This window comes from Microbulbifer elongatus (genome assembly GCF_020524885.1).
Classification (GTDB): domain Bacteria; phylum Pseudomonadota; class Gammaproteobacteria; order Pseudomonadales; family Cellvibrionaceae; genus Microbulbifer; species Microbulbifer elongatus_A.
This window is the reverse complement of record NZ_JAIVKJ010000001.1, coordinates 806,851-1,268,223: the sequence shown is the minus strand read 5'-3', so window position 1 is coordinate 1,268,223 and position 461,373 is coordinate 806,851. Positions and strand designations below refer to the sequence as shown.

Genomic DNA, 461,373 nt, shown 5'->3' with positions numbered 1-461,373 from the left:
TCAACTGAATATTTCTGACCTTACTTCCTGGACATCTGCAAACGGCAAGGTACAACGATCACTCTCCCTGCGACGCAAGCCTGTAATATCGCGCGCAGGGTACTCCTGGCAGAAAACCAACCTGCCTCTGGAACCTGGGCAAACTCCACGCACCGCCCAGGCAACCTCCTACAAAACTCGAGCTGGAGGCAAATAACAGACAAACGAAAGGCTTCGCCTGTAAACAGGCGAATAACCAAAAGCGTTTAGAAGGAAAGGCCCGCTTACGCGGGCCGGAATCGCTTAGAAGTCAGCAGTAAACTGCACACCATAGGTACGCGGTGCGTTGTACTGCCCCATTTGAGAAAGAGGACCGATTCTAACGAGACGGGCGTAGCGTTCGTTAGTCAAGTTACGGCCCCAGAGACTGATTTTATATTTATCGTCAACCGCCAGGTTCATGCTTACGTTGTGCATTCCCATGGAATCGACGTGACCGCGGGGATCATTAAAGAACTCACTCTCGTACTCATCAGACCAGCGGTAGTTATAGTTGACCGAGAACTCGCCGAAGCCGACATCCCTGTAATAATCGAAACCGGCACCAAGGGTTTTATCGGGTGTGTTGCGCAGTTGCAGATAGGTATTATCCGTGGAAACGCCATCGCCGGTGATGTCAGCAAAAAACTCCTTGTATTCGGTGTCGAGCAAGCCCGCCATCATATACAGGTTGAGGTTACTGGTGATTACCGCCTGCATTTCGATCTCAAGACCGGAGATCTCAACATCACCCGCATTGCGCACTATGGTGTTAACCTGCCCGCCCGCTTCCGGCACCAGGATTTCCTCCTGCTTGTCGGTATAGTCAGTCAAAAACGCAGTGGCATTTAGGCGCACGCGTCGATCCAACACTTCACTTTTAACGCCTGCCTCGTAAGTATCTACATACTCGGGATCAAATGAGGTAATCGCGTTGACATCTTGCGTACGCGCGAAAATACCGCCGCTCTTGAAGCCGTCGGCATAAGAAGCGAACAACATCACGTCTTCGGCAGCGTTATATTGCAGCGCGATCCGGGGAGAGAACTCTTGCCAGTCATCTTTGATGTTACGAATTGGGCCCGCGGGAATAATACTCGGTCCGAGAATCTGTGAGTCCCAGGCACCAGAACCACCAGCGAACGTCTTTTCTTCCCAGGTGTAGCGCCCCCCAAGGTTCAATGACAGATCATCGGTCAGCTGATAATCCAGACTGGCAAATACGGCACTCGCCTCATTGGTTACAGTGCTATCGAGGTTCGCACTGATATCGCCAAGTGGCAATGCCCCCAATGGGGTTCCAGCGAAAATGTAATACCACATGTCGAAGCTATCCTGATGCTGGCGAACATCGGACTCGAAGTAGTAAATACCAGCAGTAAGGTTGGTGCGCTCGTTAAACTGACCGTTGATTCGCAACTCTTGAGATAATTGTGAATACTCATGCCCGCCAGTAACCGTCAGCAGACGCACCTGACTGGAGTCGAATTCATGAGAGTACTCTTCTTCACGATCCTGATATCCTGTAACGGAAGTAAGTACCCAGTCACCCAGGGACCAATTCATGGTTAGGTTGAGCAAGTCATCCTGGGTGGAAGCCTCATTGTTGCCATTCGTCGACACATGATCTTCATCGCTGCCTTCATCGAGGCTCATGCAGCCAGAGCCGAATGCTGGACCAGACGGATCCAGGCCAGCCAGACTGGCTATACATGCAAGACTGTCATCCGCATTGAAGTTCGCAAAAGCACCGCGCTCTGAATCGTCATTAATACGGTCGTAGCTTAGCTGTATATCAAAACTCTCTGAAATATCGAATGCGACAGCGGCACCCAGCTGCTGGTAATCTACTGCGCCTGCATCTTTTCCAGTAGTGGTATTTTTCCAGTAACCATCCGTCTGTGAGCGATTGAGCGAAAGCTTGAGCCCACCAGCCTCACTCAACGGAGTATTTACTATCGCTTTGGTTTCTAACAGGCCGAAGTCGCCTGCGCCGATATGAACCTTCGCGCCAAAGTCTTTGGTCGGCTTCGAACGGATCACATTCAACGCACCGCCGGTGGTGTTTTTCCCGAACAGGGTTCCCTGAGGACCGCGTAGTACTTCTATACGCTCCAGGTCAAAGCTGTCCATCATCTGACCAGCGGTTGTCCCCATAAACACGCCATCCAGAATCACTCCAACAGGCGCCTCCATACTTTTATCCGGGTCTTGGTGGCTGATACCGCGGATAGAAATGGTGGCACCACTACCACTGGCAGGTCCAAAATCAATATTTACGTTTGGCGCAAAGTTATTGAGATCCTGGATATTCTTTACCGCAGCGTTCTGTAGCTGGGTAGTGACAGCGGTAACAGAAACGGCTACATCCTGCAGCGATTCCACGCGCTTACGGGCGGTTACTGTCACTTCTTCAAGCGCGGGTGAATTTTCTTGCGCATTAGCGATCTGCGGTAATACAGAGAAGGTGGAAACCGAGCCGGCCAGAGCCATTCCCAATGTGATTTTATTTATTGTGTGCATCTCTCTCTCCATCGAATTTTGTGAGCACCAATTGGCTACAGACTTCCTGTCGGTACCACGAGATGACAAGGCCGAATGGTGGTGGATTCAAAACCGTTTGCAGGCCGGCGCTGTGGAATTTGCCCTACTTCACCGACCTAGCCCTACCACAAAACAATCAGGACGTACTGTTTATACTACATGTCCTCCGAAGTAACTTGCAACAAGGTTTTTGTGCAGAAAGTGAAAAGTTATTTGAATATATCAAATTGGCGCAATAAGAAACCATTGCGAATAGCAAAGCGACGAATAATTTTCGTAAACGATTGATTTATATGAATTTTATTAAAAAGAAAATACGGCGGGGAAAAGAGAAATGGAAACGCGAGAAAGCCGCAACAGCAGAAACTGTCACGATGGAATTCGAACAGGAACCAACGCAAGGTGAGCCCGCGAAAAAAGCAGGTATCTCAAGGTTTTTTCACAAAACACCGCCTTTTTTGACCAATGTCATTTCAATACCGGGGCATCAGGTTTTTCTGGAAACCCGAGGCTCCGCTCCCATAAAAGAATCAACTGGTGATAATTCGCCCTACCCCGCAGACTAGACAAGCTCCGGGTTGCGCTCAAACACCGCACCATCTTCATCCACGGGAGCCCAGGGTTGTGCGGTAACTCCCCAGCAGCTTGACTGGACCTTGAGCCAGGTCCCGTCATCCAGGGTGCCGGCCTTGATCATTCGCAACCCAGGCATTTCCTCAACCTGACTGCTGACCTGCGAACCACAGGTGTCGCAGAACCCACGGCTGACGTGAGCGCCTTGTGAGCCAGTCACCGTGTAGGTTTTCAGGTTACCCCAGGTACTCACTGCGTCGTCCGGTATCAGCACAATGGTCGACTTACCGCTTCCCGTGGTTTTGCGGCAGTCCTTACAATGACAGTGGAAAGACGACAGGACTCGGTCCCGATTGAACTCATACCGATAAGCACCACACAAGCAACCACCCTGCTCCAAACTAGACATCGCTATTCTCCCTACTCTTATGGCTACCGATTTCTTGCCGATGGCCCGCCCGCCTCAAAGCGTTAGCCCGTTCATCCAGTTAGCATGAAACCCATTAGGGACACGGGCCGGAATATGGATTTTTGCCAGTGAGCCACGAGTAAGATCTCCTGCACTTAAAATCGACAGGAACGCACCCTCCGCTGGACTCGTCACATAAGACATCAAAAAGCCGTCTTCCTCGCGATCGCTGTCCGGATTGGCAATATGTACGGGCTCCCCTGCATTTGCACCCTCTCCGAAATCCCAGAACTGGCTGGATCCGCTTTCCATGTCATACCGAATGGTTGCGTTATAGGCATGGTTGGGGCTTTCTCCCCACTCATGGGTGGCGGCTGCCGCGAAACCGTAGCGATACGACAGGCCACAACGGCGCTCGTCAGCGCGCGAAAACTCACAATAGGTCGGCCCCACTTTTTCGTTGGTCACCGCTTTGGAAGCAAGGTCCAGCGTTAGCCGATGCATATTCCGCATCTGGGACTCCACACCGGTCCCCAACTCGTTGGACACCGGCATACTGTCCATCCAAATGTAATCGATATACAGCTTGCCACCGCTCTGGAAGCCATTGCAGAAATGCCAACTGAAGAAGGTGGGCGCCTCGAACCAGATAGGCTCTCCCCCGTCCCGGTGTACCGCAAATATGCGGGTCGGCCGGTCCGCTTCCCATATAAAGGGATTCTCACCTCGCATGGCGGCTTCAATATCCGGGAATGCCGGCGCAAACAGCCCAACGATATAGTCACCACAAAGCTGAATGTCATGGATCATTGCGCGTCGGTGCATTCCATACACGGGAATTGCACGCTTGTGCCGGCCATTCTTGTCAAAAATCTGGATAGTAAGATAGGGCTCGGTAAAACGTTGGGTATTGGAAATCAGGTCGCCATTGCGCGCACAGATCTTGGGGTGTGCGGTCAGACCATCCCCCGCCTGCAAAACACCGTGGTAATCAAACTCTTCAGCGGACTCCAGGTCGCTGGATAAAACATGTGGAAAGCCCGCCTCAAACAGCGCAAACAGGTTGCCACCGTGGAAGAGGACGCTGGTATTCGCAGGGTTTTTGAACGGATGGGGTGAACCGCCCAGTGCAATCGCTTCTTCATCTACGGGGTGCGGCTTTCCGTGGCTTCCCCAGCATGCGCGCCCCAGGGCTTCTTCCACCTGGAAGTACTTTGACCTTACCCAGCGGTTACGATAGTGCACCCGACCATCCTTGAAGTAGACCGCATGAATCATGCCGTCGCCATCAACCGGATAGACATAGTGGTCGGGCTGCCAGGCAACATTTGGCCCATTGCGCATGAAAGCACCGGTAATCTGCTCCGGTATGCGGCCTTCTACGCGCAAGCCGCCCTCACCCTCCTCAAACGTGGACTCAGTGAGCACAGGCGCATAGTTGCCCTGCAAGTAGGGAAATCGTGAGAGGTCCATTTCCGGTCGCTGTGTCGTCATTCGCTGATCCTCACCGTTTCATTACGATTTTTACTGGATATTGGCACACTGCAAGAATGCCGCTGGCGATATAAGAAGTTTCAATGGGCGTTAAAACTCAACCTCGACGGGCTTGACCTCACCACGCGCGATAGCCTGGGCAAAAAGCGCAATATTCCCTGTTGACCAGTGGATATCGAGTTTCGACTTCACGATCTTCCACTCGTTGTTAATCCGCTGGTATTGATTGGTGTATTCCCCAATCACCGTGGCTATATCCTCGGCGCCGGCAATTGGCATCAGAGGGTCGGGAAGTATCACATGGTCCGCCACCAGATAGGCGGTACAACTGGGCAGCTCGCCGTCAGTATTGAAACGGTGATTACTGATGGTATGCCGAGTGATGTCAAAGCCACCGATATTGTGTTTGAGCTGTGCCACCCAATCATCCGCTCTCTTCGGGACGGCAGGATCACCCTCGGGATCTATAATTACCCCGTAATCAATGTACACCTCATCGGCAAAACAACGGCGTACCTGCGCCCAATCCTTGGAGTCCAGACCTTCCGCATAGGCGTTGTAACTGGCGATAGCGCCCTGCTCCAGGGTTAACGTATCCGCTTTAGACATAGATTCTCACTCCCTGTAGGTTTCGTGTATCAGTAACGCGCGGCAACCGGGCAATCATCTGCTCTCGGCCTTAATCTCGCACGCCCTGAAGTTCCTTCTTCAAAACAACGCCTTCGGTAATACTCATTGTGTTATCGACCACCATCTCCGCACCATTGACGGCAGAGGTCTCGTCGGAAGCGAGGAACAGAACCATATTGGCTACATCCCTGGGCTCACCCACCCACATCCGGTCCAGCTCGTCCGCCATCACCGGGTCATGTTCACGCACAAGGTCATACACGCCTTTCAACATGGGAGTTGCCATATTTCCGGGATGAACAGAGTTGCAGCGTACCCCGTACCCCTGTTGAGTACTCAGGCAAGCGATCGATTTGGTCATGCTGCGAATGGCGCTTTTAGAGGCCGCATAAGCGAAGATGTTAGGTCCACCCTGGATGCTCGCGGTTGAGCACATATTGATGATCGAACCCTGCCCGCGTTCTTTCATCACGCGCAGTGCGTGCTTGCAACCATAGAAGGTGCCATCCGTGCCCACGGCGTGCACTTTGCGCCACATGTCCTCGGACGTATCCTCAATCGAAGCGAGCTGAACAACACCAGCGCAGTTCACCAGCACATCCACCCCGTCATAATCCGCCACAATGTCGTTGATCAGCTTTTCCCAGCTCGACTCCCGGGTAACATCATGTGGGACGAATATGGCTCCCGGTACCTGTGCCGCGGAGGCGGTACCGCCCGGCTCATTGATATCCGTCATGATGACCTTTGCCCCCTCCTCAGCGAGGCGATGGGATATCGCCAAACCCAGGCCAGAAGCGGCACCCGTGACAATTACGACTTTTCCATCAACTCTGCCCATCGATCACCTACCCGTTTGTATCTTCTAATTAAAATTGCGGGTTATTTCATGCAGATATCCACCGTATCAAAAAAAACAGTCAATACATACTGTTTTGCGATTTTTTTTTGTATGATGGCAGACATCATTCGCCACCGACTGTGTGGATTGGTAACAGTGCAACTGTCACTTGTGTAAAACATCCCTCCTCACACAGACACTACTGTGTATGGTTGGCCAGGGTGATACAGTTCAGTGGGCGTTGTGAGTTCCCCCACTAACCCGGGTACTTGAGCGATCCAGGACAGCGGCCGATTTTGCAATGTTAGAAAGGGCATTAAGGAAGGCAATATGAGCGATACCCCTGTAAAGAATTATGACGATGTGACTATGTATGGACTCACTTCAGAAAGGGAGGAGACGTTGCTGCGCAAGCAGAATGAGCTCACCTTTATCTGGACGAACAAAGAAGGGCACGGCCTTGGCGTGACGATGAGCTACATATGGCGCAACGGCAGAATCTGGTGTACCGCCACAAAGCAACGCGCCCGCATGAAAGCGCTTGCCCGCGATAACCGCTGTAGTGTGGTAATTTCGAGTGCTGGCACGGACATCGATGTCAGTCAGTCCATCACCTTCAAGGGGCACGCGGTACTGCACACCGATCAGGAGACAAAGGACTGGTTCTACCCGGATTTCGCCCGGCACACCACCAGCCCGGCTCCAACCCCGGAACTATTTGTCCAGTTCCTCGACACCGAAGACCGCATTATCATCGAGGTGGTCCCGGAAAAAACGATCAAGTTCGATGGTGGATTGATGCGCGATAAAACCTCCGAGGCGGTCGCCAGCGACGCCTGAGGTTACCCTAATAGACTGCTGTGACGGCCGAAAGTAAAGGCCGTCGCAGCGCTGCAGTTCTCCGCTCATCTAGTTACCCTTCTACAAGCCCCCAACATCCCCGCCAAATCCAACTGCACCCACCCGCAGATAAAAATTGCGTCTACTCTTCCAAACCCCAATAACAGTCAGCATTGACTGTTTTGCAGTGATCGCGCATTATTGCCTGAAACAAAAGGAGAAGCGATATGACTGACGCCGTCCTGGAAGAGAAAGATGCACTGAAAGACATGGCCTTGTTTGATGACAAGATACTGAAGTGCCCCTATCACTTTGATCGAACCCTGCGCGAGCACGCACCGGTGTATCGGGATCCCGCATCGGGCATTTTTATCGTTGCAACTTATGACCTGGTACGAGAAGCGCACAAGAACCCTGCAGTATTTACCAATGATTTTGCATTGGCGAAGGGTGCCGCCTCGGAAACCGACCCGGATATCGCCGCAGCCATGGAAAATACCTACGACCTGGGTAAAGGCACACTCTTGACCATTGATGATCCGCAACATCGGATCTACCGGGATGAGCTGAAAGACTTCTTCCTGGCCCGAAACTTGGAAAAATACCGACCCTGGATCCAGCAACGAGCCCAGGATCAATTTCAGGCGCTTCCCAAGAGTAAGCCTTTTAACTTCATCGAGCAGTTCACCCGCCCCTACCCTCTATCGGTGATCATGCATGTATTGGGAATGCCGGCGGAGATGCGCGACCTGGCGTTCAAGTGGACGGTGGACAACGTTACCGTATTTTCCCAATTGGGCGATAAGGAATCGCTTCTGGCTGCCCATGCAGGCCTCAAGGATGAGTATGACTGGTTTGTGCAGGCGCTCGATGAGCGCAGAAGCCACCCGCGAGATGACCTGCTTAGCCTGATTGCACATGCGACCTACGAAGGCCGACCACTCACTATCGAAGAGCAACTATCCCATTGCACCCAGTTCCTCGTTGCGGGCAACGAAACCACAACGGCAACACTGGCCGAAGGTATGCGCCAACTTTGCCTCCACCCGGAGCAACAGGAGAAAATCCGCGCAGACCACTCCCTGATCCCTAACCTGGTCGAGGAATCATTGCGTCTTGCCTCCCCAACCTCAAATATGTGGCGCGTGGTGAAGTCAGATTACACGCTCGGTGGCGTGAAGATACCTTCGGGCAGTATGGTGTTACTGAAGTACTTCTCGTCCAACCATGACGCCTCCAAATTTGAGAAGCCACTCGAGTTCGACATCTCCCGGCCGAACCTCAACCGGCACATCGCCTTTGGGTTTGGCTCCCATGTATGTATTGGCCAGCACCTGTCCAAGTTGGAAATGATTGTTGCCTGGGAAACGCTCTTCGCCAACAGCAGCAACTTCCGCCTGGCATGCGCCCCGGACGACCTGGAATATATGCCCCACCTGCTGCTGCGCGGCCTGAAGGAAATACCCATCGTCATAGATATCTGATAAAAACGGGATATAAGAAAACAGGAGCCAAGGCTCCTGTTTTTTTGTAACAACTCCTCGATGTGATATCGCCGATCAATCAGCACCCGCAGGGATAGTTCCCTCATAGGAAGACTTGGCAATTCGATCGCCATCGAACTTGATGGCCATTTCTGGCACTAACTCCAAGATGACACGCATCGGTGTATCCAGGTGCGCTATGGCCGCCTCGACTGTCGGGGCGGGATACGGCGAGATAATTTTTGCCATTGCTGGATAAAACCAATCCTTGGTTGCCTGATCCTCATGGATCTTTACCCTACCCTTGTAAGTTATGGTCTTACCCGGTCCCATATCGGTACCCATACTGGAGATGACGACCGAGGCACGGGGATCTCGTCGCAGCGCTTTGACGCGTGGACGCTGGCTGGTGGCGGTCACCCAGATAGAACCGTTGTGGGCAACGTAGTTCATGATTACACCGAGACCATGCCCCTCCTTGTTGGTCCAGATAAAGTTGCACTCAATCTGCTTATTAATCAGCTCCTGCTCTCGTTCATCTGAAAGCGTGTAGACGGTCACATCGTCATAACCCTTTAGCTGGTCACCCATGATCCTTCCTCTCCGTAACGTAAAATGCTTGCCCACACCTGCCCATATCTATAGCTACAGGCGCGGTAAATGCCCCATCTGCTGCCCACCAGCCAGATCCAGGATCTGACCATTGATAAACCCTGATCGTTCACCATCCGCAAGAAACAACGCCGCTTGCGCGATATCCTGGACGGTGCCCATCCGGCCAGCGGGCGTCTCTCGCACGCAAGCCTCAATCACCGCATCCATGTCAAATAACGGATTAGTCATATCTGTCTGAATCAGGCCTGCGGCAATCGAATTAAAGCGTACCTTCTGTTCTGCATACTCCACTGCAGCGACCTTGATGGCGTGGTCTATTCCCGCACGAGCACCCGAGTAAACGGCCAGCTCTGGCCCCGGTAAGCGAGTCGTCAGGGAGGAAATCGTGATAACCGAGCCGCCCTTTTTCATCGCAGCTGCCGCCCATTTGAAAAACAGCAATGCACCGATGAAGCTAATTTCAAGCGTCGGGCGGATCTTCCCAGCATCCAGTTCGGCGATTTTTCCGCTTGCCAGTATTCCCGCGGAATTCACGGCGATATCCACCCCACCAAACTTCGCCAACGCAGTATCAAATAGCGATTGGATCTGGTCTTCGTCCTGAACATCGCAGCGCACGGCCAGGCCATTGATTTCATCCGCCAGGTCCTCAAGCGGTTCTGCTCGGCGACCGGAAACCACCACATTCGCGCCTTCATTTGCCAGTGTCCGGGCAATGACGCTGCCAAAGTTACTCGTACCGGAAGCGCCCAGGACGACGGCAGTTTTTCCACTTAGATTTCCCATAGTCATTCCCTGTCAGCCGGTTAGAAGCAGTCAACAAATCGTGAGGATATTTCCTTGCGTAAAATATCCTTTCTCACCTTTCCGCTCGCCGTGCGCGGCAGCGCTTCCACGATTTCTATATGTTCAGGGATTTTCTGCTTCGCCAGCCCCGCACTATTCGCATAGGCCGCAATGCCTGAGAGATTCGGCTCCGAAGCATTTTTATGAGGCACGATATAGGCGCAAACGCCCTCTCCCAGACGTTCGTGAGGCATTGATACGATCGCTACCTCACTTATGCTGGGGTGCTCGTGCAGTACGTCTTCAATCTCGCGGGCACTGATATTCTCGCCACCGCGAATGATGATGTCCTTCTTTCGATCTGTGATCTTTATGGCGTTATCTGCGGTGCGCAAACCGATGTCACCGGTGTAGAAAAAGCCTTCATTATCGTGGGCGGCGCGATTCTGTTTGGGATCGGCATAGCCCAGCATCAACCCGGGCCCGCGCACGGCAATCTCGCCCTCGCGACCTGGCGGTAAGGCATTACCTTTGGGATCAACGATTTTTACCTCATACCCGTAAATCATGCCGTCGGTTTCAGCGGCCAGTTGCTGTTCGCCATCACCGACAAAGCCCTGGGTGATCACCGGTGCCTCGGTACTACCGTAGACTCGGAATGCCCGGCAGTTTTCAAGTTGCTCATAGCAAGCGTGAATGACTCCCGGGGGGACCGACGCACCGCCGCAGGCAAACAGTCGCATACTGGGTAACCGCGTACGGTGTCGTTTGGCCGCAGCCAGCAACTCCACTAGGAACGGGGTAGCCCCAACACTGGCGGTGGCCCCGACCCTTTGAATGTATTCCACCGCCGCATCCGCATCCCAACGCGCCATCAGCGCAGACTTGACGCGGGTAATAAACGGCAACACCATCCCGGAGCCATATCCGGTGATGTGCGTCACCGGTGAAGGCATCAGCATGATGTCTTTCTCATCCAGCTTCCAACACTCAACCGAGTTCTGTATCACGCGGTTCAGGGTGTTGTGGCTGTGCAATACCGCTTTGGGATTACCCGTTGTACCCGAGGTATAGAGGATGGTCTTTATACTGTTGGGGTCTACGGTTGGCAGGCTGGCAAGGTCAGCCATCTCATTGTCGAGAAGTGCATCAAACCGCAGCATACCCGGGTAATCTTCCTCCGCCCGTACCGAAACCACGTGCTGCAGGTCGGGAAGGTCCGGCTTCAGGCGGGCGATCATTGATGGAAATTCAAGGCTTCTTACCCGCTCGGGAATGAATATCAGTTTGGTGCGCGCGTCCTTCAGGATGAAGCGCAGCTCTCGATCCCGGTAGATGGGAATCACGGGGTTTACCAATAGCCCCATTGCCGACGCCGCAATGTCCAGTATCACCGACTCTCGCCAGTTGGGCAGCTGGAAGCTAATCACATCGCCCTGTTGCATACCAAGCTTGCGCAACCCGGTTATCAGGCGGCGTGCCTGTTCGGCGATGGAGCCAAATGTGATAGCCGGTTCATTTTCCAGGAAAATGGCAGTCTCTTCAGGACACTCTTGCGCCTTCTTCCATGCGGCGTCGGCGACGGTCAGGTTTGTCCAGTGCGCGGCATCGCGGTGTAAGCGATTCTGATCCATAAGGATTTCCATGGGTATTCCCCTCATTCAGTATGCTGCGAGTTATGACACGCTGTTGGGCCGGATTAGAGTTCAGACAGCACGTGACCACCATCAACGGTGATCGCAGAGCCGGTCATTAGTGAGCCAGCATCGGAAGCCAGCAAAAGTAATGGCCCGTTCAACTCATCCAATTCACCTATACGTCCGGTAGGCACGCGCTTTATCAGGGCCTGACCAGCATGGGTTTTGAACCATTCGCTGTTCAGCGGAGTATTGAAATAACCCGGGCATAGTGCATTCACCCGAATATTGTGCGGAGCCAGCTCAAGGGCAGCAGCCTTGCTCAACTGCACTACTGCGGCCTTGGCGGCGGCGTAGTTCGACAGGCACTTCTGTAGGCGCTCAGCAATAATCGAGGCAATATTCACAATGCTCCCTGGGGTCCCTGCAGCGACCAGCCGGCGGCCAGCCTCTCGCGTCACAAATGCCACCCCGTTGAGGTTGGTGTCAATTACGCCATCCCAATCTTCGTCACTCAGGTCCAGAAGTAATTTAGGGATCGTGATACCGGCGTTGTTGATCACCACGTTCGGTACACCAAAGGTCTCCTCGATATGATCAAAAGCGGCCCTGATGCTTTCTGAGTCAGTCACGTCCATGGAAACTGCAAGCGCCTCACCGCCCGCTTCCACGATTTCTGAACAGACTTTATCGAGCAGGTCCGTGCGCCTGGCAGCAAGCGCGACACGGGCACCAGCCTTTGCCAGCACTTGGGCGAAATGCAGCCCCAGGCCGCTGGAAGCGCCGGTAACCAGGGCAGTCTTCCCTTCCAGGCTGAAGGGACGGAATAGATCATTCATGACGTTGTCTCCACACGATCCTTGCAAGTGCGATCACTTCGCATTGATGTACTTGTCCAGGGTCTGGTTAAAATGCCGAATACGCACTTCCTGGTAGTTACCAAGGGTGACTGCCCGCTTCTTCGAAGCCTTGAGGCCTTTCTGGACCTGGGGAAGGTTCGCACCATCCTGGTGGAAAACATTGGCAAAACCGGCCCCCATCACCTCTGCAGCCTCGCTAAACGGCTGGTCGATCCCAAGGCGGAAAGTGGGAGCATCCGGTGGAGACTCCTCGCCCTCGGGGAATCGGGTCAGCAGGAAGATCTCCATGATGCAGCTGTCGACGTCGTCCCCGTTGGGCCTGTGCCGGTAGGTAATCACGGTGCCCTGCCCCGCCCAGGGCGCAAAGTTGGGAAAAAGCGAATACAGGGTGGAGTCCATCAGCTCGGACATCGTTACCTTGCCGCTCAGGTCCTCGCCCGCTTGCTGGCTTGCGACCGGCAAATTCAATGCCGCATACATTTCACGAGCCGTTTGGCCCGGTGCCAGTTGGGGACGGTCGGGAACCCCGATCAGTTCCATCATGGCATCCAGTGACTGCTGCTCCGTGTACTGATCCGCGTGGGCCGGATTGGGAACACCGTAGGCGGTAATGGTGCGGCTGACATGGTCCCCCCAGACGTCGTACTGGGAGTTGTCGATACCCTGGAACGGCATCAGCTGCGGATGTGTAGCCAGGGCATGGTAAGACTCGATAAAGGCCTCAAAAGCAACCTTCCAGTTACACGCGATGACTTTCTCTACATGCAGTGCCACGAAGCGCTGCTCATGCTTCCAGCGATTCATATGGTCGGGCAGCATTTCCATGTACTCCGCCAGAGAGGGAGCCTTCTCATCCATATTGATGAATACCCACCCTCCCCAGGTTGCTACCCTGACCTCCGGGAGCTTTGCATTTTCCTTGGTTACGTGCGGGAAGTCCCACTGGCAGGGTGCACCGAGAAACTCGCCATCCAGGTCCCACGACCAACCGTGATACGGGCAGCGGAGGTTATCGCTATGCCCGGCGCCCTTTTTCAAGGCCCGGCCGCGGTGCAAACAGGAATTGTGAAAACCCTTGATTTCACCGGACTCTGTACGCGTCAGCAAAATGGAATCGTTGACGATATCGTAGACAAAGTAATCCCCGGGTTTGCGCAAGCGGTTCTCTCGACAGGCAACCTGCCAGGTCTTGCGCCAGACTTTTTCAACCTCCAGGTCAAAAAACGCTTTTGAGGTATAGCGATCCGTGGAGATGTCCTCGGAACCAAGATAGGTCTCGGTGCTCTCCAGCAAGGAAGGAGGGACTTCCACAGTCTCTATTTTCAACAGGTCCTGAAAGCTGTCAGAGGGATTTCTTGCGGTAATCTCTTCCGGTGTCAACTCAACGGTGTCGCTCATGGCGCGTTCCTCTTATTATTTTTTAATGTTCAGTGGACAGTTAGCGTTGCAATATGGTCACGGCGCTGACTCCCGGCGCGCCATACACATGGGTGTAGCCCAGCTTGGGCGTATTCGGCACCTGTCGCGGCCCGGCGTCTCCCCGCAATTGCAAACAGGTTTCGTAGATCTGCCGTAAACCGGTGGCCCCAATCGGTTCTCCGCTCGCGATACATCCGCCATCGGTATTTACCGGCAGTCTGCCGCCAATTCGGGTTTCTCCCGCCTGGATAAGCGCTTCCTGCTCGCCGTGCTCGCAGAATCCGTTTTCGGCCATATGCATAATCTCGGCACCGGACTCGGTATCCTGAAGCTGCAGGACATCGATATCCTCCGGACCCACACCAGCCAGCTCGAAGGCCGCACGGGAGGCGTCCACCGTGGGCCCATCGACTTGCTGCAGCGCCTGTGACGGAGAAAATACTTCAAAGGAGCCATAGCGACGTGAGCGCATGGTGGCGGCCTTCAGATAAATGGGCTTGTCGGAATAGCGGTGCGCGTGGTCGGCCCGGCAAAGCACCATGGCCGCACCGCCCTCACCCGGCGCACAAAACATGAATTTGGTGAGCGGGTGACTGATCATGGTTGAACTGGCTATTTCTTCTTCCGCAATCTCTTCACGACGCCAGGCGTTAGGGTTTTTGGCACCATTACTGAAAGCCTTGCTGGCTACTTTCGCCAGGGTGCTGGCACTGATGTTGTGGGTGTCCATATACCGCTGGATCTTCATGGCGAAGAACTGCGTCGTCAGCATCAGACCACTTTCACCGTACCATTCACCAATTCCCATCTGGCGCGGGTCGGCATTGAAAGCGCCGCGATCATGCTTGTCGAAGCCCACTACGATACCGATATCGTACTGGCCAGACTTAATCGCGTTATAGGCCGAAATCATTGCGCTGCCACCGGTAGCGCAGCCATTGGCTACGTTGATAAACGGCAGGCCCGTGAGCCCCAATTCATTCACCAGCGCATCCGCACTGCCAGCGCTGGCACTGCCACCAAATCCGAACTGCATGTCCCGCCACTCTACGCCGGCATCGCTCAATGCCTGGCGGGCGGCAAACGCGCCCTGCTGCAATCCACTGCGGCCGGGTGTTCGGCCAAACGGATGAATACCAATACCAACAATCGCTACGTCCATGAAATCTTCCCGTTGTATCGGCGCGCAATACGCAAGGTGCTCGCCTAACTATCGATAATTACCCAAATATTCCTGTGTCTTCCGCAAATTACTCCACGGCTTTAAACGCAAAGGTAACCACCTCATTCCCCTGTTGCTCATAGCGCAGGGTTTCGATGACCAGCTCCATCTCCATACCAATAGAAAGCTGCTCAGGTGTGTTCTCTATCAGCCGCGCTTCCACACATACGGCACCGGGCAGTTCCACGTAACCAACCCCGTAGGGTGTAAAAGTTTCCGGTGTCTCCCCCGAGTTATACGGGGACTTTGGCATAAAGCCCTGAATGGTCCAGCTCCAGAGCTTGCCGCGACGGGGCAGCTGCTCGACGCCTACGTCTTGGCTGCCGCATGCGGGGCAACTGCTTTTCACCGGAAATTCCGCAATGTTGCACTCCCGGCAGCGGCTCCCCAGCAGTGCGGGTTTATCGGACGGCCAGGTAAACAAGCCCTCGGCGATCGCAGTTCTATTCGTCATATGGATTATTTCAACCTCACCTATTGATTGCCTGCACGTTTGCGTTAGCTGTGAATGCCCTGACCGATTGCATCGAGTACAGACTCATGCATCGCTTCCGACATGGTTGGGTGGGCGAACACTGTCCTCGACAGTTCATCCTCCGTGGTTTCAAGCTTGCGTGCGATCACATATCCCTGAATCAGCTCGGTCACTTCCGGACCGATCATATGGGCGCCCAGCAGTTCACCGGTATCTGCATCAAAGATCGTCTTGACGAAACCCTCGGCGTGACCAATCGCCTGGGCCTTTCCGGACGCATTCAGGTCAAAGCGACCGACGCGCAGATGGATACCTTCTTGCCGGGCTTGCTCCTCGGTCATGCCAACACTGGCGATTTGCGGAGAGCTATAGGTGCATGCAGGTATGCCGTGTACGTCAAGGGGTTCAATATTCTTTTCCCCGGCAATCCTGTCGACACACAAGACGGCTTCGTGACTTGCCTTGTGCGCAAGCCACGGGGGAGCGGTCATGTCACCGATCGCATAGATACCGGGTACCGAGGTCTCACACCACTGGTTCACCACGACCTGTCCGCGATCAAGCGCAACACCCTGTGCCTCCAGGCCGAGCCCCTCCGTATTGGCCTTTACGCCGGTGGCAACAATCACGCGATCGAAAACACCCTGCTCCACTCCCACTGGGGAGCGCCAGTGCACCTCGGCCCGCGCGTCATCTACCTGCACCCCGTCAATGACACTCGATGTGAAAATTTTCATCCCGCGCCGCTCAAAACTTTTTTGCGCTGCCGCGGAAACATCGCGATCTTCCATGGGCAGGATGCGATCCAGCTTTTCGATGACGGTGACTTCAGAGCCAAAGCTCTGATAGAAACTCGCGAACTCAATGCCGATGGCGCCGGACCCAATGACCAGCAGGGATTTGGGCAGGCTATCCGGCGTCATGGCTTCTTTCGCGGTCCAGATAACTTTGCCATCCGACTCGATACCGGGAAGCGACCTCGGGCTGGCGCCCGTTGCAAAAATGATATGAGGCGCACTTACGTACAAAGCGCCCTCGTCTGGACGGGAGATCTCAAGAAGGTTGCGCTCTTTCAAGTGCGCCTTTCCACGAACCACAGTAATCCGGTTCTTATCCATCAGGTAATCGATACCGCGACTCAAGCGCTCCGCCACCTCGCGGCTCCGCTTTACGACCTTCGTAATATCAACTTCCCCGGGACTGACCTCCAGGCCGTAGTCCTTGGATTTAAGAATTGCCTGATAAAGCTCTGCACTTTTGAGCAAGCTCTTTGTGGGAATACAACCCCAGTTCAGACACACACCCCCCATGTGCTGCTTTTCGATGATGACGATATTCAAGCCCAGTTGTGCCGCCCGGATCGCGGCCACATAGCCACCGGGACCGGCACCGACTACGGCAAGGTCAAATGACTGTCGATCACTGTGTTCACTATTCACATCAAGGATCCTTCTTGCTAGAACCTGCCCCTACAGCAACATGGATGCGGGGTTTTCCAGAAACCCTTTCAATGCCTGCAGGAACCTGGCAGCGGTGGCACCATCAATCGCACGATGATCGCTCGACATCGATACCCGCATAACGGTCGCGGCTACGAGGTTGCCATCACGCACGACCGGCTGGGCTCGACCAGCGCCAACCGCGAGGATTGCCGCCTGCGGCATATTGATAATCGCGTCGAACTGGTCGACGCCGTACATGCCGAGGTTGGAAACGGTAAATGAGCCTCCACGGATCTCATCCAGAGCCAGCTGCCCGGCATGGGCACGTTTAACCAGCGCACGTGTATCTGCGGCAATTTGCGGCAGGCTTTTACTATCTGCCCTGCGGATGACCGGGGTCATCAGACCGTTTTCAAGTGCCACAGCAATCGAGATATCTGCCTGCTCGAACTGCCGGATGCCGTCACCGGTAAACTGCACATTCACTTCGGGCACCCGCTGCAACGCGCTTGCGCAGGCTTTCACAATAAAATCGTTGACCGAAATCTCGTGTCCCAGCGTGTCATTCATGTATTTGCGCTGGGCCAGCAGACTGTCCAGTTCGATGTCGAGGCTCACACGGAAGTGGGGAATGGTTTGCTTTGATTCACTCAAATGGCCGGCAATCGCCTTGCGCATGCCAGATAGCGGCGTTTCGGTATAAGACCCCATGCCACTGGTTGCGCGCGCCGCCAGCTCGATATCCCCCTTGGTAACCCGGTTATGGCGGCCGGTCGGGGTGACATCGTTGAGGTTGATATTCAGTTTCCTGGCCAGTCGACGAGCAACCGGGGTTGCCGCGGTACGGGAGTCATCACTGGCAGCACGCTTGGGCAATGGCGAATTGGCTACTGTCTTCGCCGGTTGAATGCGCACGCCCGCCGCCTTTTCCACATCCCATTTGGAAATACGGCCGTGGTGTCCGGTCGGTGTCACGTCGTGGAGATTAATGCCGTGCGCTTTCGCCAAACGCCGTGCGACGGTAGAGGCAAACACCTCGGCATCGCCCGTCCCATCGCCCGGGGCTTTTGGTAAGGTAGTCGCGGCCTGCGAAACCGTGCTGTCTCGTTGGGGCTGCTCTGCCTTTGCCTGACTATTGGGTGCCCCCTGCGCTCGAGTCGCCTCTTCCCGGCCAACGAGCGGTTGGTTCAGGGCGGTCGCATCGGGCTTGTAATTCGAGATAAACGCGTCGATCTCGGCTTCGCTCACGTCACCTTCCGCTACAACACCCAGCAACATAGCTACGCGGTGTACTTCACCAGGCTGCGCCACGATCCTCACCAGGGTGCCGTTACAGTGACTCTCCGCGGTATTGACGATTTTGGAAGTTTCTATATCGACGATTTCGTCCCCCACCGAAACGCGATCACCCTCTTCCACACGCCACTCGGTGATTTCACCTTCCTCCATCGACATACCCCACTTGGGTACGGTTAGTGCATGCAATGTGCTCATCAGACATACTCCAGTACGTCGCGGATTGCGGACTCGATATCAGACTCCTGCGGCATCCAGGCGTCTTCCAGGTTCGGCGCAAACGGCACCGGGGAATGCGCGGCGGTAACTTTCCGGATTGGTGCGCGCAGAGAGCGGAATGCCTTCTCCGCAACGATGCTGGAAATATCCGATGCAATGCCGCAGCGCGGTGTCATCTCATCCACCACCACTAAACGGCCGGTCATCTCAACACTTTCGAGAATGGCCTCCTCATCCAGCGGCGATGTCGTGCGGGGATCGATTACGTCGCAGGTGATCCCTTCAGCCGCGAGCTTGTCCGCCACGGCGAGCACCTTGTGCATCGGGTTCGAGATAGCAACGATGGTCAGGTCGCTACCCTCGCGATAAAACTTCGCCTCCCCAAATGGCAAGGTGTACATTTCGTCCGGCACTTCACAACTGGTGTCGTAAAGAATCTTGTCTTCAACAAAGATCACACAGTCGTTGTCCTTGATCGCCTGCAACATCAACCCCTTCGCATCATAGGCGTTGGTGGGACAAACCACTTTCAGGCCCGGCACCATGGTGACCATCTGGGTGAGGTTTTGAGAGTGCTGGGCTCCCGCGCGCCAGCCAGCGCCGGTGGTACATCGGATTACCATCGGACATTGGGCTTTGCCACCAAACATGTAGTGAAACTTGGCCGCCTGGTTATAGATCTGGTCAAAGCAGACCCCGAAGAAATCCATGAACATCAGCTCGGCCACCGGCCGCAGACCCGTCTGGGCTGCGCCTGCTGCCGCACCGATAATGGCGGATTCCGTAATCGGGGTATCGATCACCCGGGCCTCGCCATAGGCGGGCAACAGCCCTTTGGTGACACCCATCACGCCGCCATAGGCATCCCGCGAACCATCGCAACCTGCACCACCTGACACTTCTTCACCGAGTACAATCACGGTGGAGTCTTCGCGCATTGCTTGGTGCAGCGCTTCGTTGATCGCTTCTCTGTATGTTTTTACCGGCATCCTGTCGACTCCAAATTTGTTTTTTTAATTTCCGAAGTAAGCCCGAGGTTTAGTAATCGGAGCTGTAGACGTTTTTGAGCAGCTCGGAGTCCTCTGGGGCCGGTGCAGCAAGGGCGGCCTGCGTCGCCTCATCGATCAATTCCGCGACCTCCTGATCGATGCGGTCGAGATCCTTCGCCTTCACCAACTTTTCCTTCACGGCACGGGCTCTTGCCATCACCAGGCAGTCCTGCTCTTTCATCAAGGTCTCGACCTCCTTCTCGCCGCGATACGCCTGAGGGTCACCTTCAAAATGCCCTTTAAACCGGGGCACGGTAGCTTCAATCGTCACCGGGCCTTTACCGGCACGACAATGCGCAACCGCTTCGCGACAGGTTTCATACACGGCAAAAAGATCCGTGCCATCGACCTGGTAGGCGGGCATACCAAATCCCTGGGCGCGGCTGGCGATATCTTTCGAACCCACGGCGTAACGCGCATGGGTCCCCTCGCCATAACCGTTGTTTTCAAACAGAAAGATCGCTGGGAGCTTCAGCACCACGGCCAGGTTCATGGCTTCAAATGTTGTTCCCTGGTTTGAGGATCCATCACCACCGAAGGCAACACCGACCCGGTCGGTACCGAGGGTTTTCGCGGAGAGCGCCGCACCGACGATGATGGGCGGTCCGCCGCCAACAATGGCATTCGCGCCCAGCATGCCCTTGTCAAAATCTGCAATATGCATGGATCCCCCCTTGCCATCGCAGAGACCACCCTGCTTGGCCATGATCTCCTTCATCATCGCGACGACATCCGCTCCCTTGGCGATACAGTGACCGTGTCCGCGGTGGGTACTGATCACGTAATCATCGTCATTGAGCAGCAGGCACAAGCCAGCCGCTACCGCTTCCTGACCGGAATAAAGATGCAGGAAGCCGGGGATATTGCCCTTCATGAATTGCTCGCTGATCCTGTCTTCGAAGGCGCGTATCGTGCGCATCGAGCGATACGCTTTCAGGAACTGCTCGGAATCGAGCACTTGCTCAGTGCTCTTTGGCTTCAGGAGCGTATTGGTATCGGTAGACATAGGCCGCCTCTATTTTTATTGCCTGTTCGTTGCCCTGCCGCACTACGAGGAAAAACCGTCCTCACGTGCAGGCAATTGTGATGATTACAAAGTCAGGTTTTGCATCCAGTTCGCATGGAAGCCATTGGGAACACGGGTGGGTATATACACCTTGGCCACCGGCCCACCAGCAACATCCCCGGCGGAGATAATCGAAAGGTACTGGCCCTCTCCGGGGTTAAACACGAAGCACATGAGCCAACCATCTTCCTCATGAGGGCTATCAGGGTTGGGAACGTAAACCGGCTCCCCCGCATTGGCCTGCTCACCGTAATTGAACAGCGTGGTTTCTCCGGTGTCGAAATCGAAGCGGCCGGTACAGTTGTAGCCGTGCGCATCGGCCCACTGGCGATCACTGGAAGCCGCAAACCCATAGCGATACGGCTTGCCCATACGCCGCTCGTCCACCCTCGAAAACTCACAGAAAACATCCGAAAATTTCTCGTTGGTCAGGGTTTTGGAGGCGTTGTCCAGCGTCATTCGGTACATGCGGCGAGGCTGTTTTTCCACCCCGGTGCCCTGGGCCTGGGTAAAGGGCATCCGGTTGATCCACACGTAATCGATAATGATCTTGCCACCGCGCTCGAAGCCATTGCAGAAATGCCAACTGAAAAACGCCTCGGTTTCGTAGGTGACAATTTCGTCCTTGCCGTTGCGGGGAATTACCAGAATCCTGGTGCCCTTCTCCGGCTCCCATGAAAATGGGTCCTCGCCGCGCATCGCGCGGGTCACATCATGGAATGCCGGTGCGTAGATGATGACCACATGATTTTCGGTAATCTGCAGGTCGTGGATAATGCCCTTGCGTTCGAACTGCACCGGAATTGTCCGCTTGTGACGAGCGTTCTTATCAAAAATCTGTACCCAGTAATTAGGGCTGTCCCAACGCTGGGTGCAACTGATCAGGTCCCCGGTGTCGGGACAAATCTTCGGGTGTGCGGTGAGCGCGTCACCGGGCTTCAGGGCACCGTCATAGTCGTAAAGGCCAACGGTGCTCAGGTCGTTGTTCAGCAAGTGCGGGAAACCGCCCTCCCACATGGCGAGCAGCTTTTCTCCGTGATAGATCACATTGGTATTGGCGGTGTTGCGTACCGGGTTCGGTTCGCCACCGGCCTCAATCACCTCCGCCGGCACCTCGAGAAGCTTCCCGACGCTGCCATAAATAGTGCGGCCGAACTTGCGCTCGGTTTTCAGGTGGCTGGTTTCGACCCAGCGATTTTTGTAGGTGGCCTGCCCGCCCTTGAGGTAGACCGCATGGATCATGCCGTCGCCATCCAGCGGATAGACATAGTGGTTAGGCTGATAGGCCGTATTGGGCCCGTCGCGCATGAATGCCCCAGTCAGGCTCGCAGGGATTTCCCCTTCGACGCGGAGATCCCCTAGTCCGAAATCGCTCTCTTCCAGGACCGGCGCATAATTCCCCTGCAGATAAGGGAAGGCACTTAAATCCATGTGACACTCCTCGAAAACTCTTGTTGTTATGCGGAGGCCAACGGCACTTTCAGGCCTACGGTGAAAAAATACTAACAGCAATTGACTGAATAAAACAGTCTCGCCTGTTTCTTTTTATGGAAAAAACCTAACCGCATGAAATTAAAGATATTTTTCACTACCCCACCAAGAATTTTGGCGATCAGCCGGGGGAATGGACGGCGATGGGAAGGCGCAACTCGCACGAAGAAAGGAGGGAAAAAAGCAGTGGCGGCACAGCGCCGCCACCGGCAATCACTCGGGATTGCGAACTATCAATTTACCGCTGTTGGAGCCATCGAAAAGTTTTAGAAACGTGGGCAGAACATTATCTAGCCCATCCACAATATCCTCGCGAAACTTCAACTTGCCCGCCATCACCCAGTTCGCCAGCTGGTCGATGCCTTCCGCAAAGCGATCCTGAAAATCGAGCACCACAAAGCCCTGGATGGTGACGCTCTGGGCAACCAGCTGCCAAAGGTTTTTGGGTCCCGGTGCATCGGGATCGTTGTATGTCGAGATCCAGCCACAGACAGCAACCCGGGCAAATTTGTTGAGACACATAAGTGCCCCGTCCAGAATATCTCCGCCCACGTTGTCGAAATATACATCCACCCCATCGGGACACGCCTGCCGTATGGCCGCCTCATAGTCACCACAGGTTTTGTAATTAATCGCCTGATCAAATCCGAGCTCTTCAGTGATCCACCGGCATTTCTCCTCAGAACCCGCCATGCCCACCACACGGCATCCACGCATCTTCGCGATCTGCCCAACGACAGAACCAACCGCACCAGCAGCGGCACTCACCAGCACCGTCTGCCCCGGTTCGGGCCGGCCTACTTCCAGCAGCCCGAAATACGCGGTAAGACCGGTGGGGCCGAGCACGCTCAGAAAGTGGCTCAACGGAATACCGGCGTTCTCATCCAGCTTGTGCATGGCTGCCGCGGCACCATAGGTATAGCGCTCCCAGCCACCGAGCGACATCACCACATCACCCTCTTCCAACAGGTCGCTGCGCGACTTCACGACGCGACCAATCACAGAGCTGCGGATAGGATCGCCAATCGCAATCGGCTCAATATAGTTATTGACCTCACTCATCCAACCGCGAATAGCTGGATCCAGCGAGATGTAGAGATTGCGAATAACTGCTTCACCCTCCGCAGGCTCTCGCACAGGTACATCGCGGTAAGGAACGTCGGATGGTGTCGGGAGCGTGATCGGGCGCGATGCCAGATAATATTGACGATTCATTGATTCATTCATATTCCCGGCCGCTCCCCGGTTGTTTTAGGCAACTTTTCCACGCCACTCGCGCCAGAGCCGAGCACTTCGCGCACTCCAGCGACGGTCGAAATTTCGATCGAATATAGACGCCCCAAAAAAATCAGTCAACCCTGATTGTTTTATGGTGAACCTTCTGGTAGCTTCAGGTGGATCGTCAGGAAACGCTTTTACCAATACAGGAACGCACTATGACCGTACTGATCAACGGAACCGTGGATGTAAAGGCAGAAGACCGTGCAGCGGCACTCGCAGCAGCCGCCGCGCTGATACCCGACACCCGCGCGCAAAAAGGTTGTAACCATTACGCCTGGTGCGCCGACCCGACCTCAGACACACGTATTTACGTGTATGAAAACTGGGCCTCCAGTGAAGACTTATCCGCGCACCTTTCAGGCCCCTACTTTGCACAAATGCTTGGGGTGCTCGGTCAGTTTGGGGTTCTGGATACAGCCATCTCAAAATTCAAGATTTCGGTCGAGGAACCCGTTTTTGATCCGCAGGGCAATCCGCGGGGCGACTTCTTTACCGCGTGATCACAACCCTGGAGGTCCACAGGACCGAAAATCCTGAACAAACCGGTGGCTACCCATGCAAGAAGAGCAACAAAAAATGCACCAGAAAAAACAGGGTGAGCAGGTAAAGACATTCTGCCGTTTCTGTCACGCCAACTGCCCGATGGTTGCCACCGTCGAGGACAACAGGATCACAGCCCTGAAGCCGGATACGGACAATGTGATTTTTGGGGGCTACACCTGCCTGAAAGGGCGGCAAATGCCGGAACAGCTGTACCTGCCCGAGCGTATTCTCACATCGCTGAAAAAACACGCCGACGGATCCCGCACACAAATCAGTAGCGCCCAGGCACTGGACGAAATCGCGGACAAGCTGCGTGAAATCCGCAAGAAGTACGGGCCGCGCAGCATCGCCAGCTACAATGGCACCGTCTCCTTCCAGAACTCAGCGACGCACCCGGTGGCCAAAGCCTGGCATGTAGCGCTGGACTCACCGTCTTACTACACCAGTATTACCATCGACCAGCCTGCCAAGGTGGGCATCGGTCAGGCGCGCATGGGTTTTTGGGCGGGAGGAAACCACACCTGGCAAGACTCCGATGTTGCACTGATTATCGGTAACAACACTCTGGTGTCGCACTTCTCGATCCCCGGTGGTATTCCGTCCTTCAGCCCCAGTAATGCGCTGAGGGAAGGCAAGAAACGCGGGATGAAAATTATTGTCATCGATCCGCGCAAGTCTGAGGTGGCATCGCGCGCGGATCTTTTTCTGCAGATTAAACCAGGACAGGATGCGGTATTGCTCGCAGGATTGCTGCATATCATCCTCGCCGAGGAGTTGCACGATAAAGCGTTCTGCGAAGAAAACATCGAGAATCTGCAGCAGTTCCAGCAAAGCTTGAAGCCCTTTACTCCGGAATATGTCGCCGCGCGTACTGATCTTGCCGAAGCCGACATTATCGCCGCCGCGCGCCTGTTCGCTTCCGGGCCCCGCGGGTCGGCCACGACGGGCACCGGCCCGGAAATGGGCCCCTACCCCAACCTGGTGCAACACCTTACCCAGGCACTAAATGCCATCTGCGGCAGACACTACCGTGCCGGCGAAAAGCTCCCCAATGCGGGAGTACTGTCGCCGCCCATGCCTCGTCCTGCGCAGGCTATTCCACCGCAGCCGGAGTGGCTGACCGGGGTACGCAGTCGGGTTTCAGAAGACATTGGTGAGGTGACCGTATTGACTGCCAATGGCCCGATCAAGGAAATGCCTACTGCGGTCTGTGCCGACGAGATCCTGCTCGAGGGAGAGGGACAGATCAAAGCACTGATCGTTATTGGCGGTAACCCGCTGCTGGCGTGGCCGGGTCAGGCCAAGGCCTATGAGGCACTGAAGAATCTCGACCTGCTGATTTGTCTCGATTACAAAATGTCCGCGACCGCAGAGATGGCCGATTACGTCATTGGTTCGAAGCTGTGCCTTGAACGCGATGACCTCACCGTACTCACCGACATCTGGTACGAACAACCCTATAGCCACTACACCAAAGCCGTGGTGGAGGCCGAGGGTGATGTAATTGAAGAGTGGGAACTGTTCTGGGAATTGGGCAAACGGCTGGGACTTGACCTCAGCATCCGCGATCAGCCACTGGACATGTTCAACAAGCCTTCCAAGTACCAGATCCTGGAAATGATGACCACCGGCTCGCGCGTACCACTGGCAGACATTTACCAGCGCGAGGGGGGGCACGTCTACGACCTGCCCGATGTCATCGTTGCGCCGGCAGACCCCGCCACAAAGGGCATGCTGGACCTATTCCCTGAAGGCATTGCCGATGAACTGGCCGGTGCCGCGCGGGATGCCGACCGGGGCCTCGCCCTGAAACAGGAGCACCCCTTTCTGCTGGTGAGCCGCAGAATGAAAAATGTCTATAACTCCACCGGCCCGGAACTGAGCTTCCTGGCGTCTAAAGGCACGACCAACCCAGCCTTTATTCATCCCGATGACCTGGAACAACTTAACCTGTCCGATGGCGAAGTCATTGCACTGCGCTCGCGCCAGGGCGAGATTCCGGCCGTGGTGAAAAGCAGCCCGGATATCAAACGCGGTGTAATTTCCATGGCCCATTGCTGGGGCGCAGCACCAGATGGTGCCGGCGACGATCGCGTGCGTGAAATCGGAGCGAATACCAACCGCCTGATCAATAACCTGGACAACCCGGAAAAATACTCGGGAATGGCCCAGCAAAGCGCCATTCCGGTATCTGTCGTCAAATTGACCGGATAACCGCTCCGCTGTGGCAATTGAAGACCGATTTTCGCAACCCCGAATACAAAAAATAGCGCAACCGAGGCCCGTCATGCTGAAGCTATCCAACCCCTCCCTGCTACGCACCCAGCTGTATGTCAATGGCGAATGGGTAGATGCAGACAGCGGTGACACCATGCCGGTGCTGAACCCGGCAAACAAGCAGCCGATCACGCAGCTTCCCAACGCCGGCGCCGCAGAAACCCGCCGCGCCATCGAAGCCGCAGACCGCGCGCTGCAGGGGTGGTCCAGCCTGGTCGCCAAGGAGCGCTCCGCGCTGCTCAAGCGGTGGTTCACATTAATCATGTATAACCAGGAAGACCTGGCCAGACTGATGACGGCGGAACAGGGCAAGCCGCTGGCGGAATCCCGCGGCGAAGTTGCCTACGGAGCGGCATTTGTCGAATGGTTTGCCGAAGAGGGACGCCGGGTTTACGGAGACACCATTGCGGCCAACAATCCCGGCCAGCGTATCGTCACATTGAAGCAGCCGGTAGGCGTGGTCGCCGCGATCACTCCGTGGAACTTCCCCATTGCCATGATTACCCGCAAAGTTGCGCCGGCGTTGGCCGCAGGCTGCACCATCGTATTGAAACCAGCCACAGAAACGCCGCTGTGCGCACTGGCACTGGCAAAGCTGGCAGAGGAAGCCGGTATACCTGCGGGCGTGTTCAGTGTGGTCGCCGGGAATCGTGCCCGTGAAATTGGCGGCGAGATGACCGGCAGTCAAATTGTCCGCAAGCTGACCTTCACCGGCTCGACCGAAATCGGTAAAACCCTGATGGCACAGTGCGCGGGTACGGTGAAAAAAACCTCCATGGAACTGGGCGGCAATGCGCCCTTCATTGTGTTCGATGATGCAGACCTGGATGCCGCGGTTGCAGGCCTCATCGCCTCCAAGTTTCGCAATGCGGGCCAAACCTGCGTTTGCGCCAATCGTATTCTGGTCCAGGAATCCGTGTACGACGCCTTCATCGAAAAATTCCTGGCTGCAGTCAGCGCACTCGAAGTCGGTAATGGTGCGGATGAAGGCGTGACCATCGGCCCCCTGATCAATGACGCAGCGTTTGAAAAAGTCAGCGCACTGGTCAACCAGGCTGTCAGTGCCGGCGCAAAGGTGTTACTGGGTGGCGAAGGCTCCACCGCACAGGGAGGCTGTTTCTATCAGCCCACCGTGCTCACGGAGGTTGATCCTTCAATGGACATCTATCAGGAAGAAATCTTCGGGCCAGTAGCGCCTGTGTTCAAATTCAAAACTGAAGCCGAAGCTATCACCATGGGTAATGACACGCCCTACGGCCTCTCCGCTTACTTTTACGCGCGGGATATTGGGCGTATCTGGCGAGTCAGTGAAGGCTTGGATTACGGCATTGTTGGCGTGAATGAGGGCATTATTTCTACCGAGGTCGCACCATTTGGGGGCGTAAAAGAGTCCGGCATAGGTCGCGAAGGTTCCAGATACGGAATCGACGATTATCTGGAAATTAAATACCTGTGTATGGGCGGCATTCAATCGTAATCACACCACGCACTTTTTACGCCTAAACAACCTTCTCTCCCTGGGGCCCCTGCACTATTCACTTTATGAGGCAGGGGCTTTTTTTAACCCTGCGATTCAGGCAGTTTTCGGGGGCGCCGTTGCTGATCCCGCGACCGGGCTTTTTCACTGATCCCCTCCCGCTTCGCTGGCGTAAACTTTGCAGAATAATACGTGTGAACACGAGGTATCGACGGAAAACAGAAAAGGGGTCGCGGCACTGTTACTAAAATATTCGTGAAACCTTCATCCAGTGTGCATAGAAATTTCCCGAGACCATTAGTGCCTGAATACGTAGGCAGCGCATTTTCGAAAAAGCGTTTTTTCCCGGTGCGGTTTCACCTATAATGACCCAGTACAGCCTGCTTAAAACAGGATAGACTGTTTTATTTTGCCAACTCCTTGGAAATCTAACCGGAAATTGAAGCCTGATGAGCGTTACCAAGTCACCAAAGTCCAGAAGTACCAGCGAGGAAGCCGTCAGCTGGCAGTCACAGAAAAGTGCCATGACCCGCGATCGCATTCTGGAAGCCGCGATCAACTGCTTTATCAACCTCGGTTACTCCAACGTGACCACCGCCAAGGTGGCAGACAATGCGGGCGTCTCCCGTGGTGCCATGCTGCATCACTTCCCCTCCAAGACAGAGCTCATCCAGGCGGCGGTGGAATACCTGCACTGGAAGCTGCTGGACGATTACACGCATCGTGTTTCCCTGATCCCCAAGAAACTACAGGGTAAGGACCGCCGCCGTGCTGGCCTCGATGCCTACTGGGATCACCTTACCGGGGACCTCGCGGTGGTTTACCACGAGCTGTGCGTCGCCGGACGTACCGACCCGGAACTGCAGGCAATCCTGGAGAACTCGGCGGCCCGCTTCGAAGAGCATATTCACGAATCAAACAAGGAAATGTTCAAGGAGTGGAATGATCGTGGTGACCTCTATTTCCTTGCCATGGATATTACCAAGTTTCTGATGGAAGGCATGGCAGTCGGCCAGTGGGGAAAAAACAAGGACCAGCGTATCACCCGCTTGCTTGATTACCTCGGCGATCGACTGGAAGAGATCTTTACCGACAAGGGGCAGACAGCAATATCTCGCCACTCTTCAAAATCGTGATCCGGTTGGGCCCTGCACAGGAGACTGTTCAGGGCCTCACGCCGGCCGCTTTCCTACGCCATTTCCCAAGTGCCTACTTGCCCTCTACGCCGATAGGGAAATATACCGCTGCAGGTAATGCTCCTCATCACCGTACAGCATGCCCAGCAGCAGCAGCCTTTTGAAATGATGGCTCACCACCAGTTCATCAGTCATACCGATGCCACCATGTAGCTGCAACGCTTCCTGGGACACCTGACGGCCGGCCTCGGCCAGTTTCACCTTCATTGCGGCGCACGCCTGCAATGCCTCGCCACTACCCTCGTCCAACAGGATTGCCGCATTCAACAGCAGCGACCGCAGTTCCTCAACTTTCAGGTACATGTCCGCCATCCGGTGCTGCAGGGCCTGGAACTTGCCAATAGGCTGACCGAATTGTTCGCGGGTTTTTGAGTATTCAACGGTCTGGTCCAGTAACACCTGCATGGCCCCCAGTGCTTCAGCGCCCATCGCCACAATGGACAGCGCCAGTACCCGGTCGATAAGCGCAGCGGCCTGGCCTGACTCCACCAGCACCCTGTCCGGCCCCAGGAGCACATTGTCAAACTCCACATGGGCACCCCGGCTACCATCAACCGCGGTAAACGGTGTGCGCGATACCCCGGCATCTTCCGCAGACACAACAAACAAACCCAGGCCTTCCCCCGTGTTGGCGGTCACGATAAAGAAGTCCGCACAGTGCCCATTCAGCACCGCGGACTTTTTACCATTCAGGCGAAATCCATCCGAGTCACCGGTTGCGGTAGTGAGGACACGGGTCATATCGTATCCCCCCTGAATCTCCGCAAACGCAAACGCCCATTGTGCGCGCCCGTCGATGATCCCCTCGATATAGGCGTCTTGCTGGGCGCTACTTCCCCCAAGCTGCAGAAAGCCCCCACAGGTCACCACCGTCGTCAGGTAGGGCTCGCGTATAACGCCTTTTCCCAGCGCTTCACACAGAATCATGGTATCCACTGCCCCGCCGCCAAAACCACCCAGGGATTCGGCGAAGGGCAAACAGAGCCAGCCCAACTCAGCGAACTGCCGCCAGGTGTCGGCGTCAAAACCGAGCTGGGTCTTCACCAGCTGGCGATGGCGTTCCACACCACAATTGTCTCGCACGTATTTCTGCACGCTGTCTTGCAACAGCATCTGCTCTTCCGTCAGTGAAAAGTCCATAGGTCGCCGACTCCAGTGAAATGGTGCAATCCGGACACCCCCAGAAGCAGGGGCCTCCCGACTATGTCTCTGCCTTCAGGCTGTTTTTTGGCCACAGTACGCAACAACATTATCAAAGGGACAATCTAAAAACAATCAGTACAGACTGTTTTAATGAATTGGAAATTGACATAGACTCTGATGCAAAGGAATCAGTCCCCCTTTGCCTTACTACCGTCCGCTCTGGCGGTCACCTGGAATCGGGACTCACCTGGCAGCAAAACATAACCAACAATAAAGGGAACCAACTCCGTGAACTCTGTAATTGAACAGGAAATCAGCGCGCGTCAGGCCCCACCCACGTCTGGGGTTGAAAGCGATCTCAGCCAAATCCTCTCGGTTCAAAAAGCTGCTTTTACCGCCGAGGGCGCGGTCTCTGCAGAGACCCGCATCGACCGCATCAACCGGGCCATACAGCAGCTGCAAAACTACCAGGATGCCATTGCCGAAGCGCTGCGGCAGGACTTTGGGCACCGCTCCTTGCCACACAGCAAGCTGATGGATGTGGCAGCGGGTATCGGCCCACTTGTACACGCCAGGAAACACCTCAAACACTGGATGCGCCCACAAAAGCGCAACACGCTCTTCCCCCTCAACCTCTTTGGCGCCCGCTCCAGGATCGAATACCAGCCACTCGGCTCGGTGGGCATTATCAGCCCCTGGAACTTCCCGGTGAACCTGGCTTTTGCGCCCCTGGCGCAGGTACTGGCGGCAGGTAACCGCGCCATGATCAAGCCTTCCGAGTTCACACCGGCCACCTCAGAGCTGATGCAAAAAATGATCGCTGAAGCGTTTGATCCGAGTGAGATCGCCGTTATCACCGGCGGTCCGGAAGTGGGCCAGGCCTTTAGCGCCCTTCCCTTCGACCATCTGATATTCACTGGAGCCACCTCGGTTGCGCGCCATGTGATGGCGGCAGCAGCCCGCAACCTGGTACCAGTCACGCTGGAACTGGGAGGCAAGTCGCCAGTGATTGTCGGCAAGAGCGCGGATCCGAAAATGGTGTGCGACCGCATCATGTGGGGGAAGATCACCAACGCTGGCCAGATCTGCCTGGCCCCGGATTATTGTTTCATCCCGGAAGAGCAACTGGATGGCTACATAGCGGGCTTTAAAGCCTCAGTGGCAAAAATGCTTCCAAGCCTTCTGCACAATGATGATTACACATCCATCATCAATCAGCGCCACTATGATCGTCTTCAACATTACCTTGCCGATGCCGTGGAAAAAGGGGCAACGCTTGTTGAAATAAATCCTGCCAGCGAATCCTTCATCAACCAGCCATTCCACAAAATCCCTCCCACATTGATCCTCAATACCAGCGACGACATGCTGGTAATGCAGGAGGAAATTTTCGGCCCGATCATGCCAGTAAAAACCTACAGGCAGTTCGACGATGCCATTCACTATGTGAATCAAAAGCCGCGCCCTCTGGGCCTCTACTACTTCGGGAGCGACGCGAAAGAAGAGAGGGCAATCCTGGACAGGACCACCTCCGGGGGAGTAACCATTAACGATGTGATCATGCACGTGGCCCAGGAAGACCTGCCCTTTGGTGGAGTGGGCAATAGCGGGATGGGCTGCTATCACGGCTTTGATGGTTTCAAGACTTTCAGCCATACCAAATCCGTCTACAGGCAGTCAAAGCTGGACCTTGCAGGTATGACCGGCATGACGCCGCCTTTCAATGAAAAGACCAGGAAGACCATCCAACAAATGCTCAAGGGCTGAAACCACAAGAACAAATAAATGGGAGCGAGCAGCACGATGGCGAATTACAAAGTCTGGGAGTGCCTGGTCTGCGGTTGGACCTACAACGAAGCCGAGGGATGGCCCGAGGACAATATTGCCCCCGGCACCCGCTGGGAAGATATTCCGGAAGATTGGCTTTGCCCTGAGTGCGGCGTCAGCAAGGCGGACTTCGAAATGGTTGTGGTCAGCAACCCCGAGTCTGCCGAGGAAGCACCCGTGCCAGCAGAGTCCGCGAGTACCCCTCGTACACCAACCACACCCGACCCTGTAATCATCGTGGGTTCAGGGCTTGCCGGCTATAACCTCGCCCGGGAAATCCGCAAGCTCGACCAACAGTGTCCGATCCTATTGCTGACCGCTGATGACGGGCGCTTTTACTCGAAACCGCTGCTCTCGACTGGGTTTCACCGTAAACAGACACCGGACCAGATGGCGATCGCCACGGCAGAGGAAATGGCACGAGACCTGAATATCACGGTACATACCTTTTGTGAGGTTAGCGCTGTTGATCGCGCTTCCCGCATAGTGCGAACGGACACCGCCACCTTTCAATACAGTAAGCTGGTGCTGGCGACAGGGGCCGCCTGCGTTGCCCTGCCACTCCAGGGCGACGCCACCGAGCGCGTGTACTCCATTAACGACCTGACCGACTACACACACTTCCGCGCGGCAATGAACGGAGCCAAACGCGTTCTGGTGATCGGCGCAGGTTTGATCGGCTGCGAGTATGCCAATGACCTGGTTCAGTCCGGTTACCAGGTCGAAGTGGTGGACCCCATGGCAACTGCGCTGTCGAGCCTGCTCCCGCCACCGGCTTCGCTTTCGCTCCAGGCTGCGCTGGAAAATGCAGGGGTCCGCTTCCATTTTGGCACCGGCGTAATCCGCGTGGACGCAGCCAGCGATGCTGGCGGACTCACCGTAACCCTGCGCAATGGAGAGTTACTGCAAGCCGATATTGTGCTCTCCGCGGTGGGAGTGCGGCCGCGCACAGAGCTGGCGCGCGATGCTGGACTGGCAGTCAATCGAGGAATAATGGTCGACCGGAAGTTACAGACCAGCGACAGTGAAATCTATGCGCTGGGAGACTGTGCAGAAGTTGACGGGCATGTCCTGGTGTATGTGGCACCCCTGATGGCATCGGCACGGGCACTGGCAAAAACCCTCACAGGAACACCCACCCAGGTGTATTACGGCACCATGCCGGTATTGATAAAGACCACACTCTTCCCTGTGGTGGCGCACCCACCCTCCCCCGCGTTAAAGGGGGGCTGGATCATCGAGCAAAATACCCCTGAGGGGGTGCGAGCCATATTCAAGGAAAGCAGCGGGATGATTGCCGGCTTTGCACTCACAGGAACCTGTGTAAGTAGCAAGGAGCAACTGGCCAGGCTTACACAGCCGCTGATGCCGGAAGCACCCTACTGACTCGCCAGCAATGCCAGTTCCGCTCACGGGAACCGGTATTGCCGACACCCTCCCGACCAATTCCATTCACGGAGACCGCCATGTCAACCATCAGCGATACGACCGAGCTCAGCAACCAGGTCGATACATTGGCGGCCTACCTGGAAAAACAGGTCACAGGGTTTCAAGGCCCAATCACCGCAAGAAAATTTCCGGATGGCCAATCCAACCCCACCTTCCTTATTCAGGCGGCAAGCGGAAAATACGTTTTGCGCCGCAAGCCCCCCGGTGAACTGTTGAAGTCGGCACATGCGGTGGATCGGGAATTTCGCGTGATGATGGCCCTCTCCGAGACCGACGTGCCCGTTGCCCGTCCACTGCATCTCTGTAGCGACGAGGGAATTATTGGCAGCATGTTTTATCTGATGGAGTACGTAGATGGTCGCGTGATGTGGGATCCCGCACTGCCGGGCGCGCAGCCCGGCGAACGCAGGGCGATCTATTCAGAAATGACGCGCGTCCTGGCAACCCTGCACTCGGTAGACATCGAACAAGTCAGCCTCAGTAATTATGGGAAACCCGGTAATTATTTTGCCCGCCAGATCGATCGCTGGAGCAGACAATACCGGGCATCGGAAACAGAGACTATTCATGCAATGGAATACCTCATGCAATGGCTACCGGCGAATATGCCCGATGACGATGGGCAGATAGCATTGGTGCACGGGGATTTCAGGCTGGATAACATGTTGTTTCACCCCACCGAGACAAAAGTCCTCGCGCTGCTGGACTGGGAACTATCGACCCTTGGCCATCCGTTTGCAGATCTCGCCTACCAGTGTATGCAGCTACGCATGCAAAGCGGTGGAATCATGCCGGGTCTTGGTGGCGTTGACCGCGAGGCCCTGGGAATTCCCACAGAGCGTGAATACGTTGCCGCTTACTGCGCCCAGCGGGGTATCAGCTCCATTGAAAACTGGAATTTTTACGTTGTTTTCAGTTTCTTTCGCTTTGCCGCGATTTTACAGGGTGTAAAGCAGCGCGCCCTGGACGGCAACGCTTCCAGTGCCAAGGCGAAAGAAATGGGCAGCCTTGCCAGGCCACTGGCAGAAATGGCTGTGGACTTGTGCTGAGAACCACCTGAGCGATAGCGAAATGGATATTCAGGCCCTGCACCCGGAGATCAGAAAAATCTTTCGCCTGATTCCATCACTACCCTTTCACAGCAAGCTCTTTGTACGGCTGAACAACCTGCTGCTTCGCACACTGCCGGAGGCAAAATCCATTGCCGGATTGACGATTCAGCAACAGTCGCTTTCCCATGGTGCGCTCCGTATTTATCGCCCTGCTGGTCAACAGTCCGGTGCCGGATTACTGTGGATTCACGGCGGGGGCATGATAACCGGGCGCGCCGCCCAGGATGATCGCCTCTGTAGCCGTTTCGCCTGGCAATTGGGGCTGGTGGTGTACTCGGTGGATTACAGGCTGGCGCCACGCCACCCGTTCCCTGCCGCACTCGACGATTGTCTGGATGCATGGAGGTGTGCACAGGATCTCGCACACGATCACGGCGTGGACGTGACACGCTTTGCCATTGCTGGCCAAAGTGCGGGGGCGGGCCTGGCCGCCAGCCTCGCCCACAAGCTTTCCGACCTGGGAGGCTTACAACCGGCAGGTGTGGCGCTGTTCAGCCCAATGCTCGATGACCGGACTGCAGCAAGGCGGGAACTGGATATGCTCAATCACCGGATATGGAACAACCGAAGTAACCGGGCGGGCTGGTCCGCCTATCTGGGCCAGACTTCAGATACGCAGGAACCACCCGCTTACGCGGTAGCGGCGCGGAGAGAGCGGCTCCGCGGGTCTCCCCCCACCTGGATAGGCATTGGCGATATCGACTTGTTTGCCGAGGAATCGCAGGCATATGCCAAGCGCCTGAGATCCGCCGGTGTACACTGCGATTTACACCTCGCGCCAATGGCGCCACACGCGTTTGAGACCATCGCACCGGAGTCCTCCATTGCCCGAGAACTCTTCGCCGATAACCAGCGCTTTCTGCGCAATGCACTACAGATTACCGAAGACTGAATACAGGCCGTAAGCTGGCGAATTCCTCCCCACCACTCCCCTGTGGTTGTTCACCCGTCATCGAGTATCGTCGCCAATCGCTGGCGCAGCACCCACCTGGCTTCCGCGACCATTCGATCGATCAGCTCCTGGCAGCTGGGAATGTCGTCGATCAATCCCATCACCATACCCACCGTCCATACACCATCATTGATATCGCCGGCTTCAATACACCGCTCCCGTCCCCGCTGCCCGGCAACCAGTGGCTGTAGCTCACTAAAATCGGTAGCACCAGGTCGCGCCTCAATACTCAGGACTTCCGCTGAAACTGGATTTGTAAATACGCGGCAGGTGTTGTTCAGCGAACGAAACATCAATGTGGTCTGGCGTTCGTCGCCATCGACCATGGCCTGCTTCATGTTTTGGTGCACCGGCGCCTCGCGGGTTGCCACGAAGCGACTCCCCATATTGATGCCTTCCGCTCCGAGCGCCAAAGCGGCTGCTAGCTGGGCACCCGTACCGATACCGCCGGACGCCACCGCGGGAATTTGCAAGCGCCTGCAGGCGGCGGGTATCAGGACAAGATTGGTGACATCGTCCTCACCGGGGTGCCCGGCACACTCGAAGCCATCAATACTTACCGCGTCACAGCCAACGCTTTCGGCCTTCAGCGCGTGCCGAACGGACGTACACTTGTGGATGACCTTTACACCTGCGCCCTTCAGTGCCGGCATAAATGGCTCCGGACTGCGCCCGGCCGTCTCTACAATTTTTACCCCACTGTCTATGATTGCCTGAACATATTCCGCGTAAGGTGGAGGCTTGATCGATGGCAATATGGTCAGGTTTACCCCAAAAGGATTCCTTGTCAGGATGCGACAACGCGCGACCTCCTCGGCGAGTGCCTGTGGTGTGGGTTGGGTAAGTGCGGTGAGCATACCCAACCCACCCGCATTGGATACCGCAGCGGCCAGTTCCGCCCGGCCTACCCACATCATTCCACCCTGAATAATCGGGTACTTGATACCAAAAAGCTGTGTGATTCGCGTCTTCATCCATTAACCCCAGTCAAGCTCACCCGTTTCCACCCTTCACCGCAAACACGCAGTGTGATGCTTTATCTTCCACGGAATTTGGGAGACCGTTTCTCGAAAAATGCCTGCGCTCCCTCCTTGAAATCATCGCTACGGTAATGGATGTTCTGAACCTGAGCCTCACGATCCATTGTCTCCGCCTGACTTAAAGTGCAGGCTTCGCGCAACAGCTGTTTACTGTATTGCAATGTCAGTGGCGCCCGGGTAGCCAGCGACTTGGCCCAACCCAGTGTTTCTTCTACCAGGTGCTCTGGAGCCACCACACGGTTGGCCATGCCAAGCGCAACACACTGTTGCGCTGGCAACCGCTGCGACTCCGCAATCATCTCAAATGCCCGCTTGCTACCCAGTGACCGCCCCAGCAACCAGTGACTGCCACCATCCGGAATCAGGCCGATTGCACCAAACGCCGAATACAGAAAGGCGTCTTCCGCCATTACCAGCAAATCGCAGGTCATCGCCAACGCTGCGCCGATTCCCGCGGCGGCGCCATTTACGGCGCACAGATATGGCTTGGGTGACTCCATAATACCGAGCAACACGGGGTGGTACTCTGTTCTGAGCTGATCGGTGATATATCCATCCTTATCGGCATCCGCTGACTGCTCATTGAGGTCGGCACCAGCACAGAACCCCTTCCCATTGCCCACCAGTACAACCACGCGCACCTGGTCGTCACTATTCGCCTGACGAATCGCCCGGTGTAATTCCTCCCGCATCTTTCCATTAATCGCGTTCCGCGCCTGAGGTCGGTCGAGGGCGATTACGGCTACCTGGTCTTCGATGTAGTAGTTAATGGTCTCGAACTCGCTCATTGCTATCTGCCTTTATCGCTCGATGGGATGAGACACATAACCAAAGTAATGTGCTTTTTATGCATTTTTACTTGCCAATAATCGCGAAAACAATGACCATGATGGACACAAATAGATATTTTGTTCCCAGGGGATATCTGGTTTCCAGCCCCCGGGAAGTCGAGGTGCCAGTAGTCTTAGGTAGCGGGGAAGAAATAGAGCGGAGAGGAGGCAGCCGCGATGCAGGATATTTCCATCCATATCCATTTCGTAAAAGCGGTTTTGAAGCACGCCATTCTGGGCGGACACGATACCGAGCAGCTGCTGCGTACCAGTGGGATCTCCCCTCGCCTCTTGCAAGAGCAGCAAGCCAGGGTGAGTGCTGAGCAATTCGCACGGCTACAATCACTGACGATGCGGGCCATGGAAGACGAGTTACTCGGATATGGCGATCAACCGTTTGTGCTCGGGCAGTGGTCTGCCCTCTGTCACTGGTTGATCCGTTGTAAAACCCTGGGGCAGGCGTTGAAGCGCTTCTGTATTTTTTACCAGGCGATAGGGAAAAACCTGCTGCCTAGACTGCTGGAAACGGACGAAGAATTCTGTATTGAAATCCATCCCGTAGGCACCGGTTCCCCACGTCTCGAGCCTTACACCTACGAATTATTCACTTTTGCCCTGCATCGCCAGCTTTGCTGGCTAGCCAACGCCAACCTCCCGCTGCGACACGTCTACCTTCCCTTCGGCGAACCGCCCCACAGTCGTGAATACCGCCCGCTGTATGTCGGCGCACCGATGACATTCAATGCCGACTGCTGCCGCCTTGTCTTTCAGAGATCCTTACTCGAAAAGCCGATAAAGCAGACAACGGAGAGCTTGGAGGATTTTTTAAGGAAACCCCTATACAACATACTGGTAGGTGGCTACAGCAACAAAAGCTGGAGCCAACGCATCAAGGATGCCATCGGCAACGATTTCAGCGAGTTTCCGACCTTCGCAGAAATCGCTCACCAGTTGGAAATGAACCCCAAAAAGCTGCGGAGATTATTGGGCGACGAGGGGTTGGCCTACCGCGACCTGAAAACACAGCTTCGCCGTGACCTGGCGATTTATCTTCTTTCCGATCACCAGACACCAGTAGAAGACATCGCATTCAAGACGGGGTTTTCTGAGGCAAGCGCATTTATCCGCGCGTTCAAGGGGTGGACAGGCGTCACACCCCTTACCTACCGAAAGGATCTGTCCTGAAGACTACACCTCAGGCGATGAACTTTCGCCCACGCTGGTTTTTATACTTGTACATCCGCTGATAGGCACGTCTCTGCCGGGTAATTTCATACAGCACGATCCCGGAGGTGGTGCCCAGGTTGAGGCTGTTTATCATGCCCAGCATCGGTATATTTACACATAGCTCACTACGCTTGACCGCCTGCTCACTTATCCCTCGTGATTCACAGCCAAACCAAACCGCCAGCTTGGGAAAGCTCGTATACTCACCTTCATGAAGCACCACATTCTTTCTCCCCAGCGTGTGGGGTGATGTGACTATCGACTGATAGTTGTTTCTTTCAAGGTGATCGAAACAATCTTCCGTACTATCGAATCGTTTCACAAAGGTCCACTTTATAGCGGAGACCGATGTACCCGACAGAGAACTTCTCTTTCTCATTTCCTGCCAGTCGTCCGGTAGGCGTTTTCCGGGATCGACCACATAGGCTTTCTCTACGCCAAGCGCATTTACATTTCTGATCACGGTGCCAATGTTCTTAACGTCATGCGGATCCTCAACAACAGCGATCAGATGCTTGCATTGATAAGGCTTTATTTGGTCAGCCCGTATCCGCTTGGAGCTCTTCGGTTTACTCACGTCCATCCTTAATCCTCCTTGGAAGATCTATCTGAGGATACGTTTTACAGGTTGCCCCAGTAATCCTCGAATCTCGTTGCACAATGAAATAGGTAGCGTTCAGGCCGCGGTCCAGGTACGCCTTCCACTCAAGCCGGCGCGCAGGTACGCCATCTGATCGGCCAGTATTTGGTGCGCCTGCATCACAATTGCCTCATAGGGATTTGGCGTGAATGGCACCGCCAGTAGCGGCATACCCGCCTCATCTGGCGTCATCGCACCTTTGCGGTTGTTACAACTCTTGCAGGCCGCTACCACGTTCTCCCAGCTGTCGGCGCCGCCTCGGGACGTCGGCAGTACGTGATCCCTTGTCAACAGTGAGAACGGAAAACGTTCACCGCAGTACAAGCACAAGTGCTGGTCTCGAGCGAAAAGGCTCTGATTGGTCAGCGCCGGGCGATGTTGCGGCCCCCTGCGCTCGATATAACGACCAGCGATCACCGGCGCGATTGCCAGCATCGAGCGGCGGCCACAGTTCTGGTAACCCCCGCGAAGCATCGTTTTCCTGGAGCCGATATCCCACAGCACCTGATCTTTTGCATACAGGTATGCGGCACGTTGCAGGCCGACCCAGCGGATCGGCCTACCCGCGGCATCCAGATACAGTACCTTGGCCATTGTTCTATCCCTGATAATTACACTGCTGCATACAACTGACACACCCGGAGGGACTTGAACCCCCAACCGGGACCTTAGAAGGGTCCTGCTCTGCCGATTGAGCTACGAGTGCATTAAACTTTTATGAAGGTGACGCGATCTGCTGTGCGGTAGCCGCGGCTCAGCAAGTAATGCATCGCCACCTGCCGCTCCGTAGGCGCTACCTGGTTGATCACAACCTGCATCGGCAAGCGATGACGTTCATTACACCAGGCCAGGAAGCCGACTAGATTCTCGCGGCTTGGTAACGGCTGCAATACCTGCAGTATGGATACCGGATATTCACGCATGAAACGCTTGGCGTTCACATAGTTGGTTACAGAAAGGCCCGCACCATGGTCACGGGCGCCGATAATCAAGCGCATAGTGGCACCTCGCAAAGTGACGAAGCCGGCCAAATTCAAACCGGCAAAAACCCTGAAATTTTTTACCGCCCCAACCAACGCGATAAACATGGCTACCCTGTGGCAGCCCCCCTGCAACGAATCGGGAGAAGGATTTGACCGCTGCTTACTTTGGGGCGACCGACCGGGTTCGAACCGATGTGGACGAGGTTCACATCCTCGCGCATAACCACTCTGCCACGGCCGCCATCGAGGCGATTACAGCGTGGAACCGTCGAGGCACTCACTCCGCACCCCAATCGGGACCTGCCCGGCACGCTGCCACCAGTTGAGCAGGCAATCCTAATCGCCAGATCCGCGTTGGAGAGACGCAGCCCTCTATCTGATCGTGAAACCACGATGGCATCCGCCATAAAAAAACCCGGCTGGCGGAATTCGCCAACCGGGTTTTCTCACACACCGTGTTCGAAAGTCCGACCGGCACGCAGCCGACCGGAAAGGCCGAACTACGTTTTCATACACTCATCAATATCGCTCTCTGCACTTATCTGCAGATCCAACGATGGCCAACGCAAAGCATCCCTCAAAAAGGCACAGGTGCCCCGCTCCCACCCAATACTCCTGGGCGTCCCGGATGTGGCCTTATGGCAGTTGAGGTTTAACATTTCAGTTACCAGTCGTTGTTACCGCGGTGCGGTGTAAATACGCTTAACAATTCCAGCGAAGAACTTCAGTGAACTCGCATATCAAGCTCTTATTGAAAGCTAACACGAAAAAAGCAATTTGCAACATTTTATTTTTACTTTTTCTATATATTTCAATAAGTTACAGAAATCCAGGGCAAGCGATTACCTACCGCGAATTTTGGCATACAAGGCTGGGTATGGAAGCCGGTAGTCGCGTAAATTCATACGCCTAGGTTTTTCTCGCGTTCAATCTTTTGTGCATCATGATTCCATGCTTTGCCGTATAACCAACCTCCCCAGGGCTGCCATTTGCACCCCTGAAGAGACAGATAAAAACTTTCTATCCAGGCCAAAAAAGAAAAAACCCCCGGAGGCGAACCTGCGGGGGCTATTGAAAACCGAATCCGGAAGGCTCGCGCCTCCCATTGACGGGAGACTGCTAACAAATATCTTTCTCGACAAACGCACAACTCCACCGCCCCGCTATTGGGTCGATGAGGTCTGTTCGCCCTTCGCGAACGGCTAATAAGTTATCGGGCTGTCTTTTCACAGTACTCTCCTTGGACATTGAACGCATTCTAGCGGCAGGCAGGAATTACTCAATAAACAGCAGACTTTTGGCGCAGTAAGAGGCGCCAACTACTGCACATGAAGGATTAGCAGCCAATTTTCAGTGAAATCCACGATATTTATCTCTCATGCAATGCTGCGCTCTTGCCGGATCCTTAGGTCGAATCACCGAGCCATGTTAGGGTAAGAAATTATTGTCGCAGATGGCACCGGCGTTGTCTGGGATACAAAAAGCACAATAATTCCCGGGTGTAGGCATGGATCAACCGACGAAGCACAACCTCAGTGCTCTCGACGCAGGTTTAATTGGCACAGTATTACTGCTGGTTTTGGGGGGCGCCATCGGGCTGTTTGGCAGCAACTCCCTTGCTGGCGCCACGCAGGTGGCGATGATGATGACCGGGTTTCTCGCTGCCCTGGTCGGCCTCAAGAACGGTATCAGCTGGAATGAGCTGGAAGCCTCCATTGTCCGCTCAACCGCCCGTACCAGCGGCTCGATTATTATTTTCCTTTCCATCGGCGCGCTCATCGGCGTCATGATGCTTTCCGGGGCGGTGCCCACCCTGCTCTACGTGGGTATGAAATTGCTGTCACCCCAGTGGTTCTACCCCACCTGCTGCCTGATCTGCGCCCTCGTCGCCATGTGTATCGGCAGCTCCTGGACGACTGCGGCCACAATCGGCGTCGCCCTGGTGGGCGTGGCCCTCGGCTTTTCACTGTCACCGGCGATTACCGCGGGCGCTGTAGTCAGCGGCGCTTACTTCGGCGATAAAATGTCGCCGCTGTCAGAGACGACCAACCTGGCACCGGCCATTGCCGGCAGTGAACTCTTCTCCCATATCCGCCATATGAGCTGGGTGTCAATTCCCAGTTTTATTGCTGCCCTGGTGCTGTTTTTTGCCGTGAGCCTTGGCAGCGGGCCCGACGCCGCCCGCGAAAGCCAGGTAGATTCTTTTCTCGCGGCGCTCGAGGGCGCTTATGACATTGCCTGGTTCAACCTGATCCCGGTCATTCTGCTACTGGTGCTGGCGGTCAAGAAGGTGCCGGCTTACCTCGCGATTACCAGCGCCACCATCGTGGCCATTGGCCTCGCACTGGTGACGCAAATGCCGGTAATCACGCAGTTCATGGCTTTGCGCGAGCTTGAAGGTGCGACGGCGCTGGGGCGTGCCATCTGGATTTCGCTGTACGATGGCTTTGCCATCCACACCGGCAACGAACAGGTGGACAGCCTGCTTTCCCGCGGTGGTATGCAGTCCATGGTGAATATGGTGTGGCTGGTGCTGGCATCCATGATGATGACGGGCGTGCTGGAGCGTATCGGCTTTATCGACCTGCTGATGCGGGCGCTGTCACGACTGATCTCCTCCACCGGCTCGCTGATCGCGACCACAATGGGCACCAGCCTGGGTGTGAACGTGTTGACGGGAGACCAGTATCTTTCCATCGTGCTGCCGGGGCAGATGTGGAAGGCGGAATACCGCAGGCGCGGACTGGCCAGCAAGAACCTGTCGCGCACTTTGGAAGATGGCGGCACCATCACTTCACCGCTGATCCCCTGGAACGCCTGCGGCGTGTATATGGCGGGCACCTTGCAGGTGGCAACACTGGCCTACCTGCCGTTCTGTTTCTTCAACCTGATCAACCCGCTGATGGCCCTGGCCTACGGCTTTCTGGGTATTCGCATTGCGCGACTCAGCGACGACGAAAGAGCAGCGCTACAGGGCCGCGATAGCAGCCCCATGCATGGTCAGGAAAGCGCTTTCGCGGGTCGCTAAGCCCGGGAAAAAGCGTGAACCTTGCGCTTTCGTTAGCTCTGGGCGTCCGCCAGAAAAGCCTCGGCACAGGCGCTTATGCGTGCGCAGGCTTTTTCCAGATCCTCCTCACTGACACAGAAGCTCGCCCGCACGTGCCCCCGCGCGCTGGGGCCAAAAGCCTCGCCCACGAGTACCGAGACTCCGAACTCGTCCAGCAGGCGCGCAGCAAAAGTCTCCGCACTCACACCCAGCGCGCGTATATCCAGCATCATGAACATGCCGCCGGCCGGTGTGTGGCAGCGGATACCGGGCATGGCGGCAACACGCGCGACCATGAGATCGCGGCGGCGGCGATAGGCCTGGTGCATGGTTTCCAGCTCGGGCAGCTCCGCGGTTAGTGCGGTCACCGCGGCCCGTTGCACAAACGCAGGGCTGCCATAGAGCATACACAGGGTCAGGTTACCGGCGTGGCTGGCGAACTCCCGCGGGCCAATCACCCAACCCAGCCGCCAGCCCGTCATGGCGTGGGACTTGGACAAGCTGGAGACGGTCACTGTGCGCTCACGCATGCCCGGCAACTGTGCGGGGTGAAAGTGTTCCCCCTCGAACATCAGGTCTGCGTAGACTTCGTCTGTGATCAGCCACAGGTCGTGCTGCCGGCACACGTCTGCCAGTGCGCGCCAGGTGTCTTCATCCACGGCGGCACCAGTAGGATTGTGCGGGCTGTTGATCAGGATGGCGCGGGTGCGGTCGGTGACCTTCGCCGCAATGGCAGCCGGGTCGAGATTGAAATGCCGCTCGGGCTGCAGCGGTACATTCACCACGCGGGCACCGGTGGCCTGCAGGAAAGCCTCATAGGTAACGTACATAGGTTCCGGCACGATGATCTCATCACCGGGGTTCAGCAGGCACTGCGCAGCCACATACAGGCCGCACTGCGCCCCCGCCACCACCACCACCTGCTCGGGCTCTACCGCCAGACCACTCTTGGCGCTGTGGCGCTCAGCCAGCACCTGCTGCAATTCAGGCTCGCCGCGATGATCCGCATAGTGGGTAGCGCCTGATCGCAGTTCGGCGCAGGCAGTATCCACAATCGGTGCCGGGGTGGCGAAATCCGGGTCGCCAACGGAAAGGATTACGACATCCTCCCCCGCCGCCAGGCGCTCCTGCGCACGAAAATGAATATCCCAGGCACTGGAGCCCTCACCGGCGATGCGCCGGGTAACGTCTGAATACTTCATACCACTGATTTCTTGTTATTTAACTTGATGCCCTGCGCTCGCTTAATCTACTGGCAGCGGTGCTCAGCTGAATAGCCTGTCGGCGTCGACCTCGATAAAACTCACTCCGGCGTAGCCAAAGGCCCGACTCAGGTCGCCGGCCAGTGCATGCAGCGACTCAGGCTGATACACCTGGCAACCGAAGGCACGAGCAAGTCCGATAAAATCCGGATTGCGCGGCAGTACACCCACCGGCTCGATATTGCGCTCCAGCATATCGTCGCGGATCTGGCCGAGGCTTGCATTGTTGTAGACCAGCACCACCAGCGCCGTGTCGACCTCCTCTACCGCGGTGGCCAGCTCCTGCACGGTATACAGAAAGCCGCCATCGCCGGCGATCACCAGTACCGGCTGCTCCGGGGCCGCAATCTTGGCGCCGATGCCGGCGGGCAGACCATAGCCCAACGTGCCGTACCCGGTGGGGTGCAACCACCGGCGCGGTTGGCTTCTGGGGAAAACATAATTGCCGGTATAGGCAATCTGCGTCATGTCGGTCGCCACCAGTGCATCTTCCGGCAACACCTTGCCAATACGGTCCAGCACCTGCTGGTGCTGTTCCTGCAGCGCTGCGTGGCCCTGCCGTACCAGCGCCGGCAGTTGCTCCACTCGCGCCAGCCAGTCGCTGTCGGTGTTCGGCGAACGGGCGCCCCAGGCGGCCAGCAGCATTGCCGTAGCTTGTCGACTGTCGGCCACTATTGGCAGCGCAGCCGGATAGAGATCATTCATTTTTTCGCTATCGATATCGATGCGAACAATGTCGCCGATGATCGGCAAGGTGTCCCGCCACATATCGGTATCGGCAAGCTCGGTGCCGATGGCCAGCACCAGGTCGGCATCCGCCACCAGACCCCAGACCGCCTGTGTGCACAGGGTAGCGCCACCAGACAGCGGGTGCGCCGCCGGCACAATGCCCTTGCCCGCAACCGTGGTAAACAGCGGTACCTGCGCCGCTTCCGCCAGGGCCTGCAGTTCAGGAGCGGCTTCCACCGCACCACCACCGGCAATAATCAGCGGCCGCCTGGCCGCGGCCAGCAGTGCCACTGCGCGTTCGATGTCTTCAGTACACGGGGCCGGGCGCCGGGCGCTTACGGCCACCTCGCCAGTCCAGTCGCGGGCCACCGGCGCGGCCAGTACATCCATCGCCACTTCGATATGCACCGGGCGCGGCCGCTGGCTATTGAACACCGCAAACGCGCGGGCGATCAGGTCGGGGAGGTCTTCGGGTGTGCGTGCGGTGGCACTGAAAGCGGTGAGCGGAGCGGTGATCGCGCGCTGGTCCTTGGTTTCATGCAAACACCCACGCCCCTTGCCGAGGGTATGGGTTTCATTGACGCTGGTGATCACCAGCATTGGCACTGAGTCCGAGTAGGCCTGGCCAATGGCGGTAGCGGCATTCGTCAGGCCAGGGCCGGTGATCAGAAAGCACACGCCGGGCTTACCGGTGACGCGCGCATAACCATCGGCCATAAAACCCGCGCCCTGCTCGTGACGAGTAAGCACATGCCGGATACCGGTCTGCGGTAGCCCCCGGTAGAGCTCCAGGGTGTGTACCCCGGGAATACCGAACACCGTGTCCACCCCATAGTTTTCCAACAGTTTAACTAAAGCCTCTCCGCCAGTATCCGCCATACTGCAACCACCGATTTATTCTGCTTGGGCGGCCATGCTAAGGGGAGAAACTCAAAACCTCAATGCAGGTTTGGGACACACAGGCTGGGCGCCAGTAAGCGGTATGGACAAGCCTATCGGGCAGTTTGATACTTAATCTGCGAGTGACAAGGGTGCAAGAATAAAGCACTTAATGAAGCACTTAATGAAACCGCCAGGCACGAGATAACAAATGACTTACGTACCCTCTTACCTACCCTCCAAAAGCCCGCTCCTGAAACTCTGGAAAAGCTTGGGCGGCAATGGCTTTGGCCGCTGGCTGGTGAGCAAAGTTGTCTGCTTCAACGCCCCCTACTTCAGCTCGATCAAACCGCGCTTCACCCAGATAAAGCCGGGCCTGGTTGAGGTGAAACTGAAGAAGCGCCGCGCTGTACAAAACCACATTAAAACCGTGCACGCCATCGCCATGTGTAACGCCGCGGAGCTGGCGGGCGGCGTGTGCCTGGACGTATCCCTGAATGGCAACTTCCGCTGGATTCCGGTGGGCATGACCGTGCAATACTTGAAAATGGCCAAAACAGACTTGCGCGCCGTGTGTAAGGTGGACGACTTTCATTGGGATTCTGCGCAGGATGTGGTGATACCGGTGAGCGTATTTGATACCAATGGCGAGGAAGTCTTCCACGCAGACATCACCATGCGGATTTCACCTAAGAAAAAATAAGTTTTCTCGAATGGGCGTGTGGGAGTTTCACGGGCTAGTCAATAATGAGCAGCCCAAGCGGCTCAGGACTTAATAGATGACAAGCGTCTAAAAGCAACACTTTACTTTAACTCCATAATTTCTATCAGAGACGCCATATCCCCCTAGCAGCGAACCTAGAAAGCTGTCAAAAGGCCGTTTCCGAAAGGCTCGCGCCTCCCGGGCCACAGGAGGCAGTCCGGACAGATTGTTCTCCACGCGTTCAAACCACGTCCACGTCCGATGTGGGGCGACGCAATCTATGCAGTTTGAAACGCTTGGTAACCTAGTCACGCTGTTTTCCTGAGTGATAGGGGGCTAGGGATTTGAATAAAGCTGCAACTATCAATACCTATGGTTCGGCAATTTTACGCATTAAACATCAGATCGTGCGAACAATTTGACTCTTCGACTCAACCACAATTGGCATGAAGATATCTGTCATACAAAATCTCCAACGTTACTTTGAGCAGTATCGATTTGTCTTCTTAGCGCGACCTGGCGCTTTTCACAAAGTGGAAAATTCCACATAATAAAAACAACCAAAATAAACATAAATCCAGGTAAAAGTGTCATTACCCATCGAACGTTATCTAGCACATCATCTGAATAATTGGCAGCACTTCCCCCATCAAAACCAACAGCACTCAGAATTGGATAACTCACACCGACAGCTAATGCTGAGGCAATTTTGCTACTTGTCTGCAACATCGACATATACAGCCCTGTCCTCTGCTTTCCGGACTCCGCCACATCAACGTCAACAACATCAGCCATGATCGCCGCTGGAATATAAGTTAAAACAGCTTGAACAGCGCCCATTGCCAGAAACGCGATGCAAGCCAGCATCACATTGCCTTCAGGAAGAACCAGAAATAAAAAGCTGACAATCAATTGATAGCACAAAACAACACAGAGCGATCTATGCTTGTTTAGCTTTCGAGTCAGCCTCATACAAAGAGGAAGAAACAACAACCCAGAAAGCATCCATGGTATGAGGGCAAAAGATGCCCATTTACCTAGCGAAAGTACATCTTCCACATAAAACAGGAACATCACTGCGATACTACCAGCGGACATAGTCAGCAATGTATTTGCAGCCAAAACTCGGCGCAGGGGTTTATTTCGCAAGAGAATCCCTAGAGTTTTTCTGCCATCCGTAAACCTTACTGATCGTGCGGGAGGTTCTCTGGCAGCCCATAACGCAGCCACAACACAAAGCGGCAAAGCGATCATAACCGTTGATCCAATAAGCTTGAGGCGATCAAACTCGCTCGCCTCACCCGTTCCATCCATCAGCGCGATAATCAGCATCAAGGCCACGGACCCGAAAAGAGCAGCACCTTGCTTAACACCCGAGATTCTGGAGCGTTCGTGATAATCGGCAGAAAGTTCAGCTGCCCACGCAACATGCGAAACAGAGCCCAGTGTCCAACCGATATAGAGGATCACTAACCAGAAGGTTAGATACATCCAGGTAACAGAGTCTCCAGAGGGAATAAAAACCATGTATATACTGACAAGTAATAGCGGAACCGCAAAAACAAGCCATGGTCTGCGGCGTCCCCATCGCGTGGACCATTTGTCAGAAAAGGAGCCGAAAATGGGATCAGTGACGACATCCCAGAGCTTGGTTACTGCAAAGATGATCCCCACAGTTGTCAGTCCGAGCCCCAAAGTACTGGCATAAAATGGGGGTACGAAGACGAAAAAAACCATGATAAATGCCGCAAGAGGGGCTTCGGGAGAAACGAAGGCCATGAGCCTGGCATTGCTCAAGCGTATTTCTTTATTTTCAGACATCACATATTCCTGTGTCTTTTATTACTCATATTCCGCTATATCAGCAGCGGCTAAATGCACAGGATTTACCCTGCCACCAGAAGACATGTTTATTAATTCAACAAATTTCCACATCACTTTAAAATCAAGTAGCAGGTTGCCGTGAATCACGCATAATCAGATTAAATATCGGTGCCAGCAACCCGGCCAAAACCAGAGAACCTCCAATAAGCATCGATTCAGACACAGGTTCCTGGAGTGTCCAGGCGGACGTTGTCACACCAATGACTGGGACAGCGAGTGAGACTAGTGAAGTGAGCAATGCCGGTAGCCTCTTGCTCGCAGCTGTCATCAGCCAGAACGCCAAGCCCGTGGCGACTATACCGTTGAATACCAAAGAGCTTATTACCTCAGGTGACCAATGCCTCTCACTCGCTGGCTCTACGACGAGCCACCAAACAAACAGGAACAATGAAGCAATACTGAGCTGCCATGGCACGGCCTGAAGCGGGCTACTTTTCCAGGTGTGTCCACGAACATGCACAATTGCTAGTGACCAAACCAGCGCCGCTGCCACAAGAAATAAATTTCCAGTGACCGCCTGCTTGTCATTCCAGTCAATCTCAGTAGGGCCGAGAAGCACGAACAATCCGAGCAATGCCAACACAGATCCGGCTATAGCCGCACCTGATGGACGCTCTTTAAGGAACAATACAGATAACGGTGCCACCCAAATCGGAGTCGTATAGGCCAAGATGGCTGACTTGCCCGCACCAACAGCATCGACTCCCAAGCTGATAAGAAGCAAGAAAGCACCAGTCTGCATAAGGCCGAGATGCAGAATGAGCAGGCGATCCTCTTTGGGGGGCCAGCGCAATACACCCAACGCGGCAGTAACCACAAACATTGTCACTGCACCTAGAACCGCGCGAAGCAAAGCAAACTCCGCGGCGCCGATCCCAGCAATACCGACCTTCATGATCGGCCAGTTAACGCCCCAAATAATCACAAGTACAATCAAACCAATCAAGGGCGCACTATTAGAGCCTTGATTTACACGCACTTCGGTATTGCTACTGATCAAGAGAAATCTCCATGCTGCTTTCCTGTAGCGTGTCTTTGTCGCTGGTTCCAATACCAATCAGATTATTGAAATAATCTGCCAAGGCTTGTTTCCAATCCCGCCTGGCAATCAGCCCGATATACCCATCGGGACGTACGAGCACAATCGTCTCGCCCTGATCTCCAACACCATAAATCGTATGTGCCGACCCGCTGGTGTCAATCAGCATGCTGCGGTCCAAAGCCGGACCTGTATGGAGCACAGCAAAGCTGCGCAATATTTCCGGCGTCGGCAGTTCAATCTGCTTTATCGCCACGGCCGCTTTTTCCCCAAATGCAAGCAGGGTGAAGTGTGGTCCTCGGAAGACATCGAAGAATCGCAACTTTCCAGACTGGCCCTCACATGGTGCATCGGGGGCGCGATCGCCCGCCTGGAGAACACCGGGTTCTGATCCATTTCCCATAGCGAGGGAGCTTCCACGATAGTTGAGCGCCAGCTGCCTCTCAGCATCACCACGCTTCATCTTTGGTATACTGCGCTTCTTATCTGCGCCATATAGTTTTGTTGAAATTTGGAGCACAGCAGCAGCTACTGGCAGCCGCTCTTCTTCATAGCTGTCGAGTAAGGTATCCGGCGCCCCGCGTAACGACATCGCCAGTTTCCATCCCAGGTTGTATGCATCCTGGACCCCGGTATTGAGCCCCTGAGCACCGGCCGGGGTATGCACATGCGCAGCATCTCCCGCAAGGAAGACTCGCCCGACACGGTATTTCTTAACCATACGCACATTGGGACGGAATACGGAAAGCCAGGTGGGTGAATGTAGGCGTACAGACTTGAGCCGCGTACCCACCAACCAGCGCTTTTGCACCTCTTCTTCTGACAATTCCGGTTCGTCCCCCGGTTTCAGCCGCATCATTAACTGAAACAAGTCGGTATGAGGCAGTGGACACAGACCGATAAGCCCACCCTTGGCTTTTGGCCACACATGCCAGGCGTCTCTCGAGAGGCCCTCAACACGGACATCTCCAACAATCATTCGCCCTTCTTCCCTGCTGAATCCCTCGAAGCCGACATCCAGAGCCTTCCTGACAAAACTGCGACCGCCGTCGGCTGCGACGAGATAACGTGCAGATACTTTTTCTATAACATTCTTACCCCGCAACTGAATACTAACCTGCTCCGAGTCCTGGTCCAGGGCAATAATTTCTAGCCCTCGCTCAACCCTATGACCACTGAGTTCCAATTCATCGCCAAGGACCTTTTCTGTCTGCCATTGGGGGACTAGCAGGATGTTGGGATAGGGGACATCCGGGGTAACGTCCGTCACTTTTTGCATGTGCCATCGAAAGCGAAATTTCCACAAATGTGCGCACATTGGAGGATAGGGAGCACCGACTGATTTCAAGGCGCCAATAACGCCTAAGTCGTCAAGCACTTCCTGGGTTCTGGGCTGTACACCCTTCGCGCGGGAGCCGCAAAAGGCTTGTTCAGACTTATCAAATATTCTGAAGCGAACGCCCCGTCTGGCTAGATCGCAGGCTAATGTGAGACCCGTTGGGCCGGCACCCACAATGATTACTTCTGGCTTATTTTGCATATTCAATCCTACTGTACTTCCGGTAGTGCGGCAGCCGAGTCGACCACTTTCATAATGTTAGAGTCGGTTGCAAAATCGTGAAAGAATGAAACCATGTGCTTCCCGACTTCTTCAGGCAGCTCGAACGGGGGCATATGTCCACAGTCTGCAAAGGAAAAGGATTTAGCGGGTTGGAGTAACACCCGGGCTTCATCGAATTTATCAATCGGTGTCACATGATCTCCACTCCCCCATAAGAGATGAACTGGGACTGAAGACAAGCAAGTTTTACGATACAAATCGTGTTGCCGTGTCAGATTAAATGACTGCAGAGTTGAGAACAGCGCATAAATTGACCCCTCGTATGTATAGGCATCTAGCACCATCTCGCTAAGCACCTCAGCGCGCTCGCTAGACTCAACCTCATTGGCCAGATGCGCCCGCAACAAGCGTTGGCCCAAGAACCGGCCAAAATAGTGCGCGAAGGTGTTAAAACGCAGTAAGCGAACAAGAGGTGGCAGTTGATGTTCCAGCCCGGCAGGGCCAACCAGCGTCAGCGATGTCGCAAGAGAGGGTTGCTCTTGCACCCATGCCATGGCGATCAAGGCCCCCATTGAGGCGCCTACAACATGGCGAGGGCCATCCAATTCGAGCGTATGTATCAGGTCACGTAACTGGCGCACGAACAGAGCGTAATCGTATGATGCCTCCACCCGGTCGGAGTACCCTCTTCCATATGCACTGTATGCCAGCGTGCGAAACCCGTATCCGTTCAATTCTCGTACGAGGCTATCCCAGTAAAAAAGGGGCACTGTCAACCCTGGCACCAGAACCACAAGCTGACCACCGGCAGGCCCTTTTAGCTCGTAATGAGTCACCCCATCCGATAGCTGCACAAAGCTGCCTCTAAGACTCTTACGGCTCGAATCATCGAGGCGGTTACTTTCGCCGCGAGCAGTGAAATAAGAAATCATGATTTTTACCGTCGCACTACATTATTCAGGTGAGAACGTATGGCCTCGGCGGCTAATACCGGTGCTTCTTCCGGAAGCAAATGACCGACACCACCGAAGGTAATCTCCCGGCTATTGGCAATATCACGTGCGAAATGTTGGCCATCGATACCTTCACCGCTAAGCACCAGAGTCGGTACTTTGATTCCAGGTATATCTCCCGTGCGATCTGCCTGCTGTGTATTGGCAAGATCGACAAATGCTGCGCGGTTTCCTTTACGGCTCATCATCGCATGTATGCGATCCACCAAAGCATCATCGATATTGGCCATCTTCGAGCCGACTAGTTTACGGACACTATTTTCAGTAGCCTTCCGAGGCGCCCAGCGCCGCAGTAGGGGCTTCAGCAGTGGATTACGTGCAAGGCGCATTGCTGAAGGTATTGATTTTTCCGGGTATCCTGTTGCGTTCATCAGTATCAGTGACTCCACGCGGCCCGGGTAATCAAGAGCCATGTTCCATGCGACGTTACCTCCAAGCGAGTTACCGGCGACACTGAATCGTTCGATTGATAGTGCAGACATGAATCTAGCGATAAAAGTTGAGAATGTCTGAATCCTGTAGTCCCGATCCCGACGAGGCCCCGTCAATCCGAACCCAGGAAGATCCAGCCTTACAACCTCAAAGTTTTCCACCAGAGAGTCAGCGAGTTGGTCAAAGCAATGCAGTGATGACCCACTCCCATGCAGCAATAAAATCACTGGGCCACTACCTTCACGCCTATAGTGCACATGCATACCATCAACTGATATAAACTTGGACGTTTTATTTATGTACTCTTCGGCATTTCTCACTACTTACCCCCATTTAACGGGTAGCGAATACGAACAACTAACCCGCAAAATACTTCTAAAAAACCACCTAGTATTCTTCCCCTTTCTCCGATATCACTACGAATCGGCCCAGTGCAAAAATCAGGGGAAAGCACTCCAGCAGGACAATTGATTATTTACACACTACTGGAAGTGCTGGAATGGCTAACCTTCTATAAACGCGTCCGCCACTCCGCTAACACAAAACCTCAGTTAAAAGCCATAATCAAACTTTAAAAACACCTCTCGCCCAACCTCGACAGAAGAAAAATAGGCATCTTCAAATAGCGGAGTACTATTGGCGAAAAAAGGAACTTTTTCATTGGTTAGGTTCTTAGCCAGCAAAGAAACGGACCAGGTCGAATCAGTACTGATCAGTGACACCTGACCATCTACCTTGCTATAAGAATCTACCAACAGATATGGATCGTTAGTGGCAGACATGAAGTAGGAGTCAGTGGAGTTAGCCGATATTCTGGACATCAACTCCAGACTGTCGGAAAGGTCGATTGATAATTCAGCAAAGACATTCGCAGACCATTCTGGCGCTTGCCTGAGCGCGTCACCTGAAGCATTACGATTGCCGCCAATACAATCGCTCTCCTCACTTTCACCTACAGAACAGGAGGCACCCGGGTAGTCATCATAAGTGGCATCGAGATAGGCAAAGGTACTACCGATCTTTAAGCTATTTGTAACCAGATAGATGAAATCAGCCTCAACACCACCAATGGTTGCCTCGGCCGCATTGCCAGTCTTGAAAGAGCTGGCACTTGCATCCCAGGCATTTACTTGAAGATCACTATAATCAGACTGAAAAATTGCAACATTTACCTGCATTTTATTTTCTAGCAGAGATAGTTTCGCGCCGACTTCGTAGCTGGTGGCGGACTCCTCTTCGTACTCGAAGTTATCCCCGCGACTGTCCGCGGCATTAAAGCCACCCGCTTTCGTCGCACTGGTCCAGCTGGCATATAACATCCCATCTTCAGAGAAATCCCACTGTACTGAAAATGACGGATCAAGGCTCCGCTCTACACGCTTGTCTTTATTTTCCCAGTTTGTCGAAAATTGATCTACGAGCGGATTAAACCCTGGATCTAATACAACGTTCCTGTCCGGGGTAAAAGAGGTTAAGAAGCCATCCGCCTCTTTCGACTCATAAGTCTCCCGCAACCCCAGATTCGCTCGGAAAACATCACTTACATTCCACGTAATCTGGCCAAACGCAGAAATTGACTCTGTGTTTTGCACAAATCCGATATCTTGTACGAACGAAGCCATCGCCGGATATCCTAGTGCACTAGCGTCGATTATGGTTCCGTCCGTACTTGCATCAAGGGATTGCGCGAGGTAATACAGCCCAACGACGTAGTCTAGAGTTTCACCACCAGGGGACGCATAGCGAATCTCCTGGGTAAACTGATCAAACGCCTCATCCTTCTCATCATCACCCTGCGTCAGCCAGTCGATGCCGTTAAACGTATTTACCAATACACTATGGGTAGAATAATCGGTATAGCTAGTGATAGACGTAATCTCTGCCCTATTCTGCAGCTGCAAGTTATACGTGGCTGAAAGCATATCCACTGTTGCACCCTGGCTAGGGAGCTTATTTGTGGCACTGATATTCCCGGCTTCATCTACACTGAGCAGCTTCCCATTAGATATAACGCCGCTGGTTACATAACCGAAGTCCGGGTCGACCGACTCGTAGAGCGCTTCATATGCCTCACGCACACCCTCTTGAAACTTATACGGTCCAAAAGTCGCGCCCGAGGCTTCAGTCTCCTGATGATCATAGCGAACAAGAAGCTCAGAGTTTTCCGTCAAATCATATTCGACACTTACTCGAACTCCTCTTGATTCCGTCTCGTTCTGGTCCTTTTCACCCATACGAGGGAAATCCAGATATCCACCGGTATATTGTTCCTGCAGTGCTATACGTCCCCTCAGGCGGTCAGAAAGCGGGCCGGAAATAACTGCCTCTCCCGAATAGCTCCCATGCTCAAGCTCATAGTGCCCGGACAAATGACCTTCAAAGGTGTCTGTCGGCTTCTTTGAGATAAAGTTGACTGCACCCGCCACACTATTTTTTCCCTGTAGAACGCCTTGCGGTCCTCGTAGTATTTCTACGTTCTCAAGGTCCAAAAAAGCAAGGTTGTATAGGCGCCCCCTGGAAATGTAAATACCATCGGAATATACACCTACTGACTGCTCAAATGCCGGATTCCCTGTGGAGGTATATACTCCTCTCATACCAATTGCGCCATCCAATCCAGGGCTTGCTACAAACTCGACATTGGGCAAGTCAGCTGCCAGTTCATCGAACGAAAGAATCACTTGTGAATCGAGTGTGTCACCCGATATTGCCGCTATTGAAATGGGTACATCCTGTAACGATTGCGGCCTTTTCTGGGCCGTGACCATTACTTCTTCAATAGTGCGGTCTTGATTATTTGATTCCGATGTATCGGCAACAGCACTTACTACACACTGAGATGCGATACAGATAGCGAGGTACGTTTTTTTAAATTTCATTATTATTATCTTCTCTCATTATTTATTTTTTAAAAATTGGACGCAGATAATCGAAAGTTATTGCAAACCAGTCAAAAACAATATTTTCGACCAGCCATACCACCCGGTTAGCGCTGTATTCGCCACCGATTACCCAACATCAACTTCACTTCCAGTTATCTCAGTCCGTAATGAAAAATCACCGCTACTCCTGACAACTTAAAGCACTAATGAGAAGCCATACGATCGTTAGTCCTGCACTGCACCCCAAATTCAATGCAATCGGCCGCTTCCCATGGAGTAGTTGGATTATTCGGCTCCAATTGGCGGTACAGGTAGTCGTACATGGTCACAATATTCCAATCCAGAACTATCCCGATATTTTCATAGTCACTGAAATTTTCCATTGTTACCTGGTTGCGAATCTCCTTAAGGTTCTTACCTTCCACCATCAGCGACCGAACCTCATCTCTCAGCGCTTTCAGGTAATCACGGCTTTGCAGAAAGCTCTCTTGCGTTGTAACGGGCCCGTGACCAGGTATGACATACTCAACATCCGCCATATCAGCGAGTGTTTTCAGGGCCTGTATCGAATTGTCTATATCCATATCCCGGAGATCTGGGAAAGGTTTCTTCCCTTTAGCGAAGTCAATCGCGATCAGGACTTTTTCCTTTGGGATATGAACCTGAATCAGGTTATTGCTATGGGTGGGCCCAAGGTAGATAAGCTTCACCTCGAGGTTACCAAGATGGAGCGTCAGATTTTCGTCAAAGGTTACATCGGGTATTGCCGCTTTTCGCTGGTAGGCAAGAAGGTTATCCCTAAGTTTTGAGTGAGAGACGGTCACAGCCCCTTCACCCAATACATCTGAATTACAGATATGGTCCGGGTGATCATGAGACAGGACGAGATATTTGATTGGAGCTTCGTAACGTCTGGAAAGCTCATTTTTCAACCAGGGAACCGTGCCGGACGGGCAGTGATGGCCATCAACCACGAGAATGCCATCTTTGGTCGCGATATAGGCACCATTTTGGTCGTCCGAGCCCCACATATAGACGTGCTCAGAAACCTGGGTAATTGTTCGATTTTCGCCCCACTTGTGGCTCGCCATTTTTTCGATAAAGGCCTGCGGCGGCTTTCTCTGCTCGGCAAATGAATGCAGTGAAACCGCCACCATTAGGGTTATCACCCACTTTGCTGGAAAGCGTTTGAACATGTTTGTTTTCTCTCTTTTTATTAGTTTTATGGTTCCAAAGCTATGCACTGAATTTCGAGAAGAATGCTGCCCGAGCCCTAATCAAGGCTGCAATGCTGAGACTCCCGCCACCCTATATGACCCTTTTCTGACTCGAGACAGCCTCTCTAGCACCGGTTTTCAACCTGGTCGCACAAGTGCATAGTTATGTAACTCGAGAAACACTCTACCAACAACCAGAAGCCCATTGACTGGCGCCACACGCCAAACTTATGACGGCAGACGCCACTGTGATACGCTGTCGACAGCGGGTTTTGACCGCGGAGACACAGGCCCGATTTCAATCAGACTACGAACGGTAATTGGGAATAATTTGTGGAAATCTGTACAGCGCAGATCAGCGCTCTTAGAGAGGAATCACCCCAGAGAAAATTCTCCGGGCTAATATTTTGTGTGAAAAGCTAAAATGGTTTTTCGCTTTGCTCGGGCTTTGCAAAACTTAATTATTCAATTAACTGCGTTAAAACACCGAGAAAAACTAAGCTATTTAGCCATTCATAAAGACTACTTTGCACTGGAAAGTGAAGCACTCAATCTACTCTCCGCTTCTTAAGTTCTCTCTGTATTCAACTGGAGTCATCCCCGTCCATCGTTTAAATGCACGATAAATAGACCCCATATCCTGATAGCCCAATCGATATGCCACCTCTGAAATAGATAGACTTGTATTCTCCATTTCTGAAATCGCATATTCCTTCCTTGCCATATCCACTAACTTCTTGAAGGTTACGCCTTCATTCGCAAGCTGTCGTTGAACGGTTCTCGGAGCTACGTTCAAAGCACTTGCCACAGCATTTATATCAACGATCTTAGCTGGTAATGCTTCGCTAATCGCTCTTTTGACTCTGGGCAAAATCCCCACATCATTGAGCGCCTGCAACTCTTTAAGCGCCATCGACTCATGAAGCTTGTGTATTGATAAATCTGCGCACACCGAAGTAGCATCCAAATATTTGCTTTCATAACAAATATAGCTATTTCTTTCGTTAAATTTTATTTTTGAATTGAAAATAGATTGATACGCAGATGTATCGTCTGGCTCATCATGATTAAAACCAACCGACGCTAACGGCACGGAGAGACCAAGCAATCCTTTGATATAGCGGACCAAATAAAGAATCCAGAAATCGGTATGGTGTTTATTTGGTATTGCACCACCTGACAAGTCAGCGAAGACATGGGTTAAATCAGAATCAAATTGAATGTCAATTTTTACTGCATCGCTACTTATTCTTATATAGCGAGACAGATTATAGAGGGATTCGCGGAGGTTTTTACTTGTCATTGCCGCATAGTCGCCGGCATTAAATGGAATGACAGGGACTTTTTCGGCGAGGTGAAGCCCAAAATGGGGATCGCCACTCAGCTCACCAGCAACCTCCCACATTTTAATCAGTTTTTCATGGGGAATACGCGCTACAGGGTCAGCGAGTTGCTTGGGATCAATGCCTGAGCGCTCCAGAATCTGGGCAGTATCGAGCCCTTCCTGCCCATACATCCGGTAAAGGTATCGGGTGATTACGGCAGTAGATCGCGGCTTGAACGAATCTTGGTTTGAACCTATGTCCGGTTGTTGCCCTTTCCCCACACACACCTCTCAGTATTATTATAAAAATCAATGAGTTAGAGCCTTGATGCCCTTGGAGGTATAACAGAACCGTTTAAGTATGCCCGACTCGATACACGGGGATCAATGCTAAACGGGCAGGAATAACAGTTTTACCCAGCTGTACATTTGGCGATCAATCGACCTCACTTCGAATGGCCGCAATCAAGCAACAGCAGACATCGCCTCTCTGCTGAGATACCTTTGGCTATCACGCCTTCAGCTGACATCGAGCTCAAGGATCGACCATCGACACTGAGGAAAATGCATGAAATTTCTTGCCCGCACCGTAATAGTGCTCATCACTGTGTCATTATGCTTTGTCGCCTATAGTTTCTATGTCTCGCGCCCCGCCGTGGATACTGCTTGGGAACCCACACGCCCTCAGGTCATCGCAGATCCAGCAGCAGCCCTGACATTTGCGCGTACTGGCTCGTCACTGATCAGGGTCATGCGCCATAACGGTGACACTATCGAAGGAATAGATATTACAGCAGAGCTCGGCGACGCCCGCGATTTGATCGAAGCCTATGCCCAACTAGGGTACGAAGGGCTCGAAAAGGTCACGGGGCCCGAGGTAGTCGTCCCGGTTACCGAATTAACAGTACCTGCAGACTTTCACTACCCTCATGTTGCGGCTGGTACGAATTACTATGAGCACGCTAAAGAGGTATATCTGGACGATCCGCCGTTCTTGTTCCCCAAATTGTCCCAAGCAAGCGCATGGAACCACCCAGTAGACTTCCACCCGCGCCTCGACTTCGAGGCAGAACTCGCCATGGTTCCTCTTTCCGACATTGGCTCTCCTGAAGACCAGGTAGAGTACGCTCTCATACTCTGTAATGACTTCACTGATCGCTGGACCCTACTTCGGCAGCTTGATCTCCGCGCGCCAATGGGCACCACGGGTTTCGCAGCTGGCAAAGGACGCCCCTCTTTCCTCCCCACTGGCTACCTGCTCGTGATCCCGAAGTCGGCTTCGTTCTACCAAACGATTTCCCTGGAACTCGCTGTAAACGGAGAGGCGCGACAGCGCTTTACGGCAGACCAAATGATCCTGAATGTGGATGAAATAGTGCACCAAGCTTTCGCTCAGGCAGCACGTACATTTTTTGATGGCGACGAACAGGTGGAGCTACTCCCAAAACATGTCATACCCCGCGGGACATTGATTCTTACCGGCACAGCTGCCGGCGTGCTATTCAAACCCGCAAATGTGTGGAATCAGGGCTTTTATTTGCAGCGCGGCGACCAAGTAGTCACCAGGGCCACCTATCTCGGGCACTTGGAAAACCATATCGAATAACTTTTCTAGGGTACCTTGTTGTCCAAGACTGGCGCCCTTCTGCATGTCAGCCAAGGCGATGCTGTTGCTGTTGCCGTCGTCGCCTCTGCTCTGCAGTTTGAAGCTGTAGTTGCCCTGAGCAACACTGGTGTCAGGGGCGAAGTTCAAGACCGGCGGTACTGGGCCTCCAGCTGGCCGACATACGGGCCATGATCGCCGCCTGGGTTCGCGGAAGTTGCGGAGCGGAAGTGACAGCAATAGTGGGTTCAAGACACACGGCCAGCAGAACAATAAGCGATACGGACAAGCCTATCGGGCAGTTTAATACTTAATCTTCGCGTAACAGAGGTGCAAAAATGAGGATCTTGCTGATGCGACTAGGCACGAGATAGCAAATGACTTACGCCCCCTCCAAAAGTCCGATCCTGAAACTCTGGAAAACACTCGGCGTCGATGGCTTTGGCCGCTGGCTGGTGAGCAAAATTGTCTGCTTCAACGCCCCCTACTTCAGCTCGATCAAACCGCGCTTCACCCAGATAAAGCCGGGCCTGGTTGAGGTAAAACTGAAGAAGCACCGCGCGGTGCAAAACCACATTAAAACCGTGCACGCCATCGCCATGTGTAACGCCGCCGAGCTGGCGGGAGGCGTGTGCCTGGACGTGTCCCTGAACGGCAACTTCCGCTGGATTCCGGTGGGCATGACCGTGCAATATCTGAAAATGGCCAAAACAGACTTGCGCGCCGTGTGCAAGGTGGACGACTTTTATTGGGATTCTGCACAGGATGTGGTGATGCCCGTCAGCGTGTTTGATACCAATGGCGAGGAAGTCTTCCACGCAGACATCACCATGCGGATTTCCCCGAAGAAGAAATAGCACTATGCCCAACCCCACTCCAGCACACCGCTTTGAATGGCTTTCCTTCGACCAGATATCCGTGGATCAACTCTACGAAATCCTGCGCGCACGCCAGGAAGTCTTCGCCGTAGAGCAGGAAAGTATCTATCAGGATGTAGACGGCAAGGACCAGCATGCCAAGCACCTAGTGTGCTGGAATAGTGAATCAGCTACCCCCGCCCTGCTCGCCTACCTGCGTGTTGTGGCGCCGGGAAAGAAATATCCCGAACCTTCGATCGGACGTGTTCTCACCTGCAAAAGTACGCGAGGGACTGGTATCGGCAAAGAGTTAATGCGACTCGGCGTTGAATACACGCTGCGGGAATACCCGCAGGCTTCTATTCGGATATCCGCGCAGCTATACCTGAAGCGGTTTTACGAAGAATTTGGGTTTTTGCAGGTCTCGAATACTTATGATGAGGATGGGATTCCGCATATAGAGATGCTGCGCATGGCGCGCACACCCAGCTAGCAACGCTACCCAACAATATCACTCACAAGTCACCTAACCGCACCAAAGGAAATCAAGTTGGCTCTAACACAAATACAAATAATTCAATCACTTGGTGAGGCTATGAGCTGGCTTGAGAGGGAACTAAACTGGGGAGTTCCTGCAACCGAGCTCCGCCATTTAATTGGAAGGATTGGTGAACTTTACGCGGCGCTTATAACTAACGGCAGGATGGCAACTGAAGTGAATCAAGCAGGTTATGACGTTGTCAGCCAGGACGGCGAGCGTGTTTCAGTAAAGACGACGGCCCGCCTTTCCTCTACCGGCCGCATTGCTTTCAATCCGAACACTCTACAACTCGTAGACCGGATCATTATTCTGCGAGTTAATACTGAGGAAATGCAGGTTGAAACGCTCTTTGACGATTCGGTGGAACAAGCTAAAAAGCTTATGCACTCTGCCGCAGAGGGCGAACAAAGCTCGATAGCCATGAGCAAGCTGCTCACTAATAAGCCTTCCAATCGACGCATCTCCAAAGTTACAGAGGCACAGTGGAAAAATTACTCGATCGCGGAGCTTGAGAATGGAACTATTGAAGTGAGTCAGGCTGGCACCACTTTATCGCCAGCCAAGCCTCATTTACGAACAGTTGCCAAAGCCATTGGGGTTCAAATAATCAATGGAAACGGAAACCCATATAACACCAGGCAACTGGGTACCCTATTAATAAGAGCGCTGAACGACCAATCAGATACAACGTCCGACATGGGGCAACCAGTCGCGGCTCACTCGTAGCGAGAAATGGCTTTCAGGTTCGTACCCACTGAACCTGTGGCACGTAGATAACCAGGACTTAAGTGGACTTAAATTTAAGGTACAAAAAAGCCCGCACTGTGGCGGGCTTCTTAAATAATGGTCGGAGTGGCCACGTGACGCCTGTGCAAGAAAACCATTGATAGTACTCTCTTCAGAGAAATCGATATCGTGAGATGCCGTCATATATACCGAGACTATTGCTGGCAAGCTCGCCAAACACTGCCTCACTTGTAAAAAGTAGCCCACTATTTAGACGTTTTCACGTGCGCGAATCTGTATCAGTCCGGCCCGCGTACAAAAATTAGACAACTCATTATAAATGATCAAAAAGCAAGCGTAGTAATCGGTACTGCTAGGTAGCGTAAACAGGTATTTATACTACCCACACATTGATAGAAAATTACGTGAACACAGCAAAAAGTTCCGAAGAAATAAGCTTGATTAAGTGTGGCCTGGTAACTATTCACCTGCGCAACGAGCGCCTTAATATAGACAAACTGTTGCAGATCACCAGCGAAGTGACCTGACACCAGTTAGCATTTCCGATTCCTGTCGATTGCTCTAGCGACCTTCCCGCCGATTTCCATGGAATAACCGTTCGCCTCGTACCCGAGGACGAAACGGCACCCCGTGAGAAAAATAAACTCGCTATTGTGATCGCCCCTGAAATCACGGATTTCCCCTCGGCCTTATTGCGAGATACCGTAGGTAACTCGCACAAGGGATGTATGCCTAGAACTCTAACTAAGCAGGCAGCCTTGTCACCCCCTCTTACAACCTCGTGCTTCGGCGCCCCCAAACCTGAACACGCGTCCCACATCCCCCGCGCAAAACCAATACTTGTGTCACAGCTGCTAGATATTGGCACATAAAACAACATAAAATCGATACATACCATGTTTGCCAACATAGCATTACCCGCCGTACCGACCGGTACGCATGCCGATACTCAAATAATGCAAAAAAGGCTGATCCTATGTACAAGCAATCTGAGAGAAATAGAGCAAAAACCATCCCACCCAAGCGAAGTCGACGGACTACGAGTTCCGCAAACAGTATTTGCCAGGCACTTCTCCTGGCCACTCTACCGCTATGGAGCCTATCTCAGGCACAGGCTGCGTCCATTGCCGAAGTCGATCCAGTCAAAGTGGACGGAGTTACTTACTTCAGCAATCAAGTCAGCAGTGCCAATACCGAATCGATCACACTCACCGGCACGCCGGCACAGCAAACCAGTCAACTACAGGGCGCGATCAATAGAGCGAGTAACAAGTCGCAAGGTGGCGTTGTCCGCCTGAGGGCTGGTGAATATCGACTGACACAAGTCGACCTGAAATCGAATACGCGACTAGAAATACACCCGGACACCACTCTTCTCATGATGGACCGGGTGCTGTTTTCTGCAGGTCGGGATGCCACCAACCTGCCACCCCAGCTCGAGAATATCGAGGTTACGTCCACGCACCCGACTCGAAAATTCACCATCGATGTAAACAATCAAGAAATTTTTAAAAATGCGATTCCGTTCCGTATCGGTTTCGTCCGAAATTTCGCCTTGTCGAATGTCCACATCGAAGACAACTATTCGATCTTCCCTTCAATCTTCCTCGTAGCAGATAGTGACACCCGCACTGTCGCCAATAACCAAACCTATGATCGTGTACCTGAGGGTGGCGTTATCCAGAATGTCACCGTTGATAAAGTTGCTGCCGGGTACGCCCTGGTTCAATTGTTCAGTGGCACCAAGGTATTGATGCGCGATCTCTCTGCACAGGGCGGCTTGACGATACGATTGGAACCCGGCAGCGGACGTCCGTCTGACTACTTGAATCAGGCAGGCCAACATGTCGGCACCATCAAGAAAATTCGGATGCAAAACATCCACAACGGTGAAGGTATGGCCGCAGTTTTCCTTAAGCCTCACCAAAAAATCATGCGGGATATTCACGGTACGAACATAACCGCGAGTGATAGCGCCTTTGCAGTTATGTCGAACTCCAGCGATTCGGACACTTTCACTCGCGGCTGGCTCACCAATACTCGATTCGACGGTGTCATCCGGCTAGACAGAACCAACAATCTTGCCCTTGCAGATATCGGCCCATCATCTCAGTACTTTGTGACTCGGAGTGAGCGTGAAGGACGAACCAAGCTGAGTGACTTTCCACGCGATCCATCCCAACGCCGCTGGGAAACAAAACCTATTGCGCCGGTTCTGATGGCATCCGCACTGAATTCAGGCTCTACCGGTTCGAGAAATCAAGGCCGGTATGCCTTTGATATCGACAGCGCAAATATTCAAGCCTCGGCGGACCTTCCACTGGAGCGACCGGAACGTGTCCTGTATCGCGAAGATGCCCTGCGCCTGAACGGTTCCATCGCCGATGAATGGATAAACAAATAACGCCTGCACGGTAGCCTCCTGAGATTCATTAGCGAGGAACTGATCGCGGGTACGTCAATCTTCGACGTCAGTTGGTGGCCGTCCCCAGGCCACCAACTACGCAGGAATCGAGATCAAACTGAGTACACAAAAAGAGGCGGAAACGGTCTAGATCGGCCGTCAGTAAACCGCGCTATAACAATCCCGAGGAGACTATCGAGAATCAATGAAGACCCTATATGTATTCCACTTCACCAGTTTCGTCCGAAGTATCGCGAAACTCATGCTCATGGCCTGTGTCCTGTTTGTGCTAAGTGCATGCGGCGGATCAAGTACAGATTCTAATGAGCCGGAGCCTACACCAGCACCAGCACCAGCTCCGGAGCCGGAGCCCGAACCCGAGCCCGAACCCGAGCCCGAACCCGCACCTACAGATACCGACCTCACCGGCTACGGCCAAATGGAAGTCGCGTACCTGCCGGGGAAACCGTTTGGCGAAATCGGTTACTTTGAAAATCAGGTAACGGATGCGGAGCCTGAGGAAATCTATGCAGAAGCGGTTTTTGATGAAAATACGGATGACTCTCAACGCGTACGGGGCGCACTAAATCGCGCCAGTCGCGAGGAGGACGGGGGTGTAGTGATACTGCGTGCCAACCCTAACAGCCAATCACGTTTTAGCCTGGCGCACATCCCACTGCCATCAAACACCCGGTTAGAGATCGAGCCAGAAGTCACTCTGGAAATGCGTGGCACTAAAGAAACCAGCAATGTAAATCGGCGCTTTTTGTTCAGCTTCGGGCGCAGTAATGGTCCCAGCAACCTGCTGGAGGATAGAGTTGAAAACGTGGAAGTCACCTCTACGGATCCTTCCCGAAAATTCACCATTGATGCCCGCACCAACATGCCGATCGTCTACGGAGAAAGTACGGGGAACGGCAGTGGGCAAGTAAATACAACCCGTGCCATTCCCTTTGCTGCGTTTTACGTCCGAAATTTTGCGGTATCCAATGTGGTTATTGAAGATAACCACACGGAGTCTGTATCCGTGCAAATGTTCGCCGACGCCGACTACAAAGATGGTGCCTACGCCTGGCGATTTGGATCCAGCCCGGTTTTTCTCGAAGACCGCTACGATAACCAGGGTCAACCGAACAATCCGATGCCGGACAACAACGTGCCATTGGCGACCAACGAGGCTGGCGACTTTATTGACGTAGAGGGCAATATCATTCCCGATATGTTCGCCATCCAGCGCAATCCGACCTACGGGCGCACACCGATAAAAGGTTCAATCAAGAATATAACCGCGATCCAGTCTCATACCGGATATGGCGCAGTGCAAGTGTATGGTGGCGATTGGATTGAGATCGATAACATCGAAGTGGTAAACGGCATTGGAGTGCGTGTGGAGGCAGGCAATGGCACCGACAACGACAACTTCAACCGGTCCGGGCCCTACTACACTTCATCCAATAAAATCAAAATTTCTAATGTAAAGATCGTCGATGGATTTACCGGCGTCTGGCTTAAAACCCATAGCAAAATACTGAAAGACATCAGCGTTGAAAATATCGAGGCCATCGACAGTGGATCTGCACTGCTCATCGACAAGGGTTCATTTACCTGTGGTACCAGATGTCGGGACCTCACTCGCGGCCGAATTAACAACTTGAGTATCACTGGCGACATCACTTTGCGGCAAACAAAGTATGACAGGCCCACGGCCGAGGTCGGCAACGTATCCACCTACCTGCTAAGCCTCTCCAACCGTGAGTACATTGCAGAGCGTGAAGGAAAGACTATAACCACCATCGGGCGCGGCGATCTGGACACCTCACTCAACCCATCTGGCACACGCTGGTATGTGGTATTCCCCATCGCTCCAGTGCTTTCTCTGAACCAGCTATCGGACACCGAAATTGGCGATCAGTCGGCCAAGCAAGGATTCTTCCCAGTTGATCTCAGTCAGGCGAATATCGTTCAGGAGGGATTGGCTTTGGGAAGCGGTGAAACGGAGCGCCCCAGCGTGCTATACCGCTCGGACATGCATCTCCCGGATGGCACCGAAGCTACGGACTTTATCTACAAATAAAACATCTGAGACACCTCAGCAGTACTAACACTACTGAGGTGTTTTCATCAATTCAACGTAACCACAAGCTCTTTGTCTTTGCCAAACGCTACTATATCGCGTACGAAGTGCTCGCCATTGGTCCAATTGACCTCAAGCTGCACAGGCTCACCACAGTCTCCCAAGCCAAAGTGCACATAGCGGTTGAAACTGCGCTCGTAACCGGAACTGCTACTTCCCACACGCTGGGTTTGCGTTTTTCCGCAAGCAGTGCCCTTTAGGATTCCGTCGAGTGGAGTCGCATTAACTGAACCCGGTGCCCCCAGGTCAATGGTCAGATGATTGCCGACGGAAGCGGTATTGTTCTTGAACAGATGCCACTTGCCGTGCTCGTTGCCAAACAGCAGATCCTGCTTTCCATCCTGGTCGAAATCAAAAGCGACCCCACCCAGCCCCCAGGCCGCAAGGTCATTGGATAGCACCTGGTGCTCGTGTACAACTTCAAACGTTCCGCTGCCGGTATTCCGGTAGACCATCGATTCAGTGGGGGTTACCAGGTTGCCTCGTTGAACGAAGAACAGGTCCTGATAGCCATCATTATCGAGATCCGCGACTACCACACTGGTGCTGTTCAGTGGCGCATCCAGGCCTGCGCTAGTGGTAATATCGACAAACTTGCCGTCTCGGTTCTCCAGCAGCACATTGCCGGGAGCAACCTTGCGCTGACTGGTTTTAGCCTGGTCAATACCGGAACCAGGGTTCTTCTTCAGCCCTTTTACGACACCGACTGTGGGGGACCATACGTTACCGCCAATCCTCCACGTTTGGTTGCCGATATAACCGGCGTGCAAGCCCTGCTCTTCCCTTCGATCAGGCCAGCCGAGGGAGTCGCTGTTGACCAGCGTCAATGTCTTTCCGCTGTGGGTTTCACCGGGAAATTCATATTGATAGGCGGATTCGCCAATGTAGATCTGTCGATGCGGCCAAGGGCTCTGGTAATTCACCAGCTCCAGAAGGTCTCCCACTGCCAGATCATACTCAAAGGCCTCGCGACGCACGTAGAAGCCCCACGTGCCCGTGTCCTCGTCAAAGAAAGTCTCTCCGCTTTCAAACGCATTTGCGCGGCTGAGCACGAGATCGAAGTCACCATCGTTATCGAAGTCGATCTCCGCTGCTCCGGTTACATCTTTAAATTTGGCGGGCAACCACTGATCCGTCACTTCCTCAAACTCAAACCCGCCTTTGCCGCGGTGCAATGAGATTGGACCGTTGCCGTACAGCAAAAGGTCCTGCTGCCCGTCACCGTCGATATCGGTAATCAGCGTTCTCTGTCCATCACCACGTACCCGGGCATTCAAATGTCCCGCAAGGCTGAGCGTTCCGTCCTTTGCATTCCGGTACAGGTAATTTTCGCTCTCACCACGCCTTTCCTTGGAGGGAAATGCAAAGTTCAGAAGGTCCGTCGCGCCATCGTGATCCAGGTCTGCAAATTGCACGGTTCGCCCACGCATGTTCATCAGTGGATCTGGAAAATTCGCCAGGCGATCAAAATTACGCTCGCTATCCACACGATAGATGATTGCGTTGCGCGCATTGGAGCCTGAACCACCGCCGCGAGAGACAATCACCTCCAGTGCGCCGTCCTGGTCAAAGTCCGCCACCGAAACCCCGTGAGAATCCCCCATCAGCAGATCGAATGGCTGGCTGAACTCGCCGGCATTATTCCAGATTATCCTTACGCCAAACCCATGTTCATTCAAAATCACATCTGGCCAGCCGTCCCGGTCCAGATCTGCCACCACCGGCGCGCCCCATTTGCGGAGATTCTTCTGATGGGCGAAAAATCCATTGTTGACCGTTGTAAACTGTATACCCTCATTCTTCAATGCAGCGCCTTCAGCGCTCCGGTCACAACCCAGCAGGGATGAAACAGAGACCACAGCAATCGCTGCAGTAAGATAATTCTTGTTAAACATTGCACTCACACCGTGATAAGGCTACTTAAAAAAACGGCCACCGAACGCGTAATTGGGTGGCCGCAAAAGTATCAGCAACTGACTACAGATGAATCCTGGAAATTAATCCGTCGCGAAGGTTTTATCGAACCGCGGCATCCCGTGCTGACGCCACAGCGCGCCTTCCTCATGGATATGGAACCAGCGCGGCTGCGCGTTATCCCAGGACCATTTCTCCATCTCACGCACCATGTCGCGCAGCATCATCGGATGCTTCTCGGCCAGATCATTTTCTTCAGCCTCGTCCTGCTCAATATTGAACAGCTTCCACGGCGACTTCTCACCGACTTTCACTGCTTTCCATTCATTGCGTCGTACCGCAGCATCGCTATAGCTACCACGGTGGCGCAAGGCAAAGATCAACTCGTCTTTGTGTGGCGCGTCACCGGATTGCAGGAACGAGAATATATTCTTACCGTCCAGCTTGCTTTCCTGTTCCAGTTCAGCACCGGCAAGCCCGGCAAACGTAGGGAACAAATCCAGCGCCTTGATCGGGTGTTCGAACTGGGTTCCGGCCTTAATCTGCTTGGGCCAATGCATCACCATCGGTGTACGGAAGCCACCTTCGAACACACTGCCCTTGCCTTCTCTCAGCGGATGATTATTCGCGCCAAACTGTAGCTTGCCGCCGTTATCGCTGAAAAACACGATCAAGGTATTGTCCAGCTTCCCGGTAGCATCCAGTGCATCTACCACTTCGCCAATACCGCGGTCCATGGCATAGACCATACCGGCATAGGTCTTGCGCTTTTTGTCCTTGATATCAGGGAACTTTTCCATGTCTTCCTGCTTTGCCTGCAGGGGAACATGGGGGGCGTTGTAGGCAAGGTAAAGGAAGAACGGCTTGCCAGTATCTGCCGCTTTGCGTACAAAGTTTGCGCCCTCACGGGAAAGCGCGTCGGTGATGTACTCGTTTTCATCAACCTCTTTGCCATTGTGTTCCAGCGGCATTATGTAGTGGTCGATGTTGGTGAGTCCCTGCTCTACCTGACGGGCATAAGCCTTCTTGAACTGCTCCGGGAAGTAGTTGTGGCCGCCACCCAGGAAACCGTAGAACTCATCGAAACCGCGACGATTGGGGTGATATTCCGGAGCCTCACCCAGGTGCCACTTTCCCACAGCCCCGGTGAAGTAACCGTTTTCTTGCAGCATCTTGCTAACGAATTTCTCTTCGGTCGGCACGCCGACGAAAGAGCCTCGCACCGGCAAGTTGAATTGGGAACCAATTTTGTGCGGATAGCGGCCAGTCATCAGAGCTGCGCGACTCGGCCCGCAAAACGGGTGTGCGGTATAAGCCTCGGAAAAGGTTATGCCTTCATTCGCGAGTTTGTCGAGGTTTGGGGTCACGATATCTTTGGAGCCGTTAAACCCAACATCCGCATAGCCTAGATCGTCGGCGAGAATGACCACAATATTTGGCTTCTCGACCTTTTCCGCGGTAGCCGCGAATACACCACTGGCGGCGAGGCTCAGGAGAGCCACGGCCATTACATTCAATACTTTCATTATTTTCCCACTTACATCGCGCGATTTACTTCAGAAGATCGGCCAGTTGCAAATCAAACCGGGCCAGCAAGGGATCTTCGGTCTTCACCAATTCTTCTCGCATAAGCTGCGCCATGACGACCAACTGCTCCCGGTATTCGGGGTTATTGAACTGGTTATTCACTTCGATCGGGTCTTTGCGCAAATCGTACAGTTCGTCGCGGGCATCCCCCGGATTCCACACAAATTTCATTTCAGGGGTACGCAGAGCACGAATACCGAACCAGCCACCGTTGTACCACTCGTAGGCATACAACGCGGTGTCCTTGCGGCCGTTGTCTGCAATGTCACCTTTTGCCATCAGCTGACTTAGCGAGCGACCGTCCTGTACGCCGTCTTCCGGCAGGTGCATGATTTCAGCAAGGGTCGGGGCGATATCGAGCATAGAAACCTGGCGAGTGACCGATTTGGGTTTCACGCCTGGGTTGCGAATCATCAGCGGCATGCGCATCAGCTCGTCATAGGCATAGGGACCCTTGTCATACAGGCCGTGTTCGCCCAGCATACTTCCCTGATCACCGACAAACACTATATGCAGGTCGTCGTAGATTCCGGTTTCCTTTGCGGTTTCCAGAATTTCACCGACGGCGCGATCAATCATGGCCATAGCGCCATAGTAGTAAGCGCGCATCTTCAGCCATTCTTCATCACTCAGGTGGCTGACGTCGTGCCAGGGCCAGAACGGATCATCCTGAGACATCGGCTTGTTGACGCGCTCGGTCAAGTGGTTGGCCGGCAACTCCAGTTTGCTCGGGTCGAACATGCTGGCGTAAGGCTCGGGTACCCGGTAAGGCGGGTGCGGCTGATCAAAGCTGATAATGCCAAAGAATGGGCGCTGTTCTTTTGCCGCCTTGCGCAGCAAATCCTGGCCCGCCTTTACTTTCTTATAGGTACCAGTGTCTTCATAGGTTCCGGACAGAGTCTGGAAATACTCAACTTTCTCGCCGTTAAAATATTCCGCCTTCTGATCTTCCGGCGCATTGGCAGCGGCCTTGTACTTGGCGATATTTTTCTGAATACCGTAAGGCGTCAGCTGGCGCATACCACGGGACCACTCGGCTTCCTTGATCTCCGCTGTGTAGTCGGCGCCACGCAGGCGGACGCCTTGAGGACCGAGATGCCACTTGCCCACATAACCGACAAAATAGCCGGCATCTTTTGCGCGCGCCAGCAGACCGCCTTCCGACAGATCCAGTTCAGACAGTCGTGAGTGATAAAGGCCAACATTGTCGTCGAGGCCCGTTCTGTGCCCCCAGCGCCCGGTAAACATGGCCGCGCGTGAAGGCGAGCACAGTCCGGTGGTGGTCATGGCATTGTCAAATCGCACACTCTCTTCCGCGAGCGTGTCGATATTCGGGGTAGACACGGGGCCATCGCGGTAAGAAAACGTATCAAACCGCATGTCGTCGAACATCAGAATCAATACGTTCTCGCGCTCGCCGGTGGCCTGTTCCGGCTTGGGGGGAGTGGCAGCAAGTGCTGCCACAGAGGTTACCCCGAAAACCACACTGGCAAGGGTTCCTGCAATCAGTTTTTTCATTTGGGTCACCTCAAGGTTACTTTTGTTCGATGGCAATATCGTCAATGTACAAAACGCCCTGGCCATTCTCGATGTCGTTTACTGCAATCTGCATGAAGTCGTTGGTGTTGGCATCGGTGTAATTGAAGTCCTGCTTGACCTGAACCCACTCTCCCCGGGCCAACTCACCCAAATCGAATGCAGCGATTGCGGCTTCGTCACCATTCAGGGTAAAAGCGATCTGCTCTGCGGTGGCTTCGGGTGCGACCCAGACTCTGGCAGAGATTTCGTAATCGCCGGCGGGGACACGCAGAGAACCTTGCGGGGCAACCGCCTTGGCCACGGCACTGTTGCCTCCGGTGTATTTCAGGCTCCAGGTACCTTTGGCAAACTGTTCATTGCGTACACGTTGCAAGCTCTTCGCGGACGCTTCGTCAATCGCCCAGAATTTCTGGTAATCGTTGTTCTCAGAATTTTCCGGCACCAGGTCCAGCGGACGCGGATTTTCTTCGAACAGGATCGGCCCTTCAAAACCGTAGAAAGCGCGATCCAGAAGGTTCGGGTGTGGTTGCTGCCAAACACGGACGTAATCGATTTCGTAGGTGGCAGGCAGCTGTTCCGGCGTGGGCAAGCCCAGCCATACGAAGATCTCGGAATCGAGCCATATCTCCATCGGGTTGGTCATTACCCAGTGCTCGCCAACTTCTTCCTGAGTGGACTCGGAAATCAGCTCGCCGTTCAGGTAGAAGCGGATGTAGTCTTCACCCCACTCGGCGCCATACACATGGAAATCGTCCGCCACGTTGAAGTCCAACTTGGTCTTGTGGCCGAACTTGCGCGTGGGGCGCTGGGCGGGCGGTTGCCAATCGTGGATGGATGCCTTCAAGGTGTTGCCGCTGATGTCCAGCGGGCCCTCACCGGTCGGGCGCCCCATCTGTTCGTAGACATCCAGCTCCTGCTGATAACCAATGGCCCAGAAAGAGCTGGTCATTGCCGCATCGGCCGCCTTGGTGCGTACTTCCATGTAGCCATTCAGGAAGCGTTTGTTGCCGACAACAGCAGCGGTAGTTACCGGTACCTTCTGCCCTTCAAACTCGGCGTAATCTTTACCTTCGTGCCCTTCACCGTAGGCAAAGGGATAATCGGGTTCCCACTGCGATACCAGCTTCAGCATGCCGTCTTCAACTTTGACATTGTGCGGCGCGAATTGAGAAGGTGCGCGACCTTTCCAGATGTAGTAATCGCCGTTTTCGCCTTGGACGAACCACTTTTCCTTATCGAGGGAATCTCCGTTGAACTCGTCACTGACCATTTCATTCAGCACCCAGCCACCCTGATTCGTCGGGTCGGATGCAGGCAGGAACTGGGTCGGCGCCTGCTGATCTACAACAGGTGCGCTGGCTTCGGCTTCCGCAGCCTGTGGTTGTGAATCGTTGTCGCAACCAGCGGCCAACAATACGCCGGCGGCCACCGCGGTCAGCGAAAGCAGTTTGATGGATTTACTCACGAGATCTTTCCCTCGGTTCTTCTCACTATTGTCTTGCACTGGGATTCCAGCAGCAATTGATTATTTTTTGTTCGGCACGGTAACTCTTCCAAGTGATCCTTATGCCGGGGCAGCCTGAAGCTGAACATAGAAATAATACAAAGATATGATGTTTAACTGCAAGGAATTGGACGATTCTTTAAAAGTCTTTTACCAGTTTGCTGAGCGCAAATTTCAGACAAAAAAAAGCGGAGGCAAGCCTCCGCTTTTTCGATAGACGACAATGGCTGTCGTCAGGTCTTCGCGCGCTTAGAAGTTGTAGCGCAGGCCTACGCGGTAGATAGGACCGGTGTTCGCCAGTCGGATAGTGCGATCACTTGGGGCATCCCCAAGATCCACACTCTCGCCAGGCAGGTTTTCATCACCATTCAGGCCGGTGTACACCGCGTAATCACGGGTGACCGTATCCAGCAGGTTTACACCCTGGAAGTTCAGCTGCAGTTGACTGGTAATGTTCCAGGCTGCAGACAGGTCCAGCGTATCGAAACCTTCGCGATAGTGTGCATAACCACCGAGAATGTTGGCGTTCAACAGGTAATCAGTGCGCTTGTTGTAAGCGAGACGTACCAGATAGTCCTCGTCCTCGTAGAATACGGTCGCGTTATAGGTGTGCAGCGAAGTTTCCGGGAACGGTGTAGCCAGCTGAGTCACGCTAACAGTGCCATCTTCGCCCACTTCGGTCTCCTCCGTGGTTTCCGAATCGGAGTAGGTGTAGTTAGCCATTACACCGAAGTTGCTCCAGATACCAGGCAAGGTGGTGAAGTTGTGCTGGAAGCCCAATTCAACACCGCGCACGTAGCCACCATCACCATTCACGAAGGTGTTGAAGGCCACAACGTCACAACCGTAAGGGATCTGACCAACCGGTGAGCCCATGTCGAACTCACGGTTCGGCATACAGTTTGCCGGCTGGTTGTTTTCATCGAAGGGAAGCAGGTCGTCGAAAGACAGCGCAAAGTTATCTTCGCCAGTCCGTGAACCAAAGTCTTCCGGATTCAGTGCTACACCGTTCTCATCGTACAGTGTTTCGCGCAGGTCACGAATGAAATACAACTCAGAGACCCGGCGGGTAAAGTTGCTGAGATCCTTGTTAAACAGGGCCACAGACATCAGAGACTCATCCGCAAAGTACCATTCGTAGGACAGATCCAGGTTGAAGGACTCGAACGGTTCCAACTTCGGGTTACCTGCGCTGGCAAACGACTGCGCATTGAACGCATTCTCCGCATAACGGAAGCGCGGGTTCAACTGATCAATTGGCGGACGCGCCATGGTCTTGGATGCGGCAAAGCGCAGGATCATGTCGTCGTTCAATGCATAGTTAAGGTTCAATGAAGGCAGCAGATTATCGTAACTGTGCTGGTCAGAGGTCGGTACCGCTTCCAGTTCACGATAGTCCGGGTTGGCCCCACCATTGTTGGGCAGGTTCGGACCCTGCAAGTCTGCCCCCAAGGCATCTTGTGCCGCTTCCTGGCTACCGTAATAGTCAACGTTGGCTGACGCCTCACTAAAGTCTGCCGTCAGCAGCTGTACGCTTGCACCGCCGGAAACATCGACGTCGGTATGCACATAACGCGCACCGATATCACCGGACAGCTGGCCATCCATAAACTCAAAGTTGGCTTTGATGTAACCGCCAAATACTTCATTGTTCAGTACGCGGCTATTTACCAGGTCGGGCAGTACGCGAGGAATGTTGTCTGGGTCAGACAGCTCTGCGGCGCTCAATGCGAGGAACGGATCAAACGCGGCCCAGCCGTCGCTGAGAGTATCGCGACCAATTCCCAGCTCACTACCAAAGTCCGAGGGCGTAGAGCCACTAGAGAACTCGGACAACCGCGCACCGAACAGACTCATCACACCAAAACGGTTGTAGTTGGTGTTGGTCTGACGTTGATCCTTGGTGCGGTCACTCCATTTCAAACCGGACTCAATCTTGGTAATCGGGCCAAACTGCTTATCCCACTGCACGTCAAAGAAAACACTGCTGGAAGTATCTTCGATTTCACGATCGCGGAAGTTGAAGCTACCGAAAGAATAATCCGTTGCCGCGTCGGAAACCGGCCCCAATGATGGATCACGATTCAGCACATTGTCTGCGTTAACAATAATGTTACAGGCACTACTGATGCCATTCGGACACTCATAACCACTGTAAAAGCCGGGGTTAGTTTGCCCGTTGAAACTATTTTCACGCGGGTTGTTTGGAAAATCAGGCTGGTTTTCGATCTGGAACGTAGACTGGATTACCCGGTCATCTACCGCGGTAGTCTCAGAGTGACCACCGCTCAGGTTGAAGGTGAAATCACCCATCACGTGTTCAATATCAAAGCTCACCACCTTGTTTTCTTCGGTGAAGTCTTCGATATTGGCCTGCGGGCGCACATAACCCGGGTTACGCCAAGGGCCAGTTCCTGGGCCAAAAATTGCATTCGCGGTGCGACGATAACCCACCAAGGTATAAGTATTAGGATCGAATACGTTGTAATCGCCTTCCGGGCTGCCATTCTGTGGGCGAATGTTAAATCGCTGTGACTCGTTTTCCGACTGCAACTTGGAGTAAGTCAGGTTCAGCAGCACGTCGGTCTGTTCGGTCGGGCGGAACTGAATGGCACCATTTACGGTATCGCGGTCGCGATTGAAGGTGTCATTCGCATAGAACATCTCAAACGGGACGTGTGCGTAGAGGTCGGTCGGGCCATCACCGTAGTCAAACTCGGTCATGTGCTCGCCGGTTTCCGCATTGATGTAACCGCCGGGCAGAGTTACGCCATTGTTACCAACAAGCTCGCCACCGGCCCTGTGTACGGTGTATCGAGGAATTTGATAGGCGTCGGTGCGACCGCTCTGGGATTCAGTGGAAGCAACGAGGGACAGGCCCAGCTTGTCATCCAGCAGCTTTTCTGAAAGAGCGACGTTCACGCGGGAATCGCCACCATCAAAGCTGGAATCGGCGAAAGGCGCATAACGGCCCTGAACCTCTACCAGGCGGCGGTCGCGGGAGACGTTCAGCGGCTTAAAAGAAGAAAGGTTGATCGCTGCACCCAGACTACCCTCGTCGTGGTTGGCGCTTGGGGTTTTTACGACTTCGATCTTCGCCAGAATATCGGAGGAAAACTGGCTCAGGTTGACCGCGTTACTACCGCCGTCGTTATTCAGGTCACCACCGGTGGCCGTCAGGGCGACACCATTCATGCTGATGTTGTTCAGGTCGGCACTCACACCGCGCACGGTGACCGTAGTGCCTTCACCGTTCTCGCGAGCAATGGAAATACCGGTTACACGCTGCAGTGCTTCGGCGATGTTCGCGTCTGTGGATTTACCCACGTCTTCGGCGGAGATCACGTCGGTAATGTTGTCCGCCATGCGCTTGGCATTGATGGCGTCAGCGAGGGATTTACGGAAGCCGGTTACCTCAACTTCTTCAAGGGTGGTGGATCCAGAGGCCTGCTCGGTAACGACCTTTTTCTCTTCTTTCTCCTCAGCTTCTTGGGCAACGGCCATCATCGGCGCCGAAGCAACAGTAGCAAGGGTAGCGGTAGCAAGGAAAAGTGAGCGGAACAGGTGCTCGCGCGCATTGGCATTGTTCAATTTGCCAGTCATTGGTTTCCCCTTTTTATTATCAGGATTTGGTTTTCTCTCTTATCAACTCTCCGCATCCCGGCAGGCACGAGCGCACATATTATGTGCAATTACGCGCCAAACCGCCAGATACGTCGGCCAGTCCCCTTCCCGCAAATACAGCAGCGACAAAGCTCGGGGCCAAACCCGACAACGGACCGAGCCCTAGCCGGGGGAAGCACAAATAAGTACCAACTTGCACTCCATGCAACCTATATAAACATATGATGTTTGCAGTTACAACTGTTATTATTCGCCAAAGCGGAGCTGCGAATCTGGGGATGTTGGACGTACCAGGTTGTTGTCGTTGAGCTGTGCGGCTGGCGCGCCGAGCGGACTCCACTACCTGACAGGTAACGGACGGGGCGTGCTAGGGTTGGCGAACCTGGCAGCGCGCCAGCCAGAAAGGCCAGCTTGCCGGCACTCCGGCAAGATTCGTCGAGTACTAAGAATGAGCAATAAGAACAAACGACAGAAAACGCAGAGACCAACATGCAGAGCACAAGCCCCCGGGCCGCGAACCACCTCTCTACCCTGCTGGAAATCTGGCAACCCCAGCGCGATGAGCGGCAGTGGGTACTCGGTACCGTTTACAAGACTGCGGGATCCAGCTATCGCAAACCCGGCTCGATGATGTTGTGTGATGACCTGGGAAGGTACTTCGGCCTGTTGAGTGGTGGCTGCCTGGAGTCCGACATCCAGCGCCACGCGCGCAAGGTACTCGCCTCTGGAAAAGCCGCAACCATTCGCTATGACGGCAACGATGAGGACGATGTTTCCTTCCAGCTGGGCATTGGCTGTGGCGGCGAGGTAGATATCCTGCTGCAACCCATCACCGCGGAAAACGGTTACCTGCAATTGGCAGAGCTGAGAGAGCAGCTGGATAACAGACAGCCCGTGGTGTTCCGCCAGAGGATCCCGCTCAGGGATAAGAAAGATGAGAGGGACAGCGGTGATGAAGGCGGCGCGCCAATGGCGGAGCTACGCCCTCTTCTGCCCGAAGACCACGAAGCTGGCATCCCCCTTAAACGACCCATGCTGACCAAGAGCAAGGGCGCCCTCTGGCTGAATACCCCGATATCCCCAACACCGCATATCTTGATTATTGGCGGCGGTGTGGACGCACGCCCCATGGCGCAGCAGTTCAACGCACAGGGCTGGCAAGTGAGCCTGTGCGACCCAAGACCGGCAAACGCCCGCCCGGCTTACTTCCCACATTGCGCAAGCTACCGCTGCCACCCCGATGCACTGTCAGATGCTCTGGACCTGAACAGTATTGACGCCGCAGTAACCATGAGTCACAACCTGAACCTGGACGCCGCCGCAGTGCGGCTTTTACATCGGCGCCCGCTTAAATACCTGGGGCTACTCGGCCCTACTAGCCGGCGGGATCGCGTTCTCGCCCTGAGCGGAATTTCCGCCTGCGAGACGGAGTCGCTATTGAATGGTATTTTGCGGGCACCGATCGGCCTCGACCTGGGTGGCGAGCTGCCGGAGAGCATCGCGCTGGCTACCTGCGCTGAAATCCACAGTGTGCTGCATGGAAAATCCGGCAATGCGCTCAGCAAGCGCGCCCCGCAGGCCCGCCCGCAACCCGCGTCGCAGGCTCTTCCATGAGCGCGGTTAACGAAAATTTTGCCACCGTGATCCTCGCTGCCGGTGCCGCGCGCCGGTTTGGTGACTGCAAGCACTTGCTGGATCAGGGTGGACAATCCGTACTACAGCGGCGGGTAGAGGCTGTGCGAGAAGCCGGCCTCCCCACGCCACTCATCATCACCGGTGCCTGGCACGAAGACATCCGGCACGCGCACCCCGATCTTTTGTTACACCACCACCAAGGCTGGGAACAAGGGTTGGGGACAAGCATTGCATTTGCGATGGGCTGCTTGCCGGAAAATACGCAGGCGGTACTGCTACTACTGGGCGACCAGATTGCAGTCAATAGCGCCGATATACGGCAGCTTTATCGGCACTGGCAGCAATCGAAAGCTCTGACCTGTGCCCTTTACCATGGCGCACCGGGTGTACCTGCGATTTTCCCCCGGCCCTTATTTTCCGAATTACGCGCACTTGAAGGTGACAGAGGTGCGAAGACACTACTTGTGCAGTACGCCAAACCAGCCAACACCATTCCCATGAACAGCGCCGCCATCGACATCGACACCCCCGACGACTGGCTCCGCTGGCAAAACAGCAATAACGAATTCAGCAATGGAGAAGCACTATGGAACTAACCATCAACGGCAAGGTTCACCAGGTGGACCTGGACGATGACACGCCGCTGCTATGGGCACTGCGCGACGAACTGAAAATGACCGGCACCAAGTTTGGTTGCGGTGCCGGTCTCTGCGGTGCCTGCACCATTCATATTAATGGCAACCCCGCTCGCGCCTGCCTGACACCCATCGCCGCCGCAAAGGGCGCGAGAATTACCACTATTGAAGGTTTGAGCGATGCCGGCGATCACCCCCTGCAACAGGCCTGGGTGAAACACAATGTGCCCCAGTGCGGTTACTGCCAGAGCGGTCAATTAATGTCGGCCGCCGCCCTACTCGCGGCAAACCCGCAGCCCTCCGAGAAGGAAATCGACAGCGCGATGAGTGGGAATATTTGTCGCTGCGGCACCTATCCGCGCATCAAGGCCGCCATTAAAGACGCGGTGCAATTCTACGAGGGAGGCAACAGCAATGACTGATCACACCCTGCAAGACGAAAACACAATCTCCCTGGTAAGCCGCCGCCGCTTCCTCAAACTCGCCGGTATCAGCAGCAGTGGACTGGTACTGGGCGCTACCCTGCCAAACATTCAGCCGGCCTGGGCAGACACCGCCACGGAATCGGGGAACGCTACCCTGAACCTGTTTGTGAGCATAGCCCCGGACAACACCGTATCCATTGTGTGCCACCGCTCGGAAATGGGTCAGGGTATCCGCACCGGACTGCCCGCCGTGGTGGCCGATGAAATGGAGGCAGACTGGAACCTGGTGAAGGTGATACAGGGGCTGGGGGACAAGCGTTACGGCAGCCAGAATACCGATGGCTCCCGCAGTGTCCGTCAGTTCTACGACACCATGCGCACCATGGGCGCAAGCGCGCGCACGATGCTCGAGCAGGCGGCCGCGCAATTGTGGTCGGTACCGGTCGAGGAATGTAAGGCTGGCAACCATCGGGTACTCCACACGGCCAGCAAGCGCTCCGCCAGCTTCGGTGAACTGGCCGAACTCGCCGCGACCCAGAAGGTGCCTGCGGAAGAAACCCTGGTGCTGAAGAGCGCCAAAAACTTCAACTATATCGGCAAGCCAGTCGCCACCTACGACACACCCGATATCGTGACCGGCAACACCACCTTCGGGCAGGATGTCATCCTCGACAATATGTTGATTGCGAGTATCGAGCGCGCGCCGGTGCTCGGCTCAAAAGTCGCATCATTGGACGACAGCGAAGCCCGCAAGGTATCCGGTGTAGTTGCAATCGAACCCATGGACGGCGGTATCGAGCCGCCACTGTTCCACCCGCTTTCCGGAGTGGCCGTACTTGCGACCAATACCTGGGCCGCACTCAAGGCACGCAAAGCGTTAAAGATTCAGTGGAGCGAAAGCGCCCACGCAACGCACAACAGCGACGCCTATCTCGAGACACTAAAAAAGCGCGTGCAGCAGCCAGGGAAAGTGCTCACCCAGCACGGGGATGTGAACAACGCTCTAGCAAATGCCAAGGATCAACACAGCGCGGTTTACTCCGTGCCCTACCTTGCCCATGCCGCCATGGAACCCCCCAGCGCCACGGCCGAGGTGAAAGAGAACCACTGTGAAATCTGGTCCTGCGTACAGGATCCGCAATCGGTACAACAACATGTGAGCCAGGCCCTTGGGCTCGAAGCGGATCAGGTAAAAGTCAACGTCACCCTGCTGGGCGGCGGCTTTGGCCGCAAGTCGCAAATTGACTTTGCCGTCGAGGCCGCAGTACTCGCACGCAAACTGAAACGCCCGGTTAAAGTGGTATGGAGCCGCGAAGACGATATCCGCCACGACTACTACCATGCGGCAGCCGCCTCCTATTTCGAAGCGGCGATGGACGACGACGGCCAGGTAACCGGCTGGCGACAGCGCACCGCCTTCCCATCCATTACCGGGACTTTCAAGAACGGCGTGAAGCACCCGAACAATGGCGAAATGAGCCTCGGCTTTGCGGATGCGCCGTTTGATATCGCCAACCGGCAGTGCGAAACCGCCCCGGCAGAATACGAAGCGCGCATCGGCTGGCTGCGTTCAGTGGCAAATATCCAGAATGCGTTCGGCATCTGCAGTTTTGCCGACGAACTGGCGCGGCTGAACAACCGCCGCCCCGATGAATTCCTGCTGGAACTGATCGGCGAAGATCGCCAGTTCAACCCCAGCCAGGGCAAATTCAAATATGCCAACCACGGCGCCAACTGGAAAAAATTCCCACTCGACACCGGGCGCCTGAAGCAGGTGCTGAAGGCCACGGCTGAAAAAGCGGACCTGTCAAAACTCGGGGATCACGCGCGCAAATCCGGCGAAGGCTGGGGAATTGCCGTGCATCGCAGCTTCCTGTCTTACGTGGGCATCGCCACCAAGGTGCGTGTTGAGGAAGGCAAGGTGCGAATCCTGGAAATGCACTGTGTCGCCGACGTTGGGCTCGCGGTCAACCCGGACCGGGTGGAAGCGCAGATGGAAGGCGCCATGGTCTTCGGTATCAGCCTGGCGCTGATGGGCGAGATCCGTATGGAGAATGGCGCGGTGGTGAATAGCAACTTCCACGACTACCCATTACTGCGCCTGCAGCAGTGCCCGAACATGAGCGTCACCCTGATGGGCCAGGAGCACCCGCCAGCGGGTGTGGGCGAGCCCGGTGTACCACCGGTTGCCCCCAGCATCACTAATGCCATCTTTAGCGCATGCGGGGAGCGTATCCGCGACCTCCCGATCAATAAGCATATGCAGTTGGTATAAAAAACGCCTGCTTACTCGCGCAGCCATCTTCAGGATGGCTCGCAGTAAACAGGCGTTTCGTCGCGCTGCTTTCGAGGAAAGCTTAGGATTTACTCCTTGCCCGCTTCGATTTCCTTACGCAACCGCGTAGCGGCATCTTCCAGCAAGTCTCCGGCCATTTTCTCGGCCTTATCCCCTTTGCCATCCGCTATCGCCTGGTACAGGCTGCGGTGGAACGGGATCGACTTGAGGTTACTCTCCTTGGTCTGGTTGGTGATTTTGATACTCACCAACAATGCAGAATAAATCACACCCTCGATCGCGGTCAGGATGTCATTATTGGCCGCATGCAGGATTGCCTTGTGGAACAGGGCATCCTCAACCACAAAATTCTCCGAGGATCCGACCGCGGCTTCCATACGGTCGCAGGCGTCTTTGATTGCCGCGATATCCTCTTCCGAGCCGCGCTCCGCAGCCCAGCGTGCGGCCTTGGGTTCGAATGCCAGGCGGATTTCCAGCAGCTGCATCAGAAATTCACGACTGGGCGGCGCCGACAGGTGCCAAGCCAGTACATCGTCGTCCAGCAGATTCCAGTCGTTGCGCGGGCGCACGCGGGTACCGATACCACGGCGCACATCCAGCATACCCTTGCTGACGAGAATCTTGACCGCATCGCGGATCACAACTCGGCTGACCTTAAAGCGCTCAGCCAGGGTATTTTCTTCATCAAGCAGGGTATCCGGATCAATGGCACCGGCAACAATACGGCGACCCAGTTCGCGGGCCACCTGAACGGAGAGGCTCGGAGACATAGACACCGAGCGTTTCAGATCGTAATAAACTAGTTCACTCATGCGATGCATATAAACATAGCATGTAGAACTTGCCAACTAATTTGTTGGCAAGCAAGTGCTCAGAATTCGAAAGAATTCAGGAAGGAATCAGGGATCAGGGATCAGGAATCACTAGAGCATCGGGCGAATCAAGCCACACTCTTCTCCAGCTGCAAGCGACGGCTGGTGTCCTGCAGCAGGTTCTCGGTTAGCTGCTCGGCCTTATCGCCATCGCCGGCAGCAATCGCGTCGTACACCTCCCGGTGGAAAGGCACCGATGCGCCGTTCTCCCGGGGGTCTTTGTTGGTCACGCGAATACTCACCAACAGCGCGGAGTAAATCACTCCCTCCATCGCCGTGAGGATACTGTTGCGAGCTGCCTTGATAATGGCGCGGTGGAACATGGAATCCGCGATTACAAAGTCCTCTGCAGAACCCCGCTCTTCGGCCATTCGGTTACAGGCCGCCTCAATTTCGGCGAGATCTTCCGGGGTAGCGCGCTCTGCGGCCCAGCGTGATGCCTTGGGCTCAAAGGCCAGGCGAATTTCCATCAACTGCTTGAGAAAGGCAGGATTGGGCGGCGCAGAAAGGTGCCAGGCCAACACATCGTCATCCAGCAGAATCCACTGGTTGCGCGGGCGCACCTTGGTGCCAATGCCACGGCGAACATCCAGCAGGCCTTTACCCACCAATATCTTGACCGCATCGCGCACAACAACGCGACTTACCTGATAGCGGTCTGCCAGGGCGGACTCGTCATCAATCAGGCTGCCGGGCTCAAAGGCACCGGATACCACTCTGCGGCCGAGTTCTCGCGCCACCTGTACAGACAGACTGGGCGACATGGTCGGGGCGCGCTTCAGATCGTAATAGATTAATTCGCTCATACAACCTATTTAAACATTATACCTTTGCGCAAACAACAAATTATTCCCAATCGGCGCAAATCCTGACGGTAAAAGAAACTTCGACCCCGGTTGCTGACATTCAACGCAATGAAGTTCCCATAGCAGCCGTTCATGGCAAAACCCAGGCCTCACGCCCACGCCACCCAACACACCAAACATATTGTCAAGTTAAACATCATATGTTTAACTTCGTCCAAACATTACCGGGTCGAAGTGTGCCTCCAGAGCGCACAGTTGCCCGGACTATAAAAAAGAATAAGAGGAGAAAACGGGTGCGTATACCCAGGAACGCGGTCAGGTTCATTGTTTGTGGCGTTGCCGCCCTGGTGAGCCCGCTACTCAGTGCTGCCGAAGTATCGGCAGAAACCCCGGCCGAGAAGCCCAACATCCTGTTTATTTCCATCGACGACCTGCGCCCGGAAATCGGGCCCTATGGCGCCGAAATCGCGGTCACCCCCAATCTCGACAAGCTCGCCCGGGAAGGGGTGACCTTTAACAGGGCATACGCGCAACAGGCAATCTGTGGCCCCTCTCGCGCCAGTGCGTTGACCGGCATGCGCCCGGACACCCTCGGTGTCACCCACAACTACGTGAAGTTTCGCGATCAGAAACCCGATGTGGTTACCCTGCCCCAGCACTTCATCAATAACGGCTACAACGCCACCTACGTGGGAAAGATTTTCCACCATGGCGATAAGGACGATGACCACTCCTGGAATGTAAAAGCCGCGACCGAACTGATGCCCGAGGGCTCCAGGGCACCTGGCCATTACGCGATTGCCGAAAACTCCGAGGTTCAACACAAGAACCGCCAGGCCATGTTCGAGAAATACGGCGAGCAGGCCAAGTTTGGCCTCGGCCGCGGGCCGGCGACGGAAGGCGCGGACGTTCCCGACAATGCGTATATCGATGGCTATAACACAGACCTCGCCATCGTCACCCTGAAAGACCTGCTCAAGAAATCCGACAAGCCGATCTTCTTCGGCTTCGGCATGAACAAGCCGCACCTGCCGTGGATCGCGCCGAAAAAATACTGGGATCTTTACGACCCCAAAGACATCGCGATGACGACACAGACGGACGCGCCCGAGAATAGCGCGGCCATGGGCCTGCATGCGTCTTTCGAGCTCAGAACCTTCTTCGACATCCCTAAAGACACACCCATTTCTCCGGAAATGGCATTGACCCTACGCCATGCCTATCTGGCCTGTATCAGCTACGTGGATGCACAGATCGGTCGCATGCTGGATGCCATGAAAACGGAAGGCGTACTCGACAACACCGTCGTCATTTTATGGAGCGACCACGGTTTCCACCTCGGCGAAATGGGGATCTGGGGCAAGGCCACCAACTATGAAATCGCTGCCCGCGTGCCACTGATTATTTCTACCGCGGCAACCCGGGCCAACCCGCAGAACGCCAAGACGGACGCACTGGTAGAACTGATCGACATGTACCCCACATTGTCCGAACTGGCTGGTATCCCGCGCCCTTCCCACATCGAGGGCCGAAGCCTGGTTCCGCTGCTGGACAGCCCCGACCAGGACTGGAGTACCGCCGCTTACAGTCAGTTCCCCAACCCGGCACTGCGCGAATGGGGTGCCTACCCACTGCGTCCGGGCATGCGCGAAACCTACTTCAAAACCCTGATTGTGCGCGTGGAAGAAAAAATCCAGCAACAGCAGAAATCGACCTGGGATCGCGAACTGTTTGAACAGCATTTGATGGGCTACTCCATGCGTAGCGAACGCTATCGCATGATCGCCTGGATAGACACTCGCGATATCGGCGCTGCCCCACTGTTCGTTGAGCTTTACGACCATGCAAGCGACCCGAAAGAAACCCGCAACGTAGCCGAAAACAACCAGCCCGTGGTGGCAAGGCTGTTACAACAAATGCGCGCAGATCTGAAACTGACCGCGATGACCGCCCTGACCACCGAGAACACCGCCAGCACCGCAAGCGCCGAACAGATTGCCAAGAGGTAAATATCAGTGAAAAGAAGAAACTTTTTTAAAGCCGGTGCCGCCGCTGTTGCAGGCACGACTCTGGTATCTCAGCCGGCTGCCGCTGCCGGCAGCCCGAATGCCCTGATCAGCAACCGCAAAGAAGATCAGTGGCTGCACCTGGGTACCGGAAAATCCGAGACACCCGTGCGCCACCGGGAAGATAGCTACGATGTTGCCGTCATCGGTGGCGGCGCTGCCGGTATCTGTGCCGCCGTATCCGCTGCGCGTCTCGGCCGTAAAGTTGTGCTGATTCAGGATCGTCCGGTACTCGGCGGCAACGCATCCAGTGAAATGCGTGTGCACCTGAACGGGGTTAACCGCCTGAAAACCGGCCTCGCCGAACGCGAGACCGGCATCATCGAAGAAATGCTGCTGCACAACCGCTTTGAGAACCCGCAGGAGTCCTTCCCGGTTTGGGACCATGTGCTATACGACTTCGTGATTCGCGAGTCCAACATCACCCTGATGCTCAACACCCAGGGTATTGAAGCCATTATGCAGGGCGATCGCATCGCCAAGATCCGCTGCTGGCAGTTGACCACCGAAACCGAATACCTGATCACGGCGCCCTACTTTATCGACTGTTCCGGTGATGGTCTGATCGCTGCGACTGCCGGTGCTGAATATCGCACCGGTCGCGAAGGCAAAAAAGAGTTCGACGAGACCTTCGCCCCGGACGAGCCCGATGGCTGGCAAATGGGTGCATCCCTGCTGATGTCTGCCAAGGACATGGGCAAGCCCGCCCCCTATCGCGCCCCCAGCTGGGCAATCAAGTTCGATGCGGAAAATGCTCACAAGCGCCGCAAGTTCGACGCCTACCATGAGGGCATCTGGTGGGTGGAAGTGGGCAGTGACGACGACATCATCGCCGACCAGGAAATCAACCGTCACAAACTGATGGGGTACCTGCACGGGGTGTGGGACTACATCAAGAACTCCGGAAAATTCCCGGAAAGTGCAAACCTCGCGCTGGACTGGGTGGGCTCCCTCCCCTCACGCCGCGAATCCCGCCGCTTTATCGGTGACTACATCCATTCAGAAAAAGACCTGACGGAAAACCGTCACTTCAAGGATGCCGTTGCCTTCGGCGGCTGGGGTATCGACGAGCACAATCCGGGTGGTATGGAAAACATCCATATGGCGCCCACGATTTTCCACGCGCACTTTGACGAGGTGTACCAGGTGCCTTTCCGCAGCCTGTACTCCCGCAACGTGCCCAACCTGCTGTTCGCCGGGCGCAACGTCAGCCAGACCCATATTGCACTGGCGTCCTCCCGTATCATGGCTACCTGCGCACTGATGGGCCAGGCAGTAGGCACCGCAGCACATCTGTGCCTGGAACAAAACGTCACACCGCGGGAAATTGCCCACAAACATATCGATGCCTTGCAGGAACAGCTGCTGCGGGATGATGTGTATATTCCCAAACGCCCGGCACAAGACCCGCTGGACCTCGCCAAACAATCCGCCGAGATCATTGCCTCGAGCACCAAGTCTGGCAAACCGGCACTACTGACCGACGGCATTGCACGGGATGTCAACGAGGATATTCACCACTGGCAATCCGCGGAGCTGCCGGCCGAGGTTCAGCTGGAATGGACGGATCCGGTGACCCTGTCCACCTTTGAGATCAAGTGCGATACCAACGTGAAGCGCAACATCATGATGCGCAAGGACTCACTGAACGACGAACTGTTCAACAACAGCGTGCCGGAAGAGATGGTCAAATCCTTGTCCATTTCTGCCCGGGTAGGAGGCAAGTGGCAAGAGATGGGCACCATCAGCGAAAACCGCACTCGCCTGATTCGCTTCGACTTCCCGCCGGTAAAAACCACCGCATTGCGGGTACGGGTCACCGAAACCTACGGTAAGCCCACCGTAAAACTGTTCGAAGTACGCGCCTACGCATGATGGACCGCAAGCGCACCCTAATCGCGACCACCGCAACCCTACTGCTCAGCCTGCAGGGTTGCGGCGTGGAAACGGCGGAGTTCATCACACCCGGGGAAAGGCCAGCGGCTGCCGCCTTCAGTCACTCATCACCGGTGGACGAAAGCGAGAAGACCAGCGCACACAAAGTGCGCTTCTACCATCCGGCCAACAAATCCGGGGGAGAGGAGACGCGGACGCTGTATCAGGATATTGAGGATGCCGATGCGCCCTACCGCAGTGATTACTACATGGATGTACCCTCCGTGTACTGCGGCGAAGGTATCTGCAAGATCGATATCGTGCGCCTGCACTGGGACTGGCTCGGGCGCTACACACATTTTTCCCTGGAACCGCCAACGGATCTTGAAAAAGGTAACGAAGAAGATTTCACCGAGGCGGATTACCAGAAACTCCAGTCCGTTCTGAGCAACCGGGAATCGGGACTCGCCGATCTCTCCAAGGACGAACTGATTCTCCCCAATGCGGGTGGTGAACGGGTAGATGGCCTTACCGGCGCTACCGTATCTCTGCGCAAATCAGACTATGTGGAAGGGGCCATCTGGACCTGTTACACCCTTTGGCACTTTGCCAATGGTGCGCTGACGGGGCTCATTCGGAACCTGAGCGGCGATGAGTTACCTGCAGAAGAGCTGCCAAACCTGATCGTGTCAGACCGCGATGCAGAAGCTTCATTTGCGCTACAGCAGGTAGCCCGCCAAGGCCTGGAAAGCGACCGTATAGATACGCTGGTTAAGCAGCTGCTTGCACAACAAAAGACTGCGCTCTACCCCGACGTTTTTGACTACCTGGAAACGCTACCGACGGAGAGAAGCTTCCGGGTCTTGCGGGAGTTTGCCAACACCGACGACTCCAAGCTGCGGCTTGAAATCATCGCGCATTTGCAAAAAACCGATGAGATCACCGACAGATCACTACTAATTGACCTCTCCCTCAACGCCAGCCAATGGGACTCGTTCCATGAGGTTCACCGGCTACTCGCGCTGCTGAGACAGCATGCCGCAGGTGACGCAGGTATCAATCAATCCATTAGCACCCTGCTCAACCACGACAACTTTGTTATTGCAAGGAAGGCCTACTGGTATCTGGCGGAAGCACCAGAAGGCTCCATTGACCAAGCGTTACTTGAATCGTTTCGACAGCAAAATCTCGCGCGGCTATAGCCGACAATAATGAACAGATTTTTTAGAAAAATGTGTAAGCAATCAATTACGCAAGGAGGAATATGACGAGTTGAAATACCACATCCAAGCCTATGTATAAGTGAAATCACTACCCAATGCTGTAACTGGATAGATTTCGACACGCATCATGACGACAAAAATAATAGCGACATGGAGAAAAGAAATAATGAAATCTCACCTAGCGAATAGACGCATCTTACTGTCTGCGCTACTGGCCGGCGGACTGCTGACAAGCGGTGCTGCGCTTGCACAGATCGACGGCGAGGAGCTGGAGACCAGCGCATCCTGCCTCCCCAATCACGATAAACCCACCGGCAACGGCAATGCCGGGGGCAAAGACTACGATTGCGATGGCATCAAAAACAAAGACGATGCCGACGATGACAATGATGGTGTTACCGATGTCGATGAAGTCGCCAACGGAACCGAACCGAGAAATCCAGATACGGATGGTGACGGTACGAATGACGGCGAAGATGTATTCCCTCTCGATTCAACCGAGTGGATGGATACCGACACAGATGGCATCGGTAACAATGCGGATACCGATGATGACGACGACGGCGTCAGTGACAGCGAGGAAGCCGAAAAAGGCACTGACCCGCTGAATCCAGACACCGATGGTGACGGTGTAAACGATGCGGTGGATGTATTCCCACTGGATCCTTCAGAGACCGAAGACGCCGATGGCGATGGCATCGGCAATAACGCAGATACCGACAACGACAATGATGGTGTTAGCGACGAAAACGAACTAATCAACGGTACTGATCGTTTCAATCCGGACACGGATGGCGACGGTGTAAACGACGCTGAAGACGCATTTCCACTAGACGCTCAGAAGAGTGTTGACGACGGTACCGTCGTGTTCAATTACGATTTCAACATCAACGAAATCCAGACAGAAAACAACAACTGGGAAGGCTGGGTATACCCCACGCAAAATCGCGGTGTTATGGCATTTGAGGAGGGCGCGGGCATCAATGACTCTGCAGCCTACTCCTACGAAGATACCAGTCCCAATACCAACATCACCCAGAATGGCCTGCGCTTTAACAACAGAACCAATAAAGACAACATCAATCCATGGACGGTTGTCCTCGGTGAATCGCAAGGCCTCACCGTTCAGGGCGTTTCCCTTTGGGTGAAGGTTGAAAAAGCGGTACCCGGCGATGTCACGGTTCAACATCACCTGATCCCCTATCCGCTTATCGATGATAAGAAAGGCCCCACCCTGAGCGCCGGTCTCGACGTAGGTCCGCAATACAATGCGACGATTCCCGCATCTGATAACGGTACCTGGGTACAGGTAAATCTGGTGGATAGTAAAACCGGCTTCAGTGCCTTCACTATCCCAGATACCTGGAAACACTACGATGGTGAGTCTCCGATCCAGGTGTATCCGGATATCCTTTTCGGCGGTCTCGACGTCGGTGACAAGGTGTATGTGGACAACTACCAGCTTATTCTCGGTGAAGACACTGGTGAACAGGATGGTGGTGATTCTGGTGGATCGGGTTCTGGTGGATCGGGCTCAGGTGGCTCAGACGGCGGGGATGGCGGCAGTTCGGATGGTACATCCACCTTCACCCATAACTTCGACACCAACGAAGTGGCGGAAAGCCAGGGCAAACAAGGCTGGATCGAAACCATCAAAGACCGCGGTATCATCGGCTTTGCAGATGGCCGGGGTCGCAACGGTTCGTCCGCTTTGTCGTGGACAGACAACAGCACCAATATCAACCCCGAGCAAACCGGCACCCTGTATCAGGACTGGACTGGCAACCCGTTTAGCGCGGCATTCGGTAACACCGAAATTCTTGGTGATACCCTGACAGCGGCGTCGGTATGGGTGCGAACCGAACTGGTCACTGAGAAAGATATCCAGCTAATCCACTATTTACTGCCTTACGGCGTGGTCGACGGCACCAAGGCGACTAAAATCAGCGCGGCTACCGAAATGTCTCCGCGTCTGGTCGGCACCATTCCTGCTGGTAGCAGCGACTGGGTGAAAGTGGATTTCGTGCTCGAGGGCAGTGATGCCATCGACTTTATGTTCCCGGCAACCTGGATCCCGACCGCTGGCAGCGAACTGGAAATTTATCCCGAGTTCAAGTTCGGCAACACCGAGGTGGGCGACAAGATCTTTTTCGATGACTACGAAGCAACCACTGTTGCCGGCGAAGCGCCACCGGCGCCAACGGGCTTTAGCATCGATTACGACTTTGAGGACGCAACCGTCGCGCAAAACGGTGGTTGGGGCTATGTGCTCGCGAACTTTGGCACGATCGGATTGGAAAGCGGCCTTGGCTACCAGAACTCCAATGCCCTCTCCTACCGCGACGATAGTGATCAAACCAATATCACCAACCAATCGATGCTTTGGCATCGCTGGGGTGCGGCCAACCCGTGGAGCAATGCGTTCGGCGGTGGCTCCATTGGCAAAGAGATCGAAGCGGTCACTTTGCGCGTTCGCGTGGAAAAAGCGGCAGGCAATGTCGGTACCGAAGACGTGACCATCAAGCATCACCTGCTGCCCTGGAACGTCACCCTGGACGGCGGCAAGTACGGTAAGGTCACCGCAGCGCAGGGCGTTACCGCAGACTACACCGCAACAGTAAGCTCTGCGGACTTTGGCCAGTGGGTAGACATTACCTTTGTTGACTCAATCACCGGCCTGGAGTCTTTCACCATTCCAAACACCTGGAAGCTGACCGATGGCGGCGACATCGTTGATGTATTGCCCTCGTTCTTCTTCGGTGGTCTGGAAGTGGGCGACAAAGTCATCATCGATGACTACCGCCTCACCGGCAACGAAGGTTCCGGTGATAGCGGTGATGGCGATGATGGTGAATACGAGGGCCCAGACTACGGTTATCACGACGGTAGTGGTACTTACACCAGTAACCCGCGCCCGGAACCGCTGGCGGTGGCCGACAGTGACTTCTACACCGAACCCACCTCTTTCGCGGTAACCCGCAATGCGGTAACCGACTACGGTGTGAACAACCTGGATGCCGGTGACGATACCGCGTCAATGCAGGCCGCTCTGGATGACATCAGCAGTAACCTGGGCGGCGGCAAGCTGACTGTACCGGCCGGTGACTACTACTTCCGCAGCCTGCACCTGCGCTCAAACGTGCACATGGAAATGGAAGAAGGTGTGACCTTCCACATGGCCGAGGGAGGCGGGTACAACGTCTGGATGTTTGAGATGGGTAACGGCAACCAGGGCAAAGCGGAAAACTTTAGCTTTGTGGGCCTGGGTGACGGATTCACCATCGATCTGCGCAATGCACCGAACGAGAGAACCGCGGTGTTCAAGATGGGGGATATTGAAAACTTCAAATTCTCCAACTTTACCATCGAAGATAACAAGACGATATTTGCCTCTTTCCTTGTGGGTATCACCCAGAGAGGCAACGATATCTTCTGGCCGGTTAACGGCATTATCGAGAAGGTAGACCAGCGTAACTCCCTGTTTGGCTACGGCGTTATCCAGACCTACGCGGCGGACAATATCCTGTTCCGCGACCTGCACAGCGAAGGCGGTATCACGCTGCGCATGGAGACGGACAACCTCACCATGAAGGACTTCGGCAAGGGTGGCATCCGCAATATCTTCGCAGAGAACATCAGCGGCACCGATTGTCTGGCGCCGGTCATGTTTGGCCCGCATTTCCAGGAGAACGGATCCGTGCAGGTAGACGGTGTGATCTCCAACGGTTGTGGCTTCGCAGTGCGCGTTGACGATGGTTACGTTGAACTGTTCAGCCCCGCCGGCCAGGCGTATACGCGCGAACAGTGGCGCGCCGAAATTGATGCTACCTACGGTGCAGGTTGCTCTGCGCAGCCCTACGCCCGCGGCGTCAACCAGTGGGCGGCACGTATCAACCCGATTGGCAGCTGTCTGGATAACGTGCACCAGCGAACCGGGCTAAAGCCAGGCTGGTTCGAAGAGTCGCATATTTACAATGTGACGGTGAACAACGGCATGGATGCACACCTGAAGCAGGACCAGCTGGACTACTTCGCCAACACTAACCCCATGTGCGAAAACGTCTGTCTGCCTTCGACTGATCAGTGGTCTCGTCAGGGGCAGATCTATATTGGCCCTTCCATCGGCGGCGTAATTGATGGCAACGAGCCGGGTATTGATTACAACTTCAATATCAATATCTATAGTCTGGAGATGATTGGCTTCCCGGAGCCGAAGCTGGAGTCTATTGACGACAACACCTATTCGGCGCGCGTGTGCAACTACTATGGCATGCAGGCGTGTCCGGTAGAGCGCTGGGATTAACCACAACCTTTTAAACGGATAAAAGGTGGTTTAAAGGGTCAGTTGTGAAAGCAACTGGCCCTTTCTAATTAGGGAACCTCTGAATAATGTAGCGAGCGGGTGTCTGGTGGTAGCCGCCTGCGCGGAACAAGCGGAGCGTACTTGCAGTACGTGAGCATTGAGAGCACAGCCGGATGCCGCCAGACACACGCGCAGTAATTATTCAGAGGTTCCTTAGTACTATTGGCCACGCAAACCTGAGCCAGGGTCAATACAAGGATCAATACAAGAGCTATGAGAGAAAACATGCAATCCACAACTCCGTCATCGCAAAGTGTGACCTTGAACAACGGACTTCAAATGCCACTACTCGGCTTTGGTGTCTGGTCTTCTCCCCCAGGACAGGAAACGCAAGATGCCGTGCTGAACGCCCTCGACACGGGCTATCGGCACATCGATACCGCGGAGGTCTACGAGAACGAGCAGGACGTGGGTTCAGCCTTGCAGAAATGGGCGCAGAAGAGTGGCGATAGCGATATTTTCGTCACCACGAAACTTACCCCGGAAGCCAAAGGGCACGCAGACACGCTGGAAGCCTTTGATCGGAGCCTGGATAAACTACAGCGAGACGTGATCGATCTTTACCTGATGCACTGGCCCAGCCCTGGTAGCCGCAAGGAAAACTGGCTAGCAATAGAAGATCTATACGCGAGTGGAAGGTGCCGCGCGATCGGCGTCAGCAACTTTACTGTACGACACCTGGAGGAGCTGCAGGGTTACGCCAGGGTGACACCGGCGGTCAATCAGGTTGAGTACAATGTATACCTGTACCAGAAAGAACTGCGCGATTACTGCACCAGCAAAGGTATCCAGCTGACGGCGTACAGCCCTCTCGCGCGGATGCAGGTCTCTGAGGAAGACCGTGTTCTTGAGATTGCGAAAAAATATGGAAAATCCAAAGCACAGGTGTGTATCCGCTGGATTCTACAGCAGGGAATTCCCACCTTCCCGAAATCCGTGCGTTTGGCGCGGATACAGGAAAATTTTAACGTGTTTGATTTCGAGCTGGACCGAGAGGACATGGCAGCGTTGAGTTCGCTCAACCGGGACTATCGCTGTAATCCAGACTGGAACCCGGAAAACGTCAGCTAGCGCTTAAGACTGGCGGCACAGGGTGTGCCGCCTTTTCGAGCTCAGCGAGCCACCTGAATCGTTCAGTGACGCGTATCGTTGTACCGATTCACCTCATATCCCTTAACGACTTGGGTCTCACCATTGGTCCAGCGGATACTGACGATATCCACCTTATCGCACTGGCCCAATCCAAACAGCAGATCATTATTCACTGGCACGCCATAGGAAGAGGCGGAATCCCCCACGACCTGACGCCAAGTATTCCCACAGGCGCGCACCTCTACCGCGGCCCCCAATACCGATGCCTTACCGGAGGGCGACGCTCCCAGGGTAAAGCCGATAAAATAATGGCCATTGAGGCTTTCTGTGTTGTTTTTAAACAGGTGCCACAGTCCTCGCTCGCTGGCGGTGAGAATGTCGTAGTCGCCATCTTTATCGAAATCTATCTTGGCCGCACCACTGCCGGTAGCGCCGCGCTCTGTAGCGACCACTCCGTGAGACTCCAGGCGCTGGAAAGTCTGCCCTTGCTGGTTCAAATACACAATCTGCTGGTTCTCCATCGCCATATTGCCGTAACGATTGAAATAGAGATCGTCCCAGCCGTCGTTATTTAAATCCACCACCAGCGCGACGGTGGTTTGCTCGCCGATACGGATTCCCATGGCTTCCGTTACGTCCACAAACTTTCCATCGCGGTTTTCCAGCAGTTTTGCGGGTAGCGCTTCGTCACTGGTGGTGGAAGGGTTCGAGCGCACATTGTGGACTACCGCAGCCGTGGGGGACAGGGTCTGGTTACAAATACGCCATACCCCCTCCCCCATGTAACCTACATACAGACCGGGCGGGGAGTCCTCCGGCAGGTCCTTGATTTTCACCCCGGGTGCACAGGCGTTATCGGGAAAACCCGCGGCCTCTTGCGCTGACACAACAACATCCAATAACCCGGAACTGTCGGCATCCCAGGAGCGCTGTGACTGCTCTCTGGATTCAATCTTCAGACGCTTCCTGGCCTTGCCGGCGAATACGTCGAAGTGTGGATACGCCATTTGCAGGTTTTCCAGTGTCAGATCGCCATCAATCTTCAGGTCATCCAGCTGTAACGAGGAAAACCGGGAAAAGAACGCATAGCGCTGGTTTTCCTGGTCAAGATAAGTCTCGTTCTCAAACTGATGTTCAGAGCGACTGAGCACCAGGTCCAGGTCCCCATCCCGATCAAAGTCAATGGAAGAGATTGCGCTGATGTCATTGATACTTTTCAGGCTTCCGAAACGCGCTTCGGTGACCTCGGTAAAGGTGAGCCCTTCACCACCTTCCAGCGCAACGAGCCGGTTCCCGCCAAACACCAGGACATCCGCATCACCGTCCCCGTTGAAATCGGTGGTGGTCGAGAGATAGCTAAGGCGGTCACTGAATGGCAGGTGCTGGACGAATTCAAGGTTGCCTTTGCCATCGTTACGGTACAGGTGATTTGCCCCCTTGAACTTCTGCTCCGGGGTAAAAAAGCCAGTCAGGAACAGATCGAGGTCACCGTCGTTATCACCATCAAAGGGCTTGATGGATCGCCCACGCCCCTTTTCGAAATGCGACAGTATGCTGGCCTTGCTGACGGAGCGGTCCCTGCCAACCTCGAAATGCACAGGCTTTCTCGGATTGCTGCCATTGCCACCACCCTGGGCAACGATAATTTCCAGCTGACCGTCATTGTCGAAATCCCCGAGCCCCTGCCCGTGCATATCGCCGCTAATCAAATCCTGTGGACCTGAAAATGTACCGCCTTCGTTCCAGAAAATCTGTACTTTGTGGGCGTGCTCGGTCAATACAATATCCTGAAAGCCGTTGCCATCCAGATCGGCAATCATGGGGCTATCCCACTTACGGCGCTCGCGCTTTTCGATGGGAATCAGATCCGAGACTTCAGTGAAAAGACTGGTCGATTTTTCGCTTTCGGCAGTCGCTGCCAGTGCGAGACTGGAGGAAAAGCAAGCCATCAGCAGTGTAGACTTGCAGGGTCTCTTAAAAAGCCAGGGTCTCTTAAAAAGCCTATGCATAAATCCCTTCATTTTTGTTCAGTTTTTCGCGCTTGCCGAAACTAATCTGAAATCGATTTATCGGCAAAAAAAAGGCCGCGGGGAGCGGCCACAAAACAGGAAAATTTATAGAGTCTTTACTCTCAGCAACATGACACCCTTTGGATCAAGCTCAAACTGGCTCTCCACACGCTTCTCGGTAAACAGATCGGCAATGGCCACCGCGTCCGCGCCCTTCAGGCTCAGATCCAGCTTGGCAGTGTGCTTGCCGATATTGAGAATACTGACCAGGTAGGCGCCGTCATCCTGCTGTACGGCACGCCAGGTAGTGCCTTTGTGTGCGGTACCATTGTCTTCGACGAGATTGACTGCCGGCAGGCTAGGCGCCGCGGCTTCCAGAGCCGCTTCGCGCAGGGCCGCCACGTCGCCCTCTTTGTTCAAAACAATCAGCTTGCCTTTGCCCTGAGACAACTTTTTTTTGTGCGGTTTGCCGTATTCGTCCATGCTCAGGCTTTGCGCGGTATCCACCACAACGGTTCCACCCTTGTTCAGGTAGTCCTGCAGTGCCGCCAGCTCCGATGCGGTAACATACTGGGTGCTATACACGGCAATCACATCCCACTGGCTGTGATCCTGCTTGTTGATGATATTTTCGGTGGCGAAACCCACCGGGAATCCATCGAAGAACAGGCTTTCGTAGGCTTTCCACTGCTCGCTCATATGACGCGGCTTGTTGATGGCGGAGGTTTCCGAGTGGAACAGACGGATGGGACGGCGTTGTTCACGCAGGGCAACAATCTCTTCCGAGAAGCTGTTCAGGTCGTACATCACCTGGGTATAGGCATTAGCAATATGTGGCTGCTGGTTGACCGAGCCAGCAAAGGAACCCGCCAGTGCCGGGTCAAAGAAATTCATTTCCCCTTCGAGACGGTCTTCCGGGGAACCATCCGGATCGCGGGCCCAGAACCACGCCATATTGGCGTCCATGCCCTGCAGGGTTGCCAACCAGTAGACGCTATTCACGTAATCCACACTGGTGTCGAGGTCGCGCCACCAGGAGGAGGACAGGAAATGGCTTTCACTGTTTACATGGATTTTCCCGGGTGAGACCGACTCCATAAAGTCGTAGCTCATGCTCATTTCTTCCCAGAACCAGCTGTAATGCTCTTCCCAGGGTTCCGGTTGCTTGTAACCTAGATGGCGGGTTTCCCGGGTTTTGGCGTCATTGCCGATCATGGAGGTCAGATCGGTCAGTGCCTCGACATCAATACCGTGAGAGCGATTATTCTCGCTGTACATGTTGGGCATGATTTTGATGCTGGTATCCGCATCCGGGTTGCCCTTGTGCAGCTCACCCTGGAGGAAGGTGAACCAGTTGATGGCGCGGTCCATGTTGTAGCGGGACCAGTCGTACCACATCGGGGTACCGCGGGTGGCGGGGTCGATGGGGATTTCGATCTGCACACTGTCGAAGCCGGAGAAATCGCTATCCCAGTTGGTGTTCAGACGCTTGACGTCGCCCTGGTATTTCCCGTCGAGCCAGTTGCGGAATGCATCCAGGGTGTAGGAGCTGATCGCGTTCATTTCCTGGAAGTTCTGGCTCCAGTGGCCTTTTTCACTGTACCAGTGCGGCTCGTTGGCCAGGATGTAGCCCAGTTGGGTCACTTTCTTGCCGCGCGTCAGCTCGCCTGTGTGACTGGCGATTTTTCCCCACACGTCACGCACCAGCGGGTTGTCGATGTCATAGCCGGTAAACAGGGAGCGACCGAGGCGCACTTCCGGTTCTTTCTTTTCAACCCACTCGGGAATACCCATATTCCAGTAAATCAGAAAGCCGACGTTGCTCGGGTCAATGTCGGTGACTTCTTTCATCAACTCATCATCAAAGGTGCCGTCTTCTTTCAGCAGGAAGGAGTTGATGGCGCGGTCGTGGTCCACCGGATAGAGGTTCTCCCCACCGTGGAAAATAGCACCGAGGTGGTCGTTATACACCGCGGTGTCAGTCAGAGGCCGACCTACCGATTTGGAAAAGTAGTCGTAGAGGAAGGCGGGCTTACCATTGCTGAGCAGCACGTTGTCCCCGACTTCGATGTTCTCCCAGTCAATTTTGGGCACCGGGCGACGCTTAATCTCGCCACTTATAACCTTGCCCAACTCCTCGATACTCGCATCGAGGATTTCGATCACTTTGCGGCGCTCGAAATCGGGCAACTCGTCAGCCAGCTGGTCTTTCTTGTCTTTGTAAGGTGCGTAAGCTTCGAACATGTAGGCCACGGCGTCGCGGTTCTGTTCGTCCCAGTTGGCAAACTTGAGGAATTCCCTGGCGAACCACAGAGTGGTTTCTTCACGGGTGACGTCCAGGCCTTTGGCTTGCGCTGCTTTTACCTGAACTTCGAGTGCATCGATTTTACTCAGCGCGGATGCTTCCAGCGGATTGGCGCTGGCAGTATTCTCTTTGGCGGGCTTCTCCAGCGCAGCGGCTTCGGGTTTCTGCTCGGAGCAAGCGCCAAGCCCGAGTGGTAAAAGTGCGGCAATAGCAGCACACAGCAGGGTCTTCTTCATATTATTCTCTCGCAAACAATCTTTTATCTATTCTTAGGTGATGATCGGGTAGCCCGCAGTCGGTGTCAGTTCCCTGCGGTGAGAGTGATCAGGTCAATGGCTGCCAATGTGTCCCGGTTGTAGGCCACGCGGGTCTCGACACTGGCATCCATGGGGCGCAGGCCGATTTTCACGCCGAGAAAGTCCAACTGCTGCCAGTTGGCGAGTTCCAGGCTGAGCGCCATTTGCTCCTTGGTGAGCAGTGAGGCAGGTTCAAAGTTGCCGCCTTTGAATATTTCTGCCGGTGGCATATGGGAGTCGCGCCATACGCCGTAAGGGGTCTCCTTATCGGAAATTCCAGAGAACATAAAACCACGCAACAGGCCGGCCGCACGTGCCTGACGCAAGTGCTCCAACGGCCCCTCTGCACTACGGGCTTCCAGTGCGGAACGGCCCCAGTTGATAGAGATTCCCAGGTCGGTGCCAAGCTCCTTGTTTACCTCTGAAATTGCAGCGATTTCATCAGCCATAGACAGAAAGCCTTTTTCACACTCCATCCGTTCAGAGAAGGCATCGCAATGTTCGATGACCAGCTCCGCTCCATCCCAATCCCAGGACAGAATTTCCCGCAGTGACGCTTTCAGAGATTCTGCGGAGGCGGACGCTCGCGTGCGATTCGGGCTGGTGTGCAGCTGGATAAAGTCAACGGCTTTTCGATTTAGATGGGCGTTGAGTTTTTTCACCGCGGTACACATCTGACGGTAGAACTCGAGGCCGGCTTCGCGCCCGCTTGGGTCGTCGGATGCAATACCAAATGCCGCATTCTCACTCAGGCGCGCCATGATGCCCGGCACGCCGGTGAAGACGAAGTCCCAGTTTGGATCGATGTGCGCGAGAAACCAGTCATCGTCGTGCGGATGCAACTGCCCGGTGAACGGGTGCTCGATACCACGGATATTGTGCAACTGCCGGATTCCATCCAGATAGCTGGCCTGGAGCTCCGGCTGCCAGGTGTCGGTCACGGGGGCGGTCGCATAAGCGGCGAGAATATATTTCATGGTTCTAATGCGCGTTTATCGATTCGAAGGAGTTGAATATTCAGCGGCAAGAGCCGAGCGTGTTACGGCTGGTTCTCGCGGTACAGGTTGACGTAAGCGTCGGCATTTTCGCGCACCTGCTCTACGGTCATGCCGGCGCGGTAAAGGCCCGAGCCCAGGCCAAAGCCAGAGAAACCCGCGGCGAGGTATTCCGGCATATCCTGCGGCGACACCCCACCTACCGCCAGCACAGGTAGGTCCGGAAATACTGCCGAAGCGACCTTGAAGCCTTCCGGCCCAAGGGCGGTAGCCGGGAAGAGTTTCAAGGCGTCGGCGCCGGCCGCCGCAGCCGCCAGCGCCTCGGTGGGGGTACAGAATCCCGGCATGGAAATCAGGCCCAGGCGTTTGGTCTCGCGAATCACGTCTTCGTTCGTATTTGGGGAAATGATTACCTTGCCACCGGCATTGGCTACGGCTCGCACTTGCTCCACCGTCAGTACGGTGCCGGCGCCGACCAGTACGTCGTCACCTATCACTTCCGCCAGTGCCTGAATACTCGCGTAGGGCTCAGGAGAGTTAAGGGGAACCTCGATAATACGGAATCCGGATTCGCGGATAGTCTCGGCGATTGCAACCACCTCGACAGGCTGCACACCGCGGAGTATTGCCACCAGTGGCAGTGCTTCGAGATAACGGGTTACTGGGTTATTGCTCATGTCTATGCTCCAAAATCGCATGGGTTACAGCAGGCCGGCGGTACCGGCAATGGCGACGAGGCCGCGGCGCACTGCGCGATCGCCTTCGATGCTCTCGGACGGAATGTCGTGCAGTTCGAGCGCGCGCTGGTACAGGGAAGTGAGGTTGCCGCCACCCACCAAGGTGACATGGGAGGGGCGGCCAATTTCTGCGGTGACCGTGTGTATTTCCGCCCCGATCAATACCCCGGACAGATAGCTGTGCACTTCCCCCTCGGTCAACTGGAAGGTATCTGATATGGCCCCGGCCACAACGGCGCTGCGCGCACTGAACAGGGTATGCAGCAGGCTGGGATGCTCCGCCGCCATGGCGACACCGCGGTCAAACGCAGCGTCATTGAACGGGCTAGCTATCTTGCCTTCGGTATCTACGGGAATCAGTCGACCCAGAATGCTGTGCTTACACAGGACATTGAACAGCTCACCAGTCATGCAGGTGGCAAAATCCATAATGCCCTGTTCGGGCTCGGCGCTCGCCACAGAGCACAAGTCCACCCTCGCCCACTTGGCGTGGGTACCGGGCAAGCACATCAAGCGCAAACCCGCCGTGCCGCCACTTGCGTTTGTGTTTTCTGCCTGAAGTAACTCAGCGCCGAGGATCTGCACTTCTTCCCCACGCATCACATCGGCGAAGCCACTGAAGGAGCGGCCGCGCACACCGGGAACAATCGCCATGGAAAGCCCAGCGCTGTTTTCAATTTGGCAGAGTTTCTGACCCATCGCCGACAGCGGCAGCGGGCAATCCACATAGCCCGCATCTTTCCAGCCCTGGGCGCTGCCCACCATGCCGGTCATCAACACCGGAAGCTTGCCACTTTCCAACCAGGGCGCGATCTGCTCCAGCAGAAAAGGTTCAAACCCGTTCTGAACGATGGTTAGCATGCCTTTGGGGCTGGTGATTTCCTGCACCAGCTCGCCGTTGCGATCCATGAGGAATGCGCGGAAGTTGGAGCTACCCCAGTCAACGCCGATCAGGGCTGGTGAAGCGCTTGAGTGTTCTGTCATGGAGCTATCCGTCAGATAATAAAAACCCCGGTCGACTACTTACATTCGGTAGACCGCCGGGGCTTCAGATATGGAGTTTGCGACTTGCGGTTTAAAACCGTCAGCTGACGTCAGGCGTCAACTTCAAAGTGTTTGATAAAGTCGCGGTCCGGTTCGATACCGAGACCCGGGCCCTTCGGCAGGGCTACTGTGCCGCCACTCTCCGCCACCTGCTCCTGGATACGCAGGGGCTCGGTAAGCAGCTCTTCGCGGAAGCGGTTTGGCGTCGTGTCGTATTCCAGCATTGGCTGCACCGGGTGCGCGGCGCCGGGCAGGTCCGGCAGTGCGGCTAACAGGTGCAGGTTTGTACCCACTGCCACGGCGGAGCCCCAGACGTGGTTCACTACCGGAATAAAGTTGGCGGTCGCCAGTGCCAGTACTTTCTGGTACTCGGTAATGCCACCCAGAGCACAAACTTCCGGCTGCAGGATATCCACACAGCGGTTCTGGATGAGTTCCCGGTGACCCCAGCGAGTGAACTCGCACTCACCACCAGAGATATTCAGGTCCAACGCTTCGCACAGGTCGCGATAGCCGCGGTAGTCTTCCGGTGCGACGGGCTCTTCAAACCAGTCAACCCCCAGCTTTTCGAACTCGCGGCCCATAGGGATGGCTTCGCGGGTGGTGTACGCGTGGTTGGCATCGACCATCAGGCCCACGTCGTCGCCGATGGCGTTACGCACCGCTTCCACCAGCTCTACGTCTTTCTTGTGACCCAGGCCGGTTTTCATTTTCATCGCCTTGAAACCTTTCTCGCGGATGACGACGGCTTCGGCGGCAAAGCGCTCTTTCAGGTCGGGCACACGCTGCAGCATCATGCCGTAGCCGTATGCGGGAATACGCTCGCGGAAGGCGCCGCCGAGCAGCTGGTACACCGGCTGGTTCAGGGCCTTACCGGCGATATCCCACAGGGCAATATCCACACCAGACAGGGACTGCATGGGCATGCCCTTCTGGCCGTGGTCGCGCAACAGGTTGTACACGGTGTGCCAGATCACTTCCCGATCCATTGGGTTCATACCCAGGATCATCGGCTGAATCACTTTTTCCACAATGGCCTTATTGGCAAAGGCCACATTGCCACCACCGAAACATTCACCCCAGCCGGTGATGCCCACATCGGTTTGCACTTCCACCAGGTGGGTGGTGCGCTTCAAATAATACTGCTGTGAATACCCCAACTCTTCTTCGAGATCGTATTGCAGTACGTGGCTGATGATTTTTGTTATTTTCATGGAGCTATTCCCAAATCTGTCCCCAAAACTATTCCCAATACAATCCGAGTTTTATTTTTTAATCGCCCGCGTCACCCGCTTCGGCGCCAGATAATCGTCCAGTGCCAGGTGCGAGCAATCCACGCCGATGCCGGATTGCTTCACGCCGCAGTGCGGCAGATCAATGGCGTACTTGATGCCGTTGATTTGTACTTCGCCAAATTGCAGCTGGGCCGCGCAGCGCTCGGCTTTTTCAATATCCGCCGTAAAGATGAACGAGGACAGACCCGCATCGGTGTCATTGGCCTGAGCCAGTACTTCATCCTCATCGGTAAAGGTCAGCAAGCTGATCACCGGGCCAAACACTTCCTCATCGTAAAGGCGCATCGTGTTGTTTACGCCGTCCAGCACGGTGGGTGCGTAATAAGCGCCCTTTGCAAGACCTTCCGGTTTATTGCCGCCGTGCAGCAGGGTCGCACCCTTCTCCACCGCATCTTTTACCAACCCATCAATGCGCTGCCAGGAACCCTGGTCAATGACCGGCCCCATATCGATATCCCCATCGCGGTCGTAACCCACTTTTACCGCTGCCGCGCGCGCCAGTACTTTTTCCCGGAAGGCATCGGCAACACCCGCTTCCACAAATACCCGGTTGGGGGTTACACAGATCTGGCCGGAGTTAGCGTATTTGACGCCACAGATAACATCCGCGGCCTGGTCAAGGTCCGCATCGGCAAATACCAGCGCCGGCGCATTACCGCCCAGCTCCATGGAATACCGTTTGATGGAAGTGGCACCGGTGCGCATCACATGCATACCGGTTTGCGTGGAACCGATTAAAGTCAGCAGCGCGGGAATGGTGGAGGCCGAAATGGCATCGCCAATCTCGTGATCCACACCGGCGATGATATTCACCACACCCGCCGGCAGGCCGATCTCAGCGCAGAGTTCGCCAACCGCGTAAGCGGAAAGTGGTGTCTTGGAAGAAGGCTTGATCACAATCGGGCAGCCAGCGGCCAGTGCAGGCCCAAGCTTGTAAGCCAGATTCAACAGCGGGAAGTTCCAGGCCAGGAAGGCGGCAGCCACGCCTACAGGCTGACGCGACAGGGTATGCACGTGGGTGCCTTCCCGATCCACCAGGGACTCTGCGTGCAGTCGGGTAATTTCTTCTGCGTAGAACTCGAGGCTGTGCACGAGCATCTGGTAATCGTCTTTGGTGGCCGCCCAGGGCTTGGCCATTTCCAGGTGGATGCACTCGCGCAGGTGAGTTTCATTGGCAAGGACCGCATCACGCAGTTTGTGCATCCAGCTGACGCGCTCGGCGACGCTGGTGGTAGACCAGGAAGGAAATGCAGCTTGTGCGGCTTCCAGTGCGCTGTGGGCGTCTGCAATGCTCGCCTCGGCGACGCTGGCGACAACTTCTTCAGTCGCCGGATTGACGACGTCCAGGTAAGAGTCGCCTTGCAGCGCGCCCCCGATGTACATGCGCTTGGCCATTGCCATAGTGAGTCCCCTGTTGCTAGCCCAGGTGGCGACTGCGCGAAAGAAGCCCGCAACCACCTACCTCAAGCTTATTGATTCGTTCCAGTTACGAACAATTTAAACATATGATGTTTACACTAACAATACGTTTGTGAAGATTCACAGCCATTTGGCCCGGCGGATCGGCAACAAGACAGACGAAAGAGAACAGAAGGAGAGCAGCAGCAAATAGCGGGAGCATATGCAGCGGCCAGAAATAAAAAAGCCGGCGCCCGTGAGGACGCCGGCAAGACAACACTTTGTGCGCAACACGCATAACCAAAGTGGGAGTGTGGCGAGATGAGAAACCACACTCAATCGTGGTAGAGCACCGAGCGCCCTCCGTCCACAACAAGACTGTGCCCAGTCATGAAACTTGATTCACTACTTGCCAGAAACAGTGCCGGATAGGCGATTTCTTCTGTGCTGGCGTTGCGGCGCAACGGATGCACATCGCCGATGGCCTTACGTATCGCCTCGGGATCTTCGGTTTGCTCCCAGGCCTTGAATGCGTTGGGAGTTTCGACCATCCCCGGACACAATGCATTCACACGGATATTGTCGGGGCCAAATTCCACCGCCAGGGTCCGCGTCAGTCCCACTACCGCATGCTTGGTCACCGCATAGGGAAAACTGTCCGGCACGATTTTGAAAGAGTGCACAGAACCGATATTAATAATGCTGCCACCGCCGGCCGCTTGCATCATCGGCAGCACCGCTCGACAGCAGTGCCACATTCCATCCACGTTCACGGCAAAGTTCTTCTGCCACTGCTCCCGCGACACATCCAACACACTTTTGCCCATCGGAGTCAGGGCGGCGTTGTTTACCAGAATGTCCGGGCTTCCCAGCTGCTCGCGGGTGGCCTCCACCATGGCGTTGACCGACGCCTCATCGGCAATATCGGTATTGGCAAAAATAGCCTGCTGCCCTGCGGCCCTCAGCTCTTCAACCAATGCCAGGCCGCGCTCAACATCAATATCCGCCACACAAACTTTTGCGCCTTCGGCAGCAAACAGACGGGCGATGGCACTGCCAATGCCATCCGATGCACCGGTGACAATGGCGACCTTACCTTGCAGACGTGCACTCATAACTACCGCTCTCTATACATCCGCCACACTGGTGACTCAGGTCGCCAGTTCCGGCTTTGCAGCTGTATCGGGACGAACCAGGTCTTTTTCGATCTGCTCGATAGACTTATTTTTCGTCTCCGGCAGGATCATCAGCATGACCAGCATACCGATAAACGCAATCACACCGTAATTCAGGAAAGTATTGGCCGCTCCGAGGTGCTCCAGCTGCCATGGGAAGAACTGCTGGATCAGATAGCTGGAAATACTCTGCACCAGCGCGGCAAATGGCAGTGCCACACTGCGCACCCGGTTGGAGAAAATCTCAGAGAAAATCACCCACATCACCGGCCCGATAGACATATTGAATGCGGCAAGGAAAGCGAAAATCCCGAAGAGCACAAAGCCCGCACTGATTTCAATGGTGGAATTGATGATGGGCCCGCTCACCAGCGGCACATCCTTCTTCGAGTAAACTGCGGCGATATCGTTCTTCAGCTCAACATCGTTCTCGTAAGTCTTGCCGATATAGGGAGCCAGCGGCGTTGCATCGACCTGCTGCGCCTCCAGGGTCGCGATCGCATTTTCATCCAGGGTATAGCGGGCAGACTCAAAGCCGTACCAAGTAGATGCATGGGCAACCACAATCAGCGCAAGGCCCGCAAGCGTCAGCACACGGCGGCCAAGCTTTTCAACCGTAGTGATCGCCACCAGGGTAAACACCACCGCAACCAGACCGAGCACAATGGTCTGCATAAAGCTGTCTTCCACGCTCATGCCCACCTGCTCAAACACAGTCGGCGCGTAGAAAAGCACTGCGTTCATGCCGGTCGCGCCCTGCACTACCGCATAGCAAACTGCGATGAGCACCACGAGGCGCATGGGCTTGCTGAACAGGGTTTTAAGCTGATCCAGAGTGTTGTTACTGCGCTCTTCATCAATACTGCCACGCACTTCGTTGACCAGGCTGCTCACCTGGGACTCAGGCGCAACACGGGCAAATACTTCACGCGCTTCCTGTTCGCGGCCCCGGGTTACCAGCCAGCGTGGAGATTCGGGAATAGTCAGCAGCAGGGAGAACCAGATGATATTCGGCACCAGCTCGAAACCCAGCATCAGCCGCCACACGTTTTCGTTGTGAATCCAGCTGATATCCGCCATGGATTTGACGAGGAAATAATTGACGATAAACGCCAGCAGGCTGCCCAGGGTAATCAGCAACTGATTCACCGAGACAAACTTGCCGCGCTTGTCCGCCGGCGCCACTTCACCGATATACATGGCCGAAACCGTGATCGAGGCGAAGGCGACACCACCAATAAAACGGCCGAGGACCAACATGTTGTAGTCCACGGCGAAGGCCGAAATAAGTGTGGAGAGAGAGTAAGTACCTGCAATGGCAAGCAGTACTTTCTTGCGGCCAAAACGCTCACACAGGGTACCAGTGAAAAACAGCGCAATAATCACACCGACGATGGCACAACCCACCAGGGTGCCCACCTGCATGCTGCTCAGCTCAAACTGGGAGCTGACGAAGCGCACGGCGCCGGAAATATTTGCAGCATCCAGTCCGAACACAAAACCGCCGAAGGCGGCGATCAGTGCAAACTTGGTGACATTACTGGCGGCACTATTGTTATTCATTGTTGGTACCTTGTTGAATTCTTCATCGCTGATCGCCGGTAGGAGACCCCCAGCGACCTATAGGACTTATTTAAACATATGATGTTTAGGGTGGCAACGCATTCCTTTTGCTCAACCCGTGTCAGCCGGCCACAGCACCATCCAGTATCACCGCGGGTTCTGGCTGTCCCTGCACCGCATTGCGGTACACCAGTGTCACGCCGTTGGCGACGGGGGCATCGGTTGCATCTTCCAGGCCCACCGCGGCAGTGGTCACATACATATCGGTAAAGTCTTCGCCGCCAAACGCCGGGCAGGTAGTGCGGATCACCGGTGCCCTCAACGCGCCCAGCACCTCCCCTTGCGGGCTGTAACACTGGGTGCGGGCCGCGTCCCACAGGGAAGTCCACATATTGCCTGCGGCATCGGCTACCGCGCCGTCCGGGATCAGCTGCTCCTCTGCCAGGTCCAGGTGCACCTCCCGCTCTGATTCCGGCCACCCGGTCTGTGCATCCAGCGCCAGCTTGTACACGGTGTTTGCGGCGGAGTCGGCGTAGTACGCCAGGCGGCGCTCGCGATCAAAACAAAGACCATTGGGCACGGTCAGTCCGGTATCCAGCTTGCGCAGCTCACCCCGGTACCAGCGATACAGGTTGCCCTGCCCCGGCTCACCATTTTTGCCCATGGTGCCAATCCAGAAGCCACCCCAGGGGTCGGCGCGACCGTCGTTACTGCGGTTGCCCGGGATTTCCGGCTCGAGCGTACACAGCAAGGTCTTTTCACCGGTCTCCAGGGACAGGATATTCAGGCCGCTTTCACAGGCCACCAGCATGCGCTCGGTATCGATCCACGCCAGCGCAGAAGGCATCTCGCCGAGATCCCATTCATCGACACCGGATTTGCCCCGGGCCAGAACACGATTGTTCAGCAGATCGACCCAATACAGGGTCTTGCGCTGCGGGTGCCACAGAGGGCCCTCCCCCAATGCACAGATTCGATCATCAAAGACTTCCGCAGAAACGTCTGCCGGATTGGATTCGGTACTAGCTGTCATATGGTTATGTTCACTGTGCTGGGCAGAAGCGCGGGGAACACCGAGGCCGATCGCCAGGGTGCCCAGCAGCCACTGCCGGCGGTTCACCTGAATTATTGAGTTACCCACGGCTTACCAGTTGGTCACGGAGCCATCCGGCTTCCTCAGGTGCGGCGGCTCGACGGGTACCGGTGCGGATTGACGGAAGGCATCTTCATTCACCTCTACGCCAAGCCCGGGGACTTCCGGCACTACAAAGTCGCACCCATCCAGCTTGTGCTGGACCGGGAACAGTGCCGAGTCGTGGAAACCGAATTTGCAGAAAGGCCCCTGGTGGGTTTCCATCAGGCTGAAGTTCGGCAGCACCGCGGCAAAATGGTTGGAGGCGGCAGTGCACACAGGTCCCAGCGGATTGTGCGGCATTACATCCACATAGTGGGTTTCCGCCAGGGATGCCGCTTTCATCGCCTCGGTAAAACCACCGATATTGCACACATCCACACGCAGGTACTGGGTCAGCCCGCGCTCCAGGTACGGCGCCGCCGCCCACTTGGAGCTGAATTCCTCACCAATGGCAAACGGCACCTCGGTCATGCCGCGCAGGGTGGCGTAGGCATCCGGGGACTCGTTGCGAATCGGTTCCTCGATAAAATCCAGGGTGCCCGGTGCCAGGCGCTGGCAGAACGAAGCTGCCTCGGCCACACCGAGGCGGTGGTGGTAGTCGATACCCAGGGTGATATCCGGGCCAATGATCTTGCGCAGCTCGGTGAGGCAGCGCGCGGTGCGCGCGATGGAGTCGCGAGGCTCAAACACTTCCGGGTGATCAAATCCGGCGGGAATCACACGGATGGTGGCCCAGCCAAGATCCACCAGCGCCTGCACCTCTTTTACCAACTCATCCAGGCGATCCGGGTCGGCCTCGGTATAGCAGCAGGCAAAGGTGGGAATACGCTCGCGCTGCTTGCCGCCGAGAAGCTGGTATACCGGCACCCCCAGCGCCTTGCCGACGACATCGTGCAGCGCAATATCCAGTGCGGACATGGCCGCGGTAAACACGCGACCGCCTTCAAAGTAATGACCGCGGTACACTTCCTGCCAGATGCGCCCTATTTGACGCGGATCCTTGCCCAGCAGGAACGGGCGGAAGTGGTCCATGGCCCCGATCACCGCGCGCTCGCGACCGGACAAGCCAGACTCACCCCAGCCGACGATGCCGCACTCGGTGACCACTTTGACCAGCAGCTGGTTGCGATTGCCTACGGCACCGAACAGCGTCTCAATAGCTTCAATTTTCATCGGTATTCCCCGTATCAGGCGTCAGGTTTCTGTGGGATGCGATACTGGTCCATGCGATCCACATCGTATTTTTCGAATTTGCGCTTCAGCAGCCAGCGCGGGCGTTCCAGTGTCAGCTCCCAGGCAAACAGGTCTTTGAACATCTGCTCTACCCGCTCAGGCTCTTTGCCCGCCAGGTTGTTCTGCTCGCCGATATCCTGAGACAAATCGTAAAGTTCAGCCGGGCGGTCTGCGTGGCGAATCAGTTTCCAGTCGCCGTCGCGAATAACCGCACGGGTTTCCTTTTTCCAGTACATCTTTTGGTGCGGACGATCGGTGTTTTCCCCGGTCAGATAGGGCAGCAGGTTTACCCCGTCGATCTTGGACGCGTATTCATTGCCGCCAGCTGCCTCATAGAAGGTAGGCAGCAGGTCGAGTGTGGAAACCGGGAAATCGTAATCCACTCCCGCTGGCACCTTGGCCGGCCAGCGCAACAGGAAAGGCACGCGCAGGCCGCCTTCGAGGTGGTTGGACTTGGTTCCCGCCAGCGGGTAGTTGCTGGAAGCGTTCTTGTCGGTGGGACCGCCGTTGTCATTGGAGAAAACCACGATGGTATTGTCCGACAGTCCCAGCGCCTCCAACTTGTCCATGACCCGCCCGGTTGCACGGTCCATGGCCAGGGTCATGGCGGCCAGCTCGCGGCGCTTGCCGCTCAACTGCGGGAAACGCTGCATATCTTCTTCCAGCGCTTCCATGGGCGTGTGTACTGCATTGAACGCAAGGTAAATAAAGAACGGCTGATCCTGGTTCTGATCGATAAACTGCGCGGCCTCATCGGCCAGCACATCGGTCAGGTAGCCTTCGTGCTCCTCGTACTGCCCCAGGCCGCGTTCCAATTTTTTGTCATAGGCGGAAGCCACATTACCCAAGGGGTTCTCGCCGTCGTACTTGAAGTAACTGCGGTCGCCACCGCGGAAGCCGTAGAACTCGTCAAAGCCACGGTTCAGGGGATGGAAACGGTCGGCGTCACCCAGGTGCCATTTGCCGTAGACCGCAGTCTTGTAACCAAGGTCCTTCAGGTAGTCCGCCATGGTTTTTTGATCCAGCGGCAGCCCCATGTCCGCACCGGTGAGCGCAGAGTTCTCACTCATGTAGCCGGGCACATTGATTTCTTCATAGCCAAAGCGCTGCTGGTACTTGCCCGTCATCAGGCCAGCGCGGGAAGGACCGCAGGTAGCATCGGAAACATACCCCTGGGTAAACCGCACGCCCTCACCCGCAATCTTGTCCAGATTTGGGGTCTGCATGACCTCGCTGCCCTGAAAGCCGAAGTCGTTAAAGCCGGCATCGTCGGCAAACAGCAGGACGATATTCGGCGGACGCTCAGACGCTCCACTGGCAGAATCACTTTTGGCACAGGCGCTCACTGAGATCACAGCCAGCACGAAAAACAGAATCTTTGTTTTCATTATTTTCTTTATAACTCAACGCTTAATCGAAAAGCCCCTGAACCTATCGGCAAGCGGGTCGTGCCAGCCGGAAGCATTGCAGGGGCATCTTTCAAGTCATCCAACCTGTGAGATTAGAAGATACCGGTGAAGGTGCTGCTACTGGTAACCAAACTGTCGGTACACTCCCCGGGGACACCCGAATGGGACGACTGAATGCAATGACACGACATTTTGCACATTTATTGGTCAATTCATAGCAATAATGAGCATTCAAACATATGATGTTTGTTAATGCAATACGTTTAATATAGGGTAAACATGCTCGCGTTTGAGCCTGCGCCAACTGCAAAGAAACTGACCGACAAACACCCCTCAGTACTCGCATATTACGACTCTCATGACTAACCCCATGACTAACTCCCATGACTAGAAAGCTCACCAATCCATTACACGCCTTACTGATCGCTTTCGCGCTTACAACGGCCCAGGCACAAGAGGTTCGACCTCTCGGTGCAGTGGCGGGGGAGCAGCGATGGCGAGAAATGGGCAAGCTGTCTGACGACTTCAGTGGCAATCACCTGGCAACCGCCAAGTGGATCAGTGCCCCCAGCGACCTGGTTATTGGCGCCTGGACATTCGACAGTGACAGCGCCTACGTGCGAGGTGGCAAGCTGAACATCGCAGCCACTCAGGAAACCCACACGCGCAGCTTTCGAGATGCCTGCAATGGCGGAGAGAAAGAAGACAGAGAGCTTTACTACAAGTCCGGAGCGGTGAAATCTGTTCACGACAGCGTTTACGGCTATTACGAAGCGAGCATGAAAGGGGTAACACTTTTCCCCGGACTCAGCCCGGCTTTCTGGATGTACAGCGACGGCCACCCGTATCCGGACCGCAACGTGCCCGGCAGCGTGGATTACAGTGAAATTGATATCGTCGAGTTGCAACAGGGAGACTGGTACGGCCCGGGGCCAGATGATGTAGACCCGATCCACGTTATGGACCACAACCTGCACGCGCGCATTGTGGGCGAAGATGGCAAAACCTATTGGCGACGCCCCAAGCCCTTCCCTGATTCCCAACTACTAAAGTTCGACGCCCCCTTTGATCCCTCGAAAGACTTTCACACTTACGCGGTGGAGAATCGCAAAGATATCATCCGCTGGTATGTGGATGGCAAGCTCATCGGAGAGAAACCCAATCTCTTCTGGCACCGCCCGATGCATGTCATTTTTTCCATGGGGTTGCGCCGGCAACTCATCAAGTACAACGAGAAGTGCAATCGGGCGGATCCCAATCCGGAAACGGTAACGGCAGAGGGCTTTCCCGGTGACGCCACCATGCAGGTGGATTACGTCAAGGCCTGGGAAGTTTTGCCATCGGTGTGGGTGGGGAATGCCGAAAAGCACCGCAGTACCGATTATCAGAGTGGCGGCCAATTGGATGTCAGCGTGGGGTACCACGGAGGCAGCAATCACCATGTAGTGCGTGATAAGCACAACGGCATCACGGTGAACCTAACCGAAAAAAATGCGCAAGGTTTTGTAAGGATTGTCGCGAGCGCTTCTGACTCCACCACTGCCAGCGAGGACAAGCGATACGGCGGAATCGTACACCTGAAGCTCGACCTGGCAAGCGTGACACCTTCGACAGATCTGCCTCAAGGTCACTACTACTCTCTAGTTCCGGTTTTCCAATCATCCAACGGTAATGATGTATTTCCACTGACCAATATTGAGCCTATCACCGTAATCGGTCCGCTCCGTTAAAATAGTGGGGATAGCATACTCGCAGATAGTCTAGGCCCAAGAGTCATTCCAGAAGAAGAAACACTCAGGGAAAATTGTGCTGACGATCACTGACTAAACTCGCCCCAACCACCAGAGCCATCCGGTGATTGGGGCCTTCTTACAGCTGTTTACTCGGCTTTCTGCCAAACACGCACATATTCGATAGCGAAATCCACCACGCCATCGTCCTTCTCACCCTCAGGGCTGTTGCGCTCCAGATCTTCCTTGCTTTCCGGAAGACCAGCCCACGGGAAGATTTCCTGATCCAACCATAGGTAAATCGGCTTGGTGGCTACGTAACCGTCGTAGTCATCGGGCACCTCGCGGTTTTCCCGTGCCCATCTGGTGGCCTCTTCCGCTGTTACCGAGGTGAACAGCTTTCCATCCACGTAATACTTAACGCCGGTCTCGTCCCACTCGATACCGTACACATGGAAGTCATCGGCCACGCGGAATCCAAGATCCTTGCGCTCGGTGTAGGTTGGCTTACCACGCAACTTGTCCCAGTCGCGAATGGACCACCAGAGCTCGCGATCCTTGTCTTCCTTCCCCGCCTCGCGGTGGCTGCCGAACTGCTCAAAGAAATCAAATTCCAACCCCTCCCCCATTGACCAGAACGCGCTGGACACTTCCGCGTCCGCCGCCTTGCTCTTGATTTCGATGTAGCCATATTTGAAGGGTTTACGTGAAATAAAACAGGCGGTGGTGATATTTTCATGGGGCATTGCCTCGCCAAACACCGGCACCCGAATTTCATCGGTGAACGGGAAATCCGGCTCCCAGCGGGTTTCCAGTATCAGCTTTCCGTCTTCCAGTCGGTAATTGCGCCCTGAGAACTGGGACGGCGCACGCCCTTTCCAGACTTTCTTCTCGGGGTTATCCGGGTGCTTGTAGACCGGCTTGCCATCTTCGAACTTGCCGACGATATACCAGCGGTCTTCGTCGATAGTGGGCGCATCGAACTCATCGCTGACCACACTGTTGTATACCCACTTCCCGCTATTCTGAGGATCCGACAGGGGGTACACCTCTGCCGCTACTGCTACCTGGCTAAGGGCGAGGCCGCCAAGTCCGCTCAATACCGCGCCCAGCGGTACTTTCTTGTTTATACGCATTTCCGCTTCTCATTATCGATTTCACAGTTTTCGCCGTCCGCAGCCCCCGGACAGATGGAGGTGGGTAGACAAGCCCCAACCAAACATATTATGTTTGAAGTGGTAATATCAAGAGGCTACTTTACAATCCTTTTGAGCCAACCGCGGAGCAAGTCAGATGGCGAAAATAAAGATGGATCTCGGGGCGTGTATCGCCCTTCTCCTGCTGTTGCCAGGCTTCGCTTATGCGAAACAGATAGAGATCGTTAAAACTGGTGAAATCATTCAAACCTTTCGAGAAGTGGAAACCACGGTCTGCGGACCACTCTCGGTGAAAATCGAAACCGAGAAATTCCCTGCCACTGCAGATAACCACCTATATATTGAAAAAACAGGATTAAAATTTATTCCCGGCTTCAATGGGCCACCCACGTACTTTCACGTGTCAGCCAAAATAGACCCGATGGGAAGATCTGCAACGACCATTGGAGAGCTTCTAGATAGCAAAAATGAAAGATCTTCATCACTTGGATTTATTCCGTTAAAAGCATTGTGCACACCCGAAGGCCTAGTTCTGCAGTATTGGCTAGGTGGTCGTGGAGAGAACAACCATAGAATCTTTCGAATTAATTCAAATAAGGCTGAAAACCTGGTTGTAACTCCTGTCTCGTGGGCTGAGATCAAGGATCACTACAAGTGAGTACTCCCGGATTTGTGCACCTAGATTAAGACGTTCAAGGCTTCAACTGATTCCATGACAAAAAGTAAAGCAACTATTGAACCGATCGATATCGAAGGCTTTCCAGCGTTTCGAATTCAGAACCCACATCTGTCACTGGATATAGTTCCGGAGTTAGGCGGAAAGATAATCAGCCTACGATCTGGCCCTGCGTTACAAACTGAGTGGTTGTGGAAAAATGACAGAATCGCGTATCAGGTCGCGGAGCTGGGGCACAGCTACACGCTGTTGCACGATACCGGAGGGGTGGATGAGTGCTTCCCAAGTGTAGATTCTTGTGAACTACCACAGAGCGCGGGAGAATGGTCCGGACTCACCTTGCCCGATCACGGCGAACTTTACAGCCGCCCCTGGACACAGCAAGAATATGAAATTACAGACAATGGCTCCGCCACGCTGAAACTGAAGCACCACTGTACGACGATGCCAGTGGTATTTGAGCGCCGCCTGACGGTCTCACCAGACCGGGGGGAAATCCGGTTCGAATACGGTGTACAGAATCGAAGCGACAAAGCTGTTCCGTTCAGCTGGTGTATGCACCCGGCACTCGCCATTGCACCAGGTATGAAGCTGCGATTACCGCACAACCACCAACTGCATTGTTCGTATGCCAGCGACAATGCTCCATTGGTTACCGGTGATTTATTCCACTGGCCACTGGCTCTGAACGGCGCCGACATGTCCGTCATTCCTGATCTGGACGCTCACCGGAATAGCGATTGCGGCTTCGCCGCCAAACTGCTTTCCAACACGGATCTTTTCGATTGCACCAGTGGTAATACACCGGCCGTTGCCGGCTTGGAGAACCCAGCCACCGGTGAGGCATTGCACTTTTTACTGCCTCCAGCGGAGGTGCCGCATATCGCCCTGTGGCTGAATTACCATGGCTGGTCCGGCGATGAAGGTGCACCATACTTTAATTTAATTATTGAGCCAGCTGTAGGGAACGGAGATAGTCTTGACACTTTGATTCGGCGAAGGGCATCACCGCTAATCCCCTCTCTTTCATCTCGTGCGTGGTCTTTTAATATTCATATACGCACAACGAAAGCCTGAAAAAACATAGAACTAGCGCAAATGGCGACTCGACCCCGCATAATCAGCACCATCGTTAAATCGCCTGGGATGTGTAGCGGTCACGTGCAGTGACTTAGCCACGTGAAATCAGCGATACCGATAGTTAATCATAGATCAGCAAGCCCCTTCCCTTGACCATTTGGCTATTCGTCATCAGTCCAACCTTGCTCCAAATACTGCGCAAAGTCGGGCCATAAGCCATTATATTCTGCAATATTTTTCAAATATCGACGCTTATGGTTTCGTGAGACTTTCGGTGAATACTGCTTACGACAGTAGTCACGAAACCACAGGACATCCTCAAGCGTCCAATTTCGCGGAGCGGTTCCACGGTTCTCCCAAATCGTTATCGCTACTTTAAATGCGCGAGATTGCCAGTCGTGATACTCGCTGCGGAGACTTCCACGCCTTGCTCTAGCAACAATCTGTACTTGCCTCTCTACCACTGATATCGAATCAGGCATGTCTGGTCCTCCCGTAAGCCCCCACATACGAGTTCATGATCTCAATCCGGTTGTGCCCTAGCCTTCTCGCTATAATTTTTCGTGCGGCACGATCCGTCTCATAACTAGCAAGTCGATCGCTATCTAAGTTGATATTACACGGCGGTGGACAGCCCGTCAGTTCGATATACCAACGTGCAGCCACAATAGAACGTATCTCCCTCAGTGTACTCAAACCAACATTCTTCAGTGCCGGCAAAAGTATGCGCGACGAAGAACGCAGAAACTGGTCCCTGCTGCAGCCATCAGGAATAATCGTGAACGCACCTTCGATCCGCTCATTCACTTGCCGCAGAAAATTTTGGGCTTCAAACGAAGCAGGAATCGCGCGTGTTACCGACCACCCACGCCCCCCTTTTGTACCTCGACGCACGTCTATCTGAACATCGATCTCGATTTCCCGTAGTGCGGCTGGTACGTCAATTAACGCCCCCTCTCGTGCCCGCAACCCAAAAAAATCAATCATGTTCAGGTGATCTAGCTGTGCTTCGGGGACGCGCCCTCTTAGCATACGTGCGACAGCACCCGGAGGAAGTACCATCACCGGTCTAGTCCGGCAATTAGTTCGACGCCTGCCAGTGAGCTGGGCCGGAGAAAGTGACTGCCATTTTCCATGAGTCAATAGCACTAGAACCACGTTCACACTAGAAATCAGGTTCTGAGCATAAGCTGCGGAGTACGCGGCATCGAGATTCTTAGCATATTCGATGACATGCTTAGGTGCGACGTCGATCATGTCTCGGATCGAGAACCTTTGCTTCATGAATGCAGTAAAGAGCTTAAATCTTGCGAAATGGCTTTTTACGGTCAGATCTCCAATATCGCCACGTAACAACTTTTTCCTGAGCGCCTGTCTAGCAGCAAACTCAGGAGCACGGCCGTATCCACCATTACGCTGCATAGCTATGACCCTCTTCAATGGAACGTATGTTTTTCCCAGTAACAGTCGAATAGTTCAGCGGATAGGAGCCACGTTAGCGGCCACTGTCACAGGAATCTCCCGATATACGCCCGGGAAAGCGAAAAGAATGCCGAGACCTCGGCTATAGCGTCACGAACACGGCCGTAACACTAGATAGGGTCAGTAAAAACTGACGTAAATGATGCTGTTTATGCAGCAGCTGGCGGGTAACACGCAACACGCGTGTTTCAGATGGGCCTCAGGAATCCACTCGATCCCTTAAAGCGGTCATCAATCAACATAACTTTTACCTAAAATCCACGAAAGAAACAAGTGCTTATTTATAGCCTGTATTTTGCGACGAACCATGAATTAACGATAATCCACAAATTTTAACAACGGTATACTATCGGAGCTCAAGGTTAAAACACCTAAATTCAATTGTTTAAGCAGTAACGCTCTACGAGAAATAGAACGTCTCTTTTTTTCCGAACGTATATTTTCCTAAAATTTCACTTACAAAGGAGGGCGATGAGTTGCTGTCAGTGACCATCTAACCCCAGGCTCAGCGGTCGAAATTCTGCCCGTGTAGATTCTACGCCGTTGCCCTCTTATGCCCGATGCAAGATCTTTTCCTGATATTCGACTAACTCAAACTTGTTTGACTATCTAATGATTGCCTCATCCTAGGCTAGCTCTCGCTACTGAGATCGCAATGCGTTCAGTTGGCGATACCCCTCCATCTCCAGCCTCCACTTACTGCGTGGAAAACCCTGAGCGCCCCCTGTGCCTGCTGTGCTCATGTCAGTGTCACCGAGCGGGAGAAGGCAAGCTCTTCTTTGCGACCCAAACAACTACCGACTACATAGTGGGAGAAATCACCATGCTCAGCGACACGATAATTCGCAAATCCAAACCAAAGAAAAAACCATACAAGATTGCCGACTCTGGCGGACTCTACCTAATCGTTTTCCCGACTGGCGGACGCAGTTTTCGATGGGATTATCGTTACGATGGCAGGAGAAAAACGCTGACATTCGGCCTATATCCCGCTGTTGGCCTCGCACAGGCCCGCGAGTGGACGGCAACAGCACGTAAGCAACTAGCTGAAGGGCTAGACCCGGCAGTTCAACGCAAGATCGAGAAAGCAAGTGCATTTCTGGACAACGCGTGCACATTCGAAGTGGTTTCTCGCGAGTGGGTGGAGGCCCACCTATCGGAAAAGTCTCAGTCACACCGAGAGCGCTCCATCGCCCTGCTGAAAAATGATCTTATGCCGATTCTGGGGGGCATCCCGATGCGGGACCTCAATGCCGTGCTGTTGCTCGGGGCTCTGCGCAGAATCGAAGCCCGCAGTGTGGACATGGCCAACCGTGCCAGGTCTATGGCGGGGCAGATCCTGCGCTACGCGGTGGCAACAGGCAGAGCTGAGCGAGACTTCACTCCGGACCTGCGCGGCGCATTGCGCAAACACCAGGGCTCACATTACGACGCTATCGTTGACCCATTAATGTTTGCTGAACTGATGCTGCTAATAGATCAGTACGAGGGTAGCATGACCGTTCGCAACGCACTAAAAATCGCCCCACTATTGATGTTGCGCCCCGGCGAGCTGCGCCATATGACCTGGGAGCATGTCAACTGGGAGCTGCAACAACTAGAGTTTCCAGCGGGATTTATGAAAGACAAATCACGATCGCACGTTGTGCCCCTGTCTCGACAAGCCGTGAGTATTTTGGAGGAGCAATACCGATACTGCGGGGCTTTCAGCTACGCCTTTCCATCTGCCCATGGGCGTAGAAAACACATGGGTCCTACCGCCATGCAGAAAGCGTTGAAAACCCTGGTCCCCCTAGGGATCCAGCAGAGCGTGCATGGGTTTCGTGCGTCGGCACGCACGATTATGGAGGAAGTGCTGAACGTGCCGCCCCACTTGCTCGAACATCAACTGCATCACATGGTGCGGGATCCAAATAGGCGAGCCTACAACCGCACTGTTCACCTCAATGCCCGCCGAGAAATGCTGCAAAATTGGGCGGACTGGCTGGATACCCAAAAGGCAGAAATCGCTAATCGCATGCAGCGAGAAAAACAGCAACATGGAGCAAGCTCGTCAGCCACGAAGGATGGCCAGAGCCAACTCGAGATTTTTTTCGAGGAAACCTGAGGCTGGATCGGTAATAACTAATTGCGGGAGTTTCGGAGGGAATAAGCCGGCCTGATCATCAATGATGACGTACTGCCCAATGTCTTCTCTATCTCGTAGATACATCTCAACCTCCAGCCAGCGCATGGGTATTCCCGCCGGAATGCGTCGCACCAGCGGCGTCGCATCGATGATCTGATTACCAAAGATTGGCTGAAAGGCTCGCAGGCTGAACTCTAGGCGCCAAGTGGAGGTCACTACAATTTTTGCACCGGATTGTTCACACAAGCGGTTTACTCGAGCCACCTGTTCTGGCAGGAAAAAATTGTGTCCGATTTGCACCTGAGCCCAATGCATTGGCACCTGCTGGCCAGCGGGGTGTACAACTCCATCAAAGTCCAGGAAAACAATACGTTGTGCCATCATCTAGCTGCTAGACCTTCTACCGCGGGGGATATTTCCCCTCACTGCCTTTACTTTGAAAGCGCCTCCTCGTCGTCCTCAGTGTAGTAATACTCCTGTGGGGACCGAAGAAACTGCATGATTTCACCATACCGCCAAGAAGAGCCGCCGGTAAAAAACTTTTTCGGCGGAGGGGCCCGCCGAAGCTCAATCCAGCGATACCAGGTGGATGAGGATACACCCACCAGCCGTAAAACCTCCGGGAGTCGCAGGAGGCGATCCGGGTGTTCGCCCAGAAGCCGCTGGATGTCATTCGGGTCTGTTTTATCTCGCTTCATTATGCACCTAGGGAGTTGTGGGTTCAGCTCGTAGCCTACCCTCAAAGGCCACCCGCGGCGGCCGTGGGCACCCGAGTTTGAAGGGGCGGTCGTGGCTGATCTCGACCTATCGGTGACGATCCGCTACCCGAGAAAGTGCCGAAATCACCTGAAACAAAATCTCACGCTCCTGCTCCAATACAGAGAATTGCTCACGAAGGTCCTGGAGTTGCCGGTCGCAAAAGAAAAAAGCAGGTGACACCAAGCGGAGTAGCTCGGGATCGATCTCCCTGAGTTCGTGCCGTCGAATTTCCTCATGACCCTGGCTTATTCGGTAGCTATCCCAACGCTGCCAAACCCTGCGATGAAGTTCGCGCAACAACCTAGGGTTATAGATCCGACGGGGCCCAATATGTGGACTCCCGAGGGGAAATTGTCTGACCACAAAAAACGAGAGTTTTTCGACTAGATCGCCCGCTTGGGGCCCAGAGAGTACCGTCAACTCTACATCGGTGGGCGTTAAGTAGAGACGCCACAGCTCGGTGGAAATCCATAGGTCATAGGGACCTGTCTGAGGATCTACGCTGCGCAGTAAATAATCGAGTTCGTCCACACCGGGAAAGTCCCGCATCTCGAGGTACGATTGCATTTCCATGTCTTGCTCCGTGATAGTCCAATTGTCAAGTTAATCACGTGACGCTATGAGGTCAGTCATCCGCATCAAGTTTGCACTTCTGAGCATCGATCCAATCCGCCCAGCGCTGTAACATTTCTCGGCGCGCATCCAAATGACTGGTGCGGTTGTAGGCGCGTCCAGTACTGTCGCGAACCATATGATGCAGCTGAGCCTCCAGTAAGTCGGGGCGCTCGCCCAGTACTTCATCCATGATTGTGCGTGCGGATGCGCGAAAACCATGCACCGTATGAACCGAGTTTGCGTATCCCATATTGCGTAACGCAGCACGCATGCCATTCTCACTCATACAGCGGCGGCGCCCATGGCCGGAGGGAAACACCGGTGAAAAGCGTCCATTGAAACGCTGCTGTTCGCGCAAAATCGCCAGCGCCTGCGTGGAAAGCGGTACGATTTGCGCGCGGTCTTTTCTTTTCATGTAGCCGACTGGGAATTCCAATTGCTCCAGCTCCCAGTTCACATACTCCCAAGTCATATGGCGTAGTTCGCCCGGCCGCAACATCAATAGCGGGGCGATTTTTAACGCATTGCGAACTGTCATAGTGCCGTCGTAGTAATCGATGGCGAGCATCAACCTTGCGAATGCTTTCGGATCGGTGATGGCTGGGTAGTGGGATTTATGATGGGTCCGTAATGCACCGCGCAGGTCAGAAGAGAAATCTCGCTCTGCCCTACCCGTCGCTACCGCGTAGCGAAGGATCTGGCCCGCCAGCACTCTGGCACGGTGAGCCATGTCTACACTGCGGGATTCAACCTTGCGCAGGGCCCCGAGCAACAACACGGCATTGAGATCCCGCATCGGGATACCACCCAGCACTGGTATGAGGTCGTTTTCCAACAGGGCCATGGAACGCGTTTTGTGCGAATTAGACTTGTCCGCAAGATTCATCTCTGCCCACTCGCGCGCAACGGCCTCAAAAGTCTCATCGCTATTGAGATAGGCAGTGGCCTTTTGGACCTTACGCTCGATCGCTGGATCAATGCCTTTGGCAAGCTTGGAGTGAGCCTCGTCGGCCAGGCTCCGAGCCTCAGCCAGACTGACCCGAGGAAACAGCCCCAGGGTCAGCGTTTTGCGCTTGTCTCCATACCGATAATCCAGACGCCAGCTGCGGCCGCCGGAAGGCAGCACGTAAAGGTAGAGCCCGGCACCATCGGTCAGTTTGTAGCCGCGCTCCCGGGGCTTGGCCTTTTGCACGGCGGTAGCGGTCAATTTGCCCATGCGCGCCCTCCCCAATGCTGCGGAGTGACGGTATGCGGACTCGAAACGGCGTGAATACCGCTAGAAATACCGTAAACGGGGCGGGTTTTGGTGGCATCGGGTGCCACGGGATGGGAAAGGTACCGCGAGCTGATTTGAGGAAAATCAGGCAGTTGGAGACGGAATAAACCGAAACGGGATAGAAAGTTGGTCGGAGTGGCCGGATTTGAACCGACGACCACCACACCCCCAGTGTGGTGCGCTACCAGGCTGCGCTACACTCCGATAAGAGCAAATCAAGCGGGGTAAAAGTTACGTAAGTGCTTGATTTATAAGGGGCATCGCTTTGCGATGAGGCGCAAATCATACCGAAGTACGGTGGGAATGCAAGCCCGTTTTGCGCCTTTTTGGCCCTGATTAGATCAGGCTTCCACTTCCAGCAATTCCAGCACACCTTCCAGCTCTGCGATCATCTGCGGGATCACCTGGTTCAGCTGTACCGTCTGCACTTTCTCGGAGCTGCCACTTTCCATCTGCAGGCGTGCGCCGCCGATGGTGTAGCCCTCTTCGTACAGGAGTGCGCGGATCTGGCGGATGAGGATGACATCCTGGTGCTGATAGTAGCGGCGGTTGCCGCGACGTTTGACCGGGCTGAGCTGCGGGAATTCCTGCTCCCAGTAGCGCAGTACATGCGGTTTGACTGCACAAAGCTCACTCACTTCACCAATGGTGAAATAGCGTTTCCCCGGGATTACGGGGAGCTCGCTGTTATGACTCGCTTCCAGCATCTTCTTCTACTCGTGCCTTGAGTTTTTGCCCCGGCTTGAAGGTAACTACCCTTCTTGCGGAAATGGGGATTTCTTCGCCAGTCTTGGGGTTCCGTCCCGGACGCTGGCTTTTGTCACGCAGATCGAAATTGCCAAACCCCGACAGTTTGACCTGCTCGTTATTTTCAAGAGCGTTGCGGATTTCCTCGAAGAAAAACTCGACGATCTCTTTGGCTTCGCGCTTGTTAAAACCCAGCTCTTCGTACAACTTCTCGGCGAGCCCGGCTTTGGTCAGTGCCTCTGTCATTGGTTCCTGCCCAACAGATTCAGAGGCGTCGACTCCCGGTTTTTAAGCCTGGTACCGCATTGGCTTGGAACCCGGAGGCAGACGCTCTCGGGATACGCGCATCAGCCACGTATCCCGGAGCTTTTCCAGTTTAGCGCAGGCTGGCGTTGTATTTTTGTTCTAGTTCAGAAACAACCGCTTGCACGGCGGCATTGATTTCTTCGTCGTTAAGGGTGCGCGAGGGATGCTGAAAGGTCAAGCCCATGGCAACACTTTTTCTATTAAAATCAATGCCTTTGCCCTGATAGACGTCAAAAATGTTGAAGTCCGTCAAAAATTCACCCGCCGCCTTGACTGCTGATTCAGCCAATTGGCCGACGGGCGTGTCAACATCCGCCAACACGGCCAGGTCGCGGCGCACCTCCGGGAATTTGGACAGCGGAGTAAAGGCAGGAATGACCGCTTGCCCCAACCCATCCAGGCTCAGCTCAAACAGGAACGCGGCCTTGGGCAGGTCATAGGCCTTTTGCAGTTCCGGATGCAGAGCACCCAGCACGCCCACAGGCTTGCCGTTGCGCAGCAGCTCGGCGCACTGTCCCGGGTGCAGCGCGGGGTGCTTGGCGGGCGCGAAGGTAAACTCGGCTTCGGCCTCGTAGTGGGCGAGCATGGCTTCCACGTCCGCCTTGATGTCGTAGAAGTCCACCAGATCCTTGGAGCCGGTCCAGCCTTCCGGCTGGCGGGCACCGTAGATCAGGCCGGCGATCATGCGCTCCTGTTGCAGCGCCTCACCCTCTTTACCCGGCACGAAACGCAAACCGGTCTCGAACAGGCGCAGGCGGTCCTGCTGGCGGTTAAGGTTGTACTGCAGGGCTTTTACCAGGCCCGCCATCAGGTTCGTGCGCATCACGGACAGTTCTGCGCTGATGGGGTTCTGCAGCGCCACCGGCTCCACTTCCGGATCGAATTTGGCAGAGGCGTCGCTGTCGATAAAGCTGAAGGTAATGGCCTCCTGGTAGCCGCGGGACAGCAGGGTCTGCTCCAGGCGGGACTGGGCCACTGCGGCTTCGGCGCGCGGCACGATATCCAGGGACGCCTTCAAGGCCACGCTGGGGATGCGGTTATAGCCGTATACGCGGGCCAGCTCTTCCAGCAGGTCGGATTCGATGGAGATATCGAAACGGAAGCTCGGCACCAGGAAGGTCCAGCCTTCACTGTCTTCACCGATCTTTTCCAGGCCCAGGCGGGTGATGATCTCGACGATCTCGGCATCGCTCATCTCGATACCCAGGCCACCGCTGACACGCTGGCGACGCAGGGTGATATTGCGCTCGGCCGGCATGGCTTCGGTGACTTCACGCAGGTGCACCGGGCCGGGCTCACCGCCGACGATATCCAGCAGCAGCTGAGTGGCGCGCTCGACCGCTTTCTCCTGCAGGCGGTAGTCCACGCCGCGCTCAAAGCGGTGAGAGGAATCCGTGTGCAGGCCATAGGAGCGTGCTTTACCGGCAATGGCCAGCGGGCTGAAGAAGGCGCTTTCCAGGAAGATGTCCCGGGTAGACTTGGTGACGGAGGAATCCAGGCCACCCATGATGCCGGCGATGGCCAGCGGGCCTTTTTCGTCGGCGATCAGCAGGGTGTCATCTTTCAGTTCGACTTCCTGCTCGTCCAGCAGGGTGAGCTTTTCGCCCTGCTCTGCCATGCGCACCTTGATGCCGCCACTGAGTTTGGCGAGGTCGAAGGCGTGCATGGGCTGGCCCAGCTCGAGCAATACGTAGTTGGTCACATCGACCACCGGATCGATGCTGCGCAGGCCACTGCGACGCAGGCGCTCCTGCATCCACAGCGGGGTTTCCGCGTCGATATTGATGTTGCGAATCACGCGGCCCACGTAGCGCGGGCAGGCGTCTTCAGCGAGCAGGGAAACCTGCAGGCTGTCGTCGATGGCGGGGGCAACCGGGTCGATGGCTGGCGGCGTCACTTCACAGCGGTTCAGCACACCCACTTCACGGGCGATACCGGCGACGCCGAGGCAGTCGGAACGGTTCGGGGTCAGGTCGACCTCAATGGTGCTGTCGTCCAGCTTTAGGTATTCACGCAGGTCGGTGCCGGTAACTGCATCTTCCGGCAGCTCCCAGATACCGTCGCTGTCATCACCCAGCTCCAGTTCGGTCTGGGCACACAGCATGCCGAAGCTCTCGACACCGCGCAGCTTGGCTTTTTTGATTTTGAAGTCGCCAGGCAGTTTGGCGCCTACCAGGGCAAAAGGAATCTTGATGCCGGTGCGCGCATTGGGTGCACCGCAAACCACTTGCATCTCCCCTTCCGGGTGGCCTTTCACTTTACAGACGCGCAGCTTGTCGGCGTCCGGGTGCTGTTCACAGGCGACGATTTCACCCACAACCACTCCGGAAAATGCGCCGGCTACTGGCTCTACGGCGTCCACTTCCAGGCCCGCCATGGTGATCTGGTCGGCCAGCTGTTGTGCTGTCAGGTCCGGGTTTACCCACTCCCGTAACCAGGCGTTGCTGAATTTCATAGTCTTTCTCTGATTCTGAATTCTGTTTCGCGCTTTGCGCGGTTCGCCCGCTGAGCGGGCTCCTACAAGTTGGATCCGATTTAGAACTGCTTGAGGAAGCGCAGGTCGTTGTCGAAGAACAGGCGCAGGTCGTTTACGCCGTAGCGCAGCATGGCCATGCGCTCGACGCCGAGGCCGAAGGCAAAGCCGGAGTATTTTTCGCTGTCGATGTCGCAAGACGCGAATACGTTCGGGTGCACCATGCCGCAGCCGAGAATTTCCAGCCAGCCGGTACCGGAACACACTCGGCAGCCTTCACCGCCACAGTTGGTGCACTGGATGTCCGCTTCTGCAGAGGGCTCGGTGAACGGGAAGTAGGACGGACGGAAACGCACCGGCACATCCGCTTCAAAGAAGGCCTTCAGGAACTGGTCGATACAGCCTTTCAGGTGCGCAAAGCTCACGCCCTCGTCGATGACCAGGCCTTCTACCTGGTGGAACATGGGCGAGTGGGTGACGTCGGAATCACAGCGGTACACGCGGCCGGGGCAGATGATACGCAGGGGCGGATTGGTCTTTTCCATGGTGCGGATCTGCACCGAGGAAGTGTGCGTGCGCAGTACTGTGGAGGGGTCGATGTAGAAGGTGTCATGCATCGCCCGCGCCGGGTGGTGGGCGGGAATGTTCAGGGCTTCGAAGTTGTAGTAGTCGCCTTCGACTTCCGGGCCCTGCTCGACAGAAAAGCCGAGGCGCTGGAAGATTTCTTCAATGCGGCGCAGGGTACGGGTGATGGGGTGCATGCTGCCCTGCTCTTCACCACGGCCCGGCAGGGTAACGTCGATGGTTTCTTTCGCCAGCTTTTCTTCAATGGCGGCTTTTTCCATCGCGGTGCGGCGCGCATTGATCGCTTCCTGCACCTGCTGCTTGGCTTCGTTGATCTTCGCTCCCGCCGCCGGACGCTCTTCTGCGGACAGCTTGCCCAGACTTTTCAGCAGTGCGGTGATCTGGCCTTTTTTACCCAGGTAATCTACCCGCACCTGGTCCAGTGCCGCGAGGTCACCGGCATTTTCTACCAGCGCCAGCGCCTGCTCGGTGAGGGATTGCAACTCTTGCATTGAAACCTTCTCGTTCTATCGATGAGTGACAACTAATACTTAGGGAACCTCTGATTAAGTCCGTGATGCCTCAGGCTTTCAGAGCGGTTCACAATCAAGGCGTGGCTTCACAGGAATGTCTAGACCTTTCAAGAAGTCACAACACAGAGTGTGAATCGCTCTGAAAGCCCCGCAGGGCGCGACCTGAAGACAGCATCTGCTGCGTTGCAGCTCTTGTAAAGGGCTAGCCATTCACTGCGAGCTGCGCCTTACAGCTACTGCCTTCAGGTCACGCTGAGGCATTACGGACTTAAACAGAGGTTCCCTCGTTTCCGCAGCGGATAATAGCAGTCCACTGCGTCAGAAATTCGTTCTGTATAGACAATACAGATAAAAAAATAGGGAAGAGCCAAACAGCCCTTCCCTATTTTTAAAGCATAAATCTGCCCTTACGGGCCGATTTATTCTGCAGGCGCTAATTAAGCTGCCAGGGCTGCCTTGGCTTTTTCAACTACGGCAGCAAAAGCGGCTTTATCGTATACCGCCAGATCAGCCAGAACACGGCGATCCAGTGCGATATCCGCCTTCTTCAGGCCAGCAATCAGTCGGCTGTAGCTCAGGCCTTCAGCGCGGGACTGGGCGTTGATACGCGTGATCCACAGAGCGCGGAAGTTACGCTTCTTAACGCGACGGTCGCGGTAAGCGTACTGACCAGCTTTGATGACTGCCTGCTTGGCTACGCGGAATACGCGAGAACGCGCACCGTAGTAACCTTTAGCCTGCTTCAGAATTTTCTTGTGACTACGACGCGCCACTACACCACGTTTTACACGGGCCATATCAATATCCTCTTAAAACTTTACGTGTGCAGCCAATTACTTGGCGCGCAGCATACGATCGACCAGGGTGGCATCAGACTTGTTCAAAGTGTTGGTGCCGCGCAGCTGACGCTTACGCTTGGTGGTCATCTTGGTGAGGATGTGGCTCTTGTTAGCGTGCTTGTGCTTGTAGCCCGAAGCGGTCTTCTTGAAACGCTTTGCAGCGCCAGAATGTACTTTTGCTTTCGGCATTTTGTACTCCAAAGTGAATAGTGGCCCACGAATGGGCTTTGTTAATAGGCCACAGGCCAAGGCCTGCGACTGTGCGGGAGTGAGAAGGCAGCCGTCGCCCGATCACTTCCCGAAAAGAAGGTGCAGAGAGAACCCTACGCCTTACTTTTTCTTTTTACTGGGCGCGATGACCATGATCATCTGACGGCCTTCCATCTTCGGCCGCTGCTCCACAGTACCCAGCTCCTCGAGATCTTTCTCGATGCGCTGCATCATTTCCATTCCCAGCTCCTGGTGGGCCATTTCACGGCCGCGGAAGCGCAGGGATACTTTTGCCTTGTCCCCGGCTTCCAGGAAGCGGGTCAGGTTGCGCAGCTTGATCTGGTAGTCGCCGATATCGGTACCGGGACGGAACTTCATTTCCTTGATCTGCTGCTGCTTTTGTTTCTTCTTAGCCGCATTTTTGGCCTTCTTGGCCTCAAAAATGTGCTTACCATAGTCCATGATTTTGCAGACTATGGGATCGGAGTCCGAGGCAATTTCAACGAGATCCAGGCTGGCTTTCTGCGCTTGTTCCAGCGCCTCTTCCAGAGAGACGATACCTACCTGTTCACCATCTGCACCAATCAGTCGCAGTTGCGACGCCTCGATCTGATCATTGATGCGGGCCTTCTTGGACTTTCCTTTCATATCTCGTTTAATAACACTCGTCTCCGATAATTAACAAAATTGCCTATTGGGGCGCTTATTCAGCTGCACCCTCAATAGACGAACGGCCGCGGCGACCCACATCCCGGCGGAGGAGCTCAAGGAATGACTCATAAGTCATAGTTCCGAGGTCCTCACCGCTACGTGTCCGCACGGCGACCGTCTGGTTTTCCACTTCCTTATCGCCGATGACCAGCAGATAAGGGACACGCTGAAGCGTGTGCTCGCGGATTTTAAAGCCGATCTTCTCGTTTCTCAAGTCAGCAGCGGCGCGGAAACCTTCTGCACCCAGCTTGGACTCAAGGTTTTTGCAATACTCGGACTGACGATCGGTGATATTTAGTACCGCCACCTGCTGGGGCGCCAGCCAGGTCGGGAAGGCGCCTTCGTAGTTTTCGATCAGAATGCCCATGAAACGCTCGAACGACCCAAGGGTCGCACGGTGCAGCATCACCGGGGTCTGACGGGATCCATCTTCCGCCACATATTGGGCATCCAGGCGGCCCGGCATGGAGAAGTCCACCTGAATGGTGCCGCACTGCCAAACACGGCCGAGGCAGTCTTTCAGGGAGAACTCGATCTTGGGCCCGTAGAAGGCACCCTCACCCGGCAGCTCTTCCCACGGCAGGTCTGCCGCGTTCAGTGCGTCCGCCAGGGCTTTCTCCGCCTTGTCCCAGCTTTCATCGGAGCCGACGCGCTGTTCCGGACGGGTAGATAAACGATAGATCACTTCTTCGAAGCCGAAGTCTTTATAGACCGCGTGCAGCAGGTCCATGAACTCGGATACTTCGGACTGGATCTGGTCTTCGGTACAGAAGATGTGGCCATCGTCCTGCACAAAGCCGCGCACACGCATCAGGCCGTGCAGGGAGCCGGACGGCTCACTGCGGTGACAGGAGCCGAACTCCGCCAGGCGCAGGGGCAGATCGCGGTAGCTGCGCAGGCCCTGATTGAACACCTGCACGTGACACGGGCAGTTCATGGGCTTGATGGCGAACTGACGCTCTTCGCTGGTCAGGGTGAACATGTCGTCGCCGAACTTGTCGGCGTGACCGGATTTCTGCCACAGGGAGAAGTCCACCAGCTGCGGGGTCTTGATCTCTTTATAGCCGCGCTCGCGCTGACGCTCACGCATGTACTGCTCAACGGTGCTGTACACGGTCCAGCCGTTGGGGTGCCAGAACACCATGCCCGGCGCTTCTTCCTGAATATGGAACAGGTCGAACTTCTTCGCCAGCTTGCGGTGATCGCGCTTTTCCGCTTCCGCGATACGGTGCAGATACGCCTTGAGCTCTTTCTTGTTGGCCCAGGCAGTACCGTAAACACGGGTCAGCATTTCGTTTTTGGCATCGCCACGCCAATAGGCGCCGGCCACCTTGGTCAGCTTGAAGGCCTTCAATTTGCCGGTAGACGGCACGTGCGGGCCGCGGCACAGGTCTTCAAAGTCGCCCTGGCGGTACAGGGAGATGTCTTCGTTAGTGGGAATACTGGCGATAATCTCCGCCTTGTACTCTTCACCCATCTCACGGAAGTATTTGACCGCGTCATCGCGCGGCAGCAGGCGGCGGCTCACAGGAAGGTCTTCCTTGGCCAGCTCTTCCATACGCTTCTCGATCTTCTCGAGATCTTCCGGAGTAAACTGTCGCTCGTAGGCGAAATCGTAATAGAAGCCGTCTTCGATCACCGGGCCGATAGTGACCTGGGCACCGGGATAGAGCTGCTTGACCGCCTGGGCCAGCAGGTGCGCGGTGGAGTGACGGATGATCTCCAGCCCTTCCGGCTGGCGCTCGGTCACGATGGCGAGATCCGCATCGTGATCGATTACAAAACTGGTATCCACTTCCTTACCGTCGACAACGCCAGCCAGCGCAGCTTTCGCCAGACCGGGACCAATATCATTGGCAACGTCGAATACGGAAACAGGATTGGAGAATTCACGACGGGAACCGTCAGGGAGGGTAACAACAGGCATTGCACTTCCTTTTTCTGTCAGTGGCGATCCCTACGAAAGACCGCGTGATTCACAGAGTGTGAAGATTGGGCTTGGGCCCAGTGCGAGCTAGATCAGAACAGAAGAAAGAACTCGCAAGAAAATGGTAGACCCGAGCAGACTCGAACTGCTGACCTCTGCCATGTCAAGGCAGCGCTCTAACCAACTGAGCTACGGGTCTAGAAAGTTGCAGATTGGGGACATTCCATAAAACAGGCCCCGCTGCGAAGGAGGCGAACTTTAGCACCAGCTTTTTTGCTTTTCAACCGCCCAAATCAGAAAAAATTTCCGCCAATCAAGCACTTGGGGTATCGTGACCCGGCTGCAGGATGCAGCGCCGAGGCCGCCACCGTGTCCCACCGGTCTCTTATCGCAGTTTTGAAGGATGTTATGAACACCCCACCGAACAATAGCGCCACCAGCCACAGCGGTTTCCTGCTGGCACTGGGCGCCGCCGCCCTCTTCTCGATCAAGGCCATTTTCATCAAACTCGCCTACCGCTATGGGGTCGAGGTAGAGACTTTTATCCTACTGCGCATGGCGCTGGCACTGCCTTTCTATATCGCCATTCTTCTGCTGCTTTGCCGTCGCGGACAGTGGCAACCGACGAGCGGGCGCAACCTGCTGCTCACCATCGTATTGGGCCTCTGCAGCTACTACCTGGCCAGTTTTCTGGATCTACAGGGGCTGCGCTATATCAGCGCCAACTTCGAGCGACTGATCATTTACCTCTACCCCACCCTGGTGCTGATTCTCGGCTGGCTGTTTCTCGGCAAATCGGTCTCGCCGCGACAACTGGCGTGCCTCGCCGTTGCCTACGGAGGCATTTTGCTTATTTACTGGCAGGATCAGGGCTTCAGTACCGGCGTCGCGACACCCCCATGGGTGAGCCTGGACGGTGTCAGCTGGGGCGCCCTGCTGACCTTTGGCAGCGCCATCAGCTTTGCCCTGTATGTGGCATTCAGCGAGAGAGTGATCAAGACACTGGGGAGCCGGCAATTCACCGCCCTGGCCATGATGGCGGCCAGCGCAGCCATCGCCGTGCATTTCGCCATTCAGGGCGACTGGTCGCGCCTGCAGCAACCGTGGCCGGTTTATGCCTACGCACTGGCGGTGGCCTTCCTGTGTACGGTCATTCCATCGCTGATGATGAGCGCCGCCATTCTGCAGATCGGCTCCGCCACCACCGGCGCCATCGGCACATCCGGCCCCGTGGTAACACTGATTGCTGCGGCACTGGTGCTGGGCGAACCGTTTACCGCCCTTCACCTGGTCGGCATGACGGCCATTATTGGTAGCCTGCTGCTCATGAGAAAGGCCGCTGGAATTAAACAGTCCCAGCCGGCAGCAGAGAACATGCCGCAGACATCGGAAACCCAGCCCCGCTAATCAGCGGACATTTTCGCCTTATTCATCCCCATTCTGGGGCGCCGCGTCATCAGCCTGCGCGCGGCCGCCCCAGCTCCACCTCCGCGCCGGCAGAAATCAGCGCAATTGCCGCCCCGTTCAACACCAAACCCCAGTATTGGGCAGGGAGGCGCCCCGCTCTGGCACACAAGCACTGGCACGGTGCTTGCTACTTCAGAGGTGCGACCTTGCAAAAAATAATACGGGGACACATGGATGACCGCGATCGAACAACCCGCACCTCATCTCTACGATGAGATGCTGTGTAGCGAAGGTGTCCACGCGCACTACCAGGCCTATCTGCGATGGCTTGAAAATACGCCGGACGCGACCCTCGAGCAGAAACGCCGCGAGGCGGACACACTGTTCCGACGGTTCGGGATCACTTTCAACGTTTACGGTGAAGAAGAAGGTACCGAACGCCTGATTCCTTTCGACCTGATTCCCCGCATCATCCCAAGTTCGGAATGGAACCATCTGGAGCTCGGCCTGCGCCAGCGGGTCACTGCCCTGAACCGGTTCCTTCACGATATCTACCACGATCAGGAAATCCTCAATGCGGGCATCATTCCTGCCGAGCAGGTTCTGACCAACCAGCAGTTCCAGACGGCGATGCTCGGTGTTGACCTGCCCGGGAACAACTACATCCCGATTACCGGGGTTGACCTGATTCGCGACAGCAATGGCGAATACTTTGTACTGGAAGACAATTTGCGCACGCCCTCTGGCGTTTCCTACATGCTGGAAAACCGCAAGATGATGATGCGCCTGTTTCCGGAGCTGTTTCTGGCGCAAAGCGTGGCACCCGTAGAGCACTACCCCAACCTGCTGCTGGAAACCCTGCAAAGTGCCAGCGATGCCGACAGTCCATGCGTGGTAGTGCTTACCCCCGGGCGCTACAACAGCGCCTTCTTCGAGCACGCGTTTCTCGCACAGCAGATGGGCGTCCCCCTGGTGGAAGGGGCTGACCTCTTTGTCCGCAACGGCTGCGTTTTTATGCGCACCACCACCGGCCCGCGGCAGGTACACGTAATCTATCGCCGTATCGACGATGCGTTTCTCGACCCCCTCGCCTTCAACCCCGACTCCATGCTCGGCGTGCCCGGATTACTCTCCGCGTACCGGGATGGCAACATCATTCTTGCCAATGCCCTGGGTACCGGCGTCGCGGACGACAAGTCCATATACCCTTACGTTCCGAACATGATTCGTTTTTATCTGGACGAGGAGCCGATCCTCAATAATGTACCGACCTGGGTGTGCCGTCGCGAAGAAGACCTGAGCTATGTACTAGATCACCTGGAAGAGCTGGTCGTGAAGGAAGTGCACGGCGCCGGTGGATACGGAATGTTGATTGGCCCCAAAGCGAACCGCGATGAGCTGAACAAGTTCCGACAACTATTACGCGACAACCCAGCCAACTACATCGCCCAGCCCACCCTGTGCCTGTCTACCTGCCCGACGATGGTCAGCGAAGGCATCGCACCGCGACATATCGACCTGCGACCATTCGTATTGAGTGGTAGTGAGATAAAGCTGGTGCCCGGCGGCCTGACCAGGGTGGCCCTGCGCGAGGGCTCCCTGGTGGTCAACTCTTCCCAGGGCGGCGGCACCAAAGACACCTGGGTACTGGAGGGCAACCCATGTTGAGCCGCACTGCAAACAGCATTTACTGGATGGCAAGAAGTCTGGAGCGGGCAGAAAACCTCACCCGCCTGCTTGATGTCAGCCACAACATGTCACTAATGCCAAACTCCAAGGGCGGCCAGCAGGAACTACTTGCCCCGCTGACTATCACGGGTCGCCTGGATCAATTCAGGGAGACCTTTTCGCAACTGAGCGCAGAGGCGCTGCTGGAATTTTTCCTGTTTGACGAATGCAATGATGGTTCGATTTTCAGCTGCATTCGATCCGCTCGCGACAACGCCCACAGCGTGCGAGACAAGCTCTCTTCAGAGGCATGGGAAAGTATCAACACAACCTGGCTCGAGCTGCGCCATCGTCGCCAGCGCGGCATCAGTCACGAGGGCGTGAAAAGCCTGATCGACTGGATCAAGCAGCGCTCCCATGAATTTCGCGGTGCCGCTTACGGCACCATGCTGCACAACAACGTTTTTCACTTTATGCGCCTGGGCACCTTCATTGAGCGGGCAGACAATACCGCCCGCATTCTGCGGGTAAAGCTCGAAGTGATGGAATCGCAGCACAACAGCAACCACGCCATTGATTTTTACCAGTGGAATGCCCTGCTTCAGAGCCTCGGCGCCTACGAGGCCTACCACGTCAAATACACGGGAGGCCTAACCACCCGCAACGTCACCGAGCTGCTGATTCTCTCCGCGGAACTGCCACGCTCGCTGCGCTACTGTATCGGCGCACTGATGAGCCAGCTCATTGCCATTGAAGGCGACCAGGGTCAGGCCGCCAAACGTCTGTGCGCAGAGTTACACGCGCGACTGGAGTACGGCGAGGTCGACTTCATTACCCGCTTTGGCTTACACGAATATCTGAACGACCTGCTGCGACGAATTCACACCATCGGTGATGAAATTCACCGCAGCTACTGGGAGGGCGCATGAAACTCAGCATTGACCATGTCACCGACTTCACGTACGACACCGAAGTCACCCACAGCATCCAGTATTTGCGGCTTACGCCGCAGTCATCCGCGGGCCAACAGATCCTGCAGTGGCACCTGGATACGCCGGGCAATGTCCATCGAACAATCGACACTTACGGCAATGTGTTACACGTTTGCACCGTGGACCAGCCGCACCAGGGCATCACCATTCGCGCACAGGGTACTGCGGAGATTAGCGACACCGAGCAACCGGAAAACGATAGGCGAATTCCGCCAGAGGTTTTTCTACGCACCTCCCCGCTCACTGAAACCAGTGATGCGATACGCGAATTCACGCGAGGTTTCCGCCCCACCAATGAACAGGTGCAACCGGATCAGCACCAGCTAATCGAACTGATGGACGCACTTCTCGAGCGCATTCCCTACCGCAGTGGCATGACACACGTACAAAGCAGTGCGGCCGACGCCTTCGCCCAGGGATTCGGCGTTTGCCAGGATCACAGCCATATATTTATCGCCTGCTGTCGCTGGCTCGGTATTCCTGCGCGTTACGTCAGCGGCTATGTCCACGCCGGGGATGACCAGCATATTGCCAGCCACGCCTGGGCCGAGGCGTGGGTCGAAAATGCCTGGTACAGCTTTGATGTGAGCAACGGCCTGTCGCACGCCAACCACCACCTGAAACTCGCCCACGGAATTGATTACCTGGATGCATCGCCGGTGCGCGGGGTTCGCTGGGGTGGTGGCGCGGAAAGTATGCGCACCTATGCCCTGGTCGACCAGGTGGATCGCCGCGCCTCACAGCAACAGAGGCATCAGGCACAACGGCAACAGGAACAACAACAGGCACAGCAGTGAATCGGCTCATGACAACCCCCGCCGCTGGTGCTACCTTTCCTGCGCACATCACGCACACAGGGATGCTATGACGTACTGTATTGCCATGCGATTGACCGAGGGGCTGGTTTTTACCTCTGACACCCGCACCAACGGCGGGGTGGACCAGATTGCCAGCTTCCGCAAAATGCACCTTTTCCAAAGGTCGGGAGAGCGCTGTTTCACCCTACTCACCTCCGGTAATCTCGCCACCTCCCAGAACCTGATCAGCCGTCTGCAAATCCAGATAGAAGAGAATGAGGAGCCAAACCTGTTTTCTGTCAGCAGCCTTTTTCGCGCGGCAGAGCTGATCGGGCAACAGGTTAAATCGATCATTTCCCACAATGCGCAGGGGCAGCAGAGTGCCGGCGTGGATTTTGGCTGCCATATTCTATTTGGCGGGCAGATTCGCGGAGAGGAACCGCGCCTGTTCCATATTTATCCGGAAGGAAATTTTATCGAGGCCACCGAAGATACGCCCTACCTGCAAATTGGTGAGAGCAAGTACGGCAAGCCGATCCTCGATCGAATCATCCATCACGATACCGGCCTGAACCAGGCCGTGAAATGCGCCCTGATCTCCTTTGACTCCACCATGCACTCGAACCTGTCCGTCGGTATGCCACTGGATATCGCGGTGTATCGCAACGACGCCCTGGAAATAAGTGTGGAGCGGATAGAGGAGGACGATGAGTACTTCAACCGCCTGCGGCGGTCCTGGAGCTCGGGCATCAAGTTGCTGTTTGACGATATGCCCTGACCGGGCGGCTTGCGCCGCCATACGCTCCGAGTTCAGCGCTAATCCGGCTCTTTGAGCTTTGAAATTTCATCGCGCAACTTGGCAGCCGCCTCGAACTCAAGATTCTTGGCGTGGTTGTACATCTGCTCTTCCAGCTCTTCGATTCGCGCCCAGCGCTGCTGGTCGGTGAGTGGTTTCTGGTCCGCTTTGTAGGCGCCGCCTTTTTCTGCCACTTTCCGTCGGCCGCGGGCCGGCACGCCGGGAGCGATAGCGCCCTCCATAATATCGGCGACACTCTTGCGAATACCCTTGGGAGTAATGCCATGCTCGGCATTGTGCTCCAGCTGCTTCTCCCGCCGGCGCTGGGTCTCCTCCAGCGCGCGCCGCATGGAGTCGGTTATCTTGTCGGCATAGAGAATCGCCCTACCCTCCAGGTTCCGCGCGGCGCGACCAATGGTCTGAATAAGGGATCGGTCCGAGCGCAGGAAACCCTCCTTGTCCGCGTCGAAGATGGCGACCAGGGACACCTCGGGCATATCCAGGCCTTCCCGCAGCAGGTTGATCCCCACCAGCACATCAAACTCGCCAATGCGTAAGTCGCGGATAATCTCTACCCGCTCCACCGTATCGATATCCGAGTGCAGGTAGCGTACGCGCACGCCGTTTTCGCTCAGGTATTCGGTCAGGTCCTCCGCCATACGCTTGGTCAGTACGGTGATCAGCACGCGCTGATCCTTGTCGACACAGCGATGGATTTCCGACAGCGTATCGTCCACCTGGGTAGCCGCGGGGCGCACTTCCACTTCCGGGTCCACCAACCCCGTCGGGCGCACCACCTGCTCCACGACGGCGCCCGCGTGCTCGGCCTCATACTTACCGGGAGTCGCGGAGACAAAAATCGTTTGTGGAGACAGGTTCTCCCACTCTTCAAACTTCAGTGGGCGGTTGTCCAGCGCCGACGGCAGGCGGAATCCGTATTCCACCAGCGTCTCTTTACGGGACCGGTCCCCGCGGTACATACCGCCAATTTGCGGCACAGTGACATGGCTCTCGTCGATAAATAGCAGGGAGTCGTGCGGCAGGTAATCGAACAGCGTGGGTGGCGGCTGGCCGGAATCGCGACCTGACAGGTAGCGGGAATAGTTTTCCACCCCGTTACAGTAGCCAAGCTCCTGCATCATCTCCAGGTCATAGCGGGTGCGCTGCTCCAGGCGTTGCGCCTCCAGCAACTTGTTGTTGTCGCGCAACTGTTTCAGGCGCTGCTCGAGCTCTTCCTTGATCTGGTCGATGGCTTTGAGAATGGTTTCCCGCGGGGTCACATAGTGGGACTTGGGGAAAATGGTGATACGCGGGACCTTGTGCAGCACCTCTCCGGTGAGCGGATCGAACAGGGTGATCTCTTCGATTTCCTCGTCAAACAGGGAAAGGCGCACGGCTTCCAGGTCCGAGTCCGCCGGGTAGATATCGATAATATCTCCACGCACCCGATAAGTGGCGCGGCGAAAATCAGCATCATTACGGGTGTACTGGAGTTCCGCCAGGCGGCGCAGGATGGTCCGCTGGTCGACGATATCACCGCGATCCAGGTGCAGCACCATCTTCAGGTACTTGTCCGGATCACCCAGACCATAGATGGCGGACACGGTCGCAACCACGATCACATCCTTACGCTCGATCAGTGCCTTGGTGGCGGACAGCCGCATCTGCTCGATATGCTCATTGACCGAAGCATCCTTCTCGATAAAGGTATCCGAAGAAGGCACGTAGGCTTCTGGCTGGTAATAGTCGTAATAGGAAACGAAGTATTCCACCGCGTTGCGCGGAAAGAACTCCTTGAGCTCCCCGTATAACTGGGCCGCCAGGGTCTTGTTGTGCGCCATCACAATCGCGGGGCGCTGCACCCGGGCAATGACATTGGCCATGGTAAAGGTTTTACCCGAACCGGTCACACCGAGCAGGGTCTGGTGCGCCAGGCCGTCACCGATCCCCTCCACCAGGGACTCGATCGCGGCCGGCTGGTCACCTGCTGGCTCATACTTACTGCTTACTTCAAACGGACGCGGTTCCGAGCGGGGTTCCATAGGTTTCTCACCAATCCAAATAGCGTTACTCGTCCCCGGAGGGGAGATTGGGAAATTGTAGGCGCACACGCCTCCCGGGAACAAATAGAGTCACGATCAGGGCCCGCTGGCGAGAAAATAAACACTGCAAAATCAAAGGGTTAATTTCATCTAAAGGGGTTGACCTGCTATGGGGTGCTCTATAAGATACGCGCCATCTCATCGGGATGCCCTACCGGCACCGGTCAGATACAGTTCCGCCTTAGCTCAGTTGGTAGAGCAAATGACTGTTAATCATTGGGTCGCTGGTTCGAGCCCAGCAGGCGGAGCCAAATTCAAAAACCCCGCAGCTTTCGATAGCTACGGGGTTTTTATTTAGAGCTATGCTCTATCCGGGTACTTTCACCAAGAAGCCGCCCAACCAAAATTCCGCCTTAGCTCAGTTGGTAGAGCAAATGACTGTTAATCATTGGGTCGCTGGTTCGAGCCCAGCAGGCGGAGCCAAATAGCAAAACCCCGCACCTGAGAAGGTCGCGGGGTTTTCTTTTTTCTGAGCCCCAGATTCCCGCCACTCAAGCAGCAGACAATAAAAAAGCCCCGCACATCGTGCAGGGCTTCTTGCTATCGGAACGGCTATCGAGGCAATCATCAGGCGCAACCTTTCGCGAAAGGTCACACCTCGGGCATCTCTCCGGTCCGGTGTTGCCGCACCCTGCTCCGACCGGAGATTGGCAATTGCTTCACCTCGGCACCCTCAGCTGCCGGCTGCTGCCCCCCAGAAACATCAGCGCCCCCTGAAGACAGTGCCCACACGGTATCGATCAACTGCTGCTTCGGCGCGTAATCCTTAACAGACTCCACCAGCAGTCGGTGGACGCCCTCCGCATCCTGCCTTGCACAAGCGATCTTCAACTCACTGACAAACTGCTCCAGCTGCTCAGCGGGCAACCGCTCCTCCTCAGCGCGCATGATGGAAGGATGGTCCGTCCCTGCCACCGCATCTCCAAGCAGAAGCTCTTCATAGAGTTTTTCGCCAGGACGCAAACCGGTAATCTGGAGTTCGATATCACCGTCCGGATTGGCCTCGTCGCGCACCGTGTGCCCCATAATCTGGATCAGCCTTCGCGCGATATCCAGGATTCGCACCGGCTCACCCATATCGAGCACAAACACCTCGCCATTGCGCCCCATACTTCCCGCCTGCAGCACCAATTGCGCAGCCTCGGGAATGGTCATAAAGAAGCGGGTTACCTTGGGGTGGGTGACGGTAACAGGGCCACCGGCATTGATCTGGTCGGTAAACAGCGGAATCACCGAGCCGGAAGAGCCCAGCACATTACCGAAACGCACCATACACACACGGGTTCGCCCGAAACGGCGCCCGAAGTCCTGACAAATCAGTTCCGCCAGGCGCTTGGTAGCCCCCATCACGTTGGTCGGTCGAACGGCCTTATCCGTGGATACCAGCACGAACTGCTCAACACCTGCAGCTTCTGCCGCCTCGAGCACCGACAGGGTTCCAAGCACATTGTTCTCTGCCCCCACCACCACATTCTGCTCAACAAGCGGCACATGTTTGTAGGCCGCCGCATGGTAGATGGTGTGCACACTGAAAGACTGAATGATCTCCGCCATCCGGGTGCGGTTACGCACATCACCCAGCAGCGCCGTTACCTCAACACAAAGATTTTCATCCAGCTGCTGCTGACGGAGTTCCCGCTCAATCTGGTACAGGGAAAACTCGGATGCCTCCAACATCACCAGCTTCGCCGGCTCCCACTGGATGATCTGTCGGCACAGCTCCGATCCGATGGAACCACCCGCACCGGTCACCAGCACGACCTTGCCGGCAATAGAAGCCGACACAAGATTCTTATGCGGCTCGACCGGAGCACGGCCGAGAATATTTTCATAGATCTGGGAGACGTCGGACACCCGCCCGGCGCCATCTACCAGCTCCTCCATTCCGGGAATGACTTTCACCACCACTCCGCGCTCGCGCAGACCACGCGTAATCTCCCGGCGGCGACGCTTGGGGACTCCGGGCATCGCCAGAAGCACCTCAGAAATATCCCGCTCCGCAATCACCTCGAGAATATTCGCCGGGCTGTACACCAAAACCCCATCAATCAGGGTGTTCTGCTTGGAGGCATTGTCATCAAAGAAGGCAACGGTCTTGTACATCTCACCGTGGATCAGGCCCTTGTAGAGCTGGAGGCCTGCGGTACCCGCCCCATAGATCGCGACACGGGTTTTATGGATTTCCAGCGCCATCTGGTAGTAGACGCGGACCAACCAGCGGGAACCGCCAACGGTAATGAGAGCAAAACACCAGTAGATGACCGGTACCGATCGAGGAACACCGGCATAGGTAAGATAAGAAGCAACGGCGAGGACGACCGCGGAAGCGGTTACACCCTGAAGTACCGCCACAATGGCTTGCTGCCCCATATAGCGGATGACTGTACGATACAGCCCGAGACGCAGAAAAATGAAGCTGCTGGAAACGAGCGTCATGCCCAGGCAGAGCGCCATTTCGGGCTCAGCAACCAACCATGCCCCGTTAAAGCGGATGGTCATCGCCAGCAGGAACGCCGCCGTGAGCATCAACAGGTCGTAGCACAGCATCAGTACCGGCTTATAGTTTTTCTGCGCGGCTTTGTAAAAGCGCTTCACTATGCCCCCAATATGATTCGGCTCCGAATCATTGTGATCCATTTACCACTCAAGTACACCTAGTCCTTCCAATGGAACCCTTAAGCCATTCCGGATACTACCAGCAGCACCGCTATCAATGACGTGCTTAGCATCACGAACAACTCAATAAAAAGCGAAGTCTTTACCCCAAATTTCAGCGCCACCCGCTGGTAAATGTGCTGTCTGTGCGCCTCCCACCAGCGCTCTCTTCTCACTACCCGCAACAGCAGTGTTACAGTGGCATCCAGCCAGAACGGACAAAAAATCAACAGCGGCACCAACCAGTGAAACACCCCCTGCTGCCACCCGGCGACACTGACAGTGAAAACTGCCAGGCCAATCACCGTTGAGCCCGCATCCCCAAGAAAAATGCGCGCCTGTGGCCAATTGTAGTACAGAAAAATGACGCTACAGGCCGCGATCAGAAAACAGATACCCGCCAGATCGCCCGCCCCCCGCCAAGCGGAAATCAACCCAAGAGCACCAAACCCGATAGCTGTCATACTGCCCGCAAAGCCATCCATGCCGTCCATGAAGTTGTACAGGTTGATCACCCAGACGCCGCCAACAATGAGCAGAACCCAGATTGACCAGTGCGCAACCTCAGGGGCAAACGCATTCAAAACGAGCGAGACGGACAAAAGTTGCACAGAAAAGCGTGCTCGCGCACTCAGTGGGCGGAGGTCATCGATCAATGAGATAGCGAATAGCGCGAAGAATGCTAGCAAAACCAGCGGAGAAATCGACAATCGACTGACAACCAGCCCAATCGATACACCGGTAATAACCGCCCAACCACCGGTACGGGGAACAGGTGTTTCATGCAAGGAGCGGTGGTTCGGGGTATCGAGCGCCAGCTGCCCCAATCGGGATAGCAACAGAAAAATAGCCGACATCGTGACAGCACATCCTGCAATCAGAGGTATCAGCCAGTGATCCAGCACCGCCCCCATTTACTCTTCCCCCAGAAACTGACTGTAGCGGTGCCTCGGCTGCCAGTTGAGCCGCGCCTTTAAGTGCCTGGCACTATAAAGCTCGCTACGCTCCACATCAACAAAACCTGCCTTAACACCCATAACTGACAGGAGCCTGAACGGCAGCAACGCCAGCCGCGTAGCGATCTGACTACTTTTTATACTCCGCCCGGTGGCCGCCGTACTAATCGATGCCAGGTTGTAATAGTCGGGTTCCGCAACAATAAAAACTTCACCACGACAGTCTGACTTGCCCACACAAACTATCGCTGAAAGCAGATCCTCTAGCGCCACAAAGCTTCGGTACCCGGTAGCGGGCACAAATGGCACTACCCTGCTCCAGGTTCTCAGCCGAGACTTCCATAAAAGCGCGCGCTTGGGCGGTGGTGACGCAGTTCTGGTTGCCTCACAAGCAGAAGAATCGATGGCGCCTTCTTCATAAACAGCTGCGGATCCATAAACAGCTGCGGGACGCAAAACGTTGACACGGATTCCGAGAGAGCGAGACCGAAGTCTTTGCTCCGCTCTCCACTTGCTACCACCGTAAGGATCTGTTGCCGGCTCCCCACTCTCTTCCGTTGCGACCTCTCCGGCCGGAGGCCTTAGTGCCTTGATACTTGAGAGATACAAGAATTGTTCGGCGTTGGCGGTGTCCGCCAGATTCAGCAACTGGCTGGGTAGTCGACAGTTCAGCAGCTCGGCCAATTCGGGATCATTGCGGCAATCTGAAGAGGAGGACAGTCCAGCGGCGTACACAATAATGTCGCCAGCCTGAAATACATCAGCAAACCGCGCCGCATCAAATATTGTTACCTGTCGATGCACACAGTTTGCCGGGCCAAATTCGCGGCGGGAAATCGAAAGCACCTGTTCACCCGCCTGCACCAGGAAACGGCACAGCGCTGAACCAATATAACCAGAACTGCCAATCACCACCCAACGCATTTGACGGAAGAAAACCTCAAAAATGTTAAATTAAAATTCTAAAAGCCCTATCAAAAAAGACAGCGCCGAGGCACTGTCTTTTTTAATTTTCTTAAAGCTGGATACGGTCTTTGTTTTTCTCCAGCGTGGCCATTCCGATTCCTTTAACCTCGAGCAGCTGCTCTACGCTGGAAAACTCCCCATTGACTTCGCGATACTTTACGATGAGCTCCGCTTTTGCCGGGCCGACGCCCTCCAGTACGGTAGAGAGCTCTTCGGCCGTTGCGGTATTGAGGTTGACCTGCACCTGCTCCTGAGCGGCGACATCTTCGGCGCTAACCAACTGAACATGGGCCAGCATCAGGAAAACAGCAAAAACTGCAGTAAGCGGGAGTCGAATAAATTTCATGGCAAAATCCTTTTATTGGTTGAATTTAGGTCTTCACTCCGTGGGACCACAAACCTCCCCAGGCGCCAGGGACTTTACCAGCAAATTTTCCCAATTTAAGCGATTTACTATTACAGACCATTACATCCGCATACAGCCGGTCACAAAGTGGCACGCATGTTTTAGCCTTACATATTTTCGATATCAGCAACGATTGCCTTCAATGCCGCCGCAGGATTTTCGGCACCGGTAATTGGGCGGCCGATCACCAGATAATCGGACCCTTTACGCAGCGCGTCTACCGGGGTCACGATTCTGCGCTGATCGCCGGCGTCTGCACCTATCGGACGAATCCCCGGCGTCACCAAAGCAAACTCGGAGCCACAGGCCGCCTTCAACACTTCCGCTTCCTGCGCAGAACACACCACACCATCGAGGCCACTGGTTTTAGCCAGGTTAGCCAGAGCCAACACCTGATCTTTCAGGGCTCGATTAACGCCCACTGGAGCCAGCTCATCTTCCGAGGTACTCGTAAGCACCGTAACGCCGATCAGCAGTGGACGATCCTCTCCAAGAGGAGCAAGCGCTTCCGCAGCCGCCTTCATCATTCGTTCGCCACCACTGGCGTGAACATTGACCATCCACACGCCGAGGTTTGCAGCGGCGCGAACGGCAGCCGCCACAGTGTTCGGAATATCGTGAAATTTGAGGTCCAGAAATACCTGGAAACCCGATTCCACCAACTTGCGTACCAGGTCCGGGCCGGCGATGGTGAACAGCTCTTTACCCACCTTTACCCGGCATACGGCAGGATCCAGCTGCGCGGCCATAGCAAGTGCCGCTTCGGCGTTGTCGTAATCCAGCGCCACGATTACCGGAGAAGATACAGAGTCAGTCAATGGACACCTCAGAGATGAAAATAGATGAATAGCGCACTGTACAAAGAGCATCGAGAGCCACTACTCGCCCTCGATCCCCTTTACAGAGCGCACGCTGTCCCAGCGTTTGCAGCTTGGACAAAGCCAGTGCAACTGATTACCGGAAAAGCCGCAGTTGTTACAACGGTAATGCGGGCGGCTGGCAATCAGCTGATCAATCAGATTCTTTAGTAAAAACAGGTTTTCCCGCGCACGTCCCTGGGTACTGTCTACATGCAGATCCAGAAAATGCCCGAGTCCACGCAATGAAGGTCGCATAGCCAGCTGCTTGCCAATAAATGCGGCCGCATCCGCCTCGCTTTGCTGCTGATGTATTCGCTCGGTCAGCGCGATCAGCACGCTGTTGGAAGGGTGCTCTTTGAGCAGCCGTTCGAGATAAGCCACCAGACCGCTTTCATCACCCAGGGCTTCATAGCAGGTAATCAGCAACTCGAGAATTTCAGGAATATAATCCGGGCTTTGTTTCGGGATCCGCTCGAGGACTCGGATTGCTTCCTGCGGACGTCCCAGCAAGTGCTCAAGTCGCCCCAACAATAGATTGGCACGGACCGAGCTACGATCGTACCCGAGCGCCGCGTCAATATGCTTGCGCGCACTGAGGTAGTCTTTGCCGTTAATTGCTTCTTCCGCCAGCTCGCAGCAGAAATGCGCCTGAATCGGCGCCCACTCTTCCGGCAAACGCTTGAAGCGACGACTGTGCAGCAGGTTCACCGCGTGTATCGCTTTGGCCCACTCGCGCTCGTCCCGGTAGACCTCCACGAGGTACTCCAGGCTGGTGCTTCGCAATTCACTGGAGGTTTCCACCAGCTCTTGCAACAAACGCTCTGCGCGGTCCAGCCAACCAGCGGCAATATAATCCCGCGCCAGTTCCAGCTGTGCCTTTTGTTGACTGATACGATTGAGGCTCGGGCGCGCCAGCAGGTTCTGGTGCACACGAATGGCCTGGTCGTGTTCGCCGCGCTTGCGCAGCAGGTTGCCGAGGGCCAGGTGGGTTTCGAAGGTAGCACTGCTCACTTCCAGCGCGTCGATAAACTTTTCAATGGCGTCATTGTGACGCTCACTAAGCAGATAGTTGAGGCCCTGCGCGTAGGACTGCGCCAGCGCCTGGTGCTGGTTATTCTTTGCACCTTTCTTCTTGCCGCTTTTCCGCCCGAGATACCAGCCGATGGCGATGGCAGCAAAAACGAAAATGAAAAACGTCAGGTCGCTCAACTCATTCTCCGGCAACCTGGCGGCGCACCGTCTGGAGCTCGCGTTCGACGCGCAACAGCTGGCGTTCGAGCGCCTTTACCCGGCGCCGCTCTGTCCAGTAAGGCAAGAGGCTGACAAGAAACCCGAGCGACGCGCCAATCAGCAGGAAGCCAATCAGCCAGAAACCGACGCTTCCCGGAAACAGGTCATAGCCGGCGAACCGGGGCGTTATGCTCTCCGGGTTATCGACTGCAAAATACACCCCGAGGGCGATACAGGCGAGCGCGAGCACTGCAAACAGCAATCGAGATATCCAGCGCAGAAATGACAAGTAAACCTCCGGCTCCGGAAGGAGTGAATAATCGTTGAGTCCGTTACAGTGTTAGTTCACTGGAACCAGCTCGGTGCAATCAAAGCGACTTATGCGTCTTCAAACGCGTCGCGGTGCATCTGCTGGTTTACCCTGTCCCTGAGTTCTTTTCCCGGTTTGAAGTGAGGCACGTATTTGCCCGCCAGCTCGACGGAGTCGCCGGTTTTGGGGTTGCGGCCCGTTCTCGGCGCGCGATAGTGCAGGGAAAAGCTGCCAAATCCCCGGATTTCGATCCGCTCTCCTTCAGCCAGAACACCTGACATGGTGTCCAGCATGACTTTTACCGCCAGCTCTACATCCTTTACCGGCAGCTGATCTAACCTCAGAGCAATCTTCTCGATCAGTTCAGACTTGGTCATGCAGTCCGCAATCCTTTCTAAGTCATTGATTATTCTCGAATAGCGGCAATCATCTAATAGAAAGCCGGACTGGGCAACCCCAGTCCGGCTTTCGCATAGCCTCAACTCATTGAATTGAGACTCTTGATAACAAGACCTTATCAGTCTTTGTTATTCATCTGCGCCTTGATCAGGTCACCGATAGTAGCCGGCTGAACCTGTTCAGCCTGCTTCTTGCTGTGATCCTTGATGGCTTGCTTCTCATCGTCCTGATCTTTGGCTTTGATGGAGAGGCTGATCACGCGGTTCTTGCGATCCACGCTGGTGATCTTGGTCTCTACTTCTTCGCCTTCTTTCAGGGCGTTGCGAGCATCTTCAACCTTATCGCGGCTGATTTCGGAAGCGCGCAGTACGCCTTCCACTTCGTCCGCCAGGGTGATGATGGCTTGCTTAGCGTCAACTTCTTTGATGGTACCCATTACGATGCTGCCGCGATCGTTGGTGGCTACGTAATCAGAGAACGGATCGGATTCCAGCTGCTTGATACCCAGGGAGATACGCTCGCGGTCGGAGTCGATACCCAGGATAACGGTTTCCAGCTCGTCACCTTTCTTGAACTTGCGTACGGCTTCTTCGCCAGCTTCGTTCCAGGAGATGTCGGACAGGTGAACCAGACCGTCGATGCTGCCGTCCAGACCGATGAAGATACCGAAGTCGGTGATGGACTTGATCTTACCGGAGATCTTGTCGCCCTTAGCGAATTTACGCGCGAAGGCATCCCACGGGTTTTCTTGACACTGCTTGATACCCAGGGAAATACGACGACGCTCTTCGTCGATGTCCAGAATCATTACCTCGACCTCGTCGCCAACATTGACAACTTTGGACGGGTGAATGTTCTTGTTGGTCCAATCCATTTCGGAAACGTGTACCAGACCTTCCACACCTTCTTCCAGCTCCGCGAAGCAGCCGTAGTCGGTCAGGTTGGTTACAACAGCCTTCACGCGGCTGTTTTCTGGGTAACGCTGCTTGATGGATACCCAAGGATCTTCGCCCAGCTGCTTCAGGCCCAGGGATACACGGCTGCGCTCGCGGTCGAACTTCAGTACTTTTACTTCGATCTCGTCGCCAACGTTCACGATCTCGCTCGGGTGCTTGATGCGCTTCCAAGCCATATCGGTGATGTGCAGCAGGCCGTCGATACCGCCCAGGTCTACGAATGCACCGTAGTCGGTCAGGTTCTTCACGATACCTTTGATCGCCATGCCTTCTTGCAGGCTGGCCAGCAGGGCTTCACGCTCTTCGCTGTTGGCTGCTTCCATAACCGCACGGCGGGAAACAACAACGTTGTTGCGCTTGGCGTCCAGCTTGATCACTTTGAAGTCGAGCTCTTTGCCTTCCAGGTGCGCGGTGTCGCGAACCGGACGAACGTCTACCAGAGAACCCGGCAGGAACGCGCGGATGTTGGCAACGTCAACAGTAAAGCCGCCTTTAACCTTGCCGCTGATAACACCTTTAACCACTTCGTCTGCAGCGTGTGCAGCGTCGAGGATTTTCCAGGCTTCAGCGCGCTTGGCTTTTTCACGGGACAGACGGGTTTCACCGAAACCGTCTTCTACCGCTTCCAGGGCAACCTGTACTTCGTCGCCCACCTGCAGTTCCACTTCACCTTTGTCGTTCTTGAACTGGTCAGCAGGGATAACACCTTCAGACTTCAGGCCCGCGTGTACGGTTACCCAGTCTTTGTCCACGTCGATAACAACACCGGTCACGATGGCGCCGGGTGCCATTTCTACGCTTTTCAGGCTCTCTTCAAATAGTTCAGCAAAGCTCTCGCTCATTACATTACCTATATAAATGGATCCCACCGATAGCAACTTTGAAGTCTAGTTAGCCGCCAGTAGAGATCCCACCGCGCTGCCAGTACGCGGGTCGGATTACAACAACGGCCGGGCGATTCTGGCTGATCCCGGCCGTCATTGTTAAAAATTCTGTTGCTGGAAAGCTGTTTCCAGTCTGGCTCAATTGATGCGTTTTTGTACCAGCTCGAGCACTTTTTGCAGAACACCATCTATATCGATGTCCGTACTATCCAGCACTACGGCGTCTTCGGCCGGTGCTAGCGGGGAGGCTGCGCGGTTCATATCCCGGTCGTCCCGGGCGCGGATGTCCTCCAGCAGGTCGCGGAGGCTAACAGAAACCCCCCTGCCCTGCAACTGATCAAAGCGGCGGCGGGCACGCTCTTCCGCACTGGCGGTCAGGAAGACCTTGACCGGCGCGTCGGGAAACACCGTGGTGCCCATATCGCGTCCGTCCGCCACCAGCCCGGGCAATCCACGAAAATCCCGCTGGCGCTGCAACAGCGCTGCGCGCACCGCTGGTACCGCCGCCACTTTCGAGGCCGCCATGCTGACTCGCTCCATACGGATATCGCGACTGACATCCTTGCCCGCCAGCACCGCAGCTACTTCACCATTGGCAATGGCAAAGCGGATGTCGAGGTTGGCGGCAATTTCCGCCAGACGCTCCTCGTCTGCCAGGTCCACGCCGGCATCGAGGGCCGCCAGCGCGGTCAGGCGATAGAGCGCACCGGAATCCAACAAAGCGTAGCCAAGCCTGTCAGCCAGTAACTTGGCGATGGTGCCCTTGCCGGAGCCGCTGGGGCCATCAATGGTGACCACTGGGGCCTTGGTGGTTGCGTCTGTCATAACTAATCGATACTGCTGAGGTTAGTTGTGGGAATTTCTGGCCAGAAGCCTGGATAAAAATAGAGTGGTGGCGCGCTCAGCGCACCACCAGCTTCATTCCGGCTCCGCTCGCCAGCTCGGCAAAGTTGGGGAAGGAGGTTGCCACATTGGCGCAGTGCTTAATCTCGATATCCGCATCGGCACGCAAGGCCGCCACAGAGAACGACATGGCGATACGGTGGTCACCCAGGCTGTCTACCACACCGCCACCAAATACCGCACCGCCACCAGTGCCACCCTTACCCTGGATCACAATGCCATCCGGCGTCGGCTCGGCATCAACGCCGAGAATCCTGAGACCATCGGCCATGGCCTGGATACGGTCACTCTCTTTCACTCGCAACTCTTCGGCACCGGTGAGCACCGTCTCCCCTTCCGCACAGGACGCTGCCACAAAAATGGCCGGGAACTCATCGATCGCCAGTGGCACCTGATCTTCGGGAATCCTGATCCCCTTCAGTGGCGCATAGCGCACGCGGATATCCGCCACCGGCTCACCACCGACCTCGCGCTGATTCTCTAGGGTAATGTCAGCGCCCATGGCTCGCAGGATGTTGATGGCACCATCTCGTGTCGGATTAATGCCCACATGCTGCAGCAGCACATCGGAACCCGGGGCGATGGACGCGGCAACCATAAAGAAGGTCGCAGATGAGATATCCGCCGGCACATCAATGTGGCACGCGGTCAGCTTGCCGCCACCCTTGAGACTCGCACGGGCGCCATCGCGCTGCACTTCGTAACCGAAGCCGGACAGCATGCGCTCGGTGTGATCGCGAGTAGGCGCCGGTTCAGTGGTGCTGGTTTCGCCGTCCGCATAGAGGCCTGCCAGCAGCACACAGGATTTCACCTGGGCACTGGCCATCGGCAAGTTGTAGTCGATGGCTTTTAATTGCTGGCCACCGTTGATCTTCAGTGGCGGGCGGCCGCCTTCACCGGTTTCCACACTCGCACCCATTTCGCGCAGCGGATTGGCCACCCGGTTCATGGGGCGCTTGGACAGGGACTCATCCCCTGTAAGTACGGTATCGAACTTCTGCCCTGCCAGCAGGCCGGCCAGCAAACGCATGGAAGTACCCGAGTTACCGACATACAGTGGTCCGGGAGGCGCCTGTAAGCCGTGCATACCGACACCATGAATAGTGACACGACCTTTGACCGGCCCTTCAATCACTACGCCCATATCGCGGAATGACTGCAATGTGGCCAGTGCATCCTCCCCCTCCAGGAACCCCTCCACCTCGGTGACACCTTCCGCCAGAGACCCCAGCATGATCGATCGGTGTGACATGGATTTGTCACCGGGCACTCGCAGATCGCCGTTTACCGCTCCGCCCGGCTGGGCGATAAAAGTTACTTCCTTCGCTTCCATAGTTTCCGTATACGCTTTTTTGGCCAGCATTTTGGTGAAGTGATCCCGCGCCGCCTTGGCCCGGGTAAATACCCCCATCAGGTGTTCGCTGTCGCCGCTGGCAATGGCACTGCGCAGGGAGCCCAGATTGGAGGTGTAAAGATCGATGGATTTCAGGATTGCATCGCGGTTGGCGAGCATGATGTCACGCCACATTACCGGATCACTGGAGGCGATACGGGTGAAATCCCGAAAGCCGCCGGCAGCATAGCGGAAAATATTCTCATTCTCCGCATCGTGGGCCAGGGTATCCACCAGGCCGAAAGCAATCACGTGCGGCAAATGGCTGGTCGCCGCGAGCACTTCATCGTGCTCACCGACCGGCATCGACAGTACTTCCGCGCCTACCGCCTCCCACATTCTCTGGATCCGCAGCGCGTGCCCTGCCCCGGTGTTTTCCCCCGGCGTGAGAATGATACGGTGCGCGATATAGAGATCGTCCCGCGCCGCGGTCACACCGCTCTGCTCGGAGCCGGCAATCGGGTGACCCGGCACCAGAAATTCCGGCACCTCGCCCCAGACATTTTGCGCGGCAGCAATCACACTGCCTTTGACGCTGGCGCCATCGGTGACGGTAACGCCCGCAGGAAGCCTCCCCTGCAACTGGGCGAACACCGCCTCAACGGTCAAGGTGGGAACAGATACAAAAATCACGTCCCCGGCTTCCAGCTCGGGTAATATCTCACCAATATCAGTGACTGCCCGATCCACCACGCCAAGGGCCACGGCCTGCTCACAGGTCTGCGCACGACGGGCTACACCAATCACTTCCCGGCAGCCACTGGCCGCTTTTAGCCCCAGCGCGAGACTGCCGCCAATCAGGCCTATCCCGACGATTACCAATCTTCCGACAACAGGCCCCGAGGCATCCTGCCCTGCTCGCTTCCCTTCTTGTGCCATTTACAGCACTCCGCGCGGGTAAGAGCCCAGCACTTTCATATCCGATGCGCAGGCACCTACATCTTTCAGTGCTGCAGCTACATTTTCGCTGTCACGATGGCCGACAAAATCGATAAAGAATACATAGGTCCAGTTGCCACTCTGGGAGGGACGGGTTTCCACCCGGGTCAGATCAATATTGTGGGTCTGGAAAGGCACCAGCAGATCGTGCAATGCACCCGGCTCGTTGCGCATGGAAACCATCAACGAGGTCTTGTCGTCTCCACTGGCCGGCACCGCTTGAGATCCGATAATCAGGAACCGGGTAGAGTTGTCAGGGCGATCCTCGATTTTTTCATTCAGGACTTTCAGGCCATACATTTCTGCCGCCATGTCACCGGCGATCGCCGCCGCATTCCATTCACCCTTTACACGCTTGGCGGCTTCCGCATTACTGGCCACCGCTACCCGCTCCACGTTCGGGTAATAGGAATCCAGCCACTTGCGGCACTGCGCCAGGCTTTGCGCATGGGAATAAATACGGGTAATGGAATCCTTGCGAGTAATGTCGGAAATCATCAGGTGCTGGTGAATCCGCAGCTCCACTTCCCCGCAGATTTTCATGTTGGAAGTCATGAAATTATCCAGAGTATGGTTCACCACGCCCTCAGTGGAGTTCTCCACCGGCACCACACCATAATTCACCGCCCCAGCTTCCACCTCACGGAACACCTCATCGATGGCCGCCAGCGGTTTGGAAACGGCGGAGTGGCCGAAGTGCTTCAGAGCGGCCTGCTGGGTAAACGTACCTTCCGGCCCCAGGTAAGCCACCTTGATTGGCTCTTCAAGTGCCAGGCAGGCCGACATAATCTCTCGGAACAGGCGCGCCATCTCCTCGTTGGTCAACGGCCCCGGATTGCGCTCCATGGCACGGCGAAGCACCTGCGCCTCGCGCTCCGGACGGTAATAGAGGGCATTTTCACCGTTGCTCTTTTTCACTTCCGCCACTTCCAGCGCACAGTTGGCGCGCTCGGAAATCAACCGTGCGATTTCGCTGTCGAGGCCGTCAATGCGATCGCGGAGCTCGAGTAGCCGCGGGTCCGGCTGGGACTTATCTTCTGACATAACTATTGCCTAATTCTTTATCAATCCATTAACCGTGGCGCTGCTCAAAATCCGCCATAAACGCCACCAGCGCCTCCACCGCCTCCAGCGGCACCGCGTTATACAGCGAGGCACGCATACCGCCAACGGAGCGGTGCCCCTTGAGCGCCAGCAGACCAGCCTCTTCCGACTCCTTCAGGAACTGCTTGTCCAGACTGTCATCCGCCAGTACAAACGGCACATTCATACGTGAGCGACTTTCCACCGCAACCGGGCTGGAATAGAAATCACTGCGATCGAGGAAATCGTACAGTAGCTGTGACTTCTCAACGCTGACCTTCGCCATTGCCTCAACACCGCCCTGAGCCTTCAACCACTTGAATACCAGTCCGGACAGGTACCAGGCAAACGTGGGCGGCGTGTTATCCATAGAACCGCCGTCAGCGGCGATCTTCCAGCTAAGACTGCGTGGAATCTCCGGCAACGCCCGATCCAGCAGGTCCTCGCGCACAATGCCGACAGCAATACCCGACGGGCCGATGTTCTTCTGCGCGCCCGCGTAAATAAAGCCAAACTTCTCAACCGGAATCGGCTGCGACAGAATAGTCGAGGACATATCCGCAACCAGCGGGCTTTTCACGTCAGGAATATAGGGAAACTCCACCCCGCCGATGGTTTCGTTGGGCGTGTAATGGAAATAGGCCGCACCAGCGCCCTCTTCCCAGGAGTCCGCAGCCGGCGCATAGGAAAAATTACGATCTTCCGAGGAGGCGACGATATTTACTTCACCGTAGCGGCGCGCCTCCTTGATGGCTTTCTCTGCCCACTGCCCGGTGTGGATATAGTCCGCCTGCTTGCTGCCCGCACCGAACAGGTTCCAGGGAATGGCGCTAAACTGGCCGGTGGCACCACCCTGTAAAAACAGCACCTTGTAGTTGTCGGGAATCGACAACAGGTCTCGCAGGTCCTGCTCTGCCTGCTCCGCGACCGCGGTAAACTCCGGCGAGCGATGACTGACCTCCATCACGGAGCAGCCCAGCCCCTGCCAATCCAGCAACTCTTCCTGTGCCTGCTGCAATACCGGCTCCGGCAATGCCGCAGGTCCCGCACAGAAATTAAACTTTCTCATTGATTCACTTCCACAGAGAAAACAGAAATAAATTAAGTCGGACTTAATAGCGTTGAATTAAATTTTCGGCAGCCGGGGAAAAGGCGAGACACATAATCTCCGTTTTAACCCCTCCCGGTTACAAACCTTTCGGCAGCACACAAATACGACCACCTAAAGCCAAAAAAGGCCGCGATAATTCGCAGCCTTTTTGGGGATAACCAAAGATCAGCACTTACTCCTCAGCAGCGCCAGCTTCGGCTGCGTCACCGCCTTCTTCGGCACCTGCTTCACCCTCAGGATCTTCGGTTTCCTGGATGCGCGCCAGGCCCACCAGGTTCTCACCCTCCTTCAGACGGATAACGCGAACGCCCTGGGTGTTACGGCCGAGCACGGAAACCTCATCGACACGGGTACGCACCAGGGTCCCCTGATCAGAGATCAGCATGATCTCTTCACCGGGATGCACCTGACAGGCGCCAACCAATGCGCCGTTGCGCTCGCTCTCGGCAATGGCAATAACACCTTGAGTGCCGCGACCCTTGGTGGGGAAGTCAGAAGTAGCGGTGCGCTTTCCGTAACCGTTCTCGGTCACCATCATCACCGAGCCGCCCTCTTCCGGGATCACCATCGCGATAACGTGTACACCCTCGGCCATACGGATACCGCGCACACCGCGGGAAACACGCCCCATGGAACGCACATTCTCTTCCGCAAAGCGGGCAGCCTTGCCCGCACTCGTCAGCAGCAGTACATCCTGCTTGCCGTCGGTAATCGCGGTCGCTACCAGACGGTCGGTCTCTTCCAGCTCGATGGCCCGCAGGCCAACGCTGCGCGGACGGGAGAATGCCGTCAGCGGTGTTTTCTTCACGGTACCGTTGGCGGTCGCAAAGAAAATAAAATGGTCTTCATCGTACTCGGACACCGGCATCAGGCTACTGATGCGCTCGTCGTCTTCCAACGGCAGCATGTTCACCATTGGGCGCCCGCGGGATGCGCGACCCGCAGTAGGTACTTCATAGACCTTCAGCCAGTACACCTTGCCCTTGTTGGAGAAGCACAGAATGGTGTCGTGGGAGTTTGCAATCAGCAGGTGCTCGACGAAGTCTTCGTCTTTTACCTGGGTGGCGGATTTACCCATACCACCGCGGCGTTGGGCCTGGTAGTCCGCCAGCGGCTGACTCTTGGCGTAGCCGCCGTGGGAGATGGTTACCACCTTGTCTTCCGGGGTAATCAGGTCTTCCACAGAAAGGTCCTGACGGGAAGCGACGATATCGGTGCGACGCTCATCGCCAAACTCTTGTTCCAGCACTTCCAGCTCTTCGCGGATCACCTGCATCAGGCGCTCCGGACTGCCCAGAATCTCCAGATACTCGGCAATCTGCTCCAGACGCTCGCTGTATTCCGCCAGCAGCTTGTCGTGCTCCATGCCGGTCAGGCGGTGCAGGCGCAGCTCGAGGATTGCCTGGGCCTGGGCAGGCGACAGGTAGTAGCTGCCATCGCGCAAACCAAATTCTTGCGGCAGATCGTCCGGACGGCAGGCATCAGCACCGGCACGCTCCAGGAATTGCTGCACCTCGCCCACCGGCCAACCCTTGGCCAGCAGCGCTTCGCGCGCATCCGCCGGGGTAGCGGAGGCTTTGATCAGCTCGATTACCGGGTCGATATTGGAGATCGCAATCGCCAGGCCTTCCAGGATATGTCCGCGTTCACGCGCCTTGCGCAGCAAATATACGGTACGGCGGGTAACGACTTCCTGGCGGTGACGGATAAAGTATTCGAGCAGCTGTTTCAGATTCAGCAACTTGGGCTGGCCATCGACCAGCGCCACCATATTGATACCGAACACGCTTTCCAGCTGAGTCTGGGCGTAGAGGTTGTTCAGAACTACATCACCCAGCTCACCGCGCTTGAGCTCGATCACCACGCGCAGGCCATCTTTATCAGACTCGTCGCGCAGCTCGGAAATACCTTCGATTTTCTTTTCTTTTACCAGCTCGGCAATGCGCTCGATCAGGCGCGCCTTGTTCAGCTGATAGGGAATCTCGTGGATGACAATGGTTTCGCGGTTGGTCTTGTCATCACGCAGCACTTCCGCCTTGGCGCGGATGTAAATACGTCCGCGACCGGTGCGGTAGGCCATCAGAATACCGGCACGGCCATTGATGATGGCGCCGGTGGGGAAATCCGGGCCCGGGATATATTCCATCAGATCGTCGATGGACAACTCACTGTTGTCGATCAACGCCAGGCAACCCTTAACCACCTCACTCATATTATGAGGCGGGATATTGGTCGCCATACCGACAGCGATACCCGAGGAACCGTTTACCAGCAGGTTGGGCACGCGCGACGGCAACACTTCCGGCATCTGTTCAGAGCCGTCGTAGTTGTCGATAAAGTTGACGGTTTCCTTATCCAGGTCCGACAGCAGCTCGTGGGCGAGCTTGTCCATACGGATCTCGGTGTAACGCATGGCCGCTGCACTATCACCATCGATGGAACCGAAGTTACCCTGGCCATCCACCAACATGTAACGCAGGGAGAACGGCTGTGCCATACGTACGATGGTGTCGTACACCGCACTATCGCCGTGTGGGTGGTACTTACCGATTACGTCACCCACCACACGGGCGGATTTTTTGTACGGCTTGTTCCAATCGTTCTTGAGTTCGTTCATCGCGTAGAGCACGCGCCGGTGAACCGGCTTCAAACCGTCGCGCACATCCGGCAGCGCCCGGCCCACAATCACACTCATCGCATAGTCGAGGTAGGATTGCTTCAGCTCTTCTTCGATATTGATCGGAGAAATTTCTTTGGCTAATTCGCCCATATTTTCAGGCATTCCTTATCGTTAACGCCGCCAGCAGGGCTGGCCCCTCAACGCCACCGGCCGGACACCCTTTAACGGGTGGCACAGCCAAAGGCTGGGAAACAGGCGGGGCTCACTGGTCACAGCCCCGATCAAGCGGGCGATTCTACCACAATTGGCGTCACGTAGGACGACTTGTACGGACTTGTTCACGCACCTTCACCCAGTTAAAGTCTGCCGCTTTCCAACGGAACAAAAAACGCACAATGGCCAACAGCAACCGCAGCGATTCCCACAACAATTCGAGCAAAAAACAGACAATAGATACCCTGATCCACGCCCGCTGGATTATTCCGGTAGTGCCGGAAAAACGCGTGTACGAAAATTGCTCACTGGCCATCGATAACGGCACCATCAGGGCGATCCTGCCCAGCCTTGAGGCCCGCAACCGCTTTGACGCCAGGGAGGAACACCAGCTACACAACCAACTGCTGATCCCCGGCCTGGTCAACACCCATAATCATGCGGCAATGAGCCTGCTGCGCGGCTTCGCCGACGACCGGCCACTGATGACCTGGCTGGAAAAACACATCTGGCCCACAGAGAAGCAGTGGGTAGGGCCCGAGTTCGTCGCCGACGGCACCCGCCTGGCGATGGCGGAAATGCTGCGAAGCGGCACCACCACCTTTTCCGACCAGTACTTTTTCCCGGAAGCCACTGCAGCCGCAGCACGCGAAGCCGGCATGCGCGCCCAGATTGCCTTCCCGATCATCGACTTTCCCAACAACTGGTCAAGAAACGGAGCAGACGCCATCGAGAAAGGCCTGGCACTACGGGACGACTATCGCTCCCACAGCCGTATCGGCCTCGCCTTTGCCCCCCATGCCCCCTATACCGTGGGCGACGAAACCCTCAGGAAAATCGCCATCTACGCCGACGAACTGGGTATGGCCGTGCAGATGCACTTGCATGAAACAGCAGCTGAGGTGGAAAAAGCGATTGCCGAGACTGGCATCCGCCCCACGCAACGACTGCACGACCTTGGCCTGCTATCCCCCCAGATGCTCTGCGTACATATGACAGCCGTCGACGACAGTGACATCGCCCTGCTGCAGAAAACGGGCACACACATCGCTCACTGCCCCCGCTCCAACCTCAAACTCGCGTCAGGGTTCACCCCCATCGCCAGACTGCTGGAAGCGGGCATCAATGTCTCCATCGGCACCGACGGCGCCGCCAGCAACAACGGCCTGGATATGCTCACGGAAACCAACACCGCCGCCCTCCTCGCCAAAGCCGTGTCTGGCCAGGCCGACGCCGTGCCCGCTCACCAGGCCCTGGCCATGGCTACCATCAACGGCGCCCGCGCCCTGGGTATCGACGACGTGACCGGCAGCCTGGAGGTGGGGAAAGCCGCCGACCTCTGCGCCATCGACCTCAGTGAACTGGAGCAGCAGCCATTGCACGACCCGCTATCCCAGCTGATTTACACCGCCAATGGGCACAATGTGCGCAATGTCTGGGTGGCGGGGAAACTATTATTGAAAGACCGCGGACTAATGACCCTGAACGAGGAAGAAGTGCGGCAACGGGCAGGCGTTTGGCGTGATAGAATCGCCGGTCGCTCAAGCTGACCAAGCAAACTTCGGTTAGCGCTCAGCATTAAGAATCGAAGGTGGCGATCCCGGTGACTGTTTCCGGGACCGTCTGCGGCCAGGGCCGAAGGCGCCGCGCTGAAGCGGCCGGACCGGCCGCAGCCGAGCCCCCATGGATGGGTTAACGGCGTGTCCCGGAAACAGTTACCGGGAGCGCCGGCGCCACACAACCCGCTAGTGGCGACACCAATGCCACAGGAACAGAACATAAAGAATGACCAACGTAGATCCGGCGGAAATCGCCAAATTTGAACAACTCGCCAGCCGCTGGTGGGATCAACAGGGTGAATTCAAGCCCCTGCATGAGATCAATCCCCTGCGCGCCAACTATATCGATCAGCGCGCTCCCGTCGCCGGCAAAAAGCTGCTCGATGTGGGCTGTGGCGGCGGTATCCTCACCGAAGCCATGGCACAGCGCGGGGCCGATGTAACCGGCATCGACCTGGGCGAAGCGCCCCTCAATGTGGCCAAGCTACACGCGCTGGAGTCAGGCGTGCAGATCGATTATCGCCGCATCCCGGTAGAAGAGCTCGCTGAAGCCGAGCCCGCCAGTTATGACATTGTCACCTGCCTGGAAATGCTCGAGCACGTGCCCGACCCTGCGTCCGTGATCCGCGCCTGCGCCACACTCGTCAAACCGGGCGGCCACCTGTTTTTTTCCACCATCAACCGCACGCCCAAAGGCTGGCTGTTTGCCGTGGTTGGCGCCGAATACGTTCTGCGTATGCTCCCCAAAGGCACCCACGAATATGGCAAATTCATTCGCCCATCCGAACTGGGACGCTGGGTACGCGAAGCTGACCTGCAATCCCGCGACATCACCGGAATGACCTACAATCCCCTCACCAAGCAGTACAAACTCAACCCGAGGGACGTAGACGTCAACTACCTGATGCACACCACCCGCCCCGCGGAATAAATCCAGAAGTATCTATTGATGAAAGCTGTACTCTTCGACCTCGACGGCACCCTGTTCGACACCGCCCCGGATTTCGTGGTGGTGCTTAACCAGCTACGCCAACAGGAACAACTGCCACCACTGGCAGACGCCACCATACGCGAAGTAGTCTCCAATGGCGCCCGCGCCATGGTGCGCCTGGGATTCGGGGTCGATGAAGGGGAAACCGGATTCAGTGACCTCCGCCAGCGTTTGCTGGACCTGTATTTGATGCATTTGGCTAAATACACCGTCCCCTTTCCCGGCATCGAAAAGCTTCTGAATGAACTGGCAGAAAATGGTATCGCCTGGGGAGTAGTCACCAACAAACCTTCCGCCTATACCATCCCCCTGCTACAGGCTTTTTCGCACTTGCCTACGCCGGGTGCAATCATCTGCCCGGACGATGTTACCAACCGCAAACCGGACCCGGAGCCCATCCTGCTCGCCTGTAGCCGAATTGGCTGTAATCCCACCGATGCCATTTATGTGGGCGATCACGAACGCGACATCATGGCAGGACGCGCCGCCGGCATGCCCACCATCGCCTGCAGCTACGGCTATATCGACAGCGACGATGACCCGGAAAACTGGAAGGCCGATCACCTGATTCACAACGCCAGCGAAATCTGGCCGCTAATACAGCAACACTATCTGAAAAATGCGTAAGAGATATGCATAGCTAAACGCGCAGATAGCGGAACGCTCCCACTACAAATACGACGCAAACTGAAACGAGCTCGATTGATGTCTGAAACCATCACTGATTACACGGCCCCCGCTGATCTCCTCAAAGACAAAATCATTCTGGTGACCGGTGCCGGCGACGGTATTGGCCGGGTCGCCGCCAAGACTTATGCAGCCCACGGCGCCACCGTGATCCTCCTCGGGCGTACCGTGCCAAAACTGGAAGCGGTATACGATGAAATCGAGGCCGCAGGCGGTGCCAAGCCCGCAATCCTGCCGGTCGACCTGGCCAATGTGAAATGGGAAGAGCTGGAATACTTGGCCCAGGGCGTCGACCAGGAATTCGGTCGCCTCGACGGCCTTTTACACAACGCCGGTGTTCTCGGTCAGCGCACGCCCATCGCCAACTATCACTACGCTACCTGGCAACAGGTGATGCAGATTAATGTGAACGCCGCCTTCGGTCTGACCAAGGCCATGTTGCCGCTGCTGGAGCATTCCAAAGCTGGCTCTGTCATCTTTACCGGCTCCGGCGTAGGCCTCAAAGGTCGCGCGTACTGGGGCGCCTACTCTGTTTCAAAATTCGCCACAGAAGGGCTGATGCAGGTGCTGGCTGACGAGGTAGACGGGGTTTCCAATATCCGCGCCAACAGCATCAACCCGGGCGCCACCCGCACTAATATGCGCGAGGCGGCCTATCCTGCCGAAGATCCCCAGACGGTTACCACTCCAGAAGAGATCATGCCCACCTATCTGTACCTGATGGGCGACGACAGCATTGGCGTCAACGGCAAGCAGTTCAACGCGCAGGGCTAATCTTCCAAGCCCTGCCGCCAAACGGCCGGGCTCCCCCCCTCACATTCACCGCTAAATCCCACATTAGACTTCTGATGCGGGATTTATTGGTGATGTGTATTCCCCGTGATTAAACTTTCCGAGGCCCGGTCGTGTCCCTCACGGCCGGCTTGGATAATACGTCACGCCGGACTGGCGAGGGGGATATGAAAACTTCTTTGACCAACGAACTCAGCGCCCTGGCCAGCGAGTCCCGCAATCCCGATACCCAGGACATCGACCTGCTGCCAACCCTCGGCATTTTGGAAAAAATTAACGACGCGGATAATGCTGTCCCCGCTGTCGTTCGCCAGGTATTGCCTGAGATCGCCCAGGCTGTGGACGCCGTAGTCGCCGCGTTCAAGTCTGGCGGGAGGCTGATCTATATGGGCGCAGGCACCAGCGGCCGTATCGGCCTGCTGGATGCTGTGGAGTGCCCTCCCACCTACGGCGTGCCCGAGGGCATGGTCATTCCCCTGATCGCCGGTGGTGAAGATGCAGTACACCGGGCCCAGGAGGGTGCAGAAGATGACCCGGAACTCGGAGAAAAGGACCTGAGGGAAATCGCGCTTCAGGCAAACGACGTGGTAGTTGGCATCGCCGCCAGCGGTAGAACACCGTACGTGACCGGGGGGCTGCGCTATGCCCGCAGCATTGGCTGCACTACGGTAGCTCTCGCCTGCAATAAATCCGCTGCTATTGCACGGGAAGCGGATATAGCGATTTTGCCCGAAGTAGGCCCGGAAGTGCTGACCGGCTCCACCCGTATGAAAGCCGGCACTGCTCAGAAACTCGTGCTCAACATGATCACTACCGCCAGCATGATCCGCACCGGCAAAAGCTTCTACAACCTGATGGTGGACGTAAAGGCGACCAACCAGAAACTGGTGGACCGTACCCGACGAATTGTGGTGGAAGCAACGGGTGTGGATTACGAAGAGGCGGATCGGGTGCTGGAGCGCTGCGACCACAATGCCAAGCTTGCGATCATGATGATCCTGAGCGGGCTGGAACGGGCCCCTGCAGAGGCCGCGTTGGAAGAAGCCGGTGGCTTTCTGCGGCTCGCGCTGCAGAACCTCGGGAGGCATTGATGCCACACCAGGCGAAACGAATGGACAAAAAAATACCCGGCCAGGCCGGGTATTCTTTAGGCGCGAACTGGGGTATGGACCAATCGCTCCCTTACCAAGTAATACAAAATATCACTCTTCCGCGTGATCAATCTCGTCAGCGACCTCTTCCACCATCTCTTTCACTTCTTCGGCAGCATCTTCCACTACCTCGGAGGTTTCATCCACAGCCTCACCCATGGCTTCAGGCACATCCGCAAAGACATCACCTTCCACAGAAGCCATCATGGTTTCAGCAGAATCCACCGCCTTAGCGCCAGCCTGCTCTGCTTCAGTGACCGCAGCCTCCACTTCTTCGGCAATAGTCTCCTCCGCCACATCCACTTCAGCATTTTCGAGATTTGCGTAGTACAGATATCCGCCGATCGCAGCGATGGCAATGGCGGGAATTACGAGTTTCTTCATTTCCAACCCCTGACAGTGTGTTGTTGTATGGTGTTTTTATATGGCTATTTTTCTAGGCTCAAGCCCGATTATTCTTCCACGCCGTGAACATAGGAAACGTGACCAGTAGCTCAATTTGCATTGTGTGGCACCCGTTTGTGGGGCAAAATCCTGCAGACTCAACGACCCGAACTGTCATTTGGAACTGACAATATGAAAAGAACCAATACCCGTCGATTCCCTATCGCCTTCGCACTGCCCTTGGCGCTCATCGCCACCCTGCCTCTCCCGTCCAGCGCGGATACACTCAGCGAGCAATTGAAAAAGTGCAGTCAGTTTAACGACGATAAAAAACGACTCGCCTGTTTCGACAAGCTTGCCGGCAATTTGCAGCAACATGCGGAAAAACAGTTTGGCCAGGAGCAGATACAAGTCATCGAAGAAGCGCCGGAATCCATTACCGCCACCATCACCCAAGCCACCAAAGGCGCCTACGGAAAATACACCTTTACCTTGGACAATGGCCAGGTATGGCGTCAGGTGGAAAGCAGCCGCACGGCCATTTGGCGCGGCGGAGAGGAGATTGTGGTGGAGCGCGGCGCGCTAGGATCTTTCATGATGCGTAAAACCACCGGTGGTCGCTCCCTGCGCGTGAAACGGCTAAAGTAGATCCGCTGCCGCATCGCGCTTTCGAGCATAACCGCCCCACTCCGGGCGGTTATAACTCCGCCGACTTACCCCAACGGTTTTCACTCCCAGTCGCTCTATTCACTCATACCTGACGCTGCCTTCCAGCTTGACACCTTCTGAAAGCCTCTAAAAAGCCAGAAAAACCCACTGGTCGATCGATTTTTCCGGCGCCCCATTCAACCATCATCTATAGTCAAATTGTCTGCATGGCAGTTTGCACGCCATGCCTCGATCCTGCGAAAGGACGCCGCCGGTGATTCTACGGCAGGCAGGCGGCCAATAAGACGAGACCGCACTGCCACAAGCATAAGGTTCAGACTTTGTCCCGAGTAAATATCAACTCAAGGGATGACGAATGGCTGAAGGAAAATAGCAACAATCTGGCCGGGGAAAGCTTCTCCCAGGAAGACCCGGAACAACCCACACAGGCCCGCGCGGACACATCTGATGAGGAGACCGCGTCCAGTGAGTCGCTGGCAGAAAACGTCAGCACCCCGATGCAGAACTACCTCAAACACCTGTACCGGCTCGACCTGCTAACGCCAGAGGAAGAACACACAACCACCTGCCTGCTGCGGGAGCTGGAGGAAAAAATTATCGCCCTGCTGCAGAAGCGCGGCGTCACCCTCGTGGACCTGCGCAGTGAAGGCGTTGAGCAGCGCGGCAGTACTGGTGCCTACGACCACGGCCTGATTATCGCCAAGGCGACCGAGCTGCTGGAAACCGGCAAAATCTCCCAGCGCGACCGCAGCTCGTTGCAAAACCTGATGAAGCGCTTCAAGGCTCAGCGCAAAAAACTGATCCAGTGCAACCTGCGACTGGTGATCGCGATCGCCAAGCGTTTTCGCAACCCTTCCGTGCCTTTTATCGATCTGATCCAGGAGGGCAACGTAGGACTAATGAAAGCGATCGAGCGCTTCAAGCCCCAGATGGGATACCGCTTTTCCACCTACGCCTACTGGTGGATCCAGCAGGAAATTCAGCTCACATTGCGGCGCAACGACGACATGGTTCGCCAGCCCGCCAATGTGCAGGACGACCTGAGGAATATCTATCGCGCCATCAACCAGGTGCGCTCGGAGGGCTTACCTGCCTCGGATGAAAATATCGCCAAACAGACGGGGCTGGATCTCGAACGGGTACAGAGCCTGTTAAAACTGCCTGGCCCCACCGGCTCACTGGACGACCCCATCTCAGACGATCAGAGCAGTACCCGGCTGGACTACGCGCCCGCCAATGAACTGTTCAATACTGACGAGCTGGTGTCGAATCAGGAATTGGCGCAGCGACTCAGGGATGCCGTGGCCAAATTGCCGCCGCGGCAGCGTACGGTATTGAGCCTGCGCTACGGATTGATATCCGACAGGGATTGCTCGTTCCGGGTCATCGGCGAACAGCTGGGCCTCAGCCAGGAGCGCGCACGGCAGCTACATTCCGACGCGCTGAGGCAGCTGAAGCGGCAGTGGCGATAAATGGGGCAATAAACGACCACGAAGAAAGGTCATTACAGCACGTGAGCCGGGCACTCCAGGAGCGTCCGGCTTGCCAACATCTCAAATCCGGCTAATCTTGCACAGACCAGCTAACAGCAATAACTGGCGATCGCATTATGCCTTTTCTCCGAAAGCCTCCCTTTCCGGTTCGACGAAGTCTTTTCACTCGCGTCCTTGCCGCAATAATTTTCTCAGCCTTGTGCTCACACACTTCCCTTGCAGAAAGCTGGCTGAAGCAGGGCGCACATGAATTGATATTGAGTGGAGGCAAAGGTCTGGGCGACGCGCTGATTCAGCAGAAGTCCATCGCCGGCTCCGAAATGGTGGGCGCCAACTGGTCCTATCAGTTTTACGATTACCCCAGCCACCACCACCTGCAATGGTGGGCTCAGGTTAGCTACAGCTACATGTGGCACGATTACCGGGGGCAGGATCAGAAGCAACATATCTGGGAGCTGAAACCGGTATTGCGCTGGTACCCGCAGCGAGAAGCACAGGGGCTTTTTGGTGAGGTGGGTGTAGGTGCAGCCTACTTGACCGAGCGCAGCTTCGGCGCCATAGATCTTTCTACTAACCTCAATTTCTCCCTGCATTTTGCTGCCGGCTATACACTCGACAGCGGCAATACCTTTTCAATTCGGTACAGTCACTTTTCCAACGGCTACACCAATACGCCCAACCCAGGGTTCGACTTCGCCTCGCTTAACTGGCATACCAAGTTCTGATGACTGTGAGTAAACCTGATCGCAATAAAATAGTCACAAAGTGATAAAACGCCTGTCACAAAAAACGGAAAGAATCATGCTTCGTTGAACGCCTCTTGTGGCGATCATCAGGCGCCGTGCCAATATCCTGCAGAGACAAATTGGCTGCAGATATCCTGCCAGCAACCAAAAATTAACCGGCGGCGCACCAGAGACAGCGGACGTGAAGCCCCATGATTCAAACCATCTGCCACCTGATCGCCAGTCGAGAGCACGGCGGGCTGGAAAAACATGTGGCCGACCTGTCGCGCTGGCAGGCCCACAATACCCGTGCGCGGGTGGCGGTGATCGCCCACCCCAGGTATCTGTCCACGCTGGATGATCGCATCCAGTTCATTCCACTGAATACCGATCGCAGCCGCCACCATCCGAACCTTGTGTGGCGCTTGGCCAACCTGATCCGCAAAGGCGAGTACCAGATTGTGCACGGGCACGGCTCCAAGTCCGCACAGTTGATGGCCGCGGTGCAACCGTACACAGAAACCCGACAGGTGATCACCCGGCACAATGTCCGCCACCCACGGGACAAACTGGCCAGTGCCTTCGATGCTCGTATCGCTATCAGCCAAAGCACTGTGGCCAACTCAAAACTGGACTGGAACATCATCCCCAACGGTGTCGAAATCTCCGCACCTGCCACCATTACACCGCTGTTGCAGTCGCTCCCCAACGACAAGCCCCGAATACTGGTCGCAAGCCGCCTGATCAGGGCGCGCGGCGTCAACCGGGTGGTCGAAGCCATGCCTCTGTTGCCGAATTGCCGACTGATGGTACTGGGTGATGGGCCGGAGAAAGAGGCTCTGCAGCAACAGGTGTGTGCGCTGAAACTTGAAAACCGCGTGGCTTTTTTCTCCGGAGACAGCGCGATTGCCAGCTTTATACAAGCCGTGGACCTGGTGGTAATACCTGGCGCCGTAGAAGGCACCCCATATACGTTGATAGAGGCTCTGCTGCACCGCACTCCGGTAATCGCCAACCAGACCAGCGACACCGAGGATTACCTGCCAGAGAAATACCTGCTGGAGAATATGGAGCCCCACACCATCGCCGGGAGAATTCGCGGTGCCCTGTGCAGCCCGGAGCTGGACACCGACTTTGCAACACTGTTTGACCGTGCCGAGGCCGAGTGCACCCTCGACACCATGGCCAAAGCCACCTGGCGGGTCTACTCAGAACTTATTGCTTGAAGCCCCTCAAACCAGCCTACCGCACGGGATGTGGTTTCCGCGAGACTGAATCCGGAAAACTCTACCGGCCGCGGTCGCTCAAGGATCTCTTTCGCTGCCGCCACCAGTCCCTCGACGCCGGCTGCTCCCCTCGCCGTATCACCATCATCAGCCAACAATAGTCCCTGAGGGAAACACCGCTTCAACAACTCTACCCCAGTACCAGCGACGGCAATCGCCGGGCACCCCATGGCAAGAGATTCCGCCACGAAACGACCACTAGAAGGCGCGAAACGGGGGCGATCACCCGCGAGATCAAAGGTAATCCGCGCACTGGCGTAGAGCTCGCGCATATCGCGACGCGCCCCGAGAAACAGCACGTATTCTGCAAGCCCCATAGATTCGGCCCGCTGCTCCAGGGTTCGGGCGAATTTTTCCTGCCCTGGCTCCGCATCCCCTACCACCAGGCCGAAAATATCCGGGCGCTCCTGCTTCAGCGCCGCCAGCACCTCCAGAAACCGCTCCTGCCCCCTGCCCGGCCCGATGGGTCCCGGCAGTAAGAGCCAGTTGCGCTCCTCCAGCTGGGGGAAATCATTGAGCAGGCGGTGATGCCAATGCCCCGATACCGGTGCATTCTTGTCCAGCTCGCGGGTATTCACCCCACGGTACAGCGTGCGCAATTTTTCCCCGGTCCCATTGCGGGTTGACGCGGTATCTTGCGCGGCACCAAAACTGGCGACATAGCGCTGGGAGAGCTGCTTACCAAGTGTGTCCGAGGCCGCCAGTACCAACTCCCCCTGAGCAAGCGCCGGATTGACTCGCCGCCCCCGCAGCAGCCCAAAGGACGGCCATTGATCAATGCTGGTTACCAGGCGCGGGCGTTGATGTAGACCAAGCTGCTTCAGGATCCGCGCACCGTGCCAGGCGCAAACGGGCCCCCGACACAACAGGATATCCGCCTGCAAAGTTTCCAGCAGTTTGCGAAGCTTGCGATGAAGACGGGCATTCAATAACTTTGCCTGGTTCACAGGCAACTCAAAATGCCGACAGTTATGCAGGGTAAGGCGTGATACAAGCGTGCCACCGGAAGAAATCACTACCGAATCCTGCCCCTGCCTCGCCAGCTCCTGGGCAAACTCCAGTGTCTCCTGCGCGAGCTCACCCGCCTCCAGCGACGGCACCAGCTGAACAATCCGCATGTTATTAGGCCTCACAGTTTACGCCTCAGTCCCGATTGTATTTTTTGTTTCCGCGCCGCTCGGTGGCCAGACTGTCCCTGTACCGCTCCTACGCTATGCCTGCACTATGCCAATCCACCCCAATGCGACGAACCATGATTGTACAGGTGATTTCTGCGCCAGAATGCACAATTTGCACAATGGCGATACAAATCACAATTACTGCGGAATCCGGTAGAATTTTTCGCCTCTGAATTTAAGAATCTGTATATCGCAACCAAGGAAGTCACACACAATGCAAGCCATCCGTTTAATAAGCCGGGCCAGTGGCGGAGTCACTTACACACGCAATACCCGTAATCCGCTATGGCAACTCGCATCCCTGCTCTTCATCGTACTTTTTGTCTTTGCCGCAAATTTGGCAATGGCCGCAAATGATCGCGGCCTGTTGCTCAAGGCACACAAAGAAGACAAAACCGTTTACTTGCTAGGCTCAATCCATCTCGCGGACGCGAGCTTTTACCCGCTGCGGGAAACTATTGGGCAGGCGTATAAAGAGAGCGATGCGCTGGTCGTTGAGGCCGATGTAATCGCCATGGAATCGGATCCGGAACTGCAGCGGAAAGTCATGCTCGAATCGCTCTACCCACCTGGGCAGCAACTGAAAGACAACATACCCCCCAAGATATATACCCAGCTCCAGGAGTGGCTGCGCATGCGTCGGATCCCGGAGGCCAATTTCAACCGCATGCGCCCTGCTATCGCCATGATCACCCTGAGCCTGATCGAAATGCAGGCCCGCGGTCTCGACCCCAAAGCTGGCATCGATCGGCACTTTCTCGACCAGGCGCACAAGGAAGGGAAAACCACTCTGGAGCTGGAAAGCGTACTGGGGCAGCTGGCAATGCTGAACAGCCTCGAAAACCCCGAGCTGTACCTGAAGCAAACCCTGGATCAACTCTCCGAGATGGATACTTTCGTGCCGCGGATGACCAATGCCTGGAAGAGCGGCGATCAGGGTGACATTTACGATTTGGTCATCAGGGAGGGCATGGAAGAACACCCGGAATATGAACAGCTATACGAACTGCTGTTTTTCAAACGCAACCGGGAAATGGCAAACAAAATTGATGAGCTCAGTCAGCGCTATGACACCTTATTTGTCGTGGTTGGCGCTGGCCACCTTGTTGGAGATAAGTCCATTACCAACCTACTGCAAGGTCTCGGCTTTTCTGTAAAGCAAATTTAATACGATTGTGTGCCACTCCTTTTGCAGCCGTCTAAACTGCCCATAACCACGCCGCAAGGAAGGACGTCATGACTTTTTTTTCAACCGCCAGGCTGGGCTATCGAGAGACGCATTGCTCCGCCAGGGATCTTCGCTACCTGCTGGCTTGTTGCGCACTTGCTAGCAGCAGTTTCGCCCAGGCAGATGAAGCGGAAACCAAAGGCGGATTGAAAATCACCTCCGACGACGGCAATTATTCCGCCTCCCTAGGGGGGCGCATCCACTTTGATACCTACTTGTTCGATTCCGATATCGAAGACCCGGTGAGCACCACCGACTTTCGCCGCGCCCGCATCACCCTGAAGGGGAATATATACGACTGGAAATATGTTCTTGAGCAAGACTTCGCCAGTGGCACCACGCTCACCGGCTATCGAGACGTTTACATCGCCCACAAATTCCTCGATGGTGAAATTCGGATAGGTCAATTCAAGCCTTTCCGCTCCATGGCAGAAATGACCAGCTCCAATGAAATCACCATGCTGGAGCGCCCCTTTTCCAGTTCCACAGGTTTGTATGACAACCGTCAATTTCAGCAGGGAATCGGCTGGACCGGTGTACTGGACTGTTTCACACTCGGCATGATGGCGTTCAACCTGCGCGACGCGGGCACACGCCGCAACGAAGGTGCAGGCGCCGCCGGACGCCTGGCTTGGGCGCCCATCAATACCGACCTGACAACCTTTCACCTTGGTACCGCCATCAGTTACGAGAACACCAACACAAACTCTCCCGACCTGGTAGCCCAGGCTGACTACGCCGGTCGCCGCGGCCCGTCTCAACTGATGGCGCTGACTCCCGGCGACCTGGGGGACGACGTATCTACCATCTCCATTGAACTGGCTGGCTCGCACGGCCGCCTTTACCTGCAGTCCGAATATGTATTGGGTGAATTTGAAGGGAACTACTACCTTTCCGAGCTGCAATTCGAAGACGACTTTGGCGGACCTCCCCCGTTTTACTGCGACCCACTGCTCGACTGCTTTATCGGCGGCCAGACCATCCAAACCTGGTATATACAGGGCAGCTGGATGCTGAGCGGGGAGCACAAGACGTACAATAAGAAACGCGGCGCGTTCAATTCCGCAAAACCTTCTGGTGACGGCCTGTGGGGAGGCGCCTGGGAACTGACAGCGCGCTACGACACCATGGAGAACCGCGACATACGCAGCCTGGAGGCCAGCAGTGCGCAGATTGGCCTCAATTTCTATGCCAATCGCAATGTGCGCATCATGATGAACATGATATTTGGTGACGACGATTTTACCGGCGACAGTACCAATCAGTTCGGGATACGGGTGCAAATTGGCTGGTAACCCCTGAATGCAAAAAAGCGAGCCAATGGCTCGCTTTTTTGGGGGGTGGGCTCGTAAAAATCAGCCAACCTGCTGTGCCTTGGCCGGGTCAAAGACCTCAACCTGGGCGGCATCCCGCACACCGGCTTTAGGATTGTAAAACCGCTGCAGTGCGACATCCCGCGCCTGCTGGGCAAGCTTTACATTCTCATCCTTGATCAGGCCGTATCCGCGAATTTTTTCCGGGTACGTCAGCAACTCTATCGCCGCAGCATGATTGTCTGCATTCAGGCGGCCAACGACCTCATCCACAAGCTTTTCGTATTCTGAAATCAGGCCGCGCTCCATCTTGCGCTCTGCGGTATAGCCAAAGACATCCAGCGCGGTACCCCGCAAGAAGCGGAGCTTAGCCAACACGCCAAATGCCTTGTGCATCCAGCCACCAAACTTGAGCTTGCGCGGACGCCCCAGGTTTTTATCGAACGGACTCAATAGCGGTGGCGCCAGGTTGAATTCCAGCTCGAAATCTCCGGCAAAATTTTCCTGTAAAGCCTGCATAAACCGCCCATCGCTATACAGTCTCGCCACTTCGTACTCATCTTTGTACGACAACAGCTTCGCATAGTTATGCGCAACCACCTCGGCCAGCGCCTCGCTGCCCGGCACCTTGAGGATTTCCGCCTCTTTGACCTTGTCTACCAGCTTGCGATAGCGGCGCGCCAGTGCAGCATTCTGGTAGCCAGTCAGGTGATCCACCCGGTGTGCCACGATGGCTTCCAACCCTTCGGGCAGGGATACGGCTTTTTCTTCGGACAGCAACTGGTTCAATACTGCGCGATCCGCCGCCGCCAGCCGACCAGCTGCCAGCCCCTGCAGATTGCCTTCCACGGCCACACCATTCAGCTTGATCGCCTCCTGGATCGCCGCCAGCCCCAGTGGGATCAGGCCCTTCTGCCAGGCGAAGCCCAGCATAAAGATATTCGCAGCCAGCGTATCTCCCAGCGCGGCCTTGGTCAGCGCGTGGCCTTCCACCACATCCAGCTCCTGCACCGCATCCTTGATGGTGTCCAGTACCGCCTGGGGGGAATGGATATCCTCACGGCCAAGCACAGACGCCGCGGTCGGGCTCAAATGGGTATTGACCACCGCACGGCTGTGGGTTTCATCCAGCTTTGCCAGGCTCGCAGACAGGTTACCCGCAGCAATCAGGTCACAGGCCATCAACGCATCCGCACGACCGTCTGAAATTCGCACCGCCTTCAGAGATTCGGGGCTGTCGGCGAAACGCACGTGCGAGTAAACGGCGCCGCCCTTCTGTGCAAGACCGGTCTGGTCCAGGGTACTGCACGCTTTTTTCTCAATATGTGCAGCCATTGCCAGCAGCGCGCCAATGGTCACCACACCGGTACCACCAACACCCGTCACCAGAAGGTTAAAGGGCTCCGACAGTTCTGGCAGATTCGGGGCGGGCAGCTTGTCCGCCTCCTGGCACAGGGCATCACCCACGCCGGCACGCTTGTTCAATTTGCCGCCCTTCACGGTCACAAAGGACGGACAGAAGCCATTCACGCACGACATGTCCTGGTTGCAGGATGTCTGATTGATTCGACGCTTGTCACCCAATGCGGTATTCACTTTCTCTACCGCGATACAGCTCGACTGGGTAACGCAATCTCCACAGCCTTCACACACCAGTTCGTTGATGAACGGGCGCCCTTCCGCCTTCGGCAGCAGGCCGCGCTTGCGCTTGCGGCGCAGCTCGGTGGCGCAGGTTTGGTCATACACAATGACGGTACAACCCGGTGCTTCGCGCAGCTCATTCATCACTGCGGGCATATGATCACGGTGGCGGATCTCTACTTCGCTGGGGAACGAGAGCGCGCCCTTGTATTTGTTGGTGTCATCCATCACCAGCACCACCTTGTTCACACCCTCAGCAAGGACCTGGCGGCAGATCATGTCCGGGTGCAGCTCGCCATCGTGAGGCTGGCCGCCGGTCATGGCAACGGCGTCGTTGAACAGGATTTTGTAGGTGATATTCACTTTCGCGGCCACGGCGGCACGAATAGCGAGAATACCGGAGTGAAAATAGGTTCCGTCCCCGAGGTTTACAAACACGTGGGGCTCGCTGGTGAAGGCCGCCTGGCCGATCCAGTTAACACCTTCGGCGCCCATTTGGGTAAAGGTGAACGTCTCCCGATCCAGCCACTGGGCCATGTAGTGACAGCCGATACCGGCAAGCGCGCGACTGCCTTCCGGCACCCGTGTGGAACGATTGTGCGGGCAACCAGCGCAGAACATGGGCAACCGCGCGACGCTGGAGCCTGCCTGGGCAGAAATACGCTCGGCCAGTGCATCCAGCCGCATCAGGCGGTGCTTGGCGCGCTCATTAAGATTTTCTTCACCAAGCAAGTATCCCAGTACCTGCGCAACAACCGCCGGTGACAGTTCACCGTACATGGGCAGCAGCGGCTTATCGTGCTCGTCGACTTTGCCGAGAATCCGCGGGAAGTTCGGATCCCGCAGGTGCACGTTGTACAGCTCTTCTTTTAGCTGCACTTCCATCAGGCTGCGCTTCTCTTCCAGCACCAGCAGGTTGTCCAGGCCGCGGGCAAATTCCTGAATTCCCGGCACGTCCAGCGGGTAGGTCATCCCAACCTTGAGGATTCGGATACCGAGGGCGCGAGCGCGGTCTTCGTCAATTCCCATGTCCTCGAAGGCCTGCATCAGGTCGAGGTGGGCCTTACCCGTCGTAACGATACCGAGGGTCGCCTGGGGATTGTCCAACACCAGCTTGTTCAGCTGGTTGGCGCGGGCGAATGCCAGGGCTGCCGGACGCTTGTAACGCCACAAGCGCTCTTCCTGCTCGAGCGGGTTGTCCTGCTTGCGAATATTGAGGCCGCCACTTGGACGCTCGACTTCCGGATACTCGAAAGACACCGCGCCCGGGTTCACTTCAACGGTGGACGAGCTGTCCATATTTTCCGCAAGGGTAATCATGGCTACCCAGCAGCCACTGAAACGGGACAGCTCCAGGCCATACAGGCCGTAGTCGAGCACTTCCTGCACGGTAGCCGGGTTCAGTACCGGGATATGCATATCCACGAAGGCGAATTCAGACTGACCAGGGTACGAAGAAGACTTACAACCATGGTCATCGCCAGCGATGATCAGCGCTCCACCCTTGGGTGAAGAGCCGGCTGCATTGGCGTGACGGAAAGCATCACAGGAGCGGTCTACCCCTGGGGTTTTGCCGTACCAGATGCCGCACACACCATCGACTTCCGCCCCTTCAAACAGTCCTACCTGCTGGGAACCCCAAACGGAGGTGGCTGCCAGCTCTTCGTTTACTCCAGGTACAAAGCGTATGTTGAATTCATCGAGCAGCTTGCTGGCACGGGAGAGCTGCTGGTCATAGCCACCGAGGGGAGACCCCCGGTAACCGGAAATAAAAGTGGCCGTGTTGAGTCCCCGAGCGCGGTCGATACGCATCTGGTCGATTGGCAGACGTACCAGGGCCTGGATACCAGAGAGCAGTACTCGCCCCTCCTGGATGGTGTACCGATCATCCAGAGAAACCTTCTTGGTGGGTTCAGCCTGTGTCGCGACTGCGTGGGAATCGGTATTCACTTTTTGTTCACTCATACGCCTACTTCTTTCCCGCTGGTGTCTATTGGCCCGCTACGGAGTCGGGCTTGCGCCAACTATTGTGATTCGAGTTATTGTGTTTTGAGGCTCGCGTCGCTGGCTTGGGCGCCGATTTAAACGAGTTATTGTAGGGCGGCCTGAATTAGCGACGGTTTGGTCAAGTCATACTAGTGCTTAAAGCACAATGAGACATTGCTTTATTTACAAGTTTTCGCTTAAAATTATGACAGCCATCTCGGCCAAAGTAGAAAATGTAGGACAGGAGTTTATATGAAGCGCTCAACAGACCTGGATGATTTCGACCGCAAGATTCTGCGGGCGCTGCAGGAAAACGCCGATTATTCCATGGCTGAGCTGGGAGACAAAGTCGGCCTGTCTCACACGCCGTGCTGGCGTCGTATCAAGCGCCTCGAAGCTGAAGGCATCATCCGTGGCCGCGTAACCCTCCTGGATCCGCGCAAACTTGACCTTGGGGTCACAGTATACTGCTACGTGACCATACACAACCACGACGAAGACTCCCTGAACAACTTTGAGTCTGCGGTGCAGGATGTACAGGAAGTGGTGGAGTGCTATTCCACCAGTGGCGATAAAGATTACGTTCTTCGGGTGGTGGTAGACAGTGTGGAACACTACGAACAGCTGCTGAAGCGCTCTCTGGTTCACCTGCCCAATGTGGCCTCGGTAAACTCGACCTTTGCGTTGAAACAGGTCAAGTACACGACTCAGCTGCCTCTTTAATACTCTTTCATAAAAACCAGGCCCCTGCAGGGGTCTGGTTTTTTTAAGTCTCTCGTATTCCTTAACCTCATCGAGCTTCCAGCTTGCCAACCACCTGGGCCAGCACCTGCTCAAGGCTCTGTCCGTCACACTCCACCACGATATCCGCATAGCGCCGATATAACGCCTGGCGCTCCTCGAACAGCGCTTCAAAACTCTGTCCCGGTGCCTTGGCAATGCCGCGGCTTTCGTAGTTGTGAATTCTGCGGCGCAGTTCATCCGCAGAGCAGTTCAGGAATACCGCGGGGCCGAATCTGAGCAGGTTATGCATGCCTTCCTCGCTGTACACAACGCTGCCGCCGGTGGCGATCACGTGGTTGGGCAGATTTGCCTCTGCAATCACCTCCCCTTCGATCCGGCGCAAGTTCAGGTAATCGGTTTCGTTCATGATCTCCTGCAGGGTTTTGTCTTCCCGCAGCTGGATCAACACATCCGTATCCACAAAATCCTTCGCCAGCTCCTTTGCCAGCAATACCCCAAGCGTACTCTTGCCGGCACCCGGCATCCCGATCAGTACAACACTGCCCTGTTTGTGCATTTTTATTCGATTTCCTAAAAGACTCTTCGTGAGGCTGATCTGGCGATACGCCGCTCAGTCTCCGCGCCGCGGCAGTATCACCGACCGCAGCCACCCCATCAGGTTGTTACCTGAGAGCAGCATTTTATCCAATTCATCCAGATTGTGCGCCTGTCGGAAGCTGTCCGCAAACAGCGCCTCGCGCGTGATCATTCTGCGACGGGGGTTGATCTGCTTGATTTCTCGCGCCGGATTGCCGGCTACCACGGTGTTCGCGGCAACATCCCTGGTGACCACACTGCCAGCGCCGATAACGGCGTTATCGCCAATGGTTACGCCCTTGCAAACAGTCGCACTATCACCAATCCAGACATTGTTACCGATGGAAATGGGCGCAGTACAACGAAAAGGCCGGGTGCGGTTGTAAAGGCCGTGCCAGTCGGAGTCCGAAATATAGGCGTTGGCAGCGATCATACAGGCATCGCCAATGGTGATGGACTGACCAGCAGAAATACGGACCCCGGGGGAGATCAGCACAAAATTGCCAATGGAGATGGTCGCCTCACCACCGCGATGGCCCATGGCGGTAAGGCGAATACAGTTATCGGGTGTGGAGATCAGATGTGGGAAGTCGCCCAGACGAATGTTGCTGCCGAACACTTTGACCGACGCGGGGTGCATGACTTCTGGCTCGCAACCGACTGCATCAAACTGGGGCAACAGGAAGTAGCGGCAGCGCCAGTTGCGAAACCGGAGCTGCAGGCGCTTGAGCCAGTATGGTCTATGATCCTTTCTCATGAACTTTTTCTCATGGATTTGCTTCCATAGTTTTTCGTCCCGGATTGTTTTTCATGCTTTGCTCGCAGGGATTCTTCTGAGGAACTGTCTAAATCGCCTTTTAGTTTTTTTGTCACAGGATATGCGCCTCGAGCACATTGCAAACCCTGGTACCTGCCGGTACTGTCACACAGACTTTAACCAGACACAGAACACATAAAACAATGGAAACCTCCCACACTATCGACCTGCCCCTCAACATCGAATCGGTCAAAGGCTTTCTCGACCCAAAGGAAGGCGAGGCGCTCTACCGCTTGGCCGCGGACGCCAGTGATCTCGGGCCAGTACTGGAAGTTGGCAGCTACTGTGGAAAGTCCACCGTTTACCTGGGCAGCGCCTGCAAGCTGATGAACAACTCACTATTTGCCATCGATCACCACCGCGGATCGGAAGAGCACCAACCGGGTGAGGAGTACCATGACAGGGACCTGTTTGATGATCGCAGCCAGCTGATGGACAGTTTTCACAACTTCCGCAGTAATATGCGTGCAGCGGGCCTGGAGCAGAATGTAGTACCGGTAGTCGCACCGTCCGCGGTCGCCGCACGCCACTGGAACACGCCTCTGGGGCTGGTGTTTATCGACGGAGGCCATTCTCTCGAAGCCGCGCTTACCGATTACCGCAGCTGGAGCAGGCACATCGTTCCCGGCGGCTTCCTCGCCATCCACGATATTTTCCCGAACCCGGAGGACGGTGGGCAGGCACCCTACGAGATTTACAAACTAGCGCTGGCTTCCGGTCAGTTCGAGCGGGTGGAGATGGTCAAGACCCTCGGTATTCTGCGCCGCATCCAGTAGATTTACCCGGGTGAACAAGGTGCTGGCGGGTGTTAATCCGGCCAGCGCATCCGCCGCCAGCAGCATGGCGCCTACGGTCCAGGTGGTTTTCTCCTCGGGCCATACAGCACTGTCGCGATAGACGTAGCCAGTCCAGTAGCCGCCGTCAGTGTCCTGCCAGCGGTGCAATCCACGGTAAATGGTTTCCGCTTTCGCGACCTCTCCCGCCGCTAGCAGCGCCATGGTCAGCTCACAAGATTCCGCCACTGTCACCCAAGGCTCGTCATTGACACAGCGGCACCCAAGCCCCGCCACCACAAATTCATTCCATTTATTCTGTAACCGAGTCCTGGCTCCATCGCCCGCAATGGCGCCGGTCATTACCGGGTAGAACCAATCCATGGAAAATCGTGCCTTACTTTCCCAGGTGCGATCGAATCGATGGGGCTTGTCTCTCAGCGCTTCACCCAAGCGTGCCCGCGCACGCCGCCATCTAGAACCGTCATAGCCAAGGGTTGTTGCGATATTGATACCGCACTCGAGACTTTTATAAATCGAAGAACAGCCAGTAATCAGTGCGTCCATCAATGGCTCGCCCTGCCCATCGACCGCCCATTGGATGTCACCGTGCTCGGACTGCAGCGCCAGAACAAACTCCAGAGCCTTTTCCACCATCGGCCAGAAACGGGCGAGGAATTCCCGATCGCGGTTAATCAGAAAGTGATGCCAGATACCGGTAGCGATGTAGGCGACAAAATTACTTTCACGGCGCTCATGATTGTCCACTTGGCCGTTTTTGTACGCAGCCCACCAACTGCCATCATCCAGCTGAATACTCGCAAGCCAGGCATAGGCGCGCTCTGCCGCGACTTTCTCCCCGGCAATGCTCAGCCCCATGGCCGCTTCCACATGATCCCAGGGGTCAGCGTAATGCCCATCGAACCACGGGATACAACCGTCCGGAAGCTGCTGAGAAAGGATGTAGTCCGCACTGCGGCGCACAAAATTCTGTGGAAACAACGACGCTCGTCCTGCAGCATCGCCTAGAGTGTTCGATGACAGGCTCACGCGATCAGCTCCTGCTCCGGAGCAGCGGCGCTGTCAGATTCGGGTAGCGCTTCGGTTGCCACTGCCTTTTCCGGTTGCGCGGGCTTGACGAAATACAGTGCAATGCTCTTGCCCAGCAGCGGGTTCAGCAGCTTCTCCATCCAGCGGGTCAGCGGCGGTTTCTCCATCAAATCCCACACCAGGAATCGGTGGTACGCGGAAACCAGTGGATGCTCATCTCTGCCCCAGAAGAGACATTTGAGCCACCAGTATGGTGCGTGCAAGGCGTGCGCCTTGTGGCGCGCGAAATGTTGATGGCCAAGCGCTTCAATACTTTTGCGCAACTGTTTCTCACGAAAAATGCGGATGTGGCCACCCTCCACCTGATGGTATGCATCAGACAGCTTCCAGCAGATCCACTCGGGGAAAAACGCAGGCACTGTGGCTGCGAAAACACCGGCAGGTTTTAGCACACGATTTATTTCCCGCAGCACGCCCTGGTAATCCTCGATATGCTCGAGAACTTCGGAGCAAATCACCACATCGAAAAACTCGTCCGAGAACGGCAGCCGTAGCGCGTCGCCGACACCAAACTGAAGGCGACCAACCTGTTGCCCAGAAGACAGAAATGGGGCAGCGCGATCACTGGCCGTATTGATATCCTGCTGGCTGAGGTCGATCCCGAAAATATCCACCTCATCGGTCAGCATCAGATGAATGGCGTGGCGACCTTCGCCACAGCCCAGGTCGAGCACCCGCTGCCCCGGCTCAAGGTGTAATAAAGAGGGAGATACCGTAATCATCAGGCGGCCTCCCCCTGGCTTTTCGGATGCTGTGAACCTCCGGACGCGACTTCTGGACTGTTCGCGGAATTTTGGCTCAACAGCTCGGCCGGTTTCGCTTGCTGCGCCCTCGGGGATTCTGTTTCAGTCTTCTCAGCAATGATTTCCCGGTAATAGGCAACCAGGTGTCTTGCTGCCACTTGCCAGGAAAACTTATCTTCAATACGTTGACGCCCGGCCAGTCCCAATGTTTGTCGCAGATCGGCGTCGGTCAGCAACTGTTCAATGGAGCGCGCCAGCGCATCACTGTCTCCCGCTGGTACAACGATTCCTGCATCACCCACCACTTCCGGTAGCGCACCACCATCACTGGAGATAACCGGAATACCGCAGCCCATGGCCTCGCCCGCCGGCAAACCAAAACCTTCGTACAATGAGGGGCAAACCACCATCGAGGAAGCGTTGTAATGGTTCACCATTTCCTGGTTGGAGATGCCGGAAACAAAGCGGACTGCTGACTGTAACTCAAGCTCTTCAAGCAACTGGGCCGTCGCTCCACCTTCCCGCAGTTTACCGACCACCAGCAATTTCAGTTCAGGATAGCGGCCTCGCAGCGATGCCAGTGCCTGCAAAAGAAATCGCAGTCCCTTCAGAGGCTGGTCGGCGGATGCGGTTGTCATGATCTGCCATGGATCGGGACACCTGTGCGGTTGCGCCGCAAACAAATCAGTATCAATACCGTTGTAGACCAGCTTCAACCGCGAAGAATCAACGCCAAACTGCTCGACGATATCGTTAAAGGACTGTGTCGAAACGGTGACTATGTGCTTGAGTCTGCGCGACACCTTGATCTGCATTCCGAGAAAGCTGTGCCAGCGACGAACCAGCAAGCGATGGAACCAGTCCGACGCCGCATCAATGGCCAACTGGCGATCCCGGGTAATGGGGTGGTGAATGGTGGCGACGACCGGCAACCCATGCTGCTCAATGTTCAGCAAGCCATAACACAGAGACTGGTTATCGTGCACCACGTCATATTTGTGCCCATGGACGCGCAAATACCGGGCCACTCGGCGACCGAAACTATAAGGCTCAGCAAATGCCCCGGAAAGCTTGCCAAACCACTCATAGAAGTCTGCCCAGCTCAATAAATGCCTGGGCCTGAGGGCCCGTGCAGGGTGCGGGTGCTCATAGAGGTTGAGACCTGGCTTCTTGATCAGGCGAACGCGGGAATCGAGCTCAGGGTAAGGTTGACCGGAAATCACATCAACCTGATGCCCAGCTTCAACCAGTGCTTTGCTCAGGTAGTAAAGATAAACACCTTGCCCGCCGCAATGGGGATGGCTGCGATAACCGAGCAGGCAGATATTCAGTGGCCGCGACTGGGCCGATGGACCGTCTGTACGATTTCCCAAGGCGGTCATAGTTTCCCCATAGTTATTGTTTTGGCGGTCACAACGAGATTGGGCGCCGAAAGAGGCGAAGAATACACTGGCGGGGAAATGACTGCCAGACAGAAACCGTCCACACCAGAGGCGAGACCAATCAGTCCGCCAATGAAAACTACCCCCACATCTCCCGTATCAACACGATGAAAGTCGACACACTTTCAACCGCGGCGGTAAGAATTCCACTCCACAACAAAGCCCCGGTCTCGCATCAAATACGAGTACCGGGGCAATGGTGTCTGGAGCATTCGTCAGATCAGAAGCTGAACTTGTAACCTACACCCAGGTTGAAAATCCAGGGGTCGATATCAATATCCTGGCGCACCCGAAGTGGCAGGAAGTCCGGCTCTACGAAACTTGGTACGTTTGCCGGCTGGTTATAACCGATCTCCAGCTCAGGACTTGCGTCAACATACATTGCAGAGACATTTACCTGCCACGCACTGTCGCGACCAAAATTGAAGTCAACACCTACCTGAGCAGTCCAACTAAAGTCACTGCCGAAGTTGACCAATCCAACGTCAACAGCATCGTCGACATAGACCGGCCGCAGGTAATCCTGCTCGATATCGAGATAACTTACACCCACGCCAACATAGGGCTGGATCAGGCATGTCGCATCGAGTGGATACCAGTTGGCAAAAAGGCTCGTGGTATTAGTTTCGAAATCGCCAATACTGCCGACAGCGCTATTGGTTACCACACCCTCTGCGAAAACGCTCACCGTGGAATAGGCGTCAAGATCTGCGCTGTTGGAATGGTAAAGTTCTACGCCCCAGTGATCCGCGGCCATCCACGCAAAGCTGATAAACCAGGTCGTATCATCGTCCAGCGACAGTGTGCTGGTGATGTCTACCGGAACCTCCTCCACATCGTCTGTGGTGGGGTCATCGGCGAGGAAACTCTGGGTAACCCCGAACACGTCATCATCGGGATCTACATAAGATGCGCCAATGCGCACCAGAACACTTCCCTCATTATATTGAGCAAGTGCTGGCGTGGCCGCAGCGGCGGCAGCAATTGCCAGTGGCAAAAGAATAGACTTGGTTCGCATGGATAACTCCTTGTAACTCTCAAATGCTCCATAGCCGCCCAGAGCCACTGGTTAAAGTGTGACCCGTGCGTGCGGTTAGATTCAGTATAGGTGGAGTTCCCCGGAAAACAGCAAGTACTGCCTAAGGTTTAGCCGTCAAATGGGAAGAAATTTCTGCAAAAAGTTTTTGCCCAAAAAAAATGCCCGCCAATAGGCGGGCCAGTTTCTCGAACACACTTTCAGGAGGAGAGTTTGCGACGCACTGTGTACGCAAGTTCACAGCTGTCTGAGTTAGGTATAGCAGAGCATTTCTGGCCCCCAATGAGGCTGTCATCAAAGCCGTTGATTACTGGTCGCAATCTCCGCCTGAAAACGCATTGGCAGCCGATCAAACTCGCTGCAGGTAACTCTGGTATTCCACATCCGTTACCCGCGCGGCAATTTCCGCCTGCTCCTGTCGTTTTAACAAAACGAAAAGGTCAACAAATTCCGGATCAAGGTAATCCTGCCACAGGGGGCTGCCCGCAAAGCGCTCAAGCGCCGCACCCCAGGTGTTGATCAACTGCTCACTCTCAACCTGATAGGCATCGCCTTCCACCGGAGCGGGAGGCTGGAGCCTGTTCTCCAGACCGTGACACACGCCAGCCAAAATTGCCGCCAGAACCAGGTAGGCATTCACATCCGCCCCGGCAATACGATGCTCGATCCGGCGCGCCTTGGACTCGCTGGCCGGAATACGGAAAGTAACCGTGCGGTTGTCATATCCCCAGCACAGATTCAGGGGGGCGTGACTGCTTTCCTGGAAGCGGCGATAGGAGTTGGCATGGGGCGCAAAGATTGCCATCGCGTCGTTGGCGGTGGTCATCATCCCCGCAACCGCATGGCGCAACAGCTCAGAACCTTCATCACTGCCGTCGTCGAAGACATTGTTGCCGTCTTTATCGACCAGGCTCATATGCACATGCATGCCATTGCCAGCGAGCTCGCCGAACGGCTTGGCCATGGCACTCACCCGCAGACCGTGACTGCGCGCCACGCCTTTCAGCAGGCGCTTGAACAGCAGTGTCTGGTCGGCAACCTTAACCGGGTCATCGCAATGCAGCAGGTTGATTTCAAACTGGCCGGGGGCACACTCGGAGAGAATGGAGTCCGCCGGAATCCCCTGCTCTTCGCAGGCGGCGCGCACATCGGCAAAGAAATGGCGCTGGGCATCCAGCTCCGCGAGGTCGTACACATCGGTGGACGGCACCAGGTCGGAATCGTTGTCACTCACCGGGCGCGGGCGGCCCAATTCGTCCGCCTCTTCGCGAAGCAGGTAGAACTCGAGCTCGGTGGCACATACGGCCTTGTAGCCCAATTGGCCCAGCCGATCGACCACCTTTTGCAGTTGCGCACGCGGGTCCGCGTAGAGCACCGAGCCGTCCGCCTCATGCAGCTGCATATGCAGTTGCGCGGTCTGCTCTCGATGCCAGGGCGCAAGGCAGATTGGCGATACCGGCTGACATACTCCGTCACTGTCGCCGCTGGCAAATACCAGCGGGCTGTTTTCAATATCCCGTCCCCAGATATCCAGGCTGACCGCACTGCGCGGCATTTGCAGGCCACCGCCCAGCAACTTGCGGGCGGAATCCGCGGGCAACCACTTGCCTCTGGGCACGCCGTTGATATCGAAGGCAAACCCTTCGATCCACGTCAGATCCGGATGCGCATCGAGGAAACGTTCCGAGGCTTCGAGAAGTTCCGCGGGCGGCTGATATTGTTGTTCTACTGCCATAAAGGGATTCACTTGATTGAATGGAGGCGGCCTCCGTGGAATTCACGGAGGCCGGTTGCCGGAGTTTACGCCATGGCTTTGGCAGTATCATCCAGCGCGCGATGGGCTTTTTCCACCAGTTCATCAATCTGTGTAGTATCCAGGATCAGCGGCGGAGCAATGATCATGGTGTCGCCGGTCGCCCGCATCACCAAACCATTCTTGATGCTCATGTCCCGACAAACGCCACCGGCGGTGCAATTGTCGTCAAAACGGGCGCGACTGCCTTTGTCCTTCACCAGTTCCAGCGCACCGACCAGACCCAGGCTGCGCGCCTCACCCACAATTGGGTGATCCGCCAACTCTGCCCAGCGCTTGGCCAGGTATGGTCCGGTGGTATCACGCACGGTTTCGATGATTTTTTCATCTCGCAGGATGTTCAGGGTGGCAAGGCCAGCCATACACGCCGCCGGGTGAGCGGAGTAGGTATAACCGTGAGTGAACTCACCGCCCTTCGCCTTGATCACTTCAGCCACCCGATCACTCACCATGGTACCACCGAGCGGGAAGTAACCGTTGGTTACCGCCTTGGCAAAGGTCATAAGGTCCGGCTTCATGCCGTAGTAGTCGGCACCAAACCAAGCGCCGGTGCGTCCAAAACCGAAGATCACTTCATCCATCACCAGCAGAATGTCGTACTGGTCCAGGACTTTTTTCACTTCCGGCCAGTAAGTCTCTGGGGGAATGATCACGCCGCCGGCACCCTGAATAGGCTCCGCGATAAACGCGGCCACTTTTTCCGGGCCCAACTCCTGGATTTTCTCATCCAGGCTGCGCGCCGCCTGCACACCGAACTCCTCCGGAGACAGGTCGCCGCCCTCACCGAACCAGTAGGGCTGTTCCACGTGCTCGATGTAATCCAGTGCCTGGAACTGCTTGTGCATCCCGCTCATGCCACCCAAGCTGGCGCCGCCAATGGTGGAGCCGTGGTAAGCGTTTTTACGAGAGATGACGATGCGCTTTTCCGGCTGCTCTTTCAGGTCCCAGTAACGGCGGATAATACGCAGGTTGGTATCGTTGGCCTCACTGCCGGAACCGGTGAAGAACACATTGTTCATGTGGGCCGGGGTCACATCGGACAGAAGATCCGCCAGCTCGATGGAAGGCACGGTGGTGCACTGGAAGAAGCTGTTGTAGAACGGCAGCTTGTTCAGCTGCTCGTAGATGGCCTCACTGATTTCCCGGCGGCTATAACCAAGGTTGCAACACCACAGACCGGACATGCCGTCGAGCATGGTGTGGCCGTCAATATCGGTGATATAGGCGCCTTCGGCACTGGTGATAACCCGCGTGCCCTGCTTGCCGAGATCGTGAAAGTCGGTAAACGGGTGCAACAGGTGATCGCGGTCATGTTGTTGTAACTGGTTCTTGTTCATGAACTCACTCCTGATTCGAATAACGCCTGCGGCAATACCTCGCCCTTCGAGGCATTACCGCAAAATGTGATCACATTTTAGGGGCAAGAACGGAAAAGGTGCAACCTGTATTCGCAAAAAGCCCCGGTTGCACCGATCGCTCAAGCGTAGTGCCAATCGCGGGGCAGTAGTCGTTACCACCAGTGGAAGCGTCGGAATACGGGAGGTCTTCAGGGAAAGAGCAAAAAAGCGACAGCAGGAAACTGGCGATAAATCCCAGGCAGGCCGGGAAGACACCCAGGGCAGACACCCAAGGCCCTGCACGGCGCAGGACCCCAAATTCCGGGGAACTCGCCCCCCGGGGGGACTGATTCAGCCCATCACTGGGCCGCACTCACCGCTACGGAAACGGGCTCGATATCCAGTGCCACATCAATGACGCTATATTGATCCTTGGTGCCCGAACCATAGCTCCAGAAGCCGCGACTCTGATCATCCTGGCGAAAGCGGAACAGCACACCCTTGCCGGTCTGGTCGTCAAATGCATAGCGGCGCAACTCGCGGGTCTCGCTGTTGTCGAGCAGCGAAAAACCCAGCAGCTGGTCAAGTCGCGGGTTGGCCAGGGCAATACCGGCCCCCTGGGCAGCGCGGTAGCCAAACGCCTCGTTGCCCTGGGTCTCACCGCCCGAGGCCTCGACCCGGCGCTCACGCCAGTGGTAGCGGTCGCCGTGGCTCAGTACACTGACACGCAGGTCACGGGCGGCGAAATCTTCCTGGGCGTCAGCAAAGCTTGCCCCACGCGCGTCCGCCACCACCAGGGTTCCCGCCCCCAGCACCTTCATGGATGCCGCATCCAGATCAACCAGTATCGCAGTGTCCTCATCCACGCCAAACCCCAGCTGCTCCCCAGCCCCGGCGACATTACCCAGGGCTCGGACCAGGCGCCCGAGGCGGGCCTTGCGATCAAAGTGCTGGTCCACCACTCCCACTGGCAGGAATCCCAGCCCCCGGGACATCAACAACTGTCCGGACTCCTGGCTTTCCATGCCCTGGTAAATATCGACACCCGGTAATGTCAGCGCACTCAGGGAGTCCCCCGCTGCGATCATGGTGCTGCTCATGATGGCCGCACCGGCACTGGTGCCGCCCACGATAGCCCCTTTGGCAAGCTGCTCACGTATGGCGGCCAGCACGGGCGTGTCCCCTCCCCGCTCGTCCAGCAAGGTGCGGGTGATTCTGGTCTGGTCGCCACCGACAAACCAGATCCCGCCGACATCATGAAGGCCTCTGGCCACCGCCTCGTCACGGCCACCGTTCAGCCACTCGCTTTCATCGATGGCTTCGGTGGATTTATCGTCCTTGACGGCAATGGGCAGTATGCGCACGTCGCCGTCAAAGCCATGACTGCGCAAGTCCGCCAGAAACTGTTGCGCGTAGTGGTTAGGCCGGCCGGAGGCCGCCGGCACAATGGCAACATCGGGGAACTGTTTTGGCATCCCTTCAATAAACGCGCGGTACACTGCTGCGTTGTCACTGCGCAGCGCGCCGCCTACGATGAGCAGGCTGCCGGTTCCGGCCGATACTTTCGCCTGCGCTCCTGAATCACTGCACGCGGCGATCAAGGGTAAACAGAGCCCCACGAGCATCGCCGCCACACCGGTAAACTTCATATCATTATTTCCATCGTAAATTTTTTCATTTGTCCGAAGCGTCGCTGGTCGGGAAAGGGACCACGCCTCGACTCAGTGCGCAGCTGCCCCCCCTGCTGACGCTCTGCCCGCGGGCTACGGCCACTGTAAGATTTGAAACTGCGACTGAAATGCGATGCAGAGGGAAACCCGCAACGTCGCCCTATTTCGTCAACGCTCAATGCAGTTTCATGCAACAGTGACCTCGCCTTTTCCAACCTCAGCTCGCGATAGAATCGCGCGGGCAAGATGCCCACAAAACGCAGGAACAAGCGCTCCAGTTTTTTCTGCGAGATGCCAAGGTAGCTGGAAAGCTCACCAGTCTGGAGCGGTTCGGACAGGTTGTTACGCATCAGCGTCATGGCCTCTTCAAACAGACGTTGATCGCGAACGGACACTGGCTGTTGCACCACTCCATCCATCGTTTTGCCCTAGCCTGATTCACGACCACCGTGAAGCTGGCGATCAAATAATTGCCAACGTCCGCGGGCCATTGTATGGGTAATCTGGAACCTCACGGGATCCACCAGGATCAGGTCCGCGTCCCGTCCGCAAGCCACCTGACCCTTGCGTTTGAACCCGAGTACGCGCGCAGGATTGCTGGTCACGACCTGCAGTGCGCCGGCCAGCTCAACCCCCTCTTCCTGCACTGATCGGCGGAATTCCTCAAACAGGCTGGAGATAGCACCCACCTCGATATCCTGCAGTTCTCCCTGATCACAAAAGTTGGTCAACGAGCCCTGCGCATCGGAAGAAAATGTCAGCTGGTCGATGGACGCACCCCGCTCCAGCGCCAGTTTCAGTGCCCGGCTCGCACGCATTTCGCCACTGGCCAGAATTTCCTCGGTGGTGGAGGTGGTGAAATCGATAAAGCCACCGGCACGGGCAAATGCCACCCCGTGCTCCAATAGCGACAGATTGCGGTTCATATGGGTGGGCAGGAACTGGGTGACGGGAATCTCCGAGTGCTCCACCACATCAAACAGCGGCTGCAATCGCCCGGCCCCATCACCCACGTGAATACTCACTACACCGCCCTTGCCGCTCAGCAAGCCGGCAACCCGGGCATCGGCGGCAATACGGATCAATTCATCGCGGGATGGGTGTGAGGAACGATGGTCGGAAATTGCCAGCTCACCAACACCGATCATGTTCTCCACCAGCATGATGTCACTGCGCACACTGCCGGTCAGGGTGTTGACCGGAACCTGATAGGACCCGGTCTGAATGAAGCAGGTAATACCCTGGGCCTCCAGCGCCTTGGCCTTGCCGAACAGCTCGTTCAGCGTGCGGGTAGTGGCATCTGTACCGAGAGCACCAACAACCGTGGTAACACCCGCGGAAATCGCCTCACGCACATCCAGCTCCGGCGTGCGGGAACCAAATCCGGCTTCGCCTCCACCGCCACTGATATGGACGAGAGAGTCCACCAGTCCCGGCATCAGCCAGGCACCATCGGCATCCACAACCTGACCGATATTTTCCGGCAGTGTCAAATGCTGGTCGATCTGCGCTACGGAGCCCCCCGCCACCAGCACATCGCAGCGCCCCAGGCTGCGGGGCGCGAAAACTTCCGCGTTTTTAATCAGGGTAATTTGAGACATAAATTACTACTTAACATTGAGCAAACATTTACCGGGTTCGATCGCGCTGCGAAGCTAAAAACCAGATGCGGCCGCCACCAGCACGGCCAGTGACGCAAACAGGAACAACGCCCCCTGCAGCGGTAACACAAAACGCAGCCACACACCCCAATCCAGGCGCGCCGCGCCCAAACACCCCATCAGCGCCGCAGAAGTGGGCACGATGATATTGGTGAGACCATCCCCCAACTGGAATGCGAGGACTGCAGTCTGTCGGGTGACACCAACAACGTCTGCGAGGGGTGCCATGATCGGCATGGTGAGCGCGGCCTGGCCGGACCCGGAAGTAATAAAGAAGTTGAAAACGGTCTGGAAAGCCAGCATAAACCAGGCCGACACAGCACCAGACACATCCGCCAGGCCATTGCCTGCCGCGTGTAAAATGGTATTGAGCACACTGGCACCCTCGGGGTCATCACCACCGAGCAGCAAGACGATCCCTTTGGCGAAAGCCACCACCATGGCCGCGGGCAATAATTGTTGCGCACCTTCACGGAACGCCGCCGCCGCTCTGTTCGGTGTAAGCCCGTTCAGGCCGAAAGCAATGGCCACGGCGGCGATGACAATACCCATGGTGAAAAACTGCGTGGCTATTTCCGGCAGAAAATAACTGCGCTCTATCACGCCCCAGATCATCCAGGCGATACCGGCACAGAACAACAGCAACACCCAGCCGTCTCCTCGCACCATGGTTTGCAGCGAGGCCGCGGAAACGGACTTGTCGCGGAACACCTGGTCGGAGGCGTAGGCCAGCGATCGCCTGGGCTCACGCTGAATACGCCGCGCATAAACAATGGTGTACGCCGCCAGGCCGCCGGTTGCCAACAACCACAACGCCATACGCAAGCCACTGCCAGACATCAGCGGCACCCCGGCAATCCCCTGGGCGATACTGACCCCGAATGGATTCATCCACGAAGTGGCAAAGCCCACCTGGGTGGCCACATAGGTAACAAGCAATGCCGTTATGCTGTCGTATCCCATGGACACCAGTAACGGCACCACGATCAGGGTAAAGGGGATCACCTCTTCCCCCATGCCGAAGACGGCGCCGCCGAGTGAAAACAGAAAGCACAGGGTGGCGAGGTAAAAATGTCCGGCCTTACGATTGCGGGCAATGACCTGAAACAGCCCCCGCTCAACCGACCCACTGGCAAAGATCAGGCCAAAGGCACCACCGGTCAGCAGGATAAAGGCAAACACACCGATAGATGCGCCCCATTTACTACCGGAAACCATGCCCTCAAACGCGAAGTTCAGGAACCCGATACCGCCGCCTTCCGCAAACAGAGCCATACCAGCGGGGCCACCCTCTGCGGACTGGTAGCTGCCCGGATCGATCACGCTCCGCTCAACACCGTTCACCTCGGTAATAACCGTGTCGAAGGTGCCCGCTGGAATGACAAAATTGAGCGCAAAGGCAAACACTGCAACCGCCAGCAATATCAGATAGGTATCTGGCATCGCCCAGGTTTTTGCTATCGAGTGTTTCACTGCGGCATTTTGCTCAGGCTCGCAGGATTGGGGTTCGCTTGTCTGCATAGGAATACACCGCAGTCATTGGTTAGAGCCGGCGGGCGCAAATCGCGCGCCCGCCGGGATCAGCTCCTGTGAGACGCCGATCAGAACGCGTGGCCGTAGCTCAGGGTATAGAAACGGCCCATGGAATTGTGGTTAAAGTGGTCCACATTAGCACCGGTACCCAGCACCAGCGGCGGCTCCTCGTCCAGCAGGTTATTAACCCGCAGGCTCAGCCAGCTGCCGTTGTCGAAGTCACGGGCAACGCGGAGATCGAAGGTCAACCAGCTGTCGACTTCCACATTGCCATCGCTATCGACATCGACAAGAGACGCAAAGTACTCGTTTCCTTCCTCAAACACGGAGTCCAGTACGCGTGGGCTCGGGTCGTCCATGTAGCTGTGGGTGTAACGGGCGCTCAGGGTAGAGGACCATTCCTCGTAGCGCCAGCGCAGGGAGCTGTTGGCCAACCAGCGCGGATAGGTGTAGTTGCCCGCTTCTTTCACGACTCCCAGTGCATCGGACGGCAGCTTGTCGAACTCGTTCAGGTAGGTACCGTCCAGAGTAAAGCGGAAACTGCCCCAGTTTTCGGTATCAAGGTACTGGGTAAACGCCACATCCACACCGTTAGTCTTCTGCCAGCCGAGGTTGGACAGCTGGAAGTGGGCATCCACGACAAAGCCACGGTCTACTTCAAGGCCGGGCTGCCCCGTCGGCAGCTCACCTTCACCCACTACAGGGAACTCACCATTGAACGCGCGCAGGATGAAGTCATCCTCTTCCACACCGATCAGGTTTTCGTGCTCGATATTCCAGTAGTCGACGGTAATCTCGGTGTCTTCGGTCGGCTTCAACAGAAAACCGGCGCCCCAGGTGGTGGCGGTTTCCGGCTTCAGGTCGTCATTGCTCACATCTTCGGAAAGCAGGGATTCACCGGACTCATCCACGAGGCCACCACAGGCCACCGGCGTTACGCTACAGTCGACGGCATAGCTGGACAACAAAGTACCCGCGCCGACTTGTGCAAGAGATGGCGCGCGGAATGAAGTGGACCAGTTAGAGCGGAAGATGATTGCGTCGTTAAATGCATGACGCAGCGCAACCTTGGGATTGGTGTCGCCACCGAAGTTGTCATAGTGGTCGTAACGCAGTGCAAACTGCAACTCAGTATTGGCCGCCAGCGGAATCATCTGCTCCATGTACACCGCCCACTGGTTGCGCGCGGCATCAGCAGAGGTGGAGCTGAAACCGAGAATCGGCTCGGGGTTCAGGGTGGTAGAAATCGCATCGCCAGACGGGGTATCTACCACGGATTCACGACGGAACTCACCACCAAAGGCCACTTGCACGGCACCCGCCGGCAATTCAATCCAGCTGCCGGAAATATTACCGTCAATGGCATACAAACTGGACTCACCACCGCGTTTTGCGTCGGTGCGAATCAACTGCTCCACTTCGGCCATTTGATCCAACTGACCACCGAAGGGGTTATACCAAGCTGTTGTTTTGCCAAGATCTTCACAGGTTTCACCTGCAGCGCCGAAACCGTATCCGTCCGGACGCGCCAGATTTACGGTCCAACGATCAACAACAGTGCCGTCGGTACAGAGGTTACCTACGCCGGCATTGTAAAATTCCTCAGCTTTGTAAAGCCCGGAAATACCGCGCTGCTCGGACTCACTGCGCCCCATATTAGCGGCCACTTCCCAGTTCCAGTCGGCAACCTCACCGCGCAGGCCAGACACCAGGCGCATGGACTCGCTTTCCACTTCTACCGCACGCGCATCCGGGAATTTGCCCCACGCATAAATCGGCTCCCCATAAAAATCACTGAATCCATTACCGGGGAAATCAGGATTAAAAGAGGCTTCCTCGATAATGTCCGCCTTCAACTCTTCCGGCCAGTACGGGTTTTCCGGATTGAACGGTGCACCTGTAAAGTTAGCGGGAGACGAAGTGCCACGCGATCTATTGGTCTGCAGCATCAGCGTGTTGAACCACTCCAGGTTATCGGAGATATCGTAATTAAAAGTGGCAACAACACTGGCGCTCTCGTATTCATCCTGGGTCGCAGCGACCGCATTGGTATTAAATTCGCAATACTCGCCGTAGCTACCGAAACCAAACTGATCCTCGGGGCAGCCACCCTCTTCAATCTGGTCATAGAGCATAAAAGAGTTGTATGAGCCGTAGTCGCTGAAGCTCGGGTAAATACCCTGCTGGCTCGGACGCACGGAGTTCGCGGTCAACTTGCGGTCGCGATCGTACATTGCGTTGCGCGAGAACAGGTCAACCACCACCATGGTGTGACTGTTGTCTCCTTTGCGACCCCATACCCAGTTAAGGTTGTATTTGCCCTCATCGGTGCCGGCCGTGGAATTGCCGTGGGTAACAGAAATTTCGTTACCGTCAAAATCATCACGCAGCACAAAGTTGACCACACCCGCAACCGCATCCGCACCGTAGGTGGCCGCGGCACCGCTTGGCAGCACTTCTACGCGCTCAATGGCAGACAGCGGAATGGAGTTTACGTCGACAAAGGATTCCTGGCCCTTGGCGAAGGAACTCACGGATACGCGACGACCATTTACTAGTACCAGAGTGGAGCTCGCACCGAGACCGCGCAGGGATACACCGGCAGCACCCACCGGCGTGTCGCTGGAGAGCGCACCGGAAGTGGCGGTAGAGAAAGTGCCGCTGCCGCCGCCGGTCTGAGACAGCTGCTGCAGGATCTCAATCGGGGACGTGGCACCAGACGCTTCGATATCGTCGCGGTTAATCTGCACCACTTGTACCGCACCTTCGGTGTCCAGGCCTTTGATGTGGGTGCCTGTCACCACCACTTCTTCAACGGTCGAGTCTGCAGGCGATGCCTGCGCGATGGCGAGAACACTGCCCCCCATCAACGAGCATCCCAGAGCCAATTGAATGGCCTTGCTCAGCGGGGACTTGTTCAGTTTGTCTTTGTTATCCATTTTTATACCCTCCAGGAAACGTTTCCTGTCTCTAGTGGATCTCTGTGATCTGCATGTTTTCCTGGTGTGACGGGCACAGGGGCACGCACACCATAGCTGGCTGAAGTTGATTTACAGGAAGAAAACCGGCGGCAATGCACAGCAACACAAATATCCACAGCACGCGTAAGCAGACTTACACAAAGCCGATAGATAAAAGTTGGGGGTAGATCCAAGAACGGAAGATTCCGACTTATAGCTTCCCTGCGCCCGCGCACATGGCGGAGCCCCCGGTTAAACCGAGGCGGGGAAGCTACTCGTCAAACCACTCGCTGAGGTAGTAGTTGGAGGAGCAGCGCTCTTTGGCAGCAATATTATTCATTTTGCTCTGTATGCCTTGCACTATTAATTAATTGCGTTTAATTAAGTACTTTGCGCTTGATTTCTAGTTGCGGCTCGCTGAGACCTCTCCCCCCACACGGTGCATACCAGAATGGGTTTCAAATAAGGTTTTACCAGCTAACCACGTGTTATTTTTTATCACGCTGTAAAAATGCTGTAAAGCACTTCTGCTGTCAGATTTAATTCGCGCAAAATTCCGCGCGACAGCCGAATAATCTGCGGCTTTGCCCTAGCAGTTTCGCTGTTATCTATTGCGGCGGAAGAAGAAACCCTTTACCCGCAACGCACAGCCGGGGAAGTAATATTTCCCCAGTCATGCGTTTCGCAAAGGTTTAATTTGCCCTGGAGGCAGAGCAAAGGTTACTGGTAAGGCTGATTGATGTAGAAATTACCTGAGCGTCCGTCGATGCCGATACGCTTGGGCGCGACATTGCTGGAGCCGTTCAGGATATTGAACTGGTCGAACTCGCCCAGCTTGTAACGCAGCACATCCTCATAGATCACCGGCAGATCACATTGGGCCTGGGTGCGACTGGTCTGGGCGTCTTCCTGCAATACGTAGACACTCCCAGCACCATCCACCACACCGCTGCCATCCGCCGTAAAGAAGATGGAAGTCGCCTCATCCACACCGATACCGTGGATCCCGGATGGCAAACCCGCCATAAAGGCCATCAACCTTCCCATCCGGTCGCGCTCGGCGAAGTGGGTATCGACAATCACACCCTGCATGATGGAAGTACTGAGGAAGCCGGTGGAAACGTTGATATTTTCGTGACACAAATCAGATACTGCTTCAGAAGAATAAGCACCCAGCACCCCGTCCGGATCATAGATGTGCTCCGACTGCACTGCAGCGCCAGCAGAGGTCCCCCCCAGTACACCACCGCGGTCGAGAACATCGTCCAGAGCTTGTTGTAATGCAGTGCCCTGCCACTGGTTCAGGTAATCAGACTGATCGCCACCGGCAATCCAGACAAACTCCGCTGAGCGCACCGCCCATTCAACGTAGGCGTCGTTGGCGAATTGCGAGCGATCGACAATCAGGGTTTCTACAGAATCCGCGTTCAGCAGGTTCAACAGGTAATCGTTGTAGCCATCGCTGCCACTGGTGCGCAGCACGACAACATCACCGCCATCGATCAACGGCTCCACTCGCCGGGTAAAGGCCGCATCCACGTCACTGCCACCGCCCATCACCAGGAGCCCACCCGAGGACTGGTTTACGCAAATATCTGCCTCACTGCCTGAGATATAGCGGGTCAGGCCACCGGGCTTGCTGGGTCGAGCGCCAAGACCGCAGTCGCCACCACCGCCGCTGCTTCCACCACTGCTGCTGCCACCCGTACCAGAGGGAATTCCGTCCACACTCAGGGTGTAATCACCTCGCCCCGCATATCGGGTCACTTTCAGGGTGTACAGGCCACTGCCGCCCACGCTGACACTGGCCGACTCCGGGCGGTCTCCGGTCTCTGCGCTGTACAGTCGCTGTGATACGTCATACAGGTGCCAATCGAAGTCGTCCCCACTGGAATGACTGAGAGAAATGTCGAGGTTGGCGGGAGTGTCGATATTGAAGTAGTACCAGTCCTGGTCCCGGCGATTGGCAATATTGCCAGCTACTGCCTGCCCCGAACAGACAGGGCCATCGGCATCGCTTTCGGCGTCGTTGGATTCGCTTTCCGCAGACACACAGGCCAGCGCACCAGTACTGAAAGCCCCGACACTTAATAGCGACAAAACAAAAACAGAGAGTAATTTGGTCTTCATAGGTAGCTCCATGCGGCGTCGTTATTGTTATTGCCACACAAGACTACCCAAGGGATCCAAGGTAAACATTGAATCCGCAACCGAAGGGAAAAAACAGTCAAGTTTTGGAAAAAATAGAACAGTTTATACGGGTATCCGATTAGAAAAATCAGATACCGCAGTCCACCGCGTCCAGCAACATATGCGTAACCAGACCGATACCCAACCAGCGTACCGGCTTCCAGGGCAGGAACATCATGGCGCCGTAAAAGGAAATCGGGAACATGGTGTGCAGCGGATGGTAATTGATGCTGCAGCGACCCGGATCGTAAATCGGCGATGCCAACAGGTGGTCCAGATCCACCAGATTTGCCGCCAACATAAACAATGCCGCTTTTTTCCACTCGTCACGGAAAAAGAACCAGGCGATCGCAAGCGGAACAAGGAAATGTAAAACAATATGGATATAACTGAACATCAGGTTACAAATACAATTAAATTATTGATAGCGATCAGCTTGCAGAAAATTTTAAACTGAAAGCAACTCTTCGGCGGAGATGGAGCCCAGGCCTTCCTCAATATCCTGGCGTATCGCAGTCCGCACGCGCTGCTCATCATTACTGGCAATAGCATCGACCAGGTCCTGGTGGCGGTCAGGTAACTCCTGCACACCGAAGCGCTGGAATACCAGGTGCTGAAGTGGCGCTGTCTGTAGCCACAAGCTCTCGATCAACGACAATATGATATGGGGGCGGCCAAGACGATAGAGGGTGAAATGAAACTCCAGGTTACCAGTGACGTATTCCTGGATATCTTTTTTCTCAAGGGCGGCAGTGACCCGGTCATCCAGTGCCCGCAGCGTTTCCAGCTCCTCCTTGCCAACGAATGGCAGCGCCTGAGCCGCTGCCTGACACTCCAGCGAAACCCGCGCAGCACAAATTTCATCCAGCTTCTCCCGTGTCAGGGTAGGCACGGTTACACGGCGGGTATCAGAGAGCTCCAGGGCTCGTTCAGACGTCAGCCTGCGAAGAGCCTCTCGCACCGGCATCGGGCTGCAGTCAAGTTCAGCCGCCAGGCCGCGGATGGTAATCGCCCTTCCCGGCAGGAACTGGCCCCGCAGGATGGCATCGCGCACCTGGTAGTAAACCCGCTCCTGGGTGGTGCGGAACGCTTCCTGCGGCTCGGTAAACTCGGCATCTCTCACGGACTGGCCTCGTGGCTTGGGTCGGAATCAAACGTAACCCGCCTTGCTTCCAACCCGTTCGCAGACGGGCGCTATCGCCTCGCCAGAGCCTTGCGGGTTGTCGCTATGCGGACATTGCCAGTGCCAGTTTGTGGGGCGACTGGTCGCTGCCGACTTCGATAATCTCGTCGGCAATGGCGCCAGTTTGCCACATTTCGAAGAAATCCTCCGCAACCTGCTTGCCGGCCTCGGTTACCGCGTTCCAGTACTTGAGCCGCTCCTCGGTGGACAGCTTCACGAAATCGTCGCGATCCGGGATCTTGGCGAAGGGCAGACGGGAAACCCATTCGGGGGATGGGGCCACCAGAATCACATTGTCCATGGCACCGCCGCGGACCCAGCGCCAACGGAAGCTCTTGTCGAACCAGCCCGGCACCATATAGGGGAAGAAGTGCGGATAGAGCACCAGCCCCTGAGGGTGCTCAAAACCGAGGTCAAAGTGATAATCGGTAATCCCGCCATCCCGGTAGTTCCCTGCGGGAGCCCCAGCCGGTGTGGGTACGCCAGCCATCACCAGCGGAATCGAGCCGGAGGCCAACACTGCCGGACAGACATTCTCGGCGCTGAGCGGCGTATTCACTGTGGAGAGATTGCGAAACGCTACAGAGGGGGCCTGCCCGGAGTGAAACACCACCCTATCCCAGAAAGCCCGCAGGGTGCGACGGCTCACTGCATTGGCCAGCGCCGATGCCAGCAGTGCCGGTGCGAGCACGGCTTTGCGCTCACTCGCCAGTGGGCCTCGACCGCGCACGGTGACGAAGTGGCTGTGCCAAACCGGGTTGGACGCCACCTCAGCGGCACCCTGGCCGCCGAGAACCTCAAGCAGGATCTGCTCACCCGTCGCGGTTATCTCCGCGGGGGTGGGCCGTTCACTGGCATAGGTCTGGTTGACGTAGCCGTATTCCAGCTTTTCCAAGGAGGTCAAGGGATTGGCCGTGGCGTAACACATATTGCGAAAGCTGCCGATGGACGAACCGAGCGTGGCGATTGGTACGCGGCGATCACGGAAAAACTCCCCAATCAACACACGGTCCAGCTGGCTAATGGACAGCCACTTGGGACCACCGGAGGCGCCTACCAGGGTGGAAACCATTTCCTGGCGCAATCCTTCCTGCCGCACCCGGCGTGCGGCACTGGCGCCCGCCAATACCACACAATTTTTATACTGCTTCGCTTTCGCCATCATCCTACTCACAGACTGCTTGATCTTGCGTCGTTACCACTCGCCGGTATTTTCCATGGAAGCCCAGGGCTCCTGGGGCGCCAGGGAATCGCCCTTCTGCAACAGCTCGATAGAGATATTGTCCGGAGAGCGTACAAACGCCATATGACCATCCCGCGGCGGACGGTTGATGGTCACCCCCATATCCATCAGTCGCTGACAGGTCTCGTAGATATTGTCCACGCGATACGCCAGGTGGCCGAAATTACGCCCGCCGGAATAGCTTTCCGGATCCCAGTTGTAGGTGAGCTCCAGACACGGACGTTTGTCACCGTTGGCGGTGTCAGAATCTCCCGGCGCAGCGAGAAACACCAGGGTAAAGCGCCCTTTTTCATAATCATTGCGGCTGACCTCGTACAGGCCAAGCTTGTCGCAATAAAATTCCAGAGATTTCTCAAGATCGGTGACACGCACCATCGTGTGTAAATATTCCACTGCAACGCCTCCTTCTGGGGATTACAATCCCGGTACATCAATAAGATGACTACTTTAGTCACCCACAAAAAAGATACCAGCGCGAAATGTACCAAAAATACTATCGACAATTTTTACAGGCCGCCCAAAAAGCAGCCTCGACCGGATGCGACCTACCGGTTTTGCACATGGCGTGCCACTCCCACCACTACTGGCCCGACGTGACCCTGGAGGCGGTCAACGCCTACTGGCGGGACGCCGCCGATATGGCTGACAGCAAGTGGGACAAGATTTTTGGAGAGAAGATACCCGCCTTCCAGGGGGGCATAGCAAGCACACTGAACCTGCCGGACCCGGCCCAGGTAGCCCTGGCACCAAATACCCATGAGCTGGTGTACCGTTTACTCAGTGCCTTTGATCTGACCCAGCCCCTGTGCATCCTCACCACCGATGGCGAATTCTACAGTTTTGCCCGCCAGCTATTGCGCCTGGAAGAGCTGCCCACTGTCGAGGTGGTACGCATCCCCACGGAGCCTTTCTCCACCCTGCCACAGCGCTTTGAGCAGGAATTGCACAGTGGCGAGTATCAACTCGCCTACGCAAGCCAGGTTTTCTTCGATTCCGGCGTGGCCTTCCCGGAGCTGCTGGAACTGGCCGCGCGCAAGCCAGACCAAACCGAGATGGTAATCGACGGCTACCACGCATTTTTTGCGCGCCCGACGGATCTTGGCGCCATCGCCGACAAGGTGTTCTACACCGCTGGGTCATACAAATACCTGGGCGCCGGTGAAGGCATGTGCTTTATGACCATCCCCCGAGGCTGCCAGCTGCGTCCACTGAACACTGGCTGGTTTGCGGAGATGGCAGAATTGGAAAACCGCGCCGAGGGCGTCGGCTTTGGTAACGACTGGCTACGCTTTGCCGGCGCCACCATGGACTACTCGCCACTGTACAAAGCCCTGGCGGTGCTGGACCTGTATACACAGGAAGGTATTACGGTCGACACCATCCACGCCTATGTACAGCATAACCAACGGCGCTTCCTCGCCGCCATGGATGCCGCGGACCACCCACTGCTCAACCGCAGCAACCTGATTGCCCACGACCTGGAGCGGGGCCACGGGCATTTCTTCACCTTCCGCTGTGGCAGTTCTGAGAATGCCGAAAAGCTACAGGCAGAACTCCGTGAGAAAAATGTACTGTGCGACCGCCGCCAGCAACTGCTGCGGTTAGGGTTCGCTATTTACCATCCGCAAGATGAAAGCTTCGATCGGTTGTTCCGATAGCTATTTGCTTTACCATCAGAGTTTCTCATTAAAGTTTCGCGCGCAGCCATTCATCGGATATTCATCTTCACGGCATCACAATGAACACCGTAATCATGAAGCACTTCATCATGAATAACTTCTGGCAATATTAAGGATTCGCCATGCAAAGAACCCTGAGACTGTTTTCCGCCACCCTGCTGGCCGGGCTGGTCGCATTCACTGCGGGCTGCGGCAGCGATAATAACCGCCCCGCGGGCACACTGATCTCCATCTCCGCACAGGGGGAAGCGAGCCAGGCACCGGACACCGCCAACCTGTCCACCGGGGTCGTTACCGAAGCTGAAAGCAGCAAGGAGGCCATGCGGGCCAACGCAGAACAGATGGACAAACTGATGAAGGCGATTGAGAAAGCCGGCATTGATGCCAAGGATGTTCAGACCAGCGGTATCAGCCTGAACCCGCGCTACGATTACCAGCCCAACCGGGAGCGCAATATCGTGGGCTATCAGGCGCGCAACACCGTGAGCATCACCGTGCGCAAGCTGGACGAGCTGAGCAAGGTGATTGATGCACTGACATCCGAAGGCGCAAACCAATTGCACGGCCCCAGTTTCTCCATTGCGGAACCGGAGCCGCTGTTGGCCGAGGCGCGCGAAAAAGCGCTGGAGCAGGCCCAGGCGCGCGCAGAGTCCTACGCAAAATCACTGGGCACCAAGGTTCGCAGAATCGTGAGCATTTCCGAAGGCAGCCATGGCGGCATACCGCGGCCGATGATGCGGGCAGAGATGGCGGCGGCCAAAGACAGTGCCAGCACGCCGATTGCTCCGGGAGAAAGCAGCGTTTCCGTCCACATGGAGCTGGTGTTCGAGCTGGAAAACTGATTCCTCCTAACTACTTACTCCCAGCTACAGGCTCATCAACAAAAATCCCGGCAACTGCCGGGATTTTTGTTTGTGGAAACGGTTATTCGGGCTGCTTGTAGACCACCCCACCCTTCATCACAAATCGCACCCGCTCAAGGGTCGTAATGTCTTCCAGCGGATTACCAATCACCGCGACCATATCGGCGTGCTTGCCGGGTGCGATACTCCCCAGCTCATCCTGCGCATTGAGCAGCTGCGCCGCATTCCAAGTCGCCGAGCGGATGGCATCCGCAGGACGCATTCCGCCCTGCACCATCAGCGCAAATTCTTTTGCATTATCGCCATGGCGACTGACACCGGTGTCGGTGCCGAACGCGATCTTCACCCCCTTTTTGTGGGCGCGCTGGAACGTATCTTGGATCAGCGGGCCTATCTGTGCCGCCTTGGTGCGCACCATTTCCGGGAAAAAGCCCTCTACCGCCGATTTCCGAGTAACCCAGTCACCCGCTAGCAGCGTCGGCACATACCAGGTTCCGTGGTCGACCATCATCGCCATGGTTTCATCATCCATATAAGTACCATGCTCGATAGAGTCGACACCCGCGCGGATGGCCCTTTCCATTCCTTCTTTACCGTGCGCGTGCACCGCGACGGTAAAACCGTAATCCTTTGCGGTCGCCATGATGGCGCTTAGCTCATCTTCCATAAACTGCGGATTCTGACCGCTCTTCGCCACGCTCAAAACACCGCCGGTCGCGGTGATCTTGATCAGGTCGGCACCATCTTTGTAGCGCTGACGCACCGCTTCCCGGGCACTGGCCTCGCCGTTCACCACACCCTCTGCCGGGCCCGGGCTGCCCATCAGGTCGTGACGGTGGCCATTGGTGGGATCGGCGTGCCCGCCGGTGGTCGCTATCGACTTGCCCGCAGTAAACACGCGGGGACCGGCGATATCACCACGATTAATGGCATTACGCAGGCTGATGGTGACGTTACCGCTATCCCCAAGATCCCGTACGGTGGTGAACCCGGCCATCAATGTACGCTCTGCGGTGTTGACCGCACGCAGTGTGTAATCTGCGGGATTCCACGTGAATGCCTCAGAGTAAGTGCGCGGCCCAAACTCATAGGACAGGTGGGTATGCATATCCATCAAGCCGGGCAGGACGCTGAATGCGCGAAGGTCAATCACCCGCTCCCCTTCGCGCTGGGTAAAGCCGCGCTCAACCGACTCTACCTTGCCATCCACAATATGCACCGTGCGCTTCTGCAGCAGGCGTCCCTTTTCGCTGTCAAACAACCAGCCCGCCTGCACCGCAACATTTTCGGCCTGGGCGAGCACGGCAAAGACATACAGGGCCAGGCCCAGCAGGTTGCGGCAGGCACGCTTTCGGTCCCGGAGCAATTTTTGGAGTGTGATCATGATATATCCAGTTTGTTATGACTGAGGCTGTGCAGGCCCCTGATTTTATGTATGGCTGACGATATCTGTGGGCAGCTAAAAGAGTAGCGCTGCGCCAAAACGCTCCAATTTACCGTATTCGGGGGCTATAAAAAAAGCCCGGTCCGCGATAGGCAGCTCAAAACGCCTATCCCGGACCAGGCTTGTGCCAGATGAAAACTTCTGGTTATTGCTTAGACGGCAGCACCTCCACCGGACCAATATCCAAAGCCTCTATCTCCTTCTGAATCTTGCTCAGGTCGCCCACCACTATCCAGGTGAACTGCTCAGGGGCGAGAAATTCTTTTGCGGCCGCCTCAACCTGTTCCTTGGTCAAAGCACTGACGCGCTGCGGATACTCAGCGATATACTCGGGCGGCAGCCCCTTCTCCAGTTGCCAGGCAATACTGGACAGCAGCTGCACTTTGGTCTGGAAACGCGCACTCTGCTTCAGCACTTCGTCATCCTGGTAGTCCTGGAGTTCGCTGTCTTTAATCGGCCGCTTGCCGAGATACTCGTTGAACTCTTTCAGCAGCTCACGCATTGCCGGTGCAGTTTTGTCGGTCTGCACCGGAGCAAAAACAATATAGGGACGCTGCGCTTCCGAATCCATGGATACCGCGCGTGCGCCGTAGGACCAGTGCTTGTCTTCGCGCAGGTTCATATTGATACGCGAGGTAAACTTGCCAGCGATAGCAGAAGCCATCGCATCAAAAGCCTCGGCACCTTCCGGCTTCCATGGCGGCATCACCAACCCCGCCATGATGTAACTCTGCTGTGCGCCTGGGCGATCCAACAGGAAAATACGCGCTTTCTCGGGACGCGCCACCGTGGGGATATCCAGTTCCGGCAGCGGTTCATCCGGTGCACGCCAGCCGCCCAGGGTATCGTTAAGCAGCTTTTGGATTTCCTTTTTGGTCACGTCCCCGACCACGGTCAACTGTGCATTGTCCGGGCGCAGCCAGGTCTTGTGAAAATTGATCAGGTCATCACGCGTGATCGACTGGATGGCTTCGGGTGTGCCGGAACCGGTCAACGGTGCGCCGTAGGGGTGATCCTTGCCGAACAGCAGGGGGGGCAACTTGCGCATGGCCAGCCCCTGGGGCTGCGCCTCTTCCTGGCGGATAGAGTCCAGCCAGTTGGATTTCACCCGCGCCAGATCCTCTTCTTCAAACCGCGGGTTGGAAATCACATCCCGGAACAGCTCCAGGGATGGCTTCAGCTGGTTCTTAAGCGCACTGAAACTCAGGGTGTTGTAATCGAGCCCACTACCAGCAGCGATGCTCGCACCCAGTTCCTCCTGGCGGGCACTGAATGCAAGGCTGTCGTAGTCCCCCGCCCCCTCACTCAACATCCGCGCGACCACCGATGCCAACCCAGGCTGGTCGCCGTCCGCCGAGGCCCCACTGCGGTACTGCAGGCTCATGAATACCGCCGGGGTATCGTGACGCTCGGCCAAGACTACCTTCAGGCCGTTATCCAGGGTGAACGCCTGTTGCTCCGGCAGATCCAGCTCGACGGTTTTATCCACCGCAGGCGGCGCACTGCGATCAACATCCTCGCCAGTCACCGCATACTTATCCTTTGGCAGGATGATCATGGTGAAGTGTTCCGACTTCAGCCACTTGTGCGCCACATCCTGCACCTCATCGGCGGACACTTTCGCATAGTCGTTGAGGCCGTCGATCAACGCACCCGGGTCGCCGTAGTAAAACTCTGATCGCGCGAGAATGTCCGTCTTGCCACCGAAGCCACCGATTTTCTCCAGCCCCTTCACCAAACTGGCAAACTCGCTCTGTTTGATACGGCGCAGTTCCTCGACACTGACGCCGGAACGGGCGAACTCCCGCAACTCCTGGTCCAGCAGCTGTTCCACTTTTTCTACCGACTGCCCAGGCTTTACATCCACCATCACAATGACCTGCCCGGCAAGCTGACGTCCGTAGTAAAACGCACTCACACTGGTCGCCACCTGCTCATCCCTCACCAGGCGCCGATACAGCAGAGAGTTTTTGCGATTGGCCAAAAGTGATGTCAGTAAATCCAGGGCGTTCTCTTCCTCGCTGCCGACAGCTGGCACGCTCCAGACTTTGTAGATACGCGCCTGCGGCACCTGGTCTGTGGTCACCAGCCGCTTGTTGACCTGGACGGGTAGCTCCCACCCCTTCAACTCGGTGGGCACCGAAGTGCTCGGAATATCGCCAAAGTATTCCCGCGCCTTTTTCATAGCCTCATCGACGGAAATATCCCCGGCAATAACCAGAATCGCATTCGCCGGCTGGTAGTAGTCGCTAAACCACTGCTTGACGTCTTCCAGACTGGCTTGGTCAAGGTCTTCCATCGAGCCGATGGTCGTCCACGAGTAGGGATGATCGGAGGGAAAGGTATTGCCAGCAATCAATTCAAATGCCTGACCGTAAGGGGCATTTTCTCCCTGCCGTTTTTCGTTTTTTACCACCCCACGCTGCTCATCCAGTTTCTCCTGACTGATGGCACCCTTGAAGTGGCCCATACGGTCGGATTCCATCCACAGCGCCATATCCAGTGCACCGACGGGCACGGTTTCGAAGTAATTGGTGCGATCGTTGTTGGTAGTGCCATTCATGTCTGTGGCACCGGAACGCTGGAAGGGCTCGAAGTATTCGCCCGGATAATTTTCCGAGCCATTGAACATCAAGTGCTCAAACAGGTGGGCAAATCCGGTTTTGCCGCGGGTCTCATCTTTGGAGCCCACCTTGTACCAGATATTGATAGCGACGACGGGCGCCTTACGATCCTCGTGCACGATCACGGTAAGGCCGTTTTTGAGTTTTTCCTTGTGAAATGGCAGCTCAATTTTTGGCGCCGGGACATACGCCTCATTGCCACTGGCGGCAGCCTTGCTGCTGGCAGCGGCTTCCCTGTCGACTGTCAGAGCCTTGTGTACATTTTCGGATCTCTGCGACGAATCCTGATCCCGGTCACACCCGACCAGCCCCCCTGCTGCGCCCCCGAACATCAACATGATGACCAGGCCGGCAGGCCTCCAGGCAGTTCGCATATCCATCGTCATTTATCCTGTGTCGCCTAACCGGATTATTGGCCCCATACAATGCAGCAAAGTGTAGGCAAAAAAAACGGGCGCCGTGGCGCCCGAAAATTACTTCACAGAGAGACGATGACTTCGTCAGAGGAAAACTAAACGATCAGAAAACGAACCGATCAAATATATGGAAGCTAAACAGCTCCTTTGGGCGGGCAGCCTTCTCAGGCCGCCGCAGAATCAGAATTATTCAGCGCGTCTTTGTGGCCGAAACGCTCTTCAGCGATACGGTCCGCGACATGGGCGGTGGTTTCACCAGTCTCGTCCGCGCGCTGGAAAACTTCCTGCATGGTGGTGCCAATGGTTTCGATATGGGCTTTCACCTGCTCGGCGTTGTATTCGCCCTGCTCCTGGCCCAGCTGCTGGTAGTACACATCAATAATGCCGCCGGCGTTGATCACATAGTCCGGCGCATACAGGATACCTTTGTCTTTCAGCACCTGCGCGTGGCGCGCCTCGGCCAACTGGTTGTTGGAAGCACCGGCGATGGCACCCACCTTCAGGCGGTCAATGGTGTTGTCGTTGAGGATGGCGCCCAGCGCACAGGGGGCAAACAGATCCACATCCAGGTCGAAAATTTCTTCCGCGCCTACCGCCGTCGCGCCCAGCTCACTTACTGCGCGATCCACGTTGTCCTGGAAGATATCGGTTACGAATAACTCGGCACCGGCTTCCTTCAGCAGTTTGCCCAGACGGAAGCCCACATTGCCCACGCCCTGAATGGAAACCCTCAGGCCATTGAGGTCGGTGCGGCCCCAGCGGTGCGCAACGGCCGCCTGCAGGCCAACAAATACGCCATAAGCGGTGGAGGGAGATGGGTCACCGCCGTGCTCCTGGCCAGAAATCACGCCGGATACAAACTTGCTGCGCTCGGCAATGACTTTCATATCCGCAACACTGGTGCCGGAGTCTTCTGCGGTGATATAGCGGCCGCCCAGGGTGTTCAGGAAGTCGCCCATGGCACGCAGCAGCTCAGGAGTCTTCTGCTTGCGGGGGTCGCCGATAATGACGGATTTGCCACCGCCGAGCTTGAGGCCGGCCATGGCAGATTTGTAGGTCATACCACGGGAGAGGCGCAGTACGTCGTTGAGCGCTTCTGAGTCATCCGCGTAAGGCCACATACGGCAGCCACCCAGTGCAGGTCCCAGGTTGGTGTTGTGCACCGCGATAATCGCCTTCAAGCCGCTTTTGGCGTCGTGATAGAAGGCCACTTCTTCGTGGTTATCGTAGGCGGGATGGGAAAAAACACTCATAACAATCCTCTCCGGAGGCCGGTTTTACGGCGGCGCCAGACTTGGCTGACTTTGTCAGCTCTGTCCGCAACCGTGCTTTATTGTAGGCCCCTAAGAATAAAGGGACTTACGACTTAGGGACATTGCATTCTTTGCAGCATTAGACCAAAAACCACACCTTACATCCCATAATATCCAAATATTTAGGATGGACAATTCCCCAAAAACCGAATCGGCGCATTGGTCACTTTTTGTGCGACCGCAGCTGCTACAACAGGTCGGCGCCAACCCGAACAGGGTGTTTCCGCTTCACCCGGACTCCCGCTGGCCTGTCACCGTCCGTCTGGTAGAATCCGCGCCCTAACAGACCTCCCTCGAGTTACAGAGAACCTTCCATGCTCAATGCCGACGCCCTCAAACAGCTGAACCAGCTGAAGACCGATATCCGTTCTACTAAGGAATTCGCCGAAGGGCGCGTACGTGGCAGCAGTGGCAAATTCGGATTTGTGGTGCTGGACGACGGGCGCGAAGTGTTCCTTCCGCCCGCGGAAATGGAGCGCGTGTTCCCCGGCGACCGGGTACGCGTAAGCCTGACGGAAGAAGAGAAAGGCAAACTCTCCGCGGAGCTGGATCAGCTGATCGAATCGGACCTGAAATACCTGGTGGGCCAGTACGTCCAGCGCGGCCAGGGGCACTTTATCCAGCCCAGCGAGCACGGCCTGTCCCGCTGGATCTTCCTGCCTCCGCGTGCACGTGGCAAGGCACAGCCCGGCGAGTTCATCGCCTGCAGCGTGACCCGCCACCCCTTCAAGGACGGCAAATCCCAGGCGAAGGTAGAAAGCGTCATCGGCAAGCCGGACATGGCCGGCATCGAACACGCCTTTATAGTGGCCCAGTACCGACTGCCGAATCAGTTCGGCAAGGCTGCACTGGAACAGGCGGAAGCCATTCCCGCTCAATTGGAGGCACTCTGTGCCGAGCGTAATGACCTGACCCAGTTGGGCTTTGTGACCATCGATGCGGAAACCACCCGGGATATGGATGACGCACTGGCGGTTACCGAGTCTGAAAGCGGTTGGACCCTGCATATCGCCGTGGCCGACCCCTCCAGCCTTATCGAAGCCGGCTCAGCACTCGACAAGGAAGCCCAGGCCCGGGCCAACAGTGTTTACCTGGCCGGTGAAACCCTGCCCATGCTGCCTGCGAATCTTTGTGAAAACAGCTTCTCGCTGATCGCCGGGGCACTGCGTCCGGTACTGGTGATGCATATCAATGTAGGTAGTGACGGCGCCCTGAAGGGTTTTGAATACGAGTTCGCCGCTATCCGCTCCCAGCACAAACTCAGCTACACCCAGGTTGCACAATTTATCGAAGGCGATGACAGCGCCGTGCCTGCCGACCAGCACGACAGCCTGCGCCGCCTGGATGCCCTGAGCAAAGCGCGTGCCGAATACCGCGCGGGCCACTCTCTGGTGATGGAAGACCGTCCGGACTACGATCTGATCCTTAACGAGCAGCGCAAGATCGAGCGTATCGAAAAGCAGCAGCGCACCCCGGCACAGCGCATGGTGGAAGAAGCCATGCTTGCGGCCAACATCAGCGCCGGTAAAAAGCTCGCCGAACTCGGTGGAGGCTGTTTCTCCGTTCACCTCGGCTTCCGCGACGAGCGCATGGCGGAAATCCGGACTCTGTTGAAAGAGGCACTGCCCGAATACGCGGAACAGGACCTGCACCAACTGGACGTTTACCTGAAGCTGGTCAAAGAACTGGAAGCCCACACCGATGCAGAGATGCACAATGTCCTGGCGGTGCTAAAGCGCATGTTGCGCCCCGGCGAATTGAGTACCAAAGCCGCTCCGCACCTGGGACTCGGTCTCGACCACTACGCCACCGTCACCTCCCCGATCCGCAAGTTCAACGACCTGCACAACCACCGGGTGCTGCGTGCCGCACTGCAGGGTGAAGCGGTTCCAGTCCTGGACGATGAGCAAGGTGAGGCTATGCAGCAGAATGTCGGCACCGGCCGTCAGGCAGACCGCGCACTGCAACAATGGCTGTTCTGTCAGTTCCTGGAAGACAAGACCGGCGAAACCTTTACCGGCACCATCACTTTGGTAAACGGTGCGGGTATCGGGGTACGCCTGGATGACTTCGGCATCAACGGTTTCGTGCGCTTCAACAGTAAGAAGAACCCGTTTGAATTTGATGGCAAGCGCCTGCGTATTACCCGCGGTGAAGAAAACTTCCAGCTGGATCAGCAGGTAACCGTGAAAATCGCCGCGGTCGATACCGACAAGCGCCGTATCGCGTTTGAGCTAATTACCGAAGCACCAACCACCGAAGCACATGCTGCCGAAGCGCCTTCCGCCGAGTAATAAGCAACACGCGCCCTCACTCCTTTTCCAAAGACTAAACTTCCAGCCGCGGGCCAAAAGCCCGCGGCCGCCACCGGCCTCCAACACACGGCCCAGCAACAAGGAAAATCCATGTCGACCATTGCAGAACTGAACCCGGCACCACTGTGGAAGCACTTCGCAAAGTTGTGTGAAATCCCGCGCCCGTCAAAACACGAGGACCAGGTGGTAGCCTACATCGTCGACTTCGCCAAGAACCGAGGTCTCGACGTCAAGCTGGATCAGATCGGCAATATCATTCTCAAAAAGCCCGCAACGGCTGGTATGGAGGATCGCAAGATTCTGGCCATGCAAAGCCATGTGGACATGGTGCCGCAGAAAAATGCCGACACCGACCACGATTTTCTGACCGACTCCATCAAGCCATACGTGGATGGCGAATGGATAACAGCGGAAGGTACTACCCTGGGTGCCGACAACGGCATCGGTGTCGCCGCCATCCTGGCACTGTTCGAATCCACCGATATTCCGCACCCAGCTTTGGAAGCGCTGCTCACCATCGACGAAGAAGCGGGCATGACCGGAGCCAAAAATCTGCAACCGGGCCACTTTGAAGCAGACCTGCTTCTGAACCTGGATACAGAAGACGAGGGCGAACTGTATGTGGGCTGTGCCGGCGGCGTCGACGTAAACGTTGCCCTGCCCTACACCGCAGAACCGGTTCCCGCCGGACACAAGGCGTTCAAATTGAGCGTGCGCGGCCTGCGCGGCGGCCACTCAGGCCTGGATATCGACAAGGGGCGTGGCAATGCCAACAAGATTGCCAACCGGGTGATCGACGTCGCACAGACAGAAATTCCTGAACTGCGCATTGCCAGTCTCGACGGTGGCAGCCTGCGCAACGCCATTCCGCGGGAATCGTTCAGCACAATTACCGTGCCCGCAGAAGAGTCCGCGCGGCTCCAGGAAATTGCTCTGCAGACTATTACAGTCATCAAGGCAGAGCTCGACAATGAAGCCAAGCTGGATATCACTCTCGAGGAATGCGACGCGCCAGACAGCGTTCTGGATAAAGAATCCCAGCGCAAACTGGTTCTTGCCCTGCGCGCTTGCCCGAACGGTGTGGAACGCATGAGTACCGCACTGGAGGGTATTGCGGACACCTCCAACAACCTCGCCCGTGTGGTGACCGAAGCCACCGAAAGCGGCAATAGCCAGGTGCGCATTCAGTGCCTGGTGCGCAGCCTCTCCGACAGCGCCCGCGACCAGCACGGTCTGAACGTCGCCGCCGCCTTCGCACTCGCTGGGGCGGACACCTCTCTGGACAATGCCTACCCCGGCTGGACGCCCAATATGCAGTCGCCACTGCTGGCACTGATGAAAGACGTATACAAGGATATGGAAGGCAAAGAGCCGGAAGTGAAAGTCATCCACGCAGGCCTGGAGTGCGGACTGCTCGCCAAGCCCTACCCCAACTGGGACATGGTCTCCTTCGGCCCCACCATCCGCCGTGCGCACTCCCCGGAGGAGCGGGTACATATCGAAAGCGTGGGCAATTTTTGGGATTACTTCCTGAAGGTCGTGGCTGCGATTCCCCAGCAGTAATTCGCTTCCCCCTTAACTGTCTATTACCAAGCCCGGCCTCAGCGCCGGGCTTTTGTATTATTCTCCCAATCAAGACAGAATGGCGGCAACATAACCTACCGGCAGAGCCATGACCCCCGCAATCAATCAAGCGAAAAAGACCGGGATTCACTATCGAATTCACGAGTACAGCCACGATCCCTCAGCGGAATCCTACGGTCTGGAGGCCGCAGAGAAGTTAAAGCTGGACCCTGCACGGGTATTCAAGACTCTGGTAGTCCGACTCGACAACAGGCAGCTCGCGGTGGCTATCATTCCGGTGGAACCCCAGCTCAACATGAAGCGTGTTGCCAGCGCAGCGAGGGCAAAAAAGGCCGAGATGGCCGACAAAAAGGATGTGGAACGGTCTTCGGGATATGTCCTGGGCGGGGTCAGTCCGCTGGGGCAAAAAAAGCTGTTGCCCACTTTTCTACACAATTCTGCAAGCGGATTGGAAACGCTGTTCGTCAGCGCCGGCCGTCGTGGCCTGGAAATTGAACTTTCTCCCAATGATCTGCTCTCACTGACCAAGGGAATAATGGCCGAACTTTGTCAGTAATGGCCAGTAACCAAAAGGATGCCTATGCCCAAGTTTGAATGGCTGCTGTTCGACCTCGACGGAACCCTGAGTGATCCCGCCGATGGCTTTGTGAACTCCATGAACCATGCGTTGGTCGCGCACGATTACGAGCCTCGCCCGGCAGCAGAACTCACCCCACATATAGGCCCGCCTCTGGAAGTGACTCTGGGCCAGCTCACCGATTCGAAAGACAGTGCGCACATCCGCGCCCTGGTGGACAAATACCGGGAGTACTACGGGGAAACTGGCTATGCGGAAAACAGGCTTTATCCCGGCATTGCCGACACCCTCGCAAGCCTCCGTAATATCAAAGGAATCCGCCTTGGGGTATGCACCTCCAAGCGCGCCGATTTCGCGGAGCGTATCCTCGAGCGCTTCGAGCTGCTCCACTATTTCGAATTTGTCAGCGGTGGCGATGTGGGAATCGCCAAGTGGCAACAATTACAAGGTTTGCTGGAGAGCAATAGAATATCGTCGCAAGCACTGATGATCGGAGACCGGCATTTCGACCTGTCCGCCGCCGCAAAAAACAACCTGCCCAGTGCTGGCGTGTTGTGGGGGTACGGCTCCAGGGAAGAACTGGATGAACATTCCCCGACCTACCTGTTTTCGCAGCCGACGGAAATCCTGAATATTTTTGGGGCAAGGTGACCCGCACATAGACACTCGCCTCAGTTTTCAAAGAAAAATCAATAAGCGGAAACTTTCATGAAAAAGATCATACCCCTACTCTCATTGAGCCTGTTGTCCGGCTGCGGCACCTTTACCACGTTGACCAACTCCGATGCGGAGATCGCCAGCAACCTTAAAAAACAGAATTCCGGCTGTGTCAGCGTGCCGAGAGTGTACAGCGGTGTTGCCTACAATATGTGCAAACTCAATTCCAATGGGAACTCCGTGTACTTCCTCCCAATGGTCGGTATCTATCTGATGGACAGTGTGTTTTCAGCAGCAACAGACACCGTCGCATTGCCCTACACCGTATATGCGCAAAGTCAGGAAGGCAGCCTGGACCTGTAGAATTTTCAAACAATTAATGCGCGGCCGCGTGAAACTGATCCCGGACCATCAGTCCCGACTTTGACTGGTTCCCTCAGTACATACATCGCATAATGCGCGGCCAAATTTTCAACCCGACGATTGGCCTGCTGTATGTGGTTTAAAAACCTTCGCGTCTACCGCCTCACCCGAGAATTCACTCTCTCTGCTGAAAAACTGAACGAACTCCTGGAGCCGGACACTTTTGTTCCCTGCGGCAGCCAGGATATGGCGCGCTATGGCTGGGTACCCCCGCTGGGGCGCCACGGCAGCGAGCTGGTACACGCCGCCAACGGTTACCTGATGGTATGCGCCAAGAAGCAGGAAAAGGTCATCCCTGCCGCGGTGGTCAACGAAAAGGTCGAGGAAATGGCTCTCGCCATCGCCGAGAAGGAAGCCCGCAGCGTGGGTCGCAAGGAGCGGCAAAACCTGAAAGATGAGGTGCTGCTGGAAATGCGCCCCAAGGCTTTCGCCCGCTCGCGCCTGCAGTTTGCCTATATTGACCCCAAAGACGGCTGGATTGTGGTCAACGCCTCATCCGCCAAGGCGGCGGAGGAACTGCTGGAAAATCTGCGCGAAGCAATCAGCAGTCTCTCGGTAGTACCGCTGGCGGCAAAGAATATTCCCCAACAGTCCATGACCCACTGGCTGACCGCCCCGGAAGCCCCGGCCAATTTCGAGTTCGGCCACGAGTGTGAACTGCGCGACCCGCAGGAGTCCGGCAGTGTGATCCGATGCAAGAATCAGGATCTGTGTGCAGAAGAGATTCACAACCACCTGCTGGCGGGTATGCAGGTACACAAACTCGGGCTGGTATGGCGCGATGGCGTGGAGCTAATGGTGGACGACCAGCTGTCTATCAAGCGCCTGAAATTCAGCGATGAGGTGACCGAGAAAGCCGACAATGTCGATGCCGATAACGCCGCCCAGCGCTTTGATATCGAATTTTCGGTCATGACCCTGGAGATTTCCGCCTTGCTCAAAGACCTGCTGGCGGCCTTCGGCGGACTCAACATGGATACTGCCAGTGTCGATGAGATCGTCGCCCGCGCTTCCCGCGCCGACAGCGAGCAGCAGCTGGCATCGGAAGTGGCAGAAGTAGAATAAGACCGGAATAGACAACCCCAAGCCCGATTTGACCCGCGGGTTCCAGCCATGTTTTTACGCCATCCCGAAACTAAGCTGGTGTCGGTAATCACTACCGACGTTTCGGGGTTGGCTTATGAAACACTGGAAACCCTTTACTGCCTCTGCGCTACTGGCGCTGTCCGTGGCCGGCTCTCTCGCGGTCTCAGTCACGATCACGGGTTGCACCGGCCCGGCAACAGATAGCGCTGCAGCAACCACACTCAGCCAGTACCGGACCTTCGGCTTCGCACCGGTTACCGGCAGCAATGGCCGCGCGGTGTCACTGGCGCAGAATGAAGTTTCCCAACAGCTGATGTCCCGAGGCCTGATGCCAAGCAGCAACCCCGACCTGCTCGTGAACGTGCAGGTACGCGCAAATCCCGCGGCTTTTCAAATGCCGGCAAGGGCCCCTCACGCCCGCGTCAGTCAGTCCTCTACGGAAGGACACCTGTTTATTGACCTTGTGGATGCGCGACAGAAGAGTCTGGTGTGGCAAGGCTACGTAAACACACCAATCACCCGCCAGATGCTGAACAATCCGGAACGAACCATGGACCGCGCGGTGATTGAGGCATTTCGCAGTTTCCCAATGCGTGCGCGGTAATCCGCAGCATCGCTCCGCCAAGAAATCAGGGCAAAAAAATGGCCGCAAACTGCGGCCATTTTTTCAGATTTTTTTCATCGGTCGCCCGGCTTCACTCCAGTGCACATGGAATTTTTGCTGCTCCGGTTTATCGATACGGGAGAAAGTGTGCGCCCCAAAGAAATCCCGCTGCGCCTGCAGCAGATTTGCCGGCAGTGACTCACGACGGAAAGCATCGTAGTAGCTGAGTGCCGACGACAGTGCAGGTACCGGGATACCGCCAATCGTCGCATCGGCCACTGCCCGACGCCAGTTGCCCTGGTGGCTGGCAATCTGCTCGATAAAGAAATCATCCAGTAACAGGTTTGAAAGCTTGGTGTCCCGCTCGTAAGCATCACTAATTGACTGCAGGAACACCGCGCGGATGATACAGCCAGCACGCCAGATACGGGCGATTTCGGCAAAATTCAGCTCCCACCCCTGCTCTCGGGCTGCGAGCTTCATCAGGTCAAAACCCTGCGCGTATACACAGATCTTGGCGCAGTAGAGCGCATCGTGCAGCTGCGCAATAACTTCTTCACGCTTGTCCTCAGGAACCGGCGCCACTTCCGGACCCACCAGCTTTTTCGCGGCGCGGGTGCGCAGTACCTTTCGGGTAGAAAGGGAGCGGGCAAACACGGCTTCGGCAATACTTGGTGTCGGGCACCCGACCTGCAATGCACCCACCGCTGTCCACAGGCCGGTGCCCTTCTGGCCCGCGCGGTCGAGAATCACATCCACCAGCGGCTCACCGGTTTCAGAATCTGTGGTATCCAGTACCTCGGCGCTGATATCGATCAAATAGCTGTTCAGTACACCCTTGTTCCACTCGCGGAACACGTCGGCAATCTCCTGCGGCGTCATTTCCAGCGCGCTGCGCATAACGTCATACACTTCGCAGATCATCTGCATATCGGCGTATTCGATACCGTTATGCACCATCTTCACAAAGTGGCCGGAGCCGATGGGGCCAATGTAGGCGGCGCAGGGCTCTCCCTCTTTTACCGGATTGCCGGGCTCAAATCGCTCGATAGGCTGGCCGCTCGCGGGGTCCACCTTGGCGGCAATGGCATGCCAGACCGGCTCGATCCGCGCCCAGGCGTAACGGTCACCGCTTGGCATCAATGACGGCCCGAAACGCGCCCCCACCTCACCACCGGAAACCGCGGTGGTGAAGAAAATCAACTTGCCCTCGTAGCGCTTGCAGCGCTCGACAGAGTCCGTCCAAAGACTGTTGCCGGTATCGACCACTATGTCGTCTGCCTGCAGGCCTGCGTCCAACAGCTTGTTGCACACGTCATCCACGGGCGCGCCAGCGGGCACGGAAAGAATCACCAGGTGCGGCGCTTTTACCCTTGCCAGCAATTCGGTGTAGGAATTGCACACTTCCACTCGCGGTGGTTGATCGCCACGTTCTTTGGCGTCCTGCGCCAACAGAGCGTCCAAGCGACCGTGGTCCAGGTCAAAGGCGCACACGCGGTATCCGTTGTCGACGAGGTTGAGAATCAGGTTTTTCCCCATGACACCCGCGCCAATAAAACCGATATCGCAAAGTGCATCTGACATGGAATCTGACATTAAAGTCTCCAGAAAATTAGTACAGCTTGAAGCGCGCGGAGTATATCAATCCGGCGGCCCCGCCGGGAGGCGGAATGCCCTGTATTTCTCACACTGCCGCCAGAGTTTACAATCCGGGTTTCACGATCAACCCCTCGGACCTGCTCTATGGCCGCCCAGCAAGCTACACATCACAAATTTTCCGCTCCCTGGGGACGCCAGCTTGTGCTGATTACCGCCCTTTGCGGCGTCATTCTGTTCGGCATCAGCGGAGTCCTTTTAGCGAGGGCACCCGAACACCCGCCACTGACCTACCAGATCGGGATCTGGCTGCCTCCCGCCCTGTTCCTGCTGTGCGCGCTGTTCTCTGTGCGCGGCTATGCGCTGGAAAAAAATGGCCTTGTCGTTTTCCGGCCGGGCTGGCGTACTCGGCTGCCGCTGACGGATGTCCAGTCTGTGCTCCACCAACCGGATGCAACCCAGGGCTCAATCCGGATATTCGGCAATGGCGGCCTGTTCGGATTCATTGGACTCTTCCGAAACCAGAAGCTTGGCCGTTACCGGGCGTTCGCCACAGACTTCTCACACACCGTCGTCATCCGCATGCCGGCAAAGACTCTGGTGGTGACCCCTGACGACCCAAGGGGATTTGTGGAGCAAGTTACCAGGACCTGCCGTCCCGCAGGCGCCGAGAAAGCGTCAGCTCAGGGATAACCCCCCCTTCCCACGGGCTTGCCCTGTACTGTCGTGGCGCTGAACTACACTCAGTTTTACTGTAGACCTTTTTCCGCGCAACGCTGTTTATTCGGGGCACACTATTCGTCGCAACCCATGGGAGGGCAGATGAGACACATCACTATTGGGAACCTGCTGGGCTGTACTATTTTCGCCTTGATGAGCGCCCTCGCCTGGGGCGATGAATCCCGCACCGAAACCCTGCGGTTCGCCAAGGGCGCGACGGGTACCGCGGTGACCAGTAGTATCACCGGCTACAACACGGTCAATTACAAGGTGACCGCCAAGGCTGGCCAGCATATGAAGGTGAAGCTCTCCACGAGCCATTCCGCCACCTATTTCAATGTGTACGCGCCAGGTAGCGGGCCCGGCGACGCGGCGATCTTTATCGGCTCCACCAGCGGAAGCCAATTCGCCACCACCTTGCCGGACAGCGGTACCTACACGATTCAGGTCTATATGATGCGCAGTGCTGCGCGGCGCAACGAGTCGGCCAATTTCAAGCTCAGTGTCGATATCGACAACGATTAAAGCGGTTACAATCGGGGCTTTGCTTTAGACAAGGATCGATACCCATCATGATGGATAGGACAGATACTCTGCGCACCCTGCGGTTTTCTTCAATGCCCGGGATAATCGGCTCACTCGTTATTGCAGTCTTTACAACACTTGCCACACCGGCGCAGGCTGCAGATTGCGTGATCTTGTTGCACGGCCTCGCCAAGTCCGACGGGTCCATGAAAAAGCTTGAGAAAGCGGTCGCTAAAGCCGGGTTTGTTACGGTCAATGTCGACTATCCGTCGACAGACTTCCCCATCGAGCGCCTGGCAGGCCCGGCAATTGCGCCCGCGCTGGACAACTGCGCCCGCAACAGCCCCGGCACTGCTGAGATACCGGATCGGGTGCACTTTGTAACCCATTCCATGGGCGGCATCCTGGTGCGCCAGTACCTTAGCCAGGTAACCGTGGAAAATCTCGGTCGCGTAGTCATGCTCGGCCCGCCTAACCAGGGCAGCGAGGTCGTGGACAAGCTGGGCAGTTTTCCGGGTTTTCATTTTCTATACGGCGATGCCGGCCTGCAGCTCGGCAGCGGAAAAATGAGTGTGCCCAACAAGCTGGGCGCCGCCCACTTTGACCTGGGTATTATCGCAGGTACCAGAAGCATCAACCCGATCCTCTCCCAAATGCTCCCTGGCACCGATGACGGCAAGGTCACCGTGGAGCGCACCCGCCTTGAGGGAATGCGGGATCACCTGGAAATGCCGGTGACCCATGTTTTCATGATGAAAGACCAGAAGGTCATCGCACAAGTCATTCACTATCTGCAGCACGGCCGCTTCAAGCGGAATATGGAAGCAACTGCCGGCGACTGATCCGCGCGCTGCGAAACTACACTGGTGGCCCGGCTTCGCTGTCTCCAGGGCTACCAGTGCAGAGATCCAATTGGCTTTTCATTCCCCTTCTCCTTTCGCTGTTAATTTCGCTGCTATTAAGCGGGCCTGTCGCCGCGCGGGAACATACCCAGACCCAGCAGCAAAAGATTGAACTCCACAGAGATGCCCCAGCACCCGGAGGTCACAAGGTACAGCACAGTCAAAGCGCACGTGTCACCGCCACCATCAATGGTCACCAGGCCATCGAGTACCTGATCGACGCGAGAACCGGGCAATCCCTACAGCTGGATCTTCACAGCAGCAACACCCAGGCGGGATACCGCATAACCGCACCCGCGGCCCCCCGGGCCCTGCATCGCGGTCACGGCCAGCACGCGCGTTTTTCCATTACCTTGCCGCGAGATGGCACCTACCGGGTGCTGGTCTACCTGTTAAAAGGCGCGGCCAAAAATGGGGAAAGTGCAGACTTTGCGCTGGACATCCGGCTGAGTGATCCGGGCTGACCCCTGCTTGAAGCAGAGCGCACTGAATGTGGCGGACATGATGCAAGGCAACGATTCCCAAAGTAACCAGACCGATAAGGCCAGCGAAATCTCGGCGGACTATAGTGCCGCAATCGATCAGGTGGACAGCTGGGTAGATAGCGCCATCCGACTGATCCCGAACTTCACTGTCGCCCTTGTCGTGCTGTTGGTGGCGTTTATTCTGGGCAGTGTTGCTCGCTTTCTGGTGCGCAGGCACCTGCAGCGCAGAAACAGGCCAAATCTGGGAGAAGTGCTCGGAAGTCTGGTCAAGTGGTGCGTGGTGCTCGTAGGCTTTCTGCTCGCCGCCACAATCGTGATGCCAAGCCTGAAACCTGGCGATCTGATCGCCGGTCTCGGCGTCAGTTCTGTGGCGATCGGTTTTGCCTTCAAGGATATTCTACAGAACTGGTTGGCGGGTTTACTGATCCTCGTTCGCCAGCCCTTTGAGATTGGCGACCAGATCAAGGTCGCCGATTTCGAGGGTACGGTGCATCGCATCGAGACCCGCGCAACATTGATCGACACCTACGACGGCCAGCGCGTGGTCATGCCCAACAGTGACATCTATACCAACGCGGTACTGGTAAAAACGGCCCACACCAGTCGCCGCAGCGACTATGAAATTGGCATCGGCTACAGCGATAACATCGATCAGGCGTGTGACGTTATCCGAGAAGCGGTCACGCGCGTGGAAGGCGTTATGACGGACCCCGCCCCTGAGGCCCTGCCCTGGGACCTGGCCGCCAGCTGGGTAAGTATTCGCGCACGCTGGTGGACCAGCAGTGAACAGACAGAGGCGACCCATGTGCGCGCCAAAGTGATTCAGTCTGTGAAAGAAGCGCTGGATGACGCGGGTATCGATATGCCATTTGAAACCCAGGTGCACCTGTTCCACGACCAGACGGATGGATCTGATCAGAAACAGGATGCGCAGCGAGAAGGCTCGCCAGCAGGGCCGAGAAAGCCGAAGGGTAAAAACGACTGAGCCCACCAGATGGCGGGCTCAGAACGCTGGCTCACTGATTAGTGCGGGCAATCAACCGATCTTGCGAATACCAACCGCCTCGCGCAGTTTCGCCAGGAAAGGCCGGGAATAGGTTCGCGCCTTTTCGGCACCCTTCTCCAGCTCCACTTCGATTTGCGCCGGGTTTGCCAGCAGCGCTTCATAGCGCTCCCGCGCCTCACCGATCTGGCCATTGATCAGTTCAAACAGCTGCTTCTTGGCTTCACCCCAGGCGATTCCCTCTTCAAACGCCTTGCGCATCTCGGCGGTCTGCTCAGGGGTGGAGAATGCCTGCCAGATCTGGAATACGGTGGAGGTATCCGGGTCTTTCGGCTCGCCCGGCTCCAGCAGGTTGGTCTTGATCTTGTTGATGTGCTTCTTCAGTTTCTTTTCCGGCAGGAACAGCGGAATGGTATTGCCGTAGCTCTTACTCATCTTGCGCCCGTCCAGGCCCTGCAAGACCGATACGTGCTCATCCACCACCGCTTCCGGCAGGGCAAAGTGCTCACCGTAGTGGTGATTGAAACGCGCGGCGATATCCCGGGCCATTTCAATATGCTGGATCTGGTCTTTGCCCACCGGCACCTTGTTGGCATTGAACATCAATATGTCCGCGGCCATCAGAATCGGATAGCTGTAGAGGCCCATGTTGATACCAAAATCGGAATCCTGGCCATCGTCGCGGTTGGCGTCCACCGCCGCCTTATAAGCGTGGGCACGATTCATCAGACCCTTGGCGGTCTGGCAGGTAAGCAGCCAGGTCAACTCGGGAATCTCGACAATATCCGACTGGCGGTAGAAGACTACATTGTCGGTGTTCAGGCCCAGGGCTAGCCAGGTGGCAGCAATCTCGAGGGTGGACTGGTGTACCTGCTCCGGATCCTGGCACTTGATCAGCGCGTGGTAATCCGCCAGAAAATAGAAAGACTGGTTGTTTTCTTCCTGACTGGCGGCGATGGCCGGGCGAATGGCGCCCACATAGTTGCCCAGGTGAGGAGTACCGGTGGTCGTGATACCGGTAAGTACGCGCTGCTTGCTCATAAATCCTAGAATTTCCGTTCTTGCTAATCGTCAATCGGCGAATTGAGGCCGAATGATACCCGTTTCCCGCTGGGGGGTGTACGCTCAGGCCAAATTCCCGCCACGACCGGCACAATCGGTCAACAGCTGCCGGTAGTCTCCCGCCATCACCTCCCAGCTCATATTCGAGATATCGGGCACAGTCAAAGGCTCCCCGGATTCTACGCGCCGGGCACAGCGCACCATGGCGTTGCACAAGTGGGCCGCACAGGACTCCACGTCATCGGAATATCGCCATCCGCCGCGACCAAACCATTCCGGATAAGCGAGGCTGTCCGGTACCAGTGGCTGGCAACCGGCAGCGACGGCTTCAAGTACCGAGAGGCCTTGAAAGTCGTGCCGTGCGGTAGAAATGACCCCGTGGCTTTGGGCCAGCAGCTGACGGTACTCCGCAAGGCTCTCGCGGTAACCCCAGGCACCCAACGCCCCCTGCTTGTCGAGCAACTTGCGGATATGTGCAAATTCCGCAGGTTGACGGCGGAACTGTTGCCCTACCACATGCAGGGTGAACGGAATCTGCTGGCGACCGAAACGACGTAGAGCGGCAAGCAGGATGTCGGGGCCCTTGTCGTGTTCCCAGCGGTGGTTCCACACAAAGGTCACTCGAGCATCTTTCTCGCCGACAATTTTCTTAACGGCAGCCTTCTCCTCACCAGCACCGAGAAATGCCGCCGGCTCCAGGGGAACCGGTAGCACCCGGGATTTATCCGCAATCTCCTGACAAATACCTCTCGGCACCTGATCCGGCAGCTTGTGCAACAGCAGCTCCGCCCCTTCCAGTAACGTGCTGCGGTTGTATTCTGAGTTGAACAGCAACAGGTCACCGCAGAGCGCGGTATAGATATTCAACAGCTGAGGCTCGACCGAGGGCACCGCATCTTCGGTACACGGATAATCAAACTGATTTTCGTGGAAATACACCGCGGTGGGCACGCGGCACAGCTCGGGCACAAACCCGCGCAGTGAGGCGAGGTCTGTCATCGACGTGGTGACAATCAAATCCCATGGCTGACGCAGGGTGGCGAGCGCCTCTCCCCTACCCCAGCTGAGACTGTTGCCGCGCACCCTCCAGCTGAAATATCTGGGTGGCAGACTGAGCACCGTCCACTGCCAATCGGGAATGGCGGCCACCAGCCCACGCCGCCAGCGCTTGTGGCTGTCGGCATCGTAGGCGGAAAGCAGAAGCACTTTCACAAAATTACCTGAATAGTTACCTGAGGAGTTATTTGAAATATTTTTGAAGAAATAGCTGAGCAGCTGGACAGGCTGGGTAGGGTTTCCCCGACCGGTCGGCCGGGAAACCGGGTGTAATTGTGGTCAGTTAAAATCCCGCAGGTTTGTCAGCCGCGCAAACAGGCTGGAAGTATCCCAGCGACCGCCGCCCAGCGCCTGCACTTCACTGTAAAACTGATCCACCAGCGCAGTAACAGGCAACAAGGCGCCGTTGCGCTGGGCCTCATCCAATACAATACCCAGGTCCTTGCGCATCCAGTCCACCGCAAAGCCGTGCTCATACTCACCGGCCAGCATGGTTTTATAGCGGTTTTCCATCTGCCAGCTCTGTGCGGCGCCTTTGGAAATAACCTCCACCACCTGCTCCGGGTCCAGCCCCGCGGCTCGGGCAAAATGGAGACCCTCAGAAAGTCCCTGTACCAGCCCGGCAATGCACACCTGATTAACCATCTTGCACAGCTGCCCGCTGCCCACTGGCCCGAGCAGATTGAGCGCCCGTGCGTAGCATTCCAGCAGTGGGCGCGCGCGCTCAAAGTCTGACTCTTCGCCACCCACCATGATGGTCAAAGCCCCGTTTTCCGCGCCCGCCTGGCCGCCGGACACCGGCGCATCCAGAAATCCGATGCCCTTTTCCTTCGCTGCGCCAGCCAGCTCCCGCGCCACGTTTGCCGATGCGGTGGTGTGGTCGACAAACAGGGTGCCAGAAGTCATTCCGTGAAAGGCACCATCAGGGCCAATAGTGACCTGACGCAAGTCATCGTCATTGCCAACACAGGCAAATACCATATCCGCACCACTGGCAGCTTTTGCGGGGGTCGCGAAGTCTTTACCATCGTATGAAGAAAGCCACTCGCTGGCACGACTGCCAGTGCGGTTGTACACCTGCACACGATACCCGGCTTTGGAAAGATACCCGGCCATTGGGAACCCCATTACGCCGAGTCCGATAAATGCCACTGTGGTTGTCATAACAAACCTCGTTCAGGCCACACGACCAGTCTCAAAAAGCAAATACGCTGCACCACTCAGTTGGCGAGCAGCAAGCCAATCAATATACCGCCTAGCAAAAAGCGGTAGATGGCGAAGGGCGCCATGCCGATACGGCTGATGAATTGCAGGAAAAAGTGAATACACAGGTAGGCGCTTATTCCCGAAAGCACGACGCCAAGAAAAATGCTGCCCCATGGCGCCGAATCGGTGCCCAGTAGCTCATAGGTCTTGAGCAAGGCACTCAGGGTAATCACCGGGATCGACATCAGAAAGGAAAAGCGCGCGGCCGCCTCCCGTTTCAGGCCAAGCATCAGGCCGGCGGTCATGGTAATACCGGAGCGAGACGTGCCCGGAATCAGCGCAATGGCCTGGGCCGCACCGATCATCAGCGCCTTCTTCCAGTCAAGCTTGCCAATATCATCGCGGCGCTCGCCGCGCACATCGGCCCACCAGAGCAAAGCGCCAAACAGAATGGTGGTAGCGGCAATCACTGCAGAAGACCGCAGGTGCGTTTCGATGAAATCTTTAAACGCCAGCGCCACCAACCCGGCAGGGATGGTAGCCAGCACAATCAACCAGGCAAGACGCCCCTCATCACTGAATTGCCCGGTCTTGAAACCGCCCAGGCCATCGCAGATCAGGTGCCAGACGTCCTTGCGGAAGTACACCAACACCGCGATCAGGGAACCAAAGTGCACCGCCACATCAAAAGCGAGCCCCTGATCCGGCCAACCCAGTACCTGACTTGGCAAAATAAGGTGTGCTGAGCTGGATATCGGCAGAAATTCGGTAATCCCCTGAATAAGGGAAAGAAAGATGATCTGAAAAGTTTCCATACTTGCTACTACGTTTGCCGCCAGCGAAAAACCTGCGCCGCAGTTAGTTTGTTATTGAAGAGACCACTGGTTAACCGCGATTGCGGATGCGCTCGCGTTTCTTCCAGGTTACCTCATTGCGCAGATAGGCTGGCTCCAGGTCCTGGGCCGCCAGATACTCCCCTTTCTGCCAAAGTCCGGCGGCCAATACGGCGATGTCCTGGGCATGAATCGCCGCGTCCTGCCAGACGCCCAGCGGAGCCAGTGCTTCCAATTCAGGGTATTGCCAACCCGGGCCGGCAGCAACAAATGGACACGGGTTATCGACCGCTGAATCAAGGTAGCCCGATGCTTCCAGGGCCGAAACCACCTGCTCCGGGCTCGAAACTGCATCCGCCAACAACGCTTCACCCGGGTTCTCGGAGGAATACAGCCCCCAGTAGACCTCCTGCATCCGCGCGTCCAGCGCTGGTAATACCGCGGCGCCCTGCCAATCGGGGTTAGTACGAATAGCACCGGTCGCCATAGCTGCCAGACTGGACACCGGCACCACCGGCTTATCTGCGGCAAATGCCAGCCCCTGGACGCAGCTGATGGCAATACGCAGACCGGTGAATGACCCCGGCCCCTGGCTCACGGCGAGGGCATCGACGTCCGCCAGACGCAACCCACCCTCCATCAACACCGCCTCGACCATCGGTAACAGGCGGCGAGTGTGATCCCGTTCAGCACGCACGAACTGTTCAATAACCGCGCCATCCTGATACAGGGCTACAGAGCAGGCTCCGGAGGTGGTATCAACAGCCAGTAATTTCAATGCGAGAACCCGTTGTGAAGTAAGTGTGGAGAAACGGTGTGGGTATTCAGGATGGCAGCCCCCCGAACGGGCGCAGATACCTGACAGGGGCGAATTGTGGCATGCCCAGCGACAAACGCAACCAGCCCCAGAATTAGCCTTTAAAAAACCGCTCCCGAAAAGCAAAAACCCCGGCTATTAGGCCGGGGCTCGTGTGCTCTGCCAGAAAGCAGAATCTTCAGTAGACCGACTTGACCGTCGATCAGGACTTCTTGGGCGGCCGTCCGCGGCGGGCACCGGCCTTCTTGGCCGCAGCCTTCGGTGGACGTCCGCGACGGGCAGACTTCTTGGGTGCCGACTTCTTCGCTTTGGTGGCCGCCTTCTTGGCAGCCGCCTTCTTCACCGTGGACTTTTTCGGCCGCCCGGGAGACTTCTTGGGTGCCTTCTTGGCGGTTGTCTTTTTCGCGGCAGACTTTTTGACGGCTTTTTTCTTGGAGGCTGCCTTGGCCGCTTTTTTGGCTTCCGCCTTGGCTTTGACCGCCGCCTTTTTCTCTAGCGCTTTGGCCTTCGCCGCAGCCTTCTTCGCCGCAGCCTTCACTTTGGCGGTTGCTTTCTTCTCTGCAGCCTTTACCTTCTTGGCATCGGCCTTTGCCCGGGATTTCTTCCAGCGACTCTCAAAGGCCTTTACTGCCTTTTCCCGCTCTTTCTCGGCCTTGGCAGAGAGCTTTTCAGCCATGTCTGCAACCGCCTTCTTCGCAGACTCCTCAGCCTGGCGCACGGAATCCATGGCACTGGCCTTGGCCAAACCCAATTTTGCTTCCGCCACTTTCAAACGCTGCTCCCGCAACTTGGCATTTGCCGAAGCCAGGGACTGTTTGGCAGTGGCAGATCCGCTTTTCTGAACCCTTGCTCTCGCCTTTCCTACCCGATCCAGCTGAGCATCCAGTGCTTTCGCAGCAGAATCTACTGCCTTTTGTGCCTTGGCAACCACCGGCGAAGTGCCTGTGTTCGCCTTGGCGGCCGGTTTGGCCTTGGCTACACGTTTTGCCTTGGCCTTTTTCTTTGCGACTCGTGCCATCCCTTGTCTCCTCTTTCTCTATAGAAGAAGTCACTTTGAACACAGAAGTGTGTGCCGACCAGCAACCCGGTTTTCGCTGCCGCCGGAAATGCAACAGCTCCCGATTTCCCATCCGGTGAACCCAAGCCAGTAAACACCGGAAAGAATCCTTACCAGACAAAACTCAGAAACCGCAGAATCGAGAGCAGCCCAGCCATTCGAAATGACACGGCTGTATCAAAGTTAATAAAAAAAGTAGGGTTTGCAAGAAAATGGGCCAAAAAAAACCGAATTTTCCAAAAAAATTCGGTTTTTCTGTGAGCTCGGGGGATTTTTAAAGAAAATTCGCCGGATAAAGGAGGAAACTCATCGCAATAATTACGCCGGCATTCGTCCGGGAACTCTCTCCCGGACAATTGCTTCGATCATCTCGATGTGATCTTTGCGCGCGTTCAGCGCCGGGATGTATCGATATTCGCGGCCGCCAGCATCGATAAAGTTAGCGCGATTCTCTACCGCAATTTCCTCCAGGGTTTCCAGACAATCCGCGGAAAATGCCGGACAAATCACATCGACACTGGAAATACCGCTCTGGCCCCACTCGGCCAGGGTTTTATCCGTGTAAGGCTGCAACCACTCGGCCTTGCCGAAACGAGATTGAAAAGTGATTTCCCACTTCTCCCGGGGCAGGTCAAGGGCAGCGGCAACCCGCTCGGCAGTGCCGCAACAGTGGAGGTAATAGGGGTCGCCCTTTTTCGTATTGGCCTTGGGAATCCCATGGAAAGACATCAACAACTTCTCCGCAGCACCATTTTTCTGCCAGTGCTCACGTACAGAGTTCGCCAGCGCCTCGATATAGCGCGGGTGTTGCCAGTAATCGTGTACAACAGAAATATCCGGCACATTGCGAGACTTGCGGATAATTGTGGCCACCTGATCGTAAATCGCGCCAGTCGTCGTGGCAGAATACTGTGGGTACAGCGGCAGCACAGTAAACCCGGTGCAGCCTTCTCCCTGGAGCTTTTCGATCGTTTCCGACAGGCTCGGGCCGCCATAAGTCATGGCATAGGTTACCCGCACCTCACCGTGCCCCTCGCCCTCTTCCTCGGGGCCTTGAGCTTGCAAACGCTCCTGTAACAATTCCACCTGGCGCTGGGTGTAAAACACAATCGGGGAGCCGGACACCGCCTCTCCATCCAGCCCCTGATTCCAGATTTCTTCGTACGCGGGCGCTATCCGCTTCGGTCGCAAGGGTAATACAAACAGGTTGAGAATAAGCTGCCAGACAGGCTTCGGGATTTCCACCACTCTGGGATCGGACAGAAACTCGCGGAGAAACGCCCGTACAGCACCTGGCGTCGGTTCTGCAGGGGTTCCCAGATTCATCAGAATGATCGCGTGAGCCGCACTCGTTCGAACCATATTTGCTCGCACTCCACTGGATAGGGGTATTGGATATTGCCGGCGGATACCTTGAAGAGATATCCCTGATCTGTGGGACGGAAGTATTTCAGAAACCGGCGCAAATGTATTCAGGCGGGTTTCTATAGCACCGATAGCCGGCGAAAAACACGGAACATGAGGCGGGCCTGGGGAACGGGGTCAGGGTAATAGCGAGTCCATCAAATCAACGATGACGCGAGACAAATAACAAAAAAGGCTCCCGCGGGAGCCTTTTCAGTACTACATCAGCAAAGCGTGTGAACGAATCACCCCAATGCCTCGAGCACCTTCGCACGGATGTCGTCCATGGAGCCGACGCCTTCGACCTTGCTGTACTTGGGCGCAGCTTCCGGCTCACGCTGCTCCAGCTCACGGTAGAAGCCTACCAGGGGCTCGGTCTGCTCGTGATAAACAGAAAGGCGGTTGCGCACAGTCTCTTCGCTGTCGTCGGCGCGCTGAACCAGCGCCTCACCGGTAACATCGTCCACGCCTTCGGACTTGGGCGGGTTGTAGACCAGGTGGTAAACACGACCAGAACCCTCATGCACCCGGCGACCGGACAGGCGCTTAACGATCTCTTCGTCGTCTACAGCAATCTCCAGTACGTGGTCGATAGACACTTCCGCATCCAGCATGGCCTGAGCCTGGGGAATAGTGCGGGGAAAGCCATCAAACAGGAAACCATTGGCGCAGTCCGGCTCGGCGATACGCTCTTTGACCAGGGCGATGATCAGGTCATCGGAAACCAGCTTTCCAGCCGCCATGATGTCCTTGGCCTGAAGACCGAGCGGCGTGCCGGCCTTTACCGCAGCGCGGAGCATATCTCCGGTGGAAATCTGAGGAATTCCAAACTTCTCGGTGATGAACTGGGCCTGGGTGCCCTTGCCTGCGCCCGGGGCGCCCAGAAGTATGATTCGCATAAACAGATAATCTCCAGATCATGCCGAGACGCAGCGCAGCCATTGCGGCGGGTCCCCGTAAAAAAGAGCGCTACCTTACACTCTGCCCCAAGACAGAACAAGTGCGCATGTGGTCTGACCGGATTCGGTAATTTTTTTACAAAATTCTACGAATTTCCGGCCAATTAAAGATTTTCGCTTCAGTTCTAACTCAATCGCCGATGCAACAACGGTGGTATGGGCGCAGTTCACTGCTGCTTTGCCTGCTCCCACAGCCTATCCAGCTCCTCGAGTGAGACGTCGGAGGGCTGCTGATCCCGGGATTTGAGCGCGGATTCCACCATTCCAAACCGCTGCTCGAACTTTCGGTTACATTGTCGAAGTGCGGCCTCCGGATCGACTTTCAAATGCCGCGCCACGTTGACACAGGAAAACAGCAAATCACCCAGCTCCTCCCGCGAGTGATCCTGGTTTCCGGAGGCAATGGCCTCACGCAGTTCGCGCACTTCCTCTTCCACCTTGGCCAAAACCCCGTCTATTTCTGGCCAGTCAAAACCCACCTGCGAAGCGCGCTTTTGCAGCTTGGCGGCACGCGTCAATGCCGGGAGACCAACGGCCACTCCGTCGAGAGTCCCCTTCTCACCCTTGGCCTGACGTTCTTCCGCCTTGATCGCTTCCCAGTTGGCTTTTACCTGTTCCTCGTCGATCGCACTCCCCTGCATCCCATCTGGACTACCGTATAGCTCACCGCTGGGGAACACATGTGGATGGCGCCTGACCAGCTTGCGCACAAGAGTGTCGACAATAACGGAAAAGTCGAAGTGCCCGTCTTCCCGCCCCAACTGGGCATAAAAAATGACCTGAAACAGAAGGTCACCGAGCTCTTCCTGCAGATGCGCGAAGTCTTCCCGCTCGATGGCCTCGGCAACCTCGTACGCCTCCTCAATCGTAGACGGAACGATGGAGGCAAATGTCTGCTTGAGATCCCAGGGGCAACCGCCATCGGGGTTGCGTAACTGGGACATCAGATATTGCAGATCTTCTACGCTGAAATGCTCTTTCATCTTGACTGCCCTTTCTGGGGAGCGCCGCTCAGTGAAGGATACGCCGCTTTGCGGACGCCACATTCGGCAGCTGATTTATTCGATGCAACACGTGGCTGAGCTCCTCGAAATTATGAATCTCTGCGGTAATGACCATATCCACCGTGTGCTTGTGCTTGTTGGAGTGGGTCTGCATCGCCGTAATGTTGATACGCTGGCTGTCGAGCATAGTGGTCACATCCCGCAACAGGCCATGGCGGTCATAGGCCTCCACCATGATCTCCACCGCGTACACTTCGGTGGGCTTATCGGCCCACTCCACCTGCAAAATCCGCTCGGGCTCTTCCGACTGCATGCGCAGCATATTGGCGCAATCTTTCCGATGAATGGAAACACCGCGCCCCTGGGTGATATACCCCATGATTTCATCCCCCGGTACCGGATTACAGCAACGGGCGATCTGGGTAAGCAGGTTACCGACACCATCGATATACACATCCGCCTGGCCATCGCGGGCAACCGGCGCGGTAAGGGAAAGAACCGGCTCCCCCCGCTCTACTTTCACCATGCGCTGGGCGGCGTTCAACACCTGGCCGACGCCAATATCTCCAGCCCCTACCGCCGCATACAGGTCATCGAGGGAGTGCATATTGAGCTTTTTAGCGAGCTTTTCGAAGTCGAAATCCGCCAGCGCCAACTGCTTGAACTCGCCATCGAGAATGGTGCGCCCTTCCGCCACATTCTGGTCACGCGCCTGCTGCTTGAACCAGTGGATGACCTTTGCCCTGGCACGAGAAGTGGTGATGTATCCCATGCTACGGGAAATCCAGTCGCGGCTGGGCGCTTCACGCTTGCCAGTGAGAATTTCTATCTGATTGGCGGTCTGCAGTTCGTGGTTCAGGGGAACGATGCGGCCATCCACTTTGGCGCCGCGACAGCGGTGGCCAATTTCGGTGTGAATTTTGTAGGCAAAGTCCAGCGGCGTTGCGCCGCGGGGCAAATCGACCACATGGCCGTCCGGGGTGAACACATAGATACGTGTGTCCACGTCACTTGCCTGCAAATCTTCCTGCAGCGGGTTGCCACCCACTTCCTCGTGCCAGTCAAGCACCTGCCGCAGCCAGGAAATTTTCTGTTCGTAGCCATCCTGGCCATCCAACTGGCCGGATTTTTTATCCGTGCCCTTGTATCTCCAGTGGGCACATACGCCGTACTCAGCCTCTTCGTGCATGGCGAAAGTGCGGATTTGCACCTCCAGTACCTTGCGGTCCGGGCCGATCACGGCAGTGTGCAGGGAGCGGTATCCATTGTCTTTCGGCGAGGCGATGTAATCGTCAAATTCGTTGGGAATATTGCGCCAGAGGTTGTGCACGATACCCAGTACCGCATAACAATCCCGCACCGTAGGGACCAGAATACGCACAGCACGGATGTCATAGACCTGGGAAAAGCCGATATTCTTGCGGCGCATCTTTCGCCAGATGCTGTAGATGTGCTTCGCGCGGCCGAATACTTCCCCTTCAATTTCCGCCTTGGACAGTTCGTTGCGCAACAGGCTCAGGACATCATCGATATAGTCCTGACGCGCCAGGCGCTTTTCATCCAGCAACCGTGCTATCTGCATGTAATCATCGGGCTCGAGATAGCGGAAAGACAGATCCTCCAGCTCCCATTTGATATGCCCGATACCCAACCGGTGCGCCAGGGGAGCGTAGACATCTGCCACCTCCCTGGCGACACGACGGCGCTTGTCCTCGTCGGCTTTTTTCGCAGCGCGAATGGCGCAGGTACGTTCCGCCAGCTTGATCAGCGCTACACGTACGTCATCGACCAGCGCCACCAGCATGCGGCGGATATTTTCCGAGTGCTCTTCAACTGCGCCGCTCCGCCCCTCTTCACCAGTGTCTGCAGTGCGACTGCGGATCACCGCCATCTGCAAAACACCCTGGATCAGTTTGGCGATGGTTTCACCCATCTCCTCGGTAACGACCTTAAGGGATAGACGCTTTTCCCGCACCGCGCGGTACAGCATGGCCGCGCACAGTGCTTCACCATCAATTTGCAGGTCCGCGAGAATTTCCACCATCTCGAGGCCAGTAAGAAAGCTACTGGTACCTTCAACCCAGATATTTTCTGCATCGATGGCTTTCTGTTCCGCTTCCTCACTCAGTTCGACGGCTTTGCGCAGGGTCACCAGCGTGCCCCCGTCCAGCTTTGCCATCGCCTGGATGTGGCGCAGCCAGGCTTCCCGGTCGAGGGTGCCGTCAGCCAATCGCGGATAGTTTTTTCTGACTTGTACCAATGTATTAACTCGCGGTCAGAATGATAGAAATACGTTTTATTCGATAGCGCCTTGCGCTTTACGCCGGTGCGTCAGCATCAAACAGACCCGATGACAGGTAGCGGTCACCGCGGTCACAAATAATCGCGACGATAGTGGCGTTTTCTACCTGTTCGGCAACCTTTAACGCCCCGGCTACAGCGCCCCCAGAAGACACCCCGCAAAAGATGCCCTCCTCCCGCGCCAGGCGGCGAGTCATTTCCTCAGCCTCCCGCTGACTGATATCCATTACCCGATCCACTTCTTCCGGCACGAAGATTTTCGGCAGGTACGCCTGGGGCCAGCGGCGGATACCGGGGATTGCGGAGCCCTCAGTTGGTTGCAGGCCGATTATCTGGATAGCCGGATTCTGCTGCTTGAGGTACCGACCACAGCCCATGATGGTGCCCGTCGTCCCCATGGAAGACACAAAGTGCGTAATCTGACCACCCGTCTGCCGCCAGATTTCCGGTCCGGTCGTCTCGATATGGGCTGCAGGGTTATCCAGGTTCGAGAACTGATCCAGAACCAGCCCCTTGCCTTCACTCTGCATTTGCAGTGCCAGATCCCGCGCGCCCTCCATTCCCTGTTCTGCGGTCACCAGAATCAGTTGGGCACCGTAGGCAGTCATGGCAGCCTTGCGCTCATCGGTCGCACTTTCCGGCATAATCAGGATAAGCCGGTAACTCTTAATGGCCGCAGCCATGGCCAGCGCGATACCCGTGTTACCACTGGTGGCTTCGATCAGGGTATCTCCCGGACGAATCTGGCCGCGGGCTTCTGCGCGGCTGATCATGGACAGCGCCGGCCGGTCTTTTACCGAGCCCGCGGGGTTGTTCCCCTCCAGCTTGAGCAGGATGGTATTGCTGGTGGCACCACAAGAATCGCCCTGCAGGCGCTGCAAACGCACCAGGGGGGTATTGCCTACACAGTCGGCAATCGTTGGATATTCCATAGTCAACTTCTGACCCATCGGACTTGGCTTTAGGCTATCGGAGGGCGCACATTCTACCCCCGAGCCGCGAATGCTGCGAATGCCTCAACCTGGCCAGCAGCAGAATCACCGCAAAAACCGGTCAATCCGGGGTGGTATCTGTGCCCAGCAGGCGTAGAATCGGACAAAAATAACACAACATTAACTGCGACTATGGCCACTGCACCCCAAACAGATAGAAGCACTCTGGTGGATATGAGCCCGGCAGATCAACGCCAGGGGAAGCGCACGAGATCACAGCGCCGGGTCTCCCTGCGTGCGATTCTGTTCCGCTACACCATGGCGCCTGCGCTGATCCTGTCGATACTGCTTTGCCTGCTGTTCACCCTGCAGCAGATGAGCGACCGTCGTGACTTGTTATTAAGCCACGGTCGCGCCAGTGCCGAACAACTGGTGGAACTGATCCACCTGAGTGATGGCCATCCGTTCGAAGACCGTATCCAGTGGCTCGACAAAAGCCTGATGGCATTGATGCTGGAACGGGACATGATCCGCTCCGTGCAGCTATATCGTGCTGATATCAACACCTCCGGCTTGGAAGAGTTCAAACTGATTTCCAGCGTCGGACCGCGCCCCCGCACCCTGTTTACCGCCGACGAACTCCGCGGCAAACAGGCCCACGTGCACGAAGACCTGCAAAGCCTTCAGGTTCTGCACCCACTGCGCGGAGAGGATGCCAACTGCTGGCTCAGCATTGAACTTCACCGCCCTTATTTTCTGGTGGGAACCTATCAGGTGGCCCTGGTAGGCCTTCTCGGGCTGATCGTCTGCGCAATGATTGCCCTGGTCTGGGCAGTGGCACTCTCCGAGCGCGCCTCCCGCAGCTTGGATCGCTTCAAGGACTCCCTGCGTGCAATCGGGCAGGGGAAGTTCAATGCTCGCACCGCCTATTCCCGCAACCAGGAACTCTCGCAGTTAGCGGAAGAGATCAATCTGATGGCAGACAACTTGTCTGAATATCATCGGGACTATCAGGAGGGGCTGCACCAATCCATGGAGGACCTCCGCCAGTCCCTGGACTCCATGGAAGAACAGAATATTGAACTGGAGCTGGCCCGGAAAAAAGCCGTGGAAAACAGTCGGGTAAAGTCGACTTTCCTGGCCAACACCAGTCACGAAATCCGCACCCCGTTAAATGGCATCATCGGGTTCACCAACCTGCTCCTGAAAACCGAAGTCGACCAGCTGCAACAGGATTACCTGCAGACCATTCTGCGCTCTGCAGAAAGTCTGCTTACCACTATCAGCGATATTCTCGATTTTTCGCGTATCGAGTCTGGCAATCTGGTACTCGACCACAGCCCGATGAACCTAGGGCAGGTGCTGGAGGAAACACTGCAGATCCTGGCTCCCTACGGTTATGAACACAACCTGGAACTGGTGCCCTTTGTGGACCCGCAGCTGCCGCCTTCCCAGATTGGCGACCCGCTGCGTATCAAGCAAATATTCACCAACCTGGTTAGCACCGCCATCCGCTGCTCCGAAAATGGCAGCATCCCGGTGAGAATCACCGTCCAGAGCGGCAAAGAGTCGGAACTGACCGTGCGTATCGGTATCGTCGACAACGGCGCACGCTGCGATGAGCAGGGCCGCCGGGAGCTCAAACAGTTACTCAGCAACAACCCGCCGCAACAGATGAGCAACAACGGCATGGGCCTGGGCATTGCCCGCAGCCTGGTGCAGACCATGAACGGTGAACTGAGCATCGAAGACAATGACCAGGGTGGATGCTCTTACTGGGTACAGTTGCCTTTGACCATCGATCGCAACCGTACCGCGGTGACCCGTGAACAGTTCCCCGGATGTCGTCTACTCCTGATAGACCCCAATCCTATGACCCGCCAGCAGATCGGCCAGCAGTTGACCCACTGGCAGGCGGAGCCACTGGAGCACTGCAGTGGCGACAATCTGGTCCCCGCAATCGAGCAGATGTGGCGACACGATGCCATGCCCGATGCGCTGATTATCGATACCGCTGTCGCAGACGGGGATTTCGGTACGTTCATTCCGGCAGTGCAACAACTGGTAGATACCTATCAGTGCCGCGTGATCATCCAGGGCTCACCGGTAGATCTGCGCCGCTGCTACGATGCACTGCGCACCCGGGTACTCGCCTTCCTGGGTAAGCCGGTAAGCCGCGATGGGCTGCTGCGCGCCTTGAAGAGAGCTCTGCCCCACCAGGCACAGCCCAAGCCGCAGACAGGCAACTTCGACAGCCTGCCGTGGCCGGCCAAGCCACGCGTACTCGCCGTTGACGACTACGAGGCCAATCGCCTGCTGATGAGCGAACTGCTGCGCGCACAAGGTGTGGAAGTGGTAGTGGCAGCCAGTGGCGAGGAGGCCCTCGAGCTGTGGCGGGAACAGCATTTCGATATGGTTTTCATGGATATCCAGATGCCGGGCATGGATGGCATCGCCACCACCGCCAAAATGCGCGAGGAAGAGTCTGGACACCGCACGCCAATTATTGCACTGACGGCCCATGTCGGGACTGAGGAGAAATCCCGGTTGCTTAGCGCGGGGCTGGATGACTACCTCAGTAAACCCGTCAGCGAAGCCCAGCTCAGCCACACGGTGAAGCGTTGGATGGAAATCTACACACCCGCGGAGCCCGAACAGTTAAGGCCCCTGGTGGGGCCCCGCCTTGTGGACATTAGTGAAAGCCTGAACCTCGCCAATCAGGATCCCAGTCTCGCGCGCGACCTGCTGCGCATGCTGCTGAAGGGACTTCACGATGACGAACAGGAGTTGTCCCGAATGTATCAGGAAGGTGACCTGAAAGGCCTGTTCGAACGGATACATCGCCTGCACGGAGGCTGCTGCTACTGCGGTGTCCCCCTTCTGCGCAGCGCCACCGAGCAGCTCCAGGAACTGCTGAGACCGTTGCAGGATCAGGCGGAAGCCAATATCGACGGGGAAGCCCTGGAAGCCGCGTATGAGCTGGCCCGCAAGGAAATTCGCAGCCTGCGCGACTGGGCAGTAGATCAGGACCTGGAAGCGCTGTTTGGCCTCGAGAGGGAAAGCGCTCGGCAATCCTGAGCCAGGCCGAAAAGTAAAGAGTGGTGGAAGAGCCGCCGGGCCTCAACCTTCGCAATACACCTGACGGAAAAGCTCCCGGCTTTTCAGCGGCCGACTGCCCAGCAGCGGCCGCAGCAGTTGCCGGGTAAGGCGTTTGGCCACGGGCAGAGTTTCGGGGGCTAACACTACCAACTGAAGTGTTTCGGTGTCCTCCAACTCACCACTTTCCATGTCCGAGAAACTCGTATCCAGCAGCTGTGCCATTTCGAGCAGCTGCGCGCCGAGAAAATCGCCTGCCCCCATCGACTGCCCAGCGGGTACAGCCACGGGCACGAACCCGTCTTCTGGAGTCAATCGATACACCCCTGCGCCCCGCACCGCCGCGTTTTCAACCGCGCTATAGCCGAGCTCGGGGCAGCTCCCCAGTGACTGCAGCAGGCGTAATTCGAACTGGCGCAGGGGCACTTCGAGCTCTTCACTACTGTCTCCAGAAACCGATGCCAGCATTTGCAGCAGCTGCTGGTACGCAGCAAATACCGCAAGCAGGCTCTCACCTTCCGGAAGCAATCGCACCAGCAATTCGTTGGCATAAAGACCGGCATAAACCGCCCTGCCCTTGAGCCACAGGGGTTGACCTGCATTTTCCAGGGGACCGAGGGTCTTGAGGTCATGGCGCCCGAGCAGGGTCACCAGAAGCGGGGAAAAGGGTTGCAGCGCGCGCTGGCGGCGCTGCTTGTCGCGCCGCGCGCCCTTGGCAATGCAGGCGATGCGCCCATAATCGGGAGTGAGCAGCTCCAGAATCAGGCTGGAGTCACGAAATGGCCGGGAGTGCAGAATATACGCCGGTTGCGGGGGCAGCTGCTGCACGGTTGTCCAAGCCCGGTTAACGCTTGTCGACGTATCCGAGACTGCGCAACGCGCGCTCGTCGTCCGACCAGCCAGATTTCACTTTCACCCAGAGATTGAGCATCACTTTACTGTCAAACAGACGTTCCATATCCTGGCGCGCCTGCTGACCAATCTGTTTGATGCGCTCACCCTTGGTACCGATCAGAATGCGCTTCTGCCCGTTGCGTTCCACCAGAATCGCTGCACTGATATGCAGGATCTTGCCCTCCTGGGAAAACTCCTCCACCTCCACGGTCACTGCGTAGGGAAGTTCAGCACCCAGTTGCCGCATGACCTTTTCGCGCACGATCTCGGCGGCGAGAAAGCGTGAGCTGCGATCGGTAATCTGGTCTTCCTCAAAGAAGTGCATGCCTTCAGGTAGACGCGCGACAATAACGTCTTCCAGGGATTTGAGATTGGCTTCGCGCAGTGCGGATATCGGCACGATTTCCGCGTCCGGAAAGCGTTCCGCCAGCGCCTGGAGCTGTGGTAACAGTGCGTTTTTGTCTTCCAGCTGATCCACCTTGTTGATGGCGATGATCAGCGGGCACTTCAGCCCCCGGAGTTTCTGTGCCACCAGCTCGTCGCCCTCGGTCCAGCGCGCGCGCTCCACCACAAACACCACAACGTCTACATCCCGCGTGGAGCTGATGGCCGCGCGGTTCATATAGCGATTGATGGCTTTTTCTTCACCGGCGTGCAGTCCCGGTGTATCCACAAAAATGATCTGGTTGGCACCCTCGGTCTTGATGCCGAGCATATTGTGGCGGGTAGTCTGGGGCTTGCGGGACGTAATGCAGATTTTCTGCCCCAACATGTGGTTCAACAAGGTGGATTTGCCCACATTGGGCCGGCCGACAATGGCCACGTATCCACAGCGGGTGGGCGAGGTGTCTGAATCGCTCAAGGGAAATCTCCGGGCCTCTTGGGCCTACGCACAGGCCGCCAAATGGCCTGCGTGAAAATGGGCATTAAATACTGGTGCAGATTATAGAGTCAGCCCTGCCCGGTCAGTCGAGCGTAGGCTTCACTGGCGGCGGCCTTTTCCGCCGCCCGACGGTTGCTGGCAGTGCCGCGAACGGGTGAGTTGAGGCCGGCCACCCGACACTCCACCACAAACTGCTGGGAGTGTTCCTCACCGGCAACCTCCACCACCTGGTAGTCCGGTAGCGGCTTCTGGCGCGCCTGCAACCATTCCTGAAGACGGGTTTTGGGGTCTTTGGCGGTTTCCAATGACAGGTTCTGCAGGCGTGGGGCGAACCACGCCAGCACCCGCTCGCGCGCAGCCTCGAGGCCGGCATCCAGGTAAATGGCGCCGATAATGGCCTCTACCGCATCCGCCAGGATCGAGGCGCGGCGGTGGCCGCCACTTTTCATCTCGCCTTCCCCAAGACGCAGACATTCACCGAGCTCCAGCTCGCGCGCCAGTTTGGCGAGGGTTTCGCCACTCACCAGCTGCGCGCGCAAGCGGCTCATCTGGCCTTCGCGACCTTCGGGAAATTTTTCAAACAGTGCGGCACTGATGGTAAACCCGAGGATGGAGTCGCCAAGAAATTCTAGCCGCTCGTTATTCCGGCTGCCGTGGGAGCGGTGGGTCAGTGCCAGGGTAAGTAGGTCCGCCCGGGTGAATTCATAGCCCAGGCGGTTGCCGAGTCGTTGCAGGTGGAGGTCTGTCACCGGTCAGTATTCGTCTCGCTTGCGAAACTGCTCAAGATCCACCAGCGGCTCGCAGCAGAGCTCGGGTTTGGCAGTATTCAGTTGTTTATCAAACTTCATCACCACGTCCACATTGTGGAACAGTGGCTGACGCAATTCATAGTTGATGCTTACCAGGGTGCTGTCGGCACCGCGGATAATCTTTACCGCCTTGGCGGGCTCGCCGCGCACATTATTGATGGTAAAGAACCGGTCAAGCTCGCGCTTGATCTCAGAGTTACTCATGTCGCGCACAGCACTTTGCTTGGACAGGGTCTGCAGCCCCTCTTCCACAAAATGCGCGTCGATATAAGCCGGGCCCATTTTGGACACGATGGTCAGGCCGAAACCGAACACTGCAATCACAAACAGCCAGCCCCAGTAACTCATGCCCCGCTGGGCAGCCAGCGATTTACCTAGTTGAAAAGCCATTGCGTAGTACCGTTTTATCGTTATTAAAACCGGTCCCTGGTTTCAGTCTTTATCGTTTGTTTATGCAGCGAGTCCTACTCGATGCCACCTACCCGATCAAAGCTGGGCAGGCTCATTAGTTTGTCCCAATGCATCCAGATTGCAAAGGCCTTGCCGACAATGTCTTTCTCGGGCACAAAGCCCCACTTGCGGCTGTCCAGGCTGTTGTCTCGGTTGTCGCCCATCATGAAATAGTGCCCTTCAGGCACCACCAGTGTACGCACATTGCCGAAACGACTGGCAACAACCTGCTTCGCCATCAGGTGGCGATGACCGTCAATTTCCTCCCACAGGAATTCTTTCTCCGGGTTGCCGGGAGGCAGCGCCTGGATCAGTTCCTGTGGCGCGGGCTTGCCGTTGATAAACAGCTGGTTGTTGACCACCCGGATCTGGTCCCCCGGCAGGCCGATCACACGCTTGATGTAATAGGTTTCATTGGCGTGGGGCGGGAAGAACACCATCACATCACCGCGCTTGGGCTCGCCAATATCGAATACTTTGGTGCGGGACACCGGCAAGCGCAAACCGTAAGCGTATTTGTTGACCAGGATAAAGTCCCCCACCTGCAGGGTGGGATCCATGGATGCCGAGGGAATCTGGAAAGGCTCAACCAGGAAAGAACGGAGCACGAACACAATCGCCAGCACCGGGAAAAAGGACTTGGCGTACTCCACTACGACCGGCTCCTGCTCCGGCTGCCCTTTGGCCGCCCGGGCCTTGCGGCCGCGCGCCAGGAACAGCAAGTCAAACAGCCAGATAACCCCTGTCACAACCACGAGTAACAGCAAAATAAGGGGGAAATTGATATCCATTCAAACGTCTCTTTCTGACTGGTTCTTATCGATCGTTTCTGCAGCCTCAATCACAAGAGCCCCGACTCAATCGGTGGGGCTTCAATTGTGTTCAGGCAAAAATCAGCTGTCTACCTTCAACACCGCCAGGAAGGCATCCTGGGGCACCTCGACCTTACCCAGCTGCTTCATGCGGCGCTTACCGGCCTTCTGTTTTTCCAGCAGTTTCTTCTTACGGGTGACGTCGCCACCGTAACATTTTGCGGTTACGTTCTTGCGCAAGGCCTTCACCGTGGTGCGGGCAATCACCTGTCCGCCGATGGCAGCCTGGATGGCCACATCAAACATCTGGCGTGGAATCAGCTCTTTCATTTTCTCGGCGAGGGCGCGGCCACGCTGCTGGGCGTTATCCCGGTGCAGGATCACCGCCAGAGCATCCACCCGCTCACCGTTGATCAGGATATCAAGACGCACCAGCTTTGCCGGGTCAAAACGCACAAAGTTGTAATCCAGTGAGGCGAAACCGCGGCTTACCGACTTCAGGCGGTCAAAGAAGTCCATCACCACTTCGCTCATGGGCAGCTCATAGCGCAGGGAAACCTGGCCACCCACGTACTGCATATCTTTCTGGATACCGCGCTTTTCCACACACAGGGTGATCACGTTGCCGAGATAATCCTGGGGCACCAAGATATTGGCTTCCACGATGGGCTCGCGCATCTCCTCGATCACGCCCAGGTCGGGCATGCGAGAGGGGTTGTCCATATTTACGAGGTCGCCGTTGTTCAGCTGCACTTCATACACCACGGTTGGTGCAGTGGTGATCAGGTCCAGGTCGTACTCGCGTTCTAGGCGCTCCTGAATAATCTCCATATGCAGCATACCCAGGAAGCCGCAGCGGAAGCCGAAGCCCAGCGCGTCGGAGGTTTCCGGCTCGTAAAACAGGGATGCGTCGTTCAGCGACAGCTTGTCGAGGGCATCGCGGAAGGCCTCGTAGTCATCGGAGCTGACCGGGAACAGGCCGGCGTAGACCTGCGGCTTCACCCGTTGGAAACCGGGCAGCATGGACACTTCGTCGGCGCCCTTGGCGTGGGTCAGGGTATCGCCCACCGGTGCACCGTGAATGTCCTTGATGCCCGCAACCACAAAGCCCACTTCACCAGCCCTGAGGACACCGGTCTCTTTGCGCTTGGGGGTAAACACGCCCACGCTGTCCACCACATGGGGGCGGCCGAGGGACTTGGTAACAATCTTGTCTTTGGTGCTCAGCGTTCCCTGAACCACCCGCACCAGCGACACTACCCCCAGGTAGCTGTCAAACCAGGAGTCGATGATCAGTGCCTGCAGCGGTGCCTCTACATCGCCTTGCGGCGGCGGTACCAGACGCACCAGATCTTCCAGTACGTCTTCCACACCGAGACCAGATTTGGCGCTACAGCGCGTCGCCTCAGTGGCATCGATACCGATAATGTCTTCAATCTCCTCCGCAACCTTTTCCGGCTCGGCCTGGGGGAGATCCATCTTGTTCAGCACCGGAATCACTTCCAGGCCCTGCTCGATCGCGGTGTAGCAGTTAGCTACCGACTGCGCCTCCACCCCCTGGGCCGCATCTACCACCAGCAGCGCGCCCTCACAGGCGGCCAGCGAGCGGGATACTTCGTAGGAAAAGTCCACGTGTCCGGGGGTATCAATAAAATTGAGCTGATAGGTTTTACCATCGCGTGCCTTGTAATCCAGGGTCACGCTCTGGGCCTTGATGGTAATGCCCCGCTCCCGCTCGATATCCATGCTGTCGAGCACCTGCGCCGCCATTTCACGGTCGCTAAGGCCACCGCAGACCTGGATAAAACGATCGGCGAGGGTGGATTTTCCGTGGTCGATGTGGGCGATGATGGAAAAGTTGCGGATATGGGAGAGATCAGTGGCCACTGCGAGGATAAAACCTTTTAAAAATCAGTGAGTTAATGGGCGGACCGGGCCGCGCTGTGGGCGCAAGTCTAACAGGTTGCAGGAAAAGTGCATCCAATCTCCGCGGAGCCCCGTCAGGTCGGGGGCTCCGGGCACCCAAGCGGGCGCCCGACAGCGTCTAAATCACCACAGTGACCACCGCTGGAGCCCGCCCAATCACTGAGATCAGTCCTCTTCGATCTGGATGGTACGGAAGGTGGGCTGCCCCCCGCGGAAGAAGCGGATGGGCAGCAATTCACCCTTGGGCAACTTCTTGACGATTTTCTGGTAATCGGCGAGGGACTCCACCTGGTCGAACCCGAGCTGGGCGATGATATCGCCGCTACGCAGGCCCGCATTGGCACCGGCCTTTCCGGGCACCACCTGCTTCACTACCACACCGCTTTCAACGCCCAGACGCTGTTTCAGACTGTCGGGGATATCATCTACCGCCAGCCCCAGGCGACCGCCGATATCCGAGCTTTGGGGCGAGACCGATGCCTGCTGGACATCGTCGTCGCCGGGCAGCGCACCGACACGCACTTTCAGTCTCTTTTCGTTGCCCTCACGCATCAGAATCACCGGCACCTCTGCACCCGGGCGGGTCTGGCCGACCACGTGAGGCAGGTCACCGGACATGCTGATCTTCTCGCTGTCGAACCGGGTAATGATGTCGCCAACCTTGATGCCCGCCTTATCTGCAGGGGATCCAGCTTCCAGCTGGCCCACCAGCGCCCCGGAAGGCTTACCCAGGCCCATTGCCTTGGCCAGCTTGCGGTCCACATCCTGGATACCGACGCCCAGCCAGCCTCGATCCACACGCCCTTTTTCTCTCAGCTGCGCCACCACGTCCTGGGCCAGGCTCGCCGGAATCGCGAAAGACAGGCCAATGGATCCGCCGCTGCGGGTATAGATCTGGGAATTGATACCGACAACCTCACCATTCAGGTTGAACAACGGGCCGCCGGAGTTGCCCGGGTTAATCGCAACGTCAGTTTGAATGAAAGGCACATAGTTCTCGCGGCTCTCATTGGGGATACTGCGTCCCATGGCGCTGACGATCCCCGCACTGGCCGAGTAATCCAGCCCGAAGGGCGAGCCGATGGCCACTACCCATTCGCCTACCTTGATTCTCTCCGAGTCCCCCCAGCGAATAGAGGGGAGATCATCGGCGTCCACTTTCAGCAGCGCGAGATCCGAGCGCGGGTCGGTGCCCACAACCTTGGCCTCGTACTCTCGGCGGTCCGTAAGAGTGACGAGCACCTCATCCGCGCCATCCACTACGTGGTTATTGGTGACTACATAGCCATCTTTGGAGATGATGAACCCGGAGCCCATACTGGCCACCGGTCGTTGCTGGCGCTGACGGGGCTCCAGCAGATGGCGGAAAATATCCGGGATATCCTGCTGGTACTGGGGTGGTACCCCACCATTGCGTGACGCGCGGCTGCGTTCCACGGTATTGATCTTCACCACCGCCGGCGAATTCTGCTCGATAAGGTCCGTCAACTCCGGCAGGCCGCGGGCACTGGCGGCCGTAGAAGCCACAGAGAAGGAAACCAGAATACAAAGTGCAAGCAAAAACTGCGAAAAGCGTGCAACCATATTTGTTACCCCTGATAAGCGCTTTTACTAATATTCAAAAAAATGTGTTCGGAACTCTGACCTTTATGGCTATCACTCAGTGTTATCCGCCAAGTGTTGCCAGCTCAGGTACCGCTACCGGCCTCGACTCCAGGTCTCGACTCTAGAAAGCCCCAGTCGACCGGTATCACACTGTTAGTTGGACGTTTCGCGGAAAAGTTCTCATAACTCAGTGTAAAACAGTGTTAAGGACGCCTGAACAGAACATGACACAGCCCCGAAACACCGCCCCGCACAACGACTCAATGCCCACATTGCGCCCCCGCAGTGAACGCGGGATATTCCACAGTCAGCGCCTGCAATATGGACAGTCAGTGCTCGGAGCCCCGCTGCTCTACTTTCCCGCCGATATTCGGGATGAACACACCGGCATGGTAATGGCCGGCACCCACGGCGATGAGGTGGCCGCAGTGGTCACCCTTTCCTGCGCCCTGCGGTCTCTGGAGGCTGGGCAGCTGCGGCACCACGTCATCCTCGCGGTCAACCCGGACGGCTGCCAGCTGGGCATTCGCTCGAATGCGCGAGGCGTGGACCTGAACCGGAACTTCGCCACCATCAACTGGCAGGGCGGCGGCACCGTTTACCGGTGGAACAGCGCTGCAGAGGAGCGCGACGTCCACCTGTCCAGTGGCGACCGCGCCGGGTCAGAACCGGAAACCCAGGCGCTTTGTCGCCTGATCAGGGAGCTGGAGCCCGCCTGGCTGGTCTCAATTCATGAGCCGCTGGCCTGCGTGGAAGACCCCCTGCAGAGCCCCCTTGGTCAGTGGCTCGCAGAGCGTATGGAACTGCCTCTGGTCACTGAGCTGGGCTACCAGACACCAGGGTCTTTTGGCACCTGGTGTGCCCAACAGGAATACCATTGTATTACCCTGGAGTACCCACCTATCTCCGCGGACGTCGCCAGTGAAGAGTACCTGGATATCACCACCGAGCTGCTGCGCTACGTTCCCTGAAATGCGGCCAGCGCAATCTTGAGGCCCTCCCTCGCACTGTAAATATTCAGGTCCAGTAAACCCGCCCGTCGGCAAATCGCAGCGGTTTCACATCTTTTGCCAGCCAGGTGGGGCCATCGAGATCCACAAACCGGGCGTGCTCCCCCAGGGGCCAGGCGGCACGTATCGCGCGCGATGTGCACAGCATGCACCCAAGCATTACCTCGAACCCTTGTTTTCTCGCAGTATCCGCCAGCGCCAACGCCTCGCAGATGCCTCCGGCCTTATCCAGTTTGATATTCACCATGTCATACAAGGGTTTCAGTCTCGGCAGGTCGGCGCGGGTGTGGCAGCTTTCATCGGCACAGATGGGCAGCGGGTGTGAAAACTCGCATAGAAATTCATCTTCCCCGGCGGGCAATGGCTGTTCCAGCATCGCGACGCCCTGCTCTGCAAGCGACTCACACAGTGCCGGCAAGCCCTGTGCTGCCCAGGCTTCATTGGCATCAATCACCAACTGGCATTCCGGTGCCGCAGCGCGCACAGCCGCCACCCGCTCCAGCACCCGCGTGTGATCGAGCTTGAGCTTGAGCACCGTCACGCCCGCATCCCTGGCAGCGCAGGCCGCTTGCGCCATGGCCTCAGGCTCATCGATCACCAGCGTTTGTACTGTCGGCAGCCAGGTGGGGCCACCCATCACTTGCCCGGTCTTCTTGCGCTCCCAATCTTCCAGCGCGCAGTCCACCGCATTGCGTGCCGCTCCTGCCGGCATGGCATCCTGCAGTTTCTCCCGGCTCATTCCCTGGCGCAGGGCCGGCAACACCGAATTGATTTCGGCCAGCACCGACTCGACGCTTTCGCCATATCGAGGATAGGGGGTGCACTCTCCAACCCCGCTGATGCCCTCAGAGGACAACTCCACCACGACAACCTGGGCTTCGGATCGCGCTCCGCGGGAAATGACAAAGGTCGTGCGCAGGGGCCAGCTTTCGGCATAACAACGCCCTTCAAACATCCCAACTCTCCTTATTGGAACCAGTCGGTGACAGCGACTACGCCACCGCGTGGATCAGCACTCAGTGTAGAAAGATATTTGAAGGGAATTGGAAAAACCGGAAAACGAACGGGAAATTGTGGCGATTGAAACGACGAAAAACAGCGGACGACCACTACTGGTCAGGGCACCTGGGTAACGGGAATGGAACAGGGCTTACCCTGCTCTACGCGCAGGAATTGCGGCGCCATGGCGGGATTATTCCGGTTGTAAAAACTGTAAAGGCGAATTAATAAGCCTCCCAGTATCAAACCGAACGCAGCACCTGCGATCGCCCCCAGTTCACCGCCCTGCTTTTCAGCCACTTCAGTGATGGCAGTACTCATTATGGCATCCCCCGCCAGCGCACCCAGCACCAACATTACCAGCGGCAACAGATAAACCAGCAGTGCGCTGGATGCGAGGGTATTTTCTGATACACCGATTACGACGGTATCGTGCAGGCGAATGCGCGAGAGGGATTTTGGCGATACAGTGACGCGCACTTGCGACGCTTTGGTCCAGAAGTCACCCAAAAGTCCCGTGCCGCAACCGGATTTCGCGGCACAACCGTGACAACCGCTGCGTTGCACGGTTTCTACCCAAATGCCACTCCGCTCCAGGGCCACCACGCGGCCGCGCTCTTCGATCATCAGGCTGGTACTTTCATTTGGATTCACGTAACGGGCTCACATGCAGCACCGAGACATTTACATGCCATCAGTTTTTGGCTGCTACCGACTTGGCAACCAGTTGTGCGGTGCTGTCGGGTATCTCACCCACTACCGTAATGGTATAGCGAACGTTATTCACTTCAAGATGATCCATGTAGGCAACTGTCGCGCCGCGTGTGGCTCGCCCCTGATAGTTCATGTCGGGCCCCAGCTTTTGCACGAAGACCGTGAAAGCACTAAGTCCGTCACTGAAAACCAGCATCTCCCCGTCTGCGAGCTCCCGCGCTGCAACGGCCTTGAAGCCGTTGGGCGCCCACCCCAACCGCCAGCGGCTGACATGAGCACCACATTGGCCGGAGCCATCGCTCTTGCGCGCTTCATTGGATAGCGGTTGCAGGTCGGCGTCATTAATCGGCGCAAGATCCAGCTCCACAAACTGAAATCGCTCCAGTACCCGGCCAGCGGGCGCAACCAGCATGGACTTCAGTGGCAAACCGGTTTCCCGGTCCACACTGATCACCATGCCGTAACGGTGTGGATCGCGCGGTCGGGCTTCGAGAACTACCGCCTCGCGATCCGCAATACGCTCTTGCCCACGAATGAAGAAATGATAAAGACTCCGCACGTTCTCCAGTCCGGAGCTACTCCACAGACCCGCGCGCGACAATGGGCTGCCATCGCGACGGCACTGGGCGTCGTGACCACTACTGACCAGCTCCCTTGGAGCACCGGTCAGGTAACGGATTCGCTCCACCTGTTCGCCATTACGCACCCCATGCACCACCTCCAGGGTTTCCATAACGCCAACATGCTCAAAGGTTGCGAGCCCGCGGTACTCGAGATTTGTCACGGCTTCCGCCACTTTGGCCAACAGCGCCTGGGCTTCCGCATCGGTCGCTGGCAACACCAGGCCCGGTCGAGCAGCTTCCCTATTTTCGTTGGGCTCTGGCTCCTTCGACACAGGCTCTTCCGCCACAGCCTGGGCACTGATCGACGGAGACTGGAAAATTGCCAACAGTAAAAAAGCCAACAGCGAGCTGTTGGCTTTAGGGGCGGAACAACAGAAAACTTTCGCCATGATCATTCTTTATTTGAGGCTAACATCAGCGGGGAAATTCTTCCGCAGCCGGTGGCAGCCTGGCCACCCGCCGCGCATATTTACTCTGAAGGGCGCTCGCCGTATGTGGCGCGGGCAAAAGGCACCATGCCCTGACTGCCCACACGAGCGGCCTGCTCGGAATGCTCAAGCATAACCCGGTTGAGGTGACGCATCAGCTCTGGCGAGGGTACGACCTGTACCTGTGGCGACGGCACCCCCAAGCGCTGCTCAGGCACCAATTGCGGCGCCGTACTTACCGCACGGGTATTCAAAGTGGGGGTAGGCACCACAAAACTGCTGGGTTGGGGCAGTGATTGCACCGGCTGCTGTGCCGGGCGCTCTACTTCCGCCAACATGTTGCCGCCGGGCTGGGGTGACTGAATCTGCTGCACACCGAGTACCGCAGCGAAGGCTACGGTTGCCGCCACCGCACCGCGGGACAGCGGGCGCCACCAGCGACTGCGACCGGTATCACCAGAATCGTTGGCTGCAGACGGCTGCGCAGAATCCGCCAACGATGGCTCATCGGCAATTGCAGCGGAAATGCTTGCCGCCAGACCGAGATCCACCGGCGCGACTTTGTCGCCCCGCAGCACACTACCCGCCAGCTGATAGCGCGACCAGCGCTCCTGGAGATCGCTGCCGGAGGCATCACTCTCCTTCAGCAGTCGCTGAATCTCCAGTTCGGAGGCCTCGCCATCCATCAGAGCAGATAACGATTCATTAAGACGCTGTTGATGATTCCCGTGGGACATACGGGGCAACCCTCTTTCAGTGCAATTCAGTGGATGCATTTGGCGCATCCTGTTGTGTTGGTTTCTGAGACCGGCCTGCGCCGGAAAAGTTTTACCGGGTGGGCAAAATTTGTGTGAATTCGTCCAAAAAATTGCCTGTCGTCCCGGTCACACTACTGTTTTAGATCAATGAGCTACCAGCCGGACTCGCAACAAAACAAAACTGACTAAATGTTAGACGATTCTGCTTGCCGCTCAGCTTTATGAAGACGGCCCCCTTCAGCCGCGGCCGTCCACCGGCTCTGGCTCCCCCGCCATGGCCGCCTGCACCGCGCGATCGATGGCCTCTCGAGCGCGGAAAATACGCGAGCGCACCGTGCCTACCGGGCAGCCCATCACCTCGGCGATCTCCTCATAGCTGAGGCCCTCCATCTCACGCAGGGTCACCGCCGAACGCAGATCCTCCGGCAGCTCGCGGATGGCGCGGTGCACGGTAGCCTCAAGCTGATCGCGGAACAGCTGATTCTCGGGAGTTTCGTTGTCGCGCAAGAGATCGGCGCCGGAATAGTACTCGGCGTCCTCCAGATCTACATCGGAAGACGGCGGGCGACGACTGCGGGATACCAGATGATTCTTCGCCGTATTGATAGCAATACGGTACATCCAGGTATAGAAGGCACTTTCCCCACGGAAATTGCCCAATGCCCGGTAGGCCTTGATAAAGGCCTCCTGCACCACATCGTTCACCTCGGCATGATCATTGATATAGCGGCTGACCACAGCCATGATTTTGTGCTGATACTTGAGCACCAGCAGGTCAAAGGCACGCTTGTCCCCTTTCTGGACCCGCTCTACCAGCTGGCGGTCACTCGGTGACGCCTGTTGCCCTGTCATCCCCTACTCCCAACCACGCTCCCGGTCCATATTGACCGCAAGCCAAGGATTATTCTGTTGTGTCGAAGACACCCAAATTTGGTCATAAGTTCCTGACAAATCGGTAATTTTTGAAGATGTCGTATACTACGCGCCCCTCAACATGAATAAAACTCTATGAGCAACGAGGCGAACGGATCCTTGAGCACCAGCAAAAACCACTATGACGTCCTGGTAATCGGCAGTGGCGCCGCAGGCCTCACTCTGGCACTGCATCTGGCCGCGAGCCAGCGGGTGGCGCTGCTTTCCAAGCAGCGCCTGCGCGACGGATCCACCTGGTTTGCCCAAGGCGGTATCGCCGGGGTGCTGGACGAAACTGACTCCGTAGACGCGCACATAGCGGATACATTAGATGCAGGAGCCGGACTCTGCCACCCCGATGCCGTGCGCTTTACCGTCGAAAACAGTCGCGATGCGGTGCACTGGCTGATCAATCAGGGCGTAGACTTCACCCGCGAGGAAGACGGTGATTACCACCTCACCAAAGAGGGCGGGCACAGTCATCGACGCATCATCCACAGTGCGGACGCCACCGGCCGCGCGGTGCACAGCACACTGATCGAACGGGTGCGCAACAGCCCCAATATTGACTGCTTCGAGCACCATATTGCCCTCGACCTGATCCGCCAGCCGGATGCGGATACCGGTCGCTTCCGCTGTGCCGGCAGCTACGTCTACAACAAAAATACCGAAGAGGTCGAAGTCTTTCAGGGGCGCGCGGTGGTACTTGCTACCGGTGGCGCCTCCAAGACCTATCTGTACACGAGCAACCCGGACGGCGCCAGTGGCGACGGTATTGCCATGGCCTGGCGCGCTGGCTGCCGGGTGGCGAATATGGAATTCAACCAGTTCCACCCCACCTGTCTGTACCACCCCAAAGCAAAGTCCATGCTGATTACCGAGGCACTGCGCGGGGAAGGCGCACAGCTCAAGCTCCCCAATGGCGAGCGCTTTATGCACCGCTTCGATAAGCGCGGCGAACTGGCGCCGCGGGACATCGTCGCCCGCGCCATCGACCATGAAATGAAGCGCCTGGGGGCAGATTGCCTTTACCTGGACATTTCCCACAAGGACCCGGAGTTTGTGCGCGAGCACTTCCCCACCGTGCATCGCAAGTGCCTCGAATACGGCATCGACATCACCAAAGAACCAATCCCGGTAGTCCCCGCCGCCCACTACACCTGTGGCGGCGTGATGGTGGACCAGCATGGTCGCACGGACCTGGATCAGCTGTACGCCATCGGCGAAACCACGTTTACCGGGCTGCACGGCGCCAATCGTCTGGCCAGCAACTCACTACTTGAGTGCGTGGTCTACGCACGCTCCGCAGCACTCCACATTGCGCAGACACTGGCTGAGGTGACGCCGCCAAAACCGGCACTGGCCTGGGACGCCTCGCGGGTAACAGATTCCGATGAAGACGTTGTGATCTCGCACAACTGGGATGAACTGCGGCGTTTTATGTGGGACTTTGTCGGCATTGTGCGCACACGCAAGCGGCTGTTGCGCGCCGAGCACCGCGTAAAGCTGCTGCAGCAGGAGATTCGCGAGTTCTACGCCAACTACAAGATCACCAGCGACCTGATCGAGCTACGCAACCTGGCGGTGGTCGCCGAGCTCATAATCCGCTCCGCCCTGGACCGCCGCGAAAGCCGTGGGCTGCACTACTCCCTGGACTACCCGGGGCTGCGGGAGCTGGCAATGGACACCATCCTGGTACCGGAAAACTTCGCCAATCAGCGCCAGTTTATCGACCTGTCAGATCCGCACTGACGCTTCCCGCCCCACTTCCCAGCACTCGGAGCGGCTGCCCTGCGGCTATCAAGAGTAACGCAGGGCCACCAGCAGCCGGCGCCAGCTTTCGGCGTCGGCACCATCCCGACACAGCACCAGACGCAGCCGCTTGCCCTCCAGGTCGCGGCCGTTGATCACAATCAGCCAGCGCCAGAGAGTCAGTTCGCCACAAAGCCGGAACTCCCGTTTGGCGCCGCCTTTGGGCTGCCAGTACCAGCGACGTTCAGAGGTAGAAATACGCCCTTCATACCGCCCCGCGCGTCGCCACTCAAAGGCCGCAATTAGCAAAACCAACGGTGTAGCAAGCGCCACCGCGATCCACGGCAGGCGCGACAGGGTCAATAACAATAGGGACAGGGCCGCCATCAGCGGCACCGCCCCACGCAGAATGCGTGAGGGGTGAAGGTCGCAGGCCAGGCGGGCGCAGCGCTCAGGGAGGGAAGAACGGGGGACCGCCATACTGTGCCCATTCCGGGCAGCAGCAGGGTGAGGAGAGGTATCAGTCCTGAAGTCCGGTGTTGTCACGGATGATCTGCACGATTTTTTTCAATTCAGGATCCTCCGGGTCCTCCCGACGCAGGAACCAGGCAAAGAGGTCCTGGTCCTGTTCGTCCAGCAACGTGATATAGCGCTGCTTGTCTTCCTCGGAGAGCGTCTCGTATACATTCTCCAGAAATGGCAGCAGCACCAGATCCAGTTCCAACATGCCGCGACGGCTGGCCCAAAACAGGCGGTTGCGATCCATACTTCTTTCTCATAACCCAGATTGCGAATTGCGCGCAGTATAGCGGTAGTTGAAATCCCGCGGCAAAACCCCAGATACTGCAGACACAAATTCCCGGTGCGTGTCAGCGATAAATTCAGGTCAGCGGTAAATCCAGGCCAGCGGTAAGCCCCGGCAGTTCAACAGCCAGCAGTAGAAATCAGAGAGTCGAGCATGGATCAGCAACAGTGGCAGGAATATCTCAGCAGCCAGGGTGCCCAGTGGGCAGAAGGCGCGGCGGAGTTCGATATCGATTCCGGCAATGGCCTGCAGCTGATCGACCTGTCCCCCATGGGCGCGATTTCCGTCGCCGGCCCGGACAGCCAGAAATTCCTTCAGGGTCAGCTCACCTGCGATCTGGTCAACCTACCCGATGAGCACCTGACTCTCGGTAGTCACTGCAACCCCAAAGGACGCATGATCAGCGCCTTTTACGCGCTGAAAGTCGATCAAAGTGAGTTCGTACTGCTGCTACCGCGCGACCTGGTGGCCACCGCACTGGCGGCATTGAAAAAGTACGCTGTATTCTTCAAAACGGAACTGACCGATATCAGTGACGATCAACGCTGGATAAGCCTGACCGGCCGCGATGCGTGCCCCGCTTCGAGCCAGCTTTTGAATCTGTCCAGTAGTTCCGATGCGGATCTGGTGCCCGGTGAGCTGCGCACCTTCGATCACAACGGTCACCGTGCACTAGCCGCCTCGGTGAACGAACGCGTGGTAGTCATCCAGCTCCCCGCTGGACAGGCGGCAGATTTGTGGCAAAAGCTGAGTGGCTCCCCCGCAATTCCCGCCGGCTATAGTCTGTGGCAAAAACAGCTGATCGAAGCGGGACTCCCGACTTTGCACCAGAGCACCAGCGAGACGTTTATTCCGCAAATGCTCAACCTGCACCTGCTCGGCGGCGTCAGTTTCAAGAAAGGATGCTATACCGGGCAGGAAGTAGTGGCGCGAATGCAGTACCTGGGAGCTGCCAAGCGCCGCATGTACCGCGCACGCATCGACAGCGGTGACCTGCCGGAACCAGGCGCGGAAATCTTCACAGCGGCCGGCGGCTCCAGTGTGGGCAATATTGTCGACGGAAGCAGCGCCGGGAAAGAAACCGACCTGCTTGCGGTACTGACCAAAAGCAAGGTCGCCGATGGGGAGAGCCTGCAACTGGCGGACGGACGTGTGCTGGAACTGCTGGAACTCCCCTACGACGCGGATGCCGACCCACTCGCCTGACAGGCGTTATTCTCAGATTTCTACCGCCACCCGCTGCAGTGCACCGGACGGCGGCAGCGCCCAGTTAATGGGCGCTTCGCCACGGCTCTGCAGGTATGCATTAGCTTGGGAAAACGGACGGGTTCCAAAGAACCCGCGGTGTGCAGACAGCGGTGAAGGATGCGGTCCCTTTAACACCAGGTGTCTGCGGTCGTCGATAAACCCGCCTTTTTTCTGCGCGTAACTGCCCCACAGGATAAACACCAGCCCTTCCCTCTGCTCTGCCAGCGCGTGCACCGCGGCGTCGGTGAAGCGCTCCCAACCGCGGCCCTGATGAGCACCGGCTTTGCTCTCCTCTACCGTCAGGGTCGCATTCAGCAGTAGCACGCCCTGCTCCGCCCAGGGCTGCAGGCAGCCGTGGTCCGGTACCGCTATGCCCAGATCAGTCTCCATTTCCTTGTAAATATTTTTTAGCGATGGCGGCAAGCGCACACCGGGCATTACCGAGAAACACAGGCCGTGGGCCTGCCCTGCACCGTGATAAGGGTCCTGACCGAGTATCACCACCTTTACCTGATCAAACGGTGTCGAGTTAAAGGCGTTAAAGATCTGGGCCGCCGGCGGAAAAATATTTTTCCCGGCCTGTTTTTCCTGTTGCAGAAATTCTCGCAACTCGCGCATGTAGCGCTTTTTGAATTCCGGCGCCAATACCGAATACCAGGACGGGTGAATTTTGAGGCTATCGGGAACTTGCATCGTCAACCTTTAACACTTGATGTACCTGTGTTCGCAACGCCGGCACCACCTCTTCCTCGAACCATGGGCGGCGCCGTAACCACAGCGTATTTCTCGGGCTGGGGTGCGGCAGGGGAAACAGCTTATGCGGCAGTGCATCGGCGTAATGGCGCACATTATCAGTAATGCTGCCATACCAGTGTGGGAGATAGTAGCGCTGGGCATATTGCCCGATTAGCAGTGTCAGCTGGATATTCGGCAGCTGGTCCAGCAGACGCTGGTGCCAGGTTTGTGCACATTCCGGCCGCGGCGGCAGATCACCGCCACTACCCCGCCCCGGATAGCAGAAGCCCATCGGGATAATGGCAATACGGGACGCGTCGTAAAAGGTATCGCGGTCCACTTGCAGCCAGTTGCGCAGACGGTCACCGGATGGATCGTTCCAGGGAACCCCGGTTTCGTGTACCCGAGTGCCCGGTGCCTGGCCCACGATCAGCAGTCGCGCCGACCGCGACGCACTCAGCACCGGCCTTGGGCCCAGTGGCAAGTGCGCCTCACACAGTCGGCACGCGCGCACTTCATGCAACAGGATATCAAGCTTGCTCTGCGTCAAAACACGATCAACACAATTACGTCATTCAGCACTGGGGGACGGGAATGCCAGGTGCATCAACAGTCCGCGGCTGTCTTCCGGTGCTGCCACGCGGGTAACCCCATTATTGTCGAGCACCACGAACATACCCCGCTCATTGACCGCAAGCCCCTCACCTTTACCAAAGATGGTTTTCCGGTACACGTATTCCGGCCCCTCCTCGATATGCCGGTACTGAACACACCACTCGGCAATAAGGGTTTCGAGGGAACGCCGGCATACCGCAAACGCATTGCGCTCCAGGGTAAACAAAGCACCATCGTAAAAGGCCAGCGCGGTGAGATCTGCGGAGCGATCGCGAAAATTCAGCCCCGCCACCGGCGGCACCTCGTAAAAATGGCGCCCTACCTTATCTTCAGGCTCAAGCTTTAATAGACCCCGCGGATCGCGCTCCAGTGCCACCCAGAAATCATCGCCAACCTTGACCAGTCCCTCGCTTTCCGCGTTGAACAGTTGGAGGAACCCCTCATCTCGCGCAGACTCCGACCAGCGCGCTGGCGTCCACTCGCCCTTTCGCTCTGCCTGATTCAGCCTGACGATGCGATTGTGTCTTTCACTGAGCAGGTATACATCCGGGCCATCGCAGGTTATCCCTTCAAAATCCATGCTCAGCGGGGTACTCGCATAATGCAGAGCGCGCGCCTTTACTGAGGTTGGCTGATCGCCCGGCAGTGGTGGTCGCGAGAACTCGGCCTTGGGCTCAAGCGAAACCGATCGCGCTCCCGGCTCGGGCGCAAGCCGATAAATACGCTCCGATACTTTGTCCGCAACCGCCAGCAACTCCCCTTGGCAAAAGCTCAGGCCGGAGATATCCAGGCCTTCGCTGCCGTCGATCCACCAGGCCTGCTGCAATTGAGCTGGCATTACCGGGATAACGGGCTCCGCTCTGAGCCCTGCGGTTACCAGAAAATACAAAAAACCGGCCACGCAGCCCTTCAGCAGCCCCGCCACTCGAAAACTCCTTTTCAAAAAACCTCCCTCAACAAATCCCACCACCACACCGGATTCGCGCTGTTCAGCACCGACTCAATCGCGGAAGTTATTAAACTGCAGCGGCTGCTCCAGCTCCTTGCCCCGCAGCATGGCGATCACCTGTTGCAGGTCGTCGCGCTTTTTACCGGTAACCCTTACCTGGTCCCCCTGGATGGAAGCCTGCACCTTCATCTTTTCATCCTTGATGATCTTAACAATCTTTTTTGACAACTCTTTGTCGAGGCCATTTTTCAGGGTTACACCTACTTTGACCTGCTTGCCGGACTGCTCCTCTTCCCCGACTTCCATCGCCAGCGGGTCGATATTGCACTTGATCAGGGCCGCGCGCAGCATATCCACCATCTGCTGTACCTGCATATCGGACTCGGCGCGTAGCGTCAGGGAGAACTCCGACATTTCCACCTCGGCATCCACCCCTTTGAAGTCAAATCGATTGGTAATGGTGCGGTTTACCTGATCCACGGCGTTGGTCAGCTGATGTTTGTCGACTTCTGAAACGATATCGAATGAAGGCATTATCTGGCTCCGTTTACTGTTGGTCGCCCCGCGGCCGGTCAATGGCCGCCTGTTGGCAGATATAAGAAATTCTATTTCCAGCGTTGCGGCAGTACTTCTATGTTCTCACTGCCACTGGCCACCCACAGGTGGCCATCCTGAATGGTGATACTGAAATCCATATTGCGCTCTGCGAGGGCCGCCAGTTGCGCGCACTCGTCAGCGGCCAGGAAAAACACCTGCAGATTGTCGAAGCGGGCACTGGCGGATTCCATTTTCTCCCACCAAACCGGCGCAGTGCGCTGCCCGTATGCATATACAAGTACCTTGCGGGCACGCCCACAGGCCTTGCGTATCCGATCTTCCGCGGGAACCCCAACCTCTATCCAGGTTTCGATTTCACCGTTAAGGCTGTGCTGCCACAGATCCGCTTCGTCATCACTGGAAAGCCCCCGGGTAAACTCCAGCTGCTCGCTGGCATTGTGGGCAAACGCCAGCAGGCGAATCATCATGCGCTCATCCGTTTCCGATGGGTGGCGCGCCAGGGTCAGCAGGTGTTCTGCGTAATAATCCCGGTCCATGTCCGCAATCTGCAGCCTTGCCTTGAATATGGTCGCTTTTAATGCCATTACTACTCTCTGTAAATGTCGGCAGCACAGACTTGCCGGACTCCGACGGATTGGAGACTATTATTGTCTTGTTCGGAACCAACATGGATGAATGGAATGAACTCTGTACTTACAGGCACACCGAATTCTACACAACGTAGGCTCTGGCAATCCCTGCTTGTTTCACTACTGGTCTTTGGCCTGAGTGGCTGCGGGATAAATAACATCCCCACCTACGATGAAAATGTGAAGGCCGCCTGGGCCCAGGTACAAAACCAGTACCAGCGCCGTGCAGACCTGATTCCCAATCTCGTCAAAACCGTGAAGGCCTATGCCTCCCACGAGCGGGAAACCCTCGAAGCCGTCACCGAGGCGCGCGCCAAGGTGAATTCCATGCAGGTGGACTCCGGGATCATCAATGACCCGGCCAAACTACAGCAGTTCGAGGCCGCACAATCCCAGCTGAGCAGCGCCCTGTCCCGGCTTATGGTGGTGGTTGAACGCTATCCGGACCTCAAGGCCAACCAGAACTTCCTGGCGCTACAGTCGCAGCTGGAAGGCACCGAAAACCGCATCAGCGTAGCCCGTCGGGATTATATCGCTGCGGTAGAGCGCTACAACCGCGAAATCCGCACCTTCCCAGGACGCATCTGGCACAGTGTGCTGTACAGCGATATGCCCCTTCGCGATACCTTCGAGGCGACCAGCGAAGATGCCGAAAAGGCGCCTGAAGTCGACTTCCAGTAAACAGCGGGGCCCTGCATGACGATCCGGCGGATCGCCCTCCTCTTTGTTCTTGTACCGGCTCTATTATGGGCCGGCACTTCTGTTGCTGACGTCTCCTTCCCATCCCTCAGCGGACGGGTGGTGGATAACGCCAACCTGCTGAGCCAGACCACCCGCTACCAGCTGACCGAGATGTTGCAGGCGCAGGAGAAAGAAACCTCCAACCAGATTGTGGTGGTCACCCTGCCTGACCTGCAGGGGCTCACCATCGAGGAATACGGATACCAGCTCGGCCGGCACTGGAAGATTGGCCAGAAAAACAAGGACAACGGTGTACTACTGATTGTCGCCCCCAGTGAGCGCCAGGTACGTATTGAAGTGGGCTATGGACTGGAGGGCGCATTAACGGATGCGCTGTCCGCGAATATCATCCACACAAAGATCTTGCCCAAATTCCAAAGTGGCAATTTTGACGGCGGCGTGACTGCCGGAGTGCAGTCCATTATCGCCGCCATCAAAAATGAATATGTGCCGGAACCGACTGAGGATGATGGCGACCGGCGCCTGGCACTATTGGTAGGCCTTTTCCTGCTGTTTGTCATGCTGCAGATATTCGGCGCCTCGGTCCTCGGCGCACCCGCCGGCGGCAGTAACTATCGTCGCGGGCGCTACGGTGGCTACTATGGCGGCGGCGGTTTTGGTGGTGGCTTCGGCGGAGGCGGCGGTGGTTTTGGCGGCGGCTTCGGCGGTGGCGGAGGTGGCTTTGGTGGCGGTGGCGCCTCTGGTGGCTGGTAACCCACCGGACCAGTTAGGCCGAAAAGTGCAGATGAGAAACACAGGATGCTGAACGCAAGCGAACGACGCAAACTTACCGAGACCATCAAAGAGGTGGAATCCCGCACCGATGCAGAGGTGGTTACGGTGCTGGCGGGCCAGTCGGACAATTACCTGTATATCTCCACCCTGTGGGCGGCATTCCTGGCCCTGCTGATCGCCCCTCTGATGCAGTTTCTCCCCTGGTGGATCGAATACCAGCAGGCGTTTACCCTGCAGTGGATCCTGTTTATCGCCTTGGCCGTGCTGTTCCGCTGGCGCCCACTCACCATGAAACTTGTGCCAAAGAAGGTACGCTTCTGGCGCGCGTCCAATCTCGCGCGGCGCCAGTTTCTCGAAAATGAGCTTCACAGCACCAAGAATCGTCTGGGCCTGCTGATCTTCGTCTCCCAGGCCGAACACTATGTGGAAATTCTTGCGGACCGGGGGCTGGCGGAACACATTACCAATGAACGCTGGCAAGAGATCGTTGAAAACTTTATCCGCGAGGTCAAAAAGGGCAAAACCAGTGAAGCCTTTGTCCATTGCGTAGAAAAATGTGGCGAGTTACTCGAAGAAGCTGCGCCTGTCACTACCATCAAGAATGAACTCCCCAACCACCTGGTGCTTCTATAATTCCCTACATCGCCGAAACAAACGCCGGCAGGTTCTGGAATCAAATGAAGCCGATTGGTGCACCCATGATTTTGCGCAAGTACGCCATCTCGCTGGCAGTCGTCTCCCTCCTCGTCGTGGGCGCCGCTATTGCCCAGTGGACCTCTTCTTCCACTTCTACCCCAGACAAGCAAGGCGCTCTCTTCTCCAGCACCGCCAACGGTTCGGCCAATCTCGGACAGCGGGTTCAGCAGCTGGAGAATACCCTGGAGCAGACACTAAAGATCCAGGGCCAGTTACTGGAGCTGGTCAATGAACTGAGCAACCGGATTGACCCGGACTCTGACAGCCGCGAAAGCCGCATTGTTAGCGCGGCAGAGCTTGAGGGGGTAACAGACCAGGCAACAGAGAGCCACAATCGGAGAGGGCAGCGCAGACACCAGAGTGAAAACCGCTTCGAACGCATGCGAGAGAACCAGATACGCCAATTGACCGATGCCGGTCTCAGCCCCGAACGAGCTGCCTTTATTGTCGACAAGCAAGAGCGCATTCAATACGAACAAATGCAGTTCAGCTACGAGTACCACCACATGCAGGACAAGCGCTCGGAGCGCGCCAGGGAGCTGCAGCAAAAGCTGCAGACCTACAGCAACCCTCGCCGCGTATTCGAGCAGGAATTGAGTAGCGCCGAATTCGAGCAATACCTCGAAGCGTTTGGCGGGCGCACGGAAATGGAAATTGGCGACCTGCTGGAAAGCGCCCCCGCATACGAAGCCGGCCTGCGTCCCGGCGACAAAATCATCCGTTACAACAACCAGCGGGTTTTCCATATGGGAGATCTGCGCACCCAGGTTTATCAGGCAGAACCCGGCTCATCGGTAGCCGTAGAAATTCAGCGCAAGGGCAGCTCCGCCCCGGAGACCATATACCTACCCGCGGGTCCATTGGGAATTCGCGGTTAGCGGTACCAACTATCAATACAAAAAAGGGCGATAACCAATGAGGTTATCGCCCTTTTTTACATTCTACAGCTAAGACAGTCGTTTACTCGGACACTTCCGGACGCATATGCGGGAACAACAGTACGTCACGGATAGACGGTGAGTTGGTCAGCAACATCACCAGACGGTCGATTCCGATACCCTCACCGGCAGTGGGCGGCAAGCCGTATTCCAGTGCGCGGATATAGTCGGCGTCATAGTGCATGGCTTCGTCATCACCGGCATCTTTCTCCGCCACCTGTGCCTTGAAGCGCTCGGCCTGGTCTTCCGCGTCATTCAGCTCGGAGAAGCCGTTGGCGATCTCACGGCCGCCGACGAAGAATTCAAAGCGGTCGGTAACGAAGGGGTTGTCGTCGTTACGGCGCGCCAGCGGCGACACTTCGGTCGGGTACTCGGTAATAAACGTCGGCTGATCCAGGCGGTGCTCGACGGTTTTCTCGAAGATTTCGATCTGGATCTTGCCCAGGCCCCAGATATCCTTGAGCGGAATCTCCAGTCCTTCCGCGACTTTCTTGGCGCTCTCGATATTATCGATATCGGACGCTTTCAGTTCCGGGTTGTACTTCAAAATAGAGTCGAACACGCTGATACGATCGAAGGGCTTGGCGAAATCGTAGCTGCTGTCCTGATACTGGACAGTGGTGCTGCCAAGCACGTCGGTGCAGATGCCGCGGATCATGTTTTCAGTCAGATCCATCAGGTCGTTGTAGTCCGCATACGCCTGGTAGAACTCGAGCATGGTGAACTCGGGGTTGTGGCGGGTGGACAGACCTTCGTTGCGGAAGTTGCGGTTGATTTCGTAAACGCGCTCAAAACCACCTACTACAAGACGCTTGAGGTACAGCTCCGGTGCGATACGCAGGTACATGTCGATGTCGAGTGCGTTGTGATGCGTGACGAACGGACGTGCGGTAGCGCCACCGGGAATAACCTGCAGCATGGGTGTTTCCACTTCCATGAAGTGGTTGTTGTTCAGGTAGCTGCGGATGTAGCTGATCACTTCGGAGCGAATGCGGAATACGTCGCGGGACTCCGGGGTGGCAATCAGGTCTACGTAGCGCTGGCGGTAGCGCATTTCCTGGTCGGCGATGCCGTGGAATTTCTCCGGCAGCGGGCGCAGCGCCTTGGTAAGCAGGCTGTACTCTTCGCAGTTAACGTAGAGGTCGCCTTTGCCGGATTTGTGCAGCTGACCTTTGACGCCGACGATGTCGCCGATGTCCCAGGTGCCCCAGCGCTCTTTAATATCTTTCTGTGCGGTTTTATCCGCATACAGCTGGATGCGGTCAGTTACATCCTGGATGACCATGAAGGGGCCGCGCTTGGCGAGGATACGACCGGCAACGCAGGCGGTATTGCCTTCGGTTTCCAGTTCTTCCTTGCTCTTTTCACCAAACTCTTTTTGCAGGTCGGCGGCGAGGTTTTCGCGGCGAAAGCTGTTCGGGAAGGCATTGCCCTTCTCGCGCATGGCACTCAGTTTGGCGCGGCGCTCGGCGATCAGTTTGTTTTCGTCTTGCTGAGTTGGTGTGTTGCTCATGATCTATCACATGTCTTTTGGGTGTGGTGCGGGCTTCGTAGCTTGTTTTGAGCTCTGTTTGGGCACCGTGGCGGCTGAGCACCGGGTATCCCTTTTCGAAACCGCTGTGAATACGTCCCTGTACGCTGCGTCGGCGACATCCCTGTCGCCGACGCTTTCGAAAAGGGATACCCGGCACTCCACCTTCGATTTGAAGAATATTTACTTCGTGAGCCGAAAGTAGCTAGTGCCGGTTCGCTGGTTGGGCAAAAAATCCTGCCCAACAAACTTCGGCCCTTAAAGGCCTGCCTTCAGGCTCGCCTCAATAAACTGATCCAGGTCTCCGTCCAGCACTGACTGACAGTTGCTGGTCTGGACGTTGGTGCGCAGGTCTTTGATGCGCTGGTCGTCCAGTACGTAGGAGCGGATCTGGCTGCCCCAGCCGATGTCGGATTTGCTTTCTTCCATCGCCTGTTTTTCGGCGTTGCGCTTTTGCATTTCCTGTTCGTAGAGTTTGGCCCGCAGCATTTTCCACGCTTTGTCGCGGTTCTGGTGCTGGGAGCGTTCGCTCTGGCACGCCACGACAATGCCGGATTCAATGTGGGTCAAACGCACGGCGGAGTCGGTTTTGTTGACGTGCTGACCACCGGCGCCGGAGGCGCGGTAGGTGTCTTCACGCACCTGGGATTTGTCCACTTCGATCTCGATGTTGTCGTCAATTTCCGGGGAAACAAAGACGGACGTGAACGAGGTGTGGCGACGGTTGCCGGAGTCGAACGGGCTTTTGCGTACAAGGCGGTGTACGCCGGTTTCGGTGCGCAGCCAACCGAAGGCGTATTCGCCCTGGAAGTGGATGGTGGCACTTTTGATGCCCGCAACTTCGCCAGCGGAGGCTTCTTCCAGCGTGGTTTTGAAGCCGTGGGCTTCGCCCCAGCGCAGGTACATGCGCAGCAGCATTTCCGCCCAGTCCTGGGCTTCGGTGCCGCCGGAGCCGGCCTGGATGTCCAGGTAAGCATTGTTGGGGTCGGTTTCACCGGAGAACATGCGGCGAAATTCGAGGGTTTCCAGTTGCTGCTGGAGGCTCTCAAGCTCACTGGCCACTTCGGCGACGGAATCCTCGTCGTCCTCTTCCACGGCCATGTCGAGCAGCTCGCGGCTGTCGCTGATGCCACTGTCGAGATCTTCGATGGTTTTGACCACAGCCTCGAGGGTGGAGCGCTCACGGCCCAGATCCTGGGCGCGATCGGGGTCGTCCCAGACGCTGGGCTCGGCCAGCTCCAGTTCGACTTCGGTCAGGCGTTCTTTCTTGCCAGCGTAGTCAAAGATACCCCCTGAGAACGTCGGTGCGCTCTTCGAGGTCTTTCAGCTGGTTGAGAAGCGGATTGATTTCCATAGCTAGGTCGGCTTCTGTCGGTTAAATCGGGCGCGCATTCTACCTCAGGCGGCCCGTAGACATAAGGGGGCATGACCTTTCGGAGTGATCCGGGAAATCATGTTGGGAGCAGTGTCTTGAGCTACAGGACGAGCCAGCGCTAAAATGGCCTGACCAATACAAACGATGATCAGGCCAATTTTTGTGCGGAGCTGATGCCATGGCAACGAATACTACTTCCCCCTTTCGCTTACTTAGCGGCGCGCTTGTGGCCCTGGCACTCCCGCTTATCGCTCTTTCCGCCTGTGCGACGCCATCAGCGCTGACCATTGACGCAGTGGTCGGCAAGGTCCAATTCAAATCTGGCAAGGCTTACCCCACGATTGCTGATGCCCTGGCGGCAGCACCGGAAGATGGAACAGATCGCTATGTGATTTACCTACCGGAGGGGCGATATGAAGAAAAAGTGCTGGTAAGCAAGCCCAATATCCACCTTATCGGAGCTGGCCGAGACAAGACCATCATCCGCTACGGAGACTACGCGGGGATGCCCGCTCCCGGAGCCGCACCCGGATCGAGTGAAACAATGGGTACCTTTGCCACCGCAACACTGACGGTGGAAGCGACAGACTTCCGCGCGGAGAACCTCACCATTGAGAACAGCTTTGATTTCCTGGCCCAGGACGCGCTACCAAAGGACCACACGGACAGGGTCAACGGTATGCAGGCGGTGGCACTGGAGACGGGTCTGGGAAGCGACCGCTCGGCCTTCCGAAACGTGCGCCTGCTGGGCTACCAGGACACACTGTTTGTACAGGGTGGCCGCAGCTATTTCCTGGACAGCGTGATCGAGGGCAATGTGGACTTCATTTTCGGGGCCGGGCAGGCGCTGTTTGAGAACAGCGATATTGTTACCCGCCCCCGCGGTACCGAGCGCGCCGATTTAGGTTATGTGGGCTATGTAACGGCGCCGAGCACGGATATTAGTAATGAGTTCGGGCTGGTATTTCTCAACTGCCGACTGCTTAAGGCTGAGGGTGTGCCGGCAAATTCATCGCCGCTGGGGCGCCCCTGGCATCCCACCACCACCTTCGCGGACGGCCGCTACGCGGACCCGGATGCGATAGGTGCGGCGGTTTTTATTCGTTCGTATATGGATGAGCACATCCCGGCTGAGGGCTGGGCTTCCATGCGCGGCACCAGCCGCGATGGCACCAAGTCCACGGTATTTACCCCGGAAAGTGCCCGCTTTTTCGAATACGAGAGCCATGGGCCGGGTGCCGCTGTTAATCCGCAGCGTCGTCAATTGAGCAGTGAGCAAGTGAAGCGGTTTACCCGCGAGCGAATACTGGCGGGCTGGAACCCCGGGTTCTGATTACATTAACTTGATAGCCCCGCACCGAGGGCTCACTCACCACTGGCGAGGTGGTCGAGAATACTGCAATTTGGGGAGTCGTCACCGGCGCAGGCGCCTGCCAGGCTGCGCAGACTGGAGCGCATGGCCTGCAGGCTTTTCAGCTGCTGCTCCACTTGCTTCAGTTTTTCCTCCACCAGCACTTTCGCATCGTGGCTGCGACGGGAGGGGTTGTGGTAAAGCCCCAACAAGTCGCGCACCTCCTCCACAGAAAATCCGCAGGCCCGTGCACGCTGGATGAACTGCAGTGTGGCCACATCAGACTGGCTGAACTCGCGATAGCCATTGGGGCCGCGCTGCGGCGTAAGTAGGTTGATGGATTCGTAATAGCGCAGCGCCTTGGGGGTCAACCCGGCGCTGCGAGCGGCCTGGGAAATATTCACAGTGAGCTCCTCACGGCATTCCTGCCCTATCGCAGTAATTCAGCGGGAATTCTGAAGATTGCCGTAAGGGGAAGGTCAAGTCACCCTCAATTGCACTAACTCAAGGGCTTCTTCGGGCCAAACTGTACCCAGTTCAGCGATCCTGCGGCCCGCCAGCCGGCATTTGCGGGCAATCCACAAGTTTGTATTGCCCCTGCTTGGCCGGATCAAAGCCCAGCTCGAGCGCAGCATCGAGAAAACTCGCAGGAATACGATGCATCAATAGATCGCCGGTTGCACCACCACAGACGCTCGGATACATACGGTCGGTGCGTACGCCACAGCGGGACTCCTGCACCTTGATGCCGTTTTGCGCAAGCTCGGCACCACTGGAAGCCAGGCTTTTACCGCCGCCCTCGCACTGGCGATTGCCGCGGGGCTGCATAACCCACAGGCTACTGCTGCCCTGTTGCTCACCGGAGGCGGCATTAGTATCTGTGGCTTCCTGCTCTGACATATCCGAAGCCTTCTGCTCACTGGTCGCTTCCTGCTGTGGCGACGACTCCGCTGACGGCGATTGGGTCTCCGGTTTTTGCGACGAGTCGCAGCCGCCAATCAATGCCATCAGCACCACTACGAACACCGCTCTAATCCATGCGTGACGCATAAACGCTCTCCTTTTCATCATTTCCCCTCTTCCCGGTTTATGGACGAGTCAAGGGCGGGTCACTATTCCATTCAGCTTAGCGCGAGCCAGCCCCCCACGCCCAGCATCAATGTGCCGGCAATGCGGTTCATCAGGCGCACGTTTTCTCCCTTGTGCAGCAGGCGACTCAGGGTACGGCCGCCACTGGCGTATATCAGCATACAGATAAACTCCAGGCTCAGGATAATACAGAGGAGTACCACCATCTGTGCAAGTAACGGCTTGTCCTGATTGATAAACGGTGGCAACAGGGCGATAAAAAAGGCCCAGCCTTTCGGGTTGGCGACGGCGGTTACAAAACCCTGCGTGATCATTGTGAGTGCGGGCATTACAGGCTGTGCCCCGGGCTCTTTATCCGCTGAGGGCTCTACCAGCACCATACGCCCCCGCGCGCGCCACATCTGAACACCAAGATACGCCAGATAGACAGCACCGCAGTATTTGAATACCTGGAAGGCCGTGGGGTGCTTCAGCATAAACGCGGCAATACCCACCACTGCAGCGATGGCCACCAGCGCCACACCGCACAACTCTCCCAGCATCATCCACAGGGTGCGGCGCACCCCGAAAGCCATTCCCATGGTCAGAGCCAGGGTCATACACATGCCCGGCGTAATGGACACAAAAAAGAAGGTCGGCACAAACAGTGCCAGTACGGAAAAATCAATCACGTCACTATCCCGTTATGTACAGCGAGTCTCGATGAATCAGTGATGGGTACCCGCGTGAGTCCCATAGCGACTGAGCAGCATCCCCGCCAGCATCAGCCCACACCCCAGCAACTCGTGCCCGGTGAAGACCTCACTCAGAATCAGCCAGCCGGCGATCAGCGCGAATACAGATTCCAGGCTCATGATTACCGTAGCGTGAGAGGTCGCCGCGTGGCGCAGCCCCAGCAACTGGAAAGTAAACGCGATGGCGGTGGAGAAAATCATCATATAGGCGATAGGCCAGGCCGCATCAACGGCCCCCTGCAGAGTTGCCTCCTCGATCAAAAGCGAGGCGAGTGCAGAAAAAAGCCCGCAGAAAATAAACTGGATGGCCGCCAGACGCAGTGCGTGATAGCGCTGCACCAGGCGATCCGCAGTCAACACCTGTACTGCAAAGGCAAAAGCCCCACAAAACACCAGCAGGTCCCCGATCATCTGGGACTCCTGGGAAAAATCACCCAGTACATAGAGCCCGACAAGGGCAACACCGATACCCGCCCAGGTCCAGCGGTTGGTGGCCACGCCCAGCGACAGGCCAATAACCGACACCAGCAGCATTTCCATACCGGAAATAAAGCCCGCGCGCCCGGCGCTGGTGTACACCAGCCCCCACTGCTGCAAAGCGGCGCCGAGAAACAACCAGAATCCGAGAATCGCGCCTCCGGGCAGGCACTTGCGCCAACCGGTTTTGACCTCGGTGCCCGCCTCCGGTGTGGCCACCTCGCGTTTTGCCGATAGCCAGTACACCAGGGGAATCAGAATCAGGCCACCCAGCAGAAACCGCCAGGCATTGAAGGCCAGCGGAGGCAGGTGCTCCATGGCCATTTTCTGCGGCACAAAAGCGACACCCCAGAAGAGTGCTGCCAACAGCAGTAGAAGTTCGGCGCGCGCCTGTTTTTGATGCATTTGAGTTCCTGATTCACATATCGTAAGAGCCTGCCCTGCAGGCGAACACCTAAACTCAACAAGTGTTCGCCTGCCAGGCAGGCTCCTACCGAAAAAATAGTTTTCAGAGGGGGCGGATATGGCTGACCATCAACTGCAGCGACTGTCGGCCACGGAATTCATTGATATCCAGTTTGAACGCCAGTTGGACTGTCTCCACCTGAGCGGGCCAGAAATCGGTATCGATATTGAAAGCAATGGCATCGATCGCCTGCTGTGGTGCATTGATTGGTGCCACCGTCATTTTCAGGTGTCGATCACCAACAATACGCTGTTGCAGCAACAGGAATTCGCCATCAAATTCCGGCTCGGGAAAAGCCTGCCCCCAGGGTGCACAAGCCCGCAGCAGCGCGGCCGTTTCCATGGAAAATTCGTGTGGCTGCAGTTCGCCATCGGTTTCGATTATCGCCTGCAATTGCGATTCTTTGAGGCGCCCGCGCACAGCTTGCTCGAAAGCGTCGGTAAACGCCTGCAGGTTTTCCGCAGGCAGGCTCAGGCCGGCAGCCATGGCGTGACCGCCAAATTTGCTGATCAGCTGCGGATGCGTTGCAGCCACATCGCTTAACGCATCGCGAATATGCAGGCCTGGAATGGAGCGCGCCGACCCTTTCACCAGGCCATTGTCCCCATCGGCAAACGCGATTACCGGACGGTGAAACTTTTCCTTGATCCGGCTGGCAAGGATACCGACTACGCCCTGATGCCAGGCGCTGTCGTACAGGCACAGGCTCCATGGCAGCCCTTCCTCCGCGAGCTGCAGTTTTTCCAGTGCTGCCATTGCCTCCCGCTGCATCCCCGCTTCAATCGCCTTGCGATCGCGATTGAGACCGTCCAGCTCGGCCGCCAGCTCACGCGCCTCTTGCGGATCGCGGGTCAGCAGGCAGCGGATACCGGTGCCAATATCATCGAGGCGGCCAGCGGCATTGATACGCGGGCCAAGGATAAACCCAATATCAGTGGTGGAAAGCCGCGCGCGGTCCCTCCCCGCCACGTCCATCAGTGCCTGAATACCCGGGCGGCAGCGGCCGGCGCGGATACGCGCGATCCCCTGGTGCACCAACACCCGGTTGTTCTGGTCCAGCGGCACCAGGTCCGCCACGGTGCCGAGGGCGACCAGATCCAGGTACTCCGCCATGTTGGGGGCCGGGATGCCCACCTCCTCAAACCAGCCCTGCTGTTGCAGCACGCTTTTCAGACGACTCAGCAGATAAAAAATCACGCCCACACCGGCGAGGTTTTTGCTCGGAAATTCACAATCGGGCTGGTTGGGATTGACGATGGCGTCGGCATCCGGCAGTTCACTGCCCGGCAGGTGGTGGTCGGTAACGATGACCTTGAGACCCGCCGCTCGCGCAGCCGCCACGCCGTCGATGCTACTGATGCCATTGTCCACGGTGATCAACAGGTCCGGATTATATTCCTGTGCCACCTCGACGATTTCCGGGGTCAGGCCGTAACCAAACTCAAACCGGTTGGGGACGAGGAAATCCACTGGCCCGGCACCGAGCGCGCCCAGTGCCAGCACCGAGAGAGTACTGCTGGTGGCACCGTCAGCGTCGAAATCGCCGACGATCAGAATTTTTTGCTGGTTGCGCACTGCCTCCACCAACAGATCGACAGCGGCATCGACGCCACGCATCGATGCCGGGCTAAGCAGACGGGTCAGCTGGTGGTCCAGAGCTTCCTCGCTGGCCACGCCGCGGCCCAGCAGGACCCGCTGGAGGATTTCTGGTGTGGAGGACGTAAAACGGCCAGAGGATAAATCCACTGGCCGTCTTTGAATAATCGCGTTCATCGCATCCGGTCGTCGTGTTCGGTGGTCGTATACGGTAGCCGAAGCTTCCTGCGCCTGCCGAGCGCACCCGGCAAAACGTCATTCTACCGCCGACCGGCTGCGGCTCAAACGGGGCTTAGCCCAATTGCCTGGAGATAAAATCGTGTACCGCAGAAAGGTCGTTTTGCAGCACTTGCATCCGCTCTTCCCGCTGCAACAGGTCCTGCATATGGTGCGGCAGAGGCACTTCGGTACCCGGCAGGGCTTTGTCGACCGCCTCGCTGAACTTGGCAGGGTGCGCCGTGGCCAAACACACCATCGGCTCCGCTTTGGATTTGCGCGCACGCCGCGCCGCTTCAACACCGATGGCGGTATGCGGATCCAGCAGATACTCGGTGGACTCGAACACCTCGCGGATCACCTCCACAGTGCGCTCGTCCCCTACACGCTCGGAAGCAAACAGGGTACGGGCATTTTCCAGTACGCCCTCATCCAGCTTCAGCGGCGCGCTGCGATCTGCCAGAAGTTCCGCCACGGCATCGCCATTGCGATCGTACAGATCGAACAACAGACGCTCAAAATTACTGGACACCATAATGTCCATGCTCGGCGACAGACTGTGTACCAGTGGCTTCGGTGAGTGGTCGTTGGCGCTGATACAGCGGTGCAAAATATCGTTGGCGTTGGTGGCGATCACCAGCTGATTGATGGGCAGCCCCATTTTGCTGGCGAGATAACCGGCAAAGATATCGCCGAAATTGCCCGTGGGCACGGAAAAATTCACCGGGCGGTGCGGGCCGCCAAGGCTCAGGGCCGCGTGAAAGTAGTAGACGATCTGAGCCATGATCCGCGCCCAGTTGATAGAGTTTACCGCGACCAATCGACGCCCGTCGGGCAGGAAAGACTGGTCGGCAAAACTGGCCTTGACCATATTCTGGCAATCGTCGAAATTGCCCTCGAGTGCAATGTTGTAGACGTTGTCCGACAGCACGGTGGTCATCTGCTTGCGCTGCACCTCGGAAACCCGGTTGTGCGGATGCAGAATGAAAATATCGATATTTTCGCAGTGGCGACAGCCTTCGATGGCCGCCGAGCCGGTATCGCCGGAGGTCGCACCCAGCACCACGACTTTTTCCCCGCGCTTTTTCAGCAGCAGGTCGAACAGCTGACCGAGGAACTGCAGCGCAAAATCCTTGAACGCCAGAGTCGGCCCCTGGAACAGCTCCATTACCCACTCGTTGTGGTCTGTCTGCACCAGCGGGGCAATGGCGGTGTGGCGGAAATTGGCGTAAGCACGATCGATGATGCCACGCATTTCCTCTTCGCTCAGATCTTCTGAAACGAAAGGCCACATAATGCGGAACGCCAGCTCCTTGTAATCCAGCCCGGCCATTTCGGCAATTTCTTCACGACTGAAGCTGGGCAGTTTTTCGGGAACATACAGGCCGCCATCACTGGCGAGGCCGGTGAGAACGGTATCGGCAAAGCTGAGAGACGGCGCGCGGCCGCGGGTGCTGACAAATTTCACGATGTTGTTACTGACTTGAAGAATTCTAGAAAGAGAAAGGAGGTGAGCGCGGCGCCCTCACCTCAAGGTCACATCCCGGTACTCAGCCGAGAGGCTCAACGCGAATGCGCACCACCGGGCCCTGGATACTGTCCAGCGCTTCGATCTGGTTCACCGCTTCCTGTAATTGCGCTTCGCGCGCGCGACTGGTCAGCAGCACCACCGGCACAAGCTCTTCATCTTCCGCGGGCTCGTGCTGGATCAAGGCCTCGATACTGATGCCCTGATCACTGCAAATGGTTGCCACCTTGGACATGACGCCCGGCTTATCAAAGGCAGAAATGCGCATGTAGTAGCTGGTCTCGGCCTCTGCCATGGGCAGAACGTCGTCCAGGTTACCCTGGCTGGCCTGGGTAACACCGGCCAAAGGCACACGCTGATCCGGGCGCACATTCAGCGTGCGCGCCACGTCTACGATATCCGCGATCACTGCAGAAGCGGTGGCTTCGGCACCGGCGCCGGCGCCGTAATACAGGGTCGGGCCCACTGCATCACCGTGAACCAGAACTGCGTTCATTACGCCATTCACATTGGCAATCAGGCGGCGCTGGGGAATCAGGGTCGGGTGGACCCGAAGCTCCACACCGTCATTGGTGCGACGAGCGATACCCAGGTGCTTGATGCGATAGCCCAGCTCATCGGCGTACTGGATATCTTCCTTGGCAACACCGCTAATGCCCTCGGTAAACACCTTGTCGAATGCCAGCGGCATGCCGAAGGCCAGGGAAGCCATGATCACCAGCTTGTGGGCGGCGTCGATACCTTCGACATCAAATGTAGGGTCAGCCTCTGCGTAACCCAGCGCCTGAGCCTGTGCCAGCGCCTCGTCGAAGCTGCGCCCCTTCTCCCGCATCTCGGTCAGGATGTAGTTGCCAGTGCCGTTGATAATACCCGCAAGCCACTGGATACGGTTACCGACCAGGCCCTCGCGCAGGGACTTGATAATGGGGATACCGCCGGCTACCGCCGCCTCATAAGCAATAGTCACGCCCTTGTCGGCGGCGGCGGCAAACAGCTCATTGCCGTGCTCGGCAATTAGCGCCTTATTCGCGGTCACTACATGCTTGCCATTGGCGATAGCGGTCAATACCAGTTCGCGGGCGACGGTGGTGCCGCCAATCAACTCCACCAGCACATCCACATCGGGATTGTTGGCCACGTCGAAGATTTCACGGGTAACGTTCAGGACCGTCATGTCGCAGTCAGGGTTATCACGGCGGGCGCCAACCTGCACGACCTCTACCGGGCGACCACAGCGCGCGGCAATCTCTTCATTATTGCGCGCCATCACATTGACCGTACCGCTACCTACGGTCCCAAGACCACAAATACCGATACGCACCGCAGGCAAACTGCCCTCGGCTCTGGAATTCTCTGAGACTTCTACGTCTCTACGGGTGGCTTCATCGGCAAATGCGCTCACAACTTCCCTCCGCGCATGGATCTAACGCATGACTCTAAAAACAGAAAACAACGCAATAACTGGCGTATATTTCAAAAAAAGGTCGACAACCATACTGAGACAGGGGGGAAATTGTCAATTAAATTGCGCACCCCGGTCATAAATGCGCCAAACCGATCAGGCATCGCTCAGCGAGCCTGGCACACTCAAGTATCAGCTTGCCAGATGCCAGCAGAAATGAAAAAGGGTCGGCAACTGCCGACCCTTTATTCGTCTTCTTATTGCCCCGGGAATTACCCCGAGACAAAAACCTGGCCTGAACCCGTCTTGATCAGACCGGCTCAGATACCCAGCGCTTTGGCCAGGGTTGCCGGCGGAATGTAACCGGGCACCACGGTGCCATCTTCCATCACGATAGTCGGTGTACCACGTACGTCGATCACCTCATTACCCATTTTGTATTGGGCCGCTACCGGGTTGTTTTTACACACCTCCAGTGACACATTCTTGCGGTTTTTGAGGTCGGTCAGGGTCTTGTTCGGGTCATCCGCGCACCAGGCTGTGGCCAGCTTGCGATAACCAACGGAGTTGATTCCAGCACGGGGGAACGCCAGGTAACGCACTTCGATACCGCGACGATTCAGCTCGGGCACGTCTTCGTGCAGCTTGCGGCAGTAGCCGCAGTCCACATCGGTAAACACGTAGATATGCGCTTTGGCTTTCCCTTTAGGGGAAAACACAATCATATCTTTGGTGTCCTGTTGCCCCATCACTTCCGCGCGATGCAGCCCACGACGCTGCTCAGAGAGGTTCACCACCTGTTGCGGCCCCACTTCGAACATGTCGCCGGCAATAAAGTGACCACCGTCTTTTGAGACGAACAGGACGTTGCCGCCGTTCACATCCACCTCATACAAACCCGGTACCGGGCTTTCGCGTACGTCACCAAAGGTTGCCTGTGGGTTGCCGGCAGTCAGCTTGGCCTTGATCTGCTTGGCAACAGCTTCATCCACATCTGCGAACGCTACCTGCCCCAGCAACAGAGAAGTAGAGAGGGCAGCCAGGACGGAGAGTGGCTTGGCAAGAAATGTCATGGTTCGGTTCGCTCCAGATTATTCGTCTTTATCAGACCGCGCGCGCGGTCGAGGGTTCAGCCCAGTATGGCACTTACCACTCGCGCACGAGAGGCCAAGGCGCGTTTTACTACAGGCAGATCACAATTTCCACGAACGGATCACCCCCGAGGATGATGCTCCCCGTGCAAGGCCTGCAAACGGGCCCGCGCCACTGCGGTGTAAATCTGGGTAGTCGACAGGTCAGAGTGCCCCAGCAGTAGCTGCACAACCCTAAGGTCGGCCCCGTGATTCAACAGATGCGTGGCGAATGCGTGGCGCAGGGTGTGCGGCGACAAGGGTTTCTCAATCCCAGCCACTTTTGCCCAGTGCTTGATCCGGTACCAGAAAGTCTGCCGGGTCATGGCATGACCGGAGCGCCCGGGAAAGCAGGCATCGCTCTCCCCCATCGCCAGCAACTGTGGCCTGGCGCTACGCAGGTAGTTTTCCAGCCAGCGCTCGGCCGCCTGCCCCATGGGCACCAGGCGCTCCTTACTGCCCTTGCCGAAAACCCGCACCACCCCCTGGCGCAGATTGAGTTGGGACATATTGAGCTCCACCAGCTCACTGACCCGCAGACCGCAAGCGTACAGCAGCTCGAACATAGCCCGATCACGCAGACCGATGGGGGTTTCTGTGTCCGGCGCTTGCAGCAGCGCCTCCACATCGCCTTCCGAAAGGGATTTGGGAAGGGACTTGGGCATCTTCGGATTGTCGACCAGTGCGACCGGGTCGTGCTCCATCAACCGCTGGCGCAAGCAGTGGCGATAGAAACTGCGCAACGCCGCAAGCGCCCGGGCACTGGAGCGGGCAGACTGGCCGGCGGCGTGTCGCACGCCCAGATAAGAGAGAATATCCTCTCTTGCGACCTGACCGAGATCCTTGCCAATACCCTCACAATAAGAAACAAACGCCCTCAGATCACGCCCATAGGCAGCACGGGTGTGCTCACTGACACCGCGCTCGGCCCACAGCATATCTAGCCAGGCGGTAATCAATTGCGGTGCATCGGAGAAAACATTCATTGCGGCATTAAATCACAGAGCCCAGAAAAATGGGGATACGGCATCGCGGAAGCGGTTTTTTCAGGCACAAAAAAACCGGAGACAAGCTCCGGTTTTTTTGTACTCAGAAAGAAACTCAGCCGAGTTTTTCCTTGATACGTGCAGCCTTACCAGTCAGGTTGCGCAGGTAGTACAGCTTGGCCTGACGAACGTCACCACGACGCTTCACTGCAATGCTATCTACCAGCGGGCTGTGAGTCTGGAAGGTACGCTCTACACCAACACCGTGGGAGATTTTACGCACGGTGAAAGAAGAGTTCAGGCCGCGGTTACGCTTGCCAATTACCACACCTTCAAACGCCTGCAGACGCTCACGGTTACCTTCTTTTACCTTTACCTGAACGACAATGGTGTCGCCCGGGGCAAATTCAGGCAGTTCTGCTTTGAGCTGCTCAGTTTCCAGCTGCTGGATGATTTTGTTAGTCATTTGGAGTTCTCCAAAAGGGTTTATGTAGCCTCACGGCTAGATCACCGAATTACTCTCGCCTCACGGCGAATCCGATATTAATTCTGTTTCCCGGGGGGCGATTCCTGCAGGAACTCTTCCAACAGTTGCGCCTGTTCCGGGGTCAGCGCCAGCTTTTCCAGAAGGTCCGGCCTGCGCTGCTGCGTGCGCCCCAAGGCCTGTTTGAGGCGCCAGCGGCGTATTTTTTCATGGTTGCCGGAAAGCAGTACTTCCGGAACCCGGCTGCCCTGATAATCCTCAGGGCGAGTGTAATGCGGGCAGTCGAGCAGTCCCTGGGCGAAGGAGTCCTCCACCGCCGACTGATCGTGCCCCAGCGCACCCGGTATCAATCGCGTCACCGCGTCTACCAGCACCATGGCAGCGAGCTCGCCACCACTCAGGACGTAGTCCCCGATCGACCACTCTTCATCGATCAATGACTCCACCACGCGCTCGTCCACACCCTCGTAGCGACCGGCCAACAAAACCAGATTGCCACTTTGGGCGAGACTCTCCACACCGGCCTGATCCAGCTGCCGCCCCTGGGGGGACAGGTAGATTGACCGTGTAGGGCCGAGCTCTTCCGCCCAGGCGCGCGCCTCGCGCAGTGCCTGAGTAAGAGGCTCCGCCAGCATCACCATGCCGGGACCTCCGCCGTAGGGGCGATCGTCCACGGTGCGATGCCTGTCACTGGTGAAATCCCGCGGATTCCAGCAGCGCACTTCCAGCAAGCCGTCTTTCACGGCCCGACCACTGATACCATAGTCGGTCAGTGCGGCAAACATCTCCGGAAAGATACTTACCAAGGCCACGCGCCTGGGTATGGCGACACGCTCATCCGTCATCAGAACTCGGGGTCCCAATCGACGGTAATCTGGCCCGCTTTCAGGTCAACACTGGTGATGTATTCGCCAGGCAGATACGGGATCAGGCGCTCGCGCCCGTCGTCTCCACCGCGCACCACCATGACATCGTTGGCACCGGTTTCCATCAGTCGCACCACTTCACCGAAGCGGAATTCGCGACCTTCAAACTGGCTCACCACCTGCAGGCCCTGCAGCTGATGCCAGTAGTATTCACCTTCGTCCAATTGCGGCATTTCACTGCCGTCAATGGCGATATCTCTCTGGCAGAACTGTGCCGCGAGATCGCGGTCGTCCACTCCCTTGATATGTACGATCAGGCCTTTGCCGTGGCGTTTGCCTTGGTCGATCTCAAGAGGTTGCCAGTTCGCCGTTCCCCCTGCCCCTTGCCCCTGCTCGCTACTCTGGCCGGCAGCGGCAAGCCACCAGCGGGAGAACTGCAGGATATTGTCCATCGGCTCGGTAAAGGAGTGCACCTTCACCCAACCGCGTACTCCGTACACTGTGGTAATACGGCCTACGGTAACCAGATCTTCACCAACTACCGAATGCTCAGCCACAGAGATACCCCGGAATACAGACTAATGGGCAGATAGAAATCAGGCAGATTCTTTCAGCAGCTTGCTGACGCGGTCGGAAACCTGTGCGCCCTGGCCTACCCAGAACTCAACGCGTTCGCGGTCAACACGCAGACGCTCTTCCTGACCACGGGCTACCGGGTTGAAGAAGCCAACACGCTCAATGAAACGACCGTCGCGGGATTTGCGGCTGTCGGTCACAGTCAGGTGATAAAACGGGCGCTTCTTCGCACCGCCACGAGCCAAACGAATGGTTACCATGTAGCTATCCTGTAGTTTCAACACTCACCAGTCACCCTTTGTGACCGGTATATCCCGCCTCACGGCGGTATTTCAGACCCTGCCCGACAAAACAGCCGAAACAAAATCTGCTTTTAAATCAACACTCAGCAGCCATAGGGCTAGCTGAAAGGCGGCGTATTCTAATGCACGGTTTACGGTTTGTATAGCGGCGAATAAATACGCCACAACGCCCGAAAATCCGGGACTGTCCGCCAGGGTTACCGGAACAAGAGAGACCCCAACTTACTTTTTACGAAATCCAGGCGGCAGGCCGCCGGGCATGCCACCCAGGCCACCGGCACCGCCCATACCACCAGCGCCGCCGCCCATACCGGGAAGACCACCCAGGCCGCGCATCATCTTGCCCATGCCGCCGCCCTTGAGCTTTTTCATCATCTTGCCCATTTGCTTGTGCTGCTTGAGCAGGCGGTTCAGATCCTGGATCTGCGTGCCCGACCCCGCCGTGATGCGGCGCTTGCGGGAACCATTCAGCAACTCTGGGTTGCGGCGCTCGTCCGGGGTCATGGAACTGATCAGGGCATCCATACGGCGGAATTCCTTACCCATATCCGCCTGCTGCGCTGCCTGGGCCAACCCACCCATACCGGGCATTTTGTCCATTAGCGCACCGAGGCCGCCCATATTCTGCATTTGCTGCAGCTGATCGCGCAGATCTTCCAGATCGAAGCCCTTGCCCTTCTGCACCTTCTTGACCAGCTTTTCAGCCTTCGACTTGTCGATGGTCTGCTCAGCCTGTTCGATCAGGGAGAGAATGTCGCCCATGCCCAGGATGCGCGACGCGATCCGGTCCGGATGGAAGGTTTCCAGCGCATCGGTCTTTTCACCGACACCGATAAACTTGATCGGCTTACCAGTAACGTGGCGCACAGACAGCGCAGCACCGCCACGGGCATCGCCGTCGGCTTTGGTCAGCACCACACCAGTCAGAGGCAGAGCCTCATTAAACGCACTGGCCGTATTCACCGCATCCTGACCGATCATGGCGTCGATAACGAACAGGGTCTCGGCTGGATCCAGCACTTCATGAAGTTCGCGGATTTCATCCATTAATTGATCATCGATGTGCAGGCGACCGGCGGTATCCACGATCAGCACATCGGCGAACTGCTTGCGCGCAGCTTCCACGGCACCTTTGGCGATATCCACCGGCTTCTGATCGGGCTCAGACGGATGAAACAGTGCACCCACCTCACCCGCCAGGGTTTCCAGCTGCTTGATCGCGGCGGGACGATAGACGTCCGCACTCACCACCATGACCTTCTTCTTTTCGCGCTCCTGCAGATACTTGGAGAGCTTGGCCACGCTGGTGGTCTTACCCGCGCCCTGCAGGCCCGCCATCAGGATGACTGCCGGCGGCTGCACTGCCAGGTTCAGCGGCGTGGCCGCCTCACCCATGACCTTGACCAGCTCATCCTGAACAATCTTGACAAACTGCTGACCGGGGTTGAGCGCCTTGCTAACCTTCTGGCCCACTGCCGCGGTACGTACCTGCTGAACAAATTCCTTAACCACCGGCAGCGCCACATCCGCCTCCAGCAGGGCCTTGCGCACTTCGCGCAAGGTGTCGCGGATATTGTCATCCGTCAGACGCGCTTTACCTGTGACTTTTTTCAGTGCCGACGACAGACGGTCGCTCAGGTTATCGAACATATCACCTTCTCAAATCGTAAGAGCCGTGGTGGGCCGGCAACTACCGGTACCCCAAAAACGCGGCAGTATAGCCCAGGCGGGCTTTCCAGCACAGGCGCGCTGTGACACACTGCCCGCCCGGAACCTATAACCTTTACCTATAAAAACAGCAAGACGGAATCACCCTACATGGCGGCGTTCGCCCACTGGACGGCAATTGCACTTTATCTGGCCACTACAGTAGTAGCGGCTGTCAGCCTGTCTCGCCAATCACAAGCGCGCCTGCAGCCCCTGCTGACGGCACTGTTCGCGTGCGCGGTAGCGGCCCACGCCATCACCCTGAGGTTCGTACTGCTGACGGACAATGGCTTTCGATTCGACCTGTCAGCCATGCTGTCCCTGATCACCTGGGCTGTGGCACTGCTGCTGCTTTTTCTTTCCCTCAAGCACAGGCTCACCCTGCTCGTTTTGGCCCTTGCCCCCCTGGCAGCCCTGTCCGAAATGGCAGCGGTACACGCCTGGGGCGGCGTATCACCACAGGCAGATATATCGCCGGGTATTGCCGCCCACGCCCTGCTTTCGATCTCAGCCTACTCCCTGCTGACCCTGGCAACCCTGCAGGCTATCTACCTTTACTGGCTCAACCAGCAGTTGCACAACCACCGCCCATCCGGCATTAGCCGCCTGCTGCCTCCGCTGCAAACTATGGAGAGCCTGCTGTTTGGCCTGGTAGCGTTTGGCCAGCTGCTGCTCACCGCCTCCCTAGTGACCGGTGCACTGTTCGTGGACGACCTGTTTGCCCAGCATCTGGTGCACAAGACGACGCTGTCGATACTCGCGTGGATCCTTTACAGCATCCTGCTCTGGGGCCACTGGAAAAATGGCTGGCGTGGGAATACGGCCGTACGCTGGACCCTGTCTGCTTTTGCGGTGCTGATGCTGGCATTTTTTGGCAGCAAGCTGGCTCTCGAAGTCATTTTCCCCCGAGGCTGAGACTGCCGACTTGCGGCATTCACAGATCTAATCCAATATCGCCCTGATTCAATAGAAAGAGTTCCCCCTTGAACGACCTGCCTCCCGGCCTGTTATTTGGATTAATAGGCCTGCTGATAGTCATTTCCGCCTTCTTCTCGAGCTCAGAAACCAGCATGATGGCCCTGAACCGCTACCGCCTGCGCCACCAGGCGAAGAGCGGGCACCGCGGTGCCAAGCGTGCCACCGAGCTGCTGGCGCGCCCCGACAAGCTGATTGGCGTGATCCTGATCGGCAACAACATGGTGAATATTCTCGCCTCGGTGATTGCCGGTGCCGTGTTTACCCGCCTCTACGGCGAGGCCGGCGTCTGGTATGCCACTGCAGCGCTGACCGTCATCGTGCTGATCTTTGCCGAGGTCACCCCAAAGACCATTGCCGCACTGCACCCGGAAAAAATTGCCTTCCCCGCCAGCGTGATACTGCGCCCCCTGCTGTGGCTGCTGTCCCCCTTTGTCTGGCTGGTCGGAAGCGTGTCCAACGCACTGGCGCGCCTGGTTGGCGTCGAGGCAGGCAAGGAGTCAGAGGCGGAACATCTGGCCCCGGAAGAGTTGCGTACTGTGGTTTTTGAATCCGGCGCCCTGCTACCGACCAAGCACAAAGGCATGCTGCTGAACGTGCTGGACCTGGACCAGGCGACGGTGGAAGACATCATGATCCCCCGCAACGAGGTGATCGGTGTCGATCTGGACAACTCCGCGGAGGAAATACTGCAGCAACTGGCGGAGAGCAGCTATACCCGCCTGCCGGTATATCGTGGCGACATCAATCAGGTGGTCGGCATACTGCACCTGCGCCGCGCGGCGCAGATTCTGCGCGACGGCCCCAAAGACCTCACCGCCGAGACCCTGAAATCCCACCTCAACGAGCCCTATTTCGTCCCGGAGGCCACCCCCCTGCCCACCCTGCTGATGAATTTTCAGCAGAAAAAACGGCGTATGGGGCTGGTAGTGGATGAATACGGCGAGGTAATGGGGATCGTGACCCTGGAAGACCTACTGGAAGAAATCGTCGGAGACTTTACCGCGAGCCCGGTACCCAGCGACGACGAGGAAATTGTCGAGCAGCAAGATGGCTGGTATCTGGTGGATGGCGGTACATCGATCCGGGAAATCAACCGCACCCTGCACTGGCATCTACCCACTGATGGCCCCAAGACCTTTAACGGCCTGATCATGGAGCACCTGGAAAGTATTCCGGAGGGCAATATCAGCCTGTATATCCAGGACTACCTGATTGAAATTGTGGAAGTGTCCGACAAGATGATCACCAGCGCGCGAGTGAAAAAGGCGAGCTAAGCCAGCTCCAACACCTCAGCTCCCGCGCTATATCAGTTCCAGCTGCCGCCTCACCGGCGCAAAACTTTTGCGGTGGGCCGGCGTCGCACCCAGCCTCTCGAGCGCTTCCATATGAACCTTGGTTGGATACCCCTTGTGTCCAGCCAGGCCGTAGCCCGGGTAGACCTTATCCAGCTCGACCATCTCACGGTCTCGCGTGACCTTGGCCAATATCGAAGCCGCAGCAATCGCCGCAACCCGGTCATCGCCCTTCACTACCGTATCACACTCGTAGTGCCAGCGCGGTTTGCGATTGCCATCCACCAGCACAAACTCCGGCTGTACCGACAACTGCTCTACAGCGCGCTTCATCGCCAGCAGACTCGCGTGCAGGATATTGAGCTGGTCGATTTCATCGACGGTAGCGCGAGCGATCGCAAAACTCAGGGCCTTTTCCCGAATTTCATCAAACAGCTGTTCGCGCTTTTTCTCAGACAGTTTTTTCGAGTCAGCCAGCCCGGGAATGGGGTTCTGCGGATCGAGAATCACCGCGGCCGCTACCACATCCCCAGCGAGGGGCCCGCGCCCCACTTCATCGACCCCCGCCAGAAGATCGCCGGAATAGCTGCACACATAGGGTGGGAGGGGGGATTTGGATTTCATTGGAGTTTTTCGAATCAGAGTTATCGATTGATCAGACTGCAGACAGCATCCGCGGCTTTTTCGGAGGCGTCGCGACGCAATTGCTGGTGTAGTTCGCTGAACTCCCTGCGCAGGCGATCACCCAGCAGCGGATCCTCGAAATAATTCAGCACCGCCGCACCCAACGCTTCCGGCGTTGCATCATCCTGAAGGATCTCCGGCACCAGCTCGCGCTGTGCCAGCAGATTGGGAAGGGAAACCCAAGGCGTGTGCAGCATACGAGAGAAAATGGCGTAGGAAAGACTCGCCATCTTGTAGGCCACCACCATGGGCTTGTTCATTAACATGGTTTCCAGCGTGGCAGTGCCGGAGGCAATCAGCACTGCGTCCGCCGCCGCCAGCGCCTGCTGAGACTGCCCATCGAGAATGGTCAGCGGTAACGCCTCTATACCCGGCATATCCGCAATCTGCTGCTCCAGCTGCACTTTTCGCTCGGAACTAGCTGCCGGCAGAACAAATCGCAGGCTGCGCCGGCGCTGGGAACACCAGAGGGCCGCCTGCAGAAACAGGGGCCCCAGCAAGCGCACTTCTCCGCCACGACTGCCAGGCAGTAATGCAACCACCTCATCTTCCGCCGCAAACCCGAGCGCCGTTTTTGCCGCCGACACATCAACATCAAGCGGTATGTCATCTGCGAGCGGGTGCCCGACAAACGTCACCGGCACCTTGTGCTCGCGATAGAATTCGGCCTCAAACGGCAGCAGTGTAAGCATGTGATCCACTGCCCGGGCGATCTTCTTGATTCGCCCCTGGCGCCAGGCCCAGACGGATGGACTCACATAATGCATGGTGGGTATACCCGCAGATCGCAACGATTCTTCAAGCCCGAGATTAAAATCCGGTGAATCGATACCGATAAACAGGTCCGGGGGGTTGGCGATAAAGTGCTGCCGCAGGGAACGACGAATCTTTAGCAGTTCTGGCAGACGCTTGAGGGGCTCCACCAGCCCCATGACAGACAAACGCTCCATCGGGAACATGGAATCGGCGCCAAGAGCCTGCATACGAGGCCCCGCAATGCCCGTGACCTCAACCCGATCAAAGCGCTTTTGCAGCGCCGCAATCAGACCGGCCCCAAGGATGTCTCCCGACGCCTCACCGGCCAGCATGCCGATACGCAGTACATCTCGTTCAGCCACGGACATCCTCAGCGAACAATGCCGCGGGTAGAATTTTGCAGAGAGTCAATCCAAGGCTGAATAACCGCGGATTCCTGACGGAGCTGTGCGAGAGACTCGAGCGCCTCATCGGTGGTCAAACCGCGCCGATAGACAATCTTGTAGGCCTTGTTGATCAGAGAGATATCTTCCCGGCTGAATCCCCGACGACGCAATCCCTCGGCATTGATGGTTTTCGCTTCCGCCGGATTTCCAGCCACCATCACATAAGCGGGCACGTCCTTGCCGATACCTGCCCCCATCCCGGTGAACGCATGCTCGCCGATGGTGCAGTACTGGTGAACCAGCGTGTAGCCGCTCAAGATAGCCCAGTCGCGCACAAACACATGGCCCGCCAAGGCAACGTTGTTGACGAGAATGGTGTTATTGCCAATAACACTATCGTGACCGATATGGGCATAGGCCATCAGCAGGTTATCATTGCCGATGGTGGTTTCTCCGCGATCCTGAACGGTGCCACGGTGAATGGTGACGCCTTCACGAATGACGTTGTTATCGCCAATCACCAGAGTCGTATCTTCGCCCTGATACTTCTTGTCCGGCGTGTCCTGCCCAACCGTCGAGAACTGGTAAATACGGTTGTTTTTACCCAACTTGGTCGGTCCGCTCAGGACAGCATGGGAGGCAATTTCACAGCCATCACCAATTTCCACGTCCGGCCCGATCACACTGTAAGGGCCTATCTTCACGCCCTCGCCAATTTTCGCCGAGCCGTCAACGATCGCCGTCGGGTGAATACTGGTCTGCATTCTGTGGTCTTCTCCTCACCAACTCGGGTTCAGATTTTCTTGACTGCGCAGAGAATATCCGCGGACGCTGCCAGTTCTCCGTCCACACTGGCCTTACCGGCAAATTTCCAGATTCCGCGGCGCTCGGATACCACTTCGGACTCCAGCTGCAAACGGTCGCCCGGAACTACCTGTCGCTTGAAACGCACATTGTCGATACCCGCGAACAAATACAAATAACCGTCTTCCGGCTTCTGACCAAGGGTTTTGAAGCCCAGAATTCCGGACACCTGCGCTAGCGCCTCCACGATCATCACACCGGGAAAAATCGGTACTTCCGGAAAGTGACCATTAAATACCTCTTCATTGATCGAGATATTCTTGTAGCCCTTGATCAATTTGCCCTCTTCCAGCTCAACAACCCGGTCTACCAGAAGAAAAGGATAGCGGTGCGGAAGGTATTGACGAATTTCCTGTACGTCCATCATGACGATATGTCCCCAGAAACCACTTCGGGGCGCCTAACGCCCCGAATTTACGAATAAAAATCTGTGTTTGAGAGACCGGCAGTTACCCGGCCTCGATCCCTACCACCTTACGGTGACTTGTCTGGCGCCTCTCTCCCAGTAGGGACATCTGGTGCAACCTGCTGAAATGCCTTTTCCAGGCTGTTCAGGCGTCGCGCCATCTGGTCCAGCTGTCCATAGCGAACCGCATTGCGGCGCCAGGAGCGACTGTCTGAGAAAGGAGTACCACTGGAATAGGAGCCGGCTTCCTCAATGGACTTGGTGACCAGCGTCCTTGCAGTAACGTGACTGCGGTCAGCCACGGTCACGTGACCGACGATGCCCACACCACCGGCGATGGTGCAGTGTTTTCCAATTATGGCGCTGCCCGCCACCGCAGAGCAGGCAGCCATGGCTGAGTAGTCACCAATCTGCACATTGTGAGCGATCTGGACCATATTGTCGATCTTGACCCCGTGCCCGATCACAGTATTGCCAAGTGCGCCACGATCGATGCAGGTATTTGCGCCTACTTCGACTTCATCCGCTATTTCCACTCCTCCCAGCTGATGGATTTTGGTCCACTTGCCGCCACTGGGCGCAAAACCAAAACCATCCGCACCGATAACGGTGTTGCTGTGAATGATACAGTCAGCACCGATGAAGCATCCGTGATACACCACCACATTGGGGAAAAAGCGGCTGCGCGCGCCAACAACACTGCCGGCGCCAACAAAGCTACCCGCGCCGATTACCGCACTTTCGGCGATCTGGGCGCCGCCCTCAATAACGGTGCCCGGGCCAATATAGGCGGTTTCGTGCACATCAGCGCTGGGGTCGACCGTCGCAGAGGGATCAATACCCGCAGCATATTGAGGCGTGCGGTCGTAAACGGACGTCGCCAGTGCAAAGGCCTGATAGGGGTTGGGAATAACCAGCGCAGTAACCGGGCAGGCCTCAGCCTGCTCTTCGGTCACAAGCACTGCACAGGCGCGCGTCGAGGGAAGGAAGCGCTTATAGGCTGCACTGGCCAGAAAGCTGACTTCATTTTCGTTGGCGTCTTGCAGGGTATTGAGCCCCGAGGGCACCAGCGAGTCGCTGGCCCCCGCCGCCAGGCGCAAATCCGCGCCCAGCTTCTCCGCCAACAGCGCCAGTGTTGGCCGCTCGCTCATACTGAGGTTCCGATAACAGTTCGTTGACGATTATTTTGCAGCGTTTAGTCGCTTCACCAGCTCTTCGGTGAGATTTGCATTGGCCCCTGCGTATACTGCAGAAGTGGCATCCAGAACCAGGTCCAGCTTGCGCTCCTTGATCACCTCTTCCAGCGCGGTCTTGGCCTTTGGCAGAAGCTCCTTCTGCAGATCCTGAACCGCCTGGCCTTCCATCGCACGCAGCTTCTTAACCGCAGTCTCAAAGTCGGAACGCTTGAAATTCATTTTGCGCTGCTGCTCAGCCTTCTGCTCATCAGACCAGGTCACGCCATTTTTCTGCGCGTCCTCAGCCAATTTCTGCACTTCTGCGCGAATGCTTTCCGCACTGTTTTGCAGCTGGGAGTACTCAGAGCTGGTTTTCAGGGCATTGATCTTGGAGGTAGCTTTTTCAGTGCTCATGATCGCAGCCTGGATATTGACCACCGCGACCTTGGTCTGTGCTACAGCCGCACCGGTAAACAGCAGGCTCGCCAGTAAAATTGCACTTGCTTTAACAAATTTGAACACGTTTATTCTCCGTATCTCTGTCCGTAATCGGCGCCCTCGGGAGCGCAGGTTTATTATCAATTAGAAGCTGTTGCCCAGTGAGAACTGGAACACTTCAACCTCATCGTCGTCGTTCTCTTCCAGTGCTTTAGAGAGACTGAAAGTGAGCGGGCCAAAACCGGTGATCCACGTCAAACCTATCCCTGCCGAGACATTGAGGTATTTGGCGTCGATATCGTAACAGTTCAGCTGAGATACACCACAGTTGGTGCTGAAAACATTACCCGCGTCGATGAAAAATGCCGACTGCATGGAGCGCTGGTCTTTTACGAAGGGGATCGGGAAGATCACCTCGGCACTACCCTCTACCAGAATATTGCCACCGAAAGGTTGCGGCTCGCGGCTGTTTGGCTGCACCGCCAGCTCACCATCGATTTCACTTTCTATGTAACACCGTTTGGTGACAAGCCCTTCTTCATCCACCGCACAGGGCGCCACTGAAGACGTTGTGCTCACGGACGCCGGCGTCAACAAATAAGGAGTCGCTGGTGTAGAGCGTGGACCTAAAGTATTACGTTCGAATCCACGTACGGAACCAAAGCCACCGCCGTAGAAGTTTTCGAAAAATGGCAGCTGATCGGTATCACCATAGCCCTCAGCGTAACCGACACGCGTGCGCAAACGCAGTGTCAGGTCCTTGGTCAGCGGGCGGAAATACTGAGCCGTGTAAATAAACTTGTAATACTCGAGGTCGCCGCCAGGAAGCGCAATCTCCACCGAGGCTCGCTGAGATGCACCACGGGTTGCAAGAATGCCTCGGTTCAGCGTGGAACGGGCATAGGAGGTGGTCAAAGACCAGGTATCGAACTCATCACCGTACAGGTCTACAAAACCGTTCAAGTCCGTGTTCAGCTGATCGGGCATTACCGGCATGCTCAAATCGAGCGCCTGACCCGCTTCAATTGCATCGGCAATTGCCTGGTTGTTTGCAGCGGAGTTGAGATATACCGAATCGACTCCCTCGATAGGTGTCGGCGACTCACTGATCTCTTTAACCGAATTGAGCTGCGTACTCAATTCCAGGTGATTGAAACCGATATTCAAACCTACCCGCGAAATTTCGGAAATCGGGTAGCCGAAACTGAGGCCCGCACCATAGGTGGTGGTGTTGTAGCTGGAGAGGTTGATCTCGGAGTAATCGCGTTCCTGATAGAACACATTAAAGCCACGACTTACACCATCCGGAGTGAAGTATGGGTCGGTGTAAGAAAAATTCACCACCGACTGGTACCTGGAAGTATTCACCGCAAAACCAACGGACTTACCGGTACCCAGCCAGTTGTTTTCCTGGACGTTGGCACCCAGCACCAGGCCGCTGCCCTGAGCGTAACCCACGGTACCACCGATAGTTCCGGAAGGCTGCTCTTCTACGGTGTACTCCACATCGATCTGGTCGGAAGTGCCGGGCACTTCTGTGGTTTCCACCTGTACTTCTTTGAAGTAACCCAGGCGCTCCAGGCGTACCTTGGACTGCTCAATACGCGCAGAAGATGCAGAAGCAGATTCCATCTGACGCATTTCGCGGCGCAGCACATCGTCAGAAGTACGAGTATTGCCACGGAAGTTAATCCGGCGCACATAAGCGCGCTTGCCCGGGTCAATAAAGAAAGTGACTTTTACGGTCTTATCTTCTTCGTTGGCCTCTGGCATGCCGTTGACTTCGGCAAAGGTATAGCCTTCGTTACCGAGGCGCTTGGTAATGTAATCAGACGTAGTGGTCATCAATACCTGCGAGAACGTCTGTCCCTTACGTACCAGCAACAGGCGGCGGATTTCCTCTTCGGATACCACAGGGTCGCCCGCGAGTTCCACGTCGGAAACCTTGTAAATATCGCCCTCGGTAATATTGACGGTGATAAATACGCTCTGCTTGTCCGGGCTCAGAGACACCTGGGTAGAGTCAATTTTGAACTCGAGATAACCGCGGTCCAGATAGTAGGACTCCAGACGCTCCAGGTCGCCGGTGAGCTTCTCGCGGGAATACTTGTCATCGCTGTTCAGCCACGACAGCCAACCGGTGGTTTGCAGTTCGAAGATTTCGCCCAGTTCTTCATCGGAAAAAGCGCTGTTGCCGACAATATTGATGTGCTTGATGGCGGCGACGGAGCCCTCATCCACTACCACCTTCAGTTCTACCTGGTTGCGGGGCAGCTCCTTGACCTCGGTTTTCACACTGGCACCGTAGCGACCCTGGGCAACATATTGGCGCTGCAGCTCCTGGGCCAGCCCCTCAAGGGTGGCGCGCTTGAAGATCTGCCCTTCAGCAAGGCCGTTATCGTTCATGCCTTTCAGCAGATCTTCGGTCTTGATCGCCTTGTTACCAGTGATCTCGATCTTGGAGATGGCCGGGCGCTCGCGCACGGTGATCACCAGAACACCGTTCTCGCGGCCTATCTGGATATCCTGAAAGTAACCAGTGCGGAACAGCGCGCGGGTGGCACTCTGGATCTCCAGACTCTCAATCTGGTCGCCAACCCGTACCGGCAGAGCGGCAAATACACTGCCAGCAGAAACACGCTGCAAACCTTCAACGCGAATATCGTTGACCACAAACGACTGCGCGTACGCAGCAACAGGCAAAGCCAGGCCGAGCGAAGCCGCTTTCAGGAAATTCTTCATCTACTAATTCCGAGTTGTTATTCGCAATTCCAGCCGGGCCTTTCGCCCGTACATACTTCTCTGGCTCCGACCTGCTCCGATCGGAAGCCAACCTCTAAAGGCGCAAAATGTCGTTGTACAACGCCAGCGCCATGATGCCGAGCACCATAGCCATTCCCACCTGCAATCCAATCATTTGCACCCGTTCCGACACCGGCGAGCCCTTGATGGCTTCAATACCGTAATAGAGCAGGTGTCCACCGTCGAGAACCGGGATAGGCAGCAGGTTCAACACTCCAAGGCTGATACTGAGCAGTGCCAGCAGAGACAGGAATGACTGCCACCCTGCGTCCGCCGAAGTGCCGGCCACTTTAGCAATGGTGATTGGACCGCTCAAGTTGCGAGTGGACAGCTGCCCAAACAACAGTTTTTTCAGACTGTCGAGGGTAAAGACCGTTTTACTCCAGGTTTCCTCAAGGCCCTTGTTGAAGGCCCCCAGTACGCCGTAGTGGTAGCGGCGCACCCGTTCCTCCGGCCATGAAGTCGCCACCGGCAATACACCAATACGACCGATTTCCTCTCCGGTGTCGAGTTTTACCATGTCGGGGGTGACCGACACGCGCTGCTCGACACCACCGCGCAAAACCGTCACTTCGACCACCTGCTCCGGGCGCGCCTTGATATAGCTGGTCCAGGCGTCCCAGCTCTCGAACTGGCGACCGTCACTGCCGACAATCTCATCTCCAGCCTGCAGCCCGCCGCGCTCCGCTGGACTGCCCGGAACTACCTGGGCCAGCTCCATGCTTACCGAAGGGGTCCACAGGGAGATGCCGATTTCCTGCAAGGGGTCAGGCACCTCCTGTCCCGCGAGCCAGCGCTCTACATCCGCGTACATGTGGTATTCAAGGGACGAGTCCGGGTAGCGCACAGAGAACTTGATATGCCCCGTATCGCCCAGTCGATTGGCGAGCTGCCAGTTCAGCGCCTGCCAGGTAGGCGTGGCATGATCGTCTACCGCGATGATTTCCTGACCGGATTCAAGCCCGGCGTATGCTGCCAGACTGCCCGGTTCAACCTTGTCGACGATAGGTACAGCACCGGAGGTTCCGCCAAGGAATACACCCCAGAACAACACAATGGCCAGCAAGAAGTTGGCAACAGGACCCGCTGCGGCGATCGCCATGCGCTGCCAGACGCTTTTGCGGTTGAAGGCCTGATCCAGCTCCGCCGGCGCAACATTCCCCTCGCGCTCGTCGAGCATTTTTACGTAACCACCAAGCGGGATGGCTGAAATAGTGAATTCCGTACCGTGACGGTCATAGCGGGAAAACAGCCGCCTACCGAAGCCCACGGAAAAACGCAGTACCTTGACCCCACACCAGCGCGCCACAATAAAGTGACCAAACTCGTGAAAGCTCACCAGTACACCAAGGGCGATCAAGGCCCAAACTGCAGTTTGTATGAAATCTAACATGGGGTCAGTTTACATTGATCTCGATTGCGGGCACGGCTGCCCCCTGTGGGTGCTATCGGCACTGCAGGAGCCGTACAGATCTTTCAGTATTTCGCTGGCCCGCTCGCGAGCGATCCGGTCAGCGAGTTCGACTGCATCCAGGTCTGTCAGTTCAACCACTTCGCTGGTTTTCATGACCTTTTCGATCACCCGGGCAATCCCGGTGAACGGCAACTGGCCATTGAGGAAGGCTTCAACAGCCACTTCATTGGCGGCGTTCAGGGTCGTGGGCGCACTGCCACCGGCATCTATCGCCTCTCGCGCCAGGCGCAGACAGGGGAAACGGGCCTCATCCGGCGCCTCAAAGTCGAGCCGCCCCTGAAGGATCAGGTCCAGAGCCGCTACCCCGCTGTCGATACGCTGCGGGAAAGACAGGGCGTGCGCAATGGGAGTCCGCATATCCGGGTTGCCCATCTGCGCCAGCAGTGAGCCGTCCCGGTACTGCACCATCGAGTGCACGATACTTTGCGGGTGCACCACCACCTGGATTTCAGCCGGGCTGGCGTGAAAAAGATAGCAGGCCTCGATGAACTCCAGCCCCTTATTCATCATGGTCGCGGAATCCACCGAAATTTTGCGACCCATAGACCAGTTCGGGTGCGCGCAGGCTTCATCGGGCGTCACCGATTCCAGGGCTGCAGGATCCGCAGTGCGGAAAGGCCCACCGGAACCGGTCAACAGAATCCGCTCCACACCAGCGTCCTGCAAGCTCTCGCAGGGGTATGGCAGGCACTGGAAGATGGCGTTGTGCTCACTGTCGATAGGCAACAACTGCGCATCGCTATCCGCCAGGGCGGACATAAATAGCGGGCCCGCCATTACCAGGGATTCCTTGTTGGCCAGCAGCACCTTCTTACCTGCACGCACTGCAGCGAGGGTAGGCTTAAGACCCGCCGCACCAACAATGGCAGCCATGACCACAGCCACCCGAGCGTCGGAGGCCACCTGACACAGGGCATCGACACCGCACATCACTTCCGTCGGCAGATTCTCACCGCTCAGAGCCTGTCGCAGCTGGACGGCCTTCTCCTCTTCCAGCACCACCGCATAGCGCGGAGCGTATTTGCGACACTGCTGCGCCAACTCCTCTACCCGTTCGCGGGCAGTGAGGGCGAAAACCGAATACTTGTCGGGGTGACGGGCCAGCACATCCAGAGTACTGACACCGATGGAGCCCGTGGAACCGAGCACACAGACGGGTTGCGCAGTGGAAGAACGAGTAGAGGAAACCATGAAAACGAACTACCTCAGGGCCCACTGACATATCGGATCAGGCCGATAGCGGGACCAACTTTCGTTGACGGCCCATTTGCAGGGCAAAATTCAGACACGATACACCCCATTAAAGATACTTGGGGAGCTCACTGGCCAGCGCCGCCATGGTGAATACCGGCAGGGCCGCAGTAAGGCTATCCAGGCGGTCAAGTATGCCACCGTGGCCGGGCAGAATTCTGCTGCTGTCTTTGATCCCCCGGTGGCGTTTGAACATACTCTCCACCAGATCCCCGATCACCGATGCCAGCGCGGTCACCAGAACACCGAAGGTAAACAGGATGGTATTTTTGGTGGGCAGGTCAAAGGCAATCGAAACTCCCAGCGCCAGTACGAGGCATGCCGCCAGGCCGCCAAAGAAACCCTCCCAGGATTTCCCCGGACTGACTTCCCGCGCCAGCTTGTGCTTGCCAAACTTGCGCCCCACGAAGTAGGCACCCACATCGGCAGCAACCACCACGGCCACCACAAACAGCACTAGCCAGGCACCATGCTCCAGCCCTTGCAGAATCACAACAGAGAGCCAAGCCGGCACCAGCACCACCAGGCCTATCAGCCCCCGGGCCCAGCGATTGCCCCATAGCATGGCGCTGGCGGGATAGCCCTGCACCCACAGAAACGCCAGTGCCCACCAACCGCAGGCCACCGCCAGTATCTGGCGCGCGCGATCAGTATCAGGGTTGGAAAAATCGAAATCGAAAACATAGCGCGCAGTGCCGACCAGAGCCACACCCAGCGCACCCAGAAATACAAACCGCAGAGCGCGGTTCAGGTTGGAAAGGTTGGCCCACTCCCAGCCGCCCAAAATAATGACACCAGCGATGGCTATCGAAAACCATTGCAGTGGCACCCAGAACAGAAGCCCCAGAAAAAGAGCGACTAACACCAGCGCGGTAATTATTCGTTGTTTTAGCACCGTTTAACCCTTGATCAATTTATTCTGGTGACCGGCTGCCTCGGAGAGCTCAGCCGGGACCGTTTCACCCCGGCCCTCAGGCCTGTGCTTCCAGACCTTCCGGATCGCGCCCGCCATAACGGCGATCACGCCGCCGGTACGCATCCAGCGCCAGGTCTAGTTCTTCCGTGTCGAAGTCCGGCCACAGGGTTTCGGTAAAATAAAACTCACTGTAGGCGGCTTGCCAGAGTATAAAATTGCTGATGCGCTGCTCGCCACTGGAACGAATCACCAGATCCACCGGCGGCAAGTCAGCCAGCTGTACACGTTCACCCAGCGCCACGTCGTCAATTGACTCCACGGAGCGGCTGCCATTGGCCACCTCTTCTGCGAGTGAACGGGCCGCCTGGGCAATATCCCACTGGCCGCCATAGTCGGCCGCAATCACCAGAGTGCCGCTCGTGCCGTCTCTGGTCAGCGTCTCGGCCTCCTCAATTGCGCGCTGCAATCGCTGCGAAAAGCGGTCCCGGCGGCCGATGACACGGAGTTGCACACCCTGCTCTCGCATTTTGCGCGCCTCGCGCCGCAGGTAGGAGTGAAACAGCGTCATTAGCAGCTCCACCTCCTTGGGTGGACGCTGCCAGTTTTCACTGGAGAAAGCGAACAGCGTGAGCACCTCGATGTGGCGCCCCTTGCAGGCCTCGATCAGATCGCGAATCCGCTCAACACCTGCTTTGTGGCCAGCTGAGGGGGACAGGCCGCGCTGGGCTGCCCAGCGGCCATTGCCATCCATAATGATGGCAACATGGCGAGGCCCCGACCGCTCAAACGCTGTCTCACCAGTACCGCCTGTAGACATCAGATTTCCATCAGGTCTTTTTCTTTTACCGACAGCGCTTTTTCAACTTCGCCGACATATTTGTCTGTCAGTTTCTGGATCTCATCCGCGGCACGACGCTCATCGTCCTCGGAGATTTCCTTGTCCTTCACCAGCGCCTTCACTTCCGCCAGCGCGTCGCGGCGGTTGTTACGGATGGATACCCGCGCACTCTCCGCTTCGCCCTTGGCCTGCTTGATGAAATTCTTGCGGGTTTCTTCAGTGAGCATCGGCATGGGAATACGGATCACGGATCCAGCGGTACTCGGGTTCAGACCGAGATCGGACTTCATGATGGCCTTCTCGATATCAGGCACCAAGTTCTTTTCCCATGGGGTTACCGACAGGGTGCGCGCATCTTCCACAGTGACGTTGGCCACCTGGGACAGCGGGGTGTCGGAGCCGTAGTAGGACACCTGAATGCCATCGAGGATGCTCGGGTGTGCACGGCCGGTGCGGATCTTGTTGAAGTTACTGCCCAGCGCTTCCAGAGCCTTCTTCATGCGCCCTTCCGCTTCTTTCTTGATATCGTCAATCACTGATTCACATCCTCTTCAATAAGTGTGCCCTCTTCACCGCCCACAACAATGTTCAGCAGCGCGCCGGTCTTATCCATCCGGAATACTCGCACAGGCATGTTGTGTTCACGGCAGAGGCAGATTGCAGTTAAATCCATAACACCGAGCTTTTTGTCGAGCACCTCGTCATAGGTGAGGCGATCGTATCGGGTGGCATCGGGCACCAGTACCGGGTCGGCGGAGTAAACGCCGTCGACCTTGGTGGCCTTCAGTACCATCTCCGCTTCAATTTCGATACCGCGCAGACAGGCTGCGGAGTCGGTGGTGAAAAACGGGTTGCCGGTACCGGCGGCAAAAATCAGCACTTCTCCCCGCTCCAGGTAGCGGATGGCGGCGCGGCGGTCATAGTGGTCAACAATGCCACTCATCTGGATCGCCGACATGACCCGGGAAGAGATATTGGAGCGCTCCAGCGCATCGCGAAGGGCCAGCGCATTCATGACCGTCGCCAGCATGCCCATATGGTCACCGGTTACCCGGTCGAGACCCGCCGCATTCAGGGCCGCACCGCGGAAGAGGTTGCCACCGCCGACCACCAGGCCGACCTGCACGCCAATCCCTACCAGCTGGCCAATTTCCAGTGCCATTTTGTCCAGCACTTTGGGGCTGATACCAAACCCCTGCTCGCCCATCAGCTCCTCTCCGCTGAGCTTTAACAGGATTCGCTTGTACTTTCGGTCTTTAATACCTGGCATCCCTTGTTCCTCAACTGTCACGGGCTAAATTCTGTGTTGAGACGCAAACCGCATTCCTGTTTGCGCCCGCCGAACATTACAACAAATTCGGCGCTATACCTATGGCCCCACCGCTCAGGGGGTCCATTAACTCTATATTCCACCCTGCCGACAACCCAACCGCCCAATTAATGAACAAAAATTGTCCGCAGGCCAGATACTACAGCGGGGTGCCCCGGCAGTATTCTGATGAACACCCCGGGAGCACCCCGCTGGCGCCGATGGCACAAGGCCACCGGCAATTCAGACATCAAGAGCTGGATTTCACCTGAGCAGCTACTTCTGCTGCGAAATCCACTTCTTCTTTCTCAATACCTTCACCTACTTCGAAACGCACGAAGCCGGAAACATCACCACCGGCATCCTTAACCAGCTTGGCTACGGTAACGTCCGGGTTCTTAACGAAAGGCTGCTCTACCAAGCTGTTCTCTTTCAGGAACTTCTTGATACGGCCGCCCATCATCTTCTCGACGATCTCGGCTGGCTTGCCTTCCATATCCGGCTGCGCCTTGATGATTTCCTTTTCCTTCTCCAGCACTTCTTCGGACATATCTTCCGGCTTTACAACCTGCGGGTTAACCGCGGTTACGTGCATGGCTACATCGCGTGCAGTCTCAACATCGCCACCGCTCAGGGCTACGATTGATGCAATGCGGTTGTTGGAGTGAACGTAGGCACCAACCACCGGCGCTTCAACCAGCTGAATGCGACGCACACCAATGTTTTCGCCGATTTTCTGTACCAGCGCTTCGCGAGCGTTTTCCAGCTCACCTTCCATCAGTGCTGCAACGTCAACCTGACGGTCAGCAAATGCCTTGTCGACAACCTTGCCAACAAACGCCTGGAAGTTGTCATCGCGGGCCACGAAGTCAGTTTCAGAGTTCACTTCTACCAGAACACCGTAGCTGCCATCTTCGGCAACTTTGGCGGCAACAACGCCGTCTGCAGCGGTACGGCCAGCTTTCTTGGCCGCTTTCAGGCCGGAAGCCTTGCGCAGATCTTCAATCGCTTTTTCGATATCACCATCGGCCTCAGTCAGTGCTTTTTTGCACTCCATCATCGGCAGGCCGGTGCGCTCGCGCAGTTCTTTTACCATTGACGCGGTAATCGCCATGATTCAATCCTCGGGTTCAGATTCAAATTCTTTGATGGATTTGAAAAAAAGGGGCCGGATAAGTGGCCCCTTTTCCCTGCAGCGTAACCCAATAATGTTACACCGCCAGTAGCCTGCGGCTATGACTCAACAATTAGGAGTCAGCAGCAGCCTGATCGTCGCTCGCTTCTACGTATTCGCTCTGCGCAGCAGCACCGCCAGCTTCGGCAGCACCCGCCACAACAGCGTCGGCCACCGCAGTGGTGTACAGCTTGATGGCGCGGATGGCGTCATCGTTGCCAGGAATTACGTAGTCAACGCCTTCAGGACTGCTGTTGGTATCAACGATACCGATCACAGGGATACCCAGCTTGTTGGCTTCCTGAATAGCGATGCGCTCGTGCTCAACGTCGATCACGAACAGTGCGTCGGGCAGACCACCCATGTCCTTGATACCACCGATGGAGCGCTCAAGCTTCTCCATGGTACGGGTGCGCATCAGGGCTTCTTTCTTGGTCAGCTTCTCGAAAGTGCCGTCCTGAGACTGGGCTTCGAGATCGCGGAAACGCTTGATGGAAGCGCGGATGGTTTTGTAGTTGGTGAGCATACCACCCAGCCAGCGGTTGCTGACGTAGGGCTGACCTGCACGCTCGGCCTGTTCTTTGATGGACTTCTGCGCAGCGCGCTTGGTGCCAACAAACAGAACCTTCTTCTTCTGCGCAGCCATGCCTTTGATGATTTGCAGAGCTTCGTTGAAGGCCGGAACAGTGTGCTCCAGGTTGATGATGTGAATCTTGTTACGGGCACCAAAGATGAATTGACCCATCTTGGGGTTCCAGTAGCGGGTCTGGTGACCAAAGTGGACACCAGCCTGCAGCATATCGCGCATGCTGACTTGCGGCATAATAAACCTCAGTTTTCACATAGAAGCGGCGGACTTTAAAACTACCGTTCGCTTCTCGGGTTACATCCTCCATATACCCCATTCACCAATCCCCACCTTCAAAACTGACGGTGAAGACACCCAGGAGAATGTGCCGGTATATGTGCGGCGTTTGTTCAGGGCAAAGGAAAATCCCGCCCCGGTTTGATTGTTTTCGCCCGGGCACCGCCCGAAGCGGCGCGCTTTATACCACATTACTCGGGGAGCTGGAAGTATAGGCTCGCAAGGGGTGCGCCTGAGGCCACGCCAAGTGCTTGATGCGGCCAGGGCGGCCTATTACGGCATAGCTGGCCTCGCTCGCTAATGCTGCTGGAATGTAATTCCGCTACAATACCGCGCCGCACGGGCGTCGCCCGACAAAAGGGCCAGCAACAGGCTGTCGCCATCGTGCACTTAAATGTACAGAATTTCCGGGAAAATCCATGACCAATGCCGTAAAGACCCCCGAACAGATCGCCAAAATGCGCACCGCCGGCCGCCTGGCTGCTGAAGTGCTGGAGATGATTGGCGAATATGTTGTTCCCGGCGTCACCACGGAAGAGCTGGACCGCCGCTGTCACGACCATATCGTCAACGTTCAGCAAGCCATTCCCGCTTGCCTCGGCTATCGCGGCTTCCCCAAGTCCATCTGCACCTCCGTGAACGAGGTGATCTGCCACGGTATTCCCTCCGAGTCCAAGGTGCTCAAGAAAGGTGACATCATCAACATCGACGTCACGGTCATCAAGGATGGGTGGTACGGCGACACCTCCAAAATGTACTTCGTAGGCAAACCCGTGCCCCACGCTGAGCGCCTGGTAAAAGTCACCCAGGAGTGCCTGTACAAGGCCATCGAGATCGTGCGCCCCGGCACCACCCTCGGCGATATCGGTCACGTGATCCAGCAGCACGCCGAGAAAAACTACTACTCGGTGGTGAAAGATTTCTGCGGCCACGGTATCGGCGATGTCTTCCACGAGGACCCGCAGATCCTGCACTACGGCAAACCCGGCACAGGCCAGGTGCTGGAAGAAGGCATGACCTTCACCATCGAACCCATGATCAACGCCGGCAAACCCGGCAGCCGGGTACTGCGTGATGGCTGGACCGCGGTCACCGTTGACCGCCGCCTGTCAGCCCAGTGGGAGCACACCATGGCTGTGACTTCTGACGGCGTTGAGATCCTGACCGCGCGCAAGGAAGAGTCGTTTTAAGTCAGTGCCGCGAACAGGCGCTGCCGGAAAACTCGCGTGAAATAGGCCTCCATTTTCACCCTGGCTGGACACCAGAGCTGGATAGAGGCCAGGGAAGGAACAACTGGTCCGGGACCACGTTCAGTGGCAACCCCGGTCCGAATCGAAATCGACACAGATGAATTCCATGCAGCTGGCCAAGATCCCGCACTTCGAAAAGCCCCTGTTCTTCTTTGACCAGTCCCGTTTCCGGCGCGACCTGGAGGCCGGAAAACGTCCAGCCCTGGAGATTTTCAAAGACGCAGTGGGTGCAGCCGATACCCATATGGGTAGGCGCTTCCGCGAGGGCGAGGACGTGCGCACTCTGGTGTACGAGCGCGCTCTGTTCGTGGACTGCCTGCTGCACTACGCCTGGCACCAGTTCCAGTGGCCGGAAGATATCAGCCTGTTGGCGGTCGGCGGCTACGGCCGCGGCGAGCTGCACCCCAAGTCTGATATCGACCTGCTGATCCTCACCCGGGAGAAACCCGACAGCAATACAGTGGACAATATCGAGCGGCTGGTCGCCTTTCTTTGGGACCTCAAACTGGATATCGGCCACGCGGTGCGCACCGTGGATCAGTGCATTGAGATGGCCGAAGACGACATCACTGTCGCCACCAACCTGATGGAGTGCCGCACCGTGGTCGGCAATCCCGCCCTCGGAGAGGCCCTGGCTGAGCGCATGACGCCGGAGCAGATCTGGCCAGCCGACAAATTTTTCAGTGCCAAGTATGCCGAGCAGGAAGCCCGCCACAGTAAACAGCAAGGTGCCGAGTACAACCTCGAACCCAACATCAAGAAGGCGCCTGGCGGGCTGCGGGATATTCAGACCATCAACTGGGTAGCAAAGCGCTACTTCCAGGTCCGTACCCTCAAGCAGCTCCAGGGCAAGGGATTTTTCACCGAGGAAGAGTTCGCCATCCTCCAGTCCGGTGAAGATTTCCTGTGGCGGGTGCGCTACGGCCTGCACCTGCTGGCCGGTCGACCGGAAGAGCGCCTGCTGTTTGACTACCAGCGCGAGCTGGCGCGGGAGTTCGGCTACAAAGACAACGACACCCACCTGGCCGTCGAGCAGTTCATGCACACCTACTACCGCATCGTGATGGCGCTGCGAGAGTTGAATGATGTGATGCTGCAGTTCCTCGACGAGGTCATCCTGCAACGCGGCAAACACCTGCCGGTCACCCCCATTAACGAGCGCTTCCAGCTGCGCGGCAACACCATCGAGGTCGCGGTCACCCGCACCTTCATCGAACACCCCCCCGCGCTGCTCGAAATCTTCGTACTGATGGCCAACAACCCGGAAATTCACGGTGTGCGGGCCTCCACCATCCGCCTGATCCGCGAACATCGCCATCTGATTGACGACCAGTTTCGCGCGGACCCAACCAATACTCGACTGTTCATGCAGCTGCTGCGAAGCCCGCGCGGGCTTTCCACGCAACTAACGCGCATGACTCGCTATGGCATCCTGGGTCGCTACCTGCCGGAATTCGGCCGCGTCACTGGGCAGATGCAGCACGACCTCTTCCACATCTACACCGTGGACGCGCACACCCTTCAGGTCGTGCGCAATATGCGCAGCTTCCGCGGCGAAGATGCCTGGGAAAAATTCCCCCTCGCCGCAGAGATTCTGTCACGCATGCGCAAACCGGAGCTGCTGTATATCTCCGGCCTGTACCACGATATCGCCAAGGGCCGCGGTGGCGATCACTCCAAGCTGGGCGTAGTCGACGCCGACGCCTTCTGTCGCCGCCACGGACTTTCCGCGCGGGACACTCGCCTGGTGTGCTGGCTGGTAGAAAAACACCTGCTCATGAGTGCGGTTTCGCAAAAACAGGATATTTCTGATCCGGAAGTGGTACACGCTTTCGCCGCCGAAGTGGGCGACCGCGAACACCTGGACTACCTCTATGCCCTGACCGTGGCAGACATCAACGCCACCAACCCGGACCTTTGGAACAGCTGGCGCGCCAGCCTGATGCGTCAGCTTTACCAGTACACCCAGCGGGCGCTGCGCCGCGGACTGGAAAACCCGATCGATCGCGACGAAATCTATATAGAAACCCAGGCCCAGGCACGCAACATGCTGCGCGCGATGGGATTGCCCAGCAATGCGGTGGAAGATATCTGGTCGGAGATGGGTGAAGACTACTTCGTGCGGGAAACTGCCGACAACATCACCTGGCACACCGCTGCCATCTACCAACTGCAGAAAGACCCGGAGCGCGACGAAGACAGTGATACCGTTGTGCTGACACGCAATTCCGGCCCTGGCGAACACGACGGTGCCACCGAGGTATTCGTGTACACACCGGACAGGCCGAATGTGTTCGCCGCCGTGGTCACCGGTCTGGACATGCTCAACCTGAACATTCACGACGCGCGTCTGTACAGCTCCGCCGGTGGCTACACCCTGGATACCTTTTATGTCCTCGACGAGTCCGGGCAGCCCCTGCTGGACGAACCGCACCGCCTGGAGCAAATCCGTAACACCCTGCAACAGGAACTGAAGCTGGTAGAGGACTACTCCAAGGTCATCAAGCGCCGCACCCCGCGCCGCCTGAAAATGTTCCACTTGCCGAGCCAGGCCCATATCTCCACCGAACCGGAAGATACCTACAGCACCCTGGAAATTACCAGTGCCGACCGCCCTGGCCTGCTGGCACGGATCGCGCGTATTTTCATTACCCACGATCTGCGCCTGCACAACGCCAAAATCTCCACTCTGGGCGAGCGGGTCGAGGATATTTTCCACATCACCGATGGGGACGATCAGCCACTTACCGACCAGGCCCTGATCGAGACTCTGGAACAGGCCATATGCCAGGAGCTGGACGCACATCAGGCCACGCTGCCACCACAGCCGTAAACGGCAATGTGCTTATTCAATTTGGCCAATAAATTTGTACCGCGAGTAGATCGCCAGCAAGCAGAAAAACGATGAACCCGAACTTGCAACAACTACAGCCCTACCCTTTTGCCAAACTGGCAAAATTGAAAGAGGGCGTGGAACCGCCAGCGGACCTCACCCATATCGCCTTGTCTATTGGCGAGCCCAAGCATACGCCGCCGGCGTTTGTGCGCGACGAGTTGATCGACAACCTGGACAAGCTTGCCTCCTATCCGGTAACCAAGGGCCTCGATCCACTGCGGGAAACCATCGCGCGCTGGCTGTGTGAGCGCTTTCAATTGGATGCGGTAGATGCGGAAACCCAGGTAATTCCGGTCAATGGCACCCGTGAAGCACTGTTTGCCTTTGCCCAGGCCGTGGTCTCGCCGGGCGCCAAAGTGCTGATGCCAAACCCCTTCTACCAGATCTATGAAGGTGCGGCATTTCTGGCCGGAGCAACGCCGCACTTTATCAATTGTGGCGCCGAGACCGGGTTCAAGCCGGACTTCGATTCTGTCCCGGAGGATGTCTGGCACCAGTGCGACCTGCTGTACCTGTGCACACCAGGCAACCCCACCGGTGCCCTGTTGGATATCGACGACCTGAAACAGCTGATCGCGCTGGCGGATCGCTACGATTTCATTATCGCTTCCGACGAATGTTACTCAGAACTCTATTTCGACGAAGCCAGCCCACCGGCAGGGTTACTGCAGGCCTGCGCCGAACTCGGCCGCAACGACTACCACCGCTGCGTGGTATTCCACAGCCTGTCGAAACGTTCCAATCTCCCGGGTCTGCGCTCCGGGTTTGTCGCTGGCGACGCCAACGTTCTGGAGAAATTCCTGCTTTACCGAACCTATCACGGCTGCGCCATGCCGGTACCGACACAGTACGCCTCGATTGCCGCGTGGCAGGACGAGCAGCATGTGCAGGAAAACCGCGCGCTTTACCGGCAAAAATTCGATGCCGTACTGGAAGTCCTCGACGGCTGCCTGAACGTGCAGAAGCCCCAGGCCAGCTTCTATCTTTGGCCCAAAGTGGGTAACGGTGAAGATTTCGCCCGCGAATTGTTCCGTCAGCAGAACATCACGGTACTCCCCGGCGCCTATCTGGCCCGCAAAGCCATGGGAGTAAACCCGGGTTCCGAGTACGTGCGTATGGCACTGGTAGCCACTCTGGACGAGTGCATCGAAGCCGCCAAGCGCATCCGCCAGTTTTGCCAGTAGGAACCCGCCGTAAGCGAACAAGATGACCGCAAAAAATCTGTTGAAAAACGAGCGCGTGGATTTCGTGCTGAATCGGCTTGAGGAGCTCTACCCGGAAACACCGGTGCCCCTCGACCACTTCGATGCCTACTCACTGCTAATAGCGGTGCTGCTCTCTGCACAGTGTACCGACGAGCGGGTAAACCAGATCACACCCGCCCTGTGGGAGCTCGCGGACAACCCCTACGATATGGCCAGGGTGCCGGTAGAGAAAATCCGCGAGGTCATCCGCCCCTGCGGGCTTTCGCCACAGAAATCGAAGGCGATTCAAAAGCTCTCGGAGATCTTGGTCAACGAGTATCACGGACAGGTACCAGAAAACATGGCGGCGCTGGAAACCCTGCCGGGTGTCGGCCATAAGACTGCCAGCGTGGTGATGGCCCAGGCCTTTGGCCATCCGGCCTTCCCGGTGGACACGCATATCCACCGCCTGGCACAGCGCTGGGGACTGACGTCCGGAAAAAATGTGGTGCAGACCGAAAAGGATCTGAAGCGCCTGTTTCCAAAAGACAAATGGAACAAGCTACACCTGCAGATCATTTTCTACGGCCGCGAATACTGTAGCGCACGAGGCTGCGATGGCACAGTCTGTGAGATTTGCACCACCTGCTACCCTGCCCGCAAGCACCCGAAGAAAATCAAGAAAGCCTGAACAATCTCAGGCCTTAAAAACCGTTCACAGGAAAGATCATGATTACCGTTTACGGCATCAAGAATTGCGACACCGTAAAGAAAGCCCGCAAATGGCTTGAGCAAAATAATGTGGAATACACTTTCCACGACTTCCGCGAAGACGGCATGGGTACCGTGCCTCTCGCCGACTGGCTCGCGGAATTTGGCTGGGAGCAGGTGCTGAACCGCCGCTCCACCAGCTGGCGTGCTTTAGATGAAACGCAGAAAAACGCGATGGATAACAGCAGCGCGAAAGCCCTGGCCACCGAAACCCCAACACTGATCAAACGCCCGGTGATGACCAAAGGCAATAACACCCTGTTCGGCTTCAAGGCCGACAGCTACGCCTCTTTTGTCAAATAATCCCGGTTCAATAATTCAAGAAATTCAGACTCACGAAAAGGAAACCATCATGAGCAACCTGTACAGCATTGGCTTTGGCGTAGGTACCTGTAATAGCAAAGGCGAGTGGTTGGAAGTGTACTTTCCCCAGCCATTGCTGAACCCGGAAGAAGCCGTTGCCAGCGCGGTCACCAGCGCACTCAATATCGATGGCGGCAACGTGGCCATTGCCCTTGAAGAAGCACAGCTGCAACCACTGGGTGATCAGTTGGAGAGCGCCGGTGCCAGCGATCAGGCCGCCATACTGCGCCAGTTCGCCAACAGCCAACGTCCGCTGGTAGCAGTTGTCCTGCACAGCGACGAAGCGCCACAGTCCGTGCCCGAGTCCTACCTGAAGTTACACCTGCTGTCCCACCGTCTGGTAAAACCGCACGGCACCAAACTGGACGGTATCTTTGGCCAACTGGCCAATGTGGCCTGGACCAACCAGGGCGCGATCGATCTGGAAGAACTCCCCCAGCGCCAGCTGGAAGCGCGCCTCAAGGGAGAGCTGCTGGAAGTTTCCTGCGTGGACAAGTTCCCCAAAATGACCAACTACGTTGTGCCCAAGGGCGTGCGTATCGCGCACACCGCCCGCGTTCGCCTCGGCGCTTACCTGGGTGAAGGCACCACCATCATGCACGAAGGTTTCGTAAACTTTAATGCGGGCACCGAAGGCCCAGGCATGATCGAAGGACGTATTTCCGCAGGGGTATTCGTGGGTGCCGGTTCCGACTTGGGCGGCGGCAGCTCCACCATGGGCACCCTGTCCGGCGGTGGCAACATCGTGATTTCCCTGGGCGAAGGCTGCCTGTTGGGTGCCAACTCCGGCACCGGTATCCCACTGGGCGACCGCTGCACCGTCGAGTCCGGCCTGTACATCACTTCCGGCACCAAAGTTGCGGTACTCGACGACAAAGGCGAAGTCGCCGAATCGGTAAAAGCCCGCGACCTGGCTGGCAAGTCCGATCTACTGTTCCGTCGCAACTCCGCAACTGGTGCAGTTGAGTGCTTGACCAACAAAAGTGCTGTAGAGCTGAACGCTGAGCTTCACAGCAACTGATTTAACCTCTGAGTGGTTTGCAGTTACCGGGTCCGCACTTTTTGGGTTCCGGTGGCGGCAAATCACTGGGTGGAGACTTTCGGAATCGCTGTATATACATCCCTGTACGCTCCGGCGGTGCCATCCATGGCACCGACGGTTCCGAAAGTCTCCACCCAGCACTTTGCCTTCAGTCGAAGATCATCACTTCGAAAAAGAGAACCGGGCAACTGGGCGGCCCGAATAAAATTTTACGCTTCAACGCGAAGGCCTGCCTGCCCCACAACCGGAACAGTGCTCCAAACACCACGTAGCCAGTAGAAACTCTCATGACCCCAACTGTAAAACTCACCTGCGATCTAATCAGCAAAAAATCTGTAACCCCAGAAGACGCTGGCTGTATGGAGCTAATGCTGGAACGCCTGGAAAAAATCGGATTCAAAACCGAACACCTCCGTTTCGGCGATACCGATAACTTCTGGTCCGTGCGCGGCGAAGAAGGCCCACTGCTTGCCTTCGCCGGACACACCGATGTGGTGCCCACGGGCCCGGAAGAAAACTGGCAGTACCCGCCCTTCGAACCAACAATCGTCGATGGCATGCTCTATGGCCGCGGCGCGGCGGATATGAAGGGCTCGCTGGCAGCAATGGTCGTCGCCTGCGAAGAATTTGTTGCCGCGCATCCGGATCATAAAGGCCGCATCGCCTTCCTGATTACCAGCGACGAAGAAGGCCCGGCCAAACACGGCACAGTAAAAGTGGTTGAATGGCTGGAAGAGCGCGGTGAAAGAATTGACTGGTGCCTGGTGGGCGAACCCTCCAGCACAACTCTCGCCGGCGATGTGATCAAGAATGGACGCCGCGGCTCTCTGGGGCTAGAACTTACCGTATTAGGTATTCAGGGCCACGTAGCCTACCCGCACCTGGCAGAAAACCCCGTGCACAAACTGGCCCCGGCCCTGGCGGAACTCGCCGCAGAGGAATGGGATCAAGGCAATGACTTCTTCCCGGCTACCAGCTTCCAGGTATCCAATATCAACGGCGGCACCGGTGCCACCAATGTGATTCCCGGAGATGTGAAGGTAGTCTGTAACTGGCGTTTCTCTACGGAAACCACTGCGGAAAAACTGGAAAGCCGCGCCCGAGCGATTTTTGACAAACACGGGCTCAAGTACGACGCCAACTTCAATCTGAGTGGCCAGCCGTTCCTCACCGCTGAGGGCCCGCTGGTGGAGTCCGCACAGGCTGCAATCCGCAAAGTCACCGGTCGCGAGACCGAGCTCTCTACCGCTGGCGGCACCTCCGACGGCCGTTTCATCGCACCTACCGGTGCCCAGGTCGTTGAGTTAGGACCGGTAAATGCCACTATCCATAAAGTGGACGAGTGCGTTAAAGCCGACGATCTCGATCTGGTGAAGGATATGTACCGGGAGATTCTCTCAGGATTACTTGCCAAGTAACTTAGTTATCGGCCAATCAACGTAATAAAAAACGAGGCTTACAAGCCTCGTTTTTTATTCTCGTCAGCAACTTCTTCCAGGCCAAATCTTTGGCATCCTGAAGTACCCGGTAGCTTTATACGCCAAATCAGGCCGCTATGCTCAGTTGGTACTATTTTCGTAAGATCGATTCCGCTAGCCTTGATCATCCGACAATAATTCATAAGCATTGCAAGGAAGGCTACATGATCCGGACTCTGTTAGCGGTATCCATGCTCTCTCTCGCGGCTAGCTCCCTGGCCGATTCCCCTGCCCAGAATACAGAAAGAAAACTGGAATTCGCAGACGTTTTCAATCTTGAATTCGCCAGCACCCCACAGTTTAGTGTCGACGGAAGAAAGGTCTATTTTGTCCGCCACTTCATGGACAAGATAGCGGACCGTCAGCGCTCTAACTTGTGGCAGGTTGACGTGGATACCGGAAAGTCGCGCCCCCTTACGTCCGGTGATCACAACGATCGTTCTCTGCAAATATCACCGGATGGTGACGTCATTGCCTTCGTCAGTGACCGCAGCGGCTCCCCACAGATTCATCTGCTCTGGCTGGATACGGGTGACTTCCAGCAGATATCCAGGTTGCCAGAGGCGCCCTCGAACATTGTCTGGTCACCGGATGGCGCACATTTGGCCTTCTCGATGTTTGTCCCTGAGAATAAAAGTGTACCTATCGATCTACCCCAAAAGCCGGAAGGTGCTACCTGGGCTGAGGGGCCCAAATTCATTGACAGCGCCACCTATCGAGTCGACGGCCACGGTTACGTCAAACAGGGAAATGATCAAATATTTGTACTACCGAGGGAGGGAGGCACTCCTAGGCAGGTGACCTCGGGAAGCTACGCGCCAATGAGTCTCGGCACAATGAGCTGGGCGGGCGATAGTGAATCTATCTATTTTTCAGCAAACCGGCATGAAAACCACGAGCAGGAGCCGACCAACTCTGAAATCTACCAAGTCAGCCTTAGTAACCTCAAAATTACCGCGCTGACAGACCGCTATGGCCCCGACAACGACCCCCAGCTCTCACCGGACGGCAGTAAGCTCGCCTACGTCGGTTTCGATGATGAGCACCTCGGCTATGCCAACAACCGTCTTTACGTATTGGACTTACGAAACCAGGAAATCCGCACACTGGAAACCGCTGAAGATCGCAGTGTGAACCAGTTTCACTGGCTCGAGAACAGCCGCGGCATCGCATACTCTTATGATGACCGGGGCAATACTAAAATCGCTACCCATCAGTTGAATGGTCGCGACAAAGTCATAGCCACGGATGCTGGTGGCCTCTCAATAGGACGCCCCTATTCTAATTCTGACTTCGCGGTATCAACAGGTGGGAACATCGCCTATACGCGGACCAATGGCCTGTACCCCGCAGAAATTGCGCTGGTCGGCAGTGGTGAAGTCCGTAACCTGACCGAGCTGAATGCCGATTTCCTGCCCTACAAGAACCTGGCACAACTGGAAGAAATTACCGTGGAGTCCAGTCATGACGGACGGGAAATTCAAGGTTGGATTGCTTACCCCCCCGGGTTTGATCCGGAAAAGAAATACCCACTGTTACTGGAAATTCACGGCGGCCCCTTTGCCAATTACGGCCCCCGCTTCGCGGCAGAAATACAGTTATACGCGGCCGCAGGCTACGTTGTGCTCTATTCGAATCCGCGAGGCTCCACTAGTTACGGTGCAGAGTTTGCGAACCTCATCCATCACAACTATCCCAGCCAGGACTATGACGACCTGATGAGTATTGTCGACGCCACAGTAAATCAGGGGTATATCGACGAGGAGCGTCTCTACGTTACCGGTGGTAGCGGAGGTGGCGTATTAACAGCGTGGATTATCGGCAAGACAGATCGCTTTCGCGCGGCGGTGGTTGCCAAGCCGGTGATCAACTGGGAGAGCTTTGTACTTACCGCGGACTTTTCGCGATTTTTCGTGAAATACTGGTTTTCCGGTATGCCCTGGGAAAAGCCCGAGGAATATCGCAGGCGCTCTCCCCTTACCTATGTTGGCAACGTATCGACGCCGACCATGTTGTTGACCGGGGAGCAAGACTACCGCACCCCCATCTCAGAAAGTGAGCAGTTTTACCAGGCCTTGAAGCTAAGACAGGTGCCGGCTGCGATGGTTCGGATACCGGAGGCTTCCCATGGAATCGCAGCAAGGCCGAGCCAATTGATCAGCAAAGTTTCAGCCGTACTCTACTGGTTCGATAAATACAAACCGGAGCCAGCCCCTACGGACAAGCTTGCAAACGTCAGTGCCGAAAATTAAAACAAAGAAAATTAAAACAAAAGAGGCGCCCGATTAGGGCGCCTCTTTTGTTTCCACTGCTCCAACCTACAATCAGTGCAGGCGACCGTGGCGACTGGTTGCTACATTTGACTCGTTTTCCTCAAAACCATGGGCCATGACAAAGTAATACAGCACCTGCTCCTGGCCATCGGCCTCTGCCATCAGATCAAAAATCACTTCGTCCTTATCACCCGGGTTCATGCGCACTGAGCTGACAAGTTCAGGCTCAATAAAGACTTCGCCAACCAGGCGCTTACCCCTCACCAGCTGTACCAGCAACGTGCGCGGGTTTTCCTGCATGAACCGCCAATGGAAATCATCGTCGTCGTACAGGATGGAATCCGGGGTGCCGGCGCGCAGGATGCAGTTGCTGTGATCGGCGAGCCAAGGCCAGAATTCCTGCAGCGCGATCGTATCATTGGTGGGCATGATGGCTTCAGTCCTCAAGCCGCACGACGCTTTCTGCACCGCCTTCGAGGCCGAATTCTTCGGCAATCTGCTCGCACCAGTCATTGAGACGGCTGCCAGTCAGTTCTTCCTGCTGATCTTCATCGATGGCGAGACCCACAAAAATATTCTGCCCGGGTACCTCCGCCTTGGAGGCCTCGAATTCGTAGCCCGCTGTGGGCCAGTGCCCCACAATCGCAGCGCCGTTGGCCACGATTACGTCATGCAACATACCCATGGCATCCAGGAAATAGTCGCCGTAGCCGAACTGGTCGCCCAGGCCGAACAACGCCACGGTTTTACCGGTAAAGTCGATCTCCTGTACATCCTCCCAGAAATCTTCCCAGTCAGACTGGATCTGGCCGAAGTCCCAGGTCGGGATACCGAGGATCAACTGGTCGTATTCGCCGATTTCCAGCTGGGTCACGTCGGCGATATCGTGGATAGCTACCCGCTCTTCCCCCAGCCGCGCGGCGATACGCTGGGCGATGCCTTCGGTGTTGCCTTCGTCACTACCGTAAAACAGGCCGATCTTGATCACACTCTCTCCTCAACTGCCAGATACTGCCCGCTATTACATACATTTCGGGCAGGTTGCCGAGGCCTTACAGGCCCCGCTTGGGGCGGGCATTTTCCCAACAATGGGCGGCTTCAGCAAGGAGCAGTATGAAGAGGTGTTAGGCCACAGCCGGCAACAAAAAAGCCCCTGCATTTAGCAGGGGCATCAGGGGAAGGGGCTGCCGGCGATTGGGGTGGAGACCGACAGCCCGGAAATGACCGAAGTTGAAGAACTGGCTGGTCTCAGAGAGCGCCCTGGGCCCTGTCAGCTCTCGCCCTCACGCTCTTTCCAACGTTCCATGCGTTTCTCAAAATGCGCCTTACGTTCGGCCTTCATTTCCTCCATTTTTGCCTTCTGCTCGTCTGTGAGGATGGATTCAAACTGGGCACGCCTCTGTTGCATGCGCTGTGCCCTCTGCACTTCCAGCTCGCCAATCTTGGCTCCGAGTGTGTCCAGGGTAGCTTGATCGGCTCCTGACTCAACTGCCTCGCGCAGCTGCTGGCGAGCCTCATGCATCTCTTTCCGCGCTGCCTTGCGGGCTTCTTTGCCCGCTTCCCGGTCGGCTTTCAGCTGCGCCTTTTGACCCTCGGTCAAATCCAGCTTTTCCGCCAGGTGCTCGTACATGCGCTCCTTGTGATGGCCGCCACCGTGATGGCCCTTGTGGCCGCGATGGCCTTCGTCGCCATCAGGAAAGGCCAGAACCATGCCCGAAGTCGCCAGAGTGCCGCCGAGTACCAGGCTACCTGCAAGTGCTTTCCATTTGTTCATACATTTATCCTCAAATGTGGCCGGTGAGTGATACCGGCTGTCGGTATTCGGTGTGTGGGTTAGTCTTTCGTTTGGTGTTTTCCGAGTCGGTAGATGCATACTAGGCTCGTACACTGTAAACAGGGGATAACGGCGGTAAACATTTGTTAAGAACGGTAAAACACGCAAAACCTTTCCCCGACGTGCCCTATTCCTGCGCATATAATCCCCTCATGCACAGGCAACAGCCTTGAACAAACATGCTGAACAGACAGTGAATCTGCGTGTGAAACCGTCAGTTAACCAATCGGACACAAGAGACCCATGAGCCATATCCTGCTGGTCGATGACGACACCGAACTGACAGAACTTCTGAAGGAGTTTCTGGAGGGGGAAGGATTTCACGTAACCGTGGCCAATGATGGCGGGCGCGGCCTGGAACTTGCCCGTAGCCAGCCATTCGATGCTCTGGTACTGGACGTCATGTTGCCGGTACATAACGGTTTTGATGTATTGCGCAAGCTGCGCGAAGACTCCGCCAGTCCCGGGCATTCACTGCCGGTGGTCATGCTCACCGCCAAGGGCGACACCGTAGATAGAATCGTGGGCCTGGAGATGGGCGCCGACGACTATCTGCCCAAGCCCTGCAACCCTCGGGAACTGGCCGCGCGCTTGCGTGCCATCCTGCGGCGCGGGCGCACGGAAGTGGATAGTAGTGAGGATAATCTAACCAGTGGCGCCTTGCGCCTGCTACCCCGCGAGTACCAGTGTTACTGGGGTGACCAGAGCGTGAATCTGACCGGCGCAGAATTCTCGGTGCTCAAGGTGCTGGTGGAAAATACCGGTGAAGTGGTGAGTAAGGAGGTACTTACCGAGCAGGCACTGGGACGCAAACTGATGCCCTATGACCGCTCTATTGACGTCCACGTTAGCAATATTCGCAAGAAACTTGCGGAACAGGGCGCCAGCCGAGAACTGATTATCAATATCCGCGGTGCCGGATATATGCTCACCCGCGGCCAGGCGTGAGATTAGCTCCATGAGCAGCCTCTTCGGACGCATATTTTTCGGTGCCTGGCTTACCGCCATGATCATGGTGCTGGCGGCGGTATATATCACCCATATCCGTGAATTCGGAGACCCGGGGCAGAAAGACCGCTGGGAGGGACCGGAGCTATTCCGGGAAATCACCCACAACTTACGAATGACACGCCGCCACGGCAGTGACCACTTTCGCCACTGGCTGGAGCGGCAACCGGACGACGTCCGCGGCAGAATCTTCGCCATCGATCGTAGCGGCGCGGAAATTCTCGCCCGCCCTATCCCGCAGTCCATGGCCCCTCTGTTTACTGCCCTCAACTACCGCAATCGCGAGGCCCACGGTCTGGTGGACAAAAAGCCCAGTGTCGGCTTTTTTGTGCCGCAAAGGGGTACCGACAACCTGCGAGTAGTGTTTATCGCCGGGAAAAGCAAAGGAGAGCTGCTGTTGCGGTTTATCCTGCGCAGTTTCTGGCCGATCCTGGTGCTCGCTACTCTCGCCTCCGGCCTCGCCTGCTACTGGCTGGCACGCTACCTGAGCAAACCCCTGGATAACCTGCGCACCGCTACCCGCAGGGTGGCCGCAGGGGACCTCAGCTATCGGGTGACTCCGATATTACGCGGCCACGGCCGGGAATTGGGTGAACTGGCCGCGGACTTTGATTCGATGACCGCGCAGCTACAGGAATCCATGGGCGAACAGCGCCGGCTGATCAAGGATGTATCCCACGAACTGCGCTCGCCTCTGGCCAGACTGCAGGTGGCGCTGGGCATTGCCCGCCAGAAGAACATACAGGCTCTGGACCCGGAGCTGGACAAGATCGGCAAGGCTGCGGATTACCTGGAGGACATCATCGCCGACATTCTCTCCCTGCCGGTCAGTGGCAGCGATGAGCGGCCACTCGATGATGTGGTGGAAATCAACAGTCTCTTGCACGCGCTCACCGACGACCTGAAGGATGAGGCGAACAGCAAGGAGTTGCGCTTCGATATTCGCAGTGACGACCTTGAGCTGCTGGTGGCCACCCGTGGCAGCTCGCTCACCGCAGCACTGGAGAACATCCTGCGCAATGCGATCAAGTACAGTGAACGGGGTGGCCGGGTGGATGTAGACATCAAACACACCGATGGCCACTGCAGCGTTCAGGTCACCGACTCGGGCAACGGTGTGCCAGAATCAGAGTTGCAGGCGATTTTTCGCCCCTTCTACCGTACCGATGAAGCGCGCAGCCGTGAAAGTGGCGGCTTCGGCCTCGGGCTGGCCATCGCCCAGCGCACCGTGGCGCAACACAGAGGTACGATAGAAGCATTCAACGTGCCCGCCGCGGGGCTGGGTATCCGTATTACACTGCCACTGCTCGACACCAGTTTTTAGCAGGTGAGCGAAACGCTGTTCCCGAGCCGGGCGCCTCTGGCGAACAATTCCCCCAGCCAGTACACTCCGTGATAACCGTTGTACCTGATAGCCGTCCTCGCCGGGCGGCAACCACGATGCGGGCCGGCCTTTTGGCCCGCTTACAGGAACCTGATCGGGGGAATCCATTGTGCGCTGGATACTGTACATCCTAATTTTTCTCGCCCTGCTGGTACTTGCTGGCTTTCTGTTCCCACGGGTAGCCACTACCGAGCGCAGCGTCTACATCGCTGAACCGCCACAGGTGGTCTTCCCCTACCTGAACAATTTCCGCAACTTCAACAAGTGGTCGCCCTGGTATCAGATAGACCCGGAAACCGAATACACCTACGAGGGGTTCCCGGAGGGCAACGGCGCGGTGATGAAATGGACCAGCGACAACCCCAGCGTTGGCAGCGGCTCCCAAACAATCACTACCAGTGAACCCTACTCCCGGGTGGTCACTGCACTGGATTTCGGCGCCCAGGGTAAAGCCACCGGGGAATTTACCCTGCTTCCCCAAGGCAGCGGTACCAACGTCACCTGGTCTTTCTCATCCGAGATGGGCGGAAGTCCAATCGCACGCTGGATGGGCTTGATGGTGTCGCGCATGGTGGGCCAGTCTTACGAGCAAGGGCTGCAGAAACTCAAGACCATCGTGGAGCAGGAAGCCGGAAGTCGTGGGGATGGCACCCCTGAGACTCCCGTTTCTCCGCCCACCTCTTCCGAGCCTGGAACCCTGGAACCAGAGAACGTCGACCCGGGAATGGAAAACCAGATTATCGAAGGTGATGATATCGAGGAGCCGGATACCGATGGCGATGCACTGGAAGAATTTGATCAGGAAGAGCAACCCTGACGAGTACTGACAGACACCACGAACAAAAAAGGCAGCTTTCGCTGCCTTTTTTGTTCGTCACCTGGTGCGTTGCGCTACCGCTTTAGCCTCGTCGGGATGGCTTGGCGCTGCCTTTCTTGGGCACGCCCTTTCCGCGTCCATCTTTACCTCGGCTATCTTTACCTCGGCTTTCGTTTCCACGGAAGTCTTTCCCCCGCGATTCTTTGCCGTATGCACCTGTACTGGCGCCGCCTTTTCCAGCGGCACCTTTTCCTGCCACACTTTTTCCTGCACCGGCTTTCCCCGCAGCAGGTTTTTCTGCGCTACTTTTTACCGGCGTTCGGCCACCCGCAGGGGCCGGAGATTTACGCAGCTTGCGGCGCTGGCGTTGCAGAGTCTCTTTCTCTGCCTGGGTCAGCGGGCGCTGCCCAAGCTTCGGCAATCCCGCGGTAATACACAGGTCGTCTATCTCTTTTGGCTCCATTTCGACCCACTGGCCGACGCGCACATGAGAGGGAATAAACACGCTGCCATAGCGCACGCGCTTTAGGCGGCTGACACGCACGCCCTGAGATTCCCACAGACGGCGTACTTCGCGGTTGCGGCCTTCCATCACCACACAGTAGAACCAGCGGTTGGTGCCTTCACCACCACTCTCCACAATATCGGTAAAACGCGCCTGCCCGTCATCCAGCAACACGCCCTTGGTCAGGCGCTTTTTCATTTCGTCGTCCACCTGGCCCTGGATCCGAACCAGGTACTCGCGGTCGATGACGGAAGAGGGATGCATTAGCTTGTTCGCCAGCTCACCACTATTGGTAAACAGCAGCAGGCCACTGGTATTGAAGTCCAGGCGACCGACCGAAATCCAGCGGCCGCTTTTCAGGCGCGGCAGACGGTCGTACACCGTGGGTCGGCCTTCCGGGTCGTGGCGGGAACAGATTTCACCAATGGGCTTGTTGTACAGGATGACCCGCAGGCGATTTTCTTCGCTGCCCGGAAGACGCTTGCCGTCGAGCTCTATCTGGTCATCTTCTGTTACCCGCTCGCCAAGGCCCGCCACTTCACCGTTGACGGTAACGCGACCGGCTTCGATTGCGCGCTCCATTTCCCGGCGCGAACCCAGGCCCGCACGGGCCAGAACTTTTTGCAGTTTTTCGCCCATTGGCGCTGCTTCATTACTCATGAATTGAGGTTTTCCGGGGATTTGTTTTCATCTTCATTGACGGCTTCCTGCTCGGTCGATTCCTCGGCCTCGGGCGCTTCATCAGTTTCATTGGTAGCGAACGCAACTTCCGCGGATTCTTCCAGCGGGGTTTCGTCGTCAACAGACACGCCCTGTTCCTGATCGTCGAGATCCACCTCGATTTCCGGGCTTTGCGCTTCTTCAGCGTAGTCTTCTGCTACCGCTTGCCGGGCGTTTTCTTCTTCAGCGTCTGTCGACTCGTCGAGAACTGCGTCTTCAGAGCTCGTTTCAGGCTCTTCAGATACCGCGTTTGCGGTTACTTCTGTTGCGTTTTCTTCATCGGCCGCGTCTTCTGCTACGGATGCTTCAGCACCAGTTTCGGCAGCTTCCGCAACGTTAACTGTGCCATCACCGGCAGCTGCGCCATCTCCCAGGTCAAGCGCGGCATTCAGGCTTTCAATGTCACGAATCTCTGCAAGTGTCGGCAGATCATCCAGGCTCTTGAGATTGAAGTAATCGAGAAACTCTCTGGTTGTGGCATAGAGTGACGGCTTGCCCGGTACATCGCGTTGCCCAACGACCTTGATCCAGCCGCGCTCGGACAGGCTTTTTACAATATGCGAGCTCACCGCCACACCGCGAATCTCTTCGATGTCGCCGCGGGTAATCGGCTGGCGATAGGCAATGATGGCGAGAGTTTCCAGGGTGGCGCGAGAATATTTCTGGGGCTTTTCTTCCCAGAGCTTGTTGACCCAGGGCGCGAGGTCTTCGGGCACCTGGAAACGCCAGCCACTGGCGACCTGCTTGAGCTCGAAACCACGCTCGGCGCAGTTTTCGGCGATCTGTTCCAGCGCTTCTCGCAGAACCGCTTTTTCAGGGCGTTCGCCTTCCTCGATCAGGGACAGCAGGCGATCTTCCGACAGCGGTTGCGCCGCTGCCAGTAAAGCGCCTTCTACAATCCGGCGCAGTAATTCCGGGGCAATAGTCATCTAATTGCGTTCACTTACTATTGACTGAACAGCGACGGAGCCGCCTCAGTTTCGGGTTCTTGTTCGCTTTCGTGCTCTGGTGTTTCACTCGCATCAGCAGCTTCGTCGTCAGCGCTGTAACCTGTGTCCAGCTCCGGGAACTCCCCTGCTTCAGACACAGCATCTGAATCATTTTCTCCAAACACTTCACTGTCGTCGGAAACCGATTCTTCGTTCTCGCCACCCTCTTCCAGCTCATCGGAGGGTTGCTCCACCTCTCCGCGCGCGCGCACGTGGATGGAACCAAAAGCTTCGTTCTGCACCAGTTCCAGCAGGGACTCTTTTACCAGCTCCATCACCGCCAGGAAGGTAACCACTACCCCGAGGCGTCCCTCTTCTGCGCGGAACAGGCTGACGAAAGGCACAAACTGGCGATGGCGGATCTTGTCCAGTACCTGGGTCATACGCTCGCGCGTAGAGAGCTTTTCCTTCTCAACCTGGTGGCTCTCGAACATGTCCGCACGGCGGAGCACGTCGGCCAGGGCAACCAGGACTTCCTTCAGGTCGACTTCCGGTTCGGGGCGGGTGAGCTTGCGGTCCGGGCCGGTGGCGCTCGCCTGGTGGATATCGCGGCCCATACGGGGAAGCTCGTCCACGTCCTCTGCCGCTGTCTTGAAGCGCTCGTACTCCTGCAGGCGGCGAATCAGCGCCGCACGGGGATCCTCCCCCTCCTCTTCTTCCGCTTCCGGCGGGCGCGGCAACAGCATGCGCGACTTGATCTCCGCCAGCATAGCGGCCATTACCAGATACTCCGCGGCCAACTCGAAGCGGATCGCCGTCATCATGTCCACGTAGGTCATGTACTGACGGGTGATATCGGCAACGTTGATCTCGAGGATGTCGAGGTTTTGGCGGCGGATAAGGTACAACAGCAGGTCGAGCGGGCCTTCAAACGCTTCGAGAATGACTTCAAGCGCATCCGGCGGGATATACAGATCGGAGGGAAGGTCAGTAAACGCCTTGCCCTCGACCATAGCAAAGGGCATCTCACCCTGTCGCGGGCCCGAACTGTGAGGCTGGTCAGCAGGCTGCGCATCGTCTTCGGCGCCTTGGGGCTCTTGTGCCTGATCGTCGCCCGCAGCTTCAGCCACGGCCTCTTCCACAGCGGCAGCCGCGGCCTCGACCGGGTCTTGAGCTGGTGATGAGGCCTCTGAAGCGGCATCACCCACGGCGTCGCCGTCTCCGCCGGCTTCAGCGGGGGCGACCGCGATCGCTTCTTCTAATTCTTCACTGGACACACTGCAGTCCTTCGGCAAAACCAAACCGGCGATTATACATCAGTGTCAGCCGAGAATTTCATCAATCGCACCGCAGCCCTGACGCACCAGTACTGCCTCGTCCCCGGTCAGATCCACCACTGTGGTGGCCTCAAGACCGCAGAAACCGCCGTCAATCACCAACTCAACCTGATGCTCCAGGGTCTCACGGATATCGTAGGGGTCGGTGAGTGGCTGCTCGTCGCCGGGCATGATAAGACTGCAGCTCATCAGCGGCTCGCCGAGAACTGAAATCAGACCCTGCACGATGGGATTGTCCGGCACCCTCAGACCAATAGTCTTGCGCTTGGGGTGCAGCAGGCGGCGCGGCACCTCGGAGGTGGCCGGCATGATAAAGGTGTAGGGACCGGGAGTGTGGTTTTTAAGCAGGCGGAACATCTGGTTGTCCACCTTGGCATAGCTGGCCAGTTCGGACAGGTCCCGGCACATCAAGGTGAAGTTGTGGTTCTTGTCCAACTGGCGCACGGCACGAATTCGCTCAACCGCGAGCTTGTCCCCCAGCCGACAGCCGATGGCATAGGCGGAATCTGTGGGAAACACGATCACCCCACCCGCGGAGACGATATCCGCCGCCTGACCAATCAGCCGTGATTGCGGGTTTTCCGGGTGAATCTGAAAGAACTGCGCCACTACTACCCCCTGAACAAAGACAAAAAATGACCAAAAACTATTGCGTCTGACTACTGCGCCGTAATGCCGTCAGTTTGCCACAGATTCCACACTGGCTCGACGCCTGCAGGCAGGCGGACGCAGCCCAGCGCCCGCCACGGCTGGTCCGGCTGGTGGAAATCACTACCGAGAGACGCCAGAAGTGGCGGGCGAGTAATTTCATCGCTGACCTCAGGATCACCACCCAGGGCATTCACGCGTTGTACCAACGCCTGTATCTCCCGAGTCTGCACCGGGTTCTGCTGGCCACAAACCATCTCCACTGCATCACCGCCAGCGCGGTGAAAATCGGCCAGCAACGCCTGCAGCCTCGTGCGCGTCAGGCCGTACTTGAGAGGATGCGCAAGCACCGAGGCACCACCACAGGCACGGATACTGACAAGCGTATCCTCAAGCTCTGGCCAGGACACCGCTACATCGCCGATTTTGCCGGCTCCCAGATAGCGCTTGAAGGCTTTCGCAGTATCGCTTACATGCCCTTCATCCACCATCCAGCGGGCAAAGTGCGGCCGCCCGATTACACCGCCCCCCGCAAGCGCCAGGGCACCCTCGTATGCGCCAACGAACCCGCGTTTCTCCAGACGCTCAGCGATCTGCGCAGCCCGCGCACGGCGCAATCTGTCCCGCTGTTCGATGGCCTCAGTCAACGCAGTGGCTCGACAGTCGACATTCAACCCAACAATGTGAATCACCCGCTTTCCCCACCGCGCTGTCAGCTCGATCCCCGGTAACAGCGCCATCTCCAGACGCTCGGCCTCCGCCTGAGCCTCGGCAATTCCAGCCACGGTATCGTGATCAGTGAGAGCCAACATTGTCACGCCAGCGGATTTCGCTCTCGACACCAGCGCCGCAGGGCTTAAAATACCGTCCGACGCAGTGCTGTGGCAGTGCAGGTCAACCTGACCAGATAGTGCATCTGCAGTCAGCTTGGGCCGGGTAAGCGGTGTATTTTCAGGGTCTGCCGTAGAGGCCATACTCAAACTTCATTGTTGGGTTCTCGCGGATTTTAAAACAGTGTTCTGGAAAGCGCCTACCAAGGAAAACAAAGCTCCTGCCATGCCCGGAAAGCGACCTAAACAGGCGGAACTTTTAACCCGTCCTGTCGTCTCAGCATACTGCGGCCGTGGCTTTAGCACCTGGTTGCCAGCCGAAGACTCAGGACGCACCAGACCGGCTCACCGGTTTAAGGGATAAGGCCCCGCACAGGGGATCCATTTTCGCCACTGACAGCTGTACCGTCAGCCAGCGGGCATTATCACCGGAACAGACCATGACCGATAGCAATCAATCGAATACGAGCCAGCTCGTCGACACCTCGAAGGAGCAGGCACCGGAAACGCGCCAGGAGAGCACTGCAGGAAAAGCGCCAAAGAAAGAGAGCTTTCTCGGCAACCTGCTTCTTAACATCGTTATCCCCACCCTGATCCTGACCAAGCTCTCCGGAGATGACTGGCTGGGCACCAAGTGGGCGATTGTTGTAGCTCTGGCATTTCCGCTCGGTTACGGCCTGCGCGACCTGCTGGGCTCGGGCAAGGTCAACTTCTTTTCGGCACTGGGCATTGTCAGCATCCTGCTGACAGGGAGCATCAGCCTGCTGGAGCTTGATGCGGAGTATATGGCGATCAAAGAGGCTGCCATCCCGGGGCTACTGGGTATCGCCACTATGATCTCCCTCTATACCCGCTGGCCCCTGGTCAAGACGCTGATCTATAACGACCGCATACTCGATACCGCCAAGATTGCCCAGGCACTGAGCCACAAGGGTAATACCGCGGCATTTGATCGCACCCTGCTGCATACCTCCTGGATGATCGCCGGGTCATTTTTTCTTTCTTCCGCGCTCAATTACATTCTGGCGAAAATCATGCTGGTGAGCCCGCCGGGAACTGAGGCCTTCAACGCCGAGCTGGGTAAAATGACCGCGATGAGCTACCCCGTCATTTTTGTCCCAGCCACGATCATCCTGATGTTCGCGCTGTTCTTCCTGTTTCGCCGCATCGGCAAACTGACCGGACTGAAGCTCGAAGAGATCGTGGTTCAGCAGTGAATGGCGGGCCACCTGAATGGCCCGAAGCAAATGCACAAAACCAATTTATAAAAACGGAACTCAGGAAGCAGAATTTATTTATGTGGTACGCCATCATCAGTCAGGACGTGGAAAACAGCCTGCCGTTACGCAAGTCCGCTCGCCCTCAGCATATCGCTCGCCTGAACGCACTCAAGGATCAGGGGCGACTGCTGATCGCCGGGCCGCACCCGGCCATCGATAGCGAAGATCCAGGCGAGGCCGGCTTTACCGGCAGCCTTGTGGTAGCTGAGTTCCCGTCACTGGACGATGCCAAAGCCTGGGCAGACACTGATCCTTATATGGAAGCGGGCGTCTACGCAGCGGTCACCGTCAAACCGTACAAGCTGGTGCTGCCCTGATTTGCGGATCAGCAATAGTCAGCCTGTTTTAATGCCGTTACAACGCACGAAGAATTCCGATTTATTCCAGACCATGAAAAAGCTATTCAATTCCCTCGCCGCCTCCCTGATCGCTCTCGCCGCAAGCCACAGTCAGGCCATTAGCTCTGACCGTTACATTACTGACGAGCTGCACGTTCCAATGCGCTCGGGCCAGGGTAATGAGTTCCGCATCCTGCACCGCGGCCTCCCCAGCGGCACCAAACTCACCCTTTTGCAGGACTCCCCGGACACCGGCTGGGCCCAGGTCCGCACTCCCGGAGGCGAAGAGGGCTGGATACGCCGCCAGTATCTCGAGTCGGAACCGGTCGCCAAATTGAAACTGGCGCAGGCGGAGGCCCGCCTGGAACACATCGAAAGCCTGCAGGGCAACCTGGGCGGCGAGGTGCGTCGTCTGGAAGAAAACAACAGCAAACTGACCACTGCGCTGCAAGCGGAGCAGGAACGCGCCAGTGCACTGGCAAAAGAACTGAAAGAATTGAAGTCCCTCTCCGCCGACGCGGTAGCACTGAACCAGCGCCACCAAAAGCTGCTCAACCAGCACGAGCTACTGAAACAGAAGCAGGCCATGGACCAGGCAGAAATTCAGCGCCTGTCCGGCAGTGAAACACAGAAATGGTATATGTACGGTGCAATCTCTGTACTGATGGGCGCGATTCTCGCGATGGTGGCGCCCCACTTCCGCCCGCGCAAGCGCAACTCTGAATGGGCAAACTGACAGTCGACATTCCCACAACACTGAGCAGCGGTTAGAATTTCAAAACCGGCTCACAAGGCCCGGTCATTGACCGGGCCTTTTTGTTTGCGAAGAAATATAACCAGAGAGATCCGTATGAAGCGCTCCACGACACTCCACACCCTGATTACCGCCTTCATGTTGTGCTTTTCAAGCCTCACCCTGGCAATCACCGATAATCCCCGGGTAGAACTGGAGACCGACCTCGGTACTATCGAGCTCGTGCTTTACGCAGACAAGGCACCGGAAACCGTGAAAAACTTTCTCGCTTACGTCGACAGCGGATTTTACAACGGCACCATATTTCACCGAGTGATCCCCGGATTTATGGCCCAGGGCGGTGGCTTCACCTTCGACTTCCAGGAAAAGCCCACCAATGATCCCGTAGTCAACGAGTCCAGCAACGGCCTCTCCAATGAACGGGGCACCATTGCCATGGCACGCACCAGTGATCCAGACAGCGCTACCGCCCAGTTCTTTATCAATCTGGTGGATAACAGCCGCCTGGACGGCAGTGCCAGCAAACCCGGCTACACGGTATTCGGTAAAGTACTGCTTGGGATGAGTGTGGTGCAGCAGATTGCCGCAGAGCCCCGCGGCCAGCACACAGCCTTCCGCGATGCACCCAACACGCCGGTGCGTATACTGAAAGCGAAACGAAAAGGCGGCGACAACAGCAGCAATTCAGAAACCGGAGGCAATAGTCAGTGATTGCACTTAGCGTCAATCTCAACAAGATCGCACTGATCCGCAACTCCCGCGAAGGCAATTTCCCGGATGTGGTGGCACATGCGCGCACCTGCCTGGACGCCGGAGCCGACGGCATCACCGTCCATCCGCGCCCGGACCAGCGACACATCCGCCCCCACGACGTCCGCGATCTGTCATCCCTGTGTGCAGCGCGCCAAATCGAATTCAACGTGGAAGGCAACCCCTTTGCGGGCCCGATGGGCACCTATCCGGGCCTGCTGCCGCTGGTTCTGGAGACCAGCCCCCAACAGTGCACCCTGGTTCCCGACAGTAACGACCAACTGACCTCCGATCACGGGTTTGACCTGAACAAGGACGGCATCCGCCTGGAGCCGATCATCCAGCAGTTACGTGACGCGGGTATCCGCGTAAGCCTGTTTATGGATCCGGACAAAACGCAGATTGGCCTCGCTAAAGAGGTCGGGGCCGACCGCATCGAACTGTATACGGGCCCTTACGCTGAAGCCGTCGCACAGCAGAGCAAAGACCTGGATGCCATTTTCGCCGCCCATTGCGCAGCCGCAGAGCACGCGCTGCACCTGGGCCTTGGTGTTAACGCGGGGCACGACCTCAACCTGATCAACCTGCCCCGATACCGCACACTGCCGGGACTGCAGGAAGTCTCCATTGGTCACGCGCTGACCGTCGATGCCATCAATATGGGCCTCGCGAATGCTGTGGCCGCTTACGTCAACTGCCTGGCGGGCCAGTAATTGCACACACTGAACATCATCGGTGCGGGCCGCCTCGGGCGCACGCTTGCGCGCTTGTGGTCTGAACGCCAGATTTTCAGCATTGGCAGTGTCTGCAACCGGAGCCTGGCCAGTGCCCGGCAAGCGACCCATTTTATCGGCGCCGGCACCACCGCCGCCGATATTGAGTCCATGCCGCCTGCCGACTTCTGGTTGATCGCCGTAGCCGATGACCATATCGAGGCCGTCGCCAAAGAGCTCGCGCCACAACTCAGGAGCACTAACAGCGGGCAGACGCCCGTGGTGTTTCACTGCAGTGGCGCACTGCCCGCCAGCGCCCTTTGCGCCTGCGCCAACGCACAACTTGCCAGCGCTCACCCCGTACACAGCTTCGCCAACCCCGAGCAATCCGTGGGCGACCTGCCCGGCTCTTTCGTTGCTCTCGAAGGTGACAGCACCGCACGTCAGCAACTTGAAGCTGCGTTCAGCGGAATTGGATGTCACTGTATAACCCTGAGCGCTGAACAGAAGGTGCTCTATCACACCGGCTCGGTGATGGCCTGCAACTACCTGACAGTATTGATGGACCTCAGCCTGCGGACTTTTGCCGCGGCCGGAGTTGACGAAAATACGGCGCGGCAATTATTGGAACCGATCGTTTTGCAAACGGCAAAAAACAATTTTGCCCTCGGCCCGGAAAAAGCGCTCACCGGGCCACTGGTTCGCGGTGATATACAGACGGTAACCCGACAGCTCGATGCACTGTCGCAACTGGCAAATACTACAGGGCAAACTGAGCTGGCCGGGCTCGCGGAAATTTACCGCACACTGGGCAGCGCCGCGTTACCCCTTGCGAAAAAAGCCGGACTGGGCGCAGCCCCCGCGCAACAACTCCAAACCCTTTTTGGTCCAAACCCTTTGCGGTAAATAGTATTGTGAACGACTCTCCTGAATACCTGAAAAAACGGGCCTTTTTTGACAGCCTGCTGACTATTTACGGGCGCAAACCCGTGCTCGAAGCACTGGAAGACAGCAGCCTGCCTGTACACAAGCTGCACCTGGCGGACAGCAACCGTAAGGACCAGCTGATCGCCCGGATCGAACAACTGGCCGCAGAGCGAAATATCGAAATTGCGCACTGGGATAGAAAAGGACTGTCCCGGATTTCGAAAAATGCCAAACAGGATCAGGGCGTGGCACTGGACCTGGCGCTGCCCCGCTACGGTACCGCCGAAGCGTTTCTGGAAGAGCAGCGCGGAACGCATTTCGAACTGCTCGCGCTCGATGGCATTACCAACCCACAGAACCTGGGCATGATCATTCGCTCTGCCTGTGCTGGTGGTATCGACGGTATCATCCTGCCTCGCAAAGGATGTGCACAGATCGACCCACTGGTGATCAAGGCCAGTGTCGGCACCCTGTTTAAAACCCGCATACTGCGCTGTGACCGGCTGGCGCCCGTGCTGGAAACATTCGCCGGCATTGGTGCCCGTGTCTGCGCACTCTCCTCCCACGCCAATGACACCCTGCGAACGATCGATGACGCCAAGCCGAATGTTTTCGTACTGGGCAATGAAACCCATGGCGTTGGCGCGGCCGTTGAGGAAGCCTGTACGCACCGGCTGCGGATTCCCATGCAAAACGGCGTTGAGAGCCTCAACGTAGCAATCACTGCCGCGCTAATCAGCTTTCGCCACCAGTACTGAGTAGCCTCATCCCAATCAAACACCCCATTCATTCCCGCTAATCAGGCGCCAGGAACGGTCTTCTCCAGGCGCGCCACGGTCATAAAAAACAGTCTCCCGCCAAAAATTGTCATTCTCCACGTCACCCACTGGAAAAGTCGCCAGGGTCAACTAATAAGTAACGGGGACAAACCGGATTCCGCATTCCGGTCATAAATTGAGCGTGCGGCGCAACACCATCTAACGCTTAACACCGCGCGCACCAAACTCGCATTCTGACTTACCGGATAATCAACATAACGCCAAGGAAGACCACTATGTGCTCGACAGACGTGCCTAAAAAAAATAACTCGGGGAAAAAAATCGCGGGGCTCGCACTCATTGCCGCCATGATCGCCAGCACGCAGGCCCTGGCCCAGGAAGAGAAATACATCGATATCATGCCCTTCCTCACGCGAGTCGACGAGGAGCGCAACACAGAGCGCCAGTCCTTAGGTTTGCGCGCCGCTTACGGATGGCATACCGACGGCAACTGGTATACGGAAGTACAGTTGTTTGGCACCCAACTTGATGAGGATGACTTCGACTTCCTCGTTCCCGAGCCACTTGATGAAAACGGACTTTACCCCAGTGGGGACACCGACCTTGCCGGGCTGGGAATGGATGTGGTGTATCACTTCAATGGCCGAAGTGGTTATTCACCCTACCTGCTCGGAGGCGTTGGCGTTTCCAACAACAGCACCAAATTCGATTACGGATATCAGGAAACCAACGCCTTTGTAAACTTAGGCGCGGGCATCACCAGTGGCGCCATCAGCCGCAGCGGCCTGAAAATACGTGCCGAAGTGCGGTACATGAGAGACTTCTTTGCCACCGACATGAACGACTGGCAATTTGGCTTCGGTCTGAGCATTCCACTCAGTTGCCCGCCGGTCGCAACCGCGGTCGCAGCGCCACCGCCTCCCGAGCCCAAACCTGAAATCATCAACCTCGATAGCGATGGCGATGGCGTGCTCGACAGAAACGATCGCTGCCCGAATACGCTCCCCGGCGCAGAAGTGGATCAATATGGCTGCGTAGTGGCCGACCAGACCATCACTCTGGAAAATATCCAGTTTGAGTTCAACTCGGCCAAATTAACACCAAGAGCGGAAGCTTCACTGAACAAGGTGGTCCGCTCCCTGCGCGACCAGCCCAACACCCAGGTCGAGGTGGCAGGACACACAGACAGTCAGGGCAATGACAGCTACAACCTGCGCCTCTCCGGCCTGCGTGCGGAATCCGTTCGCCGGTATCTGGTTCAGAATGGCGTCTATGCCTCTCGCATCACCGCTCGTGGCTATGGCGAAACCCAACCGGTCGCAAGCAATGCCACCGAAGCCGGCCGCGCGCAAAACCGCCGGGTGGAGCTGACTTTCCGCTAATCCGGCATGACAATTTCCCATTAGTGGTGGCTCGACAACCAGGCCGCGCAGACCACTTTCAGCGGGAAAACAGACCCGAGTAGCACAAAAGCCGGCACCTGCCGGCTTTTTTTATTCACAATCCACAGAATCTGTGGATATGTCTGTTAACAACAGTCGGGAAAACCCCGCCAGCCCGCATTATTCCGTTGTAACCACTTTGTGAAGAAAATTTAACCAAATAAATTTTTTCTTATATATCAATAGGTTACAAATACTTCCAAATCCGTATTGACAAAACACAGATGTAACTGAATGAGTGATCTCGTCCACCCCACGCTGTGGAAAGCTTTTTTAAATAGCCCCAAGGAGCTATAGAAAATCGCGCCAGAATGCGTAAAAACCGCCAAAAGTTAGTTTGTGATCGATTAATGGACGCCGTTTGCTCACGATTCTATCGGCCTGCCCCACATTGGCTCCTCAATTGTCAGGGCCGCGAAAAAGTGGCCAGACAGTCACAGCATGTGCCGATTGGACAAACCTGAACTCACCCACGGCTGACCGATTATTCCGTTTCACAGCGGAACTGATGGCGGAACCAGGTAATTGGGGATGTGTAGGCAGGTATAACGAAGCCAGGGATAACGAAGGCAGGGGGGAGACGGCAACATCAAAAGATGTGCAGGTACCGAGACCCGCACAGGCACATCAGGATCGGGCAAATGCCGCCAGAGGGTGCGTGGTAATAATGGCGAGCTGCACTCGATTGCCAGGCTCAGCATGTACTTCGTGGCTGGTCCGCACGCGCACCTGAGCGCCACTGCCAACCGTCACTGCATAAAGTCGCGAGCAACCTTCATAGCGAACCCAGTCAACAACACCGTTACCGTTTGCGGAGGGCACGAGGGAAAGATCGTCCGGTCGCATCAGCAAGTCCACCTCACCGGTGACCCCATCGATAGGAATGCCGGGCGCCATTCCCAGCTCCGTGTCTACCTGTGACTGCAGCAGCTGCCCCGGAAGAAAACTTGCCTCGCCAAGAAACCGCGCCACAAAACGGCTGGCCGGCTCAGAAAAACAGGTTTCCGGTGTATCCAGCTGCTCCAGCTCCCCCCCATTCAAAATACCCACACGATCACCAATGGAGAGTGCCTCTTCCTGATCATGGGTCACCCAAATCGCGGGTATCCCCGCGGCCTTCAGGGCTTCGCGGATCTCCCAGCGAAGGCTGTCCTTGAGGGCGGCGTCGAGATTAGACAGGGGTTCATCGAGCAGGACAAAGGCGGGCTCATGCGCAAGCGTACGCGCCAAAGCCACCCGCTGCTTCTGCCCGCCAGACAGGCTCGCCGGTTTCGCGTGGCGGAAATTTTCCAGGCCCAGCAGCTTCAGCCAGTGGTCCGCAAGCGCGGTGTCATTGAGCCGAAAACAGACATTTTGCTCCACCGTCAGGTGCGGGAATAGCGCAAAGTCCTGAAACACCATTCCCACGTTGCGCTTCTCCGGCGGCACTGACTTTTTTGGCGTGGAGCGCCATGGCCCCAACTGGATCTCCCCCTCGGAAATCGGGATCAATCCCGCCAGCGCCTGCAGAATAGTGGTCTTTCCACAGCCCGTCGGCCCCACAAGCATGAGGACTTCATCGTCCCCAAGGGCAAGGTTCAGGTTCTTCACCACACGGGTTGAACCGTAGTCGACGGACAGATTGCTCACTTTCAGCATGACTGCGCTTATTTCCCAGTAACATCAAATTCGGCGCGGCGCTCACCAGATAGCATCAACGCGAGACCCAGCGCTGACATCAATACCAGCAGCAGGCCGGGAATGGCCGCGCGGCCAAAATAACCCGCCTCATACACCCGCCACAAGTAGGTGGCCAGAGTTTCAAAGCCGGTCGGGCCGAGCATCAAGGTCGCCGGCAGCTCCCGCATAGCCTCAAGGAAAACCAGCGCGGCCCCAGCCACCATGCCGCGAATGGTCAGCGGCAGCGTGATTCGCTGAAATGCCTCCCGCGGGCTGGCGCCAAGCAATCTCGCCGCCTTGACCAGACTCGGGTCCAGCCCTTCCGCAGTGGAACGCACCGACCCCACCGCCAGCGGCAAGAACCGCAACACATAGGCCAGCACCAACAGGCCAAGGGTCTGATACAGAAACGGCAATTGCAGCCCGACGTATACCAGCGCGGTCCCCATCACGATCCCGGGGACACCGAAACCGAAGTAAGTCAGCCGCTCCATAAAGCGCCCGGCACGGCCGGCGATCGCCGCATGGGCCACAGGGATCGCCAGGATCACAGCCACCAGAGCGGCGAGGAAAGACGCATGGGCAGAGTTCCACGCGTAAGAAAAATCGAAACCACCGGTGCCTTCGCGCATCAGCCAGACACCAAATACCACTAGCGGCAACACGATAGAGAGAAGAATCACTGGCGCAAATACCAGCACCATCAGCCACTTCTGTCCCCGCGACGGCCAGAGTGTAAGGTGGCGACCGGGGCGCTCTTTACTGCCACGCACTCGGGATTCCAGAAACAAAACCAACCCGACAATCACCAGCAACTGCAGAGACAACATTGCCGCCTGGCTGAGGCCAAAGGCGTTGTACTCAACGAAAATCACCCGGGTGAAGGTATCCAGGCGCATGATGGCCGGCGTCCCAAAGTCCGACAGGGTATAGAGCGCAACCAACAGCGCACCCGCGGCAATTCCGGTCGCCACGCGGGGTAGCACCACCCGCCACAAACTGACGCCAACGGTCATGCCCAATGTGCGCGCAGCGTTTACCAGACTGGCATCGAGGCTCAGCAGCGAAGCACGGGTTGTAAGCATTACAAAGGGATATGAGTAGAGAGTCATAACCAGTGTTGCACCGGCAAGTCCTTTGACCGAGGGCATCGGCAGTCCCAGCAATTGCTGAATTTCGCCACCGCGACCAAACGCCGCATAAAGGGTAAACGCACCGATGTAACTGGGAATCGCCAGCGGCGCAGCCAACACGATCAGCCAAAGCTTCCGCCAGGGGACCTGCACATACGCCGTGATCAACGCCAGCGGTACGCCGATCACCACAGACCCGAGCACGGTGAAAAACATCAGTAAAAGGGTATTGGTGAGAACCTTGAGATTGTGCGCATCAAACAGCTCTGCGCTGTCAGAAGCCAACCCCATCAGCACGCCGACCGGCACAAGAGCCAGCACAGCAATCACCAGTGCCAGCGGATAAGACGCCGGCCATCGCAATCCGTATCGCGGGTTCATAGAACCCCGACACGGCGCATCAGATTCAGGGTGGGACGTAGATCTGCCAGCTGCGTCAGGTCAACCTTGGGCGGAGATATGGTATCGAGCGCCGGCAGCCCCTGTGGTGGCTTGACGCCATTGGCCAGCGGGATTTCATAGGCTTCGCTGGCAAGGTAAGCCTGCACTTCTTTGGTCAGCAGGTAACGGATAAAATTGATCGGCAGATCACCGTCGGACAATGCCAGGATTCCGGAGGCATTAACCAGGCAGCCTGCATCATTTTTGGTGAAGGCGAGGTCCACTTTTGCATTTGGCTTGCCATTTTTCAGACGCAAGGTGTAGTAGTGGTTGGCAAATCCCAGGTCCACTTCGCCGCGCTCTACGGCCATCACAACACCCAGTTCCCCGGCATAATTGGTAGCCTGCCGGCTGACACCCCGCAGCCATGCTTCCGTCGCCTTCTCGCCCTCCAACAAACGCATCGCCGTAATGAAAGACTGGAAAGACGCGTAGGCCGGAGCCCAGCCGATGGACAGGTCGCTGTCGGCAAGTGCCATAACGCTTTCCGGAATCTGCTCCGGCGTCAGGCGATCGGTATTGTATGGCAGGGTACGGATACGCCCGGTAACCGGCGCCCATTGGGGGTACTGAAAACCCGGTTTGAGCTGGCTGGTAAGATCCGCAGGCAACGGACGCGCCAGCCCAGCATCACTCACCAGGCCAATTGCCCCGGAGTCCACCGCCCAGAACACATCTGCGCGACGCACGCCAGCCTTGGCCTCGGCCACAATACTATTGGCCAGCGCCGCCGTAGCACCGCGGCGGATTTTCAGATTCAGTTTGGGATTGCGCTTGCGGATGGCCTCAAGGACATTTTCGTAGAGCCCGCCCTCCCCTCTTCCAAGGTAGAGCGTGATATCCCCTTCCAGCTTCGGCAACTGGTCCACTGAGACGGCACCACCGTCCGCCGCAAGGCTGCGCTGGATGAATATAGGCATGCAGCTGATAGCACCAACTGCAGCCAGGTTGTGTAAAAAAGCTCTGCGCTGCACGTATTGTCCTTACTGAGGCATTTCAGGGCCGGGTTGCCAAATTACTAGAACACGTCTTTGCGTTTTTTCTCCGCTTCCAAAAGAAGCGACTTGGCTCGATCCAGTTTGGCCTGCATGGCCTCAACCACCTTGCGCACATCATCAACACTGGCTTTTCCGTCCAGCGCCTGCGGCAGGGTCACGTTGAAATCTTTTTCCAGGTCTTCCACCAGTGCCGCGTCCTGCTCGATCAGCGCACCCTCTACCCCTTCAAAGCGGTTCAGATAAGTGTCGTGTACGATGGTGGTAGCAGCTTCCGGCAATTGCTCGGCGTATTTTGCCACAACACGGTCCAGACGGTGTTTGATGTCGTCCAGAGTCTCCGGCATGGTGGTGGGCTCAGATTCGGTGGTCTGGATCTTTGCCAGCAGGCCCTTTTCCTGGAACTGGGAAGCAAGTTTCACTGCACCGAGCGCCTGCCAGAAGGCACTGTTCAGTTTTTCCTGCTCGGCACGCACTTCGTCCACTGGCTTGCCAGCTTCGATGGCCTGCTTGATGCCATAAATACCCTGCCAGATGTTGGCATAAACGGGGACGTAGTTGGTTTCTATAGCGGAGTGAAAGTCCACTTCTTCCCAGAAATCCACCAGCTGCTGAGTTTCAACCGCTTTTTGCCCCTGGGCCTCATAGGTATCGACCACCCCGTCGTACTTGCCAATCAACCAGGTCACTTCCTCGGAGTACTGCCCCAGGTGCCCTTTCAGATCGTTGACGTGGTCACCAATGGCTCCATTGGCGGATACCTGGCCAGCAGCTACCAGAGCAAACAGGCCAAATACCAGGCCCAAACCGCGATTCTTCCGTAAACGTTTTAGAGATTGCATAAACACTCCTGATGTTCAATTCACGAAATGATACTCATTATCAAAAACAAGATAAAGCACTAAACTTCGCGTCTGCTGCCTTGCGCAGAAATAACCAGTCACTTTTATTGGGAAATTGTACTGCGACTAATGGTGGAATCGAGAATCTGTTCGGATTCCTCGTCGCGGCAGAATGCTACCAGCCCCCGGCAGGTATTTCACCTAGTTACGTCACCGTTTTAACGGCCTCAACTGGTCATAAAATCACCCAAAACTGCTATAGTTCGCCCCTGCATTGCCCGAGCACCACTGGCATATAACAAAGAGTTAAAGAAGAGCGCATCCGTTGATAACCAAGTCAAAAGTCATATCGCGGCAAATCGGCCGCGGCCTGAGTGGTTTCCTGAGCCGGTTGCGCCCCAAGCATGTGCCTATTGCCTTCAAATTGGCCGTGGTCATGACGCTCCTGTTGGTGCTGGGTATGACGAGCCTCGGCTTGCTGATCAGTGAGAACCAGAACCGTCTGATGCGGACCCAGCTACACGACTTCGGTACCACTATGGCGCTACAGCTGGCAAAGCAGGCCAGCGAGCCAATCCTGTCGGAGAACAACCTGAACCTGCGCATGCTCACTGCCAATCTGGGGCAGGAGGAGCGTATTCTCGGGTCGGCTATTTACTCCCACGATGGCGTATTGCTCACGGCAAGCGGTGCCCAGCCGAGCCTGACTGTAAAACTGCTGGATTCCGCAAACAGCACCGGTGTCACTTCCCGCGCCTGGTTTCAAGAAACAGTTAATGGCTCACAAGAGCGCTTGATCAGCTTCATCGCCCCCGCCGATTTCCAGGGCGTCCGCGCCGGATCCGTGGTGGTGACACTGTCCGCATCGCTGATGGATCAGGCCGCCACCGAGGCTCGCAACGCGATCATCTACGCGACCCTCGCCATGACACTACTGGCATCCCTATTGGCTTACTGGCTTAGCCGCCGGCTTTCTCAGCCGATTCACCATTTGATGGAGGCTACCGAGGCTATCGGCCGCGGTAATCTCGCAACCCGGATAGACCAGCAGCGCAACGATGAGATCGGTTTCCTGTTCGAAGGCTTCAACAATATGGCCGCGGGCCTGCTGAAAAAATCCCAGGTAGAGCAGGTTTTTTCCCGCTATGTGTCGAAAAATGTTGCCGACAAAGTACTCGCCAACCTGGACGAGGTGCGGCTGGTGGACCGGCCAATCGAGGGGACCGTGCTTTTCGCGGACATTACAGGCTTTACCGCCATGTCGGAAAAGTTACAGCCCAGTCAGGTTTCCGAACTGTTGAACGAGTATTTTTCGTACATTTCTCGCGCTTGTACGCTGTATAGCGGGGTGGTCGACAAGTTTATCGGCGACTGTGCAATGTTGGTATTTGGCGTGACGGAAGATGACAGCGACCATATGTTTAACGCTGTCAGCTGCGCTATATTAATTCAGCAGCTGGCCCAACAACTGAACGAACAACGACGCGCTGACGGTCGCCCCGAAGTGCATTTTCGTATCGGCATCAACAGTGGCGCCATGCTGGCCGGAAATCTGGGCTCGGATGAAAGAATGGAATACACTGTCGTCGGCGATGCCGTCAACCTTGCCTCTCGCCTGTGCAGCGAGGCTGAACCCGGTCAAACCGTAATTCGAAAACAAATGGCGACCATGTTACAGCCACGCATTATCACGCAGTCCGAGCAGCTCCTGCCCATTCGCGGCAAGTCCACTCCAGTCCAGATCTATTCTGTGCAGAATATCCACCGTGACTTCCAAGCACAGCTGCAGGCAAACCTGAAAGAAGTGCTAACCCCCCTGCCCCACCAACAGTACAGGCAGGCTGTCGATCATGCATGATCGCCGGTTAGCGTCATTTTGTTTTTGTACCTTATTCCTACTACTGCCGCTTCTACCGAGCTGCAGTCTGGTCTCGCCCCGCCCTGAGGGACTGGAAGGCTTTTCAACAGAATCCTTGTATCAGATACGTGAAGACTCCGCCGAGCTCGAGCAGCTACATAAGCTGAATACGACTACGCCGGCAGTGCAACAACGCATACGGCGTTTGCATGACAATCTGCAACAATTCGAACGCAGCGCCATCCGCAGCGCTGAGCGCCTGGAGCACCGTGGAGACTGGCTAGGTGCGGAGCAGCTATTAGAGGGTGCGGTACGAATACTCCCGAACAGCCAGCGGCTCAACATCGCACAGCAGCAACTGTCGGAGCGACGCCAGGTACACGCAGAGCGTGTACGGATGGAACTGGCAATACACCAGGGCGAACAACTGCTGAAAGACGCAGAGGCCTACCAGCGCCTACAACAGCTTCAGGGCCCGGGAGTATTGAGCTGGCTGGAGCTGAAAAACTTTAATCGCAAGCGCCGAGCATCTGCGCAATCACTTACTGAGTATGCGCAGCTCGCGATTCAGCGCAGAAATCGGAAAGACTATGTGCTCGCGCACCGGGCGTTGACCGTCGCGCAAGGCCTGTATGGCGACGACCTGCGGAAACCGGAAAATGGAGAACTGAGAGACGCTATTGCCCGGGATCTCGCCCTGACCAACCGTAAGCTTCGCCCTGCAGCGAAACCACAGCCTGCCAAACCGACCGCACAAAAGTCTGAAATGATGCCCGTTACTGACTTGCAGCAGGCACTGCGATCCGGCGATCTATTCAGTGCGCGGAAGCTACTGAACCAAATCCAGCAACAAGCGCCACAGCACCCGCAACTGAAGCCACTGCAGTCTCAATTTGAAACACAGGTAAAAACCCGCATTGATTACGCCATCAGACGGGGGAATGCGCTGTACAGTCAGGGCGAAATCAACCAGGCCCTAAGTGTCTGGCGGGAAGCCCGTATACTGGCCCCAGACAACGTCGAACTACAGGCTAATATCGCGCGGGCGGAAAAGTTGTTGGAAAACCTGAAGGTGTTGTCGAGGCCTATTGGTATTGAGCCGCCCCCCCCCTAAACGCTATCTCAACCCGTAAATAGTCGTGGAGGCTTATTTTTCGCACGTAAAGTGCAGCGATATTAGTGGAACCCACACCTAAACTGATCGAACACGATTACATGCCCCGCTAAGCAATTCAGCGAGCGCCAAGCCCAGGATAAAGTACAATACCTGTCCACAATTTTCTGAGTCTTCTCGGCACGCCTTAATTTCGACTTGCGGGAGGCAGCGTTATGCAGCGACCATTACAAAAATCCGGCAATTCGCCTCCCCTGCACGATGTCAACCGCAAACTAAAATTACTGCGCCTTTGAGTCACTAACCGCTCCTTACCCCTCGAAAGAGATAAGGTGTTATCAGCCATTTCTTCACAGATAGAAGCCTTCTATTCAGTCGCCATGACTCTAAAACTTCGATGATGCATCTGACCTAGAACATAAAACTCAAACTAGACAAGAAGTGGACTCCCTCCTTTACATCCACGGCAGCGATCGAGCAAAAACCTAGTGCAAAAAAGTAATTAAAAGCAGTAAACATTATTGCGGCCAAGACTATATCGAGAATTCGTTGATAGTTTGATGAGAAGCCAAACCCTATTCGCCTGACAAACTCGGATTTCAGGCAAACAACATAAGGGGCGAAAACCAATGAAAAACCAGCCAATCCAGTTGAAGCCAAGCATCAGAAACCTCAAGAACTCGATCCCAACATTGACCGACCTAAAAGTTTAGGAGCCTCGCCCACTGCCAGAACTTCCACCATTGACAAACATGAACAACGAAGGTGACAACCAACGTAAACCCTGCGCCATAATCACTGACACCGCCAAACACAGAGCCGGCAGCGCAAAGAAAAACACTAACATACCAAATTCACTATCGTAGCCAGGCACTTCACGAACTATTTCCCTGATAAACTCCAACGCTGGATAGTGAAATGCGAAGATGAAAAAACTAAATGGCGAGAGATAACGCAATATACGCAAAGCTATATTATCTCGTAGAGTCAGTGAGTTCATCAGTAAAATAAACGCAAGCAGACCTACTGCCCGCAACAAACAAAGATACTTATAAGACGCCAGCAAGCTATGCGCATCCTGAAACATACGACCCACCAATAGAGAGACGAATGCCACACCGATAATCCACCGAAAGGGGCTTAGAATACGTACCACCCAGTCAAAATCGAAGCGCGTAGTAGCCGCAACGGCCCCAACGGAAAAGAAAAATAAAACGTTAGGCGAAAAAAAGGGGGAGAATTCACCGCGAAATCCCCACACCCCCCCCAACACGAGAAGAAAAACTAAAGGCAATCGCGAGGCTAACCAGCCGATCACAGGACACAAAGCAAAAGTCAGAACCAAATCGTGAATAAACCAAAATTGAATAGCATATGGTAAACGGCCAATACCGAGCGCCCCATCAAGGTAAAGTTTAGGGCCCATCTGATTAAAGCTGTAATCAAGCCACCCAAAATGTCCATTACGTGCCCCCCAAATGTAAGCAAGGTAGGCGAGAAAAAACCAGAAGCTCGACCAGGCAATCGAGGGTAAAAGCACGGTCGTTATACGCCGATGTAAAAGCTGAAAATAATTGACCACCTCGCGCCTGAAAAAAAGATAGCCTGAAATTACACTTAGGCAGGGCACCGCTGCCATAGCCATCCAATGAATTAAACTATTGAGATAATCGGCGATGTGCGCGGTACTGGGGTCTATAGCGTGGCGAGGGTAGAATTCACTGCCTGTTAACGTAAACACGTGGTGAAAGACTAACCCTATGATCATTACAATACGAGAAAGTACAATAAAATCACTTTCTTCACGACTGATATGTCGCCTGGTTTCCTGTACAGATTGTGCGTTCGCTCTATTTACAACTGAACCAAAAATACTCATTCGGAAGCACACTCCAGTTTAGCTGCATAAACGTTCTGACTCTGCGACATACTGCTGGCCACCCTCAAAGGAGATTCGCTTTTTTCTAACGTGAGGCGCCCCAAATGCTCCGCAATAGTACACGTAATCAAGTCGCGGTTTTTTGAATCCCACATCTGCATGTGAGATCCAGGGACAGTAACCAAAGAGATAGGCCCTCCGACGTACCGGCGCCAGCCCATTAGAGGGTCATCGACCTTCATCCCAATCCAGTCCACCTGCTCTTCAGCCTGAAATAAGAGCAAAGCAAGATCCTTTGTATTTTCTTGGGGACGGTAAATATCCATAGCTTTTCGCTGGATTTTTCCGATTTTCTTCATGTGAGCCTCAAATTGGTGCTTCGGAGAAAATTTACTCACATCTGTTGAGAGCCCAAGACGTTTAACCAACTTCTGCTTGAAGCGCGCACCGCGATCTCTTATGTACCCAAGCTTTCCTCGCACATCCCGCGAGAGAAATTCTCTCAAATGGGCTAAGAATCGCTCTGGACCAGGCAAGTAATATGGGTACCCTGGCGCAAACCCATCGAATGACACAAATAAAGGCACGGAATACCCTTTCTTTATCAGCCGGCGGGACAACTCGAAGGCTATAAGGGCACCAAAGCTAAACCCTCCCAAGACGATTGGCGAACCACCACACGTCTCAAGGATCTCTCTCTCGTATAGATCGGCCATTCGCTCAACTGTTGCAGGAAAGTCTTCGGCAGCGCCAGCCGCTAGAAGGTCAATTACATAAATTGGCTGCTGAGCCCCCAAAGCATCCGGGAAGGAGCGAAAAGTAAACGCCGTTCCGACAACTCCCGGCACCAATACTAGTGGCGCGCGGGACCCATTCCGATTAAATGCTTGGAGGTGTCGAGTTACCTCCTGCACTCCAGTCATCTTTTCGATGTATGGAGTGAGACCACGGATGGTGGGATTGGCAATCAAAGTTGCCAATGGAAAATCAATACTGAATCGATGTTTTATCCGAGAAATGAGCATCACGGCCAGAAGAGAATTCCCGCCAATGGAAAAAAAGTGATCTTTCACCCCAACCCAGTCTCTTTCGAGGAGGCTATTCCACATCCGAACGAGCTCTTCTTCTACTGCTCCCTCAGGTGGAACGAATTCATTCGAATCGTCTCTCAACTTAGGGTTCGGCAAAGCAGCTCGATCGAGCTTCCCGTTCGAGGTCGTCGGAAGGCTATCCAAGAATATTATTCGCGAAGGCACCATAAAGGATGGCAACTTTTCAACCAAAAGTGACTTAAGGGCTTCCTCCTCATGTTTCGGACCGTCTTCTGAAACCACATAAGCCACGAGAGACTTCTGCCCTGACGCGTCGGTATAGGCAGCACATACCGCAACACGGACCCCCTCCAAACGGGAAACTACCGTCTCAACCTCGCCCATTTCCACCCTAAACCCGCGAATTTTGACCTGAAAGTCTGATCGACCGAGGAACTCGAGGTTGCCATTCTCAAAGTAACGAGCCAGGTCCCCAGTTTTGTAAAGGCGCTCATTTTCCCCTGGCCGGAAAGGATCCGGTAAGAAACGCTCTGCGGTCAGTTGCTCCTGCCCGTGATAGCCAGACGCCAAACATACACCACCGATATACAAATCGCCGGATACCCCCACTGGAACCGGCTGCATCCTCCGGTCGAGAACGTAATAACGAGCATTTTGGATCGGCTTTCCGTAAGGGATGCTGACCCACCGATCCTGAACGTTCCCGACCGGGAACCAATTAGACCAGATGGCAGCCTCGGTGGCTCCACCAAGGCTCATTACTTGAGCTCTTGGAAAGGCATTTCTGATAATGCCGGGTAGGGAAAGCGGTATCCAATCTCCGCTCAACATACATAACCGCAGATCGCTCCCTCCCCGCTCTGAGATGAACTGGGCAAGGCGCTGAAGAGCGACCGGCGCCGAATCCCAAATCGTAATCTTCGCGTCGACGAGAAAATTGGCGAGCGACTTGGGGTCAGAGATAAGATCCTCCGTTGCTACGATGACGGTTCCGCCAGCTCCGAGGGTCCCGAATACGTCGTAAACGGATAGGTCAAAGCAAGGAGAGGTGACAAATAGAAGGCGGTCCGACGGGCACACCCCAAACTCACGATTTACCCACTCAAGGGTATTGATAACAGCTCGATGAGATAGGGTAACGCCCTTGGGGAAACCGGTACTACCCGATGTGAAAATGGTATAGCAATGTGAGTCAGGCGTAGTTCGTCTCGCGAGTCGCTGGGCTGGCGCAAGTTCCCACCTTCCTTTATCAGCGCCGTCAAGAACGACTCGTACGTAGTCAAGACGGTCTTCTAACTTTGCCTCGGTGATAACTAGGGCTGCATCAACGTCGCTGAGCATTAAAGCTAGGCGTTCAGCCGGATACGATGGGTCCAGAGGGACATACGCAGCACCCACTTTTAATATCGCGAGCATCGTGGTAACCAGATCCAGTCCACGACTAAGAAAAACCCCAACATACTGACCTGGCTCGATACCTCGTGAAACAAGAAGGTGAGCGAGCCGGTTGCTCCGATCTTCGAGCTCTCGATAGGTGAGGAACTTACCGCAAGCTTCTACCGCTGGAGCATCAGGCTGAATATCAACTTGAGACTCAAAGAGTTCGTAAACGCAAAGCTGATCAGAAAACGGGCGATCTGTATTATTCCAACCTTGTAAGATCTTATCTCGCTCCGCAGGTGGCAAAACGTCAATCTCGCCAAGCTTTCGACTCAAATCCACACACAGTTCTTTCAGAGTTTGCTCGCACGACTCCAATAAGCGTCTGACCGAAGTCTCACGCAGGCGCTTCCTGTCAAAAAGAGCCCGAAGCTCCAATTCCTTACCATCAATAATAGTTAGAATTAGAGGGAACGGCGGCTGTTCGTACAAACGCACAGACCTGTCTTTCCAACCGTCCCCTCCAATATCGACCAAAAGGTCCTCGAAACTTTTACTCTCGAACCTAAGAAGGGTTTCAAAGAGTGGGGCCTCTGCCTCGATGTCAGACACCTGAGACACAGCGGTCTGCGGAATAGTTTCGTATGGACTAGTTGCGAGAACCTGTTCAGACAACGACCGAATTAAATCGCTTACTCGCCTCTCATCGCCGACATCAACTCGAGTGGCGATGGTATTAATAAACAGCCCCACCATCTCTGAAGCATTTGGGCCAAAAATATTCCGTCCATTGTAAATGTTTCCAAAAACAACATCTTGATCCCCACTAAAGCGAGAAAGAATGAGGCTCCACATTGCCTGCACGACGACATCAACCGAAGTCGTCGTCTTCGCTGCTAGTGCACGGACGTCTGCGCATACATGCTCAGGACAGATCCGCGTAATCTCGCCGTAACCATCATTCTCAAGTGGCCTACCCGCGGGTTCGGCAAGAGGCACTTGCGTCGGCGAGTGCTTGCCCGCCAAGAGTCCCTTAAAGTAATCAACACCTATCTCACGATCTTGCTCTAAACAAAACTGAATAAAATCACGGTACGGGCGCGGCACGGGCCCAAGTTTCGGGCTACGCTCATCTCGATAAGCCTCGATCAACTCGAACAATTCGCAAGTGAACCGAGCACTTGATAGACGGTCCATTAAGATGTGATGAAAGGTCCAAACGAGAGTCATTTTACCCATATCGTCGCTGACTATCGTGGCACGCATCAGAGGTGGTACAGCGAGGTCAAAACCTCGCACCCTATCACGAGCAAGGAACTTCTCCAACTCAATGGTACGAAAAGAGGGGGCTAAGGCCGAAATAGAAACAACTTCAACTAAAACTCGCAAGTTGGAGTGGAAAGTTTGAGATGGCCTTTCTCTGACCGGGCCTAACGTTCGCTCTTCAACGTCAAAATGGAAACTCGCAGAAAGAGCATTGTGGCGATTGAGCAAAACAGTAAAAGCGTTTGCCAAGCACTCTCGCTCGACAGGTTCGAGGAGCTCTAAAACGAGCTGCTCGATATTGGAACCATCCCAGGACTGTTCCGATATGAGGGCATGAAAAAGCATCCCTTCCTGCAAAGGTGATAAAGGGAATGCGGGGGATGAAACACCTAGCTCGTGACTTTTCTCGCCATTTGCCAAGTCATCATTCACTCTCTGAAATTGCAATCCATGCATAAAGTGATTCGTCCATTTCGCTTTGTAGCCGTCTTCAACTCATCTAGCGCCCATTACAATACGGCACGTAGTTAGTAGATATCGATCAAAAAACTTAATCCCGGCAACAATAAAAATTCTTGAACTCTTTACAAGAGGTCTTACTAAAAACCCTTAAACAAACTCGCGACCTAAGTTAAACACCTAACACCGGATAATAACGATTTACAAGATGACGTGGACATCTTTATCCAAGTGAGTCCTCAGGATACCTATTCCAAGATCAAAATTCCCGTAAAACTCTAGCTCGACAACATCCAAAATTGCATTATCACACTATGATTGGTATTGACCTACGATGCGCAAAAAGGAAGGCGATTTTCTAAGGTCGCGAAAATTTAATCTGCCAAATCAATGAACGCTCAGAACAGAGGCTTCCATTGCCTCTTACCTTGGCCTTATACCGAGCCTTTACTAGAGGAAGACAATCAACTGTGTAGCATCGCCCACTAGCCCCAATCTATGAAGCAAACGCAAACAACACTGGACGCCCTACTCCTGCAAATCCGTCGTTCGCACAAAAGTGGAGCTCACCAACGAAGCCTCCTGCAGACGCATCCCAGCACGTCATAAGGCATTGTTTTTACTTAAGAAAAACAACAAATATGTGCCAGCTTTGGAAATCATCATTTCAACCAAACCGAACAATTGGCGCACTTAGCGTTAATCATGTTTAAAAGTGTGACCCATGTCAAGAAAAGCACCCCTCTTCATTAAACGTCCGACAGGAGAGCTTTGAATATAATTTCATCCACTGCGGGAAAAGAGTTCAATACTCCAGCAAATGGGATACCGTAAAGTGCACAAATGAAGAATTATCCGCCAAAATGTAACTGGGGCGACAAAGGAAGGCTCCTCCCAATTGGCCGACGCCAACAGATAGCTGCATACCTCGTCACTGAGCCGGGAGGCATGTGTCACATGACTGGTGATTTGGCCGATAAATTTTCGATTAAACGGTTAGCCCGGCGCTCCCAGCGTGTCTTCACAAAATCCGCAGCCTTATCTGCAGGCAGCGTCAAAACTTATTCGTAACGGTAACCGTCAACTACTACGCCTTCGAATTTTATTGGGAGGTACTCGAAAAATGATAGTCGCGTTGCACAGCTTATCGATAATGACTGCATCCGCTTCGCGTAGCGTATCGGAGAATACCTGTATCAAGTGGTCGTTTGAATTTGCGGCCCGCTCAAAAGACATAGAAATCAGTGCCGACACCAACATTATAGAGATGGCAAAAACAGTTCTTGCCTCACTGACACCAGAGTCTTTACGCTTGTAGCAGATGCAGATGCAGATGCAGATGGTAAGGCTAAAAAAACAGCGCGTTAATCGTGAAAGCAAGCAAATTTTTTTCCAAGCTTAGTAAAGCCTAAAAAATAAGATTGCTCAAAGCCCCCTAAATAAGCCTCTACACGCAGCTCAATGTCACGCAGTTTCTGAATACACAAGATAACGGGATATGCGCTGACCGACTTCAGCACCTTACTCTGGAATGCGTGCAAGGATAAACAATTCAAATGGCGCGGGCTTATAGAAAGGGGGGGGATCGGGCCTCTCGCTGGAGAAACGTTCAAAGGCCGTTTGCATCAGTTACAGAACATACGAGAACACCGCCGGGCCGGACAGAAGTCGCAACGTTTGTCACTAAACACAAACGAGCAACCATCGCTTCAGTTCTCGCAAAGCCCGCAAAGAAAGTTAACTTCCAGCCGGCCATATTTGAGTATTAATTTAAATACCACCTGCACGTGATTTGATCCCTCTCCCTACTTTTCCTTGAGCCCTGGGAGCGCCGAGTAACCCCCTTTGATGATCTGAAAGAGAAAGGCTTGTTCGAGACGCAGGGGCTGATGGCGACCAGCACCCGCATCCTGCCACTCCATCCTGGTCGCGACATGAGGAATCTTCAACCTCCGTACAAATACTATTTTTCTCCACCTATCACTTAGCGAGATATCTTAAATTCTCAAAAAAATCCTGGCCGTTGTCCGCTGGCACTGATTACTCCCACTCAATCGTAGCCGGCGGCTTGCTGGATACGTCGTAAGCCACCCGGGAGATATTCTCGATCTCGTTGATGATGCGATTGGAGACTTTTTCAATCAGTTCGTAAGGCAGGTGCGCCCAGCGCGCGGTCATGAAATCCACAGTTTCTACTGCACGTAGTGCCACTACATATTCATAACGACGACCGTCGCCCACTACGCCTACGGATTTAACCGGCAAGAACACCACGAATGCCTGGCTGGTTTTGTGGTACCAGTCGGCGTTGTGCAGTTCCTCGATAAAGATGGCGTCCGCTTCGCGCAGGATATCGGCGTACTCTTTTTTCACCTCGCCGAGAATACGCACGCCGAGGCCCGGGCCAGGGAACGGGTGGCGGTAGACCATGTCGTAAGGCAAGCCCAGCTCCAGACCGATCTTGCGCACTTCATCCTTGAACAGTTCCCGCAGAGGCTCAACCAGTTCAAACGCCATGTCTTCCGGCAGGCCACCCACGTTGTGGTGGGACTTGATCACGTGGGCCTTGCCGGTTTTGGCGGCAGCGGATTCGATGACGTCCGGATAGATGGTGCCCTGGGCAAGGAACTTAACATCCTTGAGCTTGGTGGCTTCCTTGTCGAAAATTTCGATAAAGGTATTGCCGATAATTTTGCGCTTGGCTTCCGGCTCATCCACACCGGCGAGGCGGGAAAGGAATTCCTCTTCCGCGTCAGAGCGAATCACGCGAACGCCCATGTTGTCGGCGAACATCTGCATCACCTGGTCGCCTTCGTTCTTGCGCAGCAGGCCGTTGTCCACAAATACACAGGTCAGCTGGTCGCCGATCGCCTTGTGCAGCAGCGCCGCCACCACGGAGCTGTCGACACCGCCGGACAAGCCCAGCAGTACTTTTTGGCTGCCGACCTGCTCGCGCACCTTGGCGATAGAGTCTTCGATAATATTCGCCGGCGTCCACAGCTTTTCACATCCGCACAACTCGATCACGAAGTGTTCGTAGATACGAGTACCCTGCAGGGTGTGGGTCACTTCCGGGTGGAACTGCACACCAAAGAAATTCTTGTCGGCATTGTACATACCGGCAATAGGGCAGGACGGCGTGGAGGCCATCAGTTCGAAGCCTTCCGGCATCTGCACTACCTTGTCGCCGTGACTCATCCACACGTCCAGCAGAGAATTACCGGCGTCGTCCAGGTGGTCCTTGATATCGTGCAGCAGCGCGGAGTTACCCTCCACTTTTACCTGCGCGTAACCGAATTCGCGCACGTCACTGCCCTCTACCGCACCACCCAGCTGGTGAGCCATAGTCTGCATGCCGTAGCAGATACCCAGTACCGGTACCCCCAGTTCGAACACCGCTTGCGGCGCTCGCGGGGAACCGGCTTCCGGAACAGATTCCGGGCCACCGGCCAGAATGATGCCCTGGGGGTTGTACTCGCGGATCTCTTCATCGCTCATATCAAACGCGCGGATTTCGGAGAACACACCCAATTCGCGCACGCGACGGGCGATCAGCTGGGTGTACTGGGAACCGAAGTCGAGGATCAGGATTCGGCTGGAGTGGATATCTTGGCTCATGGCTTACTCGTAACGGTTTTATAAACGGCAAACGGACCCTGAGAGGTCCGTTTGCGGTTCACTTTAAAGTGCACTTCTGTTTTTTACGGGACACGACTGCAATTGCAGGAATTAACGACCACCCACGGGGTAGTTCGGCGCTTCCTTGGTAATCTGTACGTCGTGCACGTGGGATTCGCCCATACCGGCGGCGGTTACCCGTACAAACTGCGGACGGCTGCGCATGGTGTCCATATCGACACTGCCGGTATAACCCATCGCAGAGCGCAGGCCACCCATCATCTGATGCACGATGACGGAAATCGGCCCCTTGTAAGGTACGCGACCTTCAATACCTTCTGGCACCAGCTTCTCAGCGCCTTTACTCGCGTCCTGGAAATAGCGGTCGGAGGAACCCTGAGTGCGCGACATGGCACCGAGAGAACCCATTCCGCGATAGGACTTATAGGTACGGCCCTGGTACAGCTCGACTTCGCCCGGGGCTTCTTCGGTACCCGCAAGCATAGAACCCATCATCACCGAGTAGGCACCGGCTACGATGGCTTTGGAAATATCGCCGGAGAAACGGATGCCGCCATCCGCAATCAACGGAACACCGGTACCTTCCAGTGCCTTTGCCACTTCCGCGATGGCGGAAATCTGGGGCACGCCAATACCGGTAACGATGCGGGTGGTACAGATGGACCCCGGGCCAATGCCGACTTTTACCGCGTCTGCGCCAGCTTCCACCAGTGCAGTGGCGGCTTCGCCGGTGGCAATGTTGCCGCCGATCACGTCCACTTGCGGATGCATTTCCTTGATGCGACGCACGCGGTCGATCACGTTCTTGCTGTGGCCGTGGGCAGTATCGACTACCAGTACGTCAACACCTGCCTCGACCAGCGCCGCTACACGGTCGTCAGTATCCGGGCTGGTACCCACCGAGGCGCCGACACGCAGACGGCCGTCGCTATCTTTACAGGAATTTGGGTACTGTTCGGCTTTGTTGTAATCCTTGACGGTGATCAGGCCTTTCAGCTCGAGCTTGTCGTTGACCACCAGCACTTTCTCAATGCGGTGTTTGTGCAGCAGCTCGCGCACCATCTCCGGAGCGGCACCTTCTTTACAGGTCACCAGACGCTCTTTCGAGGTCATGATCTGCGCCACCGGAATATCCAGGTTAGTCTGGAAACGGACGTCGCGGCTGGTAACGATACCCACCAGGTCACCCTTCTCCATAACCGGCACACCGGAAATATTATGGTGGGTAGTGAGGGCAATCAGTTCGCGTACGGTGGCGTCGGATTCGATAGTGATCGGATCCTTTACCACACCGGCTTCAAATTTCTTCACCGCGCGTACCGCCAGAGCCTGTTCCTCAATGGACATGCTCTTGTGAATGATACCGATACCGCCTTCCTGGGCCAGGGCAATGGCCAGGCGCGACTCGGTCACGGTATCCATGGCAGCGGACACCAGCGGAATATTCAGGGTGATGTTACGAGACAGTTTTGTCTTCAGGGACACGTCTTTGGCAGTGACCTCGGAATAACCGGGCACAAGGAGGACGTCATCAAAAGTGAGGGCTTCGCGTGCAATACGCAGAGATTCAGACATGGACACTCAAACCTCTAGGGAGCGGGATTGGGTATCGGCGCGATTATAGCCGCATCACCGCCTGAAACAAAAGACTATTTGTGCAGGAATGGCAAATCTCTTTACCTCGGCGGCCATCCTTGCAATATTGGCCGCCCAACCCAGCCCAGTCGAGACCAAAATGCTAAACACTCCTCCCGGCGCGCCCAATCCACTCCCTACTGACGGACGCCCGGTCATGACCGTGAGCGAGCTCAACCGGGAAGTGAAGCAGCTTCTGGAGGGAAATGTGCCCCTACTCTGGGTGGGCGGCGAGATATCCAACTTCGCCGCGCCCAGCTCCGGGCATTGGTATTTCACTCTCAAGGATGCACGAGCCCAGGTGCGTTGCGCGATGTTCCGCGGGCGCAACCGCAGCGTGCGCTTTCAACCGGGCAATGGCCGCGAGGTACTCGCGCGTGCCCGGGTCAGCCTGTACGAGGGCCGGGGCGAATTCCAGTTGATCATTGAGCATCTCGAGGAAGCCGGCTTTGGCGCCCTGATGCGTCAGCTGGAAATGCTCAAGGCAAAACTGCAGGCCGAAGGGCTGTTCGATCTGGCACGCAAGAAGCCCCTTCCCTACCTGCCCGGCACCATCGGAATCATCACCTCTCCTACCGGCGCTGCGGTGCGCGATATGATCCAGGTGCTCGGGCGCCGCTACCCGGCGGCGAAGATCGAGCTGATCCCCGTGGCCGTCCAGGGCCAGGGCTCTGCCCAGCAAATTGCCCAGGCTATCGCCTGGGCTGGGCGGCTGCAGCGCCACGACCTGTTGATTGTTGGCCGCGGCGGCGGCTCTCTGGAAGACCTTTGGTCCTTTAATGAGGAAATTGTCGCCCGTGCGTTGGCGGCCTGCCCTATTCCCACCATTTCCGCTGTCGGCCACGAAACCGACACGACCATTACCGACATGGTCGCGGACGTGCGCGCACCCACACCATCGGCGGCGGCAGAGATTGCCAGCGCCAATGCTGCTGAGCTGGTGGAGCAGTTCCAGAGCCAACACGCGCGCTTACAGCGTGCGATGCAGCAGCAATTGCGACATATGCAGCAACAGGTCCAGCTGGTAGGAAATCGCATCCGCCACCCGCGGGAACAGTTGCAAAACCGCGCACAGCGCCTCGACCACCTGGAGATACAGCTGCGCTCGACCATCCGTCAGCAGGTTGCTCAGGCTCGCCAACGGCTGCAGCAGAGTGAGCGGGCCTTCTCTCAGGTGCACCCTCAGCAGCGACTCAAGCGTAGCCAGGATACGCTGCAGCTGGTCGCAGACCGCCTGCACAGGGCGGTCAAACGGCAACTCCAGCACAAGCGGGAACTGGTAGCCCATACCGGCCAGCTACTGCACAGTGTGAGTCCACTTGGCGTGCTCGAACGTGGGTACGCTATCGTGCGTGACGACCAGCAGCGGGTCATCCGCGATGCCAGCCAGGTGCGCTCCGGGCAGCGCATTCACGCCAAGCTTGCGCAGGGAGAAGTCACTGCCACTGTCGACTGACTGTTAACTGAATGGAATAACGCGATACGACCAATGGGGGCACAGTCACACTAGAATCCGGGCAATCTTCGACTTGCGGAGAAACCCATGAACCTATGGTGCCCTGCGGCCTCTTGCGACCAGCGCAATGGCGCCAAATCCTGCTATCGCATTGCATATCACGTTAGCGGCGGCATTGCGTCTATTGCAAAGTCGCTCTGCACACTCCTGCTCACCGCGGCGCTAGTGCTCATCGGCTGTGGCCAGGACACGGGCACGTCATTGCGCCAAGCGGGCACTGTGCACCCTGCTGGTGAGTCGAAGCGCCAAGCCAAAACCCACCCCATCAACTACATCGAAACCGGCGATCTCGAAGCAATCAAGAAGCGCGGCATGATCCGCTTCGTCGGGTTAACGGCGATTGAAGACGAAATGCTGCCGCGCAAATCCATCGTTACCCTGAGGCACTATGGACTCGCCCTCGAACTCGCCAACAACTTGGGGCTTGAAGCTCACTGGACCCAGGTAGGCACCCCCGCCAAAGCACTGCAGTTGCTAAAAGAAGGAAAAGCCGATGTCCTCGCCGGCAACCTCACAAGCACCGAGACTCGCCAGCAGCAATTTGGCCTGTCCGAACACATTGCCCGAAGTCGACAGCAGCTCGTCACCGGTGAGCACGGCCCGAAAATCGAAAATATCGAAGACCTTAAGGGGCAGACTTTATCGGTACTCGCGGGCAGCACTTTTGCAGACACGGCCAAGGCATTGCAGGAGAAAGTACCGAATCTGACCATCAAGGAATGGGAGATACAAGAAGCCGACGATATCGACATCCTGATCGACAAGCTCAATGCACAGAAAGATACCATCAGTATTTTTGACAGCGACACGCTGCAAAGAGCTCTCCAGTATCGCCACGACATCACGCCCGGTGCTTATGTCAGCGAAGCAGAAGACATCGTCTGGGCAGTGCGCAAGGACGCATCAAAGCTTCGCCTTAGTATCAATAACTTTTTCACCAAAAAACTGGTCAAACCCCATGAAGACCGGGGTTCAAGCTGGGCTGACATCAAAAAGTCCCGCGTACTCAGACTGCTCACCTATAACGGTCCAACCAGCTATTTCATGTGGAAAGGAACCCTGATGGGTTTTGATTACGACCTGGCGATGAAATTCGCCAAGAAACACGATCTGGAGCTGGAGGTGATCGTCGTACCTTATGACGAAAGCCTGGTTGAATGGCTCGAACAGAACAAGGGCGACATCGCCGGAGCTTCTACAACCATTACTCCTGAGCGTAAAAAAATGGGCATCGCTTTCAGCGCTCCCTACCTTGAAATTCCGGAACAGATTCTCAGCCACAGTAAACACGCAAAAATCGCAAACCTTCAGGATCTCAACGGAAAAACCGTTACTGTGCGGGCATTTTCATCATTTATCGATACTGCGAAGAAACTGCAGCAGGCCGGCATTGATCTGGAGTTAAAAATCGCAGACCCCACAGTGAGCTATGCGCAGCTGGCGAATATGGTTGCCAGCGGAGAAGTCGCAATCACCATCGCCGATGCCAATGCCGTTGAGATCGCGGCGTCGTTACACGACACTCTGGTGCCCGGGGTTATCGTCACCGATCCCCGTGAACAGGGGTGGATGGTAAAAACGGAAAACAGGAAGCTACTCGAAAAGGTCAGTGAGTTTATTCGCGAATACAGAAAGACCGACGACTACGCAAAAACGGTGAAGGCCTATTTCAAGCCTAGCGGACAATTTAACAAGAAGTTAGCGGCGCGGCTAAAGCCGGGAGAAGATCTGTCCCCGTATGACAGCCTCGTCAAAGAAGTCGCGCTCGACTATGAGGTCGACTGGCGCCTGATCACCGCGCAGATGTGGCAGGAGAGCAGTTTTGACCCTCAAGCCGAATCCCCCGTGGGCGCCCAGGGGCTACTGCAGGTAATGCCGAGAACCGCAAAAGACATGGGCTACCCACCGCCTCTGTTCGAGCCCGAAAGAGCCGTCCAGGCGGGCGTCAAATACCTGGACTGGATCCGAAATCGATTCGATTCCGATATCACACTGGAGAACCGCCTGTGGTTCGCATTAGCGGCATATAACGCGGGCATCGGCCATTTGTACGACGCGCAGCGACTAGCCAATGAACTGGGATACGACCCGCATGTATGGTTCGACAATGTAGAAAAGGCCATGCTGAAACTATCCGAGCCCCGCTATTTCAGCAAGGCGCGCTACGGTTATGCACGTGGTGCCGAGCCGGTCCAATATGTGCGCAACATCAGCAAGCTCTATCAGGCTTATACGGATCTCACCAGCGGGGATGTCACTGCACGTGCTCTACAAACCCCATCACCAGTCGCACCAAGCGCCCCCACAGCCCCGCGAACTCCCAAGACCGTGAAGACAGGAAGCTTTGGAAGCTTAATTCCTGAACACGACATTAGTATTGGTTCTTCGACAGCATTAGGCATTGGCAATGGTGAAAGGCATTAATCTAACTAGATTCTCGGCTCGGCGCCTACAAGATCTGCTGCTCCCCCTTATCTGCACGACCCTCCTGGTCTTGTCTGTCACGGCGTGCGACCGCCAAAGTCCAGATTCTGGGTCTTCAAAGCCGCCTATCTCTTCAGCACAGGAGTCTACAAAGGAGCCTGCAAAAGAGAAGGGTGCCGACGTAAAGGCAAATGCCGAGAAAGAAATTCCAAACTATGTGGAACAAGGGGACCTGCAGGCCATTAGGAAACGCGGCGTCATCCGCTTCGTCAGTATGACGGGCGACAACCAACCGATATTGCCGCGAGAAGCCATCGTAAACCAGACGCACCAGCAAATGGCAGAGGACTTTGCCAAGAGGATCGGGCTACAGACACGCTGGTTTATTGCAGAAACCCCTGAACAGGCTCTCAGAATGGTACGCGATGGGGAGGTGGATGTAGTCGCCGAAAATATGAGTATTACGCCGGAGCGAGAGGAAATCGTTGGGTTCAGCGTTCCCATCCTGCAGACTTCCGACGTTCTAATATCCGGTAAAAATGGGCCGGATATCAGTAGCCTCGAAAACCTTGCGGGTACAGAGTTTATTGTGCTCGCGGGCAGCACCTATGCTGATCTGGCCCACGACATTGTCGCCAAGTATCCCGACGCCAATCTTTCAGTTCGCGAGGTTTACCTGACCGGCGATCGAGACACACTGTTTGACATGGTAGCGGAAGTCGACAATGCGGTTACCATCTTGCACAAAAACCTTGCAGAGGAAACCCTGCAGTACCGAAATGACCTCAAAATGGGCTCCGATGTCGGGAATAAAGAAAATATCGGCTGGGCGGTCCGCAAGGATTCCGTCCGCCTTAAAAACCGCATTAATAACTTTCTTACCCGCACTCTGGTAAATGCAGTTCCCGAGCGCACCTCCCACTGGTACGCGATCAAGAAATCGGGGGTACTGCGCTTTGCCACCTATAACGGCCCCACCAGTTACTACCTGTGGAAAGGTGTATTGCGTGGCTTCGATTACAACATGGCGAAGGCATTTGCCGATAAACACAAGCTTCAGCTGCAGATCGTGGTGGTCCCCAACGCGGAGGATCTGGTGGATTGGGTGGTAGATGGCCGTGCCGATATTGCTGGGGCCTCCACCACAATAACCCAGGAGCGTATTGATCGAGGGGTCATATTCAGCACGCCCTTTATCGAAACTTCCGAGAAAATTATCAGCAACCGCAAGCTCCCCAAGATCGAGACGCTTTCCGACTTGCAGGGGCGAACGATTACCCTGCGCGCATACTCCTCATTTATTCAGACCGCCCGTACATTGCGCGAGCATGGCGTCGACGTAAAAATTCAGGTCGCGCCCCCAGAAATGTCCTATGAAGAGGTACTCAATAAAGTGGCCGAAGGCGAGTTTGAGGCAACCATCGAAGACGGTTATATCGCCGATATACAGGCGGCGTTGCGTCCGGAGCTGGTAATCGGTCTCGAGGTCAATGAGGGGCTGCCACAGGGGTGGATGATCAAGCAGGGGCACAAGGCACTGTTGCGTGAGGTCGACCGATTCCTCAAGAAGTTTAGCCGGAGCAAGGAGTTCGATAAATTGCTTGCTGCGTACTTTGAGCCGGATAAACACCTGGTGCAAAAAATATCCGCACGGGTAATCCCTGGCGAAGCCCTCTCACCCTACGACAAGATTGTTCAGACGACCGCACTTGAACACAACTTTGACTGGCGCCTGATCGTGGCGCAAATGTGGCAGGAGAGTAACTTTAACCCCAAGGCAGTGTCTCCTGTGGGTGCGCAGGGTCTGATGCAGGTCATGCCGCGTACTGGTAAAGACATGGGGTACCCGCCACCACTGTTTGACCCGGAAAAGAACGTGAAGGCAGGTATCAAATATATGGAATGGGTGCGCAAACGTTTTAAGGACCCACTCCCTGTCAGCGAACAGCTCTGGTTTACCCTTGCGTCATACAATGCAGGACTCGGTCACTTGCTGGATGCGCAGCGCCTTGCCGAAGAACTTGGTCTCGACCCCAGCAAGTGGTTCGACAATGTCGAGGTGGCCATGCTCAAGCTCTCCGAACCACGCTACTTTGAAAAAGCACGCTATGGCTATGTACGCGGGTCTGAGCCCGTAGCCTACGTGCGCAAGATCAGTAACCTGTATCAGGCCTATACCAATGTCGCCACCGGTGACTTCGTCTCGCTCGATGGATTGCCTGCAGAAAAACTGCTGGCTGCAATCAGAGCGTCAAGACAATTTTGCCAATATGGCTACTCGACTCCATCAGCCGGTGTGCGTCCGCCACGTCTTCCAGCGCAAAAGTGGCAGCGATCAGAGGGCGAACCTTGCCTTCCGCGAGCAAGGGCCAAACCTGCTTTTCCAGGTCACTGGCTATGGCCGCTTTCACCACCGCTGGTTCCGGCCGCAGGGTAGAGCCGGTCAGGACCAGGCGCTTTAGCATCACTGGCAGCATGTTGACCTGAACCTTCGCACCGGCAAGAAAAGCAATATTGACGATACGCCCATCGCGGGCAGCGAGCTCGATATTGCGGCCAACATAGTCACCGCCCACCATATCGAGTATCACATCGGCACCGTGTCCATCGGTGGCCTCTCGAATAACATCGACAAAATCTTCACTGCGGTAGTTGACCGCCCGCTCAGCGCCCAATTGTTCGCAAGCACGACATTTTTCATCGGAGCCAGCCGTCGCGAATACGCGAGCCCCCAGGGATCTAGCGATCTGGATCGCCGCAGTGCCAATACCTGAGGAGCCGCCATGTACCAGTAGAACTTCTCCATTCTTCAGGTGTGCGCGACGAACGAGGTTACTCCAAACGGTAAAAAACGTTTCCGGTAATGCTGCCGCCTCCACCATTGTGAGACCTTCAGGCACCGGCAGGCACTGTCCCTCGGGAGCAGCAACGTACTCCGCATATCCGCCGCCATTGGTCAGCGCACAGACCCTGTCCCCTACTGCACAGCGCTCTACGCCGTCCCCCACTGAAACCACCTCGCCCGCCACTTCCAAGCCCAGGATCGGTGAAGCCCCAGGGGGAGGCGGGTAAAATCCTGCTCGCTGCACGATATCGGGTCTATTGACGCCGGCGGCGGCCACCCGGATCAATACCTCGCCCGCTCCCGGGCTCGGCACTTCACCTTCGGCAACAACAAGCTTTTCCGCACCGCCATATTCTGGCAAATCGATATATCGCATTGATTGGCTCCTTTTCCTGTCCGGTGACTGTAGCGGATTCCCGCAATAAAAAAAGCCCGGCACAAGGCCGGGCAATTGATGAGGCTTGAAGACGTGAGGATTATCAGATTTCGTAGTTAAGCTCTACACCCACGATGCGGCCACGGTTGATCGGTGTAAAGGTTGAGTTGGGTCCCAGAGTGACGGGGCCAAGCATACCCGGCAACTGGGTATCGTTACCTTCGCTGACTTCATCCAGCATGTTCTTGCCAAACAGCGCAAGACGGTAATTGCCGGAATCCGGGGCGAAGCCAATACTGAAGTCCACCATTTCCACTTCGCTCAACATACCAAGGTTGTTGTCCGTGTAGGCAGACGCATCACGGTGGTTGTAGTTGATACGCGAAGTCAGAGCGCCCCAGCTGCCCAACTGCAGGTCGTGCACCATGCCCACACCGTAGGTCCAGGGGGCAAGCCGAGGGATATCCAGTGCGTAATCAGCACCGTCCACTACGCCATCGCCGGTGAGATCCAACCAGATGTCATCATACTCACCATCCACATAACCCAAGTTCATGGTAAGCAGCAGATTGTCGGTAGCAGCCGCCATCAGCTCGAACTCAGCACCACGAATGGTCGCGTTGGCAGTGTTCCGGATCAACTGAGCAACACCCGCCGTTTCACTGGGCAGGTTCACTTCCCGCTGCATATCGTCGATGGTGTTGTGGAATACCGCCATGTTGGTTTTCACGCGGCCATCAAGCCACTGGCTTTTGGCACCGATCTCAAAGCTGTTCTGCTCTTCCTGATCGGTTGGCCCCGGTGATTCGCCGAAGGCGGTATTACGCATATTGTAACCGCCACTGCGGAACCCTTTGGTCCACACGGCATAAGCCTGTGCGGTGTCACTCATCACCCACTGCATGCCCACTTTCGGGGTAAACGCGCTCCACTCCTCGCGATCACTGAAGTCATAGGTAGCACAGCCCTGTCGATCACAATCATTAAGCCCTGGAATAATCGAGGCAATATCCACCGACTTCTCTTCGCTGGAATAGCGACCACCCAGGGTAAGTACCCAGGATTCATTGAGGTCGATATCTGCCTGGGTGAAGACGCCCTTTGCAGTATGATCCTGCACGCCGCCACCAGCCATAACCAGCGCTCCGCCCAGCAGATTGCGCTCTTCGATATATTCCAGATCCTGAGAGAACCAGTAAACGCCGCTCGTCACAGAAGTATTGCCAAAGCGACCGGAGTAACGCAGCTCATTGCTCAACTGATCCTGATCAATCAGGCTGTAGGAGTGGAACAGGTGCACCGGCAAGGAGTCGATATCCCCCTCCCCTGCGGTTTCGTAATCCCGCCAGGCGAGAATATTGGTGATAGTACCGTTACCGAACGCGACATCCTGATTGTATTCTGCGATTGCCTGGCTCCAGTCGGTCTCTGCCCAACCTTCGTTATCAATCGCGACCTCAAAGGAACCTTCACTATTATTCCAGTCGGTAACCCCCACGGAAGAGGCGATTGCCTGAGAAAAATCCCCGCGGTTTTGTCCGATGGGGCCATCCGCATCCACGTGGCCAGATTCCAGGCGCACAATCAGATCAGCAGATTCCCCGATATCCACAGTAAAGCTCGGGCGTACAAACCAGGTAGTGGACGCCCCCAGGTTATCATTGCCGTTAGCCTTGTTTTCAAACCAGCCCTTGTCATCGCTGTAATAGGCAGTCATACGGCCGTTGACGGATTCGCTAATCTGGCCGGAAACAGTAGCTGCCAGGTTGGTTTCTTCCTGTGCGGTGGTGGAAAACCGCACTTTACTCATAAATTCTTCCGTCGGTTTCGCGGTTTTCACCACCACCGCACCACCGGTCACGTTGCGACCGAACAGCAAGCCCTGGGGCCCCCGCAGTACTTCGATGCCCTCCAGATCGAACAGGTCCAGAATGACACCGGCATTGATACCCATATACATGCCGTCGACAAAGACACCCACCGTGGGGTCAATGGAGGGAATCGAGCTGTTCACACCTAGACCACGCACGGTAAAGTTGGCGGTACTTTTGATGGTGCCCGCATCATCCATCTGCACATTTGGCATTTTGAACGCGAGACTTTCCAGGTCGCGTGTCTGTAGCGCTTCCAGCTGGTCACCGGAATACGCTGTGGCCGCAACCGGCACATCCTGCAGACGTTCAGCGTCACCGCGTTTCCGCGCAACAACCTCTACCTCTTCCAGCAGGGTGTTAATGGAGTTCTCCGCCGCGTGGGCGCTGCCTACGCCACAGGCCAGCGACATTGCCGCGAACGAGCAGGCCGAAGCCAGAGCCAGTTTCCTGTTTCTGCCGCTGGCAGTTTTCAGGGTGAGTGATGGTGCATTGAAAGCGTCAGGTTTGCTTCCCATGTTTTCTCTCCATTGCATTGAGTTATTTTTATGTATTTTCCAGCAACAGAACTAACGCGACCGGTACCACTTGCCGCCACCACTGGCGACCCGATCAGCTACCGCGCTGTTTTCTGCTGACGCCAATCCTGATGCCAGCAGTGGAAATGCTACAAGAGGTTTTTCCGTTACAAAAGCTTATTTTGTCGAGAAATTCATTCTATTTATCCCCATTTACCTAAAACACTACTGCGGGAATAACCGGAAAAAAGTGACTCCACCGTCACCCTTATACAGCGACCAGAATTCGTTCCAAAATTTCTCCAATTCGCCACCCGGGTAGCAGTGTCAGTGAATTTGATCCCATAGGTAACACTAGAACGACCGTACCAAATCAGGAAGACGAATATCAGCTATCCGTCTTACCTATACCCAAATACCACGTCTGATACTGACCTGGTGACAGTAGCGAGTGTGTGCCGGGATATATCGGTGCGCCATAACCTCATCGGTAATGTTCGCGCGCCAGTAGATAGCAGTATCGGTGAAGGGGGATAGACCAGCGGCACCCATTTGGGGCACCGCTTTTTAGCGGCTAGCAGAAAAGATTAGGGACTCAGGCGCTCCACCTGCCACTCCCCATCATCGAGCGAGCGATACAAGAAACGGTCGTGCAGGCGCGATGCGCGCCCCTGCCAAAATTCCACTGCGTGCGGCTCCACCCGATAACCACCCCAGAAGTCCGGGCGCGGCACGTCCTGACCATCAAATTTCTGCCGGAATGCCTCAAAGTTCTCCTCCAGCACCTGCCGCGACACAATGGCATCACTCTGGTGGGATGCCCACGCGGCAATCTGGCTGTCGCGCGGACGGCTGCCGAAATACGCATCGGCCTCAGTATCAGTCACCGGCGCCGCCACGCCGCGAACAATTACCTGACGCTCGAGAAAATGCCAGGGAAACAGCAATGAAACCTTGGGGTTGGCGGTAATATCCCAGGCCTTCTGGCTTTTCAGATTGGTGTAAAAAACAAAACCGCGCGCATCAAAGCCTTTTAACAGCACAATGCGCTGTGACGGTTGCCCGCCAGCATCCGCAGTACTCAGACACATCGCACTTGGATCGGAAATATCCGCTTTCACCACTTCCTCAAGCCACAACTCGAACTGGCTTATCGGATTTTCGGCAAGGTCGCTTCGCTCCAGTCCGCCCTGTAGATATTCACGTCGCCACTGATCAATTTCCATCGCTGTCATGTCCTTACTGCTCATTCACGAATATTCTGTCGGCAAGTTTACGCCCTAATATCAAACCCCGGTATGCCAATTCCCAGTATGCCAAATCCCAACTTGCGCAATTTTCCCCGTCACAGCCTGTGACTACACTCAATTATCCAGCGTATTTCCCACCGGAAACGCAGACTCTGCGGACGCTTGCAGGCTGGTTTCACCCCGGCTAGGCTCCGGCACAAATCAGATAATACAACCCACATCGAGGGAGCCGGGTACCGCCAATGCAGACGGCAGACAAACACGAAAATCAGAACCCTTCCTGCGCCCAGGTGCTGATGCACCTGCTGCGCCAGTACGACGTGGATACCGTTTTTGGCATCCCGGGCGTCCACACCATCGAACTCTACCGGGGCCTGCCTGGCAGTGGCTTGACTCATGTCACGCCACGCCACGAACAGGGCGCCGCGTTTATGGCCGATGGCTACGCCCGCGCCAGCGGCAAACCGGGTGTTTGCTTCCTGATCACAGGACCAGGCGTCACTAACGCGGCGACCGCCATGGCCCAGGCGTACTCCGACTCGATTCCCATGCTGGTGATCAGCGCGGTAAACCGACGCGAAGACCTGGGGATGGCACGCGGGCGACTGCACGAGCTGCCCCGCCAGCAGGACGTGAGCCGCGGCTTCTGTAGCTGGCAGCACGCCCTGACCAGCGCCGAACAGCTGCCCGAAACTCTGGCCCGCGCGTTCCAGGTGATGGGTGGCGGCCGCCCCGGGCCGGTACATATTGAAATTCCCATCGACCTGTTCCCCGCTGAAATGCCCGGGAAATTGAGTGACTATCGCGCAGCCCCCGCCCCGAGCTTGCCGGGCGCAGGCACCGATGCCATTGCAACAGCGTCAAAGTGGCTGGGCGAAGCCAGCAACCCGGTGATTCTGCTCGGCGGTGGCGCCCAGCAATGTGAGACCGCTGCGACCGAACTGGCGGAAAAACTCGCGGCACCGGTTTTCGAATCCCTCGCCGCCAAAGGTATTGTGGACGAAAACCACCCGCTTTGCGGGGGCGCCAACCTGAGTTTTGACTGCGTGCGCGAGCGCGTGGAATCTGCCGATGTCGTGCTGGCCGTCGCCACCGAACTGGCGGAAACCGATCGCAATCTGGTGCGCGACAACTATCAGTTCAAGGGCAAACTGATTCGCGTGGATATCGATCCGGCACAGCTCGTTTGCAACGCACAACCGGACCTCGGCATCTGCGCTGACGCGGAAGCGACCCTGACCGCTCTCGCTGCAAATGTGCCCGATGCCGGCGAGGCCCGTCGCCAGGACAGCGCCGCAGAAGTGGAGTCCTTGCTCAATGCCTGTCGCAGTGAATGGTGGCCCGGTTCCGAAGACCGCTTCCCCTGGGTGCAGGCCCTGCGCGATGCCCTGCCCTCAGACGGCATACTGGTTACCGACTCGACCCAACTGGCCTACAACACCAACCATGCCCTGCCGCTGCATCAGGCCCGCAGCCATATCACCTGCACCACCGGCTACGGCACCCTCGGCTTTGCCCTGCCCGCCGCCATTGGTGCGGCACTGGCCAGCCCGCGTCCGGTAATCGGCTTGATCGGCGACGGCGGCATCATGTTCACCCTCGGTGAGCTGGCCGCGGCGGTAGAACAGAAACTGGCTCTGCCTATCCTGGTCTGGAACAACTGTGGCTATGGTGAGATTCGCGATTTTATGGATGCGGCCGCAGTAGAACAGGAGGGTGTGAATCTGCATGCACCGGACTTTGTCGCCCTCGCCCGTGCATTTGGCGCGGAAGGCTGCCGTATCGAAAAGCCGGAGCAGCTCGATGCCGCCGTTACGGAGGCGTTCGCACGTAAAGGTCCGACGCTGATCGAAATTACTGCTCCGTAAAACTACCGCTCCGTGAGGGGCAGGAATAGAAGCTATTTTGTCGGCCGATACCCCAGTGAAGCACTATCAATCGCACTTTATGTAGCGATGTCGGCCCAGCCACGCATTACTACTGAATTACTACCGGAAATGGACGCAATGGATTTAACGCAACTGAAGACCAAGCAGCTCTATATCAATGGCGAATGGCGCGACTCCAAGGGTGGCAGCCTGCACCCGGTGATCAACCCCGCCACCGAAGAAACCCTGTGCGAAGTGATACAGGGGACCATGGAAGATGTGGACGATGCGGTTGCCGCGGCGAAAGCAGCATTCAAAGACTGGCGGCACACCCGCGCCGCCAAGCGCCAGGCGCTGATGCACGCCATCGCCGATGGCATGGAATCTCGCAAGCAGGACCTGATTGATGCCGTATCCCAGGCGCTGGGCTGCCCGCCCCATATCACCGAGTGGTTACATGTGGATGGCCCCATCTACGCCATGCGCTACTACGCTGACCGCGCTGCAGTAATGGAAGAAACGGAAAAAGCTGGCCACTCCGTGGTACTGAAAGAACCTGTGGGTGTATGCGGTTTTATCACCCCGTGGAACTACCCCCTGCACCAATTTGTTGGCAAAGTGGCCCCGGCCCTCGCCGCCGGCTGCACCATGATCCAGAAACCCTCGGAGATCACACCGCTGCAGGACTACGTGATGGCGGAAATCATCGACGCCGCCGGCCTCCCGGCTGGGGTATTCAACCTGCTGCCCGGTGCCGGCCCCATTGTAGGTGCCGCGCTGTCCAGCCACGTGGATATCGACATGGTGTCTTTCACCGGCTCTACCCGCGCCGGCATTGAAGTTGCCAAGTCAGCGGCTCCAACGGTCAAGCGAGTCTGCCAGGAACTGGGTGGCAAATCGCCGTTGATCATCACCCCCGATGCCGATCTGGAAACCGCCGTGCGATGGGGCTGCGAAGACGTATTCATCAACAGCGGACAAACCTGTACCGCGCTCACCCGCATGCTGGTTCCGGCCGAGCGCTACGAGGAAGCGGTCGAAATTGCCAGGAAAGTTGCTGATGAAGTGGCCATGGGCACCGGCAGCAACGACTTTATGGGCCCTCTATCCTCCGCCCGCCAGCGCGACATCGTGCGCGGCTATATCGACAAGGGCGTAGCCGAAGGCGCGCGTCTGGTTGCCGGCGGCAGCGAGATCCCAGAAGGCTTTGCCAAAGGCTTCTATGTCAAGCCGACCGTGTTTGCCGACGTTACCAACGACATGGCCATCGCCCGCGAAGAGATCTTCGGCCCGGTGACCTGCATGATCCCCTACAAGGACATGGACGAAGCCATCGCCATCGCCAACGACACCGAGTACGGCCTCTCCAGCGGCGTCTGGGCCAAGGACGCGGAAGCGGCCATGCCCGTTGTGCGCCGTATCGAAGCCGGCCTCTGTTTCGTCAACGGCGGTGAATTCAATTACGACGCGCCGTTCGGCGGTGTGAAGCGTTCCGGCAACGGCCGCGAATTTGGCGCCGCCGGCCTGGACGAGTTTATTGAACTGAAATCCGTGCAACTTCCCACATAAAACTCTGACGCGCCGCCGCCCGCGGCGGCGCTGTTGACTGCCCGTTCCCCCACCGCTATCTTTGCTCCCGACATCAAGAGAGTGGCTGACGCCAACGCCAACCTGCCTACCGGGGCAAGGTGGTTTCTCGTCACAGAATGTAACTGTTTACAGCCTGTGAAGAGGATGGGGCTCTCGCTGAACCAAATCGGTTACAGCGTTGCAATCCTACCGGGATGCGATTTTTAACTGACGAATCGCCTCTTCCGCCGTCAGCCCTCCAGAATTTTTGGAGGGAACATGTCCGAATTACAGCTATCCAGCACCGACGTTATCGAAATTCAGATCGCACCCCAGCGCAGCCGCACGGCCGTCCGGGCAGTAAAACGCAGCGATCGACAACTGCTGTGGCAACTACTGTTCGACACAACGGAAGACGCGCTGGCCTTTGCTACCCACTGCCGCGCCAGCGACGCACCGGTCACGGCCCACAAGGCCTGTGAACTGGTGGGATAACCGAATTAAACGTGTCGGCTGGGCAATCTCGTTATAAGACAGTGCCCAACCTACACTTACGGCTGAATTTTCAACGTTGGAGAACCAACGTTTTGAGCTTTATGCGCAGGTGTCGGTGCCGGGTGCGCCCTTGTGAGACCGTCTGCGGCCAGGACGGCCGCAGCCGAGCCCCCATGGATGGGTCTACGGCGTGTCTCACAAGGGCGCACCCGGCACCGCCAATGAAGCTGTTCATGCCTGCTCTATTTCTCTACTGCCAAAAGCACTGACAGGAGCCAATAAAAACGCCATGTCCAAGCCCGAGCAATTTTTCCAGCACCTGCGCGACGAGCTGAAACAGATCGAGGCCGATGGCCTCTACAAGCGCGAGCGCATCATCACCTCGCAACAGAGCGCAGAGATCCAGGTCAACAACGAAGACCAGGTTCTCAACTTCTGTGCCAACAACTACCTCGGGCTCGCCAACCACCCCGACCTGATCCAGGCCGCCAAAGACGGTCTCGACCAGTACGGTTTCGGCATGGCCTCCGTACGCTTCATCTGCGGCACCCAGGACATCCACAAAGCTCTGGAATTCCAACTGTCTGAATTCCTGCGCACCGAAGACACCATCCTTTACACCTCCTGTTTCGACGCCAACGGCGGCCTGTTCGAAACACTGCTGGGCCCGGACGATGCCATTATTTCCGACGCCCTCAATCACGCCTCCATTATCGACGGTGTGCGCCTGTGTAAAGCCAAACGCTTCCGCTACGCCAACAACGACCTGGCCGACCTCGAAGCGCAATTGAAAGCCGCCGACGCCGCTGGCGCCAAAACCAAACTGATTGCTACCGACGGCGTCTTCTCCATGGACGGCGTCATCGCCGACCTCAGAGGCATTTGCGACCTGGCGGACAAATACAACGCACTGGTGATGGTCGACGACTCCCACGCAGTAGGCTTCCTCGGCCAGCACGGCCGCGGCACCCACGAGTACTGCGACGTGGTGGAACGTGTGGACATCATCACCGGCACACTCGGCAAAGCGCTCGGTGGCGCCTCCGGCGGCTTCACCTCAGGCCGTAAGGAAATCATTGACCTGCTGCGCCAGCGCTCGCGTCCCTACCTGTTCTCCAACTCCGTTGCCCCGGCCATCGTCACCGCCTCTCTCAAGGTGCTGGATATGCTGGTGGAAGGCGGCGAACTGCGCGATCGCCTGCAGGAAAACTCCCAGTACTTCCGCCAGCGCATGACCGACGCCGGCTTTACTCTCGCCGGTGCCGACCACGCAATTATCCCGGTGATGATTGGCGACGCCGCTCTGGCCCAGAAAATGGCTGACAAAATGCTCGAGAAAGGCATCTACGTTGTTGGCTTCTTCTATCCGGTAGTACCGAAAGGCCAGGCCCGCATTCGCACCCAGATGTCCGCCGCACATACCCGTGAGCAGCTGGACCGCTGTATCGATGCATTTATTGAAGTCGGTAAAGAACTCGAGATTATTTAAGCAGTAGTTATGAAAGCATTATCCAAGCTGAAATCTGAACCCGGCATCTGGATGACCGATGTCGAGGTACCGGAGCCAGGTCACAACGACCTGCTGATCAAGATCCGCAAAACCGCGATCTGCGGCACCGACATGCACATCTACAACTGGGACGAATGGTCGCAGAAGACTATCCCGGTACCCATGGTAGTGGGCCATGAATATGTGGGTGAAGTGGTTGGCATGGGCCAGGAAGTCGCCGGCTTTAAAGTGGGCGATAGAGTGAGTGGCGAAGGCCACATCACCTGCGGTCACTGCCGCAACTGCCGCGCCGGCCGCCGCCACCTGTGCCGCAACACCTACGGTGTGGGCGTGGATCGCCAGGGCGCATTTGCGGAGTACCTGGTAATCCCGGCACTGAATGCGTTCAAGATTCCCGACAATATCTCCGACGAGCTGGCGTCGATTTTCGACCCGTTTGGCAACGCCGTGCACACCGCCCTCTCGTTCGACCTGGTGGGTGAAGACGTGCTGATCACCGGCGCCGGCCCCATCGGTATCATGGCCGCCGCGGTGGCCCGCCACGTCGGTGCGCGTCATGTTGTCATCACCGACATCAACGATTACCGCCTGGAGCTGGCAAAGAAAATGGGCGCGACGCGCACCGTCAATGTCAGCAAAGAAAAGCTACCAGATGTGATGAAAGAAATCGGCATGACCGAAGGCTTCGATGTGGGCCTGGAAATGTCCGGTGTAGCAGCCGCTTTCCGCGATATGCTTTCCGCCATGAACCACGGCGGCAAGATTGCCATGCTGGGTATTCCCCCGGGCGAGATGGCCATCGACTGGAGCCAGGTGATTTTCAAAGGCCTGATTCTCAAGGGAATCTACGGGCGGGAAATGTTCGAGACCTGGTACAAGATGGCCAGCCTGATCCAGTCCGGCCTCGACCTTTCGCCGATCATTACCCACCAGTTCTCTGTTGACGAATTCCAGACCGGTTTTGACACCATGGGCTCGGGTGAGTCTGGCAAAGTAATTCTCAACTGGCAGTAATTTTCGTTAGTAGAATATTCAGCGCACTTTAAAGCCTCGGCAGGTGTCATACCGCCGAGGCTTTCGCGACCCCGCCCCTCGCTGTATTCGAGCATCCGTGCCCGGGTGATTTCCCACACCTCATCTTTCCAAGACTGCAGTAACAAGCCGGCTAGTTGAGTCTCTCAGACTAAACCGGCTGCTAGTAATAACTCATGCACCGCGCGTGCTCGTCCTGGTAGCTGCCCGGCTCGCGCCGGTAGGGGCCAACCTTGGCACGACGCGATTGATCTCTAGCGATGCGACGGCATGTCGACCGAAGCTCCTGGTAAGTTTGACCACCGATGTCGTCGCGAAAACGGTAGCGCCCGTAATAACCCCAGTATTCACTGCGGTAGCGGCCATAGTAGCCACCGCCGCGATACGCAGTCGCAGGGGGTGGGTAGACCTGTCGCAATTCGGGAGGTGGAGGCGCTACCGGCGCAGGAGTCGGAACCGGAGTTGGCGGCGCAAGTGAGGTAATTCTCTGCGGCGCGCTGTAATAATCGCGCCAGCCATAGGGCGGAGTTACGACCGTAAAATCGTCACCGTCAGGTTCGTATACGAAAAAGGTGCCTCTGGAGGATACGTAGTAGCGCTCCCCCCCCATGGTGAAGGTACCGCTGCTACCGGGAACATTCGGCACCCGCGCACCCAGAGGGGATTCCACTCGGATAAAACCACCTTTGGTCGGCCGATAGAAAGATCCCACCCAGTAGTGATACGTCTCGCCGTTTATAAGAATTTTTGAGGCTCCGTTGGGCAGGGATCTCACCCGCTCCTCTGCCCACGCCGGCAGCGCGACGGCAAAGCTGAACAGAAATGCAATGGCATAGCGCATGGCGACCTACCCTCTGTTGCAAAGTACCGGAAGCTTACTGAATGGCTGAGCTCTTTCCCAATCCTCGGGAAATAGAAAGGACATACACCAACAGCACAAAGATGGTGTGCCGCCGGCAAAGGCCGAAGAAAATCTTAACTACTGTCCGGAAACGGTTGACCACTACATTGGTAAGATTTGGAAAATTAGCCTCCACCGCATCACATTACTACCAACCTCGATACATCTATACTAAAACAGACCATCAAACTCAGGGTCTCTGCCTATTCGCAGCCTGCTCTCGATAGCGGCACTTGCACATTGAAGTGAGTGGTCAGGGGTGCACTAAAAGAACAGAAAGAGGTGTAGTAACCATGCTCAGGGTAATCGGCGTACTTATTTTTGCCCTGATCGTTCTCGGCTTGGCTGGCCATCTGTTTTACAAAAACAAAAGCCGTAACGAAACCAGCCAAGTCCAGCCCCAATGGCAGCACCATATAGTCACTCGCGAGATCACAGGCCCAGTTTACGCATCAGCCGAGTGCTCGTAGTGCCCTGCACCAGCAGGGAAAACAACACCACCCCGAAAACCATCGACTGCACCGTCCACCAGTAGGGTAGCTCCGTCGGCAGCGACAGTACCAGCGCTACCGCGATCACCCCACGCAAACCACCCCAGCTCAGAATCAACCGCCAGTTTCTTGGAATTGGTGGTCCTACAAAGCGCGCAAGTGGCGACAGCAGAAACACCGACAAACCGCGTGCACCTATCGCGGCAACAATCGCAATAATCATCGCCAGCCATTGGTCGGTAAACATCTCGAACGTGATCACCAGCCCCATGATCACAAAGATCAACGCATGGAACAGTAAGCTCAACCATTCCCAGGTCGGCGCCGCATGCGCAAGATAGGTCTCCTGTTGCTCGCGCAAACATGCCCTGGCAACAATCGCGCAGATCATGACGGAGAGGATACCCGACACCCCGATCACATGTTCTGCCAAATAGAAGCTGCCAAACGCCGCCAGCACCAGCACCATCAGCGCCGCGCCCGCCGAGCGTAAAAACAGGATGACAATCGCCGTGATTAGCCCGCACAGGGTGCCCACGGCGAGTCCGCCAAAGAACAGCACCACAAAATACAGCGCGAAACTCCCAAACCCTGCGACAGTTTCCCCGGTGGCTACAGCCCCCTCCATCACGCTGTGACTGGCTACGCCGAGAACAAAAGAAAACAGAACGATGGCGACCGCATCGTTAAACAGGCTTTCCCCTTCAACCAGTGTCAGCAACTCTTCATTGGCGTGACTTTGGCGCATGCGAGCAACGATTGAAACAGGGTCAGTCGCGGCGAGAATGGCACCGGTGAGCAACGCGGCAACCCAGGGAAAACCAGTGGGGTGGTGAATACCGTAATAGACCAATGCGGCCGTCATCAGCCAGCAAATAGTCACTCCGAGGGTCGCAAGCAAAAGAATCGGTCCCAACCAACGAAAAAGGATATCCGGATCGATTTTCCAGGCGGACTCAAAAATCAGTACCGGCAGGATGACAAAAAACACCAGCTGGTGAATATTCTCTGCGCGCAGCCCGGTGTCGTAGTCAAATACCGGCAGCAGGACACCGGCGAGCACACCGGCAATAAGGCACCCCAGCGTATTATCCCGCTTCAGCACACGGGCAATACCCATACCGACCACCGCAGCAACCGCCATATACAGGCCTTGCCCTACCAGAGTGGTAACCCCTTCCATGGTATTTTCCCCAAGTCAGTATTAACGGGTAGCAGCTTTCACTTAACACCGCGGTCCGATGCAATCACCGATTTTGGCTGCACCTCTGGAACAACGTCGGACATTGGTACCGGCACACCGCGCTCACCAATTACTTCTACATGGGCACGGCGCAACAGGCGCGGTTCCGGTACACCGCAGGAGTGGGCAATGGTGCCTACTTCGTACGCCATATTGTGCGCGTAGTTATAAACACGTTCGGCTTTGTCCATGGGGTCCAGCCCCTGCTGCAAATCCGGATTGTGCGTGGTAACTCCCGTAGGGCAGGTATTTTTGTTGCACTGCATAGCCTGAATACAGCCCAGGGCAAACATAAATCCCCGCCCGCAGTTTATAAAGTCCGCACCCATCGCCAACGCCCAGGCGACCATCGAAGGAGTGAGCAGTTTGCCCGCGCAAATAATCTTGATCCGCTCACGCAGTCCATATTGGGAAATCAGATCCACCACCAGCGGCAGGCTGCGGTTGAGTGGCAGGCCCATATAATCCATCAGACTCTGTGGCGCCGCGCCACTGCCGCCATCAGCGCTGTCGATGTTGATAAAGTCTGGCGCCGACTCGGGACCGCGCCGCTGAATAGCTGCGCAGAGATCGTGCAACCAGTCACTGCTACCGATCACACACTTGAAGCCGGTAGGTTTTCCGGTCACTTCACGGATACGAATGATCATATCCAGCAGGCCATCCACATCGTTGAATTCCGGGTGGCCATTGGGGCTGATGGAGTCCATTCCTACCGGTATGCCACGCACGTGGGCTATTTCCGGTGTTACCTTGACGCCCGGCAGTATGCCGCCCTTCCCTGGCTTGGCACCCTGGGAGAGCTTCAGTTCGAACATTTTCACCTGATCGTGCGCTGCTACCGCCTTCAGTTTTTCGTCGGATAACAATCCTTCCTCGTCACGCACACCGTATTTGGCGGTGCCGATCTGAAACACGATGTCACAGCCGCCGGACAGGTGATGGGTAGAGAGCCCCCCCTCCCCGGTATTCAGCCAGATTCCGGCCTTGGCAGCGCCGCGAGAGAGTGCGGTCACCGCAGGTACCGACAGCGCACCAAAGCTCATCCCGGAAATATTGAATATGGAACTGGTGGTATAGGGGAGGCGGGCAACTCCCTCGCCGACGGTTACTTCCCGGGGTGGTACCGCATTCTTGGCCAGTGTCGGAAAGGGGTGGTTGAGGAATACGATATCCCCGGGTTGGTTGAGCGGCCTCGTTGAGCCAAACGCGACAGTGGAATCCACGTTTTTCGCCGCCCTGTACACCCAGCTGCGCTGGGCGCGATTGAACGGCATTTCCTCGCGGTCCAGGGCAAAGAAGTACTGGCGGAAAAACTCCCCCAGGTGCTCGAACTGGTAGCGGAAGCGCCCCAGTACCGGGAAGTTGCGCCGCACCGCTTGCTTGGTCTGACTGATATCCGACAAATACAGGTAGACCACATAAAGCACAAGTATCACAAGGGCGAAGGCAAACACGAGGGCAAAAATCTGCAGTACACCTACCGCAAATGCTTTGATGGTCGTGACAGCGTCGAGATCCATTACTTCCCCTTTCTAATCAATGCGATGAAGCCTGATCCATTATTGCGATGAAGTTGCCGACTGTCACTAATGCCTAGCATTTCCAACCCACGATAGCGACTACCCTAAAACCTACATCAACTTGCGGCAACCCGACCGCTTATGTGGAATTTAACGACACTCGCACAAATGGAGACGCCCCATGGATATCTACGAGCGCCTAAAAAAAGACCATGAAAAGCAGCGCCAACTGATCAATCAGGTCGCGGAAACCTCGGGAGACACCTCAGAACGGCAATCACTTTGGAAGGAGCTCAGTAACGAAGCAGAAGCGCACGCAGCGGCAGAAGAGCAGACCTTTTACGCGGCAATGATTGAGAAACCCGACGGACAGGAGAAAGCGCGCCACAGTATCGCCGAACACAAAGAGGCCTCTGACGTCATCAAGGAGCTCGACGAACTGGACATGGGGTCGGGCGGCTGGCTGCAGAAATTCAAGAAACTGCAGGAAATGCTGGAGCACCACATGGATGAGGAAGAGGAGGAGATCTTCAAACGGGCCAGAAAAGTACTGGATGAAAAAGTGGCAGCCGAGCTTGTAGGCCAGTTCGACCAGCGCAAACAGCAGGAGCTTAAAGGCTAGGCCAAAAGGCGAAGCCTACAGTTTCACTGACTTCTTGCCGACCCCAGCGCAGCCCCTTATACTGTACAACCGTACAGTACTATATCAAAAGCGCCATGAACGACTCCCCGCGCTCGCCCTCAGGCAAGGTTATCCGAGGGCGAGGCACTGCCAGCAACCTAGCCGGGCGCTTTGCCCTGACCAGCAGTACCTGTGAAGACGACGGCTGGGACCTTGCAGAGGAGCCCAGCGGGCAACTGCGAACCGAGGCGATTCCCGAACAGGCCAAGAGTATTATCGCCTCCAACAGTTCCCCGGACATTCCTTTCGATCAATCAATCAATCCCTACCGTGGATGCGAGCACGGTTGCATCTACTGCTACGCCCGCCCGGCCCACGCCTATATGGACCTGTCGCCGGGACTCGATTTTGAAACCCGGCTGTTTTACAAGCCGAACGCGGTAGAACTGCTGGAAACTGCACTACGTCAAAAGCGCTATCAGTGCAGCCCTATCGCTATGGGCACCAACACCGACCCCTACCAGCCGCTGGAAAAAGACAAGCAGATCACCCGCCAGATACTGGAAACCCTGCAGCGCTACCGGCATCCGGTCACCATCGTCACCAAGGGGCAGCTGATCCTGCGCGACCTGCCCATTCTGGCGGAAATGGCCCAGGACAACCTGGTGCATGTGGGTATCAGCGTGACCACGCTGAGCAATGATTTGAAGCGCAAACTGGAACCGCGCACTGCGGGGCCAGCGGCGCGGCTGCGCACCATCGAAGCGCTGGCCAATGCCGGGATTCCTACCGCGGTCATGGCCGCGCCGATGATTCCCGCCCTGAATGATTCCGAGCTGGAGGCCATTCTCACCAGCGCGCAGCAAGCCGGAGCTATCCACGCAGCCTATATTCTGTTGCGATTACCCTTTGAAGTGGCGCCACTGTTCCGACAGTGGCTTTCAGAGCATTACCCGGAACGCGCAGAACATGTGATGAGCATTGTGCAGCAGAGTCGCGGTGGAAAAGACAACCAGAGTGAATTCGGCCAGCGCCAGCGCGGTACCGGTGTATTTGCGCAGTTGCTTCAGCAACGCTTTCGGGTAACCTGCCGCAAGCTTGGTCTAAACGAGCGAAAAATGAACCTGGATTGCGGCCGCTTTTTTCTGCCGCCGCAATCCGGCGATCAGCAAAGTCTTTTTTAGTTGGTGGGATCATTTTGTCTGGTTGGTTTGTCTATCTGATTCGCACTGCGAATGACACCCTCTACACCGGCGTCACCCGCGATGTACAAAGGCGCTTTGAAGAGCACAGCAATGGCGGTCCCAAAGCTGCTAAAGCGCTGCGAGGACGCGGCCCGCTGGAACTGGCATTTCAGTGCGCCATGCGCAGCAAGTCCGACGCGCTAAAACTGGAAGTAGAAATCAAGCGCTGGCCCAAGCGCAGAAAAGAACAGTTGATTGCGCGCGGGCCAGACTTCCTGATGGCGTTTCTTGGGCCGGACTACCAGGGAATGGCAGACCCGTCGTAATTGTGAAAGCGCCCGCTTTGCTCAGCGCTTGCCTCCAGCAGGATTTTTTTCAGCCCCGCCACACTTTCCTTTGTCGATATCAACGCATTGGGACCGCCCATCTCGGTTTTCACCCAACCCGGATGCAGCGCCAATACCTTGATCCCCTCGCCTGCCAGATCAATGGAAAGGCTTTTCACTACCTGGTTGAGCGCGGTCTTGGAGGAGCGATAGATGTAGCCCCCTCCGGAACTGTTGTCCTCGATACTGCCCACTTTGCTGCTCAGAACCCCGATCACCTTGTACTCACTGCCGGCCAGGTTGGGATAAAAAGTCTCCACCAGCTTGTAGGGCGCGATCGTGTTGGCCTCCAGTACCTTGCGCCACTCTTCCACATCCACACTGCCGAGCCCCACACCCTTGGGCCCGTAATACCCGGCATTGCTAATCAGGATATCCAGCCGGCGCCCATCCAGGTCTTTGGCAAGACCCGCCATCTGTTGGTAGTCGGTGATATCCAGGCCGTGAACTTCAATATTGTGGTTGGCCTCGGCCAGCTCACCCAGTTCCCAGGCCGCTGACGGGTTGCGACAGGTGGCGATCACTTGCCAGCCGTCTTCGGCAAATTGCCGGGTCATTTCAAGGCCGATACCGCGATTGCAGCCGGTGATGAGAATCGTGCCGGGCATAGTCCCTCCTGTGGTGGTATTCTTGCGCGTTACGATGATATAGCAATCAAATTACCTATGTATTACTCACTCGGCGACCTTGTATGGATTTTTCTGTTGGGGCTGCCCGCCTGGTATTTCTGGGCCGGCATGGCCGCCAAAGACCGGGTGCGTCGAATTGTAAAAAAACACTGTGCGGACACCGGGGTACAGCTGCTGGATGACACGGTAATGCTCGCGCGCACGCGCCTGAAGCGGGATCGCAATGGGCAGGTGCGCCTGCATCGCCAGTACGAGTTTGAGTTCACCTCCACCGGTGAGCGTCGCTACGGCGGCATTGCGGTACTGCACGGCCAGCGCGTCACCCAGATTCAGCTGTCCCCGTTTCATATGAGCTGATCACACAGGTTGACCACAGCGCCCTGGAATCCACAACGAGAGTTGCACATGCAGAAAGGTATCTATCGCCACTACAAGAACCGCAGGCAATACCATTTGATGGAAATCGCCACCCACAGTGAAACCGGGGAACAATTGGCGATTTACCGCGCTCTGTATGATGACTACGGCGTGTGGGCGCGGCCACTGGCCATGTTTGCGGAATCCGTGGAAAAAGACGGCGAAACCGTGCCGCGCTTTGCCCTGGAAAAGGCCCTGGATTGATTTCTCAGGCTCCAACTATTCCACGCCCCCTAAAAAGAAATTTCACACGATCGAACACAATAAGGACAACCGGTGAATAACAAGCAGATCCTGATTTACGGCGCCTACGGCTATACCGGCGAGCTGATCGCCCGCCAGGCAGTCGCCCAGGGGCTGAAGCCCATTCTGTCCGGCCGCAGCGCAAAAAAACTGCAGCCACTGGCCAACGAGCTGGGGCTGCCCGCCATTGCGGTAAGTCTCGACGATCAGGAGACGCTGGTGCGCACGCTCAAGGGCGTTGCGGTAGTGATTCACTGCGCTGGCCCCTTCTCGGCCACCGCAGAGCCGATGATGCGCGCATGTATCACCAGCGGCACACATTACCAGGACATTACCGGTGAAATGGCCGTTTACCAACAGGCTCATGCCCTGGACGCCGAAGCGAAAGCCGCCGGTGTAGTACTGTGCCCCGGCACCGGCTTTGATGTGATACCCACAGACTGCCTGGCCGCCGCCCTGCACAAGACCATGAACAGCGCCACGCACCTTACGCTGGGATTCGATTCCGATTCAGGATTCAGCCCCGGCACCGCCAAAACATCCATCGAGAGCCTCGGCGTAGGCGGTGCGGTGCGACGCAATGGCAAGATCGAAGTGATCCCCCACGCCGAACTGACCCGCAAAATCGACTTTGGTCGCGGTGAGAAGTTCGCCGTGGCCATTCCCTGGGGGGACGTGGCCACTGCCTACTATTCCACCGAAATTCCCAATATCGAGGTGTACATTCCCATGAGCCCGCGCCGGGCGAAGAAGATGCAGCGTTTGAATGCCTTCCGCTGGCTACTGAAAATGGGCTGGGTGCAGAACTGGCTCAAGGGCAAGATCGAAAAGAGCGTACGTGGCCCAACCGAGAACCAGCGCGCAGAACAGCAGACCTGGGTGTGGGGCGAAGTGCGTAACGACCGCCGCGGCGAGCGTCGTGTGGGCCGCGTAGTCACCGCCAACGGCTACGACGTCACCGTGCACGGATCACTGGCCGTGATGCAGTATCTGCTGGATTACACGGGAGAGGGTGGCTACTTCACCCCATCCCGGCTGTGCGGGCACGAGCTGATTGAGAAACTGCCCGGCTCCGGAGCCATCAAAATCGGCATTGATTGAAACCTCCCCTTAAGAGCCTGCAAGGCAGGCTCTTACAGCCCCTCTAGGAAGGTTTCACAGACCTGACATATTTTGTTCAAGTCTGCGCAACATTCGCTTCGTATTTTTAACCCATGCGAAGCTTACCTATCACTCTGAAAACGGTAGATGTCTCCCTGGTTCTGCGCATGGCAGAACGGGCGACACGGCCAGCCTCCCGCAGGAACTACCTGCTGCTGTCCCGGTCCGCGGACGGCTGGCTCTATCTGCTCTCGCCCCTGCTCATCGCGCTCGTCAACGCCGGTGCCGCCCTGCAGTTCCTCTACACCTGTGGCGCCGCCTACGCGATCGAGCGATCGCTCTACTGGACCATCAAGAATACCACCCGGCGCAACCGCCCCCCTGAAGCCATTCCCGGGCTGCGCTCCATCGTCGTCGCCAATGACCGCTTTAGCCTGCCATCGGGCCACACCTCCGGCGCTTTTCTGTTTGTGACCATGCTGAGCCAGTGTCTCAACCCCTTGTGGGCACTGGGGTACTTCTGGGCCGCAGGTGTGGGCACCTCACGAGTGGGGCTCGGTGTTCACTTTCCCACCGATGTATGCGCCGGCGCACTGCTCGGTATCTGCGTGGGCTTTGCGGTCAGCGGTGCACTGCTGTAAGCGCTTGCATTTACCCCTCTTCCAGACAACGTTCTGCTCAACCGGAGAAGCACTTTGAAAATACTCTACGGCGTTCAGGGTACTGGCAACGGCCACCTTTCTCGCGCCCGGGCCATGGCAGAGGCCTTCCGCCAGTTCCCCGAGTTGCATGTACAGTGGCTGTTCAGCGGCCGCCCGCCGGAAAAATTCTTTGCCATGGAAGCATTTGGTGATTACTGGTGGCGCGAGGGCCTGACCTTCGTACACCAAGGCGGGAAGATTGATCAGTTCGCCACCGCAAGACAACTCAACCTGCCCCAGCTCCTGAAAGATATCCGTGAGCTGCCGGTCAATGATTACGACCTGGTCATCAGTGACTTCGAGCCGGTAACGGCCTGGGCCGCGAAAAAACGCAAGTGCCCAAGCCTCGGCCTGGGGCACCAGTACGCGTTCAACTTTCCCATCCCCACCCCCCCCTTTGGCTGGACTGCACGCGCGATCATGAAGGCGTTCGCCCCGGTTCAAACCAGTCTTGGCATGCACTGGTACCACTTCGGCCATCCTATTCTGCCGCCTATTGCACACGCCCACGATGAACCGGCCACCAAAGACGGTGAAGAGCGGGATCACATTCTGGTTTACCTGCCATTTGAGAACCACGGCCCTCTGTTACACCAGCTGGCACAGCTGCCGCAAAAGTTCGTGGTTTATGGCCTGCCCACGGATCTGCCAAAAGCCGAGCACATCACCCTCAAGGCCCCCTCGGTTGAGGGATTCCGGCGCGATGTATCCACCTCAAAGGCGGTGATCTGCAACAGTGGCTTCGAGCTAATTGCGGAGACCCTTACCCTCGGCAAGCCGATCCTGACACGCCCACTGAAAGGGCAGTTTGAGCAGGAAGCCAACGCGCTGGCACTGAAAGAGCTGCAACTGGCAAAAGTTGTAGATCATATCGATGCCATCACTATCAGTCGCTGGCTGGAAGAAAACCCCAATGGCGTACGTATTAGCTGGCCAGATGTGGCGGGCGCAATCGCCGGCTGGATCGCCGACGGCCGCAGCGATAGCGCCCGCCAGCTTTCCACCCGCTTGTGGGATGGCGTGACGCCCGGATGCTCCGCGGTAGCCGAACAGCCAGCGCAGGCGCCTCATACAATGAAAGAGATCGAGGAGCAGAAGAACGCTCAGGATATCAAGGGCAGTGAGAGCGCCTGACCCCCTCCTCCTGTCCGATTCGGTCGATTTCGAGGCTGCTGACACCGACTATCGCCAGCGGCAATTACCTGAAATGTCATTGCCGCCGCGACTGTCACTCCCTACCCTGACCGGATCGAAAAAATAAAGATGGTGATAGGTCGGGTCATGAGTGAACAGTTCCTGAGAAACCGGGATATCGAATTCCTGCTTTATGAATTTCTGGATACCGAGGCGCTGCTTCAGCGACCCCGCTACCAGGAGCACTCCCGGGAAATCTTCGATGCAACCCTGAATACCGCTAGGACCATTGCCGACAAATATTTTGCCGATCACTACACCAAAGGCGACGCCCAGGAGCCCACCTTCGATGGGGAAGAAGTTACCCTCATCGACGAAACCAAAGCTGCGTGGGATGCATTTGCCGAGGCCGGATTCCTCGCCGCCCACTACGATTTCGAGGAGGGAGGCTTGCAGCTGCCGGAGGTAATCCTGCGCAGCGCCATGGCCTACATCAATGCCGCCAATGTCAGTTCTGCGGCCTACCCTTTCCTCACACTCGGCGCCGCCAACCTGGTGCGCAGCTTTGCCAGTGACACCCTGCGGCAAACCTACTTGCCACCGATGATGGACGGCCGCTACGCCGGTACTATGGCGCTCACGGAACCGGACCAGGGTTCGGCGCTGGCTGACATCCGCACCAGCGCAACGCCTGCCGAAGATGGCAGCTACCGTCTGCGCGGCCAGAAAATGTTTATCTCTGGCGGCGACCAGTCCATTACCGAAAATATCGTGCATATGGTGCTGGCGCGCATAAAAGATGCCCCTCCAGGAGTGAAGGGTATCTCCCTGTTTCTGGTACCAAAGTTTATTCCCGCGAAAAACGGCCAGTCCGCCATCCGCAACGACGTAAAACTCGCTGGACTGCTGCACAAGATGGGTTATCGCAATACCACTTCCACAGTGCTCAACTTTGGAGAGGATGGGGACAAAGACGGGGGCGCTATCGGCTATCTGGTCGGTGAACCTCATAAAGGTCTGCATTACATGTTCCAGCTGATGAACGAAGCGCGCATCGGTGTTGGCACTGGTGCCGCGGTACTCGGGTACCGCGGTTACCAGCACGCGCTACAGTACGCAAAAGACCGCCCACAGGGTCGCCTGCCATCCAATCGCGATCCCCAGTCCCGGCAGCTGCCCATCATCCAGCACGCCGATGTGCGGCGCATGCTGTTGATGCAGAAGAGTTATGTGGAAGGTGGCCTGGCACTGTGCCTGTATGCCTCTTCCCTGTTCGAAGATGCCCATAGTGGCGAAACGGAATCGGAGCGACTGAAGGCCTCGGACCTACTCGACCTGCTCACCCCCATCGTCAAATCCTGGCCATCAAAATACTGCCTCAAGGCCAATGACCTGGCGATTCAGGTGCTGGGTGGCTCCGGGTATATCCGCGAATACCCGCTGGAGCAGCTATATCGCGACAATCGCCTGAACCCGATTCACGAAGGTACCGAAGGTATTCAGGCTCTGGATCTGCTGGGGCGAAAAGTACCCGCCAAAGGTATGGCCGGTTATCAGATTCTGGCAAAAGAGATTCAACAGACGCTGTCCGGCTGCGGCGACAATGAAACCTTGCAACCCTTGGCTGAGGCCCTGCGAGCCGGCCTGAATCAATTGAACGGTGTTTCGGAAAGCCTGCTGCTGCAGATGTCTGCAGACCCGGATCGAGGCCTGGCCAACGCCTCCCTGTACCTGGATGTTTTTGGCCGCGTCGTTGTGAGCTGGATCTGGCTGCAGCAGGCGGCTATCGCATCGAAAAAACTGGACGGCGAAGAAAACCTGCCTGCCGGGGATTCACACTTTTATCGCGGCAAACTGCAGGCGGCCCGTTATTACATTGAATGGGAATTGCCGGAAATTACCCCGCAGATTGCGTTGTTGGAATCCGGCAACAGCGTACCCTTCGAAATGCAGAGTGACTGGTTCTAATCTGAATTTAACAGCTGTTGAGACCGCTTAAGGTGCGCGATGGCTTCACGCATGGTGGCCACCCAGTATCGCTCCGGGTGGGCCGCCAAGTGTTCGAGCAATTGCTGATGGGCCTCGGACGATACCGTGATGTAATCTCCGCCCACGCCGTGAAACATAAAGCCCACAAGGCTATTATTTTTTCGCGCGGCCTCCGCCACGGCGATCAGTTGCTCCGCACTTTTCTCCGCGCCATCAAAAGAAGCCACCCGATAATAATCGTCATTTTCCGGCTGGTGCTGACCATCTTCGGAATACAGGCGCGCGCCACTCACCAGTTTCTTTAACGCCGGAAGCACATCTTCATCACCGGCCTGCATATCGCCACATGGATAGGCGAACGTTCGCTGTTTCTCACCATCGATGGCCTCCAGCATACTGTTAGTGGTTTTCACTTCTTCCACAAACTGGTCCAGGGTGTAATTGTCCAGGTCCTGCCAGGGTTTTACCCAGTCGCGACCGGCCACGGATTTGCGGCAGGGATGATACAGCGTGTGGTTGCCCAGCTCGTGTCCCTGATCTGCCGCCTGGCGCCATTCGTTCAGACGCATTCGGATGGCGGGGCGCGCACCGCTCAGGTAAAAGGTGCCCGGCAACCCCAATTTATTTAACTGGGGAATAGCGGTATCCAGGTGGGAATCAAGGGCGTCGTCGTAAGTGAGCACCACCGCCACTTCGGCACCGTTCGGCCAGGGAGACCCTGTATCAATACCCGTGGCCTGAATGTTGTCTGCGCCGTTTACAGTGGAGTTGGCCGCAACGAAGCCGAGTGCCAGCAGCGCAGAGAAGAAATACACACAGGCAGACAGCCGCTTGCGGAATGGCGTGTTGCGCATTGCAAATCCCTTGTATTGCCAGATTCAGTTTATTGTTTGTACTTATTGCTTGTACTTATTAGTTGTGCGCGCTACTTGCGGACCGAGCAAATGGCCGTCTGGATTAAAGCCTGATGTATAGGCTTAAGCCACCCAGATCATCCTCCCCGCGCGTATCGGCGGGCACTATGCCGATCTCACCGTGGTAACTCTCCACAATATCCACCACCACGGCCAGCCCTATACCCTGCCCCTGTTGCTGCTGGTCCGCACGTACACCGCGCTGGACTACCTTACGCCACTGTGGCTCGGTCAGTCCGGGGCCATTGTCGGAGACCAGAATCTCCAGCCCCCGATGATCCTCAGTATTCGCGGCTTTTATCAGCAACCGGCCACCGCCATATTTGTAACCGTTATCCAGCAGGTTGCCGAGCATCTCCATCAAGTCGCCTTCGTCGCCGTAAAACAGCACCGAGTCATCGCACAGCAGCTCGGCATCCACCGACTTGCCCCGGTACACCTTGTCCAGCGCGGTGAGAATTTTCTCCACCAGCGGTTGCACTTTTACACCGCGAAGAATCGATTTCGGCGAGGTCGCTACTGCACGCTTTAACTGGTAGCTGATGATGCTGTCCATACGCTGCACCTGCTCCACCAGCGCGGCCTGGGCAACCTCCGGGTCCTTGTCGACGTCCAGCCCCTTCAGCACCGCCAGGGGCGTTTTCAGGCTGTGCGCCAGGTCGCCCAAGGTGTGCCGGGTTTTCTCCCGCTGGCGACGCTCGTTCTCTATGAGCAGATTGAGGTTGTCGGTGAGTGGCACCAGTTCCCGGGGGAAGTCTCCCTGCAGGGTATCTGCCCCACCCTGCTGCATCTGCTTCAGCGCACGGGTCACTCCGCGCAACGGCGCCAGCCCCCAGCGCAATACCAGTAACTGCACGGCGATCAGCGCCAGGGCGCCGATACCCAACCAGCGCCAAAGCGTGTCACTGAACTGTTTCACCTGGGCGTACAGAGGCCCAGCATCCTCGAGGATGACAAAGGTGAACTGTCGCGGGTTATCCAGCCCCCAGACAATACCCTGGCGAAAGCTGCTGTACGGCGTTTCCAGGTCTGGCAGGCGTATCTCGGCGTAAACCTCCTGCCCCTGTCGCAGTGGCAGCGGCAATGGCAGAGCAGAAAAGTTCGGAAGGCTCAGGGCCGATTGTGAACGCCAGATGACACGACCACGGGCGTCCATCACCGCGCCAATCAGACCGGAATCCGGCTGGTTAAAACGCTGCTCGCGGAGATTCAGGGGTAGTTGTAGGCCATCACCATCCGGTTCCGCCACCGCCAGCAGCGTGTAGATATGCAGCTGCAACTCGCGCGCCTTGGCTTCATCCAGCGAGGTACGGTAGGCCTTTTCCAGTACCCCGGAGAGCACGGCAAGAAACACCAGCAACACCAGCGTCGCCATCAGCGATAGGCGGCCGGTGAGGGAGTGCCACCACCGCTTGATAGAAAGCCACCAGCGGCTAACGGAAGGCCACCAGCGTTTCACCGGAAGACTCAAGGAAGAGAACCCGCGGGACTGCAAAAGATCAGCCCGCGGCTGCGCTGAACCGATAACCGCGCCCGCGCAGTGTCTCGATAGGCTTTACACCACCAGCGGCATCGAGCTTTTTGCGCAAGCGACCAATAAATACCTCGATCACGTTGCTGTCGCGGTCGCAGTCCTGCTCATAGATGTGTTCGGTCAGGGTCGTCTTGGACACCACCTCATCCGGGTGCAGCATCAGGTATTCGAGTACCTTGTACTCGAAAGACGTAAGTTCCAGTTCATCGCCAGATACCTTTACCCGCTGGGCGCTGGTGTCCAGCTCGATGGGGCCGGCATTGATGGTTGGGGAAGAAAAGCCCGCGGAGCGACGCACCAGTGCATTTAGCCGCGCCAACAGCTCTTCGGTGTGGAAAGGTTTAGTCAGGTAATCATCACCCCCGGCTTCCAGCCCGCGCACCCGCTCCTGCCAGTGGCCGCGCGCAGTGAGGATCAGGATGGGGAAATGCCGGGATTCCTTGCGCAGGGTCTCGATCACCTGGATGCCGTCCACCTTGGGCAGGCCCAGATCCATCACCGCCACATCGTAGGGGAACTCCCGTCCGAGATAGAGCGCCTCCTCGCCGTCCGGGGCCTCGTCTACGGTGTACCCCGCCTTGCGTAGGGCTGCCGCCAGCTGTTCCCGCAGGGCAAGCTCATCTTCTACCAGCAGTGCGCGCATATAAATTCCTCTGCTACTTATCTATCGGTGAGGTTTACCTGGAACCATCAGCGGGAAATGGCCCCGCTCTTTTTGTCCACAAACACCACATAGACCTGACTTTTGTCAGAAAGTCCCTTCACCCGGTACATGGCGCGGCCGTTGCGCTGCACCTCGCTAATCGCCAGGATCTTGCCTCCGTAGCGTTTTTTCACGATGGCCGCCGCCTGATCCCGGGAGACACTCCGGTTCTGCACCCGCATGGTAGCCAATGGTTGCATTTTCAAATATCCGAGCCCCCGCTGGACGGGATCCGAAGTGACCTTCCGCGCCTGCTCCTGATGCCCGGCATAGAGCGGCGTGGCCATCAGCGCGGCACACAGGCCAGTCACCAGTACCATCGCAGGCATTCGGATAGAGGGAAGTTTCACAATACAGCTCCTGTTATTTTTGCGGTTACTTTTGCATTTACTTCGCTGTTACCAGGCACCGCCGCTCAGGCTCCATTAAAGAACCGGCGTGACATCGACACGAACCCGGATTTTATCCCCGGGATGCCGGTCAGTGCGAATCAGATATTCCTGACCGTTATAGCGGTAGTTTACGTCGTATCCTACCAGCTCCCGGCGGGTGCTGACTTCCTCAACCACCTGGCAGCGCTGCTGGGTGCCATATTGCACCGGCGCATTGTGTCGACTGATGGCACTGCCGATGGCCGCCCCCACCGCCGCACCGGCCAGGGTGCCGGCACCTTTGTTGCCGCGGTGATAGTGTCCATAGCGGCCGCGACCGTGGCGATAACCGCGCGCGGCATCGCGGCCAACGGCAGCGCCGATCAGTCCGCCAATGATGGCACCTGCTGGAGAGGGTTGCTGGTAGGTAACGGCCTGATCCCAGCACTGGGTACGGGGCTCAACCACCTGGATGTCGTTATAGATGGGCGTGACGCCGGTGACGATGGCGTAGTCGTAGCCGTCCTGGCCCTGGTAGTAGCCGCTGTCACCAGCGCGAGAATGGGCACTGACGCCCACCAGGCCAGCTGTCAGGCCGGCAAACGCCAGATATTGGAATATGTTTCGTAACTTGACCATGTTCAGTGCTCCCTGAGACCCGGACCAGGGCGTATTCCGGTGACCGCTCCGACACAAAGCGATAGAAATGACGCCTGTTTGCTGACCTGTAACGGCCGATGCAAGCACTTTATATGGCGTTGGCTGAATCCTTCCTGAATTCAGGGGAACTTATCTGAAGTACAACGCTGGATTCAGCTGGCCGCGGCCACCTCGCTCTCCTTACCAGAACCAGAACCAGAATCAGAACCAGCCCCAGAGCCGAGCCAGCGCTGGGTCAGGGTGCCCGCCGTCATGGCCCCGTTCACGTTGAGTGCGGTGCGCGCCATGTCGATCAGTGGCTCTACCGAGATCAGCAGTGCGGCAATCTGCACCGGCAGGCCCATGGTCGGCAGTACCACCAGGGCGGCAAAGGTGGCTCCGCCGCCCACACCGGCGATTCCGAAAGAGCTGATCACGATCACCGCGATCAGGGAAGCGAGCCATACCGGGTCGAAGATATTGATGCCCATGGGCACCGCAACCATTACCGCCAGCATGGCGGGGTAAATGCCCGCACAGCCGTTCTGGCCGATGGTGGCACCGAAGGACGCTGAGAAGTTGGCAATTGCCGGGGAATTTTTCAGCTCGTCGATCTGGGTTTCAACGTTCAGCGGAATGGTCGCCGCGCTGGATCGCGAGCTGAAGGCGAACACCAGCACAGGCCACACCTTGGCGAAATAATGCAGGGGGCTTATGCCATTCACCAGCAACAGCAGCCCGTGCACCACAAACATGATTGCGATGGCAACAAACGACGCGATCACAAAACTGAACAGATTGAAGATATCTACCCAACTGGACTTGGCAATCAATACGGTCACCAGTGCCATTACCCCGTAAGGGGTAAATGCCATGATCAGGCGCACCAGCTTCATCACCCAGGCCTGGGCAACGGAAACAAACCGTTCGATAGCCGCACCCTGTTCCGGGTTTTCCCGTCGTACCGCCAGCGCGGCCAGTCCCAGTAATACCGCAAAAATCACCACCGCAATTACCGAGGTGTCGCGCTGACCGGCGAGATCCGCAAAAATATTGCGAGGGATAAATGAGGTGAGAATCTCGGGAATACTCAGATCACTGACACGCCCAATACGCTCGTTGAGCACCTCGACCCGCGCTGCTTCGCGCGCACCTTCTACCAGCCCTTCCGCCGACAGCCCGAATAGCCAGGCAATCAACACACCGATAAACGCGGCAATAGCAGTGGTACCCAGCAATACAGCCAGCACCGAACCACTGATCTTGCCGAGGGAACGGGTGTCACTAACTTTTACCACTGCACCGAGAATCGAGACCAGTACCAGCGGCATCACCAGCAGGTAAAGCAAGTTGACGTAGCCTTCGCCAATCAAGCCGACCCAATCCAGTACCCAGGGAGTATCCACTCCCCAGCCCTCCGCCAGGTGCATAAAGCCGCCGAACAGCAGCCCCAGCAACAAACCGGCAAAAACCGCCGGTGCCAGGGAGTTGCGGCTGCGGTGCCAGCGCAGCAGAGGCCAGATTAGAAAGAAATAGAACGCCAGAAGTAGAAGTGCACTCAATTGCATGGGTTTTGAGTCCCGAATTACCTATTTTACGGCTAAAAATCCGCACGCATCCTAACAGCTGGCGCGTATCTTCCTTAAAGATACTTTCGTTATAGGGCTAGAAGAAGACGACTATTCGCCGACACCGGGATAGGTAGTACCAGCCAATAGGGGCGATCATTCACCACTATCCACGGTAGCCACAGCAGCCACAGCTTCGGCGAGGGATTCAGCGGTCTGTGGACCCACCAGCGTTCGCCGCCACTGCCCATTGGAATCGATGATAAGAGTAGACGGCAACACCTGGGGCATGGGTTGGCCCCAGCGTCCTTCCGGTGCAGCCGCCAATAGCGGAAATTCGATGCCGAACTTTCCGGCCTGCTGCTTTACCTGCTCCGCCGGCAATTGATCAAAGTTGATCCCGAGTACCAGAACCCGTTCGCGATGCTCGCGATAGAAAGTATTCAGCTCCGGAATTTCTTCCCGACAGGGTGCACACCACTCCGCCCAGTAGTTCACAAGAAGGACTTTGCCTTCAGTGCGCAGGGGCTTTCCTTCCAGGCTCTGCAGGCCGCTTCCATGGTTTTCACAACCACCCGCCAATACGGCGGCAACGAGCAGCGCCAGGAACAGTGCGAATCGTTCAGGAGCTGGCCGTGCGGCTTGAAGATTTACTGCGGGCATTGCGTCGGCGTCCTTTATTGGCCGAAGTGTCGTCGTTACTGCTTTCATCGGGAGCGGGTAATTCACGGGCCTCGGCAACCGGATCTACAGACTTCTCCAACATCTCCTTTGCCATGGACTCACGGAATAGATCCCCCAGGGTCTGGGACAGGTGCTCCCGTGAGAAATCCCTTGCCTCCCGGAAGCGCGCATCTACCTCCCTAAACCAGGGATGCAGTTCCAGCTCCCGGTGACCCTTTTCCGGCACCGGCGCCGGGTGTAACCAGTCGAGTAACTGCTCAAGGGTCACGGAATCCAGATCGCGCACCAGCACATGATCATTGCGATCGGTCTGCGCGATGACCTTGTTATTTTGCAGAATCTCACGGATACGCCGCCACTGGGCCGGGCGGATACCTGCGCGGGAAATATCCTGCTCACTTACCGACTGGCCTTGCTGGTAATTGCTGAAAAACTTCGACATCAACACCAGCGTCGCCACCAGATCGGAATATTTGCGCCCCCCTGCGGCAGCGTGGTAAGCCGACAATGTCCGCACCAGCACACACCCGGCCAGTACGATCATCCACAGGGTGTAGATCCAGATCAGAAACAGCGGCACAAAGGCAAAGGCACCGTAAATGGCCTGCACCGAACTGCGCGAGACAATCGCACCGAACAGGTATTTGGCCGCCTCAAAGGCGATCGCGGTGATCACCCCGCCGGCAAAACCGTGTCGGAGTGGCACCCGGCAATTGGGCACCGCAACAAATAACAGGGTGAACGCGATGGCGGTAAAAATGAAAGGTAGAACCCGCAGCACCACCGGCAGTAGACCGAGGCTGTCACTCTGGGCGAGGACTTTCTGCGAAAACAGGTAGGTAGTGGCAGCCATACCCGCCCCCAGCAGGATTGGCCCGAGGCTCAGAATGGCCCAGTACAGCAAAAAGCTGGAAACGCCCTTGCGCCCCTTAGGAATGTCCCAGATGGCGTTAAACGTGGCCTCGATATTTTTCAGCATAAAGCCCGCGGTGAGCAGCAGTATGGCGATACCGGCACCGGTCAGCCGCTGGGCCTGAACAGAAAAGTTGTTGATGTATTCCTGCACTTCGCGCCCGCTCTCCGGCACGAAATGGGAAAAGATCTGCTGCTGGATTTTGTTTTCGAGACCGGCGAAATCCGGAAATAGAGACAACATGGCGTAGCTCACCGTAACCAGTGGCACTATCGCGAACAGTGTCATGTAGGTCAGCGCGGCCGCGTTCTGGCGGCAGTTCTTCTCGTTAAATACCGCCCACAGGGAGGCAAAAAAGCGACGCCAGCGGTGCACCATTTCAGTCATGGGTCTTCTCAGTTTGTTATATAGCCATGTATGCCGGATTCTTGTGCGAAACCGGTCGACAACGCCGTGCATTCTGTCTGAAAAATACGCCATACCCCAGCGTAGTCCACGATTCAGACAGCTTCATGGACGGCTAACAGTCACCTGTTAGAATACGCCAAACCTTAACAGGATACCCATTCAATGTGGACGATCTATCATAACCCGCGCTGTTCAAAATCCCGCCAGACCCTGCAACTGTTGCAGGACAACAATATTGAGCCAGAAATTGTGCTCTATCTGGAAACCCCACCGGATGGCGCCACACTCAAGGCGCTGCTGAAAAAGCTCGGCATTGCCCCCCGCGACCTGCTGCGCAAGGGAGAAGACGCCTACAAGGAACTGAACCTGAAAGACGCCGCCCATTCAGACGACGCTTTGATTGAGGCCATGGTCTCGCACCCCAAGCTGATCGAGCGCCCCATCGTCGTCAAAGGTGACAGCGCGGTACTCGGCCGCCCGCCGGAAAACGTGCTGGAGCTGCTCTGAATGAACTCCTCGACGGCAAATGAGCCCTATGTGCTCATTCTCTATTACAGCCGCGGCGGTACCACCGCCGCCATGGCAGCAGAACTGGCCCGCGGTGTAGAACAGTCCGGGCTCAGTGCACGCCTGCGCACCGTGCCGCCGGTCTCGCCCGAAACCGAGGCCAGCCTGCCCCCGGTACCCGATAGCGGCGCCCCTTACTGCACCGCCGATGACCTGCGTCACTGCGCGGGCCTGCTACTGGGTAGCCCCACCCGTTTTGGCAATATGGCGGCACCGCTGCGCTATTTTCTCGACCAGACTAGCGACATGTGGCTGGACGGCAGCCTCACGGGTAAACCGGCGGCCGTGTTCACCTCCACGGGCAGCCTGCACGGCGGCCAGGAGAGCACGCTGATCTCCATGATGCTGCCTCTGCTGCACCACGGCATGCTCATCGCCGGCATCCCCTATTCAGAGGCCTCTCTCATGCACACCACCACTGGCGGCACCCCTTACGGCGCTTCCCACTGGTCCGGCAGTAAGGCCGGCGGCCTCAGTGAAGACGAAACCAACCTGTGCCGGGCGCTGGGCAAACGCGTCGGCAAGCTTGCCCTGCAGCTCGCACTGGCGGAGGGAAGCGACCATGGCTAAAAATCCCAAGACACTCGACCCGGCAGCGTTGACCCGCAAGCTGGAAATCGCCCGCAAACTAAACTGGGTCTGCTACGGCGGACTTTTACTGCTGTTCGCGGTATGGAACCTGTTTCTCGATGGCTCCCTGAAATGGTGGCTGCTGCAGACAATTCCTCTGCTGCTGGTGTTGCCCGGCATGCTCAAACAGCGGCAGCGCAGTTATTTGTGGCTGTGCTTTATCCTGCTGCTGTATATCACCGCGGGCATTGTCGACGTAATGATGCCTACACGAGGCTGGCAGCATGGCGTACTCACCGCGCTTAGCCTTATCCTGTTCGCATCCGCAATGATGACCAGCCGCTGGCAGGTGCAGTTGCACAATTCAAAAGCCTAAAGCGACAACACACCGTTCCAACGGACCGACATTGTCACCGAACCAACACAAGGAGTTTCAGGTTTGACCGAAGCAACCCGTCAACGCGGCCCCGTCCGCCGCTTTTTTGGCGCCATCGGCGGCGCCATTACCTGGCTGCGCCGGGTAGTGACCAACCTGCTGTTCCTGTTGATCTTGCTGTTTATCGGCATCGCCATCTTTGGCGGTGAAGAACGCATCACCGTCCCTCAGGGCGGCGCCCTCAAAGTCGCCCCAGCCGGATTTCTGGTGGACGAAGTGAGTCAGCCAAGCGGCCTACCCGGTTTCCTCGGCGGACCATCCACGCCACCGGAAACCCGCGTCAAAGACCTGGTCGATGCGATCGATCGCGCTGCCAATGACAATCGCATTGCCGCGCTGGTACTGGAACTGGACTACCTATCCGGTGCCAGCCTCAGCAAACTCGAAGAAGTCGGCGAAGCCGTACAACGCTTTAAAGCGAGCGAAAAGCCGGTCTACGCCATCGGCGACAACTTCACCCAGGGTCAGTATTTCCTCGCCAGCCACGCGGACAAGGTCTACATGAACCCCATGGGCTCGCTGCTCCTCACCGGCTTTGGCAGCTATCGTAATTACTACAAAAGCGCCCTCGACAAACTGAAAATCAATTTCCACGTATTCCGCGTGGGCGATTACAAAGACTTTATCGAGCCCTATACCCGCGATGACATGTCTCCCGCCTCGCGGGAAAATAATGCGCGCTGGCTGCACCAGCTATGGACCGAATATACCGAGCAGGTCACCGGCTTGCGCAACCTGCCACCGAGCGCTATCGACGCCTATATCGCTGACTTGCCAGAGAACCTGCGCGCTGAAGGTGGCAGCTGGGCCAAGGCAGCACTGAGCAACAAGTTTGTCGACAAGCTGCTTACTCGTCGCGCAGCCGTCGAAGAGGTACAGGAGCTGGTGGGCGTCAACGAGGCGGACAAGTCCCAGTACAAGGCCATCAATGCCCTTGATTATCTCCGCCACATGAAGCTCGCCGACCTGCCCGCACCACCACAGAGTGACAAAATCGGCCTGATCAGCGCCGCTGGTGCCATCATGGATGGCGAGGCCCCGGCGGGACAGATTGGCAGCGCCACCCTTGGAAAACTGATTGCGGAAGCGCGGGAAAAAGAAGTCAAAGCCCTGGTATTGCGTATCGACAGCCCGGGAGGCTCTGCCTTCGCCTCGGAAGCCATCCGCCAGGAATTGCTCGCCACCCGGGAAGCGGGTATTCCCGTGGTGATCTCCATGGGTAGTGTGGCCGCCTCCGGTGGCTACTGGATTGCTGCCGGTGGCGACCGCATCTGGGCGTCCCCCTCCACTATTACCGGCTCCATCGGTGTATTCGGAGCCTTCCCCACCTTCGAGGACTCTCTCGAGCACCTGGGTATTTATAACGATGGTGTGGGCACCACGGAACTGGCCGGCACCATGCGGCTAGATCGCGCTCTGCCGGAAGCGGCCGCAGACATACTGCAGCAGGGTGTGGAGCACACTTATTCCCAGTTCCTGCGTCTTGTCGCCGAAGCCCGCAGCAGCACTCCGCAGGAAATCCACAAGATAGCCCAGGGCCAGGTGTGGACCGGCCGCACCGCACACGAACTTGGATTGGTGGATGAGCTGGGTAACCTCAAGGATGCTATTGCCGACGCCGCGCAGCTTGCCCAACTGGAGAAGTACGATATCGTGGAAATTCAGCGTGAGCTGACCCCGGGCGAGAAACTGATGCGCGCCCTGGCGGATAATGTTGACGCGGGTATCGCGGCCAGCGTCGAGCGGAATCTTCCCCTGGGCGCCTGGTTTAGCAGTCTGCAGCCGGCACTGCAGCCGCTGGCGGAACTCAAAACGTTCAAGGATCCGCGCGCCCTGTATGTGCGCTGCATGCACTGTGTAGCGCCCTGATCACAGAGAGGAAGGCGGCCCCAACACTTCGATGGGGCCCGCCTTCCCTGCCATCCCGCCCCGAAAATTAATTCGTCCGACTTCCCGCTGTTGCGCCCAATTAACAAGGGTTAACTAGCGTTAAATCCTTCTACGCCCCTGTGCTCCTCCCCCTCCTCCCCGGCGCAGTGGGTTACCTCCCCACCCCCCTCACGGTAGCTTGGCTTGCATATCCCCCGCGGGGTATCCCCTGAGATGTTTGCTGTTCAGGCCTCGGCCCGACAACGATGCAGTAATGCCGGGTCGATCACTCAAAAATCAAAATAACGAGGTGATCAGAATGAAAACCATAAAAGCGATGATGGGATCACTGATTCTTGCGTCTTCCTGTAGCGCAGTCAGTGCCGAGACTCCGAGGACGGCCTTCGTCCATCTGTTCGAATGGCAGTGGGACGATGTTGCAGCTGAGTGTGAAAATGTACTTGGCCCCAAGGGCTTTTCCGCTGTACAGGTCTCTCCACCACAAAAATCCATTAATGCCGGGGAATGGTGGGCGCGCTACCAGCCGGTGAGCTACCAGATTGAAGGCCGCTCCGGCAGCCGCGCACAATTTGCCAGTATGGTGAATCGCTGCAAAGCCGCTGGCGTCGATATTTATGTCGATGCGGTGATCAACCATATGGCGGCCTGGGACAGAAACTTTCCGGAAGTACCTTACGGACCCAATGACTTCCACAACTGCACATCGGATATCGACTACGGCAACGCCTGGTCCATTCAGAACTGTGACCTCGTCGGCCTCAATGACCTGAAAACGGAATCTGACTATGTGCAGCAAAAAATTGCTGACTACCTGAACGACCTTACGAGTCTCGGTGTTGCCGGGTTTCGTATCGATGCTGCCAAGCATATGCCGGCGGCTGATATAAACGCGATCAAGAATCGCCTCACCGGAAACCCGTATATCTTCCAGGAAGTTATCGGCGCGGGCGGTGAGCCGGTAAAACCAACGGATTACAACTGGATAGGTGATGTAACAGAATTCAACTTCACCAATACCCTGGGCCACTACTTCAAACTGCGCGGCCCACTGCGGGAAATCAGCAATATCGGCACCTGGTCCGACTGGCTCCCCAGTGAAGACGCCGTTGTCTTCGTAGCCAACCACGATAACCAGCGACAGAACACCGATAACACCATTACCCACAAAGACGGCAACAATGCCAACAACATGGCCCACGTATTTATGCTGGGCTGGCCTTACGGCTACCCCAAGGTCATGTAGAGCTATGAATGGTACGACCACGACCAGGGCCCACCCGCCTCAGGCGCGAGCAGTTGTAGCAATGGCTGGCTGTGCGAGCACCGCAATCGGGAAATTGCCAATATGGTGGGATTCCGCAACCATACCGCAGCGCACTGGGGCGTCACTGACTACTGGGATAATGGCAATCACCAGATGGCCTGGGGCCGCGGTGGCCTGGGCTTTGTAGTCCTCAATATGGAAGGCAATAATCTCAACCGCAGCTTCCAGACCGGTATGCCCGAAGGGCAATACTGCGACATCGTCCAGGGTGACTTTAATGAATTGACCGGCAGCTGTAGTGGCCCCAGTGTCACCGTAGACAGCAACGGAAACGCCGGCTTCAACGTCTACAACCGCAACGCCTCCGCGATACACGTCGGTGCTCGCATCGGTACTTCTAGTAGTAGTTCTTCCAGCAGTTCTTCCGGCGGCGGGTCAGGCAGTGGCTCAGGTAGCGGATCGAGCAGCGGTTCCGGCAGTAGCTCGGGCAGTAGCTCGGGCAGCAGCTCTGGCGGTAGCCGCGTCGACACGCACTTTACCTGCAATAACGGCTACACCTACTGGGGCCAGAGTGTGTATGTGATCGGTAACCTGGATGAACTGGGTAACTGGGATCCGGCCAGGGCACAGAAACTCGACCCGCAGGGCTACCCAACCTGGGATGGCTTGATCAATTTGCCCACAGGTCAGTCCGTCGAGTGGAAATGCCTGAAACGCGAAGAGCAGAATGCCGGCGCCGGTATCGAATGGCAAAATGGCGGCAACAACCAGTTTACTTCCGGGCAGGAGACGTCTCCTTCCGCAGGGTTCTGATTTATTCGCCGCCCGGCTGCAATCTTCAGGCAGGAAACTGACTTTCCCAAAGCCTGTCAGGTTGCAGCCTTTTCGATCAATCGCCGAGTAATAGCTCTTAAACCCTCACGCGCCCCACTCTGGGGCGCAACCGGCGGCACCCTCCTTCATCATCACCAAATTGATGCACCCCCAACAGTTTCCGGGACCTCACATGGACAACTTGAGGATTGCGGCGCCACCCGATTGCTCTGAAGCGGTGCAATGGCTCATTTTTGTATGACTGGCACTATTTTTGGATTACCAACATAGAAACTACGGAATGTAGCGCAAAGAATAAGCCCAATACTGGGAAGCAAATGACCAAAATAGCGAGACAAGACATCCAGTGGCTGATTGCCAGCGACCTCGACGGCACTCTGCTGGACCACTTTAGCTACTCCCACCAGCCCGCTGACGCCACGCTGGAAAAGCTGGAATCCAGCGGCGTTCCTGTGATTCTGAACAGCAGTAAAACCCGCGACGAAATGGTGGCCCTGCGTGGCGCGCTCAACAACCGGCACCCGTTTATCGTCGAGAATGGCTCAGCCATCTTTATTCCCAAAGGGTACTTTCCACACAAGCCAGAGCTGGCGCGGGAAGACGCGGAATACTGGATCCTGGAACCGGGCGCGCGCAGAGCCGATATTCTCGCGTTTCTGCGGCAAGACAGCGAAGCCCACGGCGCCCCCTATCTCAATTTCGCCGCCGCCTCGACCAAAGACATAGTCGACGCCACCGGCCTCACCCGTATCGAGGCGAAGAAGGCCAATCAGCGCAACTATTCAGAGCCCCTGCTGTGGCAGGGAGATGAGTCACAGAAGCAGGCCTTCGTCGCACGCGCCAATGCTGCAGGATTCGCCACTCTGCAGGGTGGGCGATTTCTGCATGTGCTGGGACAGACCGACAAGGGCCGCGCGACACAGCTGCTTAAAAAAACCTATCAGCAATATACCGACCGGGAATACCGCCTGATTGCCAGCGGCGACGGGCCAAATGACCTGGATATGCTGAAAGTCGCAGATGTTGCCGTCATCGTGCGCTCACCCGCGCACCCACCTCCCAGCCTACCCCACCACCCGTCACTTATTGTCACCCGGGAAACCGGCCCAAAAGGCTGGGCGGAAGCCATCAAAGACATTTTCGCTACCGACGCCACGCACTCTTAACAGATTTAACGTTAAACGGACCCTAAAAAAGGAAGTAAACCGTGACCGACTTTTTTCAGAATGGCGACATTACGACCCTGCACAACCTGTCCAACCGCAGCCTGGAAGATATGGAAGCGGACCTGATCCGTTTTTCCAAACACCGCCCGATGTCCCTGCTGCTGCCTTCCCTCTACTCGGAGCTCGAAGGTGAAGCTCTGCCGCGCATTCTCAAGATTCTCGCCGAAGTACCCTACCTCTCTGAAATCGTGATCGGTTTGGATCGCGCCGACGAATCCCAGTATCGGGACGCACTGAAGCAGTTCGCCATTTTGCCTCAACACGTTCGGGTGTTGTGGAACGACGGCCCCCGCCTGCGCGAATTGGACGCGCAACTCAAGCGCGATGGTCTCGCCCCCAAAGAGGCGGGCAAAGGTCGCAATGTCTGGTATTGCCTCGGTTATATTCTTGCATCCGGCCGCGGCGAAGCCATTGCCCTGCACGATTGCGACATCGTCACTTACGACCGCATGATGCTGGCGCGACTTTTTTACCCGGTCGCCAACCCCAACTTCAGTTATGAATTCTGTAAGGGCTACTATTCCCGTGTCGCCAACGGAAAAATCAATGGTCGCGTGTGCCGCCTGCTGGTGACACCACTGATACGCACACTCAAGAAGATCTACGGGCACACACCGTATCTGGAATATATGGATAGCTTCCGCTATTCCCTCGCCGGTGAATTTTCCTTCCGCCGCGATGTGGTCAATGACCTGCGAATTCCCAGTGACTGGGGGCTGGAAATTGGCGTGCTCTCGGAAATGCACCGCAACTATTCCACCAACCGCTTGTGTCAGGTGGATATCGCCCACGCCTATGACCACAAACACCAGGACGTCTCCTTTGACGACGAACATTGTGGCCTGTCAAAAATGTCCATCGATATTGCCAAGTCATTTTTTCGCAAACTCGCCACCCAGGGCACGGTGTTTTCTTCGGAGACTTTCCGCAGTATCAAGGCAACCTACTTTCGGGTGGCGCTGGATTTTGTGGAAACCTACCGTAACGACGCCATCATCAATGGCCTGAAATTTGATATACACAAAGAGGAGCAGACCGTAGAGCTGTTCGCCAGCAATCTGGTGAAAGCCGGCCAGGCCTTCCTCGAAAACCCGATGGAGACACCGTTCATACCCAGCTGGAACCGGATCACCAGTGCAGAGCCCGGATTCCTGACGCAGCTGAAACAAGCGGTAGAAGCGGATTACGAAGAGTACAACGGGTAACTGCTGCTGGTATCGGAGCAAGAGCATAACCCGTGCGCAAGCACCAATCGACCGAGCCAAGATAACTGCATGGAAACCGGGGGGACGCCGTGAGCCATTCCAATACGCAACTGCCGATCAAGGAGGTCCTCCACCAGAAGGTGGTGGATCACCTGGCCTTTATCTATCCAGAATTGGAAGTAGAACCCATTGCCCACGAGCTGGTGCACACCATGCGGCTCGATGACGATTGTCAGAGCCCCTTGGCTCATAAAAACCTGTGGGACCAGACCGACATCGCCGTCATCACCTACGGCAACAGCATTCTCAGCGAGAATCAGCCACCGCTGAAAACCCTGCACCATTTCCTGCAGGCGCACTTCCCGATGCTGATCAACACGGTACATATATTGCCGTTTTTCCCGTACACCAGTGACGACGGTTTTGCGGTCTCTGCCTACAAGCAAGTGGATCCACCTCTGGGAGACTGGAGCGACATACTGCGTATCAGTACAGACTTTCACCTGATGGCGGACCTGGTGATAAACCACTGCTCGTCACGGCACGAGTGGTTCATTAATTATCAGGAAGGACACGACCCCGGTAACGGATTTTTCGTGGAAGCGGACCCGAGGGAAGATCTCAGCAAGGTAGTGCGCCCCCGAGTAACCCCGCTACTGCGCGCCACCAATACACCACAGGGAACCAAACATGTGTGGTGCACTTTTGGCCACGACCAGGTAGACCTGAATTTCGCGAACCCCAAAGTACTGGCGAAAATCGTCGATATCATCCGCCTGTATCTGGATATGGGTGTGCGGGTTTTCCGCCTGGATGCCGTGGCTTTTATCTGGAAAAAGCTCGGCACAAATTGCCTGAATCTGGCGGAAACCCATGAAATTGTGCGCCTGCTGCGCACACTGATCGAACACGCCAACCCCAATGCCGTGATCATTACCGAAACCAATATCCCCAACCAGGAAAACCTGTCCTATTTCGGTAATGCCAACGAAGCCCACTGCATCTACAACTTCTCCCTGCCGCCACTACTGGTCAACACACTGGTGACCGGCAATTGCCGTTACCTGAAAAACTGGCTGATGAGCATGCCACCGGCGCAAAACGGCACCACCTATTTCAACTTCATCGCCTCACACGATGGTATTGGCCTGCGTCCGGTTGAAGGATTGCTGGACGACAGCGAACTGGAAGCCCTGATCCAGACGATGGAAAACTTCGGTGGGCAGATTTCCTGGCGCGCACTGGACGACGGCAGCAACAAACCCTACGAAATCAATATCTCTCTATTTGATGCGCTCAAGGGCACCATCGGCGGAGAGGACGAGTGGCAACTGCGGCGCTTTATCTGCGCCCACGCCATTATGCTCGCACTGGAAGGTATTCCCGGTTTTTACCTGCACAGTCTGATGGGCACCACCAACGACTATGAGCGTATGAAAGAGCACGGTCACAACCGCGCCATCAATCGCCGTCAGTGGCAGGAGCATGAATTGAACGAAGCGTTGGCGGATCCAGACACACACCACCACCATGTCTTCCACCAACTGCGAAAACTGATTCAGCTGCGGCGGGAACAACCAGCCTTCCACCCCAATGCAACCCAGTTCACCCTGCATCTGGGCGATCAGGTGTTTGCCTTCTGGCGTCAGAGCCTGGACCGCCGGCAAAGTATTTTTTGCCTGAACAACATCTCCGACGAGCCGCAGACGGTTCACCTGAACGCGATCAACCTGATTGGTACCGATAAGTGGAAGGACCTGATCAGCGATGCCACCTTTGACGACATGCTGGCAACCCTGACGCTCGATCCTTTTCAGACCTTGTGGATCAGCAATCGCTGGTGATCAGGGAGCAGTGATCATCTCGAGGGGTGATCCCGGGGGATCATCACTGCTCGATGGCGTCTTCGCCCCGGACTGCCAGTTGGCGCAAAGCGCCGCTGTACCAGGCCACAGCAAATGCCACAAAGCTGAATACACCCGCCCACCAGAGGGTAGTGAGCGGTGCGGAGAACTCACTGATCACACCGGCAGCCAGCGCGCCGATGGCGGCGGAGCCGAACAGGGAGAGCTGATAGATGGAAATGACCCGGCTGCGCACCTGTTCGGGGGCGAGAATCTGCACAATGGATTTCCCGAGACCCGCAGAAGCGGCTGCCACCGCTCCCCAGCAGGCACACAGAAACATCAGACCGTAAGGGGTCGGGCCAAAACTGATGGCGATCATCAGTGCCGCACTGTAGAGCAGGCACATCAACACGCCCCGACCGGGGGTATTGCCCTGTCCCCGCCGCAACATGGCCACGGTCGCAATCACGGTACCCGCCACAAACGCGATCTGCAGGGTGGCGTAATAGCTGGCTCCCCGGCCATAACTTTCCGCCATCAGCGGCAGCACCACCAGAAACACACCGATATGCACCAGGCCGTTGAAACCCACCAGTAATACCAGCTCCAGAATCGCACGGCTTTTGCGTACTTCCGCAAACCCTTCCAGTAGTGCCGAGGGCAGCTTTAGCTGCGCTACCCGCGGTACCGGCCCAAGGTGGCGCATGGAAAAGAAAAACACGGCGGCGACCACGAGTACCACCACCTGAATCAACAACAGCAGCTCCGCGCCCCAGCTATCAAAACGACTCGCCAGCAACATTCCGATCGCCTGCCCGCCGTACTGGGCGAGCATCATCCAGGTCACGGTGTGTTGCACGCGCGCTTCACTCAAGCGGGTATTGCCGTCTTTAGGCGTGCGCGCACAGCGCTGGACCAGATTGTCCCGCGCCGGCTGCAGGAAGGCGGTACAGACGCCCAGACTAACGCCGTACAGAATCAGCAGGGCGAGGCTTGGCAATTGATGGAGCAGGTAATAAGCGAGGGCCGCGTGACAAGTACCGAGCCCGAGACAGGACACCGCGGCGACCCGCGCGGAATCAAAACGATCAGCCAGGGCACCGCCAAACAGCAGGAACAGCAGGTTGGGCAATAGCACAGAGGCCTGCACCCAGCCCAGTTGCAGGGCCGGAAGATCTACCAGTGCCACAGCAATCCACGGCAACAACACCACCTGTAAACCAGTAGCCAGTGAGGTACCGCTGTAGCCCAGGAGAAATGTTCGCAGACGTGCCGCCAGTGCGGGATGAGCCATTTACAGAATCCGGAAAACCATTTGCGCTGCTACCGGCCGAGGACGAGGGCCAAGGACAAGGGGATTGGTTCCCCGTAGTTTCCGGTGCAGCCTGCGGAGCAGGCAGTGAGCCCGCCTCCCCAAAAGGGCGCTATTGTCCCATAGCGCCATCGTCCATAGAAAGTTGCGTTTGCATAGCCCCCACTGCCCGCCGAGCTAAACCCGGGCGGAAGCGCGGGCCTGGGCAGAAAGGCGCAGCGGCCAGAAGCCACGTAACAGTCGCCGCAGCTGCTTTTCCGCCTGCGCGTCGCCCGCATAGGCGGCTTTTTCATAAGCGCTCGTAATGCGCACTGCCATGGGGCCCAGGCGCGGCTGCTCCTGCTCAATGCGCCGCGCATAATCGCCGGGCGTCTCTCCCGGGTTGCGCGACAGCCCGGCGCGGGCCATACGGCGACAGAACCGTAGATACAAGCGGCTGGCCACCGGTAGCGCCGGACCACGACTGGACAACTTGAGCCATACCAGCAGCAACAGCAACGCCACCAGCATCGGAGTGCCGATAAACAGTGCCATACGCAGGGACGATACTTCACCCAGCAGACGCCGCAGCAGACCTTCCTGACGCTCGCTATTGAAGCTGACCACCGTCTGGTACCAGCGGTAGTTGATCATGTCCCATTGCAGGCGCAGGCGGGTGACAAAGGCGATTTTGTGCAGGGGCAAAAAGGCGTCCTGCATAAATTCTTCGGCGGCGGCGCTCTGCAACCCATCGCGAATTCGCTCCGGTGCCACCGATGCCGTGGGATCCACCCGCACCCAGCCGCGTCCGGGTAACCAGATTTCAGCCCAGGCGTGGGCGTCGTACTGGCGCACCAACAGGTACTCCTGCTGCTCGACCCACTCCCCGCCCTGGTAACCCGCGACTACGCGCGCCGGTACACCGGCAGCGCGCATGGTAAACACATAGCTGCTGGCAAAATGCTCACAGAAACCCTGGCGAGTAGAGAACAGGAATTCATCCACGGTATCTGCCCCCAGTGCCGGCGGCTTAAGGGTATAGACGAAACTCCGGTTGTAGAGGGATAGCAGCGCCTGGGAAATTTCCTCGGCATCCAACCCCTCTTCAAAGCGGGCCCTGGCCCAGGCGCGCGCACGGGGGTTGCCCGAAGCGGGCAGTTGCAGATTTCGACGCTGCTCTGAGGCGCTCAGGCCCTCACTATCACCCACAAGTTCTCGCGGCCAGGAACGGACTTCGTAAGCAAGCCGGGCACCCACCGGTGTTCGATAGACCAGCGTATCATCGCCGGTCTCGCGCACGCCGCGAGTTTCGGAGTGTGGGCGCGCCAGGGCAAACAGCCAGGGGTTGTGGCTCGCCTCCTGGATAATCTGGTAGCGATAGCGCGGCCCCACTGCAGGCAACTCGCGCTCACTGCCGTCACCGTTACCGCCATTGTAAGCGCGCCGATTACTGCGCCCGCGCCCCCAGCTTGGGTAGCCGTCTGCGGCGCCTGGCTCGCTCCAGCGACGACCATCGAAGTGGGTATATACCAACCCCCGCCAGTAACGTTGCTCTGGTGGAGGCACAGCGCCATCAAAGGAAATTCGCAAGGCGGGCTTGTCGGACTTGGACAGCTCGCTGAAGTCCCCGGGACTCATGGAGTCACTGATTCCCGTTGAGGCCGCCTTGGTATTCTGTGGCACCGCCCACAGAGGACCGAGACGCGGAATCACCACAAACAATATCAGCATCACCGGCACGGCCTGTGCCAACAGCTTGGCAGATACTCCCAGCGCCCTGCCCGGCCGCGCGCTTCTCCGCCCCTGTTGGGCAACCAGTGCGGCAGTAATAATTACCACACACCCAATCCCGTACACGGCATAGGGGATCGTCTGCTCGAATACAAACAGGGTAGCGGCGAGAAAATAGGCCAGCATCAGGCTAAGCAGCGCGTCGCGCCGACTGACCAGCTCAATATTCTTAAGGGTAAAAGAGACCGCCAGCAGCGCCACCATTGGCTCCAACGCAAACCATCGCCGGTAAGTGAGGACCAACCCGGCGACTACCAGGCAGACCGCCACCAGTTTCGCCATCCGCCCGGGCATTTCCCGACGACCGCGAAATACTTCCAATCGCCAGTAAACGGCAATTATCCAGGCCCCGAGCAACCAGACGGGTAAATGCATAGTGTGCGGCAGCAGTACCGCCAGCTGAGCAGCAAAAATCCACAGCAGGCTTTCCCGCGGCAACAGCGACTGTAACTGGCTGACACTGCTACTCACTGGCTGACTCCCTGCACGGGGAAAAGCGCGAGCGCACTCAGCACCTTGTGTTTGTGCGCTGCTCCCAGGTCTGGATCGATGGACTGCCCCGGCAATCTCAGGCCATATGGCACCTGGGCACGCTCGGCTTCCAGCACCCAGGCGCAGAGGTTACTCAGCCGGACCTCCACATCGCGCCCGCCAAGCAGATCCCAGTCCAGCCAAAGGCGTACATCGCTGCCAGAGGCATACTCCTTGCTGTACAGGTCGCGACCGCCGGCATACTGTTTCCAGGCCACGTGGCGCAGAGAATCCCCCGGCTGGTAATTCTTTAACCCGGCAAAATCTTCGCCGCCGGCGGAGAAAGACTTCTGCTGGTCCCCCTCCCCGACACTGGCACCAAATGGCAGCGGGCCCGCGGGCTTGGGCTGCGGGTACACAAGAAATTCCGCGTCCAGGTCCACCCAGCTCCAGCAGCGGAACAGCCCCAGTGGGAAACGGCTCTGCACATGAAGGCGCGGCGCCCGCACCCGCCCCCTTTGCAACAGTGGCAGGTCCAGGCGAATTTCACGCGCGTCGTCTTCCAGGATATCGGCCAACAGCCCCTCTTCCGGTGGCCAGGCCAGCTGTACCCGCTCGTGATGGCGCTTTCCGGTTTTACTGAGTGCAACCCTGGCCTGACCATAATCCCCGGCAAAGGCCGGTGAAGTATCGAGCAGTTGCAGTCTGAGGCCAGAGAGGTTGGCAAAGGTATGCACCGGCAGGATCACCATCAACCCCACCAGCAGGAATGCGAGCGCCAGTACCAGGTTATTTTCGTAGTTGGTGCCGAGAAGCCACAACAGGAAAATTACCAGCAACAGCCCCATGCCGGCGCCGGTAGGGAGCACGAAGAGTTTACGGTGATCCAGGGTTACCATCTGCGTGGGAGGCAGACGGCGATTGAGCCAGCGCAGCCAGCGCGCCCGAAAAAGCGGTTTAACGCCAGTCTGATTTGGGCTGCCCGCTGATGTATGGGAATTGATGGGTTGTACCGACACGTCTGCCTCTGGCCTCAGGCGGCGATAATATCCACCTGGTGCATCATGCGCTCCACCAGCTGAGTGCCATCGGTACCATCACTTTGCAGGCGGTGCCCGGCCACCGAAGGCAGTACTGCCTGCAGGTCTTCGGGCAGAAGATGCCCACGGTTGTGAATTAGTGCCCAGGCGCGGGCGGCATGCAGCAGTGCCAGGGCGCCTCGCGGGGACAAACCGACCGCGCACTCGGGGCTCTGACGGCTGTGCTGCACCAGACGCTCGAGGTAATCCAGCAATGAGTCGGATGCCTTCACCTGCCCCACCAGCGACTGCAACTTGCGCAGCCCTTCGCCATTGATGCGGGGTTTGATCTGCGCCAGTTGTGCGCGCGGGTCTACTCCCTGAAACAGCGCCCGCTCCGCATCGCGGGTCGGGTAGCCAAGGCTAATGCGCATCAGAAAGCGGTCGAGTTGAGATTCCGGTAGCACGAAGGTGCCGGACTGTTGCAGCGGGTTCTGCGTGGCGATAACAAAAAATGGTTCGGGCAGTGGACGAGTTTCGCCATCGATACTGACCTGGCGCTCTTCCATGGCTTCCAGCAATGCGCTCTGGGTTTTTGGGGAGCTGCGATTGATTTCATCTGCGAGCAGCAGCTGACTAAAGACGGGACCTTCGTGGAAGCGAAATTGGCCCGACTCCCGCTCGAAAATACTGACGCCCAGAATATCCGCCGGCAGCATATCGCTGGTGAACTGAACACGCTTGTAACTCAGGCCGAGCACCTGGGCCAACGCATGCGCCAACGTGGTTTTACCCATGCCGGGTAAGTCTTCGATGAGCAAGTGACCTCGGGCCAGCAGGCACGCCAGCGCGAGCTTTACCTGATGTTCTTTGCCAAGAAGTACTTTGCCGATATCGGCGACAATGGCGGAAATAATCTTTTGCACGGCAAGTCCATTACTGCTCGGTTTTTGTTCACTAGCCATTAATGATAGGCCCCGCACTGAGCGGAGCCATTCATCATGTCACATTTCACGCCATTGTGACGGTTTTATACGAGTGACGACAAGCCACGTGCGAGATCGGCCTTCAAATCCTCCACATTCTCCAGGCCCACGGAAACCCGGATCAGGTTTTCGGTAATACCCGCCTTTTCCTTGTCTTCATCACTCAGACGCCCGTGGGTGGTGGTTGCCGGATGGACGATGGTACTTTTCGCATCGCCAAGGTTGGCGGTCACCGAGAAAATTTTGCACGCATCGATCACTTTCCACGCCGCCTCACGCCCACCTTTCACGGTAAAACTGAACACGGCACCGAACGCAGATTGCTGTTCCGCCGCCAGCTGGTGGTTGGGGTGGCTGGGCAAGCCGACGTAATTGACCTTGTCCACCTGTGGCTGCTCCTTCAACCACCAGGCCACATCCAGCGCGCTGGTGCAGTGCGCCTGCATGCGCAGCTTGAGTGTCTCCAGCCCTTTCAGGAAAACCCAGGCGTTAAACGGGCTCATGCTGGGCCCACAGGTGCGCAGGAAGATGACAACTTCATCCATCACTTCCCTTTTCCCGACAACCACACCGCCCAGGCAACGGCCCTGGCCGTCCAGGAACTTGGTGGCAGAGTGCACAACAATATCCGCGCCCAGTTCCAGCGGACGCTGTAGTGCCGGCGTACAAAAGCAGTTGTCGACGACAAGCTGGGCACCGGCACTATGCGCGAGATCTGCCATAGCGCGGATATCCGCGACTTCACACAGGGGGTTGGACGGTGTCTCCATAAACAGCAGTTTGGTATCGCCATCCAGCGCATCTTGCCAGGCCTGGAAATCCGTCAGATCAACGAACGTAACTTTGACACCGAACTTGATCATGTAACGGGTAAACAGTGCGGTGGTGGTGCCGAATACACTGCGCGAGCAAATTACCTTGTCACCGCTTTTCAGCAGCGCCATACACAGGCTCAGAATCGCCGCCATACCACTGGAGGTCGCCACCGCAGCCTCCCCACCTTCCATTGCGGCAATACGCTCTTCAAAGGTGCGCACAGTCGGGTTGGTGTAGCGCGAGTAGACGTTGCCGGGAGAGTCCCCGGAGAAACGCGCGGCGGCCTCAGCCGCGGAGGGAAAGACGTAACTGGAGGTGGCGTAGATGGACTCGGAGTGCTCGCCCTCCGCCGACCGGCTCTGGCCTGCACGTACCGCCAGAGTTTCCAGTGCGTATCCGTCGTCTTCAAACATGGGTTAACCGTCCCGGGTTACAGATAAGTGGAACCGGTAATCTTAACCCATGAAAGCAGCTGGAGCAGAGCGAATAACGAAAGCTACGAAGCAATAAAGCCAGAATTGAAGGCGGAGTGACGGGAATCCATTTTCAGAAGCGTCGGCGACAGGGACGTCGCCGACGCAGCCTACAGGGATGTATTTATGGCGGTTCTGAAAATGGATACCCGGCGCTCCACCGCCCAGAAATGCACTACGTAGCTCAAAACAAGATGGAGCTACGTAGTTAGATTGGTGGCAGCGCCGCTACCAATTGTTGTTTGCGAGACACGCCGTAAACCCATCCATGGGGGCTCGGCTGCGGCCGTCCTGGCCGCAGACGGTCTCGCAAACAACAATTGGTATCAGCGCCTTAGCATCCACCAAAAGCACTACGGCCCACCTATTGGCGGGCCGTAGCGTTTGATAAAAGCAACTAGAGGGAGTAATTACAAGGAACTTTCGTTGCCCTTCCCTTTCGCGCTGTCATTGCGAGCAGCGTGCAGGCTATCCAGATATTCCTGAGTCACATCACCAGTGATGTACTTGCCATCGAATACTGCGCAATCAAATGCCTTGATCTCGCTGTTACCGTCGGCAGAGGAAACAATCAGCTCATCGAGATCCTGATAAATCAGCCAGTCCGCACCGATCTCCTCACACACCTCTTCGGTGGTGCGGTTGTGGGCAACCAGCTCGGTAGCCGATGGCATATCGATACCGTAAACGTTCGGATACTTAACGGCCGGTGCAGCCGAAGCAAAATACACCTTCGCCGCTCCCGCCTCGCGCGCCATCTGGATGATCTGCTTACAGGTAGTACCGCGCACGATGGAGTCGTCCACCAGCAATACATTCTTGCCGCGGAACTCCAGCTCAATCGGGTTCAGCTTCTGGCGAACCGATTTTTTACGTTGTTTCTGACCCGGCATGATGAAGGTACGGCCGATATAACGGTTCTTCACCATACCTTCACGGAATTTTACGCCCAGGCGGTGCGCCACCATCTGACCCGCGGAGCGGGAGGAATCCGGGATTGGAATCACCACATCGATATCGTGGTCCGGGCGCTCGCGCAGGATTTTTTCCGCGAGGTGCTCGCCCTGACGCAGGCGCGCCTTGTGCACGGAAACGCCGTCCATGATGGAGTCCGGACGGGCAAAGTACACGTGTTCGAAAATGCACGGGCGCAGTTGCGGGTCTTCGGCGCACTGTTCGGAGTGCACGGTGCCGTCGAGCTCGATATAGATACACTCACCCGGCGCCACATCGCGCACCAGGGTGTAACCGAGAACGTCGAGAGCAACGGATTCTGAAGCCACCATGTATTCGGTGCCCTTGTCGGTCTCGCGCTTGCCGTAGACCAGCGGGCGAATACCGTTGGGGTCGCGGAAGGCAACCACACCGTAGCCAACAATCATCGCCACACAGGCGTAACCACCGCGCACACGTTTGTGCACCGCGCGCATGGCAGTGAAGATGTCTTCGGCTTTGGGCTGGAGCTTGTGCTGCTTGTGCAACTCGTGGGCAAATACGTTGAGCAGGACTTCGGAATCGGAGTCGGTGTTGATGTGGCGCAGGTCCTGCTGGAAGATCTGTTCTTTCACCTCATCGACATTGGTGAGGTTGCCATTGTGGGCCATGGCAATGCCGTAGGGGGAGTTGACGTAAAACGGTTGGGCCAGTGCGGGGCCGGAGCTGCCGGCGGTGGGATAGCGCACATGGCCGATGCCAAAGTTGCCCGTCAGACGCTGCATATGGCGTGCGCGGAACACGTCACGCACGAGGCCGTTGGCCTTCTGCTGATTCAGGCGATCACCATCACAGGTGACGATGCCGGCAGCGTCCTGGCCCCGGTGCTGTAACAGGGTGAGCGCGTCGTACAACTGCAGATTAACGTCACTCTTACCGACGATTCCAACGATGCCACACATACTTCAGATAACCCCAGTCATTTCGAAATGGTCACGGTGATCCAGCGCCGCTTCCAGCGGCCCAACGATCATTCAATTTGCCCTGCGAAGAAGTCCTTGATCGCGCCAGCCGCTTCGCGCGCGCGATCTTCAAATTCGAGAAAATGCGGTATCAGCGTCGATTCCCGCCACCAGCTATCTTCATTCACCGGCGCCAGCGCCGGGGCGAAGATCAGCAGCGCCATCACAATGATGCAGCCACGAAACAATCCGAACACCATCCCCAGAACACGGTCCGTACCGGAAAGGCCAGTGGCCTCCACGAACGCAGACAGAGTCATATTCAGGCCAGCTCCGGCCAGCAGGGTGAAGATAAACAGGATGGCAAAGGCGGCGATGGCCTGCAGTGAAGGTGTATCGACAAGGTTAGAGAGCAGTGGCGCCAGCTGGTCGCGAAACATCATCGCCACTACGAATGCCGCCACCCAGGTGAGCAGCGACAGGACTTCGCGCACGAAGCCTCGGCTCAAGCCGATCAGCGTGGAAATGGCCACGATAGCCAGAATGGTCCAGTCAGCCCAGTTCATCCAACCCTACCTGCTACGCGGCGGCTGCCGCGAAGAGCGCGCATTCTAACTTACCGACCGGAGCCCGTGAAGCAGTTCACCAAATCCTGTTCAATCCCGGCAAAAGGATCCTATGGTAGGCTGGCTGCAGCGGGCGTGGTATCACGCCCGATAACGCAGGATCAGAGTTTCCGTTTTCAGCAGCCTGTCCAGCTTCTGCTTGTCTGACTGAGCATCCACCCGACTCAGCTTGGGACCGACAAACACCCGAACCAAGCGACCCTTGGAGGTTTCCACCGCGCGAGTATACGCCCGGAAACCCGCATCCATCAGCTTGCTGCGCATACGCTCGGCACTAGCAGGCTCCTTGTAGGCCCCAACCTGCACCACCCAGCCCTCGGGCAGTCCGTTGTCGTCCAGCTGAGTCTCTTCGGCGGGCAGCTGCACCTGCTGGTCCACCTCAGCATTTTGCTTCTGCTGGAGTTCACTACCAGGCTTCGACGCAGCGGCAACCACTTTGGGACTGGCTTCTTTGGGTTTAGCTTCTTCCGGTCTCGGCTGCTCAAGGGACACAGACTCCGGATCCGGCGCGGGAGCCTTCTGCTCCACAAACTCAGGCTGGAACACCTGATCTACCGGTGGTGCGGGTTCTACGTCCTCCACCGGCTGGGGCTCAGCAATAGCGATAGGCTTGATATCCGGAGGGGGCGGGATCTGGCTGGTCACGTCGATATAGCGCGCGCCCTCACGGTCAAACAGGGACGGCAGGAAAATCACCGCCAGAGCAGCCAGTACCAGTGCGCCCACGATACGCTGCTTGACCCCATCGTTCAGCCGGCGCGAGCCGTGCGAATTGTTCTGGGACCGGTTATTAGGGGAGTCACTGTCCCGCCTGGCCATCTTGTTGCTCTCTTGTAAGCTGGAGTACCTCTGCAACGGTAAAGAAAGAACCGAAGACAAGCAACCTGTCTCCGTCTTCTAATTGGCCTACAGCCCGCTCCAGCTGCGCCGTTACCGGCATGCAAGGCTCAGAAATCTGCTCCGCAGACACACCCGCCGCCCTCAACTCTCCCAGAAGCTGCTCCGCCCCCGCCGCACGGGGATTGTCCGGCAGCAGCGCCGGATGCCAGTGATCAATGGAAGATTTCAGCGGGGCCACCAGCCCATCGAGATCCTTGTCCGCCATGACCGCTACCAGTGCCAGCGTGCGCCCCGCCACTGGATGGCTTTCCAACCAGTCCGCCAGATACTTCGCCGCCGCCGGGTTGTGACCAACATCCAGCACCAGATCGCGCCCTTTCCAGACCAGAGGCTGACAGCGCCCAGGCATCTGCAGACTCTCCAGCGTCGCGCAAACCTTATCCGCCCCCGGCAGCTCCCCGGCGAGCGCCAGTGCGGTGATTGCCGCCGCGACACTGGCCGGCGGCAAGTGCAACTCCGGCAACCCGATAACCAGCTCTGGCTCAGCCGCTAGGCGGTACTCGCTATTGCTCTCACCGCTGATAAGAGAAAACTGACGATCAATAAAATAACTGTCACACCCCAGCTTGCCGGACACATCGATTACAGAAGCCGGTGGCCATGGATCCGCACACACAAACGTCTTGCCCGCACGCAAAATCCCCGCCTTCTCACGCCCGATCACCTCCCGGTCACTGCCCAACCAGGCCTCGTGGTCCACCGCCACGCTGGTGATGATCGCAATATCCGGATCGATAATATTGACCGCATCCAGCCGCCCACCAAGGCCGACCTCTAGCAATGCGAACTCCACATCCGCCTGCTTGAACAACCAGAAAGCCGCGAGCGTGGTGAATTCAAAATAGGTCAGGCTTGTCTCACCCCGCGCCTGCTCCACCGCCTCAAACGCCGCAATCAGCTGCGCATCACCCACCTCCTGCCCGTCTATCCGGATACGCTCATTAAAGCGCAGCAAATGAGGAGAACTGTACGCACCCACCGAATGGTCCCCCGCACACAGCAGAGCCTCCATGGTGCGCACACAACTACCTTTGCCGTTGGTCCCCGCCACGGTAATCACCCGTCGCGCGGGGGTCAGCACATCGAGGGCCTCCGCTACCGAAGCGACGCGGTCCAGGCCGAGCTCAATTTCAGTGGGGTGCAGTTGTTCCAGGCGAGAGAGCCAGGATTGGAGGTCGCGCATGAGATCACCGGTATTTATTTGGGTGAAAAGATTTTAGTAGAAAGTGCAGCCAGAATAAGCTGATTCGAAGAAGACGCGTAGAAGCGAAGGGAGCGATACCGGGCGCAGCTTTGCGAGACCTTCCGCGAGAGTGACCTCGCGGAAGAGACCCCATGGATGGGTTCACGTCGTGTCTCGCAAAGCTGTGCCCGGTAGCGGTCCCGCTCCATTATCAGAATCAGGACCACCTTTTTTAATTCAGTTGTTGGTTAGCTTACCCAGCAAGCGGCCAACCGTATTCCGCATATCCTTACGCGGAATGATCATATCGATAGCGCCGTGCTCCAGCAGGAACTCCGCACGCTGGAAGCCCTTCGGCAGCTTCTGGCGAATGGTCTGCTCGATAATATTCGGCCCGGCAAAACCGGCGCGTGCGCCCGGCTCCGCCGCATTGATATCCCCCAGCAACGCCAGGGACGCAGAAACACCGCCGTATACCGGATCCGTCATGATCGAGATGTATGGCACACCTGCCATACGCATCTTCTCCAGCACCGCAGACGTCTTCGCCATCTGCATCAGCGAGATCAGAGCCTCCTGCATCCGCGCGCCACCGGTCGCCGAAAAACATACCAGCGGGATATTCTCTTCCAGTGCACGCTGGGCAGCGCGGGTGAATTTCTCACCCACCACATAACCCATAGAGCCACCGTGGAACGCAAATTCAAAGGCCACGGCCACTACCGGCTTGCCTTCCAGAAGACCCTGCATCGCCACCAGCGCATCTTTCTCGCCAGTCGCCTTCTGAGCCTGGGTCAATCGATCCTTGTACTTCTTCACATCCTTGAACTTCAGGCGATCCACCGGCTCCACATCGGTCGCCAGCTCTTCCCTGTGCTCAGTATCCAGGAACATATCCAGACGGCGACGGGCGCCGATACGGAAATGGTGCTCACACTTGGGGCACACATCCAGGTTGCGCTCCAGCTCCGGCAGGTAAAGGGTGGAATCGCACTTTACACACTTCTTCCACACGCCCTCTGGCACCTTGCTGGCACCCGCGCGACGCTCGGTACGAATCACCGAAGGAACAATTTTTTCTAACCAGCTCATTGTGTTTCCAAAATCCGATAACTTGATGCTTGCTGAATTCGGTAACCGCCTGATGCTCCATCAGCCCAGACAGCTGCGATTTATGGGCCGAGGATAAATGACCGGCAATCCTAAAACCGCGAATTAAACCACTTTCAAAACCATTGCACTTGGCCAGATAAGCCGCACATTCGGGCTTTCTGGCCAATGGGCAATCGCGCCCAAAATATCGATTAGCTATCCAGTACGGTGCGCATTTCAGAGACCAGCGCACCTACCCGATCCTTGGCGGCCGCGCCGTCGGCGGACTCGCCCACAGCGGATACCAGCACACTGCCCACCACGGCGCCATCGCCATCGGCACTCACAGCCTTGGCGGAAGCGCCGTCCTTGATACCGAAGCCCACGCACAGCGGCAGGTCCGTATGGCGGCGAATCCGCGCCAGATTCTCGCGCACGGAATCCAGGTCCAGGTGACCCGCACCGGTTACGCCTTTCAGGGATACATAGTAGACAAAGCCACTGGCCAGCTCGGTAATCTGCGCAATCCGCTGATCACTGGTGGTGGGGGTCAACAGGAAGATATTGCGAAGGTTGCGCGCATTCAGCAGCTCGTTGAGCGGACCAGCCTCTTCCGCCGGCAAATCAACGGTGAGCGCACCATCTGCACCGGCTTCTTTGAGCCCGTCAGCAAACGCCTCTGCACCCATCTTTTCGATGGGATTGGCGTAACCCATCAGGATCACTGGCGTGTCGGCATCTTTGCCGCGAAACTCTTTCACCAGTGCCAGACATTTGCGCAGGGAGGATTTGTGCTCCAGCGCGCGCTCATGCCCCTTCTGGATTACCGGCCCCTCCGCCATAGGGTCAGAAAAAGGCACACCCAGTTCGATCAGGTCGGAGCCACTGGCCACTAGCTGGTGCATCAGGTCCACGGTATTTTCCAAGCCACCGTCTCCGGCGACGATATAAGTCACCAGCGCCTTGCGTCCTTCGCTGCGAAGCTTGGCAAAGCGGCGGTCTATTCTGTTCTGTTCTTCGGTCACCGTGTCACTCCCTACACTTCAATGCCGTCGATGGCGGCCACAGTGAAAATATCCTTGTCGCCGCGACCGGACAGGTTCACCACGATGTTCTGATCCGGCCGCATGGTCGCCGCTAGCTTCAGACCATAGGCCACCGCGTGGCTAGACTCGAGTGCGGGGATAATCCCCTCGGCACGGGTCAGGGTGCGGAAGGCATTCAGCGCCTCATCGTCATTGGCCGCAACGTATTCCACCCGGCCAATATCCCGCAACCAGGCGTGTTCGGGGCCAACGCCCGGGTAATCCAGCCCGGCAGAGACCGAGTGGGTCTCGATGATCTGGCCATCGTCGTCTTCCATCAGGTAGGTACGGTTACCGTGCAGTATCCCGGGCACACCGTCGTTCAGCGGTGCCGCATGGCGGCCGGTTTCCACGCCGTCACCACCGGCTTCCACGCCGTACATTTTGACGGATTCATCACTCAGGAATGGATGGAACAGGCCAATGGCATTGGAACCACCACCCACACAGGCAACCAGTGCATCCGGCAATTGACCGAACTGCTCCAGACTCTGACGGCGCGCTTCACGCCCTATGACAGAGTTGAAATCACGCACCAGTTGCGGATACGGGTGCGGACCGGCAACGGTGCCGATGATGTAGAAAGTATCATCCACATTGGTGACCCAGTCGCGCATGGCTTCATTCATCGCGTCTTTCAGGGTCTTGGAGCCCGACTCCACCGGGATAACTTCCGCTCCCAGTAGCTTCATACGGTACACATTGGGCGACTGGCGCTTAACGTCTTCCGCACCCATGTACACGGCGCATTTCAGGCCAAGGCGTGCGGCCACCGTGGCAGTGGCGACACCGTGCTGACCGGCGCCGGTCTCGGCAATAACCCGGCGCTTGCCACTGTGTTTGGCCAGCAGCGCCTGCCCCACGGTATTGTTCACCTTGTGAGCGCCGGTATGGTTGAGGTCTTCACGCTTGAGCCAGATTTTTGCACCACCCGCCTCGGCGGTCAGACGCTCGGCAAGATACAGGGGCGACGGGCGACCAACATAATGCGCAAGGTCGTAATCAAATGCGGCCTGAAACTCCGGGTCGTTTTTCAGGCGCTGATACATCTCCTGCAGTTCATCCAGAGCGCTGATCAGGGTTTCCGATACAAAGCGCCCACCAAACTCGCCGAAGTGCCCGCGGGCATCGGGATAGGCCCCGTAATCAATGGGGGATGTGGGTTTACTCACAGCTCAAACTCCTTGTGTCAATTCTGTACGGCTGGCACTGCCAGATGCGGCAGCGCGGGCGGCCCGTATAAATTCATGTACTTTTGCCGCATCTTTACGCCCAGGCGCGGCCTCCACACCACCGCTCACATCCACGGCCTGCGGCTGTGCCTCGGCGATCGCCGCAGCAACGTTTTGCGGATTGAGACCGCCGGCGAGAATGATCGGGCGATCGCAATCTTTCGGCACCCGCTGCCAGTCGAAGGTATCGCCGGTACCACCCGGAACCCCCTTGCGATAGGCATCGAGCAGGATGCCGCGGGCGTCAGGGAAAGCGGCCATCGCCTCCACCGGGTCTAACTCCGGTTTCATGCGCAGGGCCTTGATATAGGGGCGCCGGAACTGGCGGCAATAGGGGGCATTCTCACTGCCGTGGAACTGCAGCAAATTCAGCGGCACCTGGTCGAGCACTGCCTCTACCTGCTCCGGGTGCGCGTCCACGAACAAGCCGGTTAATACCGCAAACGGCGAAACCGCGCGGGCAATGTCCGCCGCCTGCGCCGGGGTCACGTTGCGAGGACTTGGGGGGTAAAACACCAGGCCGAGTGCATCCGCACCGGCATCCACCGCCAGGCGAGCATCTTCAACACTGGTAATTCCGCAGATCTTAACGCGCATAATCCATATACCGCCGACGCTGCCAGCCCTACCGCTGGAAAACAGCCCTGATCGCTGGCAGCAGAGAAAATTCGGAGAGCCCGCGATACTAGCAGATCAATGGATTCGGCGAAACGCGACCGCAGCTATCAGGGCGCGGCGCTGCCAATAGCGCCCAACGGCAACGGCACCAGCAACGGGCCCGGAGCCCGTTGCGGCAGAGTAAACTCTTCCGGGTATTGCACATCCACCAGGTACAGGCCGTGGGGCGGTGCGGTCACACCTGCGGCGGTTCTGTCGCGCGCTTCGAGCACCTCCCGGACCCACTCCGGCCTGCGGTCACCGCGCCCAACAGCCATCAGCACCCCGGCAATATTTCGCACCATATGATGCAGAAACGCGGTGGCACTGATCTCCAGCACGATCAATTCGCCCACCCTGCCGATGTCCAGCTTGGTGAGCTTGCGCACGGGCGAGCGCGCCTGGCACTGGGCGGCGCGAAAACTGCTGAAATCATGTTCGCCAATGAGATATCGAGCCCCTTCGCGCATCAACACCATATCCAGGTGCCGCTCGGTCCAGGTCACCTCGCTGGCAGCCTGGGCCGTGCGGGTTGGCGCACTGTGAATCAGGTAGCGATAGGTGCGGTTGCGCGCAGAAAAGCGTGCATGGAACTGTGCCGGCACTTCCTGCGCCCAGTGCACTCTTACATCAAACGGCATCTGGGTGTTTACGCCCTGAACCCAGGCCTTGGTCGGCCGCAGGGCACGGGTATCGAAGTGAATCACCTGCCCGGTGGCGTGTACCCCGGCATCGGTACGACCGGCGCAAACCAGGGTCACCGGCTCCGCCGCGACTTTGGAGATGGCCTTTTCGAGGGTTTCCTGCACCGTGAGCGGGTCGTGCTTCTGCTTTTGAAAACCCCGCAAACGGGTGCCGCAATATTCCACCCCGAGCGCAATCCGCCGCAGTCCATCCGGCAACTGCTCGCCCGGCGGGACTTCACCATTTGGCTTGTACTGGTAAATCTTGTTCATCATGCGCCGGAATTCTACACCCTGCTGAAAAAAGAGCATTCCCTGAAAAGAAAGACCCCGCACTGGGCGGGGTCAAAGTGTTGTCGCTGTAGATAGCGTGAATAAATCGTATCAGCTCATGCGCTCGAGCATATCTTTTGCGCGCTGCTGCTGCTCACCGGCGGCCTCTTCGACGACTTCACCGAGAATTTCGCGGGCGCCGTCTTTATCACCCATATCCAGATAGGCCTGGGCCAGTTCCAACTTGGTGCTGACTTCGTCGCTGCCTTCCAGCAGGTTCAGTTCGGAATCCAGGTCGCTCTCGAGGTTGAAGCTCAGATCTCCCAGGTCTTCGGCTTCCGCCGCAGGCTGAGCTGGCTGTACAGGTGTTTCCTCGGCGACGGCAAGATCCAGGTCGCCATCCAGCTCAAGGTCCGCCGACGCAGTGGCAGCCGGGCTGGATTGAGAGGAGTTCCCTGCAGCAAAATCGCCGCCTTCCAGATCCAGGTCACCGCCGTCAAGATCCAGCTCACCCAGGTCGATGGAATCCAGATCCAGCCCGTCGAGGTCATCGCCGAAGCCGCCCAGATCATCATCGCCCTCCGCCTCAGCGGCCGGGCTGTCTTCCATCGGAGTAAGATCCAAATCGAACTCCAGACCGCCATCTTCCCCGGCCGCATCAGATTCCGCGGAGGAATCATTCACCGGGTCAACTTCGAGACCGGAATCAAGATCCAGGCTGTCGAGCCCATCCAAATCCAGTTCCCCGTCAGCCATCAGGCCGTCGATGTCAAAATTATCTTCTTCCGCAGCAGGTTCCGCGTTCAGCTCGGACTCTGGGGACTCGGAACCGAGATCCAGGTCAAACGAGACTTCATCTTCTTCCTGCTGTGCAGCCGCCGGCTCTGCGGTGACATCGTCCAGCGACAGTTCACCGCCCAGGTCATCACCAAGGTCGAGGTCGAGGGAAAACTCATCTTCAGTCTCACTGGACTCGAAGCCTGCACCATCGTCTTCGTTCAGATCCAGGGACAGGTCATCCAGCAAGCCGAAATCATCGTCCTCGCTTGAAGCCTGCTCGGAATCCGCCGCAACGGGTTCGCTCGTGGAGAATTCATCCAGATCATCAAAGCTCGCTTCGCTACCGAAGTCCGCACCCATGTCGTCCAGCTGCGCTGCTTCCAGGGACTCACTGGAGAAATCATTCTCCGGCGCCACGAAGGCGCCAATGCCAGCTATGGTTTCGCGCAGACGCGCTGCACGGTCCGCGGCGGGGCCATCACTGTACCCGAGGAGCTGACGGTAGTGATCGTCGAACTGTTCGCCGTTTTGCTGGTTTGCGTACACTTCCAGCAGCATCAGACGCGCATCAATATTTTCCGGGGCTGATCTCAGGCCGGCCAGCAGTTTTGCCTCTGCTTCCTGGTACTGATCCAGAGACAGGTGAATTTCCGCCTCTGCAACCGGGTCGTCGGTCTCCACCTCTGCAAACTGGTCGAGATCGAAGGTTTCATTGGCCTCCATCTCTTCCACCGCGGCGAGATTGTCGTCCTCTTCCGACAATGCCGGCGCTTCCGCCAGGGCGCGTTCGGCGGCCATTTCGGCCTCCACCTGACGAATAGCCTCCTCTTCTTCCTTGCGGCGACGCCAGGTAAAGAAGCCAAACAGGCCTACCAGCAAGGCGCCAGCACCAATGCCGATGGGCACGATGTTGTCCATCACGCGCTCAACCAGAGTCGGCTCGGTACGCGTTTGAACCACAACACGGTTGCGCGAGGCGTCCACCTCTTCCGCTTCCGGTTCAGCAGCAACTTCCGGTGCGGTTTCCACCGCCGGCTCTGTGCCTGCCGCTTCTTCTGCGAATACGCCACTCTGGCTGTCGTCGCCAGCCAGTTCACCGGTGTTTTCACCGGCTTCCTCTGTAATAGCGTCGAGGGCTACTTCGTCAGCGAGATCAGCAGTCTCACTCGCAGCTTCAGAGGCATCCACACTCTGCTCCGCCGCGGCCTGTACCGCCTGCAGCTCGTCATTGGACACCTCGACCAGGCGCTCCATGGTATCGATCTGCTCGTTCAGCTCACCGATGCGATCCTGCAGTTCGGTGTTCTCCAGGCGGGACTTGTCGAGCTCCTCCTCGGTCACCGCCAGCTCGCCCTCAAGGGCTTCGCTCTCACCGGTGCCACTCGCGGATCCGGAGAGTACCGATTCGTTATCGCCAGGGGCGGCCAGGGAAACACGCCCTTCCACCACATCGCTCTCAGCGGTTTCTTCTACCACCGCGCGGCCGTCCAGCGGGGCCCCGGTAACGTCAGCTTCTGCCACGCCAACGCGCTCGCGCCAGGCGTCATTCTGGGTGGCAACCTGAGAGACTGCTTCAGTCAGAGTCAGGTTGCGCACTTCTTCTGCGGTCGGCAGGCGCAGCACCGCGCCTTTCTTCAGCAGATTGATATTGTTGTTGATAAACGCCTCTGGGTTGAGGCGCTGGATTGCCAGCATGGTCTGCTGAACAGAGAGATCGCGGGTTTCGCGGCTATCGCGGGCGATTTCCCACAAGGTCTTGTTGGCTTCCACCGGGCCGTACACACGGCTACCACTGTCGGTTGCGGCCTCACGCTGAAGCTCAACCGGCTCTTCCGCGGGCGCTTCGTATACAGGCTGCTGGGGCTCGGAGGCAATGGGTTCAGGCGAAGTCTCGGGAATGGTTTCAACGGCAGTTGCCGGCTCTTCGACAGGCGCCTGCACCGGCTGCTGCGCCGCTTCCGGGGTGCGCTGCACAGTAGGCTGCAGCGGGCGCCTTACCGGCGCGTCGCGACGCACTTGCTGGCGCTCACGCTCTGCGGCGCGCACCGGTTGGGATGCGGTATTGGTGGAGAACGCCGGCAGGTCCATCAGCAGGGTGTATTCCCGCAGCAGACGGCCACTGGGCCACCGGGTCTCTACCAGAAAATTCAGGAAAGGTTCACGGATCGGGTTACGACTGGAAATCCGGACAACGGGCTGGCCGCTGGAGTAGTCCACATCAAAGCGCAGCTCATCCAGCAGATAGGCGCGGTCAACACCGGCGCGTTCGAAGTCCTCAGTGCTGGCCAGACGAACCTTGATTTCACTCTCACCAAGGCCGCGAGTCTGAAGCAGGTTGATTTCCGCATTGAGAGGTTGGTTCAGAGTTGAGTTCAGCTTGATCTCACCCAGACCGAGTGCCAGAGCCCCATTACCACCCAGTGCGCTGACCAGACCTACCGCTAGTGCCAGCTTTTGCACACGCATATCCGATTCCCTTTATTGTTAGAATCACACCGCCAACTGCACAAAAAACACCCAAAGGATTTGCAGATAACGGGTCTGTGCAGCCATCAACCTGCACAATAATTACTCAAAAGAACCAGTGCTCAGACACCAGGCTCCACTCTCCGGCGACACTTTGCATAAAAGCCTCAGTAGAAACTTTCTAGCGCAAGTATCGCCCCCCGAAAAAGACCAGCCCCATCCAGCCACTTCTCACTTTTCCCGGTACTACCCCCCAGGTATTACCGCCGCCCGTGCCGGGCGAAGTTAAGAAGAAACCTTCAGAAAGGCCGCTAAGTATTAAATATCAATGGGTTTTTAGCAACAAGTGGACAATCTGTACACAGTTAATTGCGACGTCTTTACGCAAATTGTCGGATGCCGCACAAAAAACAACCTGTCGCGGATTGATCAGCCCGGTGCGCAACCGGCCCAGCAGGGTATTTTCACTGCCGACCGCATCTTGCGCCGATGGACGCTCACGCATTTCCAGGCGCGCACCATTGGTGAGCAAGCCGCGCACCGTTGCCAGCTCCTGCTGATCTTTCAACTGCACACTGATATTCGCCAGCTGCCCATGAAAAACCGATGCGGTATTGATACTCGCGTCCAGCGCCACCTCATCACCCAGCAGACGACGCAGCTCCAGCACCAGCGCCAGCTCGCTAAAGTTGTGCCCACTGTCCAGCAGCGCTTCCGCAGAACTCAGAAGGTTGAATGCGAGACGCTGGCCGGTGCCCTCGTCGACATCAGGCTCCTGGCCGTTAAATAACCGTGCAGTTTGCGCAGCTGCGGCATCCACGCTGCTTTTGCCCAGTGCAGATACCGGTTGATTCAGAACAATTTCCACCGACTGCAATTGCGATTTCAGCGGGAACAGAGCCTCCGCCAGCATGGCGGCGCCGGCACCCGGCACGGCGATCACATTGCGATCACTTTCATCGCGCTGATTGAGTTCAGCACTATTCAACAGCGGGTGGATCAGCGCCACGCTCTCGTCGCCACGGGTGATACCCACCGCATCCACCACCCAGGCGCCGGCCTGTTCGGCCTGGGCGAGTACGGCGGTAGCGGTTTCACCGCCGGTGAGCAGCAGCACCACCTGCTCTGGGGTAAACGCGAAATCTTTCAGCGGAGTGACCGGCACACTGCGGTTGGCAAATACCTGCGGATCCGCTTCCGCTTCATCCGCGATTACCAGCTTCAATTGCGCAGGGGTCACGGTTTTGCGTTCTTCCAGGATCTCTAGCAGGGCGTCAAACGGCGCGCTGCCAACACCCAGGATCACCAATTCACGGGTGGATTCGGACATATAAGTACTCATGCAGGGTTTTGGCTGCATCTCCGCCAGTTCGGCGAATAAAGCAACAGGCTAAAAATGCGGGGGATTATACTCGCGGAGAGTCAGGGGGGAAGCCGAACTCATGAAACAGGCGGCTTAATAGGTAAAAGATACGGTAAATGCGAAGGTGCTGATGCCGGGGGCAGCCTTGGGAGACCTTCCGCGAGAGGGACCTCGCGGAAGAGCCCCCAGGGAAGGGTTTACGGCGTGTCTTCCAAGGCTGCCCCCGGCAGCAGTACCGCCACTATGGCGGGAAATACGACTTACAGCTTGCCGAGCAGGATCAGCAATACGCGACGCAGTGGCTCGGCGGCGCCCCACAGCAGCTGGTCGCCGACGGTGAAGGCATTCAGGTATTCACCGCCCATGCTCAGTTTGCGCAGGCGGCCAACCGGGATGTCCAGCTTGCCGGTAACGGCGGTCGGAGTCAGTTCCTTCAGGGTCACCTCGCGGTCGTTGGGAACCACCTTTACCCAATCGTTGGCGGAACCGATGATCTTCTCAATCTCTGCCAGCGGCAGGTCTTTCTTCAGCTTCACAGTGAACGCCTGGCTGTGACAGCGCATCGCACCGATACGTACACAGGTGCCGTCCACGGGCACGGTGCTATTGGTGGCCAGAATCTTGTTGGCCTCTACCTGGGCTTTCCACTCTTCACGGCTCTGGCCAGATTCCAGCTGGGTGTCGATCCACGGCAGCAGGCTGCCGGCGAGAGGCGCGCCAAATTCACTGGTGGGGAAGTCTCCGCTGCGCATGTTCTCCGCTACTTTGCGGTCAATTTCGAGAATCGCGCTGGAGGGATCGGCAAGCTCTTCGGCAACGCCGTCGCGGATACTGCCCATCTGCGAGATCAGCTCACGCATATTCTTGGCACCGGCACCACTGGCCGCCTGATAAGTCTGGGCGGTAACCCATTCCACCAGGCCCTCTTTGAACAGGCCACCGAGGCCCATCAGCATCAGGCTCACGGTGCAGTTGCCGCCGATGTAGTTCTTGACACCGGACTCGATACCGCGATCGATCACGTCGCGGTTGACCGGATCCAGCACAATAATGGCATCGTCATCCATGCGCAGACTGGAAGCGGCGTCGATCCAGTAGCCGTCCCAACCCTTCTCGCGCAGCTTGGAAAAAACTTCTTTGGTGTAGTCACCGCCCTGACAGCTGACAATGGCGTCGAGCTCAACCAGTGCGTCCAGGTCGTAGGCGTCTTTGAGGGGCGCGACTTCCTTGCCAATTTCCGGCGCTTTACCGCCAGCATTGGAGGTGGAGAAAAATACCGGCTCCGCGATATGTGCGAAATCGTTTTCTTCCAGCATACGGCCCATCAATACGGAGCCGACCATACCGCGCCAGCCTACGAATCCTACCTTGTTCATTTCTTTACCCTGTTGAGTTTGTTCATTTCTGGATCCCAGATCTCGCCAAGTGCTTGGCGAGCCGGGACAACGGTTGAGCGGAGGCTTGCCTTATTAGAAAGCGGCCACCACTGCTGCGCCCATTTCCGCGGTGGAGACTTTTTTACAGCCGTCCGTATAAATGTCCGCGGTGCGCAGTCCCTGATCCAGAACTTTGCTCACAGCCGCCTCGATCGCTTCAGCCGCTTCTCCCATATCCAGGGAGTAACGCAACATCATGGCGGCGGAAAGAATAGTCGCCAACGGATTGGCAATGCCCTGCCCGGCAATATCCGGCGCACTGCCGTGACAGGGTTCGTACAGACCGAAACCGGTCTCGTTCATGGACGCTGAAGGCAGCATGCCGATGGAGCCGGTGAGCATGGCGGCAGCGTCGGACAGGATGTCGCCAAACATGTTGCCGGTCACCATCACGTCAAACTGCTTGGGCGCACGCACCAGCTGCATCGCCGCGTTGTCCACGTACATGTGGGACAGCTCTACATCCGGGTACTCCGGTGCCAGGCGGTCCAGCACTTCACGCCACAGCACCGTCACTTCCAGTACGTTGGCCTTGTCCACAGAACACAGTTTACCACCACGTTTCTGCGCCGCTTCGAATGCGGTGCGGGCGATACGCTCGATCTCAGATTCTTTATAGACGTAGGTATTGAAGCCCTGTTTCTCACCGTTTTCCAACGTTTTGATACCACGGGGTTCGCCGAAGTAAATACCGCCGGTGAGCTCACGCACGATCAGGATGTCCAGGCCGGAAACCACTTCAGGCTTCAGTGACGAGGCATCCGCCAGCTGTGGGTAGAGGATTGCCGGGCGCAGATTGGCGTAAAGACCAAGGCCACTACGAATTTTCAGCAGGCCTTTTTCCGGGCGGATGGCGCGATCCAGGGTATCCCATTTCGGACCACCGACTGCACCCAGCAGTACCGCGTCGCACTCACCGGCTTTGGCCAGCTCAGCGTCGGTCAGAGGCTCGCCATGGGCATCGATGGACGCGCCACCAATCAGGCCTTCGGTGAACTCAAGATTCAGGCCGAGCTTTTCATCCGCGGTTTTCAGTACCGCAACCGCCTGCTCGACAATTTCCGGGCCGATTCCATCACCCGGAAGGATCATGATTTTTTTGCTCATTACTCTTCCAATTATTCTGTCTTGTTACTTCACGGCATCGAACAGCCAGGGCGCCTGCTCGCGGCGCTTGGCTTCGTAGGCGCGAATATCGTCCGCATCTTCAAGTGTCAGGCCGATATCATCGAGGCCATTCAGCAGGCAGTGCTTACGGAAGGTGTCCACTTCGAATGCATGAGTTTCGCCGTTGGGCTTGATCACCACCTGCGCATCCAGGTCGATGGTCAGCTCGTAACCCTCTTCCGCATACATTTCCTGGAACAACTGCTCGACAATTTCCTCTTCCAGAACGATCGGCAGAAGCCCGTTCTTGAAGCAGTTATTAAAGAAAATATCCGCGAAGCTCGGCGCAATAATCGCGCGGAAGCCATGGTCATCCAGCGCCCAGGGGGCGTGTTCACGGCTGGAGCCACAACCGAAGTTCTTGCGTGCCAGCAATACAGAAGCACCTTGATAGCGCGGGTGGTTCAGCGGGAAATCCGGATTTACCGGTCGCTTGCTGTGATCCTGCCCCGGCTGTCCTTCATCCAGGTAGCGCAGCTCGTCAAACAGGTTCGGGCCAAATCCTGTGCGCTTGATCGACTTCAGGAACTGCTTTGGAATAATCAGATCCGTATCCACATTGGCGCGGTCCATGGGAGCGGCCACGCCTTTATGTTGGGTAAATGCTTTCATCAGACCGCCTCCTTCTGCATTTCACGCACGTCGACAAAGTGACCGGCAATCGCCGCCGCTGCCGCCATGCTCGGGCTCACCAGGTGAGTGCGACCACCGTAGCCCTGGCGCCCCTCAAAGTTGCGGTTGGAGGTGGATGCACAGTGTTCACCGGCACCCAGCTTGTCCGCGTTCATCGCAAGGCACATGGAACAGGAAGGCTCGCGCCACTCAAATCCCGCTTCGATAAATACTTTGTCCAGGCCTTCTTTTTCCGCCTGCGCTTTCACAGACTGCGAACCCGGCACTACAAGAACCTGCTTCACGCTGTCAGCTTTCTTGTGCCCCTTGGCCACTGCCGCCGCTGCGCGCAGGTCTTCAATACGGGAGTTGGTGCAGGAGCCGATAAAAACCCGGTCCAGATTGATATCGGTAATTTTTTGTCCAGCGGTAAGGCCCATATATTCGAGCGCACGCTCGATACCGGCTTTCTTGGTGGAATCGCTTTCGTCCGCCGGGCTCGGCACTACCGCGCTTACCGGCACCACCATTTCCGGGGAAGTACCCCAGCTCACCTGCGGCTCGATTTCCTCCGCCTTCAGCTCAACAATCGCATCAAAGTGGGCGCCGTCATCGGAGTGCAGGCGGCTCCAGTTTTCTACCGCCATTTCCCACTGCTCACCCTTGGGTGCGTACGGCTTGCCCTTTACGTATTCCAGGGTGATATCGTCCACCGCCACCATGCCCGCGCGGGCACCGGCTTCGATGGCCATGTTGCACACAGTCATGCGACCTTCCATAGACATGGCGCGAATGGCGGAACCGCCAAATTCGATAGCGTATCCGGTGCCACCGGCGGTGCCGATCTTGCCGATAATCGCCAGCACCACGTCTTTCGCGGTTACGCCCGGACCGAGTTCACCGTCCACACGCACCAGCATGTTCTTCATTTTCTTCTGGATCAGACACTGGGTGGCCATCACGTGCTCCACCTCCGAGGTACCGATACCGTGGGCGAGCGCGCCCAGCGCACCGTGGGTAGAAGTGTGGGAATCGCCACACACCACGGTCATACCCGGCAGGGTCGCACCGGTCTCGGGCCCGATCACATGCACAATGCCCTGACCGGGATCGTTGATACCGAACTCGACGATACCGAAATCCTTGCAGTTCTCATCCAGGGTCTGCACCTGAATACGGGACACTTCGTCCTGAATCCCCGCGATACCACCGGCCCGCTCAGCGGCGTCTGACGGCACATTGTGGTCTGGCGTAGCCACCACGGAATCTGTGCGCCAGGGCTTGCGACCAGCCAGGCGTAGACCTTCAAAGGCCTGAGGAGAGGTCACTTCGTGAATCAGGTGACGGTCGATATAGATCAGTGCGGTGCCGTCTTCGCGGCTTTTGACCAGGTGGTCTTGCCAGAGCTTGTCGTAGAGCGTCTGTTTTTTGTTTTCTTTATGTTTCTCAGGGTGGCCCATAGCCCCATCTCCTCTATGGATAACATGCGGGAGTCTAGGGGGGGCATTGAATAACATCAATTTATATTTATTATATGGCGCATTCGTTTTTGGAATACCCGAAAGCGGCGTTTTAGAGAAGCATTATGGAAATCCAGTGGCTCAGGGCCTTTCTCGCCATTTCAGAACAGGGCTCCGTATCGGAAGCCGCCGAACAGCTGCACCTCACCCAGCCTGCGGTCAGCAAGCGCCTGGCCTCTCTCGAGCAACAGCTCGGCACCCCTCTGTTTGACCGTATCGGGCGCAAGTTGCAGCTCACCAACGCCGGACGCGCCCTGTTACCCCGCGCCCGCCACATCCTTAACGAAGTGAGCGATGCCGAACACGAGCTGCGCAGCCTGGGGGAAACCATCGGCGGTAGCCTGCGTATCGCCACCAGCCATCACGTCGGCCTGCACCACCTGCCGCCGGTACTGCGGGAATTCAGCAACCTCTATCCGGACGTTGCCCTGGATATCGACTTCCTCGACTCGGAACAGGCCTACGAGGCGCTGATGGCCGGGGAGTACGAACTCGCCGTGGTTACCCTGGCACTCAAGGACTACCCGAGCCTGAACGCACAGATCATATGGCCCGATCCCTGTGTGGTGGTGGCGGCACCGGATCACCCACTGGCGCAGATGCCCGAGCTGGATCTGCCGGCACTTGCCCGGTACCCGGCGATTCTGCCGGATATGAATACCTATACCGGAAGGCTGATCAAACGCGAGTTCGACGCCCACGGTCTCAAGCTGACCGCCAAACTGGCCACCAACTTTCTGGAAACGATCAAGATGATGGCCGGGGTCGGCCTCGGTTGGAGCGTGCTGCCAAAAACCCTGATTGACGACAGCCTCGCCGAACTGCCGATGCCGCAACTGAGCATCGTGCGAAATCTGGGCATCATCTACCATCGCAATCGCACCCTCAGCAATGCGGCCAATGCTCTGCAACAACTCCTGTTCAAGGAAGCGCGCGGCCTGTAAACCGGGTATCACAGTGTGAAAAGATCGCGATTACACGAATCCAGTCAGGGAAATTTCATCAAAACCCTGTAGAATCTGCCGCGGAATTCAACGGGAGAGACTCCAAATGAAAAAAATAACCCTGGCACTCTGCGCCACACTGGCTTCCGTTTCTGCCAGTGCCGATACCATCCTCGGTTTTGACGCCACCCTGGGCAGCTGGAAGCCTGCCTACACCGGCGCCATCGGTGTTGACGACTTCAACGTGGACGAGTTCACCCTCGCCGAAGACAACGCAACCTTCATCCAGGCCGCACTGGAGCACCCGGTTCCGTTGATCCCGAACATTCTGGTAGCCCACAGCAGCATCGAGACCAATGGCACCGCCATGCTGAGCGAGAACGTCACCTTCGGTGACGAGACTTTCTTTGTCGGCTCCGATGTGACTGCGGATATCAACCTGACCCACACCGATGCCACCCTGTACTACGAAATTCTGGACAACTGGGTGAACCTGGACCTGGGCCTGACCGCGCGCCAGTACAGTGGCGAACTGACTGCCACCAGCGACCTGCAATCCGATAACATCGAACTCTCCGGCGTGCTGCCGATGGTCTATGGCATGGCTCGCTTCGACCTGCCCTTTACCGGCTGGTCCATCATCGCCCAGGGCAATGGCACCGGCTACAAGGGCGACAGCCACACCGACATCACTGCAAAAATTCGCTGGGACTTTGTACCCGCGCTGGATTTCGCCATCGAAGCCGGTTACCGCTCCATGACCCTGGATGTACAGGAACTGGACGCACTGCAGAGCGATCTGGAAATCAAAGGCCCTTACCTCGGCCTGAACCTGCACCTGTAAGCGCTGCGTTACAGCCGCACATAAAAAAGGCGGAGCGCTTTTGGCGCTTCGCCTTTTTTATGTCGCTTAAATGGAACACTCCAAAGCGCAAACATAAACAATAATACGTCTAACCCACCATAAAACCGGCAAACGCAATCAAGAACCCAGAGAGCAGTAACCCACCACCAATTCGACGCGCGATGTACGGCCAATGCACCTCCAGCAAGAAGGAAATGGCGATAACTAGTGGTAATACGCCCATCAAGATCAGCGCGAACCCATCCACGACACTCGGACTCCCACCGTAGCGACCAGGAAAAGCTATGGATCCCTTTCCCACCAGAAAAATGGAAAGCAGCGCGAACATGAAAAAGCCAATGTAGCAGCCTATTTTTTTCAAATCTTGAGACCTACCCGGGGTAGCCAATCGAATAGCCGCTTCTCCAAATATTTCGCACCGTTGTATTCAACCGCCCCTCAAACCCCACAAGAATATGGCGAGAAAGGCGAGAAGGCTCTCCATTACCCAGCGCCTTGAAGATTACCTTCAGATGAGCTTCCGAAATATTTTTTGCCAGGCAAACCTGGCGCAGGCTCAATAGAACGTTGCGAGACGTCTCCTCCCAGACTTTGCTATAACGCTCCCGGCCGGTTGCCCTGAAATCTCCCGACCCTAGATTCACCATAATTCGCGCAGACTGACTTGGTACAGGTTTACCAAATGCCCAGGCCGTCAAGGTATAAGCCACCGCTCGGTAAGAATACATTCGCAGTCCGGTTTCGTTGACATTAACCAAGTTTATAAAGTTCTGAAGCGGCTGTACCACAGCAGCCATAAATGAGGCTGCTGAAAATACGGATGACGAAATTGATCCAGATAAAAACCGACTCAAAGTTGGAACCAATTCTGCTGCAGTCAAACTGTCGTTCAAATACGCCAATCCATCCAGCATCCTGCTAAATACTGGAAAGCGATTTCCAACTACGTGAAAATTATTCCCCAGAATATTTTTTACCAATTCTTTTTTCTCATACTCATTTAATTGGGATATGGACATGAAACCCTCCCTAGTTTCGATAGATTTTAACGAGGGAAAGCCTTAACCTTACTCGACCACTTTATACTCGTCTACCAGAATGCAAGCGACAATTAAGACTAGCCTCTTACTATTTCTCCTTAGCACTTACGGCTGCTCCTCGGGTAAAAAACCAGATGATGCTGATATGCTGTGCAATATATTGACGGAGGCCTCCCGCCTTGATGGCAGCCGTGAAGTACAAAGAGCTTACATTGAAGAGAATTTAAGCCAACGCTTACCCGCCAGCGATCTTGCAGAGGCCTATTACGCCTTAGGGCTAGTCGAAGCCAGGGAGCGAGCGCATGTTCTTAAGGAAGCGATAAACGCGACTACTGTCGATACGTGGGACTGTCCTGCCGCCCAAATCCTATCGATGTGACCAGGGCGAGAATCTCAGTCATCTCTATAGCCTCCCCCCAACATGAATTAGAACTGGACGCCCTGCGAAGCGACCTGGAAATCAAAGGCCCTTACCTCGGCCTGAACCTGCACCTGTAAGCGACACACTACTGTTAGCTCCGGTAAAACGGGCATAAACAGGAAAGCAGGCACAAAAAAGGCGGAGCGTTTTCAGCGCTCCGCCTTTTTTATTGCTCGAATCACATGTGCCTTATACGGGCTCGCCCGCCGGAATTTTCAAACCAAATTCCACGTCGCCATTCTGCGCGCGCTGGCGCATCACATGGTCGATCAACACCAACGCCATCATCGCCTCGGCAATGGGTGTCGCACGAATACCGACACACGGATCGTGACGGCCCTTGGTTACCACCTCGATCGGATTGCCATTGGTATCCAGACTCTTGCCAGGAATACGCAGACTGGACGTGGGCTTGAGTGCAATGTGCGCAATCAACTCCTGGCCACTGGAAATCCCCCCCAGCACGCCACCGGCATTGTTGGACTGGAAGCCTTCCTCGGTAATTTCATCGCGGTGTTCGGTACCCTTCTGCTCTACAGAAGCGAAGCCGGCTCCGATCTCCACGCCTTTTACCGCATTGATACTCATCAGTGCGTGGGCCAGGTCTGCATCCAGACGATCAAAAATTGGCTCACCGAGACCTGCCGGCACACCGCTGGCGTGAACAGAGATACGCGCACCGATGGAGTTGCCCTCCTTAATCAGTGCCTGCATGTACTCTTCCATTTCCGACACTTTTGACGCGTCCGGGCAGAAGAACGGATTCTGATCTACCTGCGACCAGTCCAGGGCTTCCACTTTAATCGGGCCCAGCTGGGACAGGTAGCCGCGCACTTCAATCCCGAACTGCTGCTTCAGCCACTTCTTGGCGATCGCACCGGCGGCAACACGCATCGCAGTTTCCCGCGCAGAAGAGCGACCACCACCGCGGTAATCCCGCAGACCATATTTCGCCCAGTAGGTATAATCAGCGTGGGCGGGGCGGATCTGTTCGGCGATATTGGCGTAGTCTTTGGAACGCTGGTCGGTATTTTCGATCAGCAGCCCGATGGGGGTTCCGGTCGTCTTGCCTTCAAACACACCTGAGAGGATTTTGACCTGGTCTGCTTCGCGGCGCTGGGTCGTATAGCGGGAGGTACCGGGCTTGCGGCGGTCCAGCTCCAGCTGGATTTCCTCAGCGGTGATTTCCAGTCCCGGAGGGCAGCCATCGACAATACAGCCCAGCGCGTGGCCGTGGCTCTCGCCAAATGTGGTGACACAGAACAGCTTGCCAAATGTATTGCCCGACATATCCGGTATTCCCTACCCCAGTGAATTATTCGATGAAAGGCGCGCATTATAGAGGATTCCGTCGCCACCTTCCTGCATAGTTATTCTTTATGGCGCCTCAGGCGCCTGCCTCAAAAAACTCCCGGCACGCCAGCAGGTCTTCCCGGCTCATTACAAACACCCCGTGGCCGCCGTCTTCCAGTTCAGGCCAGAAAAACGGCACCCGCGGATACGCCTGCTCCAGCGCCTCCCAGCTGTTGCCCACCTCGCAGACCAGAATACCTTCCGGTTGCAGATAGTCCGGCGCTTCCAGAAGCAGGCGGCGGGTGAAATCGAGGCCGTCATCTCCGGAGCCCAGCGCCAACCCGGGTTCTGCGTGGTATTCCGCCGGCATTTCCGCGAGGTCACGGGCATCCACATAGGGCGGATTGCTCACGATCAGGTCGTAGCTGCAGCCCTGCAGGCCAGCGAACAGGTCGGACTGCACTGCGCGCACTTCGTCGTTCAGCTGGTGGCGATTGATATTGATCTGCGCCACTTCAATCGCATCTGCGGAAATGTCGCTGAGGTCTACCCGCGCGCCGGGAAAGGTGTCGGCACAGGCGATCCCGATACAGCCACTGCCGCAGCACAGGTCGAGTATCGCCAGCGGCTCCTGAGGCAACCAGGGTTCAAAGCGGTTTCGAATCAGTTCACCAATTGGAGATCTCGGCACCAGTACACGCTCGTCCACATAAAATGGCAGATCGCAGAACCAGGCCTCGTTGGTGAGATAAGGCGCAGGTAAGCGCTCATTCACGCGCTTTTCCAGCAAGGTCATCACATCCCGCCGCTCTTCCATGGTCAGCCGGGCGGAGAGAATCTCCGGCTTACTGTCCACCGGCAGATGCAACGCATGGGTGACCAGCAGGACAGCTTCGTCCCAGGCGTTGTCGGTGCCGTGACCAAACCACAGCTCAGCCTCATTGAAGCGGCTAGCGCCCCAGCGGATGTAGTCCAGCACGGTACACAATTCGTGCAAATTGGACTCCCGTTTCTCTATCATTGGCGATATTCCTCAATTTTTGGCGCTTTACTACCGTGTAACAAAGGCTTAGGGTAGCGCACCCTCTGGTCGCGAGACCGTCCCCACCGGCTCACCGGTGATCGAACGCCCGTTCGTTTGCGTATTGATGGCAGAACAACCCCGCGGGCGAGACGTTGGAAGCATACTGATGAAAGAACACTACGCACACATTATCGAAGCCATTGGTGAAGACCTGGAGCGCCCGGGACTGAAAGACACCCCGCTGCGCGCGGCCAAAGCCATGCAATACCTGACGCGCGGCTACCATCAGACCGTGGAAGAGATTGTTAACGACGCTCTCTTTCCGTCAGACTGCAGTGAAATGGTGCTGGTAAAAGATATCGAGCTCTACTCCATGTGCGAGCATCATATGCTGCCGTTTATCGGCAAGGCCCACGTTGCCTACATCCCCGATGGCAAGGTGCTGGGCCTGTCCAAGGTGGCGCGCATTGTAGACATGTTTGCGCGCCGTTTGCAGATTCAGGAACAATTGACCGTACAGGTGGCGGAAACCATTCAACAGGTTACCGGTGCCGCTGGCGTGGGTGTGATCATCGAAGCCAAGCACATGTGCATGATGATGCGCGGTGTGGAGAAACAGAATTCGGTGATGAAAACCTCTGCCATGCTCGGCTCTTTCCGTAGCCAGCAGGCCACCCGCACCGAGTTCCTGTCACTGATCCGCTAACCCAGGTTAGCGGCTAGCAACCCGAGGAGAGCCCGGACATGCCACACCTGGTGATTGAGTATTCGCAAAAACTGGAAGACAGCATTTCTATTCCGGCACTGGTCAGCAATGGCCAGCAGGCAATGAGCGATACCGGGCTGTTCAATGCCGGCGCAATCAAAACCCGCGCCCTCCCCTATCGGGATTTCGTACTCGGCAAAAGCCACGAAGGTTCCAGCAACCTGTTTATTCACGCTGAAGTACGTATCCTGGAAGGTCGCACGGTGCAGCAGAAAGAAGACCTGAGCGCGGCCATTTTCACTTATCTGTGTGAGGCGGCACCGGAAGTACCGGAAATTTCCGTGGAAGTGCGGGAAATGGAAAAGGCCAGTTATTCGAAACGGATTCCGTTCTAACGCCCTTCTGTAAGCGGCTCAGTGGCCGCTTTCGAGAAATGGCAAAAACCAGCGGGCAATCGTCTCGGCACTCCCTTCCATATGCAGGTGGTGGCCGCCGGCAAACTCCCGCAACTCGATATTGGGATGCAGCTCGGCAATCGGGCGTATGCGCTCTATCATCCCCTGAATACCCACCTTCCCCAGTGCCAACCGAATTGGCATAGTGGCGCGATCCAGAAACGCGAGCACCTGCGCCTCGTTGAGTTTCGCCAGCGAGCTAGCCATCAACTGGGGATCATTGCTCCAGATATAACCGCCCTCACAGGGGCGCACCCCGCGCAACACCAACCGGCGCGCGGCATCATCACTCAGCTTGAACAACCCGTTCTTGCGCGCCACCGTAGCCACTTCCAGGGACTCGAACACTTTCGACTTGCGCGCCCGGTAACGTGCACGCTGCTCGATCCCCTTGCGCAACGTCTCCGGCGCCTCGGCATCGGAACTGGGCGGCGGCACCAGTCCGTCGATCAACGCCAGGCGCTTGATCCGCTCCGGGAAGGTAGCGGCGGCAATGGTGCCAATCACCGCACCGCGGGAGTGTGCAAGTATGGAAAACTCCTCCCAACCCAGCGCGTCGGCCATGCCCAGCACGTCTTCGATTTCCGTCCATACGGTGTAGTTGGCATCCCGGTGGCGGTGATAGCTCTGGCCGTGGCCGGCCATATCCACCGCCACCAGATTCAGGCTTTCGAGAAATGGCGCCATGGCATCAAAGCTGGCGCAGTTATCCAACCAGCCGTGCAGCGCCAGCACCGGCACACCCGACGGGTCGCCCCACTGGCGCGCAGCAATGGTATTGCCCTGGAGATCGAGGGTAATTTCACGGGGGGAGTGATTCATGAATAATGGCTCGCGGAACTCTGTTTTTATCAGAGGTTTTTCTCAGAGGCTTTGTCAGTATTGAGCCAAATGCTGACAGGAGCGCCCCGCGGCCTCAATGTCCGCAGGGGTCAGATTGGGTGGCCTATTTTCGGCTGTCGTGCCAGCTTGCGCCTAGGGCCTGTGCTGCAACCACTCCAGCTCGGCGCAGTCCTTAGCCCAGACATCTGCGCGAAGACAGGCGAGACTGGCCGTGCCCATGGGGTGTTCGTCCCCGCTGCCGCAGAGACCATTCACCAGGCTGCCCACCAAAGGCTGGTGGCTGACCAGCATCAGCGGAAATATCGATTCTCCCGCATCGGCAATGGCATCCAGTAAATCACCTACCGGTGTATCTCCGGTGAGCAACTCCTGCACCTCCACGTCCAGCCCGAACGCTTCAGCCACAATTTTGGCAGTCTGGCGGGTGCGCACAAAAGGGCTGGCCCAAATGGTTTTCACCTGTGCCAGCTCGGATGCGCGCTCGTTGCACACCATTTCCACTTCCAAGCGCCCTTCATCGGTCAGGGCCCGGGTTTCGTCACTTTTACTCAGCGGTTCAGCGTGGCCGTGACGCATGACAAACAACAGCACTACCGTCTCCCGTCAATGAATTGCAGGCAGTCAAACACCAGGTTTTCGATTACTTCTTGTCGTCGGAAGACTTGTCGCCGCTCTCTGCAGTCGTTGCTTCCCCGGCGTCTGCGCTCAATTCAATCACCGTTTCTTCTTCGGCCTTCGGCTTTTTGGCCTTCGCGGAGGTTTTGCGCCTGGACGGCTTTTGCGCTTTTGGCTGCTCTTCTACGGTATCCGCATCCGCTTTAGCCTCAGGTTCAGCAGGCTCGGCGGCGACCTCTTCCGCCTCCGCATTTTCGATCGCCTCTTCAGCACTGATCACTTCACCGTCGATTTCTTCCGCACTCTCATAGGTAGACAGGTCTTCCTCTTCGGATTCCGGCCACTCGGCAAATGGGAAAGGCTTTTCTTCGGTGTTGTAAATCAGGAACTGCAGTGTCTGGTAGATGTAGGAGGCGATCTGGTCGCCGAGGCGGCGCAGGTTGTCGTTGGCATTGCCGGAGACAATAGCGAACAGGAATTGGGCAATGACGACCGCCAGCATTACAAAGCCGGCAATTTCCAGCAATACCGCAAACAGCACCATATAGATCAGGCGCAGCCATTGATTGGTAGAGGTCAGGTTCTGTTTCAGTTCTTCGTTGCTCATTGGGCGATCACCAGTCCGTTGTTGGGCACCACAAAAGGAAAGGCCAGCGAATGCCGGCCTGGCGAATTTCAGGGTTGTGGCCACTCCGCAAACGGAAATGGCTTTTCTTCACTGTTGTAGATCAGGAACTGCAGGACCTGATAAATATAGGATGCAATCTGGTTGCCGAGGTGGCGAAGGTTGTCATTCGGGCTGCCAGAGATGATCGAAAAAAGAAACTGCATCACGATCGTCGCCAGCATGACCACACCGGCCACTTCCAGCAAAATCACAAACAACGCCATAAACAGCAGCCGCAGCCAGTGATCAGCAGAAGTGAGATTGTGCTTTAACTCTTCGTTATTCATGGTACGTCCTACGGAAAATCAGGGTTTGGCCGAATAAGCCACATCAAATGTCTGCTCGCCAGACATCAGCTCGCGAATGACCGTGGGAATCGGGGTACCTTCAAATAATATGGCGTGAATTGCAGAAACCAAGGGCATGTAGACGCCTAATTCATCGGCTTTGGCTTTAATGAGACGAACGGTGTTCACACCTTCCGCCACCTGGCCGATTTCTGTCACCGCATCGTCCAGCTTTTTGCCCTTGCCCACCAGGTAACCCACCCGGTAGTTGCGGCTGAGGTCCGACGAGCAGGTAAGAATCAGGTCACCCACCCCCGCCAGGCCGATAAAGGTCATCGGGTCTGCACCCATGGCTTCGGCAAAGCGCATCATTTCCGCCAGCGCACGGGTAATCAGCAGACTGGTGGTGTTCTGTCCGCGCCCCAGCGCAACCGCCATGCCGGTGACAATCGCATAGATATTCTTCAGGGCACCGGCCAATTCAACGCCAAATACGTCGTTGCTGGAATAAACCCGGAAGGTTTCCGAATGCAGTACCTTCTGAATGGTACTGCACAGGGATTCATCTTCACTGGCGATGACCGTTGCCGTGTAATGCGCGGCGACAATCTCCTTGGCAAAGTTGGGGCCACTCAGCACCCCCACACGCATGCCTTCGGTCTCTTCCCGCAGGATGTCACTCATCAGGTGGAACTGATCGTGCTCGATACCTTTGGTCAGGGATATCAGCATGGTGCCCGGCGCCAGGGACGGCGCGGCGCGGTGTACCACCTCGCGGAAAGATTTACTGGGAATGGCCACAAATACGATCTGGCAGTCACGCACGGCCTGCTCCAGGTCGGCGGTGACATTCAGTTCCGGATGCAGCTCTACCCCCGGCAAATAAAACTGATTTTCGCGGTTGGCCATGCAGGCCGCCGCGCGCTCCGGATCGCGCATCCACTGACGGGTATCGTGGCCGTTGCCGGCAACAATATTGGCAATAGCGGTACCAAAGCTCCCACCGCCCAGGATGGCAATGGAATAACGGGATTCAGGGGCGCTCGAGGAAACGTCTCTCTGGGTCATAACGCTCTGTATTTTTTTGCTGTGCAGCGGGCGATTATACGGAGCCTGACAGCGAGGCCCAACGGCTCATCGAGAATTTGGTTATTTTTGCCAAGTTCGCTAGAGAATACCGTCTGTTGACAGCGAATTCGCGCAAAAAACCGGCAAGAACCTAATATAGCCCAGACCAGAATGCCTGTGAGCGCGATGGGAAATGAAGCAGGAAAAGAACAGGGATTCCGGCAGCTTTTTTGCCGCCGGAACCCTGGCGTGCAGTTGCTCGATTAGCGGTTAAGCTCCAGCAGCAACGCGTTGAGGCGGCGCACATAGTCCGCCGGGTCCGCCAGCTGGTTGCCCGCGGCAAGATTGGCCTGGTCCATCAGGATATTGGTGAGGTCTGCGAAGCGATCCTCATCCTGCTCCTGATCCAGGCGCTGAACCAGCGGGTGGTTCGGGTTCAGCTCAAAAATCGGCTTGGAGTCCGGCAGCGACTGGCCCGCCTGCTCCAGGATACGGCGCATCTGCAAGCCCATGTCGTTGTCGCTGGCCACCAGACATGCGGGGGAATCCACCAGACGGGTAGTGGCGCGCACGTCCTCGACGCGGGATTCCAGTACTTCCTTGACCCGCTCGACCAGTGCTCCGGCCTCTTTCTCGACCTTTTCACGCTCGGCCTTGTCGTCTTCGTTCTCGGCTTCGCCCAGGTCCAGCGCGCCTTTGGCCACGTCCTGGAACTGCTTGCCGTCAAACTCCTGCATATGACCGACAAACCACTCGTCCACCTGGTCGGTGAGCAACAGCACTTCGATGCCTTTCTTGCGGAACACTTCTAGATACGGGGAAGACTTGGCGGTAGCAAAGTTATCCGCACACACGTAGTAAATGTGCTTCTGCCCGTCCTTCATGCGACCCACATAGTCTTCCAGGGACTGGTCCTGCTTGTCGCTGTCGGTATGGGTGGTGGAGAAGCGCAGCAGCTTGGCGATCTTCTCCTTGTTGGAGAAGTCTTCCGCCGGGCCCTCTTTCATTACCGAGCCAAACAGGTCCCAGAACTGCTGGTACTGATCAGCGTCTTTCTTCGCCAGCTTGTCAAGCATGTCCAGTACACGCTTGGTCAGTGCACTCTTGATGGCGTCGGTGTTCTGGTCTTTCTGCAGGATTTCGCGGGAAACGTTCAGCGGCAGATCGTTGGAGTCCAGCACCCCTTTGACGAAACGCAGGTACAGCGGCAGGAACTGCTCGGCGTCATCCATGATGAAGGTGCGCTGTACATACAGCTTGAGGCCGCGGGCAGCATCGCGCTGGTACAGGTCAAAGGGCGCACGCGCAGGAATGTACAACAGGCTGGTGTAGTCCAGCTTGCCCTCCACACGGTTGTGGCTCCAGGTCAGCGGGTCGTCGAAGTCATGGGAGATGTGCTTGTAGAACTCCCTGTACTCCTCGGATTTCACTTCCGAGCGCGGACGGGTCCACAGGGCCTGAGCGGCGTTAACCGCTTCAAATTCCGGAGCCTTGTCTTCCTTGCTCTCTTCATCATCGCCGGCAGGCGCGGACTGCTTCAGCATTTCTACCGGGATCGCGATGTGATCTGAGTACTTCTTAATAATGGAGCGCAGGCGCCAGTCATCGGCGAATTCTTTGGCTTCGTCTTTCAGGTGCAGCACCACGCGGGTGCCGCGATTCGGCCATTCGACGGTTTCCACGGAGTACTCGGCCTCGCCGCTGCATTCCCAATGCACCCCCTGGCTGGCATCGCTGCCGGCGCGGCGGGTGAATACGTCGACCTTGTCGGCAACGATGAATGCGGAGTAGAAACCGACCCCGAACTGGCCGATCAGGTGGGCGTCCTTTTTCTGGTCGCCGGTAAGGTTCTGCATAAAGCTCGCAGTACCGGAGCGGGCGATGGTACCGAGGTTCTCGATCACCTCATCGCGGCTCATGCCGATACCGTTGTCGCTGATGGTGAGCGTGCCAGCGTCTTTGTCGAATTCGATGCGGATACGCAGATCCGGGTCTTCCGCCAGCAGTTCTGGCTTGGAGAGGGCTTCAAAACGCAGCTTGTCGGCGGCGTCGGATGCGTTGGATACCAGCTCGCGCAGGAAAATCTCCTTGTTGGAGTACAGCGAGTGAATCATCAGGTGCAGCAGCTGCTTGGCTTCGGTCTGGAAGCCATGGCTCTCTTTATGGGCCTCAACTGTCATGGATCGGTTCTCCCCTTTTATATCAACTACGGCAGATCAGCAGATCAACTTCAGGAGAGGAGATATTGGGCCGGCCGCCATCAATTCAAGCGCTGATAACAACCCGATTGCTTTGAAGGGTTGGAGGGAGGGCTCGAGGGAGGGGTAACGGGAGAGAGAACCGGGAAATCGCGGCGACTATTTTTTCGCCGCCGCAATCGCCTGCACCAGCTTACCGTGGCCGGTGATATCCGCAATAAAGTTGCCGGTGAGATCCGAGATTACGCGCGACTCGGCGTTCATCAAGATGACGATGCCCACCTTGCGCTTCTCCGAGTAAGCGATGGCGGCGCGGAAGCCCGCCACCCAGCCACCATGGAAAATGATGCGGTCATCCCCCACGGTATAAAGGCGCCAGCCAAGGCCGTAACCAGCATGATCAATATAGTCACGCCAGATGCGGTGGCGCAGATGGCGGCGAGTCTCCACCCGCTCGGTGGTAAGGTCATCGATCACATCGTGGGAAAGCACGTCCGGGAAGTAACCCATCTGCGCCTTCAACCACTGGCCCATATCGCTGATACTGGCGTTCACGCCCGCGGCCGGTGCCGCCAGGTAGTACTCCTTCTCGACCTTGACCGGACGCCAGCCGCGGCCGGTCTGCACATGGGGCGCCGCGCGATTGTTGGCCGCCATAAAGCTCTCCCACCCCAGCGAGGCATCCTCCATTTTCAGGGGAGCAAAGAAGCGGTCCTTGAGCTGGCGGCTGTAAGGCACGCCGGTCGCCTTCTGGATCACATCCTCGATCAGGCTGAACAGCACATTCTGATAGCCGTAGCACTTGCCCGGCTTGCAGTGGGGATCAATGGTGGCAAACATCGGCAGAATCTTGGATAGCGGCCGATTGTCTTCCAGATAGTTGTCGTAAGCGTTGGGCGTCAGCCCGGAGGAATGGCTCAGCAGGTGCTGTACCTGCAGCTGCATGGACAGCGCGGGGGTCTTGAAACTGAGCTGCGGCACGTAGCGCACAACCTTGTCGCCCCAGCTGAATTTATGCTCGTGCTCCAGGACCGCGGCCATACTGGCGGCGAACGTCTTGGAAACCGAGGCAAGGCGAAACACGGTGTGGGTGGTGATTTTTTCGCTCTTACCTTTGACCCGAACACCGTAGGTGTTCATAGCCACCACCTTGTCGTGGTCCACGATCACATAGGCGGCACCGGGAATGCCCTGCTGCTTCAGTAGCTGGTGAAAATAGCGATCAAATTCTTTGGCACTGGCTTCTACGCTCTTGCTGACGGCCTTGGAGCCCTCGCGCGCCGACTTGTCAGGGCGTGCGGCATCAGCAATCACCGGGCTGGCAGTCATCAGCACACCCAGCATCAGAAGTGGCGAGAGCAGAGCCCGCAGGCCTCGGTTACTGTTCGAAATGCCCTGATTCACTGTGAAAACACCATGTGCCGTACTGCAGACTACCTCGGCAGCCACTACCCACAGCGGGCACCGACTCGACCGAATATTTGTTGGGGAACCTGTATTAAGACTAGCAGCCCCGGAAAAAATTCTTGGCGGATCCAACCTTTTCTTTGGTTCGGGAAATGTGACACACCCGCCTCTGCAGTCACGCTATCCGGGCCCAATTTATGGGCTGCCTGAAACTGCGCACGCATTGTAATAAAACTGGCACAAACGCGCACATCAACGAGGCGGGCCTGCCGGGGCTTCGGTGTTTTACCCAAAATACAGCCACAAAAAAACCGCCTCGCGGCGGTTTTTCGGGCGTTGGGGGCAGGTACCGCCCCCAAACAAAGCCAGAAACTCGGGCAAGCCTTACAGCTTGTCGGAGTTCTCGCTCAGGTAAGCAGCAACGCCTTCCGGAGAAGCGTTCATGCCTTTGTCGCCTTCCTGCCAGCCAGCCGGGCAAACTTCGCCGTGCTCCTGGTGGAACGCCAGCGCGTCAACCATGCGCAGCATCTCGTCAACGTTACGGCCCAGCGGCAGATCGTTGACTACCTGGTGGCGAACGGTGCCTTCTTCGTCGATCAGGAAGGAGCCACGGAACGCAACGCCACCTTCAGACTCAACGTCGTAGGCCTGGCAGATTTCGTGCTTCACGTCGGCAACCAGGGTGTACTTAACCTGGCCGATACCACCATCGTTGATGGAGGTGTTACGCCATGCGTTGTGGGAGAACTGGGAGTCGATGGAAACACCGATTACCTCAACACCGCGCTTTTTGAACTCTTCAAAGCGGTGGTCAAACGCGATCAGCTCGGAAGGACATACAAAGGTGAAGTCCAGCGGGTAGAAGAAGATAACCGCTTTCTTGCCCTTGATGGTTTCCGCGAGGTTGAAAGTGTCAACGATCTCGCCATTTCCCAGTACTGCAGCTGCAGTGAAGTCCGGAGCGGGCTTGCCTACTAATACGGCCATGAAAACCTCCTCAATGAGATAGATGTTTTACTTTTGATGTGTTCAATTTATAACCGCCGGCTATAAATCGATTAAAGCTTGATAGGGGGCCGCTATGATACACAGGCGCCTAAGGCAGTCCCATTAAATTTTTATATAAAGGCGATAGCAGACGCCACGCCGCGTGCACCGGTGAAATTCCACGCGCAACGAGCCTCCAGATCCCTCTCCGCTCTATATCCGCAGCCAAGTCGACCAGGTGGTCATATATACGCCTACCGGATCCCCCGCAGCTAACTAAACTAACTACCAAGCGGTCAAATAATCTTATTGACACTTATTCTCATTACCAATAAGATCTCATCTCCGCTTGAATGAAGAGCTTAATTGCGCCGGGTTTACCACGATGTACGTTTGTATCTGTAAAGGCATCACCGACAGTCAGATCAAAGAAGCTGTGTATGACGGCTCCACTTCCGTGAAAGCCCTGCGACGTCATCTGGGTGTTTCCTCTCAGTGTGGCCGCTGTGCCGAGCTGACCCAGGAAATCATCGACGAAACCATGACCGCCGGTGTGATGGCCAATGCCAACAGCGCCCTCTTCTATTCTGCAGGCTGATAGCCACGACTCAGCTCCGGGAGGCACCACCTGAAACGGTGCCTCACCTTCGCCTCCGCATCTCACCACTACCTCTAGCTACGCACCTCTTCTCCTTTTCTATCCGCGACACCTGATTCTTCACTCGTCTGGCAACTGCGCCCTGCTGTCCTATCTTTAAGTGCCACGGCCTGTCCCCACACGCCATTTAAACCAGGACGCCATGAATCACCAGCTGCTGCATCTTTCTGAGCGACTGCGCGCCAGTTTCTGGGTGGTACCAGCGATCATGATGGCGGCCGCGATTTTGCTGGCACAGGGACTACTGGCCATAGACGCGCACTGGCGCGTCGGGCAATTGCCCGGCTTTGGCTGGCTGAAACTGCGTGATGCGGACAGCGCCCGCGCCCTGCTCACTGCCGTCGCCGGCTCCACGATTACCGTCGCCGGCACCGTGTTCTCGATCACTACGGTCGCCCTCACCCTAGCCTCCAACCAGTTTGGTCCGCGGCTGGTTCGGAATTTTATTCGCGACCGGGGCACCCAGATTTCCCTGGGGATCTTTCTCTCCACTTTCGTCTACGCCCTGCTGGTGATGCGCGGTATTGATGCCTATGGACCGGGGCACCGCCACACGCTGTCGGTCAGTTTTGCGCTGCTACTGGCGCTCGCGTGCATCGCCTACCTGATCTATTTCATCCACAACGTGGCGCAGTCGATTCAGATCGACAACATCACCTTCAAGATCAACCGCGAGTTTCGCCAGGCGCTGGATAACATCTACCCGACGGAAGACTGCCGAGACCCACACCAATCCCGCCAGGACCTGCGCGAAGTTAACCTGGGGGATGATGTGCTCCGCGTTCGGATCAATGAAGAAGGCTACGTCCAGCTTATCGATCACCAGAAGCTGATTCACTGGGCGAGGGAACACGAGTGCTGTATTCGCCTGGAAATCCACCCGGGGGCTTTTCTCTATCACTGGGGTTGTGTAGCCACCGTGTTCGACGCGCCGCGGGATCTCGACAGCCAGGCCATTGCGCAAGCTATAAGAAGCGCCATTACTCTGGGCCCACAGCCCACCGCGGAGCAGGATGTCATTTTCTCGATCCGGCAACTGGCGCAAATCGCCGTTCGCGCACTGTCCCCCGGGGTTAACGATCCCTTTACCGCCTATACCTGCATTGACCGGCTCACGGACGGGATCGGAATTATTCTGCAGCGCCCCCCGCTGCCGAACAGCTTTCACGACGACGACAATGTCTTGCGACTGATCACCAGCGAGCTGGATTTTGCCGATGTGCTGGCGGCGGCGCTGGATGAGATCCGGGAATACGGCCGCGAAAGCGGCGTAGTCATGCGCCACCTGCTGGGAGCCATGGAAGCGCTTGCGGAAATCTGCACCCGACAGGCAGACCGCAACGCGATGAAAACACTGGTGCAGCGCCTGGCGGAAGATTGCGAGAACTGCATCGAAGACCGGTTCGATACCGCGACCATCCAAAAGCAACTCGCCACCATTCGGAACACACTCGGGTAACACAACACTTGTTATGCGGCACCGCCAAAACAATCTAAAAGGGAATCATTCTTGTTGTAGTTTGTGGCCGTTTTCCCGTTAATTTTCCCGCTTTTTTCCCGCACTTTCGCCGACATTCCCAGCTTGACTTGTACATTGCTGCCACGCAAACTCCACACATTCGTGCCCGGCAGACTCTACAATTCCTCTGAGCAGTGAACGCAAATGGCGGTTACTGGAAACTGAGTGGATATTGAATTTTGGCGACACCGGGCACCGTTTATTTAACGAATAATATCCCTCAGAGGCACAGCCACCCGGCTCAAGGAGAACACCATGAAGGGCGATCCCAAGGTCATCGAACATCTTAACAAGGCACTGGGCAACGAGCTGATTGCCATCAATCAGTATTTTCTGCACTCGCGCATGTTTAAAGACTGGGGCCTGAAAGAGCTGGCGGACAAGGAGTACCACGAATCCATCGACGAGATGAAACACGCCGACTGGCTGATCGAGCGGATTCTGTTCTTGGAAGGCATCCCCAACCTGCAGCACCTGGGCAAACTGCTGATCGGTGAAAACACCGAGGAAATGCTGAAGTGCGACCTGAAGCTGGAACAGAAAGCGATTCCGGATCTGCGCGACGGTATTGCCTACTGTGAATCCGTACGCGACTTTGGCAGCCGCGAGCTGCTGCAAAAAATCCTGGATTCTGAAGAAGAGCATGTGGACTGGCTGGAAACCCAGCTCAGCCTGATCGATAAAGTGGGCCTGCAGAACTACCTGCAGACACAAATGGCCAGTGCATCGGAAGGCGAGTAATACTCTCGGCGTTCCAGCCCGTGTTCGGGGCATAAGCCGGACATAAAAAAACCGCGGTCATTGCCGCGGTTTTTTTTGCTTTCGAAACGAGCAGATCACTCGCCTTCAGTAGCGCTTCCGGCAGCTTCGTCGATCAGCGTCTTCAGCTCACCGTTCTCGTACATCTCCATGATGATGTCACAGCCACCCACCAATTCCTGTTTAACCCACAGCTGCGGGAAGGTCGGCCAGTTGGCATATTTCGGCAGCTCGGAACGAATGTCCGGGTTCGCCAGAATATCCACATAAGCAAAGCGCTGGCCACAGGCCATGATTGCCTGGGATGCGCGCATGGAAAAACCGCACTGGGGGGCGTTGGGGCTGCCTTTCATATAAAGCAGGATGTCGTTGTCGGCAATCTGCTTTTTGATGTTTTCCAGAGTATCCATAGTGGAAGCAAACCTCGGGTTGGGGAGTTTCCGGCACCGGCGCCCGGCGCCACACCGTCTTGAAAGCGCGCATTGTACCCGATTCACGGTTCGGCGCACGCCTCCCGACTTTCTACCCGCCTCCAGGGTTCTTCCAGGCCCCACCCTCTCTTCACTAAGCTAAAATCTGCCAGCGCCTCATCCGGCAACCGAGTCAGCAACCCACCCAGCAAGGCTCTGCAGCCAGTGGTGGTGCCGCCACACGGCTGTGCTAAGATTGCCGGCTTTCCGGAGAAATTGCGGGTCAAGTGCGCTAAAGGCGTATTTTCTGCGGTTTCTTCTTTTTCGGCCCACCCATAGAGGAGATAGCGAAGTGGCCAGTCCCGCGTTGATGCAAAACTACGGTAATAGAACCCTGACCCTGGTCAGAGGTGAAGGCAATTACGTGTGGGACGACAGCGACCGACGTTATCTCGACGCACTTTCCGGTATCGCGGTATGCGGCCTTGGCCACTGCCACCCGGCAGTCACCCAGGCTATTCAGGAGCAGGCCAACACCCTGTTGCACGTGTCCAACCTGTACAACATTCCACCCCAGGAACAGTTGGCGGAAAAGCTGGTATCCCTGTCGGGCATGGACAATGTGTTCTTCTCCAACTCCGGCGCCGAAGCGAATGAAGCGGCCATCAAGCTTGCGCGCAAGCTCGGCAACGAGCGCGGCCTCGCCTGCCCCAAAATTATCGTCACCGAAGGTGCATTCCACGGCCGTACCCTTGCCACCCTTACTGCCACCGGTAACCCCAAGGTGCAACTGGGCTTCGCCCCCCTGCCGGAAGGCTTCCTGCGGGTACCCTACAACGACGTCGCGGCCGTCGAAAAACTGATCGGCGCGCACGATGATATCGTCGCAATCCTGGTGGAGCCGGTTCAGGGCGAAGGCGGCATTTGTATTCCAGACGCTGACTATCTGCCGCGCCTGCGCAATCTATGTGACCAGCAAAACTGGCTGTTGATGCTGGATGAGATCCAGACCGCCAACGGCCGCAGTGGCAAGCTGTTCGCCTATCAGCATTGGGACGGCCTGCTACCGGATGTGGTCACCACCGCAAAGGGGCTCGGCAATGGCGTCCCCATTGGGGCCTGCCTGGCGCGCGGCAAAGCCGCCGAGCTGTTTACTGCGGGCGCTCACGGTTCTACCTTTGGCGGCAATCCGCTGGCCTGTCGTGCCGGCCTGGCGGTGCTGGAAACGTTGGAAAACGAATGGTTAATCGAGCGCGCGGAAAAACTTGGCACCCAACTACTTGATCAGCTCAATAGTGAACTGGCAGGCTGTGCCCATGTAAAAGAGATTCGCGGCCTCGGTTTGCTGGTCGGTATCGAGCTGGATCGCCCCTGTGCAGAACTGGTGGACCTGGCCCGCGCCCAGGGCCTGCTGATCAATGTAACCGCCGGCAAGGTGGTGCGCCTGTTGCCGCCACTGACCCTGACCGATGCCGAATGCAGCCAGATCGCCACGACCGTGGCTTCCCTGGTACGCGACTTCGCCCAACAGGCCGCCTGATTTACGGAGGAATTACCCATGGCAGTCAGACATTTTCTTACCCTCCTGGACCTGAGCAAAGACGAGCTGCGCGGCATTATCGAGCGCGCCATCGAGCTCAAGGCCCTGCGCAATCAGGGCGTGGCCAGCGAACCGTTCCGCGACAAGGTGCTGGGGATGATTTTTGAAAAATCCTCCACCCGCACCCGCGTCTCCTTTGAAGCCGGCATGGCGCAGATGGGCGGCAGCGCGCTATTCCTGTCTCCGCGCGACACCCAGCTCGGCCGCGGTGAGCCCATCGAGGACAGCGCGCGGGTGATCTCGCGCATGGTGGACATGGTGATGATCCGCACCTTCGGCCACAACGTGCTGGAGCGCTTCGCCGAGTACAGCAAGGTGCCTGTGATCAATGCCCTGTCCGACAGCTACCACCCCTGCCAGCTGCTCGCGGATCTGCAGACCTATGTGGAGCACCGCGGCAGCCCGGAAGGCAAAGTGGTGACCTGGGTGGGTGACGGCAACAACATGTGCCACTCCTACATCAACGCCGCGCGCCAGTACGATTTCGAACTGCGCATCGCCTGCCCGGAAGGCTACGATCCGGACGAGAGTATTCTCGCCGCCGCCGGCGACCGGGTTTCCGTTTTCCGTAAACCGCAGGACGCGGTACGCGGGTCCGACTGGGTCGCTACCGACGTCTGGGCCTCCATGGGCCAGGAGACCGAACAGCAAATCCGCCTCAAAGCGTTCGAGGGTTACCTGGTGGACCACGAACTGATGAGCCATGCCAACAGCGACGCCGTGTTTATGCACTGCCTGCCCGCGCACCGCGGCGAGGAAGTGAGCGGCGAGCTGCTGGAAGACGACGCCATTTCGGTTGTCTGGGACGAGGCAGAAAACCGCCTGCACGCACAGAAGGCGCTGATGGAATTCCTGCAGGAAAGCAGCAGCTGACCTCGGCAACTGCGCCCTTCAATAAGACGAAGCAAAATAGATACGATAAAGAGGCACCGGGCTGTTACCCGGCGCCTCTTTTTTGATCAATCGGTGCGAAGTTGTCCACAGCGCAGAGCAATCGAAGCTCACTCGAACAGGCCACCGAGCTCCGCCCCGGAATGGCGCATAAATTGACCTGACGGTGTCCGTTTGATCAGCGAATAATCAGGCTTTCATTATTATTGCTCTGCTTAATTTGAGACCTGCTTACTATTAAAAAATATTCTTAAAAACACCTACCCCCAAAAGTGCCTGGTTATTTTTTATACCCAGCCAGTGATCACGGGCGCTAGCGGGAGGAAAAATCCACGTCGTCGCGCCTACCCACAAATTATCCACAAGTAACCCCAAAGTTATCCGGCTTGAATTGCCCCCCCAATCGCATTATCTTGTTGCTCATTCGAGGTCAGACCCCAACATATAGGGTTTGAGTAGCCCGAAAGGACTACATCAAGGGCTGCCAGCACGGCAGATTGCCTGAGGAAAGCGGCGCACAGCGCCCGATTCCGACCACAACATATTGTGTTTGATCTCGACCGTACCAACTAGCTGCAATCTGCCCACAGGCAGGTACCGGGGACACCACCCGAACGCAGAGCGGCACCGACGTTCAGACGCAGTATCAAGCAGTACCCCACAAGAGTTACCCGAGCGGAGCCCAGGCTTCGCCGCCACTGCTTGTGCCTATTGCATAGCTGCCGTCAGCGCGAGGGGAAGCGAAGCTGAGAAGCTAGCTGGAAGCTAGATAGATAGGTACACAGAATTTTCGGCCACAAGCCGGCTATTTACGATTTAACGCAAAAAACCAAAGCAAAAACCAAAGCAAGTCGACCAGACGCGCGTGTAAAACTTACGGAGAATTTCATGCACACAGAGACAGGGCGCTCCCAGTCTGTGCCAAACGGCACTACCAAGGAATCGGTAACAGACCAGGCCAGCAGCAATACTTCACTGTCTGCCACTGCCCCCGGTCAGATCCGCGTGATCAAGCGCAACGGCACCGTGGTGCCTTACGCGGACAGCAAAATCTCCGTGGCCGTCACCAAAGCGTTCCTCGCGGTTGAGGGCGGCACCGCCGCGGCCTCCAGCCGTATCCACGAGCGCGTGGCCGACCTGGTTTCTCATATCAGCGCCACCTTCGCGCGCCGTATGCCCTCCGGCGGTACCATCCATATTGAAGAAATTCAGGACCAGGTAGAGCTGGAACTGATGCGCGCCGGTGAGCACAAGATCGCCCGCGACTACGTACTCTACCGTGAAGAGCACGCCCGCCTGCGTAAAGAGAAAGAGCAGCAGAAAGCCGTTGCCGAGCAAGCCGCAGATACTGACCCCAGCATCCGCGTCCCCTCTATTCAGGTAAAACGGGAAGACGGCTCTCTGGTAGCGCTGGACATGGAGCGCCTGCGCACCATCGTCAACGAAGCCTGTGAAGGCCTGACCGACGTAGACGGCAGCCTGATCCTGAGCGAAGCGCTGAAAAACCTGTACGACGGCGTTTCTGAAAACGACATCAATACCGCACTGGTGATCACCGCGCGTACCCTGGTTGAGCAGGAGCCCAACTACACCTACGCCACCGCTTTCCTGCTGCTGGACAAACTGCGCTCCGAAGCCCTGCGCTTCCTGGACGTCGCGGAGTCCGCCACCCAGAAAGAAATGGAAGGCCTGTACAAGCCGGCACTGGCCGCCTATGTCGAGAAAGGTATCGAGCTGGAACTGCTCGACCCGGCACTGGCTAGCTTCGACCTGGAAAAGCTGGGCGACGCGATCAAGCCCGAGTGCGATCACCAGTTCACCTACCTCGGCCTGCAGACCCTGTACGACCGCTACTTCCTGCACTCCGACGAAATCCGTTTCGAACTGCCGCAGCTGTTCTTCATGCGCGTGGCCATGGGCCTCGCCATCAATGAAGACAAGCCGAACGAGCGCGCCATCGAATTCTACGAGCTGCTGAGTTCCTTCGACTACATGAGCTCCACCCCGACGCTGTTCAACGCCGGTACCCTGCGTCCGCAGCTGTCCTCCTGCTACCTGACCACCGTGCCGGACGACCTGCACGGTATCTACGGTGCCATCCAGGACAACGCCATGCTGTCCAAGTGGGCTGGCGGCCTGGGTAACGACTGGACGCCGGTGCGCTCTCTCGGTTCCTACATTAAAGGCACCAACGGCAAGTCCCAGGGTGTTGTGCCCTTCCTGAAAGTGGCCAACGACACCGCAGTCGCGGTAAACCAGGGCGGCAAGCGCAAGGGCGCCGTATGTGCGTACCTGGAAACCTGGCACCTGGATATTGAGGAATTCCTCGAGCTGCGCAAGAACACCGGTGACGACCGTCGCCGTACCCACGACATGAACACAGCCAACTGGGTGCCGGACCTGTTCATGAAGCGCGTATTCGAAGACAAGGAGTGGACCCTGTTCTCTCCGGCGGATACCCCGGACCTGCACGACCTGTTCGGCGACAAGTTTGAAGAGCGTTACAACCACTACGAGCAACTGGTTGCCGAAGGCAAGCTGAAGCTGCACAAAAAAGTGCGCGCACTGGACCTGTGGCGCAAGATGCTGGGCATGCTGTTTGAAACCGGCCACCCCTGGATCACCTTCAAGGACGCCTGTAACCTGCGCAGCCCGCAGCAGCACGCCGGTGTGGTACACAGCTCCAACCTGTGCACCGAGATCACCCTGAACACCAAGGCGAACGACGAGATCGCGGTATGTAACCTGGGCTCCGTAAACCTGTCCCAGCACATCGGCGAAGACGGCACCCTCGATATGGGCAAGCTGGAAAGCACCGTGAAGACCGCCGTGCGCATGCTCGATAACGTCATCGACATCAACTACTACTCCGTGGAAACCGCGCGTCAGTCCAACATGCGCCACCGTCCGGTGGGCCTGGGCCTGATGGGTTTCCAGGACGCGCTGTACAAGGCCGGCATCTCCTACTCCAGCGATGAAGCCGTCGCCTTCGCCGACACCACCATGGAAGCGATCAGCTACTACGCCATCTCCACCTCCAGTGACCTGGCGGCAGAGCGCGGCAGCTACGGCAGCTACGAAGGTTCCCTTTGGAGCCAGGGCATCCTGCCGATCGACTCCATCGAGATTCTGGCCAAGAACCGCGGCGAGCAGTTCATCGACCAGGACACCAGCAGCACTCTGGATTGGGACGTGGTGCGCAAGAAGGTTTCCAGCCAGGGCATGCGTAACTCCAACGTGATGGCCATCGCCCCGACTGCGACCATCGCCAACATTACCGGCGTATCCCAGTCCATCGAGCCCACGTACCAGAACCTGTACGTGAAATCGAACCTGTCTGGCGAATTCACCGTCGTGAACCCCTACCTGGTACACGACCTGAAGGCCCGCGGCCTGTGGGACAAGGTGATGGTCAACGACCTCAAGTACTACGAAGGTTCCGTACAGAAAATCGACCGCGTACCGGCCGACCTGAAAGCCAAGTACGCCACCGCGTTTGAAGTGGAGCCGCGCTGGATCGTGGACGCCGCCAGCCGCCGCCAGAAGTGGATCGATCAGGCCCAGTCCCTGAACCTCTACATCGCCGGCGCCAACGGCAAGAAGCTGGACCTGACCTACCGCATGGCCTGGTACCGCGGCTTGAAGACCACCTACTACCTGCGTGCACTGGCTGCCACCTCCACGGAAAAATCCACCGTGACCAGTGGCACCCTGAACGCAGTGAGCGCCGGCGGCGCCCCCGCTGCCAGCGCAGCACCGGCACCGCAGGCAGAGCCCGCACCGGCAGCCGTACCCGCGGCTTGCTCCCTGGACGATCCAGACTGCGAAGCCTGCCAGTAAGCCATTTAAAGCCTCTCGGGGGAGAGCAACGCGTGAAGCCACTGACAACAGTGGCCCCCACGCAACCAAGACCATAAGCGCCGCCCCGGCACCGGGCCAAAACTCAGTAAAAGAGTGAAACCCGGGTCGGGCGCAGGCCGCACACGACACACTTTCGATCGCCTGTGCCGTCACAGGGGTCACTGGAAAAATAAGGGGAAGTCATGCTGAGCTGGGACGATATCGATTCCAAATCCGAACCCAAAAAAGCCGAACCGCAACCGGTGCCGGGTGCACTGCAATCCGAGCAGCAGGCAGTCACCGAACCCAGCGCTAACTACGAAGTAGAGAGCGCGAGCAGTGCCCCGGCATCGACCGCGGCCCAGAGCCCATCGAGTGCCGCATCTTCCGCAGTGGAAGCCGCGCGTGCCGCGGTAAGCGACCTGGACCCGGCCCCGGGCCTCGAAGAACTGGAAATGGGCGCTGCCCGTATCCAGGTAGACGAAAAGCGCATCATCAACTGCCGCGCCGACCTGAACCAGCTGGTACCGTTCAAGTACGACTGGGCGTGGCAGAAATACCTGGACGGCTGTGCCAACCACTGGATGCCGCAGGAAGTAAACATGAACAAAGACGTGTCCATGTGGAAAGACCCCAACGGTCTGACCGAGGACGAGCGTCGCATCGTGGAATACTCCCTGGGTTACTTCTCTACCGCCGACTCCCTGGTAGCCAACAACCTGGTGCTGGCCATCTACCGCCACATCACCAACCCGGAATGCCGCCAGTACATCCTGCGTCAGTCGTTTGAAGAAGCTATCCACACCCACGCCTACCAGTACTGTGTAGAGTCCCTGGGCATGGACGAAGGCGAAGTCTTCAACATGTACCGCGAAGTACCGAGCGTCGCCAAGAAAGCCGCCTGGAGCCTCGCGCACACCGGCTCCATCAGCGACCCCAACTTCAAGACCGGCACCGTAGAAACCGATCAGGAACTGCTGCGCAACCTGATCGCCTTCTACGCGGTTACCGAAGGTATCTTCTTCTACTGTGGCTTCACCCAGATCCTGTCCATGGGCCGCCGCAACAAGATGACCGGCGTTGCCGAGCAGTTCCAGTACATCCTGCGCGACGAGTCCATGCACCTGAACTTCGGCATCGACGTCATCAACCAGATCAAACTGGAAAACCCGCACCTGTGGACCGAAAAGTTCCAGCAGGAAGTGACCCAGATGATCCTGGAAGGTATGGAACTGGAAGTGGCCTACGCCCGCGACACCATGCCCCGCGGCGTACTCGGCATGAACGCGGCCATGATGGAGGAATACCTCCACTTCATCGCCAACCGTCGCCTCAGCCAGCTGGGCCTGAAAGAACAGTTCCCCGGCGCCCAGAACCCCTTCCCGTGGATGTCCGAAATCATGGACCTGCGCAAGGAGAAGAACTTCTTCGAAACACGGGTTATCGAATACCAGACCGGCGGTGCGCTGCAGTGGTAAACCACTAAATGCACTGACTGTAGTAAAGGAACAACTACAAGAAGTAGTCGCTCACAGGAAGAGAGGTATTGAAGCGGGCGAAAGCCCGCTTTTTTTGTGAGCGCCCAAAAAGAAAGCATACAAATGATTGAATTAGACGGAAGGGAAAATAAGCAAGTGAAATGTTGATAGAGATGTCGGCTTGGCATTCTTCCCCCACGCATTACTTCTGACGTACCAACACACAGGGAGTTACAGCGATGTATAAGAATATTTATTTCAGTTTCAATGGAAGGATTTCGCGGAAGGAATATTTTTTTCTAAGCATCCTCCCACTATTGGTCGCCGTACCGCTAACCGTGACCTCAATCAGCGCCTACTATGCATTAGGCAAATTGGGCACCGGCTCCCTGCCCCTCACCCTAATCATTTTAGCGATAGCATTAATATTGCTATTAATGACAGCTCCCACAGTTAAAAGACTCCATGATATAGCTACTCCCGGGTGGCTAGTTCTGGCCGTATTTATCCCTTATCTCTACTTACTAATATTATTAGCACTCCTTATTATTCCAGGCTCACCGAATCAGAACAGATACGGGAAACCAGCCCCCAAACAGCATCAAAATAGTGACGGCAATGAATTTAGGAAACCTATTACCCAAAGCCTATGGAGGCCAACCGTCGTCAACCTGCTACTCAGCCTTATCGTGGGTGTCGGCTCCCTCGCTGGCACCATTTACCACATACTGTATGCGGAGCCGATAAAAACCGATGAACTACTGGCTGTATCAGCACCCACAGACTTTCCACAAATAGTGCTGACCAACGCAGCGTCCTTTAAGGGCCATACGTCACTGTATGGTGCGAGCGCTTTTCTAGCTGCAGATCCACAAGGCAAGCCACTACTAATAACAGCCAGGCATTTAATCGGAGATTCTGGGGGAGTTTCCCCGGAGATCGAGCCCGTAGATCTGGATAGTGTTATCGAACACTGGATTGCCCACCCTCGCACCCAACCAGAGAAGTCTATAAGGATTACTGGGAACTTCCTTCCGACAATGGCGAGTACCACGCTAGATGTGCTGGCCTTGAATACGGCCGAAAAACCCGACCCACCTGCACAGGTCCTGAACTTCAGAAAGCACCCTCCCAAACTGGGCGAAATAGTTTACATCGCTGGTTGTGAATATGCCGAATTGGACTGTCTACAGAGAATATGGCCAGCACAAATAGTCGAGATTACCGGCGCAGAACCGTACGCCTCATACGACATGGCACTTAAAAATCCAATCGAACTGGCCGGATTTAGCGGTGCGCCAGTGATAGACACAGAAGGTAATGCACTTGCAGTAGTTACCTCAGGCTGGAAAGAAGATGACCAGGGCAGGTATCACTTTGCTTCTGCTGATTCAATTGAAATGGTCAGGACGGGCGGCACCAAATAATTGGGGTCAGATCAACATTTTGGCACTGAACCACCCAAAACAGACATGCGCCATAAAGTTGATCCGCCCCAGTTATCGCACTCCGGCCGAAAAATAGCGCTTCCTCCGCGAGGCAGTCGACACTGTGCTTTGGCTTCTCCTACTATGGGCGTTAGGTGAAAGACTTACCCACGTTTAGTTTTGGGGGATGACATGTCAGAGAAGACAGTTGATGAAGAGGCTGCGCAAACAGTATCCCCTCGCCAGTGGATCAGATTGGTTGCGGTGTACCTCCTTATCCCGCTGGTTTTACTGATATGCGGTGGGGATCTCGGTTGGTGGCAGGCATGGCTCTATTCCCTGCTGATCTTCGCCGCTGGTATAGGGGGGCGCATGTGGGCGGAACAGCGACACCCCGGATTGATAGCCGAACGGCAAAATATTGAAAATTTCCACAACGCAAAAGTCTGGGACAAATTACTTGCTCCACTGATGGCGATGAGCCTCGTGTTCCCTATGGTTATAGTGGCGGGGCTGGACCACCGCTATCACTGGTCCCCCGAATTCCCGCTATGGCTCATCGTGATCGGCTTCACGTTAATCTTGCTCGGATACGCGTTCGCGGCATGGGCACTGGCAGAGAACCGCTTTTTCTTCAGCGTGGTGTGCATTCGGGCTGATCGAGGGCACGTGGTGTGTGACAGTGGCCCGTACCGGTTTGTGAGGCACCCGGGTTATGCTGGAAATATTTTTCCACTGCTCGGTATTGTTCTTGCGCTGGGCTCGTTGTGGGCACTGATTCCTGCGGCGCTGGCAACAATCATCACGGTGATTAGAACCGCACTTGAAGACCAGACGCTACAGGAAGAATTGCCTGGCTATCGGGACTATGCACGGCGCGTGCGCTATCGGTTGATCCCCGGGATATACTGAGAGATCTGGGTAATGGGGAAATAAATGGGGTCAGATCAACTTTTTGACGTATCGAGCAAACTAATCCAACAGCAATCATGGACGTAAGATGGACGAAATCAAACAGAAGATTGCCCTTTTCATCGACGCAGACAATGCCCCGGCAGCCAAGTTCGAAGATGTCCTGAGCGAAGTCGCCAAATACGGTGTGGTCACCATTCGCAAGGCCTACGGCAACTGGAAATCGCCGACCCTCAGAGGCTGGGAAGAGCTGCTGCACGAACACGCCATCCAGCCGGTGCAGCAGTACGATCTGACCAAGGGCAAGAACGCCTCTGATATCGCGCTGGTCATCGATGCGATGGATGTGATGTACACCAAAGACATCGACGTGATGTGCTTTATCTCGTCGGATTGCGACTTTACCCCGATGGTGACCCGGGCACTGGCCGAGGGCAAGGTGGTCCTCGGGTTTGGCGAGCGCAAGACACCGCCCCCCTTCGTGAATGCCTGTTCCAAGTTTCTCTTCCTCGACCAACAAGAAGCGGTCAAGGAAAAGAACGGTGAAAAGCGCAAGAACATCAAGTCGGATACAAAGCTGATCACCCTGTTACGACAAGCCATTGAGGCCACAGAGGACGATGATGGGTGGGCCGAACTCGGCCCCGTCGGTTCCAACATCTCCAACAGGGCGTCATTCGATTGCCGCAACTACGGATTCAAAAACCTGAGCAGCTTGTTCCGGGCCATCGATCTGTTCGAACTAAAGAGGGGCCAGGGCAAATCCTATCTGGTTAGAGATGCTAGAAAAAGCAAAAAGAGTTGATGAACAGCATCCTTGCAAATCTCCAATTCATTCTAATATTGATGTTCTGCATAGCCGTTATCGGCGGGATTCTGGCCGCCCTATATACACTTATATTCAGACGCAAATACAAATCAAAAACTTCTGATCAGGATATACCGTCACCGTTCCCCAAATTTTCCGGTGACACACCCACAAATACATCTATTGAAAGGCGTAAACAAAAGTCCAGCCCCGTCGATCGTCATATACCTCCATTGTCCCGCAATATTCCTGATAACACCTCCGTAGACGGGCTATTGGCCTATACAAAAGATTGGAACGGCTATCGACGCGAAGAGGCAATTCGCCGGCTCGATTCACTGGATGCCCCCGGAATACTATCCGTTCTGATTGAGCGCCTGAATGACTGGGTTCCTGAAGTACGGCGTGTGGCCAAGGCAGTGTTCCTCCGCCGGCTGGCCCCCGGAAACTGTACGGAACTAGTAAATGTCCTTCCAGATATTTATCGGCTTGCTGAGCGCAACCGGGATAATCACCGACCGGTTATTTGCGCTGTCGAAAACTGCCTGATCAAGTCTGAGTGCAGAGCGGATTTACTCGCTGGACTCCGCTACCCCGACATCAATGTCGCCCGCGCTTGTTACGACTTATTACTAGCTAAGCAGATTCTCCTCCCGCAGGAACTTCTGTCGATCGGACTCCAAAGCTCCGATTGGCATATACGGAGAAGCAGCCTTGATTGCCTGAAGCAACTAGCCGAATCAGAGATACGACCAGCACTCTCCGTTGCTCTGCAAGACAAATTTCCGCCGATACGCAGAATCGCACTGAGGTTACTACTGGAACGCTCCCCGGCTGTTGCTGAAGTTTCACCCTTCCTGTTCGATCGCAATACCAGTGTTCGTGAAATCGCTGTTAGACACCTACTTGAACGCGAGTTTCCAGTTGCCCTTACGTATACAGAGCTATTGCAGGCACCCACTGCGCGACAACAGGTAATCGCACTCTGGGGGGTCAGCAAGCTTCATCACGAGCAAGCAGTGGAAATCGCCACTACGAAGCTGGAGTCGCAATTTGCCAGCGTGCGCCGCGAAGCGCTGGAATGCCTTGCGAGGCTGGATGAAGATAAGGCGCACCCACATATTGTTACCGCATTATTCGATGAATCTCCAGGCATGATGCGCGCCGCAATGGTATTAGCGAAACGACTCTCGATTAGACCTCACGCCGCTGAGCTTGAGACAATTCTCAAGCAGTCGCATTCTCCTAAAACTCTTCAAACCTGCATTCAGCTAATGATGATCATGGACAAATGGGAGGCCCTGACATTTCTATTGCAACAGATCGGAGACGATACGCAAGATTTCCAAAGTCCCATCGAGGATAAAGAGAAAATTTTGGAAAAGGCAGTTTCGATTTGGTCCGAGAAATACGATAACCCCAGCCTTTTTGCCCCATATCCAAGACAAAGGCAGGCACTCGAAGCGGCAATTGGACGAATGCCGGAACGAGCTAAAGCAGTTTGGCGTGAGTGGTTCGAGCAACTGCTCTCGTCGATTTGAGAATGAACGGGGGCAGAGTAAAATTTTTACCTCTGAATCGACTATATCCTGAGCATCTCAAATCCCAAATTCCCTACGCCCATTTCGCCCGTCCACACATGTGAGGATGCTTCGTACTCGGACGTCCCCCAGCAGGCCAGCAGATCAAAAAACGTACAGAAGACGCAAATCGCCTGAACTGAATTGCACGCGCTCAAATTACCGGCAAGCTGCGCGGTTCAGCCCGCATTCAGTTACCACCTGTACGATGGTACCACCCTCAAAACCAAACTCGCCCGCGCCCTCGCCGGACGCTGTTTGCCTTGCTGGCACTGATGTACCCCAATGAAAAGAAGACTGCTGCTACCCTATTCCCTCGCGATCCTCACAATGGCCGGTTGCAGTATGGCCCCCTATCAGAAGTCGTCGGAAGACACCGCCAGCGCCTCACATAGCCCCGCCAAAGAACGCCCACAGCCAGCCAAACTATCCAAGCCCAAGCCCCTACCCTCACCTACTGATTTGCTCAAGGCCAGCCTGTACCAGCAACACCAGGAGTGGAAGGGTATCCCGTATCGGTTGGGCGGTATGAGCAGGCACGGTATTGACTGCTCGGCGCTGGTCTATCTCATCTACCGGGACCATATGGGGATTCAGCTGCCCCGCACTACCCAGTATCAGGCATTGGCGGGTGAGGCCATCAATCAGGGCCAGTTGCGCCCGGGGGACCTGGTGTTTTTCAGAACCGGCCGCCGGGGCCGGCACGTGGGGATCTATATCGAGGATGGCAAGTTTCTCCACGCCTCAGTGTCCAAAGGCGTCACCATCTCGCACATGCAGAATTACTACTGGAAAAGCCGCTACTGGCGGGCGCGCAGGCTCGCACTCGAATCCAATGGTGAATCCTGATTGCGCTGAGAGCCAGCGGCCGCACAATCTCAAGCAGCTCCCTCCGGCACTCTGCCAGTGCGCCGCGTAAGCCTGTTGCATGACGCCGCAGCATGTCACTGTAGGGAACGTTGCTACAATTCTTGCCCGACCTGGACGGAAACTATCGATGAGGGAAAGGCAATGGATGACAAAGAACTGTATCAACAGAAAAAGCAGGCGCAGCTGGACCAGTGGAAGGCGGAGCTTGACAAGCTCAAGGCCGAGGCGGCCGAGGCAAGTGCTGACAGAAAGATGAAGTTGAACAAAGAAGTCGAACATCTGGAAGGCAAGGTTGAAGAGGGCAAAGCCAAACTAGCGGAAATAGAAGATGCCAGCGAAGATGCCTGGGCCTCCATCAAGGAGGGTATGGACTCCGCCTGGGACTCGATGAAGCACGCATTTAGTGATGCGGCATCGAAATTTAAAAAATAGCGGTTCACGCTCAACTCCCTGCACTCAGTGGCTGCTGAATCGATATGCTGCACAGAACGGAATCGTGGGCAGAACCGAAAGCATGAGACATGAAGATGCTTTTAAATAAACAGGCAGCAATAAACGACGCAGCCTTGAGAGCAATCGCTCATATGCCGACGAAAAGTCTGCATGTTTTGATGGGGCCAGAGTTTGCACTGCGGTTGACCGATACTGATCTAATGCGCACTGCGGTATTTCTTGCGGAAAAGAGCTATGACGAAGGCGGCTGCCCAATTGGCGCAGTTATCATGGACAACTCCACAAGAGAAATTCTAGGCAAGGGGCACAATACCCTTGTCCAGGAAAACCATCCATACAACCACGGAGAGACTTCCGCTATCCGGGACGCAGGCCGCATTGATTTCAGCAAGACAACCCTGTTTACCAGCCTGAGCCCATGTGATGTTTGCGCGACGCTAATTTGCATGAGGGGGTTCAGCCAGGTCGTCGTCGGCGATGTAACGAACGCCTCCGGTAATGAAGCGCTGCTGAAGAGCAAAGGCGTCCAAGTAAGAATTCTGGAAGATCGCGTGGGTATAGCGCTGTATGCCCGTTTCCGTGCTGAAAAGCCCGACCAGGAACTGGAAGATTGGCAGGGAGTAAGCGCCTTGAAGAACCACGTCGGCAAATAAATACACTGGGCGAGTCGGTCCACCTGCCCCCAAATATCAAGATATTTACGGGTAATCCCCTGCGCAAAGTCGTTGCATTACGGAATAATGGTTTTGGATACCAGAGCCTGAACCCCAGATTGCTCGATATTGCATGCTTCGTGACCCGTATGGTATTCGTTGAAAATTTGGTGCCGTAGTACTGAATATGTGATGATTTGTGCCAGAATAACGCTTTAGCCCCTAAACTTGCGGTCTCCCAAGCACGCTCCTCCGATGCCTTACGTTCTGATCACCCTGGCCATAGCCGCACTGATCGTCGGCCCACAGTTGTGGGTTCGCTTCGTGCTCTGGCGGCACTCCACCGAAATCGGCGATATGCCTGGGTCCGGCGCAGAACTGGCCCAGCACCTGATCGAGCGCTACGAACTTGATGGGGTAAAGGTGGTAAAGGCTGGCAAGGACCAGAACTATTACTCGCCGTCGGAGAAGATCGTGGCTCTCAGCCCTGACGTGTACCACGGCAAGTCGGTGACCGCCGTGGCGGTGGCGGCCCATGAGGTGGGCCACGCGATACAGTTCTGCCGCGAGGAGCCCATTTCCAAGCTGCGGGACAAGTACCTGGGCCGCGCCGGGCAGATCCAGAAAATCGGCGGTTATATTTTAATCGCCGCGCCGATTCTCACCCTGCTGATCAAATCACCGGTGATCTTCCTGTGGATCGGCGTTGTGGCGGTGATCACCATGCTGGCTTCCGCACTTATGTACGTGGCGATACTGCCGGAAGAGTACGATGCGAGTTTTAACAAGGCCCTGCCGATACTGAGAGAGGGCTATCTACCCGAGCACCTGTTGGGCAAGGCGCACAGTGTGCTGAAGGCCTGTGCCCTCACCTACGTTGCGGGCGCCCTGCTGGATGTGCTGCGGTTATGGCGCTGGATTCGGTTTATTCGATAGGCTCTCTCCGCCAAAGGCACTCCAGCCGCCTCCTTTTTCCCAATAACATATTTATCAAACCCGAATGTCCAGAATTGCTGCTCTCATATTCGCCGCGCTCCTTTCTTTGCCAAGTTACGCCGATCAGGTGGTAGCGAGGAAAAGCCAGCTATACGAAGTCAAGAACACGGAAATATTTACGATCGAATCAAAAGTGCTCGGTCGCAAATATGATATTTACATCAAGGTACCCTCGGGGTATTTCGATGATGAAAACAGAAAAACCTCCTATCCGGTGCTATACCTGAACGATGCACCGCACACGTTCAAGGTAGCCACCGGAGTCACACATTTCCGCAGCATGAACAAGGCTATTGTCGTAGGCATTGACTTTGCCCACGGCGAGAATGGGCAGTTCAGCCGCGTACGCGACCTTACCCCGGAGCGGGATGCAAGCTGGGTCAAATACACCACCGGTGGTGCGCCGGACTACTTACAGTTTATTCAGCAAGAGCTGATCCCTTTTGTAGAAGATAACTACCGCGCGGATCCGGCGCGACGGATCTTGTCCGGCCACTCTCTCGGCGGCTCATTTGGTGCCTGGGTTCTGCTCACTCAGCCCGAGCTTTTCTCCAGCTATATCCTGACCAGCCCTTCTCTCTGGTACAAGGATGACCTCATCTTCGATTTCGAAGAGGAATACGCAAAACAGCATCAGTCATTAAACGCCAACCTCTTCGTGGCGACCGGCAGCCTGGAAACCATGGAGAACGGTATGCGTAACGATATGGTCGATGACCACCGGCGGTTCCTCAAGCGCCTGCGTTCACGCAACTACCAGGGGCTCAATATTCAAGAAGAAGTCGTCATTGGTACCGATCACGAATCCACATTTCCAGTGGGGCTGACTAAAGGTCTGCGATGGATTTATCAGGATTTATGGTAGGTCCGAGTATTCTTACCCGCATACCACACGTAGATGGACTTTAATAACAGCCCTAGCATGAGTACAACCACCGAAATCAAAACCGCCATTATCGGCTACGGCTTTTCTGCCACGACTTTTCACCTGCCGTTCGTCCTGAACTTGCCGCCCTTCCGCTTTAGTGCGGTCAGCACTTCCAAGGGAAAGCAGGTGCAGCAACAGCACCCAGAGGTGGAGGTTTATGCGGAGGCAGAAGCCCTGCTGACCCAGAGCGACGCCGACCTGGTGATTATCACCGCGCCCAACGAAGCGCACTTCGCCTTGGCCAAACTCGCCCTACAGCAGGGCAAGCACGTGGTGCTGGAAAAGCCTTTTGTGACCCGCATTGAACAGGGCGAAGAGTTGATCGCGCTGGCCAAAAAGCAGCAGCGGGTGCTGAGCGTCTACCACAACCGCCGCTGGGACGGTGACTTCCTCACGGTACAGAAACTGATTGCCGATGGCCGACTTGGCAGAGTGCGCTATTTTGAAAGCCATTTCGACCGCTTCCGCCCCGAGGTGCGCAAGCGCTGGCGAGAGTCCGCGGTAGAAGGCGGCGGCATCCTGTTCGACCTTGGGCCACATATGCTCGACCAGGCGCTGCAACTGTTTGGCCCGCCGACGGCAATCACCGCCCAAGTCAAGGCGCTGCGCCCACAGGCGGAAGTCGATGACTTTTTCCACCTCACCTTGCACTACCCGGAGCACTTGGCCGTGCTGCGTAGCAGCCCCTTCTGCGCCTCACCAAACCTTCGCTTTGAGGTACAGGGCGAGACCGGCAGCTTTATAAAGCACGGCCTGGACCCGCAGGAAGATCGCCTGAAATCCAGTGTGCGGCCGGTAACCGCGGACTGGGCGCAGGAAAATCCCGAACAGTACGGCCAACTGTACACCGCGAACGTAGCGCAATTCGTCACTACCGAGACCGGAGGCTACCAGCATTACTATCGCCAGCTGGCGCGCGCCATTCTGGATGGTGGCGACGTTCCGGTGAGCGCCGAGCAGGCCCTGTGGAATATCCGCTTGATCCACCTGGCGCAGCAGAGCGCTGCCAGTGGCGAAACCATTCCGCTCAGTAGAAAGAAGTAAATTCGGCTTTGCCCCCACCTCACAAACAGCCACCCAAACAAGCGACATCTATGCAGCCTTTTAAGACACAGTTCACCCTATCTCGGGAATACCTTGCCGAGTGTTTCGATCAGTCTCTACCCCACGGAAAAAATGCCAAACCCAACTACCTGTTTCCGGTATTGCTACTTGCCGCGGGTTCCGGATCACTGATTTTTACTGAACAGCCCAAAGTGCTGGGCTACCTGCTGGTCGCCCTGGGTATTCTCGAGTTGCTGCATATCCGGTTTCGGCGGGCGTGGTGGCTGGCACGGCAGATGTTGGGAAAAAGTGCCAATACCGAGGTGGCATTGACTGTTGATGAAGCCGGGATAACCACTAAGAGCGACTACACACAAACAACGCTCTTGTGGGAGGATATCGAGCGCGTCATTGAAACCGACCTTGGGCTGATTTTGGTCACCAAATCCGGGGGGCAGCAGTATTTGTCCAAATCACTATTTACTGCGGATTTGGTAAACGAGATCGTTGCAAAAAATCAGTAAGCACAGGCTGTCAATCAGGATGTTAACTTTCCCGCCACAATGCGCACTTCGCTAAGCGATTGGTAGAGACTTACTGGACCATGTGCTAGAACTGCTCGCAGAATAATAACGAGCGGATCTAAAACCATGGATGAATTGAATAATAAACACTGCCGCCCTAGCCTCACGCTGTTAGTCATGTTTTTTGCCGTGCTGCTCACTGCCTGTAGCGCGGACACGCGGGACGAACGCAGTACAAAAGCCGGCGAAGATCACGAAGATCACGAAGATCACGAAGGTCACCAACAGGAAGGCCAACGTATCGTCGCGCGCATCGGCGACAGCACCATCACCCTGCAGGAGGTGGATCAAAAAATCCGCCTCGAACGACACGACCTGGCACTGGCCGAATACCAGCTGCGCTTCAACACACTCAAATCCATGGTCGATGCCATGGCCGACGCAAAGCGCCCATTGCCGACTTCCACCGCAGAAGCACCCGTCGTGGACTGGCTGCTGCCCTACCCGCAGCCTCCCAGACTGAGCATCGATACCAGCGGCCGCCCCCTGCGCGGCAATCCCGAGGCACCGGTGACCCTTGCGGTGTTCTGTTCATACCAGTCCGTGCACTGTGCGGCCACCAATCTGGTGTTGCGTGAATTACTTGAACGCTATGCCGGCTGGATTGCCGTGATGCCCTTCGACTTCCCTATGCACTACCACCGGCAGGGTACACAGGCTGCTGTTGCTGCGCAGTGCGCTAGCCAACAAGACGCCCCGTGGACCTATGCAGATGGCCTCTACGCACAGGCAAAAACACTGGAGGTAAAAACATTCGGCCAACTGGCATCACAGCTTGGGTTGGCAAAGGACTCGTTCAATCAGTGCCTCGATAAACCCGAGCGCGGTGATCGCGTTGCAGCGGATACCGCCCTGGCCCGATCCCTCGGCCTGCAGAGCGTACCGGTGGTGTTTGTGAACGGGCTGTATACCAAAGGCCCGCGAAGCCAGGCGCACTACGCCATGTGGATTGACCAGGAGCTGCAGCGCCTGGGGCACGATCCCGCGAGTGCCCATGTGGATGCCGCCCGCTGGCGGCAGTCGGGCGAGCGGATTGCCGAGACTGATTTACCGCTGCAACTGAGTGGCACCAGTGTTTCCTCCCAGCCCGAACAGTCGACGGCCCTCATTCGTGTCCGCGATACCTCCGCCGGGCGATTCTCTACGGGTGCCCCCGTGATGCCCGGTGTCACTCTCAAGCGGGTACACGAACGCCATGTCATCCTGCAGGTCAACGACCATCTGGAGCGGTTAACCCTGCGCGGAGAGGACGGCAATTACGTGCGCGTACCCATGACCACCAGCACCCAGCGGGACGACGCCACCATGCGACGTATCGAGCAGCCGGACGGCGAATCTCGCAAGCTGATACCCCCTTCCGGCGTATTGCCGCTGGGACAGGAGTGGCTGGAAAAACAGCTGCAGAATCGCGCCGAACTGGAGAGGAAGTTTGTCGCCGCCGATCACGTGGTAGATGGACACAACCTCCTGCGACTAGAAGGAATTGAGAACAGCGAGTTTTTCACTGCACTGGGCTTTGAAGAGGGCGATGTTGTTGTGCGGGTAAACGATACCTGGGTGCACAGCGGCCAGAACCAGCTCTGGGATGCGCTGACCAGTGGCGAAGTGGTCGATGTCACTTATATGCGCAATGGGCTCCCGGAGCGGGTGCAATACGTGGTGCAGGAGGAAGGCTATTTCGAGCAGCAAGACAGAGGCAATGAGAGCGGCAATCAGAGCAACAGCGACGGCGACGGCGACGGCGACGAAGACAGTGATAAGGACAGCAGCGACGACAACGCCGACGATGATAAAGAATCCGACTAGAGTGTTTGGAGCCAGGCGCTAAGAAACTAAGGGCTCCGCGAGGAGCCCTGTTCACCGCCTGTGATTTACTTGTCCGGGTTACCGTTCCACATCAGGTTCGCCACCGTATTCTGGCCGCGAACACTGGGGTGGAAGCAGTCCCCACCGTCAATATCGTTCTTGCCGAAGGTGAATGTACCGACGTTGGTCTGGTTTTCCCCGGAGTATTCCGCAACCACTTCCACACCATTGGTGCCGTTGTAGGCGGCGGCCTCCTGTTGCAGCACTTCGTTGTACAGGCGCTGCGCGGACTCGATACCGGCGTAGCGCGTTGCAAACGATTCACCGTTCATGGTGCCGCCATTGGTGGCGATGCGGCAGATACCGAAGGTGGACCAGACACTTTCGCAATTAACCCGCCAGTTACCGGATTGTTTGGCGATTCCCGCTGCGCGCAGATCCTGCACCCGCGGCACCGAACCCAGTACCACGGTGGAACCGCTGGGCAGGCCATTCACCAGCTTGTTGAGCCCGGCTTGCACCGCGCCACGCCATTGGCCCTCGGTCAGCAGCGGGTCCGAGCAGTTGGCGGGGTCAACGCAGTCCCGGTTGCAAATGTCATTGCCGCCAAGCACCACCTCGACGTGATCCGCAACCAGGGTTTGGCTGAGAATCCGGTCCGCCTGCACGCCGAAGTTATCGCCGCCGCCGCGCATTTCGGAACCGGAACGGGCGGCATTTTTGTTGGCCGCTACGTTCGGGTCTATGGCTTTGTATTTGTCGTGGACACTGTTGACGCTACTGTCCCAGCCATCGAACCAGCTGTGCTCTGGCTGGTCGCCACCCAGCAGGCAGAAAAATCCGCCAGTAAAAAACGTATTGCCGGTACAGTCGGCGGCGAAGCCCATGGTGATACTGTCACCCGCGGCCGTACCTTTGGCTGGCGCAGCCAGGGTATTCACGGACAACAGTGCAGAGGTAATGGCGAGGGAAACAAAAAGACTGGCTTTATGCATTGTGTTATCTCCGATCATCCTATTTATGCTTATTTTTAAATGCGGTGAACGGAGATAGGTTAGTTGGTCACGCTATTGCGCGCGGTTGGGTTATATGCCGACATACCCAGTCTGCGATTTACATCTCAGTCCTGTCGCCGAAAGCGTTTGCTCAAGGCCGCGTACAGGACACGTTTAGGATATGCCGTAATCTGTTTTACGAAGCAAACAGCCTTCGCAAGCCAAACCAGCCAGCGCGTTTGCTCTTCGCCCTGTCGCCAGTGTTGGCGTGTTTGCCGTCATAGTGGTGAAACAGCTCGATCAGCGCCTCGGCTTCGGCCTCTTCAAACTTCAGTGGTTCGAAGCGCTGGTAATTGCGGCTGCGGATAAACTGCTTTACCGCCTCCTCTGCCGGAACATACTTCATCGACCAATCCGCGAAAAAACGCTCAGACACGGTTTTCAGTGACAGAATCGTTACCTCCCGGTGCCGTGTGTCTGCAGCAATACGCTGGTAGGCCCGGTTGACCGCCTGTCGCTCGCCTTCCAGCGCCTGAAAGAAATAGCCATCACCGAAATACAGCACGCCCCCAATGCTCGCATGCGCATTGTTTCTGCGGCTTTGCATCAGGATCCGCCCCACGGAAGGCTCAACGCCCTGCTTTACCGGCACAGGTTCAAAGACGGCACGACTGGCGTATACCAGCCGGATCAATTCGCTCATAGTATCGGCCCAATATTCGAGTTGTATTCGCCGTTACTACGCCACCAGCCTGGCTCCGGATCAGCTTTTAACACTATCGCGCTTAGAGCCGCGCCTTGGCTGTTACCCTTCAAACTCATCCCAGTACGGCGGATCACCAAAGTAGCTGCTGATGAAATCGATAAACACCCGGAGTTTGTTGGCCAGCAGTTTCCTGTGGGGATATACCGCATACAGTGCCAGGGGCTCGGGCTCAAATTCCTGCAGAATGATTTGCAGCTTGCCCGTTTTGATCGCTTCGCCGGCAATAAAGCTGGGCTGCAATACATACCCCTGCCCGGCTACGGCAGCCTGCATCAGGATCTCACCGTTGTTGCATACAATGCCTGCCGTTCCCATGGGCTGGTTTCTCTTCAGTGCGGTCATCAATCGGGAATCCCCCGGGCTCGATTCCATATAGCTGTAGCGAAGGTAGTGTTCCGGCTTCAGGTCTTCGGGCGTCTCGGGCACACCCTCCCGCTTTAGGTATTCAGGGGATGCGCACACCACCAGACGTACTGGTGCCAGTCGCCGGGCAATCAGCGAAGAGCTTTTCAACTTTCCGATACGCAGGGCCAAATCGAACCCCTCTTCCACGACATCCACTTTGCGGTCGTTGAGCTGTAGTTCGATACCCACCAATGGGTTCTCTTGTTTAAAGTCCCCGATCAGCGGTGCCAGATGGCGTGTGGCAAATGTGACCGGGGCGCTGATACGCAGCAATCCCTGGGCTTCGCTCTGCATCTGCCCCAGCTGGCTCTCCATATCCGTGAAGCTTTCCAGAATCTGTGCCGCAAACTGGTAGCACTGTTCGCCCTCCTGTGTCAGATGCACGCGCCGCGTGGTGCGGTTGAACAGGCGTACCTTGAGATGCTCTTCCAGTTGCGACACGTATTTGCTGACCAGCTGATTCGACAGCTCCAGCTTGTCCGCGGCCTTTTTGAAGCCCCCCTCATCGGCAACTGCGACAAAGGCACTCAACGCATTAATCCGGTCCATGAGAATCCCCAGCCAGTTACCAACAATATGTTGACAATAGATCAACAAAACGGGCATTTATAGCAAAATTTATTGCTATTAAACTGATTTCCAAGCTGGTGAGGTTTGAACACCAAGCCCAACCCCCAACAACTCGGAGAACGGTTATGAACAAGCAAATGATCATCAAGGTTTTGAACTCTAACGCCGGACTGGGCGCGCTGACCCTGCGGGTGCCGGTGGGCATCATCCTCGCCGCCCACGGTGCACAAAAGCTATTTGGCTGGTTTGGCGGCTACGGGCTGGAAGGCACCGGCCAGTGGATGGCGAGCATTGGCCTGGAGCCCGGCTATTTAATGGCCCTGCTGGCGGGAAGCGCGGAATTCTTTGGCGGCCTCGCCCTGGTGTTCGGCCTGCTGACCCGCCCCGCGGCTGCGGTGAGTGCCGTGACAATGCTGGTAGCAATTTTCAGCGCCCACATTAGCAACGGCTTCTTCCTGAGCAACAACGGCTATGAATACGCGCTGGCCCTGTTCGGGGCGACCTTGGCCCTGGCCATCCAGGGTGGCGGCGCCTTCGCCGTGGACAACGGTCTGAGCAATCTCCTGGCAGACGATCACGATCTGCAAACGGCGCAACCCGCAGGCCGCACCGCCTGAAAAGCCGGCTTTGGCAACCCCCTCTTGCGCCCCCGTCGGGGGCGCACGCATATCGAGAAGTGGTGACAGCATGTTAGTAAATGGCGTCTGGCAGGAAAATTGGCAACCAGTGCAACAGGAAGATGAAGATGGCCGCTTTATTCGGCAGACATCATCTTTCCGTAACTGGGTTACCGTGGACGGCTCCGCCGGTGTTACGGGCCGAGGAGGCTTCAAGGCAGAGGCCGGTCGCTACCACCTGTACGTTGCGTATATCTGCCCTTGGGCGAGTCGTGCATTGATGGCACGCCAGTTGAAGGGGCTCACCGGAGTGATCAGTGTTTCCGTGGTCAACCCGGTTCTTACCGATCAGGGCTGGGCATTCGGTGGTTTTAGCGGCAGCGACGAGGACACTCTAAACGGCGCGTACTATATGCATGAGCTCTACACCCGCGCCGATCCCTACTTTACCGGCCGCGCCACCGTACCAGTGCTGTGGGACAAGCACACCGGGACCATCGTCAATAATGAGTCCGCAGACATAGTGCGTATGCTTAACAGCGCCTTCCGTCACCTTGGAAACCAGGGGCCCGACCTGTACCCCGCGGCACAGGCCACGGATATCGACGCGTTAAACACTTACCTGTACGACAACCTGAACAACGGCGTTTACCAGGCGGGCTTTGCCACCACACAGTTTGCTTATCAGGAAGCCTATGCCCGTGTATTTGCCGCGCTGGATGCAATGGAATCCAGGCTCGATGACGGCCGGCAATTCTTATTCGGAGATGCGTTAACCGAGTCTGACATCCGCCTGTTTGTCACGCTGGTGCGCTTTGACGCCGCCTATTTCGGCCTGTTCAAGTGCAATCGCAACGCCATCCGGGAGATGCCGAATCTGAATCGCTATATGCAGCGTATTCTCTCCTTAGATGACGTTAGCGAAACGGTAAAACTCGACCATATCAAAGCGGGCTACTATTCGATTAAAGCACTCAACCCTACGGGTATCGTTCCGCAGGGACAGGGAACTCTGTAATGCAGCAACGGATTGAGGCAGTAAATGGCACGAGGTGTTCTGGGACTATTATTGGCGCTACTGGCAGGGTGTGCGATGGCAATTGAGGAACCCGCGTACACCGTAACGGAACAGGCGGCGCCATTTGAACTGCGCAGCTACCAACCGAAGATCGTGGCAGAAGTTGTGGTGAGCGGCTCGATGGATGAGGCGTCCAGCAAGGGCTTTCGCCTGCTGGCCAACTATATCTTTGGCAACAACAGCGCGCCCACGGGGGGCAGCGAGAAAATCGAGATGACCGCACCGGTGGGGATGGAGCCGCGCTCGGAAAAGATCAGCATGACGTCCCCTGTGAGCATGCAGGAGAGCGAGGGTCGCTGGCGCGTATCCTTTGTCATGCCCAGCAGCTACACCATGGAATCCCTGCCGCGACCGAATAATGCGGCGGTGACCATCCGCCAGATTCCCGAAACCCGCTACGCGGTCATCCGCTTCTCCGGGCTTACGGGCGCAAAAAGGGTCGCGCAGAAGACTGAAGACCTACGGGCGTGGATGGAAGGGAAAGGCTTGAAGGCCCGCGACCAGCCGGAACTGGCGCGCTACAACCCGCCTTGGACCCTGCCTTTCCTGCGCAGGAATGAAATTTTGCTAGAGGTTCAGTAAACCAGCGCTTCTTCCTCTTCGTCCTCAATAGACTCAAGGGATAGCGAAAGCCCACCACCCGTTTTTTCGGCGCCGCCCTGCTCTTCTTCGCTTTCCACAGCCGCTACTTTCGGCTTCTTGCCTTCTTCGTACATCTTGATACGCAAGCGCAGGTTGTTAGCGGAGTCCGCATTTTTGATCGCCTCGTCGTGGCTGATACGGCCTTCCACGTAGAGTTTGAATAGTGCACCGTCAAACGTCTGCATACCCAGGTTTTCGGACTTCTCCATCATCTCTTTGATGTTGTGGAATTCGCCTTTGAGGATCAGCTCGTTGATGGTCTGGGTGCCCAGTAGGATTTCCACCGCCGCACAGCGCTTGCCATCCATGGTGGGCACCAGGCGCTGGGACACGAACGCACGGATATTCTGCGATAGCGACATCAACAGCTGCGGGCGGCGCTCCTCGGGGAAGAAGTTCACGATGCGGTCGAGGGCCTGGTTGGCATTATTGGCGTGCAGGGTGGAGATCGCCAGGTGGCCGGTCTCGGCAAAGGCAATGGCGTGCTCCATGGTCTCGCGATCGCGAATCTCACCGATCAGGATCACATCCGGTGCCTGGCGCAGGGTATTTTTCAGGGCCGCGTGGAAGCTACGGGTATCCACCCCCACCTCACGCTGGTTAATCACGCTCTTCTTGTGCCGGTGCACATACTCCACCGGATCCTCGATGGTGATGATGTGGCCACCGCTGTTGGTATTGCGGTGGTCAATCAGCGCCGCCAGGGAGGTAGATTTGCCGGAGCCCGTACCGCCAACAAACAACACCAGGCCACGCTTGGCCATGACCACATCTTTGAGGATGGGCGGCAGCTTCAGGTCGTCGAACTTGGGAATCTCGGTGACGATATTTCGCGCAACAATCGACACCTGATTGCGCTGCCAGAAAATATTGATACGGAAGCGCCCCACGTTGGGGATGGTCATGGCCAGGTTCATTTCCAGCTCGCGCTTGAACTCTTCCCGCTGCTCCTCGTCCATGATCTCCAGAGCGATCTTCTCGATTTCCCCGGGGCCAAGGGGCTCTTTGCCCAGGGGCTTCAGCACTCCCTGAAATTTGGCGCAGGGCGGTGCGCCGGTGCTGAGATAGAGGTCGGAGCCATCGTTTTTGGCGAGAACACGGAGGTAGCCGGTAAAATCCATTGATACAGTTCCTGCTGGCGCGAAAATCATCAGCGGAAAAGCCTAAACAAAACCGTGACGCGCAGCAAATAAAAACTGCCAACAATTTCAATAAGAATCAAAGGTTTGCGACAGCGTTAGCTCGCAGACACTGCGCTATCCGGTGGCAACCCCTTATTTGAAGACGGTTCCAGGGTTTTTTCCGGCGCGATCAGGCTGACAATCTGCCAGTCCTCCTTGGGCTCAGACGCATCTGAGATGGTGTGTATATAAATTTTCCCCTGGGGGTCTACTGCGTATAAGCGAGTGGCGCGATTACCGTAGGTCTCCCGGTAATCGTCCAGCGTAAATTCGTCAGTCAATCTTGTGGTGCGGATGGTGGCACCTTGCGCTACCAGGCTGGCGAGGCGGCTGTAGCTGGCATTTTCCGAGAATAACTCCAGTTTCCTGGCATAGTCTTCCGACACCCGATGCCTTGCCCTACCCTCCTGCGCAGCGTCGCTCAAGCCGAGAACCGCTCCATCGCCCAGTTCGTGCTCAAAGTGATAGGTCACTATCGGGTTGAGCTGTCGATAGGGAGAGAGTACCAGTACCTTGCCGGTGGTGGACAAATCCATGGTCAGGCTGGCGTGTTCCGAAATCGGGTTGCCATAGTAGGTTGGAATATTCTCCATTCGCGCTTCGCGGATGGCATTCCAGTTGGTATCGGCGATACGCACCGGCACATCTTTATCCATCAGATCCTTGGCCAGCATGCGTGCAAATCTGGAACCGCCAAAAATGAGGAAGCCATTCGGATAGGGGGCGCGCACGTCCAGTAGTTTGGCAACGGTTTTGGAGGTGAGACTCTGGATGACGACCGTGGCAATAATTACCAGGAAGACCATTGGCACCAGCAGTTCGGATTTTGGCAGCCCGAAGGATTCCATTTTCAGGGCAAACAGTGCCGACACTGCGGCGGCCACGATACCACGCGGTGCAATCCAGCTCAGCATCGCCAACTCGCGCCAGTTCAACCCGGATCCCGGCGCAGACAGGAACACAGACAGTGGCCGAGCAATATACATAATCGCACCCAGTACCAGGATCGCGCCCCAGCCCAGCTGGCCCAGGGTAAACAGCTCCACCCGGGCAGCGAGCAGAATGAACAAGGCAGAAATCAGCAGGACACTGAGGGTCTCCTTGAACTCGAGAATGTCGTCAACATCCAGCCCCTTCATATTTGCCATCCATATCCCCATCACGGTGACCGTGAGCAGACCGGATTCATGCTCCATCAGATCAGAAGCGGCGTAGGCACCTAGCATCAGGGTGAGCACGGCGGTGTTGCGCAGGTAATGCGGCACCCAGTTGTTTCGCAGCAGTCGCCCAACGAAATAGCCCATAAAGGCGCCAAGGCCAAAGCCGATAACCACGACCTTGAGTAATATAATCAGCGAATGCTCAAACGGATTTTGTGCCGCGACGATGTACTCATACACGAGTACAGCGAGCAACGCACCGATAGGATCAATGACGATGCCCTCCCAACGCAGAATGTTGGAGATGCGGGAATTCGGACGCACGGTGCGCAACATGGGTACGATCACCGTAGGGCCGGTAACCGTGACAATGGCGCCAAACAGTGCGGCCAGCTGCATGGGCATCCCGAGTAAATAGTGCGCCGCCGGGGTAGCAATGGCCCATGTCACCAGAGCGCCCAATGTGCACAAGTTGCGCACCATGGTGCCGTGGCCGGCCAGGTCCGTTAACTTCAGGGTTAACGCGCCTTCAAACAGGATGATCGCGACCGCGAGGGAAACGAGGGGAAACAGCAGGTCGCCAAACAGGGCATCAGGGTCAAGAACCCCGGTCACAGGCCCAAGCGTCAAACCGGCGAGAAGGAGCGGCAGGATCGCCGGCAGCTTGAGAATATAGGCCAGATACTGGCAAGCAATCGAGACGATCCCAACCGCCACCAGCATTGCCATTGGGTTCGAGACGAACTGTTCCATAGATACGATCTGCCGATTAACCAAACTGGTTGGGGAAAGGCACCAGATTAGCGTAAAGTTGCCCAATCATGCACGGTAAACAGCGAGCCATACAATGAGTAGTGATGAATTGAACGCAATTCTGGAATTGGACTGCGAAGCCCGCTTTGAGATTTTTCTGGATCTGGTCGGCGAGGAACGCGAGGTGTGGATCCTGATTAATAGTGACGACCACTTCCTAAAACTGCACTCGGAGGATCAGGGCGGCTTCGAATATCTTCCCGTTTGGCCCAGCACCGAATTCGCGGAAGCCTATGCCTCTGGCGAAAGTGGCCTTCAGCCCAAGAGCATTCCGCTGCCCCAGTTCCTGAACCGCTGGCTGCCTGGACTGAAAAAAGACGGTATTGAAGTGGGCGTGTTTCCAGGATCAGACGACAGCGTTTGGATTACCGAGCCGGCGGACCTGGAAAAAGATTTGCGAGACGAGCTCGCTCGCTTCTGAGCCGACGACACCCCGGCAATCTGGAAATCAGATAGGCATCAGATCGATACGGAGAATATAAATGGAATTCCTGATAACCCTCATCATCATTCTAGTGATACTGGTACTACCGCTAAAAATGGCTGCGGCCATGATGGGGGCGCGTAATACCGGAGTATTCGCCTGCCTGTTCGCTCTGTTGCTGGCGATCATCATCCAGCACTTTGTTGGCGGCTTGATTCCCGGGGTTACCGAAGAGTGGGGGCTACTGATCACCATTCCGCTGGCCGCCGTCGCCTATATGCTGATTCTGGGAACAGGCTTCCTCAAGGCGATTGTAATCGCTCTGGTACAGGGGCTGCTGACCATTGGCCTTACGCTGTTGCTCGGTGGTGTAATCGCCAACCTGTAATCCTCCGCTACCTGCCAGAAGAAAACCGGCGCTACGCGCTTGTCAAAGCTAAAGGGGTTACCGCTGCCAGCTGCCCTGAGCGCCGGCAATAAAAATAATACTGATTGCGTCCGTGGTTCTTGGCCATATACAAAGCGGTATCGGCATTCTCGATCACGCATTCCGGCGTAGCTGGGTAGTCCCCTTTCACCGTGGTTCCGCCGATACTCACGGTGATCAATGCCTGCTCATCCGGCCGGCCATCGTGGGGAATGGCACTCTCGCTGACCGCGTCTTGCAGTCGCTCAACCATTTCCGCAAGCTCTTCCTTATCGATGTTCGGCAGTAATAGTGCGAACTCCTCCCCGCCGTAGCGCGCCAGCAGCTCCCCGCTGCGCCGAACGCAACCGGCGATCGCATCGCTCACCAGGCGCAGGCAGTGATCCCCCGAGACATGCCCGTAGTGGTCGTTGTAGGCCTTGAAATGATCGATATCCAACAGAAGCAGCGACAGCGGAGTCTCAGCGCGCGCTGCCCGATTCAGCTCTTTTTGCAGGGTCTCATCAAAGTGTCGCCGATTCGCCAGCCCGGTCAATCCATCCTGCTCAGAGAGCTCCCGCAAGCGGAGATTGAGCTCTATCGACTGGACAATGGATCGGTATACCGGTGCCGATGCCAGAAGAATGACGACGCCGTACACAAACAGTGCGGCGGCCAGGATTTGCATGCGCTCACTACCATCCATAAGCAACAGCACAGTACCCGGGACAACAACCGGAATGAAGAAGGAAAGCAATGTCTTGGGGTGTGCCGCATAGCCTACCACCGCACAAGCACTTAGCCCCATCACCCACAGGCAGACAACGGACAGGAAAAACGGATCGCCCACAGGAACAAACGCGAACCAGGCCACCCCGTACAAACTCCCCTGCAGCGCTGCCATCACCGCAAAGTAAAGCCCCCAGCGCTCGCACTGCGCGATCTCTTTCTCGTGCCGTAGATATTGGAAATACAGAGGTACTCTCGCCGCAGACACCAGAATCAATGCCGCGAACCAGCTCAGCAGCTGTATATGAGAGGCAACATCCCAGAAATTGGCGACCAACAGTGCACCGGCGATCGGATGGCTTACCGCAAGCGTCCAGGTGTGCTTGTACACACTGGCGATTTTTTGTGCTCGAACCTGTTGGCGAAGGCTGGGAGTTTGCGCGGTCATCGTTGATTGCATTTGTGGGGTTCGGCGCGAATTGTGTTGGTGTTGGGGAGGGAGATCAAGTTTGGAGGGAGATCAAGTTTGGAGGGGGGCAGGGGTGATGGCATGGCTGCTGTGCGCTCTTTGCTGCCGCTGAACGAAAAAGCCCGGCTTATAGCTACTATTGAGCGTAATCTTGAGCCCGGTCGGGATGGACTTGAAACACGCTAAGGCGTGTTTCAATCCTGCGGGCTCGGCTGCGCCTCGGTCTTAACTCGCTGGCACGAGTTAATCGAACCTGAGGGTTCTCACCCGACCTCGCAGTCGTTTAACGAAAAAGCCCGGCTTATAGCCGGGCTTTTTCGTTAAATGGCGGTGAGGGAGGGATTCGAACCCTCGATGCCTTTCGACATACACACTTTCCAGGCGTGCTCCTTCGACCACTCGGACACCTCACCAAATTGTCTTGCTAATCAGTAACATAGCTCCCCGATCAGCGAGCGCGCACTTTACAGAAAGGCGACGGTGGGTGCAAGTGTATTTCGGAAATTTTCCCTGCCGCAGCCTGAATTGATGCGCATTACTCCCCGGTCCAGTCGGCGAAAAAATCGTCGACTGACAGCTCCGGTGCGGGTCTCGGGGGCTTTTGCGGGGTTCCCATATAGATAAAGCCGCTGATTTCTTCATTTTCAGCAAGGCCGAGCGCTTTCGCGACTGTCCGGTTCTCTGCCAGTGCACCGGTACGCCAGTATGCGCCGACACCTTGGGCAAAGGCGGCGGTGAGCATGGCCTGTACAGCGCCGGCGGTGGACATGCGCTGCTCTTCAAACGGCACTTTCGGGTGTTCCTGTAAACGGGTGATGGCCACCACGATCAGCGGAGCCCGCAAGGGCATCGCCAATGTGCGCTCGCGCTGGGCTTCGCTCAGGGGTTCGCTGGCCTCACTGGCGTTCAGGTAAATCTCTCCCATACGGTTGCGAGCCTCACCCTCCACCACCAGAAAACGCCAAGGACGCAGGTTTCCGTGATCGGCGGCGCGCAATGCAGCGCGGAAAATGGCATTCCGCTGTTGACTGTCCGGGGCGGGCTCAGTCAATCCACCTATCGATACTCGCTTGTGCAGTGCCTCCAGCGCGTCCATTTAATGCCTCCAGACTCTCTCGCTACTTGTTCAATTCGCTCCCTTCGCGGGATGACGGATTCTACCGCAAAACCTGAGATCAGCATTGTGGTACGACCGTACTTTTTAGGAATGCATCCTCATTAGCCGTCGCATTTGGTGCAACATGAGGGTAAACTTTGCGCCTGTCAGTGATGCAGGCCTCGTTATAATCAAAAACCTAAGAGCCTTCGGTTGTACGCCCGTACACCACTCACTGACGGGGACGAGAAAAGAACAAAATGCTCCCGGATCAGTACCGTTACCGATAAGACCCAGCGTCCATGCAGAACCAACCAGAAGAAAAAAGCAGCCGCCCGCAAGACACCAGGTATCCGCTCTATTTTCGCGCCCTGATTTGTTTTGCCGCATGCGGCACGTTGCTCAATAGCATCAGCTGGTCGGCACTTTTTACGCAAGACACCCTGCTGCAGCTCGCGATGGCCACCCTTTTGCTGGCGTACATTCCGGTTGCCTA

The 461,373-nt window shown here is 56.5% G+C and carries 389 protein-coding genes, 7 tRNA genes, 2 pseudogenes and 1 riboswitch (1 of these 399 only partly in view); of the genes and pseudogenes, 154 read left to right on the top strand and 244 right to left on the bottom strand.

What is annotated here, in order from left to right; translation table 11 throughout:
* Window positions 1–282 precede the first annotated feature (282 nt).
* Window positions 283–2,511, bottom strand: coding sequence for a TonB-dependent receptor (locus tag LC059_RS05345; protein ID WP_226702773.1), 2,229 nt, complete (start codon window positions 2,509–2,511; stop codon window positions 283–285).
* A 344-nt stretch (window positions 2,512–2,855) separates the two neighbouring features.
* Between LC059_RS05345 and LC059_RS05340 the strand changes: the two genes are divergently transcribed.
* A complete protein-coding gene (locus LC059_RS05340; protein WP_226702772.1) occupies window positions 2,856–3,128 on the top strand; it encodes a hypothetical protein in 273 nt (90 codons plus the stop codon).
* Here the strand turns inward: LC059_RS05340 and LC059_RS05335 are convergent.
* The 4 genes from LC059_RS05335 to LC059_RS05320 all read right to left on the bottom strand — a co-directional run bounded on the left by LC059_RS05335 (window position 3,125) and on the right by LC059_RS05320 (window position 6,509).
* On the bottom strand, window positions 3,125–3,544 hold the full coding sequence (locus tag LC059_RS05335) for a GFA family protein (protein ID WP_226702771.1): 420 nt from the start codon (window positions 3,542–3,544) through the stop codon (window positions 3,125–3,127). The genes LC059_RS05340 and LC059_RS05335 overlap by 4 nt on opposite strands.
* A 54-nt stretch (window positions 3,545–3,598) precedes the next feature.
* A complete protein-coding gene (locus LC059_RS05330) occupies window positions 3,599–5,038 on the bottom strand; it encodes a carotenoid oxygenase family protein (RefSeq protein WP_226702770.1) in 1,440 nt (479 codons plus the stop codon).
* A 90-nt stretch (window positions 5,039–5,128) separates the two neighbouring features.
* The gene (locus LC059_RS05325; RefSeq protein WP_226702769.1) at window positions 5,129–5,647 is read right to left on the bottom strand and encodes a nuclear transport factor 2 family protein; all 519 of its coding nucleotides are present in this window, start codon (window positions 5,645–5,647) and stop codon (window positions 5,129–5,131) included.
* A gap of 70 nt (window positions 5,648–5,717) precedes the next feature.
* Window positions 5,718–6,509 (bottom strand): SDR family oxidoreductase, encoded by a 792-nt coding sequence (locus tag LC059_RS05320; protein ID WP_226702768.1) that lies wholly within the window; start codon window positions 6,507–6,509, stop codon window positions 5,718–5,720.
* Window positions 6,510–6,839: 330 nt separating this feature from the next.
* Here LC059_RS05320 and LC059_RS05315 point away from each other — a divergent pair, with 330 nt between their 5' ends.
* On the top strand, window positions 6,840–7,349 hold the full coding sequence (locus tag LC059_RS05315; RefSeq protein WP_226702767.1) for a hypothetical protein: 510 nt from the start codon (window positions 6,840–6,842) through the stop codon (window positions 7,347–7,349).
* A gap of 227 nt (window positions 7,350–7,576) precedes the next feature.
* Window positions 7,577–8,833, top strand: coding sequence for a cytochrome P450 (locus tag LC059_RS05310; RefSeq protein ID WP_226702766.1), 1,257 nt, complete (start codon window positions 7,577–7,579; stop codon window positions 8,831–8,833).
* A gap of 75 nt (window positions 8,834–8,908) precedes the next feature.
* Here LC059_RS05310 and LC059_RS05305 read toward each other — a convergent pair whose 3' ends face one another.
* The 13 genes from LC059_RS05305 to LC059_RS05245 form a co-directional block, all read right to left on the bottom strand.
* A complete protein-coding gene (locus LC059_RS05305) occupies window positions 8,909–9,424 on the bottom strand; it encodes a pyridoxamine 5'-phosphate oxidase family protein (protein ID WP_226702765.1) in 516 nt (171 codons plus the stop codon).
* Between the two features lie 54 nt (window positions 9,425–9,478).
* A complete protein-coding gene (locus tag LC059_RS05300; RefSeq protein WP_226702764.1) occupies window positions 9,479–10,234 on the bottom strand; it encodes an SDR family NAD(P)-dependent oxidoreductase in 756 nt (251 codons plus the stop codon).
* Between the two features lie 20 nt (window positions 10,235–10,254).
* Window positions 10,255–11,868, bottom strand: coding sequence for an AMP-binding protein (locus LC059_RS05295; protein ID WP_226702763.1), 1,614 nt, complete (start codon window positions 11,866–11,868; stop codon window positions 10,255–10,257).
* A 65-nt stretch (window positions 11,869–11,933) separates the two neighbouring features.
* Entirely contained in the window at window positions 11,934–12,710 is a 777-nt protein-coding gene (locus LC059_RS05290; RefSeq protein ID WP_226702762.1) for an SDR family NAD(P)-dependent oxidoreductase, read from the bottom strand.
* 33 nt (window positions 12,711–12,743) lie between these two features.
* Complete coding sequence (locus LC059_RS05285) at window positions 12,744–14,129, bottom strand: aromatic ring-hydroxylating oxygenase subunit alpha (protein WP_226702761.1); 1,386 nt, start codon at window positions 14,127–14,129, stop codon at window positions 12,744–12,746.
* Window positions 14,130–14,169: 40 nt separating this feature from the next.
* The gene (locus LC059_RS05280) at window positions 14,170–15,312 is read right to left on the bottom strand and encodes a thiolase family protein (RefSeq protein WP_226702760.1); all 1,143 of its coding nucleotides are present in this window, start codon (window positions 15,310–15,312) and stop codon (window positions 14,170–14,172) included.
* Between the two features lie 88 nt (window positions 15,313–15,400).
* Entirely contained in the window at window positions 15,401–15,826 is a 426-nt protein-coding gene (locus tag LC059_RS05275) for a Zn-ribbon domain-containing OB-fold protein (RefSeq protein WP_226702759.1), read from the bottom strand.
* A 44-nt stretch (window positions 15,827–15,870) separates the two neighbouring features.
* Window positions 15,871–17,286 (bottom strand): dihydrolipoyl dehydrogenase, encoded by a 1,416-nt coding sequence (lpdA, locus tag LC059_RS05270; protein ID WP_226702758.1) that lies wholly within the window; start codon window positions 17,284–17,286, stop codon window positions 15,871–15,873.
* A gap of 30 nt (window positions 17,287–17,316) precedes the next feature.
* Entirely contained in the window at window positions 17,317–18,783 is a 1,467-nt protein-coding gene (locus LC059_RS05265; RefSeq protein ID WP_226702757.1) for a 2-oxo acid dehydrogenase subunit E2, read from the bottom strand.
* Window positions 18,783–19,793: an alpha-ketoacid dehydrogenase subunit beta gene (locus tag LC059_RS05260; RefSeq protein WP_226702756.1), complete on the bottom strand. Its 1,011-nt coding sequence runs from the start codon at window positions 19,791–19,793 to the stop codon at window positions 18,783–18,785. Before LC059_RS05260 ends, LC059_RS05265 begins: the two co-directional genes overlap by 1 nt.
* Window positions 19,794–19,842: 49 nt before the next feature.
* Window positions 19,843–20,859: a thiamine pyrophosphate-dependent dehydrogenase E1 component subunit alpha gene (locus LC059_RS05255; RefSeq protein ID WP_226702755.1), complete on the bottom strand. Its 1,017-nt coding sequence runs from the start codon at window positions 20,857–20,859 to the stop codon at window positions 19,843–19,845.
* Between the two features lie 84 nt (window positions 20,860–20,943).
* A complete protein-coding gene (locus tag LC059_RS05250) occupies window positions 20,944–22,350 on the bottom strand; it encodes a carotenoid oxygenase family protein (protein WP_226702754.1) in 1,407 nt (468 codons plus the stop codon).
* Between the two features lie 273 nt (window positions 22,351–22,623).
* Window positions 22,624–23,625, bottom strand: coding sequence for an NADP-dependent oxidoreductase (locus LC059_RS05245; RefSeq protein ID WP_226702753.1), 1,002 nt, complete (start codon window positions 23,623–23,625; stop codon window positions 22,624–22,626).
* A gap of 221 nt (window positions 23,626–23,846) precedes the next feature.
* Here LC059_RS05245 and LC059_RS05240 point away from each other — a divergent pair, with 221 nt between their 5' ends.
* From LC059_RS05240 to LC059_RS05225, 4 genes are all read left to right on the top strand, one after another.
* Window positions 23,847–24,191, top strand: coding sequence for a putative quinol monooxygenase (locus tag LC059_RS05240; protein WP_226702752.1), 345 nt, complete (start codon window positions 23,847–23,849; stop codon window positions 24,189–24,191).
* A gap of 76 nt (window positions 24,192–24,267) precedes the next feature.
* Window positions 24,268–26,448 (top strand): molybdopterin-dependent oxidoreductase, encoded by a 2,181-nt coding sequence (locus LC059_RS05235; protein ID WP_226702751.1) that lies wholly within the window; start codon window positions 24,268–24,270, stop codon window positions 26,446–26,448.
* Window positions 26,449–26,521: 73 nt separating this feature from the next.
* Window positions 26,522–27,988, top strand: coding sequence for an NAD-dependent succinate-semialdehyde dehydrogenase (locus tag LC059_RS05230; protein ID WP_264189180.1), 1,467 nt, complete (start codon window positions 26,522–26,524; stop codon window positions 27,986–27,988).
* A gap of 449 nt (window positions 27,989–28,437) precedes the next feature.
* Window positions 28,438–29,124 (top strand): TetR/AcrR family transcriptional regulator, encoded by a 687-nt coding sequence (locus LC059_RS05225; protein WP_226702750.1) that lies wholly within the window; start codon window positions 28,438–28,440, stop codon window positions 29,122–29,124.
* 84 nt (window positions 29,125–29,208) lie between these two features.
* On the opposite strand, the gene LC059_RS05220 is transcribed toward LC059_RS05225, so the two are convergent.
* Entirely contained in the window at window positions 29,209–30,324 is a 1,116-nt protein-coding gene (locus LC059_RS05220) for an acyl-CoA dehydrogenase family protein (RefSeq protein WP_226702749.1), read from the bottom strand.
* A 291-nt stretch (window positions 30,325–30,615) separates the two neighbouring features.
* On the opposite strand from LC059_RS05220, the gene LC059_RS05215 reads away from it, so the two are divergent.
* The 4 genes from LC059_RS05215 (at window position 30,616) to LC059_RS05200 (ending at window position 35,607) form a co-directional block, all read left to right on the top strand.
* Window positions 30,616–32,094, top strand: a complete 1,479-nt coding sequence (locus tag LC059_RS05215; RefSeq protein ID WP_226702748.1) for a coniferyl aldehyde dehydrogenase — start codon at window positions 30,616–30,618, stop codon at window positions 32,092–32,094.
* A gap of 36 nt (window positions 32,095–32,130) precedes the next feature.
* Complete coding sequence (locus tag LC059_RS05210; RefSeq protein ID WP_226702747.1) at window positions 32,131–33,540, top strand: FAD-dependent oxidoreductase; 1,410 nt, start codon at window positions 32,131–32,133, stop codon at window positions 33,538–33,540.
* Window positions 33,541–33,620: 80 nt separating this feature from the next.
* Window positions 33,621–34,652 (top strand): phosphotransferase, encoded by a 1,032-nt coding sequence (locus LC059_RS05205; protein ID WP_226702746.1) that lies wholly within the window; start codon window positions 33,621–33,623, stop codon window positions 34,650–34,652.
* Between the two features lie 22 nt (window positions 34,653–34,674).
* A complete protein-coding gene (locus LC059_RS05200) occupies window positions 34,675–35,607 on the top strand; it encodes an alpha/beta hydrolase (RefSeq protein WP_226702745.1) in 933 nt (310 codons plus the stop codon).
* 50 nt (window positions 35,608–35,657) lie between these two features.
* On the opposite strand, the gene LC059_RS05195 is transcribed toward LC059_RS05200, so the two are convergent.
* Both LC059_RS05195 and LC059_RS05190 read right to left on the bottom strand, forming a co-directional pair.
* Window positions 35,658–36,641 (bottom strand): NAD(P)H-dependent flavin oxidoreductase, encoded by a 984-nt coding sequence (locus LC059_RS05195; RefSeq protein WP_226702744.1) that lies wholly within the window; start codon window positions 36,639–36,641, stop codon window positions 35,658–35,660.
* Window positions 36,642–36,703: 62 nt separating this feature from the next.
* Window positions 36,704–37,495 carry an enoyl-CoA hydratase/isomerase family protein gene (locus LC059_RS05190; RefSeq protein WP_226702743.1) on the bottom strand — a complete coding sequence of 264 codons (792 nt, stop codon included), beginning with the start codon at window positions 37,493–37,495 and terminating at the stop codon, window positions 36,704–36,706.
* A gap of 219 nt (window positions 37,496–37,714) precedes the next feature.
* On the opposite strand from LC059_RS05190, the gene LC059_RS05185 reads away from it, so the two are divergent.
* A complete protein-coding gene (locus tag LC059_RS05185; protein ID WP_226702742.1) occupies window positions 37,715–38,722 on the top strand; it encodes an AraC family transcriptional regulator in 1,008 nt (335 codons plus the stop codon).
* Between the two features lie 10 nt (window positions 38,723–38,732).
* Here the strand turns inward: LC059_RS05185 and LC059_RS05180 are convergent, their stop codons facing one another.
* From LC059_RS05180 to LC059_RS05160, 5 genes are all read right to left on the bottom strand, one after another.
* A complete protein-coding gene (locus LC059_RS05180; RefSeq protein WP_226702741.1) occupies window positions 38,733–39,347 on the bottom strand; it encodes a TrmH family RNA methyltransferase in 615 nt (204 codons plus the stop codon).
* 93 nt (window positions 39,348–39,440) lie between these two features.
* The gene (locus LC059_RS05175) at window positions 39,441–39,998 is read right to left on the bottom strand and encodes an HNH endonuclease (protein WP_226702740.1); all 558 of its coding nucleotides are present in this window, start codon (window positions 39,996–39,998) and stop codon (window positions 39,441–39,443) included.
* A gap of 39 nt (window positions 39,999–40,037) precedes the next feature.
* Window positions 40,038–40,110: transfer RNA gene (locus LC059_RS05170), tRNA-Arg, on the bottom strand.
* Window position 40,111: 1 nt separating this feature from the next.
* Window positions 40,112–40,492, bottom strand: coding sequence for a hypothetical protein (locus tag LC059_RS05165; protein ID WP_226702739.1), 381 nt, complete (start codon window positions 40,490–40,492; stop codon window positions 40,112–40,114).
* A 61-nt stretch (window positions 40,493–40,553) separates the two neighbouring features.
* Window positions 40,554–40,628: transfer RNA gene (locus tag LC059_RS05160), tRNA-His, on the bottom strand.
* A gap of 1,266 nt (window positions 40,629–41,894) precedes the next feature.
* Between LC059_RS05160 and nhaC the strand changes: the two genes are divergently transcribed.
* Window positions 41,895–43,415, top strand: a complete 1,521-nt coding sequence (gene nhaC, locus LC059_RS05155) for a Na+/H+ antiporter NhaC (protein WP_226702738.1) — start codon at window positions 41,895–41,897, stop codon at window positions 43,413–43,415.
* 32 nt (window positions 43,416–43,447) lie between these two features.
* Here nhaC and LC059_RS05150 read toward each other — a convergent pair whose 3' ends face one another.
* Together LC059_RS05150 and LC059_RS05145 are read right to left on the bottom strand one after the other, a co-directional pair.
* Entirely contained in the window at window positions 43,448–44,635 is a 1,188-nt protein-coding gene (locus tag LC059_RS05150) for a pyridoxal phosphate-dependent aminotransferase (RefSeq protein WP_226702737.1), read from the bottom strand.
* A gap of 63 nt (window positions 44,636–44,698) precedes the next feature.
* On the bottom strand, window positions 44,699–46,303 hold the full coding sequence (locus tag LC059_RS05145) for a 5-guanidino-2-oxopentanoate decarboxylase (protein ID WP_226702736.1): 1,605 nt from the start codon (window positions 46,301–46,303) through the stop codon (window positions 44,699–44,701).
* Between the two features lie 211 nt (window positions 46,304–46,514).
* On the opposite strand from LC059_RS05145, the gene LC059_RS05140 reads away from it, so the two are divergent.
* Window positions 46,515–47,006: a hotdog fold domain-containing protein gene (locus LC059_RS05140; RefSeq protein ID WP_226702735.1), complete on the top strand. Its 492-nt coding sequence runs from the start codon at window positions 46,515–46,517 to the stop codon at window positions 47,004–47,006.
* A 459-nt stretch (window positions 47,007–47,465) separates the two neighbouring features.
* Here the strand turns inward: LC059_RS05140 and LC059_RS05135 are convergent, their stop codons facing one another.
* From LC059_RS05135 to LC059_RS05100, 8 genes are all read right to left on the bottom strand, one after another.
* Window positions 47,466–48,827: an MFS transporter gene (locus LC059_RS05135; protein ID WP_226702734.1), complete on the bottom strand. Its 1,362-nt coding sequence runs from the start codon at window positions 48,825–48,827 to the stop codon at window positions 47,466–47,468.
* 124 nt (window positions 48,828–48,951) lie between these two features.
* Window positions 48,952–49,890 (bottom strand): DMT family transporter, encoded by a 939-nt coding sequence (locus tag LC059_RS05130; protein WP_226702733.1) that lies wholly within the window; start codon window positions 49,888–49,890, stop codon window positions 48,952–48,954.
* Window positions 49,880–51,469, bottom strand: a complete 1,590-nt coding sequence (locus LC059_RS05125) for an FAD-dependent oxidoreductase (RefSeq protein ID WP_226703186.1) — start codon at window positions 51,467–51,469, stop codon at window positions 49,880–49,882. Before LC059_RS05125 ends, LC059_RS05130 begins: the two co-directional genes overlap by 11 nt.
* 8 nt (window positions 51,470–51,477) lie before the next feature.
* The gene (locus tag LC059_RS05120) at window positions 51,478–52,422 is read right to left on the bottom strand and encodes an alpha/beta fold hydrolase (RefSeq protein ID WP_226702732.1); all 945 of its coding nucleotides are present in this window, start codon (window positions 52,420–52,422) and stop codon (window positions 51,478–51,480) included.
* Between the two features lie 5 nt (window positions 52,423–52,427).
* Window positions 52,428–53,255, bottom strand: coding sequence for an alpha/beta fold hydrolase (locus LC059_RS05115; protein WP_226702731.1), 828 nt, complete (start codon window positions 53,253–53,255; stop codon window positions 52,428–52,430).
* A 231-nt stretch (window positions 53,256–53,486) separates the two neighbouring features.
* Window positions 53,487–55,814 (bottom strand): TonB-dependent receptor, encoded by a 2,328-nt coding sequence (locus tag LC059_RS05110; protein WP_226702730.1) that lies wholly within the window; start codon window positions 55,812–55,814, stop codon window positions 53,487–53,489.
* A gap of 206 nt (window positions 55,815–56,020) precedes the next feature.
* Window positions 56,021–57,013, bottom strand: coding sequence for an MBL fold metallo-hydrolase (locus LC059_RS05105; RefSeq protein ID WP_226702729.1), 993 nt, complete (start codon window positions 57,011–57,013; stop codon window positions 56,021–56,023).
* Window positions 57,014–57,587: 574 nt separating this feature from the next.
* Window positions 57,588–58,640 carry an AraC family transcriptional regulator gene (locus tag LC059_RS05100; RefSeq protein WP_226702728.1) on the bottom strand — a complete coding sequence of 351 codons (1,053 nt, stop codon included), beginning with the start codon at window positions 58,638–58,640 and terminating at the stop codon, window positions 57,588–57,590.
* A 286-nt stretch (window positions 58,641–58,926) separates the two neighbouring features.
* On the opposite strand from LC059_RS05100, the gene LC059_RS05095 reads away from it, so the two are divergent.
* The 6 genes from LC059_RS05095 to LC059_RS05070 all read left to right on the top strand — a co-directional run bounded on the left by LC059_RS05095 (window position 58,927) and on the right by LC059_RS05070 (window position 66,584).
* The gene (locus tag LC059_RS05095) at window positions 58,927–59,964 is read left to right on the top strand and encodes a fumarylacetoacetate hydrolase family protein (RefSeq protein WP_226702727.1); all 1,038 of its coding nucleotides are present in this window, start codon (window positions 58,927–58,929) and stop codon (window positions 59,962–59,964) included.
* Between the two features lie 374 nt (window positions 59,965–60,338).
* Window positions 60,339–60,818, top strand: a complete 480-nt coding sequence (locus tag LC059_RS05090; RefSeq protein WP_226702726.1) for a hotdog fold domain-containing protein — start codon at window positions 60,339–60,341, stop codon at window positions 60,816–60,818.
* A gap of 4 nt (window positions 60,819–60,822) precedes the next feature.
* Window positions 60,823–61,311 (top strand): GNAT family N-acetyltransferase, encoded by a 489-nt coding sequence (locus LC059_RS05085; RefSeq protein ID WP_226702725.1) that lies wholly within the window; start codon window positions 60,823–60,825, stop codon window positions 61,309–61,311.
* Between the two features lie 57 nt (window positions 61,312–61,368).
* On the top strand, window positions 61,369–62,085 hold the full coding sequence (locus LC059_RS05080; RefSeq protein WP_413231535.1) for a DUF6998 domain-containing protein: 717 nt from the start codon (window positions 61,369–61,371) through the stop codon (window positions 62,083–62,085).
* 1,168 nt (window positions 62,086–63,253) lie between these two features.
* Window positions 63,254–64,510, top strand: coding sequence for a hypothetical protein (locus tag LC059_RS05075; RefSeq protein ID WP_226702723.1), 1,257 nt, complete (start codon window positions 63,254–63,256; stop codon window positions 64,508–64,510).
* A 205-nt stretch (window positions 64,511–64,715) separates the two neighbouring features.
* Window positions 64,716–66,584 (top strand): hypothetical protein, encoded by a 1,869-nt coding sequence (locus LC059_RS05070; protein WP_226702722.1) that lies wholly within the window; start codon window positions 64,716–64,718, stop codon window positions 66,582–66,584.
* Window positions 66,585–66,631: 47 nt separating this feature from the next.
* Here LC059_RS05070 and LC059_RS05065 read toward each other — a convergent pair whose 3' ends face one another.
* From LC059_RS05065 to LC059_RS05045, 5 genes are all read right to left on the bottom strand, one after another.
* Window positions 66,632–68,539, bottom strand: a complete 1,908-nt coding sequence (locus LC059_RS05065) for a CRTAC1 family protein (protein ID WP_226702721.1) — start codon at window positions 68,537–68,539, stop codon at window positions 66,632–66,634.
* 102 nt (window positions 68,540–68,641) lie between these two features.
* Window positions 68,642–70,084 carry a sulfatase gene (locus tag LC059_RS05060; protein ID WP_226702720.1) on the bottom strand — a complete coding sequence of 481 codons (1,443 nt, stop codon included), beginning with the start codon at window positions 70,082–70,084 and terminating at the stop codon, window positions 68,642–68,644.
* Window positions 70,085–70,109: 25 nt separating this feature from the next.
* Window positions 70,110–71,663 carry a sulfatase-like hydrolase/transferase gene (locus tag LC059_RS05055; RefSeq protein WP_226702719.1) on the bottom strand — a complete coding sequence of 518 codons (1,554 nt, stop codon included), beginning with the start codon at window positions 71,661–71,663 and terminating at the stop codon, window positions 70,110–70,112.
* A gap of 16 nt (window positions 71,664–71,679) precedes the next feature.
* Window positions 71,680–73,149: a family 16 glycosylhydrolase gene (locus tag LC059_RS05050; RefSeq protein WP_226702718.1), complete on the bottom strand. Its 1,470-nt coding sequence runs from the start codon at window positions 73,147–73,149 to the stop codon at window positions 71,680–71,682.
* Window positions 73,150–73,437: 288 nt separating this feature from the next.
* Complete coding sequence (locus LC059_RS05045) at window positions 73,438–76,791, bottom strand: TonB-dependent receptor (protein WP_226702717.1); 3,354 nt, start codon at window positions 76,789–76,791, stop codon at window positions 73,438–73,440.
* 510 nt (window positions 76,792–77,301) lie between these two features.
* Here LC059_RS05045 and LC059_RS05040 point away from each other — a divergent pair.
* From LC059_RS05040 to LC059_RS05025, 4 genes are read left to right on the top strand one after another with little or no spacing between them, the layout of a single operon-like run.
* Entirely contained in the window at window positions 77,302–78,426 is a 1,125-nt protein-coding gene (locus LC059_RS05040; RefSeq protein ID WP_226702716.1) for an XdhC family protein, read from the top strand.
* Window positions 78,423–79,043 (top strand): NTP transferase domain-containing protein, encoded by a 621-nt coding sequence (locus LC059_RS05035; protein WP_226702715.1) that lies wholly within the window; start codon window positions 78,423–78,425, stop codon window positions 79,041–79,043. Before LC059_RS05040 ends, LC059_RS05035 begins: the two co-directional genes overlap by 4 nt.
* Window positions 79,034–79,504 carry a (2Fe-2S)-binding protein gene (locus LC059_RS05030; protein ID WP_226702714.1) on the top strand — a complete coding sequence of 157 codons (471 nt, stop codon included), beginning with the start codon at window positions 79,034–79,036 and terminating at the stop codon, window positions 79,502–79,504. The genes LC059_RS05035 and LC059_RS05030 overlap by 10 nt, the downstream gene beginning before the upstream one ends.
* The gene (locus LC059_RS05025; RefSeq protein WP_226702713.1) at window positions 79,497–81,782 is read left to right on the top strand and encodes a xanthine dehydrogenase family protein molybdopterin-binding subunit; all 2,286 of its coding nucleotides are present in this window, start codon (window positions 79,497–79,499) and stop codon (window positions 81,780–81,782) included. The genes LC059_RS05030 and LC059_RS05025 overlap by 8 nt, the downstream gene beginning before the upstream one ends.
* Before the next feature lie 89 nt (window positions 81,783–81,871).
* Here the strand turns inward: LC059_RS05025 and LC059_RS05020 are convergent, their stop codons facing one another.
* Together LC059_RS05020 and LC059_RS05015 are read right to left on the bottom strand one after the other, a co-directional pair.
* Complete coding sequence (locus tag LC059_RS05020; protein ID WP_226702712.1) at window positions 81,872–82,615, bottom strand: FadR/GntR family transcriptional regulator; 744 nt, start codon at window positions 82,613–82,615, stop codon at window positions 81,872–81,874.
* A 128-nt stretch (window positions 82,616–82,743) separates the two neighbouring features.
* Window positions 82,744–83,481 (bottom strand): FadR/GntR family transcriptional regulator, encoded by a 738-nt coding sequence (locus LC059_RS05015; protein ID WP_226702711.1) that lies wholly within the window; start codon window positions 83,479–83,481, stop codon window positions 82,744–82,746.
* Window positions 83,482–83,774: 293 nt separating this feature from the next.
* Here LC059_RS05015 and LC059_RS05010 point away from each other — a divergent pair, with 293 nt between their 5' ends.
* The 5 genes from LC059_RS05010 (at window position 83,775) to LC059_RS04990 (ending at window position 94,079) form a co-directional block, all read left to right on the top strand.
* Complete coding sequence (locus LC059_RS05010; RefSeq protein ID WP_226702710.1) at window positions 83,775–85,490, top strand: sulfatase; 1,716 nt, start codon at window positions 83,775–83,777, stop codon at window positions 85,488–85,490.
* A 6-nt stretch (window positions 85,491–85,496) separates the two neighbouring features.
* Complete coding sequence (locus LC059_RS05005) at window positions 85,497–87,422, top strand: FAD-dependent oxidoreductase (protein ID WP_226702709.1); 1,926 nt, start codon at window positions 85,497–85,499, stop codon at window positions 87,420–87,422.
* Window positions 87,419–88,624, top strand: coding sequence for a hypothetical protein (locus LC059_RS05000; protein ID WP_226702708.1), 1,206 nt, complete (start codon window positions 87,419–87,421; stop codon window positions 88,622–88,624). The genes LC059_RS05005 and LC059_RS05000 overlap by 4 nt, the downstream gene beginning before the upstream one ends.
* Window positions 88,625–88,811: 187 nt before the next feature.
* On the top strand, window positions 88,812–92,948 hold the full coding sequence (locus tag LC059_RS04995) for a hypothetical protein (RefSeq protein WP_226702707.1): 4,137 nt from the start codon (window positions 88,812–88,814) through the stop codon (window positions 92,946–92,948).
* 285 nt (window positions 92,949–93,233) lie between these two features.
* Entirely contained in the window at window positions 93,234–94,079 is an 846-nt protein-coding gene (locus LC059_RS04990) for an aldo/keto reductase (RefSeq protein ID WP_226702706.1), read from the top strand.
* A 62-nt stretch (window positions 94,080–94,141) separates the two neighbouring features.
* On the opposite strand, the gene LC059_RS04985 is transcribed toward LC059_RS04990, so the two are convergent.
* From LC059_RS04985 to LC059_RS04930, 12 genes are all read right to left on the bottom strand, one after another.
* Window positions 94,142–96,049: a CRTAC1 family protein gene (locus LC059_RS04985; protein ID WP_226702705.1), complete on the bottom strand. Its 1,908-nt coding sequence runs from the start codon at window positions 96,047–96,049 to the stop codon at window positions 94,142–94,144.
* Between the two features lie 165 nt (window positions 96,050–96,214).
* Window positions 96,215–98,650 carry an alpha-amylase family protein gene (locus tag LC059_RS04980; RefSeq protein WP_226702704.1) on the bottom strand — a complete coding sequence of 812 codons (2,436 nt, stop codon included), beginning with the start codon at window positions 98,648–98,650 and terminating at the stop codon, window positions 96,215–96,217.
* A 65-nt stretch (window positions 98,651–98,715) separates the two neighbouring features.
* Window positions 98,716–99,687, bottom strand: coding sequence for a DUF4862 family protein (locus LC059_RS04975; protein WP_226702703.1), 972 nt, complete (start codon window positions 99,685–99,687; stop codon window positions 98,716–98,718).
* Window positions 99,688–99,749: 62 nt separating this feature from the next.
* Window positions 99,750–100,382, bottom strand: coding sequence for a 2-dehydro-3-deoxy-6-phosphogalactonate aldolase (locus tag LC059_RS04970; RefSeq protein WP_226702702.1), 633 nt, complete (start codon window positions 100,380–100,382; stop codon window positions 99,750–99,752).
* 24 nt (window positions 100,383–100,406) lie between these two features.
* Window positions 100,407–101,426 carry a 2-dehydro-3-deoxygalactonokinase gene (locus tag LC059_RS04965; RefSeq protein WP_226702701.1) on the bottom strand — a complete coding sequence of 340 codons (1,020 nt, stop codon included), beginning with the start codon at window positions 101,424–101,426 and terminating at the stop codon, window positions 100,407–100,409.
* A gap of 110 nt (window positions 101,427–101,536) precedes the next feature.
* The gene (locus tag LC059_RS04960) at window positions 101,537–102,700 is read right to left on the bottom strand and encodes a mandelate racemase/muconate lactonizing enzyme family protein (protein ID WP_226702700.1); all 1,164 of its coding nucleotides are present in this window, start codon (window positions 102,698–102,700) and stop codon (window positions 101,537–101,539) included.
* Between the two features lie 51 nt (window positions 102,701–102,751).
* The gene (locus LC059_RS04955) at window positions 102,752–104,182 is read right to left on the bottom strand and encodes an NAD-dependent succinate-semialdehyde dehydrogenase (RefSeq protein ID WP_226702699.1); all 1,431 of its coding nucleotides are present in this window, start codon (window positions 104,180–104,182) and stop codon (window positions 102,752–102,754) included.
* Between the two features lie 332 nt (window positions 104,183–104,514).
* Entirely contained in the window at window positions 104,515–105,294 is a 780-nt protein-coding gene (locus LC059_RS04950) for an SDR family NAD(P)-dependent oxidoreductase (RefSeq protein ID WP_078086107.1), read from the bottom strand.
* Between the two features lie 36 nt (window positions 105,295–105,330).
* The gene (locus LC059_RS18045) at window positions 105,331–106,950 is read right to left on the bottom strand and encodes a sugar porter family MFS transporter (RefSeq protein ID WP_226703185.1); all 1,620 of its coding nucleotides are present in this window, start codon (window positions 106,948–106,950) and stop codon (window positions 105,331–105,333) included.
* 88 nt (window positions 106,951–107,038) lie between these two features.
* Window positions 107,039–108,058 carry an SMP-30/gluconolactonase/LRE family protein gene (locus tag LC059_RS04940; RefSeq protein WP_226702698.1) on the bottom strand — a complete coding sequence of 340 codons (1,020 nt, stop codon included), beginning with the start codon at window positions 108,056–108,058 and terminating at the stop codon, window positions 107,039–107,041.
* 3 nt (window positions 108,059–108,061) lie between these two features.
* The gene (locus LC059_RS04935) at window positions 108,062–109,225 is read right to left on the bottom strand and encodes a mandelate racemase/muconate lactonizing enzyme family protein (protein ID WP_226702697.1); all 1,164 of its coding nucleotides are present in this window, start codon (window positions 109,223–109,225) and stop codon (window positions 108,062–108,064) included.
* A gap of 14 nt (window positions 109,226–109,239) precedes the next feature.
* Complete coding sequence (locus LC059_RS04930) at window positions 109,240–110,673, bottom strand: sulfatase (RefSeq protein ID WP_226702696.1); 1,434 nt, start codon at window positions 110,671–110,673, stop codon at window positions 109,240–109,242.
* Window positions 110,674–111,077: 404 nt separating this feature from the next.
* On the opposite strand from LC059_RS04930, the gene LC059_RS04925 reads away from it, so the two are divergent.
* Window positions 111,078–112,424 carry a family 16 glycosylhydrolase gene (locus LC059_RS04925; protein ID WP_226702695.1) on the top strand — a complete coding sequence of 449 codons (1,347 nt, stop codon included), beginning with the start codon at window positions 111,078–111,080 and terminating at the stop codon, window positions 112,422–112,424.
* A 149-nt stretch (window positions 112,425–112,573) separates the two neighbouring features.
* On the opposite strand, the gene LC059_RS04920 is transcribed toward LC059_RS04925, so the two are convergent.
* On the bottom strand, window positions 112,574–113,560 hold the full coding sequence (locus tag LC059_RS04920) for a family 16 glycosylhydrolase (RefSeq protein ID WP_226702694.1): 987 nt from the start codon (window positions 113,558–113,560) through the stop codon (window positions 112,574–112,576).
* A 157-nt stretch (window positions 113,561–113,717) separates the two neighbouring features.
* Between LC059_RS04920 and LC059_RS04915 the strand changes: the two genes are divergently transcribed.
* Together LC059_RS04915 and LC059_RS04910 are read left to right on the top strand one after the other, a co-directional pair.
* The gene (locus LC059_RS04915; protein ID WP_226702693.1) at window positions 113,718–114,239 is read left to right on the top strand and encodes a hypothetical protein; all 522 of its coding nucleotides are present in this window, start codon (window positions 113,718–113,720) and stop codon (window positions 114,237–114,239) included.
* A 54-nt stretch (window positions 114,240–114,293) separates the two neighbouring features.
* Entirely contained in the window at window positions 114,294–115,334 is a 1,041-nt protein-coding gene (locus tag LC059_RS04910; protein WP_226702692.1) for a hypothetical protein, read from the top strand.
* Window positions 115,335–115,811: 477 nt separating this feature from the next.
* On the opposite strand, the gene LC059_RS04905 is transcribed toward LC059_RS04910, so the two are convergent.
* Window positions 115,812–116,759: a hypothetical protein gene (locus tag LC059_RS04905; protein ID WP_226702691.1), complete on the bottom strand. Its 948-nt coding sequence runs from the start codon at window positions 116,757–116,759 to the stop codon at window positions 115,812–115,814.
* An 883-nt stretch (window positions 116,760–117,642) separates the two neighbouring features.
* Here LC059_RS04905 and LC059_RS04900 point away from each other — a divergent pair.
* The gene (locus LC059_RS04900; protein WP_226702690.1) at window positions 117,643–118,926 is read left to right on the top strand and encodes a tyrosine-type recombinase/integrase; all 1,284 of its coding nucleotides are present in this window, start codon (window positions 117,643–117,645) and stop codon (window positions 118,924–118,926) included.
* Here the strand turns inward: LC059_RS04900 and LC059_RS04895 are convergent.
* The 13 genes from LC059_RS04895 to LC059_RS04835 form a co-directional block, all read right to left on the bottom strand.
* Window positions 118,873–119,331 carry an HAD domain-containing protein gene (locus tag LC059_RS04895; protein ID WP_226702689.1) on the bottom strand — a complete coding sequence of 153 codons (459 nt, stop codon included), beginning with the start codon at window positions 119,329–119,331 and terminating at the stop codon, window positions 118,873–118,875. The two genes, LC059_RS04900 and LC059_RS04895, sit on opposite strands and share 54 nt — an antisense overlap.
* A 47-nt stretch (window positions 119,332–119,378) precedes the next feature.
* Window positions 119,379–119,645 (bottom strand): AlpA family phage regulatory protein, encoded by a 267-nt coding sequence (locus tag LC059_RS18085; RefSeq protein ID WP_226702688.1) that lies wholly within the window; start codon window positions 119,643–119,645, stop codon window positions 119,379–119,381.
* A gap of 686 nt (window positions 119,646–120,331) precedes the next feature.
* On the bottom strand, window positions 120,332–121,537 hold the full coding sequence (locus tag LC059_RS04885) for a tyrosine-type recombinase/integrase (RefSeq protein WP_226702687.1): 1,206 nt from the start codon (window positions 121,535–121,537) through the stop codon (window positions 120,332–120,334).
* 187 nt (window positions 121,538–121,724) lie between these two features.
* Window positions 121,725–121,801: transfer RNA gene (locus LC059_RS04880), tRNA-Pro, on the bottom strand.
* 137 nt (window positions 121,802–121,938) lie between these two features.
* A complete protein-coding gene (locus LC059_RS04875) occupies window positions 121,939–122,304 on the bottom strand; it encodes a MerR family transcriptional regulator (protein WP_226702686.1) in 366 nt (121 codons plus the stop codon).
* Window positions 122,285–122,590, bottom strand: a complete 306-nt coding sequence (gene ihfA, locus LC059_RS04870) for an integration host factor subunit alpha (protein WP_010131375.1) — start codon at window positions 122,588–122,590, stop codon at window positions 122,285–122,287. Before ihfA ends, LC059_RS04875 begins: the two co-directional genes overlap by 20 nt.
* A gap of 130 nt (window positions 122,591–122,720) precedes the next feature.
* Window positions 122,721–125,105, bottom strand: coding sequence for a phenylalanine--tRNA ligase subunit beta (gene pheT / locus LC059_RS04865; RefSeq protein WP_226702685.1), 2,385 nt, complete (start codon window positions 125,103–125,105; stop codon window positions 122,721–122,723).
* A gap of 80 nt (window positions 125,106–125,185) precedes the next feature.
* Window positions 125,186–126,199, bottom strand: coding sequence for a phenylalanine--tRNA ligase subunit alpha (pheS, locus tag LC059_RS04860; protein ID WP_226702684.1), 1,014 nt, complete (start codon window positions 126,197–126,199; stop codon window positions 125,186–125,188).
* Between the two features lie 458 nt (window positions 126,200–126,657).
* Window positions 126,658–127,017, bottom strand: coding sequence for a 50S ribosomal protein L20 (gene rplT, locus LC059_RS04855; RefSeq protein ID WP_010131381.1), 360 nt, complete (start codon window positions 127,015–127,017; stop codon window positions 126,658–126,660).
* 36 nt (window positions 127,018–127,053) lie between these two features.
* Window positions 127,054–127,248 carry a 50S ribosomal protein L35 gene (rpmI, locus tag LC059_RS04850; protein ID WP_010131383.1) on the bottom strand — a complete coding sequence of 65 codons (195 nt, stop codon included), beginning with the start codon at window positions 127,246–127,248 and terminating at the stop codon, window positions 127,054–127,056.
* Between the two features lie 141 nt (window positions 127,249–127,389).
* Window positions 127,390–127,917: a translation initiation factor IF-3 gene (gene infC / locus LC059_RS04845; RefSeq protein ID WP_207001857.1), complete on the bottom strand. Its 528-nt coding sequence runs from the start codon at window positions 127,915–127,917 to the stop codon at window positions 127,390–127,392.
* A gap of 55 nt (window positions 127,918–127,972) precedes the next feature.
* A complete protein-coding gene (thrS, locus tag LC059_RS04840; RefSeq protein ID WP_226702683.1) occupies window positions 127,973–129,907 on the bottom strand; it encodes a threonine--tRNA ligase in 1,935 nt (644 codons plus the stop codon).
* Between the two features lie 122 nt (window positions 129,908–130,029).
* Window positions 130,030–130,106 (bottom strand) — tRNA-Val (locus LC059_RS04835).
* A 209-nt stretch (window positions 130,107–130,315) separates the two neighbouring features.
* Here LC059_RS04835 and LC059_RS04830 point away from each other — a divergent pair.
* The 5 genes from LC059_RS04830 to LC059_RS04810 all read left to right on the top strand — a co-directional run bounded on the left by LC059_RS04830 (window position 130,316) and on the right by LC059_RS04810 (window position 135,549).
* A complete protein-coding gene (locus tag LC059_RS04830) occupies window positions 130,316–131,314 on the top strand; it encodes a DMT family transporter (protein WP_226702682.1) in 999 nt (332 codons plus the stop codon).
* Between the two features lie 234 nt (window positions 131,315–131,548).
* Window positions 131,549–132,982, top strand: coding sequence for a circularly permuted type 2 ATP-grasp protein (locus tag LC059_RS04825; protein ID WP_226702681.1), 1,434 nt, complete (start codon window positions 131,549–131,551; stop codon window positions 132,980–132,982).
* On the top strand, window positions 132,976–133,911 hold the full coding sequence (locus tag LC059_RS04820; RefSeq protein ID WP_226702680.1) for an alpha-E domain-containing protein: 936 nt from the start codon (window positions 132,976–132,978) through the stop codon (window positions 133,909–133,911). Before LC059_RS04825 ends, LC059_RS04820 begins: the two co-directional genes overlap by 7 nt.
* Window positions 133,908–134,771: a transglutaminase family protein gene (locus LC059_RS04815; protein WP_226702679.1), complete on the top strand. Its 864-nt coding sequence runs from the start codon at window positions 133,908–133,910 to the stop codon at window positions 134,769–134,771. Before LC059_RS04820 ends, LC059_RS04815 begins: the two co-directional genes overlap by 4 nt.
* A 67-nt stretch (window positions 134,772–134,838) precedes the next feature.
* Complete coding sequence (locus LC059_RS04810; protein ID WP_226702678.1) at window positions 134,839–135,549, top strand: peptidase; 711 nt, start codon at window positions 134,839–134,841, stop codon at window positions 135,547–135,549.
* A 38-nt stretch (window positions 135,550–135,587) separates the two neighbouring features.
* Here the strand turns inward: LC059_RS04810 and uvrB are convergent, their stop codons facing one another.
* Window positions 135,588–137,609: an excinuclease ABC subunit UvrB gene (gene uvrB / locus LC059_RS04805; RefSeq protein WP_226702677.1), complete on the bottom strand. Its 2,022-nt coding sequence runs from the start codon at window positions 137,607–137,609 to the stop codon at window positions 135,588–135,590.
* A gap of 235 nt (window positions 137,610–137,844) precedes the next feature.
* Between uvrB and LC059_RS04800 the strand changes: the two genes are divergently transcribed.
* Both LC059_RS04800 and LC059_RS04795 read left to right on the top strand, forming a co-directional pair.
* Window positions 137,845–137,920: transfer RNA gene (locus LC059_RS04800), tRNA-Asn, on the top strand.
* A gap of 96 nt (window positions 137,921–138,016) precedes the next feature.
* Window positions 138,017–138,092: transfer RNA gene (locus LC059_RS04795), tRNA-Asn, on the top strand.
* A gap of 168 nt (window positions 138,093–138,260) precedes the next feature.
* Here LC059_RS04795 and LC059_RS04790 read toward each other — a convergent pair.
* The 14 genes from LC059_RS04790 to gyrA all read right to left on the bottom strand — a co-directional run bounded on the left by LC059_RS04790 (window position 138,261) and on the right by gyrA (window position 155,490).
* The gene (locus LC059_RS04790; RefSeq protein ID WP_226702676.1) at window positions 138,261–140,306 is read right to left on the bottom strand and encodes a polysaccharide biosynthesis protein; all 2,046 of its coding nucleotides are present in this window, start codon (window positions 140,304–140,306) and stop codon (window positions 138,261–138,263) included.
* A gap of 38 nt (window positions 140,307–140,344) precedes the next feature.
* Window positions 140,345–141,238 (bottom strand): MraY family glycosyltransferase, encoded by an 894-nt coding sequence (locus tag LC059_RS04785; RefSeq protein WP_226702675.1) that lies wholly within the window; start codon window positions 141,236–141,238, stop codon window positions 140,345–140,347.
* Complete coding sequence (locus LC059_RS04780) at window positions 141,239–142,204, bottom strand: NAD-dependent epimerase/dehydratase family protein (RefSeq protein WP_226702674.1); 966 nt, start codon at window positions 142,202–142,204, stop codon at window positions 141,239–141,241.
* Between the two features lie 91 nt (window positions 142,205–142,295).
* The gene (locus LC059_RS04775) at window positions 142,296–142,592 is read right to left on the bottom strand and encodes a ComEA family DNA-binding protein (protein WP_226702673.1); all 297 of its coding nucleotides are present in this window, start codon (window positions 142,590–142,592) and stop codon (window positions 142,296–142,298) included.
* A gap of 167 nt (window positions 142,593–142,759) precedes the next feature.
* Entirely contained in the window at window positions 142,760–143,470 is a 711-nt protein-coding gene (gene pyrF, locus LC059_RS04770) for an orotidine-5'-phosphate decarboxylase (RefSeq protein WP_226702672.1), read from the bottom strand.
* Window positions 143,471–143,530: 60 nt separating this feature from the next.
* Window positions 143,531–144,721 (bottom strand): lipopolysaccharide assembly protein LapB, encoded by a 1,191-nt coding sequence (lapB, locus tag LC059_RS04765; RefSeq protein WP_226702671.1) that lies wholly within the window; start codon window positions 144,719–144,721, stop codon window positions 143,531–143,533.
* 1 nt (window position 144,722) lies between these two features.
* A complete protein-coding gene (locus LC059_RS04760) occupies window positions 144,723–145,004 on the bottom strand; it encodes a LapA family protein (protein WP_226702670.1) in 282 nt (93 codons plus the stop codon).
* Between the two features lie 116 nt (window positions 145,005–145,120).
* The gene (ihfB, locus tag LC059_RS04755) at window positions 145,121–145,429 is read right to left on the bottom strand and encodes an integration host factor subunit beta (protein ID WP_226702669.1); all 309 of its coding nucleotides are present in this window, start codon (window positions 145,427–145,429) and stop codon (window positions 145,121–145,123) included.
* A 140-nt stretch (window positions 145,430–145,569) separates the two neighbouring features.
* On the bottom strand, window positions 145,570–147,249 hold the full coding sequence (gene rpsA, locus LC059_RS04750; protein WP_226702668.1) for a 30S ribosomal protein S1: 1,680 nt from the start codon (window positions 147,247–147,249) through the stop codon (window positions 145,570–145,572).
* Between the two features lie 180 nt (window positions 147,250–147,429).
* Window positions 147,430–148,116 (bottom strand): (d)CMP kinase, encoded by a 687-nt coding sequence (gene cmk / locus LC059_RS04745; protein ID WP_226702667.1) that lies wholly within the window; start codon window positions 148,114–148,116, stop codon window positions 147,430–147,432.
* A 76-nt stretch (window positions 148,117–148,192) separates the two neighbouring features.
* A complete protein-coding gene (locus LC059_RS04740; protein WP_226702666.1) occupies window positions 148,193–150,466 on the bottom strand; it encodes a bifunctional prephenate dehydrogenase/3-phosphoshikimate 1-carboxyvinyltransferase in 2,274 nt (757 codons plus the stop codon).
* Entirely contained in the window at window positions 150,467–151,570 is a 1,104-nt protein-coding gene (pheA, locus tag LC059_RS04735) for a prephenate dehydratase (RefSeq protein WP_226702665.1), read from the bottom strand.
* A 28-nt stretch (window positions 151,571–151,598) separates the two neighbouring features.
* Window positions 151,599–152,678, bottom strand: coding sequence for a 3-phosphoserine/phosphohydroxythreonine transaminase (serC, locus tag LC059_RS04730; RefSeq protein ID WP_226702664.1), 1,080 nt, complete (start codon window positions 152,676–152,678; stop codon window positions 151,599–151,601).
* A 214-nt stretch (window positions 152,679–152,892) separates the two neighbouring features.
* Window positions 152,893–155,490 carry a DNA gyrase subunit A gene (gyrA, locus tag LC059_RS04725; RefSeq protein ID WP_226702663.1) on the bottom strand — a complete coding sequence of 866 codons (2,598 nt, stop codon included), beginning with the start codon at window positions 155,488–155,490 and terminating at the stop codon, window positions 152,893–152,895.
* A gap of 245 nt (window positions 155,491–155,735) precedes the next feature.
* On the opposite strand from gyrA, the gene LC059_RS04720 reads away from it, so the two are divergent.
* From LC059_RS04720 to murQ, 5 genes are all read left to right on the top strand, one after another.
* Entirely contained in the window at window positions 155,736–157,103 is a 1,368-nt protein-coding gene (locus tag LC059_RS04720) for a TRZ/ATZ family hydrolase (RefSeq protein WP_226702662.1), read from the top strand.
* A 235-nt stretch (window positions 157,104–157,338) separates the two neighbouring features.
* A complete protein-coding gene (ubiG, locus tag LC059_RS04715; protein WP_226702661.1) occupies window positions 157,339–158,043 on the top strand; it encodes a bifunctional 2-polyprenyl-6-hydroxyphenol methylase/3-demethylubiquinol 3-O-methyltransferase UbiG in 705 nt (234 codons plus the stop codon).
* Between the two features lie 18 nt (window positions 158,044–158,061).
* Complete coding sequence (locus LC059_RS04710; RefSeq protein ID WP_226702660.1) at window positions 158,062–158,730, top strand: HAD family hydrolase; 669 nt, start codon at window positions 158,062–158,064, stop codon at window positions 158,728–158,730.
* A 90-nt stretch (window positions 158,731–158,820) separates the two neighbouring features.
* Window positions 158,821–159,564 (top strand): YciK family oxidoreductase, encoded by a 744-nt coding sequence (locus LC059_RS04705; protein WP_319005083.1) that lies wholly within the window; start codon window positions 158,821–158,823, stop codon window positions 159,562–159,564.
* A gap of 185 nt (window positions 159,565–159,749) precedes the next feature.
* Window positions 159,750–160,673 (top strand): N-acetylmuramic acid 6-phosphate etherase, encoded by a 924-nt coding sequence (gene murQ, locus LC059_RS04700; RefSeq protein WP_226702658.1) that lies wholly within the window; start codon window positions 159,750–159,752, stop codon window positions 160,671–160,673.
* A gap of 111 nt (window positions 160,674–160,784) precedes the next feature.
* Here the strand turns inward: murQ and LC059_RS04695 are convergent, their stop codons facing one another.
* Window positions 160,785–161,117, bottom strand: coding sequence for a hypothetical protein (locus LC059_RS04695; protein WP_226702657.1), 333 nt, complete (start codon window positions 161,115–161,117; stop codon window positions 160,785–160,787).
* Between the two features lie 192 nt (window positions 161,118–161,309).
* Between LC059_RS04695 and LC059_RS04690 the strand changes: the two genes are divergently transcribed.
* The 4 genes from LC059_RS04690 to LC059_RS04675 all read left to right on the top strand — a co-directional run bounded on the left by LC059_RS04690 (window position 161,310) and on the right by LC059_RS04675 (window position 165,230).
* Window positions 161,310–161,765 carry a hypothetical protein gene (locus tag LC059_RS04690; RefSeq protein WP_226702656.1) on the top strand — a complete coding sequence of 152 codons (456 nt, stop codon included), beginning with the start codon at window positions 161,310–161,312 and terminating at the stop codon, window positions 161,763–161,765.
* Between the two features lie 341 nt (window positions 161,766–162,106).
* Window positions 162,107–163,258, top strand: a complete 1,152-nt coding sequence (locus tag LC059_RS04685) for an RNA polymerase sigma factor RpoD/SigA (RefSeq protein WP_226702655.1) — start codon at window positions 162,107–162,109, stop codon at window positions 163,256–163,258.
* 278 nt (window positions 163,259–163,536) lie between these two features.
* Window positions 163,537–164,004, top strand: a complete 468-nt coding sequence (locus LC059_RS04680) for an acyloxyacyl hydrolase (RefSeq protein ID WP_226702654.1) — start codon at window positions 163,537–163,539, stop codon at window positions 164,002–164,004.
* A 212-nt stretch (window positions 164,005–164,216) separates the two neighbouring features.
* Entirely contained in the window at window positions 164,217–165,230 is a 1,014-nt protein-coding gene (locus LC059_RS04675; RefSeq protein ID WP_226702653.1) for a glycosyltransferase family 4 protein, read from the top strand.
* On the opposite strand, the gene LC059_RS04670 is transcribed toward LC059_RS04675, so the two are convergent.
* Window positions 165,209–166,408: a glycosyltransferase gene (locus LC059_RS04670; RefSeq protein ID WP_226702652.1), complete on the bottom strand. Its 1,200-nt coding sequence runs from the start codon at window positions 166,406–166,408 to the stop codon at window positions 165,209–165,211. The two genes, LC059_RS04675 and LC059_RS04670, sit on opposite strands and share 22 nt — an antisense overlap.
* A gap of 403 nt (window positions 166,409–166,811) precedes the next feature.
* On the opposite strand from LC059_RS04670, the gene LC059_RS04665 reads away from it, so the two are divergent.
* Window positions 166,812–167,636, top strand: a complete 825-nt coding sequence (locus LC059_RS04665) for a TraB/GumN family protein (protein ID WP_226702651.1) — start codon at window positions 166,812–166,814, stop codon at window positions 167,634–167,636.
* A 68-nt stretch (window positions 167,637–167,704) separates the two neighbouring features.
* Window positions 167,705–168,991 (top strand): OprO/OprP family phosphate-selective porin, encoded by a 1,287-nt coding sequence (locus LC059_RS04660; protein WP_226702650.1) that lies wholly within the window; start codon window positions 167,705–167,707, stop codon window positions 168,989–168,991.
* Between the two features lie 60 nt (window positions 168,992–169,051).
* Here the strand turns inward: LC059_RS04660 and LC059_RS04655 are convergent, their stop codons facing one another.
* Window positions 169,052–172,615 (bottom strand): indolepyruvate ferredoxin oxidoreductase family protein, encoded by a 3,564-nt coding sequence (locus LC059_RS04655; RefSeq protein ID WP_226702649.1) that lies wholly within the window; start codon window positions 172,613–172,615, stop codon window positions 169,052–169,054.
* A gap of 273 nt (window positions 172,616–172,888) precedes the next feature.
* On the opposite strand from LC059_RS04655, the gene LC059_RS04650 reads away from it, so the two are divergent.
* A complete protein-coding gene (locus LC059_RS04650; RefSeq protein WP_010131435.1) occupies window positions 172,889–173,359 on the top strand; it encodes an Lrp/AsnC family transcriptional regulator in 471 nt (156 codons plus the stop codon).
* Between the two features lie 67 nt (window positions 173,360–173,426).
* On the opposite strand, the gene LC059_RS04645 is transcribed toward LC059_RS04650, so the two are convergent.
* Both LC059_RS04645 and LC059_RS04640 read right to left on the bottom strand, forming a co-directional pair.
* Complete coding sequence (locus LC059_RS04645; protein ID WP_226702648.1) at window positions 173,427–173,936, bottom strand: shikimate kinase; 510 nt, start codon at window positions 173,934–173,936, stop codon at window positions 173,427–173,429.
* Between the two features lie 54 nt (window positions 173,937–173,990).
* Complete coding sequence (locus tag LC059_RS04640) at window positions 173,991–174,713, bottom strand: acyltransferase (RefSeq protein ID WP_226702647.1); 723 nt, start codon at window positions 174,711–174,713, stop codon at window positions 173,991–173,993.
* Window positions 174,714–174,916: 203 nt separating this feature from the next.
* Between LC059_RS04640 and LC059_RS04635 the strand changes: the two genes are divergently transcribed.
* Window positions 174,917–175,549 (top strand): class I SAM-dependent methyltransferase, encoded by a 633-nt coding sequence (locus tag LC059_RS04635; RefSeq protein ID WP_226702646.1) that lies wholly within the window; start codon window positions 174,917–174,919, stop codon window positions 175,547–175,549.
* On the opposite strand, the gene LC059_RS04630 is transcribed toward LC059_RS04635, so the two are convergent.
* The 16 genes from LC059_RS04630 to LC059_RS04555 form a co-directional block, all read right to left on the bottom strand.
* Window positions 175,475–176,596, bottom strand: a complete 1,122-nt coding sequence (locus LC059_RS04630) for a prenyltransferase/squalene oxidase repeat-containing protein (protein ID WP_226702645.1) — start codon at window positions 176,594–176,596, stop codon at window positions 175,475–175,477. The genes LC059_RS04635 and LC059_RS04630 overlap by 75 nt on opposite strands.
* Complete coding sequence (locus LC059_RS04625) at window positions 176,593–177,378, bottom strand: class I SAM-dependent methyltransferase (RefSeq protein WP_226702644.1); 786 nt, start codon at window positions 177,376–177,378, stop codon at window positions 176,593–176,595. Before LC059_RS04625 ends, LC059_RS04630 begins: the two co-directional genes overlap by 4 nt.
* A complete protein-coding gene (locus LC059_RS04620; RefSeq protein WP_226702643.1) occupies window positions 177,378–178,781 on the bottom strand; it encodes a glycosyltransferase family 4 protein in 1,404 nt (467 codons plus the stop codon). The genes LC059_RS04625 and LC059_RS04620 overlap by 1 nt, the downstream gene beginning before the upstream one ends.
* Window positions 178,782–179,061: 280 nt before the next feature.
* Window positions 179,062–179,859: an OmpW/AlkL family protein gene (locus LC059_RS04615; protein ID WP_226702642.1), complete on the bottom strand. Its 798-nt coding sequence runs from the start codon at window positions 179,857–179,859 to the stop codon at window positions 179,062–179,064.
* A 367-nt stretch (window positions 179,860–180,226) separates the two neighbouring features.
* Window positions 180,227–181,612: a glutamine synthetase family protein gene (locus LC059_RS04610; RefSeq protein WP_226702641.1), complete on the bottom strand. Its 1,386-nt coding sequence runs from the start codon at window positions 181,610–181,612 to the stop codon at window positions 180,227–180,229.
* A gap of 65 nt (window positions 181,613–181,677) precedes the next feature.
* Window positions 181,678–183,027, bottom strand: a complete 1,350-nt coding sequence (locus LC059_RS04605; RefSeq protein ID WP_226702640.1) for an aspartate aminotransferase family protein — start codon at window positions 183,025–183,027, stop codon at window positions 181,678–181,680.
* A gap of 359 nt (window positions 183,028–183,386) precedes the next feature.
* On the bottom strand, window positions 183,387–184,676 hold the full coding sequence (locus LC059_RS04600; protein WP_226702639.1) for a cyanophycinase: 1,290 nt from the start codon (window positions 184,674–184,676) through the stop codon (window positions 183,387–183,389).
* Window positions 184,673–185,104: a helix-turn-helix domain-containing protein gene (locus tag LC059_RS04595; protein ID WP_226702638.1), complete on the bottom strand. Its 432-nt coding sequence runs from the start codon at window positions 185,102–185,104 to the stop codon at window positions 184,673–184,675. The genes LC059_RS04600 and LC059_RS04595 overlap by 4 nt, the downstream gene beginning before the upstream one ends.
* Before the next feature lie 21 nt (window positions 185,105–185,125).
* A complete protein-coding gene (gene iadA / locus LC059_RS04590; RefSeq protein ID WP_226702637.1) occupies window positions 185,126–186,298 on the bottom strand; it encodes a beta-aspartyl-peptidase in 1,173 nt (390 codons plus the stop codon).
* 54 nt (window positions 186,299–186,352) lie between these two features.
* Window positions 186,353–187,831 (bottom strand): putative basic amino acid antiporter YfcC, encoded by a 1,479-nt coding sequence (yfcC, locus tag LC059_RS04585; RefSeq protein ID WP_226702636.1) that lies wholly within the window; start codon window positions 187,829–187,831, stop codon window positions 186,353–186,355.
* A gap of 128 nt (window positions 187,832–187,959) precedes the next feature.
* Entirely contained in the window at window positions 187,960–190,830 is a 2,871-nt protein-coding gene (locus tag LC059_RS04580; protein WP_226702635.1) for a TonB-dependent receptor plug domain-containing protein, read from the bottom strand.
* A gap of 741 nt (window positions 190,831–191,571) precedes the next feature.
* The gene (locus LC059_RS04575; RefSeq protein WP_226702634.1) at window positions 191,572–192,981 is read right to left on the bottom strand and encodes a Type 1 glutamine amidotransferase-like domain-containing protein; all 1,410 of its coding nucleotides are present in this window, start codon (window positions 192,979–192,981) and stop codon (window positions 191,572–191,574) included.
* 148 nt (window positions 192,982–193,129) lie between these two features.
* A complete protein-coding gene (locus LC059_RS04570; RefSeq protein ID WP_226702633.1) occupies window positions 193,130–193,438 on the bottom strand; it encodes a DUF6122 family protein in 309 nt (102 codons plus the stop codon).
* 51 nt (window positions 193,439–193,489) lie between these two features.
* Window positions 193,490–194,164, bottom strand: a complete 675-nt coding sequence (locus tag LC059_RS18040) for a GntR family transcriptional regulator (protein WP_226702632.1) — start codon at window positions 194,162–194,164, stop codon at window positions 193,490–193,492.
* A gap of 103 nt (window positions 194,165–194,267) precedes the next feature.
* Entirely contained in the window at window positions 194,268–195,389 is a 1,122-nt protein-coding gene (locus tag LC059_RS04560) for a hypothetical protein (RefSeq protein WP_226703184.1), read from the bottom strand.
* Between the two features lie 30 nt (window positions 195,390–195,419).
* The gene (locus LC059_RS04555) at window positions 195,420–195,860 is read right to left on the bottom strand and encodes a VOC family protein (protein ID WP_226702631.1); all 441 of its coding nucleotides are present in this window, start codon (window positions 195,858–195,860) and stop codon (window positions 195,420–195,422) included.
* Between the two features lie 167 nt (window positions 195,861–196,027).
* Here LC059_RS04555 and LC059_RS04550 point away from each other — a divergent pair, with 167 nt between their 5' ends.
* Window positions 196,028–197,125, top strand: coding sequence for a hypothetical protein (locus LC059_RS04550; RefSeq protein ID WP_226702630.1), 1,098 nt, complete (start codon window positions 196,028–196,030; stop codon window positions 197,123–197,125).
* A 143-nt stretch (window positions 197,126–197,268) separates the two neighbouring features.
* Window positions 197,269–197,988 carry an SIMPL domain-containing protein gene (locus LC059_RS04545; protein ID WP_226702629.1) on the top strand — a complete coding sequence of 240 codons (720 nt, stop codon included), beginning with the start codon at window positions 197,269–197,271 and terminating at the stop codon, window positions 197,986–197,988.
* Window positions 197,989–198,070: 82 nt separating this feature from the next.
* Here the strand turns inward: LC059_RS04545 and LC059_RS04540 are convergent, their stop codons facing one another.
* The 3 genes from LC059_RS04540 to LC059_RS04530 form a co-directional block, all read right to left on the bottom strand.
* Entirely contained in the window at window positions 198,071–199,393 is a 1,323-nt protein-coding gene (locus tag LC059_RS04540; RefSeq protein ID WP_226702628.1) for a metal-dependent hydrolase family protein, read from the bottom strand.
* Window positions 199,394–199,598: 205 nt separating this feature from the next.
* On the bottom strand, window positions 199,599–202,457 hold the full coding sequence (locus LC059_RS04535) for a M16 family metallopeptidase (RefSeq protein ID WP_226702627.1): 2,859 nt from the start codon (window positions 202,455–202,457) through the stop codon (window positions 199,599–199,601).
* A gap of 200 nt (window positions 202,458–202,657) precedes the next feature.
* Entirely contained in the window at window positions 202,658–203,746 is a 1,089-nt protein-coding gene (locus LC059_RS04530) for a Glu/Leu/Phe/Val dehydrogenase dimerization domain-containing protein (protein WP_226702626.1), read from the bottom strand.
* Between the two features lie 374 nt (window positions 203,747–204,120).
* Here LC059_RS04530 and LC059_RS04525 point away from each other — a divergent pair, with 374 nt between their 5' ends.
* The 7 genes from LC059_RS04525 (at window position 204,121) to LC059_RS04495 (ending at window position 211,052) form a co-directional block, all read left to right on the top strand.
* Window positions 204,121–206,100: a VacB/RNase II family 3'-5' exoribonuclease gene (locus tag LC059_RS04525; protein WP_226702625.1), complete on the top strand. Its 1,980-nt coding sequence runs from the start codon at window positions 204,121–204,123 to the stop codon at window positions 206,098–206,100.
* Between the two features lie 111 nt (window positions 206,101–206,211).
* Entirely contained in the window at window positions 206,212–207,684 is a 1,473-nt protein-coding gene (locus LC059_RS04520; RefSeq protein WP_226702624.1) for an aminoacyl-histidine dipeptidase, read from the top strand.
* Window positions 207,685–207,793: 109 nt separating this feature from the next.
* Window positions 207,794–208,261, top strand: coding sequence for a Cys-tRNA(Pro) deacylase (gene ybaK / locus LC059_RS04515; RefSeq protein WP_226702623.1), 468 nt, complete (start codon window positions 207,794–207,796; stop codon window positions 208,259–208,261).
* 24 nt (window positions 208,262–208,285) lie between these two features.
* Complete coding sequence (locus LC059_RS04510) at window positions 208,286–208,933, top strand: HAD hydrolase-like protein (protein WP_226702622.1); 648 nt, start codon at window positions 208,286–208,288, stop codon at window positions 208,931–208,933.
* Window positions 208,934–208,990: 57 nt separating this feature from the next.
* Window positions 208,991–209,302 carry a YceK/YidQ family lipoprotein gene (locus tag LC059_RS04505; RefSeq protein ID WP_226702621.1) on the top strand — a complete coding sequence of 104 codons (312 nt, stop codon included), beginning with the start codon at window positions 208,991–208,993 and terminating at the stop codon, window positions 209,300–209,302.
* A 132-nt stretch (window positions 209,303–209,434) separates the two neighbouring features.
* On the top strand, window positions 209,435–210,427 hold the full coding sequence (gene rdgC / locus LC059_RS04500) for a recombination-associated protein RdgC (RefSeq protein WP_226702620.1): 993 nt from the start codon (window positions 209,435–209,437) through the stop codon (window positions 210,425–210,427).
* Window positions 210,428–210,542: 115 nt separating this feature from the next.
* Window positions 210,543–211,052, top strand: coding sequence for a DUF4136 domain-containing protein (locus LC059_RS04495; protein WP_226702619.1), 510 nt, complete (start codon window positions 210,543–210,545; stop codon window positions 211,050–211,052).
* A 63-nt stretch (window positions 211,053–211,115) separates the two neighbouring features.
* Here LC059_RS04495 and gndA read toward each other — a convergent pair whose 3' ends face one another.
* Window positions 211,116–212,648, bottom strand: coding sequence for an NADP-dependent phosphogluconate dehydrogenase (gene gndA / locus LC059_RS04490; protein WP_226702618.1), 1,533 nt, complete (start codon window positions 212,646–212,648; stop codon window positions 211,116–211,118).
* Window positions 212,649–212,795: 147 nt separating this feature from the next.
* On the opposite strand from gndA, the gene LC059_RS04485 reads away from it, so the two are divergent.
* From LC059_RS04485 to LC059_RS04465, 5 genes are all read left to right on the top strand, one after another.
* The gene (locus LC059_RS04485; RefSeq protein ID WP_226702617.1) at window positions 212,796–213,341 is read left to right on the top strand and encodes a PH domain-containing protein; all 546 of its coding nucleotides are present in this window, start codon (window positions 212,796–212,798) and stop codon (window positions 213,339–213,341) included.
* 129 nt (window positions 213,342–213,470) lie between these two features.
* Complete coding sequence (locus LC059_RS04480) at window positions 213,471–213,893, top strand: hypothetical protein (protein ID WP_226702616.1); 423 nt, start codon at window positions 213,471–213,473, stop codon at window positions 213,891–213,893.
* 47 nt (window positions 213,894–213,940) lie between these two features.
* Window positions 213,941–214,735, top strand: a complete 795-nt coding sequence (locus tag LC059_RS04475) for an esterase/lipase family protein (RefSeq protein ID WP_226702615.1) — start codon at window positions 213,941–213,943, stop codon at window positions 214,733–214,735.
* Between the two features lie 56 nt (window positions 214,736–214,791).
* Window positions 214,792–215,259: a hypothetical protein gene (locus LC059_RS04470; protein WP_226702614.1), complete on the top strand. Its 468-nt coding sequence runs from the start codon at window positions 214,792–214,794 to the stop codon at window positions 215,257–215,259.
* Between the two features lie 7 nt (window positions 215,260–215,266).
* Window positions 215,267–216,265: a mechanosensitive ion channel family protein gene (locus tag LC059_RS04465; RefSeq protein WP_226702613.1), complete on the top strand. Its 999-nt coding sequence runs from the start codon at window positions 215,267–215,269 to the stop codon at window positions 216,263–216,265.
* 51 nt (window positions 216,266–216,316) lie between these two features.
* Here LC059_RS04465 and LC059_RS04460 read toward each other — a convergent pair whose 3' ends face one another.
* From LC059_RS04460 to cysM, 11 genes are all read right to left on the bottom strand, one after another.
* Window positions 216,317–217,324 carry a tryptophan--tRNA ligase gene (locus LC059_RS04460; RefSeq protein WP_226702612.1) on the bottom strand — a complete coding sequence of 336 codons (1,008 nt, stop codon included), beginning with the start codon at window positions 217,322–217,324 and terminating at the stop codon, window positions 216,317–216,319.
* Window positions 217,325–217,408: 84 nt separating this feature from the next.
* The gene (locus tag LC059_RS04455) at window positions 217,409–218,557 is read right to left on the bottom strand and encodes a DUF3524 domain-containing protein (protein ID WP_226702611.1); all 1,149 of its coding nucleotides are present in this window, start codon (window positions 218,555–218,557) and stop codon (window positions 217,409–217,411) included.
* 123 nt (window positions 218,558–218,680) lie between these two features.
* Window positions 218,681–219,565 carry an NAD(P)-dependent oxidoreductase gene (locus LC059_RS04450; RefSeq protein WP_226702610.1) on the bottom strand — a complete coding sequence of 295 codons (885 nt, stop codon included), beginning with the start codon at window positions 219,563–219,565 and terminating at the stop codon, window positions 218,681–218,683.
* Between the two features lie 56 nt (window positions 219,566–219,621).
* The gene (locus LC059_RS04445) at window positions 219,622–220,422 is read right to left on the bottom strand and encodes an undecaprenyl-diphosphate phosphatase (RefSeq protein ID WP_226702609.1); all 801 of its coding nucleotides are present in this window, start codon (window positions 220,420–220,422) and stop codon (window positions 219,622–219,624) included.
* A 70-nt stretch (window positions 220,423–220,492) separates the two neighbouring features.
* The gene (gene tsaB / locus LC059_RS04440) at window positions 220,493–221,218 is read right to left on the bottom strand and encodes a tRNA (adenosine(37)-N6)-threonylcarbamoyltransferase complex dimerization subunit type 1 TsaB (RefSeq protein WP_226702608.1); all 726 of its coding nucleotides are present in this window, start codon (window positions 221,216–221,218) and stop codon (window positions 220,493–220,495) included.
* 241 nt (window positions 221,219–221,459) lie between these two features.
* A complete protein-coding gene (locus LC059_RS04435) occupies window positions 221,460–222,275 on the bottom strand; it encodes a hypothetical protein (RefSeq protein WP_226702607.1) in 816 nt (271 codons plus the stop codon).
* Window positions 222,276–222,632: 357 nt separating this feature from the next.
* Window positions 222,633–223,676 (bottom strand): ferrochelatase, encoded by a 1,044-nt coding sequence (hemH, locus tag LC059_RS04430; RefSeq protein ID WP_226702606.1) that lies wholly within the window; start codon window positions 223,674–223,676, stop codon window positions 222,633–222,635.
* A gap of 287 nt (window positions 223,677–223,963) precedes the next feature.
* A complete protein-coding gene (gene adk / locus LC059_RS04425; RefSeq protein WP_226702605.1) occupies window positions 223,964–224,617 on the bottom strand; it encodes an adenylate kinase in 654 nt (217 codons plus the stop codon).
* Window positions 224,618–224,844: 227 nt separating this feature from the next.
* Window positions 224,845–225,660: a nucleoside triphosphate pyrophosphohydrolase gene (mazG, locus tag LC059_RS04420; protein ID WP_226702604.1), complete on the bottom strand. Its 816-nt coding sequence runs from the start codon at window positions 225,658–225,660 to the stop codon at window positions 224,845–224,847.
* A 28-nt stretch (window positions 225,661–225,688) separates the two neighbouring features.
* Entirely contained in the window at window positions 225,689–227,941 is a 2,253-nt protein-coding gene (relA, locus tag LC059_RS04415) for a GTP diphosphokinase (RefSeq protein ID WP_226702603.1), read from the bottom strand.
* Window positions 227,942–227,999: 58 nt separating this feature from the next.
* Complete coding sequence (gene cysM / locus LC059_RS04410; protein ID WP_319005082.1) at window positions 228,000–228,920, bottom strand: cysteine synthase CysM; 921 nt, start codon at window positions 228,918–228,920, stop codon at window positions 228,000–228,002.
* A gap of 228 nt (window positions 228,921–229,148) precedes the next feature.
* On the opposite strand from cysM, the gene LC059_RS04405 reads away from it, so the two are divergent.
* Window positions 229,149–231,992 (top strand): response regulator, encoded by a 2,844-nt coding sequence (locus tag LC059_RS04405; RefSeq protein WP_226702601.1) that lies wholly within the window; start codon window positions 229,149–229,151, stop codon window positions 231,990–231,992.
* 42 nt (window positions 231,993–232,034) lie between these two features.
* Here the strand turns inward: LC059_RS04405 and recO are convergent, their stop codons facing one another.
* The 7 genes from recO to LC059_RS04370 form a co-directional block, all read right to left on the bottom strand.
* The gene (gene recO, locus LC059_RS04400) at window positions 232,035–232,838 is read right to left on the bottom strand and encodes a DNA repair protein RecO (protein ID WP_226702600.1); all 804 of its coding nucleotides are present in this window, start codon (window positions 232,836–232,838) and stop codon (window positions 232,035–232,037) included.
* Between the two features lie 16 nt (window positions 232,839–232,854).
* Window positions 232,855–233,766, bottom strand: coding sequence for a GTPase Era (gene era, locus LC059_RS04395; RefSeq protein ID WP_226702599.1), 912 nt, complete (start codon window positions 233,764–233,766; stop codon window positions 232,855–232,857).
* An 89-nt stretch (window positions 233,767–233,855) separates the two neighbouring features.
* Complete coding sequence (rnc, locus tag LC059_RS04390; RefSeq protein WP_226702598.1) at window positions 233,856–234,536, bottom strand: ribonuclease III; 681 nt, start codon at window positions 234,534–234,536, stop codon at window positions 233,856–233,858.
* Window positions 234,537–234,539: 3 nt separating this feature from the next.
* Window positions 234,540–234,986 (bottom strand): DUF4845 domain-containing protein, encoded by a 447-nt coding sequence (locus tag LC059_RS04385; protein ID WP_226702597.1) that lies wholly within the window; start codon window positions 234,984–234,986, stop codon window positions 234,540–234,542.
* 74 nt (window positions 234,987–235,060) lie between these two features.
* Complete coding sequence (lepB, locus tag LC059_RS04380; protein ID WP_226702596.1) at window positions 235,061–235,837, bottom strand: signal peptidase I; 777 nt, start codon at window positions 235,835–235,837, stop codon at window positions 235,061–235,063.
* A 102-nt stretch (window positions 235,838–235,939) separates the two neighbouring features.
* Window positions 235,940–237,745 carry a translation elongation factor 4 gene (gene lepA / locus LC059_RS04375; RefSeq protein WP_226702595.1) on the bottom strand — a complete coding sequence of 602 codons (1,806 nt, stop codon included), beginning with the start codon at window positions 237,743–237,745 and terminating at the stop codon, window positions 235,940–235,942.
* Window positions 237,746–237,949: 204 nt separating this feature from the next.
* On the bottom strand, window positions 237,950–239,368 hold the full coding sequence (locus LC059_RS04370) for a DegQ family serine endoprotease (RefSeq protein ID WP_226702594.1): 1,419 nt from the start codon (window positions 239,366–239,368) through the stop codon (window positions 237,950–237,952).
* A gap of 245 nt (window positions 239,369–239,613) precedes the next feature.
* Here LC059_RS04370 and mpaA point away from each other — a divergent pair, with 245 nt between their 5' ends.
* Window positions 239,614–240,360, top strand: a complete 747-nt coding sequence (gene mpaA / locus LC059_RS04365) for a murein tripeptide amidase MpaA (RefSeq protein ID WP_226702593.1) — start codon at window positions 239,614–239,616, stop codon at window positions 240,358–240,360.
* A 46-nt stretch (window positions 240,361–240,406) separates the two neighbouring features.
* On the opposite strand, the gene ycjG is transcribed toward mpaA, so the two are convergent.
* From ycjG to rpoE, 5 genes are all read right to left on the bottom strand, one after another.
* Complete coding sequence (ycjG, locus tag LC059_RS04360) at window positions 240,407–241,354, bottom strand: L-Ala-D/L-Glu epimerase (protein WP_226702592.1); 948 nt, start codon at window positions 241,352–241,354, stop codon at window positions 240,407–240,409.
* Window positions 241,355–241,515: 161 nt separating this feature from the next.
* The gene (locus tag LC059_RS04355; protein ID WP_226702591.1) at window positions 241,516–242,052 is read right to left on the bottom strand and encodes a SoxR reducing system RseC family protein; all 537 of its coding nucleotides are present in this window, start codon (window positions 242,050–242,052) and stop codon (window positions 241,516–241,518) included.
* Window positions 242,053–242,092: 40 nt separating this feature from the next.
* Window positions 242,093–243,124: a MucB/RseB C-terminal domain-containing protein gene (locus LC059_RS04350; protein ID WP_226702590.1), complete on the bottom strand. Its 1,032-nt coding sequence runs from the start codon at window positions 243,122–243,124 to the stop codon at window positions 242,093–242,095.
* An 80-nt stretch (window positions 243,125–243,204) separates the two neighbouring features.
* Entirely contained in the window at window positions 243,205–243,900 is a 696-nt protein-coding gene (locus LC059_RS04345; protein WP_226702589.1) for a sigma-E factor negative regulatory protein, read from the bottom strand.
* Window positions 243,901–244,158: 258 nt separating this feature from the next.
* A complete protein-coding gene (gene rpoE / locus LC059_RS04340; protein ID WP_226702588.1) occupies window positions 244,159–244,773 on the bottom strand; it encodes an RNA polymerase sigma factor RpoE in 615 nt (204 codons plus the stop codon).
* A gap of 180 nt (window positions 244,774–244,953) precedes the next feature.
* Here rpoE and nadB point away from each other — a divergent pair, with 180 nt between their 5' ends.
* Complete coding sequence (nadB, locus tag LC059_RS04335) at window positions 244,954–246,585, top strand: L-aspartate oxidase (protein ID WP_226702587.1); 1,632 nt, start codon at window positions 244,954–244,956, stop codon at window positions 246,583–246,585.
* Window positions 246,586–246,633: 48 nt separating this feature from the next.
* Here the strand turns inward: nadB and LC059_RS04330 are convergent, their stop codons facing one another.
* Both LC059_RS04330 and LC059_RS04325 read right to left on the bottom strand, forming a co-directional pair.
* On the bottom strand, window positions 246,634–247,065 hold the full coding sequence (locus LC059_RS04330) for a protein YgfX (protein WP_226702586.1): 432 nt from the start codon (window positions 247,063–247,065) through the stop codon (window positions 246,634–246,636).
* A gap of 40 nt (window positions 247,066–247,105) precedes the next feature.
* Window positions 247,106–247,351: a succinate dehydrogenase assembly factor 2 gene (locus tag LC059_RS04325; RefSeq protein ID WP_226702585.1), complete on the bottom strand. Its 246-nt coding sequence runs from the start codon at window positions 247,349–247,351 to the stop codon at window positions 247,106–247,108.
* A 192-nt stretch (window positions 247,352–247,543) separates the two neighbouring features.
* On the opposite strand from LC059_RS04325, the gene LC059_RS04320 reads away from it, so the two are divergent.
* Entirely contained in the window at window positions 247,544–248,596 is a 1,053-nt protein-coding gene (locus LC059_RS04320) for a YgfZ/GcvT domain-containing protein (RefSeq protein WP_226702584.1), read from the top strand.
* Window positions 248,597–248,608: 12 nt separating this feature from the next.
* Here the strand turns inward: LC059_RS04320 and ung are convergent, their stop codons facing one another.
* The 5 genes from ung to LC059_RS04295 form a co-directional block, all read right to left on the bottom strand.
* Window positions 248,609–249,331, bottom strand: a complete 723-nt coding sequence (ung, locus tag LC059_RS04315; RefSeq protein WP_226702583.1) for a uracil-DNA glycosylase — start codon at window positions 249,329–249,331, stop codon at window positions 248,609–248,611.
* Window positions 249,315–249,923: a uracil-DNA glycosylase family protein gene (locus LC059_RS04310; RefSeq protein WP_226702582.1), complete on the bottom strand. Its 609-nt coding sequence runs from the start codon at window positions 249,921–249,923 to the stop codon at window positions 249,315–249,317. The genes ung and LC059_RS04310 overlap by 17 nt, the downstream gene beginning before the upstream one ends.
* Window positions 249,924–249,944: 21 nt before the next feature.
* A complete protein-coding gene (locus LC059_RS04305) occupies window positions 249,945–250,913 on the bottom strand; it encodes an esterase-like activity of phytase family protein (RefSeq protein WP_226702581.1) in 969 nt (322 codons plus the stop codon).
* Window positions 250,914–250,988: 75 nt separating this feature from the next.
* Window positions 250,989–251,471, bottom strand: a complete 483-nt coding sequence (locus LC059_RS04300) for a YajQ family cyclic di-GMP-binding protein (protein WP_226702580.1) — start codon at window positions 251,469–251,471, stop codon at window positions 250,989–250,991.
* Between the two features lie 71 nt (window positions 251,472–251,542).
* On the bottom strand, window positions 251,543–252,079 hold the full coding sequence (locus LC059_RS04295) for a YaeQ family protein (RefSeq protein WP_226702579.1): 537 nt from the start codon (window positions 252,077–252,079) through the stop codon (window positions 251,543–251,545).
* Between the two features lie 96 nt (window positions 252,080–252,175).
* Between LC059_RS04295 and LC059_RS04290 the strand changes: the two genes are divergently transcribed.
* The 4 genes from LC059_RS04290 to LC059_RS04275 all read left to right on the top strand — a co-directional run bounded on the left by LC059_RS04290 (window position 252,176) and on the right by LC059_RS04275 (window position 255,174).
* On the top strand, window positions 252,176–252,805 hold the full coding sequence (locus LC059_RS04290) for a LemA family protein (protein WP_226702578.1): 630 nt from the start codon (window positions 252,176–252,178) through the stop codon (window positions 252,803–252,805).
* 15 nt (window positions 252,806–252,820) lie between these two features.
* Window positions 252,821–253,579, top strand: coding sequence for a TPM domain-containing protein (locus tag LC059_RS04285; protein ID WP_226702577.1), 759 nt, complete (start codon window positions 252,821–252,823; stop codon window positions 253,577–253,579).
* Window positions 253,580–253,624: 45 nt separating this feature from the next.
* Window positions 253,625–254,233 (top strand): TPM domain-containing protein, encoded by a 609-nt coding sequence (locus LC059_RS04280; protein WP_226702576.1) that lies wholly within the window; start codon window positions 253,625–253,627, stop codon window positions 254,231–254,233.
* A 65-nt stretch (window positions 254,234–254,298) separates the two neighbouring features.
* Window positions 254,299–255,174: a PDZ domain-containing protein gene (locus tag LC059_RS04275; protein ID WP_226702575.1), complete on the top strand. Its 876-nt coding sequence runs from the start codon at window positions 254,299–254,301 to the stop codon at window positions 255,172–255,174.
* Between the two features lie 82 nt (window positions 255,175–255,256).
* On the opposite strand, the gene lysS is transcribed toward LC059_RS04275, so the two are convergent.
* Window positions 255,257–256,747 (bottom strand): lysine--tRNA ligase, encoded by a 1,491-nt coding sequence (gene lysS / locus LC059_RS04270; protein WP_226702574.1) that lies wholly within the window; start codon window positions 256,745–256,747, stop codon window positions 255,257–255,259.
* 276 nt (window positions 256,748–257,023) lie between these two features.
* A protein-coding gene (gene prfB, locus LC059_RS04265; RefSeq protein ID WP_226702573.1) for a peptide chain release factor 2 occupies window positions 257,024–258,119 on the bottom strand; the annotation gives its coding sequence in 2 pieces (ribosomal slippage) (window positions 257,024–258,046 and window positions 258,048–258,119; 1,095 coding nt in all).
* A gap of 199 nt (window positions 258,120–258,318) precedes the next feature.
* Here prfB and LC059_RS04260 point away from each other — a divergent pair.
* A complete protein-coding gene (locus LC059_RS04260; RefSeq protein ID WP_226702572.1) occupies window positions 258,319–259,473 on the top strand; it encodes a pectinesterase family protein in 1,155 nt (384 codons plus the stop codon).
* A gap of 32 nt (window positions 259,474–259,505) precedes the next feature.
* On the opposite strand, the gene LC059_RS04255 is transcribed toward LC059_RS04260, so the two are convergent.
* The 14 genes from LC059_RS04255 to ffh form a co-directional block, all read right to left on the bottom strand.
* Window positions 259,506–259,895, bottom strand: a complete 390-nt coding sequence (locus tag LC059_RS04255) for a MerR family DNA-binding protein (protein ID WP_226702571.1) — start codon at window positions 259,893–259,895, stop codon at window positions 259,506–259,508.
* A 133-nt stretch (window positions 259,896–260,028) separates the two neighbouring features.
* A complete protein-coding gene (locus tag LC059_RS04250) occupies window positions 260,029–260,541 on the bottom strand; it encodes a hypothetical protein (protein WP_226702570.1) in 513 nt (170 codons plus the stop codon).
* Between the two features lie 71 nt (window positions 260,542–260,612).
* Complete coding sequence (locus tag LC059_RS04245; protein ID WP_226702569.1) at window positions 260,613–261,251, bottom strand: LysE family translocator; 639 nt, start codon at window positions 261,249–261,251, stop codon at window positions 260,613–260,615.
* 36 nt (window positions 261,252–261,287) lie between these two features.
* The gene (locus tag LC059_RS04240; RefSeq protein ID WP_226702568.1) at window positions 261,288–262,196 is read right to left on the bottom strand and encodes a DMT family transporter; all 909 of its coding nucleotides are present in this window, start codon (window positions 262,194–262,196) and stop codon (window positions 261,288–261,290) included.
* Between the two features lie 103 nt (window positions 262,197–262,299).
* Window positions 262,300–264,030, bottom strand: a complete 1,731-nt coding sequence (recJ, locus tag LC059_RS04235; RefSeq protein ID WP_226702567.1) for a single-stranded-DNA-specific exonuclease RecJ — start codon at window positions 264,028–264,030, stop codon at window positions 262,300–262,302.
* A 115-nt stretch (window positions 264,031–264,145) separates the two neighbouring features.
* A complete protein-coding gene (thrC, locus tag LC059_RS04230) occupies window positions 264,146–265,537 on the bottom strand; it encodes a threonine synthase (protein WP_226702566.1) in 1,392 nt (463 codons plus the stop codon).
* Between the two features lie 82 nt (window positions 265,538–265,619).
* Window positions 265,620–266,927, bottom strand: a complete 1,308-nt coding sequence (locus LC059_RS04225; RefSeq protein ID WP_226703183.1) for a homoserine dehydrogenase — start codon at window positions 266,925–266,927, stop codon at window positions 265,620–265,622.
* 392 nt (window positions 266,928–267,319) lie between these two features.
* Complete coding sequence (locus LC059_RS04220; RefSeq protein WP_226702565.1) at window positions 267,320–268,072, bottom strand: thioredoxin fold domain-containing protein; 753 nt, start codon at window positions 268,070–268,072, stop codon at window positions 267,320–267,322.
* Between the two features lie 140 nt (window positions 268,073–268,212).
* Window positions 268,213–269,115 carry a site-specific tyrosine recombinase XerD gene (gene xerD, locus LC059_RS04215; protein WP_226702564.1) on the bottom strand — a complete coding sequence of 301 codons (903 nt, stop codon included), beginning with the start codon at window positions 269,113–269,115 and terminating at the stop codon, window positions 268,213–268,215.
* Window positions 269,116–269,230: 115 nt separating this feature from the next.
* Entirely contained in the window at window positions 269,231–269,581 is a 351-nt protein-coding gene (gene rplS, locus LC059_RS04210) for a 50S ribosomal protein L19 (RefSeq protein WP_066965310.1), read from the bottom strand.
* Between the two features lie 77 nt (window positions 269,582–269,658).
* Window positions 269,659–270,444, bottom strand: coding sequence for a tRNA (guanosine(37)-N1)-methyltransferase TrmD (trmD, locus tag LC059_RS04205; protein ID WP_226702563.1), 786 nt, complete (start codon window positions 270,442–270,444; stop codon window positions 269,659–269,661).
* Window positions 270,444–271,022 (bottom strand): ribosome maturation factor RimM, encoded by a 579-nt coding sequence (gene rimM / locus LC059_RS04200; protein WP_226702562.1) that lies wholly within the window; start codon window positions 271,020–271,022, stop codon window positions 270,444–270,446. Before rimM ends, trmD begins: the two co-directional genes overlap by 1 nt.
* Before the next feature lie 39 nt (window positions 271,023–271,061).
* Window positions 271,062–271,301: a 30S ribosomal protein S16 gene (gene rpsP / locus LC059_RS04195; protein ID WP_066965320.1), complete on the bottom strand. Its 240-nt coding sequence runs from the start codon at window positions 271,299–271,301 to the stop codon at window positions 271,062–271,064.
* A 264-nt stretch (window positions 271,302–271,565) separates the two neighbouring features.
* Window positions 271,566–272,993 carry a signal recognition particle protein gene (gene ffh, locus LC059_RS04190; protein ID WP_226702561.1) on the bottom strand — a complete coding sequence of 476 codons (1,428 nt, stop codon included), beginning with the start codon at window positions 272,991–272,993 and terminating at the stop codon, window positions 271,566–271,568.
* Window positions 272,994–273,161: 168 nt separating this feature from the next.
* On the opposite strand from ffh, the gene LC059_RS04185 reads away from it, so the two are divergent.
* Both LC059_RS04185 and LC059_RS04180 read left to right on the top strand, forming a co-directional pair.
* Window positions 273,162–273,965 (top strand): inner membrane protein YpjD, encoded by an 804-nt coding sequence (locus LC059_RS04185; protein ID WP_226702560.1) that lies wholly within the window; start codon window positions 273,162–273,164, stop codon window positions 273,963–273,965.
* Window positions 273,966–274,033: 68 nt separating this feature from the next.
* Entirely contained in the window at window positions 274,034–275,302 is a 1,269-nt protein-coding gene (locus LC059_RS04180; RefSeq protein ID WP_226702559.1) for an HlyC/CorC family transporter, read from the top strand.
* Between the two features lie 27 nt (window positions 275,303–275,329).
* Here LC059_RS04180 and rnhB read toward each other — a convergent pair whose 3' ends face one another.
* From rnhB to rpsB, 15 genes are all read right to left on the bottom strand, one after another.
* Window positions 275,330–275,944 (bottom strand): ribonuclease HII, encoded by a 615-nt coding sequence (gene rnhB / locus LC059_RS04175; RefSeq protein ID WP_226702558.1) that lies wholly within the window; start codon window positions 275,942–275,944, stop codon window positions 275,330–275,332.
* A 20-nt stretch (window positions 275,945–275,964) separates the two neighbouring features.
* Entirely contained in the window at window positions 275,965–277,092 is a 1,128-nt protein-coding gene (lpxB, locus tag LC059_RS04170; protein ID WP_413231545.1) for a lipid-A-disaccharide synthase, read from the bottom strand.
* 38 nt (window positions 277,093–277,130) lie between these two features.
* Window positions 277,131–277,910 carry an acyl-ACP--UDP-N-acetylglucosamine O-acyltransferase gene (gene lpxA / locus LC059_RS04165; protein WP_226702556.1) on the bottom strand — a complete coding sequence of 260 codons (780 nt, stop codon included), beginning with the start codon at window positions 277,908–277,910 and terminating at the stop codon, window positions 277,131–277,133.
* 29 nt (window positions 277,911–277,939) lie between these two features.
* Window positions 277,940–278,377, bottom strand: coding sequence for a 3-hydroxyacyl-ACP dehydratase FabZ (gene fabZ, locus LC059_RS04160; RefSeq protein ID WP_078084816.1), 438 nt, complete (start codon window positions 278,375–278,377; stop codon window positions 277,940–277,942).
* A gap of 107 nt (window positions 278,378–278,484) precedes the next feature.
* The gene (lpxD, locus tag LC059_RS04155) at window positions 278,485–279,567 is read right to left on the bottom strand and encodes a UDP-3-O-(3-hydroxymyristoyl)glucosamine N-acyltransferase (protein WP_226702555.1); all 1,083 of its coding nucleotides are present in this window, start codon (window positions 279,565–279,567) and stop codon (window positions 278,485–278,487) included.
* A gap of 30 nt (window positions 279,568–279,597) precedes the next feature.
* Window positions 279,598–280,113: an OmpH family outer membrane protein gene (locus tag LC059_RS04150; protein ID WP_226702554.1), complete on the bottom strand. Its 516-nt coding sequence runs from the start codon at window positions 280,111–280,113 to the stop codon at window positions 279,598–279,600.
* A gap of 60 nt (window positions 280,114–280,173) precedes the next feature.
* Entirely contained in the window at window positions 280,174–282,771 is a 2,598-nt protein-coding gene (gene bamA, locus LC059_RS04145; RefSeq protein WP_226702553.1) for an outer membrane protein assembly factor BamA, read from the bottom strand.
* A gap of 94 nt (window positions 282,772–282,865) precedes the next feature.
* Window positions 282,866–284,224 carry an RIP metalloprotease RseP gene (gene rseP, locus LC059_RS04140; RefSeq protein WP_226702552.1) on the bottom strand — a complete coding sequence of 453 codons (1,359 nt, stop codon included), beginning with the start codon at window positions 284,222–284,224 and terminating at the stop codon, window positions 282,866–282,868.
* A gap of 9 nt (window positions 284,225–284,233) precedes the next feature.
* Entirely contained in the window at window positions 284,234–285,496 is a 1,263-nt protein-coding gene (gene ispC, locus LC059_RS04135) for a 1-deoxy-D-xylulose-5-phosphate reductoisomerase (protein WP_226702551.1), read from the bottom strand.
* Window positions 285,497–285,605: 109 nt separating this feature from the next.
* Window positions 285,606–286,451 carry a phosphatidate cytidylyltransferase gene (locus tag LC059_RS04130; RefSeq protein ID WP_226702550.1) on the bottom strand — a complete coding sequence of 282 codons (846 nt, stop codon included), beginning with the start codon at window positions 286,449–286,451 and terminating at the stop codon, window positions 285,606–285,608.
* A gap of 76 nt (window positions 286,452–286,527) precedes the next feature.
* Window positions 286,528–287,289: a polyprenyl diphosphate synthase gene (gene uppS, locus LC059_RS04125; protein ID WP_226702549.1), complete on the bottom strand. Its 762-nt coding sequence runs from the start codon at window positions 287,287–287,289 to the stop codon at window positions 286,528–286,530.
* Window positions 287,289–287,846, bottom strand: coding sequence for a ribosome recycling factor (gene frr, locus LC059_RS04120; RefSeq protein ID WP_226702548.1), 558 nt, complete (start codon window positions 287,844–287,846; stop codon window positions 287,289–287,291). Before frr ends, uppS begins: the two co-directional genes overlap by 1 nt.
* Window positions 287,843–288,580 carry a UMP kinase gene (pyrH, locus tag LC059_RS04115; protein ID WP_226702547.1) on the bottom strand — a complete coding sequence of 246 codons (738 nt, stop codon included), beginning with the start codon at window positions 288,578–288,580 and terminating at the stop codon, window positions 287,843–287,845. Before pyrH ends, frr begins: the two co-directional genes overlap by 4 nt.
* 289 nt (window positions 288,581–288,869) lie before the next feature.
* Complete coding sequence (tsf, locus tag LC059_RS04110; protein WP_226702546.1) at window positions 288,870–289,733, bottom strand: translation elongation factor Ts; 864 nt, start codon at window positions 289,731–289,733, stop codon at window positions 288,870–288,872.
* Window positions 289,734–289,866: 133 nt separating this feature from the next.
* On the bottom strand, window positions 289,867–290,616 hold the full coding sequence (gene rpsB / locus LC059_RS04105; protein WP_226702545.1) for a 30S ribosomal protein S2: 750 nt from the start codon (window positions 290,614–290,616) through the stop codon (window positions 289,867–289,869).
* A gap of 461 nt (window positions 290,617–291,077) precedes the next feature.
* On the opposite strand from rpsB, the gene map reads away from it, so the two are divergent.
* The 8 genes from map (at window position 291,078) to LC059_RS04065 (ending at window position 301,894) form a co-directional block, all read left to right on the top strand.
* On the top strand, window positions 291,078–291,848 hold the full coding sequence (map, locus tag LC059_RS04100; protein ID WP_226702544.1) for a type I methionyl aminopeptidase: 771 nt from the start codon (window positions 291,078–291,080) through the stop codon (window positions 291,846–291,848).
* Window positions 291,849–292,005: 157 nt separating this feature from the next.
* A complete protein-coding gene (locus LC059_RS04095) occupies window positions 292,006–294,741 on the top strand; it encodes a [protein-PII] uridylyltransferase (RefSeq protein ID WP_226702543.1) in 2,736 nt (911 codons plus the stop codon).
* A gap of 71 nt (window positions 294,742–294,812) precedes the next feature.
* Window positions 294,813–295,988 (top strand): succinyldiaminopimelate transaminase, encoded by a 1,176-nt coding sequence (gene dapC / locus LC059_RS04090; RefSeq protein ID WP_226702542.1) that lies wholly within the window; start codon window positions 294,813–294,815, stop codon window positions 295,986–295,988.
* A 22-nt stretch (window positions 295,989–296,010) separates the two neighbouring features.
* Window positions 296,011–296,679: an endonuclease III gene (gene nth / locus LC059_RS04085; protein ID WP_226702541.1), complete on the top strand. Its 669-nt coding sequence runs from the start codon at window positions 296,011–296,013 to the stop codon at window positions 296,677–296,679.
* 38 nt (window positions 296,680–296,717) lie between these two features.
* Complete coding sequence (locus LC059_RS04080) at window positions 296,718–297,062, top strand: ArsC family reductase (RefSeq protein ID WP_226702540.1); 345 nt, start codon at window positions 296,718–296,720, stop codon at window positions 297,060–297,062.
* Window positions 297,063–297,111: 49 nt separating this feature from the next.
* Entirely contained in the window at window positions 297,112–298,143 is a 1,032-nt protein-coding gene (dapD, locus tag LC059_RS04075; RefSeq protein ID WP_226702539.1) for a 2,3,4,5-tetrahydropyridine-2,6-dicarboxylate N-succinyltransferase, read from the top strand.
* A 308-nt stretch (window positions 298,144–298,451) separates the two neighbouring features.
* The gene (dapE, locus tag LC059_RS04070) at window positions 298,452–299,582 is read left to right on the top strand and encodes a succinyl-diaminopimelate desuccinylase (RefSeq protein ID WP_226702538.1); all 1,131 of its coding nucleotides are present in this window, start codon (window positions 298,452–298,454) and stop codon (window positions 299,580–299,582) included.
* Window positions 299,583–299,806: 224 nt separating this feature from the next.
* A complete protein-coding gene (locus LC059_RS04065) occupies window positions 299,807–301,894 on the top strand; it encodes a S9 family peptidase (protein WP_226702537.1) in 2,088 nt (695 codons plus the stop codon).
* 72 nt (window positions 301,895–301,966) lie between these two features.
* Here LC059_RS04065 and LC059_RS04060 read toward each other — a convergent pair whose 3' ends face one another.
* From LC059_RS04060 to LC059_RS04050, 3 genes are all read right to left on the bottom strand, one after another.
* Window positions 301,967–302,344 (bottom strand): hypothetical protein, encoded by a 378-nt coding sequence (locus LC059_RS04060; RefSeq protein ID WP_226702536.1) that lies wholly within the window; start codon window positions 302,342–302,344, stop codon window positions 301,967–301,969.
* Window positions 302,345–302,351: 7 nt separating this feature from the next.
* Window positions 302,352–302,903 carry a flavodoxin gene (locus tag LC059_RS04055; RefSeq protein WP_226702535.1) on the bottom strand — a complete coding sequence of 184 codons (552 nt, stop codon included), beginning with the start codon at window positions 302,901–302,903 and terminating at the stop codon, window positions 302,352–302,354.
* 282 nt (window positions 302,904–303,185) lie between these two features.
* Entirely contained in the window at window positions 303,186–303,689 is a 504-nt protein-coding gene (locus tag LC059_RS04050) for a Spy/CpxP family protein refolding chaperone (RefSeq protein ID WP_226702534.1), read from the bottom strand.
* Between the two features lie 303 nt (window positions 303,690–303,992).
* Between LC059_RS04050 and LC059_RS04045 the strand changes: the two genes are divergently transcribed.
* The 3 genes from LC059_RS04045 (at window position 303,993) to LC059_RS04035 (ending at window position 306,958) form a co-directional block, all read left to right on the top strand.
* Window positions 303,993–304,697, top strand: coding sequence for a response regulator transcription factor (locus LC059_RS04045; protein WP_226702533.1), 705 nt, complete (start codon window positions 303,993–303,995; stop codon window positions 304,695–304,697).
* Between the two features lie 10 nt (window positions 304,698–304,707).
* Complete coding sequence (locus tag LC059_RS04040; protein ID WP_226702532.1) at window positions 304,708–306,081, top strand: ATP-binding protein; 1,374 nt, start codon at window positions 304,708–304,710, stop codon at window positions 306,079–306,081.
* A gap of 169 nt (window positions 306,082–306,250) precedes the next feature.
* Entirely contained in the window at window positions 306,251–306,958 is a 708-nt protein-coding gene (locus LC059_RS04035; protein WP_226702531.1) for an SRPBCC family protein, read from the top strand.
* Between the two features lie 340 nt (window positions 306,959–307,298).
* Here LC059_RS04035 and rluB read toward each other — a convergent pair.
* From rluB to LC059_RS04010, 5 genes and pseudogenes are all read right to left on the bottom strand, one after another.
* Window positions 307,299–308,123: pseudogene (gene rluB / locus LC059_RS04030) on the bottom strand (23S rRNA pseudouridine(2605) synthase RluB); the annotation flags it as partial.
* Complete coding sequence (gene scpB, locus LC059_RS04025; protein ID WP_226702530.1) at window positions 308,120–309,112, bottom strand: SMC-Scp complex subunit ScpB; 993 nt, start codon at window positions 309,110–309,112, stop codon at window positions 308,120–308,122. The gene scpB and the pseudogene rluB, both read right to left, overlap by 4 nt.
* Window positions 309,113–309,129: 17 nt before the next feature.
* Entirely contained in the window at window positions 309,130–310,254 is a 1,125-nt protein-coding gene (locus LC059_RS04020) for a segregation and condensation protein A (protein ID WP_413231544.1), read from the bottom strand.
* A gap of 180 nt (window positions 310,255–310,434) precedes the next feature.
* Window positions 310,435–311,058, bottom strand: a complete 624-nt coding sequence (locus tag LC059_RS04015; protein WP_226702529.1) for an L-threonylcarbamoyladenylate synthase — start codon at window positions 311,056–311,058, stop codon at window positions 310,435–310,437.
* 50 nt (window positions 311,059–311,108) lie between these two features.
* Window positions 311,109–312,071: a PHP domain-containing protein gene (locus tag LC059_RS04010; protein ID WP_226702528.1), complete on the bottom strand. Its 963-nt coding sequence runs from the start codon at window positions 312,069–312,071 to the stop codon at window positions 311,109–311,111.
* Between the two features lie 296 nt (window positions 312,072–312,367).
* Here LC059_RS04010 and LC059_RS04005 point away from each other — a divergent pair, with 296 nt between their 5' ends.
* The 8 genes from LC059_RS04005 to LC059_RS03970 all read left to right on the top strand — a co-directional run bounded on the left by LC059_RS04005 (window position 312,368) and on the right by LC059_RS03970 (window position 318,850).
* Window positions 312,368–313,144, top strand: a complete 777-nt coding sequence (locus LC059_RS04005; protein WP_226702527.1) for a VC0807 family protein — start codon at window positions 312,368–312,370, stop codon at window positions 313,142–313,144.
* A gap of 80 nt (window positions 313,145–313,224) precedes the next feature.
* Window positions 313,225–313,524, top strand: coding sequence for a YciI family protein (locus tag LC059_RS04000; protein ID WP_226702526.1), 300 nt, complete (start codon window positions 313,225–313,227; stop codon window positions 313,522–313,524).
* Window positions 313,525–313,597: 73 nt separating this feature from the next.
* Window positions 313,598–314,281 (top strand): TIGR04211 family SH3 domain-containing protein, encoded by a 684-nt coding sequence (locus LC059_RS03995; RefSeq protein WP_226702525.1) that lies wholly within the window; start codon window positions 313,598–313,600, stop codon window positions 314,279–314,281.
* Between the two features lie 156 nt (window positions 314,282–314,437).
* Window positions 314,438–315,010, top strand: coding sequence for a peptidylprolyl isomerase (locus tag LC059_RS03990; RefSeq protein ID WP_226703181.1), 573 nt, complete (start codon window positions 314,438–314,440; stop codon window positions 315,008–315,010).
* A complete protein-coding gene (locus LC059_RS03985; protein ID WP_226702524.1) occupies window positions 315,007–315,762 on the top strand; it encodes a pyridoxine 5'-phosphate synthase in 756 nt (251 codons plus the stop codon). Before LC059_RS03990 ends, LC059_RS03985 begins: the two co-directional genes overlap by 4 nt.
* On the top strand, window positions 315,763–316,668 hold the full coding sequence (locus LC059_RS03980) for a Rossmann-like and DUF2520 domain-containing protein (protein ID WP_226702523.1): 906 nt from the start codon (window positions 315,763–315,765) through the stop codon (window positions 316,666–316,668). It begins immediately after the preceding gene.
* 8 nt (window positions 316,669–316,676) lie between these two features.
* The gene (locus LC059_RS03975; RefSeq protein WP_226702522.1) at window positions 316,677–317,447 is read left to right on the top strand and encodes a TrmH family RNA methyltransferase; all 771 of its coding nucleotides are present in this window, start codon (window positions 316,677–316,679) and stop codon (window positions 317,445–317,447) included.
* Window positions 317,448–317,743: 296 nt separating this feature from the next.
* Window positions 317,744–318,850 (top strand): OmpA family protein, encoded by a 1,107-nt coding sequence (locus LC059_RS03970; protein WP_226702521.1) that lies wholly within the window; start codon window positions 317,744–317,746, stop codon window positions 318,848–318,850.
* A gap of 687 nt (window positions 318,851–319,537) precedes the next feature.
* On the opposite strand, the gene LC059_RS03965 is transcribed toward LC059_RS03970, so the two are convergent.
* From LC059_RS03965 to LC059_RS03950, 4 genes are all read right to left on the bottom strand, one after another.
* On the bottom strand, window positions 319,538–320,548 hold the full coding sequence (locus LC059_RS03965; RefSeq protein ID WP_226702520.1) for an ABC transporter ATP-binding protein: 1,011 nt from the start codon (window positions 320,546–320,548) through the stop codon (window positions 319,538–319,540).
* Window positions 320,549–320,556: 8 nt separating this feature from the next.
* Window positions 320,557–322,083, bottom strand: coding sequence for an ABC transporter permease (locus LC059_RS03960; RefSeq protein ID WP_226702519.1), 1,527 nt, complete (start codon window positions 322,081–322,083; stop codon window positions 320,557–320,559).
* Window positions 322,080–323,063, bottom strand: coding sequence for an extracellular solute-binding protein (locus LC059_RS03955; RefSeq protein WP_226702518.1), 984 nt, complete (start codon window positions 323,061–323,063; stop codon window positions 322,080–322,082). The genes LC059_RS03960 and LC059_RS03955 overlap by 4 nt, the downstream gene beginning before the upstream one ends.
* Window positions 323,064–323,161: 98 nt before the next feature.
* On the bottom strand, window positions 323,162–323,980 hold the full coding sequence (locus LC059_RS03950) for a hypothetical protein (protein ID WP_226702517.1): 819 nt from the start codon (window positions 323,978–323,980) through the stop codon (window positions 323,162–323,164).
* 325 nt (window positions 323,981–324,305) lie between these two features.
* Between LC059_RS03950 and LC059_RS03945 the strand changes: the two genes are divergently transcribed.
* Together LC059_RS03945 and LC059_RS03940 are read left to right on the top strand one after the other, a co-directional pair.
* On the top strand, window positions 324,306–325,838 hold the full coding sequence (locus tag LC059_RS03945; RefSeq protein WP_226702516.1) for an adenylate/guanylate cyclase domain-containing protein: 1,533 nt from the start codon (window positions 324,306–324,308) through the stop codon (window positions 325,836–325,838).
* A gap of 115 nt (window positions 325,839–325,953) precedes the next feature.
* Window positions 325,954–326,952 carry a hypothetical protein gene (locus tag LC059_RS03940; protein WP_226702515.1) on the top strand — a complete coding sequence of 333 codons (999 nt, stop codon included), beginning with the start codon at window positions 325,954–325,956 and terminating at the stop codon, window positions 326,950–326,952.
* 709 nt (window positions 326,953–327,661) lie between these two features.
* On the opposite strand, the gene LC059_RS03935 is transcribed toward LC059_RS03940, so the two are convergent.
* From LC059_RS03935 to guaB, 4 genes are all read right to left on the bottom strand, one after another.
* Window positions 327,662–328,831, bottom strand: coding sequence for an acyltransferase family protein (locus LC059_RS03935; protein WP_226702514.1), 1,170 nt, complete (start codon window positions 328,829–328,831; stop codon window positions 327,662–327,664).
* Window positions 328,828–332,985 (bottom strand): non-ribosomal peptide synthetase, encoded by a 4,158-nt coding sequence (locus LC059_RS03930; protein ID WP_226702513.1) that lies wholly within the window; start codon window positions 332,983–332,985, stop codon window positions 328,828–328,830. The genes LC059_RS03935 and LC059_RS03930 overlap by 4 nt, the downstream gene beginning before the upstream one ends.
* A gap of 2,043 nt (window positions 332,986–335,028) precedes the next feature.
* Entirely contained in the window at window positions 335,029–336,606 is a 1,578-nt protein-coding gene (guaA, locus tag LC059_RS03925) for a glutamine-hydrolyzing GMP synthase (RefSeq protein WP_226702512.1), read from the bottom strand.
* Window positions 336,607–336,717: 111 nt separating this feature from the next.
* On the bottom strand, window positions 336,718–338,202 hold the full coding sequence (guaB, locus tag LC059_RS03920) for an IMP dehydrogenase (protein ID WP_226702511.1): 1,485 nt from the start codon (window positions 338,200–338,202) through the stop codon (window positions 336,718–336,720).
* A gap of 160 nt (window positions 338,203–338,362) precedes the next feature.
* On the opposite strand from guaB, the gene xseA reads away from it, so the two are divergent.
* The 3 genes and pseudogenes from xseA to LC059_RS03905 form a co-directional block, all read left to right on the top strand.
* On the top strand, window positions 338,363–339,718 hold the full coding sequence (xseA, locus tag LC059_RS03915; protein ID WP_226702510.1) for an exodeoxyribonuclease VII large subunit: 1,356 nt from the start codon (window positions 338,363–338,365) through the stop codon (window positions 339,716–339,718).
* 87 nt (window positions 339,719–339,805) lie between these two features.
* Window positions 339,806–342,202, top strand: coding sequence for a transporter substrate-binding domain-containing protein (locus LC059_RS03910; RefSeq protein WP_226702509.1), 2,397 nt, complete (start codon window positions 339,806–339,808; stop codon window positions 342,200–342,202).
* Window positions 342,186–344,207: pseudogene (locus LC059_RS03905) on the top strand (transporter substrate-binding domain-containing protein); the annotation flags it as partial. The gene LC059_RS03910 and the pseudogene LC059_RS03905, both read left to right, overlap by 17 nt.
* Window positions 344,208–344,445: 238 nt before the next feature.
* Here the strand turns inward: LC059_RS03905 and LC059_RS03900 are convergent.
* From LC059_RS03900 to pdxH, 3 genes are all read right to left on the bottom strand, one after another.
* Window positions 344,446–345,423, bottom strand: a complete 978-nt coding sequence (locus LC059_RS03900) for an NAD(P)H-quinone oxidoreductase (protein WP_226702508.1) — start codon at window positions 345,421–345,423, stop codon at window positions 344,446–344,448.
* 103 nt (window positions 345,424–345,526) lie between these two features.
* Window positions 345,527–347,812 carry a TonB-dependent receptor gene (locus LC059_RS03895; protein WP_226702507.1) on the bottom strand — a complete coding sequence of 762 codons (2,286 nt, stop codon included), beginning with the start codon at window positions 347,810–347,812 and terminating at the stop codon, window positions 345,527–345,529.
* A 587-nt stretch (window positions 347,813–348,399) separates the two neighbouring features.
* The gene (pdxH, locus tag LC059_RS03890) at window positions 348,400–349,038 is read right to left on the bottom strand and encodes a pyridoxamine 5'-phosphate oxidase (RefSeq protein WP_226703180.1); all 639 of its coding nucleotides are present in this window, start codon (window positions 349,036–349,038) and stop codon (window positions 348,400–348,402) included.
* A 266-nt stretch (window positions 349,039–349,304) separates the two neighbouring features.
* Here pdxH and LC059_RS03885 point away from each other — a divergent pair, with 266 nt between their 5' ends.
* From LC059_RS03885 to tdh, 5 genes are all read left to right on the top strand, one after another.
* Window positions 349,305–350,930, top strand: coding sequence for a 5-guanidino-2-oxopentanoate decarboxylase (locus LC059_RS03885; RefSeq protein WP_226702506.1), 1,626 nt, complete (start codon window positions 349,305–349,307; stop codon window positions 350,928–350,930).
* A 138-nt stretch (window positions 350,931–351,068) separates the two neighbouring features.
* Window positions 351,069–352,499 carry an aldehyde dehydrogenase family protein gene (locus LC059_RS03880; RefSeq protein ID WP_226702505.1) on the top strand — a complete coding sequence of 477 codons (1,431 nt, stop codon included), beginning with the start codon at window positions 351,069–351,071 and terminating at the stop codon, window positions 352,497–352,499.
* A 65-nt stretch (window positions 352,500–352,564) separates the two neighbouring features.
* Window positions 352,565–352,673: riboswitch (SAM-I-IV-variant riboswitch) on the top strand.
* A 105-nt stretch (window positions 352,674–352,778) separates the two neighbouring features.
* On the top strand, window positions 352,779–352,994 hold the full coding sequence (locus LC059_RS03875) for a hypothetical protein (RefSeq protein WP_226702504.1): 216 nt from the start codon (window positions 352,779–352,781) through the stop codon (window positions 352,992–352,994).
* Between the two features lie 289 nt (window positions 352,995–353,283).
* Window positions 353,284–354,483 (top strand): glycine C-acetyltransferase, encoded by a 1,200-nt coding sequence (locus LC059_RS03870; RefSeq protein ID WP_226703179.1) that lies wholly within the window; start codon window positions 353,284–353,286, stop codon window positions 354,481–354,483.
* 9 nt (window positions 354,484–354,492) lie between these two features.
* Window positions 354,493–355,518: an L-threonine 3-dehydrogenase gene (gene tdh, locus LC059_RS03865; RefSeq protein ID WP_226702503.1), complete on the top strand. Its 1,026-nt coding sequence runs from the start codon at window positions 354,493–354,495 to the stop codon at window positions 355,516–355,518.
* A 181-nt stretch (window positions 355,519–355,699) separates the two neighbouring features.
* Here the strand turns inward: tdh and LC059_RS03860 are convergent, their stop codons facing one another.
* The 4 genes from LC059_RS03860 to LC059_RS03845 all read right to left on the bottom strand — a co-directional run bounded on the left by LC059_RS03860 (window position 355,700) and on the right by LC059_RS03845 (window position 359,694).
* Window positions 355,700–356,377 carry a DUF6515 family protein gene (locus LC059_RS03860; RefSeq protein ID WP_226702502.1) on the bottom strand — a complete coding sequence of 226 codons (678 nt, stop codon included), beginning with the start codon at window positions 356,375–356,377 and terminating at the stop codon, window positions 355,700–355,702.
* Between the two features lie 263 nt (window positions 356,378–356,640).
* Entirely contained in the window at window positions 356,641–356,853 is a 213-nt protein-coding gene (locus LC059_RS03855) for a hypothetical protein (RefSeq protein WP_226702501.1), read from the bottom strand.
* A gap of 16 nt (window positions 356,854–356,869) precedes the next feature.
* A complete protein-coding gene (locus tag LC059_RS03850) occupies window positions 356,870–358,111 on the bottom strand; it encodes a cation:proton antiporter (RefSeq protein WP_226702500.1) in 1,242 nt (413 codons plus the stop codon).
* Window positions 358,112–358,149: 38 nt separating this feature from the next.
* Window positions 358,150–359,694, bottom strand: coding sequence for an FMN-binding glutamate synthase family protein (locus LC059_RS03845; protein ID WP_226702499.1), 1,545 nt, complete (start codon window positions 359,692–359,694; stop codon window positions 358,150–358,152).
* Between the two features lie 181 nt (window positions 359,695–359,875).
* On the opposite strand from LC059_RS03845, the gene LC059_RS03840 reads away from it, so the two are divergent.
* The 3 genes from LC059_RS03840 (at window position 359,876) to LC059_RS03830 (ending at window position 361,826) form a co-directional block, all read left to right on the top strand.
* On the top strand, window positions 359,876–360,316 hold the full coding sequence (locus LC059_RS03840; RefSeq protein ID WP_226702498.1) for a hemerythrin domain-containing protein: 441 nt from the start codon (window positions 359,876–359,878) through the stop codon (window positions 360,314–360,316).
* A 95-nt stretch (window positions 360,317–360,411) separates the two neighbouring features.
* The gene (locus tag LC059_RS03835; RefSeq protein WP_226702497.1) at window positions 360,412–361,500 is read left to right on the top strand and encodes a PA0069 family radical SAM protein; all 1,089 of its coding nucleotides are present in this window, start codon (window positions 360,412–360,414) and stop codon (window positions 361,498–361,500) included.
* Window positions 361,501–361,514: 14 nt separating this feature from the next.
* The gene (locus LC059_RS03830; protein ID WP_226702496.1) at window positions 361,515–361,826 is read left to right on the top strand and encodes a GIY-YIG nuclease family protein; all 312 of its coding nucleotides are present in this window, start codon (window positions 361,515–361,517) and stop codon (window positions 361,824–361,826) included.
* Here LC059_RS03830 and LC059_RS03825 read toward each other — a convergent pair.
* Window positions 361,799–362,494, bottom strand: coding sequence for an SDR family oxidoreductase (locus LC059_RS03825; protein WP_226702495.1), 696 nt, complete (start codon window positions 362,492–362,494; stop codon window positions 361,799–361,801). The two genes, LC059_RS03830 and LC059_RS03825, sit on opposite strands and share 28 nt — an antisense overlap.
* A gap of 57 nt (window positions 362,495–362,551) precedes the next feature.
* Between LC059_RS03825 and LC059_RS03820 the strand changes: the two genes are divergently transcribed.
* From LC059_RS03820 to LC059_RS03795, 6 genes are all read left to right on the top strand, one after another.
* A complete protein-coding gene (locus tag LC059_RS03820; RefSeq protein WP_226702494.1) occupies window positions 362,552–362,872 on the top strand; it encodes a DUF3301 domain-containing protein in 321 nt (106 codons plus the stop codon).
* A 48-nt stretch (window positions 362,873–362,920) separates the two neighbouring features.
* Window positions 362,921–363,136, top strand: coding sequence for a DUF1653 domain-containing protein (locus tag LC059_RS03815; RefSeq protein ID WP_226702493.1), 216 nt, complete (start codon window positions 362,921–362,923; stop codon window positions 363,134–363,136).
* 72 nt (window positions 363,137–363,208) lie between these two features.
* Entirely contained in the window at window positions 363,209–364,276 is a 1,068-nt protein-coding gene (locus LC059_RS03810; protein ID WP_226702492.1) for a saccharopine dehydrogenase family protein, read from the top strand.
* Window positions 364,277–364,389: 113 nt separating this feature from the next.
* Window positions 364,390–364,917 (top strand): phosphatase PAP2 family protein, encoded by a 528-nt coding sequence (locus LC059_RS03805; protein ID WP_226702491.1) that lies wholly within the window; start codon window positions 364,390–364,392, stop codon window positions 364,915–364,917.
* A 54-nt stretch (window positions 364,918–364,971) separates the two neighbouring features.
* Window positions 364,972–366,111, top strand: coding sequence for an MJ1255/VC2487 family glycosyltransferase (locus LC059_RS03800; protein WP_226702490.1), 1,140 nt, complete (start codon window positions 364,972–364,974; stop codon window positions 366,109–366,111).
* A 147-nt stretch (window positions 366,112–366,258) separates the two neighbouring features.
* Window positions 366,259–368,079 (top strand): acyl-CoA dehydrogenase, encoded by a 1,821-nt coding sequence (locus tag LC059_RS03795; protein WP_226702489.1) that lies wholly within the window; start codon window positions 366,259–366,261, stop codon window positions 368,077–368,079.
* Here LC059_RS03795 and LC059_RS03790 read toward each other — a convergent pair.
* From LC059_RS03790 to LC059_RS03755, 8 genes are all read right to left on the bottom strand, one after another.
* Entirely contained in the window at window positions 368,076–368,954 is an 879-nt protein-coding gene (locus LC059_RS03790; RefSeq protein ID WP_226702488.1) for a polysaccharide deacetylase family protein, read from the bottom strand. The genes LC059_RS03795 and LC059_RS03790 overlap by 4 nt on opposite strands.
* 103 nt (window positions 368,955–369,057) lie before the next feature.
* On the bottom strand, window positions 369,058–370,473 hold the full coding sequence (locus LC059_RS03785; RefSeq protein WP_226702487.1) for an ATP-binding protein: 1,416 nt from the start codon (window positions 370,471–370,473) through the stop codon (window positions 369,058–369,060).
* 40 nt (window positions 370,474–370,513) lie between these two features.
* Window positions 370,514–371,191, bottom strand: a complete 678-nt coding sequence (locus LC059_RS03780; RefSeq protein ID WP_226702486.1) for a response regulator transcription factor — start codon at window positions 371,189–371,191, stop codon at window positions 370,514–370,516.
* A 47-nt stretch (window positions 371,192–371,238) separates the two neighbouring features.
* Window positions 371,239–371,601 carry a PepSY domain-containing protein gene (locus tag LC059_RS18035; RefSeq protein WP_226702485.1) on the bottom strand — a complete coding sequence of 121 codons (363 nt, stop codon included), beginning with the start codon at window positions 371,599–371,601 and terminating at the stop codon, window positions 371,239–371,241.
* A 75-nt stretch (window positions 371,602–371,676) separates the two neighbouring features.
* Complete coding sequence (locus LC059_RS03770) at window positions 371,677–372,261, bottom strand: glycine zipper 2TM domain-containing protein (protein ID WP_226702484.1); 585 nt, start codon at window positions 372,259–372,261, stop codon at window positions 371,677–371,679.
* Between the two features lie 173 nt (window positions 372,262–372,434).
* A complete protein-coding gene (locus LC059_RS03765; RefSeq protein WP_226702483.1) occupies window positions 372,435–373,829 on the bottom strand; it encodes an L-cystine transporter in 1,395 nt (464 codons plus the stop codon).
* Between the two features lie 156 nt (window positions 373,830–373,985).
* Window positions 373,986–374,492, bottom strand: coding sequence for a TlpA family protein disulfide reductase (locus tag LC059_RS03760; protein WP_226702482.1), 507 nt, complete (start codon window positions 374,490–374,492; stop codon window positions 373,986–373,988).
* The gene (locus LC059_RS03755; protein WP_226702481.1) at window positions 374,452–375,813 is read right to left on the bottom strand and encodes a YihY family inner membrane protein; all 1,362 of its coding nucleotides are present in this window, start codon (window positions 375,811–375,813) and stop codon (window positions 374,452–374,454) included. The genes LC059_RS03760 and LC059_RS03755 overlap by 41 nt, the downstream gene beginning before the upstream one ends.
* A 183-nt stretch (window positions 375,814–375,996) precedes the next feature.
* On the opposite strand from LC059_RS03755, the gene arsC reads away from it, so the two are divergent.
* The 9 genes from arsC (at window position 375,997) to LC059_RS03710 (ending at window position 385,670) form a co-directional block, all read left to right on the top strand.
* Window positions 375,997–376,341, top strand: a complete 345-nt coding sequence (arsC, locus tag LC059_RS03750) for an arsenate reductase (glutaredoxin) (RefSeq protein ID WP_226702480.1) — start codon at window positions 375,997–375,999, stop codon at window positions 376,339–376,341.
* Complete coding sequence (gene wrbA, locus LC059_RS03745; RefSeq protein WP_226702479.1) at window positions 376,342–376,971, top strand: NAD(P)H:quinone oxidoreductase; 630 nt, start codon at window positions 376,342–376,344, stop codon at window positions 376,969–376,971.
* A complete protein-coding gene (locus LC059_RS03740) occupies window positions 376,964–377,347 on the top strand; it encodes a DUF2069 domain-containing protein (RefSeq protein ID WP_226702478.1) in 384 nt (127 codons plus the stop codon). Before wrbA ends, LC059_RS03740 begins: the two co-directional genes overlap by 8 nt.
* A gap of 63 nt (window positions 377,348–377,410) precedes the next feature.
* Window positions 377,411–379,276 (top strand): signal peptide peptidase SppA, encoded by a 1,866-nt coding sequence (sppA, locus tag LC059_RS03735; RefSeq protein WP_226702477.1) that lies wholly within the window; start codon window positions 377,411–377,413, stop codon window positions 379,274–379,276.
* Between the two features lie 319 nt (window positions 379,277–379,595).
* Window positions 379,596–380,540 (top strand): alpha-amylase family glycosyl hydrolase, encoded by a 945-nt coding sequence (locus tag LC059_RS03730; protein WP_226702476.1) that lies wholly within the window; start codon window positions 379,596–379,598, stop codon window positions 380,538–380,540.
* A gap of 102 nt (window positions 380,541–380,642) precedes the next feature.
* A complete protein-coding gene (locus LC059_RS03725) occupies window positions 380,643–381,374 on the top strand; it encodes a carbohydrate-binding module family 20 domain-containing protein (RefSeq protein ID WP_226702475.1) in 732 nt (243 codons plus the stop codon).
* A gap of 338 nt (window positions 381,375–381,712) precedes the next feature.
* Window positions 381,713–382,561: an HAD-IIB family hydrolase gene (locus LC059_RS03720; RefSeq protein WP_226702474.1), complete on the top strand. Its 849-nt coding sequence runs from the start codon at window positions 381,713–381,715 to the stop codon at window positions 382,559–382,561.
* A 41-nt stretch (window positions 382,562–382,602) separates the two neighbouring features.
* The gene (locus LC059_RS03715; RefSeq protein WP_226702473.1) at window positions 382,603–383,826 is read left to right on the top strand and encodes a glycosyl transferase; all 1,224 of its coding nucleotides are present in this window, start codon (window positions 382,603–382,605) and stop codon (window positions 383,824–383,826) included.
* A gap of 89 nt (window positions 383,827–383,915) precedes the next feature.
* Window positions 383,916–385,670 carry an alpha-amylase family glycosyl hydrolase gene (locus tag LC059_RS03710; protein ID WP_226702472.1) on the top strand — a complete coding sequence of 585 codons (1,755 nt, stop codon included), beginning with the start codon at window positions 383,916–383,918 and terminating at the stop codon, window positions 385,668–385,670.
* A gap of 43 nt (window positions 385,671–385,713) precedes the next feature.
* Here LC059_RS03710 and LC059_RS03705 read toward each other — a convergent pair whose 3' ends face one another.
* The 20 genes from LC059_RS03705 to leuC form a co-directional block, all read right to left on the bottom strand.
* Window positions 385,714–386,967, bottom strand: coding sequence for an MFS transporter (locus LC059_RS03705; protein WP_226702471.1), 1,254 nt, complete (start codon window positions 386,965–386,967; stop codon window positions 385,714–385,716).
* 195 nt (window positions 386,968–387,162) lie between these two features.
* Entirely contained in the window at window positions 387,163–389,226 is a 2,064-nt protein-coding gene (locus LC059_RS03700; RefSeq protein ID WP_226702470.1) for a DUF3488 and DUF4129 domain-containing transglutaminase family protein, read from the bottom strand.
* A complete protein-coding gene (locus tag LC059_RS03695) occupies window positions 389,223–390,245 on the bottom strand; it encodes a DUF58 domain-containing protein (RefSeq protein ID WP_226702469.1) in 1,023 nt (340 codons plus the stop codon). The genes LC059_RS03700 and LC059_RS03695 overlap by 4 nt, the downstream gene beginning before the upstream one ends.
* 14 nt (window positions 390,246–390,259) lie before the next feature.
* A complete protein-coding gene (locus tag LC059_RS03690; protein WP_226702468.1) occupies window positions 390,260–391,171 on the bottom strand; it encodes an AAA family ATPase in 912 nt (303 codons plus the stop codon).
* A 104-nt stretch (window positions 391,172–391,275) separates the two neighbouring features.
* Complete coding sequence (locus LC059_RS03685; protein ID WP_226702467.1) at window positions 391,276–392,460, bottom strand: O-succinylhomoserine sulfhydrylase; 1,185 nt, start codon at window positions 392,458–392,460, stop codon at window positions 391,276–391,278.
* A gap of 470 nt (window positions 392,461–392,930) precedes the next feature.
* Complete coding sequence (gene purF, locus LC059_RS03680) at window positions 392,931–394,415, bottom strand: amidophosphoribosyltransferase (RefSeq protein WP_226702466.1); 1,485 nt, start codon at window positions 394,413–394,415, stop codon at window positions 392,931–392,933.
* Window positions 394,416–394,483: 68 nt separating this feature from the next.
* Window positions 394,484–394,981: a CvpA family protein gene (locus LC059_RS03675; protein ID WP_226702465.1), complete on the bottom strand. Its 498-nt coding sequence runs from the start codon at window positions 394,979–394,981 to the stop codon at window positions 394,484–394,486.
* A gap of 141 nt (window positions 394,982–395,122) precedes the next feature.
* Window positions 395,123–395,860 (bottom strand): SPOR domain-containing protein, encoded by a 738-nt coding sequence (locus LC059_RS03670; RefSeq protein WP_226702464.1) that lies wholly within the window; start codon window positions 395,858–395,860, stop codon window positions 395,123–395,125.
* Window positions 395,841–397,124: a bifunctional tetrahydrofolate synthase/dihydrofolate synthase gene (gene folC / locus LC059_RS03665; protein WP_226702463.1), complete on the bottom strand. Its 1,284-nt coding sequence runs from the start codon at window positions 397,122–397,124 to the stop codon at window positions 395,841–395,843. Before folC ends, LC059_RS03670 begins: the two co-directional genes overlap by 20 nt.
* Before the next feature lie 237 nt (window positions 397,125–397,361).
* The gene (gene accD, locus LC059_RS03660; protein ID WP_181253684.1) at window positions 397,362–398,216 is read right to left on the bottom strand and encodes an acetyl-CoA carboxylase, carboxyltransferase subunit beta; all 855 of its coding nucleotides are present in this window, start codon (window positions 398,214–398,216) and stop codon (window positions 397,362–397,364) included.
* A gap of 212 nt (window positions 398,217–398,428) precedes the next feature.
* Complete coding sequence (trpA, locus tag LC059_RS03655; protein ID WP_226702462.1) at window positions 398,429–399,241, bottom strand: tryptophan synthase subunit alpha; 813 nt, start codon at window positions 399,239–399,241, stop codon at window positions 398,429–398,431.
* 11 nt (window positions 399,242–399,252) lie between these two features.
* The gene (gene trpB / locus LC059_RS03650) at window positions 399,253–400,473 is read right to left on the bottom strand and encodes a tryptophan synthase subunit beta (RefSeq protein WP_226702461.1); all 1,221 of its coding nucleotides are present in this window, start codon (window positions 400,471–400,473) and stop codon (window positions 399,253–399,255) included.
* 3 nt (window positions 400,474–400,476) lie between these two features.
* On the bottom strand, window positions 400,477–401,130 hold the full coding sequence (locus LC059_RS03645) for a phosphoribosylanthranilate isomerase (protein WP_226702460.1): 654 nt from the start codon (window positions 401,128–401,130) through the stop codon (window positions 400,477–400,479).
* Window positions 401,131–401,258: 128 nt separating this feature from the next.
* Window positions 401,259–402,149: a tRNA pseudouridine(38-40) synthase TruA gene (truA, locus tag LC059_RS03640; protein WP_226702459.1), complete on the bottom strand. Its 891-nt coding sequence runs from the start codon at window positions 402,147–402,149 to the stop codon at window positions 401,259–401,261.
* Window positions 402,150–402,257: 108 nt separating this feature from the next.
* Entirely contained in the window at window positions 402,258–405,392 is a 3,135-nt protein-coding gene (locus LC059_RS03635) for a FimV/HubP family polar landmark protein (RefSeq protein ID WP_226702458.1), read from the bottom strand.
* Between the two features lie 325 nt (window positions 405,393–405,717).
* The gene (locus LC059_RS03630; protein ID WP_226702457.1) at window positions 405,718–406,722 is read right to left on the bottom strand and encodes an Asd/ArgC dimerization domain-containing protein; all 1,005 of its coding nucleotides are present in this window, start codon (window positions 406,720–406,722) and stop codon (window positions 405,718–405,720) included.
* A gap of 293 nt (window positions 406,723–407,015) precedes the next feature.
* Window positions 407,016–408,131 (bottom strand): aspartate-semialdehyde dehydrogenase, encoded by a 1,116-nt coding sequence (gene asd, locus LC059_RS03625; RefSeq protein ID WP_226702456.1) that lies wholly within the window; start codon window positions 408,129–408,131, stop codon window positions 407,016–407,018.
* A gap of 93 nt (window positions 408,132–408,224) precedes the next feature.
* Entirely contained in the window at window positions 408,225–409,298 is a 1,074-nt protein-coding gene (gene leuB / locus LC059_RS03620) for a 3-isopropylmalate dehydrogenase (protein ID WP_226702455.1), read from the bottom strand.
* A gap of 24 nt (window positions 409,299–409,322) precedes the next feature.
* A complete protein-coding gene (gene leuD / locus LC059_RS03615; protein ID WP_226702454.1) occupies window positions 409,323–409,970 on the bottom strand; it encodes a 3-isopropylmalate dehydratase small subunit in 648 nt (215 codons plus the stop codon).
* The gene (gene leuC / locus LC059_RS03610; protein ID WP_226702453.1) at window positions 409,970–411,430 is read right to left on the bottom strand and encodes a 3-isopropylmalate dehydratase large subunit; all 1,461 of its coding nucleotides are present in this window, start codon (window positions 411,428–411,430) and stop codon (window positions 409,970–409,972) included. The genes leuD and leuC overlap by 1 nt, the downstream gene beginning before the upstream one ends.
* A gap of 125 nt (window positions 411,431–411,555) precedes the next feature.
* On the opposite strand from leuC, the gene LC059_RS03605 reads away from it, so the two are divergent.
* Both LC059_RS03605 and LC059_RS03600 read left to right on the top strand, forming a co-directional pair.
* Window positions 411,556–412,434, top strand: coding sequence for a LysR family transcriptional regulator (locus tag LC059_RS03605; protein ID WP_226702452.1), 879 nt, complete (start codon window positions 411,556–411,558; stop codon window positions 412,432–412,434).
* Between the two features lie 106 nt (window positions 412,435–412,540).
* Window positions 412,541–413,278, top strand: coding sequence for a TIGR04219 family outer membrane beta-barrel protein (locus tag LC059_RS03600; RefSeq protein WP_226702451.1), 738 nt, complete (start codon window positions 412,541–412,543; stop codon window positions 413,276–413,278).
* A gap of 109 nt (window positions 413,279–413,387) precedes the next feature.
* Here the strand turns inward: LC059_RS03600 and LC059_RS03595 are convergent, their stop codons facing one another.
* The 4 genes from LC059_RS03595 to prmB all read right to left on the bottom strand — a co-directional run bounded on the left by LC059_RS03595 (window position 413,388) and on the right by prmB (window position 417,074).
* Window positions 413,388–413,660 (bottom strand): hypothetical protein, encoded by a 273-nt coding sequence (locus LC059_RS03595; protein WP_226702450.1) that lies wholly within the window; start codon window positions 413,658–413,660, stop codon window positions 413,388–413,390.
* A 10-nt stretch (window positions 413,661–413,670) separates the two neighbouring features.
* Window positions 413,671–414,318 carry a hypothetical protein gene (locus LC059_RS03590; protein WP_226702449.1) on the bottom strand — a complete coding sequence of 216 codons (648 nt, stop codon included), beginning with the start codon at window positions 414,316–414,318 and terminating at the stop codon, window positions 413,671–413,673.
* Between the two features lie 631 nt (window positions 414,319–414,949).
* Window positions 414,950–416,050, bottom strand: a complete 1,101-nt coding sequence (gene aroC, locus LC059_RS03585; protein ID WP_226702448.1) for a chorismate synthase — start codon at window positions 416,048–416,050, stop codon at window positions 414,950–414,952.
* Between the two features lie 97 nt (window positions 416,051–416,147).
* Entirely contained in the window at window positions 416,148–417,074 is a 927-nt protein-coding gene (gene prmB, locus LC059_RS03580; RefSeq protein WP_226702447.1) for a 50S ribosomal protein L3 N(5)-glutamine methyltransferase, read from the bottom strand.
* Between the two features lie 169 nt (window positions 417,075–417,243).
* Between prmB and folE the strand changes: the two genes are divergently transcribed.
* Entirely contained in the window at window positions 417,244–417,783 is a 540-nt protein-coding gene (folE, locus tag LC059_RS03575) for a GTP cyclohydrolase I FolE (protein ID WP_226702446.1), read from the top strand.
* A 38-nt stretch (window positions 417,784–417,821) separates the two neighbouring features.
* Window positions 417,822–418,178: a 5-carboxymethyl-2-hydroxymuconate Delta-isomerase gene (locus LC059_RS03570; protein ID WP_226702445.1), complete on the top strand. Its 357-nt coding sequence runs from the start codon at window positions 417,822–417,824 to the stop codon at window positions 418,176–418,178.
* 18 nt (window positions 418,179–418,196) lie between these two features.
* On the opposite strand, the gene LC059_RS03565 is transcribed toward LC059_RS03570, so the two are convergent.
* The 8 genes from LC059_RS03565 to LC059_RS03530 all read right to left on the bottom strand — a co-directional run bounded on the left by LC059_RS03565 (window position 418,197) and on the right by LC059_RS03530 (window position 426,310).
* Window positions 418,197–419,060, bottom strand: a complete 864-nt coding sequence (locus LC059_RS03565; RefSeq protein ID WP_226702444.1) for an alpha/beta fold hydrolase — start codon at window positions 419,058–419,060, stop codon at window positions 418,197–418,199.
* A gap of 153 nt (window positions 419,061–419,213) precedes the next feature.
* The gene (sixA, locus tag LC059_RS03560; protein WP_226702443.1) at window positions 419,214–419,672 is read right to left on the bottom strand and encodes a phosphohistidine phosphatase SixA; all 459 of its coding nucleotides are present in this window, start codon (window positions 419,670–419,672) and stop codon (window positions 419,214–419,216) included.
* 49 nt (window positions 419,673–419,721) lie between these two features.
* The gene (locus LC059_RS03555) at window positions 419,722–420,303 is read right to left on the bottom strand and encodes a DUF4389 domain-containing protein (protein ID WP_226702442.1); all 582 of its coding nucleotides are present in this window, start codon (window positions 420,301–420,303) and stop codon (window positions 419,722–419,724) included.
* A 68-nt stretch (window positions 420,304–420,371) separates the two neighbouring features.
* Window positions 420,372–420,650, bottom strand: a complete 279-nt coding sequence (locus LC059_RS03550) for a DUF4389 domain-containing protein (RefSeq protein ID WP_226702441.1) — start codon at window positions 420,648–420,650, stop codon at window positions 420,372–420,374.
* 18 nt (window positions 420,651–420,668) lie between these two features.
* Window positions 420,669–421,718: an NAD(P)H-dependent glycerol-3-phosphate dehydrogenase gene (locus LC059_RS03545; protein ID WP_226702440.1), complete on the bottom strand. Its 1,050-nt coding sequence runs from the start codon at window positions 421,716–421,718 to the stop codon at window positions 420,669–420,671.
* A 263-nt stretch (window positions 421,719–421,981) separates the two neighbouring features.
* Window positions 421,982–423,898 carry a molecular chaperone HtpG gene (gene htpG, locus LC059_RS03540; protein ID WP_226702439.1) on the bottom strand — a complete coding sequence of 639 codons (1,917 nt, stop codon included), beginning with the start codon at window positions 423,896–423,898 and terminating at the stop codon, window positions 421,982–421,984.
* A 177-nt stretch (window positions 423,899–424,075) separates the two neighbouring features.
* Window positions 424,076–425,320: a serine hydrolase domain-containing protein gene (locus tag LC059_RS03535; RefSeq protein ID WP_226702438.1), complete on the bottom strand. Its 1,245-nt coding sequence runs from the start codon at window positions 425,318–425,320 to the stop codon at window positions 424,076–424,078.
* A gap of 387 nt (window positions 425,321–425,707) precedes the next feature.
* Window positions 425,708–426,310, bottom strand: coding sequence for a peroxiredoxin (locus LC059_RS03530; protein ID WP_226702437.1), 603 nt, complete (start codon window positions 426,308–426,310; stop codon window positions 425,708–425,710).
* Between the two features lie 385 nt (window positions 426,311–426,695).
* Here LC059_RS03530 and LC059_RS03525 point away from each other — a divergent pair, with 385 nt between their 5' ends.
* The 3 genes from LC059_RS03525 (at window position 426,696) to bfr (ending at window position 429,228) form a co-directional block, all read left to right on the top strand.
* Window positions 426,696–426,908: a bacterioferritin-associated ferredoxin gene (locus LC059_RS03525; RefSeq protein WP_226702436.1), complete on the top strand. Its 213-nt coding sequence runs from the start codon at window positions 426,696–426,698 to the stop codon at window positions 426,906–426,908.
* 202 nt (window positions 426,909–427,110) lie between these two features.
* On the top strand, window positions 427,111–428,427 hold the full coding sequence (locus LC059_RS03520) for a DUF2254 domain-containing protein (protein WP_226702435.1): 1,317 nt from the start codon (window positions 427,111–427,113) through the stop codon (window positions 428,425–428,427).
* A 315-nt stretch (window positions 428,428–428,742) separates the two neighbouring features.
* Window positions 428,743–429,228: a bacterioferritin gene (gene bfr, locus LC059_RS03515; RefSeq protein WP_226702434.1), complete on the top strand. Its 486-nt coding sequence runs from the start codon at window positions 428,743–428,745 to the stop codon at window positions 429,226–429,228.
* A gap of 95 nt (window positions 429,229–429,323) precedes the next feature.
* Here the strand turns inward: bfr and grxD are convergent, their stop codons facing one another.
* A complete protein-coding gene (gene grxD, locus LC059_RS03510) occupies window positions 429,324–429,656 on the bottom strand; it encodes a Grx4 family monothiol glutaredoxin (protein WP_226702433.1) in 333 nt (110 codons plus the stop codon).
* Between the two features lie 352 nt (window positions 429,657–430,008).
* Between grxD and LC059_RS03505 the strand changes: the two genes are divergently transcribed.
* The 16 genes from LC059_RS03505 to LC059_RS03430 all read left to right on the top strand — a co-directional run bounded on the left by LC059_RS03505 (window position 430,009) and on the right by LC059_RS03430 (window position 449,526).
* Window positions 430,009–431,196 (top strand): aspartate aminotransferase family protein, encoded by a 1,188-nt coding sequence (locus LC059_RS03505; RefSeq protein ID WP_226702432.1) that lies wholly within the window; start codon window positions 430,009–430,011, stop codon window positions 431,194–431,196.
* 18 nt (window positions 431,197–431,214) lie between these two features.
* Window positions 431,215–432,129 carry an ornithine carbamoyltransferase gene (gene argF / locus LC059_RS03500; protein WP_226702431.1) on the top strand — a complete coding sequence of 305 codons (915 nt, stop codon included), beginning with the start codon at window positions 431,215–431,217 and terminating at the stop codon, window positions 432,127–432,129.
* 906 nt (window positions 432,130–433,035) lie between these two features.
* Window positions 433,036–435,987, top strand: a complete 2,952-nt coding sequence (locus LC059_RS03495; RefSeq protein WP_226702430.1) for a ribonucleoside-diphosphate reductase subunit alpha — start codon at window positions 433,036–433,038, stop codon at window positions 435,985–435,987.
* Window positions 435,988–436,190: 203 nt separating this feature from the next.
* Window positions 436,191–437,465: a ribonucleotide-diphosphate reductase subunit beta gene (locus LC059_RS03490; RefSeq protein ID WP_160152924.1), complete on the top strand. Its 1,275-nt coding sequence runs from the start codon at window positions 436,191–436,193 to the stop codon at window positions 437,463–437,465.
* 239 nt (window positions 437,466–437,704) lie between these two features.
* Window positions 437,705–438,892, top strand: coding sequence for a DUF805 domain-containing protein (locus LC059_RS03485; protein ID WP_226702429.1), 1,188 nt, complete (start codon window positions 437,705–437,707; stop codon window positions 438,890–438,892).
* 192 nt (window positions 438,893–439,084) lie between these two features.
* Window positions 439,085–439,804: a methyltransferase family protein gene (locus LC059_RS03480; RefSeq protein ID WP_226702428.1), complete on the top strand. Its 720-nt coding sequence runs from the start codon at window positions 439,085–439,087 to the stop codon at window positions 439,802–439,804.
* Between the two features lie 88 nt (window positions 439,805–439,892).
* Window positions 439,893–440,609, top strand: a complete 717-nt coding sequence (locus LC059_RS03475; RefSeq protein WP_222232841.1) for an NYN domain-containing protein — start codon at window positions 439,893–439,895, stop codon at window positions 440,607–440,609.
* Window positions 440,609–442,153: a hypothetical protein gene (locus tag LC059_RS03470; protein WP_226702427.1), complete on the top strand. Its 1,545-nt coding sequence runs from the start codon at window positions 440,609–440,611 to the stop codon at window positions 442,151–442,153. Before LC059_RS03475 ends, LC059_RS03470 begins: the two co-directional genes overlap by 1 nt.
* A gap of 324 nt (window positions 442,154–442,477) precedes the next feature.
* The gene (locus LC059_RS03465) at window positions 442,478–443,041 is read left to right on the top strand and encodes an NlpC/P60 family protein (RefSeq protein WP_226702426.1); all 564 of its coding nucleotides are present in this window, start codon (window positions 442,478–442,480) and stop codon (window positions 443,039–443,041) included.
* Window positions 443,042–443,203: 162 nt separating this feature from the next.
* Window positions 443,204–443,494, top strand: a complete 291-nt coding sequence (locus LC059_RS03460) for a coiled coil domain-containing protein (RefSeq protein ID WP_226702425.1) — start codon at window positions 443,204–443,206, stop codon at window positions 443,492–443,494.
* A gap of 89 nt (window positions 443,495–443,583) precedes the next feature.
* The gene (locus LC059_RS03455) at window positions 443,584–444,168 is read left to right on the top strand and encodes a nucleoside deaminase (protein WP_226702424.1); all 585 of its coding nucleotides are present in this window, start codon (window positions 443,584–443,586) and stop codon (window positions 444,166–444,168) included.
* A gap of 255 nt (window positions 444,169–444,423) precedes the next feature.
* Window positions 444,424–445,104 carry a zinc metallopeptidase gene (locus tag LC059_RS03450; RefSeq protein WP_226702423.1) on the top strand — a complete coding sequence of 227 codons (681 nt, stop codon included), beginning with the start codon at window positions 444,424–444,426 and terminating at the stop codon, window positions 445,102–445,104.
* Window positions 445,105–445,168: 64 nt separating this feature from the next.
* The gene (locus tag LC059_RS03445) at window positions 445,169–446,029 is read left to right on the top strand and encodes an alpha/beta hydrolase (RefSeq protein WP_226702422.1); all 861 of its coding nucleotides are present in this window, start codon (window positions 445,169–445,171) and stop codon (window positions 446,027–446,029) included.
* 57 nt (window positions 446,030–446,086) lie between these two features.
* Window positions 446,087–447,136: an oxidoreductase gene (locus tag LC059_RS03440; RefSeq protein ID WP_226702421.1), complete on the top strand. Its 1,050-nt coding sequence runs from the start codon at window positions 446,087–446,089 to the stop codon at window positions 447,134–447,136.
* 50 nt (window positions 447,137–447,186) lie between these two features.
* The gene (locus LC059_RS03435) at window positions 447,187–447,660 is read left to right on the top strand and encodes a YcxB family protein (protein ID WP_226702420.1); all 474 of its coding nucleotides are present in this window, start codon (window positions 447,187–447,189) and stop codon (window positions 447,658–447,660) included.
* A 126-nt stretch (window positions 447,661–447,786) separates the two neighbouring features.
* On the top strand, window positions 447,787–449,526 hold the full coding sequence (locus LC059_RS03430) for a thioredoxin domain-containing protein (RefSeq protein ID WP_226702419.1): 1,740 nt from the start codon (window positions 447,787–447,789) through the stop codon (window positions 449,524–449,526).
* Window positions 449,527–449,591: 65 nt separating this feature from the next.
* Here LC059_RS03430 and LC059_RS03425 read toward each other — a convergent pair whose 3' ends face one another.
* The 3 genes from LC059_RS03425 to LC059_RS03415 form a co-directional block, all read right to left on the bottom strand.
* The gene (locus tag LC059_RS03425) at window positions 449,592–450,521 is read right to left on the bottom strand and encodes an SGNH/GDSL hydrolase family protein (protein ID WP_226702418.1); all 930 of its coding nucleotides are present in this window, start codon (window positions 450,519–450,521) and stop codon (window positions 449,592–449,594) included.
* A gap of 196 nt (window positions 450,522–450,717) precedes the next feature.
* A complete protein-coding gene (locus tag LC059_RS03420; RefSeq protein WP_226702417.1) occupies window positions 450,718–451,224 on the bottom strand; it encodes a BLUF domain-containing protein in 507 nt (168 codons plus the stop codon).
* A gap of 102 nt (window positions 451,225–451,326) precedes the next feature.
* Window positions 451,327–452,241, bottom strand: coding sequence for a LysR family transcriptional regulator (locus tag LC059_RS03415; RefSeq protein ID WP_226702416.1), 915 nt, complete (start codon window positions 452,239–452,241; stop codon window positions 451,327–451,329).
* A gap of 146 nt (window positions 452,242–452,387) precedes the next feature.
* On the opposite strand from LC059_RS03415, the gene LC059_RS03410 reads away from it, so the two are divergent.
* The 3 genes from LC059_RS03410 to LC059_RS03400 all read left to right on the top strand — a co-directional run bounded on the left by LC059_RS03410 (window position 452,388) and on the right by LC059_RS03400 (window position 454,539).
* Window positions 452,388–452,879, top strand: coding sequence for a DoxX family protein (locus LC059_RS03410; RefSeq protein WP_226702415.1), 492 nt, complete (start codon window positions 452,388–452,390; stop codon window positions 452,877–452,879).
* Between the two features lie 70 nt (window positions 452,880–452,949).
* Complete coding sequence (locus tag LC059_RS03405; RefSeq protein WP_226702414.1) at window positions 452,950–453,897, top strand: glutathione S-transferase family protein; 948 nt, start codon at window positions 452,950–452,952, stop codon at window positions 453,895–453,897.
* A 24-nt stretch (window positions 453,898–453,921) separates the two neighbouring features.
* The gene (locus LC059_RS03400) at window positions 453,922–454,539 is read left to right on the top strand and encodes an SOUL family heme-binding protein (protein WP_226702413.1); all 618 of its coding nucleotides are present in this window, start codon (window positions 453,922–453,924) and stop codon (window positions 454,537–454,539) included.
* Here LC059_RS03400 and LC059_RS03395 read toward each other — a convergent pair.
* Window positions 454,533–455,720: a PilT/PilU family type 4a pilus ATPase gene (locus LC059_RS03395; RefSeq protein ID WP_226702412.1), complete on the bottom strand. Its 1,188-nt coding sequence runs from the start codon at window positions 455,718–455,720 to the stop codon at window positions 454,533–454,535. The genes LC059_RS03400 and LC059_RS03395 overlap by 7 nt on opposite strands.
* Before the next feature lie 116 nt (window positions 455,721–455,836).
* On the bottom strand, window positions 455,837–457,693 hold the full coding sequence (locus LC059_RS03390) for a cation:proton antiporter (protein ID WP_226702411.1): 1,857 nt from the start codon (window positions 457,691–457,693) through the stop codon (window positions 455,837–455,839).
* 94 nt (window positions 457,694–457,787) lie between these two features.
* Between LC059_RS03390 and LC059_RS03385 the strand changes: the two genes are divergently transcribed.
* On the top strand, window positions 457,788–458,174 hold the full coding sequence (locus LC059_RS03385) for a DUF2750 domain-containing protein (protein WP_226702410.1): 387 nt from the start codon (window positions 457,788–457,790) through the stop codon (window positions 458,172–458,174).
* A 61-nt stretch (window positions 458,175–458,235) separates the two neighbouring features.
* The gene (locus tag LC059_RS03380) at window positions 458,236–458,565 is read left to right on the top strand and encodes a hypothetical protein (protein WP_226702409.1); all 330 of its coding nucleotides are present in this window, start codon (window positions 458,236–458,238) and stop codon (window positions 458,563–458,565) included.
* Between the two features lie 31 nt (window positions 458,566–458,596).
* Here the strand turns inward: LC059_RS03380 and LC059_RS03375 are convergent, their stop codons facing one another.
* The 3 genes from LC059_RS03375 to LC059_RS03365 all read right to left on the bottom strand — a co-directional run bounded on the left by LC059_RS03375 (window position 458,597) and on the right by LC059_RS03365 (window position 460,877).
* A complete protein-coding gene (locus LC059_RS03375; RefSeq protein ID WP_226702408.1) occupies window positions 458,597–459,760 on the bottom strand; it encodes a GGDEF domain-containing protein in 1,164 nt (387 codons plus the stop codon).
* A 346-nt stretch (window positions 459,761–460,106) separates the two neighbouring features.
* A tRNA-Ser gene (locus tag LC059_RS03370) sits at window positions 460,107–460,194 on the bottom strand.
* A 122-nt stretch (window positions 460,195–460,316) separates the two neighbouring features.
* Window positions 460,317–460,877 (bottom strand): nitroreductase family protein, encoded by a 561-nt coding sequence (locus LC059_RS03365; protein ID WP_226702407.1) that lies wholly within the window; start codon window positions 460,875–460,877, stop codon window positions 460,317–460,319.
* Window positions 460,878–461,179: 302 nt separating this feature from the next.
* On the opposite strand from LC059_RS03365, the gene LC059_RS03360 reads away from it, so the two are divergent.
* Window positions 461,180–461,373, top strand: partial view of an adenylate/guanylate cyclase domain-containing protein gene (locus LC059_RS03360; protein ID WP_226702406.1) — the beginning only. Its footprint extends 1,201 nt past the window's final position; the window shows 194 of its 1,395 coding nt (coding positions 1–194); the start codon lies at window positions 461,180–461,182; its stop codon lies beyond the right edge, outside the window.

Excerpts from the sequence above, each read along its gene's own strand:
- LC059_RS05345 (WP_226702773.1), bottom strand. The coding sequence starts at position 2,511 with ATGGCTCTGGCCGGCTCGGTTTCCACCTTCTCTGTATTACCGCAGATC.
- LC059_RS05340 (WP_226702772.1), top strand. The coding sequence starts at position 2,856 with ATGAATTTTATTAAAAAGAAAATACGGCGGGGAAAAGAGAAATGGAAA.
- LC059_RS05335 (WP_226702771.1), bottom strand. The coding sequence starts at position 3,544 with ATGTCTAGTTTGGAGCAGGGTGGTTGCTTGTGTGGTGCTTATCGGTAT.
- LC059_RS05330 (WP_226702770.1), bottom strand. The coding sequence starts at position 5,038 with ATGACGACACAGCGACCGGAAATGGACCTCTCACGATTTCCCTACTTG.
- LC059_RS05325 (WP_226702769.1), bottom strand. The coding sequence starts at position 5,647 with ATGTCTAAAGCGGATACGTTAACCCTGGAGCAGGGCGCTATCGCCAGT.
- LC059_RS05320 (WP_226702768.1), bottom strand. The coding sequence starts at position 6,509 with ATGGGCAGAGTTGATGGAAAAGTCGTAATTGTCACGGGTGCCGCTTCT.
- LC059_RS05315 (WP_226702767.1), top strand. The coding sequence starts at position 6,840 with ATGAGCGATACCCCTGTAAAGAATTATGACGATGTGACTATGTATGGA.
- LC059_RS05310 (WP_226702766.1), top strand. The coding sequence starts at position 7,577 with ATGACTGACGCCGTCCTGGAAGAGAAAGATGCACTGAAAGACATGGCC.
- LC059_RS05305 (WP_226702765.1), bottom strand. The coding sequence starts at position 9,424 with ATGGGTGACCAGCTAAAGGGTTATGACGATGTGACCGTCTACACGCTT.
- LC059_RS05300 (WP_226702764.1), bottom strand. The coding sequence starts at position 10,234 with ATGGGAAATCTAAGTGGAAAAACTGCCGTCGTCCTGGGCGCTTCCGGT.
- LC059_RS05295 (WP_226702763.1), bottom strand. The coding sequence starts at position 11,868 with ATGGATCAGAATCGCTTACACCGCGATGCCGCGCACTGGACAAACCTG.
- LC059_RS05290 (WP_226702762.1), bottom strand. The coding sequence starts at position 12,710 with ATGAATGATCTATTCCGTCCCTTCAGCCTGGAAGGGAAGACTGCCCTG.
- LC059_RS05285 (WP_226702761.1), bottom strand. The coding sequence starts at position 14,129 with ATGAGCGACACCGTTGAGTTGACACCGGAAGAGATTACCGCAAGAAAT.
- LC059_RS05280 (WP_226702760.1), bottom strand. The coding sequence starts at position 15,312 with ATGGACGTAGCGATTGTTGGTATTGGTATTCATCCGTTTGGCCGAACA.
- LC059_RS05275 (WP_226702759.1), bottom strand. The coding sequence starts at position 15,826 with ATGACGAATAGAACTGCGATCGCCGAGGGCTTGTTTACCTGGCCGTCC.
- LC059_RS05265 (WP_226702757.1), bottom strand. The coding sequence starts at position 18,783 with ATGAGCACATTGCATGCACTAACCGTACCCAAGTGGGGTATGTCGATG.
- LC059_RS05260 (WP_226702756.1), bottom strand. The coding sequence starts at position 19,793 with ATGCCGGTAAAAACATACAGAGAAGCGATCAACGAAGCGCTGCACCAA.
- LC059_RS05255 (WP_226702755.1), bottom strand. The coding sequence starts at position 20,859 with ATGTCTACCGATACCAATACGCTCCTGAAGCCAAAGAGCACTGAGCAA.
- LC059_RS05250 (WP_226702754.1), bottom strand. The coding sequence starts at position 22,350 with ATGGATTTAAGTGCCTTCCCTTATCTGCAGGGGAATTATGCGCCGGTC.
- LC059_RS05245 (WP_226702753.1), bottom strand. The coding sequence starts at position 23,625 with ATGAATCGTCAATATTATCTGGCATCGCGCCCGATCACGCTCCCGACA.
- LC059_RS05240 (WP_226702752.1), top strand. The coding sequence starts at position 23,847 with ATGACCGTACTGATCAACGGAACCGTGGATGTAAAGGCAGAAGACCGT.
- LC059_RS05235 (WP_226702751.1), top strand. The coding sequence starts at position 24,268 with ATGCACCAGAAAAAACAGGGTGAGCAGGTAAAGACATTCTGCCGTTTC.
- LC059_RS05230 (WP_264189180.1), top strand. The coding sequence starts at position 26,522 with ATGCTGAAGCTATCCAACCCCTCCCTGCTACGCACCCAGCTGTATGTC.
- LC059_RS05225 (WP_226702750.1), top strand. The coding sequence starts at position 28,438 with ATGAGCGTTACCAAGTCACCAAAGTCCAGAAGTACCAGCGAGGAAGCC.
- LC059_RS05220 (WP_226702749.1), bottom strand. The coding sequence starts at position 30,324 with ATGGACTTTTCACTGACGGAAGAGCAGATGCTGTTGCAAGACAGCGTG.
- LC059_RS05210 (WP_226702747.1), top strand. The coding sequence starts at position 32,131 with ATGGCGAATTACAAAGTCTGGGAGTGCCTGGTCTGCGGTTGGACCTAC.
- LC059_RS05205 (WP_226702746.1), top strand. The coding sequence starts at position 33,621 with ATGTCAACCATCAGCGATACGACCGAGCTCAGCAACCAGGTCGATACA.
- LC059_RS05200 (WP_226702745.1), top strand. The coding sequence starts at position 34,675 with ATGGATATTCAGGCCCTGCACCCGGAGATCAGAAAAATCTTTCGCCTG.
- LC059_RS05195 (WP_226702744.1), bottom strand. The coding sequence starts at position 36,641 with ATGAAGACGCGAATCACACAGCTTTTTGGTATCAAGTACCCGATTATT.
- LC059_RS05190 (WP_226702743.1), bottom strand. The coding sequence starts at position 37,495 with ATGAGCGAGTTCGAGACCATTAACTACTACATCGAAGACCAGGTAGCC.
- LC059_RS05185 (WP_226702742.1), top strand. The coding sequence starts at position 37,715 with ATGCAGGATATTTCCATCCATATCCATTTCGTAAAAGCGGTTTTGAAG.
- LC059_RS05180 (WP_226702741.1), bottom strand. The coding sequence starts at position 39,347 with ATGGACGTGAGTAAACCGAAGAGCTCCAAGCGGATACGGGCTGACCAA.
- LC059_RS05175 (WP_226702740.1), bottom strand. The coding sequence starts at position 39,998 with ATGGCCAAGGTACTGTATCTGGATGCCGCGGGTAGGCCGATCCGCTGG.
- LC059_RS05165 (WP_226702739.1), bottom strand. The coding sequence starts at position 40,492 with ATGTTTATCGCGTTGGTTGGGGCGGTAAAAAATTTCAGGGTTTTTGCC.
- nhaC (WP_226702738.1), top strand. The coding sequence starts at position 41,895 with ATGGATCAACCGACGAAGCACAACCTCAGTGCTCTCGACGCAGGTTTA.
- LC059_RS05150 (WP_226702737.1), bottom strand. The coding sequence starts at position 44,635 with ATGAAGTATTCAGACGTTACCCGGCGCATCGCCGGTGAGGGCTCCAGT.
- LC059_RS05145 (WP_226702736.1), bottom strand. The coding sequence starts at position 46,303 with ATGGCGGATACTGGCGGAGAGGCTTTAGTTAAACTGTTGGAAAACTAT.
- LC059_RS05140 (WP_226702735.1), top strand. The coding sequence starts at position 46,515 with ATGACTTACGTACCCTCTTACCTACCCTCCAAAAGCCCGCTCCTGAAA.
- LC059_RS05135 (WP_226702734.1), bottom strand. The coding sequence starts at position 48,827 with ATGTCTGAAAATAAAGAAATACGCTTGAGCAATGCCAGGCTCATGGCC.
- LC059_RS05125 (WP_226703186.1), bottom strand. The coding sequence starts at position 51,469 with ATGCAAAATAAGCCAGAAGTAATCATTGTGGGTGCCGGCCCAACGGGT.
- LC059_RS05120 (WP_226702732.1), bottom strand. The coding sequence starts at position 52,422 with ATGATTTCTTATTTCACTGCTCGCGGCGAAAGTAACCGCCTCGATGAT.
- LC059_RS05110 (WP_226702730.1), bottom strand. The coding sequence starts at position 55,814 with ATGAAATTTAAAAAAACGTACCTCGCTATCTGTATCGCATCTCAGTGT.
- LC059_RS05105 (WP_226702729.1), bottom strand. The coding sequence starts at position 57,013 with ATGTTCAAACGCTTTCCAGCAAAGTGGGTGATAACCCTAATGGTGGCG.
- LC059_RS05095 (WP_226702727.1), top strand. The coding sequence starts at position 58,927 with ATGAAATTTCTTGCCCGCACCGTAATAGTGCTCATCACTGTGTCATTA.
- LC059_RS05090 (WP_226702726.1), top strand. The coding sequence starts at position 60,339 with ATGACTTACGCCCCCTCCAAAAGTCCGATCCTGAAACTCTGGAAAACA.
- LC059_RS05085 (WP_226702725.1), top strand. The coding sequence starts at position 60,823 with ATGCCCAACCCCACTCCAGCACACCGCTTTGAATGGCTTTCCTTCGAC.
- LC059_RS05070 (WP_226702722.1), top strand. The coding sequence starts at position 64,716 with ATGAAGACCCTATATGTATTCCACTTCACCAGTTTCGTCCGAAGTATC.
- LC059_RS05065 (WP_226702721.1), bottom strand. The coding sequence starts at position 68,539 with ATGTTTAACAAGAATTATCTTACTGCAGCGATTGCTGTGGTCTCTGTT.
- LC059_RS05060 (WP_226702720.1), bottom strand. The coding sequence starts at position 70,084 with ATGAAAGTATTGAATGTAATGGCCGTGGCTCTCCTGAGCCTCGCCGCC.
- LC059_RS05055 (WP_226702719.1), bottom strand. The coding sequence starts at position 71,663 with ATGAAAAAACTGATTGCAGGAACCCTTGCCAGTGTGGTTTTCGGGGTA.
- LC059_RS05045 (WP_226702717.1), bottom strand. The coding sequence starts at position 76,791 with ATGACTGGCAAATTGAACAATGCCAATGCGCGCGAGCACCTGTTCCGC.
- LC059_RS05040 (WP_226702716.1), top strand. The coding sequence starts at position 77,302 with ATGCAGAGCACAAGCCCCCGGGCCGCGAACCACCTCTCTACCCTGCTG.
- LC059_RS05035 (WP_226702715.1), top strand. The coding sequence starts at position 78,423 with ATGAGCGCGGTTAACGAAAATTTTGCCACCGTGATCCTCGCTGCCGGT.
- LC059_RS05030 (WP_226702714.1), top strand. The coding sequence starts at position 79,034 with ATGGAACTAACCATCAACGGCAAGGTTCACCAGGTGGACCTGGACGAT.
- LC059_RS05025 (WP_226702713.1), top strand. The coding sequence starts at position 79,497 with ATGACTGATCACACCCTGCAAGACGAAAACACAATCTCCCTGGTAAGC.
- LC059_RS05020 (WP_226702712.1), bottom strand. The coding sequence starts at position 82,615 with ATGAGTGAACTAGTTTATTACGATCTGAAACGCTCGGTGTCTATGTCT.
- LC059_RS05015 (WP_226702711.1), bottom strand. The coding sequence starts at position 83,481 with ATGAGCGAATTAATCTATTACGATCTGAAGCGCGCCCCGACCATGTCG.
- LC059_RS05000 (WP_226702708.1), top strand. The coding sequence starts at position 87,419 with ATGATGGACCGCAAGCGCACCCTAATCGCGACCACCGCAACCCTACTG.
- LC059_RS04995 (WP_226702707.1), top strand. The coding sequence starts at position 88,812 with ATGAAATCTCACCTAGCGAATAGACGCATCTTACTGTCTGCGCTACTG.
- LC059_RS04990 (WP_226702706.1), top strand. The coding sequence starts at position 93,234 with ATGCAATCCACAACTCCGTCATCGCAAAGTGTGACCTTGAACAACGGA.
- LC059_RS04985 (WP_226702705.1), bottom strand. The coding sequence starts at position 96,049 with ATGGCTTGCTTTTCCTCCAGTCTCGCACTGGCAGCGACTGCCGAAAGC.
- LC059_RS04980 (WP_226702704.1), bottom strand. The coding sequence starts at position 98,650 with ATGAAGAAGACCCTGCTGTGTGCTGCTATTGCCGCACTTTTACCACTC.
- LC059_RS04975 (WP_226702703.1), bottom strand. The coding sequence starts at position 99,687 with ATGAAATATATTCTCGCCGCTTATGCGACCGCCCCCGTGACCGACACC.
- LC059_RS04970 (WP_226702702.1), bottom strand. The coding sequence starts at position 100,382 with ATGAGCAATAACCCAGTAACCCGTTATCTCGAAGCACTGCCACTGGTG.
- LC059_RS04965 (WP_226702701.1), bottom strand. The coding sequence starts at position 101,426 with ATGACAGAACACTCAAGCGCTTCACCAGCCCTGATCGGCGTTGACTGG.
- LC059_RS04960 (WP_226702700.1), bottom strand. The coding sequence starts at position 102,700 with ATGAAAATAACAAAAATCATCAGCCACGTACTGCAATACGATCTCGAA.
- LC059_RS04955 (WP_226702699.1), bottom strand. The coding sequence starts at position 104,182 with ATGGCAATGGCCAAGCGCATGTACATCGGGGGCGCGCTGCAAGGCGAC.
- LC059_RS04950 (WP_078086107.1), bottom strand. The coding sequence starts at position 105,294 with ATGAGTGCACGTCTGCAAGGTAAGGTCGCCATTGTCACCGGTGCATCG.
- LC059_RS04935 (WP_226702697.1), bottom strand. The coding sequence starts at position 109,225 with ATGAAAATTGAAGCTATTGAGACGCTGTTCGGTGCCGTAGGCAATCGC.
- LC059_RS04930 (WP_226702696.1), bottom strand. The coding sequence starts at position 110,673 with ATGAAAACAAAGATTCTGTTTTTCGTGCTGGCTGTGATCTCAGTGAGC.
- LC059_RS04925 (WP_226702695.1), top strand. The coding sequence starts at position 111,078 with ATGACTAGAAAGCTCACCAATCCATTACACGCCTTACTGATCGCTTTC.
- LC059_RS04920 (WP_226702694.1), bottom strand. The coding sequence starts at position 113,560 with ATGCGTATAAACAAGAAAGTACCGCTGGGCGCGGTATTGAGCGGACTT.
- LC059_RS04915 (WP_226702693.1), top strand. The coding sequence starts at position 113,718 with ATGGCGAAAATAAAGATGGATCTCGGGGCGTGTATCGCCCTTCTCCTG.
- LC059_RS04910 (WP_226702692.1), top strand. The coding sequence starts at position 114,294 with ATGACAAAAAGTAAAGCAACTATTGAACCGATCGATATCGAAGGCTTT.
- LC059_RS04905 (WP_226702691.1), bottom strand. The coding sequence starts at position 116,759 with ATGCAGCGTAATGGTGGATACGGCCGTGCTCCTGAGTTTGCTGCTAGA.
- LC059_RS04900 (WP_226702690.1), top strand. The coding sequence starts at position 117,643 with ATGCTCAGCGACACGATAATTCGCAAATCCAAACCAAAGAAAAAACCA.
- LC059_RS04895 (WP_226702689.1), bottom strand. The coding sequence starts at position 119,331 with ATGATGGCACAACGTATTGTTTTCCTGGACTTTGATGGAGTTGTACAC.
- LC059_RS18085 (WP_226702688.1), bottom strand. The coding sequence starts at position 119,645 with ATGAAGCGAGATAAAACAGACCCGAATGACATCCAGCGGCTTCTGGGC.
- LC059_RS04885 (WP_226702687.1), bottom strand. The coding sequence starts at position 121,537 with ATGGGCAAATTGACCGCTACCGCCGTGCAAAAGGCCAAGCCCCGGGAG.
- LC059_RS04875 (WP_226702686.1), bottom strand. The coding sequence starts at position 122,304 with ATGCTGGAAGCGAGTCATAACAGCGAGCTCCCCGTAATCCCGGGGAAA.
- ihfA (WP_010131375.1), bottom strand. The coding sequence starts at position 122,590 with ATGACAGAGGCACTGACCAAAGCCGGGCTCGCCGAGAAGTTGTACGAA.
- pheT (WP_226702685.1), bottom strand. The coding sequence starts at position 125,105 with ATGAAATTCAGCAACGCCTGGTTACGGGAGTGGGTAAACCCGGACCTG.
- pheS (WP_226702684.1), bottom strand. The coding sequence starts at position 126,199 with ATGCAAGAGTTGCAATCCCTCACCGAGCAGGCGCTGGCGCTGGTAGAA.
- rplT (WP_010131381.1), bottom strand. The coding sequence starts at position 127,017 with ATGGCCCGTGTAAAACGTGGTGTAGTGGCGCGTCGTAGTCACAAGAAA.
- rpmI (WP_010131383.1), bottom strand. The coding sequence starts at position 127,248 with ATGCCGAAAGCAAAAGTACATTCTGGCGCTGCAAAGCGTTTCAAGAAG.
- infC (WP_207001857.1), bottom strand. The coding sequence starts at position 127,917 with ATGAAAGGAAAGTCCAAGAAGGCCCGCATCAATGATCAGATCGAGGCG.
- thrS (WP_226702683.1), bottom strand. The coding sequence starts at position 129,907 with ATGCCTGTTGTTACCCTCCCTGACGGTTCCCGTCGTGAATTCTCCAAT.
- LC059_RS04830 (WP_226702682.1), top strand. The coding sequence starts at position 130,316 with ATGAACACCCCACCGAACAATAGCGCCACCAGCCACAGCGGTTTCCTG.
- LC059_RS04825 (WP_226702681.1), top strand. The coding sequence starts at position 131,549 with ATGACCGCGATCGAACAACCCGCACCTCATCTCTACGATGAGATGCTG.
- LC059_RS04820 (WP_226702680.1), top strand. The coding sequence starts at position 132,976 with ATGTTGAGCCGCACTGCAAACAGCATTTACTGGATGGCAAGAAGTCTG.
- LC059_RS04815 (WP_226702679.1), top strand. The coding sequence starts at position 133,908 with ATGAAACTCAGCATTGACCATGTCACCGACTTCACGTACGACACCGAA.
- LC059_RS04810 (WP_226702678.1), top strand. The coding sequence starts at position 134,839 with ATGACGTACTGTATTGCCATGCGATTGACCGAGGGGCTGGTTTTTACC.
- uvrB (WP_226702677.1), bottom strand. The coding sequence starts at position 137,609 with ATGGAACCCCGCTCGGAACCGCGTCCGTTTGAAGTAAGCAGTAAGTAT.
- LC059_RS04790 (WP_226702676.1), bottom strand. The coding sequence starts at position 140,306 with ATGGATCACAATGATTCGGAGCCGAATCATATTGGGGGCATAGTGAAG.
- LC059_RS04785 (WP_226702675.1), bottom strand. The coding sequence starts at position 141,238 with ATGGGGGCGGTGCTGGATCACTGGCTGATACCTCTGATTGCAGGATGT.
- LC059_RS04780 (WP_226702674.1), bottom strand. The coding sequence starts at position 142,204 with ATGCGTTGGGTGGTGATTGGCAGTTCTGGTTATATTGGTTCAGCGCTG.
- LC059_RS04775 (WP_226702673.1), bottom strand. The coding sequence starts at position 142,592 with ATGAAATTTATTCGACTCCCGCTTACTGCAGTTTTTGCTGTTTTCCTG.
- ihfB (WP_226702669.1), bottom strand. The coding sequence starts at position 145,429 with ATGACCAAGTCTGAACTGATCGAGAAGATTGCTCTGAGGTTAGATCAG.
- rpsA (WP_226702668.1), bottom strand. The coding sequence starts at position 147,249 with ATGAGCGAGAGCTTTGCTGAACTATTTGAAGAGAGCCTGAAAAGCGTA.
- cmk (WP_226702667.1), bottom strand. The coding sequence starts at position 148,116 with ATGACAGACGCAACCACCAAGGCCCCAGTGGTCACCATTGATGGCCCC.
- LC059_RS04740 (WP_226702666.1), bottom strand. The coding sequence starts at position 150,466 with ATGGCACAAGAAGGGAAGCGAGCAGGGCAGGATGCCTCGGGGCCTGTT.
- pheA (WP_226702665.1), bottom strand. The coding sequence starts at position 151,570 with ATGTCAGAAGATAAGTCCCAGCCGGACCCGCGGCTACTCGAGCTCCGC.
- serC (WP_226702664.1), bottom strand. The coding sequence starts at position 152,678 with ATGAGAAAGTTTAATTTCTGTGCGGGACCTGCGGCATTGCCGGAGCCG.
- gyrA (WP_226702663.1), bottom strand. The coding sequence starts at position 155,490 with ATGGGCGAATTAGCCAAAGAAATTTCTCCGATCAATATCGAAGAAGAG.
- LC059_RS04720 (WP_226702662.1), top strand. The coding sequence starts at position 155,736 with ATGGCCAACAGCAACCGCAGCGATTCCCACAACAATTCGAGCAAAAAA.
- ubiG (WP_226702661.1), top strand. The coding sequence starts at position 157,339 with ATGACCAACGTAGATCCGGCGGAAATCGCCAAATTTGAACAACTCGCC.
- LC059_RS04710 (WP_226702660.1), top strand. The coding sequence starts at position 158,062 with ATGAAAGCTGTACTCTTCGACCTCGACGGCACCCTGTTCGACACCGCC.
- murQ (WP_226702658.1), top strand. The coding sequence starts at position 159,750 with ATGAAAACTTCTTTGACCAACGAACTCAGCGCCCTGGCCAGCGAGTCC.
- LC059_RS04695 (WP_226702657.1), bottom strand. The coding sequence starts at position 161,117 with ATGAAGAAACTCGTAATTCCCGCCATTGCCATCGCTGCGATCGGCGGA.
- LC059_RS04690 (WP_226702656.1), top strand. The coding sequence starts at position 161,310 with ATGAAAAGAACCAATACCCGTCGATTCCCTATCGCCTTCGCACTGCCC.
- LC059_RS04675 (WP_226702653.1), top strand. The coding sequence starts at position 164,217 with ATGATTCAAACCATCTGCCACCTGATCGCCAGTCGAGAGCACGGCGGG.
- LC059_RS04670 (WP_226702652.1), bottom strand. The coding sequence starts at position 166,408 with ATGCGGATTGTTCAGCTGGTGCCGTCGCTGGAGGCGGGTGAGCTCGCG.
- LC059_RS04665 (WP_226702651.1), top strand. The coding sequence starts at position 166,812 with ATGGCCGCAAATGATCGCGGCCTGTTGCTCAAGGCACACAAAGAAGAC.
- LC059_RS04660 (WP_226702650.1), top strand. The coding sequence starts at position 167,705 with ATGACTTTTTTTTCAACCGCCAGGCTGGGCTATCGAGAGACGCATTGC.
- LC059_RS04655 (WP_226702649.1), bottom strand. The coding sequence starts at position 172,615 with ATGAGTGAACAAAAAGTGAATACCGATTCCCACGCAGTCGCGACACAG.
- LC059_RS04650 (WP_010131435.1), top strand. The coding sequence starts at position 172,889 with ATGAAGCGCTCAACAGACCTGGATGATTTCGACCGCAAGATTCTGCGG.
- LC059_RS04645 (WP_226702648.1), bottom strand. The coding sequence starts at position 173,936 with ATGCACAAACAGGGCAGTGTTGTACTGATCGGGATGCCGGGTGCCGGC.
- LC059_RS04640 (WP_226702647.1), bottom strand. The coding sequence starts at position 174,713 with ATGAGAAAGGATCATAGACCATACTGGCTCAAGCGCCTGCAGCTCCGG.
- LC059_RS04635 (WP_226702646.1), top strand. The coding sequence starts at position 174,917 with ATGGAAACCTCCCACACTATCGACCTGCCCCTCAACATCGAATCGGTC.
- LC059_RS04625 (WP_226702644.1), bottom strand. The coding sequence starts at position 177,378 with ATGATTACGGTATCTCCCTCTTTATTACACCTTGAGCCGGGGCAGCGG.
- LC059_RS04620 (WP_226702643.1), bottom strand. The coding sequence starts at position 178,781 with ATGACCGCCTTGGGAAATCGTACAGACGGTCCATCGGCCCAGTCGCGG.
- LC059_RS04615 (WP_226702642.1), bottom strand. The coding sequence starts at position 179,859 with ATGCGAACCAAGTCTATTCTTTTGCCACTGGCAATTGCTGCCGCCGCT.
- LC059_RS04610 (WP_226702641.1), bottom strand. The coding sequence starts at position 181,612 with ATGGCAGTAGAACAACAATATCAGCCGCCCGCGGAACTTCTCGAAGCC.
- LC059_RS04605 (WP_226702640.1), bottom strand. The coding sequence starts at position 183,027 with ATGAACAAGAACCAGTTACAACAACATGACCGCGATCACCTGTTGCAC.
- LC059_RS04600 (WP_226702639.1), bottom strand. The coding sequence starts at position 184,676 with ATGAAGTTTACCGGTGTGGCGGCGATGCTCGTGGGGCTCTGTTTACCC.
- iadA (WP_226702637.1), bottom strand. The coding sequence starts at position 186,298 with ATGTCTCAAATTACCCTGATTAAAAACGCGGAAGTTTTCGCGCCCCGC.
- LC059_RS04580 (WP_226702635.1), bottom strand. The coding sequence starts at position 190,830 with ATGGATAACAAAGACAAACTGAACAAGTCCCCGCTGAGCAAGGCCATT.
- LC059_RS04575 (WP_226702634.1), bottom strand. The coding sequence starts at position 192,981 with ATGAAGACCAAATTACTCTCTGTTTTTGTTTTGTCGCTATTAAGTGTC.
- LC059_RS04570 (WP_226702633.1), bottom strand. The coding sequence starts at position 193,438 with ATGTTCAGTTATATCCATATTGTTTTACATTTCCTTGTTCCGCTTGCG.
- LC059_RS04560 (WP_226703184.1), bottom strand. The coding sequence starts at position 195,389 with ATGATGGCGAAAGCGAAGCAGTATAAAAATTGTGTGGTATTGGCGGGC.
- LC059_RS04550 (WP_226702630.1), top strand. The coding sequence starts at position 196,028 with ATGGCGTGCCACTCCCACCACTACTGGCCCGACGTGACCCTGGAGGCG.
- LC059_RS04545 (WP_226702629.1), top strand. The coding sequence starts at position 197,269 with ATGCAAAGAACCCTGAGACTGTTTTCCGCCACCCTGCTGGCCGGGCTG.
- LC059_RS04540 (WP_226702628.1), bottom strand. The coding sequence starts at position 199,393 with ATGATCACACTCCAAAAATTGCTCCGGGACCGAAAGCGTGCCTGCCGC.
- LC059_RS04535 (WP_226702627.1), bottom strand. The coding sequence starts at position 202,457 with ATGGATATGCGAACTGCCTGGAGGCCTGCCGGCCTGGTCATCATGTTG.
- LC059_RS04530 (WP_226702626.1), bottom strand. The coding sequence starts at position 203,746 with ATGAGTGTTTTTTCCCATCCCGCCTACGATAACCACGAAGAAGTGGCC.
- LC059_RS04525 (WP_226702625.1), top strand. The coding sequence starts at position 204,121 with ATGCTCAATGCCGACGCCCTCAAACAGCTGAACCAGCTGAAGACCGAT.
- LC059_RS04520 (WP_226702624.1), top strand. The coding sequence starts at position 206,212 with ATGTCGACCATTGCAGAACTGAACCCGGCACCACTGTGGAAGCACTTC.
- ybaK (WP_226702623.1), top strand. The coding sequence starts at position 207,794 with ATGACCCCCGCAATCAATCAAGCGAAAAAGACCGGGATTCACTATCGA.
- LC059_RS04510 (WP_226702622.1), top strand. The coding sequence starts at position 208,286 with ATGCCCAAGTTTGAATGGCTGCTGTTCGACCTCGACGGAACCCTGAGT.
- LC059_RS04505 (WP_226702621.1), top strand. The coding sequence starts at position 208,991 with ATGAAAAAGATCATACCCCTACTCTCATTGAGCCTGTTGTCCGGCTGC.
- rdgC (WP_226702620.1), top strand. The coding sequence starts at position 209,435 with ATGTGGTTTAAAAACCTTCGCGTCTACCGCCTCACCCGAGAATTCACT.
- LC059_RS04495 (WP_226702619.1), top strand. The coding sequence starts at position 210,543 with ATGAAACACTGGAAACCCTTTACTGCCTCTGCGCTACTGGCGCTGTCC.
- gndA (WP_226702618.1), bottom strand. The coding sequence starts at position 212,648 with ATGTCAGATTCCATGTCAGATGCACTTTGCGATATCGGTTTTATTGGC.
- LC059_RS04485 (WP_226702617.1), top strand. The coding sequence starts at position 212,796 with ATGGCCGCCCAGCAAGCTACACATCACAAATTTTCCGCTCCCTGGGGA.
- LC059_RS04480 (WP_226702616.1), top strand. The coding sequence starts at position 213,471 with ATGAGACACATCACTATTGGGAACCTGCTGGGCTGTACTATTTTCGCC.
- LC059_RS04475 (WP_226702615.1), top strand. The coding sequence starts at position 213,941 with ATGATGGATAGGACAGATACTCTGCGCACCCTGCGGTTTTCTTCAATG.
- LC059_RS04460 (WP_226702612.1), bottom strand. The coding sequence starts at position 217,324 with ATGAGCAAGCAGCGCGTACTTACCGGTATCACGACCACCGGTACTCCT.
- LC059_RS04450 (WP_226702610.1), bottom strand. The coding sequence starts at position 219,565 with ATGACAACCACAGTGGCATTTATCGGACTCGGCGTAATGGGGTTCCCA.
- LC059_RS04445 (WP_226702609.1), bottom strand. The coding sequence starts at position 220,422 with ATGGAAACTTTTCAGATCATCTTTCTTTCCCTTATTCAGGGGATTACC.
- LC059_RS04435 (WP_226702607.1), bottom strand. The coding sequence starts at position 222,275 with ATGGCACGAGTCGCAAAGAAAAAGGCCAAGGCAAAACGTGTAGCCAAG.
- hemH (WP_226702606.1), bottom strand. The coding sequence starts at position 223,676 with ATGGTTCGAACGAGTGCGGCTCACGCGATCATTCTGATGAATCTGGGA.
- adk (WP_226702605.1), bottom strand. The coding sequence starts at position 224,617 with ATGCGAATCATACTTCTGGGCGCCCCGGGCGCAGGCAAGGGCACCCAG.
- mazG (WP_226702604.1), bottom strand. The coding sequence starts at position 225,660 with ATGAAAGAGCATTTCAGCGTAGAAGATCTGCAATATCTGATGTCCCAG.
- LC059_RS04405 (WP_226702601.1), top strand. The coding sequence starts at position 229,149 with ATGAGCCCGGCAGATCAACGCCAGGGGAAGCGCACGAGATCACAGCGC.
- LC059_RS04385 (WP_226702597.1), bottom strand. The coding sequence starts at position 234,986 with ATGGCTTTTCAACTAGGTAAATCGCTGGCTGCCCAGCGGGGCATGAGT.
- lepB (WP_226702596.1), bottom strand. The coding sequence starts at position 235,837 with ATGGATATCAATTTCCCCCTTATTTTGCTGTTACTCGTGGTTGTGACA.
- LC059_RS04370 (WP_226702594.1), bottom strand. The coding sequence starts at position 239,368 with ATGGTTGCACGCTTTTCGCAGTTTTTGCTTGCACTTTGTATTCTGGTT.
- mpaA (WP_226702593.1), top strand. The coding sequence starts at position 239,614 with ATGACACAGCCCCGAAACACCGCCCCGCACAACGACTCAATGCCCACA.
- ycjG (WP_226702592.1), bottom strand. The coding sequence starts at position 241,354 with ATGTTTGAAGGGCGTTGTTATGCCGAAAGCTGGCCCCTGCGCACGACC.
- LC059_RS04350 (WP_226702590.1), bottom strand. The coding sequence starts at position 243,124 with ATGGCGAAAGTTTTCTGTTGTTCCGCCCCTAAAGCCAACAGCTCGCTG.
- LC059_RS04345 (WP_226702589.1), bottom strand. The coding sequence starts at position 243,900 with ATGTCCCACGGGAATCATCAACAGCGTCTTAATGAATCGTTATCTGCT.
- rpoE (WP_226702588.1), bottom strand. The coding sequence starts at position 244,773 with ATGACAGGGCAACAGGCGTCACCGAGTGACCGCCAGCTGGTAGAGCGG.
- LC059_RS04330 (WP_226702586.1), bottom strand. The coding sequence starts at position 247,065 with ATGGCGGTCCCCCGTTCTTCCCTCCCTGAGCGCTGCGCCCGCCTGGCC.
- LC059_RS04325 (WP_226702585.1), bottom strand. The coding sequence starts at position 247,351 with ATGGATCGCAACCGCCTGTTTTGGGCCAGCCGTCGCGGCATGTTGGAA.
- LC059_RS04320 (WP_226702584.1), top strand. The coding sequence starts at position 247,544 with ATGGATCAGCAACAGTGGCAGGAATATCTCAGCAGCCAGGGTGCCCAG.
- ung (WP_226702583.1), bottom strand. The coding sequence starts at position 249,331 with ATGCAAGTTCCCGATAGCCTCAAAATTCACCCGTCCTGGTATTCGGTA.
- LC059_RS04300 (WP_226702580.1), bottom strand. The coding sequence starts at position 251,471 with ATGCCTTCATTCGATATCGTTTCAGAAGTCGACAAACATCAGCTGACC.
- LC059_RS04295 (WP_226702579.1), bottom strand. The coding sequence starts at position 252,079 with ATGGCATTAAAAGCGACCATATTCAAGGCAAGGCTGCAGATTGCGGAC.
- LC059_RS04290 (WP_226702578.1), top strand. The coding sequence starts at position 252,176 with ATGAACTCTGTACTTACAGGCACACCGAATTCTACACAACGTAGGCTC.
- LC059_RS04285 (WP_226702577.1), top strand. The coding sequence starts at position 252,821 with ATGACGATCCGGCGGATCGCCCTCCTCTTTGTTCTTGTACCGGCTCTA.
- LC059_RS04280 (WP_226702576.1), top strand. The coding sequence starts at position 253,625 with ATGCTGAACGCAAGCGAACGACGCAAACTTACCGAGACCATCAAAGAG.
- LC059_RS04275 (WP_226702575.1), top strand. The coding sequence starts at position 254,299 with ATGATTTTGCGCAAGTACGCCATCTCGCTGGCAGTCGTCTCCCTCCTC.
- lysS (WP_226702574.1), bottom strand. The coding sequence starts at position 256,747 with ATGAGCAACACACCAACTCAGCAAGACGAAAACAAACTGATCGCCGAG.
- LC059_RS04260 (WP_226702572.1), top strand. The coding sequence starts at position 258,319 with ATGGCAACGAATACTACTTCCCCCTTTCGCTTACTTAGCGGCGCGCTT.
- LC059_RS04250 (WP_226702570.1), bottom strand. The coding sequence starts at position 260,541 with ATGCGTCACGCATGGATTAGAGCGGTGTTCGTAGTGGTGCTGATGGCA.
- LC059_RS04240 (WP_226702568.1), bottom strand. The coding sequence starts at position 262,196 with ATGCATCAAAAACAGGCGCGCGCCGAACTTCTACTGCTGTTGGCAGCA.
- recJ (WP_226702567.1), bottom strand. The coding sequence starts at position 264,030 with ATGAACGCGATTATTCAAAGACGGCCAGTGGATTTATCCTCTGGCCGT.
- LC059_RS04220 (WP_226702565.1), bottom strand. The coding sequence starts at position 268,072 with ATGACATTTCTTGCCAAGCCACTCTCCGTCCTGGCTGCCCTCTCTACT.
- xerD (WP_226702564.1), bottom strand. The coding sequence starts at position 269,115 with ATGAATGTTTTCTCCGATGCACCGCAATTGATTACCGCCTGGCTAGAT.
- rplS (WP_066965310.1), bottom strand. The coding sequence starts at position 269,581 with ATGACTAACAAAATCATCCAGCAGCTGGAAACTGAGCAGCTCAAAGCA.
- trmD (WP_226702563.1), bottom strand. The coding sequence starts at position 270,444 with ATGACGGATGAGCGTGTCGCCATACCCAGGCGCGTGGCCTTGGTAAGT.
- rpsP (WP_066965320.1), bottom strand. The coding sequence starts at position 271,301 with ATGGTAACCATTCGTTTGGCTCGTGGCGGTGCGAAGAAGCGCCCGTTT.
- ffh (WP_226702561.1), bottom strand. The coding sequence starts at position 272,993 with ATGTTCGATAACCTGAGCGACCGTCTGTCGTCGGCACTGAAAAAAGTC.
- LC059_RS04185 (WP_226702560.1), top strand. The coding sequence starts at position 273,162 with ATGGCGGCGTTCGCCCACTGGACGGCAATTGCACTTTATCTGGCCACT.
- rnhB (WP_226702558.1), bottom strand. The coding sequence starts at position 275,944 with ATGAAATCCAAATCCCCCCTCCCACCCTATGTGTGCAGCTATTCCGGC.
- lpxB (WP_413231545.1), bottom strand. The coding sequence starts at position 277,092 with ATGCTGGCCGGTGAGGCGTCGGGAGACATCCTTGGGGCCGGTCTGATT.
- lpxA (WP_226702556.1), bottom strand. The coding sequence starts at position 277,910 with ATGCAGACCAGTATTCACCCGACGGCGATCGTTGACGGCTCGGCGAAA.
- fabZ (WP_078084816.1), bottom strand. The coding sequence starts at position 278,377 with ATGATGGACGTACAGGAAATTCGTCAATACCTTCCGCACCGCTATCCT.
- lpxD (WP_226702555.1), bottom strand. The coding sequence starts at position 279,567 with ATGAGCGAGCGGCCAACACTGGCGCTGTTGGCGGAGAAGCTGGGCGCG.
- bamA (WP_226702553.1), bottom strand. The coding sequence starts at position 282,771 with ATGAAGAATTTCCTGAAAGCGGCTTCGCTCGGCCTGGCTTTGCCTGTT.
- rseP (WP_226702552.1), bottom strand. The coding sequence starts at position 284,224 with ATGTTAGATTTCATACAAACTGCAGTTTGGGCCTTGATCGCCCTTGGT.
- ispC (WP_226702551.1), bottom strand. The coding sequence starts at position 285,496 with ATGGTTTCCTCTACTCGTTCTTCCACTGCGCAACCCGTCTGTGTGCTC.
- uppS (WP_226702549.1), bottom strand. The coding sequence starts at position 287,289 with ATGTCTACAGGCGGTACTGGTGAGACAGCGTTTGAGCGGTCGGGGCCT.
- pyrH (WP_226702547.1), bottom strand. The coding sequence starts at position 288,580 with ATGCCAGGTATTAAAGACCGAAAGTACAAGCGAATCCTGTTAAAGCTC.
- tsf (WP_226702546.1), bottom strand. The coding sequence starts at position 289,733 with ATGGCGATTACCGCGTCAATGGTAAAAGAACTGCGCGAGCGCACCGGC.
- rpsB (WP_226702545.1), bottom strand. The coding sequence starts at position 290,616 with ATGCCGCAAGTCAGCATGCGCGATATGCTGCAGGCTGGTGTCCACTTT.
- map (WP_226702544.1), top strand. The coding sequence starts at position 291,078 with ATGACCAATGCCGTAAAGACCCCCGAACAGATCGCCAAAATGCGCACC.
- LC059_RS04095 (WP_226702543.1), top strand. The coding sequence starts at position 292,006 with ATGAATTCCATGCAGCTGGCCAAGATCCCGCACTTCGAAAAGCCCCTG.
- dapC (WP_226702542.1), top strand. The coding sequence starts at position 294,813 with ATGAACCCGAACTTGCAACAACTACAGCCCTACCCTTTTGCCAAACTG.
- nth (WP_226702541.1), top strand. The coding sequence starts at position 296,011 with ATGACCGCAAAAAATCTGTTGAAAAACGAGCGCGTGGATTTCGTGCTG.
- LC059_RS04080 (WP_226702540.1), top strand. The coding sequence starts at position 296,718 with ATGATTACCGTTTACGGCATCAAGAATTGCGACACCGTAAAGAAAGCC.
- dapD (WP_226702539.1), top strand. The coding sequence starts at position 297,112 with ATGAGCAACCTGTACAGCATTGGCTTTGGCGTAGGTACCTGTAATAGC.
- dapE (WP_226702538.1), top strand. The coding sequence starts at position 298,452 with ATGACCCCAACTGTAAAACTCACCTGCGATCTAATCAGCAAAAAATCT.
- LC059_RS04065 (WP_226702537.1), top strand. The coding sequence starts at position 299,807 with ATGATCCGGACTCTGTTAGCGGTATCCATGCTCTCTCTCGCGGCTAGC.
- LC059_RS04060 (WP_226702536.1), bottom strand. The coding sequence starts at position 302,344 with ATGCCCACCAATGATACGATCGCGCTGCAGGAATTCTGGCCTTGGCTC.
- LC059_RS04050 (WP_226702534.1), bottom strand. The coding sequence starts at position 303,689 with ATGAACAAATGGAAAGCACTTGCAGGTAGCCTGGTACTCGGCGGCACT.
- LC059_RS04045 (WP_226702533.1), top strand. The coding sequence starts at position 303,993 with ATGAGCCATATCCTGCTGGTCGATGACGACACCGAACTGACAGAACTT.
- LC059_RS04040 (WP_226702532.1), top strand. The coding sequence starts at position 304,708 with ATGAGCAGCCTCTTCGGACGCATATTTTTCGGTGCCTGGCTTACCGCC.
- scpB (WP_226702530.1), bottom strand. The coding sequence starts at position 309,112 with ATGACTATTGCCCCGGAATTACTGCGCCGGATTGTAGAAGGCGCTTTA.
- LC059_RS04010 (WP_226702528.1), bottom strand. The coding sequence starts at position 312,071 with ATGGCCTCTACGGCAGACCCTGAAAATACACCGCTTACCCGGCCCAAG.
- LC059_RS04005 (WP_226702527.1), top strand. The coding sequence starts at position 312,368 with ATGACCGATAGCAATCAATCGAATACGAGCCAGCTCGTCGACACCTCG.
- LC059_RS04000 (WP_226702526.1), top strand. The coding sequence starts at position 313,225 with ATGTGGTACGCCATCATCAGTCAGGACGTGGAAAACAGCCTGCCGTTA.
- LC059_RS03995 (WP_226702525.1), top strand. The coding sequence starts at position 313,598 with ATGAAAAAGCTATTCAATTCCCTCGCCGCCTCCCTGATCGCTCTCGCC.
- LC059_RS03990 (WP_226703181.1), top strand. The coding sequence starts at position 314,438 with ATGTTGTGCTTTTCAAGCCTCACCCTGGCAATCACCGATAATCCCCGG.
- LC059_RS03970 (WP_226702521.1), top strand. The coding sequence starts at position 317,744 with ATGTGCTCGACAGACGTGCCTAAAAAAAATAACTCGGGGAAAAAAATC.
- LC059_RS03965 (WP_226702520.1), bottom strand. The coding sequence starts at position 320,548 with ATGCTGAAAGTGAGCAATCTGTCCGTCGACTACGGTTCAACCCGTGTG.
- LC059_RS03960 (WP_226702519.1), bottom strand. The coding sequence starts at position 322,083 with ATGAACCCGCGATACGGATTGCGATGGCCGGCGTCTTATCCGCTGGCA.
- LC059_RS03955 (WP_226702518.1), bottom strand. The coding sequence starts at position 323,063 with ATGCCTATATTCATCCAGCGCAGCCTTGCGGCGGACGGTGGTGCCGTC.
- LC059_RS03950 (WP_226702517.1), bottom strand. The coding sequence starts at position 323,980 with ATGCAATCTCTAAAACGTTTACGGAAGAATCGCGGTTTGGGCCTGGTA.
- LC059_RS03935 (WP_226702514.1), bottom strand. The coding sequence starts at position 328,831 with ATGAGTATTTTTGGTTCAGTTGTAAATAGAGCGAACGCACAATCTGTA.
- LC059_RS03930 (WP_226702513.1), bottom strand. The coding sequence starts at position 332,985 with ATGCATGGATTGCAATTTCAGAGAGTGAATGATGACTTGGCAAATGGC.
- guaA (WP_226702512.1), bottom strand. The coding sequence starts at position 336,606 with ATGAGCCAAGATATCCACTCCAGCCGAATCCTGATCCTCGACTTCGGT.
- guaB (WP_226702511.1), bottom strand. The coding sequence starts at position 338,202 with ATGTCTGAATCTCTGCGTATTGCACGCGAAGCCCTCACTTTTGATGAC.
- xseA (WP_226702510.1), top strand. The coding sequence starts at position 338,363 with ATGCTAAACACTCCTCCCGGCGCGCCCAATCCACTCCCTACTGACGGA.
- LC059_RS03910 (WP_226702509.1), top strand. The coding sequence starts at position 339,806 with ATGAACCTATGGTGCCCTGCGGCCTCTTGCGACCAGCGCAATGGCGCC.
- LC059_RS03900 (WP_226702508.1), bottom strand. The coding sequence starts at position 345,423 with ATGCGATATATCGATTTGCCAGAATATGGCGGTGCGGAAAAGCTTGTT.
- LC059_RS03895 (WP_226702507.1), bottom strand. The coding sequence starts at position 347,812 with ATGGGAAGCAAACCTGACGCTTTCAATGCACCATCACTCACCCTGAAA.
- pdxH (WP_226703180.1), bottom strand. The coding sequence starts at position 349,038 with ATGGAAATTGATCAGTGGCGACGTGAATATCTACAGGGCGGACTGGAG.
- LC059_RS03885 (WP_226702506.1), top strand. The coding sequence starts at position 349,305 with ATGCAGACGGCAGACAAACACGAAAATCAGAACCCTTCCTGCGCCCAG.
- LC059_RS03880 (WP_226702505.1), top strand. The coding sequence starts at position 351,069 with ATGGATTTAACGCAACTGAAGACCAAGCAGCTCTATATCAATGGCGAA.
- LC059_RS03875 (WP_226702504.1), top strand. The coding sequence starts at position 352,779 with ATGTCCGAATTACAGCTATCCAGCACCGACGTTATCGAAATTCAGATC.
- LC059_RS03870 (WP_226703179.1), top strand. The coding sequence starts at position 353,284 with ATGTCCAAGCCCGAGCAATTTTTCCAGCACCTGCGCGACGAGCTGAAA.
- tdh (WP_226702503.1), top strand. The coding sequence starts at position 354,493 with ATGAAAGCATTATCCAAGCTGAAATCTGAACCCGGCATCTGGATGACC.
- LC059_RS03860 (WP_226702502.1), bottom strand. The coding sequence starts at position 356,377 with ATGCGCTATGCCATTGCATTTCTGTTCAGCTTTGCCGTCGCGCTGCCG.
- LC059_RS03855 (WP_226702501.1), bottom strand. The coding sequence starts at position 356,853 with ATGGTGCTGCCATTGGGGCTGGACTTGGCTGGTTTCGTTACGGCTTTT.
- LC059_RS03850 (WP_226702500.1), bottom strand. The coding sequence starts at position 358,111 with ATGGAAGGGGTTACCACTCTGGTAGGGCAAGGCCTGTATATGGCGGTT.
- LC059_RS03845 (WP_226702499.1), bottom strand. The coding sequence starts at position 359,694 with ATGGATCTCGACGCTGTCACGACCATCAAAGCATTTGCGGTAGGTGTA.
- LC059_RS03840 (WP_226702498.1), top strand. The coding sequence starts at position 359,876 with ATGGATATCTACGAGCGCCTAAAAAAAGACCATGAAAAGCAGCGCCAA.
- LC059_RS03835 (WP_226702497.1), top strand. The coding sequence starts at position 360,412 with ATGAACGACTCCCCGCGCTCGCCCTCAGGCAAGGTTATCCGAGGGCGA.
- LC059_RS03825 (WP_226702495.1), bottom strand. The coding sequence starts at position 362,494 with ATGCCCGGCACGATTCTCATCACCGGCTGCAATCGCGGTATCGGCCTT.
- LC059_RS03820 (WP_226702494.1), top strand. The coding sequence starts at position 362,552 with ATGTATTACTCACTCGGCGACCTTGTATGGATTTTTCTGTTGGGGCTG.
- LC059_RS03815 (WP_226702493.1), top strand. The coding sequence starts at position 362,921 with ATGCAGAAAGGTATCTATCGCCACTACAAGAACCGCAGGCAATACCAT.
- LC059_RS03805 (WP_226702491.1), top strand. The coding sequence starts at position 364,390 with ATGCGAAGCTTACCTATCACTCTGAAAACGGTAGATGTCTCCCTGGTT.
- LC059_RS03795 (WP_226702489.1), top strand. The coding sequence starts at position 366,259 with ATGAGTGAACAGTTCCTGAGAAACCGGGATATCGAATTCCTGCTTTAT.
- LC059_RS03790 (WP_226702488.1), bottom strand. The coding sequence starts at position 368,954 with ATGCGCAACACGCCATTCCGCAAGCGGCTGTCTGCCTGTGTGTATTTC.
- LC059_RS03780 (WP_226702486.1), bottom strand. The coding sequence starts at position 371,191 with ATGCGCGCACTGCTGGTAGAAGATGAGCTTGCCCTGCGGGAACAGCTG.
- LC059_RS03770 (WP_226702484.1), bottom strand. The coding sequence starts at position 372,261 with ATGGTCAAGTTACGAAACATATTCCAATATCTGGCGTTTGCCGGCCTG.
- LC059_RS03765 (WP_226702483.1), bottom strand. The coding sequence starts at position 373,829 with ATGCAATTGAGTGCACTTCTACTTCTGGCGTTCTATTTCTTTCTAATC.
- LC059_RS03760 (WP_226702482.1), bottom strand. The coding sequence starts at position 374,492 with ATGCCCGCAGTAAATCTTCAAGCCGCACGGCCAGCTCCTGAACGATTC.
- LC059_RS03755 (WP_226702481.1), bottom strand. The coding sequence starts at position 375,813 with ATGACTGAAATGGTGCACCGCTGGCGTCGCTTTTTTGCCTCCCTGTGG.
- arsC (WP_226702480.1), top strand. The coding sequence starts at position 375,997 with ATGTGGACGATCTATCATAACCCGCGCTGTTCAAAATCCCGCCAGACC.
- wrbA (WP_226702479.1), top strand. The coding sequence starts at position 376,342 with ATGAACTCCTCGACGGCAAATGAGCCCTATGTGCTCATTCTCTATTAC.
- LC059_RS03740 (WP_226702478.1), top strand. The coding sequence starts at position 376,964 with ATGGCTAAAAATCCCAAGACACTCGACCCGGCAGCGTTGACCCGCAAG.
- LC059_RS03730 (WP_226702476.1), top strand. The coding sequence starts at position 379,596 with ATGAAAACCATAAAAGCGATGATGGGATCACTGATTCTTGCGTCTTCC.
- LC059_RS03725 (WP_226702475.1), top strand. The coding sequence starts at position 380,643 with ATGGTGGGATTCCGCAACCATACCGCAGCGCACTGGGGCGTCACTGAC.
- LC059_RS03720 (WP_226702474.1), top strand. The coding sequence starts at position 381,713 with ATGACCAAAATAGCGAGACAAGACATCCAGTGGCTGATTGCCAGCGAC.
- LC059_RS03705 (WP_226702471.1), bottom strand. The coding sequence starts at position 386,967 with ATGGCTCATCCCGCACTGGCGGCACGTCTGCGAACATTTCTCCTGGGC.
- LC059_RS03685 (WP_226702467.1), bottom strand. The coding sequence starts at position 392,460 with ATGTTTGAAGACGACGGATACGCACTGGAAACTCTGGCGGTACGTGCA.
- purF (WP_226702466.1), bottom strand. The coding sequence starts at position 394,415 with ATGTGTGGCATCGTTGGAATCGTCGGTAAGAGTGACGTTAATCTGCAG.
- LC059_RS03675 (WP_226702465.1), bottom strand. The coding sequence starts at position 394,981 with ATGAACTGGGCTGACTGGACCATTCTGGCTATCGTGGCCATTTCCACG.
- LC059_RS03670 (WP_226702464.1), bottom strand. The coding sequence starts at position 395,860 with ATGGCCAGGCGGGACAGTGACTCCCCTAATAACCGGTCCCAGAACAAT.
- folC (WP_226702463.1), bottom strand. The coding sequence starts at position 397,124 with ATGCGCGACCTCCAATCCTGGCTCTCTCGCCTGGAACAACTGCACCCC.
- accD (WP_181253684.1), bottom strand. The coding sequence starts at position 398,216 with ATGAGCTGGTTAGAAAAAATTGTTCCTTCGGTGATTCGTACCGAGCGT.
- LC059_RS03645 (WP_226702460.1), bottom strand. The coding sequence starts at position 401,130 with ATGCGCGTTAAGATCTGCGGAATTACCAGTGTTGAAGATGCTCGCCTG.
- truA (WP_226702459.1), bottom strand. The coding sequence starts at position 402,149 with ATGATGAACAAGATTTACCAGTACAAGCCAAATGGTGAAGTCCCGCCG.
- LC059_RS03635 (WP_226702458.1), bottom strand. The coding sequence starts at position 405,392 with ATGCGTGTGCAAAAGCTGGCACTAGCGGTAGGTCTGGTCAGCGCACTG.
- LC059_RS03630 (WP_226702457.1), bottom strand. The coding sequence starts at position 406,722 with ATGTCCGAATCCACCCGTGAATTGGTGATCCTGGGTGTTGGCAGCGCG.
- asd (WP_226702456.1), bottom strand. The coding sequence starts at position 408,131 with ATGAACAAGGTAGGATTCGTAGGCTGGCGCGGTATGGTCGGCTCCGTA.
- leuB (WP_226702455.1), bottom strand. The coding sequence starts at position 409,298 with ATGAGCAAAAAAATCATGATCCTTCCGGGTGATGGAATCGGCCCGGAA.
- leuD (WP_226702454.1), bottom strand. The coding sequence starts at position 409,970 with ATGAAAGCATTTACCCAACATAAAGGCGTGGCCGCTCCCATGGACCGC.
- leuC (WP_226702453.1), bottom strand. The coding sequence starts at position 411,430 with ATGGGCCACCCTGAGAAACATAAAGAAAACAAAAAACAGACGCTCTAC.
- LC059_RS03605 (WP_226702452.1), top strand. The coding sequence starts at position 411,556 with ATGGAAATCCAGTGGCTCAGGGCCTTTCTCGCCATTTCAGAACAGGGC.
- LC059_RS03600 (WP_226702451.1), top strand. The coding sequence starts at position 412,541 with ATGAAAAAAATAACCCTGGCACTCTGCGCCACACTGGCTTCCGTTTCT.
- LC059_RS03590 (WP_226702449.1), bottom strand. The coding sequence starts at position 414,318 with ATGTCCATATCCCAATTAAATGAGTATGAGAAAAAAGAATTGGTAAAA.
- aroC (WP_226702448.1), bottom strand. The coding sequence starts at position 416,050 with ATGTCGGGCAATACATTTGGCAAGCTGTTCTGTGTCACCACATTTGGC.
- prmB (WP_226702447.1), bottom strand. The coding sequence starts at position 417,074 with ATGATAGAGAAACGGGAGTCCAATTTGCACGAATTGTGTACCGTGCTG.
- folE (WP_226702446.1), top strand. The coding sequence starts at position 417,244 with ATGAAAGAACACTACGCACACATTATCGAAGCCATTGGTGAAGACCTG.
- LC059_RS03570 (WP_226702445.1), top strand. The coding sequence starts at position 417,822 with ATGCCACACCTGGTGATTGAGTATTCGCAAAAACTGGAAGACAGCATT.
- LC059_RS03565 (WP_226702444.1), bottom strand. The coding sequence starts at position 419,060 with ATGAATCACTCCCCCCGTGAAATTACCCTCGATCTCCAGGGCAATACC.
- LC059_RS03555 (WP_226702442.1), bottom strand. The coding sequence starts at position 420,303 with ATGAGCAACGAAGAACTGAAACAGAACCTGACCTCTACCAATCAATGG.
- LC059_RS03550 (WP_226702441.1), bottom strand. The coding sequence starts at position 420,650 with ATGAATAACGAAGAGTTAAAGCACAATCTCACTTCTGCTGATCACTGG.
- LC059_RS03545 (WP_226702440.1), bottom strand. The coding sequence starts at position 421,718 with ATGACCCAGAGAGACGTTTCCTCGAGCGCCCCTGAATCCCGTTATTCC.
- htpG (WP_226702439.1), bottom strand. The coding sequence starts at position 423,898 with ATGACAGTTGAGGCCCATAAAGAGAGCCATGGCTTCCAGACCGAAGCC.
- LC059_RS03530 (WP_226702437.1), bottom strand. The coding sequence starts at position 426,310 with ATGGCCGTATTAGTAGGCAAGCCCGCTCCGGACTTCACTGCAGCTGCA.
- LC059_RS03525 (WP_226702436.1), top strand. The coding sequence starts at position 426,696 with ATGTACGTTTGTATCTGTAAAGGCATCACCGACAGTCAGATCAAAGAA.
- LC059_RS03520 (WP_226702435.1), top strand. The coding sequence starts at position 427,111 with ATGAATCACCAGCTGCTGCATCTTTCTGAGCGACTGCGCGCCAGTTTC.
- bfr (WP_226702434.1), top strand. The coding sequence starts at position 428,743 with ATGAAGGGCGATCCCAAGGTCATCGAACATCTTAACAAGGCACTGGGC.
- grxD (WP_226702433.1), bottom strand. The coding sequence starts at position 429,656 with ATGGATACTCTGGAAAACATCAAAAAGCAGATTGCCGACAACGACATC.
- argF (WP_226702431.1), top strand. The coding sequence starts at position 431,215 with ATGGCAGTCAGACATTTTCTTACCCTCCTGGACCTGAGCAAAGACGAG.
- LC059_RS03495 (WP_226702430.1), top strand. The coding sequence starts at position 433,036 with ATGCACACAGAGACAGGGCGCTCCCAGTCTGTGCCAAACGGCACTACC.
- LC059_RS03490 (WP_160152924.1), top strand. The coding sequence starts at position 436,191 with ATGCTGAGCTGGGACGATATCGATTCCAAATCCGAACCCAAAAAAGCC.
- LC059_RS03485 (WP_226702429.1), top strand. The coding sequence starts at position 437,705 with ATGTATAAGAATATTTATTTCAGTTTCAATGGAAGGATTTCGCGGAAG.
- LC059_RS03480 (WP_226702428.1), top strand. The coding sequence starts at position 439,085 with ATGTCAGAGAAGACAGTTGATGAAGAGGCTGCGCAAACAGTATCCCCT.
- LC059_RS03475 (WP_222232841.1), top strand. The coding sequence starts at position 439,893 with ATGGACGAAATCAAACAGAAGATTGCCCTTTTCATCGACGCAGACAAT.
- LC059_RS03470 (WP_226702427.1), top strand. The coding sequence starts at position 440,609 with ATGAACAGCATCCTTGCAAATCTCCAATTCATTCTAATATTGATGTTC.
- LC059_RS03465 (WP_226702426.1), top strand. The coding sequence starts at position 442,478 with ATGAAAAGAAGACTGCTGCTACCCTATTCCCTCGCGATCCTCACAATG.
- LC059_RS03460 (WP_226702425.1), top strand. The coding sequence starts at position 443,204 with ATGGATGACAAAGAACTGTATCAACAGAAAAAGCAGGCGCAGCTGGAC.
- LC059_RS03455 (WP_226702424.1), top strand. The coding sequence starts at position 443,584 with ATGAAGATGCTTTTAAATAAACAGGCAGCAATAAACGACGCAGCCTTG.
- LC059_RS03450 (WP_226702423.1), top strand. The coding sequence starts at position 444,424 with ATGCCTTACGTTCTGATCACCCTGGCCATAGCCGCACTGATCGTCGGC.
- LC059_RS03445 (WP_226702422.1), top strand. The coding sequence starts at position 445,169 with ATGTCCAGAATTGCTGCTCTCATATTCGCCGCGCTCCTTTCTTTGCCA.
- LC059_RS03440 (WP_226702421.1), top strand. The coding sequence starts at position 446,087 with ATGAGTACAACCACCGAAATCAAAACCGCCATTATCGGCTACGGCTTT.
- LC059_RS03435 (WP_226702420.1), top strand. The coding sequence starts at position 447,187 with ATGCAGCCTTTTAAGACACAGTTCACCCTATCTCGGGAATACCTTGCC.
- LC059_RS03430 (WP_226702419.1), top strand. The coding sequence starts at position 447,787 with ATGGATGAATTGAATAATAAACACTGCCGCCCTAGCCTCACGCTGTTA.
- LC059_RS03425 (WP_226702418.1), bottom strand. The coding sequence starts at position 450,521 with ATGCATAAAGCCAGTCTTTTTGTTTCCCTCGCCATTACCTCTGCACTG.
- LC059_RS03420 (WP_226702417.1), bottom strand. The coding sequence starts at position 451,224 with ATGAGCGAATTGATCCGGCTGGTATACGCCAGTCGTGCCGTCTTTGAA.
- LC059_RS03415 (WP_226702416.1), bottom strand. The coding sequence starts at position 452,241 with ATGGACCGGATTAATGCGTTGAGTGCCTTTGTCGCAGTTGCCGATGAG.
- LC059_RS03410 (WP_226702415.1), top strand. The coding sequence starts at position 452,388 with ATGAACAAGCAAATGATCATCAAGGTTTTGAACTCTAACGCCGGACTG.
- LC059_RS03405 (WP_226702414.1), top strand. The coding sequence starts at position 452,950 with ATGTTAGTAAATGGCGTCTGGCAGGAAAATTGGCAACCAGTGCAACAG.
- LC059_RS03400 (WP_226702413.1), top strand. The coding sequence starts at position 453,922 with ATGGCACGAGGTGTTCTGGGACTATTATTGGCGCTACTGGCAGGGTGT.
- LC059_RS03395 (WP_226702412.1), bottom strand. The coding sequence starts at position 455,720 with ATGGATTTTACCGGCTACCTCCGTGTTCTCGCCAAAAACGATGGCTCC.
- LC059_RS03390 (WP_226702411.1), bottom strand. The coding sequence starts at position 457,693 with ATGGAACAGTTCGTCTCGAACCCAATGGCAATGCTGGTGGCGGTTGGG.
- LC059_RS03385 (WP_226702410.1), top strand. The coding sequence starts at position 457,788 with ATGAGTAGTGATGAATTGAACGCAATTCTGGAATTGGACTGCGAAGCC.
- LC059_RS03380 (WP_226702409.1), top strand. The coding sequence starts at position 458,236 with ATGGAATTCCTGATAACCCTCATCATCATTCTAGTGATACTGGTACTA.
- LC059_RS03375 (WP_226702408.1), bottom strand. The coding sequence starts at position 459,760 with ATGACCGCGCAAACTCCCAGCCTTCGCCAACAGGTTCGAGCACAAAAA.
- LC059_RS03365 (WP_226702407.1), bottom strand. The coding sequence starts at position 460,877 with ATGGACGCGCTGGAGGCACTGCACAAGCGAGTATCGATAGGTGGATTG.